The following is a 461,373-nucleotide window of genomic DNA, read 5'->3' as shown; positions in this document are numbered from 1 at the left end:
GATGTCCTGGGGCATCCAGCCGGATGTCCTGCTCGGCCACAGCACCGGTGAGCTGGCGGCGGCCTGCATCGCGGGGGTGTTCAGCGTCGAGGACGGGCTGAAGCTGGCGGTCCATCGCGGCCGGCTCATCAACAAGCTCCCCGCGGGCGGCAACATCGCGGTCTCCGCGGGCGAGGCGCAGATGCGCGAGATCCTGTCCCGTGGCGGCTGGACGAGTTCCATCGCGGCCCTCAACAGCCCCGACAGCGTGGTCATCTCCGGTGTTCCGGGCGAGATCGACGCCCTGGCCCGCGAGCTGGAGGGGCAGGGCTTCAAGGTGAAGCGCCTGAACATCCCGCGCGCTGCCCACTCGGCCATGGCGGAGGCGATCCTGCCGGAGTTCAGGGCTGTCGCCTCCACGATCCGCTACTCGCGCCCCTCCATTCCGATGATCTCGGGCATGACCGGCGAGTCCATCACGGAGGGCATCACCGATCCGGAGTACTGGTGCAGCCAGATCCGGAATCCCGTGCGCTTCGCGGATGGGGTGGCCTCTCTGCACCGGGATGGAATCCGGGTGTTCGTCGAGATCGGCCCGAAGGCGACCCTGCTCGGAATGGCGGCGCGGTGCCTGCCGGAGGGAGAGGGCACATGGCTGCCCAGCCTGCGGCAGGATGATGGGGGCTGGCAGCAGATGCTCGAGAGCCTCTCGGGGCTGTTCGTCCGAGGCGCCCGGGTCGACTGGGCGGCCTTCGATGCCAGCTACTCTCGGCGCAAGGTGGCGATTCCGACCTATCCCTTCCAACGCCAGCGGTTCTGGGAGGAGGGGGCCGGGTTGCAGCGCCCCAACGGCCGGATCGTGTCCCAGGAGGAGCACCCGCTGCTCGGAAACAGGGTGCCGCTCGCGGTCCTCGAAGCCGGAGAGCTGTTGTTCGAGACGACGCTCGGGCCCTCGGCGCCGGGCTTCCTCGGGCAGCATCGCGTCTTTGGCACTCCCACCCTTCCGGCCACCGCCTACGTCGAGATGGCACTGGCCGCGGGAGCGAGTCTGCTCGGGACGCGAGAGCTGGGTTTGACGGGCTTGTCCATCCTCGGTGCGATGACCTTTCCGCGTGACTCCGAGCGGAGGGTCCAGTGCGCGGTGAAGCGCATGGAGGACGGCGGGGCCGAGGTCCGGATCTTCAGCCGTGCCGTGGATGGCACGGAAGAGGGTTGGAGCCTGCACGCCACGGGGAACCTGTCGGCGTCGCGCGATGACGAGAAGCCCGCCGCCGAGCAGTCGTTCGAGGGAGTGTTCGCGGAGCTGCGGGCCGCGCCCCTGGTCGAGAACTACTACCAGAGAGCCCAGGACTTCGGCGTCGACTTTGGTCCGGAGTTCCGGGGCATCACGGAGCTGCGCCAGGCCGGAGAGCAGGTCCTGGGTCGCATCGAGAAGCCCGCGGAGCTGGGGAGCAGCGGCGCCTGGTTCGCGCATCCCGCCCTGCTGGATGCCTGTCTCCAGGTGGTGGGCGGTGCCTACCCGGACACCGACGGCTCCGAGCTCTACGTGCCCATGAACATCGAGAGCCTCGTGCTCTCGGGGGGGCTCGAGGACGGTGTGTGGAGCCACGCGGTGGTGCGGCCGCTCGACGAGGCCCGGAAGCGCCTGCGCGCCGACGTTCGCATCTTCGGTGGCGATGGGCGGCCGCGGGCGCGGGTGCGGGGGCTCGAGCTCCAGCGGACGAGCCGGGAAGCGTTGAGCGCGGCGGTCGCGGCTTCGCTGGATGACTGGCTCTATGAGCGCCGGTGGGAGCCGCTCGCCCTGGAGGGCACCGCCCCCACCTCGCCGGCCGTCGACAGTGGGCCTTGTCTGATCCTCGCGGATCGCGCGGGGCTCGGGCGCCAGCTCGCGCGGGAGCTCGAGCGGGACGGACGGACCTGTGTCCTCGTGTTCCGGGGCCCGGTGGCTCGCCGGATCGACGAGACGAGCTTCGAGGTGCCGGGGGAGCCCATGGCGCTCGCCGAGGCGCTGCGTGCGTTGGACCTTCCGGGCTCGTTCTCGGATGCCGTTCTGCTGTGGGGGCTCGACGGCCCCGATGCGGAGCGCTTGGAGGAGGAGAGTCTGGGCCAGGCCGCGCTGCTGGGATGTGGCGGCGGACTGGGGCTCCTGCAGTACCTGCTCGGGCGCGGTTACTCGAATGCGGTGTGGCTGGTCACCCGCGGCGCGCAGCCCGTGACGACGGGGCAGCCGCTCCCGGGGCTTGCCCAGTCGCTGCTCTGGGGGATGACGCGGCCCCTCGCCATCGAGGCCTCCGAGCTGGACTGCCGCTGTGTCGATCTCGATCCGCGGGGAGAGACGAAGACCCAGGTCGACGCGCTCGTGCAGGAGATTCGCCGCCGCTCCAAGGTGGCCGACAACCAGGTGGCCTGGCGTGACGGACGCTACGTCGCCCGGCTGCGCAAGGCCGAGGCGCGCACGCTGGTGGCCTCGCCCGTGGTGCGGAAGGAGCTCTTCCGTCCTGAGCGGAGCTACCTCGTGGCCGGAGGGCTCGGACGGCTGGGACTGCTGACGGCGGAGCTCCTGGCGGACCGGGGTGCGCGGAACCTCGTCCTGACCGGACGTGGCCCCGTGGGCTCGGACGCGGCCGAGCGGCTGGCGCGCTTGCGCGAGCTGGGCGTCCGCGTCGAGTACCGACAGACGGACATCGCGGATTACGGCCAGCTCTCGGCGCTCTTCCAGGAGATCGAGCGGGAGATCGCGCCGCTGGGAGGCGTGTTCCACTCGGCCGGCGTTCTCGACGACGGCGTGCTGCGGCAGCAGAGCTGGGAGCGGTTCGAGAAGGTGCTGCGGCCCAAGATGAGGGGTGCCTGGAACCTGCACCTGCTGACGGCGGGGCTCGCCATCGAGCACTTCGTGCTGTTCTCGTCGGTGGCCTCGCTGGTCGGCTCCGCGGGCCAGGCGAACCACTGCGCGGCGACGGCCTTCGAGGATGCACTGGCGCACCATCGCCGGGCCCTGGGGCTGCCCGGCTTGAGCATCAACTGGGGCGTGTGGGCGGGAGACGCGGGGGCCCGGGTCGATGTCAGCGAGCAGGCCCGCACCCCGGGGTTCGGGCTCATCCCGAAGCAGCAGGGGCTTCGCGCGCTCGAGGTCCTGCTCTCGGCCCGGGTCGCGCAGGCCGGGGTCGCCGCGATTGACTGGGCGGTGTTCGGCGGTGGCCGGCCCGCGCCGTACGACGCGGAGCTGCGGCAGAAGGCCGGCGGGCGGACGGTGACCCGCGCGACGTTCCTGGAGAAGCTCGCGGAGGCGCCGGTCGCGCAGCGCCGGAAGCTGCTGCTGGACTACCTGCGCGAGCAGGTGGCCTGGATGCGGGGCCTGAACTCCAGCGAGACGATCGACCCGGAGCAGGGCTTCCACGAGATGGGGATCGATTCCCTGGCGGCGCTGCAGCTCAAGAACCGGCTACAGACCGGGCTCGGCCTCTCGCTGCCCGCCACGCTCGTCTTCAACTACCCCACGACCGAGAAGCTCGCGGAGCAGCTCGTGAACACGTTCATCCCCCTGGAGTTCGCACGGGAAGAAGCCCCCGGACCGATGGAGGATGTCCCGGCCGAACAAGCCCTCCAGGGTTTGAGCGAAGCCAACCTCGCCCACATGCTCGCCGAGCAGCTTTCGAAGATGAACTAGGACGACGCCATGTCAGGGCAAGCAAACGATACGAGCTACGGCGACTTGATGAAGCGAGCGCTCCTGAAGTTGCAGGAGGCGCAATCGAAGATCGAGTCCTACGAGCGGGAGCGGCACGAGGGCATCGCCATCGTCGGCGTGGGGTGCCGGTTCCCGGGTGGAGTCTCGGACCCGGCGGGCTACTGGCGCCTGCTCTCCGAGGGCACGGACACCATCACCGAGGTCCCACCCGAGCGCTGGAACGCGGAAGGCTTCTACCACCCCGATCCGGATCAACCGGGGCGGATCTATTGCCGGTACGGCAGCTTCCTGCGGGAGATCGACCAGTTCGAGCCGAGGTTCTTCGGGATCTCCCCGCGCGAGGCGGCGCGGATGGATCCCCAGCACCGGCTCTTGCTGGAGGTCGCGTGGGAGGCGATGGAGCGCTCCGGGCGCAGTCCCTCCTCGCTGAGCGGGACGCGGACGGGTGTGTTCATCGGCCTGATGGGGCAGGACTACACCCAGATCGCCACCCAGTCCCCCGAGCTGATCGACGCCCACACGGGCTCTGGGAACAGCCCGAGCATCGCCTCGGGCCGGCTCTCCTACACCTTTGGCTTCCAGGGCCCCAGCCTCACGCTCGACACGGCGTGCTCCTCGTCGCTCGTCGCGGTCCACCTCGCGATCCGGAGTCTGAGACAGCGTGAGACCGACTTCGCGCTCGCGGGCGGCGTGAACCTGGTGCTCTCCCCGATCGCGACGCTGATCGAGTCGCGGACCCACATGCTCTCGCCTGACGGGCGCTGCAAGACCTTCGACGCCGCGGCCAACGGGATTGGAAGGGGCGAGGGCTGCGGGCTGGTCTTCCTGCGTCGCCTCTCGGATGCCCTGGCGGACGGCGATCCCATCATCGCGGTGCTCCGAGGCTCGGCCGTCAACCAGGATGGCCGGACCAGCGGGATCACCGTTCCGAACGGGCTCGCCCAGCAGCACGTGATCCAGGATGCGCTCCGGGACGCCCAGGTCGAAGCACGGCAGGTGGGCTATGTCGAGGCGCACGGCACCGGGACGGCGCTCGGCGACCCCATCGAGTTGGAGGCGCTCGCCTCCGTCTACGGTGACAAGGCCAGCCGGAAGCAGCCGCTGGTGGTCGGCTCGGTGAAGACGAACCTGGGCCACCTCGAGGGTGCGGCGGGAATCTCGGGCTTGATCAAGTCGGCCCTGTGTCTGGCGAACGAGGAGATCCCGCCCCACCTCCACCTGCGCAACCCCACGCCCCACGTCGACTGGAGCCGGCTGTTCGTCGAGATCCCCACCGCGCGGCGGAGCTGGCAGGGGACGGAGCCGCGCTTCGCCGCCGTGAGCTCGTTCGGTTTCTCGGGGACGAATGCGCACATCATCCTCGAGTCGGCGCCGCGCCCGCGGGAGTTCCCCCAGGGCGTGGAGCGCCCGCTGCACCTGTTGGCGCTCTCGGCCCGTTCGAGCGGGAGCCTGCGCCGGCTGGCGGACTCGATCGCGGAGGACCTCTCCGGGGCGCGCAAGGGAGCGCTCGCGGACGTCTGCCACACGGCGAACATCGGACGGAGCGCGATGGAGGAGCGCGTGGCCTTCGTGGCGCCGGGCTCCGAGGAGATGGTGGCCGCGCTGCGCGCGTTCGGCCGCGGCGAGCCCGGCACCCCCGAGACTCGCGTGGAAGGACGGAAGGAAGCCGGGGCGCCGCGCATCGCGTTCCTCTTCACCGGCCAGGGAGCCCAGTACGTGGGAATGGGCCGGGAGCTGTTCGAGACGCACCCGGGCTTCCGTCGCGACCTTCTCCGCTATGAGGAGATCCTGAGGCCTCACCTCGAGCGGCCGCTGACCGAGGTGCTCTTCCAGGAGGGCAGCGCTGCCCTGGACGAGACCCGGTACACCCAGCCGGCGCTCGTGGCCCTGGAGCTTGCCCTGGCGGGACTGCTGCGCTCATGGGGGCTGCGGGCCGATGCGGTCCTGGGCCACAGCGTTGGCGAGTACGCGGCGGCCATCTTCGCCGGAGTCTTGGAGCCCGAGGCGGGCCTCCCGTTGGTCGCCGAGCGCGCCCGGCTGATGCAGGGGCTGCCCGAGCGGGGTGCGATGCGGGCCGTGTTCGCCGAGGAGGCGCGCGTGGTTCGGGCGATCGCCGGCCATCCCCGGGTGAGCCTGGCGGCCATCAACGGGCCGCGCAACGTCGTGATCTCCGGAGAGGAGAGCTCGGTCGAGGCCATCTCCCAGGAGCTGGCCGCCGAGGGAATCGAGAGCCGGCGCCTGAATGTCTCGCACGCGTTCCACTCGCCGCTGATGCAGCCGATGGTGGCGGAGTTCGAGCGCGTGGCCAGCCGCGTGCGGTTCCAGACGCCTCGGGTCGCGTTGATCTCCAACCTCGATGGCGCGGAAGGGGGAGAGGCCCTCACCCAGCCCGGCTACTGGGCCCGTCACGTCCTCCAGCCCGTTCGCTTCGCCGACGGGATCCAGGCGCTCGTCCGCCGAGGCGTGCGCGTCTTCCTCGAGATCGGCCCGAAGCCGTCCTTGTTGAACCTCGCGCGGGATGTCGTGGCCTCGGAGGAGGCGCTGTGGCTGGAGACGCTGCACGCGCGCCGCTCGGACTGGACGGGCCTGCTCCGCTCCCTCTCCGAGCTCCATGTGCGCGGCGCGGGGGTGGACTGGGCGCGCTTCGATGCCGGCTACGGACGCGCGCGGGTCGCCCTGCCGACCTACCCGTTCGAGCGCCAGCGGTACTGGCTGGATGCTCCCGCGCCCTGGTCCCGCCAGGGCAGACGCTCCACGCTCCACCCCTTGCTGGGTGCCCGGTGGGACTCCGCGGCGCTGCGGGAGGGGACCACGGTCTTCTCCAGCGAGCTCACCGCGGGAGCCTTGCCCTTCCTGACGGATCACCGCGTCTACGGCAAGGCGGTGGTTCCCGCCGCGGCGCTCGTGGAGATGGTGGCCTCGGCGGCGGTGCAACAGCTCGGCACGGAGGCCCTGACGTTGGAGGATCTCTCGCTCCACCAGCCCCTGGTCCTGCCCGACGCACAGGCGCGGGTCGTCCAGACCCTCCTGGAGAGCCACGGGGAGGCGGGCTTCACGTGCAAGGTGGTGAGCAAGGGGGACGAGCGCTCGGAGGAGGGAGCGGGCGCGCGCGCCCCTTGGATCACCCACGTGACCTGCCGTGTCTCGGCGCTGAGCGCGCTCCCACCCTCGGCCGAGCGGGAGGCGTGGCGCCAGAGCTGCCCCACACCCGTCTCCATCGAGGAGCTCACCGCGGCGATCGCCCAGCGGGGGCTGGACTACGGGCCCTCGCTGCAATTGCTGTCGTCGCTCCACCGGGGACCAGGCGCCGCGCTCTCGTTCAGCCAGGCGGAGGATCGGAGCGGGAGCTACCGCGTCCATCCGGCCTTGTTCGACACGTGTCTGCGGACAGGGGCCGCGATCACGCCGCTGTCGCCAGGTGATGCGCTGCACCTGCCGGTCGGCATCCAGCGGCTCGAGCTCTACCGGCCGCTGCCGGAGCGGATCTGGACCCATGCCCGGCAGCGTGTCGCGGAGGGGTCGGTGGGACACCCCGTCACCGACATGACCCTGTGTGCCGAGGATGGCACGGTGGTCGCCGCGCTCACGGGGCTCTCCGTGCGCAAGGCCGAGAGGGACGCGTTGCTGCGCGGCCTCGACAGCGACTTCATGGATTGGCTGTACCAGCTCACCTGGACTCCGCACGTGGCCAAGGAGGAGTCCCGCCCCGTCAGCCAGAGCTGGGTGCTCTTCGCCGACGAGGGGGGCTTCGGCGCCGAGCTCATGGAGGTGCTCACGCAGCGTGGGGATCGCTGCACCCTGGTGCGCAGGGGGAACGAGTTCAGCAGCGGCCCGGACGGAATTCGTCTCGATCCAGGCTCCGCTGCCCACTTCGGTCAGTTGCTGTCGGCCTGGGAGGGCGAGCCCCCCACCGGACTGCTCTACCTGTGGGGGCTCGATGAGGACCTGGATACCGGGTTCTCGCTGGCCGGGCTCGAGGCCGCGCAGATCCCAGGTTGCCTGGGCGCGCTGCACCTGACGCAGGCCCTGGGGCGGACCTCGTGGGCCAAGATGCCCCGGCTCGTCATCGTCACACGGGGGACCCAGCGCCTGCCCTCCGACGCACAGGCTCCGCGCATCGCCCAGGCCCCGCTGTGGGGCTTCGGTCAGGCCGTGGCCACCGAGCTGCCGGAGCTGCGCTGCCTTCGCGTCGATCTGGCGGGGGAGCGGCGTCGCGAGGAACTCGGAGCGTTCGTGCGCGCGCTCTTGCTCCCGGAGCGGGAGACCCAGGTGGCCGTGCGTGGCGGGGCCCTGTACACCGCGCGGCTCGGGCGCGCCCGGCTTCGCGCGAGCCCGGAGAAGAAGCCGGCCATCTCCGCGGAGGCTTCCTATCTCATCGCGGGTGGTCTGGGTGGGCTCGGGCTCCGCCTCGCCGTGTGGCTGGCGGACCGGGGTGCCCGTCACCTCGTCCTGCTGGGGCGGCGGGGTCCTTCACCAGAGGTCCAGGGGCAGCTCGAGGCGCTGGAGGCGCGAGGCGTGCGCGTCCAGGTCGCTCTCGTGGATCTCTCCTCGCGCGAGGAAGTGGCGGAGGTCCTGAACGAGATGCGAGGCGCGCCGCCCCTGCGCGGCATCTTCCACTCCGCGGGGGTGCTCCGCGACGGCACCATTGGCAACCAGACGGCCGAGCGCTTCCGCGAGGTCATGGCCTCCAAGGTCCAGGGCGCATGGAACCTGCACGAGCTGAGCGCCGGGCTGGAGCTGGACTTCTTCGTCTGCTTCTCCTCGGTCGCCTCGCTCATTGGCACGCCAGGCCAGTCCAACTACGTCGCCGCGAATGCCTTCCTCGACGCGCTGGCCCACCTGCGGCATGCCCAGGGCAGGCCCGCGACGACGATCAACTGGGGCTCCTGGGCCGAGGCCGGAATGGCCGCGCGGCTCGTCCAGGCGGACACGGGGCGCCCGGGTGCCCTGGGCTTTGGACTCATCCCGGTGGCGCAAGGGCTGAGCATCCTCGAACGGCTTCTGGGCGGGGCGAGCCCCCAGCTCGGCGTCTTCCCCGTGGACTGGACACTCCTGACGCAGCAGTTGCCGGGATTGGCGGGCCAGGCGCTCATCCAGGCCTTCGTCGGTGGGGTACCCCTCCGGGAGCAGCCTTCGGCCTTCCGCCAGCAGTTGGACGCGGCCCTGCCGAACCGGCGGATGGAGTTGCTGCGCCATCACGTGGAGCGGCTGGTCGCCGCGACCCTGGGCCTGGCGGAGTCGGAGAAGATCGCGGGAGGTGAGCGTCTGTTCGAGCTGGGTGTCGACTCGCTGCTGGCGGTCGAGATCAGGAACCGGCTCATGAGCAACCTCGGCAGGAGCCTCCGTTCGACCCTCGTCTTCGACTTTCCCACGGTGGACGGGCTCGTCGCGCACCTCGCCGGAGAGCTGGGAATGGGCGTGGATGCCCAGAAGCCCGAGGAGGCCCCGCGGCAGGAGCAGGAGACGCTCGCCGCGGAGATCCAGGGTTTGTCGGAACAGGAATTGACCTCACTCATCGACCAGGAGCTGGAGAGCGTGCTCTCCAGCTGAGGACCTGATGGCGAAACTATCCACACGCATTGCAGAGCTCCCCCCCGTGAAGCTCGCCTATCTGGCGAGCCAGCTTCGCTCCAAGAAGGAACTCCTGGCCGCGGAGCCGATCGCGGTGGTCGGGATGTCGTGCCGGTTTCCGGGAGGAGGGGTGCTGCCCGAGACCTTCTGGGAGTTGCTCGAGGAGGGGAAGGATGCGACCCGAGAGATCCCTCCGGATCGCTGGAACATCGACGAGTTCTACGATCCCACCCCGGGCGTCCCGGGCAAGATGTACACGCGCCGCGGCGCCTTCATCGAAAACGTCGACCAGTTCGAGCCTGGCTTCTTCGGGATCCCGCCGCGTGACGCGAAGGACATGGATCCGCAGCAGCGCCTGCTGCTCGAGGGGTGCTGGCAGGCCCTGGAGCGGGCGGGCATCCCTCCCGCCGGGCTCGTCGGGAGCCGGACCGGCATCTTCGTGGGGATGATGCACAACGACTACAACCTGCTCGGCCTCACCGTGGGCGGGGATATGCAGTCGGCATCCCTGAACTACCCCTCCATGGCCGCGGGGCGGCTCGCTCACACGATGGGCTTCCAGGGCCCCGCGCTCACGGTGGATACCGCCTGCTCCTCCTCCGCGGTCGCCATCCATCTCGCCTGCCAGAGCCTCCGGAACGACGAGAGTGAGCTGGCGCTCGCGTGCGGCGTCAACCTGAGCCTCTCGCCCGTCACCATGATGTCCGAGTGCCAGAACCGCATGCTGGCGGTCGATGGGCGCTGCAAGACCTTCGATGCCTCCGCGGATGGCTTCGCGCGCGGCGAGGGCTGTGGCGTCATCGTGCTCAAGCGCCTGTCGGACGCGCTGGCCAAGGGGGATTCGATCCTGGGCCTCATCCGGGGCTCGGCGATCACCCACGATGGTCGGAGCAGCGGGCTGATGGTGCCGAACGGGCGCTCGCAGGAGCGCGTCATCCGGATGGCGATGGAGGGCTGTGGCGTGGAGCCCGGCCAGGTGGATTACGTCGAGGCGCACGGGACGGGGACCTCGCTGGGGGATCCGATCGAGATGGAGGCACTGCGCGCGGTCTTCGGGCGCAAGTCCTCGCGAGAAGAGCCGCTCTTCGTCGGTTCGGTGAAGACCAACATCGGGCACCTCGAGGCCGCCGCCGGGATCGCGGGGCTGATCAAGGTGATCCTGTCGATGCAGAACGAGGCCATCCCGGCGCACCTCCACTTCGCGCGGCCCAACCCGAACATCCGTTGGGACGATCTGCCGGTGACCATCCCGACGGCCACGCAGCCGTGGCCTCGGGGGGCGCGGCGCCGGATCGCGGGGCTCAGCAGCTTCGGGTTCAGCGGCACCAACGTCCACATCGTGCTGGAGGAGGCCCCTCTCCTGACCCGGACGCCGGTGGAGAAGGATCGTCCCGTCCATGTGCTGACGATGTCGGCCAAGACGGAGGCCGCGCTCGACGCGCTGGTGGAAGAGCACGAGCGTGCCCTACCGGACGACGTGGCGCTGGGGGACTGGTGCTACACGGCCAATGTGGGCCGCTCCCATTTCGAGCACCGCGCGGCCGTGTCGGGAGCCACCGCCGCCGGGCTGCGGGCGGGCCTGGCGCGGCTGCGTGCCGAGAAGATCCGCCCCAAGCGCGAGGCACGGCGGGGGACGGAGAGCCCGAGGCCGGTCTTCCTGTTCACGGGGCAGGGCTCGCTCCATCCGGGCGTGGGCCGGGAGCTGTACGAGACCCAGCCAGCGTTCCGCACGGCGCTGCAGCGGTGCTCGAAGGCCCTCGAGGGGCTGCTCGAACACCGGCTCGAGACCATTCTCTTCGGTGAGGCGTCCGCCACCCTCCTGGAAGACTCGTGTCATGCCCAGCCCGCGCTCGTGGCGCTCGAGTACTCGCTTTCGGAGCTGTGGGCCTCGTGGGGCGTCGTTCCGGAAGTGCTGATCGGGCACAGCCTGGGTGAGTACACGGCGGCCGTCGTCGCGGGCGTCTTCAGCATCGAGGAGGCGCTGCGGTTGGTCGTGGAGCGCGCGCGGCTCGCGAGTCAGGCTCCGGGGGAGGGCGCGATGCTGGCGATCGCCGCCAATCTGGAGACCGTGACCCAGGCCATCGCGCCCTATGCGGGGATCGTCTCCTTCGCGGCGATCAACGGCCCGGAGGACATGGTCATCTCTGGAGACAAGTCCGCCGTCCTGAAGGTGGCGGAGGAGTTCGAGCGGCGGGGGATCCACCGCAAGCTCCTGCGGATCTCCCAGGGTTACCATTCTCCGCACATGGAGCCGGTGCTCGGCAAGCTGGCCGAGGCGTTCCGCGGGGTGAAGTTCTCGGCGCCGCGCATCCCGCTGGCCTCCACCCTGGAGGGCCGGTTCGTGGTCGACGAGATCACCCGGCCCGAATACTGGTGCCGTCACCTCCGGCAGCCCGTCCTCTTCGCCAAGGGGCTGTCGCTCCTGCGCGAGCAGGGACACCGGATGTTCCTCGAGGTGGGTCCGGCTCCAATCCTGGCGGGAATCGGGCGCCGGGTCTTCCCGGAGGCGGACGAGCTGTGCTGGCTCCCGAGCCTGCGCCCCGCGGAGGGAGAGACGGCGCAGATTCTCTCCAGCCTGGGAGAGCTGTATGTGCGCGGCTGCGAGATCGACTGGGCCGCTTTCGATGTGCCATTCGAGCGTCGGCAGCTCTCCCTGCCGACGTACCCCTTCCAGCGTGAGCGCTACTGGATCGAGACCGGGGAGGGGGGCTCCCGGCAGTACGCGCCGGAGCGTGAGCTGTCGCGTGGCGACGTGCATCCGTTGTTGGGCGCCCCCCTGGCGCTCGCCGGAGCGAAGGAGGCACGGTTCGCGGCCCGCCTGAGCGCTCGCGAGCCCGCCTTCATCGGGGAGCACCGCGTCCTCGGGACGACGTTGCTCCCGGCCGCCTGCTACGTCGAGATGGCGCTCGGCGCCGCGCACCATGCGGATCCGCGAGAGCGGCCGATCGAGCTGAAGGCGATCGAGCTGGAGCGGCCGCTGGTGTTCAAGGAGGCCGTGAGGAATGACGTCCAGACGGTGCTGACACCGGAAGAGGGGAGCACCCGCTTCGAGATCTACAGCCAGGGAAGCGGCGCGGATCGGAGCTGGGTCCGCCTCGCCCACGGTCGAGTCGCGGAGGGCCTCGAGCGAGGGGCGCGTGTCGATCTCGCGAAGGAGCTGTTCCCGCGGTTCTCGCAGCCGCGCCCGACCACGTCGTTCTACGAGATGATGGAGCGCGGTGGGCTCGAGTACGGCCCGTCGTTCCAGGGCATCGACGAGCTGAGGTTCGAGAAGAACGGCTGCCTCGCGCATGTCCGGCTGCCCGACAGCCACATCCTGGGAGTGGGGAATTACTGGCTGCATCCCCTGCTCCTCGATGCTTGCTTCCAGGCGGTCGCGGCCGTGTTCATGGAGGAGGTTCCGGCCTCGGGGGAGAGCCGGCAACGGATTCCGGTCGGGATCGAGCGGCTGCGCTGGTTCAAGAAGCCCGGTAGCAGCGTCTGGGTGCACGTCCGAGGCGACGAGCGTTCCATGGCTTCCTCCGAGGTGCTGAGCACCGACCTGCGGATCTTCGACGAGGACGGAGAGCCCATCGCCGAGGTGGAGGGCCTGCTGCTCAAGCAGTTCGACCGGAGCGCGGTCATGGCCTCGTTCTCGGACTCCTGGCGGGAGTTCCTCTTCGAGCTGGTGTGGCGTGAGCAGCGCGCTCCCGGGGCGCGCGAGCAGGTCCCGACCCGGCCCGGTCGCTGGCTGCTGCTGGCGGACTCGGGTGGCGTCGGGACGCAGTTGAAGGAGCGGGTGCTGCAACACTCCGGGACATGCGTGACGGTGACCCAGGGCGCGGGCTACGAGCGCGTCGACCCGGATCACTACCGGCTCGATCCGACCGATGCGGCGAGCTTCGACAGGCTGCTGCGGGAGGTCTCCGAGGGAGGCGCGGCGCCGACGGTCGTTGCCTGCTTGTGGGGACTCGACGAGCGCGGGGCGACGGGGCTCTCCGCCGAGGGACTGGCGGACGCCACCGCGCGCAGTACGGCGGGAGTGCTCCACCTCACCCAGGCCTTGGCTCGCGCCCCCTGGGCTCAGCGGCCCGTGCTGTGGCTGGCAACGCGTGGGGCCGTCGCGGCCGCTCCGGCGGATGCCGTGGAGGGTCTCACCCAGGTGCCGATCTGGGGACTCGGCCGCGCCGCCGCGATCGAGCATCCGGAGCTCGGCTGCCGGCTGGTGGATCTGGACACCAGCGAGGATGCGCCCGCGAGGCTGTTCCAGCTCATCGTCCAGCCTCCCGAGGAGAACATGATGGCCCTGCGCGGGGGTCAGCTCCTGGGTGCCCGGCTCGCGCGGCCTGGCAAGGCCTCGAGCCGGACCACGCCGGTGCGGATCCTGGCGGACGGGACGTATCTCATCACGGGCGGCCTGGGAGCCCTCGGGTTGGCCACCGCGGAGTGGCTGGTTCGGTCTGGGGCCCGTCATCTGGTCCTGACCGGCCGCGGCGAGCCGGGAGCGGAGGCGAAGGCCACGATCTCGGCGCTGACGGCGAGTGGCTGTCAGGTCACCGTGGCCCGGGCCGACGTCTCGCGCCTGGAGGACGTCCAGCGCCTCGTGGACGAGATCTCCGCTCGAGGGTCCCGGTTGCGGGGAATCTTCCACTCGGCGGGTGTGCTGGATGACGGGGTGATGTTGCTCCAGGATCGGGAGCGCTTCTCGCGTGTGTTCGCGCCGAAGGCGCAGGGCGCGTGGAACCTGCACCTCGCCACGGCCCAGCTCCCGCTCGATCTCTTCGTGATGTACTCATCCGCGGCGTCACTCATTGGCGTGGCGGGGCAGGCCAACTACGTGGCGGCCAACGGCTTCCTCGATGCGCTGGCGCATCACCGGAGCAGGCGAGGGTTGCCGGCGCTCAGCATCAACTGGGGGCGGTGGTCCGGTGCGGGAATGGCGTCGAAGACGTCATCCAAGGGGGGCGGTTCGGCTTCGGACGCCTCCAGCCTCCCACCTCAGCAGGCGCTGCAGATCCTCGAGGAGCTCCTGGCGCGAGAGGTCACCCAGATGGGCGTGGTGCCCTTCAATGTCTCCGCGGCGGGTGCGACCTTCTCGCCGGGCCACGGCCCCTTGTTCTCCGGCCTCATGCCCGAGCAGTCCCGCTCCGTTGCCGCCTCGCGAATGCATGAGCTGCTGGATGAACTCAAGCGGACGGACAGCACGCGTCGGCGTGAGCTGCTGGCGCGCTATGTCCAGGGCCGGCTGGCGTCCCTGCTGGGGTTCGCTCCGGATCATGAAGTGCTCCAGAAGAAGATCTCACTCAACGAGATGGGGCTCGACTCGCTGCGCGCGGTCGAGCTGAAGAACCGCATCGGGCGCGAGCTGGGCGTGGATCTGCCCATGGCCCGCTTCATCGATGGAACCGCCCTCGACGGAATCGTGGAGGCGCTGCACACGCAGCTCGAGCTCAGCGAGCTGCTCGCTCGTGCCCCTGCCGCGTCCGACGAGCTCGAGGAACTGACGCTATGAGTCTGGGGGAGTTGCTCGCCGAGCTGAATCGACGGGGCATCGAGGTCTGGGCGGAAGGCGAGTCGCTGCGGCTTCGGGCCCCGAAGGGGGCCGCCGATGAGGCGCTGCGGAGGACACTGTCCGAGCACAAGAGCGGGCTGCTCGAGCTGCTGCACGCGCGCAATCGGGAGAAGTCGACGGTCGCCATCACCCCGGTCTCTCGTGGTGGGTCCGCGCCTCTCTCCTATGGGCAGCAGCGGCTGTGGTTCCTCGACCGCCTGGAGCCCGGAAGCTCCGCCTACAACCTGGTGATGCCGCTGCGAGTCGACGGCCATCTCGATGCGAGGCTCTTGGAGCGCTGCTTCATCGAGATCATCCGTCGCCACGAGATCCTCCGTACGCGTTACGCCGAGCAGGAGGGGGTGCCCGTTCAGATCGTCGATCCCGAGCCGCGGATCGAGTTCCGCGTGCTCGACGAGAGAGAGGTGCTCGCCGTCGAGCCGCGAGGGACGGAGGCCTTCCTCCAGCGGGAGGGCGAGCGGCCTTTCGATCTCTCCAGGGGCCCGGTGGTTCGACTCCTGGTGATCGATCGGGGGCCCGAGGGTCAGTTCATCCAGGTCTGCATGCACCACATCGCGGCGGACGAGTGGGCGCGAGGGATCCTCGTCCGGGAGCTCATGACGCTCTACGCCGCCTTTGGCGGTGGGCAGCCGTCCCCTCTGCCGCCCCTGGGGATCCAGTACTCCGACTTCGCCATCTGGCAGCGGGACTTCCTGAAGGGCGAGGGTCGTCGGAAGCTCGTGGACTACTGGCGGAAGAAGCTCGCCGGGTTGCCTCCGCTGCTCGAGCTCCCCGCGGATCGCGCGCGCCCCCGGGTGCAGACCTACGCGGGGGGAGAGGTCCCCTTCGAGCTCGCGCCTCGGCTCACGGAGCTCTTGAAGACCTCGAGCCATGCCGCCAACGCCACGCCCTTCATGGGCATGCTGGCCGCGTTCTTCGCGCTCCTGCACCGGCTCACGGGACGGGATGACGTGGCCCTGGGGGCCAACTCCATCAACCGGAGCCGCAATGAGCTCGAGCCCCTGGTGGGCTTCTTCGTGGACAACCTGGTGATGCGGGTGGACTGCGGAGGCGGCCTCGGCTTCTCGACGCTGGTGGAGCGCGTCCGCGAGGTGGTGCTCGAGGCCTTCGAGCACCAGGATCTGCCCTTCGATCTCCTCGTCGAGGAGCTGAAGCCACCGAGAAACCCCGGCTACAACCCGTTGTTCCAGACCGTGTTCTCCTGGGTCCGGGTGCCGGGCGGATATCCGGAGCAGGGTGGGGTGAAGCTCCAGCCGCTGGAGTTCGAGACCACCACCTCCCGCTTCGATCTCAACCTCTTCGTGGAGGATCACGGGGATCGGCTCACGGGACGGTTCGTGTTCAACCGCGATCTCTTCGATCGGGGAACCATCGAACACTACGTGGAGTGCTTCCAGACGCTCCTCGAGGGGCTCCTGAGCGAGCCCGAGCGGCCGATCGCCGGGCTTCCGCTGCTCTCCGCGGCCAGCCGCGAGCGCGTGCTGCGGCAGTGGAACGACACCCGGAAGGACTACCCTGGCAGCCAGTGCCTGCACGAGTTGATCGAGGCCCGGGCCCTGCGATCACCCGACGCCTGCGCCGTCGTCGTGGATGACTGGGAGCTCACCTATGGCGAGCTCGATCAACACAGTGATCGGCTCGCGGTGTACCTGCAGGCGCAGGGGATCGGGCCCGAGGGGGTCGTCGGCATCTACCTGGAGCGCTCACCGGAGTTGATCGTGAGCTTCCTGGCGGTGCTCAAGGCCGGCGGCGCGTTCCTCGCGCTCGATCCTGGCGAGCCCTCCGATCGGCTCCGGCGCATCCTCGGCGATGCGAGACCTCGGGTGGTGCTCTCCTCGGGCGAGCTCGCGGGGCGGCTCTCGGCGCTGGGGAGCTTCACGGTCATCCCGGTGGACGAGGAGCTCCCGGAGGTCACTGGCAAGCATCTGCGCCGCGAGGTGGGCCCCGATCATCTCGCGTACATCCTCTACACCTCGGGCTCGACGGGGCAGCCGAAGGGCACGGAGATCACCCACCGGAGCATCGTCAACTACCTGAAGTGGTGCGTCGACGCCTACAAGCTCCAGGAGGGCACGGGAAGTCCGGTGCTCGGCTCCGTCAGCTTCGATGGCACCCTGACGAGCCTCTTCGCCCCGCTGCTCGCGGGACGCGCCCTGTTCCTGCTTCCGCGCGGCAAGGAGCTCGAGCTGTTGACCTCGGAGGACTATCCCGAGGGGGGATTCAGCTTCATCAAGATGACGCCCTCCCACCTCAGGGCTTTCGACGGTCTCGGCCGTGCCCAGAGGGTGCTCGAGCGGGCGCACGCGGCCGTGCTCGGTGGAGAGGGCCTTCACGGAGTGGACCTGGCCACCTGGCGGCGGCAGCGCATCGCCACCCGCATCATCAACGAATACGGTCCGACCGAGGCCGCCGTGGCTTGTTGCATCGAGGAGCTGCTCCCGGGTGACGGGCCGCTCCCGGAGCGGATTCCCATCGGCCGGCCGATCGCCAACACGCAGCTCTACATCCTGGACCGGAATCGACAGCCGGTGCCCATCGGTGTGCCCGGCGAGCTCCACATCGGTGGGGTCGGACTGGCCCGGGGCTATCTGGGCCGTCCGGAGCTGACGGCCGAGCGGTTCATCCCCAACCCCTTCGAGCTGGAGACCCCCGGCACCGGGAGCGCCCGGCTCTACCGCACGGGGGATCTCGCCCGTCATCTCCCGGACGGCCGGATCGAGTACCTGGGTCGGTTGGACGATCAGCTCAAGATCCGCGGCCATCGGGTGGAACCGGGGGAGATCGAGTCGGCGCTCGGGCGGCACCCCCAGGTGGTCCAGGCCGCCGTGGTGTTGCAGCGCGCGCCGGGCCGTGAGCCGCGCCTGGTGGCCTACGTCGAGCCGCGCACGTGGGGCGCCCAGGCGGAGGGGGCGCTGAAGGAGGAGCTTCGGAAGTCCCTCCACGGGGTGATCCCCGAGTACATGATCCCGGCGGTCTTCGTGATCCTCGAGGCACTGCCGCTCACGCCCAGCGGGAAGATCGACCGCAAGGCCCTGCCACCGCCGCCCGAACGAGAGCATGAGGCCAGTGCCCTGGTGCGGCGGGTGGGCAGCAGCGAGACGGAGCGTCAGCTCCAGGCCCTCTTCGGCGAGCTGCTGGGGCTCGGCACCGTGGCGCCCAACGCGAGCTTCTTCGAGCTGGGAGGACACTCGCTGCTCGCCGTCACCCTCATCGCGCGCATCCGGTCCCGTCTGGGCGTCGAGGTTCCTCTCAACGAGGTCTTCGAGCGTCCCACGGTCGAGGAGCTGGCCCGCTGGGTGGACGCGCACTCGGGAGCCCAGTCCGCGCTGGCCCTGCGGCTACCCGACTGCGTGGTGGCGTTGAAGCCCCTGGGAAACAAGCCACCGCTGTTCTTCGCTCCGCCCTCCGCCGGCAGCCCGGCCGTCTACGTCTCCCTGGCGCGCTACTTGAGTCCGGAGCAGCCCGTCTTCGGCTTCCAGATGCCGGGCGTCATGGACGACCTGCGGCCCCCGGAGACGATCGAGGAGACGGCCGCGCTCTACGTGGACGCCATGCGGCAGCTCCAGCCGCACGGACCGTACCGGCTCGCGGGGTGGTCGTTCGGCGGCATCATCGTGTGTGAGATGGCGCGGCAGCTCGAGGCGATGGGAGAGCAGGTCGCGCTGCTGGGGCTGATCGATGGCGCGGCGCTCGACCGGCAGGCCGCTCGGGACAATGGGGAGAACGGGGAGGGGCTATTCGCCAGCTCACAGATGGTGAGGGTGCTGACGGAGGCCCCGCTGCCGCGTGACTATGAGAACGTGAGGCTCGTGGGGGGGTGGATGGGCATCAGCCTGCCCGAGTCTTTCGGGGAGCTGTTCCGCAGGGACACCGACGGCCAGCGCACCTACCTCTGGCGGTTCCTGCGGGACGCGGCGCGGACCGCCCGGAACTTCCTCGTGACCATGCAGGCCGAGCGTCTCTACACGTTCTCCTCGTACGCAGGTCCCGCCACGCTCTTCCGCGCGGGCCCTCCGGCGATTGGGGTGGACACGCTCGTCGAGAGCGTGCGCAGGTTCGCCCGGGCGGGTGTGGAAGTGATTGCGGTACCCGGCAACCACATGACGCTCATCATGGATGAGAGAAATGTCATTAAGCTTGCACTCCGGTTGCAGGAATGTCTGGATAAGGTTCTGGCCGCGGCCTCGAGTCATGAAGCCCCTCGGGCAGGGATGTCGGCGAAGGGTCTGAACGAGCAGCACTCAAGGGAGGTGGTGTGATGCCGTATCGAATTCTGTCGATGGATGGTTCGTCCATATCTGGCGGAGAGGGTTATGTGACCGCGGGCCTGCTGAGGGCGCTCCGGCAGATGCTCGATTCCAGGGGAAACAAGCAGCCGCTGCTGAATTCCGTGGATCTGTTCGCGGGCTCATCGGCGGGTGCCTTCAACGCGGCGTTCCTGGCCGCCGAGGCGGATCCGGATGCCGCCCTCGCCAAGATCATCGACTTCTGGGGCCAGGTCGTCTCCATGAACAAGAAGGGAGTGTCCCCCGGGCGCTTCCTGAAGGCGTTGGCGGGTGTCAGCTCGCTCCTCGACTCGAGCTACATGCGCGACTTCTTCTGCGACTACTTCGGCTCGACGCTGAGGCTCGGGGATCTCAAGCACAAGGTGGCGATCGCGTCCTACCAGCTCGATGGAAAGCGGAAGGGGATGCGGACCTGGAAGGCCAAGATCTTCCACAACACCAGCCCTGAAAGTGACGCCGATCTGGACGAGCTGGTGGTGGATGTCTTGATGCGGAGCGGCTCGCCGCCGCTCTCCTATCCCATCTACCAGGGGATCAAGCAGAGGGGGAGCGGCTACGTGGACGGAGGCTTGTTCGCCAACAATCCGTCGCTCGTGGGGCTGGCCCAGGGCATCAGCATCCTGAGCCGCAAGAGCAAGAACGATGCGGTGGAGACGCTGGAGACCGAGCAGCCGGATATGACGGACATCCTGCTGTTCTCGGTGGGCAACGGGCAGATGTCCACGTATCTGGCACCGGAGTTCCATCACGGCGTCGCCAACTGGGGCTTCGCCAAGTGGCTCCTGGACGCCCACAACCCCATGATCCTGATCAAGATGTTGCTCGAGGCGGGCGCGGAGGCCGTGCACTACCAGTGCCGCATGATCCTCCGGAAGGAATACCTCCGGCTGAACCCCGTTGTCGAAAAGCGCCTCTCCGCGACCGATCTCAAGCAGGTGGAGGCGGTCCTCCAGACGCTGCTGGCCTCGCAGTCCACCATGGATCATCTCGAGCGAGCGCGGAAGTGGGTGTCGAAGTCGGGCTGGCTGGGTGAGGCCCCTGCCAACCCGTCGCCCCAAGGGGCCTAGCGCACGTGGGAAACTCCGCACGGATCGAACCAGGAAAGGTGGACTGAAGTGGCCAGGCTCATTCTTGTCACGGGAGGTGGTGGCGCCGGGAAGACGGTCGTGGCGGCCGCGACCGGCCTGGCGGCTTCGCGCCGGGGCGTTCGCACGGGGATTGTCTCGTTTGGCCTCTCCCAGAGCCTGGGCCGCACGTTTGGCCTCGAGGAGCCGCTGTTCCCAGCCACCAGGGGACAGCCGGTCCGCATCAACGAGCACCTGGACATCCAGGAGCTCGATGTCCAGGAAGAGCTGCGGCGCGGCTGGAGTCACGGCCGCGGCTCCCTGGCCGCGCTCCTGGGCGAGGGGCTGGAGAACGTGAGCGCGGAGGAAGTGGCGATCACTCCCGGCCTGGAAGAGCTCGTCACCCTCCTGCGGCTGAGCGAGCTCCTCCGGGAGCAGCGGTACGAGCTGCTCATCGTGGACTGTCCGTCCACGACGGAGGCGCTGCGCCTGGTCAGCAGTGCGTCGGCCCTGGGTTGGTATGCCCGGAGGCAGTCATCTCCGGCGCGCAAGGCTCGAAGTGGGCTACTGACAGCCAGGAGTTGCCGTGAGCCAGGGGCGCTCCAGGAGGCGCAAGACAGGCTGGCGGCAGTGGACGAGCTGCTGCGCGACCCGGCCGTGACGACCCTGCGGCTGGTGGCCACCGCCGGGAAGGTATCAGTTCAGGAGACCCAGCGGGCGTATACCTACTTCAGCCTCCATGGCATTACCACCGACTGCGTCTTCATCAATCGCCTCGCGCCAGGAGGGGAGAGCACGCAGCAGCCTCACGTCGAGAAGCTCCAGAGTGTCTTCGCTCCGCTTCAGGTGGTGAAGGCCACACTCCACTCCAGCGAGGTGGTGGGCGAGGTCCCGCTCGAGGCATTCATGGAGCAGCTCTACGCGGGGGAGGATCCGGTGCAGCCCATGGTCTCGCAGGCCCCCCTCGGGTTCAGCAAGGAAGCGGTGGATGCGTACCGGCTGGAGCTCAAGCTCCCCTTCACGACCAAGGACGACATCGACATCTCCCGGCGCGAGGAAGAGCTCGTCGTCCGGGTGGGGGCCGTCCGGCGCAACATCCTGCTTCCCAGAATGATGGCGCTCCTGCCCACGGTAGGGGCTCGTATGGAAGGTGATAGACTCATCGTGAATTTCCGGAAAGAGAGAGGTGGTTGATGTCCTCGCAGAACAAGGGTTATTCGAGAGGGATGTTTCGGGCTGCTCCCGAGGATGGGGCACAGCTCGCTGATTTCGCCGAGGTCGTCGTCCCAGGCGGCAGAGGGTTCGTCCAGCATCTCTTCCGCGCGAAGAAGGACTTCCTCAAGGGCGTCTCGCATCTGCTCGATGCCCAGATCAATGAGCTGGAGCACATCGACGCGGCGATCCAGGACGAGTCGCGGCGGAGTCCCCCCGCTTCCGCCTCCGGTCCTGCTCCCGCGGCGCGCATGGGGGCTCACATGGGGGCGCACAAGCCCCGCTCCTACATGCGCGTGATGTCCTTTGGGGAGATCATGGACAAGGCCAAGGAGGTGCTCTACGCGAAGAGCACGGGCGCCACGCCGCCCGCCGTCGTGCCGGAGCCTCCCAAGCCGAGCACGGCGGCAGCTCCGCCGGCGCCGCCAGCGAGCGAAGGCACTCCTGGCGAAGCCGCCAAGCCTCCGGAGAAAATCATCATCACTTCCACGACTTGATTCGCGTCACTCGTGCCGCGAGCCAACGGAGTTCCCTCGCCCTGGTGTGGTGAGGGCCCCGAGCCGCGAGGACATGCCGCGGGCCAGGCGCGCCAACCTGACGGGTGCCAGGGCGCACTGAGCCCGCCGTGGCCTCGATGGCCCGGGCATGGTGTATCGACAAGACGGCCGCACAGCTCGGCACCGTGGACGGGTCTCGTCCCGGCACCGTGCCCACGGTGAGCCAGGGGCCCGCGTGGGCCGTGGTTTCACCCTACCAGTGGAGAAAAGATGTCCAACGGTCAGACTCCCCCCTCGCTGGACGAAATGACGCCCTTGCAGCGGGCGGCCCTGGCGATCAAGACGCTCCGCGCGCGTGTCGACGGACTGGAGCGAGCGCGCTCGGAGCCGATCGCCATCATCGGCATGGGCTGCCGGTTCCCCGGCGGTGCCGACGATCCGCGGTCGTACTGGCAGCTGCTGCGCGCCGGGGTCGATGCGGTGGGCAAGGTCCCCGCGGACCGCTGGGACGCGGATGCGTACTACGCGCGGGATCCCGACGCCGACTGGAAGATGAGCGTGCGCGAGGGCGGTTTCCTCTCGCAGCCCATCGCCGCCTTCGACTCCGAGTTCTTCGGGCTCTCGCCGCGCGAGGCGAACTACGTCGATCCCCAGCAGCGCTTGATGCTCGAGGTCGCCTGGGAGGCCCTGGAGGACGCCGGGATTGCCCCCAGCTCGCTCGCCGGAAGCGACACCGGCGTGTACGTGGGCTTTCTGAGCAGTGACTACGGGCGCGTTCCCTTCAACGCGGTCCAGACCCGGGATCTGCCGTACATGGGGACCGGCAACGAGCTGAGCTTCTCGGCGGGACGCGTCTCCTATGTCCTGGGCCTGCAAGGCCCCTCCATGGTCGTCGCGACGGCGTGCTCCTCGGCGCTCGTGTCGGCCCACCTCGCGTGCCAGGCCCTGCGCCAGGGGGAGTGCTCGCTGGCGCTCGCCGGCGGCGTGAACGTGATCATCCGCCCGGACAGCAACATCGTCCTGTCCAAGATGCGGGCGCTGGCGCCGGATGGGCGCTCGAAGACCTTCGACGCGTCCGCCAACGGCTACGGCCGCGGCGAGGGGTGCGGCGTCCTGGTGCTCAAGCGGCTCTCGGATGCGCAGCGGGACAAGGACCGCATCCTCGCCGTCATCCGCGGCTCGGCCGTGAACCACGATGGGTTGAGCGGAGGCCTGACGGTGCCCAACGGGCCCGCGCAGGAGAAGCTGCTGCGCAAGGCGCTGGAGTCCGCGGGCCTGGCGCCGTCCGACGTGCACTACGTGGAGGCGCACGGGACGGGGACTCCCCTGGGAGACCCCATCGAGCTTCGCGCCCTCGACGCGGCGCTGGGGCAGGGACGCCGTCCGGAGGAGCCGCTGCTCGTCGGCTCGGTGAAGACGAACCTCGGGCATCTCGAGTCCGCCGCGGGCGCGGCGGGCATGATCAAGGTCGTGCTGTCGATGCGCAATGGTGAGCTGCCGCCGCACCTGCACCTGCGCAACCCCAATCCGACCGTCGACTGGGCACGGCTCCGGCTCTCCATTCCCACGCGGCTGACGCCGTGGAAGACGGGAGCGAGGCCCCGGGTCGCGGGGATCAGCGGCTTTGGGCTCAGCGGTGTCAACGCCCACGTCCTCATCGAGGAAGCACCTCCGGAGTCGCCCCGGGTCCCGGAGGAGCTCCCGCGGCCACTTCACGTCCTGGCGTTGTCGGCCAGGAACCCGGAGGCGCTGGGAGCGCTCGTCCAGCGCTACGAGCAGGCGCTCGGCGGGCCCGAGCTCGCCTCGGAGTCGCTCGAGGACATCTGCTTCACCGCCAATACCGGGCGAGTCCACTTCCGACATCGCCTCGCGGTCCTCGGGGCCTCGCGGGACGCGGTGCGCGACCAGCTCAAGGCGGTCCTGGAGGGACAGAGCCCTCCGTCGGTGCCGCGGGGAAGGGCCGAGGGGCCGCCGCGGACGGCCTTCCTGTTCACGGGGCAGGGCGCGCAGGGGCTGGGGATGGGCGAGGAGCTCTTCCGGACCGAGCCCTCCTTCCGCCAGACCCTTCTTCGCTGTGACGAGGTGCTGCGCCCGCTGATGGGACAGTCGCTCATCTCGCTGCTGTATCCGCCGGAGCGCGGCGACAGCGCGCGTGCGCGGCTGAACGAGACGGGCTACACCCAGCCGGCGCTGTTCGCGCTCGAGTACTCCCTGGCCCGGCTGTGGATGCAGTGGGGGATTGTCCCGGACTTCGTGATGGGGCACTCCGTTGGGGAGTTCGTGGCGGCGTGCGTGGCCGGCGTGTTCACCCTGGAGGAGGGGCTCGAGCTCATCGCCACGCGCGCGCGGCTGATGCAGTCCCTGCCCACCGGGGGCGCGATGGCCTCCGTGGCCGCGGAGCCGGCGGAGGTGGAGGAGTTGTTGCCGCGGTATGCGGGACAGCTCTCCATCGCGGCGCTCAATGGACCGCGCAGCGTGGTGATCTCGGGCCGCCAGGGGGCGGTGAGCGACTGCCTCGGCGAGCTGAGCAGGAGGGGACGGCGGGGCACGCCGCTCCAGGTCTCCCATGCGTTCCACTCGTCCCTGATGGATCCCATCCTCGACGAGTTCTCCCGGGCCGTGGAGAAGGTGCGTCTCCAGCAGCCGGCGATCCCGCTGATCTCGAACCTGAGCGGACAGGAGGCCGGAGCGGAGATCGTGAATCCCCGGTACTGGGTGGATCACCTCCGCCAGCACGTGTCGTTCGCCCGGGGGATGGAGACCCTGAACCGGGCGGGCGTGCGGGTGTTCCTGGAAGTCGGCCCGAAGCCGACGCTCGTCACGATGGGGCAGTCCTGCATCACGGAGGGTGACAAGCTCTGGCTGGCGAGCCTGCGGCCCGAGCGCTCCGACTGGCAGCAGATGCTGGAGAGCCTCGGGGCCCTGTACGTGGCGGGGGCTCCGGTGAAGTGGCAGGGCCTGGAGGCGGGGCGTGATCGGCGCAAGGTCGTGCTCCCCAGCTATCCCTTCCAGCGGCGGGAGCACTGGATGGAGCTCACCGGCGCGACCTGGGACCGTCAGGAGGTGAAGGCCCAGGGCTCCACGCGGAGCGAGCGCGTCCACCCGCTCCTGGGTCGCCGCCAGGAGTCACCGTCCCAGGTGCGGCAGTTCGAGTCCTCCCTGGGGGCCTCGAAGCCGGCCTTCCTCCGGGATCACGGTGTCTACGGACAGGTCGTCATGCCGGGGGCCGCCTATGTGGAGATGGGGCTCGCCGCGGGGGCCGCGCTCTTCGGGGCCTCTGGGGCCACCGTCGACGAGTTCGCCTTCTCGCAGGCCCTCTTCCTCCCGGACGAGGGCGAGCGCCGCGTGCATCTGCTCTACACGCCCGAAGGGGACCGCGCGGGGAGGTTCGAGATCTTCAGCCAGGAGGAGGCTCGCGGTGGTGAGGTCGAGCCCGCCTGGATCCTGCACGCTCATGGAAAGCTCTCCGCGGCGGCGGTGTCCGCGTCGGACGAACGCGTCGATCTCCAGCGCCTGCGGACCGTGATCGCTCACGAAGTGCCCGTGGACGGCTATTACGAGAAGCTGGGCCGGGCGGGGCTCGCCTATGGCCCCAGCTTCCGTGCGATCCAGGGCCTCTGGAGGGGCGAGGGCGAGGTCCTCGGCCGGCTTGGCTTGTCCGGCGCCGCGCTGGTGGATGTCGAGCGGTACGCTCTCCAACCCGCCCTCCTGGATGCGTGCTTCCAGATGGTGGGAGCCGTCCTCGAAGGGGAGGGAGATGCCGCCTACCTTCCCGTGGGAGTCGGGAAGGTTCGCGTGCACGTGACGGGCACACGGGAGGTGTGGGCCCATGCCCGGATCAAGCGGAGCGAGGATCCGAAGGGCCCTGGCTATACGTGTGACATCTCGCTGATGACTTCCGAAGGGGAGCTCGTGGCGACCGTGGAGCGGCTGCAGCTCCGGCGTGTCACCCGCGAGGGCCTCTTCGGCGCGAAGAGCAAACGTCTGCAGAGCTGGCTCTATGAGCTGGAGTGGCAGGCCCGGCCGCTGGGTGCTTCCGGTCCGGTCGCGGGAGCGGTGCCTCAGTGCCTCATCCTCGCCGATGAGGCGGGCGTGGGCGGTCGCCTCGCCGAGAGCCTCCAGGCTCGCGGCTGGCACGTGGTGACGGCGAAGGCGGGTGAGCGAGGCCAGGGCGTCGATCGCGAGCGTGCCGAGGCGCTCCTGGCCCTGCGCGCGGATCCGGCGCGAGGCCCGGTGCATGTCGTGGATCTGTGGAGCCTCGATGGAGCTGGGACAGGGCCCGGTGTGCCGGAGGAGTCCTTCCTTCACAGCACGCGCGTGCTGGAGCTCGCCCAGGGGCTCGTGCGGGCCCCGAAGGGCGCGGAGACTTCACTCTGGCTGGTGACGCGAGGGGCTCAGGCGACCGTCGAGGGGGAGCGGATCTCCAGCCTGGGCGGTGCGGCCCTGTGGGGGCTCGGCAAGGCGATCATGCGCGAGCATCCAGAGCTCCACTGTCGGCGTGTGGATCTGGCTCCCGGTTCCTCCGCACAGGAGTTCGAGCAGCTCGCCGAGCAGCTGCGGGATGAGCTCCTCGGTGGGAGCGCCGAGGACGAAGTCGCACTGCGGGGGAAGACCCGCCTGGTGCCCCGCCTGGTTCGCGGTCGCAAGCTCCAGCTCTCGAGCGGTGAGGCCGGGCCTTCGCTGCGCCCGGACGCGAGCTATCTCGTCACGGGAGGGCTCAGCGGACTGGGGCTGGCCGCGGCGGAGCGATTGGCCGAGCGGGGTGCTCGCCACCTCGTGCTGCTCGGGCGGCGCGAGCCGGGGACAGAGGCTCGCGCCCGGCTGGCGGTGCTGGCGGAGCGAGGCGTGAACGTCCAGAGCCTCTCCTGCGACGTGTCCGTCGCATCCGAGCTCGAGCGCGCCCTGGCGGGGCTCTCCGGACGGCTGCCGCCGATCCGGGGCGTGGTGCATTCCGCGGGTGTCATCGACGATGGGCTCTTGATGCAGTTGACCCCGGAGCGGTTCGCCCGGGTGTTCGCCTCCAAGGTCTTCGGTGGGTGGAACCTCCACCGCGCTCTCCAGGGCGTGGAGCTCGACTTCTTCGTGCTCTTCTCGTCGGCGGCTTCGCTGATTGGCTCGGCCGGACAGGCCAGCTACGTGGCCGCCAATGCGTTCCTGGATGGGTTGGCGCACCACCGCCGCGCGGCGGGACTGCCCGGCCTGAGCCTCAACTGGGGCGCCTGGGCCGAGGTCGGCGCGGCCGCGGACGAGCAGATCCAGCGGCGGATGGAGCAGCTTGGCTTCGGGGTGATTCCCGTCGGGGACGGGCTGCAGGTCTTCGAGCAGTCCCTGGGACTGGGGGGGCAGCTCGGCATCCTCCCGGTGGACTGGGCGGTGATCGGGAAGCGGGGAAGTTCTCCGCTGTTCGAGGGCTTCATCCAGAAGGCGAGCCCCGCCGTGGGCGAGGGAATCCGGCAGAAGCTCGAGCCCCTGCCCGCCAACAAGCGGCGAGCCACTCTCCGTGCGCATGTGGGTGAGCTCGTGAACGGCGTGCTGGGACGGCCATCTTCCGAAGCGCTCGATCCGGGTCAGGGCTTCTTCGACCTCGGGATGGACTCGCTGATGTCCGTGGAGCTCCGCAACCTCTTGCAGCGGAGCCTGGGGGCCTCGTTGCCCGCGACCGTCGCCTTCGACAATCCCACCGTCAACGGGTTGGTGGACTACCTGATGGACGAAGTCCTCGGCATGAAGGAAGAGAAGGCCGCCCCCGTGAGGGAGGCCCCCGTCGAGGATCGGGAGTTGGATGCGCTCCTGGCGGACGTGGACGGCCTGGACGACGACGAGGTCCAGAACATGCTGCGCCGCGGTCGCTGAACCGGGGCCTGCGAGAACGGCAGGACGGCTCGACCCCCCGTGTCCTCGAGCTGGCGCCGAGCGCCAGCCGAGGGCGGGTGGTGTTACGGCTTCCGGGTATGGATGCCGTACACCAGGTCCGTGATCGCGGAGAGGGTCTGGAGGTCTTCGACGCGAATCGCATCGGCGGGCACGGTGATGCCGTATTGCTTCTGGATGAAGGCCATCATCCGGGTGGTCTCCAGGGAGTTCAGGATGCCGAGCTCGAGCAGGGGAGTGGAGGGCTCCAGGTCTTCTGCGGCACCCTCGAGGATCTCTTCGGCGACGTAGCGGGTCAGGTCGGCGAGCAACTGGGTCTTGGTCATGGGGCGGGGATGGGAGCGGGTGGTGAGTTCGTCGCGGATGATCTGCAGAACCTGATCGGGCACTTCGTTGATGAAGAAGTGCCCGCCTGAAAACATCTGCATCGTGAAGGAGTGCTGGGTCTCCTGGCCCCAGGCGGCGAGCGAGGCTTCGGTGACGTGGGGGTCACCCGAGCCACCGAAGGCGCAGATCCGCACGGAGAGGGGAGGCTCTTCGCGGTGGACGTAGCTCTCGGACACCTTCACGTCGGCACGGAGGGTGGGGAGGATGAGCTCGAGCAGCTCGGGCTGCTCCAGAATCTGGAGGGGCAGGCCGCCATAGCGGGTGGAGAGCTCGCGGATGAAGTCGTCCCGTCCGAAATGGCTGAAGGGTGGGAGTTGGCTCCGGTAGGAGGGGGCCGCGGAGCCCGAGGCGAAGAAGAGCCGCGGAAGAGGCCGCCCTTGCCGGCGGAGCTCACGGATCAGATCGAACGCGACGAGTGAGCCGAGGCTGTGGCCAAAGAAGGCGTACTCGCCGTCGAGAAAGGGGGAGAGCACCTCGATGAGCTTCGCCGTGAGCTGCGGCAGGGCGGTGAAGAGGGGTTCCCGGAGGCGGCTCTCCCGGCCAGGGTATTGGAGGGCGCACACCTCGATGTCGCTGGGGAGCAGATCCGGCCACTTGTAGTACGGGAGGCTGCCGGCGCCAGCATAGGGGAAGCAGAAGAGGCGGAGCCTGGGGGAGGCGGAGGGCTTTCGTCGGACGAGCCAGGGAGTTGTGGCTGGAGGAGGACGGGATTCGGGATTCACGTGGCGACTCGAGGGAGCAGCGCTGCGTATTCAGAGGGCGCAAGACTGGCCGGGGGGGTCTTGGCGACGCAAGGAGTATTCGTATGCGCGGACCCGGCCGATGAGCAGCGCGAATCGTCGTCAGTCGTTCGCCACGGCGAACGCGAGCCGATCGAAGCGCTGTGCCGCCAGATCGTCACGGTGGACGAGCAGATAGACCTGATTGCTCCCCCAGGAGAAGTCGGCCGCGTTGTCGAAGTTGAGTCGGAACAACTGCTCGTACTCCCGGAAGTCTTTCGACAGCCCCGTGGGGGGCTCGAAGACACCGAGCGAGTCCTGGCCGAACGAGCGATGGCCTCCGAGCCGGTGGCAGCGCGCGTCACACATGCCGCTCTCCCGCTGCCACTCATCCACGTCGTCGGAGAGCCACCAGACCTCATCGGGCAGAAGCGACTGGAGGTCCTCCCAGCAGGGAAGGGACCAGCTCTCGCGGAAGTGGAGTGCCGCCTCGAAGCGTCCGAGTCGCGACACGTTCCGAGCCGGAGCGGCCTCCTCCTCGGTGGGCCGTGGGTACCAGCGCGAGGTGAAGGAGAGCCCGAAGGCCGAGTGGCCGCGAACACCGTCGAAGGCGAGCAGTCCCCGCCGGGGGAGCCCGGGGACCGAGGGCGGCAGTTGGGCGAAGTTGAGCTGTCCGAGGAACCACCGTCCCTGCTCCATCGGACCCAGGGTGTACGGTGTGCCACCCAGCTTGCTGTCGAGTAACGGGAGTCTCGGCTCGTCCGTCCGCAGCCCCAGCATCCTCCCGAGTGCTCCGCGGTGCAGCGGCGCCTGGCTGACCCGCTTCGACTCGACCAGGAGGCAGGGGCGCAGGTTCTCCTGGAGCGTCCGCGCCACCACGGCGGAGACCTCCGGGGAGAGCCGCGACAGGTCCTCGCGCAACCGTGAAGAGAGCTGGGGGGGAGCGGTCATGGGCGCCTGGGTCCAACGTAATGCATGCGTGGACCCGGGCGCCATGCGCCGCGGGGGCCGCCTCGAGCGGAGGCGTGCCCACGGCCGGACCTTCGCCCTACCTCATGCGCCCAGGTCCAACACCACGCGGCCCTCGATCTTGCCGGCGTGCATGCGCTTGAACACGTCGTTGATGTTCTCCAGCTTGTCGGTGGACACGGTCGCCTTCACCTTGCCCTGCGCGGCGAACTCCAGCGACTCCTGCAGGTCCAGGCGGGTGCCGACGATCGAGCCGCGCACGGTGATGCCGTTGAGCACCACGTTGAAGATGGGCAGCGGGAAGTCACCCGGAGGCAGACCGTTGAGCGAGATCGTGCCGCCGCGGCGCACCATGCCGAGCGCCTGCTCGAAGGCCTTCGGCGACACGGCGGTGACCAGGACGCCGTGGGCGCCGCCGATCTCCTTCTTGAGGTAGGCCGCCGGGTCGCTCTCGCGGCAGTTGACGGTGACGGTGGCGCCGAGCTTCCTGGCCAGTTGCAGCTTGCCCTCGTCCACGTCCACCGCCGCCACGTTCAGACCCATGGCCCGCGCGTACTGCACCGCCATGTGGCCGAGCCCGCCGATGCCGGAGATCACCACCCAGTCCCCGGGTCGGGTATCGGTGACCTTGAGGCCCTTGTAGACGGTCACGCCCGCGCACAGCACGGGGGCGATCTCGGCGAAGCTCACCTTGTCTGGCAGGTGCCCGACGTAGTTGGCATTGGCCAGTGCGTACTCGGCGAAGCCGCCGTTGACCGAGTAGCCGGTGTTCTTCTGTTGCTCGCACAGGGTCTCCCAACCCCCCAGACAGTGCTCGCAGTAGCCACAGGCCGAGTACAGCCAGGGAACGCCCACCCGGTCTCCCTCTTTCACGTGGGTGACGCCCTCGCCGACCGCCACCACGTGGCCGACCCCCTCGTGGCCGGGAATGAACGGCGGACTCGGCTTGACCGGCCAGTCGCCCTCGGCGGCATGCAGATCCGTGTGGCAGACGCCGCACGCGTGGATCTTCACCAGGATGTCGCCGCGCCCGGGACGTGGAATCTCCACTTCCTCGATCCGCAGCGGCTTGCCGAACTCACGTACGACCGCGGCCTTCATCGTCTTGTTCATGTCTGGCTCCCTGTCTGTCTATGGATGAATCGCTGCTGGTGGATGCGCTGGTGACTGCCTAGAAGAAGCCCAGTGCCTTGGGCGAGTAGCTGACGAGCAGGTTCTTGGTCTGCTGGTAGTGGCTCAGCATCATCCGGTGGTTCTCCCGGCCGATGCCGGACTGCTTGTAGCCCCCGAAGGCCGCGTGCGCCGGATACTGGTGGTAGCAGTTGGTCCAGACGCGGCCGGCCTGCACCTCGCGGCCGACGCGGTACGCGGTCGACGCGTCGCGGGTCCACACGCCGGCTCCGAGGCCGTATAGCGTGTCGTTCGCGATCTTCAGCGCATCGTCCAGGTCCTTGAAGGACGTGATGGAGACGACCGGTCCGAAGATCTCCTCCTGGAAGATCCGCATCCGGTTGTGGCCCTGGAAGATGGTGGGCGCGACGTAGTAGCCGTTCTCCAGGTCACCACCGTGACGCAACCGCTCACCGCCGAGCAGCAGCTTCGCGCCCTCCTGCTTGCCGATGTCCACGTACGAGAGGATCTTCTCGAGCTGATCGTTGGATGCCTGGGCGCCGAGCATCGTGGCGGTGTCGAGCGGGTTGCCCGTCTTGATCTTCTTCGTGCGCTCGATCGCCCGATCCAGGAACTCCGCGTAGATCTTCTCGCTGACGAGCGCGCGCGAGGGGCAGGTGCAGACCTCGCCCTGGTTGAGCGCGAACATGGCGAAGCCCTCCATCGCCTTGTCCGCGAAGTCATCGTTCCTCGCGAAGATGTCGTCGAAGAAGATGTTGGGTGACTTGCCGCCGAGCTCGAGTGTCACGGGAATCAGGTTCTCGGACGCGTACTGCATGATGAGCCGTCCGGTGGTGGTCTCGCCGGTGAAGGCCACCTTCGCCACGCGCTTGTTCATGGCGAGTGGCTTGCCGGCCTCCACGCCAAAGCCATTCACGATGTTGAGCACGCCGGGCGGGAGGAGATCGCCCACGAGCTCCGCGAGCATGAGGATCGACGTGGGCGTCTGCTCCGCCGGCTTGAGCACCACCGCGTTGCCCGCGGCGAGCGCCGGGGCGAGCTTCCACGCGGCCATGAGCAGCGGGAAGTTCCAGGGGATGATCTGCGCCACCACGCCGAGCGGCTCGTGGAAGTGGTAGGCGACCGTGTCCGCGTCCAGCTCCGACAGGCTGCCTTCCTGTGCGCGGATGCAGCCGGCGAAGTAGCGGAAGTGGTCCACCGTCAGCGGCAGGTCGGCGGCGAGCGTCTCGCGGATGGGCTTGCCGTTGTCCCACGTCTCCGCGATCGCGAGCTTCTCGAGGTTCTGCTCGATGCGGTCCGCGATCTTGTTGAGGATGACGGCGCGCTCGGTGGGCGAGGTCTTCCCCCAGGCCGTCTTCGCGCGGTGCGCGGCATCGAGCGCGGCCTCGATGTCGCTCGCATCCGAGCGGGGAACCTCACAGAACGCACGGCCGGTGACAGGCGTGACGTTCTCGAAGTACTGGCCCCGCTTCGGCGGTGTCCACTCGCCCCCGATGTAGTTGGCGTAGCGGGACTTGAACTGGACCGGCGAGCCCGACGTGTTGGGGGCGGCGTACACCTTGCTGGACATCTGCGCTCCGGGGGTAGGGGGCCGCGGAATCGCGGCGCGCCCTGACTCCCTTGTGCAGCGTGCGTGCCGTGCCGCTCTCCTCTCGGCCGGTGTCGCGGGTTGGAGCGGAAGCGGTCAATCGGACGAGTCAGTTGCAGCGTTTCGCGACATGACGCGGGACGTCACATGAAATGGCGCGGGGCGGGGGTGCAATCTCCAGACGGATTGAAACAGAATCCGGAATGTCCGACTGGGGGCGTCGGTAGCGAACCAAGAGGAGGAACCGGGATGCTCAAACTGGTCGAGCCAGGGCCACGACTCTGGGAACGGTTCGTGTCGGGGGCCATTGGTGCGGAGGAGCGCGCGCACTCCCTCCTGCGCCGGTGGTCACGGGCGGTGGAGCTGGGAGCGAAGGCGGATGGTCCCTCGCACTCCGAAGGAGTCACCGATGCGGAGCTCCATTCCCGGCGTGAGTTCCTGACCGAGCGATGCGTGGATGCGGTCCAGCTCGTGTCTCGGCTCGCCACGGAGACGAGCGCCTCCGCGTTCCGCGCGGTCCTCAGCGATGCGGAGGGGGTCGTGGTGCTCGCACGCGGCGGCGTTGGCGCGTCCCTGCTCTCGGCGGATACGTCGCGGCTGGTGGAGGGCGCGCGCTGGGCGGAGGGCACGCGCGGCACGAATGCCATTGGAACCGCGATCGCGGAGGGCGAGGCGGTGGCGGTGGTCGGGCGCGCTCACCTCGAGGAGCGCAACCACGGCCTCGCCTGCTACGCGGCGCCGATTCGCGATCCCTTTGGTGAGCTCGTCGCCGTGCTGGACGTGAGCGGAGCCGTGTCCCAGGCCAATCCCTTGCTCGAGGCGCTCGTGCTCGCGTCCGCGCACGCCGCCGAGCAGTCGCTCCGGTTGCGCGGCTACGAGGAGATGCTCGCGGGGGGTCGTCGGAGTCTCGAGGCCCGGCTCGCGGGCTCCGCGTCGCTCCTGGTCGAGGCCCCTGGCGTGGTCAGGCAGGTGAGCGTGGATGCGGCGGCGAGGCTCGGTCTCCCTCCCGCCCACGTGATGGGTCGGGCCGTCGAGGACGTGCTCTCGCTGTCGTGGAACGCGCTCCTGGATGCGGCCCTGGGCGGCAGGTCGTGCCGTGTCTCCGGCATGCGCCTCCACCCCGTGCCACACTTCGATGCGCGTGGACGCCCGCTCGCGCTCGCCGTCTTCGTCGAGCGCGACGTGCCCCAGGCGCGCCCGGTGGGTCCGCTGCCGGGCTCGTTCAACGTGCTCCTGGGAAGCGATCCGGTTCTGCGGGACGCGAAGCAACGGGCGGCCCGGGTCGCGGGCAGCTCGCTCCCGGTCCTGTTGCTCGCCGAGACGGGCACGGGCAAGGAGTTGCTCGCGCGCGCCATTCACGAGGCGAGTGGCAACGCGTCCGGTCCCTTCCTCGCGCTCAACTGCGGGGCGCTGCCCGCGGGGCTGCTCGAGGCCGAGCTGTTCGGTTACGCACCGGGTGCGTTCACCGGCGCGCTCGCCGCCGGAAGCAAGGGCAAGCTCGGCGTGGTCGATGGGGGAACGCTCTTCCTCGACGAGATCGGCGAGATGCCCGAGTCGTTGCAGGCGCTCCTGCTCCGGGTGCTCGATGATGGCCACTACTTCCGGCTGGGCGAGACGAAGCCGCGCGAGTCGCGGTTCCGGCTCATCAGCGCCACCTGCCGCGACCTGCCCGCGATGGTGGAGGCGGGGAAGTTCCGTCGCGATCTCTACTATCGCATCCGCGGCGCGGTGCTCTCCCTGCCGCCCCTGCGCCGGAGGACGGACAAGACCGAGCTGGCGTGCGCGCTCGTGGAGAAGATCGCCCGGGAGCAGGGCCGCGAGGCACCCCCGCTGTGCCCCGAGACCGAGCGGCTCATCGAGGCGCACGCGTGGCCGGGGAACGTGCGGGAGATGAAGTCCGCGCTCGCGCACGCCCTCGCGCTCGCGGGAGAGGGCGAGCCACTCGCTCCCGAACACCTCCCCGAGGATGTCGCGGAGACGTCCGGCGCGGCGGGGTCTCACGAGGGTGGAGGCAGGAAGGCCGCGGAGGCCCGAGCGCTGCGCGAGGCGATGGCCGCCGCGAACGGCAACCTCAGCGAGGCGGCGCGGCGCCTCGGCGTGGCGCGGAGCACGCTCTACCGGATGCTCGGCCGGCAACACCCCGGACAGAGGAGGGCCGTACCGCGGGCGGCGGACGTGGGCTGGGACGTGGAGGAGGGCCGCTGAACCTGGTGGTGCGGCCGACGACTCAGGCGCTCGGTTGAGCGCTCGAATCCGCGAGCAGCACGTCGAGCTCGCCCGAGTTCTCCAGCGCCAGCAATTCGTCGCTGCCACCGATGTGCCGGCCCGCGATGAAGACCTGTGGCGTGGTCGCCTTCCCGTTCGTGGCGGCGATCATCTCGCCCCTCAGGGAGGGGTCGAGGTCGATGATCTTCTCCTCGTACAGCACGCCCTTCGCATCGAGGAGCTGCCTGGCCCGCTTCGAGTAGGGGCAGGTGGACTTCGTGTAGATCTTGACGAGGCTCATGCGGGGAAAGGTAAGCACTGCTCCCGTATGCGAGAGGGGGGGTGCTCCGGCCTACTCACTGTCGGGGAGAGCGGCGATCGCATGGCGCTCGAGCAGTCGCCGCAGTTGGGTGCGGTGCATACCGAGCGCCCGGGCCGTGGCGGCCACGTTGCCTCCATGTTGTCGCAGGGCCTGCTCGATGCGGGTCCGCTCGTCGTCATCGAGCGGCCGGGCACGTGAGGGGGCCTCGCGCGTGGGCTCGGGGGGCTCTGGAGGAGGAGAGGACAAGGGAGGCGCCGCGGCCCCGATGCCGAACGCGGTGCCGGCTTTCGGACTCAAGTGGCGAGCCTCCACGCGGGGGGCCTCCTGCATGAGCGCCGCCTGGATGGCGCCGCGGGCCTCGACCAGCAGCTCCCGGACGTTGCCCGGCCAGGGCCGCAGCAGACACGCCTCCACGAAGGAGAGGTGCAGCCCCAGCGTGGGGGCCACCTGCCGCACCTCCCGCTGGAGCAGCAGGGCCAGCTCCTCGGGGCGCTGGCGCAGGGGCGGCAACGTCACCTCCGGGCGGCCGATGCGGAAGTACAGATCCTCGCGCAGCTTGCCGGCCGCCACGAGCGCGCGCAGATCCCTGTTGCTCGCGGAGCAGATGTGGATGTCCACCGTCTTCGGCTTCGCCGCTCCCAGGGCGAGGACCTCCTTGGTCTCGAGCGCCCGCAGCAGCTTGGCCTGCACCGCCAGGTCCAGCTCCACCACCTCGTCGAGGAAGAGCGTTCCGCCATCCGCCGTCTGGAGGTAGCCCGGGGCATCGGCATCCGCCCCCGAGTAGGCGCCGCGCCTGGCACCGAAGAGCAGCCGCTCGGCGATGCCCTGGGGAATGGCCGCGCAGTTGACCGCCACGAAGGGCCCCGCGCTCCGCGGCCCGCTCTCGTGGAAGGCGCGCGCCACGCCCTCCTTGCCCGTGCCGCTCTCGCCGTGGATGTGCAGCGGGAAGCCGAGCCGGGCCGCGCGGGTGACCTCCTCGAGCAGCCCCTGCATGGCCGGGCCCCGGATGAAGCCCTCCCGCGTCACCACCCCGCGCCGCTCGAGCGGCCCCACATGCGCGCAGGGCACGAAGAGCGAGTCCCCCATGCGGATGACACGCTGCGCCTCGCGAGGCGATTGGGCGGGCACGGGCTCCCCATCCACGACGGTGCCATTCTGGCTGCCCAGATCGGTCACCCAGAAGCGCCGTCCGTCGAACTTGATCCGCGCATGGCGGCGGGACATCCGGGGATCCTGCGCCTCGCCCAGCGCGGGGGAGCCCCGTCCCAGCTCCAGCTCCCCGTCCTTCAACGGCAGGGCCACCGCCAGCGCCGTCCCCGCGGCGAACAGCCGCAGCAGACCCGGGACGCGCTCCTCGGAAGCGTGCTGCTCGTCACCCAGAATCCCGCTCGGCTTCAGGGTCGACCCGTTCTGTTCCATGCGCGGGGATTATAGGCGGGTGGATCTGGCACGGCTCGCCGTGCCATCAACCGTGCCACCTGTTGTGTCACCCTCGCGAATCCGTGCGCCTTCCGGCTCGTCGGCGCGGTATGTGTCCGTGATTCCTCGCTCCCGCGCGTTTTGACGCACTGGCATGGCTTTGGCTAAGCCGGCGGGCAACGAGAGTTCGTGGTGGCACGGGTGGGCAGGAGGGGGGGGAGCCGGCCCGTGTCTCCACATCAGGGGGAAGACACATGGACGCGACGAAGACTCATGGAGTGGAGACCCGCGAGGTGGGCGGGTGGCGGTGGTCATGGCTCATCGGCATGGCCCTGGCGACGGTGGTCAGCGGGTGCTGGTGGGGCGTTCGGCAGCCCATCCCGGGAGGGCCCGGCCCGGGCCCGGGCATGACCTGCCCCGGTGGGCCCCACTGCGGCATCCAGCGGTCCCTGTTGGAGCAGATCGATGAGAATTGTCCCACGGGGAACTGTGATCCCGGGGGCAGTGGCAACGCCAAGGGCATCTACACCGCCGAGGGCGGCAACTACTGCTTCAAGGTCCAGGGTGAGCCGTTCTTCTGCCCGGAGGCCTTCATCAACACGCCGACGGGCGTCGTGCTCGAAATGAGGTATCTGGACGAGCCCCGCCGCCTCGTCCAGCCACGGGTCCGCGGCAAGCTCGCGGCCGACTCCAAGCCCGTGGAGGTGCTCGCCATCCATGGAGACCGGACCGAGCTCTCCATCAAGTACCGGGTCCAGGGGGAGGCGAAGGAGTCCATCGCGAAGGGCGACGGCCTGGAGGCGCTGATCCTCGGCCTCGATGTCCTGTCCACGGGGAGCGGGAGCCCGCTCATGGCCTATGAGCTGAGGTTCTCCGCTCACCAGCCGCCGAAGCCGGACACGACGACGGACAGGGTGCATCGCTACACGCTCGAATACCGGAATGCCCGGGCGGACGGCGCCTGGATCCGGCACTGCGAGGCGGATGTGGGGGGGGCCGTCGTTTCCTTCCTCCAGGGACAGCGCGTCAGTGGCGTGAACGCCAGTGTCAAGCTCGACTCCCAGGTGACCAGCATGGGCTGCGAGCAGGGCTCGCTCGTCACCTGTCTGGCCTGGGGCTTCACGCCCTGGGACTCCAGCACGGGGGTGCGCGACGAGACCCGCGACTACGTCTACCGCTCCTGTCTGCAAGCCAAGCGCGCCGCCTACTTCGTTGGCCATCGTGACTTCAAGAGCTACACGAAGAAGGGCACGATGATCGAGAAGTGGGACCAGTACGCCTCGGGCGAGGGCGAACCGGTCGAGCGCATCGAGGCGCTCTGGAGCCCACAGGGAGCGGTGTGCTTCAACCCGGAGAACCGGCGCCGCCCGGACGCGGAGGCCTGGGCCGGGCAGGATCCCCATCACCTGAAGACCTACGGCGTGGGGCCCTGCGCGTCCAAGGACTTCTCCACGGCGGGCAAGCTCTTCACCGGCATTCCTCCCGAGGAGCTAGCGAAGCCCTGACTCCGTCTCGCGCAGCGGCGCTTCGTACTCCCGCCGCAGCAGTGGGTTGAGCGCGAGGGCCCGCTCGAGCGCGGCCCGGGCCTGACGGAGGGTGTCGAGGCGCTCCGCCTCGCGCATCGTCCGCGCCTGGTTCAGCAGCAGGGCCCCGCGCAGGGCATGGGCGTGCGCCAGGTTCGGGTCGAGCCGGAGCGCCAGCTCCACCTGCGCCAGGCCCTCGGTGAGGAAGGGGAGCGCCTTGCCCGAGGGCCGTGCTTCCGCCATCCGCCAGTGGACCCGAGCCAGTTGCTGGTGGGTCGAGGCATAGGGATACATCTCCACGGCGCGTCGGGCCTCCTCGAGCGCTCGTTGGAGGTGTGGCGATTCCGGGCGTCCCCGCCGCTTCGCCCACGCCGCTTCCGCCAGGGCCAGCCGCGAACTCACGAGCCGGCACTCGATCCAACCGGGGTCCAGGCGGTTCGCCTCCGCCAGGGCCCGCCACCCCGCGTCGAACGCGGCCGTGGGCTCCCGGCCGTCCCGCATCGCGTGATCCACTTCCAGCAGGTGGCCCATGGCCCGGTAGAGGGGCGTCTGCCCGAAGTGGGGGTTGATGGCCGCGGAGCGCTCGAGGTGCTGGAACATCCGCTCCAGCCGCGGGCGTGGGTCCCCTCCGCTGTCGACGAGGTAGCGCGCGAGCTTCAGCTCCGCGAAGGCCACCTGGTTCAGCGCCAGGACGTAGTTGCCATCGAGCGAGAGGGCCCGCTCGCCCGCCTGGAGCGCCTTGTCCACGTCCTGCTGGGGGTCGCGCCCGCGTGACAGCTCGTACTCGGCCCTCTGGCTGTACACGTCGATGAGGTTCATGTGCGCGAACAGGTAGGCCGGGTCGCTTCGCGCCGCCTGGAGCAGGTGGTGCTCGGCCTGGGCGTACGCCTCGCGTGGATCTCCTCCGTGTTCCCACTGATGGTTGCCCTTCCAGCGGTAGACCTGCGCCAGGTCGTTGTGTCCCCAGGGGTACTCGGGCTTCAGCTCCAGCGCCCGGGTCAGCCAGGAGATGGCCTCGTCCCAGGCGGCGTCTGGCGCCGCGCCCTCCCGCGCCAGCCGGAGCGCGCGCATGAAGTGGCTGTAGCCCAGCATGTCGTAGGCGTACACGTCACGTGGATCCAACTCCACGGCGCGCGCGGCGGTGGCGGTCCACTCGGTGAGGATCGGCGCGGGATCCAGACCGCCCTTCTCGAAGTTCATCAGCCGGTACCACTGCATCAGCACCTGGGCCTTCTTGGTATGGCCCGAGGCCCGCCCGGGAGCCGCGTGGAGGCCCTGGTCCGCCGCGGCCAGCGCGCGCTCCAGCGAGGCCTTGCGTGAGTTCCCCTGCCGCGAGTCGAGCACCGATTGCTGTAGCCACGCCTCCGCGAGGGCCTCGTGGTTGCGCGCATCGCTCCGCCCGGACTCGAGGGCCCGTGTGTACAACCGGTCCGCCTCCTGGAGCCCCGCGCGTGCCGGATCGTAGTCGCCCCGCTCCAGGTGCTCCAGGGCGCGGGTGTAGGCCACGTCTCCGGCGAGCTTCCAGGCCTCGTACACCCAGGGCGTCTCCTCGGCGGCCTGGACCGCGAGCCGTGCCGCCGTGTCGTACTCCCGGCGGTAGAAGGCGATGAGGCCCTCGAGGTAGCGGGGCGACTCCAGGTCGAGGCCCCGGCTGCGCTCGAGCGACTGGAGTGCTGGTTCCAGGTACTGCTTCTCCAGGAGGCGCTGCCGCGTGGCCACCCACTCCTTGCCGCCGCTGCGCCGCGCGTCCTCCAGGGCCTGGTGGTACAGCTCGCCGAGCACACGGCCGCGCGCGTAGTGCAGCTCGGGCGAGTCGATGCCCCGCGCCCGGGCCTGCTCCAGTTGCTCGTGGGCGCGCTCCAGCTCGTGCATGGCCAGGTAGCCGCGGCCCAGGGCGTAGTGCACCAGACCCTCGCCGTGGCCGCCCAGCTCATGTGGCTGGGAGGCGAGCCGCGCCATGCGCTCGCGGACGAGCTGTTGCTCCCGGCTGGTGTCGTGCAGGGGCAGCGTGTGGGCCGCGCGCAGGAACCATTCGATCTCCTTCACCTGCTGCCCGAGCTGTCCGGCCAGTCGTGCGCGCTGCTCGGAGCGTTGGCGGGTGGTGCGCGCCTCCAGCCACGCGCGCGTGCCGAACGCGGCGAGGACGAGGATGCTCGCCAGGGACACCGCCGAGACAGCCACCAGGGCGCGGTGCTTGCGCGCACGCCGTCGCAGCCGGTGGAGCAGGCTCGGGCGCCGTCCGAGGATGGGCTCGCCATCCATGTAGCGTCCGAGATCCTCGGCCAGGGCGCGGGCCGAGTCATAGCGCTGGTCCGGCTCCTTGCTCAGACACTTGAGGACGAGCGTTTCCAGGTCGCCCGGGAGATGGGGGACGTGCGCGCGGGGGGAGGGGGGCTCCTCGTGGAGCACCTTGTTCAGCGTGCCCAGGAGCGAGTCGCTGGTGAACGGCGCCACCCCGGCGAGCAACTCGTAGAGCGTCGCGCCCAGGCTGTAGACGTCGGAGCGGCGATCGATGCCGCGCACGTCGCCGCGGGCCTGCTCGGGCGCCATGTACGAGGGCGTGCCCATCAGCGCCCCCGTCTGGGTGAGGTCGTGCCCCTGGCCGATGTCGTACGCCAGGCCGAAGTCCATCACCACCGGCACCTGGCGCCCATCCTCCCCGCGCTCGACCATGATGTTGGAGGGCTTGAGGTCGCGGTGGATGACGCCGAGCCGGTGCGCCTCGTGGACGGCGGCGGCGACCTCCCGCATCACCTGCACCTTCTCGGGCAGGCTCATGCCCCGGGCCGCCCGGTCGAGCCCCTCTCCGCCAATGAGTTGCATGGCGATATAGGCTTTCGTGCCCACTTCGCCGACCTCGTACACCTTGCAGACGTGGGGATGGTCGATGCGTGCCTGCGCGCGGGCTTCTTGGAGGAAGCGCATCACCTTGTCGGGATCCGCCCCGCGGATGAACTTGAGCGCCACGATCCGGCCCAGGCGCCGATCCCTCGCCTTGTAGACCTCGCCCATGCCTCCGCTGCCCAGGCGCTCGAGGAACTCGTAGCGCTCCCAGTGGGGCACGGGGAACTCCGCTTCCGGAGGCGTGGGCCCGGAAGGGGTGGGAGAGGTGGTGGGCTCCGGCGCGAGTGTCGGCTCGAGTGTCCGCTCTTCCTGTTCGGGAGTCGGCATGGGGGAGGAGGGGGGGTTCTCCGCTGGCACAGTGGCACGTGCCCTCGCGTGCCTCAAGTGCGCGGCGGACTGTGCCAGGGCCCCGTCCGGCCCTCCGCCGACACGTGGCATGCGGCGCAAGTGCCCGGGATCCGGGGTGAAGCCGGGCTGGCATCGCGGCTGCAATCACTCCCTCGCGAAGGCCGCGCTCCTCGCGGCCGGGTTCGCACTTCATTCCCTTCCCACACGAAGAAAGGAGCACCCCTCATGGCCATGACAGGACCCATGAAACCCCTTCTCTTGCTTGGAGGACTCGCGCTGTTGGGCCTCACGAGTCCGGCCCACGCGCAGACGGCCACCAAGATTCTCGATAACGGTCCCGACGCCGAGAAGAAGGTGTTGGTGATCATCGGCGATGGCTTCACCGCCAACGACATGGACGACTACCACCAATACGTCCAGGACAAGGTCCTCGGCGGAGTCTTCACCCAGGACGAGTACTTCCGGGAGAACCAATCGGCCTTCAACATCTACCGGGTCGACGTGACGTCCGCGCAGTCGGGTGTCTCCATCCGCCGCTACAGCGAGGGCTGTGGCACGCGCGAGACGGAGGACGACGTGGTGGACACGACGTGCAACACGTCCTCGAGCCCGGCCTGCTACACCCACGATACCGCCCTGGACTTCGTCTACACGGCCTGCTGGGGCCGGTGCTGGGTGGAGGGGACCGCCAACACCTCGGCCACGCTCAAGGCCATCCTGGACGAGCTCGTGCCCAAGCGGGATCTGGAGGTCCGCGTCCTCAACGTGCTCACGGGAGAGTCGGGAGGCTGTGGGGGAGGGGGCCGGCTCACCGTGCCCATCGGAGCCAGCTGGTACGTGCTCGCGCACGAGATGGGGCACATGGTGTCCAACCTCTACGACGAGTACATCGCGAATGCCTACAAGACGACCCCCTACCCGAAGGGTCCCGTCAACGCCAAGAACTGCTCCACGAGCCTGAGCCGGACGGAGGTGGCCTGGTCCGACTTCCTGACTCCGGACGTCGCGCTGCCCACGACGTGGGACGCGGTGACCATGGATCCGGACGAGACGGTGGGCGAGTTCGAGGGGTGCGCGACCTATGGGAAGGGCATCTACCGGCCCGTCCACGACTGCCGGATGAGGGGCAACACCAATCAGTTCTGCCCGGTCTGCCGCGATACCTTGAAGCAGACGCTCACGGGCTTCACCGACGTCGCTGGCGACTTCTCGTTCTACGCGAGCTATCCCGGCGCGGCCTGCAAGGCCACCGGTACGGCGACGGTCGCGTACACCTCGGCGGCGCACGTCACGAACCCGGCGGCGACTCCGGCCACGGTGCTGTGCCCGACCCGGCGCGTCCAGGAGAACGGCTCCTTCACCAACCACCTGATCGGGCAGGCCTTCGTCGTCGATCAGCACCCCACCGAGGACGTCTGTTGCCAGCTCTTCGCTCGCACTCCCGCGGGCAACGTCGCCACCGGCGCCAACGTCTGCACGACGGGGAGCAGCGGAGCCTATCAGCGCCTCTACCTGGACTTCCCGAAGGTGCACATGAACTACACGTTCGCGCACTTCGCGCTCACCTGCTCGATCCCCGCCGCTTCCAATGGCAAGGCCTCGAGCGTCATCACGTATCGCTTTGGCCAGCAGTACTACTGACCCGCAATTCGCAAACAAAGGACTCACGTCATGAACCGTCGATTCACCACGCTCCTGTCGATCCCCTTCCTTTCCCTCTCCCTGTCCACCGCGGCCCTCGCCGCCGAGGAGGACAACGCCCCTGGCGCGATGTGTGTCGGGGTTGGCCACGACCTCAGGTTCAACGCTCAGGGGCAGGCGGAGAACCCGCAGGCGGTGGCCGTCACGACGATCTGCCCCTCGGAGCGCCGGCTCATCAACGGCTCGTTCGCCACGAGCTTCAGCGCAACCGTCTGGGTGAGCGATCAGAGCACGCAAACGGGGGTGTGCTGCAAGGCGGTGTCGCGCGTGCCCAACGGCGCCAGCGTCGTGGAGAGCCCCTGGTCCTGCACCAGTACCACCGGCACCTCGAGCAATACCCAGCTCACCATCCAGGAGATCACCGATGGCTGGACGTTCGCGCACTTCTACATCCAGTGCACCGTGCCGGCGGTCGAGGCCGGCAAGACGTCGCGCATCATCACCTTCCGTTCCACGCAGTCGTAAGCAGGTGCTCCCATGAACCGCGCGCATTTGAAGTGGATGACCCTGGCCCTGCTCCTCGGTGGATGCGAGGCCCCGATGGAAGGAGCACCGCCGGACCCGGCGTCGGCCGAGCGGCAGACGCTGGCCGTGAAGCAGCCGGGGCGCGAGCAGGTGTCCACCCGGCTGACCCTGCGCTGGCTGCGCGGTGTCCGGTTGGACGTGGTGGATGCCGTGGAACTGCCTGGCTTCCTCAAGCTGGAGAAGAACCTCGTCGGCCGTCAGTACGTGTACGAGGTGCGTTCGGGTGACGACGTGCTCGCCGTGCAGGGGCTCGACGTCGACTTCGCCCAGCGCACCGCGGGAGCCGGCCCGGAGACTCCGGAGCACATGGACGCGGACACGGAGACGTTCTTCGTGGACATCCCTGGCTTCGGTCTCGATCAGCTGACGAACGCCAGCGTGCGCATCCTGGAGATCCAGGCGAGACACGGGGAGGCATCGGCCACGCGGGAGGCCGTGGGGCGGCTGGAGAAGCAGGGCCGCCTGGTGGCCGCGGCGGACGTGAGGGCCGCGGAGGTGGGCTCGTTCATCCGGGCCCAGGGCCGCCGCGCCCCGAGAAAGCCGCTGGCCCAGCCGGACGATGCGCGGTCGCGGTGAGAGTACTTCCGAGGGCGAAGTGGGGCGCGGCGTGTCCATGGTCGCCGACCCGGGTGCCCTCGGGAGGGAAGAAGAATGCCCTGTCTGGCCACGAATCGTGGTGGCCGGACGGGGCGCTTTCTTCGTGTGGAGCCGAGTCTTAGGTTGCCCTCCAGAGAGGGAGGGGACTTCGAATGATCATCGGTTCGGTCGCGTTGCTCGCGGCGGTGCTCGCGAGCACGTCGCCTGTCTTGCCTGTCAAGGTTGGCAATGCACTCACTCTGCCCGCGCAAAGGCACGCGGTGCGGCTCGAAACCGGTGGAGGGCGCCCGGCTACCTGGCTGCTCGCCATCCAGCAGGAAGGCGTGGAGGGGCGAGGCTTGTCCTTCTACCGCTCGGAGGACGAGGGCCGCACGTTCCGCTTCTACGTCCCCATCCAGCCGGATGGAAGCCACGCGGACCGCGCGGATCTGGTCGCGGTGGGGCGGGACGTGGCACTCGTCTATTCGTGGGAGTCCCCCAGCCTGAGGGCCTCGTCCCGGCATGACGTGTACTTCCAATGGTGGCGCTACCAGCCGGACTCTCATGACTGGAAGCCGGAGCCCGCCGTGCGGATCTTCAACGCGGATGACTCCACGGCCTATACCCGGGCGCTGCTCGCGCGCGACTCACAAGGCCGGCTGTGGGTGCAGGCCTTCCACCTGGACTCGGACGGGGGCTCCACGGCGGTGTTGTCCGTGTCCTCGGATGGAGGCGCGTCCTTCCAACGCCAGGCGAACCTGGGCCGGGTCAAGCGCCGCGGGGGCGGGCGGCTGTTGAGCGTGGGCTCCAAGCTCGTCTTCCTCTACGCCATGCATGACGGCTTCGAGCCCACGCGCATGCGCATCCGCCGCGACAGCGATCCGGTGGAGTCCTGGGGAGACGTGAAGACGGCCTTCTCCGACGGCATCTACCATGGCGCCGCGTTGAGCGCGGTGGAGGACGGAGAGGGGGGCATGCACCTGGTCTACAAGGACGAGACGGAGCGTCTCTATTACCGTCACTTCGACGGCACGAGCTTTGGTTCGCGCACGCTGCTGGAGTCATCGCGGGACTGGGCGATGCAAGCGGCCGTCACCCGGGTGGGCAAGACGTTGTATGTCTTCTACAACGTCATGCGCTCGGCCGGGAGGGCCTATGAAATCCATGCTCGGACGCTGGAGGACGGCCGGTTCAGCGACCCGGTGGTGTTGGACTCGAAGCGGACCTTCAAGGGTTATCCCAATGCGCTGGACACCCTGCCCGAGGGGGTGGACGACGTGCCCTGCTTCTTCGGCGAGGCCCCCGATGACAACTCACGGGGGAACATGGTGCGCGTGAGGCTGGACGCGCCCGGTGGCGGCGGCTCGGAGCCGCCCCCGCCGACCGAGCCCTCGGAGGACACTCCTTCACCGGGCCGGGAGCTCTTCCGCGATGACTTCTCGAGCAACTCCTCGAGCGGACTGGGCTCCGACTGGTCGCTGAGCGGGCTGTGGCTGTCCAATGGCAAGCGCGCGGTGAGCGACCTGGACAATCCCGATGGAAACAACCAGGCGCTGGCCCCGCTCTCGAGCTGCCGGGACTGTCAGGTGGAGGCGTGGTTGCAGCACTTCGCCGCGGACGAGGCGGGCGTGGTGCTGCGCGCCAGGGGGGACGCGTTCTACGCGCTCGTGTACCTGCCGTCGGGACGCATCCAGATCCGCCGCTATCGCGACGGGAAGCCCACCGTGCTCGCGGAGGCCGCCAGTGGCCAGTCCTCCGCATGGGAAGGCGCGACCTTCACCCTGGCCGCGTGGGGGACGCAGCCGGTGCAGCTGGCCGCTTCGGTCAACGGGCAGGTGCGCCTGAGGGTGACGGACACGAGCTCGTCCGCTCCGGGGGACGAGGGACTCGCGGGCCTGCTCACCCCAATCGCGGGCATCTGGTTCGATGACTTCCGGGTGCGCGCGTTGGAGTCGGACTGACTCCCATTGCTCTTCACCGGGAGTCGCATTTCGACCCGCCCCCACGGGTGGAGTGTGCGAGTCTCGCGGCGATGCGGCTCCGGAATTGTCTCCTGCTCCTCGTCGTCGTGGGGTTCCTGGCCCTGTGGGGTGCGTTCCTCTTGTGGGCGCCATCCCCGGACGTGGGCACCTCCGCGGAGGTGTCCGCGCCTCCGAGGCCAAGGGCTTCCGTCTCCAGCACCCGGCCCCCGGAGAGGGCTCGTGACTCGCGCGCCGAGGTGCGCACCGACGAGGGGCCGACCGTGGCCGGGAGTGTCACGCCCACCGTGAGTGCCCCGCCAGCGCCTTCCCCACGGCCTCCTCCGTCGGACCAGGGTCAGGCTCAGCCCTCGGACGAGGTGCGCTCCGATGATCCCCGGCTGCGGGTGCGCTGGGGGAAACCAGCCCTGTGCGAGGAGGGGACTCGTCCGTTGGTGGACCGCGAGGCACTCCTGTCGAGCTTCGTGGCCGGACCGGAAGGCGCGGAGCACATCCGCCGTCATCCGGACCTGTCGGCCTCGCACGTGGAGGTGGCACGCGAGATGCTCGATCGGGCGCATCGCCTTCTCCGCATGTTGTTGGGAGCTCAGGTGGACGCGGTCCGCGCCCCGTCCGTCTTTCTCTACTCGAGCGTCGAGCAGCTCGTGAGCGCCGCCTGTGTCAATCGCGCGACCCGTGGCTACTACGATGGTGCCATCCACGTGGCCGCCGAGCGGGATCTCAGCGAGAGCCTGCTTCACGAGTATTCTCACCATGTCCTCAACCAGCTCGGCGTGCGCAAGCCGATGTGGCTCCACGAGGGGATTGCGATGCTGGTCGCCCGCGAGACGTGGTGGCAGGACCCGCGGCTCGGGTTGCATGACTGGCTGCCCGAGGGTCATCTTCCCTTCGAGGCCCTGGTGGATGCCTTTCCCCACACCGCGGATGAACTGTTCGCGGGCGCGGTCTACTACCAGAGTATCGCGATGGTGTTCTTCATTCGTGTTCGCGGAGCGCGGCCGGATCTCGGTGCGCTCGTCGAACAGCTCGCCCGGGGGGAGGTGTCTCCGCGGAGTGCCTTCGCGTACGCGGCCGGACGGGAGGGCCGTGCGCTTCACGAGGCCTTCCGCGACTACGTGCACATACTGCCCGTGGCGTCTTTACCTGGGGCCCCTCCAGAGGGGAGGGGAGAGGGAAAGGGGCGCTGGAGCAGTGGCTCCGGAGGGGATTGAATCCAGATCGAAGAGCCCGGACAGGAGGGGCTCAGGCTGTCTCGTCGGGCAGGAGCATGCGCAGCAGTTCATCGTCGGGCCCGAGCGGGCGCCAGCCGGGTGGTGGCGGCGTGGCTAGAAGCGCTACTCTGATTTGCCTTGCTTTGTCCTGATGCGTCTCTGGGGTATAGGCAATCCATGCGCTGAGCGCCTTTGCGACTTCAAAACGGTTGGCATCATCCAGCACGGCCGGCCAGCCGTTGGGGAGACCTTCGGACAGCTCGCGTACCAACTGTCCGCGCGCCAACCGCGTGAGCCGGTGGCTCCGCTCCGCCTCGGCCACCAATCCGTGGAACACTTGCACGGCGTTAATGTCATCCTCACCAAGAGCCTCGGCCAGCGCCACCAACGAGGCGGTAGGATGGGCATCAGCGAAGGCGGTGAGTGAAGAGTACCCTTTTCTCGCGGACCCGCTCGAACAGGCGGATCTTCCAGTTGCCCTGCCAGGAGCGGCTCTCGCTCATTGTCCTCTCCAAAGGGTGATATTCAGACTTTCTCGTCTGGTAGGAGAGAGAGCAGTAGCTCGTCGTCGGGACCGAGTGGGTGCCAACCTGGTGGTGGAGGAGTGGCGAGGAGCACATCGCCGACCTGATCGACTCGTTCCTTATGGGTTTCTGGAGTGAAGGTAGACCAGAACCCGAGAGCCTTGGCGACCTTGAAACGGTTTGCGTCGTCCAGCACGGCCGGCCATCCATTCGGGAAGCTCTCGGATAGTTCACGCACGAGTTGTCCGCGCACCAGGCGCGTGAGCTGTTTTCTTCGTTCTGCCTCGGCGACCAACCCGCTGAACACCTGCACCGCGTTGACGTCGTCCTCTCCAAGCTTCTGGGCCAACTCAACCAGCGGGAGGGTAGGGTGCGCTTCAGCAAAAGCGGTGAGAGAGTCGTATCCGCGCTCACGGACCCGCTCATGGATACGGACCCTCCAGTTGCCATCCCAGGAACGCCCATTGCTCATCGCCCTCTCCCGGGAGTGAAAATCATCGGAAGATCATAGCGCTTCATATAGCCCGCGACGATGTCCAAGATTTCGTTCCTCGTCAACATCCGGCCAGCCTTGGTCTCAGCTTTGCGCAGAGCCTCTATGATCATCTGGTTCCATTCACTAGACCATGCGCGACCTATGCGCCAGTCGCCACCGCCATGGATCGCTTCGTGGTGAGCCTGCTCCATTCTGACGCAGAACTGATCGATGCTCATTTCTCCAGTGAAACCACGCTTCTCGAACCACTCGCGGAACTCTCGTGGCAGGACATGGTGTCGAGGTGGCTCGGCCATGCCGGCTCCGGCTCTGCCCGTCACCCGCATGCCGCGCACTTCGGGCCCATCACCCAGTGCGTCGCGCACGCCGCGCGGCAGCTCGTCGTACGACTGGGCCATCATTACCTGGCCGGCCTGAATTCGCACCGCAGCACTGACGACGGGAAAAGAGATGATGCCCGCTTGCACCAGTCGGCGCATCATCTCCACCCAGTCGACGGAGACGACCATCCGCGTACCCATCATCACGCCCTCGCCTCCCGCCACCAGGCTCAGTCCGACTGTGGCGGGAGCAGACGGGGGCAGAGTGGGCAGCGAGAATTTCATCGCTGATACCATGGTGACCATCTCTACGAGCTGAGCCAACAGCATTGCCTGCTCGCCACGCTTCATTGCCATGCGCGCGGTCTCACAGGTGGAATTGAACTCACTGGAGAGATGGCTCATCAGCGCGGGCATGTCTGTCGCCGCAGCCTCCACCTGCGCTGGCTCCAAGGAGGAGAGCGCGGTCATGGAGGGCTCGAGCATCTTCTGCAAGCGATCCATTTTTATGAACAGCATCTCGACACTGATGAAACCTTGCTTGAGCACGACATCGACGAGATTGAGGAAGTCGAGCCATGTCGCGAGCAGGTACGAGCCCATCATGGCGGCCTCAAGCCGTGGGCCGGCGAGGCTCAGGAGAGCAAGCTGCATGTCCGGGTCATCCACCTCCGAAGCGGTGCTGGCCAACCGGGTGGAGGCGGCGAGTTCGGCGTCAATCCACCTCAATTGACGTTCGCCATACTCGACATAGCGGATGAAGACGCCAGAGATTCCGGCGGTGATGCCCCGCTCGCTGGCTTTGAGTTTGGAGAGCACTCTGGAGAATCGGCGAGTGGAGCCAGAGACGTCGAGAACGGCACCGCGAAATGCCAGCTGGGCGGCGAGGGCGTTCTGCCGCGCAGTTCCCGTGGCGTCGTCTGGATCTACTTCCGTCAGAATCTTCCGCGTGGCTTGGCGCTGGTGTCGCCGCTCCGGCTCTTCATGAGGGGAGGGGAATGGAGAAATGAGGGAGCGAGGAGGCTCAACGCTCGACCCTGGCGCCGATGCAGACGCGGCAGTTTCGCGCGGTGTGTAGTGCAGGTTCATCCCCCGGCCAGGTGGTGGTGTCAGCGACGCACAGCCAGTGCACAACAGGGCAGTGACGAGCAGTAGGACTGCCCACTGTGACCGTGACAAGTTAGCGCGCATTGTCCTCTCTCCCAGGCCTCGGGCGCAGCGAGCTTTTGCCTCCTGGCAACAGCAGAAAGTAGTGCCGCGTCCTCAAACAGGGCGAACTGCGAATGTCAACGCTCACACCACTCCATTGACGCTCAGGGCCGCACAGATAACTGGGCCAAATGTGCCCCATACTTGAAGAAGGTCTGCGCTAAGGCCAAGTGTCTCTCGAAGAGTTAGTAGCATTGGTTTGATCACTGAGTGCGGTTGTCGTTGTTCTGCAGGAGCAGCACACTGCTCAGCGATGAACGCCAGTTGTTCTGAAGCTTCCTCCTTCTTGAGCGCCGGTAGATGCTGGTTTGTAGCGAGAGCACCAGCAATCTGACGGAGCGCATCTGCTAGACCCGCGTTGTCTTGCTCGGCCCGTGAAACAGCAGTGTTGAGTCGTTGTTCAACTGCGGCTCCGCCACTAGCTGACGTCACATTCGCACCTGGCGAAGCATGGGAGATTGCTACACTTGCTTGATCGCCTTGTACGTATTGTCCGTAGTTGGTGACGTGGATGGTGGAGGCGATTCGTTTCTCGTCAGTTGTGAATGTCATGCCTTTGCCCAAAACACCCTGTGTTTCAAGGTTTAACGCCCATTCAAGAATTCTGTTTCGGACTGAATCAAAAATGCCGTCAATAGCACTTGGGTAAATGACTCGAACCGCCGGCATCAAGCGGAAGTCGTCGCTAATTTCAATTAGAATCCCTGTTTCCTGGGGAGTGAGATGTGATTCCAGGTGGCCACTCTTGTCAATTCTGGATAGCAGGGAGTCGAGCGTGCCGATTGATTGCCGTATATTGATAGTAGAGAAGTGTTCTGCAAGATCTTTGCTTTTCGGCCCCCATACAACAGGCATCAATCCACGAAACGGGTTCCTCATTCGTAGTTCACACGGAGCCTTTCGATACCGCGGTAACTCTTGGTTGTCCGGGTATCCGTTTAGTTCATGCTCTAGCCATGCGGTGAGATCCGGAAGCCTCAATTTCACCGCCACAACCTTTGCCCGTCGTAGCAACTCAGGAATATCCGTCTTGCTTGTTTGCGCCAAGCTTTGCAACTCTAAGACCAACGATGATTCCGCCATCCTCGATTATCCCTTCGCGCCTTCACCGATATTAACCGCTCACCGGCTTGGGAATAAGAGAACAGCCGAACCCTGTAGGAGGCGCGCAGTGGAAGAATGAAGAGAGGGACTACAAATGACCTATAGAGCAAGTATAGCGCGGCGACACATGCACGAGTGACGCCGCTGCTGACGGGCTTTTACGTAGAGGAGAGAGGTCGATAAGGGCCAAGGGGGAAACCCCGGTGGCGGCCACGTGCCGCGCTTGCCGGGTCTCACCCCTGGGCAGCGAGCACGGGCGGGAGCGCTGCTCGGCTCCTCGCTCACGTGCTCCCCACGGGAGAAGCAGCTACGCCGGAGGCTGGGACTCGGGGGCCCGTCCACCCACGGAGGGCGGAGGGACGAGTGCCGTCTCCACGGCGGTGTCCGTCTGCTCGGACCAGCGCACGTGGTAGGTGGCGGACTGGCCGTCGAAGCCCTCGGGGAGCGCGACCACCCGCTGCCCACCGGTCAGCTCCGCCGTCCGGGCCAGCACTCCCGCCACGAACGTCGGCAGATCCGCGCCGATGTCCGTCAGCCACACCTCCACCTCCGTCGGCCCCCGCTCCACGATTCGCACCTCACTGCAATTGGCGCTCGCGCGGAAACACAGCCGGGCCTGCGTCAGCGTCCGCCGGGGACCCATCAACCGGGCCATCCCGAGCAGCGCGCGCCCGAACAGGGTGGAGAAGTAACCGTCGATGAACCGCTCACCGAGCGAGTAGTACGCCGCCTCCGCGGGCATCCCCGCGTAGACGTGGTCGGCCGCGATCCGGAGGAACTGCTTCCACTGAGCGAGGGTGTAGGTGGGAGCCAGCTTCTGCTCGAGATCCAACCCCGCGTCCGCCAGCCGCTGCCTGCATGCGGGCGTGAGGCGGTTCTCGAGGGCTCGGAGGAAGAGCGCTTCGACGGTTCCTGCGTAGACGAGCTTGTCGCCGGTCATAGGAATGCAGGTATAACCGGTCTCGCGGCTCCAAAGCTACATACCTGTTCAGCAAGCGTGCAGTTATGTACCCTTTGTGTATTCCCCGGTGCGCTGATTCCACCTGCCGTACGCGTGGTCTCATGTGGGGAGAGCGGCGAGCGCGGCTGCACTTTTCCCGGCGGCCGAGAGAGTCACCCGCCTAGAGTTCCCTTCTCCATGCAGACGATTGAATCCCCCCGGGCGCCGCTCGCGGCCCTGCTCCCCGACCGCTCCGCCGGCCCCCTGGCCTCCGACGACATCCTCACCCGCTTCGTCGGCTGGGTGGAGTCCACGGGCCTGTCCCTCTACCCGGCGCAGGAGGAGGCCATCCTCGAGCTGCTCGGGGGCAAGCACCTGTTCCTCAAGACGCCCACCGGCTCGGGCAAGTCGCTCGTCGCCATGGCGCTGCACTTCAAGGCCATGGCCGAGGGCAAGGTGTCCTTCTACACCTGCCCCATCAAGGCGCTCGTCAACGAGAAGTTCTTCGCCCTGTGCGAGGCCTTCGGCGCGGAGAACGTGGGCCTGCTCACCGGTGATGCGGCCATCAACCGCGAGGCGCCCATCATCTGCTGCACCGCGGAGATCCTCTCCAACCTCGCCCTGCGCGACGCCATGCTGCGCGCCGACTACGTGGTGATGGACGAGTTCCACTACTACGCGGACCGCGAGCGCGGCATCGCCTGGCAGCTTCCGCTCATCACCCTGCCGTCCACCACGTTCCTGATGATGTCGGCCACGCTGGGCGACACGCACCTCATCGAGGAGAAGCTCCAGGAGTTCACCGGCCGCGAGGTGGCGAGCGTGCGCAGCGCCGTGCGCCCGGTGCCCCTGGACTTCGAGTACCGCGAGACGCCCCTGCACGAGACCCTCCAGGAGCTCATCCGTCAGGGCAAGGCGCCCATCTACCTGGTGAACTTCTCGCAGCGCGCCGCGGCCGAGCAGGCGCAGAACCTGATGAGCGTGGACTTCTCCACCAAGGAGGAGAAGGAGGCCATCCGTCAGGCGCTGCTGGAGGCCCCCTTCGACACGCCCTACGGCAAGGACTTCCAGCGCTTTTTGCGCCACGGCATCGGCATGCACCACGCGGGCCTGCTGCCCAAGTACCGGCTGCTCGTGGAGCGGCTGGCGCAGACGGGGCTGCTCAAGGTCATCAGCGGCACGGACACGCTGGGCGTGGGGGTGAACATCCCCATCCGCACGGTGCTCTTCACCCAGCTCTTCAAGTTCAACGGCGAGAAGCTCGCGACGCTGAGCGTGCGCGACTTCCAGCAGATCGCCGGCCGCGCGGGCCGCAAGGGCTTCGACACCCAGGGCAGCGTGGTGGCCCAGGCGCCCGAGCACGTCATCGAGAACGTGAAGATCGCCCAGAAGGAGGCCAAGGGTGGCAAGCGGCTGCCGCGCAAGCCTCCGCCCCAGAAGGGCTTCGTCAACTACGACAAGAACACCTTCGAGCGCTTGCAGACGGGGCTGCCCGAGCCGCTCGAGTCCCGCTTCGAGGTGACGCACGGCTTCCTGCTCAACCTGCTCCAGAGCGAGATGGTGGGCGGCGCCGAGGGCTATCAGCGCCTGGTGCGGCTCGTCTTCCGCTCGCACGGTTCGGAGTACATCAAGCGGCGCAACCTCAAGGAGGCCGCGTCGTGCTTCCGCACCCTGCGCAACGCGGGCCTGGTGCTCGTGAACAAGGGGGAGGGCGGCTCGGGTGCCACCGTGACGGTGGCGCCGGGCCTGCAACGAGACTTCTCGCTCAATCAGACGCTGTCGCTCTACCTCCTGGACACGCTCAACAAGCTGGACCACGAGGCGGAGACGTACGCGCTGGACGTGGTGACGCTCGCGGAGTCCATCCTGGAGAACCCCGAGGTGGTGCTCTACGCCCAGCTCCACGAGCTCAAGGGCCAGAAGATCGCCGAGATGAAGGCGCGGGGCATGGAGTACGACGAGCGCATGGCGGAGCTGGACAAGCTCGAGTGGCCCAAGCCCAACCGCGACTTCATCTACACCACCTTCAACGCCTTCGCGGACAAGCACCCGTGGGTGGGCGCGGAGAACATCCGGCCCAAGTCCATCCTCCGCGACATGTACGAGCGGTACATGACGTTCCACGACTACGTGCGCGAGTACGGCCTGCAGCGCAGCGAGGGCGTGCTCATGCGCTACCTGGGTGACTGCTACAAGGCCCTCACCCAGACGATCCCCGAGCGCTACCGCAACGACGAGCTCAAGGACATCATCGAGTGGCTGCGGGCGATGATCCGCCACGTGGACCAGAGCCTGCTGGACGAGTGGGAGCGGCTGAAGAACCCGGGCGAGGCGCTCCTCCCCCGCGCCGAGGCCCCCGAGCGCCGTCCGCAGGAGCTCACCGACGATCCCCGGGCCTTCGCGGCGCACGTGCGCAACGAGCTGTACCGGCTGGTGCGCATGCTCGGCCTGCGGCGCTACGCCGACGCGGTGGCGCTCTTGCGCCTGGACGCGGGGGGCGAGGCGTGGACCGCGGCGAAGCTGGAGGCGGCCATGGCGCCGTACTTCGAGGAGCACGGCAGCGTGGTGCTCACGCCCCAGGCCCGCCGGCCCGCGTACACCCTGCTCAAGGAGACGGGTCCGCGGCAGTGGGATGCCCAGCAGCGCCTGCTGGATCCCGAGGGCCATGGCGACTGGATGCTCGACTGCGCCATCGATCTGACCGACCGCAAGGTGGATGACGGGCCGCTGCTCATCCTGCGCCGGATCGGCACGTAATGGCGTTTTTACCTGGATAGTGCCGTTTCCCCAGTGGATCGGCGCATGGGGGCGGCCTAGCGTGGCGTGTCATGCCTCCCATTCGTCATGTCGATCTGCCGTTGCGCCAGGACGTCCGGCTGCTGGGCCAGCTGCTCGGGGAAGTGATCATCGAGCAGGAGGGCCAGGCCGTCTTCGAGCTGGAGGAGCGCGTGCGTCGCCTCTCCATCGAGCGGCGGCGGGGCCCCAAGTCCGGACGCCGGGCCGCCGCCTCGGAGCTGGCGGCGTTGCTGCGCCGCATGCCCCTGAGCCAGGCCGAGCCCGTGCTGCGCGCCTTCTCCACGTACTTCCGCCTCGTCAACCTCGCCGAGCAGAACCACCGCATCCGCCGCACCCGCGAGCACGAGGTCGCCGGCTCCCGGGGCCCCCAGCGGGGCTCGCTCGAGGCGGTGATGCACTCCCTGCGGCAAGCGGGCGTGGGCGCCGCGCGGCTGCGCGAGGTGCTCCAGTCCATGCGCGTCACCCTCACCCTCACCGCGCACCCCACCCAGGCCGCTCGCCGCACGGTGCTGGAGAAGACGTACCGCCTGGCCCGGCTCCTCGAGAACCGCGACCGCAGCCAGCTCACCCCGCGCGAGAAGGCCGACACCCACGCGGCCATGCGCGAGGAGATCTCCGCCCTCTGGCAGACGGACGAGCTGCGGCGCGAGCGCCCCACCGTGGGCGACGAGGTGAAGAACGTCCTCTGGTACGTGGAGGAGGTGCTCGCCGAGCAGCTCGCGCTCATGCCCGAGACGCTCGATTGGGCCTTCGAGCGCGCCTATGGCGAGCCGCTGGGGGTACTCGCCACCCCCGTGCGTCTGCACTCGTGGGTGGGCGGGGACATGGATGGCAACCCGCTGGTGACTCCCGAGGTGTTCGCGGACACCCTGCGCGCCCACCGCGCCCGCGGACTGCGCGCCCTGCGCACGCAGATCGCCCGGTTGGGCTGGGTGCTCACCCAGTCCGAGCGCCATACCCATGTCTCCGAGGAGCTCCGGAGCTCGCTCGCGCAGGACGCCCGTGTCCTGCCCGAGGTGATGACCCGCTACGGCGCGCGCACCGAGGGCGAGCCCTGGCGCCGCAAGCTGCGCTTCATCGAGGGCCGGCTCCAGGCCGCCCTGGTCTACGTCGAGGGCCGCCGAGCGGGCCGCGCCGATCCGCTTCCCGATGCCGCCTACCGCTCGCCCGCGGATCTCCTCGCGGACCTGCACCTGCTCGAGCGCTCGTTGCAGGCGGCCAGGGGGGGACACGCGGGCGTGCGGAAGATTCAACGCCTCATCGCCCTGGTGCGCGCCGTGGGCTTCCACCTGGCCGAGCTGGAGGTGCGCGCCCCCGCCGAGGACGCGCGTAGCGCCGCCGCGTCCCTCAAGGGAGGCCCCGCGCCGACGGAGGGCGGCAAGCGCCTCCTGGCCGTGCTCCAGCGCATGCGCGAGGCCCAGTCCGAGTCGGGCGAGGGCTGCTGCCGCACGCTCATCCTCTCCATGGCCTCCACTGCCGAGGACGTGCTGGCGGCGTTCGAGTGCGCGCGGGCCTCGGGGTTGTGGGACGAGGCGCGCGGGTGCGCCACCGTGGACGTGGTGCCCCTCTTCGAGCAGCTCGGCGCGCTGGATGATGGGCCGCGCGTGCTGCGCGAGCTGTTCACCCATGCCGAGTACCGCCGGCACCTCTCGGCCCGGGGTGTCCAGGAGGTGATGGTGGGCTACAGCGACTCGGGCAAGGAGGTGGGGCTGCTCGCCGCGAGCGCCGCGCTCTACCGCGCCCAGTCCGCGCTCACCCAGGTGGCGCGTGAGGCGGGCATCCGGCTGCGCCTCTTCCACGGCCGCGGCGAGACGGTGGCGCGCGGCGGTGGTCCCGCCCAGCAGGCCATCCTCGCGCTGCCCCGGGGCAGCGTCGGCGGCACCTACAAGGCCACCGAGCAGGGCGAGGCGTTGGATCACAAGTACGCCCGGCCCGAGCTGGCCCGGCGCACCCTGGAGCTGGTGCTCGGTGGCGTGCTGCTGCACTCGCTCGACGCGCAGCCGCGCCTGGCCCCAGAGGAGGAGCCCGCCTTCCGCGCCGCCTTCGACGAGCTGGCGGAGATGGGCCGCCGCGCCTACCGCGCGCTCGTCTGGGAGGACGAGCGCTTCGTGCCCTTCTTCCAGGCGGCCACCCCCATCGAGGAGATCGCCGCGCTGCCCATCGGCTCGCGTCCGAGCAAGCGCGCCGCCGGAGGCCTCGAGTCGCTGCGCGCCATCCCCTGGGTGTTCTCCTGGACGCAGAACCGCGCCATCCTCCCCGGCTGGTACGGCGTGGGCTCGGCGCTGGAGGAGCTGGGCTCGCGGCCCGAGGGCCTCACGTTGCTCACGCGCATGTACCGGCAGTGGCCCTACTTCCACGCCGTCATCGACAACGTGGCCATGGTGCTCGCCAAGTCGGACATCGCCATCGCCTCGCGCTACGCGGCGCTGGCGCCCGAGTCCACGCGGCCCTTGTGGGAGCGCATTCGTGCCGAGTACTCGCGCACCCGCCGCTGGGTGAAGCGCGTGACGGGCGAGAAGCGCCTGCTGGCCAACAACCGCCAGCTCCAGCAGAGCATCGCCCTGCGCAACCCCTACATCGATCCCATGTCCTTCCTCCAGGTGGAGCTGATGCGGCGCAAGCGCGCGGGAGAGGACCACTGCGATCGGCCCCTGCTGCTCACGCTCGCCGGCATCGCCGTGGGCATGCGCAACACGGGGTGAGGCCTCGTCTCCGGGGCCTCTCGTCGTCCGAGGCCCCGGAGGAGCAGGGCAGGGCGCGCTACCGCACGCAGACGCCCACGCCGGGGTAGTCCTGGAGGGGCCGGCACGTCTGTGCGCTGTCGCAGCCCGGCGAGCCCGAGGGGGCGCGGCACAGCCGGCGGCACACCTGGCCTGCTCCGTCCTTCACGCAGGCGCTGCCCTCCTGGCAGTCATTCACGTACGCGCACGGCTCGCCCTCGGCGATCGTTCCCGCCGTGACGCACACGCCGCCGCTCTTCGGCGAGGGATAGCACCCGCGCGAGTCCGTGCAGTCACGCGCGAGCACGTCGCACGTGGTGCCGGGAGCGCCACACACCCTCGGCCGCTCGTGGGAGCCCTCGAAGCGCAGCACGTCGATGCAGTCGCGGGGCGCCGTGCACTGCTCACCACTGTGGCAGAGGCGCTGGCAGGTGAACGTGCTTCCCCCCGACGAGGTGGAGCGATCCGTACAGGACAGTCCCGGCGCGCACGTGTCGTAGAAGTCACCCCCGGCCGTCGCGACGCTCTGGCAGGCGCCGCCCTCGGCCACCGTGCCCGTGCTCGCCGGGATGCAGCGGCGGGCCGTCACGTTGTCGTGCCGCACGTAGGCGCACCGGTTGCCCTCGGGACAGTTCTGCGCCACCGGATCGCACTCTCCCGTGAAGCACAGGTTTCCCAGGCCCCCATCCGCGAGCACGCCCCGCAGGCACACCGCGCCGGCCGCACAACCCGTTTGCGCCGCCACGTCACAGTCCGTTTCCGTCCCCGGGTCCGGCATTCCTCCGTCTGAAGTTCCTCCATCCCGGAACACTCCGGAATCAGTGCCCGTGCCCGCATCCGGGGTGATGACATCGCCGCGGCAAGCCGCCATCAGCCCGACGATGAGGACACCGCTGCACACGAACAAATCCGCTCGCATTGACGCTCCCGTCGCAGAAACGAACGGGACTAATAAGACGTCCGAGGAGAAACGGCCCCCCCTTGAACAGGACATGGAGGACAGCGGACACTTCTCCTCACTTCGCGGTCCTCGAGTGGATGCGCCTCCGTGTGGGGCTCCCTATAAAAGGACCTCACCGACTCACACGCCCGAGGGAATCAGTGCGCATGACCACCAAGTCTGCCGATATGACGGAGTCACCGGCGGCGCTGTACGCCAACCGGAGATCTCACGAGCGGGTGGCCGCGACGTTCGATGTCCGCTTCGAGCAGACGCAGGACGCGGCGCGCGCCTTGAGGGCCTACTCGCTCAACCTCTCGGCGGGGGGCCTGTGCCTGCGCACGCGCCGCTCCTACGACGTGGGCTCGCGCGTGCGCCTGCAGATGTCCGTGAGCGGCGAAGACTTCGAACTCGAGGGCATCATCTCGTGGGTGCGGGATGACGCCGAGGCGATCGGCGTGCGCTTCGTGGACGTGAAGGAAGAGGATCAGCTGCGCCTGCAGCGCGTGGTGGGCAGCTTCAAGCGCTGAGCGTGGCCCGTGAGGGCCGCCCGGTGCATCAGCCGTGCTGGCCCTCGAACTCGGTGTAGCGCATCACCGTGCGGTCCACGAACTGGAAGCCGCACGACGCGTAGAAGTTCTGGAGGGACTCCTGGGCGTAGGCGCTCACCTCGATGCGCTTGACGCTCAGGGCCCGGGCGCCACACCGCTCGATGACCTGCTGGATGAGGGCCCGGCCCACGCCGCGGCGCCGCCAGCTCTCCGTCACCACCAGCTCGTCCACCGTGGCGATGCGCCCGCGCAGCCGCAGCTGCGGCCGGTGCGACAGCGACACCATCCCCACGGGACGATCCTGTGAGTCGGCCGCCACGAAGATTTCGATTTCCGGATGGCTGATGACCCAGTGGACCGTCTGGGCATCCGAGCCATGGGGATAGCCCATCTCACGCAGCAGCGTGGCGAGGCTCTCGGAGTCTCCCCGGCGCGCACGGCGGATGCGGAAGGTCGGTGCGTCGGGAGCGGGGGTTCGGGTGGGCGTCGGTTGCACGGCACCTCAGTCTACACCATGGAGCCGCCCCCCTCGCAAAGCCCTGAGGCCCGGGGGGGCGGGAAAATCAGGGCTGTTCGGAGGCCAGCGCGCGCACGGCGGCGGTGATGTCCCCCAACTGGGGCACCGACGCCATCTCCAGCGTGTCGGCCAGGCCGATGCCCGGCACGAACTTGCCGGCCAGCAGCCGCGGCGGCGCGAGCAGCTTGAAGAACAGCTCCTCCACCGTGCGGCGCACCAGGTGCTCGCCGAAGTTGGTCACCTCGGTGTCCTCGTTGACGAAGAGCACCCGGCCCGTCTTCTCGATGGAGCCCCGGATGAGCTCCCAGTCATAGGGCCAGAGCGAGCGCAGATCGATGACCTCGGCGTCCACGCCCTCGCTCGCCAGCTCGTCCGCGGCCTTCTTGCACAGGGGCAGGGTGCGGCCGTAGCTCACCACCGTCAGCTGCGAGCCCGGGCGCACCACCTTGCCCTTGCCGATGGGCACCGCGTACGCCCCGAGCCCCTCGGGCCACTGCGGCTTCCACTGCGAGCGCTGATCGCCCAGGGGCGCGTCGATGAGGCGGGAGAGCTGCTTGTCGTCGTCGGGCTCGCCCGGAATCCGCTCCTCGCCCTTGATGCGCAAGAGCGCCTTGGGCTCCAGGTACATGACGGGGTTGATCTCCTGGCACGCGGAGATCATCAGGCCGTACGCATCCAGCGGATTGGAGGGGATGACGATCTTCCAGCCGGGGATGTGGGTGGCCGTCGCGTCGAAGGAATGCGAGTGGTAGAGCGAGCCGCGGATGCCGCTGCCCACCGGGGTCTTCACCACCATGGGCAGGTTCCAGTCCCCATGGCTCGCCCAGCAGGTGTTGCCGGCGATCTTCAGCAGGTCGATGGTGTTGTAGATGTAGTCGGCGAACTGGATCTCCGCGACGGGGCGCTGGCCGGCCATGGCCAGACCGATGGCCATGCCGATGATGCCCCGCTCGTCCAGGGGCGAGTTCCACGCCGTCTTGAGCCCCTGCGTCACGGTGAAGACGCCGCCCAGGGGGGCGCCCACGTCCTCGCCGAAGATGTCGGTGACGCCCAGGTTCTCCTCGGCGTAGTGCAGCGCCATGCGAATGGCTTGAGCCATGTTGGCCATGGGTTACTTCCTCTCCGCGAAGATGTGGTTCCAGATGGTCTCGGGGCCCGGCAGCGGCTCCTCGCGCACCTGGCGGGCCAGGGCGGCGATGTCCTCGGTGTAGCGGCCGCGCAGCGCGTCCATGTCCGCCCGCTTGAGCACGCCCTTCTTCTCCAGGTGCTCCTCGAAGCGCGTCAGGCAGTCCAGCTCGCCGCCCACCATGTTCGCCCCCGACGCCGACGAGTGGCCGTACAGGCGCGACACCATGGCCTCCAGGAGGAAGGGCTTGCGCTCGCGGCGCACGTACTCCATGGCCTCCTTGAGCTCCTGGTAGGCGACGATCGGATCATTGCCGTCGATCGTCCGGGTACGGATGTTGAAGGCCTTGCCGCGCTCGGCGATGTGCGTCTCGCCGTGCTGGGTGTTGGCCGGCGTGGAGATGCCCCACTTGTTGTTGGTGACGATGATGAGCACGGGCAGCTCCATGCCCGGGCGCGAGCTCCACACCAGGCACGAGGCGAAATCCCCCTCGGCCGTGCCCGCGTCTCCGCCGGTGACGATGGTGATGCCCTCGCCCCCGTGGCGCTTCTGCGCCAGGGCCGTGCCCGGCGCCATCGCGTACTGCACCTCGATGGGCGAGGAGACCGGGGCGATGTTCCACTCGCGCTTGGAGTAGTGGCCCGCGAAGTTGCGGCCTCCCGAGTACGGGTCCGACGCCGTGTTCTTCATCTGCCGCAAGGAGCCGAGGGGCTCCTCGCCCAGCGCCAGCATCGTGGCCGACTGCCGGTAGTGCGCGTGCAGGTAGTCGTAGGCCGGGCCCTGGCCCTTCTTCATCAGCAGGCCCAGCGGCACGTTGAAGGCCTCCTCGCCGGGGCCACCAATCCAGAAGTAGCCGTGCCCCTGCTTGTACATCTGGATGAGGCGCTCCTCGAGCACGCGCGCCTTCACCATCAGGTCATGAATCCGGACCAGCAGCTCCCGGTCGAGCGGGAGCGCTTCCTCTTCGCGGTTGATCAGGCGGGGTTTGGACACGTGCGTCTCTCGGTTCATGGAAGGAGAACGCGCCCCCTATACCCCAAAGGGGCTCCGGAATCTGCCTCGTGAACCACGTGTCTCCCTCTGGGAAACATGCCGCAACGCGGCACCGGCCCGGCCCGCACCACGCGTGTTCCGCGGCGGGGTCCCCCCGGTGGGGATGCCTGCTCGCCAGGTCTGCTGGAAGCCCACGGGGGCGTGGTGGGGGACGCCGCCCGAGAACGAGGTGCGGCGGAGGCGTCAAGCACTTCCCTGGATCCGCCCCGGGTCCCTCCCGCCCAGGTCCGGTCCGGCCTCACGCGCCGGGGAAAATACGCTACAGTCCCCAGGTTCCCCATGACGGGATGACGCCGTGCGCGTGCCCCCGCGCCGGATGGGATGTTCTGGACTCGCGAGGAGTTGGGCTGGTGGAGACGCAGGGCTGCAGTGCCACGATCAACCGCGTGCGAGTGGGCACCATCCACCACGTCCGCATCGCGGGCGTCATCGATGAGACGTTCCCGCTGACCTCGAAGATCAGGGATCTCGTCGGCTTCATCGTCCTCGATCTGGGCCAGGTGGAGCGCATCAGCTCCTTTGGCGTCAGCAAGTGGATCGAGTTCACCAGCAAGCTGCCCCCCGGGGCCCTGTCGCTCTATCTGGTGAACACGCCCCCGGTGATGGTGGATCAGCTCAACATGGTGGAGGGCTTCGCCGGCGTGGCGCGGGTGCTGTCCGTGCTGGCCCCCTACCTGTGCCGCGCCTGTGGCGAGGATCGGCTGCGGCTGGTGGATCTGCAGGCCGAGGCGGCGGTGATCGCCGAGGGCCGCGCCCCCGTGCACACCTGCCCGGTATGCGCCGGCAAGCTGGAGTTCGCGGACCTGCCGAGCGAGTTCTTCGACCACGCCCGGCGCCAGCAGTTCGGCACGGTGGACCCGCTGGTGATGCGCTACCTGCGCGCCATCATGCCCAGCGCCCCCGTGCCGCTCACCACCCACCTGAAGATCGTCCAGGACGACATCACCTACATCACCCTGGCCAGCGAGCTGACGGGGGACCTGAACGTGCGGCGGCTGGCCACGGGCCTGGAGGGGCGCGTCGCCTTCGACTTCTCCCACGTCTCGCGCGTGGAGCCCGACGCCATCCCCAAGCTGGAGCAGGTGCTCGACACCGCCTCGCGCGGCGCCCAGGTGGTGCTCTGCCGCGTCACGCCGCCCGCGCTCACGGCCCTCGCGCGCTTCAGCCGACCGTCCGCCGCGCGCATCAACACCCTGTGGCTTCCCAGCGAGTGCCGCCACTGCGGCAACGAGAACCCCCAGCGCACCCTGGCCTCCGAGTACCTCGCCCGGCTGCTCGCCAACGCCAGCCCCGAGCGCGAGTGCCCCGTGTGCGGCGGCACCGCGCGCCTGCCCGCCATCCCCCAGCTCGTGCAGCTGCTCAGCCAGACCCCCCTGGTGGAGACGCGCCTGGAGGACATCGAGGCGCTCGAGCCGCGCGCCCTCAGCCAGTACCTCTTCTCCACGAACACCGAGCCCTCGGAGAACGAGGGCAGGGAAAGCACTTCGGACCTCAACAACGACATCGGCGCCACCCGGCTGCGCGTGCTGCGGCGGCTGGGGCAGGGCGGCATGGCCGAGGTGTTCCTCGCCCGCCAGGTGGGGGTGAAGGGCTTCGAGAAGTACGTGGTGATGAAGAAGGTGCTGTCCCAGTACGCGGAGAACACCGACTTCGTCGACATGCTCTTCGCCGAGGCCCGCGCCAACGCTCGCCTCACCCACCCCAACGTCGTGCAGACGTTCGACATGGGCATGTCCGAGGGCGTGGCGTACATCCTCATGGAGTACGTGCGCGGGCCGGACCTCAAGCGGCTCATGACGGAGATGAAGCGCAAGGGCATCTCCCTGCCGCTCGAGCACGCGCTGCGCATCATCTCCGAGACGGCCGCCGGCTTGCACTACGCCCACAGCTACGTGGATCCCGCCGGCGTGTCCCACCCCGTGGTGCACTGCGACGTCAGCCCCCACAACATCCTCGTGTCGCTCGATGGCGCCATCAAGCTGGGCGACTTCGGCATCGCCAAGGTGCAGGGCGAGGAGGTGGCCCGCTCGGGCGTGGTCAAGGGGAAGATTTCCTACATCTCCCCGGAGGCCGCCGCCGGCCGGCCCCTGGACGCGCGCAACGACGTGTTCTCGCTCGGCGTGGTCTTCTTCGAGCTGCTCACCGGCCAGCTCCCCTTCAAGCGCGACCACGACGCGGCCACGCTCAGCTCCATCGTGCGCGACCCCGCCCCCGTGCCCTCGCAGCTCAAGCCGGAGATTCCCCAGGACGTGTCGGAGATCATCCTGCGCACCCTGGAGAAGGATCGCATGCGCCGCACGCCCTCGGCCGCCGCCCTGCGCGAGGAGATCGAGGCGGTCATGGTCCGCCTCGGCCTGCACTCCTCCCCCGCGGAAGTGGCCCGGTTCTTCCTCAACACGCTGGGGGATCGGCTCGCGGAGTTCGGCCCCATCTCGCCCGCCACCGGCTCGTTCCCCGCCGTGGTGTCGGCCTCGAACAGCCCGACCCGGACCGGACCCTCGCCCATCTTGAAGGGGTCCACCGGGGAGACCCCCATGGAGCCTCCGCCCCCCGGAACGGCCTTGAAAAGCCCGAACTGGACCGGACCCTCGCCCATCCTGAGGGGCTCCACTGGGGAGACCCCCATGGTTCCCCCGCCCGCCGGGACAGCCCTGTCCGCCGTCCTGGCGGCGCCTGTTCCGCCCGCCACCCCGGCCGCTCAGCCTCCGGTCTCGCCGGCCCCGGCGGCTCCTCCGGTCGTTCCTCCGGCCGCTCCGCCCAAGGTCTCGCCGGCCCCGCCCCCCTCGGCGGAGGTGGTGCCAGCGGCCTCTCGCGCCATCCCCACGCGTTGGGTCGTGGCCGGTGTCATCGGACTGCTGAGCCTGATCGCGGTGGGCGTGGTCGTGGCCGCGAGCCGCTCGGGAGCGAGCGTCGAGGTGCTCAATCGGGAGCCCGGGGAGCAGCTCTACGTCGCCGGTCTGCGGGTGGAGGATCCCCAGACGCTCGATCCGACGGAGGTGCGCCAGCGCATCATCTCCACCTCGGTGGAGGGCCGCCTGCGCCGCTTCGGCCTCGCGGTGCGCGAGGACGTCCTCGACGTGCACACCCTCACCGAGACCCAGCCCGTGCCGGGCAGCCAGGGCACGTTGAAGGTGAGCGAGCCCACGGGCTGTCTCGTCGAGGTGGACGGCCGCATGGCGCCGGGAACGACGCCGGTCTCCCTGTCCATCGAGGCGGGCCGGGAGCTGGAGGTGCGCGTGAGCTGCCCCCAGCATCCCACCTGGTCGCGGCGGGTGATGGCGGTGCCGGGACAGGAAGTGGTGGCCGTCGCGCGGGCGCACGAGCCCGCTACTCCTTGAATCTCGGGAATGGGACTCGAATTCAGCTGCGTGGCGCCACCGTCCCGAGACGATGGCCGCAGCAAACGAGCCCGCCGTGCGGATGCTGGGCCTGGGCACGGATGCCGCTGGACTGGAGGCTCGGACCGGACGCGATGAGCAGGTCGCCCGTCTCGTGGAGGGTCGCGCGGACTACGTGTCCCGCTCGCTCCCGCGCCCTTCCATGCGCTGGCCTGGGCCATTATCGGTCAGCAGATCAACCTGGGCATCGCGACCTCGCTGCGGCGGGAACTGATCAAGCTGGCGGATGGCCCATCGAGGGCTCGGACGGAATGTGCGCGCATCCGACCGTCGCCGAGGTCGCAGCGCTGGACGTTGGCACGCCACGTCCCGGTGCTTCTAGTGCTCGAAGGCCGAGTACCTGCTGGTGCTGCGCGGGCCGTCGCGGAAGGGACGCTGCCGTTTGAGGAGCTTATCGCGGGCTCGGCCCGGGCCGCGTAGGAGCGGCTGCTCGAACTCAGGGGCTGCGGGCCCTGGACCGCGCGCTACGCGATGATGCGCGGCCTGGGCTTCGCCGATTGTGTCCCCATTGGGGACAGCGGCCTGAGCACGGGGTTGCAGCGCATCCGCAGCCTCACCCGAGCGCGCTCGTGGTGCCGTGCCACCGGGTAAATGGTTCCAGCCTCGCGCTCACGGGCTACGCGGGCGGGCTCAAGCTCAAACGCGCCCTGCTGGACTTCGAGCGGGGGGTGAACCGAGTCCTGAATCAGGACTCGGACTGACCACCCCCGCTGGCTGTGAACGAAGGCGCTTGGTTCGCAGTTGGCGGGTTCGACTGACGGTGATTGCTGTCGTCCTGACGTTTCAGTTCGTCATTCCCTGCTCAACTCAGCGAATGGTGGCACGAAGGCGTGTGGCCGAGTAGTCCGCGGAGGAACTCAAACAACCGGCTGTTGCGCCAGACCAGCCCGTCTGTTGAACGGTGACGGCGTGACTTCCGGCGTCCAACTGAAGTGTTCGGCGCATGCTCCACGGACACCACCAACCCGCAGCGGAGGAGCTGTCAGTCCCACATCCCACGATCACATCGCCCCAAGCAGGCTCTCCATAGGAAACATTGTCTACAAAAAAGCGAAAGCCGCAGTGAGTGGCATTACCTTGGTTGCCTGCAATGCCATTAATCGAACCATTGGCGTCCAGGTCGACCGTTGATCTTTGAGGCAGGACGAAGTTGATGGTCGTGCCAGGCACGGAGGTCCACTTAAGCCCGGTCACTCGGACCTCGCCAGTCTGTTGAGCCGTGTAGATGGCGGTAATAATCCCCGATTGGCCCGGAGGCCCAACGGGCCCTTGAGGACCCGTGTCACCCTTGGGCCCCTGGGGACCCGCTGCGCCCGTATCACCCTTGGGCCCTTGGGGACCCGCTGCGCCCGTGTCACCCTTGGGCCCCTGGGGACCTGCTGCGCCCGTGTCACCCTTGGGCCCCTGGGGACCCGCTGCGCCCGTATCACCCTTGGGCCCCTGGGGACCCGCTGCGCCCGTATCACCCTTGGGCCCCTGGGGGCCTATGGGCCCTCGGGGTCCTGATGCCCCCAGGGTGACAACGAGGACATCGTTCTGAATCGGAAGAGTGCCTGTTGATAGGGTCAGGAGGTATGACCCCACGGCGCCCAGGAAGGTCGCTGGCAGTGAGGCGGCGATCTCAGTGTCCTTGGTGGAGAGAAGAGGGACGGGAACTCCTGCCAGCTTGATGGCTGGGCTTGCGCCATTGGTGAAGTTTTCGCCGTTGATGTAGAGCGTTGAACTCGCGTAATCCACATCAACACCCAGGATGACCAACTGCGATACTGCCTGGGCGTGTGCTGAGCCCGATGCAAGAAGGCCGGACACAAGACAAGTCAACACCAGGGCGGTATGGGTTGGCCGCATGGTTGGAAAGTAATAGGACACTTTATGCGTTCTCTTTTGAGAGTGTACGCCGGAGTTGGCGACTGGTAAGAATTGTTTCCCACGAAGTCCATGATTGTCCAGAGCAGGCAGGCGGCGGGGTGTCAGAGAGGTTTATTGTTCCGCCACGCCGGTACTCCTTCCGATTCAAAATATGGTGGGCGTGGGCAACTGGCGGAGAATGTCGTCGAGTTCCAGGGGCGGGGTGGTTTCACGCAGAACGTGTTTTCGTTGGGTGCCTGGGTCAATCTCGCGGAGAGGGGAACACACCTTGACCGAATTCGTCGCCTTCATACGCCAACGGCCCGCCATGTTCATCGGAGACCTAGAAACCTACGGTCTCCATCGCTTACCGCTGAGCTTGCTGCACGCGGGAACCATCGCCGCCAGGGTTTCATCCCGGATCGCTCCCTCTTCGCACACACCCGCTTCTCCAGTTTGCCGCTCTCGGGGCGGATGGAGGAGCTGGCCGCCTTGTTCCCTCGCGTGACGTACCGCTTGCGCGACGCCGTGCTTCAGCGGGAGGAGCGATACCGTTTCGAGCAGGGGCTCGGTGACTACTGCGCGCGGCTCTCCGCGCCCGCGCTCCCTCTGCACGCCCCCTGGTGCTTCGAGGGTCACCGGGGCACGACCCGGGTCCGGCTCGTGCTCCAGTGGTGCCAGGAGCCGGGGAGCCGCCTGGTGTCCTGGGTGAACCTGCACAGGGCTCACGCGGGAACGCATCTCGAGGGGTTGTTGGATGGCCTCCGTCTGGCGCCCCACGACGCCACGGAGTCGAGGCCTCATCTCCGTATCCCGCTCTACATTCCCTCGGAGCTTCTCAACGGGCTCACCGTGCTGTTCGAGGTCTCCATTCCCCAGCCAATCTGGGATGGATCCCTCAAGGGCGATCTCGCCAATGAGGAGTGCGAGTTCGATGTGGCCGAGCTTGTCCAGGCCTGGCTGCGCCAGCGCTTCGAGGCCGAGCCGGTGGTCACGGAGCGGATCCTGGAGCACGCCCTCGGGCGGTACATCACCCGAGGGTAGCTGGACTTCGAAAGAGGCCACGGGGAGACGCCCTCGCGTCTCCCCGTCACCCGGAACTAGGGAGTGAGCCGCAGGTAGAACAGGTCGGAGGCTCCGCGCGGCGTGTACGTCACCCCGTCGTGCTGGAACGGCTGGGCGAAGTCTCCGCCGATCAACACGTCTCTTCCGGGCGTCGGAGCCAGCAGCATCCGGGGCCCGTAGTAGTCCCCCGTGAACTGCTGCTCGAGCGAGCGGGACCAGAGGTGCGCGCCCGTCGCGGTGTAGCGCGCCACGAAGGCCGAGTTCGCGACGCGCATGTCCGGACCCACGACACCGCCACCCAGGTCGACATTGGTGCCAAAACCCGAGACCGTGTAGGTGTCATCGCTCGCCGCGACGAGGCCCTGGAGCCGGGTCTCCTTGAGGTCGCGCAGGGCCTTGTCGCCGCCCGTGGCGCTCAGCGTGCCCGTGAAGCCATTGACGTTTCCCGGGTAGCCCTGATCCCACGGAGCGCCTCCGGTGTACGTCCCGCCCCCGAAGGTGAAGGTGGCGCCCAGGTTGGCGGCGAAGGCCACGTCGCCATTGTGCAGCGGCCGGACGGCGATGACCTCGCCGAAGACCCTGGAGGGGTCCTGGAACACCCGCTTCCACTGGAGCGAGCCCGTGGCGCCGTCGTACTTCGCGAGGTAGGGCGCGCTCCAGGCGATCGGCTGCCCATCACCGAGGTCCGCGCCGGAGTTGGCCCGGCCCGCCACGAAGACATTGCCCGCCGCGTCGGTGCTCACCGCCCGGGTCTTCGCAGTGGGCTCGGAAGGAGCCCCCTCCGTGGCACGAGACCAGACATGCTGGCCCTGCCAGTCGAACTTCGCGATGAAGCTGCCCGGGTAGGCATCCTCGCTGTAGACGCTGTTGCGACCCGCGAAGAGCACGCCGCCTCCGAAATCCACCTCTCCATGGAAGTTGCCCACGACGATGAGGCTGCCCTGGGCATCGGTGGCCACCGCCTCCGCCTGGATGGGCCAGTACTGGAGTTCCTGATCCGGGACGTAGAAGTAGGTGGCGACGAAGCCGTGGCTCCACACGGGTTGGCCGGAGGGAGAGAACTTCGCGATGAATGTTCCCGCGCCCCACTGGAAGGGCACCTCGGGCAGCGCACCCGTGCCGAGGTCGGGCGAGCCGGCGTAGATGCCCACCACGAGGATGTTGCCCTCGGGCGTGACCGTGAGCGACTGGGGGCGGACGTTCGCGGTGGTCACCTGCCGGGTCCACAGGGCCGTGCCCGCCGCGTCGTAGCGCGCGAGGGCGAAGCCCGTTCCATCCGGGAAGGGCGCGTCACCAAAGCGGCCCGCCGCCACGAAACCGCCATGGGAGTCGGCGCTCAGCGCGATCAGCCGCTCGTCGCCCGCTCCGCCGTAGTGCCGGGTGAAGCCCGTGCGGCCCCCGGCCGTGCCCCGGTAGGTGCAATAGGGGCCCGACTCCAGCTCGACGCGCAGTTGGGGATGCCGCTCGGCCGCCGCCGCGTTCGACGACACGAAGTCCACCCCATCATCCGAATCCGATTGGAGCCCGAAGAAGAAGGCACCCCGCTTGTTGACCACGTCGCTCGTGACGTCCGCCTCCACCCAGGTGTTGGCGGTGATGGCACCGAGATCCGCCAACGGCGGGCCCACGAGGGTCGGCCGGGTGTTCCAATCGAAGTCATAGTCCGGCCAGGTCCAGCCCCCCTGCGTGGCGTGGATCCGCGGGCCATTGTTGGTGCCGTTCGTGGCGTACAGCCGCACCGTGGCCCGCTTCACGTTCCACGCGTCGAGGTCGTAGATGCCCGAGTTGGAGAAGAACAGGTGCGACTCGTACCGCGTGGGGCTCGAGTCCACGAGCAGCGCGGGCTCGTCGCCGAAGCGCTGGGTGGGCTGGGCCTCGGACACGTAGGTATCCCCGTACGCCCCCTCGGTGCGGGTCTTCGTGTAGACGCGCGGCAGGCAGTTGGGCTCGGAGTCCACCGTGAGCACGAGCTGGGGCCGTCGATCCGCCCGGCTGTTCTCGCGCGAGGCGAAGCCCACGCCATCCGCCGAGGTGGCCTTCAGGATGAAGGTGTAGTCGCCATTGCCATGCACCGTGGCCGACACGTCGAAGTCCGCCCAGGTTCCACTGGTGAGCGCCGCCTTGTCGTCCAGCAGATCCTGCTCGGAGGCGAGCGGCGACCGGTTCCAGGTGAGCGTCGAGTCCTGCCAGTCCCAGTTGCGCGTGCCGTAGAGCCGCGGTCCGTCCGTGGTGCTATCCGTGACGTACAGGCGCAACCTCGCGTGGGTCACCGTGCCCGACACCCCGGTGACGTTGAAGCGCAGAAATCCTTCCTCCTGGGGAGACTGGTCCACGCTCAGCGTTTCCCCGCTTCCGAAGTTCTGCTCGGGCGCGTCCCGTCGCGCGACCGCATCCGCGCTCGGCGCGAGGGTCAACGTCGTGACCAGGGCCTGTTCCACCCGCGAGGCGGGCGCCTCGCTCCGGGCCTCCGCCTGCCCGCTGTCCCCTCCCGTACCGCAGTGGGTCAACAACGCCACCGCCGCCACTCCGCCCATCCACCTCGCGCCCCACCCCAATCCACGTCTCATCTCGTGCCCACCTCGTGATGCGGCTCGTCCGCCGCACACGCGGGGTATGCACCCACTGTGCCCGTGAGTGTCATGCGGGTGGAAGACAGTGGCGCTTCGGGACGGGTGGCCTCGTGTCACGTTCGCGTAGCGCGCGGCGCGCGCGGAGAAGCGGGTTGCCCTGGAGGGCCAGCGGCGGAGTCTCCTCGAGGAATCAGATTTCCGAGGTCGGGCACCCGCTCGGGGAAGGTGGGCGGCGGCGGTTCGTCTCCTCGCCCTTCGAGGTGCCTCGCTCGCGCCGTGGCTTCTGGCGGGTAGGCGTTGGGGATAGGGTAGGCGGCATGACGTTCACGCGCTGCGTCGTGGTCGCGAGGAACAGGGGTGGCCGCCGCTTCTCGGAGCCAGGTGCGTAGGGGGTATGGCCGCGTCCATCGTCTTCGACGACTCGCTCTGGCCGCTGCTCGTGTCCCGCTTCGAGGGGCAGGTCTCGGACGAGGCCTACGAGGAGTACCTCCTCCAGGGGTCGCTCTACCTGCGGCGCGGCGAGCCGTACGTCAGTGTGCTCGACACGGCGCGGCTCTCCCTGCCCACGGTGCGCCAGCGCCAGCGCCAGTTCGAGTGGATGCGGCAACACGAGCGGCCCATGCGCGAGCTGCTGCTCGGCTGCGCGTTCATCATCACCTCGCCCCTCATCCGGCTGACGATGAGCACCGTCTTCCACGTCATGCCCATGCCCACGCCTTATGTCGCCGTGCAGGACATGGCACGGGCGGTGACCTGGGCCACGGCCCGTCTGAGGGACGCGGGCCACGCCGAGGCCGCCGCCGGCATCCTCGAGCGCCTCCACCTCTGACCCCTGGTGAGAGGCGGGAGTGTCGCCCCTCCATCATCCGGAGTGCCCGGATGCCTGGAGGGCTTGCCGGCATCGCGCGGGCCCGTGAAATTCGGAGGGAGCGCGAAGGGCCTGAAGGATGGATACTTCATTCCAGGCCCTGGCCGGTCGCCGCGGTGTCTCTCCATGCTCTTCCTGGCTTCAGACGATGAGTCGAATGTTCCGGGCCCCCGGACGAACCTGGGTCCCGTGGATCCGGGTGCCTCGACGGTGCTGTCCTTCCGCCACCTGCTGTCGGAGGCGATCTCTTCCTTCCTCACCGAGGCCGGACTGGGCTCCGCGCAGGTGGGCGAGCCCCTCAGCGAGCTGCTCGTGACGCTGTCGCGCTACCGGGAGGAGGGCGAGCCGCTCTTCCCGGTGGCGTTCCTGGGGGACGACCTGGACGGGATGATGCGGGTGCTCAACGGCAAGGATCCGGTGGCGGTGGGAACCGGTCCCCGCACGCGCGAGACGGTGCAGCGGGCGCTCAAGCAGTGCGCGCCGCTCTGCCAGGGACGCTGGTGGTCGCTGTACCTGCTGCTCGTGCCCGAGGGCTTCCGCTACGGCATCTTCCGCACCGAGCCCTCGCCGCTGGTGGAGACGCCGCTGGAGCGCATGCGGCGCGCGGGCGATGGCTCCTCGCGCATGGTGGGGGTGCTGCAACTGGCGGAGAACGTCGTCGAGCTGCGCGCGCTGGGTGGACTCACGCGGCACGTGTTCCTGTCGGGCGCGCGGGCGGAGAACCTGCTGCCCACGGTGGCCATGGACGAGCTGGCGCTGGGGCTGACGGCGGACGTGCGCGAGCCGGCGCGTGGCCTCACGCGCGACTTCTATCGGCGCGTGCTCTTCGAGGCCATGCAGGCCTCGCACGGCACGCTGGTGGCGGTGCTGCCCAAGGGGGGCTCGGCCCTGCCGCTCTTCGTGGACGGCGTGCTGCTGGACTCGCCCATCGACATGGTGGCGCGGGTGATGCGCTACCACGAGGCGCCGGAGGTGGAGTCCGCCTCGGCGGTGAGCGCCATGGCGCAACTGCTGCGCGGGATGATGGCCACCGACGGCATCACCGTGCTGCGCTCGGATGGCTTCATCCTCGGCTACAACGTCTTCATCCGGCACCCGGAGACGCTCAGCCGCGAGGCGGCGCGCGTGGGCGGCGCCCGGCGGCGCACCTACGAGGTGCTGTGCGGCTGGGTGGGGCGGGAGCTGACCACGGCCTTCTTCCGCTCGCAGGACGGGGCCATCGCCTGCTGCCGGGACTGAGCGCTTCGGCCCTGGCCGCGACTCCGGGCCTGTGACAGGCTCGCGCCGCATGCGAGTCCTCCCCGCCATGCTTCGGGCGTTGATCGCGGCCACCGTGCTGCTCGTGGGGTGCAAGAACGCCGCGCGGCCACCGCCTCCCCCGGAGCCGGCCCCGCGCACCGGACGCGAGGAGGAAATCCTCCCGCCGCTCCGGCCCGTGTCGGACTTCTCCACCATCGCCGATCCCCAGGCCCGTTCCATCGCGCTCTTCACCGAGGCCGGCCGGGTCATCACCCATCCGCGGTGCACCAACTGTCACCCGGCGGACGGCGTGCCGCGCCAGGGGCTGGAGCAGCGGCGCCACCTGCCCGTGGTGTCCGGTGGGGCGGGGGGCCATGGCCCTCCGGGACTGCCCTGCTCGACGTGCCATCAAGCGGCCAACCTCCCCGTGGTGGGCGAGACGCTGCGCGGCGTCCCCGGCAACCCCAAGTGGGCCCTGGCTCCGGCGGAGATGGCGTGGGTGGGCAGATCCCTGGGCTCCATCTGCGCGCAGCTCAAGGATCCGGCGCGCAACGGCGGCAAGGACCTGGCGCGGCTGCACCACCACATGGCCGAGGACGTGCTGGTCGCCTGGGGGTGGAACCCGGGGCCCGGGCTCCAGGCGGTGCCCGGCACGCAGCGGGCCTTTGGGGAACTCCTCCAGGCGTGGATCGACACGGGAGCCCACTGTCCGGAGCCCTGAGTGCTCCGGGGATTCGAAGCACTCCACCCGATTGTTCAGGAGACCAACCATGCAAGACAAACCGCTCGCCCTCGAACAGCCCGTGACGTCCGAGCCCCAGCAGCCGGCGTCCCCGCCGAAGCAGAACAGCTACGACAGCACGCCCCCGCCGGCGCTGCTGGACTTCATGATGAAGGACTGGAAGCCGGCCTCCACGAAGATGCCGCCCCGTCTCAAGCACGCGGAGTCCTTCCTGGCGCGGCGCCGGGCCCTGTCCAAGCTGTTCCCCGGGGAGACGCTCGTCATTCCCACCGGGCACGAGAAGGTGCGCGCCAACGACACCACCTACCGCTTCCGTCCCGGCAGCGACTTCTACTACCTGACGGGCAACCTGGAGCCGGACTGCGTGCTGGTGATGGAGCCCAAGGCGGGCGGCGGACATACGGACATCCTGTTCGTGGAGCCCAACCCCGGCCGGAGCGATCCCACCTTCTTCACGGATCGCGTCAAGGGCGAGCTGTGGGTCGGCCCCCGGCTGGGCGTGGAGCAGAGCAAGGTCCGCTTCGGCGTCGAGGAGTGCCGGGGGCTGCCCGAGCTGCCCGCGCGGCTGGGCGCCCTGCGTGGCGCGGCGATCCATCCCTGGCGCGTGCTCCGGGGCTTCTCCTCGAAGGTGGACGGTGTGCTGCCCGAGCAGACCGAGAGGGATCGGGCGCTCGCCACGGCGCTCTCCGAGATGCGGCTCCTCAAGGACGCGCAGGAGCTGCGCGAGCTGTCCGCGGCCATCGCTTCCACGCACCGGGGCTTCGAGGACGTCATCCGCTCGCTCCGCTCCGCCCAGAGCGAGCGCACGGTGGAGGGCATCTTCAACCTGCGCGCCCGGGAAGAGGGCAACGACGTGGGCTACGGCACCATCGCCGCCTCGGGCCAGCACGCCTGCGTCCTCCACTGGACGCGCAATGACGGGAAGCTCGAGCCCGGAGAACTGCTGCTGCTGGACGCGGGCGTGGAGGGCCACTCGCTCTACACCGCGGACATCACCCGCACGATGCCCATCAGTGGCCGCTTCACCAAGGAACAGCGGGAGATCTACAACCTGGTGTCCGAGGCCCAGAAGGCGGCGTTCAAGGCCATCAAACCGGGCGTCGACTTCATGGAACCCAACCGCGTGGCGATGCGGGTGCTCGCGCATGGACTGGAGCGCCTGCGCATCCTGCCCACCTCCGCCGAGGAGGCGCTCAAGGACGAGAACCAGTTCTACAAGCGCTACTCGCTGCACAACATCAGCCACATGCTCGGGCTGGACGTGCATGACTGCGCGCAGGCGCGGCAGGAGGCCTACAAGTACGGCAAGCTCCAGCCCGGCATGGTGCTCACCGTGGAGCCCGGCCTGTACTTCCAGAACGATGACCTGACCGTGCCGGCGAAGTACCGCGGCATCGGCGTGCGCATCGAGGACGACGTCGTGGTCACCGCGCGCGGCATGCGCAACCTCTCCGAGGCCATTCCCCGCGAGGTGGACGAGCTCGAGGACTGGATGGCCCGTGTCTGGAAGGAGAGCGACAAGAAGGCGGGTGGCAAGCGCGGGGCCGGCAAGAAGCGCTAAGAGCCATCCCTTTCAAGGTGTGTAGGGGCGAGTTCCCCAGGAATGGCGAGCAAGCGTCTCTGGGGGGAGTTAATGCCTCTGCTTGGGCGCGGGAGAGGCGCTCCAAAACATCTGCCCCTCCCGCTCTTGAATGACTGACTCCGCGCAGTCCGCTGCCCGCGGAGGCACCTCTGCTCGCCCTGCGACGGTGTTCTTTCTCTTTCGTCACGTGGACTCATGTCCCCGAAGGACACGTGCGGTCGCCACATGCCGTGGACTGGACTACCGGCGTCAGCTTTTCGCTGCATCCTCGTACCAGGGCTCGCACCATGACTTCTCCTCGGGGGTGCGCTCGACAGAGACTGAGGCCACCACGCGGATGGCCGTTAGGCATGCCCTACGGAGATGGACAGGAGTGGGGGCCATTGGCCCCTACCTTGGCCCTGGGTCGGTTGTGGCGGTGTCCGGGGACCAACGAGGGGGGGCCCCACCTCTAGCCCGGATTATTCACCAGGGCTTGGCGGGGAGCCGCGAAGCGGCCGTGCGCGGGACACAGGGGCACGATCTGGCTCGTTGCCCCTATCTGTCAGGTGAGCGGCAGTCAGGTTGGCAAAGGGGAGAGAAATCCGTGGGGTTGGATGCCAGTGATTCGCGCGCAGCACCAGGCGCACCTCGGCCGTGTCGGCCAGGTGGTCGAAGCAGGAGCAGCGGGGTGTACACCGCGCGTCAGCTCACGAGGGCGCCCAGCTCAGCGAGCCGGCCAGGGCCATGATTATGTAATTCTCGCACTGCCCGCGCTCGCAGTAGGCGTCGTAGAGCAGCTCGGGCGGGAAGCCGTGCAGCGAGGTGACGACGAAGCGAGGGTTTTCTCCCTTGGCGCTCACCTCGGCCTTCATCACCACGTGGCGCTCGTGAGGCCAGGACTGCGCCGCGTAAGAGAAAGCGCCGAAGTGGCGCACGTAGGGGCGGCCCGCCGCGTACTGCTCGTTGGCGGCGGCCATGACGGTTTCACCCGTGCGCTGGAGGACGGGATTGCGCGCCAGTCCCAGCAGGTAGTCGATGTCGCCCAGTTGCTCGTTGAGCTCCTCGAGCGTTCGCAGCACCCGCGGCATGGCGAAGCCCGAGTCCCCGCGCACCACAATGCGTACGTTGGGGTAGCGCTGCTTGAGCGCGACAATGAGCCGGCGCAGCACTCCGGCGGCTCCTCGTGCGGCGTGGGCGGTGCCCGGCCGCGGAATGGCGGTGACGAGCTGGCCCGTGGTGCCGTCGAACACCAGCAGCGGGTGGTACATGTGGGTGTCGTAGAAGCCGTGGAAGAGCGAGAGCTGCTGCTGGCCGTGCGTGGGGTCGTCCGTGCTGTCGATGTCGAGCACCACCACCTCGGGGGGCGAGGTGAAGGAGTCGAGGTAATGCTGCTCCAGTACGCCCAGCAGCTTGCGCACGCCGCGCCCGTCCACGGCGTTCTCCAGGCGGCAGAGCGTGGGCTGCGAGGACAGGGGCGAGCCGCTGTGCGGCACCACGTCGCACGCTACCTGGAGGGCTGGGTCATGGCGCAGGGTGTGCGCGTCGTTGCAGTCTTCGTAGCCCAGGGCCATCTGGTAGACGCGCTGGCGCACCTGCTCCAGACGCGAGTGCACCACTCGCGCCGGGTCGCGTGCGTCAGGAATGCAGGCGGCCAGCTTCTGCGTGAGCCCCAACCGCTCGTCCATCAGCCTCAGCAACAGGGCCCCGCCATCGCTGGAGGTGTGCGGTGCGTCGCACGTGATGTGAACCGGAAGAGTGGGATGGAAGTGGAGGACGGCTGGAGTACAGTGTGTCATGCGGGCGGGCGCTTCTGAGTCGACCTGAGTTCTGGGCAAACCCAAGCTAATTCAGGGCGTTACGCCCGCAACCACCCTCCTTCTCCTCTGCCCTGGTGAATTATCCGGGCTAGGGGCCGCCAGTAGCGGTGGCTGAGACTCGGGGCGTGTGCTGCCCCGCTCCCCCTGTTGGGTTGGGCATCCCGCATCCTATTCTCTAGGGCTGCTACACCTGGGGGATGGCCAATGTTCATGGCGGAGCAGCACCGAAGTCCTGGGGCGGGGGAGGGCAGCGGTACGCAGGTCGAAGCTCGGCGGCGGGGCTCTCCACCGTGGGCGCCGACCGGGGCCCTCTGGCTCATTGTCCTGATTTTCCATGCGGCCTGCGCGTCGCAGGGGCCCGCGGCGAGCAGGAGGGCTGGGGGCGGCCGGGCAGGTGACGAGGCCGCGGAGAGCGAGGCGAGAGCGGCGCCGAGGGAGCTGCAGCCGGTGCTGGTTGTGTACGCGGCCGAGGTGGAGGCGCGCGGCAGCACACGGGTGGTGGCCGTCACGCGGGAGGAGTACCAGCGCGCGGTGGCGCAACTCCTCCAGCACCACCAGGTGCACGGGACGCCCCAGGAGGCCGCCCAGGGGCTGCTCCAGGCCATGCCCGAGGAAGAACTGCTCGCCGAGGTGTACCGGGACAAGGTCCTCACGCTGGTGCCCCTCACAGACAAGGGTTCGCTCGTCCCCGAGGCCGAGGCAGCGCTCAAGGCGAAGTACCTGCGGTGGTGCCAGCCACGCGGCGGCGGGGACTGCCTGGGCCTCTTCACGGATGGACCCTACCTGCGCACCGACGACAGGCGCACCCTGGCGCTCGCCCTGGCCTTCGGCGGAGTGCTGGACGAGACGCGAGCGGCCCTCGGACGCGAGCTCAGCCCTCAGGCGCTGCTCTCCTCCCTGGTGTGGGCCGCGGGCCTGTACCTGGCCCTCTGGCTGCTACCCGAGCCGAGCACCAAGGCAGCGGCCGCCGCGCTGTCGGTGGTGCTGCTGGCCTGGTTGGGGGTGGACGCCCTGTGGGGCCTCCTGGACGGGTGGGCCCGCATGGCGCACGCGGCGCACGAGGCCACCACGTTCGAGGAGCTGCGCGACGCCGGCGAGGCCTTCGGCAAGCGGATGGGAACGGACGCGGCTCGGGCCCTCATTCTCGCGGTGGCCACTCTCACCGGACGGACTCTGGGAGAGGTGGCGACGCACCTGCGCTCGCTGCCGAGGTTCAACCAGGTGCAGGTGCAGTGGGCGGCCCAGGGCATGGAGGGCTCGGTAGCGGTGGCCATGGAGGAGGCGGCCGCGGTGGAGGTCGTGGTGGAGCAGAGCCGCGCCCTCGTCGTCCTCACCTCCCCGCAGGCGCCAGTGGCCATCAACGTCCTGGCGAGGAGCGGAGGCTCGGGAGCTGCTCGAGGGCATGGGGGCACCGTGGCCATCCAGCACCGTGGCGGCAACAAGCAGGTCATTCTCGGCAACGGCGAGCGGTGGCACCTCCCGCGAGGCAAGAGCTACAGGGACATTCCGGGGGATGACCGGCTGGGCGACGAGCTGCAGGCGGCCGTTAAGGAGGTGGCGGCGAAGTGGTCGCAAGCTGAGCTGTCACCGGACGAGCGCGCCGCCATCGACAGGATGTTGAAGGCGGGGAAGGAGTACCGCGCGAACCTTCTTGAGCGACAGGCGCGGGGACGGTGGGTGGAGACTCAGATGCAGGCGCGATTCCCAGGTCTGTCATGGAACAGCCGCGGTGTCGACATCACCGGCCCGGGCGGACAGAGTTACCATTACGAGATCATGTCTGGTACGGAGTCGAACTTCGCGCTGCATGGGCGACGGATGGCGAGCACCTTCTTTCGCATGATCTTCTTCTGAGGCCTGCATGACCCCCAACATCCACCACGAGAAACGAGAGATCATCGGCGAGCGGTTTGAGCTGACGAAGGGACCGATTTACTGGCTCGGTCCCGACCTCACACTGAGTGAGTGCACCGTCGTGATCAGCGCAGCTGGGCGCTCGCTGGTCCCCATGTCCGGCCAATTCATCAACTGCACCATTCAGGCAAAGGGCCTGTTGAAGGGCGTGACGTGGGCACCGATGAAGCTGAAGGGGTGCCGTTTCAAGGGCAGCTTCAGCGGAAACGACTTCGGTTTCCGCGCGGACCTGTTCGACAGGGAGAAGGCTGGTGGGGTCGAGGACTGCGACTTCTCAGAGGCCCGCCTCAATGGCTGCCGGTTCTTCAACTGCGACATGAGCACCATTCGACTGCCGCTCTGGCCGTGCTTCAGCTTCATGGACCCTCTCGGGCATGCCGCAGAGCTGGTTCGCCGGGAATGGCCTGGGCAGTTTGGGATCGTCGTTGAGGGACTGGCGAAGAATCCCACAGGCACGGTCGCGGAATCGTGGCATGCACCCACGGTGGCCGAGAAAATGGACACGACTGTCGAGGGGCTGCGCGCGGCCCTGGAGGGGGCGCCGTGGGTCGTCATGTAGATCCGTACTCGGCCACTGTAGTCTGGCGCCCCCGCTCAGAGTCGCGAGAAGAGCGGGCGGGGCGAGCGGAGACGTTCTTCCCTTTATACTTTATAGGAGGAGTGCCATCCGAGTTTAACTCACTGGTACGAGGAGGGCCGCTCGGCCGAGGAGTCGCTGCAGCTCGGCTTTGAGCCGACACGAGAGGACTTCGCGCGCTTCTTCGCGCGGAGCAAGAGCCGCTTCCAGAAGGCGGCTTCATCTTTCAGGCGTGGACAGGCCCTGTGGAGGGGACGCACGGGGTGACGGCGAGCGTCACCTCGGCGGGAACGTCAACGCACGTGAGCAGCAGAGCGAGCGTAGTGCTTCCTCTTGAGCTCTTCGGAGGCGAGCGGCTACTCTCCCGGGGAGTTGTTGCCGGCGTCATGCGTGCGCTGGTGAATTGGCCTCCCCGTGTCCACTCTTCCCCGCGTGAGTGCCTTCCTCCCTCCTGTCTGGTTGCGTATCCCACATCCTATTCGTCGCCCCTGAGCCATACGAAGCGAGGGAGAGCCACGTAACCGGGGCAAGTCTAAACTGGCTTGCCGCCAGACAGGACCTTACGGAAGATGCCTCTTACCTATGGAAACCGCACAGTTTCAGATGGACGATCCCTGCACCATCCCCTCTCGTGAGAAGAACGAGTTCATCTGCAAATGCAAGGTGATCGTCTCGGCCCCTCAGACGATCGAGTGGTCACCGCCGTATGCCGTGGGCTACGGCGGCCTCGGCTTGACGAGCAAGCTCGGCTTGCGGATGTACATCGGCCTGGGGGAGAGCGAGTCGGATACTATCGAACTGGGATACGTGCGGCATTTCCAACCGGAGCGAAAGAAATTCGCGACATTGCCGGATGACAAGCACCACACCCTTCAGAGCCAGCTTCAGCAGACACTCGCAAATCATGCGGGAGGGCTGTTCAACAAACCTGTCTCCATCCACGTCCTCTCCGAGTTTCCCTTCTATCGCGGCCTTCAGGCCGATGCAACTCTCTCAACGGCACTCGCGGCCGCGCTCCACGTGTATCACGGGAAGATCGGAGCGGACGCGCTGCACGCTCTGACCGAGAGCAATACAGCGGAGCTCAATGGCGACCGGCACTACAAGTCCATCTTTGGACTGGCCTGGGCACTCGAATGGTCGATAACAGGGTACCAGCCTGAGGGACACCATACGTTCTCACTCCTCGTGCGTTCGGCGGAACCCGTCGTCTTCTGGCGTTGCATGGGTAATGCCTCGTCCCCCACCACCGACCCCTTCGTTCTGAAGCCCGAGGGCCGCCGGCTCACGGAGATCTCGCCGGAGGACCAAGAGCAAGCGCTAGAGAGGGCCAACGAGACGCTCCAGACCCATCTCCACAACCCGACATCCTCACTGGACGCTGCGTTGATCTTTCTCGGCAGGGAAGCAGACTCGAAAGAAGTGCTCCTCGCGCGACGAGACAATCTGTTCCGCAAACAGAACGAGCAGTATCGGAGAACCATGGACCAGCTCCGTGGCTTCTTCGCCGGGAGACCAGAGCGGGAATGCCCACGCTTCGCGATACTCGATTCCTCCGGTGATGGGGCCACGCCGGGTAACAGCGCGATGGATCTCCTCGTGGTGCAATCCATGAAGACCTTCGATGCGCTCCGCCGGATGGTGCACGGAGGTATCGCCGCGGACTTGCTGCGCGATTTTGTCAAACAGGTGGACCGTGCGCAGGATCTCTACCGGCTACTCGAGCTGTCCTCGGGCTACGTCGATGAACCTATCCATGTTTTGCGCAGTCATGCGCGAAGACTGCTGCGCCAGAAGGTCGGCGTTCGGCTGGTTGGACCGGGACGTGCCGGCTGCCTCCTGATTCTGGCTGCGCGTGGTAGCCTCAGGCACGCTCTGCCCTATCTCCTCCAAAAGGTGCAGAAGGCAGTCAATCCGGGCATGACGGGGGCCGTGAACTGCCATTGGTTCTCGGAACGTGAGGGTTATAGCCCCCAAGGCACCGCCCTCAGGGTCGAGCAGGACTTCGACAGTCGGCGCTACCTCACGCCGGATGGCGAACCCCTTCTGGTACTCCACTCTTGGAAGGCTGGAGAGCGCCGGTTAGACCGCTACATCAGCCGCAGCGCCTGGATCAAAAACAGGAAGAGATGTGATCTGGCTTTTGAGCCGAACGGCGAGCACATGAGCGGTGGTAGTCTTTTCCTCAATGACCAAGCCGTCAAATTGGATAGCCCCGTCTTGAAGCAGGCGTATCTGACGCTCGACCTGCTCTTCAGGAACATGAACAAGGACAGTAGCACTCTCGAAGGCAGCACCCTGGCCGAAGCCTTGAATGACATTCGCGACACGGACAAGCCCTACAGCATCAGCGAAATAGAGAGCAAGATCATCAAACCACTCAATACCCAACTCAAGGGCCTCTGCACCGTTGCCATGATCCCCGGTCGAGGAGTCAAGAAGTCCGTGGAGAAGTTGGATTTCAAGGTACGCCTGACGATCGGCAACGGGACGATCGCCGTCATTCGTGAGTGGAACGACGGGTCACTTCAAAGTCCTTCTAAGAGGCGGCCTGCCCAGGCGGCCAAGCCGAACAATCGGTGACGGGTTCCGCAGGAGAGCACGGACACGTGCCCAGGCGCTTCCAACGGCTTCAAAGAACGACTTGTACCAACGATTGCATTTGCTCGTGCCTTCTTGCACCCTCAATGGAGATGGCGGGCCTCGGAACGATCTCAGTCGTTCGACCCGGTTCGTCCAGGAGGGTGTGCGATGCAGATGTGCGAGAAGCGCATACCAAGGAGAAGGACCTTCCCAGCTACAACTACGACACCGTCACAGTCCCCCACCATTGGCTTAACCGTCTTGCTGCTCCTGCTCGCGGATTGCTCTCGTGGTGGCTCGCCGGCGCCACACGGCGAGTCGCGCGACGGCTCCACACAGGTAAACACGCCTCCCATCCCCGCTCCGGAATCAGAGACGACACGTGAGGTCCGCCTCAAGCTCCTCGTCGCGTATCTTGAGGATAGAGAGCCTATCCCCTTCGAGATGAACTGCCTCGGGGCAGAGCCCGGGGAGGCCGAGCCCACCTGTGACCTGCGCTTGGGCACGAGGTTCAATGGATTCCTGGAATCCCTCAGGGGTGCAATAGGGCTTATCCTTCAAGTAAAGAAAATCCAGGAAATTGCACCTGTCATTTATCTCGACCTGTCCATCACCGCAGTGGGTTGGGCGGATGGACTTCCATGGCAGGATGACATGAAGCTGAATGAGGCGCGCTATGCCACGTACTTGGCGTTGGCTTCTCGATACGGCCACCCCGTGCTCAAGAACCTGCCGGAGAACCGGAACTCGATTCTCGCGACCACGCGAGCCATGCATCTACTGAATGGCGCGAGGAGGCACATCGAGCGACTGCTCGCGGAGAACCCGAGAGCCTCCGAAATCGTGGTCCTTCACTGGACCGTTATCCCCCGGGAAACGGAAAGGGTCGGCCCCCAGTACCGCGGCGCCACGCTCAGCGCCACGCTCCGTATCGGGCTGAGCAACAGTGCGAACCGGACGCCGATGGTCAATCTGCTTGAGCGGTCGGGTTGGCGCGTTCGTGAGGAGGAGAAATGAAGCCCGAACATCTCCCTCTGCTGTCAGGTTTGTTCGCCCTGATGGGCTCGATCTTGGCTGCGGCCGTGGGGATCAGCAAGCCCTCGGCGGAGCGTCCCGAGCTAACCAAGCCACTCACATGGCTCGCCAGAATCCACTTCGACCTGGGAGTCCATGCCCGTTTGGTTCTTGCCACCATGGGCGTGTGCGTATGGCTGGTTCCCCTCACGCTCGGGGTCATCCAGGTTGTTAAAGGGCAGCTTCTGTCCGATGATGACCAGCCCGCCCATCCCTCCGCCCAGTGTCCTGGCGTGGAGGTGCCTGGGTTCCCCAATTGTGCCCGCGACATGTGGCAAGACACGGACGGAAGGTGCGAATACCCTAAGAACGTCTACACCTTCACAAAGGGTGACTTCGACGAGGATCGACGGTTGTATTGTTTGATGCTCGACCTCGGCAACCGGGGCACACCGATCCGTCCTGATTGAGGTGGACCCACTCCTGCCCTCTTCGAGCGCTCCGGTGAACACTCGCCGGAGCGCTCGCTGAAGCGGGGGGTCAGCGCAGAGCACTTTGCGGAAGGCATACAGCACGTGCTTGAGCAGCTTCTTCCAGAGGACGAGGCGGCGGAGCTGGGAGCGGGAGTACAAGCAGGGGCCGGAGAACCTGGAGCGCCTGCTGGAGCTGCGACAACAGAAGAGCCATCCCCTCATCGAGCGGCTGCAACAGTGGGCATGCGAGCAGCGCGCCCTGCCGTAATCGGCGCTGGGCCAGGCAATCAAATACATGAGCAACCGATGGACGGGACTGACTCGGTTTCTGTCGGACCCGCGCGTGCCCCTGGACAACGGCGCCACCGAGCGCGCCATGCGTGGGCCGGCGGTGGGCCGCAAGAACCACTACGGCAGCCGGAGCCGGCGCGGCACCGAGGTGGCCGCCCTCTTCTACAGTCTGCTGGAGTCGGTGAAGCTGGGTGGGGTGGACCCCAAGCGCTACCTGGGGGATGCCGCGATGGCCGCCCTGCACGGGGAACCGATTCCCCACCCAACCAGCTCGCGCAGTCCGCCGAGGGCTGATGCGCCACGCTGCTCTCTCCTGTCTGTCTTGAGCTGACCGGCGCCGCGGTGGCTGTCGCACCGCAGTGAGCGCCCCCTCATGCCCTGCGCTCGTCGTTAAGCGCCTCGACCACGGGGCTCAGCGAGTATTTACCAGCCGGTCACCGCCCGGCCGCCTTCCGGAGCGCGGCCAGGCGCTCGGGCGTCAGGGGCAGCTCCCGCGCCCGGAGGCCCGTCGCGTCGAAGACGGCGTTGGCCAGGGCCGCCGCCGTGGGCCCCTGCGCGGCCTCTCCAGCTCCCAGGAAGGGCTCGCCCGGGCGGTCGATGAGCGCGACCTCCACGGGCGGCACCTCCGAGAAGGTGAGCACCGGGTAGCTGCTCCAATCGCGCGAGAGGATGCGCCGCGTGTCGTGACGCACCTCCTCCTTGAGACTCCAGCTCAGGGTCTGGATGAGGCCGCCCTCGAGCTGGTTGGTGAGCCCGTCGGGATTGACGATCTCTCCCGCGTCGGCGGCCAGCACGGCCCGCGTCACCCGGAGCGCATGGGTGGTGGGCTCCACGAAGACCTCGAGCCCCACGGCGCAGTAGCTCGCGAGGTTCTTGTAGCGCGCGAAGGCGAGGCCCCGCCCATGGTGGGGTGGGCGGGCGGAGCCACCCAGGAGCGAGGCCGCCTTGTGCAGGACGTCCTTCGCGCGGGGATCCTCCAGGTGGCGCAGCCGGTAGGTGAGCGGATCCACGCCCGCCGCGTGGGCCAGCTCGTCCATGAAGCTCTCGATGGAGAAGACATTCGCGTGGGCGCCGAGGGCGCGGTGGGACGAGGTCCGCACGGGCATCTCGGTGACGAAGTGCGTGGTCACCCGGCGCCCGGGAAACACGTAGAGCGGAATGGCGTTGCGGTCGGCGGCGTAGTTGGGCGGTCCGCCATTCCTGGGGACGGGCTGGGGGAAGGGCTTGGCCAGGGAGCGGCCCGCGAGCAGGTTGCCGGGATCTCCCCCCGGGCGTGTGCCATGCGACGTGGACCACAGCTCGTACGTCCAGTCGAGCACGTTGCCCGCCGCGTCCACGCTGGCGCGCACCTTCGTCACCATCGCCGGGCCATAGGGCTCGCACGTGTGCTCGTCCTGGCGCGACCACTGTACCCGGACGGGGCGGCCGGGCAGGGCGCGGGCCAGGAGCGCGGCGTCCGCGGCGGCATCATCCGCCCCATTGTGGCCATAGCAGCCCGAGCCGCTCAGGTGCCGGCCCCACACCTTCTCCGCGGGCAGGCCCAGCATCTTCGCGATCGCCGCGCTCGTCTCGAAGATGGTCTGGCTGTGGGAGTGGAGCGTCAGCACGTCCCCGTCCCAGTGCGCCACCGCGCACGACGGGCCGATGGCGCCGTGCATCACATACGGGCGGCGGTAGCTGGCCTCCAGGGTTCGCGCCGGGGCGGGACCCTCCGGGCGTTCGGCGTGGTCGATGACCGTGTCCCGGGTCTTCTGCCCCAGCAGCCAGGCGTAGGGGTCCTCCGGAAGACGGGCGTGTTCCCTCCACCGGGCGCTCGCCGCGAGGCGCGTCGCCGCCTTGTGGGCCTGCCACTCCTTCTCCGCGATGACGCCCAGGAAGTCCCCGTCGCGCACCACCCCGAGCACTCCCGGCATGTTTCGCACCGAGGCCATGTCGGCCTCGAGCAGCGTCGCGCCCTGGGACGGGGCCCGCACGACACGGCCATGCGCCAGCCCGGCGGGACGCAGATCCTGCACGAAGCTCGGCTCGCCGGTGAGCTTGCCGGGAAGATCCACGCGCGCGATGGGCTGGCCGATGTAGCGCCGCGCGGAGGCGGGCTTGGGCGCGACGGTGCCCGTGGCCTTCCGGTTCCAGGTGCGTCCCCCCATCAATCGCCAATAGGTGATGGAGTCGCCCCCGGTGGAAGCGGTGATGGTGCCGTCCTGGACCGTCAACCGGGTGACGGGAACACCCAGCCGCTCGCCGGCCATGGCCAGCAGGAGCGAGCGCGCCTCGGCGGCGGCGGCGCGCACCGCCACGCCCCCTTCGGGCATGGACATGCTCCCCGCCGTGGCCCCCTGACGGGGCGAGTGCCGGGTGTCACCGGAGACGATGACCAGCCGTGACAGCTCGATGTCCAGCTCGTCGGCGCATAGCTGCGCGAAGGCCGTCAGCACCCCCTGGCCCAGCTCCACCTTGCCTGTCTTGAGCGTGACCACGCCGTCCGCGCCGATGCGCAACCAGGCGTCGAGCTGGGGATTGCGCTCGAGATCTCCCGGCAGCCTCCCGGGTGCCGTCTGGGCTCCGAGTCCCGGCGGACCCGCGAGGGAGAAGGCCAGCACCAGCGCGCCCTGGAGCACCGCTCGCCGCTCGAGGCGCGCGCTCATCGCTGGCGCTCCGCCGCGGCGCGCTGAATGGCGCGCACGATGCGGTTGTGCGAGCCACACCGGCACAGGTTGGCGTCCAGGGCGGTGCGGATCTCCGCCTCGCTCGGCGCGGGCTTTTCCCGCAGCAGCGCCTCGGCCGCGAGGATCATCCCCGGAATGCAGTACGCGCACTGTCCCGCCTGCTCGGTCAGGAAGGCGCGCTGGAGCGGGTGCGGCGTTCCATCCGGTGCCCGCAGACCCTCGAGCGTGGTGATGGCGCGGCCACTCAGCGAGGCGGCGGGAACGAAACACGAGCGCAGGGGGGCGCCATCACTCAGCACGGTGCAGGCGCCGCACTGGCCCACGCCGCATCCGTATCTGGCGCCATGGAGCCCCAGCTCGTCGCGCAGGACGTAGAGAAGGGGCGTGTCCTCGTCGGTGTCGATGGAGTGGGTCGCTCCATTGACGGTCAGCGTGAAGGCCATGACCAGAGGCTAACAAGCCCCATTCCCCATGCTCTCACGCTGGCAAGGAGAACCCGGCGAAGTGTCCACTCGCGAGGAGAAGCACACTATTCGCGGTGGGCGCGGGCTCGCGGGCCCCTTGCGCCTTCCGGGGCCTCCCGCTTCTTCCGGGGCGCCGCCTCGCGGGCCACGTCCACGAAGGCCCGCAGCGCGGGCGATACCTGCGCGCGGCTGGGGAAGTAGAGGAACAGGCCCGGCACCAACGCCGCGTAGGGCTCCAGCACCACGCGCAGGGTGCCTCGCCGCAGTTCCTCCGTCACCATGGGCTCGAACGCGTAGGTGAGCCCCACCCCGGCCTCCGCCATCCGCAGCAGCAGGTGGCTGTCCGAGGTGATGACGGGCCCCCGCACCGGCACGCGCCAGCTCCGCGGCCCGCGCTCCAGCTCCCAATGGTAGATGCCTGACGTCGTGGGGGAGCGGATGCAGATGCAGTCATGGGACAGCAGGTCGTCCGGCGTCTCCGGCGTGCCCCTGCGCTCCAGGTACGAGGGCGCGGCCACCACCACGAACCGGCACGCGTCCGACAGCCGGACCTGCACCATGTCCCGCTCGATGGACTCCGTCAGCCGGATCCCCGCGTCCAGCCCTTCGGCCACGATGTCCACGAAGCGGTCCTCCACCCGGACGTCCACCTCTACCTTCGGGTAGCGCGCGAGGAACCGTGGCAGCAGCGGCGCGATGAGGGTGGACACCGCCATGGTGGGAACCGTCAGCCGCACCCGGCCCGTCACCTCCCCCGGCTGCACCGCGGCCGTCCTCAGCGCCTCCATCGCCTGGTCCACCGCCGGTCCGGCGTTCTCCAGCAGGCGCCGCCCGGCCTCCGTCAGCGCCACGCTCCGGGTGGTCCGCGTGAGCAGGGGGACGCCAAGCCGCTCCTCGAGCTGGCGGACGGACTGGCTCAGCGCGGACGGAGAGATGCCGAGCTCGGCGGCGGCGGCCGTGAAGCCACGCTTCCGGGCCACGGTGAGGAACGCATTCAGGGCATTGAGCGAGGCGGAGGCCATCTTGAAGTATTTCTAAATGGCCCATGTGGATCCTGCCAGTATCGCCCGCTGTTCCCGGAGCGCATACCTGGGGACGCGTGGCCCCCAGGTCACGAAAACTCCCAAGGAGAACCCCATGCCGAAGACTCCCGCCTATGCCGCCCCCGCCGCTGGCAAGCCGCTGGCGCCCTTCTCGTTCGAGCAGCGCGAGGTCGGCCCCCATGACGTGCTCATCGACATCCTCTACAGCGGGGTCTGCCACTCCGACATCCACCAGGCCCGTGACGAGTGGGGCGGCGCCCTCTTCCCCATGGTGCCGGGCCACGAGATCATCGGCCGCGTCAAGCAGGTGGGCCAGCACGTCACGAAGCTGAAGGTGGGCGACATGGCGGGCGTCGGCTGCATGGTGGACTCGTGCCGCGACTGCCAGACGTGCCGCCGCGACCTGGAGCAGTTCTGCGAGCGGGGCATGGCCTCCACGTACAACGGCACGTACATGGACCGGAAGACGCCGACCTACGGCGGCTACGCGTCCCGCATCGTCGTCACCGAGCACTTCGCGCTGAAGGTGCCCGAAGGGCTCGACCCCGCCGCCGCCGCGCCGCTGCTGTGCGCCGGCATCACCACGTACTCGCCGCTGCGCCAGTGGAACTGCAAGAAGGGCGACCGCGTGGGCGTGGTGGGCCTGGGCGGGCTGGGCCACATGGCCGTGAAGCTCGCCGCGTCCATGGGCGCGGAGGTGACGGTGCTCAGCACGTCCCGCACCAAGGAGGCCGACGCGCGCCGCCTGGGCGCCCAGGGCTTCGAGGTCACCAAGGACGCGGACACCTTCAAGAAGCTGTCGGGCCGCTTCGATCTCATCATCGACACCATCTCCGCCCCGCATGACTACAACCAGTACCTGGGCATGCTGCGCCCCCAGGGCACCCTGGTGGTGGTCGGCGCGCCGCCGGAGGCGGTGCCCGTGCACGCGTTCTCGCTCATCGGCGGGAACAAGCGCCTGGTCGGGTCGATGATCGGCGGCATCGCCGAGACGCAGGAGATGCTCGACTACTGCGCGAAGCACAACATCGTGTCGGACATCGAGATCATCCCCATCCAGAAGATCAACGAGGCCTACGAGCGCATGATGAAGGGCGACGTGCGCTACCGCTTCGTCATCGACATCGCGAGCCTCGAGCGCGCGTAGCGCGAGCGCGTCCGCTCCGCGCGGCGACCGGCGGCCCCACGGGCCGCACCGCTTCCGCTCAGGCATCGACTTCTACGAGCCGACGGGCAACCGGAGCGCCTGGGCAGGCCAGCGGCAGGCGCGGGGGCGCGAAGAAGCGCTCATCCAAGCTCCGGGGGGCCGGGCCCTCGATGGGGTGCCAGGAGCCAATGGCGCATGCGGTGCTTCTCCTAGAGGAAGACTCTTCCTTGGGGGATCCATGCGCTTTCGAAACAGGACGGACGCGGGCCAGCGATTGGCGGCCCTGCTGACAGGGTACCGGGCCGGGTCGCCCCTGGTGCTCGGCCTGCCGCGCGGTGGCGTTCCCGTGGCCTACGAGGTCGCCCGGGCGCTCGGCGCGCCGCTGGACGTGTGGGTGGTGCGCAAGGTGGGGGCACCGGGACACGCGGAGCTGGGGCTGGGCGCGGTGGCCGAGGGCGGAGTGCTCTTCCTGGACCGGGGAATGATGCGCTCGCTGGGCTACTCCGAGGCGGAGGTGTCGCGGGTGGCCGAGCGTGAGGCGGACGAGGTGACGGCCCGCGTCGCGCGCTTCCGGGGCTCGCGTCCCGCCCCACGGCTCGAGGGGCGCACGGTCCTCCTGGTGGACGACGGCGTGGCCACGGGCGGCACGATGCGCGCGGCCATCGGAGCGTTGCGGCAGCATCGGCCGGGGAAGATCGTCCTCGCGGTGCCGGTGGGCGCGGTGGAGTCACTGGACTCGCTGCGCGCCGAGGTGGACGACCTGGTCTGCGTGTACCCGGCCGCGTTCATGATGGCGGTGGGCGAATTCTACGACAACTTCCGTCAGACCTCGGACGAGGAGGTGCGGGACCTGCTGGCGCGGGCGCGGGGTGAGCGCCCGGAGTCGGGTGGCCCCGAGACGGCGCTGGATTCCGGGGACACCTGGTGGGTTTGAGCGTGGACAGGAGGAGCGACATGGCGATGGAACGGGAAGTCTGGGTGATGGCGGGAGAGGCGAGGCTGGGTGGGACGCTCGCGGTACCGGAGGGCGCGCGGGGGCTGGTCATCTTCGCGCACGGCAGTGGGAGCAGCCGGCACAGTCCGCGCAACCGCTACGTGGCCTACTCGCTGCGGATGGCGGGGGTGGGGACGCTGCTGTTCGATCTGCTGACGGAGGACGAGGAGGCGGAGGACGCGATCACGGCGGGGCTGCGCTTCGACATCGGCTTCCTGGCGAGGCGGCTGGGGAAGGTGACGGACTGGGTGTTCCAGCATCCGCGGTTGAGCCACCTGCGGGTGGGCTACTTCGGCTCGAGCACGGGGGCGGCGGCGGCGTTGGTGGCGGCGGCGGACCGGGCGGAGTCCATCGGGGTGGTGGTGTCGCGGGGCGGGAGGCCGGACCTGGCGGGGGACGCGCTGGAGCGGGTGCGGGCGCCGACGCTGCTCATCGTGGGCGGGGCGGATGACATCGTGCTGGATCTGAACCAGGAGGCGCTGGAGCGGTTGCACCCACCCAAGGCGCTGGAAGTGATTCCGGGGGCAACGCACCTGTTCCCCGAGCCGGGCGCGCTGGAGCGGGTGGCGAAGCTGGCGGGGGACTGGTTCGTGCGCTTCCTCGGCGGAGCGCTGGAGCTCGAGGCGAGGCCCTGAGTTCCGGGGGAGCCCCCGACTCCGGACGGCGCCGTGATTGCACGGTGCCTGGGTCATGATGAATCTTCCACTCATGGCCCCGCGCCACCCCGACGATCCCGAGTCCACCGAGCGAAACGCCCCGTCCATCGAGGCCGCCTTCCAGGCGGCGCCTCCGGAGATGGTGACGGAGATCCTCGACGGCGAGCTGCACCTCGGCCCTCGTCCGGCCCGCCCGCACACCAACGCGGCGTCACGCCTGGGCGCTCTGCTCTCGATGCCCTTCTTGTTCGGCAGAGGGGGGCCGGGTGGATGGGTCATCCTCGATGAGCCGGAGCTGCACCTCGGCCCCCGGCCGGACAAGCTCGTGCCGGACATCGCGGGGTGGAGGCGCGAGCGCCTGCCGCGGGCCATCGGAGGAGAAGACGCCCCTGCGCACTACGACCTCGCCCCGGACTGGGTGTGCGAAGTCCTTTCTGATCGCACGCGGCGCATCGACAAGGTCCAGAAGATGCGCATCTACGCCCGGGAAGGCGTGCGCCATGTCTGGCACGTGGACCCGATCGCCCAGACGCTCGACCTCTTCCGGCTCGAGGGGCGTCACTGGCTGCTCGTCGATACCTTCGCCGGGGATGAGCGGGTTCGCGCCGAGCCATTCGAGGCCGTCGAGCTCGAGCTGGCGCTCGTCTGGGCCGAGTAGAGGCTCGGCGGCCTCTCCTCATGTGGAGCGGTCTTCCAGTGGCTTGACGGGTCCACCTGCATTTTCGTGTAGTTCCGGAGCGACGGCTTTGAGCTGCGTCGCTTCCGGAGGTGCGCCGTGTCCACTCGTCTTCCTGGCGCTCGCCCTGCGAGCGCGCGGCTGGGCCTTTGCCTTGGCGCTTGGGCCCTCCTCTCCCAATTGTCGTGTGCCACGGGCAGCCCACGGGGCAGCTTCGTGGCCTCCCTCTACCACTCGCTGACGCCCCCACCGGCTCCCAAGGAGCGTATGGCCGCCACGGCGGAGCCTGGCTTCGAGTCCGCCACCGTGTACGTCGCGGACTTCCTGGAGCCCGGCTCCATGGCCACCCGGACGGTGCCCCTCCCCAGGGCCGAGTTCCAACAGGCCTTCCTGCGCTTATCCCGCGACGTGCGGCTGGGGGCGAAGACTCCACAAGCGGCCGCCCGGGAGTTGCTCCACCTGCTGCCGCCCCCCAAGGGCGTGGAGACCGTGGACAGCCAGGGAGACTGGCTGCTGGAAGTGTATCGCGACCAGGCCTACACCCTGGTGCCCGAGCGCCAGGCGGGTCCGGTGGTCCTCACCCCCGCGGCGGATGAAGCCCTGAGGGCCAGGTACCTCCAGTGGTGCGTGCCTCGAGGAGGCGGTGATTGCCTGGGCCTGCTGGACGATGGGCCCTACCTGCGCACGGATGACCGGCGGGCCTTCGCCCTGGCCCTGGCCTTCGGCCGCGTCCTCGATGAGACGCGCGGGGCTCTGGCGCGCGAGCTGCTGGACGTGCGAATGCTCGTCTCCACGGTCGTCTGGACGGTGGCGCTCTACTGCATGATGTGGGTGGTGCCCGAGCCCACGACCAAGGCCTTGGCCGCCGGCATGACCCTCCTGCTGATGGGCTACCTGGGCCTCGAGACGCTGTACGGCCTCATGGACGGGTGGGCTCGGATGGCGGATGCGGCGCACCACGCCACCACCTTCGAGGAGTTGCGCGCGGCGGGTGAGCAATTCGGCAAGGTGCTGGGCGAGGACGCGGCCCGGGCCATGATTCTCGCCGTGGCCACGCTGGGCGGGCACACGCTGGGGCAGGTGCTGCCGCGGGTGAAGTCGCTTCCGCGCTTCAACCTCGCGGGCAAGCAGTTCGAGGCGCAGGGCGGCACCGCGGTCATGGGGCGCCTGGAGGTGACGGAGGTGGCGCTCGCGACGGAGGGTGCCCTGGCCAAGGCCATTGCGACGGCGGAGACGGTGGCCACGTCTCCGCAAGGCCCCCTGGCAGTGGTGATGCTCAAGAAAGGGACGGGTGGTGGGAGAGGTCAGGCCCCAGGAGGCCGCTTTGCGGAAACCGTCATCCGCCACCGAGGCGGCAACCGGCAGGTGGAACTCAGCGACGGCCAGCGTTGGCACTTGCCACGCGGCAAGTCGGCCGCGGACATTCCCGCCGAGGACAAGGTGGGGGACATGCTCCAGGAGGCCGTCACCCAGGCCGCGAAGGACTGGGGGCCCCACAGGCTCAGCCGCCAAGAGCAAATCGCCATCGACGAAGCCCTGAAGAAGGGCGAGTACTGGCTGGCCCGGCTGCTGGAGCGCGAGGCCCGGGGGCGGTTCGTGCACGCCAAGGTGGAGGCACAATTCAAAGGCCGCCTTCGCTTCAACCACCAGGGCGTCGACGTGGTTGATCTGACGAACAACCGCCGGTACGAGATGCTCTCCGGAACGGAGTCGAACCTGGCTCGGCACGGCAGGCGCATGGCGGGCGAGTTCTTCCGGATGCTCACCTTCTGAAAGGGGCGGTGGCCATGGACCGGTTCGGTAATGTCCTCTTCGAGAGCAAGGAGATTGAAAACGAACGGCTGGAGTTGACGGATAAGGAGGCGCACTACTTCCTGGGCCCCAACCTGACGATGAAGAACTGCACCCTCGTGCTGAAGGTGTCCTCTCGGCGTCTGTTCTTCGATGGAGCGCGTTTCATCAGCTGCACCTTCGAGGTGAAGCAGGAGTTGAACAACCACCAGCAATGGCTGGCGGCGTCGCTGAAGGGCTGTCGGTTCAAGGGACGGCTGTCGGGGTGCGACTTCGGGCACTGGCCCGAGTACATGAGCCTGCCGGGGTTTCAGCACGGCTCCATCGAGGACTGCGACTTCACCGAAGCCCGATTGAATGGCTGCCGCATCATGGGCGCGGACCCCGCCACCCTTCGCTTTCCCAAGTGGCCCTGCTTCACCATCCTGGACCCTATTGGCAGAAGCCGTGAGCTCAACAGCGTCCAGTGGCCTGGAAAAGTCGGCCCCATCGTTATCGAAACGCTGGGAAAGCAGCCGCCCGGCACAGTGGCCTTGACCGAGGACGCCACCGCCATTGCGAAGCGGTTTGACACCACCCCGGAAGAGATCCGGGCAGTCATCGAGAGGTTCGACTGCATCCTCTACTGAATCTTCCGACTCGAGGGATGCCACTGGCTCCTCGTCGACACCTTCGCCGGAGACGAGCGGGTGCGTGCCGAGCCGTTCGAGGCCGTCGAGCTCGAGCTGGCGCTCGTCTGGGCCGAGTAGACCCCGCCCCTCACGCGGAGGAGACGTGCTCGCCCGCGGGAGCCGTTGTCGGCGCCGGGAGGGCCTCGGTGTTGTCGCCCGGAGCCTTCCAGGCGGGCCCCCGAAACACCAGGCCCAGGCGGACGCGCAGCGGGGCGGGGCGCCGCACGTCGCGCAGGATGGCGGCGAACTCGTGGAAGGCGATGCGCACCGGGTTGTATGTCTTCAAGTTGTGGGTGAGGCCGTAGACGGGGCGCTCGTCCTCCGCCTGGAAGGTGCCGAAGAGCCGATCCCAGATGATGAAGATGCCCGCGTAGTTGCGGTCCAGGTAGCGCGGGTTGGAGCCGTGGTGCACGCGGTGGTGCGAGGGCGTGTTGAGCACCCACTCCAGGGGCCCCAGCCGGTTGACCGCCTCGGTGTGGATCCAGAACTGGTAGAGCAGGCTGATGGCCTGCTGGGTGACGATCATCACCGGGTGGAAGCCGAGCAGGGCGAGCGGGGCCCAGAACAGCGTGTTCGTCATGGGCGTCCACGTCTGGCGCAGGGCGGTGGACAGGTTGTAGTGCTGGCTGGAGTGGTGCACCACGTGCGAGGCCCAGAAGAAGCGCGACTCGTGATGGATGCGGTGGAACCAGTAGTAGCAGAGGTCGTCGGCGAACAGCAGGGCGACCCAGACGAGCGGCCCGGTGCCCAGCCGCAGCGGGGTGAGCTGGTAGAGCGCGGTGTAGAAGGCGAAGGCGATGCCCTTCCACACCATGTTGATGGCCGAGTAGCCGAGCCCCATGGACAGGCTGGCCGCGGTGTCCCGGGAGGCATAGCCCTGGAGGCCCGACTCGCGGTGGCGCCACAGGTAGAGCCCTTCCACGGCCATCAGGAAGATGAACGCCGGGATGGCGTACAGGGTGAGATCGATGGGCGTGTCGGCCATGGGGCGGCTCCTTGTGCTTATGCGGGGGACGAAAAGGCGCGGCGGGAGAGCTGGACGAGCAGGGTGAGCATCGCCCGGTGGTCCGGATTGGCGGGCAGGGCCGCGCCTCCCACGGCCGCGCCCTGCACGGCGTTGAGGATGAGCTCGATGAGCGCATCGAAGCCGGGGTGGGCGGCGGCGACCTCGGGGAAGAGCTCGCGCGCCACGCGGTGCAGGTGGCGGCGGTGCGGCGGGTCCACCACGCTCAGGGCCGCGGCCAGCTCGGCGTCGGTGCGCGCGGCGACGTACAGCTCGATGGCGGCGAGCAGCTCGGGCCGCTGGTAGATGAACCACAGCCGCTCGATGGCCTCGGCGATGCGATCCTCCGGCGCGGCCGGCAGGTCGGCGAGCTCGTCGCGGTAGCGGGCGATGAGCCGGGGGAAGAGGCGCTCGACCGCCGCGGCCAGCAGCGCCGCCTTGGTGGGGAAGTGCTTGAACAGGGCCCCGTGGGACACCTCGGCGCGCTGGGCGACCGCGATCGTGGTCGTGTGCGCATAGCCCAGCTCCACGAGGCACTCGACGGTGGCGTCCAGCAGCTTCTGGCGCGTGGAATCCCGGCGCTCCTGCTGGGTGCGCCGGACGGGCGGCGCGTCGTCGATGCGGAGGAAGGAATCGGACATGCCAGAAGTATGAGTGGCTCCGCTCCAAAAAGAAAGTGAGTACTCACTTCCTGTTTGGGGCGCTTGTCCCCCTGGATGTGGGTCCTTGGGGCATGGCTCTTCGGAGGCGCAGACAGGGGAAGGGAAGGCGCCTAGAGCAAGGCTCACGACTCGGACCTGTCATTCCACCCGGTCAGGACGCGGAGGGCGCATGAGCACCAGGCCACAAATGAATTCTCGTGAGGAGGCGCTGATCCTGGAGTTGTTCGATGTGCTCCTCGGTTCCGAGGACCTCTCGGAGGCGTTCCAGCGAGCCCGGCAACCCCTGTCTCGCCTGCTCCCCTCGGACGCGATGGCATTGTGCGTCTCCACCCTGAATCCATCCGCCCCGTACGATTGGCTGCTGGTGAACGCCCCCTCATCGTTCTTCGCCCAGTACGCGGAAGTCGCGGGAGACGACTTCGTCCGGCAATCGGTCATGCGCGGTCCCAACCGGGTGATGAGGGACTCGGAGATGCTGCCTCGCCAGGCACTCAAGCGCAGCAAGCTGTATCAGTACTGCCGCAAGACGGGGATGCCGGCGGAGTACGCCATGGCGGTCATGCTGGATGTGAACCAGGACTGGCATGGCGGCCTCACCTTGTACCGCGATGGACGTCGTCCCTTCTCGGATCGCGAGCGAGCGCTTCTCCAATGGCTCACGCCCAGATTGGCCAAGACCGTCCGTGACCGGCGGTTCCTGAGCGAGCAGACGAGCCGGGGTCACCTGTTGGACGCGCTCTTCGAGCACCAGGGCGCGGAGTGCGTCGTCCTGATTCCTCCCACGCGGGTCATCCTGCGGACACCGGGTGCCATGGCGTTGTTGAAGGACTGGTTCGCTCCTTCCGAGTTCGGCCCCATGGATCTTCCCCAGGTTCTCGTCGAGCAACTGTCGATGTTGTCGCGACAGGACGCGCTCGAGACGTCCCACTGGGATGTCTGGGAAAGGGAGCGGCCGGGACTGGACCGGTTCCTGAACGTGGTGTTCGTGCCACTGCCCTCGGAGTCGGGGCCCCGGCAGTGGGCCCTGGTGCTCAAGGAGATTCCTTATTCCATGCCCTTGCCTCCGGCCTGGCGCTCGCTGCTCACGAAAGGCGAGGCCGAGGTCGCGAGCGGGGTTCTTCAGGGGTGGGAGAATCAGACCATCGCGGAACATCGTCGAAGCGCCACGGGAACGGTGAAGAAGCAGCTGAATAGCATCTTCGACAAGTTGGGTGTCCATAGCCGGGCCGCGCTCATGTACCGGGCCGCGCTCATGCTCCGGACCACACGCTCGTGAAAGCCCGTTCGCCCGGCACGGCGGACACACCACCGGCCGGGCGAGGGATGCCGTGGACTCACGCGTCCGGTGAGTTCACGCGAAGCAAGATGCGCCGCGGGGCCGGCGGCGTCTGTACCCCTTAGGATGTAGTGTGCTTCGGAGCCTTCCGCGCCTCACTGGAGAAGAGCCCCAGGTAGAGCGAGCGGGTGGTGCGCGCGGACAGGAGCATGGCGGACTGCTCGCGCGGATCCTTCATCGAGCGCAACAGCCGGGTCAGCTCGGCCACGTGCTCTCCATCCGCCTCCCCATGACCGCGCAAGAAGGTGACGGCCTTGTGGATGTTGGGGATGTTCCGGGCCGCGAGCAGCCGCTCCACCGCCTGGGGAGCGCGATGCACGGCGAGGTACTCCAACACATACGCGGTGCCCAGGAAGGCCAGGGGGATGCCCGCCAGCGCCGTGTACTGGTTCCAGGCGATGTAGGCGTTGACCGCCGGGCAACGGCCCACCGCCTTGACCCGCTCGGTCGACCAGCCCAGGTTCCTCAGGTCCGAGAGCAGCCAGCGCTCGTGGCCCCGCTCCTCGGCCGCCTTGTGCAGGAACAACTCCCCGAGCGCGGTGTGGCTCCCCGCGCGCTTCATGCGCTCGCCCGACTCCATCAACAACGGCGTCGTCCACTGCACGTAGTGGTAGGCCTGCACCAGGTAGCGGGTGTAGCTGGCCGCGTCGATGCTGCCGTCGAAGAGCCTCCGGGCGGTGGGGTGCGCCTCCAGGTCCTCCACCAGCGTGCGCGCCTCGTGCTCCAGGGTCTCCATCCAATCCATCCGTGACTGCGTTCCATTCTGCGTGTGCATGTACGTCTCCTGTTCGGGGCCGTGGTGCGGTCCCGTTCGTGGGGTGAAGGGGTGAGAGGGGTAGGGGGAAGAAGCGGCGTCCGGTTCAGGACTCGCGGACGTTCAGGGACTCGAAGCGCGCCAGGGTACGGGCCGGAACCTCATCCAGCGCCGCGACCAGCGGCAGGGAGAAGCGCCGGAAGCCCGAGTCATAGAGCGGGTCGGCGATGAAGCGCGCGCCCATCTTGTCGGCGAGGAAGGAGAGGACCCGGGGCAGCCGCAGTCCCTCGAAGTGCCCCCGCCGGGCGCGCTCGCGCTCCTGCTCCGTGTAGATGGGCGTGTCCGCGGCGGCCGGAGGCGTCTGGGGCGCGAGGGCCCGGGCCCGCCACCTCGGACTCATCAGTCCCCGATGCGAGGCCACCTGGGCGGCGATCCACGCGTCCTCCGCCCAATCCGTGTCCATGTTCGCCGAGGCAATCCAATGCGTCACCCCCCGCTGGCGGCTCTCCCGGTAGATCCCCGCCTGCAACCGCAGGGTCGCCTCGGAGTTGCGCCAGGGCTTGAGGACGCACAGGCGCGTGGTCTCCGCGAACAGGAGCCCCGGGCCCTCCATCGCCGACAAATCCAGCTTGCGCTCCAGGTCGATCCCCAGCCGCCCGCCCATGGCGCGTGCCACCTCGGGGTTGGGCAACAACAACCGCGAGGTGGCCACCGGCGCGTCGCCCGCGTAGACGATGAGATGCACGGTGGTCTCCAGCGTGTCGAAGCAGTTCACCTCCCGGGGCGCGGGCGGGATGGTATTTCCGAGCAGCCCCATCTCCGCGCCAAAGACAGCCCAGCGGATGCGCAGCGCATCGTCCAGCTCACGCTGGGTCGTGGCGACGCGGCAAGACAGCGGTGTCATGGTTCCCCTCCGTAGGGAATGAGAGACGCGGCGTCTCGCCGTGTCTTCTTCTTTTCATTCGCCGCCGGAGGCTCGAGTTCGCCGCGCGGTGTTTTTTATTCCGCCCGCGCCTTCCTTCCTGGCTCAACCGCATACGTGGGGTGACGGACCGGGCGTCGAACTCCCCAGCACGAGAGCGAAGGATGCGGCGAAACACCGAGAGCGCGAGGTCGACCGCACCTGGCGAGGAGGGGATGAGGATGCCACGACGACGAGAACCACCGATAGATGAACTGGAACTGCACAGACGAGCACTTCAGCGAGATCCAGTCATCCTGACTGATCTCTTCGAGTTCTTCGCCCAGCAGATCACCCGGTTCCTGAGAGACGATCTGAGGTGCGGCAAGGACGCGGCTGACGACGCCATCTTCGATACGCTCCTGGCCTACGTGAAGCAGCCCGACCGGTACGATCCCCAGAAAGCTCGATTGATCACCTACCTGACCCGGGCGGCCAAGCATCAGGCGTGGGATCGGAGCAGATCAGAAAAATCGGCAGCCCGGAGGGAGCGAGAATTTGGCCGCGCTGTCGAACTCTGGCGAAGGACTCCGAAGGAGGAAATGGAGAACTTCGTGGAGGCAATACGTGCACTGGATCGACTCGTCGAACGAGGTCACCTGAAAGACGAGCGGGACGTGGCCTTTCTCAGGCTGTTCCTGAGCGGGGAACGGTCCACCGAGCGGTTGGCGGAAGTGCTGGGACTGGGTTCATCACCCCTGGAGCAAAAGCGACGGGCAGTGAAGAGGCATCGGGATCGACTCATGAAGATACTGGAGCGTTTCGGAAAGGAGGACCCCGATGAGCCAGCCTAGCTGGTTGAGGACTGCGGCCCGGCGGAGCGAGGAACACGCGTGGCTGCTCGGTCATGTGTTCATGAAATACCGGCAGCTCGAGCGCGAATCATCCGAGGAACTCGCCACGCGGTTGGGTTGCTCGCTGGAGACGCTGGCCTGGCTCGCGCTCTGCCGCCGTCCCAGCGCGGACCGATTCGCCGAGGAGCTGAAAGTCATCGCGAAGCGCTTCAATGTGGAGCCCAAAGGTCTCACCGAGGTCATCCGGCGCGTGGAACGCTCCGCGAGCCAGGATGCCAAGGATGCATCAAGGTTCTTCCTCCGTCCCAGGCAGGTAAAGCTCGCGTCTTCTCACGCGGGAGTCAACCTGGCGGGTACCGAGCACTCGAGCTTCATGGGTGAGACGTTGGTGCTTCCGGGTCACGTCGAGGCCGTGAGTCATGGGGTGACCTCCCGTCGTGACTTGCCCATCGGTGTAACGCGGATGAGCGCCGCCATCGTCAGCCATGGTGGTACCTCGGATGCTTCCTCGCGGGGGAGCTTCCGTCAGGAGATGCCCGCCCGATTCGAGGGGTTGCTGCGAACCCTCGCGCTCGCCGAGCGGCGGTCAAGGCTCAGCGCGGTGATGGAGCCTGACCTGGACAGGGCCGTGGGATTCATCGATTTCGGCCCCAATGCAGGTAACGACAACCTCCTCACTGTCCTGACGACCCGAGAGAATCTCCACCTGCTTGCCTCCCAGACTTTCGTCCGGGTGAAGTCGCGAGCGGACAATCATTCCAGCCTGGGAGTGGTCGTCCGAGGACCATTCTCTGATTCCAATGCCATATCCGATGGGCACGTGGAGATCGAACTCCTGGGAGAAGAACTTGGCGGGAAACTCGTTCCTTCCGGACGACTGCCCGAGCCCAGGAGTCCTGTCTTCCTGCTGGAGGAGGGAGAGGGGGCGGCGGTTCTCGGCATGGAGGGAGAGCTGTGTCTGGGCGTGGTCTCGGGTCACGACCGGATGGAAGTCCGCCTGGATCCCCGCGACAAGTCCGTGCTGCCAAGGCATACGGGGATCATCGGAACGGCCGAGGGTGGCAAATCCACCACGGTCGCCACCCTCATCCACCGCGCCCAGGCCGCCGGCATCGCGACCATCGTCTTCGACGTCGAGGGGGAATACACGCATGTGGATGAACCCACGGATCATACGGCGATGCTCGAGGCCCTCGATCGCCGGGGACAGACAGCCGAAGGAGTCGAGGAACTCCACATCCATCACCTCGTGGGGCATGCGAGTCGCAATCCCAGTCACGAGGATTCGCACGGCTTCTCGCTGAGCTTCTCCAGCTTTTCACCCTACGCCATCGCGGAACTCCTCGATCTCCCGGAGACACAGCAGGAGTGCTTCCTCAAGGCCCATGACGTCACGAAACTGCTACTGGAGGACTTCGGGATCTTCCCCCGGCCCGAGAGCGAGGAAGATCGTCAGCGGTTGCTGGATGCCGATGAGTTCACGACGGGCCATCCCGGGATGACCCTCCAGCATCTGCTGGACGTCGTGAACGCGTACCTCTACTGCTTCAGTGCAGAAGGCAGGGCAGAGGGCCGGAGCAGGTCGCGCGGTGAGAGGGAGCACGGGGAACTCACGCCACGTGGTCCCCGCCTGCTCAGTGGATTCGGCCGCGACGTGCGGCGTGTGATGGCCCGAGTCCATGCCCAGAGCCGCAAGAACGAGATCAGCTGGAAGGCGCTGGCGGGCAAGCTCCACCAGCTGGGCCGGCTCAAGATCTTCGACGTCGATACGGCTCCCGGCGTGGATCCTGGCACCATGCTCACGCCCGGCCGGGTCTCGGTGATCGATCTGTCGGGCACGGACTCGTCCCAGCTCAACAACCTCGTCGTCTCCGACCTCCTCCGGCGACTGCACGAGGAGCAGGAGGTACGCCACCAGCGGGCCAGCGCGGGTGGGAACCCCACCACCCCGGTCCTCATCATTCTCGAGAAGGCACACGAGTTCCTGTCGGCCAGCCGCATCTCGCGGATGCCGGTGTTGTTCGAACAGGTGACGCGCATCGCCAGACGAGGACGCAAGCACGGGTTGGGGCTTGTCTTCGCTACCCAGTCGCCACGGCACCTCCCCACTGAGGTGCTGGGTCTGCTCAACAACTTCATCATCCACCAGATCACGGACAGCTCCGCCATCTCTCACCTGCGACGGTCCGTGGGCGGCATCGACGAGGACCTGTGGGAGCGGGTCTCCCGGCTCGCCCCCGGTCAGGCCATCGTCGCCTTCCGCAACTTCCTCCGACCGTTGATGGTCACGGTGGACCCCGCCCCCGTGAGGTGCCTGCCCGTGGACTGAGACTTCCTGACCGAGCGGAGTGCGCCGTCAGGCACTCCGCTCAGCGCAGCAACATCTCGGCCTGACCGTAGGGCATCTCCCCGGAGATGCCCCGCTCGCGGCAGTACTCGATCAGCTTGCGTGCCTCCACCAACTGCGGCGAGTTCTCGTGGTAGCCCATCACCATGACATGGCCGAGCCAGGGCTCGCGGCCCATGGCGTAGATGCGCACCTGCTTGGGATTGAGCCGCTGGACGATGTCGATGGCGCGCGCCGCATTGGAGCCGTTGAGCCGCCGCGATTGATCCATCTTGCGCTGGATGGGGGCGGGCAGCAGCGGACCATACATCCAGCTCAGCGGGCCTCCCTCCGACTCCATGCCCAGCCACAGCATGTCGATGTCGCCCACCTCGCGGTGCACGTGCTCGTACAGGCGCGGCTCGAGCGCGTTGGAGTCCGCCGCCATGAGCAGGTTCTTGCCCTCCAGCCGCACCAGGTGGGCGATCTTCGCCTGGATGTTGAGATCCCCATGCTCGCCGATGAAGGGCAGGCCGATGAGCTCTCCCCCCGGCAGCGGCAGCGAGTCCAGCTCCGACAGCGCCACCACGTTGTTGAAGCCGGCATGCTTGAGCATCAGCTTGAGCGAGGGATCCGCCAGCCCGCCGCCGCTGCTCGCGGGCACTACGATGGTGCCGATGCGGTGGCGCAATTGCAGCAGCGGCTCGAACATCAAGTGGTCCGCGTGGCCGTGGGTGATGAGGACGTAGTCGATGCGCTCGGGCAGGTCCGCGAAGGTGTAGCGCGGCAGCTCCGAGGGGAAGTCATAGCTGATGACCGGATCCGTCATCAGGCTGACACCGCGCGACTCGATGAGCACGCACGCGTGGCCGAAGTAGCGCACGCGCACCCCCTCGCCGTCGTACCGGGGCGCGGGGCGCGGAGGCTCGGGCGTGAAGAAGGAGGCGAAGGTGTCGTGGTCCTTCGGCTCGATGCCCAGGGCCTCGCGCACCGGCTCCACCGGCCCGGGTGTGCGCGTCATGGCGTAGAGCCGATCCAGGGCCGCGTCCCGGTACGGCCGCTTGATCTGCAGGGCGCCGTCCACCGAATCCAGCCGGGGCGTGCTGAAGACATACGGCCGGGCGTCCTGGTGGATGAGCCGCATGGACAGGCTCTGCGAGGACTCGCGGTGGAAGGGGCTGCGATAGAGCAGCGACTCGAAGAAGCGCGGCGAGGCCCGGTGGTTCAGGTCATACGTGAGCTCCACGTAGCCTCGCAGCAGGTCCGGCACCCGCGGGTACAGCTCCTCCAGCGAGAAGCCCTCCGCCGTGTCCAGCAGCTTGTGCAGCTCCAGCATGGCCTGCGCGTACCGCAAGGACAGCGCCTCTTCCGCGCGCGTGCGCTCCAGCAACGCCTGGACTTCCTTCACCTTGTCCACGCCGTAGTTGATGTACGGCCCACCCCGCAGGGCGGGACTCTTCAGGGCCGCCACGTGGATGGCCGGGTTGGCCACGAAGGACTCCATGACCTTGAGGTGCAGGTTGGCCACGAAGAGCGGGGCCGTCATCGGCGAGGCCAGGAACCACCACGCGTACCACTGGTTGTAGAGAGGCTCGGAGACGACGTTCTGCTTCAGGTACATGGGCGACGAAGACATGCGTGTTCCTCGGCGGGACGTGGCCCCGCGCAACCACCAGGAGCGGCAGTGTATCCGGTTCGGACTCGTTGGAGCGCCGCCATCCCACATGGCCGTGGGGCGTCCCCGGGGCGGATGCGGAACGGCCTTGGGGGCATGCGATAGTGTCGCCCCATGAAAACGATTCGGCTCGTCGCGGGCTGTCTTGTCTTGGGGATGCTCGGGTGTGGCGGGGACGCGGACTCCGTCGCGCCGGTGAATGTCCGGGTGGTGGAGGGAGTGACGCCTGGCGAGCGCGTCTCGGGCTCGCGGATCCTCCGGGCCACCGCCGAGGACAACTCGGGCACGGTGGCCCGGGTGGAGTTCTCCGTCGCCGGCTCGCCGGTGTGCGTGGACGACATCGCACGGCGCTCCGGTTCGACCTTCTCGTGCACCTGGGACTCGTCCACCACCCCCGCGGGAGACCACCAGCTCACCGTGAAGGCCCAGGACGCCGCGGGCAACAGCGCCCTCTCCGCGCCCATCTCCATCACCGTCCTGGCGGCCAACCGCGCTCCCACGCTCGGTCCGGTGACCACGACGCGCAAGAGCCTCGACGAGGGCTCCGCCGCGAGCCTCGCGGTGACCGCCACGGATCCCGATGGCGACACGCTCACCTATTCCTGGACCCAGAGCCCGTTCGCGCCCCTGGGGACGTTCGCCGAAGGCAGCAACGCCACCCCCTCGTGGACCGCGCCGTTCATCTCCCGCGACACGACCTTCCTCCTGAAGGTGACGGTCTCCGACGGGAGGGGCGGCTCGACCCAGGGCACGGTGTCCGTCAACGTCGTGAACGTTCCCGCCCTCAACCAGAAACCCAGCGTGGACGCGCTCGAGGAGCCCGAGGCGCTCGTCGCGGGCAGGTCGCACCCCTTCTTCGTCTCCGCGAGGGATCCGGATGGGGATCCGCTCACCTATTCCTGGACGACGGAGCCCCCCGGCGCGGGGGTCTTCTCCCATCCGGACCAGCCCTCCTCCGAGTGGCGCTCGGGGGAACTCAGCCAGCCCGCCTCCTACACCGTGAAGGTCACCGTGTCCGATGGCACCAGCTCGGAGACCCGCTCGGTGCCCGTGCAGGTGGGCGTTCCCTCCTATGCCCGGGACATCGAGCCCCTGTGGAGCTCGCGGTGCTCGAGCTGCCACAACGAGAATGGCCTCGAGGGACTGAACCTGCTGGTGGGCAAGTCCCACGCCTCGCTGATGGCGTCGGGGGTGGGGGCGTGTGCCTCGGGCCCCCGGGTCTCGCCCGGCCGCCCCGAGGAGTCCCTGCTGGTCAGGCGCATCAGCGGCGAGGAGTGCGGCACCCGGATGCCCATGGGCAATTCCGACTACTTCGATTCCAACCCGGGAGAGCTCACGCAGATCCGCTCGTGGATCCTCGCGGGCGCGCTCGACAACTAGTCGATAGACTGTCCGCCGCCGCGCCGGTGGGCACGAGGGAGCCGTGTGATGGATGAAGAGCTGTCGTTGGTCGGCATGACGGAGGACATGGCGGCCAACTCCGTCCTCTATGGCTTCATCAGCCTGTGTCAGATGGCCTTCCCGGGGCGCCTCCGGGCCTGCTACCTGCTGGGCAGCCACGCCATGGGCGAGGCCGTGGCCGACAGCGACCTCGACGTGACCCTGGTCTTCAAGGACCGCTTCCTCGAGGGCGAGCAGGCGCGGCACGAGCGCCTGCGCCAGTCCGTGGGCCTGTTGAGCCGCATCCCCGTGGACTCGAGCGCGGTGGAGGAGTCCCGGCTGTTGCGCGACGGGGCCGTCAACCTCAAGCAGGCCTCCCTGTTCCTCGCGGGAGAGGACCTCCGCGAGCGCATTCCGCTGATGCCCGTCGAGGAGTGGGTGCGCGTCGCCATGCACCGTCCCTACGCCTTCATGGAGCGCGCCCGCTCGCGCGCCGAGGGCGAACCGCTGCGCTACCCCCTCGCGTATCCGGATCCGCGCGGAGCGTTCCTCGGCTACGACTACTCCGCGGTGATGGACGCGCGGGGCCAGCCCCAGCCGGGCTTCAAGGAGCTCGTCTCCATCGCGGCCCGGATCGCGGCGGCCGAGGCGGCGCTGAAGTCCGGAGCCCAGGCCTTCTTCAAGCGCGCCTCCATCGAGGCGCATCGCCAGCACGTGAACGACGAGCGGACGCTCCTGTTCGAGCGCATCTATGAGTGCCGTGCGCGCTGGGGCTATCAGGTGCCTTCCGCCGAGGAGGACCGGGCGTATCTGCGCTCGCTGTGCGAGGGCATGCTGGACGCGGAGAACCGGTTCCTGGGCCTCTACAGGGACTTCCTGCTGGCCGAGTTGGAGCGGGGTGGGGTGGGCTCCCGGGCGCTGGCGGCCCGGCGGCTGGGTGACATCCTTTATGCCGGTGACGAGGTCCCCACCGCCTTGAAGCGGCTGGAGGACGCGCCCGAGCCGGAAGTGCGCGAGGCCGCCCGGGAGTCGCTCCGCCGCATCGCCCGATACTCCTCTCCTCCCGCGCCCGCGGTTTGAGCGGGGCTCCCGTCTCATGTCCCAGGTCTCCTCCTCCGGTGTCGTGCGCCGCCTCCTGGCCCTGGTCCAGCCCGAGTGGCGGACCCTGTGCGTGGCCTTGTTCTTCCTGCTGCTCGGCAGCGGCTTGTCCCTCGTCTACCCCCAGGCCGTGCGCTTCATCATCGACGAGGCGCTCGGGTCGAAGGACGCCACCCTCATCGACCGGGTCGTGCTCGCCATGGTCGTCGTCTTCGCGGTGCAGGCCGGCGCCGATTCGCTGCGCTACTACTTCTTCACCCAGACGGGTGAGCGCATCGTGGTCCGGCTGCGGCACGAGCTGTTCTCGCGGCTGGTGGCCCAGGAGGTGGGCTTCTTCGATCAGCACAAGACGGGGGAGCTCACCAGCCGCCTGAGCGCGGACACCACGGTGTTGCAGAACGTGGTGAGCGCCAACATCGCCACGGCGCTGCGCAGCGGCGCGCAGGTGGTGGGGGGGCTGGGCATGCTCCTCTACACCTCGCCCCGGCTCACCCTGTTGATGCTGGCCGTCGTGCCGCCCATGGTCATCACCACCGTGCTCTTCGGCCGCCGCATCCGGCTGAGCTCGCGCCGGGTGCACGCCGCGCTCGCCGAGGCCACCGGCGTGGCGGACGAGATCCTCTCCGGCATCCGCACGGTGCGCGCCTTCGCCGCCGAGCGCCACGAGGTGGGCCGCTACCGTCAGCGGCTGGGCACCGCCTTCGAACTGGCGCGCGAGCGCACCCGCCTGTCCACGGGTTATGTCGTGGGCACCTCGTTCGGGGGGCTCGCCGCCGCGGCCCTGGTGCTGTGGTACGGCACCCGGTTGATGCTGCGGGGCGAGCTCACCATGGGCAGCCTCACCTCCTTCCTCGTCTACACCACGCTGGTCTCCGTGGCCCTGAGCGGGCTGACGGACCTGTGGGCGGAGCTGCTGCGGGCCTCCGGCGCGGCCGAGCGCGTCTTCGAGATGATCGATCGCGTCCCGGCCATTCCCTCCACGGGTGGCGAGCAGCTCCCGGAGGTGAAGGGCCGCGTCACCTACCAGGCAGTGCGCTTCGCCTATCCCGCGCGCTCGGACGTGCCCGTGCTCCAGGAGATTGACCTGGAACTGCAACCGGGCGAGGTGGTGGCCCTGGTCGGCCCCTCGGGCGGGGGCAAGTCCACCATCGCCAGCCTGCTGGTGCGTCTGTACGACCCTCAAGGGGGGCGCGTGATGCTGGATGGCGTGGATCTGCGCACGCTGGATCCGGAGTGGCTGCGCCAGCAGGTGGGCTCGGTGGCGCAGGAGCCGTTGCTCTTCTCCGACTCCATCGCGGACAACATCCGCTACGGCCGCATGGATGCCACCGACGCCGAGGTGGAGGCCGCTGCTCGCGCCGCCAACGCCCACGAGTTCATCTCCCGCTTCCCCGAGGGCTACCGCACTCACGTGGGTGAGCGCGGGGTGCAGCTCTCTGGTGGGCAGAAGCAGCGCATCGCCATCGCCCGCGCAGTGCTCAAGGATCCACGCCTGTTGGTGCTCGACGAGGCCACCAGCGCCCTGGACGCCGAGAGTGAGCACCTGGTGCAGGAGGCCCTGGATCGGCTCATGCGGGGGCGCACCACGCTCATCATCGCCCACCGCCTGTCCACGGTGACGGGCGCGGACCGGGTGCTGGTGGTGGAGGGCGGCCGGGTGGTGCAGAGCGGCAGCCATGCCGCCCTCATGGCCCAGGAGGGCCTCTACCGCCGCCTGGTTGCGCGGCAGTTCGTGGCCGCTTGAGGCAGCCGCGGAAGCGGAGCCGAACAAGGAGCGGACGCCGCGGCTGGATTGTGAAGGTCAGACTTCCTCGTCGGGTAGAAGTGAGAGGAGCAGTTTGTCGTCAGGGCCGAGTGGTCGCCAACCGGGCGGAGGCGGCGTTGCCCGGAGCACCGCCCTGGCCTGCCTGACACGCTCTTCATGGCTTTCTGGGGTGAAAGCAGTCCACGAGCCGAGCGCCTTTGCAACCTTGAAACGGTTTGCGTCATCCATCACGGTGGGCCAGCCGTCGGGGAGGCTCTCGTACAGTTCACGCACGAATTGGCCGCGCACCAGGCGGGTGATCTCATGGCTTCGTTCCGCTTCGGCCACCAGCCCCTGGAACACCTGCATTCCGGCAATGTCGTCCTTGCCAAGTTCCTTGGCCAGTGCCACCAACGAGGCTGTGGGGCGCGCCTCGGCGAAAGCGGTGAGCGAATCGTAGCCGCGCTCGCGGACCCGCTCGTACAGGCGTGCCACCCAGTTGCCCTGAAAAGGATGTCCGTCGCTCATGGCCCTATCCAGGGGATGAAATTCAGACTTCCTCGTCAGGCAGGAGCGTGAGCAGCAGTTCATCGTCAGGGCTGAGTGGGCGCCAGCCGGGCGGTGGTGGCGTGGCACGCAGAGCTGCGCGGGCCTGCCTGACACGCTCCTTATGCGTTTCTGGGGTGTCGGCGGTCCACGTGCCGAGCGCCATGGCAATCTCTCCACGGCTTGTGTCGTCCAGCACGGTCGGCCAGCCGTCAGGGAGGCTCTCTGCAAGTTCGCGCACGAGAACATCGCGCACGAAGCGTGTGACCCGGTGGCCTCGCTCCGCCTCGGCAAGCAACCCTCTGAACACCTGCACCCCGGCGATGTCGTCCGGACCAAGCTCCTCGGCCAGCAAATTCAGGGGAACGGCGGGGCGCGCCTCGGCAAAGGCGGTCAACGAGTCGTAACCGTGCTCGCGCACCCGCTCGTACAGTCGGGCTACCCAGTTGCCTTCCCAGGCATGTCCGCCGCTCATGGTCTCTCCTGTCGGTGAAGCTCAGGCTTCTTCATCGGGCAGGAGCGTAAGCAGCAACTCGTCGTCGGGGCCGAACGGGCGCCAGCCGGGGGGCGGCGGCGTAGCGAGTAGCGCATCGCCGGCCTTGTCGGCACGATCCTTATGGGTTTCTGGGGTGAAGGCAGCCCACGCACCGAGTGCATGGGCGACGTCGAAACGGTTTGCGTCGTCGAGCACGGCCGGCCAGCCGTTTGGGAGACACGCCCACAGTTCTCGCACGAGTTGTCCGCGCACAAGGCGTGTGACCCGACGACTTCGCTCTGCTTCGGCCACCAGTCCTTTGAACACTTGCACTCCTGCGACGTCGTTTGGACCAAGCTCTTCGGCCAGAGCCACCAGCGAGGTGGTGGGGCGCGCCTCAGCGAAAGCCGTGAGTGAATCGTAACCTCGCTCGCGGACCCGCTCGTACAGGCGTGCCACCCAGTTGCCCTGAAAAGGATGTCTGTCGCTCATGGTCCTCTCCAGCGGGTGAGGTTCAGCAAATGCAGTGGCATGGTGGGGCGTGCATCCGCGAAGGCGGTGAGCGAATCGTAACCCCGCTCGTGGACCCGCTCATACAGGCGGGCCACCCAGTTGCCCTCCCAGGAACGTCTGTCGGTCATCGCCTTCCCCAAGGAGTGAAGTTCATCGGCGCGAAGCAGAATGTCTCCTCCGCCACCGTCGAAGCCACAAAAGGCGAGAGAGCCGCCTGCGGACGGCCCCTGCGCTACCCGGCCTCCGTCCCCGGCTCCCGCGTCCGCTTGAGCAGGCTCCTCAGCCGCGCGGCCAGGTGCTCCACCAGGGGCAGGGTGACGATGCCAATGTGCGTGCCCGGCTGCTCGTGCACCTCCACGCCTCCCCGGGCCAGCGGCTCCCAGCCGTACTCCTCCGCTGTTACCGCCTTCTCGCCGGGGTAGGCGTCGCTGGCGCGCAGCAGCACCAGCGGGCCTCCGTACGGCTTCGGGGCGTACATCCGCGCGGCGGTCCAGTTGCGCTCGTACACCCGCCACAGGGTCCGCAGCTCCGCGCATGCCTCCTCGTCCAACTGGAGCGCGGTGCTCGCCTCCGGAGGCCCGTCCAGCACCGACCACAGCTCCGCCGAATCCAACTGCTGGAGGAGGTCCGCCGCCCGCGGGTGGTGCGCTCCTATCCGCCGCAGGTGGTTGGTGAACTTGAACACCGCCGGGTTCATCATCCCCGGCTCGAGCGGCTCCAGCTTGAAGTCTCCGTCATGGGCGCGCGCGTCCATGATGACCAGCAGATCCACCCGTTCGCCCCGCTCCTCGAGCTGCCGCGCCATCTCGTAGACCACGCGCGCTCCCATGGACCAGCCGCCCAACAGGTAGGGGCCCTCGGGCTGCACCTCCTGGATGGCCTCCAGGTAGCGCGCGGCCATCTCCTCCACCGTCTTCTCGGTCCCGTTCTCCAGCGACCGGAGGGCGTAGAAGGGCTGGTCCGCCTCCATCCGCTTCGCCAGCTCCAGGTAGGTCATCGCGTCGCCGTCCACGCCGTGCACGCAGAAGAAGGGCCTCGCGCCGCCTCCCTTCCTCAGTGCCACCAGCGGCGAGTCCGACGTGCGGCCCGAGTCGATGCGCGCCGCCAGTCCCTCCAGCCGCGGCGCCTCGAACAGATCAATCACCGCGATCTGCACGTCGAACAGGGTGCCCACGCGCGCCACCACCTGCGTGGCCAGCAGCGAGTGTCCGCCCAGCTCGAAGAAGTCGTCGTGCACGCCCACGCGCGGCACGCCGAGCAACTCCCTCCACAGCTCCGCCAGCTTCCGCTCCGTCTCCGTGCGCGGTTCCACGTACGCCTCGCTCGCCTCCCGCTGGGCGGGGGCGGGCAGTGCCTTGCGATCCACCTTTCCGTTCGAGGTGAGCGGCATCGCCTCCAGCACCACGAAGGCCGTGGGCACCATGTAGTCCGGCAGCCGCTGCTCCAGGAACACGCGCAGTCCTCGCTCCTCGAGCGCGTGCCCCGGCTTGCCCACCGCGTACGCCACCAGGTGCTTGCTCCCTCCGGCCTCCTCGCGCGCCACCACCACGCACTCGCTCACGCCGGGGTGCTGGCCCAGCTCCGCCTCCACCTCGCCCAGCTCCACCCGGTAGCCGCGGATCTTCAACTGGTGATCCACTCGGCCGAGGAACTCGATGCGGCCCGTCTCCAGCCACCGCACCCGGTCTCCCGTCCGGTACAGCCGCGCCCCGGCCTCCCCACTGAAGCCATCCGGCACGAAGCGCTCCGCCGTCAGGTCCGGCCGGCCCAGGTAGCCTCGGCCCACGCTCCGCCCGCCGATGAACAGCTCGCCCGGCACGCCCGGCGGCACGGGCTGGCCGTACCCGTCCAGCACGTAGGCCCGCACGTTCCCCAGTGGCCGGCCCAGTGGCACCGTTCCCGAGCCCCGTGCCCCGCGCTCCAGCTTCTCCGCCAGCACCCCCACCGTCGTCTCCGTCGGGCCGTAGTGGTTGAACACCTCGCACTCCGGCGCCAGGGCGTGCACCTTTTCCACCAGCGCCCACTCCGAGCGATCCCCACCCAGCACCAGGCGTCGGCGCGGCAGCACCGCCGCGGCGTCCGCGCCCGACAACAGCGCCTCCAGGTGCGTCGGGACGATCTTCAACCCCTCCACGCCGTGCTCCCGCCCATGGGCCGCCATCCGCGCCGCGTCCGAGGCCGTCTCCTTGTCCACCAGGTGCACCGCGCCCCCCGCGCACAGCGTGGGGAAGAGCGCCGTGTGGCCCAGGTCCGCGGCCAGCGTCGATACCGACGCGAAGCTCATCCCCCGGGGCAGCTCCAGGCGCTCGCTCACCGCCGCCACGTAGCTCGCCAGGTGCTGGTGCTCGATGCACACCCCCTTGGGCTGCCCCGTGCTCCCGGACGTGTAGATGACGTACGCCACGTTGTCCGGCCCCGCCCGGGACTCGGGCGGCTCCTCGGGTTGCGCCTCCAGCAGCCCGTCCCCGGCGTCCAGGCTCACCAGGAACTCGCCCTGCGCGGGCAGCTCGTTCGCCAGGGACTCCTCGGTGACGATGATCTGGATCCTCGCGTCCTCGAGCACGTGCCGCACCCGCGTCGGCACGCGCGCGGCCGAGGGATCCAACGCCACGTAGGCCCCTCCCGCCTTGAGGATGCCCAGCAGGCCCACCAGCGCGTGCGCCCGCCGCTCCACGAACAGGCCCACCCGCGTCTCCGCTCCCACTCCCAACGCCTGGAGCCAATGCGCGAGCTGGTTGGCCCGCCGCTCCAGCTCCCCGTAGGTGAGCCGCTCGCCGCCCGCGCTCACCGCCACCGCCTCGGGCGTCCTCTTCGCCTGCTCGGAGACGAGCTCATGCAGGCACCGCCGCGCGTAGGGCCTCGCGGTGTCGTTCCACTCCACCAGCACCCGCCGTCGCTCCTCCTCCGTCAGCAGCGGCAGCTCGGACAGCCGCGACCGTCCTCCTCCGGCCACCACGCCCTCCATCAGGCGCTCGAAGTGCCGGGCCATGCGCTCCACCGTGGAGGCGTCGAAGAGGTCCGTGCTGTACATCCACTCGCACACCAGTCCCTCGGCCGTGGGGTTCACCAGCAGCGTCAGGTCCAGCTTGGACATCGCCTCGGCCGGGTGCTCGCTGCTCAGCGTCAATCCGGGCAGCCTGGGCATCGGCAGGGGCGCGTTGTGCAGCACCAGCTTCACCTGGAAGAGCGGCGCGTGGGCCGTGCTGCGCTCCGGGTTGAGCGCGCGCACCACCTCCTCGAAGGGCACGTCCTGGTGCGTGTGGGCCTCCATCGACACCCGCTTCGCCTGGGCGAGCAGCTCGCCGAAGGTGGGGTTGCCCTCCAGTCCCAGCCGGAGCACGAGCTGGTTGATGAAGAAGCCGATGAGCGGCTCGGTCTCCAGGCGGTTGCGGTTGGCCACGTCCGTGCCCACCACCACGTCCGTCTGCCCCGTATAGCGGTGCAGCAGCGTGTGGAAGCCCGCCAGCAGCACCATGAAGAGCGTGGAGTGCTCGCGCAGGGCGAGTGCCTCCAACTTCCGTGTCAGCTCTCCGCTCCACCTCGACAGCAGCCGGCCTCCCCGGTACGTGCGCGTCGCGGGCCGGGGTCGATCCGCCGGCAGCTCCAGCACCGCCGGCGCTCCCTCCAACCGCCGCCGCCAGTACCCGAGCTGCTCCTCCAGCACCTCGTCCCGCAGCCACTGCCGCTGCCAGGCCGCGTAGTCCGCGTACTGCACCGGCAGCGCGGGCAGCCGCGCCGTCCTCCCCTCGTAGCGCGCCGCGTACAGCTCCATCAGCTCGCGCACCAGCACGCCCAGGCTCCAGCCGTCCGAGACGATGTGGTGCAGGGTCAACAGCAGCAGGTGCTCCTCGTCCTGGAGCCACAGCAACGAGGCGCGCAGGAGTCTCCCCTCGGTCAGCACGAAGGGCTTGCGTGCCTCCTCATTCGCCAGCCGCCGCTCCTCGCGCTCACGCGCCTCGGTGGGCATCGCTCTCAGGTCCACCCGGCCGAGCACCCACTCCACCGAGGGGTGCACCCTCTGCGCGGGACCCTCCGGCCCCTGCTCGAAGCTCGTCCGGAGCGCCTCGTGCCGGCGCAGGATCTCCTGGAAGGAGTGCTCGAGCCCCGCCACGTCCAGCACCCCCCGCAGTCGCAGGACGATGGGGACGTTGAAGGTGGGCAGGCCCAGCTCGAGCTGCTCCAGGAACCACAGCCGCTGCTGGGCGAAGGACAGCGGCATGAGCGCCTGGCGAGGCATGGGTCGCAGTGGGGGCACCTGGAGCGGCCGGGCCAGCCCCAGGAGCGCCTCCACGCGCGCGGCCTGCTGCTCCAGGGTCCTCGCCTCGAAGAGCGCCTGCAGGGGCAGCTCCACCTCGAAGGCCCCGCGGATGCGCGACTGCAACCGCGTGGCGAGCAGCGAGTGGCCACCCAGCGCGAAGAAGTCATCCCGCGCTCCCACCCGCTCCAGGCCGAGCAACTCCCCCCAGAGCGCGGCGAGCCGCTTGCCCGTCTCCGTGTCCGGCGCGAGGAAGCTCTCCTCGGAGGCGGACGCCACGGGCGCCGGGAGCGCCTTGCGATCCAGCTTGCCGCTGCGCGTGAGGGGCAGGGCGTCCAGCACCACGAAGGCCGCGGGCACCATGTACTCGGGCAGGCCCTGGCGCAGGACGGCACGCAGGGCGGCTTCCTCCAGCACCTGGCCCGGACGTGGGGTGACATAGGCCACCAGGCCCTCGCCTCCCGGGAGATCCTCGCGCGCCAGCACCGCCACCTCCCGCACCGCCGGGTGGCGGGAGAGCACGCTCTCGATCTCCCCCAGCTCGATGCGCAGGCCGCGCAGCTTCACCTGGAAGTCGACACGCCCCAGGAACTGGAGCTGCCCGTCCGGCGACCACCGGGCCCGGTCTCCCGTGCGGTACAGCCGCGCTCCGGGCTCGGAGCTGAAGGGATGGGGCACGAAGCGCTCGGCGGTGAGCGCGGGCCGGCCCAGGTAGCCGTGGGCCAGTTGCACGCCGCCGATGTACAGCTCTCCGGGCACGCCCACGGGCACCGGGCTCCCCGCGCCATCCAGCACGTACGCCTGGGTGTTGGTCACCGGCCGTCCGATGGGCAGCGGGGCCCCGGTGGACTCCTCTCCCGAGACGGAGGCCCAGGTGGCATCGATGGTGGTCTCGGTGGGGCCGTAGAGGTTGGCCAGTCGGACCTGGGGCAGGATCGCGCGCAGGCGCACGCCCAGCTCCGCGCTCAGCGCTTCACCGCCGCAGAGAATCAAGCGCAGGTGCGTGGCTCGGGCGAGGCCGGGCTCCTCCAGCATGAAGCGCAGCAGCGAGGGCACCAGTTGCAGCACGTGGATGCGCTCGCGCACCACGCAGTCCACCAGGGCGGTGGGATCCCGGTGGGCCGTGGGCGGGGCGAGCACCAGCGGGCCGCCGACCAGCAGCGAGGCCCAGCACTCCGAGACCGCGGCATCGAAGCTCAGGGTCGTCTTCTGGAGCACCCGATCCCCGGCGCTCAGGCCGAACGTGGAGATGAGCCACGTCATGTTGTTGACCAGGCCCCGGTGGCTCAGCAGCGTGCCCTTGGGTTGGCCCGTGCTCCCGGAGGTGTAGATGACGTAGGCGGGATGCTCCGCCGTCACGCCGGAGTCGAGCGGCGCGGGCGCGTCGTCCGAGCGCATCCACTCGCCCGACTCGAGCGTCACGAGGTGGCCCGCGAAGGAGGGCAGCGTGGCGCGCAGGTGCTCCTGGGTGAGCAGCACGGGCGCACCGGTGTCCGCCAGCATGAAGGCCAGGCGCTCGGGGGGCGTGGAGGGATCCATCGGGACGTACGCGGCGCCCGCCTGGAGGATGCCCACCAGGCCCACCATCATCTCCAGCGATCGTTCCACGCACAGCGCGACCCGGTCCCCCGCGCGCACGCCGAGCCCTCGCAGGTGGTGGGCGAGCCGGCGCGCGCGCCGCTCCAACCAGGCATAGGTGAGGGTGGAGCCCTGGAACTCCACCGCCACCGCCTCGGGCGTGCGCGCGGCCTGGGTCTCGAAGAGCGAGTGGACCAGGGTGTCCCGTGGGAAGTCCGCCGCGGTGGCGTTCCATTCCACCAGCACCCGGTGCCGCTCCGTCTCGGACAGGAAGGACAGCGAGGACACACGGCGCTCGGGATGTGCCACCGCGTCCTCCAGCAGCAGGCGCAGGTGCTCCATCATCCGCGCCGCCGTGCCGGCCGAGAACAGATCCGTCCGGTACTCGAGCTCGCCGCTCAACCCGCCCGGGGTCTCGGTGAGGGAGAGCGAGAAGTCGAACCGGGACGTGCCACCGTCCAGGGGCATCGGCTCGATCCTCAGCCCGGAGACGGACAGCGTCTCCGAGGGCGTGTTGAGCAGGGCCAACATCACCTGGAAGAAAGGCGTACGTCCGAGCTGACGCGGGGGTTGCAGCACCTCGACGAGCTTCTCGAAGGGCACGTCCTGGTGGGCATAGGCCCCGAGTGTCACTTCCCGCACGCGGCCGAGCAGCTCGCGGAAGGTGGGATTGCCCTCCAGCCGCGTGCGCAGCACCAGCGTGTTGACGAAGAAGCCGATGAGCCCCTCGGTCTGTGCCTGGGTGCGGCCGGCGATGGGCGCTCCCACGCACAGGTCCTCCTGCCCGCTGTAGCGCGCCAGCAGGAGCTGGAAGCCCGCCAGCAGGCCCATGAACAGCGTGGCGCCCTCGCGCTGGCACAGTGCCTTCAGCCCGTGCATCAACCTCGGCGACAGCTCGACCTTCAGCGAGGCGCCTGGGTTGAGCGGATCCGCGGTGCGCGGCCAGTCGGTGGGCAGCTCCAGCGCGGGGGGCACGTCCTCGAGCTGCTGTTTCCAGTAGGCGAGTTGTTGCTCCAGTACCTCGCCCTGGAGCCACTCGCGCTGCCACACGGCGTAGTCCACGTACTGGATGGGCAGCTCGGGCAGGGGTGATGGCTTGCCCGTGGAGAAGGCCTCGTAGAGCGCCACCACCTCGCGGATCAGCACGGCCATGGACCAGCCATCCGAGATGATGTGGTGCATCGTCACCAGCAGCAGGTGCTCCCGGGGAGACAGCCGCAGCACGCGCGTGCGCAACAGCGGGCCCCGCGCGAGATCGAAGGGCATGCGGGCCTCGTCACGGGCCAGCCGCAGGGCCTCGGCTCGCCGCTGCTCCGAGGGGAGCTGCGCCAGGTCCTCGATGTCCAGCGTCCAACCCGTCGCGGGCGCGATGACCTGGCGGGCGACTTCCTCGCGGATCCGGAAGGTGGTGCGCAGTACCTGATGGCGACGCACCAGCTCGGTGAACGTGTTGCGCAGGGCGCTTACATCGAGCGGGCCTTCCAGTCGCAGCGCGGCGGGCATGTTGTAGAGCGCGCTGCCCGGTTGGTACTGGTCGAGGAACCACAGCCGCTGCTGCGCGAACGACAGCTCCGCCTCGACCGAGCGGGGGACGATGACCGGAGCGGATACCCGGCGGGTCGGGGCTGGGATGATTGCCTGGAGGCGCTGGGCGAGCGCGCGAACGGTGGGAGCCTCGAACAACTCGCGCAGGGGGAGGTCCACGCCGAGGGCACTGCGCAGACGAGACACCACCTGGGTGGCGAGCAGGGAGTGGCCGCCGAGGTTGAAGAAGTGGTCGTCCACGCTCACGCGTACCACGCCCAGCACCTGGGCGAAGGTGTCCACCAGTGTCTGCTCCAGGGGAGAGGAGGGAGCGACGAAGGGGGCGGCGCCGCGCAGACTGTCAGAGTCGGGCACGGGCAGCAGGCGGCGAGCCAGCTTGCCACTGGGTGTCAGGGGCAGGGCATCCAGGCGCACCAGGGCCGAGGGCAGCATGTACTCGGGCAGGCGGCGGGTCAGGGTTTGACGCAGGGCCTCGGGCTCCCAGGGTGTAGTGGAGGGGAGCACGACGTAGCCCACCAGGCGCTTGTCGCCGGGGGAGTCCTCGCGCACCACGGCCGCCGCGTCGGTGACGCCGGGGGCCTCGCGCAGGGCGGCTTCCACCTCGCCGGTTTCGATGCGGAAGCCACGCACCTTCACCTGTCCGTCCAGGCGGCCGAGGTACTCCAGCATGCCCTCGGCGTTCCACCGCGCCCGGTCTCCGGTGCGGTACAGGCGGGCGCCGGGCGTGGTGCTGAAGGGATCGGGGACGAAGCGCTCGGCGGTGAGTGAGGGGCGGGCGTGGTAGCCGAGGGCGAGTTGCTCGCCACCGATGAACAGCTCCCCGGGCACGCCGGGGGCACACGGCTGGCCGTGCGGGTCCAGGACGTAGAGCGGGCAGTGGGGCAGGGGCGAGCCGATGGGTGGCAGGCGGGGCCATTCTGCCGGAGCGCCGCGCAGCCGGTAGGCACTCACCACATGGCTCTCGGTGGGGCCGTACTGGTTCTCCAGCACGCACTGCGGCAGGCGCTGGAAGAAGGAGACGAGGGCGGGGGTGACTTGGAGCTGCTCGCCCGCGGTGACGACTTCGCGCAGGCGCTCGGGAAGAGGAGCGCCGTGGGAGACGGCATCGGCGAGGGACTGGAGGGCGACGAAGGGCAGGAAGAGACGCTGCACGCCCTGGCGAGCCATGAGGGCCAGGAGGGCGGGGATGTCGCGACGCACCTCGGAGGAGGGGAGCACGAGGGTGCCGCCGGAGAACCAGGTGGAGAAGAGCTCCTGGAAGGAGACGTCAAAGCTCAACGCCGAGAACTGGAGGGTGGTGGCCGAGGGCAGGGGCGACTGGAGCGACTGCCAGTGCAGCAGGTGGCTCAGTGCGCGGTGAGGCAGGAGCACGCCCTTGGGCTGGCCGGTGCTGCCCGAGGTGTACAGCAGGTAGCACGGGGCCTCGGGCGACAGCTCCAGCGCGGGGGCGTAGGTGGGCTGGCGCGAGAGGGCCTCGGCCTCGGTGTCCAGGCACAGGGCCCGGGTGCCCGAAGGCAGAGAGGAGAGGAGACGCGAGTGGGTGAGGACGAGGGGAGAACCCGCATCCTCCACCATGAAGGCCAGACGCTCGGCGGGGTAGGCCGGGTCGAGGGGCACATAGGCCGCGCCGGCCTTGAGCACGCCGAGCACGCCCACCGTCAGCTCCAGAGAGCGCTCCACGCACAGGGCGACGCGGTCACCGGGACGCACGCCCAGGCTGTGCAGGTAGTGGGCGAGACGATTGGCCTGACGCTCCAGGCGGGCGTAGGTGAGCTGGGAGTCCTCGAACACCACGGCGAGCGTGTCGGGAGTGCGAGCGGCCTGGGCCTCGAAGAGCTGATGCACGAGCGCGGGAGGCGGGAAGTCCGCGGTACGTGCGTTCCACTCCACCAACACCCGCCGCCGTTCCGCCTCGGAGAAGAGGGACAGCGAGAACAGGCGGCGCTCGGGATGGGCCACGGCGTCCTCCAACAACAGACGCAGGTGCTCCATCATCCGCGCCGCCGTGGCGGCCGAGAACAGATCGCTCCGGTACTCCAGCGTGGCGTTCAAGCCTCCCGGGGTCTCGGTGAGCAGCAGGGTGAAGTCGAACTTGGACGTGCCCGTGTCCAGGTCCAACATCTCGAGTTCGAGCCCGGGCACGCTGAGCCGCGCGGAGGGCGCGTTGAGCAACACGAGCGCGACCTGGAAGAAGGGCGTGCGCTCGGGCTGACGCGGAGGCTGGAGCTCCTCGACGAGCTTCTCGAAGGGCACGTCCTGGTGGGCATAGGCTCCGAGCGTGACTTCCCGCACGCGGCCGAGCAGCTCGCGGAAGGTGGGGTTGCCCTCCATCCGCGTGCGCAGCACCAGCGTGTTGACGAAGAAGCCGACGAGTCCCTCGGTCTGGGTCTGGGTGCGGCCGGCGATGGGCGCTCCGACACAGATGTCGTCCTGCCCGGTGTAGCGCGCCAGCAGGGTCTGGAGACCCGCCAGCAGACCCATGAACAACGTGGCGCCCTCGCGCTGGCACAGCGCTCCGAGTCCCTGGATCAGCTCATGCGGCAGCTCCACCCGCATCGAGGCGCCTGGGTGGCGGGTATCCGCGGTGTGTGGCCAGTCGGTGGGCAGCTCCAGCGCGGGCGGGACATCCGCGAGCTGCGTTCTCCAGTAGTCGAGCTGTTGCTTCAACACCTCGCCCTGGAGCCACTCGCGCTGCCACACGGTGTAGTCCACGTACTGGATGGGCAGCTCCGGCAGCGGCGACGGTCCGCCGGTGATGCAGGACTCGTAGAGGGCCACCATGTCCCGGATCAACACGGCGATGGACCAGCCATCCGAGATGATGTGGTGCAGCGTGATGGGCAACAGGTGCTCGCGCTCCGACAGGCGCAGGAGCCGCGTGCGCAGCAGCGGGCCCCGCGCGAGATCGAACGGCTGGCGCGCGTCCTCGTGTGCCAGCCGCAGGGCCTCGGCCCGCCGCTGCTCCGGGGGGATGTGCCCCAGGTCCTCGACCTTCAGTGTCCAGGTCGTCGCGGGCGAGATGAGCTGAACGGGCTTGCCCTCGCGGACCTGGAAGGTGGTGCGCAGCACTTCATGACGGTGGATCAACCCGGTGAAGGCTCGCTCCAGGGCAGCCACGTCGATCGTTCCCTCCACGCGCAGCGCGGCGGGCATGTTGTAGAGCGCGCTGCCCGGTTGGTACTGGTCGAGGAACCACAGCCGCTGCTGCGCGAACGACAGCTCCGCTTCCGTCAGCCCCGTGCGAGTCACTCGAACGGTCGCGCGAGTCTCCCGCTGCTCCGTGGACGCGAGGGTTTGAATGCGTCGGGAGAGCGCGCGAACGGTGGGGGCTTCGAACAACTCGCGCAGGGGGAGGTCCACGCCGAGGGCACTGCGCAGACGAGACACCACCTGGGTGGCGAGCAGGGAGTGGCCGCCGAGGTTGAAGAAGTGGTCGTCCACGCTCACGCGTGCCACGCCCAGCACCTGGGCGAAGGTGTCCACCAGTGTCTGCTCCAGGGGAGAGGAGGGAGCGACGAAGGGAGCGGCGCCGCGCAGGCTGTCGGCGTCGGGCACGGGCAGCAGACGGCGGGCCAGCTTGCCACTGGGTGTCAGGGGCAGGGTGTCCAGGCGCACCAGGGCCGAGGGCAGCATGTACTCGGGCAGGCGGCGCGCCAGGGCCTGACGCAGGGTCTCGGGCTCCCAGGGCGTAGTGGAGGGGAGCACGACGTAGCCCACCAAGCGCTTGTCGCCGGGGGAGTCCTCGCGCACCACGGCCGCCGCGTCGGTGACACCAGGGGCCTCGCGCAGGGCGGCTTCCACCTCACCCATCTCGATGCGGAAGCCACGCACCTTCACCTGTCCATCCAGGCGGCCGAGGTACTCCAGCACGCCCTCGGCATTCCACCGGGCCCGGTCGCCGGTGCGGTACAGGCGGGCGCCGGGCGTGGTGCTGAAGGGGTCGGGCACGAAGCGCTCGGCGGTGAGTGAGGGGCGGGCGTGGTAGCCGAGCGCCAATTGCTCGCCGCCGATGAACAGCTCACCGGGTACGCTGGGAGCACACGGCTGTCCGTGCGCGTCCAGCACGTAGAGCGGGCAGTGCGGCAGGGGCGAGCCGATGGGCGGCAGACGGGGCCATTCAGTCGGAGCGCCGCGCAGGCGGTAGGCACTCACCACATGGCTCTCGGTGGGGCCGTACTGGTTCTCCAGCACGCACTGAGGCAGACGCTGGAAGAAGGAGACGAGGGCGGGGGTGACTTGGAGTTGCTCGCCGGCTGTCACCACCTCACGCAGGCGCTCGGGAAGAGGAGCGCCGTGGGAGACGGCATCGGCGAGGGCCTGGAGGGCGATGAAGGGGAGGAAGAGGCGTTGCACCCCCTGGCGAGCCATGAGGGCCAGGAGGGCGGGGATGTCGCGACGCACCTCGGAGGAGGGGAGCACGAGGGTGCCGCCGGAGCACCAGGTGGAGAAGAGCTCCTGGAAGGAGACGTCGAAGCTCAAAGCCGAGAACTGGAGGGTGGTGGCCGAGGGTAGGGGAGACTGGAGTGACTGCCAGTGCAGCAGATGGCTCAGTGCGCGGTGAGGCAGGAGCACGCCCTTGGGCTGGCCGGTACTGCCCGAGGTGTACAGCAGGTAGCACGGGGCCTCGGGCGACAGCTCCAGCGCGGGCGCATAGGTGGGCTGGCGCGAGAGGGCCTCGGCCTCGGTGTCCAGGCACAGGGCCCGGGTGCCCGAAGGCAGAGAGGAGAGGAGACGCGAGTGGGTGAGGACGAGGGGAGAACCCGCATCCTCCACCATGAAGGCCAGACGCTCGGCGGGGTAGGCCGGGTCGAGGGGCACATAGGCCGCACCGGCCTTGAGCACGCCGAGCACGCCCACGGCCAACTCCAGCGAGCGTTCCACGCACAACGCGACGCAATCCCCCGCGCGGACGCCCAGGCTGTGCAGGTAGTGGGCGAGGCGATTGGCCTGACGCTCCAGGCGGACGTAGGTGAGCTGAGTGTCCTCGAACACCACGGCGAGCGTGTCGGGAGTGCGAGCGGCCTGGGCCTCGAAGAGCTGATGCACGAGCGCGGGAGGAGGGAAGTCCGCGGTGCGTGCGTTCCACTCCACCAACACCTGACGCCGCTCCGCCTCGGAGAGAAGCGCGAGCGAGGACACACGGCGCTCGGGATGGGCCACGGCGTCCTCCAACAGCAGACGCAGGTGTTCCACCATCCTCGCCGCCGTGGCGGCCGAGAGCAGATCGCTCCGGTACTCCAGGGCGCCACTCATTCCCTGGGGTGACTCGGTGAGGATCAGAGTGAAGTCGAACTTGGAGGTCCCGCTGTCCACCTCGAGGGGGTGGAAGGTGAGTCCTCGCGTGGAGATCTCCGCGGAGGGGGTGTTGATCAACACGAGCGCGACCTGGAAGAAGGGCGTGCGCTCGGGCTGACGCGGAGGCTGCAACTCCTCGACGAGCTTCTCGAAGGGCACGTCCTGGTGGGCGTAGGCCCCGAGCGTCACTTCCCGCACGCGGCCGAGCAGCTCGCGGAAGGTGGGGTTGCCCTCCAGCCGCGTGCGCAGCACCAGCGTGTTGACGAAGAAGCCAATCAACGCCTCCGTCTGGGGCTGGGTGCGGCCGGCGATGGGCGCTCCCACGCAGATGTCCTCCTGTCCGGTGTAGCGCGCCAGCAGCGCCTGGAGGCCCGCGAGCAGGCCCATGAACAGGGTGCCCTTCTCATGCCGGCACAGCGTCCTCAGCCCCTGCGTCAGGGCACGCGAGAACGTCACCCGGAGCGAGGTGCCCGGGTTGCTCGTGTTCGCGGTGTGGGGCCAGTCGGTGGGCAGCTCCAGCGCCGGAGGCACGTCCGCGAGCTGCTTCCTCCAATACTCCACCTGTCCCGCGAGCGTGGGCCCGCGCAGCCACTCGCGCTGCCACACGGCGTAGTCCGCGTATTGAATGGGCAGCTCGGGCAGGGGCGAGGCCTTCCCCGCGGCGAACGCCTCGTAGAGCGCCACCACCTCGCGCACCAGCACGGCGATGGACCAGCTGTCCGAGACGATGTGGTGCATCGTCACCAGCAGCAGGTGCTCGTTCTCCGTGAGCCGCAACACGCGCGTGCGCATCAGCGGCCCATGGGTGAGATCGAACGGCCGGCATGCCTCCTCGCGCGCCAGGCGCAGTCCCTCGGCCCACCGCTCGGCCGGGGGCAGGTGGCCGAGATCCTCCACCTCCAGCGCGCGCTGCTCGGGGAGGGAGATCACCTGGATCGGAGCGCCCTCCCGCGCCTGGAAGGTCGTGTGCAGGGCCTCGTGGCGGCGCGTCAACTCGGCGAAGGCGCGTCCCAGGGCGGCCACGTCGAGCGAGCCCTCCAGGCGCATCGCCGCCGGCATGTTGTAGAGCGCGCTGCCCGGTTGGTACTGGTCGAGGAACCACAGCCGCTGCTGCGCGAATGACAGTGGCGGGGGCGCCTCGCGGGACACACGGGGGATGACCTCGCCCTGGAGCGCGGGAGCCTCGGTGTGGACCGGGATGGGCGCGGGGGGCGGAGTGGAGGGGACAGGGGGCAGCTCCTGGGAGGCGGGACGTTGCCGGGCCAGGGTCGAGAGGAGCTCCACCTCACCGTCCGCGCGGTAGCGGGCGGGGGCGCCGGTGCCGTAGAGGCGGGCTCCCGAGCCATCGGGCGAGGCGCGGAGCCGGGCACGCGTCACCTCGGGTGCCTTCCAGAAGCCGAGCGGCACCGCGTCGCCGCCCAGGAACAGCTCGCCCACCACACCCACCGGGGCGCGGCGTCCGGCGGCGTCCAGCACGACACGTGAGGCGCGCGAGTCGTCCTCGCGCGCACCGGGCAACAGGGTTGCGGGCGCCACCACGCGCGCGGAGGCCACCCGCTGGAGCGCCGTGGCCAGGGGGGCGGGGATCGCGTCGGCCCCATCCAGTACCAGCGTGCGCACCGGACCGAGCACCTCGGCGGCATCTGGCATCCGCGCGAGGGCCTCGACGAGCGCGACGGTGCCGCGCAGGTGCGCGGGAGGACTCCTCTTCAACGACTCCGCGAGAAGCTGGATGCCATCGGCCTCCACGAGCACGGACGCGGTGGGCTCGGCCACCGGCTCCTGGCTCTGGCGGCGCAGCACGTCCAGGTGGCGCAGCCCTTCCATCGCGGCCTCGTGGGCCAGGCCGAAGTCGACGAGGCAGGCCACCTCGTCCACGTCCGCCCGGCGCAACTGCTCCACCCGGGGCGCGAGCGTCTGGGGCGTGCCGAACATGCCCCCCGCCTCCAGGTAGCGCGAGACGCCCCGCTCCAGCAGCACCTCCACGTCCTGGGGCGTGAGGTCGCGCACGTCGAGCCCCAGGCCCTGGCTGGCCACCAGCCCGTTGAACAGCTCCACCGAGCTGCGGAAGTAGCGTGTGAGGGGCTCGCGCGCCTGGCGCTTCACGTCCTCCGGGCTGCCCGCCACGAAGGTGTGGAGCATCAGCACCACGTGGCCCCGGTCATGCCCCGCCTCGCGCCGCGCCTGCCGGTAGAGGGCGATCTTCCGCGCCAGCTCCTCGAAGTCCTGTCCGAGCCCCAGCACGTTGGTGAGCAGTCCCGCGCCCAGCGCTCCGGCCAGCCGGAAGGTGTCCGGGTTGAAGGCGGCGGTGATCCACACGGGCAGCTCCGCCTGCACCGGGCGGGGGCGGATGGTGATGTCCACCTCGTTGCCGGCGCCGTTGGCGCGGCGCACGCCACCGCCCTTCCACAAGGTGCGGATCTCCTCGAGTCCCTTGCGCAGGGCCTCGGGGCGCTGCTGGAAGTTCTCCGGCGCGAAGACGAAGTCGTTGGGGTTCCACCCCGTGGCGAAGGACACGCCGGCCCGGCCGTTGGAGAGGTTGTCGATGACGGACCACTCCTCGGCCACGCGGATGGGATCATGCAGCGGAAGCACCACGCTGCCCGCGCGCAGGGACACCCGCTCGGTGATCATCGCCAGCGCCGCGCTGGTGGCGGTGGGGCTCGGGTAGGGGCCACCGAAGGCATGGAAGTGCCGCTCGGGCGTCCACACCGCGCTGAAGCCGTGCGTGTCGGCGAACCTCGCCCCATCCAGCAGGAGCTGGTATTTGCGCCGCCCCGAGGCCTCCGCGTCATTGGCGAAGTAGAAGAGGCTGAAGTCCAGGGGCCGCGTCGCGGACCGCTCCGGGCGCAACGCCACGAGCCTCGACGGAGCGCGTGCCGGGAAGACGACCTGGAGTCCTCGGGTGAGCGCCCAGAGCAGCTCCAGGCCCGAGGGATCGGCGGCGTCCGGAAGGCTCCACCAGGTCTCGCCCGGACGGGCCTCGACGCGGGCATCCAGCGCGGAGAAGCGCTCGATCAGGTTGTGGTGGCTCCACATGACCCGGGCCCGCTCGCCGTGCTCCGGTTCGCGCACCAGGCAGGCCAGGCCGTTGCCATCCACGGCCGGCGCGAGGCTCTCGGGGGAGCGCGCATCGGACAGCGAGAGGCGCAGGACGTGGGCCTCGTCCAGCCCCGGAGGCGGCGGGGCCGAGGGGCTCATGATGAGGAGGGGAGCGGCCTCTTCCCGGCCGAGCGAGGACAGCTCCTCGGACGGCGAGACGAGGGCATAGGCCCCTCCAGCGGCCAGCACGCCCCACAGGGCCACCGCCCGCTCGGGCGAGGGCTCCAGGCTCACGGCCACGGGAATCCCCGGACCCACGCCGCGAGCCCTCAGCCGGGAGGCGAGCGCGAGCGCATGGGCGCGCAGAACCCGCCAGCTCAGGCTCTGGTCTCCCTGGCGGAGCGCCACCGCGTCCGGAGTGCGTTCGGCCTGGGCGGACAGCAGGGCGGGCAGGGAGGTGCACTGGGAGATGGAGGCGCCGGGCAGCTCCGCTGCTCGCGAGGGCCCGTCCAGGGAGAGCTGGGACAGGGGCTTGTCCGGAGAGGCCACCGCGTCGGTGAGCAACGCCTCCAGTTGAGAGAGCATCCGGACGATGGTGGAGGCGTCGAACAGATCGACGGCGTACTCCAGCGTGCCGGAGAAGCCCTGGGCGTCCTCGCGCATGAGCAGCGACATGTCCGCGAGCGAGGTGCCGTACTGGGCGGGCAGCCCGGTGACGTCGAAGTAGCTCAGCTTCGGGCCGGGCAGCTCGAGCAGGGGCGCGGACACGCCCTGGGTGTGCAGCAGGAAGATGGCGTCGAACAGACGCGACAGCCGGGCCTCCTCACCGGGCTCCAGCTCTCCGAGGAGCTGCTCGTAGGGCACGTCCGGGTGGGCGAAGGCGGAGAGGGTGGTGTCGCGCACGCGCAGCGCGAGCGCGCGGAAGCTCGGGTCGCCGGCCAGCGAGGTGCGCAGCGCCAGGGCATGGGCCACGTAGCCGATCTGCGGCTCCAGCTCGGGGCGGGTCCGGTTGCCGATGGAGGTGCCGACAATGATGTCGTCCTGACCCGTGCACCGGGCCAGCCAGGCCTTGAAGCCCGCGAGCAGCGTCATGTACGGAGTGAGGCCCTCGCGTTGGCCGAAGGCGTGGAGGGCGGCGCCGAGCGCCCGGGGGAAGGCGAACGCGTGACGGGCGCCCTGGCGGCGCGCACCGGGCACGCGCGGGCGATCCAGGAGCAGGGGGAGGGGTCCGGGACGCCGCGCGAGTCGCTGGCGCCAGTACGTCTGCTGGGCCGCGAGCGAGCCATCGGCCAGGGCGCGGCGCTGCCAGAGGGTGAAGTCGATGTACTGGAGGGGCAGCGCGGGCACGGGCACGGGCACGGGCTGGCCCGTGAGCAGCCCACCGTAGAAGGCCATCGCCTCCCCGATGAAGTTCACCAGGGAGATCGTGTCCGCCACGAGGTGATGGATGGTGAGCAGCAGCACGTGCTCGGCCTCGGCCATCCGCAGCAGTTGCACCCGGACCAGCGGACCCCACGCGAGCGGGAACGGCGCGGTGGGCGCGAGGCGGGCCAGGCGCATCGCCTCGGCCTCCCGGTCCCCGGCGAAGCCGCTCAGGTCCACCACCGGCAGGGACACGCGCACCTCGGGGAGGATGCGCGGCCAGGCCTTGCCGTCCACCTGGGGGAAGATGGTGCGCAGCGACTCGTGCCGGCGGATCACCTCGTTGATGCCGTGCTCGAGCAGCTCGGGCCGCAGCGCGCCGGAGAGCCGGACCGCGAGGGGCTCGTTGAAGAGGGAGCTGCCCGGTTCGCGCAGCTCCATCTCCCAGACGCGCTCCTGCACGTAGGACAGGGGAATGGGCTCGGGGCGGGGCACGGGCCGCATCGCCGTCCCAGCCGCCTCGCCCGAGCGCGGCTCCTCCTGGAGTCGGGCCTCGATGCGCGCGGCCAGGGTGGCGATGGTGGGTGCCTCGAACAGATCATTGAGCGGAATCCGTGCCTGGAAGGTCTCGCGCAACCGGGTGAGCAACTGCGCCGCCATCAGCGAGTTGCCGCCCAGATCGAGGAAGTTGTCGTCCGGGCCGATCTCCTCCACGCCCAGCCGCTCCCGCCACAGCTCCGTCAGCCGTTGCTGGATGTCGCCGAGGGGCGCGCGGCGCACGGGGGCCTCGGAGGTGGGCACGGGTGCGGGGGGCGGCGGAGGCGGAGGAACGGCGGCCACCACGGGGAGGGACTCGGTGGGCGTGGCGGGCCGCTGCTCCAGGGGGAAGCGAGTCTCCTCGAACGGGTAGCCCGGGAGCGGGATGCGGCGGCGGCGCTCGTGGGCGTGGAAGCCGTTCCAGTCCAGGGCCGCGCCCGCGCGCCAGAGCGAGCCCAGTGACTCCAACAGGGCCTGGGAGTCGGAGGTGGACGTGCCATTGCGGCGCAGCGAGGGCACCCCGAGCGCCGTGCTCTCGGCGCGCAACCGGGGCCGGGCGAGCGCGGTGAGGTTCTGGTCCGGACCGGTCTCGATGAACCAGCTCCAGCCCGCCTCCACGAGCGTGTTCAAGCCCGAGGCGAAGCGCACGGGCTCGCGCATCTGCCGGGCCCAGTAACGCGGGGATGTCGCCTCCTCGGGGCGGATCCACGTGCCGGTGAGGCTGGAGATGTAGGGAATGGCGGGGGGATTCAGGGTGAGCCCGGCCACGGCGCGCTCCAGGCCGGCCATCAACGGCTCGACGGCGCGCGAGTGGAACGCATGCGCCGAGGACAGGCGCATCAGGCCCACGTGCCGTCCGGCGAGCGTGCGCTCCAGGGCGTCCAGGGCCTCGAGGGGACCGGACACCGTGCAGCGATCCGGGCCATTGAGGGCGGAGATCTCCACGGCCTCGGGCAGGAGCGGCGCCAGGGCCTCGGCGGAGAGCCCCACCGCGAGCATGCCGCCCGGGGGAAGCTGGGCCATGAGCTCCCCGCGGATGACGGCCAGCCGGAGCGCGTCCTCCAGGGAGAGCACGCCCGACACACACGCCGCCGCGTACTCGCCGAAGCTGTGGCCGAGCAGCGCGGACGGCTCGAAGCCGAAGCTCCGCCACAGCCGGGCGAGGGCGATCTCCACGGCCAGCAGCGCGGGCAGCGCGATGCGGGGCGAGGAGAGGAGGGACTCGGCGGCGGCCTCGGCACCCGGCTCGGGGAAGAGCACCGGGCGCAGCGGCTCCGTGAGGCCCGCGGCGGGCAGGAGCGCGAGGCACGCGTCCAGCTCCTTCCGGAAGAGGGGCTCGGAGGCGTACAGCTCCTGGGCCATGCGCACGGACTGCGCGCCCTGTCCGGGGAAGAGGAAGGCCACGCGGCGCGAGCGGGCGGCGTTCAGGTCACGCACCTCGGACGGAGGGCCCGCCTCCTCCAGCGCGCGCACGAGTCCCGCGGCGTCCTCCACGACGAACGCCCGGCGGAACTCGAAGGCCTTGCGCCCCACGTGGTGGGTGAAGGCCAGGTCCGCGAGGTTCACCTCCGGGTGGTTCTCCACGAAGCCGGCCAGCGCGTGGCCCATCGCCTCCAGGGCGGAGGCGCTCCGGGCGGACAGGGTGACGAGCTGCCGGGGGCGGTGGCTGCCCTGCCCGCCGTCCTGGCGCGGCGCCTCTTCCAGCACCACGTGGGCGTTGGTGCCACCGATGCCGAACGAGCTGACTCCGGCCCGCCTGGGGCCCTCGGTGCGCGTCCAGGGTCGGAGCGCGGTGTTGACGAAGAACGGACCTCGCTCGAAGTCGATCTCCGGATTGGGGCGCTCGAAGTGGAGGCTCGGGGGGATTTCTCCGTGGTGCAGCGCGAGGGCGGCCTTGATGAGACCGACGATGCCCGCGGCGGTGTCCAGGTGCCCGATGTTGGTCTTCACCGAGCCGATGGCGCAGTAGCCGGTGAGGCCCGTCTGGGCGCGGAAGGCGCGGGTGAGCGCGGCGATCTCGATCGGATCTCCCAGCGAGGTGCCCGTGCCATGGGCCTCCACGTAGCCGATGCTGGAGGCGTCGACCCCGGCCGAGGCGAGCGCGCGGGAGATGACCTGGCTCTGTCCCTGGACGCTGGGCGCGGTGTAGCTGACCTTGGCGGCGGCGTCGTTGTTGAGCGAGGAGCCCTTGATGACGGCGTAGATGGAGTCCCCATCGCGCACGGCGTCCGCGAGCCGCTTGAGCACCACCACGCCCAGGCCGTTGCCGAGCACGGTGCCGCGGGCGCTCGCGTCGAAGGCGCGGCAGTGGCCGTCGGGGGAGAGGATCATCCCCTCCTGGAAGAGGTAGCCGGTGCGCTGGGGCAGGGACACCTTCACCGCGCCGGCCAGCGCGAGGTCCGACTGGCGGGTGCGCAGGCTCTGGCAGGCGAGGTGCACGGCCACGAGCCCCGTGGAGCAGGCGGTGTAGACGTTGAGGCTCTCGCCGCCGAGCTGGAGCTTGTAGGCCGTCTTGGTGGCCACGTTCTCGCCGGTGGTGGTGCCCAGCGCCTCGAACAGCGAGGCGGGATCCTTCCGGGTCTGCCCGAGCACCGCCAGCACGTGCGTGCTCGAGCTGCCCGCGCCGGCGTAGAGGGAGATGGGCTCGTGGAAGCGCTCCGGATCGTAGCCGGCGTCCTCGAGCGCGTGCCAGGCGCACTGGAGGAAGAGCCGCTGCTGCGGATCCATCCACGTCGCCTCGCGGGGGGACAGCTCGAAGAAGCCGGCATCGAAGCCCTCGGCGCCCTCGAGGACGCCGCCGGCGGGGACGAAGTCCGGATGGGTGCGCAGCGCCTCGGAGAACAGGGGCGAGGGTTCCAGCTCCTCCGGGGCGAAGCGCGAGATGGACTCCACGCCCTGGCGCAGGTTCTCCCAGAAGGCGTGCACATCGGCGGCGCCCGGGAAGCGCCCGGCCATGCCGATGAGGGCGATGTCGTGGGAGTCCTCATCGGCGGCCGTGCGCCGGGGCTCGGGAGCGGCGGCGGGGGCCGGGCGCTCGCTCTGGAGCCGCGCCGCGAGGGCGCTCACGGTGGGGTGCTCGAAGAGGTGGGTGACGGGGACGTCGTGGCCCAGCTCGTCGCGCAGGTGCGTGCTCGCCTTCACCACGAGCAGCGAGCTGCCGCCCAGGTCATCGAAGAAATGGTCATGCGGCCCCACGTGGGGCACCTGGAGCACGCGCGCCCAGACGGAGGCGATGCGCTGCTCCAGCTCGGAGCGGGGCCCGGCGGAGGGCGCCGGGGGCACGGGGCTGGCCTGCTCGGGCGAGGGCAGTGCCTGACGATCCACCTTGCCGCCCGGGGACAGGGGCAGCGCGTCCAGCCGGACGATGGCGGAGGGCACGAGCGCGTCGGGGAGCCGCTCGCGCAGGAGGCGCCGGAGGGTCGCGGGCTCCACGTCCTCGCCGGCCACGACATAGGCCACCAGCCGCGACTCGCCAGCGTGCTCCCGCACGAGCACCACGACCTGACGTACGCCGGGGTGCTGGGCGAGCGCGGCTTCCACCTCGCCCAACTCCACGCGCACGCCACGCACCTTCACCTGGGCATCGCGCCGGCCGAGGAATTCCAGCCGCCCATCCGGCAACAGGCGCACGCGGTCCCCGGTCCGGTACAGCCGCTCACCGGGGACGGAGGAGAAGGGGTGGGGAACGAAGCGCTCGGCGGTGAGCGCGGGGCGGTGGAGGTAGCCCCGGGCCACGCCCGCGCCGCCCACGTACAGCTCACCGGGGACTCCCACGGGCACGGGCTCCAGGCGCGCGTCGAGCACGTACGTCCGGGCGCCCGCGATGGGCCGGCCGATGGACGGCTGGCGGGGATCCACGTCGGGATCGAGGGTGGCGCAGACGCTCGCCTCGGTGGGGCCGTAGGCGTTGAGGAAGCGGCGGCCGGGCTTCCAGCGCCGGGCCAGCTCCGGGGTGCAGGCCTCGCCCACGGAGGCCACCACGTGCAGGTGGGGCAGGGCCTCGGGCTCCAGCGGGGCGAGCGAGGTGGGCGTGGCGGTGATGACGGTGATGCGCTCGTCGGCGAGCACCTTCTGGAGCGGGGGCCCGGGCAGCAGCGACTCGGGCGGAGCGAGCACCAGGTGGGCGCCGGAGAGCAGCGTGGAGAAGAGCTCGCTGACGGAGGCATCGAAGCCGATGGACGCCAGTTGCAGCATCCGTTCACCGGGGCGCAGGCCGAGTGCCTCGTGGGTGGCGCGGGCGGTGTTGCACAGGCCACGGTGCTCCAGCAGGGTGCCCTTGGGCGTGCCGGTGGAGCCGGAGGTGAAGATGACGTAGGCGAGGTGCCCGGGGGTGACGGCGGGGGCGGGAGAGAGCGCCGTCTCGGGCCGTGCGTCCAGGGCGGGACCATCGCTGTCCAGGAGCACCAGCAGCTCACCTTGCGAGGCGAGCTGATCGGCCAGGGCCTCGCGGGAGATGATCACGGGCACCTGGGCTTCCCGGAGCATCAGCGCGAGACGGGCGGAGGGGTAGCTGGGGTCGAGCGGCAGGAAGGAGCCGCCAGCCTTGAGCACGCCGAGCACGGCGATGGCCCACTCGGGCGTGCGCTCCAGGTGCACGCCCACCACCATCTCGGGCCCGACGCCGAGCGAGGCCAGGTGCCAGGCGAGCTGGTTGGCGCGCGCGTCGAGCTGCCGATAGGACAGGGTGCGGGTGCCGAGCGAGACGGCGGGAGCGTCGGGGGTGCGGCGGACCTGCTCCTCGAAGAGGAGGTGCGCGAGGGAGTCAGGGATCGCGGGCGCGGTGTGGCTCCACTCCACGAGGGCGCGGTGGCGCTCGGGCTCGGAGAGCAGAGGCAGGGCGTGCACGGGGCGATCGGGCGCCGCGGCGGCCCCTTCGAGCAGCAGACACAGGTGCGCGAGCATGCGCGAGACGGTGCTCGCGTCGAAGAGATCGGTGGCGTACTCGCCGAGCAGCTCCAGGCCGCGGGTGGTCTCGGTGAGGGAGAGGGTGAGGTCGAGCTTGGTGGCGCCGGTGTCCCCGAGGGAGCTGTCGAGGACGAGGCTCGCGCCCGGAGGCGTGGAGGGGGCGTCCTGGAGCACGAGCTTCACCTGGAAGAGAGGCGCGTGGGCGAGGCTGCGCTCGGGGTTGAGCGCGCGCACCAGCTCGTCGAAGGGCAGGTCCTGGTGGGCCTGGACGCCGAGCACGCCCGCGTGGACCCGGGCGAGCAGCTCACGGAAGGAGGGGGCGCCGCGCAGATCTCCACGGACGGGGAGCGGGTTGACGAAGAGGCCGATGAGTCCAGCGATCTCGGGCCGCGTGCGGTGGGCGAGGTCCACGCCGACGACGAGCTCCTCCTGGCCGGAGTAGCGGTGGAGCAGGAGCTGGAAGCCAGCGAGCAGGGCGACGAAGGGGGTGGTGCCTTCGTGGTGGGCGAGCGCCTTCACGCGGGCCCAGGACTCGCGCTCGAGGCGATGCACCACGTGAGCGCCCTGATAGGACTGGGACGGAGGCCGGGGACGATCCCCGGGCAGCTCCAGCACGGGCGGGGCGCCGACGAGGTACGTGCGCCACCAGCCGAGCAGTGCCTCGAGCCGCTCGCCGCGCAGCGACTCGCGCTGCCAGACGGCATAGTCGGCGTATTGGAGGGGCAGGGCGGGGAGGGAGGGAGTGCGGCCGGTGGAGAGGGCCGAGTAGAGCGCCTCCAACTCGCGCACGAGGACGCGCAGGGACCACCCATCGGAGATGATGTGGTGGGGCGTGAGCAGCAGCAGATGCCGCCCGGCGCCGAGCCGCACCAGGGAGGCGCGGAGCAGCGGTCCGCGGGAGAGATCGAAGGGGCGCCGGGCCTCCTCGCGCGCGAGCCGCTGGGCTTCCCGTTCGCGGGCGTCCTCGGGCAGGGCGCTCAGGTCGACGACGCCGAGGGGCAGGGCCAGTGTGTCGAGGATGTGCTGGGAGGGCTCGCCGCGCTCCTCGCGGAACACGGTGCGCAGGGTTTCATGGCGGCGCACGAGGGCCTGGAGACTCTTCTCCAAGGCGGACACGTCGAGGGGGCCCGTCACGCGGGAGACCACGGGGACGTTGTAGAAGGCGCTGCCGGGCTCGAGCCGGTCGAGGAACCACAGGCGCTGCTGGGCGAAGGAGAGGGGCAGGGGTCGGTCGCGAGGCGCGCGGGGGATGGCGCCTCGGGGCGAGGCGGACGCCTGACGCGCGGAGATCTCCCGGGCCAGCTCGGAGGCGCTCACGCCCCGCAGCAGGGTCTCCATGGGCAGGGCGACGCCCAGGTCCTGCTCCAGTGCGTGCGCGAGCTCCACCGCGGCGAGGGAATCCAGTCCCAGCCGGGTGAGGGGCTGGTGCGGCTCCAGGGAGTGGGCGCGAGCGCCCAGCCGTGCGGCGATGAGCGCCAGCACGCGGGCCTCCACGGAGTCGGCGGGAGTGGCGGGCGAGGCGGGTGACGCGACGGGAGGAGGCGTGGACTCCGAGGCCCGCCAGACGTGGACGGCGCGCAGCTCTCCCGCGAGGAAGGCGGCACGGCAGGCGCGGCGCTGCACCTTGCCGCTGGATGTCTTGGGAAGACTGCCGGGCTGGATGAGCACGAGCGCGTGGGGCCGCACCTCATGCCGCTCGGCGAGGCGTTGCCGGAGGAGGGCGGCGAGCTCCTCCACGGTGCCGTCGAGCTTGCGCGCGTCCACCTCCTGCACGACGACGAGACGCTCCTCGCCATCCTCCTCGATGCTGAAGGCGGCGCCGCAGCCGGGCCGGAGCGCGGGGTGGCTCTGCTCGACCGTGAACTCGAGATCCTGGGGATAGAGATTGCGGCCGCGCAGGATGAGCAGATCCTTGCGCCGTCCGGTGACGTACAGCTCGTGGCCGTCGAGGAACCCGAGGTCCCCGGTGCGCAGGAAGGGGCCCTCGCCGCTGGCGGTCCGGGCGGAGAAGCTGTGCACGGACTCCTCGGGCTGTTGCCAGTAGCCCTGGGCGACGCTGGGGCCCTTCACCCAGATTTCGCCGACCTCGCCCGGGGGCAGCTCGCGGAGGGACTCCGGCTCCACGATGGCGATGCGTTGGTCCTGGAGCGACGTGCCACAACCGACCAACGTCCGGGCGGCCTCGTGGGTGGGGGGAACCACGGCGAGACCCCGCTCCAGCGAGGAGGCGTCCACGTCGCGCAGGAGGGGGGGAGCGGAGGCGAGGCCTCCGGAGACGATGAGGGTGGCCTCGGCGAGGCCGTAGCAGGGATAGAAGGACTCGCGGCGGAAGCCGTGGGGGGCGAAGGCCTCGGTGAAGCGGTCGAGCGTGGCGGGGCGGATGGGCTCGGCGCCGCAGAAGGCGACCTGCCAGCGGCTCAGGTCGAGTCCCTCGCGCTGCTCGGGGGGGATGCGGCGCACGCACAGCTCGAAGGCGAAGTTGGGGCCGCCGCTGATGGTGCCGCCGAGGCGGGTGAGGGCCTCCAACCAGGAGCGGGGGCGCTTGAGGAAGGACAGCGGCGACAGGAGGGCGGTGTGGAAGCCCTGGGCGAGGGGTACGAGGATGCCGCCGATGAGCCCCATGTCGTGGTAGGGCGGCAGCCAGATGACGCCCACGCTGTCGTCGCGTGTCTGGAAGGCGCCGCGGATGAGCGCCAGATTGTGCAACAGATTGGAGTGGCTGAGCATCACACCGCGGGGCGTGCCGGTGGAGCCGGAGGTGTACTGGAGGAAGGCGAGCGACTCGGGGCTCAAGGAGGGCTTGCGCCAGAGCGTCTCGCCGCCGGGGGAGAGGGTATCGGTGGCCAGCCAGCGCAGGGCCTTGAGGTCGGGGGCGTCCTGGAAGAGCTCCTCCACCATGGACAGGACGAAGGAAGTGGTGAGCACCACGGTGGCGCGGGCGTCGTGGATGATGGCGCGCAGACGCGGCAGGGTGCGCTCCAGACGCGAGGGATCCGGCGGATAGGCGGGCACGGCGACGAGGCCGGAGAAGAGGGTGCCGAAGAAGCCGGAGACGTAGTCGGTGCCGGGGGGGTAGAGCAGCACGGCGCGCTCACCGGGGGGAGCCAGCTCCTGGAGGGCGGCCCCGATGCGCCGCGCGCGGGTGTACAGCTCGCCGTAGGACAGGGCTGCTTCGTCTGCTCCCTCGTCATCCAGGAAGGTGTACAGGCGCTGCTCGGCACGGGTGGAACTGCGCTCTTCGAGCAGATCAACGAGGGAGCGGGGCTGGGGCATGAGCGGGGGGGCGGGGGCTGGAGTGTCGAAGCGGACGTATCTAGGTGGAGATTACGTCACTTCGGGGTGACATCGGCGAGGCAGGAGCCCGGGGCCTGGCTTCTCGTCTGGGTGGAATGGCCGACCGAGAGGAGGACCTGGTGACTACGGCGGACGAGGCTCAACTGCGCCAGCTCGAACAAGACATGTTCAGTGCCATCCGGACACGGGATCGCCAGTTGCTCGAGTCCATCCTGGACGAGCGCTTCGAACTGCGCGTCCCGGGGAGTCCCACGGCGGATCGCGCCGGATTCATCGGGGCCATCCTCGCCATTCCTGGCACCATCCTGTCCGTCGAGTCCGATGACCTGCGAGTGCATGTCTACGGAGACGTCGGAGTCCTCACGGGTCGGCAGCACGCCCGGGTGCGGCTGGAGGACGGCACGATCGTGGACGATGTGGGCGCCTTCACGGATATCGCCCTCAATGGCGGATGGTTCTCGCTCACAGCGTCCCCTTGTCAACCGCCCCCTGATTCTTCGCGGGCCCGCCTGGGGTTTACATCCGCCGCGGCTTGGGGTGATGGCTAATTCAGTCGAGGAATCGTCTCGACCAGCGCCGTGCCTTCGATTTCAGGGGACTTGGCTGTTTTTAGTGGTATCACTTCCTTGAGAGTAAGAATCCATCTACTCACGGTTTACCGACTACACCACCGCTTGCCGACTGGCGCGGGAGACATGTTCCTCCCCGGTTTTCGCGAAGCGCCGCGCCAGCTCGTCCATGCCCTCCGTGCCACGCTTCAACACGTATTCCAGTTCCGCAGGCAGCAGGGCCTTGACGGTGACGAGCCGCACGTCGCCGAACGGTGTGGGAAAATGCTTTGGGAGTGTGCCCGACTCCAAGCCGAGCAGCACCCCCACGCGACCCTCAGTGGAAACGAGGGTCGCGGGCATGCCCGTCGCCGCCACCTCCAGTGCAAGGAGACCCGCCTCGGCCCTCTCTCGCACGTTCTCCTGCGCCACCAGTTCCTTGGCGACTCGCTCCAGCAGAATGTAGGGCCAACTTCCCTCGATGGCATCGAGGGGAAGCTCCGTCTGTTCTGTCTCCAGGGCGAGCTCCAGACCAAATCCTACGGAGGGCTCCAGACGCGAGATGAAGGGATCCGAGAGGCCCTCGGAGACGAGGAGGAGACGCCCTGCTTCCCGGTGGATGATGGCCCAATCCTGCCGGTGACCCGGCCATTCGTAGCAGATGGCCCGTGGGGCGACGGCCAGCTCGTCCAGCTTGCCGAATGACTTCCACGCTGCGCGTCGGGCGGCAGGGGGTGGGTCCAGAAGCTCGTTACACCTGCGCTTGTAGGCACGCTCCTCATCGCTGATAGGGCTGGGGCCGGTGACTTCCGTGAACTTCAGGCCCGTAGCGCCGGTGCGCTCGAGTGCCTCCTTCACTTCCTCGGCGACGAGAAGGGCTCTGGGATACCCCTTGGTTCGGAAGATCCTGGCATCGCCTACCTTGGAGGTGTCGATGCGCATGCCGTAAACGGCCCGGTATTGCCCAAGCTTGTCGGGACGGTCATCTTCAGGGGTCCAATAAAGCACTTCCTCGCTACTCATGTCCTCGTCCAGCTCGAAGTACCTCTTCGCCATGTTCCTCTCCTAACCTCACTCGCTCCGGGTGACGAGCTTGTTGAGCCTGGAGCCTTCCTTTCGGAGTTGCTCGGCCAGCTTCTGCAATTCCCGAGTGAGAGCCGTCCGGCACTGGGCCGTGGTTTCGCAGCCCTTGACTGCATCCTGAAGCCGCCGAAATTACACGGAAGGACGGGTGCGCCCGTCAAGTCACTGGGTTGGCCAGTGATGGGAGGGACACAGTGGGTTGGCTGTCCAACGAGAAGGTGTCAAAGGACTCGTGTTTGGAAGGTGGCGGGGTCCCACCATTCGAGCAACGGGGGGACGGCCGCATCAATCGAGGAATCGTCTCCACCAGCACCGTGCCTCGTTCTCGGTGAAACGCATATCGGAGTAGCGAGGTGGCTCGCCGGACCAGGACTGCTCCGATATGCGCAGAGGCTCGAGCCAGGGCTCCAGCAGTCGTGCGAACTCTCGATACGCGGGAAGGGTCTGTCCGGTGGACAGGTCTCCCGCCTCGGGGCTCTCTCCCAGAGAGACAATGACGCGCTCCCCATCGAGTTCGTGCACGGTCGTTTCCGGTGCAAGGATACGGGAACGAAGGGCTGTGGTTCCACCGAGCTGGCCGAGCACGGGCTGTGCGAGGAAATTGAGCCAATGGACGCCATCGACTCGGGTGCCGAGACGCGTCGGAGGAAGCCAGGCCGTGCGCAGATCAATCCCCGGGTATCGGGCGAGTTCGGCGCGGAGGGGTTCGTCCATGGCACTCAGCATCCAGTAGAAGTGGAGAGCAAGGCCCACGTGACCCGAGGCGAATCGAAGCTGAGACGCCATGTCCAGGGCTAGTTCGCGCACCCTCATGGGGCCATGCAACTCCAGGTACTCGGTGGGGAGCGTCGCGGTGAGGAGGCTCACGGAGTCTGGCGAGGGGATACGCCAGGGAAGGCGGGCTTGGTACCAGAGTTGGTAACCGTTGCGACCACGCAATCCTCCATCCAGAAGCAGTTGAGTGGCGTAACCCCTCTTTTCCAGCCGGCGAGCAGTTGCCTCGTCCAGCTCCTCCTTCGAGGGAGTCGAGGCCCTTTGGACCGAGGCGAGCGTAGCGCCTGGGGTCGTGGCAAGGAAGGAACTCGGGAAGGGGAGGTGACGTGGCACGCACGGGCCATGAGAGCTCCCCGGCCTGCATGGCTGGCGCACCGTGCCGCGCGGATCGCTTTGACAGCCCAGGTCGCGCGAACCCATGCTCGGCTCACCAGGAGACTCCATGAGCACCACGCGACCCACCCCAGAGACCTACGACGCCATCATCGTCGGCGGACGACCCGCGGGAGCCAGCCTCGCCATGCGTCTGGGCCGCCAGGGCATGCGCGTCCTGATCATCGATCGGGCGAACTTCCCCAGCGCGCCGCCCGTCTCGGTGCCGTTCCTCATGAACAGCTCCATGAGCCTGCTCGACGAGCTCGCGGTCCCCGAGTCCGAGTACGCACACGACGCGCCGCGCCTGCGCCACTTCTTCGTCGAGTACAAGGACTACTTCCGCGCCCACTACACCGTCTCCGAGGTGGGGGGCCGCGATTACATCTACACCGTCGATCGTGAACGCCTCGATGGCTGCCTTTGGAACCATCTCTCCCGTTTCGACTCCGTCACACGGCTCGAGGGTGCCCACGTCCTCGCGCTCGAGCGCGACACCTCCGGGCGCGTCTCCGGGGTCAATCTCCGCCTCGAGGATGGCGGGGAGCAGGTGGTCGAGGGCCGCTGTGTCATCGGCGCCGATGGGCGCTACAGCCTGGTCGCACGCCAGGCCGGTGCGCGCGTCACCGAGCAGCGCACGGATGTCGATACCTCGGCGCTGTATGCCTATTGGTCCGGATTCGCGCCCTACGACGCGGAGCCCACCGGCATCCAGATCCACACCGCGGGGGACGGGTTCTGCATGATCGTCATGCCGACCACCCAGGGCCGTGCCGGCGTCGTCTTCCAGGGGCGCTCGGACCGCTTCAAGGTGTCCGGTGATGCCCAGGCCTATTACCTCGAGGGTCTCCGCCGCTATCCCGCGATCTGGCGGCGCCTGGCCCACGCCACCCAGGTGTCTTCCATCCGCGGTATCAAACGGATGGGAAACCTCTACCGTCAGGCGGGCGGCCCCGGCTGGGCGCTCGTCGGTGACGCCTTCCACCAGAAAGACTCCATCGACGCGCAGGGCATCTATGACGCCCTGCTCGAGAGCAAGCTGCTCGCGGCCGCGCTGGTCGACTGGAAGCAGGGCGCCCTGAGCTGGGAACGAGCCATCGAGCGCTACGAACAGGAGGCGCTCTCGGCCACCCGCGCCATGTTCCACGCCACGCTCGATCGGGTGAAGCGGGAGATCTACACCGAGCTTCCTCCCTGGGCGGCCCGGAGCGTGCTCCGGTGGACGATGACCGACAGCGAGTACATGCGGCGCTTCTCGCTCCTGCTCGCGCGTCGGATCAACCCGGAGGGGTGGGCCCCGCCGGGCGTTCTTCTCGGGGCCTTGGCGCGTGGCCTCACGGGCGATTTGCGTCGGCTCGTCTCCGGCCCGCGCGGCCGAGCGTGAACACGGACAATCTCCTCACGGGCGCTTCCTCGCGCGCACCATGCGCCGCACGGCCTCCACGAGCTCGGACTCCTTCAGGGCCGCGAAGCCCAGCCGCACGGCGGGCACGGGACGCCCGTCGAAGCTGTAGGTGCTCCCCGGGGTGAAGATCACGCCTTCCTCCCGTCCCGCGCGGGCCCAGGCATCGGCCTCCACGTCCGGCGCACACCGTGCCCACAGGGCCATTCCCCCCGCGGGTGGCGAGACGGTGAGCGCCCCCGCCAGCTCCCGCTCGAGCGCCTCCACCAGGGCATCGCGCCGGTCTCGGTAGACGCCGCGTAGCTTGCGCACGTGGCGCTGCACCTCGCCTTCCTCCAACAACTCGGCCACGGCCAGCTCCACGGCGAAGTCCCCCTGCCGGTCCACCGCCTCGCGCACCCCGAGGGCGTGCTCCAGGAAGGGGCGTGGCGCGGCGAGGAAACCCAGGCGCAAACCGGGCGCCAGCACCTTGGACAGCGTTCCCACGTACAGCACCAGCCCGTCCCGATCCGCGCTCGCCAGTGGCAGCACGGGGTGGCCGTCGTAGTGGAACTCGTGATCGTAATCGTCCTCGATGAGGGCCACGCGGTGGGTGCGCGCCCACGCCATCAACGCGAGCCGCCGCGCCGGGGAGAGGGTCACGGTGGTGGGGTAGTGGTGGTGGGGCGTGAGGTACACCGCGCGCACTGGCGTGCGCCGGGAGAGCGTCTCGAGTGCCTCCACGCGCAGTCCCTCGCCATCCACCGGGATGGGCGCGAGGCGGGCTCCGGCGAGCTGGAGCGCGTGCCAGGCGGGACGGTAGCCAATGGCCTCCACCGCCACGGTGTCCCCGGGGCGCAAGAGGGTGCGAGCCACCAGATCCAACGCCCCCTGACTGCCCCGGGTGATGACGAGCTCGTCCGCGTGGACGGCGAGCCCTCGAAGGGAGGAGAGCATCTCGGCGAGCGCGGCGCGCAGGCGGGGGTGGCCGCGCGCGTCGCCGTAGCCGAGCAGCCGCTTGCCACCGAGCTTCAACGCCCGGCGATAGGCGCGCGCGAGGGCGGAGGAGGGGAGGAGTCGGACATCGGGCTCGCCTCCCGCCATGACGAGCGCGCCGCGCGGTGACTCGAGGCGCTCACGGCGAAGGGGGGAGGCGGCGGGGAGGGAGAAACCCACCCGAGAGGGCATGGCCGAGCGGGGGACGCCGGTGGTGGAGCGGGCGGGCACGTCCGGCAGCGTGGGTGAAACGGAGGTGGCCCGTGCCGCCGTGGTGGTGACCCAGCCCTGCGTTGCCAGCTCCTGGTAGGCGGCGAGCACCGTGTTGCGGTGCACGCCCAGGGACTTCGCGAGGGTCCGGCTCCCGGGCAGCGGCGCGCCGGGCGGGAGCCGGCCGCGGCGGATGTCCTCCTCCAGCGCGCGGGCGATGCGCACGAAGAGGGGGGTCGGCGACGGCGCATGGAGGTCGAGTGTCAGGTCCCAGCCCTTCATGGAGGAGATCCTGTTCCATGCGGCGGGCACTGGTCCATCCGAATTGGAGGAACTGGGCCTGTTGGACGGACCAGTTTGGAGTGATGAACAGGCGCATGAACACATCTCCCCCCAGTGAACGTGGCACCGTCCGCCGGCTCCCGCAGCGCGCCTCCTACGAGGAGGCCGTCATCCACTCCATCCTCGATGAGGGCCTGGTGGCCCACGTGGGGGTGGCGGTGGAGGGCCAGCCGTATGTCCTTCCCATGGTCTACGGCCGCATCGGACGGCACCTGTACCTTCATGGCGCCTCGGTGAGCCGGCTGGCCCGGCAACTCGCCCAGGGCGTACCGGTCTGCCTCACGGTGACGTTGCTGGATGGCCTCGTCCTCGCGCGCTCCGCGTTCCACCACAGTGCGAACTACCGCTCCGTGGTGGTGCTCGGCACGGCGGCGCTGGTGACGGACGGCGAGGAGAAGACGCGGGCGCTCGAGGCCATCACGGATCACGCCCTGCGCGGCCGCTGGGCCGAGGTGCGTCCGCCCAACGCCCAGGAGCTCAAGGCGACGTCCGTGCTGCGGCTGCCCCTGGACGAGGCCTCGGCGAAGGTTCGTACCGGACCGCCTCGCGACGATGTCGAGGATCTACCGCTGGAGTGTTGGGCGGGGGTGCTCCCGCTGCGCCTCCTGGCCCTTCCACCCGAGCCTGCTCCGGAGCTTCGCGAGGGCATCCAACCCCCCGCGGCCCTGTTCGAGTACCGCGCCAGGCAGGGGGGCTCGTGAAGACCGCACTCAGGCCGGGCCTTCGTCGACGATCGCCTGGGTCATGGCCTCCAGCCAGCGGCGGGTGGAGGCGATGCGCGCCTTGGCGAGCGGCTGGATGGGCAGCAGCTTCCAACTGGTGAGGAAGCCGCCCCAGAGGATGTTGAGCCGCGCCGCGCGCTCCTCTCCGTCCGGTGGCCCCATCCACCTGGCCAACGGCACGATCACCTTCGCCTGCAGCAGCTCGACGCTCGCCGCGTGTGCCTCGGGGTCCGCCGCCGAGAGGATCATCATCGCCATCGGGCTCGGCAGCTCCTGCGTGTCGAAGAAGATCGCCACCACGTCCACGCCGAAGCGGCGCCGATCTCCATGCAGCAGCGGGGACAGGTCGAGCGCCCGATCCAACGTCGCCCGGAACAGCCCTTCCTTCGAGCCGAAGTAGCGGCCGACGAGCGCTGAATTCACCCCCGCCAGCTCCGCCACCTCGCGCACCCCGGTGTTGGCGAAGCCTCGCGTGGCGAACAGCGTCTGCGCGGCATCGAGGATCGCGGTGCGCGTGCGCTCGGCATCGCGCTGGCGCGTCGGCTTCTTGGGCTCGGGGGCTCGGGGCATGTACACGGTGGTTTACTTATGACGACGACCGGGTTGTGTCCAGCGATGTACACGGTTGTGTACATGTGCGGCGGTTGTCGGGCCGAGAGGACGAGCGTGGATGGAAGGGGTGGGACGCTCCGCCTCATCGCGCTCGACGGTGTCGAACACAATGAGGCGGAGTCATCCCTCGGACGGAAGTTCCTCAGGGTCTGGCGAGCAGCTCGACCTCGGCGAGCGACACGCCCTCCGCGCCGGTCAGCTCGAGGCGGTAGTACGTGTAGCTGCCCGGGGTGGCGACCCGGAAGGCGCGCGTCTGCGTGCGCCAGCGGAACGTCTGGGCGCTGCGCTGGTCGAGGGTCGTGAAGTTCTCTCCGTCGTTCGAGCCGCTCAGCGTCCAGCCGGTCGGGTCGACCGTGCCGGTGCCCGACGTCAGCGTGTAGAAGGTGACCTGCCGCCCGCCCGAGGCGAACTGGTAGTCCAGCACGGGATCCGCCGCGGTGAAGCTCACGCTCGTGGCCGAGGTGTCATCGAAGAGCTTGCTGGCGTCCGTGCCATCGCTCGACGTGGCCACGCCACCCGTCGCGGTGTCGCGCAGCGGATTCGGGACGTTGCCATCGGTGGTGATCGAGGGCGGCGCGTCCTCGGCACCGGTGCCCCACGTGGAGGGGGCGGGGCCCATGTCGAAGTCGAGCGTGGCTCCGGCGGAGAGCTGCTCGTGCGTCAGGTAGGTCTTCGTCTGCGCCTGCCCGTTGACCCGCAGCGCCTGCACGTAGACGTTCTTCGGGCCGTTGTTCGGCGCGTTGATGGTGATGTCGTGGCCGTTCTCGAGGTGGACGACGGCCTGGGTGAAGAGCGGTGAGCCGATGACGTAGTTCTCGCTGCCCACGCCGAGCGGGTAGAAGCCGAGCGCGCTGAAGAGGTGCCACGCCGACATCGCGCCGTTGTCCTCATCGCCGAGATAGCCCTGGCCGATGTTGCTTCCGACGAAGAGGCGCGCGAGCGCGTCGCGGACCTTCTCCTGCGTCTTCGCCGGCTGACCGGCGTGGGTGTACATGTACGGGATGTGGAACGAGGGTTGGTTGCTCAGGCCGAGCTGCCCCATGCGCACGTCGCGCGCCTCGACCATCTCGTGGATCACCCCACCGTAGCCTCCGCCGAAGCTCGCGGTCTCCGGCGTGGCGAAGAACTGGTCGAGCTTCGTGGCGAGCCCGGCCCTGCCGCCATACAGGGCCGCGAGGCCGAGGCCGTCGTACGGCGCGTCGAAGGCCATGTTCCAGCCGTTGGTCTCGGTGTAGTCGTTGCCCCAGACGCGCGGATCGTAGTTCGCCGCTGGACTCGTGAAGGCGCCACTCGCCGTCCTGCCCTGGAAGAACTGGATCGACGGATCGAACAGGTTCACGTACTGCTGCGAGCGATCGAGGAAGTACTCCGCGTTCTCGACGAACTCCTGGTGGCGCGGGTGGCTCGCGTCCGCGGCGAGCACGCGCGCCATGTTCGCGATGCCGAAGTCGTTCAGATAGCCGGCCATCGCCCACGAGAAGCCATGGCCGATGGAGTTCGGGGTGTAGCCGAGGAAGATCGACGACTCGAGCCCCTTGCGTCCGACACCGCCGCTGGCCGGCGGGACCGTGGCGTTGCGCAGGGCCGCGTCGTAGATCGCCTCCACGTCGAAGTTGCGGACGCCCTTCACGTAGGCGTCGGCGAAGGCGACATCCGAGCTCGTGCCGGTCATGAGATCGGCGTAGCCGGGCGAGGACCAGCGCGCGATCCAGCCACCTTCCCTGTACTGCTGCGCGAAGCCGTCGATCAGCTCGCCCGCGGCGGTCGGCGTGAACAGCGCGTAGGCCGGCCAGGTCACCCGGTAGGTGTCCCAGAAGCCGTTGTTCACGTAGATCTTGCCGTTCTCGATTTTCGCGCCGGTCTGCGTGGGCGTGCTGGGACCGCTCGCCGCCGCCACCGGGCTCGCATGCTGGTAGACGGGCTCGGTCGCCGTGCCGGTGTTCTCGAAGCCCGAGTTCGGGTAGAGGAACAGCCGGTACAGGTTGGAGTAGAGCGTGGTGAGCTGGTCCTCATTGGCGCCCTGGACCTCGATGATGCCGAGCTTCTGATCCCAGAGCTTCTGGGCGCGCGCCTTCACGTCCTCGAAGCGGTCGCCCTCCGCGATCTCGAGCGCGAGGTTCTTCCTGGCCTGCTCGACGCTGATGAGCGAGGTGGCGATGCGCATGGTCACGGTGCGGTCGTCCGCCGGGACGGTGAAGCGGAAGTAGCCGGTCACGTTCGCGCCGCCGCCGCCGGAGAGCATGCCGCTGGTGGCCACCGGCCGGTCGAACGTGGCGTAGACGAAGATTCGCGTGGCGCCCGTCGACAGCCCGCTGCGCGCGTCGGAGTAGCCCGTGATCGTGCGCGCCTCGGGGTCGAGGGTGAGCCCGCCATTGTTGTCGACGTTGTCGAAGAGGAGGCTCGCGTCGTCGCCAGGGAACGTGAAGCGGAAGAGCGCGGCATGATCAGTGGGGGTGAGCTCGGCCTGGATGCCGTTGTCGAACTTCACGCCGTAGTAGTAGGGCCGCGCGATCTCGTTCTCGTGCTGGAAGGCGAGGGCGCGCGTGGCACGGTTGGCGCTCGGCGTGCCACTGGCCGCCGAGGGCAGGACCTGGAAGCTCTGCCGGTCACCCATCCACGGGCTCGGCTGGTGGCTGAGGGAGAGCGCCTGGAGCGCCGGGCGGTTATCCGCGTTGTTGGCGCTGTGGTACGCGTACAGCCAGCCCGCCGTGCCCGCGTTGGTCACCGGGGTCCAGAAGTTGAAACCATGAGGGATGGCCGTCGCGGGGAAGTTGTTGCCGCGCGAGTAGCTGCCGCTCGAGTGGGTGCCGCGCAGGGTGGTCACGTAGTCCGACAGATGCCCGGGGGTCGTGTGAACGGGATTGGCCGTGATCCGCACGTCGTCGATCCAGCCACCGAAGCCGGCAACCGGCCCCTGAGGTTGGTCGTAGCCGATGAGGATGCGCTTGATCGTCTTGCCGGCGGCGACGTCACCGATGCGTGAGACCTTGTAGTTCCACTCGTTGGCGTAGAGCGTGCGCGACGCGCCCTGGCCCGAGGGGCTCAGCACCGCGTGGTGCTGGTCCACGGCGTTCAGCTCGCTCAGGTAGGTGCCATCGTCGAAGGCGAGATCGAGCGCCGCGTAGGTGCTCGGATAGTTCGGGTCGTCCGTCGCCGCGTCGGCGAAGAGCAGATACGACAGCTCCGTCGTCGGCGTGACCCGCACGTCGACGTCGAAGAGCTTGTTGTAGGAATAGCCGCGGCTACTCGACGTGACCGCGCCCGCGAAGCGCAGCGCGTGCGTGCCGGTGAACCCGGCGTTGCGCTTGGAGTTCCACGAGGCGCGAGGGCCGTTGCCGACCACGCTCTTCATGTCCGTGACCGGCGGCGGCGAGTCATCGCCATTGGAAAGCTGGAGTTCGGCGATCTGCAGGATGTTGCCGCTGTGGTTGGCGGTGACGTTGAGCCGGTAATAGGAATAGGCGGTGGTGTTGGCGAATTCGTAGGTCTTGGTCTCGAAGCGCGCGGTGAACGACTGGTTGCTGCGCTGGTCGAGCACGGTCCAGCTCGTTCCGTTCCGCGAGGCCTCGAGCCTCCAGGCGGCGGGGTCTCGCTCGGCCGCGTCGTTGGCGGAGGAGAGGGCGTAGCGCTTCACGGCGATGGGCTGCTTGAGCTTGAACTGCACCCAGCCCGTGCTCGTGAACGTCAACCACTTCGAGTTCACATCCCCGTCGGCGATGAGGTCCGCGGTCTCGTTGGGATAGTTGTCGCCGTTGGCGGTCAGCTCGGCCACCTGATCCATGATGTTGCCGCGGAGCCGCGTGTCCGGCTCTCCGGTGACCCCGGAGGACTTCTTCTGTCCCTGCGCGTCGAGTTCGACCGTGGAGCTCCAGGTGGGTTGTGGGTCCGCGTCCTCGAACGACGTGTAGAACTCCTGGGGAACGCTGGGGGAGCCGCCATCGGTTCCCGCGTCGGTACCGGTTCCCGCGTCGGCTTCGGTCCCCGCGTCGGCTTCGGTCCCCGCGTCGGCTTCGGTCCCCGCGTCGACTTCGGTCCCCGCGTCGGCTTCGGAACCCGGATCGGGGTCCGGGGGCGGGGGAGTTGGAGGGCCGCAACCAATGGTCGAGACAACAGCGAGGGTGAACAAGAGAGTGCGAGCGATCATGCGTGAACCCTTGGGTGCATGGGGGCCGTGCATCCTAGACGAAGCACTCTCTCCGGGGCGCCGCGTCAAGTGCGGGAGCGCCAACAAACCGGGGCAGGCCCACGCGGGTTCAGTACTTGGAGATATTTACGTCCTCCAGGAACACCTTCTTCACGGGCACCTTCTCCTTCTGGGTGGAGAGGGTGACGTCCTTGTTCTTCTGCTCGTCGAACTGGAGCTTCTCGGAGATCCGTTGTCCGGTGAGCAGGTTGCTGACGGCGTAGACGCCGCGGCTCAGAGGGCGTTGCCGCAGCGCTTGCAGTGGCGCGCGTCCAGGTCGTGGCCCTCGAGGCCGCAGCCGGGGCAGGCGCGCGGGTCGATGGCCTGTTGCCGGACCGCCTGGGCGAGCTCCACGGACACGATGCCCGTGGGCACCGCGAGGATGCCGTAGCCCATGATCATCAACACCGAGGCGATGAACTGTCCGGGCACCGTCTTGGGCGACAGGTCGCCATAGCCCACCGTGGTCATCGTCACGATGGCCCAGTACATCCCACGTGGGATGCTGTCGAAGCCGTTGGCGCTCCCCTCCACCATGTACATCACCGCGCCCATGATGACGACGGTGCTCAGCACGGCCCCGAGGAAGACGATGATCTTCCGCCGACTGGCCCGGAGCGCCGTGAGCAGCACGTCCGCCTCCCCGAGGAAGCTGGCGAGCTTGAGCACGCGGAAGACGCGCAGCAGGCGCAGCACCCGCACCACCAGCAGGGACTGCATGCCGGGCAGCATCAGGCTCAGCACCGAGGGCAGGATGGCCAGCAGATCCACCAGCCCGAAGAAACTCAACGCGTAGAGCAGGGGCCGGTTCACCGACAGCAACCGCAGCACGTACTCCAGCGTGAAGAGCCCGGTGAAGCACCACTCGAGCACGCGGATGGCCTGCCCATATTGGACGCGGATGGGCTCCACGCTCTCGAGCATCACCGCGAGGACGCTGAGCACGATGGCCCACAGCAGTCCCACGTCGAAGGCACGGCCCGCCGGAGTGTCCGACTCGAAGATGATGGTGTGCAGCCGCGCCCGGAGTCCCGCCGGGGCGCTCTGCTCGGATGGATGTGGCACGAGGGCAGTCTAGATCTCCATGGCGCGGCGGGGGCGGAATGCTGTCCGCCCGCCGCGACTTGCCGGCGACCGGGCGCTCAGCGCTTCTTGGTGGACTTGCGCGCGGTGGCGGTCTTCACGGCGCGCGCCACGGTCGTCTTCGCCGCGATCGCGGCCCGGGTCACCACCTTGCGTCCGATGCTGCCCACGAGCTCCGTGGCGCTCAGCTTCTTGCTCGCGGGGGCCTTCGTCTTGGTCTCCTCCCGCGCCTGACGGGCAGGGGCCTTCGCGGTGGCTTCCTGCGTCGTCGCCTTCCGAGCGGGCTTCGCCTGGGGGGCGGCCTTCTTCGCTCTGGCCACGGGGGCCCTGGGCTCCGTGCGCTTCTTCTCCGCGCGGGCGCGGTAGCGCTTCACGGTCTCGGCGTGGGCTTGTCCATAGCCGGTGGGCGAGTCGGGCAGGGCCGCCTTCTCCTCCTCCTTGGTGAGGGCGATCTTGTGTTCCTCATTGCCGAGCCGGGGACCCGAGCCTTTGTAGGTCTGCGAGGGTTGCTGCGACGCGAAGGGTTCGAAACTGTAGGTTCTCCCCATGGCTCTCCTCCTGCCTGCGTGACTGGGATGTTCTAGAAATAAGGAGTGGTCCCTGATTTTGGAATGGGCCCCCTCGAGGCGCCTCGCGGTCCCCGTCCCAGGATTCCTCTTCTTCTCCGTCCAGGTAGCGCACGACGAGGCCCGCGGGCTTGTCTGCCTGTCCGTGGGGGCAACGGGCCGTACGAGGGCTCGGAGGCCGGTTGCCCCGAGCTTCGTGGACGGTTCGAGAGGGTGGGGCCTGGCGCGCGAAGCCGGGTGCCGTCGCGCGCCAGGCCCCGGTCGGGCTACTTCCAGGTGTCGTTGAGGGTCGTGGTCCCCGAGGCGGGGATCGTGGTCGAGCGGTTGGCGCCGCTCTCCCAGGTGACGTTCCCGGAGCCGTCCTTCTTGATGTACTTGTATTCGAGGGCCGTCGAGCCGGGCAGGCCGAGGGTCACGCTCCACTTCGGGTAGCTGGCCGGAGAGAGGAGGATGGCGGCGCCGGTGTTCCAGTTGCCGATCGCGGCATGGTTGCCCACGAGGTAGATGTTCTGTCCCACGACGGTGCTGGCCGTCACGTTGAAGGTGACGGAGGTGGACGAGGTGGTGTTCGTGGTGACGCTCAGGGCGGTGCTCTGGGCGGAGGCATTGCCCGCGGTGTCGCGCGCGCGCACGGTGTAGCGGTAGAGCGTGCCGGCACTCAGGTCGCTGTCGGTGTAGCTGGCGGAGACGGGTGAGCCCACCAGCGCGCCATCGCGGTACACGTCATATCCGGCGATGCCGCTGGCGTCCGTGGAAGCGCTCCAGGTGAGCGACACGGAGGAGGACGTCTTGGACGCCGCCGTCAGGCCGGAGGGGACGGAGGGCGGGGTGGTGTCGAGCGCGGGCGCTCCGCTGGAGACGACGCCGTCCTTCACCGTGGAGGTACCCACGGGCAGGAGGTAGTTGTTGCCCTTGTTGTTGTCCCAGGTGCCCTTGCCATCGTTGAAGACACACTCGAGCCGGGTGGCCGCTCCCAGGTTGACGGTGTATTTGGCGTAGCCCGCCACCTCGGAGGTGGCCATGACGTTGCCGGGCACGGTCGTCCACGCGCCGTCACCGATGCGGAAGTGGATGTATTTGAGGGCGAAGTTGTTGTTGGAATAATAGACGGTGGCGCTGTTGCCCGTCTGGGTGGTGACGGACAGGGCGGAGCTGGGCGTGGAGACATTGCCCGCCGCGTCCCGGGCGCGCACGGTGTAGCTATAGGTGGTGCTCGGCGAGAGGCCGGTATCCGAGTAGGTCGTCCCCGTGACGGACGCGACCTGGGTGCCATTGCGGAGCACCTCGTAGTTCGCGACGCCGTAGTTGTCGGTGGAGGCCGTCCAGACGAGGGCCACCGAGGAGCTCGTCGTGCCCGACGCCGTCAGCCCCGAGGGAGCGGAGGGCGGGGTGGTGTCCGGCGGCAGGGTGGCGACGTTCAGGGCGGTGCTCTGGGCGGAGGCATTGCCCGCCGCGTCCCGGGCGCGCACGGTGTAGCTGTACTGGGTGCCGGGGGAGAGGCCGCTGTCGGTATAGGCCGTGCTGGTGCTCGAGCCCACCTGCGTGCCATCGCGGAAGACGTCATAGCCGCTCACCGCCACGTTGTCCGAGGACGCGCTCCAGCTCAGGCTCACCGAGCGATCCGTCTTCGCCGTCGCGGTCAGTCCCGAGGGGACGGAGGGCGCGGTGGTGTCCACCACGAGGAAGGGATGCGTGCCCTGCACCGTGCCGTTGGGGTCCTCGATGTACTTGCCGCCCACCAGGTTGTACCGGCCCGAGCCCACGTAGACGGACTGGATTTCCCCGCGGGTGACGTTGCCCCGGCTGTCGGTGGCCTCGATGTAGTAGTCGAGGAGCTGGTCGCGGTAGTTGCCCAGGTAGACGTAGTAGAGATCGCCGATCTCCTGCGCGGGCACCTTGGCCATGACGGGCAGGTAGGTGGGCTGCCAGGAGACGCCGTTCATCACGGGCTTCAGGTCGCGCCGGGTGAGCGGGTAGTCCACCCAGGCGCCCACGCGAGCCGGATCGATGTTGGGAACACCCGCGGCCTTGAGCGCCGCCGGATCATAGACCTTGTGGGTGTTGTCGAGCGGGTCGATGCTCTTGTGGGTGTGCACGCGGACGCGGGCCTTGATGGAGGAGATGCCGCTCACGTCGTAGGCGTAGGTGTAGAGGGCGAAGTGGTTGTTGAAGAAGTGGAGCGTCCAGCCCTCGGACTTGTCGGTGTTGGCGCTGCCGGGGTTGTAGGGCCAGCGCTGGGCCCACCAGACGGAGGGGCCCGTCTTGTCCTGGGCGAGGCGCTGCTGCACGTAGGGCTTGGAGAAGTAGAGGGATTGATTGAAGGACAGCGTGGGCTTGACGTTGTCGTCCTGGTTCTCGTCGTAGTAGCCGAAGCCCGAGTCCATGGCGGGCAGCAGGAAGTACCAGGCGAGCTCGGCGGGGTTGGCGCCGCCCGCCCAGTCGTTGTTCACGTCGCCCTTGACGGGAAAGGACATCATCCACGGGTTGAGCTGGTTGCCCGTGTGGGTGATCTGCTTGTCCAGCGCGGAGGTGGGAGACCAGTGGTTGGGGTGTGCGTCGAGCCAGAGCTGCTCGGCGGTCTTCGCGTAGTTGAGGGCGGCCTGGAGCAGGGCGAAGTTGCGCTCGAGGTAGTGCCAGCCGTGCTCGAGCGAGACGGTCATGCCCTCCTGCACGCCGCTGAGGTTCGTCTTGGGGGAGAGATTGAGTCCGGTGGCGGCGTTGAAGGCGGGGAACTGACCCTTCCAGATGCCGAAGGGCAGCTTCCAGTGGTGCCACTGGGGATCCGAGGAGGAGTCGCGCGTGTCCACCCACGAGCCGTCCTGGACGTGCACCACGTCGGTGGAGGCGGGGGTGTGGTTGACGAGGTACTCGGAGATGCCCACGCACTGCACGCCATTGGCGCAGGTGACGGAGCGGCCGTTGTACCAGGTGGAGTCGGAGCCGGCGCGTCCGCTCGAGTTGTCGCCATCATGCGCGATGACGAAGAACTGCCGCTGGGGGACGAGTCCCTCGAAGCTCTTGAGGTTGACGACGTCGACGGTGGCCTCGCCTTCCCAGCCTTCGAGCCAGGAGCCGTTCTGGTTGACGGGGATGCCGACGATGCGCGACTCGGCGCCCGTGGCGGGGTCCACGTAGCGCACCCAGTGGGGCGTGGAGGCGAAGGGGTACTTGTTCTTGATGACCTGCTGCTCGTGGGCCATCTGCGCGCTCACCCAGGAGCCCACGGAGCTGGTGTTCTGGAGATCGGCGCGGTTGGGAGGGGAGACGAGCGTGTCGGAGCCCGGATCGTTGAGGTAGGGGTAGTCCTTGAGGGTGCGCGAGAAGTGGTTGTCACCGATGACGGACCACTGCACGCCGAGCTTGGAGAGGGTGGGGATGAGGCGCTCGGAGAAGCCGAGCTCGGTGGGGAAGAAGCCCTTGGAGGACTGGAAGGAGCCACCGAGGAAGTAGGGCTGGGCGAGCGTGGCGCTCTGGTAGATGAGATCCTTGAGGAAGTAGTCCGGACCGACCAGGGGCCCCATGGAGTGGTGGCCGGTGAAGTGGATGAGGTCCAGGGTGCGGTTGCCCGCGGGAGTGAGCAGGGTGCCGTAGCGATCCTTCCAGGAGGAGCCCCAGCTTGCATTGTCATAGCCGGGGACGTTCTTCAGGGTGACGAGATCCTGGACATTGTTCACCACGGCGCCGGACATGGTGACGTGCACCTGGCCGGTGGGGGCGTTGGTCTTCATGTCCGAGGCGACGCTCGGAGGCCAGTACAGGTAGGCGCCCGTCTTCGCGTTGTGCGAGTAATACGTGACGAGGTCATCGTGCGGCATGGGCGCGCCCGATGGCAGGTAGTATGTGTAATTGGACGGGGGGTTCTTCTTCAGGTTGATGACCTGCGCGTCATACATGTACCGGATGGGGCTCCCGGTGGACGTGGACGCGTACTGACTCAGGTCGTAGTAGGCCCAGAAGTTGGGCATGTGGTTGTGGTAGACGTGGGCCGCGGCGATCTGCGCGCTCGCGGGCGTGGCGCACAGCAACAGCGCCGACAGGACGGGCCCTATCAACGGCTTCACTCGATGCATGGGGGTTCCTCTGGGGTAGGAGGAGGCGCACCCTAGTGGAGCCGGCCGGGCTTTTCTCGTTTTCTGATGAAGAAGGATTTGCCGCATCGCGGCAATCGTTCGGGAAGAGACCGGAATCCGACGAATTCAGCCCCGGTGCCGCTGCGGCCTCGTTCGCGTCCTCAATCAGCTACGTGACGCCCCAGGTCGTCCTTCAGACAGAGAGCTGGCGAGTTCTGTGTTGACGGTGGAGAGCGGGTGAGGAAATCCTGGACATGACGGGCGAGGTCATGCCATAGAGACCCACGGGAAAAGTAGGTCCCGGGAATGCCCGTATCGAGAGAAGACTGGGAAATACGTCCGCACGAGCGAGAGGAGTCCTCGCGTTGAGGCGAGCTGTTTGGGGCGGCAACCAGCATGGGTGTGTGTGAACTGAAGCTGCGGCTTCGATTCTGTTTTGTATGGAGCGCCGGTCGGAAACGATCGGCGTTGAATTCAATGTTCACCTGGCTGAGACGCTTGTTCATTGGACGTTCAGGAAGGCCCGGACTCCCTGGGGCCACGCTACCTGCCGAGTCTCCTTCCACCTGGGGCCCCATGCTTCTGGATGCCGTCCAGAAGTCCTCCCGGGCCCAGTCCCGTCTGGTCCTCCATGTCGAGGATCTGGAGCGCAAGCTGGAAGGGGGATTCGCGGAGCTGAGGAGTTCGCTCTCCTCTCTCCGTGGCGCCACGTCGGGCGGCTCTTCGGAACGCGAGCCCCCCTGGGACGAGTTCCTGGATGCCATGGATCTGCTCGAAGAGGCCTCTCGCGTCGCGGCGGATGGGGCGCTCGCATCGGGACTCATGGGAGTGGCGGCCCGGCTCGAGCGCTTTCTGACCTCCTCCGGGATCACGCGCCTGGCGTCCATTGGCCACATTCCCGACGGGCGCCTGTTCCGGATTGTCGGCACTCAGTCCCACCCCAGCTTCGCCGAGGGCGTCATTGCCCGCGTGGTTCGCGCCGCCGCCCTGCGGGGTGAGCGTCTCATTCGCGAGGGCGAAGCCATCATCGTGAGGAATACCCCTTGAGCCATGTCTTTGGAATCGATCTGGGTACGACCAACTCTGTCATCGCCCACCTGGTGGAGGGCCGCCCGGTGGCCGTGCCCGTGGAAGGCAGTCGCATCGTCCCCTCGGTGGTCCTCTACGAGGACGATCGTGTCCTCGTGGGGCGCGAGGCGCGCAACCTCGAGATGCTGAGGCCCGAGCGGTGCATCCGCTCGGTCAAGCGCAAGATGGGGACGCTCCACCGCTACGCCATCGCCGGGCGCGAGGTGTCTCCCGAGGAGGTGTCCGCCGAAATCCTGTCCGCGCTCAAGCGGGGAGCCGAGAAGGCCACCGGCGTCCCCGTGCGTGACGTGGTCATTACCGTGCCTGCCTATTTCGATGACGCCCAGCGCCGCGCAACCCTCGAGGCTGGCCAGCGAGCGGGGCTGCACGTGTTGCGGCTGCTCAATGAGCCCACCAGCGCCTCGCTCCTGTATGAGCACGTGTTGCATCCCGAGGCTCTCCGTGTGGCCGAGCCCGAGATCCTTCTCGTCTACGACCTGGGGGGCGGCACGTTCGACGTGTCGGTGCTCGAGGTGTTCCAGGGAGTGCGTGAGGTGCGCTCCACCTCGGGCAACACCCACCTGGGCGGGGACGACTTCGACGACAAGCTCGTTCAGCTCTTCCTCGAGGAGCTCAAGAAGCAGGGCGTGGAGCCTCGCGAGGACGTGCGGGCCATGGCGCGCCTGCGCCAACTGGCCGAGGAGACGAAGATCCGTCTGTCCGCGGACATCTCCGTGCACGTGAAGGAGGAGTTCCTCACCCAGGCGCAAGGCAGGCCCATCCACCTCGAGATGGAGGTGCGGCGGCGCGCCTTCGAGGTGCTCATCGAGCCGCTGCTCGAGTCCACCGTGACCCTGACCCGTCAGGCCCTCGCGGAGGCCCGGCTCGAGGGGCAGTCATTGTCCAGGATATGCCTGGTGGGAGGCTCGACGCGGATCCCCCGGGTCCGCCAGATGCTGGAGGAGGCTTTCGGAGCAGACATCCACGAGGAAGTGGATCCAGATCTGGCCGTGGGATTGGGCGCGGCCATCCAGGCCGGCATGTTGTCCGGCGAGCCGGTGGGACGCATCCTCGTGGATGTGGCGTCGCATAGCCTGGGCATGCGCGTCACCGGAGAGGACGACATCGGGAGCGCCACGCCGGATACCTTCGCCCCGGTCCTCCGCCGCAACACGGTGTTGCCGACGACGAAGGTGGAGGAGTTCTACACCGTGGTGCCCGGGCAGGAACTCGTCCAGGTGGAGGTGTTTCAGGGTGAGTCGCACCGGGTCTCGGAGAACACGCGGGTGGGGGCCTTCGAGTTCCCGCTCGAGCCCCGGCCCGCGAACTCACCGGTGCGGGTGGAGTTCGCCTACGATCTCAACGGGGTGGTGAAGGTCTCCGTCAGCCAGCCCGGCACGACGAACGCCAAGACGGTGGCCCTCTCGGTGGCGGACGTGGGTAGGGCCGTCCCCGCCCTGGCGCCAGGGCAGAGCGCGGTGGAGCGCAAGGGGCACGCCCTGCTCGAGCGGCTCCCTCCCGAGCCCCGTGCCGAGCTGAAGCGGCTTCTCGAGCAGTACGCGCGGGCCCAGGGCGTGGCGCGCGAGCGCGCGGAGGAGGCGCTCCTGGATTTCTTCCTCAATCTCGAACATGGGTCGGGAGCCCCGGAGCCCTGAGTCATGGTGAAGCACGACCGCACCGGGCGCCAGCACCGCCAGTGGCTGGATGAGGCGCGAAAGTACCAGAAACGGGGGGACTTGGAGGGGATGCTGTCCGCGCTATTGCGGCTGCCGCCGCCGCTGAGAGAGGAATTGCTCCCCAGCAGTGCCACCCTCTTCCGGCAGGCCGTCCGGGAGCAGCACCGCCGCGGCTCCTGGGGGATGCTCAGCACCCAGGCCATGCGCGTGGACGCCGAGCCCGGCCTGGTGGAGCGAGGTGCGGCTCCAGAGGAGGCCTGGGCCACGTACTGGCCACTGGTGTGGGCGGCGGGCCGCGCCCGCGATTGGGGGCGCGCGCGGCGGCTGTGGCAACGCCTCAACGACCCGGCGCGAGTGCATGCGCCCCTTCTGGCCAGGGCGATGGATGGCTGGCTCTCCTCCGAGGGGAGCCCCTCTCCGGAGCTCATCGCCCCCGCGCTCGATCGCCTGCCCCCGGTGGAGTCGATCCTGGGAGTCGAACCGCCGAGCCAGCGCGTTTCCCCGCCGCCGCCCCGCTCGCTGGAAGAGGTGGAAGAGGCGCTCCTCGCCTTGCGCGCGCTCGAGCCCTTCCCCGTCTTCGCCAGCCGCGCCGAGGCGTGGGCACGAGCGGCACCCACCGAGGTCGCTGGGGCGATATGGGAGCTGGCGGGACAGCTGGCGGCGCGAGAGCTGTGGCTCCGGGCGGCGGAGGGCGAGGGGCACGCCACTTTCTCGGAGTCAGCCTCGCTGTTGGCCCGGGCGGTGCGGGAGGGAGGAGCCTCCGAGGCCCTGTTCGCTCCTACGTTGCAGGCGCTGCGGGTGGTCGCCGCGGGGCTTGCGCGGCCGGTCGTCTCGCGCATCGAGGACGCCGAGCCCCTCTGTACCCTGGCTCAGGCCGCGGCGCTCCAACCGTCGGCCCGGTCCTGGGTGGTGCAGGCGGTGTCCGGGCTCCGCTTCGAGGGGGCGGCCCTGCCGCGGGCGCTGGGCCTCTATCAGGAATTGCTGTCCCGGATCGCGAGCGCGCCCCTCTGGGCGCGGGCCTTCCTGGCCTGGTGCGAGAAGAACCCCGAGGCGCCAAACGCACCCGGGTGGCTCCAGGAGGGCCTGGGCCGGCTGGTCGCCACGGAGGCCTCTTCCCTGCTGTCCTGGCTGGGTGGGGCCGTGCCCTCCGAGCGTATGGAGTTGATCGAGTGCGTGGCTTCTACCTGCGCACCGGACCTGGTGGAGTCATGGGTGGATGTCTGCTGGGAGGGCGCGAGCGAGGAGCTCCGGAGAGAACTCAGTGACGCCGTCCGTATCCTGCTGGACCGCAGTCGGGTGAAGAAGGGAGGACAGCAGTTGGAGCGTCTGCTGCGCGGCGCGCGGAGCATGGAGGATGCGGAGCGGATGCTGATGGGGGTGGAGGGAGCAATGGAGCAGCTCTACTCCTCGATGAAGCTGACCGGGAACGGCCTGCGCACCTGGCGCCGATTCGCTCCCAGGGTGCTGACCTACCAGGTGGAGTTTCTCGAGGAGGCGGTGCGTCAGGCTTCCTCGGACGCCGAGGCATGGGATGCAGCCGTGCGGTACCTGGAGGCCCATCCTGGGAACATGGGGCATATCGAGGCGCTCCGGACGATGGCGGTGTCCGGTCGGGAGGGGCTCGCCAGGCGCATTCTGGAACGCTGGCTGGATCGCCATGCTGCCAATCTGTTGGCACTCGCCGAGGCGGTGGTGGCCGCCGGGAGGATGAACACTCCTTGCGAGTACCTCCACCCGGTGCTGGAGGCCTTCATGCGGGCCCTGTCGGAGCAGTTACCCGCTCCCCATGTCCCGGTGGTGGAGCAGGCGCAGGCGTTGGCGCACAAGCATGGGTTCCGGTTGCGCAAGCGCGGGGCTTCGCGGAAGAAGAAGGCCGCGAGCACCACGGCGCGCCGTACGTCACGCTCGAAGAAGAAGCCCGCCGCGGCGGGCGCGGCGCCACCGGAGGAGTCCGAGAGAAGCCTCCCGAAGGTTGTCTCTCCGGAAGAAGGGGAGGAGGGCAGCTGATATGACGACCGAAGAGCCGTTCGCCGTATTGGGGTTGGCGCCTACGATGGACCCGATCGCCATCAAGAACGCATATTTCGCCGCGCTGATGCGGCACCCACCTCACCAGGATATGGAGGGGTTCCAGCGGTTGCGTCGCGCCTACGAGGCACTCACCCGACCGGGAGGCCTGGCGGTGGCATACCTGACGAGCCCCGTGGACGTGCAGAAGCTGGCCAGGGACGCGCGCGAGCGTTTCGATGCACCGCTCGAGAAGGCCGCCGTGGTGGCGCTGGCCGCGCGAACGGGAGTGGAGACCGTGGCGCGGTGGGTGGAGCGGTGCTCCCGGATGAGCTGGGACGAGGCGCTCCGGGCTTTTGCCAGGTGATGTGGCTTGCTCGGTTCCTCTTCAACCCCGGTACCGCTCGGCCATGCGGTAGAGGTAGGTGAGGGAGTAGTCCAGGAGCGACTGTCGCGAGCGCATGTAGTTGCGGGCCCGGACGAAGGGAAGCCAGACTCGGTTGCCCACCAGCACCTGCGCCTCCTCGAGCTTCTGGCGCGGTATCCACCTTCCGCCGAGCTTGCGGCGTAGAGGCTGTACTGTTCGAGAGTACGCTCCAGGTTGTCCACGTCCGGGGGCAGGGCGGAGTCGGCGCACCTCGCGAAGGAGATCGGGCTCGCGGTTCGTCAGGAGGCCCCTGCCGGAAGAACCGATGCAGAACGAGCCTTCGACGGCGAAGTAGGCAAGCGGCCCCTGTCGGGTGGTGGGCGGAGGGCACCCTCGAGCCACGCACGGAAGTGGGGCAGGGCGCCTGCCTCACCGTGCGGCCACCGAAGGCGTGAGGCGCGTGCCCCCGGCTGAGGTAGCTTGCGGTCCCGTATGGACGCTTCCCGCTCTCGCCGGCGCCGCGCGCCCTTCCTGGTCGGACTCCTCGCCATCCTCACGGCGCTGCCCGTGGGCTATTTCCTCTTCCTCCACGAGGCTCCGGCCCCCGCCCCGGTCAGCGTGCCCGCGCCCGTCCCCGAGCAGCGCGCGCCCCCGCCCGTCCCGGAGCCTCCGCGCCTGATGGAGCTGACGCTGCAGGAGATCCGCGGCACCGTCGAGGTGCGCCGGGGCGGTGGCGCGTGGCGCGGTGCCAGCGTGGGCGAGGCCCTGCGCGCCTCCGACGCGGTGCGCACGCTCGCGGGCTCCTACGCGGTGCTCATCGGCGGCGAGGCCGTGGAAGTGCGCATGGAGCCCGGTACCGAGGTGACCGTGGCGGAGCTCACCGACAAGCTCTCGCGGCTGTTGCTCGACAAGGGCATGACGACGGCGCGGGTGCTCGCCAGCTCCGGCTCCCCTCATGCCCTGGAAATGACGGCCACCGGCAGCGACGCCGTCGCCCGCTCGCAAGGCGGCGCGTTCACCGTGAGCAACAACGGCGCGGGCACCGTCGCCCTGGCCACGCTCGAGGGCGAGGCCACACTGTCCGGCCAGCAGCGCAGCGTCCTCGTCCTCGCGCGTCAGCAGTCCGTCGTCCGCCCCGGTCAGGCTCCCTCCGCCCCCACTCCCATCCCCACCAGCCTCCTGCTCAAGGTGAACTGGCCCGATCGTCCCCGCCGGCAGGTCCTCATCTCGGGACAGACGGAGCCCGGCACCCAGGTGCTCGCCAACGGCGAGGGCGTGCTTCCCGACGCCCAGGGCCGCTTCTCCTTCCCCCTCACCCTCAAGGAAGGCTCCAACCCCGTGCAAGTCCAGGTCCGCTCCGTGGGCGGTTTACGGCAGGAGGAACAACGCGCACTCCAGGTAGACACCACGCCGCCCAAGGCGGTCACCGTCGACCCAGGACTCTGGAATGACCCCACTCCCCCACCGCCTTGAGTGCAGTCCTTCTAATGAGTGTGTTGACCCTTGTTGGTGTGGTCTGTAGTTTGCAAAACAAACACCTCAGCGGGAATTCCTGCACAGGGACAATCCAGGTCGGAGCCCTGGAGCACGAGGCCAGGAGACGGCGAGTCGAGGGGCCGAAGTCCTCCAGATGAATGCGGGGTGGGGACGTGCCCGAGCACCGGGCACGGGATTGAGCCGAGGCACAGGGAGTCCCCTCTTCTTCGAGCCGGAGGTCCCTCACGATGCCGCGGATGGTTGCTGCCCTGTTGTTCCTGATTCCCGTATGGGCGTTGGGGCAGGAGTCCGCGGGGGTCCTGGTGGGAACGCCCCGGGTGGTCAACACCTCGCCGGGAGATCAGATGGATCCCCACGTGAGCGGCGAGTGGGTGGTCTACACGAACCAGCCGGTCCGCGACGTCAGTGAGATTCGCTACCACCACCTGACCACGGGCGAGGATCTGCCCCTGCCCACCGGGGGAGGGCTCGACTCGCTCTCCGACATCCAGGGCACCCAGGTGGTGTTCACCCGCACGAGCCCCACCGACGCCACCAACCACATCTACCGCTTCGACGTGCGCCTGGGTGGCGTGGCCGAGGAGCTCGTGCCGCGGCCCGGTACGGATCGCCGCACCGCCACGGTGGGCGGGCACACGGTGGCCTGGCAGGACGTGGCCATCGGCCCGAACGCCCTCTCCCCGGAGATCCACGTCTACAACCAGGACACGCTCGCGCTCACCCGGCTCACCGCCGACGCGAGCGTGGACCGCACCCCCGCCGTCAGCGAGGACGGACGGACGGTGGTGTGGTCGAAGTGCGCCACCAGCGTGGATGGGTGCGACATCTGGGCGGCGCGCGAGCTGTCGGCGGGCTACCACATCCGGCAGATCACCGGCTCCGAAGGGGAGGAGACGCAGCCGGACACCAATGGCGAGGTGGTGGTGTACGTGAGCCGCGCCTGGGTCAATGGCGTGTTGGAGTCGGACATCGCCTGGACGTCCCTGGAGGGAGGGGAGGCCCAACGCCTGTCCCTGCCCGGCACGGACACCAACCCCTCCATCAGCGGTCCGCTCATCGCCTTCGAGCACTGGGATGCGACCAGCCCGACGCCCAACTACGACATCCACCTGTACGATCTGCGCACGCGGATGACCTACCGGCTCACCGAGACCCCGGCCAGCGAGTCGCTCAGCGACATCAGCTATGGCGCCAATGGCCAGGTGCGTCTGGTCTGGGCGATGCGCCAGAACGGCGAGTACAACGTCTACGCCAACGAGTTCCGCCTGCCGATCGACTGTCACGAGGCGCCCAGCACCCCGAGCGCGCAGACGGTGTGCGCCACGCCCGGCAACCGCCAGTTGCAGGGGGTGCTCCAGGTGACGCACTCCGTCGGGCAGTCGGTGCCGGTCTCCACCCCCATCTCCGGCCATGGCACGGGGGTGGTGTGCGTGGACAATGGTTACGGGGGCCCGGCCGCCACCTCCGGTTGGGTGTGGCTCGGCGAGGGCGTGGCGGTGGATCCCCACGACTTCACCCGGGTGCCGGCGGGTGTGGCCCGCAAGGTTCCGCTCCAGGGCTCGCGCCCGCTGTCCGCCGAGGCGCGGGGTCAGGAAGGCAGCTCCTTCCGGGTGCGGCTCTACGGCTCCCTGGTGTGCGAGGTGGCGGCGCAGGACGCCACCTTCCAGCCCACCGAGGTCCGCCAGGGCGAGCACCTCCGCTCGGAGCCCCTGGACATCCGGTGCGCCCGCACGGGCGGCTCGCGCTACTTCGTGCGCTTGGGGGACGAGGCCGGAGTCGCCTGGAGGTAGGCCAGCGCCGCCCGCCTCCACGCGGGGGTGGGGTGGGGAAACGTGCCGCGCCCCGGCGATAGCATTTCGGGCGCGGCATGGACGCTGATAAATTACCGACACTCTGATCCGTTTCCTGTCAGTCCTGCTGTTCGCGGGCACGGTGGCCTCGGCGGACACGCTCGACATCCTGGGGCCATCGGCGGCCGTGGCGCCCGAGGGGTTTTCCATCGCCCTGGCGCGACGGGACGCCTCGGGCACCCTCGTGTCCGCCGAGGACGTCGCCGTGTCCGCGAGCGGAGCGCGCCTGGTGCCCGGCTCCGGGCAGCCGCCGCTGCGCACGTTCCTCGTCGTCCCGGAGCCGGACGCGCGGCGGGTCCGGGTGTCCGCCCAGGCCGGGGAGGCGCGGACCGAGGCCGACTTCACCCTGGGCCCGCCGGCCACCCAGGTGTCGCTGGCGTTGGAGCCGCCCGCGCCCGTGAAGGGACGGGACAAGGAGGCGCGGCTCACGGTGCGCATCCTCCAGCCGGACGGCACGCCGGAGGACTCCGGGGCACCTCCCGTGCTGCGGGCCAACGTGGGACGGGTGGAGGAGCTGGTGCGCGCGGGGCCCGGCACCTGGACGGCCCGCTACGTGCTCCCGGACACCCGCTACCCGGAGGTGGCCGTGCTCGTCGCCTTGTCGGCGTGGCCCCACCCCCAGTCCATCCATGGCGCCTATGGCAGGGTGCTGGTGCCGCTGGCCGCCGCGGTGGAGCTGCCCGGCCGCACCGAGCCGAACGCACGGCTGTCCGTCTCCATCGCCGGGGTGGACTTCGGGCCCGTGAAGGCCGCCGCGGATGGGCGCTTCCGCCTGCCCGTCATCGTCCCGCCCGGCCATGACACCGCCCTGGCGAGCGCGGTGGACAAGGCGGGCAACGTGCGGCGCACGAAGATGAACCTGGCGCTGCCGCCCACGGACGGGTTGGCGTGCGTCCTCCACCCGCAGCGGCTGCCCCCCGATGGCGTCTCCCAGGCCCGGCTGCTGTGCGCCACCAGTGACGCGCTGGGCCAGCCGGTGCACCAGGCGCGCGTGGAGGTGAGTGCCCGCCATGGCACCCTGCGCGGGCCGACGCACGCGCCAGGGGGACTGCTCGAGTGGCGCTACACCGCGCCGGCCTCTCCGCCGGGGACGCCGGAGCGGTTGCTGGCCACGTGGCCGGAGCGCGGCGCGGGCTCGCGCGAGGAGTTGTCCATGCAGCTCGAGCAGGGGCCGGTGGCGCGTGTCGCCCTGGAGCTGGCCGAGCCGCTGGTGCACCTCGGCTCGACGGTGCGCGTGACGACCCGCGCCTGGGACGCCGCCGGCCAGCGCAGGCCCGGGGCCGTGGTGGTGCCGCGCTCGCCCCTGGGCACGTTCTCCGCCCCCCGGGAGCAGACGCCGGGGGTCGTCGAGCTCTCCTGGAGCCTGCCGCCGTTCGCGCGGGAGCACGAGACGACGCTGGAGGTGCTCGCGTATGGCCCGGTCGGCACGGAGCCCGCGCGGCTGAGCGTCTGGGTGGACGAGGGCGTGCTGTACGCGGGCGTGACGGATTTGTGTGGCCTGCCCGTGCCGGAGCAGCCGCTGCGCGTGGGCGACGCGCGGCTCGTGACGGGGGCGGATGGCACGGGGGTGCTCGGCCCCGCGCGCCCGGGCCGGCTGGAGATCCTCCACGAGCGGTGGCCGGGACTGCGGCGCACCCTCGACGTGCTGGCCGAGGGCGGGCCGGTGTTCCCCGTCGATCCATCCCCGCGCGCGCCCCGGGAGACGCGGCGGGTGCGGCTGGCGCCCGAGGCGCCGGTGAACGTGCGGTTGAAGGTGGACGGCGCGCGGGTGACGTATTGGATGGAGGACGCGACGGGCCGGGTGCTGGAAGGACGCGAGGCCCATGTCTGGTTGTCCGCCGGGGAGAAGAGCGCGGTGGTGGTGGAGGGGGGACGCGGCAGCTTCGTCGTGAAGAGCCCGGGCCCCGTGAGCGTGTCCGTGGCGGACGTGGCCACCGGTGTCACGGCGATGGTGGAGGTGCGTCCTTGAGGCGCGGGCTCCTGCTCGGCGCGGCGGTGGGCGTGCTGGCGGGGCCGGGCACCGCCCGGGCGCAGCTCGCGCGGCAGGAGCCTCCGGAGCTGGCGGCGGCCATCACCGGGCGCGTGTGTCGCGACGAGGACGCGGATGGGCGGTGTGCCCCTGGCGAGCCGGGCCTGCCCGGCATCCGCCTCGTGCTGGCCTCGGGCCGCGAGGTGCTCACGGACGCCCAGGGCCGCTACCACTTCACCCAGGTGGACGCGCGCGGCCCGGACGCGACGGGCGGCCTGCACCTGCGTCCCGGCCGTCATCGCCTGCGCCTGGACACGCGCACCCTGCCCGCCGACAGCGTGCCCTCGCCCGAGGCCGTCACGCTCGAGGTGCCCTGGGCCGCCGGGGTGCTCCAGGACTTCGCGGTGCGCCTCCAGGGCGAGACGCCGCCCACCGTGCGGCTCGCCTATGACGCGTCGCCACCCGCCGCGCGGGGTGTGCCGGGCGGGGTGGAGTTCCTCCTGGCGGGCCACGTGGAGCCGCACGAGGAGGTGATGGTCGGCGGCGTGAGCGCGAGCGTGGACGCCCGGGGCGACTGGAGCGCCCGCGTCCAACTGGTGCCTGGGGAGAACGTGCTGCCGCTCGTGGTGCGCGGCACCGGGGGCGCGCTGCGCCTCTTCCAGCAGCGCGTCGACGTGGTGCCCCGCGAGGTGGGCGTGCTCGTCATCCCCCGCGCGCCCGAGCCCCGCGGCGTGCTGCGGCTGCCGGGAAGCAAGGAGCGTCCACCGGCCAGTGGCCCCACGTCGTTGAACGCCGAGCTTCCCCCGGGCACGCGCGTGCGCTCGTCCGAGGGCGAGGTGACGGTGGGCCAGGATGGCTCCGCGCTGCTGCCCCTGGAGCTCGCCCCGGGCGGCAATCCCGTCGTCCTGGAGGTGCAACCGCCCGGCGAGCCCGCCTGGAAGATGACGGTGCCCGTGGAGGCGGTGCGGCGGGACTTCGCGGTGGCCTTGTTGGACGTGGAAGCCACGTACTTCCCGTCCACGGGGGGCGTGCGCCTGCGGGGACGGGGCTCGGCCCATGTGGAGGCGTACCGGGGGCCCTTCTCCCTGGTGGGCGAGCTGGACGTGCGCGACACGGACGTGGACGCCTTGCGCGGGCGCCCGCTGGTGGATGCGCTGCGCCCCCTGCTTCCCCGGTTGGATCGGGTGCCGGATCCGGATTGGGTGCTCCCCGAGTGGGGCGATACCTCCGTGGGCCTCACCCCCAATCCGGCCGAGAGCCGTCTGCGGCTGGAGCTGCGTCATGACTCCCTGGGCCGCGTGGGCCTGGGCACGTACCGGGCCCGATGGGAGGAGGGCGAGGTGGGCCGCTACCACCGTCCCCTGTTCGGCCCCTACGCGGAGCTGGCGGCGCAGCTGGGCCCGGTGCGCGCGGGCGTGAAGGGCTTCGCCGGGGGTCTGGCGGATCCGCTGCGCGCCATCGCCGCGCAGCCCGCGTACGAGGAGCTGCGCGCCACTGGCGGCAGTCTCTACTACCTGGGCTCGGTGCCCATGGCCGAGGGCTCCGAGGTGCTGCGCGTGGAGCTGCGCGATGGCCTCACCGGGTTGCCGCTCGCCGAGCGGCACCTGGTGCGGCACCGGGACTACGACATCGACTACGTGTCGGGGCGCATCCTCCTGGCGCGGCCGTTGTCCTTCGTGTCGGGCGAGGCGCTGTGGAGCGCCGCCGCTCCGACGGCCGCGCCGGAGCCCGTGTTGTGCGTGGAGTACGCGGTGCTGCGCTCCGGCGCGCCCACGGACGCGGTGGGTGGCGAGGCCTGGGCCGAGTGGAAGGGCGGACGGGTGTCCGTGTCGGCCGTGCGCGAGCCGCGGGGAGGGCGGGCCTACCAACTGCTCACCGGGCACGGGCGTGCCACCCTGGGCGCCTACACGCTGCTGGCCGAGGTGGCGCGCAGCGAGGGCGCGGCGGTGCCGCCGGCGTCCTTCGGCGTCTCGGATGACGGGGGACTCTCCTTCCTGCGGCCCTCGCTGGACTGGGCGCCGGCCGGAGGGGACGCCTTGAGCGTGCGCGTGCGCGGGCCGGGCCTCTTCGGGCGCGGCTCCGTGGATGCGGCCTTCCGTCGGCGCACCGCGGGGTTCTCCGATGGCGCCCACGCCGATCTCCAGTCCTCGCGTCAGCTCTCCCTGCGCGCCGTGCAGCCCCTGGGGTCGTGGCGCCTCACGCTGCTCGGGGATGATCGCCTCACGGCGGATCCGCGGCGTCCCTTCGAGCCGGGGGAGGTGGGGGCGCGCACGCTGGGGCTGGGGCTGGGCTACGAGTGGGAGCGGTGGGGCGTGAGCGTGCAGGTGCGCGACGCACGCCTGCGCGCCAGCGTGCTGCCCGGAGAGGACACCCTGCTCGAGGGAGGGCGGACCTCGGTGGGGCTCGAGGGGCACTACCGGGTGAACGACTGGCTGAGGGTGTCGGCCAGCCACCAGCAGACGGTGGGCCTCTACGGCGACGGACTCGGCCGGGTGGCGGACACCTTCGCCGCGGTGGGCGCGGACGTGACGGCGGGCGACGCCACGGTGGGGGTGCGCGGGGGCTGGGGGCCCGAACTGGGGCCGCTCGCGTGGGTACGGGGTGGTTGGAAGCGGGGCGAGGACGTCTACTACGGCGGCTATTCGGTGGACGTGGACGGGCCGGACTTCGGCGCGCGCCGCATGGTGAGCGGCGCGAGCACCCAACTGGCGGACGGCACGAGCGTCTTCGTGGAGGACGTCGCCTCCCATGACACCCAGGGCATGCGGCTGGCGCGCGCGGTGGGCTTCCAGCGCACCGTCTTCGGCGCCCTGGACCTGAGCGCGCGCTACGAGCGGGGTGTGCGGGGCGTGCTCGACGTGCCGGACACGCTGCGGCGGGACGCGGCGGGGGTGTCCGGACAGCTCGTCCTGGAGCGCCTCCGGCTGGGGGGCCACCTGGAGCTGCGCTTCGAGCGGGGCACGCCCGGACGAGGCTCCAGCGCGTCGGTGGATCGCCTCCAGACGGTGGCGATGCTCGCCGCGGAGGCCGTGCTGCGCGAGGACCTGTCGCTCTCGGGCCGGATGAACTTCAGCCGCACGGGCGAGCGGGAAGGCGGGCGTCTGGAGGCCCGGCTGCTCGAGGGGTACGCCGCCCTCTCCTGGAGGCCCGGGCCCTTCGCGGTGGTGGCGCGCTACGGCATCAACCGGGAGCTGTCGCCCGGAGAGCGCCAGGTGTTTGGCGAGCGGGAGCAGCAGATCATTTCACTCCTGCCGGCCGTGCGTCTGGGAGATCGCCTCGCGCTGGCGGCGGGTCTGCACGCGAGCCGCAGCAAGCGGGGCGAGGTTGCGATATGGGTGTTCACCGGCTCGTTGCGCCCCTCGGTGCGAGTGGTGGGCGGACTGGAAGTGGCGGTGGAGGGCGCGGGGCGGTCGGTGTCGACCGACCATGAATCCTTGGGTTCGCTCCGAGGCGAGATCGCCTGGCGCGTGGATGACCGGATGCGGGTGGGCGTGGGCTACACCCTGCTGGGGTTCACCGGAGCGGACTTGTCACAGGAGACCCAGAATGAGGCCGACAGGCTCTACCTTCGAGCGGAGTTCGCCTACTAGGTGGCGCACGCGCGCGCGGCTCGTGTGTCTGGCCGCGGCGGGGGTGCTGGCGATGCTGGCCGCGTCCCGGGCGCACGCGGGATGGCGCGAGGTGACCGCCGTGACGGAGCGGCCCAACGACGTCCTCGACGTGTGGGGGAATGGGACGTTCTCACTGGGCTATCTGGCCGATAGCGGGGGGGGCGTCTACCTGTTCGTGGACGGTGGCGTGGCGCACAATCTCAAGGGGCTCGGGGCGAACGACTCGGTGGGCACCTCCTACCAGCCGGACACGGGCTGCTTCGTGAGCATCGACGACTACGGACAGCGCGTCTCGCGCGGCACGGATGGAGGGCTGTGCGGGGGCGTCACTCCCGGCTCGTCCATCATCTCTCCGGACAACGGCTTTCACCGCGTGAAGCAGGTGCCGGGCGGAGGTGCCGCCGCGATGACCCGAGGCAACGAACAACACACGGTCCTGCTTTCGGGCGCGGGCATCGACGTGCCCGCCGACACCTTCGAGCCGGTGGTGCGCTTGGAGCTGACCTCGAAACCGGACGCCCCGTTCGCCGTGACGCGGGTGGGGTCGAAGATCTACTCCTTCCTTGGAAGCTCGAGTGTCGTGCCCAACGGCAAGTGGGGCACCCTCAACCCCAAGAGTGAGCCGTCCTGGTTCCTGGACAATCCGGACGGAGGCTCGGTGGGCCCGCTGCGGGCGGTGGCGCTGTTTCCCGTCGAGGGCTCGTCCGTTCCCTTCGCGGTGATGGGCGCGCGTCATGCCTTCCTCCAGGGCTCGACCACCTCGCTCCACGTGGCCCAGCCGCTGGAGCCGGGCGAGGAACTCGTTGCCCTGTCCATGGGCGTGGAGGGGGGAGGCGATGGGGGCCATGGGTTCGGCATGGCCCTCGTGACGCGGGCGGATGGCAGCCGCCAGGTGATGAGTCCGTTGCCCATGCCGGAGGAGGCGAGCGCGGGCACCCTCTGGCGCCCGCGCGTGATTCCACCGGACGTCATGAAGAACATGACGGCGAAGCTGACGCAGGTGGCCTGTCATGGCGCGTCCTTCTGCGTCCTCACCGCTCCGGGCGAGACGGTGCACAACGTCTTCACCTACTCCAATGAGGCGGGCCCCGAGCTCTCGGTGCTGGACTCGGACGGCGGGGTGGTCACGGCGATGGACTTCGAGGAGGACGAGAACCTCCAGCTGACCTTCCTGGGCAAGGACTCCGACGGCGATCCGGTACGGCTCACCGCCGCGTACTCGGCCACGGGCCCGTGGGAGGTGAAGTCGATGTCCGCGGAGCCAGGCGAGCCCGTGGTGATGGACATCTCCACGAGGCCCATCTGCCAGACGACGGACGCGGGCCACTTCGAGGTGACGGCCTCCGACGGCCTGGCGGCGCACGAGGTCCGGCGGACGATGCCGGTGAGGGTGCTGCATACGTCGCGCCCGGAGATGCCCCAGGTGGTGCGGTCGGACGGAAGCGTGGTGGACCCGGGGCAACTCGCGGGCGAGCTGGTCGCGGGCGGCGCGCCCCTGACGCTCCACGCGGTGGGGGACAGGACGTCGGCGAACTGTGGATGGGCGAGCAAGCGCTGGACGCGGGTGTCCACGGACGGTCCGGTGCCGACGCAGCTCGAGGGCCGCGCCACGCTCGTGCCCCCGCGCTTCTTCTGCGAGGCGGGAGGCCGGGACTACCAGTACCAGCTCGACGTGGTGGACGAGGGCGGCCTCTCCAACTTCCAGCGCTACACGGTGCACCAGAAGCCCTGGGGTGCTCCGGAGCGCGTCTTCGCCACGGACGGCGTCGTGGTGAATGTGCGCCCCGGAGCGCGGCTGGAGTTGTCCCCCGAGGGCTCGCACGGCTGCGTGAACGCGCCCGGGTTTCCCGGCATGGTGACCACCTGGGACATGAGACTGGAGGATGGCCGGGTGCCGGGGCCGGAGCTCTCCATCCAGAAGCAGGAGGGCGGCGCCGTGACCGACTTCCCGGTGGACGCGACGGGGCTCGTGCTCCAGACGAGCGTCTGTCAGCCTCCGGCCCGGGTGCGGGTCAGCGCCACGAATGCCGTGGGCACCGAGCGCGGGGCGCCTTCCCAGCGCGAGCTCGTCATCGAGTCGGCCTGGACGCCGCTCAAGCCCGACTCGCTCCAGGTGTCGTTGAGCGAGAGCGCCCAGACGCTGTGGGTGGACTCGCCTCTCGACTGCGAGGTGGAGCGCGAGCTGCGCGCGGATCTGCGCTTGGAGCCGGAGGACGCGAACGTGCCGACGAGGACCGCGAGCGTGGCGGTGCCGGGCGAGTGGTCGCTGGCGGACCTGGACTGCGGGCTCTACCATTTGCGCGCCACCCTGGAGGACTCCACGGGCAGCTCCATGGAGCAGCAGGATCGCCAGCTGGTGTTGCCCGGCCGGGGCGTGTCCCTGGAGCCTCGACCCCAGAACGGGATGAAGGCCGTCTGTGGCCAGGGCGCGACCATGACCCTCTCGTCCCTCGTCACCCCCACGCCGGGGTTCTGCCAGACGCCGGACTACACCTGGACGTATGCGTCGGCCCTGGAGCTCGAGCAGCTCTCCGAGCCGGATGGCTCGGTGCGGCTCGCCACGAAGGAGAAGGAGCTGGATGCGCTGCTCGGCGGCGTCGTGCGGGTGGGCGTGACGGCGAGCAAGGGGCCCGCGCGCACGGAGCTGTCGTTCGACGTGCCCATCTCCGTGGATCCCTTCGTGAAGGTGGGCCGCCGCTCCGAGCTGCCCGTTGCCTCGGAGACGGGACTCGTGAGCGTGCTGGTGGATCTCACCAACACCACGGCGTGCGACGTGAGCGGGGCGCGCTACGTGGAGCACCTGGAGGGGCTCGCCTACGTGGAGGGCAGCGCGACGCTCGACGGAGCGCCCGTGGAGACGCACTGGAATGGCAGCGCGCTCCAGGTGGACGGGCTGCTGCTGGCGGGTGGCGCCACCCGGACGCTCAGCTACGTGGCGCGGCCACTCTTGGTGGGCGAGCGCCGCATGTGGGGCGAAGCGAGCAAGGGCGACGTGCGCCTCTCCGCGTCCGAAGCGAACGAGCCGCGTCCGTCTGGCTGTGGGTGCGCCAGCTCCGGGTCGGGGCCGATGCTCTTCGTGCTCGCAGCGCTGGGAGCGGCCCTGCGCCGCCGCCGCCGGTGATGGCCGCGGCGGGTGGGCGCCCTACAGCCCGAAGCTGATGCGGCGGCGGCTGCCGGGCTCCTCGCGCCGCTCCTCCAGCACGCCGAGCAGCTCCAGGCCCCGCAGGGTGGCGAGCCCCTCGCGCTCGGGCAGATCCGTGAGGGTGAGCAGATCCTCCACCGTCTTGGTGCCGTCCGCGTACGCCAGCAGCAGGGCCTGCTGTCCCTTCAACTTCAGCTCGTGCAGGGCGTAGGGGGGCGCGGCCGAGGGGAAGAGCCGGCGGGAGCGCGGCATGTGCTGGCGCAGCGCCACCAGGGGCTCGGAGCGCTGGACTCCCTCGAGGATGAGATCTCCGGGGAAGAGCGACAGGGCCACCCGTCCCGCGCTGGGAGGGCGCAGGGCGCTGAAGCCATAGGCGCCTTCCGTCCACGAGAAGGTGGACCAGAGCACCTCCTTCACCTGCTCCTCGAGCACCTGCTGGCGCCGCCGGGCGTCCACGAACCCCAGCCGGGCGAGCGCCTCGCTCGAGCGCAGGTTCTGTTCCCGGGCGAGCGCGAACGCCGCCTGGGCCTGGGCCTCGCTCACCACGCCGCGGCGTACGCAGAAGCGCAGGAAGCGCTCCGGGGCGAGGTTGGAGGCGGCGTACACCGGCCGCCCGGCCTCGAAGTAGACGACCTTCTGGGTGGTGCCCTGCCGCAGCTTGAGTTCTCCGCTGTGGCGCGCCTCGTAATAGGCGTTGAGCAGGCGGGGGACGCTGGTGTCCTTGAGGTTTCCGGAGAGCGACCAGGCGGGGGGCGCGCGCGTCCGGGGCGCGGTGCTGGTCGTCTTGCTCCACACCTTCTCGCGCTCCCCGAAGGGCAGGGCGAGTCCGGGCTCGGGCTCCAGCGGCTCGGCGGAGGACTCCCGTGGTGGGGGGAGATCGTAGATGGAGGGCTCGGGGAGGGCTGGCTCCTCGGCGGGTCCGAGTGCCTCCAGGGCCTGGAGCTCCTCGGAGGAGACGACGGACGTGGGGGGAGACTCCTCGGCGGGCCCGAGTGCCTCCAGGGCCCGGTGTTCCTCGGCGGAGGGGCCGGGGGGAGGCGGTTCCTCGGCGGGCCCGAGTGTCTCCAGGGCCTGGAGCTCCTCGGAGGAGATGGTGGGGGTCGGAGGTGGCCCCTCGTCCGTCCCGAGTGCTTCCAGGGCCTGGAGCTCCTCGGAGGAGATGGCGGGGGTCGGGGGCGGCCCCTCGTCCGTCCCGAGTGCTTCCAGGGCCTGGAGCTCCTCGGAGGAGATGGCGGGGGTCGGAGGTGGCGCCGTGTCCGGCCCGGGCTCCTCGAGGGTCGCGTACTCGTCGACGGGGAGGGTGGACGCCGGAGGTGACTCCTCCTCCGGGTCGAGCATCTCCAGCTCCTGCAGTTCCTCCTCGGGCGGCTCCTCCGGGACGAGGGGTTCTTCCCGTGCGTCGGGGGACTCGAGCGAGGAGAGATCCACGAGCCCCGCGAGCTCCACCGTCCTGAGGGTGATGGGGGTCTCCCGGACGAACGCGGGCGCGGACTCCACGTAGGAGGGGGGCGGAGCGGGTGGGAGCGGAGGAGGAAGGGGGCGCTCGTCGCTCAGCGGATCCTCCGCCTCCTCGATGACGGTGAGCCCCTGGATGACGGGGGACGAGGGCTCGGCGGACGCGAAGAGGGGCTCATCCTCCTCGGTGACGGCGAAGCCCGGCTCGTCGTCCAGTTCCATGAGCGTGGCGTCCTCGAAGACGACGACCTCGTCGGAGTCATCGTCGGGGGGAGGGGCGGGCGGGGGGCTGTCCAGGCCGCACAGCTGCTCGACGTACTCCAGCAGGTGCAGCAACTCGAAGGGCTTCTCGAAGAAGGCGCGCGCGCCGTACACGTCGGTGGCCTCGCGGGCGAAGCGATCGCCCTTGAAGACACCGCTGACGGCGATGGCGGGAATGGCGTTGTCCCGGAGCGCGGAGAGCACGGCGCTGCCCCGCATGTCGGGCAGGAGCAGATCCACCACGGCCGCCTCGAAGGCCTGCGGGCGCACGAGGGCCAGCGCGGCTTCGCCGGTATGGACGGCCGTGGCCTCATGGCCGCGGCTCTCGGCCGCGGCGACCATGAGGGAAGCCAGCTCGGGGTGATCCTCGACGATCAGCAGTCGCGCCATGGGGGCCGGGCACCATATAGCATCCGCGTCATGGACGTTCAGGGCTTCCATCATCTGGCCATCCAGGTACGCGACGTGGAGCGGGTCACCGCCTTCTACCGGGACGTCCTGGGTCTGAGAGAGCTGCAGCGCCACTTCCGGGCGGACGGCTCGCTGCGCAGCGTGTGGGTCGGGGTCCCCGGCGGTGGCTTCCTCGCCTTGGAGGCGGTGGCGGGCGAGCCCGAGGCGGGCTCCTTCCGTCACGAGCGGCCGGGCCTGTTGCTGCTCGCCCTGCGCATCGCCCCGGCCGAGCGGGCCCGGGCGGTGGAGACCCTGGCGCGTGCCGGCATCCCCCTGGAGCACGAGACGCGCTGGACGGTGTACGTCCGGGACCCCGAGGGCAACCGGGTGGCGCTCAGCCATCACCCGGAGGATCCGATCTCCTGAGAAAGCGGATGGCCGCCTGGCGCGTCTTGCGGAGAGCGCCAGCGGGCGGCTACAAGCCCAGGCCGTCATGCGCCTGGGCGAACTGCTCCTCCAAGAAAAGCTCATTACCCCCGGGGCGCTGGAGGAAGCGCTCGAGTCCCAGGTCGTCCACGGTGGACGGCTGGGGACGAACCTCGTGGAGCTGGGCCTGCTGTCCGAGCAGGAGCTGGCGCGCGTGCTCGGCCAGCAGCACGGCGTGTCCGCGGCCTCGGGCGAGATGGTGCCGGACCCGCGAGCGCTGGCGCTGGTGGATCCGAGCGACGCGGACGACAAGGACTACCTGCCCATGCGGGTGGACGCCACGCGCATGAGCGTGGCGATGCTCAACCCGGGGGACATCGCCACGCGGGACGCGCTGGCGTTCAAGACGGGCAAGCGCGTGGTGCCGGTGGTCATCCCCGAGTTCCGGATGAACCAGTTGCTGCGGCGCTACTGCAAGGCGTTCCGCGCGATGCGTTCCATCGACATGAACGCGGTGCGGCCCTCGCGGGCGAAGCAGGCGGAAGAGCAGGAGATCTCGCGCGCGCGCAACGAGGATCTCATCAGCGAGGAGGAGTTCCAGTCGCTCTACGCCCAGGCGCTCAAGGGCGGGAGCGCGGCGGCGGGCCAGGAAGAGCCGGTGTTGGATCTCGTGGAGACGGTGGAGGAGGAGGCGGCGCCCGAGCCGGTCGCCGAGCCCGTTTCCGAGGCCATCATCGAGGGGGAGGTGCTCGAGCCCGAGCCGCTTGTCGAGCCCGAGCCGCTCCCGGTGCCAGTGCCCGAGACGTTGCCCGTGCCAGGGGCGCCCGTGCACCGCGAGGCGCCGCGGCGCATGTCGGTGCTGGAGCTGGAGGACGTGCCGCGCCCGAGGGTGCCCGCGCCGGAGCAGGTGTACACGCCGCTCACCTTCGCCGAGGCCCAGGCGGAGCTGTCGCGCAGCATGGATCGCGAGCAGGTGGCGACGACGGTGCTGCGCTTCGCGCTGGGCAAGTGGAAGCGGTGTCTGTTGTTGAGCGTGCAGGGCAGCCTGGTGACGGGGTGGCGCGGGATGGGGCAGGGGGTGCGCGAGGCGGCGGTGCGGCGCATGGGCATTGGCCTGCAGGGGCCGAGCACGTTCCGGCTGGTGCGCGACACGCGAGCGCACTACGTGGGGCCGGTGAGGCGGGACGCGGCCTCGGGACTCTTCTACAAGCTGCTCACCGGGGACTATCCGACGACGGCCGTCATCCTGCCGCTGCTCGTGCGGGGCAAGCTGGTGCACATGCTGTACGTGGACAATGGCCCGGGGCAGCTCACCCCGCCCGACGTGGGCGAGCTGCTCATCCTCTCGCAGGGAGTGGGCCGCTCGTACGAGGCGATGATCCGCCGCCGCAAGAGCGCGTGAGGCGCGAGTAGGGGGGGAACCTGTGCTTTCGTGGGCCTGGGTGTGAACAAGGCACGTTGGCTTTCTTGAGAGGGCAATGAGCGGCGGGCGTGCCTGGCGAGGTAATTGGAAGACCCGTTTGTATGAAAGGGTCCGTGAAATGGGTTTCGATTCGCTCACCGCCTTTGCGAACGCCCGCCCCGCCGTACCGGTGTTGGCACTGGCAGATGAGCTGGGCGAGGAAGACGTCGCAGGCGTGCAGGTGTTGAGCGAACTGCTCGCCGAGGCGGAGCGGAGTCACCAGGTCACACGATTCGTGCGCGATGTGCTCGTCCGCGAGCTTTCCGAGTGTCTCCCTGACGGCTGGCCAACCGTTGTGGATGATGCCAACCGTTTCAAGGTCGCCATGGCGCTCGGCTCGTGGGCTGCCTTCGCCCCAAAAACCCATGAGGAGCGTGTCAGGCAGGCGAGGGAAACACTCCGCGCCAAGCCGCCGCCGCCTGGCTGGCGCCCGCTTGGTCCCGACGATGCGCTACTGTGCACACTCCTGCCAGACGAGGAAGTCTGAGTTTCACCTCCCCCAGGCGGGAGCGCATGGTGTGCAGTGCGCCGGCTGACGAGTGGGGAGTTCGTGCCTCCCCCTCGTGACCATGTCCAAGAACTTCGTGGACACTTCACCCATCAGTACGGCGTGATGCGGAACAATCCCTGGCCATCCACCCGGCTGCTCGAAGAGGTCGTCTGGATGGAGACGATCGAGTTCACCTGGAAGGGCTTCGCGGCGGGATAGCCCTCGTTGTCGAGCACGGACTCGAGGAGATCCTGCTCGCGCAGGTTGAAGACGAACTGGCGATCCGGAGTGCCATTGGCACCCATCCCGAGGCGAAGGCCCAGGAAGCGAACCCTTCCATAGGGCGTGGCCTCCAGGATGAACTCGGCCGTCGTGCCATTCAAGGCCGGAGCGACGCGGCTGGTCAGGGCCTCGGAAGGCACTCCTCCGAACTGCAAGGTGACGGGGCCCGTGGTCACGTGCAGCCGGCGCACGACGCCATCGGTCGACTTGCTGATCGTGGAGGACTCGAAGCTGAGGGTGAAGGGCACCGTCTGTCCCACCAGCGGCTCGAACAGGGGGCCATCCCGAGGATCCGAGGAGGCGCCCTGGAACTCGATCTCGCCCGAGATGAAGCCTCCGCTGTCCACGTGGATGCCCACGTCCGCGCTTCCCTCGCCCTGCAGCTTGAACAGGAAACGCACCTTGGAGGTCGCTCCCTTCTCGATGGAGAACGACAAGGGGTTGGGTGAGATCAACTCCGCCTGCACCCGCTGGCCCGGCTCATTCGCGCGCTCCAACTGCCACCCGCTGTGCAGCCGGATGGAATAGGCACCGATGGCGAGCGGCACGCTCACGGTATCCGCCGACGTGTCCGTGACGAGAACGTTCTGGGGGCCCATGATTTCGAACGCCGCGCCCACCAGCTTGAAAACCTTGCCATCCGCGCTCGTCGCCGTCAGGGGGAGCGTCAACGCGCCCTCCGTCTCCGGCGTCTGTGTTTCGGTTTCCGTTGCTCCACCACAAGCCACTGCCATCAGCGCCAGCACATACGCGCCGAGCTTCCACATCCGCATGGTCTCTACCCCCTCTTGGGTGCTCGAACCTATAGAGGAGCAGCCTGTTTGCTGTCAAACAGGGCGGAATCTTCCAGTTCCACCGTCCATGCCTCGGCGTGTCACGGCGTCGTGGGCGTCGCGTCGAAGGTCAACTGCTGGTCGGGCTCCAGCCGGAAGGTCTTCTCCCAGCGGCCCTCCCCGGAGGTGACGACGAGCTGATGTTCTCCCTCCCACGGAGACAGCTTGCGCCCCGCCTTGTGTCCGTCGAGCAGGATGACGGCGCCCGGAGGCGCGTTCACCTGCACCGAGCCCCGGCCCAACAGGAAGCGCTCGGTTGTCATGCCCTGGGGTTTCACGGTGAGGGTACGCGTGGTGCGTACGCCCTTGGCGGGGATGCTCAACTCCAGCGTGTGCTCACCGGGCGGCAGCGGCACGGTCAGGGGCGTATGGCCCAGCGGCTTGCCCCCGAGCGACACCTCCACCTCGGGCAGCACGAAGAGTTTGAGCCGGGTGGTCACCGGAGCGCTCTCGGCCGTGGGTGCCCCCGAGTCCCCGGGTGCGGGCGGCGAGGGCTGCGTGCCCGCGGTGAGCACCTCGGAGTCCGAGGTCGCGGGTGCCTCGGTGTCTGGCGCGGTGGCCACGGCCGGGACCGTGTCCGAGGGCGCGCCCGGTGCCTGGGCCGGTTCGGCGGGCGTCGGAGCCTGGGCCGTCGCCTCTGGCGGGGGCTCGGCCTGCGGCTGCGCGGAGGGCGCGGCGGTGGCGACAGGGGAGGCCTTGGGCGCGGCGGGAGGCACCCGCTCGCGCGTGCTCCACACGAAGAAGCCTCCCGTGGCCACGACGGCGGACGCGATGGCCAGCGCGCCGGCGATCAGGGGCAGGTGAGAGCGGGGCTTGTGCGGCGCGGGCGCCGGGGCCTGCTTCTTCTTCGGAGCGGGGGGAGGAGGGAGGGGCCGCGGATGGGCGGGAGTGGGCTCCGGCTCCTCGCGGGGCAGGGGTCGCGCCACTCCGGGACGGGCATGCCGGCCGGTGATCTCCAGCACCGAGTCCACGGCGTCCGCGTCCTCGTTCTCGAAGGGCACGTCCACGAAGTCGGTGCTCACGTCGATCTCGGGCCCCGGCTCGGTGGGAGGAGGCGGGGCCGCCGTGGCACCCGAGGGCCGCCGTGGCGGGGCCGTGACGGCCAGCATCGCTCCCGCGCTCACGGGCGAGGCGCGGCGTCCCACTTCCGCCAGTCCCATCTCCAGCATCTGGTGCCGTGTGGCCCGCGCATCGCGATCCGGCGGGAAGAGCTGGGAGAGGAACTCGGCGAAGACGCTGGCCGGGGGGATGACGCCATCGACGGCGGCCAGCAGGGCCTCGCGGAACTCGAGCGCGTTGGCGTAGCGCTCGTGGACGCGCTTGGCGGTGGCGCGCGTCACCACCGCGGCGAGCGCGCGCGGCACATCCGCCGGCAGGGGAGGCAGTTGCGCGGTGAGGACGGCCTGATCCCCATCCGGCGCGTCGTGGAAGGGCATGTGCCCCGACAGGCACTCGTGCAGCAGCAGGCCCAGCAGGAACACGTCGGTGCTCGGGGTCATCGCCCCCCGGCCGCCGTTGAGCTGCTCGGGGGCGCTGTAGTTGCGGCGGTTGCGCACGCGCCGGCCCGTGCGCTCACGGGGTGCGACGCTCAGGGCGCCATAGCCCGTCACCTTGCACACGCCATTGAAGGAGACCATCACCGTCTCCGGCCGCACGTCCCCGTGCACCAGCGGCGTGCCATCGTCGTTGCCCGCCAGGTGCGCGTAGTGCAGCCCCATGGCCACGTCCGAGGCAATGAGCGCGGCGAAGGCGGGGGGCATGCGCGGACGCACCTCCAGCACCCGGCGCAGGGACTCGCCGTTGGCGAACTCGGTGATACGGGCCAGGCCGGGCTCGAGCTGGGCCAGGCCGTGCACGCGCAGGATGTTGGGGTGCTCGAGCGCGGAGGCGCGCTGGGTCTCGCGCTGGAGCTGCACGGACAGCTCCGCGTCCCGAGCCACGTCGGGCGGTGCCCACACGAGCACCACCGGCCGGGGCGCCCGGCCCTCCTCGAGCGCGAGCCCGAGGAAGGCCCGCGAACCCTCTCCCGAGAGAAGAGGTCCCAGGGAATGGTAGCGAACCGAATTCATTGGAGCCCCATGCTAGAGGTCCCGACCCGGGCTTCGCTAGGGCCCCTGCCTAGAAAGGCAGGGTGACGTGGTAGCCGTGACGTCCGCGCCGCACGAGCAGCAACACGCTGCGGCTGCCCCGGGCCGACAGGAGCGCTTCCTGGAAGGCCGCGGGCTCGGTGGTGGGCTGGTTGTTGATGCGCGTGATGAGATCCCCCGGCTCCAGGCCCACCTCGTCCGCCGCCGAGCCGGGACGCACCGACTGCACCGCCATGGCGCCACGCACCGGCTTCACCCGCAGTCCCAGCCGGTTCCATCCCAGCGCCTCCACGAGCTGGGGAGGGAACTCCACGGGGGTCACCTGGAGTGTCTTCGACTCGCCATCGCGGAAGACGACGAGGGGGAAGGCGGCGCGCGCGGGGTAGCCGCGGGCGCGGGTGACGTAGTCCTCGGCGTCGGAGATGCGAGAGCCGCCCATCTCGGCGAGCACATCGCCCCGGCGCACGCCCGCCTGCTCGGCGGGGCTGCCCGGCTCCACCTCCCGGGCGACGACGCCGTAGGTACGATCCCAGCCGAGCTGCCGGGCCAGCCGCGGCGACAGCCCCTCCACCTCCAGGCCGACCCAGGCGGGGCGCACCTTTCCGAAGCGGGTGAGCTCGTCCATGATGCGGCGCACCTTGTCCGCGGGGATGGCGAAGCCGATGCCCTGGGCGCTCGCGAAGATGGCCGTGTTGATGCCGATGACGTCGCCGTCCACGTTGAGCAGTGGCCCGCCCGAGTTGCCCGGGTTGATGGCCGCGTCCGTCTGGATGAAGTCGTTGTAGGTGCGCCCGTCCGCCTTGAAGGTGCGGCCGGTGGCGCTCACCACGCCCGACGTCACCGTCTTGCTCAACCCGAAGGGGCTGCCGATGGCCACCACCGTCTCGCCGATCATCAGATCCGCGCTGGTGCCCAGCTTCGCCGCGGGCAGGGGCTGCTTGGAGTTCACCTTGAGCACGGCCAGATCATTGTTGGCGTCGCTGCCCACCACCTCGGCCTCCAGCTCACGCCCGTCGGCCAGCACCACGTGGATGGCGGAGGCGCCCCGGATGACATGATCGTTGGTGATGATGACGCCGCTGGGGTCCACGAGCACCCCGCTGCCCAGCCCCTGGGTGCGCTGGGCCTGCGGCGGCGCGCCGAAGAACTCCTCCATGATGGAGCGCCGTCCGCGGAACGGGGACTCCGCCTCCTGCTCGGTCCCGATGAAGACGACGGCGGGGGACACCTTCTGCACCACCTCCACCACCTCGTTGCGCCGCCGGGCCAGATCCGCCCGGGCCTCGCCTCCCACCACCGCCAGCACCGCGAGCATCCCCAGGCCCCTGCGCACTGCTTGGGTCGTCTTCACGTCCTTGGTCTCCTCTGTTGCACGGACGCCCGCGGGAGGCGGGCCGCCCGTTGAATGTCGGGAACTCCGCAATGATAGCGGCATTCCCCAAAACGGGGCTGGACGGGTGGGGGGGGCGCCTGACTGGATGGGGGGCCTATGAGTCTCGTCCTGGTGGTGGACGATGAGCCCGCGGTGCTCGAGGTTCTCAGTCAGGTGGTCGAGGACCTGGGTCACGATGTGATCCAGGCGCGTGATGGCGAGGAGGCCTGGAGCCTCGCGCGCGCGCGCCGGCCCCAACTGGTGGTGACGGACCACATGATGCCGCGCCTGAGCGGCCTGGATCTGTGCCGACGGATGCGCGGCGACGAGTTGCTGGGCCGGGTGCCCATCATCCTGTTGAGCGCGGTGCTGCCCCACGGCGCGCCCGAGGCCTACGCCTTCCTCCACAAGCCCTTCGAGATCACGGACTTCGAGGGGCTGGTGCGCAAGGCGCTGGCTCATGCGCCCAAGCCCAAGCCGTTGGAGGGCACGTCCGCGGTGGAGCGGCTGGGGGATTGGGTGGCCGAGGGCTTCGCGCGGCCGATGTCCTCGGCGCGCTCCGAGCTGGAGCGGCTGCGCGAGCAGGGCCGGGCGGACGGCGGCGCGCTGCAACGGCTCGGCGAGCACCTGCGGACGCTGGAGGGCCTGACGCGCGACTTCCAGGAAGCGGCGCACCTGGTGGCGCACGCGGTGACGCTGCGGCCGGTGATGGCGGACCTGGGTGCCCGGTTGCGTCAGGCGTGGGAGACCTCGCGCCAGCGCCAGCCCGGGGTGCTTTGGAACGTGCAGGTGCCGGGCGAGCCGGTGGAGCTGCGCTTCGATCCGGAGCGCGTGCAGCGCATGCTGGACGCGCTGCTGGAGCAGGCGGGACGGCATGGGGGCGAGGTCCGGGTGGAGGTGGAGTCCACGCCCTCGATGGTGACGATGCGGGTGAGGGATCAAGGGCCGGAGCTGACGGACGAGGAGCGGCAGCGGCTCTTCGAGCCCTTCCGGGCCCAGGGCTCGACGGGAAGACTGGGGCTGTATATCGCCTCGGAGCTGGCGCGGCTGCATGGAGGGGGGCTGTCGGTGGAGTCCACGGGCAGCGAGGGCACGACGTTCAGCGTGGTCCTGCCCCGGGGCTGAGTGGAGGGAGTGGAATGCGCCTTCGCTCCAGGCTCGTGGGGAGAAAGGGTGGGATGACTTTTGGGGGCTGGCGATCTTCCCGAGGATGTCCAGCGGCTCATCGCCGAGAACATCGACTCCGTGGAGCAACTGGAGATTCTCCTGCTGTTGTTGCAGCACCCGGACAGGAGTTGGAACGCGGAGTCGGTGGCTCGCGAGCTGCGGATCTCCCCGATCTCCGCGGGTGAACGGCTGGAGGACCTGACCTACGACGGGTTTCTGGCCCGGGCCGACGGGAGCGAGCCCGGGTACCGTTACGGTCCGGCGAGTGCCGCGCTGGATGCGGCGGTGCGCGGGCTGGCCACGGCGTATCCCACGCGCCGGGTGACCGTCATCAACCTCATCTTCTCCAAACCGGTCGACAAGATTCGAACCTTCGCCGACGCCTTCCGGCTGCGGAAGAAGGGGGATGACAATGGCTGACGCGGTCTTCCTTCTGTGCGCGGTGACGAGCCTGGCCTGCGCGGTGCTGCTCCTGCGGGGCTATGCCCGCAACCGGGTGCGCCTGCTGTTGTGGAGCAGCCTGTGCTTCGTCGGGCTGGCGGTGAACAACGCGTTGCTGGTGTTGGACAAGCTGATCCTCCCCGGCGGGGATCTGCTGTTGTTCCGCAACCTGTCCGGGTTCCTGGCGCTCGCGCTCCTGGTGTATGGCCTCGTGTGGGATTCCGAATGAACGACTTCCTCTCTGGCATGACCTCGGGTCTGTGCCTCGTCGCGGGGCTGTTCTTCCTCCGCTTCTGGAGGAAGACGGGGGATCGCTTCTTCGGGTTCTTCGCCGCCTCCTTCTGGATGATGGCGTTGCACCGGGTGATGATGGTGTTGCTGAGGAACGGCGAGAACGAGCACGTCCTCGTGGTGTATCTCATCCGGCTGCTGTCCTTCGTGCTCATCCTGGTGGCCATCGCGGACAAGAATTGGGCGAGGCCTCGTAACAGGCGCCGGCCAGCGAGGTGAGACGCCCGCCGCGCGGGCCGTTCCGCGCGTGAATGACTCAAAACCAACGACGGCAGGCACTCCGGGACAGAGGGGTGTACGCGGGGCCTGGTGCTATTCATTCGCTTGTACCAGGAGACAACCCATGCCGACACCGCATCGCGCCGCCGTCGTTTTGTCATTGGCCGCCCTCCTGGGGGGCTGTCACTCCGAGGCGCCGTTGGACAACCAGGGAATGAGCGGCGCGAGGCTGGGAGAGGCTTTGATTCCCGAGCAGCCCGCGCTCGCGGATCCCTGCGCGGGCGCCACGGGTCCGGGCACCTACAAGGGCTATACGTGCGGCACCTCGTTCCACTTCATCACCACCGAGAGCGTCTCCTGTCAGGCGGCGCTCCGTAAATGCACGCGCAAGGCCGAGGCCAATCCCGGGACGAGCTTCTACTGTACGTGGAACGATCGGCTCGTCTACCGCAAGGAGGTGGCCGCCGGGGCCTGCAATCCGCTCGTCTGTCAGGTCTCCTCGGGAACCGGCACGTACCGGGGCTACATCTGCGGTTCTCACAACTTCATCACGACCAACAACATCCCCTGCCAGTACGCGCTGGACAACTGCGCCCTCAACGCCGCGAACAATCCCAGCCGGAGCTTTGTCTGCACGTGGAATGGCATCGAGGTCTTCCGCAAGGAGCAGGTCCCAGGCAGTTGCAATGACCTGCCGTGATCCCCTGGCTTCGCACGGGTGCTGATAACGAAGGGCCGGAAGGCTCTCCATCACCGAGGGACTGTCATGATGCGCCGCCTGTTCATCCTTGAAGTGTTTCTGCTGACCACGGGTTGTGGGGGGGCCGTGGCGCCATCCCAGGAGGAAGACCCGGGGCCAGGGACCGTGAAGAGCAGCCTGGCGTTCTTCGATTACAGCGCCTTCAATACCAACAGCGCGCAGGATCCCCACAACTCGGCGAGCAGTGAGATCTCCCTGGTCAAGGGGGAGACGATCATGCTGGGGACCTGCGGGTTGACCGACAGCGCGTTCACGGGCGATACCTACCTTCGCCTCTACGGTTCATCGGTCCAGGTGGCCGCCAACGATGACTCCGAAGCCTGTGGACTGGACTCCATGGGCTCCAGAATCGTCTATACGGCCCCGGCCGCGGGGATCTACACGCTCCGGGCGGGATGCTTCGATGTCGGCGCCTGCTCGGGAACGATCGCGCTCTCGCGCCGCAAGGCGACCTTCGCCGCTCCCAGCTTGCGCAACACCCGCGACGCGACCGTCAACACCTTCAACAAGCAGTACTATTTCAACGGAGGAGATGTCGTCCGCGTCAGCACCTGCGGCGCCACGGCCCTCGGTGCCAGCGCCAGTGGGGACACCCTCCTGCGGCTCTTCCAGCAGAGCAACGGCGGTTACACGACCGAGGTCGCGAACAACGACAACGCGGGAGAGCCCTGCGCGAGCGCGGCCGAGCTCGTCTACTCCGTTCCCTCCGCCGGGTACTACCAGATCCGGGTGGGCTGCGCCGGCAACACGGCGTGCAGTGCGACCGTCGCGGTCTACACCGAATAGCGCTGGGCCCCAGCGGGCAACGGACTCGTTGCGCCCGCTCCTGAGCAAGGCCTCCTTCATCCACCCGGGAACGCCGTGGCGACGCTCGCGGCGATGCGGGCGTGGGCCTCGTCGCGCAGCGGTTCGCCGTGGGCGCTGATCAGGTGGCGGAACGGCAGCGTGAGCAGGCGGCGGAAGTCGTCCGCGCGCGGCTGGCAGGCGCCGATCCACGTCGATGGGAGGTTCGCGGGGCGGATCAGCCCTTGCGCGGCGAACATCGCCCCGCACTCCGGCGAGAAGAAGCGGTCGACGTGCGTCCAGTTCTGGATCGCGTCGCAGGTGATCAAGATGCCGCCCTCGCGGGCGAGCAGGACCGCGGCCTCGGGGAAGCGCGCCGACGCGAACACGAACGCCGAGCCGTTCGTGAACGGGAGCGGGCCGCCCTCGGCCAGAGGGCATCCGGTCGCGCGGCCGTCGGCGTGGGTCGTCGCTGGCAGAGCCCACAGCGTCGCGCCGTAGCGGTCGCAGTAGAACGGGTCGTCGCGGCCGTGGAACGCTCCCAGTCGGACGACGTGGCGGACCTCGCCGAGGCCCTCGAGCGCGCGCAGTCCGTCGTCGTCGAGGCGGACCGTGTTGAGCAGCGTCAGCGCGCCGGCCTCGCGGACCACGGTCATCGTCCGGCTGGTCTGCAAGTCGACGCCAGCATGGGACGTCTTGTTGGTCCCGACGACGACGAACACCTCGGGGAACACAGCCTCGAGCGCTCCGTGTGGCCAGGCTGGACTGTACTCGAACATCGGCGGCACCTCGCGCGCGAGGATGCCGGGACCGCCGCCCACCGTCAAACCGGAGCAGGACGTCGTTTCTTACGCCCAGCGCCTCGCCCTCATCCGGTCATCTTGACTCCATGCGTTGAACCCAGAGCGACCGACGTCCACGGGGGCCCCGGCCCGCGTGTTGGAGACTCGAGGAATGGGCCTCGGCGGAACGGATGGGCGACCCCGGGTGTCCACGCGGCCATGATGAGACGACTGTGGATGAGACGACTGTGGCTGTGGGGATTGTTGGTGCTGGGGGCCTTGCCCGCGGGGGCGGCGGACCGGGTGGATCGAGCGCGGCGCGACAAGACGGCCGTGGTGGTCAAGGCCTTCCGCGACGCGGGGGTGGCCTGGCCTCCCGAGGAGCTATTCGTGCGCGCCTTCAAGCACGAGCGCCAATTGGAGGTGTGGGGAGGTGCCCGGGGCCAGCCCCTGCGCCGGGTGAAGACGTACCCCGTCTGCGCGGCCTCGGGGGTGGTGGGGCCCAAGCGGCGTGAGGGAGACCTGCAGGTGCCCGAGGGCTTCTACACGCTCGACCAGTTCAACCCCTACAGCAACTTCCACCTGTCCATGCGGGTGAGCTACCCCAACGAGTCGGACCGGCGGCTGGGGCAGCGGCCGCTGGGCGGGGCCATCTACGTGCATGGCAACTGCGTGAGCATCGGTTGTATCGCCATCGAGGATGGCCCCATCGAGGAGCTGTACCTGATGGTGCTGGAGGCGCGCGCGCGCATGAAGCGGGATGTGCCCCTCCACATCTTCCCCCGCCGGCTGGACGCCGAGGGCCTCAAGGCCCTGGAGTCGCAACCCGGGGCCACCCCCGAGCTGCGCGCCTTCTGGCGCGGGCTGGAGCCGGGGTGGCGCCTCTTCGAGCAGACCCGCCGCCCCCCTCGGGTGACGGTGGACTCGCGCACGGGGGCCTATGCGATCCAGCCCGCGCACCAGGACGTGCGGAGGAAGTGACGGAGAGGACCACCGACGCCGGGCCGGAGTAAATATCCGGAGAGGACCGACGTCGGGTGAGCCGCTCCGTGGCGATGTCTCTCCAACCCGCCAGCGGGAACCCGCGAGGATGGAGGGATGCATCTTGTTGCAGGGGACCAGTTCAAGGGGGGATTTCATCGTGAGGAAGACACATGAGTGGACGACTTGTCGTGCGAGGAGTGCTGCGGGGGCTCGTGATGGCCCTGCTGGTGAGCATGGGCCCGGCGTGGGGCTCGACGCCGTTTCAACGAGGCATGGTGAGCATCACGCTGGATGACGGCCTGAGCTCGCAGTACACGACGGCGCGCCCGGCCCTCAATGCCCGCGGCATTTCCGCCACCTACTTCCTCATCACCCAGAACATCCGCGGCGGGTTCTCGGGATACGTGACCGTGCCGCAGGTGCAGACGCTCATCACCGAGGGCCATGAGATCGGCTCCCACACGATCACCCACCCGGATCTCACCACCCTGACCGCCAACGCCCTGGAGATCGAGCTGCACGACTCGCAGGCCTGGTTGAAGTCGCAGTTCGGACTGCTCGCGGTGCCCTCGTTCGCCTCGCCCTACGGCGCCTACAACCCGAGCGTGCTGAGCACGATCTCGAAGTCCTACGACAGCCACCGCACGGTGAGTGGAGGCCAGAACTTCAAGGACTCGAACATCCTGCAATTGCGCTCTTATGACGTGCACGCGGGCGTCACGCTGGACACGGTGCGCTCGTGGATCGACGCCGCCGCCGCTGACGGCAGCTGGCTCATCCTCACCTTCCACCAGATCGTGACCGGCACGGCGAGCACGTCCACGGAGTATGGCGCCGCCGACTTCGCGGCCATCCTCGATGCCGTCAAGGCGAGGAACGTGGACATCGTCACCGTCTCCGAGGGTCGGGCGCGCATGGATGGGTCGACGGGCGACGCCTCGGGCGACACGTCTGTCTATGCCGATGCCCTGGGCGATGGCTTCGTGGACTGGAGCTACACCCCGCACAACCTCGACGACCGCACCGTGGTGCGCACGGGCCTGGCGTCCCTCTCCGCCGAGCTCAACAAGTGGAACGCCGTCTATCTCCACCACACCTCGGGGCTCCCCGCGTCCCAGTACACGTCCCTCGAGCTGTGGGTGCATGGTGGCACCGTGGGAGGGCAGGGCGTGCGGCTGCTGGCCTACGATGGCTCGCAGAAGCTCGGCTCGGTGCGGCTGGATACGGTGCTGGGCCACGCCATCCAGGCGGGTACCTGGCAGCAGGTCATCGTCCCGTTGGGTTCCATCGGCCTGTCCTCCACGGGCACCGTGCGAGACCTCTACCTCCAGGACGACACGGGCACCAACCAGAGCACGGTGTACTTCGACGACATCCGGCTGCTGCGCTCCAGCACGCCGCCGCCCACGACTCCTCCCACGGAGCCGCCGACGACGTCCGCCTTCACCCTCTACGCGGACAGCCTCCACACCACGTTCAAGGACCGGAGCTGGGCCACGCGCAACCTGGCCGCGACCCAGCTCGTCCACTCGGGCGCGTCGGCCATCTCCTTCGAGCCGGATTCCTGGAAGGCCCTCCTCTTCAACACCACCACGCGGGTGGACCTGAGCCTCTACAAGACCCTGTCGTTCTGGGTGCATGGGGGCACCACGGGCGGACAGGTCGTGCGGGTGCTGCTCAAGGAGGATGGCTCGACCGAATTGGGGAGCATGCGCCTCGACGTGGCGTTGGGCCACGCCATCAAACCGGGCGTCTGGGAGCAGGTCCTCATCCCGCTCGGTTCCCTGGGCGCGAGCAGCCGGCTGCTCCAGGAGATCTACTTCCAGGATCAATCCGGCAAGGATCAGGGCACGCTCTTCCTCGACGACATCCAACTGCTGCCGTGAGGTGGTGCACGAGGGCGCCCAGGGCGTGGTCGCATGTCCCTCATCGGGGCCGAGGCTTCCGCTGAGGGACAGCTCGCGGCGGAGCGGGGAGACAGGGGGAGGGCGGCCCTGTCTTCCCTTCCAGGCGCGCGTGACCCGCGGGCCGTGTCAGGCCCCGAGCTGCGTCAGCAGGGTGTCGGCATCGCTCACTTTGTATTCGCCGGGTGCCTCGACATTGAGGCTGACCACCTTGCCGTCCTTCGCCAGGAGCGAGTAGCGGCGGCTGCGCACGCCCATGCCCCGGGCGGAGAGGTCCAGGCTCAGCCCCATGGCCTTGGCGAACTCCGCGCTGCCATCGGCCAGCATGCGAATCTTCCCATCGGTCTTCTGGTCGCGCGCCCAGGCGCCCATGACGAAGGCGTCGTTGACGCTCACGCACCAGATCTCGTCGACACCGGCCTGCTTGAAGTCCTGCGCCTTCTGGAGGAAGCCGGGCACATGCTTGGCCGAGCAGGTGGGCGTGAAGGCACCCGGCAAGGCGAACACCGCGATGGTCTTGCCCGCCGCGGCCTGCGTCACGTTCACCGGGTTCGGGCCGATGCTGCAACCATTGCCCTCCACCTCCGAGTACTCCTGCAGTGTCACCGCGGGCAGTGCGTCACCAATCTTGATCATCGGTAGCTCCAAGAGAAAAAACGGTCCACATCGTGGGCCGTCCCCGAGGATTTCACAACCGTGTCAGTCTTCCCGCTCCAGGCGCGCCCGGAGTCTCACGGTGAAGCTCCGCTACAGTCCACTACAAGCCGAAGCCTCCCGGGTAGGAGGGCGGATGCTACCTGGAGGGCAGGGGCGCGCGACCACGTGCGGCACGCGGGGCTCCTCACGGGGCACGGCGAGGTACTCCTCCTGACACCTCGCGTCGAACGGAATGGAACGGGTCGACAAACCCGAGGGCGATCGACAAAGTGCGACGGTCGCCGACTCGGCGCCCACGATCCGCGTGCGCACCGCGTCCGATGACCACCGCGCGAAAGAAGGAAGGAAAAATGGCGAACATCAAGGATCCGGAAAACACCATCATCCTGGAGACGACCAAGGGAAAGGTCGTCATCGAGCTCCGCCCCGATCTCGCTCCGAACCATGTGGCCCGCATCAAGGAGCTGACGCGCGAGGGCGCCTATGACGGCGTCGTCTTCCACCGCGTGATCTCCGGCTTCATGGCGCAGACGGGTGACGTCAAGTTCGGCAAGTCCACCGGCCCCGACTTCAACCCGGGCCGCGCCGGCATGGGCGGCTCCTCCAAGCCGGACCTGAAGGCGGAGTTCAGCAGCGCCAATCACGGTCGCGGTGCGTGCTCGATGGCGCGCGCGCAGAACCCCAACTCCGCCAACTCGCAGTTCTTCATCGTCTTCGACGACGCGTCCTTCCTGGACCGTCAGTACACCGTCTGGGGCCAGGTGATCGAGGGCATGGAGAACGTCGACAAGATCAAGCGCGGCGAGCCTGTCGTGGATCCCGACAAGATCGTCTCCATGAAGGTCGCGGCGGACGTCAAGGCCTGAGCGGCGCTCCCACCGTCCAGGCGCGGCGGGTGCCGGCGTTCTCCGGCTCCGCCGTGGGGAGGCGTGTCCCGATTGGCCACGGGCCACGCCTCGATTCATCGGCTGCTCTTCGGCCAGGCAGGTCCCTGGACACCGTTCCGCCGGCGTCGCGGGCGACACAGGTTTCCCGTGTGTTCTCTCCCTGAAGGAGCGCACCCGGGAGGATTTCATTTCTGCCAGGAACTGGCTGGAAATCGACGTCGAGCGGAGTGGTGCCGGGCTGAGGGCCCGAGGGCTGGGCTGTCGCCAGGAGCAGCCCGGGGTGCACCTGCTCGGCCCCGGCTTCGATGTGGATGCGTTGCATGCGCTCACCGGGCGCCTGAAGACGGCGGCCGAGAAAGGCATGCCGCTCGAGCCCGAGCTCGCACGGCAGGTCCAGGCGCTCCACCGGGCCCTCCTCCAGGGAGAGCTCCAGGCGGTGCTCGCACGGCTGCGCGAGGCCTCCGGTGGAGGGCCCGTCCTGCTGCGGCTCATGCTCCAGGATGCGGACCTTCAAGGCTTCCCCTGGGAGGCCCTCTGTGAGCCCGGGAGGGACTTCGAGTTCCTGGGGAACTCGGCGAGCCTCCTGCCGGTGCGAGGCGTGCGCTCGCCCGAGCCCTGGCAACCGCGCGAGGTGCGGGGCGCGGTGCGGCTGCTCGCCATCGCGCCGCTGCACCCGCAGGCCCTCTCCCGGTTGCAGGGGACGCTTCACGAGAGTCTCGCCTCGGGCGAGGTCGAGTGGCTCGAGCCCCTCACGGGTCCGAGGTCCCGCGAGGCCGCCCTCTTCGAACGCCTGCGGCGCCAGCCCGAGCCCCACATCCTCCACTTCATCGGACATGGGGGGGTGCACGAGGGCCGACCCGTCCTGCGGCTGGCGGACGAGGAGGACGCGGAGCGCTGGGTGCCGGTGGAGTTGCTGGCGCAGCAGCTCCATGGCGCGTGGAGCCAGGGCCCCCTGCGGCTCATCGTCCTGGAGGCCTGTGAGGGAGCGAGCCCTGGCCCCCTGGCGAGCGCGGCGGAGCTGTTGGCGCGCACCGCGGCGGATGCCGTCGTCGCCTACCTCTGGCCGGTGAGGGCGGACGTGGCCCTTCGCTGCTCGCGTGCGTTCTACCGTGCGCTCACGCGTGCGGCCCGGGAGGAGGGGGACGTGGCGCTCAGCCTCAACGAGGCCCGGCGCAGCGTCCTGGCGGAGCTGGAGGGCAGCGCCGAGGCGTTCTCCCCCGTGCTGTACCTGCGCGGACGCGATCCGGTGCTGTTCGATTTCAAGGCGCGCAAGGTCTTGCCTCCACCCCCCGTGGCCGCACGGACGGAGGCGTCTCCCCCGCCTCCCGCCCTGGGGCGGCTGCTGGAGCAACCCTTCACGCTGCTGTTGGGAAATCGCTGGGAGGAGGAGGCGCCCGACTTCCAAGGTCTGCGCGAGCGGCTTCAGGGCGAGCTCACCCAGAAGGCGCTCCCCGTGCCACATGAGCTGCCACTGAGCACCCTGGCGCAGCACTTCGCGCTGCGCATCGGGGAGGAGGAGCTCGACTACGAGTTCCAGGAAGTATTCGGCCAGGCGGACTTCATGCCTCCCCTGGTGCGGCTGTTGGCACGGCGGCTCGGGACCGGGGTGCACATCACCCTGCTGCGCCTGCCCGTGTTGGAGCAGGCCATCGCCGAGCAGCATCCTCGGCTCACGCTCTATGTCCTCCAGCCTTCCTCGAACGCGGACGGACACGCCGTGATGATGCGGCGCGAGGCGGGCGGCGTCCGCTGGGAGCGGCTGCGCAAGGTCCCGAGCGAACTGGATACCGAGCGGGACGTGGTGGTGCTCCGGCTCTGTTCTGGCTACCTGCCGGCCCACCTCTTCAGCCATCCCCTGATCACCGAGGATGATTACCTGCTGGGCGTCCGTGGCCTGTCGAGCCTGCTGCCCTTCGAGCTCGTCGAGCCCATCCAGAGCGCCCTGAGCCTGCGTCCGCTCCTGCTCACCGGGATGTCCATGTTGGACTGGAGCCACCGGATGCTGCTCTACCAGCTCTTCGGCAGGCGCACGCTGATGCGCGGCAGCATGGCCGTGCTCGATCCCAGGAGCCGCGAGCAGGAGTTGTGGGAGGAGGGCAGGGGATTGCCTGGAAGGACCGGGGTGAGGGCGCTCGAATCGACGGATGCGGAATTGGAGGCCTGGCTCGAGGCGCTGTCGGACGGGGGGAAGGGATGAGTGGCTTTGCCAATCCCTTCCTGGGACCCCAGCCCTACCGCGCGAGTGAGCGGAACCGCTTCTTCGGCCGGGAGGAGTCCACGCGCAGGCTGGTGCAAGGCATCCTCTCCTGGCCCTGCTTCGTGCTCTTCGGACCCTCGGGAGCGGGCAAGTCCTCGTTGATGCGGGCGGGAGTGATTCCCCTGCTGGAGGAGAAGCATGAGTTCCGCGGGGTCCACGTCGAGGGCTGGCTGGCCAGCCACTCACCCCTCGAGTGGCTCGTCCAGGCGATGTTCGCGGACCTGGGGCTTGGCGCGGTGCCCGCGGGGATGCGCCCGGACGAGGCGCTCGAGGAAGCGGTGCGGCTGGCGGAGCGGCGCTCGGACCGGCCGGTGTTGCTCTACCTGGATCAGCTCGAGCAGCTCCTCCTTCCCGGACGCGACCCGGAACAGACGGACGCACTGCTCGAGGGCCTGGTGCGCCTGGTCCGCGGCCCCATCCGGGGACTGCAACTCGCGCTGCTGCTGCGCGAGGACTACCTGGGGCGCTTCCGGGAGCGGTTGCGCGGCGCGGCGGAGCTGCTGGAGCACGGCTGCCGGCTCGGCCCGCTCACGGTGCGTGAGATGGCGGAGGTGGCGCGCAGGCTGGCGGCCTCCGGCACTCCCGCGCAGCACTGGCCCCCGCACGAGCTGCGGGAGCTGATGCTTCAGGTCCGGGTGCCAGGACAGGACGACACGGACGAGGCGGAGGTACAGGCCGCCTTCGCGCAGATCGTCTGCCGCGCCCTCTGGGAGGAGCGTGCCGCCGGGAACGTGGTGCGGGGGCCGGTGGCGGCCGAGCCCATCCTGCACCGCTACCTGGATGCGACGTTGGAAGGGCTGGGGCCCCTGGCGGCGGATGCCCGGCGGCTGCTGGAAGAGCATCTGGTGGCCAGCGATGGCAGCCGGACGTTGCTGACGGAGCGGCAGGCCCAGGCCGCGCTTCCGCCGGGACAGGCCGAGCGGGTGCTGACCACCCTGGAGGGCACCGCGGTGCTGCTGGCCGGAGAGCACCACGGCAGCCGCTACTTCGAGCTCGGTCATGACTGGCTGGCGAGGAAGGTCTTCGAGCTGCGGCGGGAGCGGCTGCGGGACGAGGCGTCACGGCGGCAACTCGAGCAGGAGCGGGCCCGCTGGCGTCGGTTGCGGCTCATCTCCGTCGTGGCACTGACGGTGGCCTTGGTGATGGGGGGCCTGTTGTTGTGGGCGCTGGCGCAGACGGAGCGGGCCCGCAACCAGTCCTTGATGTCGGGGTCGCGGGAGTTGCTCGAGAGCGGCCAGTCCGCGATGGCGATGAAGCTGCTGCTCGAAGTCCGCCGGCCGGAGCGGATCCGGGGGTGGGCGGCCCTCGCGCACGGAGCCCTGGCGAGGAGCACACCAGAGGTGACATTCCGTACTCCAGGAGGGCTCAACGCGGCCTGTTTCAGCCCGGATGGACAGCACGTCGTCACCGCCAGCCCGGAGGGGACAGTCCACGTGTGGCGGACGGATGGCACGGGCCAGCCCGTGGAGTTGAAGGGACAAGCGGGGGTTATCTCCGCCGCCTTCTCTCCGGATGGCCAGTTTGTCGTCACTGCCTCGTTGGACGGGACGGCGCGGGTGTTGCGCGTGGACGGGACGGGCCAGCCCGTGGAGTTGAAGGGACACACCAAACCGATCGCGTCCGCCGTCTTCAGCCCGGATGGGCAGTTCGTGGTCACCGCGTCCCTCGACGGGACGGCGCGGGTATGGCGAGCGGATGGGACGGGCGAGCCGCTCGTACTCCGGGGACACGCGGGAATAGTCATCTCCGCTGCCTTCAGCCCGGAGGGCCAGCGCATCGTCACCGCGTCCTTCGATGGGACGGCGCGGGTGTGGCGGGCGGATGGAACGGGTCAGTCCGTGGTCCTCAAGGGGCACACGAGAGAAGTCGTCTCCGCCGCCTTCAGCCCGGAGGGCCAGCGCATCGTCACCGCGTCCTTCGATGGGACGGCGCGGGTGTGGCGGGCGGATGGGTCAGGCCAGCCCGTGGTCCTCAAGGGGCACACGAGAGAAGTCGTCTCCGCCGTCTTCAGCCCGGATGGGCAGCGCGTCGTCACCGCGTCCTACGATGGGACGGCGCGGGTGTGGCGGGCGGATGGGTCAGGCCAGCCCGTGGTCCTCAAGGGGCACGCGGCGCAGGTTCAGTCCGCTGTCTTCAGCCCGGATGGGCAGCGCGTCGCCACCGCCTCGGGAGACGGCACGGCACGCGTATGGTGGGCGGATGGAACGGGCCGACCCGTAGTGCTCGAAGGGCACAAAGGGCTGATCATGTCCGCTGTCTTCAGCCCGGATGGGCAGCGTGTCGTCACCGCCTCGTGGGATGGCACGGCGCGCGTGTGGCGGGCCGAAGGCCCGACGGAGCCGAGGGTGCTCCGGCGGCACGTGGACTCAGTCACCTCCGCCGTCTTCAGCCCGGATGGGCAGCGCGTCGTCACCGCCTCGTGGGATGGCACGGCGCGCGTGTGGCGGGCGGACGGGTCGGGTGAACCGGTGGTGTTGCGAGAGCACGCGGCACGGGTGCAATCCGCCGCCTTCAGCCCGGACGGCCAGCGCATCGTCACCGCCTCGTGGGACGGCACGGCGCGCGTGTGGCGGGCGGATGGAACGGGCGAGCCCCTCGTGCTGCGGGGACACGCGGGAATAGTTATCTCCGCTGCCTTCAGCCCGGACGGCCAGCGCATCGTCACCTCGGGAGCTGACGAGACAGCGCGGGTGTGGCGGGCGGATGGGACGGGCGAGCCGCTCGTGCTGCGAGGGCATGTGGGACAGGTCATTTCCGCTGCCTTCAGCCCGGACGGCCAGCGCATCGTCACCTCGGGAGATGACGGGACAGCGCGGGTGTGGCGGGCGGATGGGACGGGCGAGCCGCTCGTGCTGCGAGGGCATGTGGGACAGGTCAGCTCCGCTGCCTTCAGCCCGGACGGCCAGCGCATCGTCACCTCGGGAGCTGACGGGACGGCGCGGGTGTGGCGGGCGGATGGGACGGGTGAGCCGCTCGTGCTGCAGGGGCACCAAGGGTCGATCCGGTCCGCCGCCTTCAGCCCAGACGGCCAGCGCATCGCCACCACGGGAGAGGATGGGACGGCTTGCGTGTGGCGAGTGGATGGAAAGGGCGAGCCCCTCCTTCTGCAGGGACACACCGGGCCAGTCCAACGCGTTGCCTTCAGCCCGGATGGCCGACAGCTCATCACCGCCGGCAACGACAAGACCGCGAGGATCTGGACCCTCCTCTCGATCCCTGAACTCCAGCGACATCTGCGTCAGGACAACAAGGACTGCCTGACGCCGGACCTGCGCGAGACCTACCTCGATGAGGGCAAAGCGCGGGCCCAGAGGCGCTTCGCCGATTGCGAGCGCTCCCAGGGTCGCGCATCCTCCTGAACGCGCCGACGATCTCCTGCCTACCTCATGGCTTGCCGCAACTGGAGCCGGACCGCCGGATCTCCCAGCAGGAGATAGCCTCTCAAGTCATTGCGCAGCATCCAGAGGTAGCCGAGCCGCTTGGGATCGGTGGGGTCCGGCCGCTCCTCCTCGAGGGCCTCCTGTCGCTCCTGGTAGACGGACATCAGGCTGTCATTCACGTCCCGGAAGGAGCGCATCAGCGCATCGAGCGCGACCCCCACCCGGCTGCCCTTCGCCAGGACCTCGAGCGCGGAGAGGATGCGAGACGCGCGGCTCTCGGCGAGGTTCGCCGGGTTGACGAAGCCGAAGTTCCAGGCCAGATCGCTGTGCCCCACGAAGGCGAGGGGACCGAGCGGATTGGCCAGCAGGGCCTGGGGAAGCGCGGCGAGGAAGGGAGGCTCCCCGGGCCGGGGCAGGCTGTCGAGCACGGCCTCGGGGTGGCCCGGGAAGAGCCTTTGCTTCGCCAGCATCGACAGCCAGGCATGGAAGGCGCTCTTGCGCGGAGTGGCCGCCCCGAAGCACGCCACGCAGAACCACACACCCCCGGGGAGGAACGGCAACCGCCGGACCATGTCCGCGGTGAGCTCCCGCTCGGGTGTCAGACAGAGCGCCCCCTGCCGCATCCGCTGCTGCTCGGCGGAAGCCCATCCTCCACTCGGCGCCCCCAGTCCATGGGACACCGAGAGCAACACCCCCGAGCGCACCGCGCCCGCCACGCGTGGCAGTGCCTCCGCTTGCTCGCCGTGGAGGAGCTGGAGCCGCTTCGCGAGCTGTTTGGGGAGCCAGCGCTCCTCCACCATCTTCCGGCAGGGCTCCATCAGGAGCTGGTGGCTCTGGACGGTGGCCTTCGAGCCATCCGAGGCCGTGTAGAGCAGGACGTCGGTGGCCTCGGCCTGCTCGGAGGAGTGCTCGTGGGCCAGCACCTTGTCCACATAGGCGGCAAGGCTGGCGAGATCCGGTGCTCGCTCCGGCGTCGCGAAGTGCAACCGTCCCACGAAGGCTCCCTGGGCCAGCACGTGCTGGAGTTCGAAGGAGACCTGCTCCGGGCTCCCGAGCACCAGCAGGTACCTGGGCCGCTCCTCCGGGGGGACACACTCGTCCCGATACACCTGTTCCCTCCAGGTGACCGCCTGGGCCGCGTCCATGTCCGGCGGCACCCGGTAGATCTTCACCTCCGCGCCCTGTTGTCGCGCCCGGTACTCCACCAGCGGGGCAATGGCTCGCAGCAACTGGTCGCCCTCGGCCCCTTCGGGCGCGATCACACCCCATCGCTGCTCGGGCAGTGCGTTGGGGTCCGCGTCGGGCCTGTCGAGCAGGGGCACATCCGCCCGTCGTGGCAACCGCTCGGGCCGGGGGGCGCTCTGAACGGACGCCGGATCGAGCCCGGAGGGCAGACTGGGCTGGTGATCATCGGCCCTGGCGAGCAGGAGCTCGAGTGTTTCCCGGAGTGGTTCCGACAGGGAGGGACGTTGCGGCATGTCCAGGACGCTCCTCGTGGTGGGCCTTCCCCTTGGAGGCTCGTCCCTTCAACGCGGGGCGGAACTCCGTATGGGTTTGAAGCCTCACTCCCCGCTCGGCAGCGAGTAGAGGAGGTTCGTGGTGAACGCCACCTGTCCGGACTTCCTTCCGACGAGGGTCCAGTTCACGCCACCGGACACGGTCACCCCGCTCCGCCCGAGAGGGAGGCTGGCACCCCACTGGGCTTGGAGGTAATTGCCAGGCTGACTCGCGAGGCTGAGGACCTCCGCCTGTGAGTCCTGGCCGAGATGGCCCCTCAACCCGATGCTCGAATGCAGTCTCGGCAGGCCTCGCGCGAGTCGTGCCTTCACGGCCAGCGCGGCGGCCAGGGACACGCCCAGGGCACTGTTGTCGGCCTGGAGCAGGCAGTCCGGGCCGAGCGATGCCAGGACGTCGATCCGCCACGGGGCGCGCGCGTCCCTGGCGAAGCCATACGTCCCGGCGCCCAGGAGCGCCGCTCGAAGGGGCACGGTGCTGGACCGGGTCGCGGGAACATCCAACTGCACGTTGAGTCCACCATGGGAGGTGTCGACCGCGTCCTGGAAGCCGTCGAGGGCCTTCTGGTACGGGGCTTTCGCGGACGCCGCGGCCAGGAGGCGGGCGGGAAGCTCTGGGGAGCAGGTGGCGAGCCCATCGAGCGTGACGGGAATCGCGAAGAGGGCGTCGAGACACCGTGCGCGCTGCGCGGGAGTGAGCGTGTCGAGCGCGTGTCTCAAGTCCTCGCGAAACCAGCCCTCCGTGGTGAGCACTTGACGCCAGGCCTGGAGCAGCGTGGCCGACAGGGTCTCGAACGCGCCGTGGGCCGCCGCGGCGCCGACGAAGTCGAGGTTGGCCCGCAGGCCGAGGAACGCGGTGCGGGGCAGTTCCTGGAAGGGCGTGGGCAGCACGACGCTGACGTCGAAGAGACGCGAGAGACGCACGAAGGAGCGTCGGCCTTCGCTCGAGATGGCGAACGGGTTGACCGAGAAGGAGAGGAGCGCGACGCGTCTGGACGGGGTGGCGACGATGCCCAGCGAGGCCCCCGCGAGCCCGACCGTCTGGACCTGGGCCGGAGCGTCGATCTGGCCGGGCGTGCCGGCGATTCCCGCGCCGAGGACCGGTTGGATCGCCTCGGGATGGATGACCTCGACGGCCTCGTCCTCCTGGAGGCTGATCCCGAGGCGCGATTCATCCACCGCGAAGGTGCTGCTCAGGCGGGCACAGGCTTCCTGCTCATTCGAGGGGCAGCTCGCGAGTCCAGGGCAGGTGGGCTGCAGGGAGTGATAGCGCTCCAGACATGGCTGTGACGTCTGAGCCATGACGAGTGCCAGGACGGCGACAATCATGAGTGAACCTCCGCCCAAATCTCGCCCCGGCAACAGGAATCGCCCAGCGGGCCAGAAGGGCAGGGTATTCGTGAGCCAGGGACACCGGACGCCGTCTCGTCGAGCTCAGGGTTTGCCGGCCTGGTTCGGCTCCGCGTCGAAGCGCCCGTCGAAGCGCTCCATGATCCGGCGGGGGGTGTCGTTGAACATCAGCCGCAGCACGTCCGGACGCGAGTAGTGCCCCACCGGGTCGGCCACGGCCTTGGCGAGCGGGATGAGCCCCAGGTCGATGTCCGCGTACACGAGCCCCTCGGCGCGCTCATCCAGCGGCTGTGCCAGGGGCCGGCCATCCGGGCCGTAGATCATCGAGAAGCCGCCTCCGGGCAGCAGCATCTTCGCCCGGTCCGGTGAATCGCACAGCAGCGCCGTCATCTCCTCGGAGACCGTGGCGCACGAGCCGATGACGAAGCAACTGCCCTCCACCGCGTACATCCGGCTGGCGGCGAGGTTCACCTCGGGGCCGAGCGCGTACGCCATGTCGCGGTACAGCGAGAAGCTGGGCCAGGAGCCCACGTGGAGCTGCTCGCCCTGGGTGAACATCGCCTGCTTCACCAGCGGCTGGACATGTTCCCAGCAGTTGAGCGCCCCCAACCGGCCGAGCGCCGTGGCGTGCACCTTCAGGTCCCCACCATCGCCCTCGCCGAACACCGTGCGCTCGGCGTGCGTGGGCTTGAGCTTGCGCCGCGCGGCGATGAGCCCGCCCTCCGGGCCGATGAGGGCCTGGCCCATGTAGAGGCTGGATCCGGAGCGCTCGCTGTAGCCCATCACCACGTGGATGCCGTGCCGTCGGGCCACCTCGCGCAGCCGCACCATGTGTGGGCCCTCCACCGTGAGCGATTGGTCGAAGTAGCGCTGCACGAAGCGCATGCCCCACGCGGGCGCGCCGAGCCAGATCCAGAACGGATAGCCGGGCAGCCACGTCTCCGGGAAGGCGATGAGCGAGGCACCCTGGCTGGCGGCCTCGGCGATGAGGCGCTCGGCCTTGTCCACACCGGCGTCGAGGTCGAGGAACGCGGGAGCGGCCTGCACGGCCGCGGCCTTGAATCGGGGAGGAGTCGTCGTCATCTCCCCTCTGTACCGCTTCGGCCCACACGTGTCCCACCCCCTGGTCGGAGGCGGATGACGAGCCCGAGCGCCGACAGGGCCATCATCGCGAATCCCCCGGGGCCGCCCGTGGCGCAGCCCCAACCCAGGGGGGCCTCCAGCGCGCCGCCGTCATCGGGAGTGCCCGCGTCGGGAGGCGTGCCCGCGTCGGGAGGCGTACCCGCGTCGGGCGGAGTGTCCGGAGCACCGCCATCGGACCCCGCGTCGGGGGTGGGGTTGGTGCCTCCCGGGGTGCACTCCCCGCCGGGAAGCGGGGTGGATGCTCCGCCCGTGTTGGGAAGGATGAGGACACCGTCCGAGGACACATGGGTGGCCAGTCCCGCGCCGTTGGTCGCGCGAATGGTGACGTAGTAGCGCTGTCCGGGGAGGAGGTTGAGATCATACAGGGTGTACGACAGAACCAGCCCGACGGGTTCGAACCCGCGCACCTCGGTGCCACACGGCCGGGTACCGACGGCGAGTGAATAGCCAATGATGCTCGACTCGGGATCGGAGAAGCCAGGCGGCTGGCCCCAGTCGCTCTGGAGGATGCCGGCGTAGTCCTGCTCGTCCTTGTCGATGCCGATTCCATCCAGGACGGTCCCCGGACGAGGTGGCGAGGTGTCCGTCTGTTGGCTCCAGGCGGCGAGCGGGAGAAGGACGAGACTGGCGGCCAGGCCGCCGCCGAGGGCACGAGGGAACACGGATTCCTCCAGGAATGAGCACGACTGAGCACGACGTGTCCCGCAGCCTCCCCAAGAAGACCGCGGGGCGCCAGCCCCGGCGCCCCCGAGCCCGTTCACCAACGCGCGGGGTGAACCTCATGCTCATCCCCAGCATCAAAGCAGGTGCGGTGTGGGGGGGAGCGGCCAACCGTTGACGAAGACACGCACGGGTCGTTGGGCAGAGGTCACTGCCTGGTCCTCCTGGCCCATGGCCTGCGTGCTACTGCACGCCTTCTCGCCCGGGTGATTGTGATTCTCGCGCGGTTCAGCACCATGGCGGTCCCCTGTCACACGCGGAAGGACACCTCATGAATGCCCAGCAGGCCCGGGAACTCTACGAGCGGTATCTGACTCGCCTCTATGTCCAGCGCGATGTCGAGAGCATGACTGATTTCTTCGCTCCCGATGTCGTGGCGCACCCCCTGCCAGCCGGCCTTCCGGCGGGCGCGCCGGGATTGAAGCTCATGGCGCGCGTGTGGTTGGAGTCCTTCTCGGACATCCAATTCACCATCCATTCCTTCCTGTATGATCAGGGCATGGTGGCCGTGCGCCTCGCCGTGACGGGGGTGCACACCGGCGGTTTCATGGGCATTGCCCCCACCGGGCGGCGCGTGGAGATCACCGACCATCCCCACTTCCGGCTGCACAACGGCAAGGTGGTCGAAATCTGGGATCAGCTGGACATGATGTCCCTGCTGCAGCAACTCGGCGCGCTTCCCCCCGCCATCCAGGCGGCCTGAGTTCCCGGTAAAACCCGAGGTACGTGTCAGACCTGACTCCTAGTATCTCTCTTCGTCGAAACGCCCGCGACGACGACGTGTCTCGCGGTGCACCAGACGAAGCCAGTTCTTGGAGTCAGGAGAATCCCTTGAAGCGTTTTGCGCGGAAGGCTTTCACGGCGTCATGGCTCACGTTGGCCCTGGTGGGGTGTGGTCCCGAGATGTCGGTTCCCGAGGAGCCGGCGGGCGGGGCCGAGCCCCTGGTGGAGAAGGGCCCGCTGCTCCCGGAGCGGGTGCAGGCACTCGCCTCGAGCTGTACGGGACCGAGCTCCCTCGTCAGCGGCACCCCGGTGACGGGTATCGCTGCCTCGGCGGGCGAGTGGTCCTGCGACTACACCCTGAATGTTCCGTCGGGGTCCACCAACCTCAAGTTCACCACGACCAGCGGCTCCGGGGATGCGGACCTGTACGTGAAGTTCGGCTCCGAGCCTTCCCTGGGCGTGTATGACTGTCTCTCCAACGGGAGCAGCAACTACGAGACCTGCGCCATCACCACCGCCCAGGCTGGGACCTACCATGTGAAGGTCTATGGCAGTAAGGCGTTCTCCGGGCTCAGCCTGACCGGTTCGTTCCTCGCCAGCGGTCCGGCGGGTTGCACCAGCACGACGACGCTCTCCAACGGCGTCCCGGTGAACAACATCGGCGTGTCGGGGGGAAGCTGGTCGTGCATCTACAGCTTCTATGTCCCGTCGGGGTCGACTCGCGTCACGTTCGTCTCCTCGGGGGGCAGTGGGGACGGGGACCTGTACGTGCGCTACGGCTCCTCGCCGAACGACACCACCTACGACTGCAAGTCGGCGGGCTATGGAACGGATGAGGTCTGCACCATCGACATGCCGCGGATCGGCGTCTACTACGCGAGGCTGTATGGCTATGGCACGTTCTCCGGGGCGAGCCTGACGGGCCTGTACTCCCTGACGGGGTATCCCGGCTGCACCACCACGAGCGCGCTCGTCAACAATACGCCCGTGAACAACGTGGGGGCACCCGCCAGCACCTTCTCCTGCGACTACACGCTCGAGGTCCCCTCGGGGGCGACCAGCCTCACGTTCTCGGGCTACGGGGGCTCTGGAGGCTCCTCTCACCTGTATGTGAAGCGGGGCTCCGCGCCGACGCTGTCCTCGTATGACTGTGCCTCGACGTCGGGCACCTCCACCTGCACCTTCACGTCCCCGCAGGCGGGGATCTGGCATGTGCGGGTCTACAACGGGTCCTCGTCCGGGACGCTCTCTGGGGTGACGCTGCGAGGCACCTACGTCACGAGCGGCGGTGGAGGGACCGGGGTGCTGGTGAACAACCAGGCGGTCCTCAACCTGTCGGGCGCCACGGGCTCTTTCAGGTACTGGACCATCACGGTGCCGGACGGCAAGGCCTTCCTGGAGGTGACGGCCGAAGGAGGGACGGGTGACGCCGACCTGTACGTCCGCAAGGACCTGCGGCCCGACGAGTCCAACTACGACTGTCGTTCCCTGGCCGGAGGGACCTATGAGCGCTGCTACGCAGGCTCCCCCCTTCCTGGCACCTATTACGTGATGCTCAAGGGGTACTCGGACTACTCCGGCGTCCAGTTGAAGGCCGTCTACGGCCCTTGAGCCGGCTGTCGCGAGGACCCTCCGGCCGGCCGCGCCAGGGCCATCGCCCCCACCACGAGGGACATGGCTTCCTGGCGCTCGAGGAGTGGGGTGTCACCGCGCATCATCGACAAGCGTGAGCGGTCATACCCCTCTGGCTCCCGATGGCGAGGGTCAGGCCTGCGGATGCTGGACGTTGCTCCTCAGCTCCCGGCGGACCGCCTCGCCTACGCGCTCACCGATCGTCTCCGCCACGCGCGCGCGGATCTCCTCGCCGACCCTCTCGCGGATGACGCTCACGATGCGCTCGGTGTCGATCTGACCGAAGCCGGGCTGGGCGCCCATCCAGGGCTCACCCATGCCTGGCTGCTGAGCCCCGCCCAGCACGTCGCGGAGCGAATCGACCAGCCGCTCCCGGAGCACCTCTTCCAGCTGCTCGCGGAAGTTGCGCGCGAGCCGCTCGTGGAGGGCGTCGACCAGGCGTCCGCGCAGGGCGTCCGCGATGCGCTCGGGCTGGAGCTGGCCATAGCCCTGCGGCCCCATCCGGCGCTCGACCATCGCGGCGCGCAGCGTGTCCGCCAGCCGCTCCCGGAGCGCTTCGCGGACGCGCTCGCGCAGGGCGGTGTGGACCTTCTCGCGGATCCCCTCCACGATGCGCTCACGAATGGCGTCCGCGAGGCGCTCGTGGTCGATCTGGCCGAAGCCTTGCGGCCCCATCCGGCGCTCGGCCACCGCGGAGCGCAGCGCGTCCGCCAGCCGCTCCTTGAGCGCCTCGCGCACGCGCTCACGCACGGCGTAGGTGAGCCGCTCGTGGAGTTCATCGGCCAGGCGTCCGCGGATGGCCTCCGCGAGGCGCTCGTGGTCGACCTGGCCGAAGCCCTGCGGCCCCATCCGGCGCTCGGCCACCGCGGAGCGCAGCGCGTCCGCCAACTGATCTCGGAGCGCCTCGCGGACACGCTCGCGTACGACGGAGCCGATCCGATCCCGCAGCGCATCCTCGAGGCGGTTGCGAACCTTCTCCGCGAGGCGCTCGGTGTCGAACTGGCCATAGCCCTGCTGGGCGATCATCCAGTGCTCGACCAGCGCGGTACGCAGGGCCTCTCCCAGCCGATCCTTGAGGACCTCACGCACGCGCTCGTGCACGCCGGAGCTGATGCGATCGCGGATGGCCTCGGAGAGGCGCTTGTGGATGGCCTCCGAGAGGTTCTCGGGATCGAGCGGAGCGGGCTGTTCCTGAATCAGCGGCGAGCGCTCGGCCTGCGCGCAGCGCAGCGCCTCGCCGACGCGCTCGCGAATTTCGGTACCGAGGCCATCCTCGAGAGCTGACACGACACGCTCGCGGACCGCATCCGTGATGCGCTCCTTGAGAGACTCACCAATCGCCTGCTGCTCCTGGGTTGAGAACTTTTCGCTGCTCATTGAACCCCCCGATACGGTGGAACCGTGGAAGCGGCAAGCCAGCGGGCTGCTCTTGCCGCAACGCATGGATAGGGGAATCCCCTGGTGCCAGATATGACCTTCAGGGGAAGGTTCATTGTTGCTCCGATGAAAGTTCGGAGGCTCGAGGCTCGTTCACACCGGGAGTCATGGGTGGGCGAGGCGTTGCATCGCCCCGCGCACCGCGAGCGCACCCGCCATGATGGAGATGCCGCGGCTGAGGATTTCCACGCCCACCACGAGCCCCAACGCCCACAGGGTGGAAGTGGGCATCTGGGAGGAGATGATGACGCCCAGCACCACGGACACGATGCCGTAGGCGAAGTCCCAGCCCCACCCCGCGTAGCGGTCGACGATGGAGGTGATGCCCCGGAAGAGCCCGCTGGCGAAGAAGTACCCGGCCAGCAGCAGTGTCATCGCCACCAGTCCGGAGCCCGGCCGTGCCAGGACCATCGCCCCCACCACGATGGAGAGGACGCCTCCCAGCAGGAACATCAGGAAGGGGCCTGTCTTGCGGACGCGGAAGGCGTGGACGATTTCGAAGACACCCGCCACCACCAGCATGGAGCCGAAGAAGACGACCGAGGCGACGCTGGTGATCACCACCGCTCCCAGCGCCACGATGCCAAGCAGGGAGAGCAACAGACCCATGACGAAGGGCCCCCCCCAGAGCCCCGACATGTTTCGTTGAGGAGTCTTGCCTGTATCGATGTTGGAGCTTGTGATTGCCATGATGGACCTCGTGGAGAGAGCAGGATTTCACCCCCACGAATCTGGAAGTGTTCGGCGGGCCCGACAAGCGACGAAGGAGTCCACGGGAGGGCGGAGGCTCCTTGGGACGGGGGGAGGGCCGCGTTGCGCGCGATGGCTCCACCTCTCGTCAGCCGGTGTGCTTCACTCGATGCCTGCCTGCCTCCCCCCACGGGGCGAGAGGGACGTTCCAGGTGGAGGGGAAGGTGCCCATTCGGCTGCTCGCCTCGTGACGGTGGTTGACCCGAGTACCGGCCTCGCCGCCGGGCCCTGGTGACCTCTACACCCGCCCGAGCTTCGCCTGCCGTTCAGTAGTGGCCTCCATGAGCCCCAGTGCCGTTGACCCGGGCTGAGGGGTCGCCCGAAACTTTCGATCTCGACAAACCGGACAGTACCGGGAAGCACTCTGCCTCCTTCGGACTTGTCCACTCAGCCGAGGTTGAACGGGAGTGCAGGCAGGCAACGCCGCGAAGCACTGAGGGACAAGGCTATGCACCCAGCAGGTCTAACGCGATTGATGGCGCTGCTAACGGCGGTTGCGGTGGCAAACCTTGGATGTGCCCACACGCAGGAGCCCGAGCGCAGGATGTACCTGATCGCCGAGAACGCAAGCAGCATCGACTTTCAAGAAGATGCACGCGGGATCGGTGGTGCTGGAGCTGAGGCTTACTGCAACGAGCTACAAAACAGTGCTACACCAAGTGTATGAGGCGCAAGCCTGAGATTCCATCCATACCGAAGCACGCTGGCAAGCATAAGGAGCACTGCACCACAAAGTGCCTCAACGAATTTATGGATTGCGTCAAGAAAATGGAGGAACTGGAGAGGCAGGAGTCACAGAGCAAGAAGCTTCAATTCCCAAATATCAACAAAGCGCTCGACTGGCTCAAAGAACACACACCCGAGGCGCCGCCCGGAACCCATGTGGTCGTGGCCGGAGTAGGATTTGTTGTTGCGATAGTCGGCGGCGCACTCTTTCTTGTTCCCATATAAGTCAAACATTGCATCCGGAGCATCCAGAAACAGAAATGCGAAAGGCTCGGCGCTACCATGCCCTACATTCCAGACTTCGATACAGACGAAATCCTCAGCGCTCTTAACGCCATCAGCCAGAAGCATCCGGAGGGCTCCCCGGAGAGAGACGTCATCGAACTCGCGCAGATTGCATTGGTCTACCCTCGCCACGTTCGGAAAGAGGATGACTTCCGCAGGTTCTACAAAGAATTCTTTGATCCTTCATTCGAGCTCAAGGTCTCCCATGAGTTTGCAACACGGGAAGAGGCAGACAAATGGCTGGCCAGCGGGAAGGCAGAGGACGCAGAGCGCGTCAGGATAGCTGGCAAGGGTTTCATGGTCGTTCGATTGCCTGGGAGGTTTACGTTTATGAGCGCACCTCTTGAAGACGAAGAGGTGGAGGAGGACGAATCGGGGGAGACTTCCGAGTAGTCGATTCAAGCTTCCGGGAATGTCACTTTACCGATTGCAACCGCGCGCTCGCCAGCAGTGCGCTGGCGGCGCTCCAGTTGCCGATCAGCGGGCTGGAGAGCACCTGCACGGCCAGGGTGTCGCCGTAACGCTGCGCGTATCACGAGGCGATGAGCCCACCCATGGAGTGGCCCAGCAGCACCACCGGCAGGCCCGGGTGCTCCTTGGGGGCGCTTCTATTTCGCAATCCACGCCGCGAAGCGCTCGTCGAGGAGCGGCGCCGCCTTGTCGACGGCGTCCCACGTGTCGTCATCGAGCTTCGGCTGGTCGTGACCGAACGGGCCCGCGCGCTTTCCGAACGTCTTCTTGAGGTCGGCCGTCATCCAGAGGCCGTTCATGTTGTGGAACCAGCGCCACGCCATTTCGCGCAGCCCCGGTACATCGCGGAGGTGGTCGTCCCAGAGGCCACGCGCAAGCGCCTGCTTCACGAACTCCGACCCCTTCGCCTCGCGTGTCTTGATCGCCGCGAGCAGCGCGCGGTGCGCCGGGAACCGCGAGGTGTCGAGCAAGCCTCGTGTCACGGCATAACCGACGAAGAGCCCGGTCGTGACGTCTGGATACCGCACGAGCGCGCCCGCGCTCTTCACGGCGAGGGTGACGGAGAGGGAGTCCTCGAATGCGAGCTCGAGCCACACGTGCGCCGCGGTGTCGAGCGGGTAGGCCCAGTAGGCGACGGTGAGCTCATCCTCGTCCGCGAAGGCGGCCCGGCGGCCGGTGGGCGGGCCGAGCAACCGGGTGACCTCCGCCTCCGAGGTCGTCTTCCACGGTACGTCCAGGACATTCTCGCCGATCCCCGCCCGCACCCATGCGGAGGAGACGTAGGGGATGAACGTCTTGGATGTCTTTGGGATCGGCAGATAGGCGTCGTTCAGGATGTCATGAGAGAAGACGAGTTCGACGCCGTGCTTCGCCGCCGCGACGTTCACCGAGTCGTTGTTCTCGCTGGTGGACGGTGGAACCTTCTTGCCGAGCACCCCGGTCACGTAGGCGATGACCTCGGGGGCATCCGCGCGCCGTCCGAAGAGTGAGGCCAGCCGCTGCGTTTTCGGGCCGAGCTTCTTCATCACCGGGGTCGGCGCGAACGTGTGTTCGGCAATGGCCAGCGCCTCCGCCGCGGGCTGGAGCGCGGCGTCGCCGTCGAGCCAGGCCGCGAAATCGAAGGCCTTCGTCTTGGGCACCTTGACCTTCTTCGCTTTCAGCCACGAAGCCAGCGCCTTCCGCCCGGGCGCCACCTCTTCGTTGTCGAGCTCGTGGATCTCCGTCTCGCCCCGGGACCATAGGATCAGGAACTCCTCGAGGCTGTTCGCGACCGTCCGCGCCTCGCCCTCCGAGCCGAGCAGCGCGACCGAGTGCGGCGCGTTGGCTCCGGTGTTCACGAGCGCGAGCAGCGAGCCGTCAGGAAGACTCAGGAACGCGAAGGCGTCGCGGCGAAGCCGGTCCGCCTGCTCGGGGTTCCACTCCTTCGGAATGACCTCGGCCGCGAGCGCATCGAACCAGCCCAGCGTTCCGTGGGTCTGTTGACCCATCCAGTCGCCAACGTCAGCGAGCAGCGGTGGAACCTGATGACCTCTTGGAGGCTGGGTGAGCTTGACCGTGTATTTCGCCATTCGCGTCAGCTTCGGTCATGGGTTCGATGCCGTAAAGACCCGGCTCACCCCTCATGAAGAGGCAGCTCCACCGTGAAGGTCGCTCCACCTCCGGGCGTGTCCGTCACGGAGATGGAACCCCCGTGCGCCTCGACCACCTGGCGCGATACCCACAACCCCAGGCCCAGGCCCCCGAAGTGCCGCGAGGAGACGGCGCGCTCGAAGCGGTTGAAGATGCGCGCCTGGTGCTCGGGCTTCACGCCAGGGCCGTGGTCCACCACCTCCAGGAGGGCGTGACTTCCCTCCCGGCGCAGCCGTACCCGCACCGACTTGCCCGCGCCATACCGGGCCGCGTTCGACAGGAGGTTGCGCAGCAATTGTCCCAGGCGCGTGGCGTCGAGTTGGCCGGGCAGGCTCGCCTCCGACTCGAGCGTGAGGGGGCACTCCTGTCGGGCCAGCTCCTCGCGCATCTGCGCGACACCGTCCGCGACGAGCACGGCCAGGTCCACCGGCTCCAGCTTCAATCGCAACCGGCCCGCGGCCAACAGGGACACGTCCAGCATCGTCTCGATGAGGCTCGCGAGCCGTTGGATCTGCCGGCGCACCGCGAAGAGCCGCTCGCTCACGAGTGTGCGCACTTCACCGGGCAGTGTCCGCTCCAGGGTCTCGAGTTGAAGGCGCAAGGCGGCCAGGGGCGTCTTGAGCTCGTGGCTCGCCACCGACAGGAAGTCGTCACGCGCGTGGACGGCTTCTCGCAGGCCCACCTCGCGGGTCTCGTGCGCCGCGGCTTCCCGGCGCATGCGCGCCAGCTCCAGGTGGGACTGCACCCGTGCCAGCAACTCCCGCGCGCTGAAGGGCTTCACCAGGTAGTCGTCCGCTCCGGCCTCGAGCCCCTCGACGGAGGCCTCCTCGCCGGCGCGGGCCGCGTCCGCCGCCACCTGACGCGCGAGCAGTTGCAGGAAGTCGCGGTAGCCCTCATCCAGGGGCAGCCGGGGGCTCAGCCCCGCCACGAGCACTGCGTTGGCCTCTCCGTTCGAGCCCAGGGTCACGGGGAGCAGCAGCGCGCGGGTCGTCGGCTCGGGCCAGGGGCCCCCGGGCAGCACTCCCAGGCGAGCGCCCAGGTCCTCGACGAGCATCTCGCGGCCCGAGCGCAGGACCTCGGCCACGGGCCAGGGGGTGTCCTCATCGAGCGCGAGCTCCACCGGAGCGGCCAGCCCGCCGCGCTCCACGCCCGTGCTGGCGTCGAGCCGGGCCTTGTCCTTCTCGACCGAGTAGAGCAGCGCGAAGGGGACGTCCGCGCCGGCCTGACGGAGCACCTGCTCCACGGAGCGGAAGACGCCCTCCACGTTCTTGTCGAGCGCAGTGCGGATGGACAGCTCGCGGATCGTCTTGAAGCGCCGGTCGCTGAGCACCTGGCGCGTCGTCTCGCTCGCGATGGTGAAGACGCCCACGAAGCGGCCTGTCTCGTCGCGGGTCGGAATGTAGGACCAGGTGAAGAAACACTCCTCCACGAAGCCCTGGCGCTCCATGAAGATGCACAGATCCTGCTTGTAGGACGCGACCAGCGAGGTCCGGACGTCCTCGAGCATGGGTTCCAGGAGGTCCCACGCCTCGGAGAGCGCCTGCTGCGCGGGCATGCCGACGGAGGCGGGGTGCTTGCCACCGAGGATGGGGCGGAAGGTGTCGTTGTAAATCAGGACGTAGTCGGGTCCCCAGTAGAGCGCGATGGGATAGGGCGAGCCGAGCATCGTGCTGACCGAGGTGCGCAGGGACGCGGGCCAGCCCTCGACGGGGCCCAGTGGCGTGCGGCTCCAGTCCAGGGCGCGCAGGAGCACACCCATCTTGCCTCCACCCGCGAACACCGTGTCCGTGGCGCTCACGGCGACGCTCCTTCCTGGGCGAGAGACACCGGGGTGGTGCGGGGCAGGCACACCCGGAAGGTGGTTCCCTCTCCCTCTCGCGAGCGGACCTCGATGGTGCCGCCATGCGCCCGCACGATGTGGTCCACGATGTACAGCCCCAGCCCCACGTTGCGGCTCGCGTTGTCCCCCGTCTTCTCTCCGCGCTGCATGGGCTGGAAGAGCCGGGGCAGCAACTCCTCCGGGATGGGGACTCCTTCGTTGTGCACCTCGAACACGATGGTCTCCGCTTCTGCGTGAGCCTTCACCTGGACGGGGGTCCCGGGGAGACTGTAGTGCAGGGCATTGCCGATGAGGTTGGTGAGCACCTGGGCCATCCGGTCCCCATCCCAGTGGGCCTGACCGTCGCCGCACTGCTCGAGCAGGATGACGCGATCGGGGTGGGCGACCTGCAGCTCGTCCACCACCTGTCGGCCGAGGGCATGGAAGTCGAGGGGAGCGGGGTGGATGGGCAGGCCTCCGCCCAGGCGGGCCCTGGTGAAGTCGAGCAGATCCCGGATCATCCGGTTGGCGCGCTCCGCCGACGCGAAGATGCGCCCGAGCGACTTGCGCTGCCGCTCCCCGAGCTCCGTGCCGCGCAGCAGCGTCGTGGCCGTCAGGGTGATGGCGGCCAGGGGGTTGCGCAGGTCATGACTGACGATGCCGATGAGGTACTGCTCGAACTCGGCGCGATCCAGGGCCAGCCGCTCGCGCTCGGCCCGCTCGCGCGCCAGGCGCAGGGCGCCTTCCACGCGCGCCAGCAGCTCGCGGGCGCTGAAGGGCTTCACGAGGTAGTCATCCGCTCCGGACTGGATGCCTTCCACGGTGGCCTCTTCGCCGGCGCGCGCGGACAGGAGGATGATGGGAATGGACGCGGTCCCGGGGTCCGCCCGGAGCGCACGCAGCAGGCCCAGGCCATCCAGCTCTGGCATCATCACGTCCGAGAGCACGAGGTCTGGCGGTCGCACCCGGACCGCTTCGAGCGCCGCCCGTCCATCCGCCACCGCCTCGACCGTGAAGCGCGTCTCCAGGAGGCGGCGCACGTAGTCGCGCATGTCCACGTTGTCATCGGCGAGCAGGATGTAACCGCCCGGGGCCAGGCCTCGCCCGGGGGGCGCCTCCGGCGCGGTGGGGGCGTGCGTGGGGGCCGGGGGAGGGGAGGCGAGCCAGCTCGAGGCCTCGTCGAGGAAGGGCGCCGCGCCGAGTCCGGTCGACCCCCGTGTGCGTGGAGCCTCGAGTCGCTCGCGCGGCAGGTGGGCGGAGCCGGTGGGAAGGCACACGGTGAAGGTGCTGCCCTGGCCCGGTGTGCTGTCCACGCGCACGCTGCCACCGTGCAGCTTGACGAGCTCGCGCACCAGGGACAGGCCGATGCCACTGCCCTCGTGGCTGCGGCCCCGCGCGCCCCGCACCTGGTGGAAGCGCTCGAAGATGCGTGACTGCTCCTCGGAGAGGATGCCCGTGCCGGTGTCGCTCACGGACAACTCCACGTGCTCGCCGCACCATCGCAGGCGCACGGCGATCTGCCCCTCGAAGGTGAACTTGAACGCATTGGAGATGAGGTTGAGGACAACCTTCTCCCACATCTCCCGGTCCACCCAGATGGGCTCTGGCAGGGGCTCGCACTCCACCCGGAGGTGCAGTCCCGCCTTCTCCATGGCCGAGTCGAAGGCACTGGCGAGCCCCGCGGTGAGTACGGCGAGGTCCGTGGGCTGGTAGCTGGCCTGGACGCGGCCCGCCTCGAGACGGCTGAAGTCCAGGAGCGTGTTGACGAGCTTGAACAGACGCAGGCCATTGCGGTGGACGAGCTCGAGCGCCCGACGCGCCTCGTCCGGCAGCCGGCCCGTGGTCAGCAGCTCCTCGAGCGGGCCGAGCATCAGCGTCAGGGGCGTGCGGAACTCATGGCTGACGTTGCTGAAGAAGGCCGTCTTGGCCCGGTCCAGCTCGGCGAGGGCTTCGGCGCGCTGCTTCTGCTCCTCGTAGGCGCGTGCGTGGGCGAGGGCGGTGGACAGATGGCTCGCCACGAGCTGCAGGAAGCCCTGGTACCTGTCGTCGAATTCGAGCCGGGGGCTCAAGCCCACCACGAGAAAGCCCACCGGGGACTGGCCGGTCTCTCCCTCCACGGGCAGGACGAGGGCGCGGGTGGGCACCGGGAGGCCCTCGCCCGCGAGCGCCGGGAGCAGGCGCTGGGGCAGTGGCATCACCTGGACGGGCCGGTGGGTGGCGAGGACCTCGTGCAGTGGCCAGTCGTCCCGGGGCGAGGTCAGGTCCAGCACGGGCGGGAGCGTGGAGAGGCCCTCCTCCCGGAGTCCCCGGGCCGCCGCCCGCGACGCGTGTCTGCCTGCGGTGTCGCACAGGTACAGAAGCGCGAAGGGCAGGTCATTCGGGTTGCCGTCGAGCGCGCCCATCGCCAGCCGTGCGGCCTGCTCCACGTTCCGGGCCTGGAACGAGTCCGCCGCCATCCGCTGCAGGGTGTACAACCGCCGCTCGCCCTGCACCTGGCTGCTCGTCTCCTGGACGGTGACGAGCACGCCCCCCCGCCCTCCGGCATCATCGGGAATGGGGCTGTGTGAGAAGGTGAAGTAGGCCTCCTCGAAGAAGCCCTTGCGGTTGATGAGCAGCAGCAGGTGCTCGGACCAGGTGGCCGGGGCGCCTCGGAGGACACCCTCGGCCATGGGTCCGATCGTGGACCAGATCTCCCTCCAGACCTCCATCGCCGGCGCGCCCATGGACGCGGGGTGCTTGTCCCCCAGGATGGGCCGGTAGCTGTCATTGTAGAGCTGGACCAGATGCTCTCCCCACCACACCAACATGGGGAAGCGGCTGCCCAGCACCACGCCCACCATGGTGCGCAGGGCGGCGGGCCACCTCTCCACGGGTCCAAGCTCGGTGCGCGACCAGTCGATGGCACGCATGAGCGCGCCCATCTGCCCGCCGCCCGCGAACACTTCCGCGGCGGTGGTGGGCGCCTGGGTCTCTGGGGCGTTCTGGCTCATTCGGCTGCGATGACTTCGTTGACGTCAAGTACCCCAGCCAGGGTGCACATCCTTCACCCTGTAAACCATGGGTTCATGCGGGAGGCGTGTTCGTGCGAAGACATTGCGAGCAGGGCTCCGACGAGCACGCCATGCTCATCCCCCATGTCATGCACGATGCTCACTTCACCGGGGTGGGGCTCAACCTCCTGCTGACGCTCGACGCGCCCTTGACCGAGCGTCACGTGGCTCGCGCGGCTCGCCGGGATTGACCCGGCCCGCGGCCAGCCACGCCCTCGCCCGGCCGCGAGAGCTGTTCGCCCGCCACGTGGCTTCGCTCGACGCGGGGCGGCATCCGCAAACACTCGCGCATCGGCCACGAGGCGTCCGCGTCGGCCAGCCCCGGCGGGACGCGCTGAGGGAGATGGCCTCCAGAGGGAGGATTCCGAGGTCTGGAGAACGTGGAATCAGGTTAGGGTGCGCGCCCATGAAGAAGGTCCCGGTTCCATGAGAGATTCCTCGTCCAGGACGTATGGACTGGAAGCCTTTGGCTTGTTCGTGTGGCTCGGCGTCCTGGCGCGGGTCTTCACCCACTTCGATCCGGGCAGTGAGGCCCTGGTGGGATGGACCTCGGACGCGGCCATTCCGGTGCTCCAGTCGAATGACCCCGTCTTCGACGCCTTCCACCTGTACTACTACGGTCAGGATCGCCTCGGCGCCTGGCCCTGGCTCCTCGCCCAGGCGTGGCGCGCGCTCACCGGCTTCGACTGGACGCCCCACCGGTTGTTTCTCTTTCATGCCACCTGGGCGTGTGGGGCCTGCTTCGCGCTGCGGGGCCTCCACCGGCAGGTGGGCTGGGTCCTCGCGGCGTGCTTCGCGGCCCTGGTGCTCCTGGCACCGATCTGCCACGCGTACCTCTTCGACGTGGGTCAGCCTTATGGATGGCAGCTCACGGCGCTGCTGCTCGGGTGGTGGGCCTTTTCCCGCCTCGTCGAGGCACTCGCCCGGCCAGCTCCGGGCCGGGTCACCTGGGGATGGGCGGGTCTGGCCACGCTCCTGTCGGTGCTGGCTTGCTGGACGTCACCCACCTCGGGCCCGATGCTGCTGGTGTGGCTGGTGGTGTTGGGGGTCCGTGCCAGTGCGCTGAGCCCACCGGGACGCGCCCGCTGGCGCCCATGGCTGTCCCTGCTGCCCTTGGCGGGGGGCATCCTCTTCGAGTCGGGGGCGCGCTCCGTCTTCCACCGCTTCGCCAAGAAGCACTTCGGGCATGCCTACCGCACGAACCTGCGACTGGATCTCGCTCACCTCCAGGAGAACGTGCGTGGGCTGTTCGCGACGTTCTTCGCGGAGGGGATCGCGCCGCTCGTCGTCCTCGGATGGCTCCTGGGGCTGATCGCGCTGGGCTTCCTGCTGCACCATCTGCGCCGGCGCACGCTGGCGGCCCACGCCGCTCCGGTCGAGCTGGCGGCGCTCACGCTGGCGCTCGCCGGAGCGGCGCTCGGCAACCTGCTGCTGTGCCTGGTGGTGCAGCACGTGCGAGACAACGGCTACAGCATCCGCTACCTCGTGCCCACCTTCGTGCTGGGGGTGTTGGCGGTGGCCGCGGGCGCCTTCTTCCTGGCGGGGCTGGTGCCCGTCCTGCGCGCGCGGATGGGGGTGCTCTGCGCGGTGTTCGCCGGAGGGCTGGTGGTGGGTGGCCACCTGCTCGTGAAGCCGCGTCTCGAGAATCCCTACCTGGCGACGGCCCAGGCGGTGATGGACACGCTGGTGGCCCGAGCCGACGGCGCGGTGCTGCTCGGTGGCTATTGGGACAGCTATGTCCTGGGCGCCCTGGATCCCTCGCGCCGCCTGCCCACGGTCGTGCTGGAGGGGGAGTACCTGCGCACCCCCTTCTGGGTGTCGCGGGTGCGGGAGGCGGATGAGGTGCTGATGTCCTTGAGCCAGTCTCTCCAGCCCGAGACCGTCCCGGATCCTCCTCCATGGCTCTTCCAGCATGGCGTGCCCTTCCAGCTCACGGAGCCACGTTGGCTCGAGCGCGCGCCCTTCCGGATCGCGCGGTACCGAGGTGTGCGGGACGACACCCGGCCCGTGCGGCTCGAGCCCTCGCAGGGCTTCAAGCCTTGCGAGGCCGGTGCGTCGCTCACCGTCCACTTCGACCCGCCCCTCCAGCGAGGGCTGCTGGTGATGGGTGCCGAGACGCCGCCGGAGGGAATCGAGGTGGAGGCGCCCGGTGCGCTCGAGGCGCGGCTGGAGGGGGTGGCGGGGGCGTGGTGGTTGCGTCTGACCTCGGGAGAACAGCCCCTGCGTCAGGTGGCCCTGCGGGTGCGCTCCGGGCGTGAGGCCGAGCGCTGTGGTTTCAGGGGAGCGGTGCTCGTGACCGGCGCGCCGCTCGCGTTCACTCCGCCTTGAGGGACGCGCCTTGGGCAATCAGGGGCCCGCGGGGTGGGGTGCGGCATGTGATTCCGAGCAAGGGGAACTACCTCAGGACTCCGGCGAAGCCACTGGCCACGGGAGGCGTGAAGGATCCCTTCCTCTGGCAATCCCATCATCAAACTGCCTCCACGAGAGGGACGGCCGGGCATTCCCGACGACACCGAAACCTGGGAGGCGCTCAGGTGAGCAATCCCAATCAGCGGCAGGTCGTCTCCTGTATGCCGGGGTAGTCCCGACACCCTGGTGTCCTGGTTTTTCACTGTCAGCTTTTCTTCCTCCTCTCTCCGTGATGGAGGATTTTTCCAATGAAAACAGATTCTCGGTTGTTGATTCTCTTTTCTTGAGATATAAGTACTTCCAACTTTTCCCGAGGAGCTGGAATGTTCCGTGGCGTTGTCTCGATGAGTGGAAAGTTCGCGGTGGTCCTGGGTTCGATGCTGGCGCTCGGTGGGTGCACCGAGGTGGAGCAGGCGCCCGCGGAGGAGGTGACGCAGCAAGTGGTGCGTGGCTGCGCGACGCAGGAGCTGAGCGCAGAGGAGAAGCAGAGCGTGGAGCAGGCCCTGGCCGGCCGTGTGCGGGCCCAGGCGCGCGCCGCGGGCTCGGTGAACATCAACGTCTACTGGCACGTCATCAACAACGGCACCAGCACCTCGCAGGGCAACATCTCGGACGCGGCCATCGCCAGCCAGATCTCCGTGCTCAACGCCGCCTACGCGAATACGCCTTTCAAGTTCACCCTGAAGGCCACGGACCGCACCACCAACTCCTCCTGGTACACGTGCAGCGGTGGCGCCTGTGAGAAGAAGATGAAGGCGGCGCTGCGCCAGGGCACCGCGGCCGACCTGAACATCTACTCCAACAACATGGGCCAGGGCCTGCTGGGCTGGGCGACCTTCCCCTCCAGCTACGCCTCGCAGCCGAGTCTGGACGGCGTGGTCATCCTCTACAGCTCGCTGCCCGGCGGCACCGCGGCTCCCTACAACGAGGGTGACACGGCCACCCACGAGGTCGGCCACTGGCTGGGCCTGTACCACACGTTCCAGGGCGGCTGCACCGGCTCGGGTGACTACGTGAGCGACACCGCGGCCGAGTCCTCCGCCGCCTTCGGTTGTCCGACGGGCCGCGACACCTGCACCACCGCAGGCGTGGATCCCATCACCAACTTCATGGACTACACCGACGACTCGTGCATGAACACCTTCTCCACCGGTCAGAACGATCGCATGGACTCGCTGGTGCAGCAGTACCGCGGTCTGTGATTCGAGCCTGAGTCTCCGAAGGACCGACGCCGGGGCGCTCCAAGCGCTCCGGCGTTTTGCTTTTCAACGAGTTCCCCCCGGACTTCCGGTGATTGTACTTTTTCCGGAGCACATTATAACTGGCCATCAAACTCTGAATCTGGATTCAGGGAAGCACGGAAGGCACGAGGGAAGGGCCATGAGCGCGACGTTCCTGGTGTTGGCGTATGGCGAGGCGGGGCACACCCTGCCGATGTTGAGCATCGTGGAGGGGTTGATCCGCCGGGGACACCGGGCGTTGGTCTACGCCCCCCGGAAGTTCACGCACGGCGTGGTGGCGGCGGGAGGAGAGTCGCGCGAGGGCAGGACGTTCGGGGATCCGTTCGAGCGCATGATGCAGCTTCGGGCGAGCCGGAAGCAGCGGCCCGTCCATCAGGTGGTGCGCGACGTCGTGCGGGGGCGGGCAGGCATGGTGGGGGAGATCGTGCGGATGGCGCGGGAGTGGGAGGACGTCATCCGGACCGAGCGGGTGGACGGCGTGGTGTCGTTCATGTCCCCGGCGGCCCGGTACGCGGCGGAGCTCACGGGGCGGCCCTTCGCGAGCGTGGGTCCCAATCCCCTGATGCTGTTCGGCGCGGACGGGAAGATGGTGCTGCCGCCCAACCCGATGATGAAGTACCTGCCCCGAGGGCTCCTCGACTCGCTCATGGGACTGGCCCTGCCCCTGGCCCGCTGCCGGGAGGAACTGGGGTTGCCTCCGAGGAAGGGGGGCCCGTCCGAGTTCTTCCACACCATCATGTCCGACACCCTGCACCTGGTCACCGTGCACGAGGGCTTCTACCCCCCGGGGCCCCGGGGGCCCGGGCAACTGTGCGTGGGCCCCATGTCCTACAGCCTGCCGCGTCCCCAGGCGGCGCCGTTCCCCGTGGACACGCTCGCGCCCGGTACGGTCCTGGTGAGCACCACCACCCTGCCCATGGACGGAGGCCTCTTCCGGCGCACGCTCGAGGCCCTGGCTCCACTGAAGGTCCCCCTGCTCGCGACGGCGGCCGGTGCCGCGGACATCCCCGAGGGACTGGGCGCGCACGTGCGGCTCGAGTCCTTCGTCCCCCATGATCAGGTGCTCCCCCACGTCTCCGCGCTGGTGACGCACGGAGGATGGGGCACCACCGGCCGGGCCCTGCGCCAGGGCGTCCCCATGCTCATCACCCCGCTGTTCGGGGACCAGCCCCTCATCGGCGCGCGGCTGGCGGAGATGGGGCTCGCCTACCACCTGCCCAGGAAGCAGGCGACGAAGGAGGCCATCCAGAAGGCCCTCGCCGCGCTGCTCCAGGACACCGCGCTGCACCAGCGCGTCCGGGCCGTGGCCCAGCAACTCCAGGCCCTCGACTCGCCCCGGCTCGCCGCCGAGGCCCTGGAGAAGCTCGTCGCGCGGCCGGGGTCGCTGCGCTCGGCGGCCTGAGCGCCTTTCCTGGCGCGGCACCGCTCATCCGGCTCGGACGAAGTACGCGATCGTCAACAGGAGGGACAACCCGGTGACGCCGAGCCGCAGGTGCCGGGAGTCCATCCGCCGGGCGAGCCGCGCACCCGCGTAGCCGCCCACCACCGCGGCGCCCAGCACGAGGAGGGTCTCGGGCCAGGACACCGCGCCCAGCACGACGAAGCAGAGCACGGCGATGGTGTTCGTGGCGGTCACCAACAGCGCCTTGAGGGGGTTGAGGACCTTCAAGTCCGAGCGGCCCAGCAGGCTCCAGACCGCCATCATCATGATGCCGACCGCACCTCCGAAGTAGCCGCCATAGATGGCGAGCAGGAATTGGAGCGAGAGCAGCACGGCGGGGGAGGAGCGGACCCGTGAGCTGGGCATGAGGCCCGGCCGGGCCCCGAGCGCGAACACGCCGCTGGCCAGGAGGAGCAGCCAGGGCAGGAGCCGATCGAAGGCGGCCCGAGGGGTGAGCACCAGCAGCAGCGAGCCCACGAGGCCCCCGGCCAGACTCACCACCACCAGGGCGCGGAGCGACACGCCTCGCGGAGGCGAGAGGTCGGCGCGATAGGCCCAGGTGCTGGCGAGTCCTCCCGGGAAGAGGGCGACGGTGCTGGATGCATTCGCGACGACCGAAGGCACACCGGCCAGGACGAGGGCGGGGAGGGTGACGAACGTGCCACCTCCCGCCACGGCGTTCATGGCCCCCGCGAGCAGGCCCGCGCCGAGGAGCCAGGGGAACGTGGAGAGCAGGTTCATGCCGTGAGCTTGCGGACGTCCCCGCCTCCGGACAATGTGGAAGAAACGCGGGCAGCCTTCGCTTGCCACGAAGGCAGGAGGAAATCGCCTGTCCTGGCGAGGAGGCGTGATGGGCTTGGACCTGATGGACCTGCGGCTGTTCCTCCTCGTGGTGGAGACGGGCAGCATCACCCACGGGGCGGAGCGGGCCCACCTCGCGCTCGCCTCGGCCAGCGCGCGCATCCGTGGCCTGGAGGACGAGCTGGGTGTGGCGCTGTTGGAGCGCGAGCGGCGCGGGGTGCGGCCCACGCCTGCGGGCCGGGCGCTGGCCCAGCATGCCCGCGCCGTGCTGCGGCAGGTGGAGAACCTGCGCGGTGAGCTCGGCGGCTACGCGGGTGGGGTGCGGGGCCAGGTGCGCCTGTTGTCCAACACCGCGGCCCTCACCGAGTTCCTCCCCGAGGCGCTCAGTGCCTTCCTCACCGCGCATCCCGAGGTGGATGTGGAGCTGGAGGAGCGGCTCAGCCACGAGATCGTCCAGGCGGTGGCCGAGGGGCGGGCCGAGGTGGGGCTGGTGGCGGACACGGTGGAGCTCGGCGCGCTGGAGACGTTCGCGTTCCAGGAGGACCGGCTGGTGGTGGTGATGGCGCGAGGGCACCCGCTCGCGGCGCGCCGGACGGTCACCTTCGCCGAGGTGCTCGACGAGCCCTTCGTGGGTCTGGGCGAGGGCAGCGCGCTCCAGGAGCACCTGGCGTGGCATGCGGCGCGCCTTGGACGGAGGCCGCGCTACCGGGTGCGCCTGCGCAGCTTCGATGCGCTCTGCCGCATGGTGGAGCGAGGCGTGGGCGTGGGCGTGATTCCAGAGGCCGCGGCCCGGCGCTGTCAGCGCTCGATGGCGATCCGCCGGGTGGCGTTGAGCGACGTCTGGGCCACACGCCGGCTCATCCTGTGCGTGCGCGACCACGAGGCCCTGTCCGTCCAGGCCCGGCTGCTCGTCGATGCGCTCCGGGCGGACGGGCCCAGTCGGCGTGGACGTGGATGAGCCATTTGGGCTGTCGTCCTTCCAGGCGGGCGAACAAGCAGGCGGTGCCCTGGGTGAAGGTCCAAGGTGTGGGGCTCAGTGGTCCTCCAATGGGGGAGTGCCTAGTTCATCAGGACGGCTCCGAGAGGTCTTCGCGATCCACACGGGGAGGGACCGATGAGGCACTGGATGCGGGTGGGCTGCATGGTGTTGAGCGCGAGCGCGATGGCGTGTGCGAGCCAGTTGGCCCGTTCACCAGCACCCACGAGCGCGGACGAGGCGGCCCCCGTCGCGGTGAGCGCCGGAGGTGGTGGTGGGGCCACCGTGGACACGGGCCAATTCCCAACGGAGGACACCGTGGCGGAGCCCGTGGGGGCGAAGCACGACCTCTACGAGCAGGTGGCCCGGGAGCTGAAGATCAAGCGTGAGAAGCCCAAGGGCCTGGACGAGGGCACGGGTGGCTCGGGCGTCTCGGCGGAGGAGAGGCATCTGTGCGCCAACGCGCTGAACTCCCCCGAGCACGTCACGGTGGTCTCCGGCATCATCAACTTCCGCTCCAACGGGCTGGTGGTGGTCGACGTGCCGGGCAAGGGACCCGTGAAGCTGCGCACGGATGACGCCACCTGCACCGTGCAGGCAGACAAGGCGTTGCCTCCCGAGGCCTTGAGCGAGGGCACCGAGGCCCGCGTGGCCTACGTGGAGGACGCGGGAGAGCCCACGGCTCGGGTGATTCGCGCCGAGCCCATGCGCTCCCTGCGTTAGTCGCTCACCTCAGGGCATCGACGACATACCAGAGCAGGGCCGTCCCGAGGCTGAAAGGGACGGCGGGGGACACCATTCCCGAGGAGGAGAACATCCCCGCGTCCCAGGACAGCAGGGAGAACGTGGCCGTTACTCCCCAGGTGGCTCCCAGGGCGATCATGCGTCTCACGGGCCGCTCGCGCGGGGGCAGGCGCTGGAGCACCCGGTGCTGGAAACCGCCATCGGACAGCTCGGACGGCGGCCGCCGCTGGAGCATCGATTGGATCCAGGCCTCGTCATCATGGCCGTTCATGGGGTCTCCTCGAATCGTCGGCGCAGCTTCTCCTTCGCGCGCGCGACGTGGGTCTTGAGCGTGCCCAACGGACAGTCGAGGACGACCGCCGCCTCCTCGTGGGTCAGCTCGTTGGCGTAGGTGAGCACGAGCGCGGCCCGCTCTCGTGGCTTGAGCGTGGAGAGCGCCCGCTCCAGATCGTAGCGCTCCAGGAGCACGTCCGGCAGGTGGATCGCGGAGGGTAGTTCCTCCTCCACCGTGGGCAGCGCCAGGGGCTCGTTCCGGCTGCTCCGATCCTGGCTGAAGTACGTGTTGCAGGCGATGCGGTAGAGCCAGGAGGAGAACTTCGCCCCGCCCCGGTAGCCACGCAGCCCCCGGTAGGCCCGCAGGAACGTCTCCTGCGCCAGGTCATCCGCCTGCGCCACGTCTCCCCCGGTCAGCCGCCGCAGCAGGGCGCGCACCGCGGATTGGTGCCGCGCCACCAGCTCGCCAAAGGCACTCCGGTCATCCCGCACGAGCACGCGCGTGATGAGCTCGGTGTCCGAAGGGGTTTCAGGAGGGGAGGACATGACGCTCGGGCGGCTACAGCGGGGACTCGGGCGAGAGGTGCGACGCGAGCGCGCCGCGGCCTTGCTGCAGGCGCCAGACGAGCAGGTGTCCCAGGCCGAGGAAGAAAAGCGTCACCCCCACGCCCCACGCGCCATCCGAATGGGGAAGGGCGGCCAGGAAGATCGTCAGCCCTACTCCCGTCGCGGACAGGATGATGCCCCGCCGCAGATCCGAGGGCTTCTTGGGCGGAGGCGCGAGCAGCCCCTGGGGGATCTCCGCCCCCTTCTCCACCATCATGCGCACCGTCTGGTGGAGCAGATGGCTCTTGCGGTTGTTGGCCACCAGCCACGCGAGGAAACCCGTCAGCAGGCAGCTGAAGAGGGAGATGGAGATGATGGCGGGGGCCACGTCGGAATCGGCCTGGCTCGACATCCGCCGCTCGCGCTCCTGGAGGAGTGCGAAGAGTTGATTGGAATCGAGACGTGCCTCGGGATCGATCTGCCGGGCCTCGGACTCCAACCGCTGGATGTCCGCCTCCAGCTCCTGGCGCTGGGCCTCGAGGGCATTGCGGTGCTCCTCCGCCTGCTGACGCTGGGCCTCGAGGGCATTGCGGCGCTCCTCCGCCTGCTGACGCTGAGCCGCGAGCTGTGGGGGCATCGGCACGGCGGGAGGGGGGACCGCGGGAGCTTGAGCTTCGGACTGGGCCCAGGCCCCTCCCGGGAGGGCGGCCAGGAGACACAGGGTGAGCAACTGGGATTTCATGAGGGAGTCCTCTCGTCGGTTTTATCGACGGGAAGACTCCCGAGCCCAGCCCCTTGGATTCAACCCCGGATTTTTTTTCCGCGCCGGTGCTCAGGGATGGCTGAGGGGGTTGGCGGGATCGGTCCCGTGGGTCTGCTCATCTCCGTCCAGGTGCCCGTCGAGGTCGCGATCGATACCGATGCGCTGGCCCGAGCCCGGCGGCGTGCAGGTGTAGGTCAGCGCCCCCAGGCTCGTGGTCACCAGCAGGCGGAGGGCGGCGTCGGCCACGAGGGGCACGGATTGCTGGTCGCTCTTGAACTGCCCGTTGCCCATATAAAGGAAGCCCACTTCCTTCTGGGCGTCGCGGCCCTTGACCACCAGATCGCACTCGCCGACGTTCGCGCGTGCCATCAGGAGGTTGACGCGGGGGCCGGCCACGAGCGCGTTGATGGGGGTGAGCGTCACCTGCTGCCCGACGATGGGCGCCAGGTTGGTGTCGAAGGCGAGGAGGAACTCCGCCATGTCCAGCTTGGCCTGGTGGCCCGCGGGCGTGTTCGGGATGCCGACCGAGTTGAAGATGGGATCGTGGTCGAATCCGCTGTTGAAGCGCATCATCGTGTCGATCGAGCCGTCGCTGTTGAAGCCGAAGCCACGGATCTGATCGCCCATGAAGGGGTCCGGAGGGAGGAAGCCGAAGGGGTAGGCCACGCCGAACATGCCGATCTTCTGGTACAGGTTCCGCAGGTGCGGAGTCTTGGGGAAGATGGCCGTCGCGACGAACGCCGAGCTGCCATCCGTACCGAAGAACCCCTTGAAGGGACCCGCGCTGGGGTTGGCGTTGGGATCCAGCCGGTGGCACGACTGGCACGGGCCATGGAAGAAGCTCGTGGTGTTGAAGAAGAAGTCCCTGCCCGCCTGCTGTGCCGACGTGAGCGAGTTGTCCAGGTTGCGCACGGGATTGGGCGGGTAGACGACCTGGAGGATGAACTCCGAGAAGCGCTGCATCTCCGCCGGGGTGAGCTGGGCGGAGCGTCCGAGCAGATCCATGAAGGCCGGGTTGAACTGCTTGAACGCCTCGGTTTCGTTGAACGCGCCGCTGTCTGGCTGGGCGTTCGTCGCCGTATCCGCGCCGGAGCGGTCCCCCCGCCAGTGCATCGGACCGTGGTTGGCCATGCCGCGCAGGCTCTGGGTCGCCAGCGGACCCTTCACCGGGTGGAAGTTGGGATCCTGGCCAAAAGTCGGATCGGTGCCGAACTCGGGCGGCGTCGTGGCGATGGGGTTCTTGTTGAGCTTGTAGGCCGCATCCGGGTTGCCCAGGTTCCAGTCCAGGCTGTCGAAGTCGCCGAAGATGTGGCAGCTCGCGCAGGACGAGTCGCCATGGCTCGAGCTCTTGCGCGCGTCATAGAGGTAGGGGCGGCCCGCCACCACGCTCGGCGGCTCGGGGTTGAACAGGGGGAGGTGGGCGACCTCCTGCTTCGTGGCGGTGTTGACGACGGAGATGGCGTTGTCGAAGCGCGTCAGCACGTACATGCGCCCATTGGTTTCATCCAACACCATGCCGGTGGGGCCGCCGCCGCTCAGGGGGATCTGGTTGGCGGTGTCGGGCACGAAGGTGTCGGCTTCGAGCGCGGCGGTGGAGTAGACGCCGAGCTTCGAGGAGCCGAACGCGGCCACGTACAGGGTGGCGCCGTCGGTGGTCACCACCATGCCGAGCGGCTGGGCGAGGCTCTTGTCGTTCTCGGCGTTGGGAAGGGCGGCGCAGCAGATGCCATAGTTGATGTGCTTGTTGAGGTGCCTGGGCGCGACGCCCGAGGAGCCGAGCACCGAGATGCGGCTCTCGTGCAGGTGGCCGCGCAGGCTGCTGCCGGCGAAGGTGCCCGGCCCCTCGAAGCGCAAGTCATTACGGGCCTCGGTGTTGCTCACGTACACCTTGCCGCTCACCGGGTTGACGGCCATGTTGAACAGGATGGTGCCCACGCCGGAGTAGTAGCCGGACGGGCCCGAGAGCTGCGCCGGGGGATTGGCGGTGGCATCGATGACGAACACGTCCTTGTCCGGCAGGGAGAAGCGCACCTTGTCGGTCCAGGAGCGGCCCAGCGAGTCGAGCCAATCCGTGCCATTGAACTTGACGAGGACGCCGGTCTCCGGCGCCGGCTTTCCCTCGAAGTTGACGTTGGGGCCGGGAACGCCGCCCACCGACTCGCCGCCGTTGGGCACGAGGATCTCGTGGACGATGCTGGTGCGGTTGCCCGAGTGGAACGCGGCGGCGTAGACGCGCGAGCCATCGGGCGTCGCGGCGAGCGCGCGCGGGGTATCACTGAAGAGAGTGACGATCGACAGTGGGTTGCCCGCGAGCGAGGTGCCCAGGTTGTGGGCATCGAACACCCAGACGTCCGCCCGGCCGATGCCCGGCGTGGAGAACTGGGGGTTGAAAGGCACGTTCTGGCCGCGGTGGGCGGCGGTGATGAAGGCGCGGCTCCTGCCCGGTCCGGCGAAGACGATGTCGCGAGGCTCGTCGCCCACGAGCAGGGTGCGCACCACGGAGCCCCCATGCCCATTCGGGGAGAGGTCCACGACGCTCACGCTGTCGGACAAGTGATTGACGACCCAGACCTCGTTGTCACTGCGCGCCGCCACCGCGACGGGCTCCAGTCCAACGGGCACCGAGGAGATGTGGAGCAGGCCCGTGGGCAGGACCTGGAAGACCTCGAGCCGGTTGTCCGGGGTGTTGACGGCGAAGAGGCGGGTGCCACAGGGCGAGAGGGCGAGCGGTCGGACCTGACCACTTTCGAAGAGGGTAAAGGATGACGCGGACACCTCGTGGCTCAGCAGGCACCCCACGAGGAGCATCGCGGTCAGGGCCGCTTTCCGCACATCACGCTGCAACGCCATGTCTCTGGCTTTCATTCCACCTCCACGCCGAGTGCGAATCCCTGTTCGCGAATACAGCGAAGAAAGAAAAGGATGGCCAGGATGGTGCGCTTTCGCGAGGTGTTCTGTAAAGGACGGATCAACGGATGACGCGGTCAGGCAGCCTTTTCGGCTTATGGCTTTGAACGGCTGTCACCCCTGGTGAGAAGGTGTGAGGACAGCGAGTACGGTTGTCACTCCCCGTGTCTGGCTGGCCGCCAGCTCTCCGGCAAGAAGATGTCTGACTTCAAGAAGCGGACACGGTCCACGTACCGCGGGGCACCCGGGGAGATCCTCTTCATCGCGGCACGGCGGCCCTGTTAGGGTGCCGGGTCCCATGAAACCCATCTTCTGCCTCATCCCCGCCCTCATGCTTCTGCTGCCAGGCTGCATCTACGTCCGCGACACCACCCATTCCTCCAGGAAGGGAGTCCGCTCTCAGTCCCGGCCGGAGTGTCATCCCAGCGAGTATTGGGATGGAGACCAGTGTCGGCACAAGGGCAAGGGCCGCGGCGCGCGCAAGCACGACCACTGACGCCCGGGCCCAGGCACCTTCCATGGGAGGCGGATGTACGAGAAGGTGCTCTTGTTTCACCCCACCCACGGAAGAGCTGACGCCCTGGATTTAGAAGTCCAGGTATGGAATGCCGCCGCCCGTGAGGAGCCGGTGGATGAACGAGCCGGTTCCCGCGGACCCCGTGCCGTAATCCGTGGAGACGCGGAGGAGATCCTCGCCAGGGAAGACGAGGCCGGCCGGCCGATCGAGCGCGAACAGCATCACCCGCTCCAGGAACCGCCGGGCCTCCGTCCGCCAGACCTCCTCGCCGGTGTACCGATAGAGGTCCACGAAGAATCCCCCCAGGCCCGCCATGCCCGCGAAGTTCGTGGGAAACACGGAGTAGTTGCCCGCGAGCGATGACGCGATGCTCCGTGCCTCCCGGGCGTACCGCTCGTCCCGGAGCACGTCGTAGAAGCGCAGCGCGACACAGCCAATGCCCGCGCTCCCGATGTGCCAGTACGGGTAGAACACCGACTCCCTCCGGGAGCGGCGGAACCGTGGATGGCCGTTGCTCCGCTCGGCACTCGACAGGTCGAAGTCCAGGAGCCGGATCGCGGCATCGAGGTGCTCCTGTCGCCCGGTCGCCTGATGGAGCTTCAGACAGAAACAGGCGAGCCCGGAGGCGCCATGCGCCAGGCCATGGTAGACATCTCCGTTGTTCTCGAAGAAGTACCCTCGTGCGGATGACTGGATGCCTGGCTTCAGCGTGTCGAAGACCTGGATCGCCCGCTGGAGATACCTCTCATCCCCGAGCCGGTCGAAGAAGAACAGATTCGTGAGCCCGAATCCGCCACCTCCGTAGAAGAGATCGGCGTTCTCGAAGAGCAGGGGAGAGCGCGCCGCGACATCCAGGAGCGCCTCGGCCTCTTTCCTCCACCCCAGCTCCAGCAGCGTCCACGCGATTCCTGCACTGCCGATGTAGAGACCGGGTGCGTAGCGTTGGTTGTCGATCTGGGAAGCCTCGTGAAGCAGGGCTTCGAGAAAGACCTCGGGAGGCGGCCTGCCCACGCGTTGGAGGAAGAGCGCGATACCGGACGCGCCATAGGCGGCACTCAAGCGATTGGTGGTGAACCGGCGGTAATCCGTGGGCAGCTCCAGAGGGTCCTCCCCCGTGTGGATCTGGTCGACGATGTAGCGGATGATCCCCTCGAGGGACTCTCGCAACGCGTCGTCATCTCGACGGGGAGTGACTGGCCGCGCCGAGTGGATGTCCCCCAAGCTCCGCTCCGCCTCGGCCAGCAGCTCGTCCGCCCGCTGGAAGTCCTGCTCGATTCCGAAGATGAGCCGCACGAAGGCTTCCGGGATGCCCTTCTCCTGGGCGAAGTGCGTGAGCATGGGCTCGCGTTGGTGGGGGGCGAGCGTGAAGAAGGGGGTCGGTGGGTAGAGGAAATCACCGAGCACCCGGCTCAAGGCCTGGTGATCATCCCGGAAGGTGGGAACAGAACCCGCGGGCCTTTCCACTCCGAAGCCGGGTGTGAACAGCCGGATGACGGGACCCTGCTCCGGGTTCTGGAGGTCGAGCGCGGCCTCGAAGTCGATGAACGTGAGCTGATCTCGCTCCAGGTCGAACAGGATGTTCTTCGGGGAGATGTCCTGGATGACCACGCCCTGTGAGTGGATGGTGCGGAGCGCGGAGATGAGCTTCCTGGACACCGCGAGGAAGGTCTCCCCGAAGCGCCGCACCTCGTCGACACCCGGCGTGGGCGACGCGAGGAGGGACAGTTGTCCGGAGGCGATGTGGGCACTGAGCTTCCTGCCCCGCGCGAGCTCCATGACGAGGAAGCTGTGCTCCCAGTCCTGGAAGAAGTCGAGCGCGCGGGGAGCCAGTCCCGTTGCCTCCAGCCGCTTGAGGATCCGGTACTCGTTCTCGAGACAATCGACGGCGTCGCAGGGATTCTTGCGCCCCCGGTTCACCAGGGGCCGGGCCTCCTTGAGCACCACCTCCGCCCGGGACGTCAGATCGAGGCACCGATAGACTCCTCCCTTGGAGGAAGAACTCATGGCCGAGAGCGCCTTGTAGCGGCCATGGAGGAGGGGCTCCTCGGTGGCCCCCTGGTCGTCATCCGGGAAGGGATCGATCACGCCCGGGGGCAGGGTGAAGAAGGGGGGGCGTGGATCCGGAAGCAGGCGGCCATCGGTCATCCGCAGGTGGGGCACCTGCTCTCCGTAGGCGTTGAGGTGCCGCAGGCCCCGGAACGCACCGTAACGGTAGAAGAGGACGTGGCTGCCTTTGTACCGTTTGTCCGACAGGATATAGGGGCCCACGAAATCCTTCGTGACGCCGTGCAGTTGCTCCAGGAGCCGCTTCAGCTGACCGACATCCGCGGGATAGAGGGTGATGAATTTCCCGCTCGCGCCCCGCGCCCACATGTGGGAATTGCTCAAGTCGAGCACGAACTCGTCGACGAGCACCTTGAAGGCCACCCGCTCGGCGACGAGCAGGGGAACGACCGTCGTCAGGAGTTCCCGGGCGCGATCGTGCGCCGTGGACACATGGATCTTGAAGCCGGTGTCAGGGAAAGAGGGCTCGGGGGGTTGGGCCTCGCACCAGATCCCTGACTTCCTTCCGATCGTCCAGGATGCTGGCAGCAGGCGAACCAGAAGTTCCCGGAACCCGGCGCTCTTCGATTGATAGGCATCCAGGCTCTCATAGCGCTCCGGATGCAGAAGCGTGAAGAGGTGGATGTTCTCCCGTGCCCGCCGCTCGATGCCGCGCATGCATCCTCCCCGGACCTCCCGAAGGAAGCTGCCCTCGGGAGGTGATTTCCTGTCAACAGATGGCACGGCACCTCGACCGGCGCCTGCTCACTAACACAAGAGGAGACTCAAGCTCGAACTTGCTTCACAATCAAGCAAGCTGAGGTTGGAGGCAGTGGCCTCCTGCCCTCCATCCGCCGAGTCGCCTCCAACTGCTTCCCCACCTGTATCCGCGGGGAGCTTCTGCAATGCGAGGACGTTGTTCAAGACCAACCGCCTTTCAACTCGCCACCATGGCGAGTTGCTGAACGTACTGATGAGAAGATACGGATTCAACCGCCGGGACTCCTGGGCCGAAGAACACATCCATGGAGAAACAGTCTGGCGGCTCCCCTTGGTGGACCGCGGGTCACTCCTTGTCCCGGAGGAGGGGCGGCCGTGATAGTCATCCGCGGCGAGGTTCTTCGAAAGAGGGGAGTCCGGAATGCGGCTTGGGATGTTCTGCGCGGTGGGTGCCCTGCTGGGGGCGATGAGCGGTGCGGCGAGGGCGGCGGCCCCGTCCGCCTATGACGCGGTCGATCCGTTCATTGGAACGGGCGGCAAGGGCCACACCTTTCCCGGCGCGGTCGCGCCCTTCGGCATGGTGCAGCTCAGCCCCGACACCGACGTGCGTCCATTCAAGCAGAGCTACGACTGGGCCGCCGGGTATCGCCACGATGATCCGACGATCTTGGGCTTCTCGCATACCCACTTCTCCGGCGCGGGCCACTCGGACCTGGGTGACGTGTTGCTCACCCCGTTCTCGGGCACGGTGAAGCTGGATCCAGGCGAGGCCGACAAGCCGGGTTCGGGCTACCGCTCGCGCTTCAGCCACGACGGGGAGATCGCCCGGCCGGGCTACTACGCCGTTACCTTGTCGGACTCGCGCGTGCGCGCCGAGCTGACGGCGGGGCTGCGCACCGGGATGCACCGCTACACCTTCGAGGGCAAGGCGGCGGCGGGCGTGCTGCTGGATCTGCGCTCGTCCATCTACAACTACCCGGGCAAGGTGCTGTGGTCGCGCGTGCGTGTGGCGAACGATGGCACGGTGACCGGCTATCGCGAAACGCGCGGCTGGGCCCCCGGGCGCAAGCTCTTCTTCGCCATCCGCTTCAACAAGCCGCTCATCTCCCATGCCCTGCACGATCGCGACGAGGCGATCGTCTACAAGGGCTTCCGCCAGCCGGGGCGAGGCCCCGCGGACAGGGCGCAGCTCGAGGGCCGCGCGCTGGAGGGCGTCTTCGAGTTCGGCGAGCTGGATGGACCGCTCATCGTCAAGGTCGCGATCTCGGCGGTCAGCGAGGACAACGCCCTGCTCAATCTGGACAGCGAACAGGCCGGCTTCGACTTCGAGGCCCTGCGTGGTGCCACCCGCGCGGCCTGGGAGCAGGCGCTGGGGGCGGTGGAGCTCGACGCGCCCGCGCCCATGCGCACCAGCGTCTATACCGCCCTCTATCACAGCCTGATCGCCCCCAGCGTGTTCACCGACGCCGATGGCCGCTATCGCGGCCCGGATGATCAGGTGCACAAGGCCGAGGGTTTCACCTTCCACTCGACCTTCTCCCTATGGGACACCTTCCGGGCCGAGCACCCGCTGCTGCTCCTGGTCCAGCCGGAGAAGCGCAACAGCGACATGGTGAATTCGCTGCTCGCCTCCCAGCGGCACAGCCCCTACGGCATCCTGCCCGTCTGGCAGTTCCACGGGCTCGAGACCTGGACGATGATTGGCTATCACTCCGTGCCGGTGATCGCCGATGCCTGGCTCAAGGGCATCCGGGGCTTCGACGCGAACGCCGCGCTGGACGCCATGGTCAAGAGCGCGACCTACGCTCCCTATGGAGGGCTCGGGGACTACATGTCCCTGGGCTTCGTCCCCATCGACAGGGAGCCGGAGGCCGCGTCCAAGACCGTCGAGTATGCCTATGACGACTGGACCATCGCCCGCCTGGCCCGAGCCCTGGGCAAGGAGGACATCGCCCGGACCTTCGAGGCCCGCGCGGGCAACTGGCGCAACACCTTCGATGCCAAGAGCGGCTTCATCCGTGCCCGCCGGGCGGACGGGGCCTTCCGCACGCCCTTCGATCCCACCGCCATCAACTATGGCAGCGACTACACCGAGGGCAATGCCTGGCAGTATTCCTGGTTCGTGCCGCAGGACCTGGGTGGTTTGATCAAGGCCATGGGCGGTGACGCGGCGGTCGTCAAGAAGCTCGACGCCATGTTCGAGTACGACATCTCGAAGCTGGACTACTCGCACGCCGAGGACATCGCCGGGCTGATTGGCCAGTACATCCATGGCAACGAGCCCAGCCACCATGTCGCGTACATGTATTCTTTCGCCGGGGCTCCGTGGCGCACCCAGGCCCGGCTCAAGCAGATCGTCGACAGCCAGTACAAGCCCACGCCGGACGGGCTGTCGGGCAATGACGATCTGGGCCAGATGTCCTCCTGGCTGGTCTTCACTGCGCTCGGCTTCTATCCCGTCACGCCCGGCTCGAACGAGTATGTCATTGGCCGTCCCTTCGTGGAGCGCGCGGCGCTGAACCTGCCCAATGGCAAGCGCTTCACCGTGACGGCCGAGGGCTTGTCGGAGGCCAATCCCTATGTCGGCAAGGTGTCGTTGAACGGCCGCCCGCTGGAGCGTGGCTTCCTCCGGCACGAGGAACTCCTGGCGGGAGGAAGCCTGCACTTCGTCATGCAGGCGAAGCCCAATACTTCCTGGGCGACCAAACCCCAGGCGAGGCCGATGAGCAGGGCCCCGTAGGGAGGTCGAGCGGTCCGCTACGGCCGCTCGGACTTCAGCATCCAGCCGATCATCTTGTAGAGCAGCCGGGCGCCCACGTTGCCGTCCCACTCGCCGCCCTCGGGATCCGGGGCGACCTCGGTGAGATCGAACCCGACGATGGTCCGGCCCGAGCGCACCACCCCGGAGATGAGCGCCACGGCCTCGGGGAAGGACAGTCCGCCCGGCACCGGCGTCCCCGTGTGCGGGCACAGCGTGGGATCCAGGCCGTCGATGTCGAAGGACAGGTACACCAGCTGGGGGAGCTGCTGGACGATCTCATCCACCTGGCGGTTCCACGGAATGCCATCGAAGCGCTTGCGCTGGAGCTCCGTGTCGAAGAAGGCCTTCACGCGTCCACCCGAGGACTCGATGTAGCGGTGCTCGTCCTCGCTCATGTCACGGATGGCCACCTGCACGAGGCTCTTCACCCCGGGAATGCGCTCGGCCACGTTGTGCATGATGGAGGCGTGCGACCAGGCGAAGCCCTCGTACGCGTCGCGCAGGTCCGCGTGCGCATCCAGGTGCAGCACGCCCAGGCCGGGGTACTTCTCCGCGTGCGCCCGGATGATGCCGTAGGAGATGGAGTGGTCTCCGCCCACGGCTCCCACCCGCTTGCCCTTGCCGAGCCACTCCTTCGCCGTCTGGTACACCGCCTCGTGAAGCTGCTCGCACAGGCCGTTGACCTCCGCGGAAGCGGCCATGAGCTCGGGCTGGGAAGCATCGATGCCTCCCGCCTCGATGATGGGCACGGCGCGCTCCTTGGCGCGGGTGTTCCAGGCGCGCCACTGCTCGGGCTCGGGCAGCAGGGCGATGCCCCGCTCGTAGGGACGGCCGGTCTCCACGTCGAAGAGGTCCACCTGCCGACTGGCCTGGAGCACGGCCGAGGGACCGTCCGAGGTGCCTCCGCCATAGCTGGTGGTGGCCTCGAAGGGCACGGGGATGAGGACGACGTGGGCCTCCTCGGGAGTGTGGGGGAGGCCGAAGATGCCGGAGTCCTGGGGAGCGGCGGCGCTGGGATCGAAGGCGGCGGGCATGATGGCGGCGGAGGATAAGGTCCTGCGTGGCCAGCGCAACGGTCCCGTGGGGGGCTCTTCGCCCGCCCAAGGAGCCGCCAGGCCCCGTGCGGCCTTGCATGGACGCCCGAAGCCCGGCATGGATGGTGGGATGACCGCCCGCCCGCCCGCGTCCACCGTGCCGAGCCACCGACTCTCCGTCGCGCCGATGATGGATTGGACCGATCGGCATGACCGCTACTTCCTGCGCCTCCTCTCCAAGCGCACGCGGCTGTACACCGAGATGGTCACCACGGGCGCCATCCTGTTCGGCGACAAGCCCCGGCACCTGGACTTCTCCCAGGAGGAGCACCCGCTGGCCTTGCAGCTCGGCGGCAGCGACCCGGCCCAGCTCGCCGAGTGCGTCCGCATCGCCGAGCAGTGGGGCTATGACGAGGTGAACCTCAACGTCGGCTGCCCCTCGGATCGCGTGCAGAACGGGATGTTCGGCGCGTGCCTCATGGCGAAGCCGGACCTCGTGGCCCGCTGCGTCGAGGCCATGCGCGGCGCGACCCGCCTGCCCGTCACCGTCAAGCACCGCCTGGGCATCGATGATCTCGACTCGTACGAGCTGCTGACCCAATTCGTGCGCACGGTGAGCGGGGCGGGGTGCGACACCTTCATCGTGCACGCGCGCAAGGCCTTCCTCCAGGGGCTCAGCCCCAAGGAGAACCGGGAGATTCCCCCGCTGCGCTACGAGTGGGTGCGCCAGCTCAAGACGGACTTCCCCCACCTGACGATCTCCCTCAACGGGGGCGTGAAGTCCCTGGAGGAGGCCCGGGCGCACCTGGAGTGGGCCGATGGGGTGATGATCGGCCGCGAGGCGTATCAGAACCCCTACCTCCTCGCCCTGGCGGACTCGACGATCTTCGGCGAGACGGCTCCCGCGCCCACGCGGCGCCAGGTGGTCGAGGCCCTCCAGCCCTATGTGGAGGAGCTGCTCGCGCGGGGCGAGTACCTGTCACGCGTCACGCGCCACATCCTGGGGTTGTTCGCGGGGCTGCCCGGAGCGAGGGGTTGGCGGCGGGTGCTGAGCGAGCGCGGCACCAGGCCCGGCGCGGGCCTGGAGGTGCTGCGGGATGCGCTCGCGCAGGTGCCGGCCCACGTCCTGGACTCGCCCGCCACGCCCCCGTCAGCGGGTGTCCCCGGGCCTCGGAGCGAAGGGGTCTCCGACGGCGTACAGGCGCAACCAGCCGCGCTCGCGCAGGAAGCGCTGGAGCCGTCCGCGCAGCACCGCGCGTAGCTCGAGCGGGGGCAGTTGCCAGACTTCTCCGAGCAGGGCCGCGTCCGGTGAGGCCCCCGCCGGAACGAGCCGCAGCACGAGCGTCGCCGCCTGGCGCTCGGAGGCCTGGGCCTCCAGGAGCTCTTCGTGGGAAGGAGAGGCGATGGCCTGGACGCGCGCCGGCGCCGCGAGCCCGTTGAGCAGGGAGGCCGCGAGCTCGGCGACGCCCTCCTGGGGAGACAGGCAGATGATCGTCCAGGGTCCCGGCGGCGAGGCGCGGGCGGGCCGCTGGAGCCAGCGGAAGAGGCAGACCGCGAGCGCCGCGCCCAGCAGTTGCGAGACGACGAGGGTCTCCACGTCGAGCGGGTGCACGGCGCTCGTCTGGCTGCTCGCCGCGCGCGCGAGGACGAGGGCGGGGTTGGCCAGGGAACGCGAGTCGGTGAACCACACGGTGGTGGCCACGTAGGCGGCCACCGCGAAGGGCGTGGCCGAGGGGCGGTTGCGCGCGCACCCGCGCACCACGATGAGCAGCCCGAAGGTGGAGACGAGCTCCGTGAGGAAGTGCGCCGAGGTGGCGGCGGGCACGAGGGCGGTGAGCAGCAGGGGCTCGCCGCACATGAGGTGGGCGATCAACCGGCCCGCCAGTCCTCCCGAGAACTGGGCGAGCACGTAGAGGGGGACGTCCTTCCAGGGGGTGCCATCCTCCAGCGCGTCGGCGAAGGTGAGGGCGGGGTTGAAGTGGGCGCCCGAGAAGGGCCGCAGCACCAGCGTGAGGCACGCGAGCACCGCGCCCGTCGCCAGCGACATGAAGAGCCGCCCGTCCGTGGCGCTCACGCCCAGGTGCTCGGCGCCATGGTGGGCCCCCTCCAGTGCCACCACCAGCAGTCCACAGCCCAGCGCCTCGACCACGAGGCGGCGGGGTCTGTTCACGTGTCCCTCGGTGGGGGTCGTGAGGGCCGGTTTCGCTGAGACCATGGCGTGGCTCTCCGCTGGGGGAGTCGAGGACGGTACGTCACGCCCCGGGAGGGGTCAAAGGTGGACGGGCGCGCCTGTTCACTCCCAGTGCAGCACGAGCTTGCCCACCGTCTCGTTGTTCGCCATGCGCGTGAAAGCCTCGCGCGCCTGCTTCATGGGGCAGATGGCATCCACCACGGGGGTGAGCGCCTTCGAGTGGAACAGGGGCAGGAGGCTGCGCTCGGCGGCCTGGACGAGCGCCATCTTCTCCTCGGGCGGGCGGCTGCGCAGCACCGTGCCCGTGATGTGCAGCCGGCGGGCGAGGACCCCCTCCAGGTCCACTTCCGCCCGCCGGCCCGCCACGAGTCCCACCAGCAGCACCCGGCCCTGGAGGGCCATGGCGCGCAGCGTCTCCGGCAGGTAATCCCCACCCACCAGATCCAACGCCAGGTCCACGCCGCGTCCGCCCGTGGCCTCCTTCACGGTGTCCGCGAAGCGCGGGGGCTGGGTGTCACACAGCACCGTCTTCTCCACGCCCCACTCGGTGGCGCGCGCGAGCTTCTGGGCGTTGCGCCCCGTGCCGAACGCCCGTGCCCCCATGGCGCGGCAGAGCTGCGCCGCCGCCGAGCCCACGCCACTGGCCACGGCGTGGATGAGCACGGACTCGCCCATGCGCAGGCCGCCCTGGAGCACGAGCGCGTCGAAGGCGGTGAGGTACGCCTCGGGCAGCGCCGCGGCCTGGGTGAAGTCGAGCGGGGTGGGCACGTGCATGGCCTCGCGCTCGTGGGTGACGAGCTGCTCGGAGAAGGCCCCGCCGCCCACCAGCCCCATCACCCGGTCGCCCACCTGGAAGCGGCGCACCGCCGGGCCCACGGCCAACACCTCGCCCGCGTACTCGATGCCCGCCACGTCCGCGGGGACGCCCGGCGGCGCGGCGTACCTGCCGCTCATCTGCAGCAGATCGGCGCGGTTGAGCGCCGTGGCGCGCACGCGCACGAGCAGCTCCGAGCCGATGGGGATGGGCGCGGGGCGTTCCTCGAACTCGAGCACCTCGGGGCCGCCAGGACGGGTGATGCGAAGGACCTGCATGGATGGGTTCTCCGGAAGAGCGCCTCTAGCCGAGCAGGCGCGTGACGAGGGTGAAGTAGGTGAGCAGGGTGACGTTGTCGGAGATGGCGAGCACCAGCGGCGCCGAGGCCAGGTGCGGATCCACCCGGAAGCGGTGGAAGGCGAAGGGCAGGAGGGCGCCCAACCCCGCGGCGAGCGAGGTGGAGAGGGTGATGGCGATGAAGAGCACGAAGGGGAAGGCGAGGTGGGGGGAGTAGAGGCTGCCCAGCAGGGCCACCACCCCGGCGGCCATCATCCCGGCGAGGCTCGTGCCGAGCACCTCGCGGCGCATCTGGGGCACGTCCACGCGCTGGTTGGCGATCATCGCCGCGGACACGGCCGTGGTCTGCACGCCCAGGCTCTCGGAGAGCACGAGCACCATGGGGATGAAGGCGGCCACCACGACGAGCCGCTCCACCGTCTGCTCGAAGAGCCGCGACACGGTGGCCGCGAGGAAGCCGCCGCCGATGTTGACGAGCAGCCAGGGAAAGCGCCGCAGGGCCATGCTCACCGGGCGCGTCTGCTTCATCTCGTTCTCCGGCAGACCGACGAAGCGGAACACCTCGTCGCGCACGCGGCCCTCCACCTCGTCGAAGAGGGTGTCGGAGAAGGTGTCGACGAAGTTGCCCACCTCCACCACGCCGACGATGCGGCCCTCGGCGTCCACCACCGGAAAGGCCAGGAAGCGGTAGGTGACGAAGAAGTCCTCCACGAGCGAGTCCGGCGCATCCACCGGCAGCTTCACCACGCGGGTGAACATGAGCGAGGCGATGCGCTCGTCGGGTGCCGCGCGGATGAGCTTGCGGATGGGCACCACGCCCACCAGGCGGCCCGCGGGATCGCACGCGTAGCAGTAGAAGATCTCGTTGCTGCCGGGCGCCGCGCGCATCTTCTCCAGCGCCTGGGCGACGGTGTCCTCGACCCCCACCGAGACGAAGTCGCGGGAGAGCCGGTCACCTTGCAGGAGGAAGTGCGCTTCTCCGGGAGCGTCCACGCGCGGGACTCTAAACGCGCTGGCCGTGGGCGACATCAAGGCTTATGAGTACGCCGTGGCCATGAATGTTCGAGAGTGTTCCATCTGTCGGAAGCCGGTCGCTCCGCGTGCCGAGAACCCGGCGTTTCCGTTCTGCTCCAAGCGCTGCCGCATGGTGGACCTGGGGCGCTGGCTCGGCGAGGAGTACCGGGTACCGGATCGTCAGGTGGACGAGCAGGAAGACGAGCTGCCGACGGATCAGCACCCGGATCGGACCCCTGGAGACGCTTGAGGCGAGACCCGTTGCCGGCAGGACCGTCGGGGTGCCCCGCGGCCGGGGCCCTGGTCTCCTGGCAGGGGAATAGACAGGGAACCCCTGGAGTCCAGGCGAGGGGGGCGGTATACGGGCGGGCGTGAAACGTGCCGTGAAACTCGTCGCCAGTCTGATCGTGACCCTGCTCTTCTTCTGGTGGGCGTTCCAGGATGCGGACTGGGAGTCACAGCTGTCCGTCCTGAAGTCGGCCAACTACGCATGGGTGGTGCCGTACTTCGGCATCCTGACGCTCATCCACCTGGCGCGCACCCTGCGCTGGGGCTGCCTGTTGTCGGGGATGGAGCGGGTGCCCTTTGGCAAGCTGAACGAGGCGTCGGGTATCGGCTTCATGATGCTGCTGGTGCTGCCCTTCCGGCTGGGTGAGTTCGCCCGGCCCCTGCTCATCGCCCAGCGCAGCTCCATCCGGCGCAGCGCGGCGATGACCTCGGTGGTGCTCGAGCGCATCACGGACGGCATGTTCGTGGCCGTGATGATGCGCCTGCTGCTCTTCTTCGTGCCGACGACCGTGCCCGGGATGCGCTACGTGAAGCTGGGTGCCAACCTGATGTTCGCGGGGTTCGGGGGTCTGCTCGTCTTCCTGCTGTTCTCGCTGTGGCACCAGGAGCGCGCGGTGCGGCTGGTGCGCTCGACGGTGGGCCGGGTGGTTCCGGGCCTCGCGGACAAGGTGGCGGACGTGGTGGACACGTTCGTGGGCGCCATGCGGCAGTTGCCCGGGCCTCGCCAGATGGTGGGCTTCTTCCTCTACACGCTCCTCTACTGGGGACTCAACGGCGCGGGCATGGCCGTGCTGTCGCGCGCGTTCGGCGCCTTGAGCCTGACGCTGTTCCAGGCCTACGTGCTCAACTGCGTGCTGGTGGTGGGCGTGATGATTCCCGCCGCGCCCGGCATGCTCGGCACCTTCCATGCCGCCATCAAGGTGGGCCTGTCGCTGTTCCTCCCCGCCTCGGTGGTCAACAGCAGCGGGCTGGCGTACGCGAACGTGCTGTGGCTGTGCCAGACGCTGCAGCAGGTGGGCTTCGGACTCCTGCTGATGAACGCGGGCCACCAGTCCTTCAAGGACCTCGCCGGCAAGCTGAACAAGGAGCAACAGGCCTCCTCGCTGCCCTCGGCCTGACTTCGCATGGCAAGATCTCTGGAACTTGGATTGGACACCTTCGGGGATGTCACCCTCGGCCCCGGTGGCGAGCCGCTCTCGCAGGCGCAGGTCATCCGCGACGTCGTGGAGCAGGCCGTCCTCGCCGACGAGCTCGGCCTCGACTTCTTCGGCGTGGGCGAGCACCACCGGGCCGACTTCGCCGTCTCCGCGCCCGAGGTCGTGCTCGCGGGGATCGCCACGCGCACGACCCGCATCCATCTCGGCTCGGCCGTGACGGTGCTGAGCTCGGACGATCCCGTGCGCGTGTTCCAGCGCTTCTCCACGCTCGACGCCCTGGCCAGGGGACGCGCGGAGGTGATCCTCGGGCGCGGCTCCTTCACCGAGTCCTTTCCGCTCTTCGGCTACGAGCTGCGCCAGTACGAGACGCTGTTCGAGGAGAAGCTCGACCTCTTCGCGGCGCTGCTCCGCGAGGAGGCCGTGACGTGGCGGGGGACGACGCGCGCCGCCCTCCAGGGGCAACGCGTGTTCCCGAGGATCGAGACCGGTTCGCTCAAGACCTGGATCGGCGTGGGTGGAAGTCCGGAGTCGGTGGTGCGCGCGGCCCAATATGACCTGCCCATGATGCTGGCCATCATCGGCGGCGACCCCGTGCGCTTCAGGCCCTATGCCGAGCTCTATCAACGCGCCTTCGCGCAGCTCGAGCGCCCCGTCCAGCCGATCGGCGTCCATTCACCCGGCTATGTGGCCAAGACGGACGCGGCGGCGCGCGAGGAGTTCTGGCCGCACTACAAGCGGATGCGCGATCGGATCGGCGCCGAGCGCGGCTGGCCCCCGATGAGCGCGGCGGAGTTCGAGCGGGAGGTCGAGCAGGGCTCGCTCTACCTCGGCTCACCCGAGACCGTCGCTCGCAAGATCGCCGCGACGGCCAGGGCCCTCGGCCTGTCCCGCTTTGATTTGAAGTACAGCGCGGGCCCGCTGCCGCACGACAAGCTCATGCGCTGCATCGAGCTGTATGGCCGCGAGGTCGTTCCCCTCGTGCGAGACATGCTCGGCTGAGAGCCTCGCGGGCCTCTCCCGTCGCACGGCCGTGCGATCAGGGCAGAAGGAAGACGCGGTCCTCGAGCATGGAATTCTCGAGTCCCTGAAAGGCGCACGAGTTCCTATTCCAGTGCTCCTCCTGAAATCCGCACCGCCCGCTCCGCCCTGTCAGTACTCGGGAAGAAGGCAGGCCCGGCTCTCGCCACCTCGCCCCGTGTGGCCTCCTTCCTTCCGGTTTACTCACAGATCGAAGATGCCCACACCATCCAGGGAGGGCCTTCGCAGCACTCCCCGAGCCCGCGCGGTGACACGGAACATCCCCATGGACAGGCCCACCGTCTTCATCAGCTACAGCCACGAGGATGAGGCGTGGAAGGAGCGTGTCTCGACCCATCTGACCGTTCTCCACGAGTGCCTGGTGGCTTGGGACGACTCCCACATCGAGACAGGTGCGGACTGGCGGGCGGACCTCGAGCAGGCGATCAGCGAGGCTGGCGCGGCGGTGCTGCTGATCTCGGCCCACTTCCTGAGTTCGAGGTTCATCCTCGAGGAAGAAGTGCCCCGGCTCCTCCAGCGCCGGGCGGACAGCGGGCTTCACCTCATTCCCCTGCTGCTCTCGCCCTGTGACTGGGAGGCCGCCGAGTGGCTTCAGCGGTTGCAGCTTCGCCCCAGGAGGGCTCGAGCCCTGTCGGAGCAGAGCAGGCATGCCATCGATGCGGAACTCGCCTCCCTGGCCAGGGAGCTTCGCCTGCTCACGAGCAGGTCGGTCCAGGACGTCCCTGCCCGAGGCAGTCGAGCCCCTCTTGGGTGCGCTGGACAACCCGCGGCTGCACGATCATCCCCACCAGGCCGCCTATGTCTTCGGCGCTCTGTGCATGGTGTACGTCTTCCTCGGCGAGCCGGAACGGGCCGTCCAGTACGGCGAGCGCGCCGTCGGATTGTCGCGAAAGACGGGGGTTGCCTGGCAACACAGTCGCCAGCTCGCCAGCCTCGCCTGTGCACTCATTCAGTGTGGCCGATCGGCGGAGGCCGAGGCGTTCTTCCTACACGCCACCTCCTTGCCACGGGGTGAGGACTGGCTGAAGTTTCTCTTCGTCGACCTCGCGTATTGCGATCTGCTGCTGGATCAGGGTCGCTCCCAGGAGGTGTTCCGCTGGCTCGGTTCCTATGTGGACTGGGCACGGTCGTCAGGCTCTTGGCAGCTCATGGGAATGCTCCAGTTGTGCCTGGGCAACGCCCACCTGCGGCGGAGCGCGGAGGCTCCGGAGGCTCTCGGCCTGGCGCTGGAGTTCCTGAGCGAAGGCTTCTTGCTGATGCGCAAGCAGGGGACGCCGATGCTGATAACCCCCGCCTTGACCAGCCGGGCCGCGGTCCATCGGCTGCGGGGCTCGTTCGAGCTGGCGTGGAGAGACCTCGATGAGGCGCTCTTCATCTCCACCGGGGCGGGAACGCGGTTGTTCCAGGTGGATGTGTGTCTCGAGAGGTGCCGCTTGTTCCTGGCGATGGGGAAGCTCGCTCAGGCACGTTCGGAGCTGGGTGCCGCCCGGAAGCTCCTCCTGCAGCGGGGCTACCATCGGCGGGACAGGGATCTGGCCGAGCTGAGCGCACAGGTGAGCACACCTTCGATGGCGTCCGTGGACCCGGGCCCCGGCCCGCTCCCACGAGGGTAGTGGTGCCCGACGGGGGACTCGTCGTGCTCTGCTACTCCAACTCCTTCCACATGCGCACCAAACTGTCGTTGGGCCGCCCCATGAAGGCATCGAGCAGACGTTCTTCGACACCGTGAGATTCCCAAACAGCCGCTGGCTCGAGCCCAATACATTCTTGAGGGGACGCCTCTCTCTCATTGCCAATGCTATCGAAAATCCAACAGCGCCGGAGTGGACCCACCTCCATGTTGAATTGGACAACGGGTTGCCTCAGGCGTTCCTCAATCTCTCTCCATCCAACAAGCTCCCATGACTTCGGGTATGGATGCTTTACAATAATCCTGAAAAGGATGGAATTGGATGCGATCTTATCCAGGTTCGCGTCTGGCTCAGTAGTCCTGTAATTGTAGAAAGCATCGAAATGCAATTCGAGCACCCTTCCATAGCCGAAGGAGCCGTCTGGGAGGGGAATTCTCAAAAATGAACCTGGTTTATGCGTTGGCCGCATGTCCTAGTATCCTGTGTAACGGTGAAGTTCGCCCCAGCGAATCGTGGCTGCATCGTGAAACCGTCTCCCCCGCGGGTTGTCTTTTGCCACGGCGCGCACGATGTTCTCGGTTCGATGGGACTTGCCCGTGTCGGACTGAGCGCCTCCATTGAAGTCTATCAGTTGCTGCTCTCTTCCACGAATCCGCCAGTATGCTGGGTCATCATGCCTCTGATTGTAGTCGATGGCAGCCCCAAGGTCGAATACATCAAGTTGTGCTTGAGCAAATGAAGCGTCCTTCGGGTCTTCGTTCTCATCAACATGATGATTCATGTCTCGGAGTCGAATAGCCCATTCTGCCTGGAGTCTGAGAGGCAGGCCGAGATCAACGACCATACTGGTCCGGCCAGCGTAGTAAAGGTTTGTTTTTCTGTTGAGCTTTCTATAGGTTACATAGAGACGGCCGCGTTTCTTTTTACCTTCATTGTCGGATTTCGGAGTTGGCCACCCACTGGGAGGAGCGCGGGGAGAGGACACCGACTCAGGTTGGGCCGTGGGAGCACTCGTCGTCACCGACACCGTGCCGTCAGGCTCCTGGTCAATGAGGATTTCTATCTCGATGGTGCGCGAATTCGTAGAGCCTTTTGGGGGATACCGGCCCCGAACCCATCCAGAAACATCTCCGAAGTGTGTGCCGTAGAACTTGTCCGCGATGTCGATGGGGGTCTGCTCACCGTCCACAACCGCTTTGACGGTGAAGCAAAGCAGTAGAACACTGCCCGCGGCCGCGACGACCGCGCCGCCCGTCACCAGGGCTTCTCCTGCACCAGCGCCAGAGCCTGCTCCTGCCGCGGTCGTGCCGCCTTGCGGCACCAGGCGGAGCATGCCGCGGGGTGCCCCATCTCCTGCGCCTCCGCCAGCAATCCCTCGCAGCGGTGGTGGGGAAGGGGGAAGTGGAGCCGTCGGCGAATTCGCTCCCGGCGCAGGCACGGCGGCAGATGCTCCACCTCGTTCTGCCTGCTCAAAGCCGCCGCTCGGGATGTAGACGCAGTACCTTATCTGTCCAGTGGCAGGGAGAACGCTCCGGGGGGCGCTGCTACACCCCACAAGCAACAGGCATGTCAGCAGAGCTATCCCTCTTGGCACCCAGCGCCTCCAGGCATGGGCTCCGCTCGCGAGGAGCCCCACGCGGGATTACAGGGAGGCTGTGCGGCCGAGTCAACCCAGGGGCAACGCGTGTTCCCGAAGATCGAGACCGGCTTGGCTAGAGGCTCGCGGCAATCGCACGGCTCCGCGGCCGTGGATGACACCCCTTGCCACGGAAAGGGATTCCTGTCGTTCCGCCGTCAGCGGCCCACGGCCTTTCGCAGGGCCTTGAGCTTCTCCATGACGGTCTTCTTCTGCTCGGGCTTCACCTTGCCGAGCGCCGCCTCCAGCGCGTTCAGCTCCCGGTGCACATCGGCGCGATCGTCCTTTTCGAGCTCGGCGATGCCGTCCGTTCCCAGCACCTGCTCCACCGCCTTCAGGGCCTCGTCCACGTGCGCCCCGGTGGGGTAGCGCCGGAGATACTCACCCTCCGAGCTCTTGCTCCTTTCCAGGTAGCACGGCGCATACCCCTCGCACTCGCCAGGGGAGGGCGTTGTCGCCGCCTCCCAGGCGAACCCCTCGGCCTCGGGCAGGCCCCGGTACTTCTCCTCGAGCGACCACAGGACACTGCTGCTCACGAGCCAATCGCTCCCCAGCTCGTTGTAGATGAGCGCCTCGCCCTGGCGCTTCACCCAGGGCTCGTACACCTTCGCTGGCACCTCCGAGGGGAGGATGGTGTCCAGGACCCAGCGCATCGCGCGCCAGCGAGCCAGCTCCAACCGCGCCGCGCTCGCCTTGTCGGTCTCCTGCTCCGCCGCGCGCTTCAGGAAGTTGGCCAGGTCCGTCCGATCCACGAAGGGCGTCTTCTCGTCCGCCATGCGTTGACTGGCGAGCTCCAGATAGGTCCGCACGCGCTGCTCCGGCTCGAAGGGTGGCACGAAGGCTCCGAAGACCCAGCCCTCCTGGCCCTCGGGCGCGGCGACGCGGTACCAATGGTCCGTCTTGCCCCCCACGGTCTCCTGCTTCTCGGAGCGCTCGAGTTCGCGCACCTCCGTGCCGATGAAGAGCCGGGCCACCTCCTGCCCGCCAGCGCCCGGCGTGGCGCGCATCTTCACTCCCGAGGCCGCGGTGATGCGTTGCTTCTCCGCCTTCGGCGGCGCGGCCGCGAGCGCGGGGACGGTCTGGCACAACAACAGGACGAGCGTGGCGGAAGCGAGACGCGCATGGGACATGAGAGACTCCTTGGGGAGAGACTCGGCGTACGGGTGTGGGGGTTTTCTACCGCACCCGTGACCTGGGGAGGATTGCAGCCTTCGCGCGAGCAGAAGGACCCGGTTCCGCCGAGGCCTCAAGGCAGTTGGTGGACGCGGTCCTCGAAGTCCTGGGTGAAGCGCTGCCCATCTTCGTCCACGAGGGGCTGACCGGCCGCGTCCACCGCGGTGGTGCAGGGGTACGGGGTGGCGGCCTGGGCGGCGGGCCGCACGAACATGGGCTGCACGAGCCACGTGCCCCGGACGTTCGCGTAGGCGTTGCACATGAGCTGGACCTTGTTGCGGTTGAGGGCGAGCTTGAGCCGCGTCGCGTCCTGCATGAAGGCCAGGTCCGTGTCCGAGTCCCCCGCCGCGAAGACCTGGCGCTGGCGCTCGTCCGGCTGACGCGCGAGCTGCTGCTCCGCGGGCAGGTGGTAGATGGCCTTGTTGATCCAGCAGCGCTTGCCCTGGTCGTAGGTGATGAGGGTGTCCTCGCCATCGGCCACGGGTCCGCAGCCCTGCAGGTGCGCCGTCAACCGGCCCTGGGCGTCCGTCACCGAGCGGATGCCCACCACCCGGTTGGGTTTGACGCCGATGAGCTGCTCGGACACGGCGTCGATGACGAACTGGGGCGAGGCGGTGAGCACCCAGACGTCGAAGCCGTTGTCCTGCATCGTCTCCACGAGGTCCACCATCTCCTCGTACACCCGCACGTGGTAGGCGAGCCCCGTGACGCTCCCCACCGTCTGCGTGGTGCCGACGGGATTGAAGGCGTTCTCCGCGTAGGCGGACCGGGCGAAGCCGCGAACCTCCTCGGGGGTGTAGCCCGCCTGGAGCTGGGCCACCCAGGCGTAGGCGGTATTGAGGGTGAGGGTGAGCTGCTTGTCCCAGGCCGCCTGGGCCGCTCGCGTCTTGCCGCCGGTGTAGATGCTGACGAGCTCGTCGGCGCATGCGGCGTGTTCGCTCGTGCGCAGGGGCTGTCCCGGCTCGCCAGCCGGGTCACACGCGGTGGAGAGGGCCGTCCGGGCCTCCACCGTCAGGTGGCGGCTGGTGGTGCTCCAGTCCCTCCCCGTGGGTTGGAGCACCTTGTCGTGCCGGAGCATCCAGAAGAAGGTGGCGTCCCCGAGATCGTTCTTCACCAGGGTGTTGTCCCAGTCGAACACGGCCACGGGGCGGTTCCTGGGGTCGAACGCCGGGCTGGCGATCCCCACGTCCCGAATCAGCGCGTTGAGCCGCTCGCGGTTGTCCGGCAGCCAGCGTCCAATCTTGTCATCCAGCAGCCGCCGGGGGGTGAGCGAGCCATCGCCGCCCACGGGCCCTTCGGGACCCTGTGGGCCCGTACAGGCGAGGGGCGCACTGGCGAGACAGCCGGCCAGGACGAGAACGGTCAGGGGCCTGGCCATGGGGACGGAGTGGGGAGTCGGCATGGACGCATTGTGGATGTCTCCCGGGGATCACATCAATCAGGGGCCCACTCCAACCTCCTGATTCAAGAGCCCCCGCGGGCGCGGCGCTTGAAGATCCGGCCGCCCCACAGGGCGAGCGCGGCGAACAGCCCCAGGCCGCCCACGGAGCCACCCGACGCGGAGCATCCCACGGCCGGATCGACGAGGTCCCCGGGCATCTCCGCACCCGGGTTCATCGACGAGGGAGCCTGCGAGCCCATGCCCGGCGTCTGTGGGCTCGTGGAGGAAGGCCCCGGAGCGCCCGCCACCGTGGGGAACACGTCTTCCAGCGACGTCGCCTGCTCCATGCCGGAGTGGAAGACGACGCCCACCGAATCGATGCTCTCGTCCCGGTACAAGCCCTGTTTGAGATAGTTCTGCATGCCACCGAACAGGGTGGGCGTGAACTCCTGGGGAAGGGCGAGTTCGCCATTGTAATACAGCTCGACGAAGCCGACCTCCGGGTCGGACGACCACTTCACGTGCAGGACGAAGTCGAGCCACTGGTCACGCACCAGCGGGGCGCTCCAGACGACCCGATCGTCCCGGCCCTCCAGGCGCAGGTAGATGTTCTCGCCCCAGGCATAGAACTCCAGCGGCGGCGAGCCGCTGGTACCGTCTTGGTGCCACTGGGTGAAGAGTTGCCAGGTGTTCGCGCTCGGGAAGTCCGGCGCGAACATGGTGCTCCACTTGTAGTAGTACTCCGAGCCCTCGGTCTCGTTCCCATAGTGGAAGAGCTCATTGCGGTTGCCGCTCGCGTTGATGGGATCATCCCCCTTGCGCACCGTCACCTTGAGGGCGTACTGGCTCTGGCGATCGGGGGAGGAAACGACCTGGAGTCGATCCGAGGCGACTTCTTGCTTGCCGGTCCACTGGGAGAGGTCTCCGGATTCGAAGTCTCCCTTCCACACAGGTGACGCCAGTGCCACCAGGGGGAGGGTCAGCAGCAGGGCAACCATGCCAATCCGCTTCATTCAGATCCTTTCAGTGGGGGTGGACTCTTCAGGACACCTCCCGGCCGCGGACACTTCCCAGAATCGGATGGGACATGAAGGCGAACGCCTGAAAGGCCATCTGCCCGGTACCGGCGGGAGATAGGCCTCCCAGGGCGGGTTGTTCCGAGAGGTGGCGCGCTTTACCTCACCCGGTCCCCTTCTTGCTGGGACAACGGGAGAGCGAATGAAGCGCGAGTCGCGGTACTGGAGGCGCGGCGCGGGGATCCTGCTGGTGCTGTTCTTCCTCGGAGGATGCCGCGACTCGAATCCGGCACGACGCCCGGAGGTGAATGGAGCGGATGGAGGGAGCGATGGTGCGGGGAGGCCACCCAATCCCATCCAGCTGGAGAACGAGCGCCCGGGTGATTCGAGCTGGACGAGCGGCAGGAGCTCGGCGAATGGGGAACTCGACGTCTACACCTCCAGCGAGTCGCTGGAGGCGGGGGACACCCTGGGGGTGAAGGTTTCCAGCAACCAGGAGCTGGCCACCATCACCGCCGAGGTCTTCCGGATCGGCTACTACGCAGGCGCCGGGGCCCGGAAGGTGTGGAGCGGGGGGCCCTGGCAGGTCCACCAGCAGCCCCCGTGTCCTCGGGATCCGGTCACCTCGCGCGTCGAGTGTGACTGGCAGAACGCCTTCACCGTCCCCGTCGATGCGTCCTGGTTGTCGGGCCTCTACGTGGTGAAGATCTGGCGCGCGGACAAGTTCATGCGCCTGGCGCCCTTCGTGGTGCGCGACCGGCGCGCGGCGGAGATCTTCTTCACGCCCAACTTCACCACCTATCAGGCCTACAACACCTGGGGCGGAGAGAGCCTCTACTTCGACGGCTCCCGGACGATGCCCAGGGGCCGCGCGTGGGAGGTGTCCTTCAATCGCCCCTATCAGGCCCTGGAAGGGGCCGGGAAGACGTTCTACCTGGATCAGCAGCTCGTCCGGTTCCTCGAGCGCCATGGCTATGACGTCACCTACGGGACGCAGTTCGACTTCATCCGCTTCCCCGAGCTGCTCAAGGGCATGGGCGCCTTCGTTCACGGGGGCCAGGACGAGTACTGGCCCGTGCAGGAGCGGGAGCAGGTGGACGCGGCGCTGGCCAATGGCCAGATGAGCCTGGTCTACTTCGGTGGCAATGGCTCCTACTGGCGCATCCGGGTCCTGCCCGATGCACGGGGGAACATGTTGCGCACCATCGTCTGCTACAAGGACGAGCCCCAGAAGGATCCCATCCCGAACTCGACGGTGCGCTTCCGGGATCCTCCCGACGCGCGCGCGGAGAACAACCTCTACGGCGCGATGTACGAGGGGTGGCTGCTCTTCGGGTACCCACTCGCGGTGAGCGACGCCTCGCATTGGCTGTTCGAGGGGACGGGGCTCCAGCGGGGAGAACTGCTGCCCGGACTCGTCGGTTTCGAGTACGACAAGGCCTTCACGGGCTGGCCGGACTACCCACCGGGCGCGAGCGTCAGCCTGAAGAGCCCGGTGGTGAGCGCCGAGGGCCTGCCCTCCTACGCCACCGCGGTGGACCGGACACTTCCCTCGGGGCGGCTGGTGTTCTCGGCGGGGACGATCTGGTGGGCGCTCGGCCTGTCCGACAGTCAACCGGCGCTGAAGGACTCCCGAGTGGAGCGCATGACGCTCAACGTGCTGGAGCGGGCTCTGGCGCACCGGCATCCGCCGCGGAAGCTCTCCGTGGCGGCGGGGCTCAGGCCGACGGTGCCGGCGCCCATGGGCGCCTGGGCGCGCTCCGTCGAGCCCTTCGCGGGGCGGGCAGGGGAGGCGGGGAGCGGCGATGGCCTGGCGGCCGAGGCCACGTTCCAGACTCCCAGCGGGCTGGCGGTGACACGGGAGGGCCACGTGGTGGTGGCGGACACCGGCGACAACCGCATCCGCCTCATCCAGGAGGGGACGGACCGGAGAGTGCTCACGATCGCGGGCAATGGAGCGTCCGGCTACCGCGACGGCGAGGGCAGCCAGGCCATGTTTCGCATGCCCACGGCGGTGGCGGTGGGGCCCGCGGGGGAGGTCTACGTGGCGGACTCGGGCAACTACGTCATCCGCCGTCTCGACCGCGATCCCACGGGGGCGTGGCAGGTGAGTACCGTGGCGGGAGTGGGGTTCCAGGCGGGCATGCGCGATGGCCCGGCCCGGCGGGCGAACTTCGGCCGGCCGATGGCGCTCGCCGTGGATGAGGCGGGCAACGTCTACGTGGCGGACCAGGACAACCACCGCATCCGCATGTACAGCGCCACCACGAAGGAGGTCGTCACCCTCGCCGGGAGCGGAGCCAGCGGCACCAGCGACGCGGCGCGCGGCTCGGACGCCCGTTTCGCCTACCCCTCCGCCCTCGCGCTCGGAAAGGCCGGGGAACTGTACGTGCTGGATGCGGGCAGTCAGCACCTGCGCCGCATCCAGGCGGGGCCCACCCGCTCGGTCGTCACCCTCGCTGGCCTGGGGTCCGGCGCGCCGATCGGCTTCCTGGATGGCGTGGGCAGTGTCTCCAGCTTCCGTGCCCAGCTCGGCCTGGCCGTGGGTCCTCAGGGCGAGGTGGTGCTCGCCGATACGGCCAACTTCCGCATCCGGAAGATCCTCCCCGGGGCGACCGCCGCGGACACGCAGGTCTCCACGATCGCGGGTTCGGGGAGGCTGGGGACGAACCTGGGCTCGGGGGACGTGGCGGACATCGTCGCGCCCACGGGCCTCGCCGTGGATCCCCAGGGGCGAATCTACGTGAGCGACTCCTTCAACCACGCCATCCGGCTCATCACCCCGTGAGGGGCCCACTGCGGGGCAAGACTCTGGCGTCGGAGGTCATCGCGAGGGAGCCGGAGTGCCCGCGTCCGTGCTCCCGGAGGCGCTGCCGCCCCGGCACCAGGAGAGTTCCTGGCGGAGGACCTCCAGGGGCACCGCGAGCTGGACGCCGAGGTGGTCGTCCATCGCGATCGTTTTCGCGTACTCCAGGACGCGGGCGAGCTCCGTCTGGTCCTGGCTCAGGGCCTCGAAGCGAGCCAGGGCCATGGCCGCGCCGATGGCCTTCGCCATGTCCGCCGTGCGCTCCGCGTCCGGCCCCCTGAGGCTCACCGACAAGGCGAAGTCCGAGCTCACGTCCAGGTTCAGCCGTGCGCGGGGCGCCAGTTGCTTCAGCCGCTCACCCAGCGCACGCTGCTCCGGAGGCAGGCTGTCCGCCAGCCGCTCCACGGACACCACGCCATACACATCCCCATAGGCGTACTGGCCGCCGACCACCGGTGGCTCCGAGGAGCCCCGGCCCTCGATGCGATCCAGGATGCCGTGCACCTCCTCCGGCGTCCGGCCGATCACCAGCATCGAGTCCCCCCAGGTGCCCACCGCCGCCAGGTCGTCCCGGCCCGGGGTGGGAGGCTTCGCCGGCACGTAGACGCGGCCCTGCTCGCCATGCGCCGAGGCCCGCCACTCCCCTGGCAGCAGCGATTCCATGCGCGCCTGGCCGAACTGTCCGGAGATGGCGAGCCCATCATCCATGACGGCCACCCGATCCACACCCTCGAGCGGATCCACGCCCGTGTGCTGGCGGAACGCCTCCAACTTCTCGCGCGCTTGTGGCTGCATCAGCAGACACTCCAGCATCATCTCCCCCAGGGGCGAGTGCCGCACCGCATTGGCCTCGATGACGACGGCGGTGTGGTTCTCGCCGCGGGGCATGGCCTCGAGGAAGGGATCCACCGGCTTGGGGGGCTCGGTGCCCGCGTCGCGCGCGGCCGGGGGCACATAGGTGGTGCGGGCGAGCCTGCGCTGCGCAGGACGTACAGCGCCACTCTCAGCACGTGCCTCATGCCGCGACTCCCACGGTGGACAACAACACCTGCTCCAGATCCTGGCCCTCGCGCCGCAGCTCCATCATCAGCGCGCCCGAGGCCCGGGCCCGATCCAGCGCCGCGTTGAGCTCCGGCAGCCCCGGTGCCTCCAGGTGGTAGAGGCCCTCGGTGTCCCCCGGCTGGAAGCCCGCGGCGGCCAGCGCGCCCGCGTCCACGCCCGGGGCGAAGCGCACCGTCCAGCGCACCCCGCCGCGCAGCAGCTCCTCCAGCCGGCCCTGCCGCACCACCTGGCCCCCCGAGAGGATGGCCACGCGATCACACACCCGCTCGGTCTCCGCCAGCAGGTGCGAGTTGAGGAAGAGCGTGGCCCCGCGCCGCACCTCCTCCTGGAGGATGCGCCGCACCTCCACCCGCCCCATGGGATCGATTCCATCCGTGGGCTCGTCGAGGATGAGCAGATCGGGGGGACCCAGCAGGGCGGAGGCGAGCCCCAGGCGCTGGCGCATGCCCTTGGAGAATTCACCAATGCGCTGGCGCGCGGCCGCGGCCAGTCCCACGCGCTCGAGCAGTTGCTGGTGCGCGCGGGCGTCGGGCACGAGGTCCTTGAAGCGGGCCATCATGTCCAGGAAGCCGAGGGCGCTCCAGGAGTTGGGCAGGTGCAGGCGCTCGGGCAGGTAGCCGATGCGCGCGCGGATGTGGGCGTCCCCGGGCGAGCCTCCCAGCACGCGCACGGTTCCATCCGTGGGTTGGATGATGCCCAGCAGGCTCTTGATGAAGGTCGTCTTCCCCGCGCCGTTGGGGCCAATGAGCCCGAAGGCACTGCCCTCCGGCACGCTCAGATCCACCCCTCGCAAGGCATCCACCGGCGGACGCAACAGGCGCCGGTACCTCTTCCTCAACCCGGTGACTTCGATGGCCGACACGGCCCGTGAGTCTTTCCCGGTCGTGGGTGCTTGTCGAGCGGGGGGGGGGGTGCTCGACCCTGGGGGAGCGAGGGCCGGTCAGAGCTCCTCGTTGAGCCAGCGGACGATGGCCTCGCGCAGGGAGCCGGGGCGGTCCGAGGAAGGCCGTGCGCCGAAGAGCCGCTCCACCTCCGCGGAGATCGGCATCTTCTCGAGGGCCATGGCCCGGTGACGGGGCGATTGCTGCGTGGGCGCCCTCACGGAGTGCCTCCTTCCTTGGGGCGCTCGTACTTGGCGAGCAGATCCTCCACGGCCTCGCGCAGGTACTCGCTCTGGTGGATACGGGTGCGGCGGGCGAGTTCACGCAGCTTGTGGACCTGTTCGATGGGGACGAGCACGTGGGTGGAAACCACGGACTCCGAGGCGTCGGAACCGTTCGAATCGGCCGAAGCCGGGGTGGCCTCGGGGCTCATCGGGCTGGCGCTGGCATCCTGCATCGGAACTACCTCCTCGTTACTGCTACAGGCCACTACCGGCCTGTGGGCGGCATTAGGGGGGCAGGCAGGGGAGCCGTCAAAAAAACCACTTCCCCGGATGTGCACTTGACGCCCGCGCGAGCCGCCTGCTACCTGCCGATTCCAGTAAGGGGAGTAGTTCGCGCCGGGAGTGAACGGCGCCGGGGAGCTCGACACACTGGCCCGTGAGGGCCCGGGCCCCCACCTCGTCAGCGCGCGAGGCGAACGAGACCTTCGGACAGGGTTCAACCTGGCCGAGGTCCGTCGTGCGCGCGAGCGCTCCCAACGACATCCTCGGCCCGAGTGGTGCAAGAAGGAGTGTCGTGGCGATGGAAGCGATTATCGGTTCGTTCATCCTCGTGGCCGCCAGTGAGATGGGGGACAAGACCCAACTGCTGGCCTTCTCGTTGGCGTCACGCTTCCGCAAGCCGTGGGTGGTGATTGCCGGAATCTTCGTGTCCACACTGGCCAACCACGCCCTGGCGGCGGCGGTGGGAGATCTCGTGTCCTCATATGTCCCGCCGCGGGTGATGGCGGGCATCCTGGCGGTGCTCTTCATCGCCTTCGGTCTGTGGACGCTCAAGCCCGACACGATCGAGGACGAGGAGAGCAAGGCGCGCTTCGGCCCCTTCCTGACGACCGTGGTGCTCTTCTTCCTGGCGGAGATGGGGGACAAGACGCAGCTGGCCACGGTGGTGATGGCGGCGCGCTACCAGTCGCTGACGCTGGTGACGGCGGGCACCACGCTGGGGATGATGGCCGCCAATGTTCCGGCGGTGTTCCTCGGCGACAAGCTGGCGGCCAAGGTGCAGATGAAGTGGGTGCGCTGGACGGCCGCCACGCTCTTCTTCCTCTTCGGCATCACCTCGCTGGTGGCCGCGGTGCGGGGGGTCTGAGCCCAACCGCACCCGGGGAGATGACGAGAGACGCTGGCAGCCGGCGGGGCTCACGCTCCGTCGGCTCCCTCATGCGCTCGCATGGTTGCCCTCGCACCTCCGCCGAGCGTTGAGCACGCCGCCGACCGATGCCTGCCTTCCTCGAGGCCGCCATGCCTTGACGCGCTCGGACCAGAACAACACGTTCTCGGGTATGAAACCAGCGGCGGTCTTGATTCCAAAACACGATGACGCGTGGGAGGTCGGGAAATACGGCCCGATCTGGCCGAGGACCCCGGCGTGTTACGGCTTCACCCTCATCGCCAAAGTCAAACCGGGGAGGGCGGAGGCCATCCGCGGCTATGGGCACAAGCTGGCGAAGGCGCTGGAGGTCGACCCCGAGCTGCTCGCGCCACTCAAACTCCACTACCTGCGCTGGGTGCTCTTCGACGACGACACGCGGTTCATGTACCAGGGCATCTTCGATACCGACTTCGACAAGTACACCGATGACGCGATCGTGCTCTTCAAGAAGGCCGGCGTCGACACGGTCTTCGAGAACCTCGAGGGCTTCCCGATGGACTGGAAGACGAACCCCGAGGCGTTCATCAAGTTCGTCCGGGAGCACCAGTGCCCGAGCTTCATGGAGTACGGCGAGTATCCGTATGTCACCTCCGACGAAATCAAGAAGGCCCTGAAGCTCAAGGCCGCCTTCTCCGAGATGATCGAACAGATGCAATGAGGCGGATGGACCCGCAGGGAGGACATGGCCATGAGCGAACCCGCGCGGACGTACAACCAGGAGCATGTGCCGCGGAAGTACGTCAAGGGTCGGCGCCGCGTCAGCGTCTACATCTCCTGGAGCTATCCGGGTGAATCCAACCGGGATGTGACCGAGATGGACAACCGCTACTCGACCATGACCGAGGTCCGTCGGGTGCTCTGGCCCGAGTATGAGTCACCGAGGTTCGCGGACCCGTTGATGTTCCAGCAGGGGATCGCGGGCTCGCTGGAGCTGTTCTTCTGGGCCTGGGTGCGATTCCAACAGGTCATCCAGGAGACCACCGGGCACGGGGTCCCCGTGTTCCAGCGCGTCGATCAGGCCGGCTTCAGGCTCCCGCTCGACGAGCGGGTCCTCGCCGACGCCGACACGTTGCTGGTCTTCGGGTTGGACCACATGGTCACCGAGCAGGAGGCCTCCCCGGAGGAGATCGGGGCCGTCCGGAACTTCCTCGAGCGAGAGGGCACCTGCCTCATCATCGGTCCCCATCATGACGTGGGGGCCTCGCCGGAGATGGCGGAGCGCGCGATGGAGTACGCCCACCATGGTGATGCGCTGGTGCCCCGCCAGCAGCGGTTCGGGCGGTACACGCGCTCGCTGATGCGGGGGCTTGGAATCCCCGTCGAGAATCGGCACGGTCTCCGTCCCGCGGTGATGGACGGGAGCCGCCGGATTGCTCCGCTGACGGTCATGCGGGAGTTGGATACGCGCGGCTGGCTCGAGGGCGTCACGAACTTCAACTTCCACCAGCATCTGCCGCACTACGCGGTGACGGACGGAGCGACGGAAGCCATCCATGTCCTGGCCAGGCAGCCCATCGACATGTCCAGGCCGCATCCGTTCACGCTGGCCGGCAACCAGGAGTTCAATGCGCTCGTCTGGATGCCGCCGAGCGGCAACCGGGGCGGGGATGTGCTGGTGGCCGACTCCACGGTCTTCAGCACCTTGTTCGGCCACGACGAGAGCCTGGAGCGCTTCTGGAAGAACATCGCCACGGCGAAATGAAGCCAGGAGGGTCCATGAGCGACGTCGCGGACACACCTCTCGAGCTGGATGACATCCAGAGCGGAACCCTCCGCCCTCGGCCCTCTCCGTATGCGGCGACCTACATCCTGCTCCGGATCGACGACTGCGGGGCGGGGCGCAAGCTGATGGATCGGCTGAGCACCGCGGTGGTCTCGGCGGGCAACCCGCGTGACCCGGCGGCGGATACCTGGCTGAGCGTCGCGCTCACGTTCCACGGATTGAAGGCCCTGGGTGTCCCACAGGCTTCGCTCGACAGCTTCTCATGGGAGTTCAAGCAGGGGATGGCCGCGCGCGCCAAGGCGCTGGGAGACACGGGCGAGAGCAGTCCCGAGAACTGGGAGAAGCCACTCGGGACGCCAGACGTCCACGTCGTGCTCGTGGCCCTCGCGCCGGACACGCGGCGGTTGGAAGCGGCGCTCGCGCGCGCGCGCGAGACGTTCGAGGCGTTGGATGGAGTCGAGGCGATCTGGCGCCAGGACTGCCATGCACTGCCCACCGAGCGGGAGCCCTTCGGGTTCCGGGATGGCATCAGCCACCCCGCCATCGAGGGGAGCGGCATCCCCGGGACCAACTCCCGGGAGAGTCCGTTGAAGGCCGGTGAGTTCGTCCTCGGCTACCCCGACGAGATGGGTGGCCTCCCGCCGATGCCCCAGCCCGAGATCCTGGGGCGCAACGGGACGTACGTCGCCTTCCGCAAGCTGCATCAGCGCGTGGCGGCGTTCCGTCGATACCTGCGAGCGAACTCCTCCAGCCCCGAGGATGAGGAGCTCCTCGCGGCCAGGCTGATGGGGCGCTGGCGCAGCGGCGCCCCCCTGGCGCTCTGTCCGTTCCATGACGCCCCCGAGCTGGGTGCCGACCCTCGACGCAACAATGACTTCCTCTACCGGCAGGAGGACCCGACGGGATACATGACTCCTCCCGGATGTCATATCCGGCGGGCGAATCCGCGAGACGCTTCCGTGGCGGGCGTCGTCCGCTTGCACCGGATGATCCGCCGCGGAACCGCCTACGGCCCGGCGCTCCCGGAAGGTGTCATCGAGGACGATGGCGCCGACCGGGGACTGATGTTCGCCTTCATCGGGGCTCATCTGGGCCGGCAGTTCGAGTTCGTCCAGTCGGAGTGGATCAACAGCGGTGATTTCCTCGGACTGGGGACCACCAGGGATCCCATTGTCGGGGCCAGCGACGGTGCTGGCTCCTTCTCCATTCCGCGCCGGCCGATTCCGAGGCGCCTCCAGGGCCTGCCGCGGTTCGTCGTCACCCGGGGCGGTGAGTACGGCTTCATGCCCGGATTGCGCGCCCTGCGCTGGCTCGCCGACCTTCGGACATGAAGAGGCCGGTGTGACGAATCCGCTTGCAAACCGCGTGGGCCCGGAACACTCAATCGCGCGTTTTCCCCACCCGAGGAGACGACGACATGAAGCGAGTGCTGGGTGTAATGGTCGGCCTGCTGGCGCTGACGGCGACGGCCAAGCCCGTGCAGAAGCCGGTGGTGTATGAGCTGGAGGGAACGAAGTTCGAGGGCGTGCTCGTCTACGACGACTCCGTGAAGACCCCCCGTCCGGGGCTGGTGCTGGTTCCCAACTGGTTGGGCATCAACGAGCCCAACGTGAAGCAGGCGGTCCAGGTGGCCGGTAAGCAGTACATCATCTTCGTCACCGACCTGTACGGCCAGGGCGTGCGTCCCAAGAACACCGACGAGGCGGCCAAGGCCGCCGGCGCGGTGAAGGGCGACCGCAACCTCATGCGCGCGCGTGTGAACAAGGCCCTGGACGTGCTGCGCACCGAGGGCAAGGCGGTGAAGCTCGACGCGAAGAAGCTGGGCGCCATCGGCTTCTGCCTGGGCGGCACCACGGTGCTGGAGCTGGCGCGCAGCGGCGCTCCCGTCGCCGGTGTGGTGTCCTTCCATGGCGGTCTGGACGCGCCTCTTCCCGCCGCCGAGGGCACCATCACCGCCAAGGTGCTCGCACTGCACGGGGCCGAGGATCCCTTCGTTCCCCCCGCCGAGGTGAAGGGCTTCGAGGAGGAGATGCGCAAGGCCAAGGCCGACTGGGAGCTGGTGTCCTACGGCGGCGCGGTGCACAGCTTCACCGACCTGGACGCCAACGCCCCGGGTCAGTTCCAGTACGACGCCAAGGTGGCCAGGCGCGCCTACCTCGCGATGAACAACTTCTTCGCCGAGGCCTTCGGCGGGAAGTAGCCCGCGCGGGGGCTCGCGTGTTCCCTCCGCGAGCCCTTCGTGGGTAGGAAATGTCTCACGACAGGGCAGGGTGTTTCCCCTCGCCCTGTTCGCTCCCAGTGCGAGGGGAGGGGTTCACACGGCACTTCAAGTGCATCGGCCGCCGGACAGACGATGAGCCGGGAGGCGCGGGTGCGTGTGAGCAGATGGTCGTTGGCGGTGGGCGCCGTGTGGGGCCTGGGGATGCTGGGCGGGTGTGGAGACGGCGCCTTGCCCGAGGCGGCCCAGCTATGGTCCCACCGGCGAGCACCGCTGGTCCCGGAGCCTGAACTCGTGGATGGATCCCTCCCTGCTGGGTGTCCAGCCCTCGGGCGAGACGCTCGTCGGGGGCCCCTTCGATGGGCCGATGACGTTTGCCGGCACGACGTATACCCCCGTGGAGGACTCGGACACACTGTGGCTGCGGCTGTCACCTTGAGACTTGCCTTGGCGCGAGCGGACACGGCATAGGCATCCCCGCGCATGATCGACTACGACCCGCATCGCTGGTGGACGTACTTCCATTACCTCCGGGGCTCGATGATCAAGGAGATCGTCTACCGGGTGATGGCCTGTGTCCTGTGGTCCGTGGGAGTGGTGGCCGTCCATCTCCATGTTCGGTCCATGGACATCCCGGCCACCGTGCACACGCTGGCGGGCATCTCGTTGAGCCTCCTGCTCGTCTTCCGCACCAACTCCTCCTACGACCGCTTCTGGGAGGGGCGGAAGCTGTGGGGCGGCATCGTCAACGAGACGCGCAACCTGGCGCGCGCCGCCGGCGTCTTCCTGCGTGGCGACGCCGCTCTCTATGGCGCGTTGGTGCGCTGGACCACGACCTTCCCGTACGCGTCCGCCGCGGCGCTCCGGGGGAGTCCGGTCGATCTCGGGCCCCGGGCGGCCGAGCTGCCGCCCGAGCAGGTGGCGCAGGTGCGTGGCGCCCAGCATGTGCCGCTCGCCGTGGCGAGGCGGATGAGTGAGCTGCTCGACGAGGGCCGGCGCCGCGGCTACTACGCCGAATACGCCCAGTTGCAACTCGATCAGAACGTCCAGTTGCTCATCGACTACCTGGGCGGCTGCGAGCGCATCCACAAGACGCCCATGCCCTTCGCGTACATGCTGCACCTGCGCCGGGCGCTCGTCTTGTATTGCTTCTCGCTGCCCCTGGCGCTGGTGGACGCGTTCGGGTGGGCCACGGTGCCGGCCACGTTCGTCGTCGCCTATCTCTTCTTCGGCATCGAGGAGATTGGCGTGGAGATCGAGGATCCCTTCGGCAACGACGACAACGATCTGCCCCTGGAGCGCATCTGCGACACCATCCAGAAGAACCTGTCGGCGCTCCTGCCGGATGAGGGGGCTGACAGGCAGGGGTGAGATGAACCTATCGGGGTGAACTCGCTCGCTGGAGTTCGGCACCGAGAGTAATATTCCTCCGATGAGACCTTCGAGTATGTGGCCTTGGACATGGCGCGCAGGTGCTTGTCTGCTCGTCCTGGCTTCGGCCACAGCGCCAGCTCAGGCGCCAGTTCCCTCTCAGGCACCGCCGCGCGTCCCTACGCCGTTTTCTGTGCCACGTCTGACGCCTGAAGGAGCGGGCGCTCCTGTAATCGGTCAACCAGGCGACCAGGTACCACCCGCGGCTCGCTCGCCCAACAAACGCATCCTCCCTGTTACTCGTGAGCCGGGCCTGTGGGCGGCTGACGAGCCGCAGGCTGCTTCGAGACGGTCCCCAGAGCTTCCACCTCGCACTGTTGATGAGTTGCTTGTCGCAACGCCGAGCCCGGGAGCACCCGAGGCAAAAGGTTGCCGTCAGCGCTTGCTTCGCGCCTCACGGTCATCAGGGCATGAGGAAACACGCCGAAATCTGCCACAGACGCCGCGCGACTGTCTCACCGCGCGGCTTGTTCTCCACTGTGTAAGTAGCGAATCGACGGCATTTGAGACTCAGGCGCTCAATACACCGCGGATCGACGGTCGAAACTTTCTCGCTGAACATAAGGGAGAAATAGACGCTGTGTTCTATTGGCAGATGCGTTTGTGCAAGAATACTTCGAGTCTCCCTCCGATCGAGGTTATGTTTAGCGAAATTGTCGCCACATTCGAGCGGCAGTCTCGGAGGTATAAATGAATTCCGACGGCGCCGCTAACTGGTTTTACGATAAGAGAGAATCAATCCGCGTCGAGGCGGGGCATGATGCCGAGAAGTTTGAGGCGCTCGTCCTGGACCCAGCTCTCGAGCGTGAAGCTCGGGAGAGGTTTCCTGATGACCCAATTCTATACGCGCAGCTTCGTGCGGTCCTCGAAACCGAGCTTACGCTCGCCAAACGTGGAATATTTTTGATCGATGGCCCGCCCACGGAAGAGCAAATCGCCGAACTGAGGAGACGCAATCGCGAGGAGCTTCGATTGCTGAAGTGGTCCGAATGACGTTCGCGGGGTTGCCGGCGACTTGTGCTCACCCGGCTTTGGAGGTGGAGACCAGGTAGTGCAGGTGTCCCGTCATCGTCAGTCCCACCCCCTGAGGGTCACGCTCGCGCGCCGCCACAGCAGGTCCACCCGCTGGCGGTGCAGGGTGGCGAGCACCCGGCCGCCCACGATGACGAGTCCCGTGAGCGTCATCACCCCGAAGCCGACACGGTGGTCCCTCAGTCCGGCGTGCACGAGCGTGGCCGCCACGTCGAGCGTGAGGAACAGCGTGCCCAGCGCCAGGTAGGCGCGGATGCGCAGGGCCATGCCCACCATCACCCCGAGCAGACACACCGCGCCGAAGAGGACGGCGTACGTACCATCCTCGGCGAGCCCGAGCCGCAGCGTCAGCTTCGCCGCCGCGGGCACGTACAGCAGCAGGCCGCCCACCACGCGCACGGCGTTCCTCGCCGCCTGGGGGAGGCTGCTCGTGAAGAGCTGGCCCAGCATCAACAGCAGCAGGCCGAGCGGTGCCAGGTAGACCTCCACGCCCTCCAGGTCCATGGAGAGCGCGCCCACGAGCAGCGCCGCGTTGCAGGCCGCCGCCGCGAGCGAGCCGAACAGGCGGCTGCGCTCCACCGCGCCCAGCGCCGCGTACAAGAAGCCCGAGCCGCCCGCCAGCAGCGCCGCCTCGCCGGTGGCCTCGTTGGGGAGCACCAGGGCCATTCCCAGGGGCAGCAGCGCCGCGAACCGGCGCGTCGCTCGCGCCACCGGGGGAATGCCCGCCCGCCTCGCCAGCACCGTCACCCCCACCAGCACGAAGCCGAGCACCAGGGCGAAGAGCGCATCGTGCTCGGGGCGCAGATCCCGCGCGTACAAGAGCCGCACGAGCGCGTACACCCCGACCGCCGCCACCTGCACGAAGTACACGTGCCGGCCCGTCTGCTCGCGCCAGGCGCAGTGCAGCGCCACCGCCACCGCGAGTCCAAGGGCGGCCAACGCCAACGGTAGGGCGTGCTCGTCCGGCGGACTTCCCTGGGCCGCCATCAGCGCGAGCAGGGCCCCGGTCAGCACCAGCCACGCATCCCGGCCCCAGGCGAGCCCTCCGGTGAGATCCTCCCGGGTGGCGCGCAGCCAGCGGCCCGCGGTGTGCGCGAGCGCCGCGACCCCCGCCACGCCGAGCGTGAGCGCGGGGCCGTGCCGGGTGAGCAGGTCCGTGTACTCGTTGCGGTTCCCGAGCCCGGCGACGAACGCCACGAGCGCCACCGAGAGTCCCGTCACCGCCGCGAGGCCCGCCATCATCGTGCCCCACGCCGCGCCCAGGCCGGCCAGGGCTCCCTTCCACTGCGCCGCGCCGATGAAGAGCGTGGTGGCGAGCAGCGCCGTGGTCGCGGGCAGGGCCACGCTCTGGAGCCAGGACGCGTCCCAACTCCGCATGAGGGCCTCGAGCAGCACCCAGGGCATGGCCACCTCCGGCTTCGGACTTCCGCCGGTGACCAGGGCGTACAGCAGCGCGTGGACGCCGTAGAACAGCGCCCCGAGCTGCGCCTGAACCCGGGAGCGCTCCGGATCATGCTTCCTCCACCGGGCCACGTGGGGACTCAGGAGCACCACCAGCAGCCCCACGAGCGCGAGCACCGGACCCGGCCAGACGGCGAATCGGGGATCGCGGTGCGCCAGGGCGTGGACGAGCAACAGCAGTCCCCCTCCGCACACCAGACGACCCAGGGTCCGCGCCCGGCTCGCGCTCAACAGCAGCAGTCCAGCTCCGAGCGTGAGCACGGCCGCCTCCAGCCCGGGTTGGAGGAACGCCGCCAGGAAGACGAGCCCCGCGGCGGTGCCCGCCCAGCGCTGGAAGAGGTTCGCGAGACTGGGAAGGAAGCGATGCCGCGCCTCCACCCGGGTGAGCACCTGGCCCACGCCGGCATAGACGAACCCCGCCGCGGCGATTCCCCCGAAGGCGCGGTACCACACCGAGGCGACGGTCTCTCCGGACTTCAGCCATGCTCCCTGGACGAGCCACGACAGGTTCCGGGCGAGCTCCAGCGTGTCGGCGCGAACCCACCGGCCTCCCGGGGGATCCAGCGCCACGAGCGCATGTCCCAGGGGGGTCCCCTGCACGGCCCACAGCGCGGCGCCCGGCAGTCCCAGCAGCAGGGCCGCCTTCACGAGCGGCCGCGCCTCGAAGGCCGTGGCGAGCAGCAGGGCCAGCAGCGCGGCCCCCAGGGGGAACAGGGGCGGCACCACCGTCAGCGCGCGGGACAGGACGGGCCCTCCCACGAGGAAGGGATCCCCCGCGAGCAGCATTCCCAGCACGGCCACTCCCGCGAAGGGGACGTACTGGTACAGGGGGCCCTGGCGCTCGTTCTCCAGGAGGAGTCCCAGGGCCGGGCCGAAGCGCCGCGTGGCGAGCGCCAGCAACCAGAGCCCCCCACCGATGCACGTCAGCCGCAGGGCGACCACATCGGGAGGCAGCGGGCGCCCCAGGCGGTTGAGTACGGCGGTGAGCGCGATGAAGAGCCCCACGGCGGCGAGCGTTCCCACCGAGCCACGCAGGCGCCACGTGACGAAGCCTCGCGACAGGAAGGCCAGTGCCGTGCCCGCCACGAGCAGCGCGCCCGCGAGCACGACATGGGGGCGCCCCTGCTCCGTGGGAAACGTCATCCACGTCGCGAGCAGCAGCAGGGAGAACATGTTCCCCACGAGGGCCACGGAGGCGAAGCCATCGGTGTAGAGCGCCCGGCCGGATTCGGGGAAGGGCAGGCGGAACCATCCGATCAGCCGCCGGCCCTTGGGGCGTGGGTCCGGGGAACCGGCCTTCCCATGACGCAGCGACGCGATGACGGAGAACCCCAGCGCCACTCCCGCGAAATGCAGGGCGCGGACGTCGAGGAGCGACCCCGCCGGGACGAAGCGGACGAGGGGCAACCAGAGTGCGGTGGCGAGCGCCCAGGCTGCCAGGGCACTGACGAGCCGGCTGCGATCCCGTCTCGCCCGCAGCAGCAGGAGCCCCGAGAGGAAGAGGGCCGGCGCGCAACCCATGACAACCTCTGGGAGGGCAGCCAGCTTCTCCACGTCCACATCGAGCAACAGCGTGGCGTGCAGGGCACCCAGCGCGGCCACCACGAGCGAGAGGTCATCCAGGGGCAGGAGTTCGTCCGGTTTGCCCGCGCGGCGCATCCACGCGTCCTGGAGCAGACCGGCTCCGGCGTAGAGCGCGGCCATCGCGCCGAGCAGCCCCAGGGCCGAAGCGGGGCCAGGCATCGCGAGCGCATCGAGGGCCGCCAGTCCACCCACGAGCGCCCCGAGTCCTCCCAGGTAGTGCAGGCCCCGCCAGCGATGGCCTCCCGTGAGGTGCGCGGAGAGGGCCACCAACGCGCCCGCGATGAGCGCGGGCCGTGGATTGTCCGAGCCCTCGCCCAGGACATCGAACGAGGTCAGGGCCAGCGACGCCGCCGAGAGCACCACGCCCCAACCCAGCAACCGGGAGCGCAGGCGGCCCTGTCCACTCACGCGCGCCACGGCCAGCAGACCCGCGCCCGCGATGGCGAGTCCCACCATCCACGCGCGAGGCTCTTCGGGGGTGCCCAACCGAGCCAGCAGGACGCTGGACAGCGCCAGGGACAGCACCCCGGGATGCACGAGCGCGGGGCGTAGGGGCTCGAGGACGAAGAAGGCCAGCGCCGCCACCAGCGGGGTGAGGGCCGAGGCGAAGTCCACGTCGGGTGCCGCTCCGGGGGACAGGCCGAGGGCCACGGAGGCACTGGCGAGCGCCCCGCAGGCCACCACCGCGTGCGCGATCGTCTCCACCACGGGGGCCGCTCGCGGATGGGTCTCGTGTGCCAGCGGCTGGCTCGACACACCCGCGACCACCGCGGCGAGCGCCATGCCCCAGAGTGTCATGCCACTCAGGAGCGGATTGCCCGGGGAGAGGGCGGTGAAGCCCTCCGGCGCGCTCGCCACCGTGAAGAGCGCCAGGGCGGCGGTGCCGTAGAGGCCGGTGGAGAGGATCGCCAGCGTGGCCCGGCTCGCGGCTTCCTTCCGGACGCGCCACGCCGTGGCCGCCAGCGCCGCCACGCCCACGAAGGCGCAGAGGGTACGGGCCCCGGGATCCTCGTCCAATGCCCTCAACGGCAGTCCGGCCAGGAGCGAGGGAATCAGCGCCCCCCCGAGCGACACCGGGGACGCTCCGTACAGCAGCCGCGCCGTGGGGCGCAGGGTGACGAGGCACAGCCCGGTGAGCCCGGCGGTCACGGCACCTCCCAACAGGGGCTCCAGCGCCACGAGGGAGGACAGCGCGACGTAGACGACCGGCAGCAGAGCGATGCCGATGCTCGCGAGCACCCGTCCCACCGAGGCCGAGCGCCGGGAGAGGAACACGCCGAGCCCGATGAAGGCCGCGTGGTAGGCGAAGAGGGCACCCGTGACGAGCAGTTGCCGGGGCACGCCCCCGAGCGCCCGCCACGCCTCGCGCACGCCCATCAGCGAGCCGCCGAGCACCAGCACCGCGCCGAGGAACCACCAGACATACTCGTGCAGCCTGGGCGCCGAGTCGCTCGTGTCCGCCGTGTCACCATCGAGCGCGGCCATGGCCTCCAGGCCGCCCAGCGCGCCCGCGTCCACGCGGTGGAAGAGCGCCTGCCCCGAGTCCGAGGCGAGGTCGAGACCGTCCTCCTCACCGGGACGCCGGAGCGCCCGTTGCCGGGCCTCGCGCTCCTCGCGGGCCCTGTCCTCCAGCGACTGGAAGAACGAGCGGCCCCAGGTGGGGCGCCAGTCCTCGAGCGCCGCGAGCTTGTCGGCGAGCGCGTCGGCCTTCTGTTCCAGTGTTGGTGGCGTCTCGGCGAGGGGCACCGCGATGCTCACGGCGGTGGCGCCCACCAGGGCATCGGAGAGCCGGGTGGCGGTGGGCTCATCGATCAGCCGCGTGGCGCGCAGGGCGGAGATCTTCCGCTGGAGCCGCTCCTGGACGAGCGACTCCAGGCTGTCCGAGGTGAGGGGTTGGAGCGGGGCGCCACACACCGGGCAGGTGGACTCGGGTGCCTCGATGCGGGGTTCGGCGCAGGTCAGGCAGAGCATGGGCCCGGACAACACTAGACGGTTTGTCCTCCGGGCCGATAGCGGGGGGGGGCAGCGCCTTATGGGCTCGTGCCGCCTCGTGAGTGGACGTTATAGAAGCCCGCCATGGACAAGAACCTGATGGCGGACCTGCGGGGGCTGGAGGCGTTGTTGGAGCGGGCGAAGACAGAGGCGTCCTCGTTCCTGAACCGGCTCGACGATCTGCCTCCCGCGGTGAAGGCCACGCCTCGGGAAGCCCTGCCATTGCCCGAGCAGGGGCTGGGCGCGGAGCCTTCCCTGCGTCTCTTCATGGACCGGTATGGGCAGGAGCTGGGAGGGAGCACGGGGCCCCGCTATTTTGGTTTCGTCCAGGGCGGGACCACGCCCGCGGCCCTGGCGGGGGACTGGATGGCGAGCGCGTTCGATCTGAACTCCTCCCACCCGGGAAGCTCCGCCGCGCCCCAGGTGGAGCAGGAGACGCTCGCGCTGCTGCGCCAGCTCCTGGCCCTGCCCGACACCTTCTCCGGCGGTTTCGTGTCGGGGGCGACCATGTCGAACTTCGTGGGCCTGGCCTGCGCGAGGCAATGGGTGGCCCATCGACTCGACGTGGACGTGGCCGAGAAGGGCCTGTATGCGCTGGGGCCCATTCCCATCCTGAGCGCCACGCCTCATTCCAGCACCCTCAAGGCGCTGTCCATGCTCGGCATGGGACGCGGCTCCCTGGTCCGGGTGCGCGCCTGGCCGGGGCGGGAGGCCATGGATGTCGAGGCGCTCCGTGCCCAGCTCGACTCCCTGGGCGGCAAGCCTTGCATCGTCGTGGCCAGCGCCGGGACGGTGAACACCGGCGACTACGACGACCTGGAGGCGATTGGTCGGCTCAAGGAGCGCCATCCGTTCTGGTTGCATGTCGATGGCGCCTTCGGAGGTCTCGTGGCGTGCTCGCCCGAGCTCGCCCATCTGACGCGCGGCATGGAGTTGGCGGACTCGGTGACGGTGGACGCGCACAAGTGGCTGAACGTCCCGTATGACTCCGCCTTGCAGTTCACCCGCCACCCGGAGCTGTTGCTGGAGATCTTCCGCAACAACGCGCCCTACCTCGACGTGCGGCAGGGGCCCGCGCCGTTCGCGGACCAGGGGCCGGAGAACTCGCGCCGTTTCCGGGCGCTGCCCGCGTGGTTGACCCTGATGGCCTATGGCCGCTCGGGGTATCGGGACATCATCGAGCGCGACTGCCGACTCGCGCGCATGTTGGGAGAGCGCATCGAGGACTCCACCGCCTTCGAGCTGCTGGCCCCCGTGCGGCTCAACATCGTCTGCTTCACCCTGCGCCAGGAGGGGGGCGTCACCCAGGAGGACGTCCGGGGCTTCCTGGATCGGCTCCGCGACGATGGGCGGGTCTTCCTCTCGCCGACCGCGCTGAACGGGGTGCCGGGGATGCGTGCCGCCCTCTCCAACTGGAGGACCACGGAGCGGGACATCGAGATCGCCTGGTCTTCCATGCGGGAGGTGGCGGCCCGAGCGGCGCCTGTCCGCTGACGCGGGGCCTCGGCCACCGAAAGGTGCTCATCCTCGGGGAGCGGGGTCTTCAATTGCACCCAAGCGATGCCGGGGTGCGGACGGGGCGCTGTCCGTCTGCCTGCCCCTATAGTGGTGGTCTTCTTGATGGGAGTCGTCATGCGCCGCCGTACCTTCCTCGCCGCTCTTCCCGTGGGTCTCTCGGCCGTTGCCCAGGCGACGACGGAGCAGCCCAGGCCCACGCCGCCCTCCGCGCCCACGCGCACCACCGATGATGCTCCCGCGCCGGCTCCCTCCCGGGCCGACGTCGGAGCCGTGAACCCGAACCTGAAGCGGCCCGATGTGCGTTCCGGGGATCGCATCGCCGGGGCGAGCTACGCCAGCCGCTCGGCCGCCTGGGGGGTGAATGGCGCGGCCGCCACGGCGCATCCCCTGGCCACCCTGGCCGCCATCGACATCCTGCGCGCGGGGGGCTCGGCGGTGGACGCGGCCATCGCCGCCAACGCGGTGTTGGGCTTCGTGGAGCCGGTGAGCTGCGGAATTGGCGGGGACTGCTTCGCCATGCTGTGGGAGCCCAAGACGCGCAAGGTGGTGGGACTGAATGGCTCGGGCCGCTCGCCCCGGGGGCTGTCCCTGGACGAGGTGCGCCGGCGCGCGGTGAATGGGTACGTGCCCCGGGTGGGCATGACGTCGGTCAGCGTTCCCGGCGCGGTGGATGCCTGGTGGTCCCTGCACCAGCGCCATGGCCGGTTGAAGTGGGCGGAGCTGTTCCAGGCGGCCATCGCCCACGCGCAGGCGGGCGTCCCCCAGGTGCAGACGATTGGCTACTACCTCGGCCGTAACCTCGCGCGCTTCCTGAAGCCGGGCTCGGGAGTGGAGGAGACGGCCAACGCCGAGCGCGTCTACGGTCCGGGTGCCGCGGCGGCCGAGGGGGACGTCTGGCGCAATCCGGATCTGGCGCGCACCTACCAGCTCATCGCGCGGGGCGGGCGGGACGCGTTCTATGCGGGTCCGATCGCGCAGGCCATCGAGCGCTACTTCCGCCGCATCGGTGGCTGGATGACCCGCGCGGACCTGTCTGCCCACCATTCGGAGTGGACCGAGCCGCTGTCCACCGACTATCGCGGCGTGGATGTCTATGGACTGGCGCCCAACAGCCAGGGGCTGAGCACCCTGCAGATGCTCGGCATCCTGCGCCACTTCGATCTGCGCGGCATGGGCTTCCAGAGCGCTCAATCCATCCACCATCAGGTGGAGGCCAAGCGGCTGGCGTTCGAGGACCGGGCGCGCTACTTCGCCGACCCCACCTTCTTCCGCGCGCCGCTGGAGCAGCTCAACAGCCCCGCCTACGCGGCCGAGCGTGCGAAGCTCATTCGCGCCGATCGGGTGATGGAGCGCGTGATGCCGATGGACGCGCCGAGCCGGGGCGACACCACCTACCTCTGCACCGCGGACAAGAACGGGATGATGGTGTCACTCATCCAGTCCAACTTCCGGGGCATGGGCTCGGGACTGGTGCCGGACGGAACGGGGGCGGGCCATCCCACGTTGGGCTTCATGTTCCAGGATCGGGGCGAGCTGTTCTCGCTGACCGACGGGCACCCGAACCTGTATGCGCCCGGCAAGCGGCCCTTCCAGACGATCATCCCGGGCTTCGCGGTGCGCGGGGGCGAGCCGTGGCTGGCGTTCGGCGTCATGGGCGGAGACATGCAGCCCCAGGGACAGGCGCAGATCATCATCAACAGGGTGGACTACGGCCTGGACTTGCAGGCGGCCGGGGACAGTCCCCGCTGGCACCACGAGGGCTCGTCCGAACCCACGGGCGAGGCGCAACAGACGCCGGGCCTGTTGCGGCTGGAGACGGGTGTGCCCGAGGCGACGAAGAAGGCGCTGGTGGGGCTCGGGTGGAAGCTGGGCGAGCCGGATGGGGGCTTTGGCGGCTACCAGTGCATCGAGCGCCGGCCGGGCCGTTACGGTGCGGCCACGGAGATGCGCAAGGATGGCGTGGCCCTGGCCTATTAGGCGCCGGAGGGAAGGTCCGGCTCCTGATGGGAGAGGCGGGGCAGCAGCAGCCGGAAGGTGCTGCCCTGGCCGGGCGTACTGCTCACCTCGATGCGTCCCCCCATGGCCTGGATGATGGACTGGGAGATGTTGAGTCCCAGTCCCGAGCCCTCGCCCGTGGGCTTGGTGGTGAAGAAGGGGGTGAAGAGGCGCGCGAGCACCTCGGGCCCCATGCCCCGCCCATTGTCCTCCACCTCCACCATCACCTGGCCCGTGTCGCTCACCCGCGACGCGATGCGGATCCGATTGCGCTTTGGATTGCTCTGGACGAAGGCCTGGAGCGCGTTGACCAGCAGGTTCACCAGCACCTGGCCCAGGCGGGCCGGATTGCCCAATACCTGGGGCACCGGCTCCAGCTCGAGCTCCCAGCGCGCGTGCTCCTGCAACTGGTGGCGCACCATGCGCAGCGCGCTGCCGATGACCTGATGGATGTCCATGGGCTCGGCCCGCTCGTCATCCGCGCGCGCGAAGGTCTTCAGGTCCTGCACGATGGTGCGCACGCGCCCCATGCCCTCGAGCGCGTCGGACACCGCCTCGCGCAGCTCCTCCAGGGACAGCCGCGTGGTGTCCTCCTGGGCGAGCTGCTCGCGCAGGAAGTTGAGGCTCGCGTTGACATAGGACAGTGGGTTGTTGATTTCGTGCGCGACGCTCGCGGCCAGGGTGCCCACGGTCACCATCCGGTCCGCCATCCGCAGATGGGCCTCCATGCGCTTGTGCTCGCTCACGTCGCGGATGACGCCGACGAGGAAGGGCTGGCCCCTGGCACTGGTGAAGCTCGCCTTCAGGGTGATGAGGGTGCGGATGCCCCGCGCGCCGTCCGTGTAGGTCTCCTCGTTCTCGTTGGACTGGCCGGAGGTGAAGACCCGTTCATCCTGTTGCCAGAAGAGGTCCGCCTCGTGGTGGGGCACGAAGTCATGGTCGGATCTGCCGAGCAGCTTCTCCTCGGTGGTGCCGACGAAGCGGCAGAACGCCTCGTTCGTGAGGACGAACCGGTGCTCCCGGTCCTTCACGAAGACAGGCTTCTGGATGGCGTTGAGCGTCTTGTGCAGGAAGTCACGGGCCTCGTCCAGCTCGGCCCGTGTCTGGAGATGCTCCAGGGACGTGCTCGCCAGCAGGGTGAAGGCCCTCAGCCAGGCGAGGTCCGTGGCGGCCACCTTCAGGGGCTCGTCATGCATCAGGACCAGGGCCCCGAGCACTTCCTCCCGTGAATTCCTCACACTCATGCCCAGCACGCCCTGCGGACCCAGGCGCCGCGGCCATCCATCCTCGGGAAACCGCGCGTGCGCGTCCTCGGGGCAATGAAAGACGTCCTGGCGCAAGACCTCGTCCAGCACGCTGCCCTGGGGCGTGACGGCGGGCTCCTCGTGGTACTGGCCCCGGCTCCAGAGCGCGAGCGGGTGGAGCAGCTCCTCGCCGGGGCTCTGCCGCACGAGCACGGCACTGGTGACGCCAAAGACCTCGGCGACGTGTCGGACGAGCCCGTGCAGCAGCGTGGGATCCGTACCCGGCCGGCCCCTGGACAGCAGCACCTGGAGGGCTGCTTCCGAGGAGACCCTTCGGGCGGCTCCCTCTGGATTCTCGGACCCAGCGCTTCCGGACGCCGTCGTACCCATCAATCCTCTCCTCCGATTCTCAATCGATACGCTGCCCCGCGCCGGGTGCTCCCGCGAGATTCCGGCCACAATGGCATATTCTCGCGCGATTGGAAACCGAGGCCCGTCTGTTCCTCCTCCATGGAGAGACAAGGCGTGAGGAAGCCGGTGTCCCCGGTGGAGAAGGCAGACACGGGAGCGGGCGGAGCTCTACGAGATGTCAGGGATTGCCCGTCTGGCGGGAGGCTCGACGAGCGCAAGGAGAGACGGGGCGGTGGGGCCGCCTCAATGCGAGACGTAACCCAGGTGCCCGTCGGGACGCACCAGGAGCGAGCTCCAGGCGCCCAGGCCTGGCACCTCGCGCGACGGCTCGGCGGTGAGCCAGGTCGTCCAGCCGCTCCAGGAAGGGGGTAGCTCGACGCGCGCGGAGGCGGGCCGGCGCAGCAGCAGCCACTTGCCCTCGTGCAGCAGGGAGTAGAGCGAGCGCGAGGCACCTCCCTCGAGGCGCAGGGGCTGGTCCGCCAGGCGCGTGCCGGAGACGGCGGGCTCCACCTTCAGTCCCTCCGGGGCGGGGAGTGGAGGTGTGGGGTAGGCCACGTCGAAGGCGGAGATCTGCTCGGCGAGCACGCGGTTGACGCGGGGCTGGGTGAGCAGCGCGCAGAAGGTGTCGCGCAGGGCCATGCCCGCCGGGTTGAATTGGGTCATGAGCGCCGTCTGGCTCAGCGTGTTCTGGATGAGCCGCGCGCCCACGGGGTGGCGCTCGTGGTGGTAGCTGTCGAGGAGCGAGGGGGGCGCGAGGCCCCGCAGCACGCCGGCCAGCTTCCAGCCCAGGTTCATCGCGTCCTGGAGCCCCACGTTGAGGCCCTGTCCACCCGCTGGCAGGTGGATGTGGGCGGCGTCACCCACCAGGAACACGCGGCCCTCGCGGTAGCGGCTGGCATGGCGCGTCTCGTTGCCGAAGCGCGACAGCCACGCTGGCGAGTGCATTCCGAAATCCGTGCCCAACACCTCGCGGACCGCTCCCGCCAGCTCCTCCAGGGTGACGGGCTCGGACAGCGGGACGTGCTGCCTTCTGGCGGAGATCACCACGATGCGGTGATGGACTCCGTCGCCCAGGGGGACGAGCATCGCGCCGCCGCTCGGGTGCGTGCGCGACAACACCGGCTGGGAGGGCGGCTCCGCGAGGATGACATCCCCCAGCATCTGGGTGCTCGTCACGTCGGTGCCCGGGAAGGAGATGCCCGCCAGCGTGCGCACCACGCTGCGCGCGCCATCCGCGCCCACCACGTACCGGGCCCTCACCTGGAAGGCCCCGTCCTCCCGCTCCCCCTCGAGCTCCACGCCCTCGGCGTCCTGCCGCAGCCCACCGACGCGGTGGCCGCGATGCAGCGCCACGCCCACCTCCCGCGCGCGCTCCTCCAGGAGCGCCTCGGTGAGCGTCTGGGGGATGAACAGCGAATAGGGGAACGTCGTGTCCAGCACCGAGAAGTCCAGGCGCGTGTCCAGCGCGGCGTAGTGCCCCGTCGGCAGGAGCCTGCCGCGCGCCAGGAAGCGCTGCTCCAACCCCCGGAGCGCCAGGATCTCCAGGGTGCGCGGGTGCACGGACAGGGCGCGAGACTGCGCGACCCGCTCCTTCCTCCGCTCGAACACCGCCACCTTCACTCCCGCCAGGGCCAGCTCGCTCGCCAGCATCAACCCCACCGGACCTCCGCCCACGACGGCCACTTCCACCTGCTCTCGTGTCATCTCCGCCTCCAATCTAACACCGTTAGTTGTGGACTAACACTGTTAGGCTGTCAAGCGGGAGCCGGGAGGAGTCATGCGCATTCAGAGGGAGCGGGTGGTGCGGGAGGCGTTGGCGTTGTTGGACGAGGCGGGAATCGAAGGGGTGACGATGCGCAAGCTGGCGCAGCGTCTGGAGATCCAGGCGCCGTCGCTCTACTGGCACTTCGCCAACAAGCAGGCGCTGTTGGATGGGATGGCGGACGCGCTGGTGGAGCCGGTGGCGCGCGACGTGGAGCCCGGGCTGCCCTGGGACGAGGTGCTGCGGCGGGTGGCGGCCGAGCTGCGGCGGGCGCTGCTGTCGCGCCGGGACGGGGCGCGCGTCTTCGCGGGCACCTACATCGTCACGGAGAACATCCTGCGCGTGAGCGAGGCGCAGATGGGGGCATTGCGGCGCGCGGGCGCCTCGTCGCGCGTGGCCGCCTGGGGGAGCTTCTCCCTCGTCTATTACGTGATTGGCTTCAGCATGGAGGAACAGGCGCTCGATCCGCGCTTCAGCCCCGAGCCCGTGGATCTGCCCCGGAGCCGCGCGCGCTTCGCCTCCTTCCCCCAGGAGCGCTTCCCTCACGTGCTCACGGCGCTCGACGACATCTTCGACACGGACCTCGACACGCGCTTCGCCTTCGGCCTCGAGCGGCTCATCATCGGGTTGCGGGCCGATCTCCCCGGCGCGTCCTCGTCCTGATTCCAGCGGGAGCGCGAAATTGTGATGACATTGCTTGTCGGGGCGTGCCTGCCTGGTGTATTGGGGGCGGATTTTTACACCCCCAGCGAAGGCACCCCCGGCCCATGCCCTTCTCCTCGCACATCGAATTTCAGGTCGATTCGTCCCCTGCGCTGCCCCCCGCCTTGCTCGCCCTGGAGGCCGAGGGCTCGGGGGGAGGGGTTCCCCGGGAGTGGGAGGCGCGGGGCCTGGGCTTCCGGCGGGTGGAGGAGGTGTCCGTCACGGACTGCGTGGTGGCGCACCTGGAGGCGGAGGAGGTGGACGCCGTCTTCGGGATTCCGGGGGGCAACATCGCGCCCTTCCAGCAGGCGCTGCGCCGGCATGGCGCCATCCGCTTCGTCATCGCCTCGCATGAGGGGGGCGCGGCCTTCATGGCGGACGGCTACGCGCGCGCCACGGGCAAGCTGGGCGTGTGCTTGGTGACGGCGGGCCCGGGGGCCACCAACGCGCTCACGGGCGTGGCCTCGGCGCACCTGGACGGCGTGCCACTGCTGGCCATCAGCGGGCAGGTGGCCACGGATCGCTTCGGCCTCAACGCCATCCAGGAGAGCACGGGCACGCACGGGGTGAACACGGTGGAGGTGTTCCGCCAGGCGAGCGCCGTGTCGGCGGGCATCGTGGACGCGCAGAGCTTCCAGCGCCTGTTGGCGCGGGTGCTGCGGGTGGTGCACGGGCTGCCCGGCGGGGCCGCGCACCTGAGCATCCCCTCCAACATCGCGCGCCAGCGCATCCGCCATGCCCTGCTGCCCACCACCCGGGGCGCCTTCCGCGCGCGCCCGCCCGCGGCGGCTCCCGAGGACCTGGACGAGACCTTCCAACTGCTGCGCGCCGCGCGCCGGCCGCTCATCGTCCTGGGCTCCGGCGCGCGCGAGGCCCTGGGCACCCAGGGCGAGGCCTTCACCGCCTTCGTCTCCGAGCAGGGCATTCCAGTGGCCACGAGCCTGCGCGGCAAGGGGCTGTTCTCCGAGGACGAGCCGCTGTCGCTGGGGGTGCTGGGGCTGGCGGGCAGCCGGCGCGCGGAGGCGTACGTGCGCGAGGGCGTGGACGTGCTGCTCGTGCTGGGCAGTCGGATGGGGGAGTGGGCCAGCCGGGGCTTCAACAAGCACCTGCAGTCCATCGACAGTGTCATCCAGGTGGATGCCCAGTCGGCCCACATCGGGCAGTTCCTGCCGGTGCGCCTGCCCATCGTCGCGGACGTGGGCTCGGTGGTGGCGGGCCTGGTGGAGCGGGGGCGGAGGAGCGGTCCTCCCGGGGGTGAGCGGCTGCGCGAGCGCTGGTCGCGGATGGTGGAAGTGCGCGAGCCCGTGCCGAGCCCCCGCGCGCCCCAGGCCGAGGGCATGGTGAAGCCGCAGCAGCTCATGGCCGAGCTGAACGCGCACCTGCGTCCGGACATGGACCTGTACATCGACATGGGCAACTGCACGGGCTGGGCGTCGCACCTGCTGCGGCTCACGCCCCCCACGCGCATCTTCTTTCCGTGCGGCCTGTCCTCCATGGGCTGGTCCTGCGGAGCCGTCATCGGCGGCAAGCTGGGCCGGCCGGAGCGGGCCGCGGTGGCCATCACCGGGGATGGCTCGTTCCTGATGAACGGCACGGAGCTTTTGACCGCGTCGCGCTACCGGGTGGGCACGGTGACGCTGGTGCTCAATGACAACTTCCTGGGCATGGTCAACCACGGGGAGCACGCGCAGGACACCACCGTGCCCCTGGAGGATGACTTCTACGGCCTGGGGGATCCGGACCTCGCCGCCTTCGCCGAGTCGCTCGGTGCGCGCGCGTATACCGTGGATGGGCCGGGGCAGCTCGCGGCGCTGTTGCCCGAGGTGCTGCGTCGCGCGGACGAGCTGGGACAGCCGCAGGTGATCATCGCGCGCGTGGACTACCGCGAGGTGCCGCCGTACGGGGACCGTTTCGCCGCGGTGGCGTCGGACGGCCGGTAGGGACGCGCACCATGTCGAGTGACTTCGCGTTGTTGGGTGTGGGCGCCGCGGTGCCGGAGCAGGTGCGCCGCAATGACGATCCGCTCTTCGAGCCGCTGCGGCGCGCCGCGGCCCGGGGAGGAGGGGAGCATGCGCTCTTCTATGGCAACCGGGAGCGCCGGGTGCTGGCGCCCGGGGAGTCGCTGGCGGCGCTCACGGCGCGGGCGGGGCGGGTGGCGTTGGAGGACGCGGGGGTGCGGCCCGAGGCGGTGGAGCGGCTCTACGGCTACGTGTCGGTGTCGGAGTTCATCTCGCCCAACGCGCTCTACGCGGTGCACCGCGAGTTGAGGTTGGGGCAGGAGGCTCTGGTCATCCCGGTGCAGGCGGACTTCGCCAACTTCCTGATGGGCGTGGTGTTGGCGTGGGAGGCGTTGCGGGCGGGGAGCATCCGGCACGCGCTGGTGGCGGTGGGCTCGGGGTGGACGCGCAACGTGGATTACAGCCAGGGCCATGCCATCGGCATCGGGGATGGTGCGGGCGCGGCGGTGGTGGGGGCGGGCGAGCGTCTGGTGTTGGTGGACTGGGCGGCGGACACCTTCAGCGGCGAGTATGGCGCGATGACCATGGCGTCGCGTTCCGGCTCGGGGGTGGAGCATCCCACCTATGGCATTGCGCCGGACGCGGGCATCCAGGCCTTCCTGTCCTCGGGGATGGACGGGCCGCCGAGGCTCGTGGCGCGGTTGCTCGCCAGACACGGCATCCACCGCGACGACGTCACGCTCATCTCCCACCAGGCCACGCGCAAGCTGATGGACCACTGGGCCGCGCAGCTCCGCCCGCGCGAGTACCTGGATACCTACGAGGACTTCGGCAACATGGTTCACGCCTCCCTGCCCGTGACGCTGGCGCGCTTCCATCGCGAGCTGCGCACGAAGTACCTAGTGATGGTGGGGCTGGGCATCGGCGCGCACCAGTTCGCCCTGCTCGTGCGCGTCTGAGACCCGTGTCACCGAGGGTCGAACTCCCTTTTATTGGCAGTCGCGGCTTTGTGAGTCCTTCCGCAGCTTGCCGCAAATTGAGTTGCTTTACAGAAACATAGTCGCCACACTTGAGAAACAATTCCGAGGTACGAAATGAAGACCGTCGAGAGTGCGGTGTGGTTCTGCGAGAAGATCAAGGCCATTCGCGCTGCGGCGGGACATGATGCCGAGAAGCTTGAGGCGCTCTCACTGGCCCCGGAACTTGCTGCCGAGGTGGCAGACCGGTTTCCTGATGATCCCATTTTGGTTGCTCAAGTGCGCACAGCCATCGAGCTAGAACTTCCGCTCGCGAGAGTGGGAATCTTTCTATTAGACGGACCACCGACGGACGAGCAGATAGCGGAATTGCAGAGACGCAATGAGTCGGGGTAATCCTTTGGGCACGAGGCGACCCGCCGCAATCCACGGCGGCAGGTCCTGGAGGCCCATGCCGGAGGCAGCACGAGCGCGTGGGGCCGCGCATCATTTTCCCGCTCCGCACGCAGTGACCAGGTGGACACACCCAGTCCCTGGCGACAGCGACACCGTCACGGGAAGACGACATTGGGCAGCGTTAGGGTCCGTCCTCCCGTTCCCGTGAGCGTCAGCGTGGCTTTGCCGAGGGTGAAGTCCGTGGGGTCGAACTCCACGAACACCGGCAGCTTTTCGCCGGGTGGGAGCGGGCCGACTTGCCGGTGACGGAGGGCATTCAGGGTCTCCCCCCGCTCGTTGACGAGCGTCGCCTTCTCCAGGCTCCACGGCTCCGGGGTCTGGTGAGTGAGCATGATCTCCACGGCGATGTTCGAACTCCCCCGGTAACCCGCTGCTTCCAGCGCCCCCAACGCAACAGCCGGTACCGGGGGGACGTCAATCCGACGGGAAGTGATTCCCCGCTGGCTCAATTGCCCACCGGCGTAGGCTCCGCACAGTCCCGTGGGCTGGGCGAGCTGTGCTCGCATTCGAGTTCCCTCCTCCGCGAGTGCGGCCTTCTCCGCGCTCAACCTTCTGTTGGCCAGCAGGGCTTGACTCAGAGCATCGTTCATGGACTGCCAGCTTCGCTGGTTGTAACTCACCTCGATCTGGTGTGAGCCATGGCCGGGGTGTGCCACCAGCACGAAGGTCAGGTTCTGGCTCGTCTCCCCGACTCCCAGCACCGCGGTCAGCCGTAAGGTTTCTCCTGGCCGCAGGTCGCGCGGCGGGATGAACGCGATGCCCATCCTCCCGCGAGTGATCTCGACGAATCGGACCTCCTCCTGCAATTCCACCACCACGGGATGATCGAAAATCACTCCCGTCAGGGTTCCGGGACTGACGCAGATGCGCGGCGGGGACAGCACGGGAGGGGATAACTCGAGACGCCGGATGTCTTCGCAGTCGTCGCTCGGGCGCTGCTCCGCGGGTGATGAAGGGAGCGGCGATGACGCCAGCAACCAGGAGGCGAGAAGCGTGAGCATGGGAGCACTCCACCTACTGATTGTCCATGCTCTCGGGAGCGACGTCTGCGCCTGCGGAGATGGTGTTGAGGCGGGCGACCGTGCGCGTGCTTCCTGGTCGCATGGGAACACCAGGCCCATTGAAGTCCAGGTCGAGGCAGATGGGCAGGCGCTCGCCGGAGGGGAGGATGGCCTCCGTGAACCTTCCATAGACGCGGTCTTTTCCAAACCAGGTGCGTCCGAGCAATGGAGTGTCTTCGGGAATGTCTCCCCACTTCCGGATGAGTTGGACGCGGAGGGGCGCATTGTTATGCATGATAACGGTCCTATCCGCCGCGACTTCGAAGAGAACGCTGGTGCTCCTCAGGGTGCGGTAGGCCTTATAGGTCTGGGCCGCGCCCGCCGGGCAGGGGATGGGCGGCGGAGGCGGGTCCACGACGGGCCGCGGCGCGCTTGCGCAACCGAGCCCGACGCAGGCGGCGAGGCCCGCCGTGGCGGCGAGGGGGGCGCGGGACTTCGGAGACTTGAGCATGGGAGGGTCCTCTCGGAGCGTCGCTTGGGTGACGAGCGCGGGGGCTGATGACCTCGAAGGTCTCGCGCTGTGCCCAACTTCACCCGTAGGTGGCGCGAGCGCCAATTCCTGGCGCTGGGTGCCCTGGGATGGGGGGAAGGGAGCGAGCGACTCAACACGTGGGGTTGGGGGGCTGTTCCTGCTCCAGAACAGCACGCCCAGCACCCCCAACAACATGACGAGCCAGGCGCCGGGCTGTCCGCGGCGGGCCACTGCTTCCCGTCCCGGGGGCGCCCGGACCGAGGTGACCGGAGTGGGCGGCTCTGGAGGGCGGGGGGTCGGCATGGGCGGCCGGGGCGGGGCGGGTTGCAGGGGCACGTCCCAGGTGTCATCGGCCCGGGCCAGCGCCTCCGCGAGCGCCTCCGCGAGCGCCTCGGGGGTGGGGTAGCGCGCCGAGGGCTCCTTCTCCAGCATGCGCAGACACACGTCGCCCAGCGCCCGGGGCACCCGGGGGTTGACGTCATGCACCGGCCGGGGGGCCTGCTCGAGAATGCGCTGGGCCAGCGGCCCGTCGCGGTCCCCGAAGGGCAGCTCGCGCGTGAGCAGCCAGTACAGGGTGACGCCCAACGCCCACAGATCGTCCGAGGGCGTGGCCGGGTAGTGGCCACCGTCCCACTCGCGTGAGAAGCGCAGCATCTCGGGACTGCGGTACTCGCGCGTGCCCGGCGGCATGCGCTCCGTCAGCCGCGGAGCCCCCTCACAGCGCGCGGATCCGAAGTCCACGAGCACCGGCAGTCCGTCCGCCGCGCGCATGACGACGTTGGACTCCTTGATGTCCCGATGCACCACCCCCACCGCGTGCACCTGGGCCAGGGCGTGGGCGAGCGGCAGCAGCACCTGTCGCACCAACTGCCGGGCACTCGGGTTGTGTTCGTGCGCCCAGACATCCAGGGCGAGCCCCTCGACGAGTTCCAGGATGAGGACGAGGAAGTGAGGCCGCTGCTCGGGCCACAGCCCATAGCCGAGCAGGCTCACCACCTGGGGATGCCGCACCCGGCGCAGGGCATCCACCTCGCGCTCGCCCCAGACGTCGCGGGGCACCAGCTTGAGGGCGACGCGCTGGTGGCCCCGGCGGGCGAGGTACACGGTGCCCGAGCCGCCGGTGGCCAGGATCGCTTCCAGGGTGTAGCCGGCCACCTGCGTGCCCGGCTCCAGCGCGAGCCCGAGCGGCTCGCCCCACGACGCGCTGCTGTCCTCGTGCATCCAGTCGTACCTCCGAGAGGACTCGGAGACTACCAGTCAGATGAACCCGAGACCCGATCCTGGCAGGTGGGGTGCGTTGGCCGGACACGACGTTGGGACGGCACTGTATGGACCTGGGGCCGCAACTCCTTCGGCCAATAGGGGGATTGCACCACTATCGACCGCTCGGTTCCCGCTCAGGTTCAAGGATTGAGTGGGGTGGTGGCTGCGACAGGCGGCGGGAACGCACTGTAGGTGCCTGGAGGGGGTGGCCTTGCCTGGGCGATGGAAACGGGGATAAAAGAACGGGGCATGACGTTTCGAGTAGGAGTCTTCGGAATGACCTCTCGTGTAATGGGGCTCGGCTTGCTGGTCGCCACGGTGGTGCATGCCCAGGCAGTGGCTCCAACTCCACCTCCAGCTCCGTCCACCCCATTGCCTGTTCCCCGGTACGTCCCCGCGGGAGCGGGGGCACCCAGGGTGGGGCAGCCAGGCGATCATGCCGCGCCGGTCGCACGCTCGCCCAACGCTCGCGTGCTTCCGCCGACAGGAGAGCCTGGGATTTGGGCAGCGGATGAGGAGACGAAAGCTGTCAGGAGGCCTTCGACGACGCCCCAACCGGAGATCGACGAGTTACTCATGGCGACACCGAGCCCCGGAGCCCCGGAGGCGAAAAGCTGCCGGCAACGCCTACTTCGTGCGTCACGGACTTCTGGGCACGAGATGACCCGCCATAATCTGCCGCCAAGTCCTCGGGCGTGCATTAACGCGCGTCTCCTCGTCCACTGTGTAAACCGCGATTTCCGCACGTTCGAGGAACTGGCAGTTCGTACACCCTCCCCCGAGGGGGTTGACTACATCGCAGTTCGACGCCGCGAGGTTGATGCGTCATTTTTTTGGCAGATGCGACTTTGTGAGAATTTCCGAAGCCTGCCAGATATTGAGCTTGTCGTTAGCGATATACTCGCCGTGTTTGAGAGGCAATCAAGGAGCCCAAAATGAAGTCTAATGAAGCTGCACATTGGTTTTGCTCGAAGATCGACGCGATCCGCGCTGAGGCGGGGCACGACGCCAAGAAAATGGAAGCGCTATGCCAGGATCCCGCGCTCGAGCGCGAGGCCCTAGAGAAGTTCCCTGATGATCCCTTCCTGTTCGCGCAGCTCAAAAATGCCATTGAGCTTGAACTCCCACTCGCAAGGAGAGGAATTTTCTTGGTCGACGGACCACCGACCGACGAGCAGGTCGCCGAGTTGCAGCGCCACACTCGAGAGGCCCTCCGTTTTCTGAAAAAGTCCAGATAACACGTGAGGCGCCCTGGCGCTCCCAAGTCCCCCTGTCGTCACCGTCGACGAACTCCTCGTCGCGACGCCGAGCCCGGGCACCCCGGAGGCGAAAGGTTGTCGTCAACGATTACTCCGTGCGTCGCTGGCTTCTGGGAAAGAGGAGACCCGCCGCAATTTGCCGCGAACACCTCGGGCGTGCCTCACCGCGCGTTTACTCGTCCACTGTATAAACCGCGACTTCCGCGCGTTCGAAGCGCAGGCGGCCCTCACGCCCAAGCTCGAGGGGATTGATTATCTCTCAGCCCGACGCCGCGATGTTGACGCGGCGGTCTTCTGGCAGATGCGCGGGGAGCAAAATGAAATCCAACGAGGCCGCACACTGGTTTTTCGCGAAGATCGATGCCATCCGCGCCGGGGCGGGGCATGACGCTGCCAGGTTCGAGGCGCTCTGTGAAGACCCGGCGCTTGCGCGCGAGGCCGCAGAGAAGTTCGCCGATGACTCGCTTTTGTACCAGCAGCTACAGGCCGCGTTGGAGAACGAACTCATGCTCGCGAGACGCGGCCTCTTCTTGACCGACGCCCCGATCTGGGACGAACTCTAGCAGGCTGGGCCCTGGAGAAGTTCCCTGATGAGCCATATCCGTGGCCGCGGGCTACTCCCATTCGCTGGTCGCACCCGCCGACGGCCAGGGGCAATAGCCCCCTTGAACACAATCCTCTCCAGAAGGTGAAGTTCAGACTTCCTCGTCGGGCAGGTGCGTGCGCAGTAGCTCGTCGTCGGGTCCGAGCGGTCGCCACCCGGGCGGTGGTGGGGTTGCAAGGAGTGCGTCGCCGGCTTTGTCAGCGCGCTCCTTGAAGGCGGTGAGAGAATCGTAACCACGTTCGCGAACCCGCTCGTACAGGCGAGCTTTCACGTTGCCCTGCCAGGCACTTCCGTTGCTCATTTTCCTCTCCAAGGGGAGAAATTCAGACTTCCTTGTCGGGCAGAAGAGTGAGCAGCAACTCGTCGTCGGGCCCGAGGGGGTGCCAGCCTGGGGGCGGTGGCGTGGCGAGGAGGGCTGTTCTGACCTGCCTGACACGCTCCTTATGAGTTTCTGGGGTATCGGCAATCCACGAGCCGAGCGCCTTGGCAACCTTGAAGCGGCTGGCGTCATCCAGCACAGCTGGCCAGCCGTTGGGAAGACACTCGGACAATTCGCGTACAAGCATATCGCGCACAAAGCGTGCGATCCGCTTACGCTGTTCCGCCTCGGCGAGCAACTCGCTCAACACCTGCATCCCGGCGACATCGTCCTCGCCAAGCTCCTCAGCCAGCGCCACCAGCGAGGCTGTAGGGCGTGCGTTCGCGAAGGCGGTGAGCGAATCGTAGCCGCGCTCACGGACTCGCTCGTACATGCGGCCCTTCCAATTCCCCCTCCAGGAATGGTCCCGGCTCATGGTTCTCTCCAGGAGATGAAGTTCAGGCTTCCTCGTCGGGTAGGAGCGTGCGCAGCAACTCGTCGTCAGGGCCGAGCGGGTGCCACCCGGGCGGCGGTGGCGAGGCGCGGAGCGCTGCCCTGGCCTGCTTGACACGTTCCTTATGCGTTTCTGGCGTGTATGTCGTCCAACGGGCGAGTGCATGCGCGAGATCGAAGCGAGTCGCATCGTCCAGCACGACCGGCCAGCCGTTTGGGAGATGCTGAGACAGTTCGCGCACGAGTTGCCCGCGCACCAAACGCGTGACCTTGCAGCTTCGCTCCGCTTCGGCGACCAACCCGCTGAACACCTGCACTGCCGCGATGTCATTCTCGCCAAGCTCGTCCGCCAGTGCCATCAACGAAGCGGTGGGACGCGCCTCGGCGAAGGCGGTGAGCGAATCGTAGCCGCGCTCACGGATCCGCTCATACAGGCGGACCCTCCAGTTGCCTTCCCAGGAACGCTCCTCGCCCATGGTTATCTCCAGGAGGTGAAATTCAGGCTTCCTCGTCGGGCAGGAGCGTGCGCAGCAACTCGTCGTCAGGGCCGAGCGGGCGCCACCCAGGCGGCGGCGGTGTTGCGAGGAGCGCGTCGCCGGCCCTCCTAACGCGCTCCTCATGGGTTGTTGGGGTATAGGCAGTCCACGTGCCGAGCGCCATGGCAACTTCTCCACGGTTTTCATCGTCCAGGATAGCCGGCCAGCCGTTGGGGAGACTATCGGACAGTTCGCGAACAAGCACGTCGCGCACAAAGCGCGTGACCTGCTTGCGCTGTTCGGCCTCAGCGAGCAACCCGCTCAACACCTGCACGGCGGCAACGTCGTCCTTGCCCAGTTCCTTGGCCAGCAAATACAGGGGGACGGCAGGGCGCGCTTCTGCGAAGGCGGTGAGCGAAGCGTAACCACGTTCGCGCACCCGCTCATGCAGGCGCGCTTTCACGTTGCCCTGCCAGGCACGTCCGTCGCTCATGGTCCTCTCCAGGAAGTGAAGTTCAGGCTTCCTCATCGGGCAGGAGCGTGCGCAGCAGTTCGTCGTCAGGACCGAGCGGGCGCCAGCCTGGAGAAGGTGGTGTTGCGAGGAGCGCGTCGCCGGCCCTCCTTACGCGTTCCTCGTGGGTTGTTGGGGTAAAGGAACTCCACAATCCGAGTGCCTTGGCGACCTTGAAACGGTTGGCGTCGTCGAGCACGGCCGGCCAGCCATTTGGGAGACACGCGCACAGTTCCCGCACGAGTTGTCCGCGTACAAGGCGTGTGACCTGATGGTTCCGCTCCGCTTCGGCCACCAGTCCGCTGAACACCTGCACGCCGGCGACATCGTCCGGACCAAGCTCCTCAGCCAACGCCACCAGCGAAGCGGTAGGGCGCGCATCAGCGAAGGCGGTGAGCGAATCGTAACCAAGTTCGCGAACCCGCTCGTACAAGCGAACTTTCCAATTGCCCTCCCAGGAGCGATCCTTGCTCATCGTCCACCCCAGCGCGTGAAATTCATCGGGAGCTTGTACACCTTCATACGCTCCGCGACGATGTCCAGCACCTCGTTCCGTGTCAACAGTCGGCCTAGCCTGAACTCAGCGTCCTGCAGCGCCTTCATGATCATCCGGTTCCATTCACCGGGCCATTGGCGGCCCAGCTTCCAATTCCCACCGCCGTGGATGGCCTCGTGGTGCGCTCGCTCCATCTCCACGCAGAACTGGTCGATGTCCATCTCGCCGGTGAAGCCGCGCTTCTCGAACCACGCGCGGAACTCCTTGGGCAGGACGTGGTGTCGCGGGGGCTCGTTCATGCCAGCCCCCGCTCTGCCCGTCACGCGCATGCCCCTCACCTCGGGCCCGTCGCCGAGGGCCTCTCGTACGCCCTTGGGCAGCTCGCCATGCGCCTGCGCCAGCAGCACCTGGCCCGCCTGAATCCGCACGGCGGCACTGACGACGGGCAGGGAGAGGACGCCCGTCCGTACCAGGTGGCGCATCATCTCCACCCACTCGGCGGAAGCCACAATGCGCGTGCCCACCATCACCCCGTCGCCTCCCACCACCAGGCTCATGCCGAGCAGGGCGGGAGCGGACGGGGGCACCGAGGGCAGGGAGAACTTCAACGACGAGAGCAGGGTCAGTGCCTCGATGGACTCCTTGAACACCACTACCTTCGCGACGTTCTCCGCCCCCTTGCGCGCGCTCTGGAGGGTGGCCGAGAACTCGCCCGAGAGGTGGCCGACCAGTACGGGGACGTCTCGCGCCGCGGCCTCCACCTGCTCGGGCTCCAGGGAGGAGAGCGCTGTCATGGCGGGCTCGAGCCGCTGCTGCCAGCGCCCCAGGTCCGCGAACATGCGCTCCACGCTGTAGAAGTGCTGGGTGCACACGGTGTCGGCGAGGTGGAGCAGGTCGAGCCAGACGGAGAGCAGGAGCGAGCCGAGCAGGGTGGCCTCGAGCCGTGGGCCGGCCAGGCGCAGCAGGGCGAGTTGCATGTCCGGGTCCTCCACCTGCGAGGCGGAGGTGGCGAGCCGGGTGGTGGCGGCGAGCTGGGCGTCCATCCACCGCAGTTGCCGGACGCCGTCATCCACGTAGCGGACGAAGACGCCGTTGCCGCCAATGTTCCGCCCACGGGCCTGGAGTCTGGAGAACTCGGCGGAGAGGCGGCGGGTGGAGCCCGACACGTCGAGAAGGGCACGGCGAAAGGCCAACTGGGTGGCGAGGGCGCTCTGCCGCGTGGCCCTCTCGGAACTGTTCAGGACCACCGCCGTTGACTCCTGCCGGGAGGCTGTGCGCCGGTGCAGCCGCCGCGATGCCTCGGGTTCGGACGGGGAGGGGAGGGCGCCCGGAACTTCGACGTTGGACCCCGCCGCCGACATGGGCGGGACAGACTCGCGCGCCGTGTAACGCAGGCTCATTCCCCTCCCGGGCGATGGTGGCAGCGACACACAGCCGGTGGACAGCAGGGCCAGGACAAGCAGCCACAGGGCCCGCGACGAGTCATCACTGATGGTCCACCCCCAGCTCCACGGAGGCGAAGGCCCCCGGTCACACTCTACTCCTTCTGGTGTGTGTCTCGCCCTTCGGACAGGGCGCGCACGAACTTCGCGTCGATGCCGTGGATGCGCAGCTTCACCAGCTCCTCCGGCGTCAGCTTCGCGTACCCCGCCTCGCGCATCTCCCGGATGAACTCCGGCGTCACCCCGTGGATGCTCATGGCGAGGAGATCCTCCAGCTCCAGGGCCTTGTAGCCCTCGGCCGCCAGCGCGCGGATTCGCTCGGGCGTCACGCCATGGATGCGCGACTGGATGAGCTTCGCGAGCGTCAACTTCGTGTAGCCGTGCTGGGCGAGGGCTTGGATGTACCCGGGCGTCACCTGGAAGATGCCCACCTGGATCAGCTCGTCCAGGGCAATGTCCTTGAAACCAAGCGCCGACAATTCCTTCACCCGTGCCGGGGTGATGTCGAAGACGGCCAGCAGATAGTGTTTGTCCGGGGCGATGGTCGGATAGTCCAGCGCGGCCATGGCACGGACGTATTCCTCGTTGGGCGCGAAGCTCAGGTGTCCCGCGCCCTTCGCGTCGGAGAATCGCCCCTCGAAGGAGAAGACTCCCGCTGCTCGCTCGAGCCGGAAGGGCGCCGTGCTGCCGTCCGCGGTCGACAGTCCCTGGAAGGAGGTGAGGGGCACCGTCATGTTCAACTGCTGAGTTGTCTTTGGTTTCTCTGACGAAGTGCGCAGGAACAACTCGAGCGTGTCTTTCCTGACGTCGGCCGTCCAGGTGCCGGTGATCGACGGCTCGGCGAACACCGGAGTGGTGGTGAGCAGCACCCACGTGAGCAGCGAAAAGAAGAGGGACGTGACTTTCATGGGACGGACTCCTCCGGGCGGACGCCGCGATGGACCCGATCCAATATACGAACTTCTTCGTATAAATCAACGAAGCCCTTCGTAGATTCGAGGACGAGGGGACCGGCGATGGGGTGTGGGCCTGCCCAGGGCCTGTTTTCTCGGATGCCCGTCAAGCCATCGGAGCGCTTGAGAACGGTGAGCCGCGTGCCCAGGTTCCAACACATGGAACGACAACTTCGGACGGCCCCTGTTTGGATGTTGTTGCTGCTTGCCCCCGTGGTGGCCTTCGCGCAGAGGGGGACGCATACCGGCGAGATGCCATTGAACCAGCAGGTCGTCCAAAGTCCCCTGTTCTGGTCCTGGGTGGTGATGCTCGCCGTGGCCGTGGTGGCCTTCGCGGCCTACACCGTGAAGATCTCCAGGAACCGGCGGCCCCCGGATCATCCCAGCGTCCCCTGATTCCATCGGCCTGGCGTGGTATGGGTCCCCGACTCCTGGAGGTCCCCACCATGGCCAGACGCACCAAGGGGCAGTACTCCCCCTCGCTCTTCGATGTCGCGCAGGACATCATCGGGGGCCTGCCCATCAAGCTCATCGAGCAGTGGCTGGGCAGCGAGCAGACCCACGCGGACGCACTGCGCCTGCTCCAGTCCTTCCAGGTCGGGGGCTACAACGTCGTCTCGGACTCGGCGGGACTGACGCGCCTGTCCCGGCAGCGGGGACTCATCGAGATCCTGGCGCTCATCGATCAGCCCAAGCAGCTCGTCCATGGGCTGGGGACCGCGCTGGGAGGGCGGGGCGTGGGCATCTGGGCGGCCGACAATACCCAGATGTTCTACCCGCCCTCGGTGCGCGCCGAGTCGCTCGTGTCCATGCTGTTGACGGTCCAGGACGAGGTCCAGCGCGGCTGTCAGATCCGCATCGGCCTGGGCGCGCACTTCGGCGAGTTCTACGATCTCAGCGGAGGCCTGTACGGCGCGCAGTCCGACGCCATCGAGGAGCTGGCCGAGAACCACACCGAGGGTGGGGAGATCGTCATCTCCCAGGCCCTGCGCGAGCTGCTGCCGGAGGGGCACGCCTTCACCCTGGAACCCAAGGACGCGCCGCCCTCGCTGCTCGGCCCATGCTGGGGGGTGGTGGATGGGCCCCGGTTGACGGACCTCCGGCGCTCGAGCGAGCCCTATCCCATCCCGTATTCCCAGGCCTTCCACGCGGAGCTGCTCGCCTACCAGGCACGCCTGGCGGACGTGGCCTTCGGCAAGCACCTGGCCGACAAGTACCTCCAGCACAAGACGGTCGTGCTCATCGAGCGCGAGGCCAGGCAGGCGGAAACACCCGAGCTGGCCCTGTTCGACAACCTCTCGCTGTCCGCGAGGATGAAGGACATGGGCCTGCGGCACCTCTCCTCCCATCAGGGCGAGGAGGTGAAGGTGGTGGGGCCCCTGGGCATCTACGTGTTCGACGCCATCCCCGCGGCGCTCGGCTTCGCCCAGCTCTTCCGCCGCGAGCTCGCGCGCGAGGACATCTCCTGCCGCATCGGCATCGACGTGGGCCCGGTCCTCCTGTTCGATCTGCCCTCGGGAGGCCGGGACATCGCGGGCATGCCGGTGAACATCGCCTCGAAGCTGGCGCAGGACCTGGGCCGCTCGGGCGGACTGTACCTGAGCGAGGACCTGGCGCGGCACGTGGACCCGCGGGGCTTCACCGAGCGGCGCGCCACCGTCTCCGGCGTGGCGCTCACCTTCCTCGAGGGCTGAGGCCCGGCGCGCCGTCCTCCCCGCTCACCGGGCGGGGGTCGTTCCCGTGGGCGCCTGGGCGGCGTCCTTCTCCGGCGGCCCCGCGTAGAGCGCATCCCGGATGGCGGTCGAGAACGCCCCGGCCATGCCCTCGGGGGTCGTGTTCGTCAGCACGACGACGCTCAGGCGCTGTTTCGGATCGACGAACCAGCTATGCCCGTAGGCGCCTCCCCACTGCCAGGTGCCCACGGACTGGGGCGTGCCCGCCTTGGCGGGATCCACGAGCACCGAGGCGCCGAAGCCGAACGTCCACCCCGGGTTGTTGGGCATCTCCAGCGCGCCGATCTGACCGGTCGACACCAGGGAGGCCGTCGCGGGCTTCAGCACCGGCGCGCCGCCCGCGCGCACCGCCTCCAGGAACTTCAGGAAGTCCCTCGCCGTGCCCACCATGCCGGCGCCTCCCGAGGGAAACGAGCGGGTGTTGAGCACGCGCCCGGGAACGAAGCGCACGCCACTGGCGCCCCAGGGCACGACGTGGAGTTCACCCATGCGCACGGGCTCGGGCTTGCCGTCCGTGTAGGGGGTGGCGAGCCGCTTGGGCTCCTTCACCGTGAAGCCGGTGTCACGCAGGCCCAGCGGACGGGAGACGAGCCGCTCGACGACCTTGGGCAGCGGGGCGCCTCCCGCGCGAGCCACCACCGCGCCCAGCACGTCGATGGACACGGAGTAACCCCAGCGCGTTCCGGGCTCGTACGACAGGGGCACCGAGGCGATGCGGCGCAGGTTCTCCTCCAGGGCCAGTCCGGGCGCATCCATTCCGTCCGAGACGCCCGCGCGGTGATAGGGGCCGTCCTCCGGCTCCAGGAAGCCGTAGGTGAGTCCCGCGGTATGCGTCAGCAACTGACGCACCGTGATGACGGCCTCGCGTCCATCCGCGAGCCGTGGCCGGAAGTCGGGCAGCCACCGCGTCACGGGATCCTCCAGCCCCAGCTTGCCCTGGTCCACGAGCGCCAACGCGGCCGCGGACACCAGGGGCTTGCTCATCGAGGCGAGCCGGAAGACGGCGTCCTCGCGCATGGGGGTATGCGCCTCGCGATCCGCTTCTCCCGCGGCCCGGTGGTAGATGAGCTGCCCATCCCGAGCCACCAGCACCACCGTGCCGACCACCCGCTTGTCGGCCAGCGCTTGATCAATGACCGCGTCCAACCGTGCCGACACCGCCCGCTCCTCGGCGGCGGCCAGTCCGCTCAGCAGGAGCCCCAGCATGACGGCGGTGAATGAGCTTCCAACCTTCGTGCGCATCGACGAACCTCCCTATATTCGTAGTGAACGTTCGGGAAATAGAGGCGGGCCGGGGAATTTTCAGAGTAATCGTTATGAAAAAAGCGAATCCGAGGGAGGGACGGGGCCGGGGTCGGCCACGGGAGTTCGATCGGAGTGCCGCGTTGGAGCGGGCCATGGAGGTGTTCTGGGAGCGGGGCTACGAGGGCACGTCCATCGCGGATCTCACCGAGGCGATGGGCATCACGGCCCCCAGCCTGTATGGGGCCTTCACCTCCAAGGCGGAGCTGTACCGGGAGGCCCTGGAGCTCTATCAGCGGACGCACGGGTCGGTGGGCGTGTCTGCCCTGGTGGAGGAGCCGACGGCTCGGGGCTTCATGGCCCGCGTGTTGGAGGAGGCCGCGCATGCATTCGTCGACCCCCGGCATCCACCCGGGTGCATGGTCTCGACGGCGGTGCTCAACTGCGCGACGGAGAACCAGCAGGTGGCCCGGCATGTGGCGGGCATGCGCGATGCCTCGTTGGAGCGGCTCCAGGCCCGGTTCCAGCGGGCCATCACCGAGGGCGAGCTGCCCTCCACCACGGATGCCGAGGGCCTCGCCCGGTTCTATGGCGCCGTCATCCAGGGCATGTCCGTGCAGGCCCGGGATGGAGCGAGCGAGGAGGCGCTGCGGAAGATCGCCGCGCTCTCACTGGCAGGCTTCCCTCGGAGTTGACAATGCGATGAGGACGGAGGCTGGCGGGTCCTCATCCCAGGCTTCTCTTCGGGTAAAGAGGGCGGAGCTCGACAAGGACGGTCATCCCTCGATGAAGCGAAACACTTGCATGGAATCCAACCGCGCGCCCTCGCGCATGCTCTTGATGATGGGGTTGCTGGCGCTTTGCCTGGGGAGTGGCGCGTGCTCCGACTCCACGGATGCGGCTGCCCGCCGGGGCGCCAACGTCCCCTGGACGGAGTACCAGGCGGAGGACGGCAAGACGAACGCGACGGTGCTCGGACCCAACCGGACGCGCTATGACCAGGCGTTCATCGAGGCGGAGGCCATCGGGCGCAAGGCGGTCCGCCTGGACGAGGCCGGCGACTACGTGGCCATCACCGCGAAGAACGCGGCCAATTCCATCGTCGTGCGGCTGTCGATTCCGGATTCACCGGGTGGGGGTGGCATCGACTCGACCCTGGGCCTCTATGTGAATGGCCGGCGCGTCAAGACGCTGGGGGTGACCTCGCGCTACTCGTGGGTCTACGGCGGCGAGACGCTGCGCACCCCCAACACTCCCAGCGCCGGCGAGCCGCATGCCTTCTTCGACGAGACGCGGGCGCTGATCGATCCGATTCCCGTCGGCGCGGAGGTGAAGCTCCAGAAGGACGCCCAGGACACCGCGGCGTTCTACGTCATCGATCTCATCGATCTGGAGCAGGTCGCCGCGCCGCTGGAGAAGCCCGCGGACCTGGTGTCCGTCACCGAGTACGGCGCGCTTCCGGACGACAACGTGGACGACGGCGAGGCGATCCAGAACGCCATCGACGCGGCCGTCGGAGAAGGGAAGAAGGGGCTGTGGATTCCCCGGGGCACCTACCTCGTCAACGAGGTGAAGCCGGGCCAACTGGGCCTGTCGCTCAAGGGCATCGAAATCCGGGGCGCGGGCATGTGGTACACCCAGCTCAAGGGCGCCAAGGCCACCTTCTATTGCTGGGGGGAGGGCGGCTGCCGCTTCTCCGACTTCTCCATCCTCGGCGAGGTCGACTTCCGCGACGACGACGTCCCGAACAACGGCTTCAACGGTGGAGTGGGCAAGAACACGCTCATCGAGAACGTCTGGGTGGAGCACGTCAAGGTGGGCTTCTGGTGCGGCACGGACGCGGACCCCTACGGCACGGATGGCCTGGTGGTGCGCCACTCGCGCTTCCGCAATCTCTACGCGGACGGCATCAACCTGGCCAACGGGACGCGCAACTCCGTGGTCGAGCACTGCCACTTCCGCAACACGGGGGACGATGCCATGGCCATGTGGTCCAACAAGGGGGCAGGCGATCCCGCGGGCCATGACAACGTCTACCGCTACAACACGGTGCAGATGCCCTGGCGGGCCAACTGCTTCGCCATCTACGGGGGCTACAACAACACCATCGAGAAGAGCGTGTGCGAGGACGTGCTGACCTACTCGGGCATCCTCGTCGACAACGAGTTCGACGCGCACCCGTTCGCCCCGACGACGACCCTCCAGCACATCTCCCTCATCCGCGCGGGCGGCCCCATGTTTGGCTCGAACCACGGCGCGCTCCGGTTCTACACGCGCCAGGGCCCCGTCAATGACATCACCGCGGAGAACATCGACATCATCGACTCGACGTTCGCGGGCATCCAGTTCCAGAACCACCCGGACAGCCAGGGCTCCACGTTCTCCAACATCCTGCTCAAGAACGTCTTCGTCACGGGCTCGCGCACCCACGGCATCGAGGTCATCGACGCGGCGGGGGGACGGGCGAGCTTCGAGGACGTGGTGGTGAAGGACTCCGGGAAGGGCGCCCTCAACGCCCCGGGCGTGCCGGGAACCTTCTTCGACAAGCGCTCGGGCAACATGGGCTGGTAGCGCCAGCGGCCAGGAGCATGGCCTTCCGGTCCGGCCTCCACCGGGCTGGTGGGGCCGTTCGAGCTTGACGCGGAGCGGCAAGCGGCACGCGTGGTCAACTCCGCAAGCGCCCCGAGGCGCATCTGCCCACCGCTTGACATGGGCCGGAGATGAATTCGTTGGGTTCGCCGGGGAAATTGGGGATGCTCCCGCGCGCGTTACCCCGACAGGAGGCAGAACCGAATGCGTCACGTGCTGATGGCGATCAGCGTCGCCGCCACCCTGGTTGTTCCCACCGTCTCCGCCGCGGAGACCGTGGCCATTTCTTGCGGCACCGTGGGCAAGGAATTCGAACTCTGCAAGCAGGGTGCGGAGGCGTGGGCCAAGAAGAGCGGCCACGAGGTGAAACTCGTCAGTGGCTCCACGGATGCCAGCGAGCAGTTGACGGTATTTCAGCAGCAATTGTCCGCGGGCTCCCCGGACATCGACGTCTTCCGGGTGGACGTGGTGTGGCCCGGCATCCTCGGGGCCCACTTCATCGATCTGAAGAAATACATTCCGGACGACGTGGTGAAGCAGCACTTCCCGGCCATCGTGGAGAACAACACGGTGGACGGCAAGCTCGTGGCGATGCCGTGGTTCACCGACGCGGGCGTGCTGTACTACCGCAAGGACTTGCTGGAGAAGTACAAGCAGAAGCCCCCCACCACCTGGCAGGAGCTGGCCACGACGGCCAAGCTGGTGCAGGACGCCGAGCGCAAGGCCGGCAATGACAAGATGGTGGGCTTCGTCTTCCAGGCGAAGGCGGCCGAGACGCTCACCTGCAACGCGCTGGAGTGGATCGACTCCTTCGGGGGCGGGGCCATCGTCGACAAGAGCGGCAAGGTCAACATCGACAACCCGAAGGCGGCCGAGGCGCTGAAGACGGCGGCCTCGTGGATTGGCACCATCGCGCCCCAGGGCGTGCTCAACTACGAGGAGGAGGGCGCGCGCGGCGTCTTCCAGTCGGGCAATGCGGTGTTCATGCGCAACTGGCCCTACGCGTGGGCGCTGGCCAACTCGCCGGACAGCCCCATCAACGGCAAGGTGGGCGTGGTGGCGCTGCCCAAGGGCGGCGCGGACGGCAAGTCCACCGGCACCCTGGGCGGCTGGAACCTGTCGGTGTCGAAGTACTCCAAGCACCCGGAGATCGCCGCGGACCTGGTGAAGTACCTCGCGAGCCCCGAGGAGCAGAAGCGCCGCGCCATCCTCGGCTCCTTCAACCCCACCATCGTCAGCCTCTACAAGGACGCGGACGTGCTGAAGGCCAATCCCTTCTTCGGCACGCTCCTGGACACCTTCACCAACGCGGTCGCGCGGCCGGCGAAGGTGACGGGGGCCAAGTACAGCCGCGTGAGCGCGGACTTCCGCAACACCGTGCACTCCATCCTCTCCGGCGGCGCGGCGCAGACCGAGGCCAAGGTGAAGGATCTGCAGAAGAAGCTCGAGCGCATCGGCAAGAACGGCAAGTGGTGAGCCCACCTCGGGTCTGAAGCAAAAGGGCCGCCCCTGTCTCCAGGGGCGGCCCGATTTTTTTCAGGGGTACGTCAGGCTACCAGTTGTTGCCGCCGCCGTTGGTGATGGTGAAGCCGCCGTTGCTCTGGTTGACGGCCTTGCCGCTGGGGGCGTTGTTCACCGTCACGTTGCTGAAGGTGGCACCACCCTTGGCCGTGGACAGCACCTGGATGCCGTAGGTGGTGGGGTTGGTGATGGTGATGCCATCGAACAACACGTTGGTGAAGGCGCCCCCGTTGTTGTTCTGGATGCTGATGCCCTGGTAGGTCGGGTCGATGATGTCGACGTTCTTGATGGTGATGCCGTTGGTCGGGTTCTGGTCGCCGCGCAGCCAGATGGAGCCGAACTGCTGACCACCCCAGTAGGTGCCGCCGGTGCGGGTGAGCGTCAGGCCGTCGATCGTCGCGGACTCCAGGGGGTAGGGGTTGAACTCGGAGCTCACGGTCAGGCCGGGGTAGGTGAGCACATCCGCGGCGGTGCTGTTCTCGATGCGGTTGCCGACGCCGCCGTAGATGGCGTAGGCGGCGGCGCGCCAGACGATCTGCACGCTGCAGTTGCGGATGACGTTGTTGCGGTCCGGCTGCGCGTAGAGGTCGGTCGCGGACCAGATGGCGAAGGCGTCATCGCCGGTGTTCCGGGCGTGCGAGTTCTCGATGACGCTGTCCTTGGTGCCGTTGCACAGGTTGATGCCGTCCGCGCCGGTGTTGCGGATGCGCACGTTGCTGATGCGCAGGTTCGTCGACTCGGAGGGGCCGCCGACCCAGTAGCCGCAGTGGACGTGCTCGATCCACATGTTCTCGATGACGGTGTTCTTGAAGGCCGAGTTCACCCAGGCCTTGCCACCCTGGGTGCGCAGGCCGTCGGTGTTGCCGAAGATGGCGAAGTCGCGGAACTTCGAGTCATCGCCGGTGATGATGAAGCCCGTCTGACCCCAGCCCGCGTCCTCGGCCAGGCTGGCGTTGTAGAGCCGGGTGTGCCACAGGCCCGCGCCCTGGATGGTGACGCCCTTGACCTGGATCTTGTTGGTCTGATCGTAGACGCCCGGCGGGAGGTAGACGCCCTTGAACTTGCCGGCCTGGACCGCCCAGATGGCCTGGCTGATGGCGTTGTCGTCGGCGATGCCATCGTTGGGGATGGCGGGTTCCCAGCCGTTGCCCGCCTGGGTGACGTCAACGTAGCCCTCGGGCTTGGCGATCGGCGCCGCGACGAGCTCGAGGTCGATGAAGTCGATGGCGTAGTACGGAGAGGCGTCGCCCGAGTCCTTCTGGAGGCGGACGGTGGCGCCCTGGGGGATGGTGGTCTTCAGCAGCTTGCTGGACTCGTCGTAGATGCGGCGCGGGGGGCCCGCCGAGGGGTTGTTGTACTGGGTGGCGTCGTCCCCGTAGACCCAGGCCTCCTTGGAGGAGAGCGTGAGGGTGTCCACCTTGGTGCCGTTGACGTAGAGGCTGATGGTGGCCTGGGTGCCACCGCCGCCGGGCGCGTCGGGGATGCTGTTGCGGATGACGATGGAGTTGGCGGGCGCGGTGGTGGTCCACTGCACGTAGTGGCCGGTCGAGCTGAGCACCACGGCCTTGCGTCCGGAGGCCTCGCCCGGGATGGTGCCGAGCGTGCGGCTGGGACCCTGGACCTGGGCGTTGGTCGCCCCGTCCTCGGCCTCGTACTCGATCCACGGCACGCGGGCGCCGCGGCCGACGTAGAAGCTGGAGTTCAGCGTGTTGTTGCTCTCCACCGCCTCGGAGATGGCGTTGGCGGGATCGATCGTCGCGACCAGCGTGTGGTTGCCATTGGTGGCCGTCCAGGAGCCGCCGAGGCTCACGACGGCCGAGGCACCCGCGGCGAGCGCCGTGGAGGTGACACCCGAGAGGCTCGTCGTTCCGTCGATGGTCAGCTTGACGGCGGCGGAGCTGCCGGCCGCGTCGAGGCCCTGGTTGGCGACGGTCACGTTGAAGGTGACGGGGCTGCCCGCGGAGGGGTTGGCCGGGCTCTGGGAGATGGACCTCACCACGAGGTCCGGGCCGGGCTGCTGCGTCACCGTGAGGTTCTTGGTGGCGCTGTTGTTGGCGTCGTTGAACTCGGCGATGGTGTTGTCCGGGTCCACGACGGCGGTGATGGCGTAGGTGCCGTTGGCGGTGGACCAGGTGGCGTTGGCCGTCAGGGTGGCGCTCGCGCCGGCCGCGATGGACGTCGTGGTGGGCTGCGTCGAGGCGGCGATCTCCTGGTTGTTCACGCGGAAGGAGACCTTGTGGACGCTGCTCGGGCTGGCGGCCGTGCCGGTGTTGCGCACCACGGCCTTGAGGGTGATGGCCTCGCCTTCCTTGGGCGGGTTGCTCGCCGCGCTCCACTGGATGTCGGCCACGCTCAGGTCGGCCTTGTTGGCGGCCGTGGCTCCAATGGTGATGTAGTCCAGGTTGACGTTCGCGATGTCGCCGGCGTCGTACTGGTAGGCGATCGAGTTGCTGCCCGCGTTCAGGTAGAAGGTCTCGACCTTGGTGGCCCAGGTGTCCCAGTTGCCGGTGGTGGGCAGGGCGCTCTGCGCGCTGCGCGTGCCGTTCACGTAGACGGAGATGTTGGAGTCCGTGAAGCCGTTGCCGTAGCGCAGGCCCACGTCATACCAGCCCGCGCTCGTGACGGAGACGTTGAAGCGGGTGCTCGCGCCCTGGGCCCAGTAGCCCTCCACGAAGCCCGAGCCGCTGTAGTTGGCGTGGTTGGTGGTGGTCGCCGCGCCGCCGCTCAGGGTCGCCGCTTCCGCCTCGTACTTGGAGCCGCCCGTGCCCGTCGACGTGTAGTTGGCGGTGAGGGTGGCCGCGGCGGCGGTCGTCTTGTACGTGGTGGACGCCGAGTAGATGTTGCCGAAGTTGGCCGCGACGCCACCCGACCAGGAGCTGAAGACCTGACCGGCGGGGGCGGCGTTGGCCGAGATGTTCACCACGGTGTCGGCCGCGTAGGTGCCGCCGCCCGAGCCGTTGTTGACGGTCAGGGCATAGGTCACCGTTCCACCGGCCGGCGAGCCGAGGACCTGGAACTCCGCGATCTGCGCGCCGGGGGCACCCGTGTTCGACGAGAAGCGCAGCTGGATCTCGCTCGCGGTGGTGCTCAGGGGAATGGTCACCTGATTGCCGCTCGCGGGGTTGAAGGTGTAGTCCGCCGCGGCCACCAGGGTGGCGAAGGTGCCGCTCGCCGAGTTGCGACCCAGCACCGTGATGTTCTGGGTTCGGGTGCTCCAGATGCTATCCGGGTTGAGCTGCAACACCACGGCGCTGACCGTGTGGCTGGCGCCGAGGTTCACCGTCAGGGTGTTGGGATAGGCATTGGGCGCGCCCTCCCAATAGGTGCTCCGGTTGCCATCGTTCGCGTTCGCCGCGACATAAACCTGTGTATAACCCGAGGCCGTGATGCTCTTTCCGAGCGCGACGTTCTGGTCCAGTTTCGAAGCCACCACGCCCGTGTCGGGGGGCGTGGACGGCTGCTGCTGGGAACCGCAGGCCGTCAGCATCTGAAGCAAAATCAATCCAGTACCGGGCCCGGTGCGAGCCCAGCTCGTTGCATACCTGTCTTTCAACGCGACCTCCAAGGGGGGTAAGGCAAGTCACACGCCTGCTTTTATCCACCGGGTGCGTTGGAAAGTTGCTCGTCCGAAACGCAGCCTGTGTCTTTCAGCAGGTGCGATAGAGCATATAAATCATTTTAACGGGTTAAACGAGTTAGAACTGGAATAAATAGTATTCCAGTGACTGCGGAAATTTTCGCTAGAAGGATGGGCGTGACTGTCGAGAGCATCCTGTCGTCAGGCAGTCGACATTCAGACGATGGAGGCCCATTCGGGTCTTGAATCGTTCAAGACCCGTCTGGGCGTTCTTCCGGTGAAGGGGCGGGGATTGCCCTCAGTCGAGCCGCGAGCCGTCCTGACGCTGGGCTCGCCGCGACCGGGCCAGACGCAGCAGACCCACGAGGGCCCAGGGCCACAGCGCCGCGGATGCCGCCGCCTGGCAGCCACAGCCCGAGGGGGAGCCCGGCTCGCCGGGAGCGGGGTTGCCGGTGCCCGCGTCCGGCGCCTGGGTGCCTCCGTCCGGTGCGTCTCCACCATCTGGTTCCGTTCCCGCGTCAGGCGGGGTGTTGCCCCCACCATCCGGCTCCGTCCCCGCGTCGGGCTCCACGCCCCCATCGCTTTCTCCCGGCGGCGCGAACGAGGACTGGGCGACGTAGATGGCGGAGCCCCATTCCTCCTGGTCGTCCTTCGGCGGGGCCAGTCCCGCGCAGAAGGAGATGTCTCCGCGGCTGTTGATCATCGGGGCACCGCCGAAGACGGGATTCGAGGACGTCTCCTGGTCCACGCGCGCGGGACCGAGATCCGAGGGAAGGACATCGTGCTCCGTCACCACGGGCTCGAGCTTCTCGCCGTCGCTCACCCACACCGCGCGCAATCCGTCGGCGCGGAAGGCACGGAAGACGACGAGCCCTTGATCATTGATGTCCGGGGGGAAGAGCTCCAACTCCTTGATGTCTCCCTGGCCCTCTTGCGCGAGTGTCTTCAGCTCGGCCCCATCCCACAGGAAGAGCACGGTGGATTGCTTCCCCGACGCATCGCGCACCGACGCCAGGAACGCGACCTGCCCCTGGTTGTTGAGCGCGGGTTGGACCGAGGCGAAGCGGTAGATGGATGACGAGGGATTGCGCCCGCGGGACTCGGCGATGAGGTGGGACGTCCCATCCGGGTTCCACACGCGCAGCTCCTGGAACCACTCGGTGGTGTAGGGCTGGAGATCCACCGCGGCCACGAGCTGTCCCAGATCGTTGAGGTTGGGCGAGTAGAGATAGGTATAGGGACTGGCCGCGTCGAGCTCGTGGTCCGTGGCGAGGAGCGTCACCTCGTAGCGCCCCTCCCGAGGGGTGTACAGGACGTAGGCGTTGCCGATGCCGACCCGGACGCGGGCCGCGAACTGCTGTGCCTCGTTGAGCACGAGGCTCGACCAATAGGAGGAGCCCAGCGGTTCGCGGATGACACGGACCTGCTTCGGGTCGTCCACGTTCAACAGGTAGATGCCATTGTCCGCGTTGGCGTCCGCGCCCGTGACGGCGAACACCACGTTGCCCCGTGAATCGAGGCTGGGATCCCCCATGCGGGCATCCTCTCCGATGCGCGGCAGGGTGTAGATCCGCTCTCCCTTTCCCTCCACGCCGTACCAGAGGCTCGGGGAGCCCTCGGGCGTGATGGCCAGGGTGAAGCCCACCCGCCGGTCCTTGGTGAGGGGAAGCGTATAGCTGCCGGAGAGCAGGGCGCCCGGCTCCAGGTTGTAGGCCCCGGAGTCATTGCCCGCCATGTTGGTCCGGGCCTGGAGCTGGAAGGTGTACTCCGGCAGTTCGGCGAGGGCCGGCCCCGCCAGCAGGAGCGAGCCCAGGGCCGCGAACAGGAAATTCCTATCAACCAATGCACTGTGTTTCATGGCACTCCACCTCTCCTGTGCGGGAAATCACTTGCCGCGCGAGCGCAGCCACTTCTCCAGGCCCACCACCGGCAACACCACCATTCCCGCGAGCACCGAGAGGCCGACATCCTCGAGTGACAGGGCCGCGGAGCCGAAGAGCCGTTGCAGGAAGGGCACGTACATGAAGGCGGCCTGGAGCAGCACCAGAATCCCGATGCCCACGAAGAGGGTGTGGTTGCTGAACAGGCCCACGGCCCGCAGGGAGCCCGCCAGCGTGCGGCACAGCCACAGGTAGAAGATCTGGAAGCTGATGACGGTGTTGACCGCCATCGTCTGGGCATGGGCCAGGGCCCGCGTGGGCTGTCCGGCGCCGTCCTGGCGGTACGCCCAGAGGAACAGCCCGATCGCCCCCGCGGCCATCAGCAGCGCCACCAGGCCCGTGCGCATCACCACGAAGTGGCTGAGCACGGGGGCGTCCGGGGCCCTCGGTGGGCGTTGCATCACGTCGCGCTCACGCACCTCGAACGCCAGGGGCAGCGCCAGGGTGACGGTGGCCACCAGGTTGATCCACAGCAGTTGCGTGGGAAGCATGGCCATCAACGGCACCCACTTCCCCTCGACGTGCTGGATGGGGAAGAAGGCCACCCCGAACATGAGGATGAGCGCGAGACCCAGGTTGGTGGGCAGCACGAAGGCCAGTGACTTGATGAGGTTGTCGTAGACGCGCCGGCCTTCCTCCACCGCCGCGACGATGGAGGCGAAGTTGTCGTCGGTGAGCACCAGGTCCGCCGCCTCCTTGGACACCGCCGTGCCGGTGATGCCCATGGCCACGCCGATGTTGGCCTGCTTGAGCGCGGGCGCGTCGTTGACACCATCGCCCGTCATGGCCACCACCTGTCCCTTGGCCTGGAGCGCGCGCACCAGCCGCAGCTTGTGCTCGGGCGCCACCCGCGCGAACACGTTCGTGTCCGCCACGACCTCGGTCAGGCGCGCGTCATCCAGGGTGGACAGCCGCGCACCCGTCATCCCCGGCCGAGCCGCGGCGTGGATGCCCAACTGCACCCCGATGGCCTCCGCCGTGGCCTGGTGGTCGCCGGTCATCATCTTCACGCGGATGCCGGCGGTGTGGCAGGCCTTCACCGCCGCGAGCGCCTCCTCGCGGGGTGGATCGATCATTCCCGCCAGCCCGAGCAGCGTGAAGCCCCCCTCCACGTGCTCCATCCGCAAGGCGTCCCCGGACGAGGGCACGGCCTTCCGGGCCACCGCGAGCATGCGCATGCCCTGGCGCGCCAGGCGCTCCACCTCCGCCAGCACCGGCTCCGGGCCACCCTCCAATGCGCAGCGGCGCAACACCACCTCGGGTGCGCCCTTGAGGAGGATGCGCCGGCCCTCGGGGTCTCCCGTGTGGAGCGTGGCCATGAACTGGTGCTCCGACTCGAAGGGGATGGCGTCCACGCGGACGTGGCGCGCGCGCTCCGCCTCCATGCGCAGGCCCACCTTCTCCGCGGCCACCACCAGCGCGCCCTCGGTGGGGTCTCCCGTCATCTCCCAGCGGCCCTCCCGGGAGTGGAGCGCGGCGTCGTTGCACAACGCCCCCGCGAGCAGCAGCGCGCGCACGTCCTCGGGGGAGTGCTCCACCGGCTGACCCTCCACCTGGAGCTGCCCTTGTGGTGCATAGCCCACCCCGCTCAGGGTGTAGCGCCCGCGAGGGGTCCACACCGCCTGCACCGTCATCTCGTTGCGCGTGAGGGTGCCCGTCTTGTCCGTGCAGATGACGGTGGTGCTGCCCAGGGTCTCCACGGCGGGCAGCTTGCGGATGACGGCGCGGCGGGCCGCCATGCGCTGCACGCCGATGGCCATCGCGATGGTGACGATGGCGGGCAGGCCCTCGGGAATCGCGGCCACCGCCAGGGTGATGGCCACCAGGACGGCCTCGCTGAGGTCATAGCCGCGCAGCAACCCCACGCCCAGCAGCACCCCGGACAGGACGATGATGGCGCCGGTGATGAGCTTGCCGATGTGCTCGAGCGCCAGGGTCATGGGCGTGCGCAGGTCCGTGGCCTGCGCCAGCAGGTGGGAGATGCGTCCCAGCTCGGTGGCTCCTCCGGTGGCCACCACCACCGCGGTCGCCGTTCCGGACGTCACCAGCGTGCCGCCGAAGGCCAGGCTGGCGCGATCCCCCAGCTCCGCGTCCTCCGCGACGGCGTCCACCTGCTTGCGCGAGGGCACCGACTCGCCGGTGAGCGCGGCCTCCTCGATCTGGAGGTTGCGCGCGTGCAGCAGCCGAAGATCCGCGGGCACCCGGTCTCCGGACTCCAGGTGCACCACGTCCCCGGGCACCAGGTCCGCGGCCGGCACGGACTGCTTGTGCCCGCCGCGCAGCACGGGCGTGGTCTGCGGCACCATCTGGCTGAGCGCCTCGATGGCCTTGCCGGCGCGGTACTCCTGCACGAAGCCCACGAGCGTGTTGAGGACCACCACGGCGGCCACCACCAACCCGTCCGTCACCTTGCCCAGGAGCACGGCCAATACCGCGGAGGCGATGAGCACCCAGATGAGGGGGCTGTTCACCTGTCGCCACAGCAGGGTGAGCACGCCATCGCCCCGCTCGCGCTTGATCACGTTGGGTCCGTGGCGGGCGAGCCGCTCCCGGGCCTGCTCGTGCGTGAGCCCGGCCTCCGTGCTCTCCACCCGGGACAGCACGGACTCGGGGGGGAGGGCATGCCAGCGAGCCGTGTGCCCGGACGTGCCCGGCGGGGTCCGGGTGCCCATCTGCTCCTGGGACGTCATGGGATCCTGCATCGCGCGCTCCTCCTCGGGAGAAATCCGGAGGATGCCCTGTCTCATGGAGCGCGTGCTACCAGGAGTTCAATGCTCTTCGCGCGGAGCGGGGAGGTGGGTGTCGACTTCCGGGTGAATGGGCGCGGGGGCGTGACTCCGCGCGAGGCCGGGTCCACTACGACGGAGCGGGCTCACTCAGCTCGTCCTCCAGGTTTCGCACCCGGGGGTTGAACCAGGCCGCGAGCACGTTGCCCAGGCACACCACCCCGAGCATGCCCATGAGAAACGCGATCCCTCGTCCGGGGCCGGTGCCCAGGAGCTTTCCGACGGTGCCGGCCAGCGCGCCACCGACCGCGAGCCACGGCTCGAAAACCCGGTCCGCCAGCCACCCGGCGAGCAGTGACGCCACGGGCGATGCGGCCAGCGTCACCATCCGGCGCACGGCGAAGACACGGCCCTGCAACTCGGGCGCGACCTTGCGCTGCCAGATGGCCCAGGCCCTGCTCTGGATGGGCGGAATCGAGAAGAGGAAGACGGACGAGGCCACCGCGATGAGCGGGACGCTCGGCCGCAGGCAACCCACGAGCAGCGCGAGCGCGGAGAGCAGGTGGGCGCACAGCACGCTGGCGACGAGGTGGCGCGGGCCGCTCCACACGCTCGCCACGACGGCGCCCACCAGCATTCCCACCCCGGCGGTCGTCTGGACGAGCCCCAGCGTGGACACGTCCGCGAAGCTGAGCACCAGCGGCGTGATCAGCGTGGGCACCATGCTGATGACGAAGTTGAAGACCCCGGTGAACGCCGTGAGTCCCATCAGCCCGGGCCGGTCACGGATGAACTTCCAGCCCAGGCCCATCTCCTCCCACAGCGAGTCTCTTCTCGCCGGATCCGTCTCGCGTCTGACAGGCGCGGGAAATCGCACCAGCAGGAGCGCTCCCGTGGAGACGAGGAAGCTCAGCAGATCGATGAACAGGATGCCCCCGAGCCCGATGCGCGCCAGGAGCGCGACGGCGAGCACGGGCGCGGCGACCTGCGCCACGCCGACCGCCAGGTCGATGAGCGCGTTCGCTCGTCCCAGGTGCTGCCGGGGCACCAGCAGCGTGCAGGCGGCGTAGTACGCGGGCCAGCGCAGCGTCGTGAACGCCGCGCCCAGGATGACGGGCGGATAGATGAGCCACGGGTGTGACCGCCAGAACGCCGCGTCGTGCCAGGTGACGAGGAGCAGGACGATCAGCGAATTCACCCCCGCGCCCACGTCGCTGAGCAACATGACGCGGCGGCGGTCCCAGCGATCCGCGAGTGCTCCGGCGAACGGCGAGAGCAGGAGGTTGGGCAGCAGGACGAGGGAGGAGTAGATGGCGAACTGGGTGATCGATCCCGACTCCTGGTACACCGCGAGGCCGAGCGCGAAGCCGCTCAACCGCGAGCCGAGCAGCGACAGCAACTGCCCGATCCACGTCACGAAGAACGCCCGGAGGGGGTGGGTGATGGCCCATGGCCTTCCGGGAGTCATTACCGCTTTCAGCTCCACGAACGGATCCTTGTCAGGGTCGAGGCCACTCGCAGCGGTAGAGGTCCATCCGATCCTGGAGCAACAGCGGCGCGGAAACCCGCAGGCCCGCGGCCTCGAGCCGCCGCTGCAACTCCTGGCGGGTAATGCTCGTGCGTGCCAGCCGTTGCCGGTCCTCGTCCGTGTAGATGCCCAGCAGGCGCAGCTCCTGGCACGCCTTCTCGGTCCAGACGGTGAAGAACAACACGCCATCCTCGTCCAGCAGGCGGGCGAAGTTCTCGATGGCTCGCTGGAGCGCGTCCTCGGGAGGCCGGTGCCCCTCCCACGGGGCGTGCTCGAAGTGGGACAGGGTTCCCATCATGCAGGTGATGAGATCGAACTTCCGCTCGGACGGGAGCTCGGTGGACCTGAAGTCATGGCACTTGATCTTGAAGCGGGCGTCGTTGCCGCTCTCGCGCTGCACCTTCTCCTGGGAGAAGCGCACGCAGTCCATGTCGTTGTCGACGGCCATGATGTCGCCATCCGCGCGCACGGCCTCGCGCAGCGCGAGGGGATAGCGCGCGGTGCAGGTGCCAACGTCCAGGAAGCGGCGGACCTTGCCCCAGCGCACCAGCCGCGTCAGCTCCACCTGCACGCTGCTGAACTCCGCCACCTTGAGGGCCTCGTCCTCGCGGGGCAGGGCGTGATCGTACCGGACGAGCCAGCTCGTGTCGTACTCGATCCGCGTCGAGGAGTACTCGATGAGCTTGCGGATCCGCTCGAGGAACTCGCCGATGGGCTGCGACTTCGCCCAGAGCCGCTCGAAGTACTCGACGACGCGGTCACGGTTCTGCTCGAACCGCGCGGTGGCGGGCGTATAGCCGCAGACGCTCTCGATGGTGCCGGAGCGTCCGCCCTGGAAGAGATCGAACCGCCAGTTGTCGTAGATGGCGATCTCCGTGTCCCCGGGCTCGAAGGCGAGCTCCTCGGGAAGCGACGGGTGCAGTTGCTCCGCGCCATGGGCGATGCGGATGTCGCAGCCATGGCGGATCAGCTCGTGGACGTTCTCCGCGAGGTTGGCGAACTTCTGGTCGAAGCGCGCCAGCCCCTCCACGTCCTGCTGCTTGCGCAGCAGCATCCGCTCGTCCTGCAGGCGTTGGAGCTCCTCAACGGGAGGCACGGGGAGCAGGAACAATCTGCGCACCGAGGCCCCCGTCCGCTCGCGATCCGCCAGCAGGCGGAGGTTGGCGCCGAGAACGCTCTCGTTCAGACTGCACCAGAACCCGGAGGAGAGGAACGTCGTCGTCCAGTAGCGCTCGCGGACCGCCTCGATGGCGCCCTTGTAGGCCAGGATGGCGAGGCTCTCGGAGTCGAAGAGGATGGGCTCCTCGGAGCCGGGGCCCTTGGATTCGAGATAGTCGCGAAGAACATTCTTGTTCTTGTCGAGCGACTGCTGCGCGGCCTGCAGGGCCTCGGCGAAACCGAAGCCGGACTCATGGATGCGCTTCATCAGAAGACCCCGTCACCACAGCGAGTCGAACCATCCACGTAGAGAGGCGTGGCCTGATCCTGCCCCTCGGGGCTGTTCGGATGAGGCACGCCGAGCACCAGCGCTTCCGAGGTGTACGGGCCCATGGCCCGTGTGCCCAGATTGCAGCAGATGATCACCTTGCGACCGACGAGCTGATCCTCGGGCACCAGCGCGAACTGGCCAATCGAGCGGAGCTTGCCCAGGTGGCCGACATCCAGCTCGATGACGCGGCACGGATTCCGGGTCCCCTCCGCCATCGGCGCGCTCAGCACCTGGGCCACGCGCATGTCGACGTTGGCGAACTTGCCAAAGGTGATGAGAGGTTTGAGCGGAGCTTGCTTCTCTACGGACATGGTCATCCCCGATCCAGACGACAGCGCTGAGTGGTCAATGGTACGTTCCTCGGGAGTCGCTGTCATGGCCGGGCCACCGACCAGGTCATGGACGAAGGCGAGGACCCGCTTGCTCCAAGCTCCTCTTTGCTTCGCACTCCCTCCATGACTGGCACCGGAGCGTCAACCGAGGGTGTGATTGAAGCGCGCTTCACTAACACGGTTGACACGCACTGTCAATCACACGGGAGCGGGGCCTTCCGGCGCTCCTCCACTCTGGCGGGACGCTTTTCTTCGGCTTTCCTTTCGCTGTTGCTTCATGGATAGTCGCCGCGAATTCCGGCGGGTCCTTGGCGAGCAGGGTCAGGAGAAATCACCATGGTGAACCCTAAAGTCTTTCGAATGCCAACCGTGGAGCCGTCCCTCGTGGGGAAGGCCCAGCTCTCCGACTTCTACGCCACCCAGCGGTTCAACCGCCCCGCGCCGCGGGCGCAGCCGCTGAGCCGCATCGTTATCTCCTGGTTCTTCGCCGCCGGGTAGATCCAGCCATCTCCCCTGAAATGTATGTCTGTCTTTGAGCCGATCCGAGGGATTGGCCCTTGGCGGATGCTCTCGAATTCTTTGGTTGCCGGGCCCTTCATCCAATGACTGTTTCGTCTCGTCCTTCTCCTGTCTCGCTCATCGATGTCCTTCAGCAGGCTGCCCTCGAGAAAGGTGAGCGGCCCCTGCTCACCTTCCTTGGAGAGTCCGAGGGCGAGGACGAGCTGCTCGGTGGTGGTGAGTTGGACCGGCGTGCGCGGCGAATCGCGGCGGCGCTTCAAGCCATGGGCGCGCAGGGGGAGCGCGTCCTCCTGCTCTATCCGCCCGGGCTCGAGTACATCGCGGGCTTCTTCGGGTGTCTCTACGCCGGGGCGATCGCGGTCCCGGCCTATCCGCCGGATCCGATGCGGCTCGAGCGCACCCTGCCGCGGCTGCGCGCCATCGTCCAGGATGCCCAGGCCACCGTGGTGCTCACCACCTCCGGCATTCTTTCCCTGTCGGAGCTGTTCTTCGAGCAGGCGCCGGACTTCAAGGAACTGCGCTGGATGGCCTCGGATGAGCTGCCCGCCGGGACCGAGGACTCCTGGCGCCGGCCGGAGGTGGCAACGCGGACCCTCGCCTTCCTCCAGTACACCTCGGGCTCCACGGGGACGCCCAAGGGGGTGATGCTCACCCACGGCAATCTGTTGCACAACCTGGAGTTGATCTCCCACGCCTTCCAGGTCCGCCCTGGAAGCTCCGGGGTCATCTGGCTGCCGCCCTACCACGACATGGGCCTCATCGGCGGCATCCTCCAGCCGATCTATGGCGCGTTCCCGGTCACGCTGATGTCGCCGCTGACGTTCCTCAAACAGCCATTTCGTTGGCTCGAGGCCATCTCGCGCTTCGAGGCCACCATCAGCGGAGGGCCCAACTTCGCCTATGACCTGTGCGTGCGGAAGATCTCCCCGGAGCAGCGCCGCTCGTTGGACCTGAGCAGCTGGGAGCTGGCCTTCAGCGGCGCGGAGCCCATCCGCCCGGAGACCCTGGACCGCTTCACCGAGGCCTTTGGTCCCTGCGGCTTCCGCCGGGAGAGCTTCTACCCCTGCTATGGCCTGGCCGAGGCAACGCTCATCGTCTCGGGCGGAAATCCGGCGGAGGTGCCCATCCTGAACACGGTGGACGCCAAGGCGCTGGAGCGCAACCGGGCGGACGCGGCGCGGCCCGGGGAGGTCGGGGCTCGCACCCTGGTGGGTTGTGGCCAGCGCCTGCTGGATCAGGAACTCGCCGTCGTCCATCCCGAAACGCTGACGCGCTGCCCTCCTGGCACGGTGGGCGAGATCTGGGTGAGGGGGGCGAGCGTGGCCCAGGGCTACTGGCGCAAGCCCGAAGAGACCGAGCGCGCCTTCGGGGCACGGCTGGTGGGAGGCGAGGGGCCGTTCCTGCGCACCGGGGACCTGGGGTTCCTCTCCGGCGCGGAGCTGTTCGTCACCGGCCGGAGCAAGGATCTCATCATCATCCGCGGACGGAACCACTATCCGCAGGACATCGAGCTGACGGTGGAGCGGAGCCACCCGGCGCTGAGGCCCGGGTGCGGTGCGGCGTTCGCGATCGAGGTGGATGGAGAAGAGCAGCTCGTCGTCGTTCAGGAGATCGACCCGCGCCAGCAACCCAGCGCTCCGGACGAGATCGTGGAGATCGTCCGCAAGCGCGTGGCCGAGGAGCATGACGCGCCTCTGCACGGGCTGGTGCTGCTCGAGCCCGGAAGCATTCCCAAGACCTCCAGTGGGAAGATCCAGCGCCATGCCTGCCGGGCCGGCTTCCGAGACGGGACGCTGCGGCAGGTGCTGAGCTGGACGCGAACCGAGAGCCCCGGGCCCGCCGCCGACGCCCCGGTGCGCGTGCTCACGGCGGACGCGAGCACGGAAGAGCTCCAGGGCTGGCTGACGGAGCAGGTCGCCGCGCGACTCCGGGTCCGCCCGGAGTCCCTGGATCCGGCGGAGCCTCTCACCCGTCAGGGGCTGGACTCCCTCGCCTCCGCGGAGCTGGCCCACGAGATCGAGCGTGAGCTGGGCCTCGCGATGCCGATGTCCGCCCTGCTCGAGGCGCCCAGCCTGGCGGAGCTGGCGCGACAGCTGTCGAACCTGCGCGCGGCGGGCTCGCGCGAGCGACCGCACGCGCTGATCCCCACCTCACTCGAACAGCCGGCGCCGCTGTCGTTCGCCCAGCAGCGGCTGTGGTTCCTGGAGCAGCTCGCGCCAGGGAGCCCGTTCTACAACATCCCCGCGGCGCTCCGGATGCAGGGGCCGCTCGATGAACAGGCATTGACGCAGGGCTTGGAGGAGCTGACGCGGCGGCATGGCGCGCTGAGGACGTGCATCGAGGTAGGAGGGGATGGGCCCGTGCAGCGCGTCCTGCCCGAGCGGCCATTGCCTCTGGCGCGGGTGGATCTCACCGCGCTCCCCGCGACCGCTCGGGAGGCGGAGCTGCTGCGCCGGGCTGGCGAGGAGGCGCGGAGGCCCTTCACGTTGAGCCAGGGTCCCCTGCTGCGCGTCAGCCTCTTCCGCCTGGACGAGCGCGAGCACCTGCTGCTGATGGTGGTGCACCACATCATCGCGGATGGCTGGTCGATGGGCGTGCTCGTCCGGGAGCTCGCCGCGCTGTACGAGGCCATGCTCGCGGGTCGTCCCTCTCCGCTTCCGGAGCCCACCCTCCAATACGTGGACTACGCTCGGTGGCAGCGGGACGCGCGGTGGTCCGAGGGCCTGGGAGAGCACCTGGCGTACTGGCGCCGGCAGCTCGATGGCGCGCCCAGGGTCCTGGCGCTCCCGACGGATCGTCCGCGTCCCGCAGTGGAGACGCATGGGGGCGCGAGCATCCCCGTCCGGTTGTCGCGGGCGCTCTCGGAGGCACTCCTGGCCCTGGGCCGGCGAGAGGGCGTGACACCCTTCATGCTGCTGCTGGCGGGTTTCCAGGCGGTGCTGTCGCGCTGGTCTGGTCAGGAAGACGTCAGCGTGGGCACGCCCGTCGCGGGTCGGGGCCGGGCGGGTCTGGAGGGGCTGGTCGGCATCTTCGTCAACACCCTCGTCCTTCGCACGAGCCTGTCCGGTGATCCCAGCTTCCGTGAGCTGCTCGGCCGGGTGCGCGAGGCGACGCTGGGGGCCTATGCCCACCAGGACGTGCCCTTCGAACGGCTGGTGGAAGAGCTGCGGCCAGAGCGGGATCTGGCTCACTCGCCGCTGTTCCAGGTCATGCTCGCCTTCCAGCAGGATCCGCTGTCGGAGCTCCAGATGCAGGGGCTCTCCTTGCGGACGCTCGACGTGGAGACCGGGACAGCCAAGTTCGAGCTGACCCTCTCCCTCGCCGAAACGGCGGAGGGGTTCGGGGGCACGCTGGAATACAACACGGACCTGTTCGACGCGGGGACGGCGGCGCGGCTGGTGGAGCACCTGGGCACGTTGCTGGAGGCCGCGGTGGCGGCTCCGGAGCGGCGCCTGTCCACGCTGCCGCTGTTGACGGCGGACGAGCGCCAGCGGCTGCTGGTTGACTGGAACGACACGCGCAGGCAGGTGTCTCCGGCGGCGAGCATCCACCAGCTCTTCGAGGCCCAGGCGGCCCGGACGCCGGAGGCTGTCGCGGTGGTGTCGGGTGACGAGCACCTCACCTACCGGGAGTTGCAGCAGCGAGCCCGCCAGCTGGCGTGGCACCTGAAGGAGCTGGGCGTGGGGCCGGAGAGCGTGGTGGGCTTGTACGCCCCGCGCTCACTGGAGCTGGTGGTGGGGTTGCTGGGCATCCTGGGAGCGGGGGGTGCCTACCTGCCGTTGGATCCGGCGTACCCGAGGGAGCGGTTGGGCTACGTGCTGGAGGACTCCGGAGCCCGGGTGGTGGTGACGCAGGGACGGGTGGCTGGGACGCTGCCAGCAGTGGGCGTGCGCACGGTGCTGCTGGAGTCGGTACCGGTGGGAACCGGGTCGCGCCCGCCGCACCCGGCGGTGGGTCCGGAGACACTCGCCTATGCGCTCTACACGTCGGGCTCGACGGGCAGGCCCAAGGGCGTGCTCATCGAGCAGCGCAGCGTGCTCAACTTCTTCGAGGCGATGGATGAGCGCCTGGGCAGCGCACCCGGCGTGTGGCTGGCGGTCACCAGCATCTCCTTCGACATCTCCGTGCTCGAGCTGTTGTGGACGCTGACGCGGGGCTTCCAGGTGGTGCTGCAGGACGAGGTGTTGGACGTGCCGGCACTGGCGGCGAGGCTGCGGGAGCAGCACGCCACCCACCTGCAGTGCACGCCCTCGCTGGCGCGGGCGTTGGCCCTGGTGCCCGAGGCGGCCGCGGCGCTCAAGGGATTGCGGATGATGTTGGTGGGCGGTGAGGCACTGCCGGTGCCCCTGGCACGGCAGCTCCACCAGCTCGTGCCGGGTGGGCTGTTGAACATGTATGGACCCACGGAGACGACGGTCTGGTCCACCACCCACCGCGTGAGGGAAAGCGAGGAGGGCACGGTGTCCATCGGGACGCCCGTGGCCAACACGCGGCTGTACATCCTGGACAGGCACCAGCAGCCGGTGCCGGTGGGCATCGCCGGGGAGTTGTACATCGCGGGGGACGGCGTCGCGCGGGGTTACCTGGCCCGGCCGGAGCTCACCGCGGAGCGTTTCGTCCCCGAGCCGCTGGGCGGCGAGCCCGGGGCGAGGATGTACCGCACGGGAGACTTGGCGCGCTGGAAGGCGGATGGCACGGTGGAATTCATCGGCCGGGCCGACAACCAGGTGAAGGTGCGAGGCTTCCGCATCGAGCTGGGAGAGGTGGAGGCGGCGCTGGCGCTCCACCCGTCGGTGCGCGAGGTGGTGGTGGCCGCCAGGCAGGACTCGTCCGGCTCGGCGTGGCTGGTGGCGTACGTGGTGGCGCGGAGTGGACAGGAGCTGGGCACCGCGGAGCTGCGCGCCTTCGCCCGGCAGCGACTGCCCGAGGCGATGGTGCCCTCCGTCTTCATGACGCTCGAGGCACTGCCGCTGACGCCCAACGGCAAGGTGGACAGGAAGGCCCTGCCGGTACCGGGAGCCCACGCGGAGGAGAAGGCCTTCATCGCGCCGCGACCGGGCACGCAGGAAACCCTGGCCGCCCTCTGGCGGGAGCTGTTGGGACTGGAGCGGGTGGGGGCCGGAGACGACTTCTTCGAGTTGGGAGGCCACTCCCTGCTGGCCACGCAGCTGGCCTCGCGACTGCGTGGGGCCTTCCAGGTGGAGTTGCCGCTGAGGGTGCTGTTCGAGGCCTCCAACCTGGCGGCCCAGGCGGAGCGAATCGACGCGGCTCCGCGGAGCGCGTTGGCACGGCCCCTGGTGCCCCAGCCGCGTACCGGCAAGTTGCCGCTGTCCTTCGCCCAGCAGCGCTTGTGGTTCCTGGAGCAGTTGGAGCCCGGCGGGAGCGTGTACACCCTGGCCGGAGCGGTGCGGCTGGAGGGCACGCTGGAGGTGGAGGCGCTGGAGCGCGCGCTGGGTGCCCTGGTGGAGCGCCATGAGGCACTGCGCACGGTGTTCCAGTCCGAGGGAGGCGAGCCGCACCAGGTCATCCGCGCCGCGGGCGCCTTCACCCTGCCACGGGTGGAGCTCGGGGCCCTGGCGGAGCACGAGCGGGAAGGAGCGGTGCGGCGACTGGCCGAAGAGGAGGCGCAACGCCCCTTCAACCTCGCGGCGGGCCCCCTGCTGCGCGCCACGCTGCTGCGCCTGTCGGGCACGCGGCACGTGCTGCTGGTGGCGATGCACCACATCATCTCGGACGGCTGGTCCATGGGCGTGCTGGTGCGGGAGGTGGCGGCACTCTACGCGGGCTTCGTCTCCGGGAGTGCGCCCCGGCTGCCTCCTCTACCTGTCCAGTACGCCGACTACTCCCTCTGGCAGCGCGAGTGGCTGCGGGGCGAGGTGCTCCAGGTCCAGCTCGAGTACTGGAAGCAGCAGCTCGCTGGGGCGCCACAGCTCCTGAACCTCCCCACCGACCGGCCGCGCCCCGCGATCCAGTCCTTGCGCGGCGCCATGCTGCCAGTCCGCCTCTCGAGGACCCTGTCCGACGCCCTGAAGTCCTTCGGCCAGAAGCACGGCGCCACGCCCTTCATGGTGCTGATGGCCGCCTTCCAGGCGCTGCTGCACCGCTACTCGGGCCAGGACGACCTCTGCGTGGGCACGCCCATCGCTGGCCGCAACCGTTCCGAGATCGAGGGCCTGATCGGCTTCTTCGTCAACACCCTGGTCCTCCGCGCCCGCATCTCCACTGGCTCTTCCTTCCTCGATCTGCTCCAGGAGGTTCGTGACGTCACCCTGGGCGCCTACGCCCACCAGGACATTCCCTTCGAGAAGCTCGTGGAGGAACTGCGGCCAGTCCGCAGCCGGGGCCACTCGCCGCTGTTCCAGGTGATGCTGGAACTGCACGAGGACTTCCAGGCGGAGCAGAGCCTGCCGGGGCTGACCCTTCGACCGTTGGAGGTGGAGCGGCACACCGCGAAGTTCGATCTGAGCTTCTCCCTGACTGAAACGGCGGAGGGGTTCGGGGGCACGCTGGAATACAACACGGACCTGTTCGACACGGGGACGGCGGCGCGGCTGGTGGAGCACCTGGGCACGTTGCTGGAGGCCGCGGTGGCGGCTCCGGAGCAGCGCCTGTCCACGCTGCCGCTGCTGACGACGGCTGAGCGCCAGCGGCTGCTGGTTGACTGGAACGACACACGCAGGCAGGTGTCTCCGGCGGCGAGCATCCACCAGCTCTTCGAGGCCCAGGCGGCCCGCACGCCAGAGGCCATCGCGGTGGTGTCGGGCGACGAGCACCTCACCTACCGGGAGTTGCAGCAGCGAGCCCGCCAGCTGGCGTGGCACCTGAAGGAGTTGGGCGTGGGGCCGGAGAGCGTGGTGGGCTTGTACGCCCAGCGCTCATTGGAGCTGGTGGTGGGGTTGCTGGGCATCCTGGGAGCGGGGGGTGCCTACCTGCCGTTGGATCCGGCGTACCCGAGGGAGCGGCTGGGCTACGTGCTGGAGGACTCCGGGGCCCGGGTGGTGGTGACACAGGGACGGGTGGCCGGGACGTTGCCGGCGATGAACGTGCGCACGGTGCTGCTGGAGTCGGTGCTGGAGTCGGTACCGGTGGGAGCCGAGCCGCGCCCGCCGCACCCGGCGGTGGGTCCGGAGACACTCGCCTATGCGCTCTACACGTCGGGCTCGACGGGGCGGCCCAAGGGCGTGCTCATCGAGCAGCGCAATGTGCTCAACTTCTTCGAGGCGATGGATGAGCGCCTGGGCAGCACGCCCGGTGTGTGGCTGGCGGTCACCAGCATCTCCTTCGACATCTCCGTGCTCGAGCTGTTGTGGACGCTGACACGGGGCTTCCAGGTGGTGCTGCAGGACGAGATGCTGGACGTGCTGGCACTGGCGGCGAGGCTGCGGGAGCAGCGCGCCACCCACCTGCAGTGCACGCCCTCGCTGGCGCGGGTGTTGGCCCTGGTGCCCGAGGCGGCCGAGGCGCTCAAGGGGCTGCGGATGATGTTGGTGGGCGGTGAGGCACTGCCGGTGCCCCTGGCGCGGCAGCTCCACCAGCTCGTGCCGGGTGGGCTGTTGAACATGTATGGCCCCACGGAGACGACGGTCTGGTCCACCACCCACCGCGTGCGGGAAACCGAGGAAGGCACGGTGTCCATCGGCACGCCGGTGGCCAATACGCGGCTGTACCTCCTGGACAAGTACTTGCAGCCAGTGCCCGTGGGCGTTCCCGGGGAGTTGTACATCGCGGGGGATGGCGTCGCGCGGGGCTACCTGGCCCGGCCGGAGCTCACCGCGGAGCGTTTCGTACCCGAGCCGCTGGGGGGAGAGCCCGGGGCGAGGATGTACCGCACGGGAGACCTGGCGCGCTGGAAGGCGGATGGCACGGTGGAGTTCATCGGCCGGGCCGACAACCAGGTGAAGGTGCGAGGCTTCCGCATCGAGCTGGGAGAGGTGGAGGCGGCGCTGGCGCTCCACCCGTCGGTGCGCGAGGTGGTGGTGGCCGCCAGGCAGGACTCGTCCGGCTCGGCGTGGCTGGTGGCGTACGTGGTAGCGCGGAGTGGACAGGAGCTGGGCACCACGGAGCTGCGTGCCTTCGCCCGGCAGCGACTGCCCGAGGCGATGGTGCCCTCCGTCTTCATGACGCTCGAGGCACTGCCGCTGACGCCCAACGGCAAGGTGGACAGGAAGGCCCTGCCGGTACCGGGAGCCCACGCGGAGGAGAAGGCCTTCATCGCGCCGCGACCGGGCACGCAGGAAACCCTGGCCGCCCTCTGGCGGGAGCTGTTGGGACTGGAGCGGGTGGGGGCCGGAGACGACTTCTTCGAGTTGGGAGGCCACTCCCTGCTGGCCACGCAGCTGGCCTCGCGGCTGCGTGGGGCCTTCCAGGTGGAGCTGCCGCTGAGGGTGCTGTTCGAGGCCTCCATTCTGGCGGCCCAGGCGGAGCGAATCGACGCGGCGCCGCGGAGCGCGGTGGCACGGCCCCTGGTGCCCCAGCCGCGCACCGGCAAGTTGCCGCTGTCCTTCGCCCAGCAGCGCTTGTGGTTCCTGGAGCAGTTGGAGCCCGGCGGGAGCGTGTACACCCTGGCCGGCGCGGTGCGGCTGGAGGGCGCGCTGGAGGTGGAGGCACTGGAGCGCGCGCTGGGTGCCCTGGTGGAGCGCCATGAGGCACTGCGCACGGTGTTCCAGTCCGAGGGAGGCGAGCCGCACCAGGTCATCCGCGCCGCGGGCGCCTTCGCCCTGCCACGGGTGGAGCTCGGGGCCCTGGCGGAGCACGAGCGGGAAGGAGCGGTGCGGCGACTGGCCGAAGAGGAGGCGCAACGCCCCTTCAACCTCGCGGCGGGCCCGATGCTGCGCGCCACGCTGTTGCGTCTGTCGGGCACGCGGCACGTGCTGCTGGTGGCGATGCACCACATCATCTCGGACGGCTGGTCCATGGGCGTGCTGGTGCGGGAGGTGGCGGCACTCTACGCGGGCTTCGTCTCCGGGAGTGCGCCCCGGTTGCCTCCTCTACCTGTCCAGTACGCCGACTACTCCCTCTGGCAGCGCGAGTGGTTGCGGGGCGAGGTGCTTGCCCAGCAGGTGGATTGGTGGAAGCAGCAACTCCTCGGTGCTCCTCATGCGCTGGAGCTGCCCACCGACTTCCCTCGTCCCCCGGTGCTCTCCACCCGTGGGGCCACCGTGCCAGTGCGCCTGTCTCGCGAGCTGAGTAACGCCCTCGAGCGCCTGGCCCAACGTGAGGGGGCCACGCCCTTCATGCTGCTGTTGGCGGCCTTCCAACTGTTGCTCTCGCGCTACAGCGGGCAGGATGACGTCCTCGTCGGCTCGCCCATCGCTGGCCGTCGTCATGCGGAGACCGAGGGACTCATCGGCTTCTTCGTCAACACCCTCGTGCTCCGTGCTCGCATGGACGGCCAGCACACCTTCCGCCAGTTCCTCGCGCGGGTGCGCGAGTCCACCCTCGGTGCCTTCGAGCACCAGGACGTCCCCTTCGAGAAGCTCGTCGAGGAGCTCCAGCCCCGGCGCGACCTGAGCCGCTCTCCGCTCTTCCAGGCCTTCTTCGCGCTGCAGAACGAGCCGGTGCGGGCCCTGGCCCTGGACACGTTGTCCCTGCACCCCCTGGCGCAGCCGGACGCGACCACCGTCAAGTTCGAGCTCTCCCTCATGCTCGACGAGTCTCCGGACGGTTTCCTCGGCACACTCCGGTACAGCGCCGAGCTGTTCTCGCCGGCCACCGCCAGCCGCATGGCGCGGCACTTCGAGGTGCTGCTGGAGGCCATCACCTCCCAGCCGGATCTGCGCCTGTCCGCGTTGCCCCTGCTGACACCCGAGGAGCAGCGGCTGCTGCTGCGCGCCTGGAACGACACCGGCGCGGAGGCTGTTCCCGACTCCTGCTTCCACCTCGCCTTCGAGCAGCGGGCCGCCCTGGTCCCGGACGCGCCCGCGGTGCGCTTCGAGGACTCGGTGCTCTCGTTCTCCGAGCTCAATGCCCGCGCCAACCAGCTCGCCTGGCACTTGCGCTCGCTGGGTGTCGGACCCGACGTCCGTGTTGCCCTCTGTTTCGAGCGCTCCGTGGACATGGTCGTCGCGCTGCTCGGAGTGATGAAGGCGGGCGGCGCCTACGTTCCGCTGGATCCGGCCTGGCCCGTCCAGCGCCAGTCCTTCACGATCCAGGACTGCGCCGCCACCGTCCTGCTCACGCACCGGCGGCTCGTGTCGAGCTGGTCGCTGGCCGGTACTCACGTGCTGTACCTCGATGATGCCGCGGGGGCCTTGAGCACGATGCCCACGCGAGATCTGGCACCGGCTGCTTCGCCCGACCATCTCGCCTACGTCATCTACACGTCTGGTTCCACCGGCACGCCCAAGGGCGTCATGGTGCAGCACCGCTCGGTGCTCAACCTCCACCGCGCCTTGCGACGGAGCGTCTACGCCGGCCTGCGCGCGGGTTCCCGCGTGACCGTCAATGCGCCCCTGGCCTTCGACGGCTCCGTCAAGCAGCTCGTCCAGTTGCTCGACGGTCACTGCCTGTGCATTGTCCCCGACGCCATCCGTCAGGATCCGGAGGCGATGGTGACGTGGCTGCGGCGGTACCGGGTGGATGCGGTGGACTGCACGCCCTCGCTGTTGCGGCTGATGCTCCAGGCGGGTCTGCTGGAAGGTCCCGCCGCGCCCTCCCTGTTGGTACCTGGCGGCGAGGCCCTGGATGAGGCCACCTGGCAGACGCTGGCCGCCTCCGAGCACACGCGCACCTTCAACGTCTACGGCCCCACCGAGTGCACCGTCGACGCGACGGCCTTCGCCGTCCAGCCGGGCACACGGCCCTCGCTGGGCGGACCGCTGCTCAACGTGCGGATCTACGTCCTGGACTCGCACCTGCGACCGGTACCCCTGGGCGTGCCTGGCGAACTCTTCATCTCGGGTGCGGGACTGGCGCGTGGCTATCTGGGCCGCCCGGACCTGACCGCCGAGCGCTTCGTCCCCAACCCCTTCGGCTCCGTGCCCGGTGCGCGCATGTACCGCACCGGCGATCTCGTGCGCTTACGCGAGGGCGTCCTGGAGTATCTGGGGCGCACCGACCATCAGGTGAAGGTGCGTGGCTTCCGCATCGAGCTGGGTGAGATCGAGACCGCGCTCCGGGACCACGAGGCGGTGCGGCACGCGGCCGTGCTGGTTCGCGAGGACGTGCCGGGAAACAAGTACATCGTGGGCTATGTGGTTTCGTCGCGGCCGGACGGGGCCGATGCGAGGGAATTGCAGGCGCACCTGCGGCGGCAGCTGCCGGAATACATGGTGCCGAGCGTCATCGTGTTTCTCGAGGCGCTGCCGCTGACGCCGAACGGGAAGATCGATCGGCGGGCGTTGCCGATGCCGGATGAGGTGGGTCTGGCGAATGAGTATGTGGCGCCGAGGACGCCGGGCGAAGTGTCACTCGCGCGTGTCTGGCAGGAGGTGCTGAAGGTCGAGCGGGTGGGAGTCCACGACAACTTCTTCGAGTTGGGAGGCCACTCGCTGCTCGCGACGCAGGTGGTGTCCCGGATTCGCAAGACGCTGGGCATCGAGCTGGAGCTGCGTGCGCTCTTCGAGGCACCCACGGTGGAGCAACTCGCGGCGCGTCTGGAGATGACGGTTGCGCATGCCGCACCTCCACCGATTGTCGCGGAGGCGGCCAGCGGGGGCCCGGTGCCGGCGTCGTTCGCCCAGGAGCGCCTGTGGTTCCTGGATCAGCTGGGGCCAGGGAGCGCGGTGTACAACATCCCGGCGGCGCTGCGACTGGAAGGAAAGCTGGAGGCGGACGCACTGGCGAGGAGCTTGTGGGAGGTGATGAGCCGGCACGAGTCGCTGCGGACGACGTTCGCCCAGGATGGGGAGGGCAGGGTGGTATCCGTGCTGCGCCAGGAGCCGCTGGGAAGCCTGGGGCGCGAGGACCTGCGCGGCGTGGCGGACCTACAAGCCCGGGTGAGGGCCGAGGTGGAGCGCGAGGCGAAGACGCCGTTCGACTTGAAGAACGGACCGCTGGTGAGAGCACGCCTGCTGGAGGTGTCGGAGCAGGAGCACGTGCTGCTCTTCACGATGCATCACATCGTGAGCGACGCGTGGTCGCTGGGCGTGCTGGTGCGCGAGGTGATGGAGCTGTACGAGGCGTTCGCCCAGGGCCGTGCCTCGCCGCTCGAGCCGCTGGCCATCCAGTACGCGGACTACGCGGTGTGGCAGAGGAGGTGGTTGTCGGGAGCGGAGCTGGACAGGCAGGTGGGGTACTGGAAGAGACACCTGGAGGGGGCACCAGCGGCGCTGGAGCTACCGACGGACAAGCCGCGTCCACCCGTGCAGACGTTCAACGGAGCGAGCCTCAAGCGAGCGCTGGGCCAGGAGCTGTCAGCGGGCATCGACGCGCTGAGCCAGAAGCTGGGCGCCACCCCGTTCATGACGTTGCTGTCGGCGTTCTCGGTGCTGCTGGGCCGCTACAGCAACCAGCGGGAGGTGGTGGTGGGTACGCCCATCGCCAACCGCACGCGAGCGGAGACGGAGCCGTTGATTGGCTTCTTCGCGAACACGCTGGCGCTGCGCACGGATTTGTCGGGCGAGCCGAGCTTCGCGCAGTTGGTGGGGCGGGTGAAGGAGGCGACGCTGGGGGCCTACGCCCACCAGGATCTGCCCTTCGAGAAGGTGGTGGAGGCGCTCAACGTGCCTCGGGACATGAGCCGCTCGCCCGTGTTCCAGGTGATGTTCACGCTTCAGAATGCATCGGAGACCGACTTCGCGCTTCCAGAGCTCCGGGTGAGCCCGCTTCACGCCGACTCCGGCACGTCGAAGTTCGATCTGATGCTCTACATCGCGCCCACCCGGGCCGGGTACGCCACCCATTGGGAGTTCAACTCGGACCTCTTCGAGCCATCCTTCATCGAGAGCCTCGCGAGCCACTTCGAAAGGTTCATCGAAGGCGTCCTGGTCCGTTCCGACACGTCCGTGTACGCCGTGCCGCTCCTGTCCAGGGAAGAACGGCGCAAGATTGTCGGCGAGTGGAACGCGACGGCGACAGACTTCCGGAACCTTCCGGTGCACGCGCTCTTCGAAGAGGCGGCGCATCGCTTCCCCGAGGTGCTCGCCGCGATCTTCGACGAGAAGTCGATGACGTACGCGCAGCTGCACCGTCGCTCGAATCAGCTGGCCCGCTACCTCCAGAAGCTTGGCGTCACTCCGCACTCGCTCGTGGGCATGTGCCTCGAACGGTCGCTCGAGGTCCCCATCGCGGTGCTTGGAATCCTCAAGGCGGGCGCGGCCTATGTTCCGCTGGATCCGACCTATCCCGCCGAGCGGCTGCGCTTCATGGCGGAGGATGCGCGCGCGCCGGTGCTCGTGACGCAGACGTCGCTCCGCGAGCGGGTGGAGGGAAGCGATGCGCACATCATCTGCCTGGATGACTGCGCCGAGGTGTGGCGCGAGTCCGACGCGGATCTCCCCCTGCAGGTGGACACCTCGGGGCTGTGCTACGTGCTGTACACGTCGGGCTCGACGGGACGTCCGAAGGGGGCGGCGCTCACCCATGAGACGCTGACGAACCTCGTGCAATGGCAGCTCACCGAGTCGAAGCTGGGCCCGGGGGACCGCACCCTGCAGTTCTCCCCGCTGAGCTTCGACGTCTCCTTCGACGAGATGCTCTCGACGTGGGCGGCGGGCGGCACGCTCGTGCTCGTGAGCGAGGAGACGCGCCGGGACCCGCGCCGTCTGGTGGACGTGCTGGTGCGGGACGAGGTGGCGCGAATCTTCATTCCCTTCGTGGCGCTGCGGGGTATCGCCGAGGCCGCGGGGGAGAGGGCCTCGCGGACGTACCTGCGGGAGGTCGTCTGCGGAGGCGAGCAATTGCAGGTGACGCCCGAGGTGGTGGGGCTGTTCCGGCAGTTGCCGGGCTCGCTGCTGCACAACCAGTATGGCCCCACCGAGACGCACTTCGTCACCGGGCATCGACTCGAGGGCGACCCGACGCAGTGGCCCAAGCTGCCGCCGATTGGAAAGCCCCTCTTCAACACGCAGATGTACGTGCTGGACGGTCACCTGGAGCCGGTGCCCGTTGGCGTGCGCGGAGACTTGTACATCGCGGGCGTGCACCTGGCGCGGTGCTACTGGCAGCGAGGGGATTTGACCGCCGACCGCTTCCTGCCGAACCCGTTCAGCGAGGCGCCTGGCGCGCGCATGTACCGGACGGGAGACGTGGCGCGGTACCTGCCCGATGGCAGCATCGAGTTCCTCGGGCGCTCCGACCATCAGGTGAAGGTGCGAGGCTTCCGCATCGAGCTCGCGGAGGTCGAAGCCGCCCTCATGGCAATCGACTCGGTCGGCACGGCCACGGTGGTGGCGAGAGAGGACAGGCCGGGGCTGAAGCAACTGGTCGGGTATGTCGTCCCGAAGCCGGGCGTGTCGCTGCAGATCTCGGAGCTGCGCGAGGGGTTGAAGCAGCGGCTGCCGGAGTACATGGTGCCGAGCGCGTTCGCGGTGTTGGAGCGGATGCCGCTGACGCCCAGCGGGAAGATCGACCGGCGGGCGTTGCCGATGCCGGATGAGGCGGGCCTGGCGAGTGAGTATGTGGCGCCGAGGACGCCGGGAGAGGTGTCACTCGCTCGCGTCTGGCAGGAGGTGCTGAAGGTCGAGCGGGTGGGAGTCCACGACAACTTCTTCGAGTTGGGAGGCCACTCGTTGCTCGCGACGCAGGTGGTATCCCGGATTCGCAAGACGCTGGGCATCGAGCTGGAGCTGCGTGCGCTCTTCGAGGCACCCACGGTGGAGCAGCTCGCGACGCGGCTCGAGAGCGAGGGGGCGGGGAGCACCGTGGCCCCGCCGATTGTCGCGGGGGCGGCCAGCGGGGGCCCGGTGCCGGCGTCGTTCGCCCAGGAGCGCCTGTGGTTCCTGGATCAGCTGGAGCCGGGGGGCGCGGCATACAACATCCCGGCGGCGCTGCGGCTGGAAGGGAAGCTGGAGGCCGACGCACTGGCGAGGAGCTTGTGGGAGGTGATGAGCCGGCACGAGTCGCTGCGGACGACGTTCGCCCAGGATGGGGAGGGCAGGGTGGTGGTCGTGCCGCACCAGGAGCCGCTGGGAGGCCTGGTACGAGAGGACTTGCGCGGAGTGGCGGACCCACGGGCCCGGGTGAGGGCCGAGGCGGAGCGCGAGGCGAAGACGCCGTTCGACTTGAAGAACGGGCCGTTGGTGAGAGCGCGCCTGCTGGAGGTGTCGGAGCAGGAGCACGTGCTGCTCTTCACGATGCATCACATCGTGAGCGACGCGTGGTCGCTGGGCGTGTTGGTGCGCGAGGTGATGGAGCTGTACGAGGCGTTCGCCCAGGGCCGACCCTCGCCTCTGGAGCCGCTGGCCATCCAGTACACGGACTACGCGGTGTGGCAGAGGGGATGGCTGTCGGGAGCGGAGCTGGACAGGCAGGTGGGGTACTGGAAGAGGCACCTGGAGGGGGCGCCGACGGCGTTGGAGCTGCCGACGGACAAGCCGCGTCCGCCCGTGCAGACGTTCAACGGAGCCAGCCTCAAGCGAGCGCTGGGCCAGGAACTGTCAGCGGGACTCGACGCGCTGAGCCAGAAGCTAGGCGCCACCCCGTTCATGACGTTGCTGTCGGCGTTCTCGGTGCTGCTGGGCCGCTACAGCAACCAGCGGGAAGTGGTGGTGGGCACGCCCATCGCCAACCGCACGCGGGCGGAGACGGAGCCGTTGATTGGCTTCTTCGTGAACACGCTGGCGCTGCGCACGGATTTGTCGGGTGAGCCGAGCTTCGCGCAGTTGGTGGGGCGGGTGAAGGAGGCGACGCTGGGGGCCTACGCCCACCAGGATCTGCCCTTCGAGAAGGTGGTGGAGGCGCTCAACGTGCCTCGGGACATGAGCCGCTCGCCCGTGTTCCAGGTGATGTTCACGCTTCAGAACGCGCCGCTTCCCGCCGCCCACCTCCCAGGACTCCTCGTGGAGCCCCTGCCGGTGGAGGGTGGCACCGCCAAGTTCGATCTCACCCTCATCGTCGCCGAGCAGCCCGACGGGTTCCACCTCACCGCCGAGTACTGCTCCGCCCTCTTCGACGCATCCACCATCTCCCGCCTGCTGGCCCACCTTCATACGCTCCTCGAAGGTGCTGTCGCCCACCCCGACGTGCGCCTCTCCGAGCTCCCCCTCCTCGTCGCGGAAGAGCGCCAGCAGATCCTCACCGGGTGGAACGGGGCGCGGGCCGACTACCCGCGTGACGCCTGCCTCCACACGTTCATCGAAGCCCAGGTGGAGCGCACGCCGGACGCGGTGGCACTCGTCTTCGGTGACGAGCACCTCACCTATCGGCAGCTCGACGCGCGAGCCAATCAGCTCGCGTGGCACCTGCGCTCGTGGGGCGTGGGCCCGGAGGTGCGCGTGGGCCTCTTCCTGGAGCGCTCCCTGGAGATGGTGGTGGCCCTGCTCGCCACGCTGAAGGCGGGTGGAGCCTATGTTCCGCTCGACCCCGACCATCCGGCGCAGCGACTGACCTGGATGCTCGAGGACGCGCGTCCCGGGGTGTTGCTGGCCCAGGAGCGGCTGCTGCCGCGCCTGCCGCCCCATGAAGCCCGGCTGCTCTGCCTGGACACACGGTGGGACGAGGTCGCCTTCCAGCCACGGCATGCGCCGCCGCCGCTCGCCACCGCCGACGCCCTGGCCTATGTCATCTTCACCTCCGGCTCCACCGGCAGGCCGAAGGGCGCCATGAATGCCCACCGCGGGGTGGTGAACCGGCTGTTGTGGATGCAGCAGACGTTCGATCTGCGGCCGGGTGACATCGTCCTCCAGAAGACCCCCTTCAGCTTCGACGTGTCCGTCTGGGAGTTCTTCTGGCCGCTGATGACGGGCGCGCGGCTCGTCATCGCGCGGCCGCGTGGACACCAGGAGCCCGCCTACCTGGCGCGGCTCATCGCCGAGACCGGCATCACCACCGTGCATTTCGTGCCCTCCATGCTCCAGGTCTTCCTGGAGGAGCCCTCGGTGGAGCAGTGCACCTCACTGCGACGCATGGTGATCAGTGGCGAGGCCCTGCCGCTGGAACTCGCCGAGCGTTGCCAGCGGCGGCTGCCCTGGGCCGGGCTGCACAACCTCTACGGCCCCACCGAGGCCGCCGTGGACGTCACCTGGTACACGTGCGTGCCGGACGAGCCGCGGCGCTCGGTGCCCATTGGCCGGCCCCTGGCCAATACGCAGATCCGCCTGCTGGATGCGCACCTGCGGCCGGTTCCCCTCGGCGTGCCCGGGGAGCTGTTCATCGGGGGGGTGCAGGTGGGGCGCGGCTATTTCGCCCGGCCGGAGCTGACGGCCGAGCGCTTCATCCCGGATGCCTTCGGCGACACGCCGGGGGCGCGGCTGTACCGCACGGGTGACGTGGCCCGCTGGTTGCCGGACGGCAACATCGAGTACCTGGGGCGCGCCGACTTCCAGGTGAAGGTGCGCGGCCTGCGCATCGAGCTGGGCGAGATCGAGGCGACGCTGGAGCAGCACCCCGCCGTGCAGCAGGCGGTGGTGGTCGCGCGAGAGGGGGCCACCGGTGACAAGCGGCTGGTGGCCTACGTGGTGGCGCGAGGTGGCCCGGAGGCGGTGGAGGTGGGTGCCCTGCGCTCGCGCCTCCACGAGAAGTTGCCCGAGTACATGGTGCCCTCGGCCTTCGTCGTGCTGGAGGCCCTGCCCCTGACGCCCAGCGGCAAGGTGGATCGCAAGGCGCTGCCCGCCCCCGAACCCACCAGCCCCGTCACCAACTACGTGACTCCGAGCACTTCGACCGAAAGGTCGCTCGTGCGCATCTGGCAGGAGGTGTTGAAGGTCGAGCACGTCGGGATGCAGGACAACTTCTTCGATCTGGGGGGCCACTCGCTGCTCGCGGCGCAGCTCATGGCGCGCATCATCCGGGAACTCGGAGGCCGGCTTTCCATCAAGGATCTGTTCGAGGCTCCAACGCCCGCGAGCCTGGTGGCGCGGATGGACGCGCTGCCCGAGCCTGACTCCACGACGAATCCCATCGAGCTTCGTTCGGGTCCCCAGCGGCCCCTGTTCCTCGTTCACGCGGTGGGCGGCGGTGTCTCGCCGTACATGGCACTCGCACGCCAGCTGTCCGACGAACAGGCCGTGTACGCGTTCCAGGCGAGAGGCTTGGACGGTGCGGAGGGGCCGCTCGACACCGTGGAGGCGATGGCCTCGCAGTACATCAAGGAGATGCGCGAGGTTCAGCCGGAAGGCCCCTTCCGGCTCGGCGGCTGGTCGATGGGCGGTGTCGTCGCGTTCGAGATGGCCCGCCAGCTCGTGGCGTTGGGGCAGCGCGTGGATCTCCTGGTCCTGCTCGATCCGTCCTCACCCGAGGCTCACGCCGAGGCCCGTGACCAGCACTGGCCGTTGGGCGAGTACCTCGCCGACCTCGCGCGCTCGCGCGGAACACCGCTGCCGTGGACGGCGGACGAGATCCGCCAGCTCATCGCCCACGAGGATCGGGAGGCGATCGCGCTCCAGGCCGCCCGGAAGGAGGGCCTGGTCCCGCTCGAGCTGACGACGGAGCAACTGAACGCGCGCGTGGCGGTGTTCGAAGCGAACCGCCGCGCGCTGGTGACGTACCGCCCCTCCCAGAGGCTGGCCAGCGACCTCGTCCTGCTGCGTCCCGAGAACTCAGGCTCCGCGCATCCGTGGGCCGACTGGATTCAGGGCGCCGTCACGATCGAGCCGGTGCCTGGGGATCACTACTCGATGCTTCGTTCGGCAGGCCCGTCGCTCCGACGACTCCTTCGGGCACCGTGAGCGCCTGGCCCTGGGCTCGCTTCGCCGCGAGCCCAGCGGCCACCTCCGGGTAGAAGATTGGCAGGTTGACGTAGTGGATCAGCGGAACGATCCGCCGATCCGCCGGAAGCTCCGCGGTCAAGGCCGGGAGCTTCAGCCAGTGGACCGCCGGGCGCAGGTGATGTTCCTGGTGGTAGCCGAGGTTGAACGTCAGCAGGTTGTACAGGGTTCCGTAGCAGCTGACCGAGTCCCGCTTCTTGTCGCTGGGATCGGTCGCACCCCAGTGCTGGATGTAGTTTTCGGCCTGGCGCAGCGCGCCGATGAGATAGGTCACCGGGAGGAAATAGAAGAAGAAGAACCGCCAATCGATCAAGCACAGCACCAGGCGGAAGCCAGCCCAGGCCGCGACATCGAGCATCACGGCCCGGCGGACGGTGGGGTCCTGCATCCGTTTGAAGATGTGGAGCGCCGATTCCGGAGTCTTGGGCGCCGCGAACGCGGCCAGGCGCTCGACGGGCCATCGCTTGAGGAGGATCAGGAGGATCAGATACTTCGCGCCGAGGGACTCGAACACGAACGTCACGTACGCGAGGAGTTGCTGGTGGAGCGGCCGCTTGACACCGAGGATGGCGAGGACGGAGGCGTCGTTCCATTCGCCCACGGTGGCATGGTGAAGCCCATGGGCCAGATTGTAGATTGTCTTTGGATTGCCCCCCATGGAGAAGCCCATGCTGGTGGCCACGTTCAGCCAGCGCGCCCGGAAGAACGGCGTGTGGTAGTGGTTGTGGTTCGCGCCACCGTTCTGCAGTGACATCGCGAACAGCACCGGGATCAAGGCCACGAGCGCGACCGGGGACAGCCTTTTGTACTCATACGCGAGCGTGAGATAGATCGCCGTATGTAAAGGAATGACCGCGACGTTCAGGATGTCCCAACGGGAAAATCGGAAAAAGCGGCTTTCAGACATGCCACATCCTTTTCGGCTTCTCGAAATCGTTCCTGATCAGGCGTTACCTTGCCCCATGGAGGCAGGGCCGGTCCAGCAGCGGTGCGGGATGAGGTCCAGTGCGTCCAGCTGGGGGAAATCGGCGAGGAGGGGGGCGCCACTTCCACTTCCGGAGGACGCGCCGCGTTCCAGTCGCGGAAGGCGGAGGCCCTGACGCCCGCTCGGGGGAGGAGCGCCGTACGAACGCTCAGGGCAAAAGAAAACCCCGGAATCACTCAGGGAGTGACTCCGGGGCCTTGGCCAGGGTCGGACTTGAACCGACTACCTGCGGATTATGAGACCGCCGCTCTAACCAGGTGAGCTACCTGGCCATCAGGTAATAGCGGCGCCCTTCTACTTCTCCTCCCGCCGACATGCAACTACTGAATGCGGGCGAGTGGGAGGACTCGGACGCGCGACCACGGGCGGCTCTATACCACAGGGGACGCCAGGGGCAACGAGAAGGATGCGCTCGCCTGGCTGGCCCTCTTTCGGCGCGGCCCGGCCGCCTACGTGGCCCATGCCCAGGAGGCCAAGAAGGCCGCTGAGGAGATCACATCGGGCAACGCGCCACCGCTGGGACGGATGAAGACGAGCTGGCCGATCAGCCATCACGTCAGCGGGGATGACCCGCCAAGGTCCTCATGCCGCAGCACGGGCGCTCTTGATGATCCCCTCGAATGATGCCGCCGAGAGCGGTGGACACCGGGAGTTGTCAGACCAGCAGGGTACCCAATTGGAGTGACTACCCATCAGGGGCGGTCATCATCAGGGGGGAATTCCCATGAAGCTGGGTTGGGCGGCGGTGTTACTGGTGGTCCTCGCAGGGTGTGCTACCGCTTCTCGGGTCGTGCGCCTGGACACAGGCCAAGCCGATACTCTCGTTTTTACACCACTCCCCGGTGCCGAGCCGGTGAAGTTGAACGGCAACGAGTTCAAGGAGGCCGTGGCGAAGCGTGCCAGGGAGGTTCGGCTCTCCACTCGGCCCCAGGAATCCGCCCGGAAGTTGTTCGAGGTCGAGATGCGGAGTGGTTCGTACACGTACGAGACACGCAGCCGCCGCATCACTTCGCTCGGGCCGGACGAAGATCTGGAGGGGACACCACCGGCGGCAGATGTGGAGTTGACTCGCGCCTACCTGCGCTGGTGCGAGCGCACCGGCAGGCCTGGAGACTGTCTGCGCCTGCTGACGGAGAGCCCCATCGTCAACGGGGACGGCCGTTTCGCTTTAGCCCTGGCCCTCGCCAATGGCGCCGTGCTCGACGAGATGCTGGAGGCGTTCAAGGACATGGCCGATCCACACGCCATGGTGGCGGCGGTGCTTTGGACCTGGACGACGTACATGGTCCTCATCTCGATTCCCGACGTGACGGTCTCCAAGGGCCTCGCGGCGGTGATGACCGCCACACTCATCTCCTACGTGGGCGTCGATACCTTCTGGGGCCTCGTCGTGGGCTTCAAGCGGCTGATGGACGAGGCAGATCGGGCCGTCACGTTCAACGAGCTGCGCGAGGCCGGGGAGCGGTACGGCAAGGTCATGGGCCGCAACGGGGCGCGTGCGTTCGCCATGCTGGCCACGGTGGCTCTCGGCAACACGGCGCCGGGGTTGGCGGCGAAGGTGCCGACGCTGCCCGGCGCGATGCAAGCGGCGGCGCAGGCCGAGACGCAGATGGGCCTCCGCCTCGCGGCAGTGGGGGTGGTCGAGACGGTTGTCATGAGTGCCGAGGCTGTCACGATCACCCTCGCCCCCAACGCGGTCGCGATGTCGGCCGGAGATGGCCGAGGCAACGGTCATGTCACGGGCGAGTTGACAGGAGGCGCGTCGGATATCCACGTTGATAAGGTGGTCAACAGCAACATGCCGCACGCGGCGGAACGTGCGGTTGAACGGGCCGGTTTCTCGAGCGTGCAGGATGCTCGCGCGGCCTTGCAGGAGTTCGGCCGTCAGATCGAGAAGTCGGGGCTTCCGCCAGGAACCATTCGGGACACGGCCCACGCGGACCGCGTCATCGTTCCTGGCTTTGGCCGAGGTGGTGCGGTCGTCTATCAGCTCAGGGATGGTGTATTGAAGCTGAAAACCGTTTTGCAGTGGAGGCCGTAATGGGGCAGACGGATTCCAAGAAGAAGCTCGGGCGCTTCGAGTTGCGAGTCTCCGAAGACGATCAGGACGTGGCTTATTTGCGCCTCCCGAGTCACCCCGGTGAGACCTGCAAGATGTCGAAGTCGATCAGGCTCGCCGAACTCATGGGGTCATACACGGGCCCCGATGTGGTGCTCGACTTCGACCAGGATGGAGTCCTGGTCGGAATCGAGATCCTGGCGTGATGCCCTGCCGATGAGGAAGCGCATGGCCCCGCTTTGAGCTGAGCACCCAGTGGGGGGCCTCTACTGGCCGGGGGAATGAAATCGCCCCCCAGCCCTACTCCAGTTCCGGGTTCTCACCAGCCCCGGGCGGAAGCGTCTCAGCGGGAATCGTCGCCTCGCGTGCCCGAGCATCCAGGAACAGGGCCCGAGCCGCATCTCCCAGGGGGCTGGGCCATTGGGTGGGGCAGCTCTAGACCTCACGACGGCGTGCTTCCCACTTTTCGTATTCCATCGGGCTCACGCTGCCGTGGATCGCCATGACCGCATCCGCACGTTCAAGCTCGCCACGGTGGAGCATCAGCGTGGCGACCCGGCGGACGGCCACCTGCGCCTGCATCGTGATCTGAAAGGCGAGGGCATTGAGCCTCGCTGCCTCTTGGCTGCTGTCGATACCGTGCTCACTCAGCATCTCCTCGGCCATCTTGGCATCTTGGATACTTCCGGGAGACAGTTCCTGGGGCTTGACGAGCAAGCTGCCGCAGAAGCCGGCGAAGGCCATCACCGCATACCGACGTGCCCATGTTGGCGCGGGACCATCCTTCGCCGGGTCATATGGGCAGAAGAATGTACGTGCGACGCTATGCCCGTTGGGATGGATGGACACGGACCTGATGCCGAGGCCCAGGATGTGGCCGACCACCGCATGAGCGGCCTCGTGGAACGCCGCTTCGAGTCGCCTGCGCTTGACGTACAAGTCCTGCAAGCGGGTCGTGAACCCGGCGATTTGCTCGGCCGGTACCTCTGCGAGGGGAATGTCCCCAATGCTGCTCACCGCCACAAGACGCTCCCAGGCACGATGAACTGCGGTGAGCGAGGCGGGATTATCGTTCACCGCCGCAAAAGCCTGGTCCAGCTCGTTGGCCGCGACGTTGAACTCGGTGATGAACCGGTGGAAGTCACCCATGTACTCTCTCCTGGAGGTCACGAACGCCGAACCGAATGTAGTGGGTACTCTAACGGAGGAGTCGATGAGCGCCGAGGGCCGGATGTTCCTAAGACTGCTTGCCGACCATGTTGCCCGGAGGATGAAGAACGAGAACGTGGCGCAGCGGTGGAAACAGGACGAGAAGGATGCGCTCGCTCGGCTGGCCCTCTTTCGGCGCGGCCCGGCCGCCTGCGTGGTCCCTACCGGGGAGGCCAGGAGCGCCGAGGAGACTCCTTTGGGCAACGCGCTGGTCGTCCCGACCCCTTCTCGCCGCGGAGAAGCTCCTCGGCCTCCGGGACCTCGAGCAGGCGCTCAACGGAGCGTTCACGCGGAGGAGGGGGACGTCACGGCCAGGAACGCCTGCGAGCGCCGCCTTCGCCGGGTTGGGGCCCCCTCATGGGCGGGGGAGCTGTCCTGTCGGCGACGCGTGGAAGGCACCGGCCATGGCTCCCACTGGACACGGACGGGATGCCGAGCGGTGAGCGTCTCTTCGCCGGGCTGCCCCGCCGGACGATTCCATCACCTGGCCAGGTCTGCTCTCATTCGGAAGTGTGAGGCAATGCCTGACCTTCGTCCTCTTGTTCAGAGGCCGAGAACTCATCCGCACCGAAGAACAGAATTGATGCATCGAGCCCCTGTGTCGACCATGTGCGTCGTAGGGATGGGTGGGAATGTGTGCTTGATGTATGCGGATGAAGTTCTCGGGTGAGCTGAAGTTCAACGGTGCATGAGGAGCGGATCCGCTGCCGCGTCATGCGGGCGGCTACCGCTCTGCCTTGCTGATCGAGTTGAGCGAACGCACGAAGGAAACACGCGTGAGTCAATTCGGCATGGGGATGGGGAAGATGTCATGAAAGCAAAGCAGGGGTTGATGGTGCTGGGGGTCGTGCTCTCCACGGGATCCGCGCTCGCGGTACCCAAGACGATGACCGAGGCGCTCCCGCAGGAGAATCGGGTCCTCCTCAAGCTGGCCGAGACGGATCAGGGCAAGAGCGCGCTGAAGTTCATCCTGAGCCTGGGCACCTACCAGGATCACGCGGATCCGACGAAGTTCTATTACTCGCCCACGTTCCGGGTGTCACCCAACCCCGCGGGCGCGGCGACCGTGGTCGCGAACGACGCGGCCGTCGCGCGTCGCAGCGAGATCGACACCATCAGCAAGGAAATCAGTCTGCTCTCCACCGAGGAGTTCATGGCGATCCGGAGGGCCTACTCGGTCCTCACGGCCAAGCTCCAGGATCCGAAGTTGACCCAACAGGAGCGCGATACCATCAACGCGGCTCGGACCAAGCTCGCGGCGGAGTTGGAAGCACTCAAGAACCGCGCCCAGAACAACGAGAGCGAGCTGCCCGCCTATGTGCTGGACGCCAAGTACGGTCGCATGGCGGATCTCTTTGGCTTGTCCGGGTTCCCTCTCTCGTCCGCCGACATCAAGGACGTGTCGGTGCGCACGAAGCAGCTTGGAGATCTCAGCCAGTCCAATGGCGGCATCCTCTCCGGCAACGTCTATTCGGGCTTCACTCCGGAGGAGATCGAGTACCTGAAGTTCTACAAGCAGGTCCGGGCCGATCTGGGGTTGTACCAGGTGAGTCTGGTCAAGCTCCCCATCCAGAGCATTTCGTACTTCTCGCTCGCGGAGACCATGACCGGGAGCAATGAGCAACAGCGTATCGGCGTGCCGCTGTTCCGCTCCATGAAGGGGAGCGGAGATGGCTCCTCGGGGACGTACAACTTCGATCTGACCCTCGACGGTGCCGAGAAGTTCGGTTCCGCGCCTCCTCCCATCGTCGTGCCCGTGGGGCTCAAGGCCCAACTCACGGTCCGCCCGCCCGCGTTGAGGGCACGGCTCTCGTGTAATTTCACCACGGGCTGGTCCGTCCAGGGACGAACGGACATCAAGGATGGATTGATCATCTTCAACGATGACATCTACTCCTCGATGGTGGCGAAGTCGGTGGCGGAGACGGACAAGCCGTGCCAGGTCCATGTCGAGGGGGGTGATGGCAGCGCGGCGCAGCTTGTCTACGCTCAGTCCCTGGTGGCGCTGCAGGAGCGCTTCACGAACCTGTACTTCGAGCGCGTCTCCCTCTCCTACGCCGAGAAGCTGACCTACTGGGACAAGGTGCAGGAGGACATCGCGGCACACCGTCACCAGGGGGCCAACGACGGATGGTCCAGTCTCTTCGGGAGCGCGCGCACCCTCGGCTACATCGGGACGATTGTCGGGGCCTTCTCCAATGCGGCGCGCTTCTACTGGCACACCAACACCCAGAACATCCAACACCTGAACACGGTGAAGTTCGAGCAGGAAATCATCATCGACCAGAACAAGCAGATCAACGTCGAGCTGGGGACGGCCGACATGTGTCTGGCCTGGAACCCTGGCTTGAAGCGGTACCTCGCCTGCACCGCCTCGGAGTCGGCCACGAGCCAGCCTGTCGAGGACGCCTATTCGGAAGCAAGGGATTCCTATCTGTGCGACGAGAACGATACGACGCCGGAGTGCGCGGAGCACCGCAACCAGGATGCCCCCGTGAACGACCAGGGAAACATCGAGTCGGAGGACCCTCCTCCTCCTCCTCCAGAGGTCTCGCTGCCAGACGAAATCTGATCCACGGCTCTTGAGAGTCGCATGCCGTTCAGTGGCCAGCCCCCTCGAGGGCTGGCCAAGTGCTTTGTGTTGGACTCAATATCCTTGGAGAAGAACATGCGCTTGCATTGGGTGATGGTCGCCGTGATCGCGTTTCCGGCGGTGGCCTTGGCCGCTGAACTCCCCGAGTACATCGGGAAGCTCCGGCGTACAACGACTTCGGACAACGTCTACCGGCTGTATGTGTCGCATGCGGGCGCCGATGTGACGGACAGTCTTTCTCCGGAGCTGAAGAACGCCTTGCAGAAGCAGTTGAATGTGTTCGGGGCGAGTGGTGTCTCCGTGCCATCCAGCCCCCTCGTGAGCATGAACGTGGATGTGCTCAATGGGCTTCAACTCGCCCTCGAGTTCCGTCACGTCCTGTCGTCGCAGCGGGCCTACCTGTCCTGCTTCCAGGCCTGGTACCTGTCCCTCCCGCCAGCGGAGGTGGATGCCCCGAGCCGGACGGTCCTCGCCGGGGACTTGAGTGAGGGATCGGCGGATGCCAGGCAGGAGCTCGCGACCGTCTACGCTCCGCTTTTCGCTCAGTACCTCCGGCAGGAGTACGTCCAATGCGCTCCCCGGTTCGAGCAATTCGAGATTCAGGACGACAACGGGACGTTTCTCTATACGGGGATCACCCGCTGGCTCAATGGGACCCTCACCCCGAGCTACGCGAACTTCGCGACCTTGCTCGAGCCGAGCAAGCCCGGCTTCAATGCCGCGCGAAACAGCACGCTCGCCCAGGTTCCGCGGCAGGAGTTCCTCGTCGCCTGGCTGAGCGCGGTCAAGGCGAAGGCCACCCCGCGGGACTATTTCGAGAGCTTTCCGCTCATCACGAACGTGGAGGATGAAAACGCGAAGCCGGCATTCCTGGCGCTGAGCGCGCTTCGTCGCTGGGCGAAGAGCGACGACGTGGCGGAGTATCTCGATCGAGGTGTGCTCACGAATGAACTCGCGACCGGATTGCGTCACGTGAACGTCATCCTGGAAGCGTGCTACCCGCCTGTCGATGGGCAGCAGGTGTACCGTTGCGGAGCCGGAGAGGATTTGGGCTCGCGTCTCGTGAGATTCACGCTGGCCAACGACGCGGTGGGGTCGTTCGGGTTCCTCGTGAAGCCGTGAAGTGTCCAGGAAGGAGCCGATCATGACGAAGAAGCGCTTGGGGCTCATCGCCGGGCCCTTGGGAATACTCTTGCTCGTTGGAATGTCCTGGAGAGACGCGTGGATGTCTGAGCAGAGCGCGCCGCGACAGGCCAGCAAGCCCAAGGAGGGTCAGGCTCGGAGCCCGCCGCCGTCCCGTGCGGAGGACGCCGTGGTCCAGCGGAGGGAGGGACCTTCGAAGGAGGCGGATCGGTTCCTGGTGTTGGGAAAGAAGCAGCAGATCAAGCTCGAACTCGACAAGCTTCAACTTCATCGTGTCTTCGACGATGGCACCACGCAGTACACCTACGAGGGTGGGACCGTGGTCACCATCCTCCCCGACGGGGAAGTCCTCCTGCTACCGGAGGAGATCTAGGAGTCCTTGATGCGCAGTCCCATGGTTGCATTGTGGTTGAGCCTTTCATCGAGTGCCCTCGCGGAGCCCCTGGTCGTCCTCCCCAACACCCTGGCCGTGGCGGAGGAGGACGGCCGGCAGTTCATCTCGGTGAGGGAGAACGGCGCGGAGATCGAGGCGAGTATTCAGTTCGTCACCAGCTGGAGCGAGTCCGTCGGTCTGCTCCGGGCGCGCCAGGGGGAGGCCTTCTATGGCCTGGACGTGGTGAAAGTGGATGTCCTTCCCACCCGTACTGAACTCGCGTCGTCTTTTTTCACCCAGGACAATCCAGCGTTGTTGGACGTCCGGTTCGAGTACGGCGTGAACAGGGTGACGATCAGGCTCCGCTTCAACAGGGATTATGACGTCAGTCAAATCCGTGAGGCGCTGACCTTCCCGGCCTCGCTTGGAACCGTGGATGGCCGGGTCATCTGTCTCGGAACCATGGTGAGCCCGCAGTGCGATGCGGAAATCAAGCGCATTCCGCTCATCAACCCGCGGGCCGTACGGATGAATCCCGCGGAGAATCTGCCCAGGGCGCACTACGTCTATCTTCGTGCCTATGCCACGCAGCTCATGATGACGTCGACGCCGTATCTCTCCGAGGCCTTCTCCGACATTGTCCGGTCGCGCTACTGGGCAGGCGGAAACTGCGAGCAGGTGGAGCTCGAGTGGCATCGGGAGGCCTGCCTCCTCGCACGCCGTTACTCCGGTGCTTCGCACGCCTCCTTGGGTGGGGCGATCATGGGGTTGGGGCGGCGGCTCTACCCGGAGGAGTCCTTCGAGGACGGAGAGGGCTTCCTGGTGGAGGGCGCGCATTTCGGTCTCCGTCAGCTCAACTCGAAGTTCGATTTCGAGAGACTCCGCCAGAAGCTGGAGCAGGAGTTCGTACTCGAGAACTCCGTGAGAAACATCCGTTCCGCTCTTCCGTTCGTCAATCCGGGGGAGGGCCTGCATCGCTGGCGCTTCGACATCCAGGGAAATGCCTTGTCCTGGAGGGGGCGGAAGATCGCGCTCGCGTCGGGCTCTCACATGCGGGGAGAGACCCAGTTGATGTTCTCGGCGCGCGGGCGGAAGTACCGTGTCCCCGTGAGCTACAGCATCCATCTGGGCTTCACGTATGACCCCTTGGCTCGGAAGGTGACACTCGACGACGTCCACGTCCAGAACCTGAAACTCCTTGGACAGGATTGGCCAGGCTACAACCCGGTCGTTGGATACCGGAGCGATATGGAAATTTTCATCAACGGTTACTTCACATCCGCACGGGAGAAGGCAAAGATTAGCAGGAGTATCGAGGTTTTCCTGACACGGCTTCAGAATGAACACACCGGGTTCGAACCTTTCCTGAATCCTTGAGCTGGAGAACCGCGATCCCAAGCGAAGCGCCCACAAGGAGTGGGAGTGATGACGGGATGCTGGACTCTCCTGGTGTTGTCCCTGGGTGTCTGTCTGACGGGGTGTGCTGAACATACCGTCAGACAGAATGGCGCCAATGTCGAGGGTGGTTTCGACTACCCGACGGGTGGCGGAGGTGGAACGGTGGATGGAGGAATGGGGCCGTCGTGTGTGGAACTCGACAAGGATGCGTCCTTCGAATCCGTCGTGGACAGACTCGAGTCGCAAGGCTTCGGCCATGGCCGCGCGATCGCGCTCGGGTTGTTCGTGAGGGCGGGGCGGCTGGAGGCGGGGATGGCGCAGTGCCCGTGATCTACCCGCCGCCTCGTTCCTCCAGCAGCGCCAGCCAGTCCCGACGCGCGTCCCCGAAGGCGAGGAAGGACGGGTTGGTGAGCCGCTCCTTGTTGTAGGCCAGCCGGCGGCCCGCGGTGTCCGTCACCGCGCCGCCCGCCGCTTCCAGTACGCACTGCGCCGCCGCCGTGTCCCACTCGCTGGTGGGCTGGAACCGGGGATAGAAGTCCGCCTTGCCCTCCGCGATGAGGCAGAACTTGAGCGAGCTGCCCATGTTGGCCGTCCTCGCGGTGGGCAGCCGCGCGAGCAGCGCCTCCACGCGCGGTCCCGCGTGATCCCGGCTCGCCACGATGACCAGCCGCTCGGGATCGGCGGGCCGCGTGTGCAGCTCCACCGGCGCCTGGCCCGCGTCCGCCCGGAAGGCGCCCTGGCCCCGCCGCCCCCAGTACGTCACGCCCGTGACTGGCACATGCACCACCCCCAGCACGGGCTCCGTCCCGGAGACGAGGGCGATGTTGACGGTGAACTCGCCGCTGCCCTTGATGAACTCCTTGGTGCCATCGAGCGGATCCACCAACCAGTAGGTGCTCCACTGGCGCCGCTCGGCCAGCTCCCGCTCGTCGGATTCCTCGGAGAGCACCGGCAGCTCGGGCGTCAGCCGCCGCAGGGCTCCGACGATGAGGGTGTGCGCGGCCTTGTCCGCCGCCGTGAGCGGGGAGTCGTCCGCCTTGCGCTCGACGTCCAACGGCCCCCCATGGAACCGCAGCGTGGCGCGCCCCGCCTCGCGGGCCACGTCGCACACCGCGGCCACCAACGCTTCGTCTGTCCGGCTCATGCGCGCTCCCTCAGTTCTCCTCGCCGGAGGGCTTCACGGCGGAGGAGGGGACGACGGGACGATCGAAGGACGTGTCTGGAAGCCCCTCGGACGCGGCCCGGAGCCGCTGGGCCAGCAGCTCCACCGTCGGCCCTTCCTGGAGGCACACGGGAGGCAGGGGGATCCCCGTCTTCTCACGCACCTGGGTCATCACCGTCATTCCGGTGCGCCAGTCGCCCCCCAGCTCGAAGAAGTTGTCGTAGATGCCCACCCCGGTGATGCCCAGCATCGACTCCCACACCTTCGCGATGGACTCCTCCACCGCGTCGCGCGGAGCCACATAGGCGGTCTCCAGGGCGGGCCGGGACGCCTTGCGCGCGACGCTCGGATCGGAGGCGGCGGGCTCGGCCCGGGGCGTGCCGTGCTCCGGGGGGCGCGGCGGTGGCTGGGGCATGGCGGGGGCGGACGGGCCTCGCGGGGTGACGGCCACCCGGGCCACGCCGTCGAGCGAGAGCACGCCGGTGAACAGCTCGGCGCCCTCGGCCGCCGTGATGGGCCGCGAGCCCAGGGGGGGCACGGTCGAGGGGAGCGCGTCCGCGTCGTGGGCCCAGCCGTCCCAGTCCACACTCACCCACGGCACCGGCGAGCGCTGCGCCTGGCGCAGGGCGAACGCGTCCATGAAGTTCATGGCCGCGGCATAGGCGGCGCTCGCCCCCCGCCCGTGCACCGCCGCGAGCGACGAGGCCAGCAGGCAGAAGTCGAGTGGCCGGCCTCGCAGCACCTCCTCGAGCGCGTACAGGCCACGCACCCGGCTCTGGAAGAGGACGCGCACGTCATCGGGCGTCAGGTCCGCCAGGGGACGCGAGAGCGAGGGGTTCATCGAGCCCACGCAGAACACCACCCCGTGGAGCGCGCCGAAGTGGGCGAGTGTCTCCTCGATGGCGGTCCGGAGCTGATCCCGATCCCCCACGTCCGCGCTGATCACCCGCACCTCGGCGCCCAGGGCCTCGAGTGCCCGCACCTGGAGGATCCGCCGCGAGAGGGGATCGCTCGCGTCGTGGGCCGCCAGCCAGTCATCCCAGTGGAGGCGCTCGGGCATCAAGGAGCGGCTGACGAGCACGAGCCGTGCCCGGGCGTGCCGCGCGAGGGCCTCGGCGTGGCTGGAGCCGAGGGTGCCGAAGCCTCCGAGCACGAGGTAGACCCCCCGCTCGCGCGGGGACAGCGGGCCCGGCACGCGCGCGGAGGACCGGGTGGCGGTGGGGAACCCGATGGGCGCGAAGGCACGCACGTGGCGCTGCAGGCCGCGGTACACGACGTCCTCGCTGGACGAGGCCGCGGCGCACTCGGACAGGAGCCAGGCGGTGAGCCGGGCCTCCTGCCAGCTCCCGGGCGCCGGGAGGTTCACATCCACCGAGCGGCAGGCGACGTGCGGGAACTCGCGGGACGCGGCGCGCACGGCCCCGAGCACCGTGGCCCGTTCGGGGCAGGGGGTCTCCTCACCCAGGGCCTGCATGCGGTGGGTGAGCACCACGAGTGACAGGGGCCGGGGCTCCTGGCGCCCGAGGGCCTGGAGCAGGAACAGGAGGGACTGGAAGCCCCCTTCCTGGGCCGGCTCGAAGGCCGCCTCCAGCTCTCCGGAGCTCCGAGGGGGAAGCAGGCTCCAGAGGTGCAGCACCCGGTCGGGCGCGAGCCCCTGGGGGAGCAGCAAGCGCAGCAGCAACTCGTAGTCCGTCGCCTCCGCGGGCTGGAGCGACCAGTGGTGTTCACCGAGCTGGGCGAGGCGGGGACCGGGGGTGAGCAGGATGACGCGCTGACCGGCCTCCTCGAGGCGCTGCTTCAGCCGGGCCCCGATTCCCTCCGGCCCGGGGGGCTCGGGCAACAGCAACCACCAGCATGCCCGGTGGGTGTCCCACGCCGCCGAGGGGGCGAGAGTGGGCCGCCACGAGGGAAGCGAGAAGCCCCCTGGCATGTCCTGCTCGGCATCCATGGTGGCGGAGGGAACGCGCTCAGGAAGCGCGGGGCAGCGTGCGGCGGGCTATTCCATCCTCCGCGTCGTCCGACTCGTAATAGAGGGTCGCCCCTCCCTCGTCGTAGACGACCAGCACGCGCTCGCTGTGGTCCAGCAGGCCGGTGGCCGCCGCGGCCGCCTTGCGGACCAGGGGATCTGCTCTCAGGGGGCGCTTCTTGGTGTTGCCTGTACGTACGGACGCACTGGGCATGGGGGTTGATGACTCCTTGAACCCGCCCATCAGGGAGGGGGGGGTCCCGTGCTATAGCCAACGGAGGACTTCGTTGACAAGCGCTTGACATGCCCTGCCTGGAAACGAGGTAAGGAAGCGTCATGAATCGCCGCGTCGTCACCGTCCTGGTGTTCACTCTCTGTCTCTGCACGACGGCGAGCGCCCAGACCTCCCGTCCCGCCGAGCTGTCGGCCTCGACCACTCCGCCCTGGTTTCCCCGGGCCGCCTCGCTGAGCGTGTCCCTGCGCGAGGGCGCGGTGCTGCCCGAGGCCCGCGTGCAGTGGCAGTTGCTGTTCTTCCGCAGCCGGAAGGACTCGCTCGGGTTGCTCATCGAGCCCTCGGTGGCCTTCGCCGCCGCCAGGCCCGCTTCCATCCCGGACGCCAGCGGCGCGCTCACCTCGCTCCAGCTCTACTCGCTCCTGTTCGGCGTGGGGTACACCAACCGCACCGAGTCCGGCCTGGAGTGGGGCTTCCAGGTGAGCACGGGTCCCACCTGGACCCGGGGGCGCTTCACCACCTCGCCTGCCCGGGAGTCTGCCTGGATGGGCCTGTTGGAAGGCCGCGCGCGGATCGGCTACCGCTTCGGTACCGTTGGCTCGGGTATCACGGTAGGGTATGGTGATCCCTACAACTACAAACGTTCGAGCCGTTCCCGGCCGTTCATCGGGGGCCTGCAGCTGGGTCTGTACGCGGACTGGCGCTAGGCCCCACTGGATCCTGTGCCCCCTGGCGGGGTGAAGTGTGTACTGAAGATGCTCGAGCCTCTCAGCCTGCATATCGGCCGATTCCATCGGGAGCGGACGGAGTACGAGCGGACGCTGCCCCCGGCGCTGCTGGTGTTCACGCCCGCGATCGGGGCGGATCGGATTCCGGACGATGCCGACTCGGACCGTCAATTCCGCACCCTCAGCCATGTGTCCAAGCCCATGATGGGGGTGGGCGAGCCGGTGGTGTTCCCGGTGATCAAGACGCGGGAGAATGCGTTCGGCCGTGGCATTACCGTGGGACGAACGGGCAACAACGACGTGGTGCTCGAAGATGGTACGGTGTCGCGCTTCCACGCGTGGTTCCAGCGTGAGAGCCAGGGGGGCTATCTGCTCACCGACGCGGGCTCGAAGAACGGCACGTTCGTGGAGGGGGTGCGCCTGCTGCCACGGCGCGCGTGTGCCCTGAACGACGGAGCGCGCGTGCGCTTCGGTCATGTGGAGCTGACGTTCTATCTGGCCAGTGGCTTCACGAAGGTGCTCGCGCGGCGGCTGGGTCTGTGAGCTTGTCAGCCCTCGCGGGGGCTTCGTAACGTAAGATGGGACCCCTCGACGAGGGAGCAGGGAGCGTTCGCGGTGCCATTGACGACAGAGGCGTTCGGCCTGACGGATGTGGGCCGGAAGCGGCAGCACAATGAAGATGCGATGCTCGTGGACTCCCCGCTGGGCCTGTTCATCGTGGCCGATGGCATGGGAGGCCACGCGGCGGGCGAGGTGGCCAGCTCGCGCGCCACCGAGGTGGTGCGCCAGCACATGGTGTCCAACCGCCATCTGCTCAAGGACTTGAGCACCAACACGAGCCAGGACGCGCGCAACGCGGCCCAGGCGCTCATGGAGGTGGCCATCCAGCGCGCGTGCGCGGACATCTTCCGCATGGCCCTGTCGGACCCCTCCAAGCGCGGCATGGGCACCACCTTCGTGTGCCTCGCGGTGAGCGGCAACAAGGGCGTCATCGGCCACGTGGGTGACTCGCGCATCTACCTGGTGCGCCATGGCCAGTGCCACCGGCTCACCGAGGATCACACCCTGGTGGCCGCCCAGCTCAAGGCCGGCACCATCACCAAGGAACAGGCCGCCACCTCCCAGTACCGCAACGTCATCACCCGCGCGGTGGGCATCCAGGAGTCCGTCCAGGTCGACACCCTCATCGTCGATCTCTTCCCGGGCGACCTCTTCCTGCTGTGCTCGGACGGCCTGCACGGCTACCTGGACGATGACGAGGTGTTGCCGCTCGTGCAGGGCTCCACCCCGGTGGACCTGCCCAAGCGCTTCGTGGATCTGGCCAACGAGCGCGGGGGCAAGGACAACATCACCGCCGTGGTGGTGAAGGTGTCCGGCGAGGGCACCCTGGAAGCGGAGACGAGCGAGGCGCAGAGCCGCATGGAGGCGCTGCGCAAGATTCCGCTCTTCCGCCACCTCACCTACAAGGAGCAGACGGCGGTGTTGTCCATCGCCACCACGCGCACCTTCCCTGCCGGTCGGGAGATCGTCGTGGAGGGCCAGCCGGGCGAGGAGCTCTTCGTGGTCATCCGCGGCCGGGTGGTCATCGAGAAGAGCGGGGTGGAGATCGCCGAGCTGCGCCCGGGCGGGCACTTCGGGGAGATGGGCCTCATCGACAACGCCCCCCGCTCGGCCACCGTGCGAGCGGTCGAGCCCACCCGCACCATGGTCATCTCCCGCTCGGATCTCATGGGGCTGATGAAGCGCGAGTCCATCCTGGCGGTGAAGATGCTCTGGAGCTTCGTGCAGGTGCTGTCGGATCGTCTGCGGGCCACCAACTCGGAGCTGAGCGAGGCCCGGCAGGAACTGGCGGTGGCCCAGGCCATCCAGCCCTTCGCCGAGGAATAGGGCCTCCGGGACAACTCCGGGCCGGAATGAAAGGCCCGGAATGTCCGTTGGCAGGCCGGTCGCGGGGTGAACGTCCCCGCGCCGTCCGCCCACACCATGCGCAAATGGCTCGTCATAGGTCTGGCCTTCGCCATGCTGTCGGTGGCGGTGGCGGTGTTGTGGCCCCGCTCCGGCGTCCCGGCATCCACCGGCGGCGCGGGGGCTCCCGCGGACCGCGCGCTGCCCGAGTTCGAGTCGGTGGAGGTGTCCTCCGGCGCGTCCGAGGGGCTCACCCTCACCGGGCGGGTGTTGGATCCCTCCGGCCGGCCCGTGCCGGACGCGGAGGTGTCGCTCGCCGCGAGCGCGCAGAAGACGCTCACCTCGGTGCGCTGTGACGAGTGTGGACAGGCGCTGCTGGCCTGTCCGGCGCGCGAGAGTGGCATTCACGCCTGGGCCTTCTTCGAGCAGGCCCGGGGTTTTCTCCAGGCCCGGGCCAGCACGCGCACGGACGCGCAGGGCCGCTTCCGCTTCGATCACCTCGCCGGCGTGTCCTTCTCCGTGTGGGCCCGGGCCGGGGGGTTCGGTGCCGCCCTGCGCGAGCGCGCGGCCCCGGGAGAGCCGGTGGAGCTGTACCTGTCCTCGCCCCGGAGCATCGGCGGGCAGGTGGTGGACGACGCGGGCCGGGGCCTGCCGGGTGCCCGGGTGTACGCGGTGTCGCGCAAGGTGCCCGTGCCGTCCGAGGCGGTGACGGGTCCGGACGGCTCCTTCACCCTGTCGGGGCTCGGCGAGGGGCCCTTCTATGTCGTGGCCTCGGCCCGGGGCTTCCTGCCCTCGGTGGAGCACCAGGTGGAGGCGGGCCCGCGCCCCGTGCGCTTGCGCCTGGAGCCCTCGCGCACCCTGGAGGTGCACGTCACCCATCAGGGCCGGCCGGTGGAGGCCACGGTGCGGTTGCGGGCGGATCACCTCGCCCGCGAGGCGCGCGCCGAGCGCGGCGTGGTGCGCTTCGAGGACCTGTACCCGGACTCGCTCGTGGTGTCCGCCGAGGCGGGAGCGCTCGGGGCCGAGCCGCGCACCCTGACGCTCGGCGAGCGCCTCACGCGGGTGACGCTCGAGCTGGAAGAGGCCGGCACGCTGCTCGTCACCGTGGTGGACGAGGCCGGGCAGCCGGTGCCCTCGCCGACCCTGGTGCTGCGCACCTCCCGTGGCCCCCTGCCCATCCACACGCAGAAGCCGCAAACGGGCGCGCTGGTGCAGTTCGGCCCCCTGGCCGTGGGAGACTACGTGCTGGAGGGCAAGGCCCAGGGCTACCAGGACGCGCGGCTGCCCGCCCGCGTCAAGCCGGGCGAGACGACGCTGGAGCTGGAGATGTCGCGCGCCACGCTCATCTCCGGCCAGGTGTTGGATCAGTACGGCCGGCCCGCGCCCAACGTGTCGGTGCTGGTGCAGCCCACCGGGGACGCGGTGCTCGCGGACGAGGAGGGCCACTTCTCGGTACCCGTGCCCACGCCGGGCCTCTACGCGCTGCACGCGCACCACTCCGAGTGGGGCGGTGGACAGGTGAAGGCGACGGCTCCGGCGGAGGGAGTGCGGCTGGAGCTGGAGCCGCGGGCGGCGCTGGAGGTGACGGTGACGTCCGAGGGGCGCCGGGTGGAGGGCGCGGACGTGATGTTGTGGGTGGAGAGCGAGGGCGTCTTCCGCAGTGACTCCACCTCGGGCTCCGATGGCGTGGTGCCCATGCGCGGCCTGCCCTCGGGCACCTACGCGCTGGTGGCCACGCACCCGGACTACCTGCCCTCGCCCCGGCAGAACGTGGTGGTGGAGGACGGGCAGACGCAGCGCGTGACGGTGTCGCTCGAGCCCGGGGCCGTGCTGCGCGGCGAGGTGGTGGACACCCAGGGCGCGCCCATCGCGGGCGCGACGGTGTCGGTGCTGCCCCGCGCGTCCGAGGCGGTGACGACCGATGCCCAGGGGCAGTTCGAGATGCGCGCCCTCAACCCAGGGCGCCCCTACCTCGTGGAGGCACGGCACCCGGCGTACGACCAGCGCGAGCGCGTGCAGGGCTCGGCCGGGGGCGAGCCGGTGCGGTTGGTGATGGATGCGCGTACCCTGTTCCGCGGCCGCGTGCTGGCCGAGGACGGCGAGCCCGTGCGCCACTTCCAACTGGAAGAGCACGAGGTGACGAGCGCGGACGGGCGCTTCGAGGTGGCGCTGTCCGTCGTGGAGGAGCGCGTCATCGTGTCCCTGGAGGCGCCGGGCTTCGTGCCGCTGACGGTGGACAAGCCGGCGCAGCCCAATGATCTGGGCGATCTGGTGCTGCAGCGCGCGGCCCAGGTGACGGGTCGGGTGATCGACGAGGGGGGAGGGCCCGTGGCGGACGCGGTGGTGGGGTGTGACGCGTGCGATGACTCGGTGATGACGGGGCCGGACGGCGGCTTCACCCTGGCCAGTCCCTCCTTCGTGAAGAAGTTCAACGTCTCCGCGCGCAAGGGGCGCTTGAGCGCCTCGGCACCGTTCTCGACCGAGGAGCGCCGCCCGCTGGAGCTGGTGCTCAAGCGGGCCACACGGCTGTCCGGCACGGTGTACCAGGCCAACGGCACGCCCGCCGCGGGCATCCAGGTCGAGGCCATCAACACGGAGCGCTCGGAGCCGCTGAGCATCGTCACCGGGCCGGACGGGCGCTACTCCGTGGACGTGGCCCCGGGCAGCTACCGCTTCATGATGGGCGCGGGGCGCGAGTTCTCCGGCCAGACCGTGCTGCTCATCCAGGTGGGGGAGGGCGAGCAGCAGGTGAATTTCGGGCCCGCTCCCGGCACGCACCCGTTGACGCTGGTGCTGCAGCCCGGACGGAGCCGGGTGCTCTGGGTCGTCGCCGGGGACATGCGCGGGGTGACCCGTCCCCAGCAGGAGCTGGCCCGGGTGGCCTACGGGCAGGTCATCTTCCAGCCGACGAGCGAGCGCGTCCTCCTGCAGGGCCTCCCTCCGGGGCGCTACACCGTGATCTGGGCGAGTCTGCACACCGAAGAGGAGCCCCCCGTGGTGCGCACGGTGGATCTGCCTTCCTCGGCGGAGGTTGTCCTCACTCCCTGAGTGAAGTGCTAGCGTCGGTGGCATGCGCCCGCCCCTCTCGCGCGTCCATGCCCTGCGGCTGCGCAACCGCTGGAAGTTCATCCTGCTGGTGACGGCGCTCGCCACCGTGGGCGCGGCGCTCTGCCAACGCCACGGCTGGCTGCGGATTCATGACGCCGAGCTCGCCGCCTATGATCAGGGACTCACCTTCTTCACCCGGGGCCATGCGCGCTCGCGGGACGTGCTCATCGTCGGCATCGACGATCGGACGTTGCAGGGCATCCGCGACAACGCGCGCTACGTGCGCAACTACGGCGTCTATCCGTACTCGCGCAACCTGTGGGCCCGCGTCTTCGAGCACCTCATGGACGAGGGGGCCCGCGCCATCGTCTTCGACGGGGTGATGGACGAGCGGGGCACCGACGAGAGCAACGACCTGGCGCTGGTCCAGGTCCTGGAGGAGCGCGGCATTTCGCTCACCCTGGGCTTCACCGTCAACGCGGGCCAGCCGTCCCTGCCCCGGGTGGAGCCCGTCAACCGCTTCCCCCGGCTTCCCGCCCGCGAGGGCCCGCCTCCCTCGCTCCCCGTGGCCGAGCTGGCCCCGGATCCCTTCGCCGAGCCGCAAGAGCCTCCACCGCTCGCCCCCGAGGACGTGGCGCGGGCGCTCGCGCTTCCCGTGGATCATCCCGGCCTCGTCCTGCCCGCGCTGATCCAGAAGCCGGGGGGCACTGGACCCCGACTCCCGCTGCACCCCGTGCCGCCCCTGCCCATGCTGGTGCCCACCGTGCCGGGCTTCGGGCTCGTGGCGATGGAGGAGGACACGGACGGGAAGCTGCGCCGCACGCGCTTCGCGTACTCGGACGGGGCGAACACGTACGCCACGCTGCCGCTGGCCGCGGCGGTGGATCTCCTCGGCGCCGAGCGGGTGGAGCTCGCGCCGGGCCGGCTGCGCGTCGGCGCCCGGGAGCTGCCCATCAACCTGGACGGCACGGCGGAGCTGGACTTCGGCGGCCCGTGGCAGGAGCGCTTCCAGGCGATCAGCGTCTACGCGGTGCTGGAGGACTGGGCGCGCCGCCGGGAGCATCGCGAGCGGGGCACGCCCTTCGTCCCCGTGCTCCCCGAGGGCACGTTCCGCGACAAGGTGATCGTCGTGGGCGGCTTGTCGGTGGGCACCGGCGACGTGAAGGCGACTCCCTTCCAGAGCGAGGCACCCGGGCTCGTCAAGCAGGCGGTGGTGCTCGAGGCGCTGCTGTCCGGGGGCTTCATCACCCAGGCGCCCTTCGCGCTGTCGCTGCTGCTCACCTGCGCCGTGGCGCTCCTGTCCGTGGCGCTGCTCACGCTCGCGCGCTCGCCCCTCCTGGAGATCGTCTGGCCGCTGGCGCTCAGCTTCGGCTTCTTCCTCTTCACCGGCATGTTCCTCGAGCACGGACGGGTGCATGTGCTCAGCGCCATGCCCATCTACGCGGGCGTGTTCGCCTCCCTGGCGTCGGTGGCCTTCAACCACATGTTCGCCAACCGCGAGCGCGAGCGGCTGCGTCAGGCCTTCAACCGCTTCCTGGACAAGACGCTGGTGGATCAGCTCGTCGAGCAGCAGCGGCTGCCCTCGTTGGAAGGAGAGACGCGGGAGATCACCGCCTTCTTCTCCGACATCCGCGGCTTCTCCACCTTCAGCGAGCGCTTCAAGGACGATCCCCGGGCCCTGGTGGCGCTGCTCAACCGCTACCTCACCCGTGTGAGCTCGGTGCTCATGGCGCACGGGGCCTGCCTGGACAAGTACATCGGCGACGCGGTGGTGTGCCTCTTCGGCGCTCCCCTGGACATGGCGGACCACGCGGTGCGCGCCTGCCACGCGGCGCTCGCCGTGCGCGACGAGGTGGACGCCCTGCGCGCCGAGCTGCGCCAGGAGGGCCTGCCCGACGTCTACACCCGTATGGGTCTCAACTCCGCGGAGATGTTCGTGGGCAACTTCGGCAGCGAGCACCTGCTGGACTACACCGCCATCGGCGATGGGATGAACCTGGCCGCCCGGCTGGAGGGCGCCAACAAGGCGTACGACACGGTCATCCTCATCGGCCCGCGCACCTACGCCCTGGCGCGCGAGCACATCGAGGCGCGCGAGCTGGATCGGGTACGGGTGGCGGGCAAGGCGGAGGTGGTCACCCTCTACGAATTGCTCGCGCGCAAGGGCGCGTTGCCCGCGGCCCGGCGCGCCACCGTGGAGCGCTACGCCGAGGCGCTCGCGCTCTACCGCGCCGCCTGCTTCGAGCCGGCGATGCGCGTGCTGGAGGCGGCGCTCGCGGCGGACCCGGAGGATGGCCCCAGCCGGGCGCTCCTCGCGCGCTGCGCGCATCATGTGTCCCATCCCCCTGCCATGCCCTTCGAGGGCGTGACGAACCTGGAGAAGTGACGTGAGGCCCCAACGACTCTCCTTCTGGCTGGCCCTGGTGGGTCTGTCCCTCGGCGGCCCGGCCCTGGCCGACGAGCCCGCTCGCACGCTGTACGTCAAGGCGAAGAACACCCACCTGAAGGCCTCGGGCAGTCCCACCGCGGACACCCTCCGGGTGCTGCAACCGGGCCATCCGGTGAGCTACCTCGGACGCGAGGGCTCCACGCCCTGGCACCGCGTGTCGGTGGCGGCCGACCAGGGCTCGCTCCAGGGCTTCATCTACCAGGCCAACCTCTCCTCCTCACCTCCCGCGCTGGAGGTCCTCAGCAAGGATCCGCGCAAGCCCCTGTCCCCCGAGGCCTTCGCGTCCTCGGGCGCGGCCATCAAGGCGATCGGCCCCGGCACCATCGAGTTCGGCAAGACGCTGGAGCACGCCGAGAGCGTCCAACAACTCATCCACCTGTCCGAGCTGGCCAGTGAGGTGCGGGACGCCGACGTGGCCGCGTACGCCCGTGCGGCCGGGCTGCCCGAGGTGGTGGGCTCGGGCCAGGTGACTCCGCCGCGGCCGGCCAAGACCCAGAACAAGAAGCGCAAGGGGAAGAAGTGATGCGCCGCCACCTGATGCTCGTCGCCGTCTGTCTGCCGCTGTGCGGCTTTGGCTCCTGCACCCGCTTCATCCAGGCGGACCAGCAGGCGAAACTCCGCGCGAGCGAGATGCGCCAGGAGTGCGAGGCCCTGCGCGAGCGGGTCATCACCTTCGAGGAGGAGCGCTCGTTTGGAGACGCGGTGAGCGCCCAGTGGGTGAGCGAGGGCGGGGGCCTGACCACCCAGGGCGATGCCGAGGCGCTGCATGTGCAACTCAACAAGATAGGCAGGAACCTCGCGGCTCAATCCAGCCGGCCACATCTGCCCTGGGTGTTCGGCGTGCTCCAGTCCGAGGGCGTCAACGCGGTGAGCGGCCCGGGAGGCTACGTCTTCGTGTCCGAGGGGTTGCTCGCGCGGCTGGACAACGAGGCCCAGCTCGCGGGCGTGCTGGCGCATGAGATCGCCCACATCACGGGCAAGCACGCCCTGGACGAGTACCAGGACTATCTCGTGGGCCAGTGCGAGAACTCGGCGAAGGTCGAGGAGGGGAGCGCCTACCAGGAGGCGACGGCGCAGGTGGTCTCCAATGCCGGGCAGCGGCTGGGACAGCAGTTCCAGAACCTGTCCCAGGCGCTTCCGGCGAGTACCTTGCGAGAGGCCTTCGCGCGGGCGGGCAGCAAGGTCAAGGGCTTCGACTTCGACCAGTCGGGCCGGGAGTTCATCCGCGCCGTCACCCGGGGCTTCATCGAGCGCATCAACCGCCAGGGCTTCCGGCAGGAGGACGAGTTCGCCGCGGATCTCCAGGCGGTGGAGCTCATGGCGGCGGCCGGCTACGCGCCCGACGAGTACGTGTCCTTCCTGGCGAAGCTGCCGGAGCGGGGAGGGCTCTCCACGCCCCATCCGGCGAAGACGGAGCGGCGGGTCCGGTTGCTCAAACACCTGGAGCAACTGCGTCAACAGAGCCTGGCCTCGGACTTCAAGACGCCCGTGGACCTGTCCACCACCCAGGTCGTGCCCCTCCGGGATGAGCTGCTGAACCGGCGAGCCCCTACTGCCACGCGCTGAGTCCTCTGGCGCCACGGAGGCGCGGGGCGGGCGGACTTCAGGCGGAGTCCGTTCAGTCCAGGGCCGCCTTGGCGTTCTTGATGAGCTTTTGAAGTTTCTTGTTCTTGGGATCGAGCTGAAGCGCTTGCTCCAGATGAATCAAGGCTTCGTCTTCAGCTCCTCCGCGCTCCAGGAAGAACTCACCCAGGCGAGTCAGGGCTTCGATGTTTTTCGGATCGAGTTTGATGATTTCCCTGAAAACGATTTCGAGGTCCTCGAGGATGCCGTCCAGCTCGGGATCATCTTCATCGAGATCGAGAAGTGTTTCTTCGTGACTTGCCGCCGCTTTGAACAAACGTTCGATTTCTTTTTGCTTGGGATTGATGTTCTTGGCCATGGAGCAGGCTATGCCTCGATGTGTTTGGTCGACAACGAAAATGAGCATGGCCCGGGTGGGGGCCCTTGGGGTCACCGAAAGGTTGCGAGCCCGGGCCGTGACGCGTAAGGAACGCGGCATGAACGCGTCGGCATTGCAGGGGCGCCGGGTGATCGTCGGAGTGGGCGGCGGCATCGCGGCTTACAAGGCGTGCGAGCTGGTGCGCGAGCTGGGACGCGCCGGGGCCCAGGTGCGCGTGGCCATGACGGAGGCGGCCCAGCAGTTCGTCACGCCGCTCACCTTCCAGGCGCTCAGCGGCCACCCGGTGCTCACGGACTATTTCGATCCCTCCCAGGAGGGCAACTTCGGCCACCTGGACCTGGCGCGCTGGGCGGACCTGTACGTGGTGGCCCCGGCGACGGCGGACCTGATGGCGCGCATCCGCGCGGGACTCGGCGGCGACGCGGTGACCACGTCGCTGCTCGCCTTCCGGGGACCGGTGCTGCTCGCGCCCGCGATGAACGTGGCCATGTGGGACAACGAGCGGACCCAGGAGAACCTCGCCGCGCTGCGCGCCTCGCCGCGCTTCCACTTCGTGGGCCCTGGCGCGGGAATGCTCGCGTGCGGAGACGTGGGCGCGGGCCGGCTCGCCGAGGTGGGGGACATCGTCGCGGCGGCCAAGGCCCTCTTCGCTCCGGGGCCGCTCGCGGGCCGGCGGGTGCTGCTCACCGCGGGGCCCACGCGCGAGTACCTGGATCCGGTGCGCTTCATCTCCAACCCCTCGACGGGGAAGATGGGGATGGCGGTGGCGCAGGCGGCGCGGAGCCTCGGGGCGCACGTCACGGTGGTGCTCGGTCCGGTGGGGGAGGTGGCGCGGGCGGGCCTGGAGGTGGTGGACGTGGTGGGCGCGGAGGACATGGCGCGCGAGGTGCTCGCCCGGGTGGAGGACGTGGACCTCTTCATCGCGTCCGCGGCGGTGAGCGACTGGAAGCCCCAGACGCGCGCGGAGCACAAGGTGAAGAAGACCGAGGGGCCGGAGACGCTGACGCTGGTGCGCACGCCGGACGTGCTCGCCGAGGCCTCGCGGCGGGTGGCGGGGCGGGCGCGGAGGCCCGCGCTGGTGGGCTTCGCGGCGGAGACGCAGCGGGTGGTGGAGTACGCGCGCGAGAAGCTCCAGCGCAAGGGGCTGGACGCCATCGTGGCCAATGACGTCACCGCGCCGGGCGCGGGCTTCGGCGTGGACACCAACCAGGTGACGGTGCTCACCCGGGACGGGGGCGAGCACGCGCTGTCCGGCACCAAGCACGAGGTGGCTCGCGCCCTGTTGGAGCTGGTGCGCGGCTACCTGCCCGCGCTGCCTCAGTAGGCGCTCCAGCCTCCGTCCGCCGTCACGACCGTGCCGTTGACGAAGGACGACTCGTCCGAGGCGAGGAACAAGGCGACCCGGGCCACCTCGTCCGGGTGGGAGTTGCGGACATTGAGCGCCAGGCCGGGCCCCATCCGCTCCATCACCGCCGCGGGCACCTTGCTCATGTCCAGGCCGGCGGCGATGTTGGTCATCATGCCTCCGGGAGCGATGGCGTTACAGCGGATGCCGGCCTTGGCGTAGAAGAACCCGGTGTTCTTGGTGAGGCCAATCACCGCGTGCTTGCTCGCGGTGTAGGCGGCTCCAGCGCGCGCGCCCTGCAGGCCGCCCACGGACGCGATGTTGATGATGTTGCCCGTCTTCTTCTCGACCATGATGCGCAGGGCGCTCCTCATGGCGCGGAAGGGCGCCGTCAGGTTGATGCTCATGAGGCGCTCCCACATCGCGTCCGTCACGTCGCCCACCGGGCTGAAGTCATCCATGACGCCCGCGTTGTTCACCAGGATGTCCAGGGTGCCGTGGGTGCTCAGGGTCGTCTCGAACATCTTGTCGAGGTCCGCCTGCTGGGAGATGTCGACGCGCAGCGGCGTCACGACTCCGCCCGCGTCCCGGATTTCTCCGGCCAGGGACTCGAGCCCCGCCGGGTTGATGTCGGTGGCGACCACGCGGCTGCCTTCGGCGGCGAAGAGCCGGGCGATGGAGCGGCCCAGGCCCGAGGCCGCGCCCGTGACGATGGAGACCTTGCCTTCGAGTTTCTTCATGGAGGAGTTCCCGTGGAGGAGGGTTCAGGACAACGACTTGATGCGGACTGCGCACTGCATGATGGGTTTCGGGTTCACTCTCACCGCCGGGCGGTGACAGGGGCCAGCCACACTCCGACGAGCGCGTCGACCAGTCCGGCCGCGGTGGACTCCCACGTCGAGCCGGGCGGGGTGGTGCCCTCGTGCAGCGCGCGCTCGCGCTCGGCGCACATGTGCACGATCATCAACCGGCTCATGTAGCCACGCTCCTGCTGCACCTCCTCGGGGAGCCGCGGAACCAGCCGGAACATGCCCTCGACGTTTTGCTGCATCGATCGCGAGGAGAGCGCCTCGTTTGTCACCAACTCCCGGAAGGAGGGATGGGTGGTCACCTGGGCGACGAACCGCGCGTACCAGGAGGGGCTGCCCAGCGAGGCGAGGTGCTCGGTGATCGGCCGCACGAGGCAGGACGCCCAGTCGCGCAGGTCGGGCGAGCCGGCGATCTCCGCGAGCATCTCGGTACGCCGCCGTTCGATGGACTCGGAGTGTCGGCGCACGATCGCCACCACGAGGTCCTCCTTGGAGCCGAAGTGGTAGCCGACGGCGAAGTTGTTCGACTGGCCGGCCGCCTCGCTCACCTGACGGTTGGAGACCGCCTCCACGCCGTGCTCGGCGAACAGCCGCTCCGCGGTGACGAGGAGCAATTCGCGTGTCTCACCGCCCCGGTCGGATTTGCTCGGACTCACCCGCGCACCAGAACCTTTCTCAACCCCATGCGAGGGGGATTAAGTCGAATGACTGAAAAAGTCAATTGACTTAAACTGGTGCCTGATTCCTCCCGTCCCGTCCCACGCCGTTCCCCCGTGTGCACCTCTACCCCCCTGGAGGGGCGCGCCAGCATACTCCGAACGGACCCACCAGGATCTTTCAGGTCCTGACTCGATTGGAGGACGTGGCCATGCGTTTCCGCGCGTGCATCGCACTTCTGTTCTATCTCTCCGCCTGCGCTACGTCAGCGCCGAGCCCCAGAGAGCCATCGGCCCGAGACCCGCGGCTCGTCAATCTCCAGCGAGCGGCGACGCTGCCCTGGACGGACGGGGGGCGGTGCGCCGTCCAATCGGCTTCCGAGACCTGGCCCGTGCTGGCGGAGCGATGCTTTCATGCCCTCGACCATGACCGGATCGAGTTTCACGACCTCACGGGACGATGCGCCGTTGCCTCTGCGGGTGCCGCGGCCATGGGGCTTGGCGTCTGCGTCCTCGCGGCGCCGGAGATCGTCGTGGGGGCTGTAATTGTGGCGGGCGTTGTCGTGGTGGGCTTCGCCATCAAAGAGGCCCTGGATGCGTATGAGCTGAGCTGGGGCGATCCCGAGAAAGTGAGGCCCGCGCCTGAAACGAAGCCCGTACCTGAAACGGAATCGTTCACGTCGCTGTTCAATGAGAACACCAAGGAGCAGGAAGATGCGAAGACTGGATCGAGGATTACTGAGGTCACGGAAGGGGAAGGGGTGATTGAGATCGTTGCGGAAGGCGAGAATGGCGAAATTCGAATCATGGGCAACATCGAAGCCAGTGGGGGGACGATCACGCTTGATCAGACCCATATTCAAGGTCAGGGCGCGGGAACAAGCGGTTTGATGGAAATGGGTGAGATTATCCGTGAGTTCGGGCGATCACGTGGTGCAAGCGAAGTCATCATTCAAGGTGCGACGCGAACGACCGGAGCGCGCCCCGGTCACACGCCTCGTCCAATTCGAGTCAGGGTGAAATGAGCGCCATTCAACTCGTATTCTCGGGCTGGAAGGACGATCCGCGCTCGGTGGATCTCGTTCATCTTCTTCGTCGTGAACTCAAGCTATCGCTTGGTGTTTCCAAGCGGATCGTGGATTCTATTGTCGCTCGGCCAGTGGAGATGGTCGAGGTCTCCAATGAAATGGTCGCGAAACGGGTGCGCGAACTCGGTGCAGGTATCGGACTATATGCTGCCGTGAAGGGACCGAAGATCTATTTCACTGGCCTGAGACCCAACGCGAGTCGGGAATCTCTGGTTCACTTGCTCTCGGAGGATGGTGGCCTCGCGGTGGATGAGGCAGGCCGCCTGGTTGACCGACTGGTTGGCTCGGGTGAAACAGCAGTGGAGAGCGATGATCGGGAGTGTGCCCTTCGATGCTGTGAGGGGGCAGAGCTGCTAGGTTTTGTCTGTACTCTCACCTCATAGGGGGCTGTGTCCGCTTCCGGTTTCGCTTCACAGCGGCCGAGGTGATCTTGAGGGTGCAGGGCCAGCCGAGCTGCGCGGGTTCCCCCTGAGCGCCCACCACGACGTCGCCAGCACCATTTGGGGGGATGGGAGCCTCCTGCCGGCTGCCGCCGGGGCCGCGGGGGTCGTTGCTCAGGATTTCGGCTTGAGCACGAAATACATCCCCTGCCGGTTAATCCTTTTGCAGCGAAACACGCCGCTCGGTATGCTCCCGAGGATGCACTGGCACTTGCATCGGAAGCGCGTGGCCATTCTGACCGTGCTGTTCGCCATGTCAGGATTCCTCGGGAGCGAGGCGTACGCCCAGCAATGTGGCCCCGAGGCGCCTGAAGAGCCCCAGAATCTCAACGACCAGATGAGCGCGACGCGGATCTTGCGGCGCGTCATGCTCGGGCTCACGGGGACCACGCCCACCGTCGAGCAGTACGAGGCGATGGTGGACGCGGCCACACCGGAAGCGCGGGAAACCATCCTGCGCTCGGCGCTCGAGGATGCGCTCGCGTCGCCGAAGTTCTACGAGCGCATGCTGCGCTATGGCCACGAGTGGCTCGCGGTGGGCGCGTACACCGCTGGCGCCGCCGGTGACGCGTACCAGGGCGACATGTCGGGCCACCTCCACAGGTGCCCCAGCAACACCCAGCACCCGGGCGCGTACTACCACGCGAACGAGTTCCAGCAGCAGGACGGCTCGGGCAAGCAGTGCACGAACCAGGATGGAAACGGCAATCCCGCGACGCCCGAGGTGCATGCGATCGAGCCCTGGTGGGCGCCGGGAACGACCGTCGAGGTGCTCGGCAAGGCCGGCTCCTCCGTCACCCAGATCATCGATTCCCAGGGGAAGACGGTCGACTGTGGCGTGGCCTACGGTGGCTACTATGATCCCGTGCTGCCCTCGGGGTGCGGCTGCGGGCCCAACCTGGTGTGGTGCGCGCCGCTCGTCGGCTTGAACACCCTGAGCGTCACCGATCTCAACGTCCAACGCCGCCACCCCTACGAGGAGCCCGCGCGCCTCTTCGCGCACCTGGCGTGGCACGACCGGCCGCTCTCGGACCTCGTCCTTGGCAACTACTCGGTGGGAACCAACTGGCTGCGCGCGCTGTACGTGCGCCTGGGCCGGCAGATGGGCAGCAGCGCGGTGGACGCGAACACCACGTGGTGGCGCCCGAACGTGGGCAACGCACCGCGTGACCCGATGCACCCGACACCGAATGATCCGCAGGCGTGGCGCGAGTTCGTGGTCGAGGAACTGGAGCCCTTCCACCTCGCGCTCTCCAACGGCCGGGAGCGCTCCGGCAGTCTCGATCGCACCTACCGCTTCGATCCGCGCACCACCAAGGACGCGCCCCAGGGCCTGCCCACCGCCGGGGTGCTCACCATGATGGGCGCGATGTCCTCGTTCCCGCGCGAGCGCGTCCGGGCCGCGCGCTTCCTGGAGATGTTCGCCTGCCAGAGCTTCTCGCCGCCCCCCGCGGACGTGCACTTTCCTCCCCTCGAGACCGATCCCGCGACCGGCGGAACGTGCCAGCACTGCCACAAGACGCTCGATCCCGCGGCGATCTTCTTCAAGCGCTGGGACTTCAATCCGACCCCGAGCTACTACGTCCCCTGGCCCTTCATCCCGGGCATGGGCCGCTACCGCATCACCAAGGAGTGGCTGTCCGGGCAGTATCCGCACAGCGGCACCACGCCGGGAAATCGCTGGAGGAACGCGTTCCTCCCCAACACCGTGTTGACGCCGGTCACCCCCGCGCAGCTCACCGCCAATCCGGAAGCGGTGATGCTCGACACGATGCCCGAGACGTACACGCTGCTCGGTGAGCATGGCGATGGCACCATGGGCCCGCTCGGGTTCGCCAAGCTCCTGGTGCGCTCCGGCGAGTTCGATCGCTGCGCCTCGCGCAGGCTCTACGCGATGTTCATCGGCCGGGAGCTGAATCCGGCCACCGAGAAGGTCTTCATCGACAAGCTCGCCAGGGAGTTCGTTGCACGCGACCGCAAGCTCCGGCCCTTCCTGCGCTACCTTTTCGAGCAGTCCGAGTTGCGGAGGGGCCTGTGATGAGAACATGGCGTACATGGCTGGGAGCCGCCGCGCTGATCCTCCTCGGCCTCACCATGGGGGGCTGCCCGAAGCCCACGGACGGCGACAAGTGCGAGGCCGTGAACAAGAACGACGAGGTCCGCCTCGCGCTCGCGCCCGCGTGCCAGGGCTGCCACCTCACCGGCAACAAGCCGTTCTTCGCCTCGCTCAGCGCGTTCGAGAGCGGGCTCGTGTACAACGAGAAGTACGTCAAGCGTGGGGATCCCGAGAACAGCGTGTTGATCCAGCTGCTCAAGGGCGTCGCCCCCGGAAGCTATCCCCAGATGCCGCTGGGCGAGACCTACAATGAACTCGTCACCAGCGGCCGTGTCACGCTGAGCCTCGAGCAGGTGGAGGCCTGGATCCGCGATCTGCCACCTCCGCCCGCGCAGTTGGAGGCTCCGGCTCCGGGGGAGTTCAACGTCCGCCGGCTGACGGCCGAGGAGATGGTCGTGAGCTTGATGGATCAGCTCGGACTCACGCTCGAGGACTTCGTCAGCACCAGCGATCCCAACTGGCGCAACAGCGCGTACATCGTCAATGGCGGCAGGTTCTTCGTGTGGCCCGGGGATTGGTCGCCCGGCATCTCGGGCCAGTACATCTCCGACTCCCGCACCGGCGAGCGGTTCGAGGCCCTCGGAGGCGGCAACCCGCTCATGTACCGCAAGCGGGACGTGAGCTTCGGTCCCTCCGCCGCGCAGGCGCTGGTCCAGATGTCGCAGGCCTGGTGTTCGCGTGCGGTGGACAAGGCGGGCAACAAGGCGGTGTTGCGCTACGTGACGCTCACCAACACCTCCACCAACAACCCGGACGCGGTGCAGAAGAACCTGCGCGCGCTCTACCTGCGCATGCTCGGACAGCCGCCCTCGGAAGAGGAAGCGAAGGCGCTGTACGAGCAGATCTATCTCCCGCTCGAGGCGCAGAACACGCGCCTGGCCTGGATTGGCGTCTGCGCGGCGCTCGTCCGTCACCCGCTGTGGCTGACCTACTGAGCCGAGGACACCATGACGAACACTTCTCGCCGCACCTTGCTCAAGTGGGCTCTGGGAGCCGGACAGTTCGCGCTGCTCGAGCGCGCGGGACTCCTCGGTTCGAGCACCGCGCACGCCGCGGACAACGACGCGCCCTCGCGGCTCGCGGTGCTCTACATCCCCGGGGGTTACCGGCCGGTGTACTGCTTCACCCCGCTGGAAGACGCGGACGTTCCGCTCTGCATCCCAGCGCCCGCGGGCTTCAACAGCGAGCCCACCTACTTCGAGGCGAGCCAACTGGTGAACCTCGCGCCCGCCAACGGCCCCTACAAACCGCTGCGGACCTGGCGGTCGTGGAACCCCGCGGATCCCGCGGCGCGTGGCAGCTACAGCCCGCTCATGTACGGCTTCTCGCACTTCGCGCTGCATGAGCAACTGAGCGTGCTGCATGGCATCGACCAGGGCACCAACGACCACGCGAGTGCGTTCATCTCCGCGATGTGCGGGGTGGCCGGTGCGGACTACCGGGCGCCCGCCGTTCATTCGGTGATCGCCAATCACCTGTACGAGAAGTACCGCGAGAGCAGGCCGCTGCCGTTCGTGGTCGTCTCCGGTGACCGCGGCACACCGCAGGGGATGGGGCTGCCCTCGCACGCCTCGCCCGTGCGCGTTCCGTCCGTCGAAGCGCTCAAGCCGATGCTCTCCGCGAAGCCCTCGGACAATGCCTGGTGGAAGGGGCTGGATGCGCGCACCGAAGGCCCCGAGCTGGACGCGCACGGCCAGCCCACCGGGAGCTCCCTGAAGACGACCACGGTGGAGCGCTTCTCGCTCACGCGCGCCCAGCAACTGCTGCGCCGCTCGACGGCGAAGGTGGACAACTACCTCGAAGGCCTGCATGGCTCGCTGTCTTCGGTCTCTCGCGTGCTCGCCACGGATGTCGTGTCCGTGCTGGAGGGCACCAAGGGCATCGACAAGCTGAAGACGAACCGTCCCGCCTACCTGTCGAGCTACCTGAACGAGTCGTTCACGTACACCTTCGGTAACGCGAACTTCCACCTCACCGGGCTCGACCCCCGGATGGATCTCGCGCTGCGCCTGCTCAAGTCGGATCTCTGCACCTCGGTGCACGTCTCGCTGCAGCTCGACTTCGACACCCACAACGCCCAGGGCCATGGCTTCAGCTGCGCGCACGGCCGCGGACTGATGGACTGCGTGGCGCGCTTCCTGGGCGAGCTCAAGAACTCGCCGGCTCCGGGCAAGCCGGGCAAGACGCTGCTGGATGACACGCTGGTGCTGGTGATGAGTGAATTCGGCCGGAGCTGGGCCTACCGCGCGAGCGATGGCAGCTACGTCCTGCCGGATGACCACCACCCCTATACCTCGGTCTGCTTCGCGGGCGGCAACGTGGCGGCCAACCGGCAGGTGGGCTCGTACACCCCGCGCGGGCTCGGCGTCCCGGTGGACATCGTCGAGGAGAGCGGCCAGCCCTCCAGGCGCGTGCCTCGATCCGCGGATGCCGTCGCCACCGCGCTGCGGATCATGGGCATGGAGCTGAACGACTTCTTCATTCCCGGCGGCTACGGAGAAGTCGTGGGGCTCCGGAAGGCGTAGTCTGAAGACCCGGAGTGCGGATGGGTTCACAGATTGGCTGGGTGGGATTAGAAGGGGTCTGCCACCTTCCACCCTTCCAGGGAGCTGTCCATGAGCCTGTCCTCTCCTCCCACGTTGCCGCAGAACGACACCCCGGACAACCGCGCGAGCCGAGCGCGAATCCTGGCCCAGAAGCAGACCCAGTACGTGTACGACTACCCGGCCATCGTCGCCGGGCTGCCCATGGCGGCGGCGCCCGTCCCCGTGGACATCTCGCTCAACTGGGCCATCCAGATCGCCGAGACGGCCATCCTGCTGGGGGAGAACTTCGTGGATGCGCTGCTGCCCAACCTCTTCAGCTTCGACGTGGAGATCCCCGTCGAGCTCGGCCAGGGGAAATCGAGCGCGACCACGGCCGCCATCTACACCAAGGCGGCCCCCCCGGAGGCGAGCGTGTTCGACGCCTCGCTGAAGAACCGGGAGTTCGACAAGCGCGACATCCTGGCCTTCCAGGCCCAGCTGAGCGATGCGCGCAAGGATCTGGCGGGGCTCGCCCAGAACGCGCATGCACGCAAGGTCACGCTTCCGCCGGGTGGCAACGGGGTGCTCGACACACCCGCTCTCGCGGGGGCGCCGATGCTCGACAAGACTCCCGGGCAGGATGCCAAGAGCATCGAGTCCTGGCTGTCCCAGCTGGTCAAGTCCGTGCTCGACTTCGTGCTGACGAAGGCGGGCCTCTACGGGCGCGCCACGGATCTGCAGGACTACGACGCACAGTTCCGCAAGGTGGTGCTGCCGTGGACCGCGGGCGTGTTCCTCACGGACGAGGAGTTCGCCGCGCTGCGTGTCGCCGGCCCCAACGCGGGCATCCTCCAGCGGGCGACCCTCGCGGATCTCTCGCAACTGCTGCCCTCGGACGCGCTGTTCCAGCGCATCACGGGAGAGACGGGGTGGACGCGCGAGCAGGCCGTGGACGCCGGGCACTTCTACCTCGTGGACTACAAGGCGCTCACGCAACTGGTGCCGGGCACCACGCCCCAGCAGAAGTATGTGTTCGCGCCCAAGGCCCTCTTCTATGTGCCGCGTCTGGGAGGGAGCCGGGGCTCGCTGCGCCCCGTGTCCATCCAGATCGGTCAGGACGCGAGCAGCCCCGTCTTCTACCCGGACGGAGGGCTCGCGTGGACGCTCGCCAAGACGTGCGTCAACATCGCGGACGGCAACTACCACGAGCTCATCAGCCACCTGGGGCTCACGCACCTGCTCACCGAGCCGTTCGTGCTCGCCACCGAGCGGCAGTTGGATCCACAGCATCCGCTCTACGTCCTGCTCACCCCTCACTTCGCGGGCACGCTGTTCATCAATTACAGCGCGGCGACCTCGCTCATCACCCCGGGAGGGCCGGTGGACAAGCTCCTGGCGGGTACCATCGACTCGTCCAACCAGGTGGCCGCCAACGCCGTGAAGGCGGTGCGCTACAACGAGTCGTTCTTCCCCGAGAAGCTCGCCCGTCAGGGCATCGGCTCACCGGAGGAACTGCCCGACTACCCCTACCGTGATGATGCGCTGGCCCTCTGGAATGCCATCCATGGTTGGGTGTCGGATTACACCGCGATCTACTACTCCGGGGAAGCGGACGTGGTGGGCGACTACGAGCTGCAAGCCTGGGTGCAGGAACTGGTGAGCGCCGGGCACCTGCAGGACATCGGCGAGGGGGGGCCCGATGGGACGCCGTGCATCTCCACGCTCGACTACCTGCGCAAGCTGCTCACCCAGATCATCTTCACCGCGAGCGTGGAGCACGCGGCGGTGAACTTCCCGCAGCGCACCGCCATGAGCTACACGCCGGCCATCCCGCTCGCCGGCTATGCACCGTTCCCGGGCCCGGCCACTTCGGGCGCCGAGGCGACGCAGTTGTTGGATCTGCTGCCGCCGCTCAACCAGTCCATCCTCCAGCAGGCGGTGTTGGCGGGCCTGGGCAATGTCTATTACACGGTGCTCGGTCAGTACGGGGGCCAGCTGTCCGATCCCCGGGCGCTCCTGGTGCTGGGCAAGTTCCAGCGCGCATTGCAGTCCATCCAGAAGCACATCCAGGCGGCCAATACCGTGGGAGGGCGCACGCCCTACGCGACGCTCCTGCCCTCGGCCATTCCCCAGAGCATCAACATCTGAGCCACGGGGGGAGGGGGCCGCGGGCGGAGTCACGCCTCCGCCCGCGCCTGCCCGCCGGCCCCTGGGAGCCGGCGGTGTGAAGGCGGTGCTGGCTCAGGGAAGCCGGAACACGCGCAGGTTCTCTTCTCCCTTGCGCACGTAGACGAGGGCGTCGTGCGTCGCCAGGTAGAAGAAGCGGTTCTTGACGAGATCGTGCCACCCGCCGAAGGCGCCGGCCTCCCACCGCGGCGCCTCGCTGAGCTTGTGGGTCGTCGGGTCGACCTCGAAGGTCCGGTACTCGAAGCGCCCATCGCCGTCGCGGTCGTACGGGAACGCGGCGATGTAGCGATTGAGCGGTGGCACGTAGGTGAAGATCATCCCCTCGAAGTCCTGGGTGTAGACGCGTGACAGCTCGAGGTCGTGCTCCAGCTCCAGGAACTCCCACTTGCCCGTGTCCATGTCGACCGTGACCAGTCGCGGAGGGAAGGTCTGGTGTTGCGAGTCCGGGTAGGGGAAGCTCACCAGCTTGCGCTCGACCCTGGCCATCTGGGCGAAATGCCACGCGGGGGGCGTGATGACCTCCCAGTTCCAGGACTGGTCGTCGGTGTCGAAGGACCACCACCTCGAATAGTTGTAGTTCTCCGTGGGACCAAAGAGGTAGCGGTGTTTCACCTCGTCCCAGAACGTCCAGCCGGCCGCGCCGCCGTATCCCGTCGCGCCGTCGTAGGTGGCCCCCGGGGTGTTGAAGGGGTTGTGGCGCTTCCAGGTGTGGGTGGTCAGGCTGTAGCGCCACATCCGCCGGACGCCAAAGGCCACTTCCTGGAGGTCCGGGTTGTAGACGAGCCCGTTGTACGTGTGGCGGGCCACCGGGTGGCCGGTCGACGCGGCGGGCCGGTCCGGATCGAAGAACTCATCCGAGTAGACGTCGCTGTCCGGGTGGGCCTTGGAGTACTCCCCGGCGGGCGGGTAGGAGCTGTACGTGTTCCCATAGACGACCTTCGTCCAGTTCGCTGGGTTGTCGGGGAGCTGCTCGATGCTCCAGCGCATCTTCGCCATGTCGAAGCGGTAGAGGCCGTTGTTGGAGCTGTCGGCGTGTCCGCCGCCGAAGGCCCACCAGCGGGCGCGAGGCGCGTCGACCGCCACGCCGGAGTAGGCGTTGATGACCGCGGCGATCCCCCCGGAGCCGAGATCCCGGAAGCCAGGAAGCGCCGCCTTGACCTCCGCGTCCAGCGAGGTGAGCGGTGTTCCGGCGACCTCGATCCACCGCCCCTTGGGGACGAGCGCCCACGACGCCGCGTTCACGAGTCCCGTCGCGTCACGCCCAGGAGTCCACACGTCGCCCGCGAGCGTGCCGGTGTCCGTGCCGGTGCCCCAGGTGAACGAAGGCGGAGTCCCTTCATCGGGTGGAGGAGTCCCGTCAGACGGGCCCTCCGACGGCGAACTGCAGCCAGCGAGCATGCCCACGACAGAGAGCGATAGGAAGAGAATCGAAGATGACGAACGTCGGCCCAGACGGACTGCGCTCATGTTTCACCTCTTTGCGGGTCTTGGCCGGAGCCTATCTCTCCCGCGAGCACCTCTCCCACCCATCCCGCGATGCGCGCCGCCACGGAAGCACCGTGGCGTACCCAGCGGAAGTGATCCAGGTGCGCTCCCCCGGCATCGGACCGCGTGAAGTGCCACCGCACCACCCGGGCCCGAGGCATCTTCCCGTACAGGTGCTCCACCGCGGCCGGTGGCGCCAGCGAATCCCCCTCCACCGAGATGGCCAGCACCGGCCGCTCCACCCGGGCGAGCAGCGCCTCGAAGTCCTGCGCGGCCCCGGAGAGCACGTAGCGCCCCCTCCTCGCCTGGCGCGCCCAGTCCCGCATCACCCGGGTCGACTCGTTGTCCGCGAACCGTAGCCTCCGCCCCGGGAAGTACCCCCACACCGTGGCGATGACCGCCGCGAGCTGCGTGCCGAGCAGCACCTTCACACCGCCCAGCGCCCCGTAGTTCCGGTAGTACACCGAAGAGGCCGCCACGAGGACGAGCCCTCGTATTCCCTCACCCTCCAGGCCCAGGTAGAGCGAGCCGAGCTGCCCACCCAGGCTGTGCCCCAGCAGGAACAGCGGGCTGTCCTGGAAGGCAGCGCGCACCGCCCGCACCACCGCCTTCAGGTCTCGCGCCACCATCTCGTAGTAGCCGAAGTCCGTCCCCCGGCCCACTCGTACGGAGCTCGCCCCGTGCCCGCGCAGGTCGCTCGTGACGACGTGGAAACCCCGCCGGTGCAACTCGAGCGCGAACGGCTCGTAGTACCTCGCCGGGACTCCCATCGCTGGCAGGCACAGGAGAACCGGTGCCTTCCTTTCCTCCACCTGCTCGAAGACCTCCAGTTCCAGCCGCGTACCATCCTCCACCGGTACGAGCTCGCGCCTGCGCACCACGTCGACCATCGGGTGCCCCCTTCCCGGGCTACTTCATCAGCTTCGGGTACTTGTCGATGTGCTTCGCGATGAACCGGGTCGCCTTGTTCACCTTGAAGCGCTCCTCTCGATCGAAGTGGCTCTCCTTCTCCGAGATGACCTTCAGGAGGACCTTTCCCTGCAGGTTCAGCGAACGCTCCATGTAGTCCGTCTGCAGGTTGCCGTGCCAGATGACGCCCAGCTTGTTGACGACGTACCGGCCCTCCTGCTCCTCCACGCACCCCACCTCGAGATGCGAGCGCAGGACGTCCTCCACCTGCTCGAAGTGCTCCACGTCCGAGTAGCGGTCGAGCAACTCCTTGGAGAGTTCCTTGTAGCGCGGGAACATCACCATGATCCGGTCCAGCACTCCGCTCCGCCCGATGCTCTGCAGTGTCTGCGTGGACACCCCGTACTGATCGATGTTGTTCATCCAGACATCGACCTTGTCCGGGTTGATGGACACCATGTCCTTGATGTTGCTGCGTGCCGCGCAGCCGATGCCGATGATGTCCTGCCGCGCGCAGTGCGCCGTCTGGTACATGCTGCGCTGGGGCTTGCGCGAGTACGTCTCGGCGATGGTGTTGTGGTAGTCGTTCTCCAGCAGGTAGTCATACAGGTGCTCGCGCATCCGCAGGAGCTGCCAGATGCTCCCAGGTTGTGGCACCCGTCCGTCGAGGATGAGCTTGTGCAGCGGCCGGTACGGCAGGTACACGGTCCCGAACGCGTCGATCTCGTCCGGTCGGTAGTGCTCCACCAGTGTCGCCAGCTCCTCCTGGAAGCCCACCAGCGATTGCCCCGGCAGGTCATACATGAGGTCGACGCAGCGGTCGCCCTCGTACCCCAGCTTCTCCAGCCCCTCGAACACCGCGTCCACGTCGCTCGGAGAGTCCCACCGGCCTATCTTCTTGTGGATCTCCGGGTTGAGCGTCTCGATGCCGAACGTCACGCGGTCGAAGCCGTAGTCGTGGAGTACCTTCAGCAGCTCCGGCTTGCGCAGCGTGCGCGGCTCGCCCGTGAACGTCTTCTCGAGGGTGTCGAACCCCGGCGCTACCTTCGCGAGGTGCGCGAACAGCCGCTCCACTGCCGAGACCGGGAGCGTGGAAGGGCTTCCTCCCCCGATGTAGATGGCCGTGAATCTCCGCGCCTGCACGTAGGGGAGCGACAGGTAGTAGTCGATCTCCTTGATGAGGTAGTCCGTGTAGCGCTGGAGCCGCTCCTCGTCCTGCCAGGGATAGTGGTTCTTGTTGAAGTTGCAGTAATGGCAGAACGACTGGCAGTACGGCACGTGGATGTACATCATCAGCTCGTCGTTCAGCGCCCCTCCCGGGTCCTGCAGCGAGCGCAGGTTCTTGTCCACCTGCTCGCGCGAGACCCGATCCCACTCCAGAGTGCCGAAGTTGGGCATGATGTAGTGGGAGATCGCCAGGAGCCTCTTGAACGGCACTTCATGGCTGGCCTCCGGCCCCAGATAGTATTTCCGCATCCGTTCTCTCCTTTGCTTGCACTCGTCAGGTGGCGAGTCAGCGCCGCTCATCGGTTCCTCAGCATCCGCCCCGCGGATTCCTTCGCCGCGCGGAAGCAGGCCTCGATGGAGGCGCCCCGCAGGTAGTCCCCGGCGAGCTGGAGGCCGTGGAGCCTCCCCAGGCCAGCGTTCAGCTCGCGCCGCAGGCGGGCATGGTGGGGCGTGTAGGCGCACAGTCCCGGCTCGAAGCGCCGCGCGACGGAGGCCACCCGCTCGGCGGGGTGGACGGGGAAGTGGTGGCCGAGCAGTTTCTCTCCCACGCGCAGCAGCGCCTCCACGTCCGTCCCGGCCGCCAGGGCCCGGCGTGCGGTGCGCCCGCTGAACGTGTAGCGCACCACGTCCAGGGCGTTGATGCCGTACGCCCCCGCGTTGCTCAGCGGGTGCTCCGGGCCGAAGACGAGCGCGCGGGTGGAGGGGGAGAAGACCTTCCGCGCGTACCGGGCCACCACCACCAGCACCGGGAAGTAGCGCACGTGGCCGAGCGCCAGGGCCAGACCCGGCGCGTGCGGAGCCAGCAGCGCGGCGCTGGGGTGCGCGGGCAGGGCGAGCAGCACCCCATCACACGTGCGCTCCTCGCGGGCGCCCCCGGGCCCCTCCAGTTCCAGGGCCGCTACCCGCCCGCCCCGCACCACCAACCCTCGGGCGCGAGTGCCTCGCGTCACCCGCACGGTCCTCGCGAAGCGATCGAAGAGGGCCCGCATGCCGCGCTTCGGCTGCTCGTACGTGTCCAGGAGCATCCGGAGGTTGGTGCCGACGTTGCCGGGGAAGACCTCGTCCGGCTCGGCGCCATTCATCCGGACCACCATGGGGCGGAGCACGGCCTCGCTGAAGGCCTGGCTGAAGTACGCGCTCAGCGGGCGGTCATCCCGGTGCTCTCCGAGGGCATCGAAGCGGACGGAGCCCAGGTAGCCGTTCTCCGGGCGGGAGATCGCGCGCGCGCAGAGCGTGGCGAAGCGGAGCAGGTCCGAGGAAGGACAGGCCCGCATCAGTTCCCGCACGCCGCGCCATCGGTGCGAGCTGTCCACGGTCATCAGCCGGCCGTCGGGCCGCACGCGCGAGGAGTTGATGCCGAAAGGCTCGAAGTCCGTCTGCCCCATCTTCCGCGCGAACTCGCGGAAGAGGAGGTAGCGTCGGCCGATGTTCTTGCCCCCCAGCTCGATGGGCTGGCCGTCGAGCAACGCTGGCGCCACGCGCCCGCCCAGCGTGTCCTCCTGCTCGACGAGCTCCACCTCGGCCCCCGCCTCCCGGAGGTAGTGCGCCGCGGCGATGCCGGACACACCGCCCCCCACCACCACATAGTGTTTCGTCATGGGCATCACTCCGTGGCAGGGGCCGTCATCGGGCGGGAAGTGGCCGATCCATCCCCCGGCCGCGGTCGGCGCCGGAGCCGCTCCATGAGCCGCCGGTCGTACACGCTCCAGCTTCCCTCCATCGAGCCGAGGAACTCGCCCCGCTGGATGAAGAGCCCCGCCTGGCGCATCGAGATGAGGCGCCCCCGCCGGTACTCCTTCTCGTGCACGGCCGAGTACACGAAGACGGGCTCGCCCAGCTCCGCGAAGCGGCGGAAGCGGGCCTTCACGTCGTTGAGCACGAACATGGCGTCCAGCGCTACCCCGTAGAACAGGTGCGTCACCGCCAGCCCGAGTTGCCGACCTGCCTCCATGAGCATCATTCCCGGGACGTGGTCCTGCGGGTGCTCGAAGTGGTACGGATGGGTTGGGTCGAAGATGAGCTGCGCCGCGAGTTCGTCTGGCCGTGCCTCCGAGACGCGCTCGAGCCGGGCGATGAAGACGTTGCGTGGATCGCTCTTGTGGACCAGGTGCCGTGGAAGCTGGAGTCGGGCGGAAGGGTCGAACGTCTTCACCCACTCCTTCAGCTTCTCGAGCACTCCGGCGGGAACCTCGTCCACCACTCCCGGAGTGTCCCGGCCGTCAACCCCATCTTCGATGAGCATTGCCTCTTGCATACAGACACCATCCGTCAGCGTGGTCCATTCGCGGGATCGGCCCAGCGCATCCCGGGGCCAACTGGATGGACACGGCTGCGATCTGATGTGACGGATGGCCCGGCGGAGGCGAGCTCCCTGGTCCTCCTGGAGCTGTGCGGTGCCGATGCCCCAGGCCTCAGCGATTCAGCGCCGTGAGGAGCAGGAGGAAAGCGGTGGTGGACGCGATCAGCGTCACCAGGATGGGAACGGTACGCGCTGCGAACGTCAACACGCCCAGGATCCCCAGCCCCAGCAGCGCCGGGCCAGGCGCCGCCGCTATCTCGCTGCTCGCGGAGAAGATGGCCAGGTTGATCAGCACGGCAATGGGCAGGATGGTCTCGATCTGCTCCAGCGTGGCCTGGGAGAGGGGCGGGCGCAGCAAGGCCGGAAAGACGCGGACGACCAGGCTGACACCCAGCAAGAGGGTGATACCGATCCAGGCCGTGGTCGTCACGACGCGTCCCTCGCTTTGCAGATCCAATGGATGGTGAGCCCGACCAGGAGGATGCTGGGCAGCCAGAACAGCTTGCTGCCCAGAAGGATCCGGATGCCGAGCGCGATGGGGAGACTTGCCAGGATCGCCGCCAGGCCGCGCCGGCCCAGGCGCTCCACGAAGGCTCGCACGCGCAGCAGCGCCAGCAGGATGAGCAACGCGTTGGCTGGAAAGGTGACCGCGCCGATGGAGCCCGCCCAATGCGCCGGCAGCAACATGGCGACGAGGGCCCCGGCGGTAGTGGACGCGACCCAGAAGAGGGCGATCCAGAGCCGGATCGACGCGCGCACGGCGGGCGGGTCGGCGATCTGCTCGACCGCATAGGACTCGTCGCTGACGAAGTGAGCCAACGTCGCCCGCTTGCCCACGGCCCCGTCCATGCCTCTGGCGGCGGTGAACGCCATGGGCACATAGCGCAGGTTGATCAGCAGGATGATCAAGAAGATCAGCAGGGGAGCAACTCCCTCCTTGGTCAGCGCCAGCAGGGCGAACTGGCCGCTCCCCGTGAAGCCGATCGCGCTGAGCGCGAAGACTTCCATTGGCCGCCAGCCATTTTGTGCGGCGGTCAACCCGAACAACAGTCCCACCGGAAACAGCGCGAGCCCGACGGAGATCGAGCGCGCCAGTCCCGTCCGGCTCTGGAGCATCACTCCAGGCACGCACAACCCTCTGCGCGCACACGTGGCATGGCGCCGACGGGCCCGCGGCGGCCGAGCACGACCTGGCCCTTGTCGGTGAGTACCGTGAGGCCAGGGCAGATGAGGTCGAGGTGGTACTGGGTGTGGGGGGTCAAGCCGAGGCCGAAGTGGATCGTGCCATTCTCCGCGCCGAAGACCTCGTTCATCGCGAAATTGCCTGGCACGATGGTCGAGTGTGTGTTGATGGCGAAGCCCAGTTCCCAGATGATGCGGTAGCGGGAATCGACCTCGAACATCGCGGTCATCATGTCATGTGCGGGCTGTGCCTCGGGCCCCGCTGCCTTGAGATCGACGATCCTGCCGTTCTCCACCGTCGCGATGAGCGCCTCCCGTGAGAGGCAGGCGAGCTGCCCATGGATACGGGCCTGATCGGCACGCAGGAAGCTGGGCGTGCCATTGTGCAGGATGGGGTAGCCCTGGATGGCGATGGTGCCATTGAACTTCAAGTAGAGGTTGGAATCGAAGTCCCAGATGTGGAGCGGCAGGACGCTGATCTCTCCCGAGGGGGCGAGCTGCTGGCCGCCCCAGTTGAGCAGACCCGCCTGCTCGTTCCACAAGTAGCGCTCGTCGAGATGTTCGAGCCTGGCTCGCGTGCCATACCGCTCGTCGACGAACTCCAGATAGGCGGAGGCCTCTCCCATCGCGAAGAAACGGTCCGTGAAGCGCTGCTGCTCTTCCGGATCGGTATCCTCGACGATCTTCAGGAAGCGGGGGATCATGTCCCATGCGGTGGGTGTCGAGTTGCAGGCCATGGCGAGTAACTTGCGCCGACTGCCCAACTCCTCGGCGCGAGGAGACTGGAAGAACGCATTGGGGGAGATCACCAGAATGTGCGCATGCTCCGGGATTTTCTTCGCGAGCAATTCACTGAACCGATCCCCATTCTCATACTCGAGAATGAGGTAGTCGCTATATCCGCCCTCTCGTTCCAGGTGGATCTGGCTGATGAACTCCCTGTTTGTCACAAGACAGAAGGCGGCATCTTCTGGATCGCCAAACTGACGAATTCGGGCTGGAGAGATGGAGGCTGGCTTCATGACGAGTTCCTTCAGGGAAAAACAAGGCCACTGGAAATAAACAAGCCAGGGGGAACATCCCCCTGGCCTGATAGCCAGCTTCAGCCCAGCAGACTGCCGAGGTACTCACCATTCTTGCGACGGTTCTTCATGACGGCCTCCATGTGGGTGATTCGGGCTCCGGCTCCTCCGGTAGGGAGGATTTGGAAAACCGGCCCAAATGGATGGAGAACCGAGTCCGGCTTTGTGATCGGCTTCCAGTTCGCGGGCATCCAGGGCCACGCCGACGGTCTCCTTCGCCAGGCCCCGGGTCTCGCTTGTCCGCCGGACGCAAGCGGCCAGGCGCCCTCCGGCCGCCTCTCGGGGCTCACGAGAAACTCGTTGTTCTCCCGGCCCTTGGCGTGAGCCGCCGCCGTAGCACTCCATCCACGCCGAGCAGCACGAGCAGCGTGCCCAGGCTCACCCCGGCGCCCACGGCCAGCCCGGGCGTGCGGTAGCGGAAGACCACCTGATGCGCCCCCGGGGGCACCGCCACCGCGCGCACCGCCCCATTGGCGGGCAGGATGGGCACCGGCTCCCCGTCCACGCTCGCCGTCCATCCTCCGTAGTAGGCGTCGTTGAGCACCAGCACCTCTCCGCCCCGCGCCTGCACCTCCACCTCCACCCGCTCCGGTAGGGATCGGACGGCGGTGACCTCGCCCCGGGGTGCCTCCAGCGGCGGCTCGGGCAGGGGCGCCGCGCACTCCACCACCACCTCGCGCGGGGCCTGGATGCTCCCGAGCCGCCGCAGCGCCTCTCTCGGAGCCGTCACACAGCGCGGGTGGGCGAGGTACGCGCGTGGCAGCGCGTTCGAGTCCTCCACCAGCCACAGCCCGAAGGCGTCCAGCCGCTCCAGCACCCGGAGCGGCTCCGCCACCAGTGCGGTGACCTCGCTCGACTCGCTCGAGAGGATGAAGTAGCGCGTGTGGAACAGGCCCGCGGTGCGACGCACCCAGGATCTCGTCTCCGCCTGCACGTCCGCCACCCGTCGCGACACGGCGGGCATGTACGCGCTCGAGCTCTCCAGGCCGAAGAGCGCTGGCACGAGCGGCATCAGTGAGGCGCCCATGATGAGCGCGTTCGTCTCCGCCAAGGTGGGCAGTGGCAAGGGGTGCGGCGTGTAGTAGCGGCCCAACAGCCGGTACACCCGAGGCGGCGGACCGAACTGCTCGCGCAGCTCCTCCTGGATGCGCAGGACGAAGGGCGTTGGCTCGTCGAACAGCTCCGGCTCTCCCACCTTGTAGATGTCGCCATTGGCCAGCAGCAGCCCCCCGAAGCCCACCACCCCCACGAGCCCGGCCCGCGCCTCCGCCGAGCGCACCCCGCCGAGGATGCCCCCCAACGCGAGCAGGCTCCCGCCCGCCAGCCCACAGCCCAGCACGAAGTGCTCGCCGATGCGCCGCTGGGCCTCGGGCCATGGCGGCCCCATCCACAGGCCGGACAACATCCCCTCGGAGAACACGTGGCCGAGCCACTCCGCGCCGCCCACCGCGAGCACCAGTCCGCCCAGCCCGAGCACGCCGTGCCCCATCCGGCGCCGGACGTCGGGCGCGTGCTCGAGCCGCTCCCACCCCACGCCCGCCGCCAGGCACACCGTGAAGGTGACGAACGTCATCAGCTTCTCGGGGTAGCGGAAGGCCCGCCACGGCGGCACCCAATCGAACACCCAGCCGTAGAGCGGCGTGTGCTTGCCGAGCGCCAGCAGCACCACCCCCAGGGCGGCGGCGAGCAGCAAGGCCGCGCGCGGCCCCCGCACCCGGGTCACCGCCACGCCCGCCAGCACGAGCGCGGGCGCGCCGAGATAGAACGAGTCCGCCCACAGCTCGGTCCTCGACGTGGACAGCAGCCACGCACTGATGGCCACCTGGACGGGCTCGCCGGAATCGCCCGCGAACAGGGGCCCGAGCACCAGCTCCACCAGCCGCATGGGATGGACGGACCACTCCGTCGCCTGCGCCAGCGTCTGATTCGAGGCGCGCACCTCGCCCAGCCCCGCCAGCGTCGGGAGGATCTGCACCGCGCACAGCAGCAGGGAGACGACCCCCACTCCCAGCATCCCCAGCAGCGCGCGGGGCGTGCCTCCGGACGCCGGGCGGCTCACGCTCCACAGCAGGGCCCCGCCCAGACAGACCGCGTAGCCCTGCACGTCGCCGGCGAGCAGCACGAGCCCGAGCAGCACGGCGACCCCGAGCCCCCGTCCCACCGTGGGTGCCCTGAGAAAGCCCTCCAGCGCCCAGAACACCCAGGGCACGGTGACGGCCGCCAGGAGGTACAGGGTGTTGTTGGTGATGCTGACGAGGTAGCCGCTGAAGGTGTAGCTCATCGCCGCGAGCAGCGCGGCCCCGAGCCCCCACCCGAGCCGCCGCCCCAGCGCGCTCATGCCGAGGAACGCCACCGGGAAGCACAGCAGCATGAGCCACTTGAGGCCCTGCGCCCCGGGTAGCACCAGCGACAGCACCTGGGCCGGGTGGAAGGCGCCGGAGACGACCATGCCCACGTAGGGCTGCCCGAGCCCATCGAAGGGATACCACTGGGGAAACTCCCCCCCGAGCACCCGCTCGCGCCAGTATTCCCACAGCGGTACGTAGACTTGCTGCACGTCGCGCAGGAAGAAGACGTTGGCGGAGAAGACGGCCCGATGGAAGAAGAGGAGGGTGAGTCCCACGCCCAGGGTGGGGACGAGCCATCGGGGCGGAGAGGCTTCGGGCCGGGGGGGCTCTGGGGAGACGGAGGACATGGGCTCCAGATCGCGCGGGCGGAGAGGGCGGGGGACTCTACCGGAGAACTTCCCTTCACGAGCAGTGGAGAGGGGGAGCCCGGTCCTCCATGGGCACGACGGAGGGGGCCCGGACCAGCCCCCTGAAGGGGGAAGCCCGGGGACCTCCACACCTCGTTACTGCTTCGTGAACGTCAAGTGATCCAGATTGAGCGCGTCACCAAAACGCAGCTGGATGATGTGCTTGCCAGCCTCCAGGTTCACCTGCGTGCTCACCGTCGTATAGGTCTGCCACTCTCCGGTGTTCGGCACGGTGAGGGTGCCCACCTTCTTTCCGTCGAACAGGATGCGCAACGAGCTGCCATTGGTCGTCTGCGTCGCGACCCGGGCGGACACGGTATACGTGCCGCTCGTCGCCACGTTCACCGTGTACTCCACCCACTCCGAGGAGCTCACCCAACCGACGTGGAAGCCTCCGCTGGGAATCGTGCCGACATCGACGCCTTCGTTCGGCCGGTACGCGCCGCCTTCGTTCTGCGGACTGCCATCGCTGTACGCCACGCCTTGTGCACCGTTGTCGTAGTCCTCCGCCTGGATCTGTCCCGGAATCGCCAGCGGGGTGGCGAAGTGTGGCGTGCCGTGCTGCTTCGTCTGATTGACCAACTGGATCGTGCCGTCGCTGTTGTAATACAGCTTGTCGACGCTGACCGAGCGAAGCCAATCATTCCCCGACAGCATGCTCGTGTGGTAGAAGGCATACCACTGCCCCTTGTACTGCACGATCGAGCCGTGGTTCGTATAGCTGTCCGTGGAGTCGATGTAGACGCCACGATACGTCCACGGACCGAGCGGGCTCGTGCTCGTGGCGTAGCGCATGCGGTTGTGGTCGCCATTCTGGTCGTAGTTGTCCGCGTACGACAGGTAGTAGAGCCCGTTGCGCTTGTGCACCCACGAGGCCTCGTGGAAGTCGACCAGACCCTGCATGGTCTGCATCTGGCCGTCGATCTCCATCATGTTGGCCTTGAGCTTGCCCCCCTTGGCGATGCCTCCCCCACCGTAATACAGATACGCTTGGCCATCGTCATCGACGAACACCGCGGGATCGATCAGCGATTCCAGTCCCTGGATGTATCCCTGCACGGTGAAGTTCGCCGCCGGCTGTGTGCTCGTCGCCACGCCGATCTTCCAGGTGTTGTTCCAGTCCGTTCCACTGGGATGGGGGAAGTAGAAGTAATAGATACCGTTCTTGTAGGCCACATCGGGCGCCCACATGAAGCCGCCCTCCGGCCTTCCCCAGGGCACGTTGGAGGCGCGCAGGATCTCGCCGTGATCGACCCAGTTGACCATGTCGTTGGTCGAGTAGACATGGTACTCGTCCATGAGGTCGGCACCGCGCGGTGGGGCGATGTCATGCGATGGATAGACATAGAGCCGTCCGTCGGCCCAGACATGCGCCGAGGGATCGGCGGTGTACATGTTGCGGAAGATCGGGTTCTGTGGGTCGCCGACGGTCTGCGCGACCGCCGGGGACACGGCGAGCGACACGCCGGCGAGCGCCAGCGACAGCATGCAACGCTTGGACATGGATGGCTCCTGGGATCATGGGAGCACGCTCGCTCCCGTATCCCCATCTCTCTTTGGAGGAGATTACATGGTATTCCGGGTCAGCCCGGACCTCAATGATAATCCTGGAGCTGGTGAAGATGCCCGGCCGCGTGGTGGAGCTGAGCCCCCCGGGGGCGGGACGGCCCTCGCGGGAAGTCCACGCCCCGATCGCCTGAACCTCAGAAGACCGCGATGGGGTTGACGGGAGAGCCCGTGCCGCCTTCCACGTTCAAGGGGGCGATGCCGAGCAGGAAGTCATGGCGCTTGCGCTCGGCGGCGGCCTTGCTCAGCGCCTCGGGGTCGGCGTTGTCGATGACGTGGATGCCCAGGGCGTTGATCAGCATCACATGCACCGGAAGAAAAGAGCCCTCCACGCCGGAGGGAATCACATCCAGACCGACATCCGTGGCGACGACGGCGACCCCCCGCTTCTTGAACCAGTCGGCGGTGGAGGCGTGCAGTCCCGCGGCTTGCTTCGACACATCCCAGGGTCCCACGGCGGCGCGGCGGGCCCAGCGGCCCGTGCGGATGATGACGGCGTCACCACTGGTCACGCGGACCTTCGTCTTCTTCTCCCAGGCCTCGAGATCCTTCGCGTGGATGGCGGTGCCTGGCTCCAGATAGGGGACGCCCTGGAAGGCCGGCAGGTCGATGAGCACTCCGCGTGTCAGGATCCCGTCCTTGAGCGCGCTCACGGCGAGCGTGGCGCAACCCTTCGCGGTGACGAGATTCTGATCGTACCCGTTGAACATCTTGCCCTGATGGAAGATGTGGCAGAGCGCATCGAGGTGTGTGTGCGAGAAGCCATGGAACCCGATGGACAGGGAGTCGGCGCTGTACGTGGAGTCCGGGGACTCACCTGTGAAGAGCATGTCGTGGCCGAGCGGGTACGGGACATCCTCGGCCTTCTGGGTCTCCAGCGGATGTGCGAGGGAGACGGAGACGCCTTCCCGGACGAGCCGCGCGGCGTCCTTGCGCTTGGCGGCGGAGATCAGATTCACGGCGCCGAGCTGATCCTCGGGACCCCAGCGTCGCCAGTTCCGGTTCTTCTCCATCCAGGTGTCGATGTCCTTCGCGGTCGCGAAGGGCGTGGCGACGGCGCTGTTCTGGGCCGCGCTCGGCAGCGTCCACAGCAGTGCGCCCGTGATGACAACGGTCTTGAGCAGGTTCATGGCGCCCTCATAACGCCAGGAGGGTCTGTCGCCCACCGAGAATGCTCCCGTGGCGATTTCACCCCCCATGTCATCAAGGCGCAGCTTAGTAGCTGCCCTTGAGCGAGGCGCTCGCATACGTGCTGTAGCCGCGCAGCAGCACGTAGATACGGGTGGCCGTGGTCCTCGCGGCGATGTTGCATGTCTCGTTGTTGCCGCTCTGGTATGGACGGCAGTCATACGAGGTCTTGGTCGGCGCGGAGCCAGCCTTCACATACAGGTCCGCGTCACCCGTGCCGCCGCTGAGGACGAAGGTCGAAGCCATGCCGGCCGGGACGTCCAGGTAGTAGTAGGTCTCCGAGCCCGAGGCGCCCGACAGGCCCGTCTTCGCCACGCCGTTGGTCAGCGGGCTGGCCGCCGGGGGAGGCGCCGGCACGCCCACTCCCACCGCGGACCAGGCCGCCGTCACCGCCGTCACCTCGGTCGCACCGGTCCCGTAGAGCGCCGTCGCGGTATACTCGGTGTAGGTCTTCGCCTGGGCGAAGCTGGTGGACGCCGTGAAGAGGTCCCTGTTGGCCGTGTAGAGGATGGCGCCCGCCTTCTGCACTCCAATGCCCGGTACGACGAGGGTCGACTTGCCGCGCGGGTGCGTGCCGCCCGTGGACAGCAGCTTGAACGCCAGGTTGGCGATGCCCGAGCTGTAGTGCACGTCGTTGCCGCCGGCGGAGCTCGTCCAGAAGTCGAGCGAGGCACCGTCCAGCGCCGGATCGTACATGTAGCGGACCGCGTCACCCGCGGTGGCGGGCGTCCAGACGTCCTCGCCAATCTTCCACACGTCCAGGTCCGTGGACCAGTTGCGCGTCCAGCTCTCGCAATAGGCGGCGAAGATGTCGCTCAGGCCCTCGTTGAGGCCACCGGACTCGCCCGAGTAGGTGAGGCCGGAATCGGCCTCCGTCACGCCGTGGGTGAGCTCGTGGACGATGACATCCGGATCGATGCACAACGGACCACTGTTGACGCCATCTCCGTCACCGCAGACGAGGTGGTTGCCATCCCAGAAGGCACCCGCGTAGTTGCTGCCGTAGTGGACGGTGGCGCGTACCTGCGTACCCGTGATCCCATCGCGCCCGAAGTTGTCATAGAAGCAGTTGTAGAAGATTCCAAGGTTGTCATAGACCTTGTCCACGATGGCGTCACCGGTGGGCGCCTGGCCCTCGCTGCGTTTGAGGATGCCGGGCAGCGAGGTGCCGTTGTTGGCCGAGTACACGGAGCGGTTGAGCGCGTCGTGGATGTCCGAGGTGCGCTCCACGACGGAGCCGTCGAGGGCATTGACGAAGACGTGGTCCTTCACGGGTTTGCCCGCGTGCCCGCCCATCACGAGGGTCTCGAAGACCAGCTTCAACCGCCCATCCGCACGGGAACGCACGTAGACGAGTCGCGGCGTCTCCGTGGAGCCGCCCCCGGGAGTGCTCTCGAGCGCCACGACGCGCGCGGCCTCGGAGGAGATCCGGGCGCGGGAGGTGAGCGGCTCGCCGTCGCGGGCCGAGCCATTGGCGGCGTAGATGCGGCCCTCGTCATCCACGTGGACGACCAGCTCGTGGCCCACGACCGGCAGCCCGTTCTTCGTCTGGGCATAGCGGAGATGGGTATGGCCTTGTTCGTCCACGGAGAGCTGGCGCGCGACGAGATCCGAGGCATTCAGGCGGAACATGGGAGCGATGCCGGCCAGGGCCGAGCTGACGAGCGCGTGGGCATCCCGGGCCACGAGCCCCCGAGGCGACAGGTGGGTCGAGCCGAAGTTACCGCGAACCATGTATGGAACGCCGTTCTCGTGCGTGCCGAGCACCTGCGTCGAGGGGAAGGCGGCGAGGGCCGTCTGGATGTCCTGGGTGGAGCCGAGGTCGGTGGCGTCGACCTTTGCCTCACCGGCTGTAAGGTCCAGCGGTTCCGTGTCACAAGCAGTGAGCGCGAACGTGACACAAGCTGCGAGCATCCGGGTACGCATCCAGGTTTTCCTCCCCATCGACGGCGGCATGCCGTCGAGCCGGGAGAGCATGAATGCGAGTCAGACATTGAAGCAAGGCGAGCGCTGGAAAAACAGGCTCACGGCCGTTGTTGCTTCCGGAGCAACATCCGCCAGCCCTCGGAGTCATGCGGCTCGGTGCGCCGCGTGGGCCACGGCCGGCCGATGGCGCGCATCCTGCCCGCGCGCATCGATTGCGAAGGCAATCAGCAACGCGCTGGCGCCCAACCCGAAGAGCACCAGGTGATGGCCGCCGGTCAGGCCATAGACCGCCGAACAGGCATAGCCACTGATTGCCTGCGATAGCGCGAAGGAGACGGTCGCCCGGCTCCACATCGCCTGGCGGGCGTGAGGGTCCTCCATCAGCTCATGCACCCGACCGAGCGCCAGCGGCACCACGCCGGCGGGGAAGGAGCCGATCACCGCCGCCAGCGCGATCAGCGCGGCATTGTCTGTCGCGGCCATCAGACCGAGCACCGCGAGCACCTGGGCCGCCAGCGCCAGCCGGATCGCGGCGCGCGCGCCCCATCGGTCCGCGGCCAGGCCGTAGAGCACCGGGCCGGCCATCGCGCCGACGCCGTAGGCCACCCAGGCCGCCGCACCCAGGCCACCGCCCTTGCCGAGCGCGCGGCCGATGTAGTCCACCAGGAACATCATCTCCGGCACCAGACCCACCGCCATCAGCGCGTATTGCGCCATCAGCAGCCGCATCGGCCGCGACATGCGGCCGCGCCGCGGCGACGCCAGCGTCGGCACCTTGTGTGCGCCGTCCTGTGCCGGCCAGGCGCCCCAGCTCGCGAAGGTCAGCAGCAGCGCGGCGACGCCCAGGGTGAGCCAGGCGGCGCGCAGGCTGACGGTCAGCATCAATGGCACCAGCGTGCCGGAGAGCGCCACGCCCAGGCCGATGCCGAGAAAGATCGCGCCGCTGGCCAGGCCGCGCTTCCCGGCCGGCACCTGATGCAGCACCACGCCGGACACCAGCACCATGATCGCGCCGCCGGACACGCCGGAGAGCAGGCGCCAGCAGAAGAACCAGACCTCCGAGAGCGGAAACGCGCAGGCGAGGAAGGACACCGAGGTCAGCAGCATCATCAGCCGAATCACCGCCACCGGTGACCCGTGGCGCGCCAGGCCGCGTCCGCTGAGTGCGCCGATGAGGTAGCCGGCGAGGTTGGCCGCGCCCAGCGACGCCACGCTGGAGGCCGCGAACCAGTGCTGCTGGATCATCGGCGGCAGCAGCGGCGTGTAGGCGAAGCGCGCCAGGCCGATGCCGACGAGGCTGGCGGACAGGCCCGCGAAGATGGCCCACGGGGTCCTGGCGGTGGCGCCCGCGCTGGCGCCGGTGGTGGAGCGATGGATGGTCATGTCTTGTCCCTTCCCGGTCCGCATCGAGCGCGGACACGCGGGGCGCGAGGTTAGGGCGTCGAGGCGTTGTAGAGTCGCTGCACCTTCTCATCCATGTGATGCAGTCATGCATCACCCCATCGAGGGCAGACCGAGGACCGCCGGATGAACTGGGACGACACCCGCATCTTTCTCGCCCTGAGCCGCGAGGCCAGCCTGCGCGGCGCCGCGCGCGCCCTGGGCGTGGACCAGGCGACCGTCGGGCGCCGCATCGCCGCGATGGAACGGGACCTCGGCGCCAGGCTGTTCCTGCGCGCGTCCGACGGCTATCTGCTCACGCCGGCCGGCGAGTCCGCGCTCGCCGCCGCCCGCCGGATGGAAAGCGCCGCGCTGGAGTTGCAGGCCAAGGTCGACGGCCAGGACGAGGCGCTCAGCGGCACGGTGCGGGTCACCTGCACCGACTCGATCGCGATCGACTTCCTCATCCCGGCGCTCGCGGCGCTGCACGAGGCTCAGCCCGGCATCCGCGTCGACCTCGAAGTCTCGACCCAGATGCTCAACCTGACGCGGCGACAGGCGGACATCGCCATCCGCAACATGAAGCCGGAGAACCCGGATCTGTTCGTCCGCCGGATCACACGATGGCCGGTGGCGCTCTTCGCCAGCGAGGGTTATCTGGCGGCGCGCGGCGAGCCGGCGCCGAACACCGAGTTCGCCGGGCATGACCTGGTCGCCTACAAGGGCTACCTGGAGGGCGGCAAGGGGCTCACGCTGCTCGATGAACCAGCGCGTCAGGGCCGCATCGCGGCGGCGCTCAATTCCAGTCTGCTGGTGAGGCGCGCCGTCGCCGCCGGGCTCGGCATCGGCGAGATGCCGGTCTACATGGGCGAGAAGGAAGGCCTGGTGCGGATCTGGCCCGGCCGCACCCGCAAGGCGGACTACGAGGTCTGGTTGGTCACTCATCCGGATCTGCGCGGGACCGCGCGTGTCCGCACGGTGGCGGAGTCGTTGATGGCGGCCATCCAAGGATCGGTGGACTGAGCCGCGGTCCGGGGAACCGCCCGCCGACGCGACGCGTCGTGCTCGGCGCTAAGGGACTGCGCGACCTGTCCATCGACCGGGTTCACAGCCCAAGGCCGTCGTCCATTCAAACGCTCCAGCATCAGCTCAGTTCAACGTGTGCGCACCGAACCATCGAAATCGTTGGCGGCCCAGCTGAAAAGACCCGCCTCAGTCGGGGGACCCCAGGGGTTCAATTCGATCAGTGTGACGGACCGAGTGCTTTCGATGTCCAGGCCCACGTCGAACACCATGGGTTCTCTGCCCATTTCACGATCTAGAGTCATCATGATCCGCTGAATGGATGGCAGGCTTTGTTGAAGGCGTTCGCGATCGTTCGCATCGATGGTCCATTTGAGATGGTACTGGCTGATACCTACCAGCCTGCCGTCCCGAAGAAAGCATCGCCACTCGCGAGTCCAGGCGATGTCATGCCATTCACGCAGGAAAATCCAGGGCTGATGGTTGTTGCGTAAAGCAATCCACAGGTCATGGAAGATGCGCCGTGAGCCATCGGTCAATAAGCGGATGACGTCCTGGCCGCGTTCCGCTCGGCATCCGGTGAGAATGGCGAGCGGCGTGTCTTTGGGGCTTCGGGACCCGAGGCGGACGAAGGCGCCGCCGGAAAACTCGACCAGTGCGCAGTCCAATCGTCGAGACAGTGCGGTCAGCACGTCCCCGACATTCAACGATTCGAACAGATGAGGGTACAATCCATTGCGCCGCCCAATCGCGCGGACCTCCTCGAAATCGAGGCGAATTCCTTGCTGTCGGAAGGATAGACACCTTACGCTTTCTGGCCAGTTCTCAATCCAGGTCGAGGAGAAAGTTGTCAATTTGTCAGAAGAGTTTGTGGTTGATGAATTCTTCGAAGCTGTCGGCCAACACGCCTACGTTGTCGTACCCAGACGTATCGCCATCACTGGCTTCGTAATCCTTGACCCAGAACAGTACTTTGCCCTTGTTGAGTCCTGAGACCACCAACAGTATTTGATTGCCGCCGGCGTCCGCGCCCACCGTGATGGTATCCGAGGGGATTCTGTCCTTGAAGGTCGTCTTGTTGTTGCGAACCAGATTGGACAGTCGCTCGTTCCAGACGTAGTATAAACGTGAAAGCGTCGAAGTCTTCCAGTCATCGGCCCCTTTCTGACCTTCGCGCCACCTGATGGCGAAGCCGTCTGGCTCGGTGGTTCCGCCGTTGTGCTGGAGCATGAATGATTTGTAATCGTCCGGAAGGACGACGCCGAGTTCGCGCTCGACGTTGGCAAGATCGTTGGCCGACAGGGGGGCCTTACTTTCGCTGATGATGACGCTCATGACGCCTCCAGTTTGGGTGCGCGGGAAGGGTTTAGTAAGAGGGGTCCTTGGCTATTGACACCCCACCAGAGTGGGGCACATTGTTGTGAAGATCCGACGGAATCAACTCCATGGTGGTACCGTCTTCCTTGTGATGCCAAGTCCATCCATCCGGCTCTTTGAACTTGTCCTGGCCAAGCTTTTCGGCCATGGCCTGCCTGGCGTTGATGAAGTCGGCGTTGCGGTCGCCCGTGGGACTGAGTTGGATCTCCACCTTCGCGTCGATCAGTTCACCCTCTGGACCTTTGGCCTTGTAGGTATACTCGGAAAACTCCGGGTTGCCATCCTTCCACTGGATTGGCTTGCCCCCGGTGACTGATTCAATATCATCGATACTGTCCTTGTTCAGGCCAGACTTCGACGGATCCCATTTGCCATCGCCTCGCTCGCCGCTAATCCAGCCTTCCTTGGGGCTTTGCGTGCCAAAACGGTTACCCCCAACCGGACAGCCCTTGACAATGCCCTCCTCAATCTTTTCGCTTTTTTTCAAAGCCCGTTTGGCACGGATCGCCGCCGCATCCTGTTTTAATGCATTGGCAACGATTTGCCGACCTCGCACGACATTGTCGGCGATTCGCTTGCGCAAGGTGGCAATGCGCGCCAGCACCTTTGCACCCTTGGCGGTTTTGCCGATTGCATCGCCCGCGTACGGAAGCATGGACACCAGAGACATGCCGGCGCCGAACCAATCGCCCCGCGCGGCGCTCATGACTGCACCAATGGCATCGCTGATCGGCGTCGGATCGACGAGTCCGGCAGCGTCCACGGCAGATTGAGCCAACTCCCACTTCAAATCCGAACTTGCTTTAACTGTATCGTTTTGGAGCTTGTCCAGTTGGTTCTTGATGTCTGGATTCTGAAGGCTTGCACCCATGGTTCACGAATCCAGGACTCACGTGGTTGACGAGTCGGGAAACCACGTTTGGCGATCGATGGTTGCCTCGATGTCGTCCCAAACGGTATCGGGTACACGCTCAAACAATGTCGATAGCTTCTTGGCAGGTTCCACTGCTGGATCCTCAAGCACCCTCAGCACGCTTGGGTGGCGGTGAAATTCAGGGCCCACTTCAAACATCAACAGAACAAAGGCGGATAGATCGTTTGGTGCCGACAGTCCAAAACCTCGTGCGGTGTTCAGTCCGGATCTGATCATGTCGTTCAAGAGGTCTTTCGGTAAATTGTGCACTATGTAGGAGTGCTCTTCAATCACCTGAGTCGCAATGGCATACTGCAGCAGCGTTTCGCTGCCACCGGCCATTTTGCGTAGTTGCTCTCGACGGAATCGCATCATGCCATCCAGACGACTGAGTGCCGACCAGGTCCGAGAAATTACAGAAGCGGGTTGAGACCTTGGTGCTGGAAACAAAAAAATTGGCCAATTTTGTTCAATTTCCCGCAGTTCATCCTCTCAAACTACCCGCCGAGGCTGGCGTTGAGAGGTGGCAGGCGCCAGGTCTGGCATCCCTGACGGCAGCCGCTGAGGTGCGCGCGAGCTTGGAGTGCTTGGACGACCCACGTGGCCTTCGAAGCGGACACGGCGCGAGGGTCACCGCTGCTTGGTGGGAGTTGAGCGCCATGCCGCAATTGCCCACAAGCCCAAGCTCCCTGTCTCGCCCATGAGGGGCGCGTGGCCTGTGCAGGCGTGTACCTCAAGGGGCTGTGCGGCCTCTCCACCGATCGGGCTCACTGCTCGAAGGGCGGGAGAGCCACGCAACCGGATCAAGCCCGCCTTGCAAACGGCGGCTTGGACTTCGCCAGGACTGTGACGGCTCGCTCGAATGGATTCAGCAGTGGACGCCCCTTTTCATCTTGACACCTCTGTTTTTCTTTCTTAGTTTCACTTTCATGAAAAACATGAAAGTGATTGGATCTGTGAATGGGTTTGCGTGGATTTCCCTGGCCATCTCGCTCGCTTTCTCGGGGTGCAATGCACCGGATGAGGCCGAGCTGGAGACCGCAAGCCCAGGCATCTCCCAGGAGAGTGCAGCACCGGAAGAGGGTGTGGATGGCCATGTGAAGGCCCTGGCTGGAGTCTGTCGCGACGGCTACAAGACCGGCGCGTCTTGCAATTCCAACGTGGAGTGCGGCAGGTACTGTGCCTCGGGTCCCAAGGCCAATCAGAGCTGTGCCTCCGTGTCGAATTGTGGCAGTTGGTGCGCCTCGGGTTCCAAGGCCAACCAGAGCTGTAGCTTCAACTCGGAATGCCCGGGTTCCACCTGCGTGGGGACCACCTGCGTCCAAGCGACCTGCTCGTGATGAGTCCCATGTAGGGACATGCTGCCGGAACCGCCCGAAGTCCTCGTTCCATGACTTGAACCTATCCATTGAGCGCGGCAAGGGCGGACAGCAGCAGATGCGTCACGGGGGGCGGAGTCCTTGGTGTTTGAGTCGCCGCCGGCCAGCATGCTCGGAATCAGCTCGCTGGCCGCGAGGTTCGTACCGGAACAGGAACAGGTCGACGAACTCCTAAGAGTTCAGGAAGGTGTTGCTCTCGCTGAACCGCTGATGGTGCCAGAAGGGGTAGGCGGGGGGCGTGGCGCTCGCCGCGTCGAGCTTCGCCACCTGCTTCGGGGTGAGGTTCCAGCCGAGCGCGCCCAGGTTCTGGCGCAGTTGCTCCTCGTTGCGTGCGCCGATGATGACGTTGGCGACCGTCGGCCGCTGCAGCACCCAGTTGATGGCCACCTGCGGCACCGTCTTGCCGGTCTCCGCCGCCACCTCGTCGAGCGCATCCACGACCCGGTAGAGGTGCTCCTCGGGGATCTGGGGGCCGCCCGCGGCCGTCTGGGAGTTCTGGAGCCGGGTGCCCTCGGGCAGGGGCTGGCCGCGGCGGATCCTGCCCGTCAACCGGCCCCAACCCAGCGGGCTCCAGGCGACCGCGCTGACCTTCTGGTCGAGCCCCAGAGGCATCAGCTCCCACTCGTAGTCGCGCCCGACGAGCGAGTAGTACGCCTGGTGGGCCACGTAGCGCGCGAGGTTGTGGCGCTCCGATACGGCCAGCGACTTCATGAGATGCCAGCCCGGGAAGTTCGAGCAGCCGATGTAGCGGAGCTTCCCGGCGCGCACGAGATCATCGAGCGTGTTGAGTGTCTCCTCGACGGGGGTGATGGGGTCGAAGCCGTGGAGCTGGAAGAGGTCGATGTAGTCGGTGCCCAGGCGGCGCAGGCTCCCCTCGACCGCACGGATCAGGTGGTAGCGCGACGAGCCCACTTCGTTGGGACCGGGGCCCGCGCGGAGGGTGGCCTTGGTGGAGAGGATCACCCGCTCACGGCGGCCCTTGATCGCCTGGCCAAGGATCTCCTCGGCCATTCCGCCCGAGTACACGTCGGCCGAGTCGAACATGTTCAGCCCGCAGTCGAGTGAGATGTCGACGAGCTGGGTGGCCTCCTTCACGTCGCTGCTGCCAAAGCCTTTGAAGAACTCGTTGCTGCCTCCGAACGTCCCCGTGCCGAGACTGAGGACGGGAACCTTGAAGCCCGATGCGCCGAGTTGTCTGAATTCCATGGAGGAGACCTGCTTGTTGGGGGCCCGCGTTCGTGCGGAGCGGTCCCCAAGTTACCCAAGCGAACGGGGAGGATTCCAGGGCACGGCAGTAGACTCGTCGCCCTACCGGGTCTTCATTCGCTCGAATCCCTATCCAGTGGAGGAGGGAGGCGCTGCCGGGCTCCTTCATGTCTGGTCCAGGCGGCGCTCGACAGTGCCAAGGCCACGCTCGAGCGCACTGGTTCTCTTCTCATGCGTCGAAGGCTTGGCCGGCGGCTGGGTCTTGGGAATAGTGGTGGCCTCAACGCAGCTCCTGAGGAGGAGAACCATGGACGACTATTCGAACTCCGCGGGTGGCGTGGCCGCCGGGGCCGTGGTCGAGCACGACGTCGAGATCAAGACCCCTGCCGGCACGGCCGACGCCGCCTTCTTCCACCCGTCGGGCAACGGCCCGTGGCCGGGCGTGCTGCTGTGGCCGGATGCCTTCGGCCTGCGCCCCGCCATGCGCGACATGGGCCGGCGGCTGGCGGCCGAGGGTCATGCCGTTCTCGTGCCCAACCCCTTCTACCGCACCCGCAAGGCGCCGGTGTTCTCGCGGCCGATGGACTTCGCCGTCCCCGCCGACCGCGAGGAGATCATGAAGGTCGTGGGCACGCTGAACCAGGACACCGCCTTCACCGACGGCGGCGCCTTCCTGGCATGGCTGGACCAGCAGCCGCAGGTGAATGAGCGCGCCAAGATCGGGGTGCAGGGCTACTGCATGGGAGGGCCGCTGACCATCCGCACCGCCTCGCTGTCGGAGCGGGTGGGCGCGGGCGCCTCGTTCCACGGCGGCGGCCTGGTCACCCAGGCGCCTGACAGCCCCCACCTGTTGGCCCCGAAGATCAAGGCCGAGCTGCTGATCGCCGTCGCCGCCAACGACGACGCGCGCGACCCGCAGGCCAAGGTCAGGCTCAAGGAGGCGTTCGACACCGCCAAGGTGAAAAACAAGATCGAGGTCTACAACGGCGCCGAGCACGGCTGGTGCGTGAAGGACATGGCCAGCGGCATCTACAACGAGGCCGCGGCCGAGAAGGCCTGGGCCGAGGTGTTGGCGCTCTACAAGCGCGCCCTGGTCTGAGCAGGGGAGCGAGTGCTCGGGTCGTCCTGCAGTGGGCACTGCGCGTCCAGGGCGTTGTCGGAGAAGGTGTTGCCGTACTCGGCGCGGGTGAAGTCCGTGGTCACCTCGGGCGCGCGGAGGAGGCCGCAGCCGGAGGAGTGGGTGAACTCGCTCCGGGTCACGAAGGCGCCCAGCTCCTGGTGGATGGTCAATGCCGCCGGGCCGGCATGGGAGACGGAGACATGCTCGAGCTTGCTGCCTCGGGCATCGCCGAAGGTCAGACCCTTCCAGAAGCCCGGTGAGGGCGTGGATGCGTTCGCCACGAAGTGGATGGGCTGCGTGGCGGTGCCCTGGGCCACGAGACTCCCTTGTTCGTCAACCCAGATTCCCGTGTCCGGGGCCATCCGGATCTCGGTCCCCGGGACCAGGGTGAGCACCGGCCTGGCTTGGGATCCTCCCACGAGGAGGTCATTTCGCATGACATACGGCACGCCCAGGTTCGGCCACGTCTGACTGTGATTGACGGAGCCAAAGACGAAGACCGCGTTGGACTCGTTGCCCGTGAATTCACTGTCCGTGGGAATGGAGCTCACCGCATTGGTCACGCTCAAGAGCGGATATCTGCACCCATTCACCCGGAGCTTCGTGGAGCCGGGGGCGAACGTGCCATGACCGAACAGATGAACACCTCCGAGACACCGGCGCACGGTGACATTGTCGGAGAGGAGGGAGCCCGCCACGGACAAGGCGCCATCCTGCGTACGCGCAGTCACGCCTTCGATGACGGCGTGATGGAGGCGGATGGAGGAGTTTTGATACACCAGGATCCCCACCCAGGAGTCGGATTCAGAGGTGGTGTCTGGGTCATTGGAGGTGAGCAGGACGGGGCTCGCCTCGGTTCCTTCCACGGAGAGGACCCCGGGGGTTTCCGTGCCATCCTCCTCCAGTCCACCCACCCTCAGTTCCACGCCGGGCAGGAAGCGGACCACGACGCCGGCTTCCAGGGTCAGTTGGGGAGCGTTGGCGCCAGCCACCCTCAGGGAGGAGCGCACCACGTGGGGGTTGTCCGCTGCCCGCCACGTTTCCGGGGCGGTGATGAGTCCCGAATGGATGAGGCCCTGGATGTTCAGCGTGGCCTCACCGGGGAGGACGTCATCGCTGGTCGAGAAGGCCGTCGCGCGGATGGTGACCGTGCCCTTGGCGCGAGTCTCCACCCGTCCCGTCGAATCCACTCCCGCCAGTTCCCCATCGCTGCTGCTCCAGAACAGGGAGCCGACCTCCACGGGGCGTCCGTCCGGATCCGTCGCGTTCGCCGAACATTGGGTGCTTTTCATGATGTCCAAAGTGGTCGCCGCGCAGGTCACCGTGATTCGGACCTGCTGCTCCTCGCTTCTTTCCTCCTCACAAGCGGACAGAACGAGCAGGAAGCAGGCAGACAGGAGTCGTTTCGTTTCTTCGATGTTCATGGGATTGGGTCCTGATGGGGTGGGGCGAGCGTGTTCAGACTCCGCCCTGGAGTGGAGTCATGCCGGCTCCTCAAGCCGGGGGAGTCGCCGTGGCACCCGGGCGGAGACCTTGAGGGTGGCGCTGCCCCCGGCCATGGGGTAAGCGTGCGGGCACCCTACCCGGTAGGCGGTTGAATCCAGAAACCCGGAACCGTAAACCCACCCTCGTGAGCGAAGCCCCCCATCCCTCGCAGGCGTTGAGCGAAGTCCTCGAGGATCTGCGCCGTCACCTCCTCTGGCAGCAAGAGGAGGGTGGCCGGTTCCTCCAGGTGGACGCACGTGTGGCCGCGGAAGCCCGTGCCGCGGGTCTCCCCCGGCCAGCGGCCCTGGCGCGCCCCCCGGTGGTCAGCAAGCCCGCCCCCGCGCCCCAGGCGCCTCCCCCGGCGGCCCCTCCACCGCCTCCTCGCGCGGCCGTCCCTTCACCGCCACCCCGGGCGGCGGCACCCCAGGCCGAGCGCCCCCCGGCTCCGCGGACCCAGACTCCCGCGGCGCCCGCGCTGTTCGAGGTGCCCGCGCAGGCGCGGCCCTACGCGGGCTCGCTGCCGGGCGTGGTGGAGGGTGAGCGGCCCCGCCTGGATGACATCCGGCGCGAACTGGGGGACTGCCGCCGGTGCAAGCTGTGCACGGGCCGCAAGAACATCGTCTTCGGTTCGGGCAATCCCCACGCCGAACTGGTGTTCGTGGGCGAGGGTCCCGGCGAGACCGAGGATCAGCAGGGCGTGCCGTTCGTGGGCGCCGCGGGCCAGTTGCTCACGAAGATGATCGAGGCGATGGGCTACCGCCGCGACGACATCTACATCTGCAACGTGGTGAAGTGCCGGCCGCCGGGCAACCGCAACCCCGAGCCGGACGAGGTGGCGGCGTGCGAGCCGTTCCTCCGCGCGCAGCTCAAGGCCATCCAGCCCAAGGCCATCGTGGCGCTGGGCAAGTTCGCGGCGCAGACGCTGCTGCGCGACAGCACGCCCATCACCCGGCTGCGCGGCACCTGGCGTCAATACGAGGGCATCCAGCTCATGCCCACCTTCCACCCGGCCTACCTGCTGCGCCAACCGGCGGAGAAGCGCAAGGCCTGGGAGGATCTCCAACAGGTCATGAAGTTCTTCGGCAAGACATCCGGGCAGCGCGGCTGAACCCAGGATGGGCTCATCCGGGAGGGGACGCACATGAATGGAGTACTCGAGACCCAGGAGATGCACTCACCGGCGCTGGAGGGCAACCCGCTGGGAGATCCGGCGCGGCGGGCACTGACGGTGTACCTGCCACCCGGGTATGCCGCGGGCACGCGCCGCTACCCGGCGGTGTACTTCCTCAACGCCTACAGTGGCAGTGGCAGGACGTGGACGAACTTCTCGCCGTTCTCGCGGAGCGTGCCCGAGCGGCTGGACGCGCTCATCGCGGCGGGTACCCTTCCGCCCGTCATCGGCGTGTTCCCGGACGGGTGGACGTCGCTGGGCGGCAGCCAGTGGGTGAACAGCGACGCCATCGGCCGCTACCGTGACTTCCTGGCCAAGGACGTGCTGGGCTTCGTGGACCGCACGTACCGCACGCTGCCCAAGGCGCTCTCCCGCGCGGTGGTGGGCCACAGCTCGGGCGGCTATGGCGCGCTGGTGATGGGCCGCTACCACCCGGATCTCTTCTCGCACCTGAGCGCCCAGTCGCCCGACGCCTATTTCGAGTACTGCTACCTGCCGGATCTGCCCAAGACGGCCTCGGCGCTGCTCAAGGCGGGTGGGGTGGAGGCCTGGTACTCGGACTTCGTCCAGCGCTCCCGGGAGACCAAGGCGCGCGGCGATGACTTCACCATCATCAGCGCGCTGGCCATGGCCGCCGCCTACTCGCCCAAGAAGGGCGAGCCGCTCAACCTGGAGCTGCCCTTCGACACGCAGACGGGCCGGTTGCGGCCGGAGGTGTGGAACCGCTGGCTCGTGCACGATCCGGTGCGCTTCGTGCCCAAGTTCATCGATGCGTTCCGCAAGATGAAGACCGTCTTCATCGACTGCGGCACGCGCGACGAGTTCAACCTGCGCTGGGGCGTGCGGATGGTCGCCGAGGACTTCAAGAACGGTGGTGTCGAGGTGACCCACGAGGAGTTCGAGGACGGCCACACGGGCGTCAACTACCGCTTCGAGCGCTCGCTGGCGGTGATCGGCCAGCGGCTGGTGCTCGACTAGCGGCGCGCTCAATCCATCTCGGCACAGGCGGGAGGTACGATGATGTTTGGTTCGGTGTTGATGGCGGTGCTCATGGCCGGGGAGCCGGCGGAGCTCACGAAGCACGAGGTGAAGACGCTCACGCTGCAACTGCCCTCCGACTGGAACCAGTCCGAGGCGGATGGCACCCAGCGCTTCGCCGACCCGTCGGGGGATGCCTACGTGCTGGTGGACGTGGGTGCCGTGCAGACCGCGGGCATGAAGCCGCAGGTGTGCCTGGAGAAGATCCTCACGGCCATGGGCGGGAGCGAGGGCTGGAAGCCGCTCAAGCTGGGCAAGGCCCCGGCGGCGCGGCGCGTGGACTCGGACACCACCCCGGATGGGGCGGAGTCGGTGCGCACGGTGACGTACGTGGGGTGCGACGGGAAGACCACCTGGTCGCTCGTCTTCCACATGGACAGGAAGGAGCGGGAGCACTTCGATCCGCTCGTGGAGAAGATCGCGGGCAGCGTCGCTTACGCCAAGGCCGCGCCCACGAAGAAGGGCAAGTAGGCCTCACGCGGGAGCGGGGCAGCGCATGGACACGGAGCTTCAGGGCAAGGGCGTCCTCGTCACCGGGGGCGCGGGTGGAATCGGCGGCGCGGTGGTGCGCGCCTTCGCGGAGGAGCAGGCGAAGGTGGCGGTGCACTACCACCAGAGCGCGGACAAGGCGGAGGCCCTGGCGCGGGAGCTCGGAGGCGTGGCGCTCCGGGCGGATCTCACCTCGGAAGCCGACGTGGACGCGCTGGTGCCCGCGGCGGTGAAGGCCCTGGGCCGGCTGGACGTGCTGGTGGCCAACGCGGGCGTGTGGCCCCCCGCGGACGAGCCCGTGTGGAAGATGTCGCTCTCGCGCTGGCGCCGCACCCTGGCGGAGAACCTGGACAGTGTCTTCCTGAGCTGCCGCGCCTTCCTGCGCCACGTGGAGACGACGGGCTCGGGCAACATCATCCTCATCGCCTCCACGGCGGGCCTCTTCGGCGAGGCGGGCCACTCGGACTACGCGGCCGCCAAGGGCGCGCTGGCCAGTGGCTTCCTCAAGAGCCTGAAGAACGAGCTCACGCGCATCGCTCCGCTCGGCCGGGTGAACACCGTGTGCCCCGGGTGGACGGGGGTGGAGCGCCACCAGGACAAGCTCACCGACCCGGTGTTCATCAACCGCGTGACGCGCACCATGCCCCTGCGCAAGCTGGGCCGTCCGGAGGACGTGGCCCGGATGGTGGTGACGCTCGCGTCCGATCGCATCTCCGGCCATGTCACCGGAGAGGTCATCACCGTGGCCGGCGGCATGGAAGGCCGCGTCCTGCACGAGTCCTGAGGCCGTCGCTCAGGCCTGGGTCCGCAGCGGCAGGCGGACCTTGAAGGTGGAGCCCTCGCCCGGCTTGCTCGTCACCTCGATGGTCCCCGCGTGGGCGTTGACGATCTGCCGGGTGATGTAGAGGCCCAGCCCCACCCCGCCGAAGTGCCGCGCCGGCGCCGCCCGCTCGAAGCGGTCGAAGATGCGCCGCTGGTCCTCCTCCCGGATGCCCATGCCGTGGTCCCGCACCACCAGCACGGCGCTCTCGCCCTCCCGGCGGACGATGAGTTCCACGGGCTTGCCCTCTCCATATTTGAGGGCGTTGGTCAGCAGGTTCACCACCACCTGCTCCAGGCGGAACCGGTCCCAGTTGCCCTCCACGGGAGTGGGCGCCTCCAGCGACACCGTGCCACCCGAGGCCTCCACCTGGGGGGACAGCCGCTCGATGCACTCGCGGGCCAGCTGAGTCAGCTCGACCCGGCTCCGCTCCAGCATCATCCGCCCCGTGCTGAGCCGGGACACGTCCAGCAGGGAGTCCACCAGCCGGGAGAGCCGCTCGCACTGCTTGTGCATGGCCAACGTGCGCTGCTGCAGGCTGTCCCGGTCGGGTGCCCTCCCGCCCTGCGCCAGCGCGCGCTCCACCATCTGCTGTTGCAGCAACAAGGTGGTGAGCGGCGTCTTCAGCTCATGGGAGGCCACGGAGAGGAACTCATCCCGGAGCAGCACCGCGTCCTCGGCGCGCTCCCGGGCCACGTTGGCACGGGCCAGCAGTGCATCCCGTTCCCGGCTGGCCCAGGCCCGCTCCACCGAGTAGGCAATGGAGCGCGTCAACAGGTTGCCGTCCAGCCTGTCCTTCTCCAGGTAGTCCTGGGCTCCGGCGCGCACCATCACCCGCCCCAGTGTGGAGCCCTCGTGGCCGGTCAGCACGACGATGGGGGTGGTGGGCAGCTGCTCCACCATCTGCTCCAGCGAGTTCAGCCCCTGGCAGTCCGGCAGGCCCAGGTCCAGCAGCACCACGTCCACGCGCTGGGCCGCGGCGAACTCCAGCGCCTCGCGCAGCGTGCCGCGGACGCTCAGTGTCCAGGCCGGGTGCGGCTCCAGGTACTCGCGCACCAGGTCGGCGTCCCCCGGGTTGTCCTCCACCAGCAGCACCTGGAGCGGGGTCTCCATGGGCGTGGCGGGCAGCTTCGGCAGCGGAGACGGTGTGCTCGGCTCTCCCGTGCAAAGCTCGGGCGGGGGCAGGCGCACCACCGTGAACCAGAACTCTCCCACGATGCGGACGATCTCGAAGAAGTCCGTGAAGCGCACGGGCTTCACCACGTAGCAGTTGGCGCCCAGCCCGTAGGTCTTCAGCACGTCCATCTCCGTGTTGGAGGAGCTGAGCACCACCACGGGGATGTGCTTGAGCGTGGGCGTGCTGCGGATGGTGCGCAGCACCTCCCGCCCGTTGCGACGGGGCAGGTTCAGGTCCAGCAGCACGAGGTGCGGGTGGACGGCCTTCTCATAGGGAGGCAGCCGCAGCAGATAGGACTCCGCCTTCTCCCCGTCATCCACCACCTCCAGGTTGACCAGCAGCTTGCTCTCGGCCAGCGCCTCCCGGGTGAGGTCCGCGTCGGCCGGGTTGTCCTCGACGAGCAGCACCTCGATGGGGAGCATCATGCCAGGGCCCTCGGACCGCCGGCCGGGCGGGGCTTCTGGCGGAGCGTGAAGTGGATGGACGTGCCCTGGCCCGGTACCGAGGTGGCCCAGATGCGCCCGCCGTGGCGCTCCACGATGCGCTTGCAGATGGCCAGCCCCATGCCCGTGCCGGGGTACTGTTCCCGGCTGTGCAGCCGCTGGAACAGCCCGAAGATGCGCTCCAGGTACTGCGGCTCGATGCCAATTCCGTTGTCCTGCACCTCGAACTCCCACCCGTCCGGGCACTCGCGGGCCAGCACGGTGATGCGGGGCGGGGCCGCGCTCCGGAATTTGATGGCGTTCTCGATGAGGTTCTGCAGCAACACCTCCAGTTGGCTGGGGAGGCTCTCCACGGTGGGCAGCGCGCCGTGGAGGAGCTGGGCCTCCGACTCCTCGATGGCCTGGTGCAGCGTGACCTGGACGCGCTGGAGCACCTGCTCCACGGAGCTCTCCACCGGCTGTTGATCGCCCCGGCCCGCGCGCGAGTAGGCCAGCAGATCATCCACGAGGTCGCGCAGCCGCAGCGCGCCCTCGATGATGTAGCCCAGGTACTTGTGGCCGCGCTCGTCCAGCCGATCGCCATACCGGCGCTCCAGCAGCTCGCCGTAGCTGGCCACCATGCGGATGGGCTCGCGCAGATCATGCGAGGTGACGTAGGCGAACTGCTCCAGGTCCGCGTTGGAGCGCGCCAGCTCCGCGTTGAGCTCCGCGAGGCGGTTGGAGCGCTCCTGCACGAGCCCCTCGGCCTCCTTGAGCCGCTGCACGTCCGCGCACGCGCCGATGAACCCCAGGAAGGACTCCCCGGCGAAGCGGGGCACGGCCTGCTCCAGCATCCAGTGGTAGTCCCCCGTGTGGTGGCGCAACCGGTACTCCACCTCGAAGGGCTGGCGGGCCCGGGTGGCCTCTTGCAGGGCCGCGAGGCGCCGGAGCCGATCCTCGGGGTGGACATCCTCGAGCCAGCCCTCCCCGAGCTGCTCCGCGAGCGGGCGGCGGGTGAAGTCGAGCCATGGGCGGTTGAGGTAGGTGCAGCCCGTGTCTTGAGCCCACATCCAGAGCAGCACGGGGGCGGTGTCCGCCAGGCGCTGGAAGCGGTGCTCGCTCTCGGAGAGCACCTGCTCCTGCTGCTTGCGCTGGGTGATGTCCAGCACCACGCCGCTCAGGCCGACGCATCGTTCCTTCTGCCTCCGGGGCGTGGCCCGGAAGGCGAGCCAGCGCACACTCCCATCCGGCTGGGGCACCCGGAACTCGGCCTCATAGGAGCCGTCCCCGCGCAGCGCTCGCTCCAGCTCCTCGCTCACCCGGGGCCGATCCTCGGGGTGGATGCGGCACAGGAAGTCCTCGCGGTTCCAGTCGCTGCGCGTCTCCGGCAGGCCGAAGAGCAGATCATGGTTCACCGAGCGGGTCATGTGGTCGCCGATCGCATCCCACTCCCAGGTCGCGGCGCGGGCCGCCCGCAGGGTCGCTTGGAGCCACTGCTGGTTGCTCCGGGCCAGCTCCGCGTTGCGGCGCCGATCCTCGGTGATGACCGCCAGGAGCAGGCTGGTGAGGGGCGCCGTGCCCAGGTACAGCTGGAGGGAGAGGTTGGGCTCGCTCATGATCATGAACACGCCGCGTCCGCTCAGGGTCCCCACGATCGCCACCGTGCCCACCAGGAGGTTGCCGAGCACGGTGCCGAAGGGGCCGAAGCGCAGGGCAATCCAGAGCAGCATGGGGAAGGTGAGGTAGGGCAGGTCGAGCCAGTGGCCTTCGAAGGGTGTCAGGAAGACCCGCCAGCCCATGACCCCGAGCAGGGCCAGGAACACCAGGAGCAGGAGCCACTCTCCGGTGGTCTTCCGGGGGAGACCCGTGCGGCTCAGGATGAGCACCACGGGAGTCAGGATCCAGACGCTGAGCTGATCCGCCAACCACCATGTCCTGGCCACCCACCACGGAGAGACTCCCGGAGGGCCTACCCACCAGAAGGAGAGGGCGGCCAGGGTGGCGCCCACGGCCGTGGTGCCCAGGCTCACCATTCCCAGGAAGAGGATGTCCTTGAACCGATGCAGGGAGGGGCTGAAGTCCACCCCCGTGGAGAGCAGGACCGCCGCCAGGTACATCTCCAGCCCGTGGGCGAGGGCCAGACAGAGCGCCAGGGGCGGGTCGAGGCCAGCGAGCAGGTTCGCTCCCAGGGCGCCCAGGACGATGAAGATCCACAGCCACCGTCCGCGGAGCAGCAGCACCCCCAGCGACAGCCCGGCCACGGGCCACATCACGGTGATTCCGTCCTCGACCAGGGTGAGGACGCTCAGCCGGGCGATGGCCATGTAGAGCAGGGTAAAGCCCACCGCCTCCGCCACCTTGCCTCGAGGCAGCTTCATCGGCCGTGTTCCCTGTGTCACGGCGGTGCGAATGGAAGGGCCCTCCCCAGGAACCGCGACGACACGCGCGAGTGGTGCCGCTACGTTGACCATCCCCTGGCCAGGGAGCTACCCACCCCGCGGGGCGCGGTCGGGGGCAAGCCGAGCGCCTGCTGTCCTCACACCAGGGGGCTGGTCGTCGGGACGGCTTCCTGGTGCTCGCGGGTGACCCGTACCGCCACGGCCAGCGCGAACATCAACAGCAGCGCGGCGCACAGGAAGGGCGCTCCGGGCTGATGGACGCCGCGCTCGGGGGCGATGGCGTACGCGAACGTCTGCGTGAAGAGCCCGGGGCCCACGAGGCCCGCGATGCCCAGGAGGCTGGAGAGCGCGCCCTGGAACTGGCCCTGCTCGGAGGGCGGGATGCGGCGGGTCATCAGCCCCTGCGACGCCGGCGAGAAGAACCCCCACAGGGCCATCACCGGAATGCCGAGCCCACAGAAGAGCGCGGGGGTGGGGGCCAGCGCGTAGACGGAGAAGCCCACCGCGCCGAACACCAGCCCCATCATCAACGTGCGCCGCTCGCCCAGGCGCTTGACCACGGGCCGCACGAGGCCGCCCTGCACCACCAGCGAGCACAGGCCCGAGCCCGCCAGCGCGAGCCCCACGGCGCGCTCGTCCCAGCCGAAGCGGTAGCCGCCGTACAGCACGAAGACGCTGGGCAGCGCGATGTGGGCCAGGTTGTTCAGGAAGTGCACGCTCACCAGCCCCAGCACCTCGGGCATGGCGCGCAGCCGCAGCAGGGCGCCCACCGGATTGGCCCCGCTCCAGCGGAAGGGCTTGCGCTTCTCGGGCGGCAGGGACTCGGGCAGGACGAACAGGCCATACAGGGCATTGGTCAGGCTCAACCCGGCCGCCACCCAGAAGGGCAGGCGCGGATCGATTCCCCCCAGCAGGCCGCCCAGTCCGGGCCCCAACACGAAGCCCACCCCGAACGCCGCCCCGAGCATCCCGAAGCCCGCGGCGCGCTTGTCGCTCGGCGTCACGTCCGCGATGTAGGCGCTCGCCGTGCTGATGCTCGCCGCGGTGATGCCCGCGATGATGCGGCCCGCGAACAGCCAGCCCACCGTGGGCGCCCAGGCCATGAGGATGTAGTCCAGCCCCATGCCCACGTTGGACAACAGGATGACCCGGCGGCGGCCGTAGCGGTCCGACAGCGCCCCGAGCACCGGCGAGAAGATGAACTGCATGAGCGCCCAGGCCGTGGAGAACACGCCGAACATCCGCGCCGCCCGGCTCGTGTCTCCGTCCATGAAGCCGACGAGGAGCTTGGGCAGCACGGGGATGATCATCCCCATCGCCAGGATGTCGAGCAGCACGGTGATGAAGATGAAGGCCAACGCGGCACGGCGCGGGCCCCCGGATGCAAGGGGAGCGGTCATGGGCGCCCCCGTCCTATCACTTCTGCTCGTTTCCATGCTCGGCGGGGCACCCATCTTGCGAAGCCTTGGCGGGGGCGATACAGCTAGGAGCGTGATTGCCCGGTTCGCCGCACTCCTCCTCGCCCTGCTCATCTCGGGGCAGGCCGCCCTCGCGGGCGGAAGTGAGCGGGTGTGCCGTTACACCGGCCGTCGCGTCGCCCCGTGCGCGGCGTGTCCCGGCAAGAAGCAGGTGCAGGACGCCCGGCTGCTCGCCCAGGACTGCTGTGAGCTGCGCCAGGGTCATCCCGTGGACATGGCTGGCCGCCTGCCCGCCGTCGACGCACAGGTCCAGGTCCACTGGGTGGAATTGCCCGAAGGTATCTCCTGGGTCGCTCCCTCGGCTCCCGAACAGCCCGGACCGCGCTTGCGCTCCGGGCACGACCCGCCTCCGCGCGAGCGGCTGTTCCTGACCCTGCGTCAGTGGCTGATTTGAGCCGGTCTCCGACTCCGTCTCCGTGAGGGCTTCTCTCCCCTCCGGATACGCGAGGCGTGTGTCCTGAAGCCGTTGCTCAACTCATCTCTTTCGCGGAACACCTTCCATGTCTCTTTCGATGAAGCTGCTGACCGGCGCCCTGGCGCTCGGTCTGTCCGCGTGCGCCCTGGGCGCCGCGGAGCGTGTCCCTTCCTTGCTGGATCCCTCCAACCCCGCGGCCTCCGAGTCCCCCATGCGGGCCATGCTCGCCCTGCACGGCTCGCCCGCCGCCGCTCCTCCCGCCACGTTGTCCCAGGCCGAGCCTCCGGATGCCGGAACGCCCTCCTCGGCCCTCTACGTGTGTCCCATGCATCGGGACGTCACCTCGCACGAGCCGGGACGCTGCCCGAAGTGCGGGATGAAGCTCGTGCTCCAGGCCCCTCCCGCGCCCAAGGAGAGCGCCTCCCGTGAGGAGCCGGCGCCGGGCGCGTCCTCCATGCAGGGTGGTTCGCCATGAACCGCCTCCTGCTCACGGCGGCCGTGTGCCTGTCCGCCATGGGCTGCGCGACGCTGTCTCCCGAGCGGGGACACGCGGAACTCGGAGCCCTGGTCCAGGAGCGGGTGCAAGTGTCCACCGGTTGGGAGAAGGGCACGCCTCCGGCCGAGGCCGTGCGCGAGCGCGTCCATGCCCTCCTCCAGGATGGACTCGCGCGCGAGGAAGCTGTGCGCCTGGCGCTCGTGAACAACCCGGGGCTTCAGGCCTCCTACGAGTCGCTCGGCGTCTCCCAGGCGGACATGGTGGAGGCGGGGCTGTTGCGCAACCCCACGCTGGGCGCGGCGATCGGCTTCCCCAACGTGTCGGGCTCCGGTCCCCGCCTCGAGTTCTCCCTCGTGCAGGAAGTGCTCGATCTCTTCATGCTCCCGGCGCGCAAGCAGATCGCCCGGCAGCAGTTCGAGGCGGACGTGCTGCGCACCGCCCATGAGGCGCTGGCCGTGGTGGCCGAGACGCGCGAGGCCTATACGGCGGTCCAGGCGGCCGACACGCTGCTGCGCTACCAGACCCAGCTCGTGGCCGTCTTCTCGGCGGCGGCCGAGCTGGCGCGGATGCAACATGAGGCGGGCAACATCCCCGAGCTGGATCTCTCCCTCGCGCGCGCCGCCTGGCAGGAGGCCCGCGTGGGCCTCGCCCGGGAGGAACTGGCGCTCGTGGAGAGCCGGGAGCGGTTGAACCGGATGCTCGGGTTGTGGGGCGAGGACACGGAGTGGACCGTGAGCGAGCCCCTGCCCGAGCCGCCCGCAGAGGAGCCCTCCCTGGAGCACCTGGAGCGGCTCGCGATCGAGCGTCGCCTGGACATCGACGCCGCGCGCAAGGACGTGGCGTTGATGGAGAAGGCCGTCTCCCTGGCGCGCGGCTCGCGCTTCTTCGGCACGGTGGAGGTGGGCGTGGACGCCGAGCGCGAGTCGGATGGGCTGCGCCTCATCGGCCCGAGCCTCGTGTTGGAGCTGCCCCTGTTCAACCAGCGGCAGGCGCTCATCGGGGGGCTGGAGGCGCGCGAGCGCCAGGCCGAGCGGAAGCTGACACGGCTCTCGGTCGATGCCCGCTCCGAGGTGCGGCAGCGGCGGGCGGCGCTGCAGACGGCGCGGCGGTTGGTGGAGCACTACTCGGCGACGCTGTTGCCCCTGCGGCGGCGGGTCGTGGAGCAGTCGCAGCTCCAATACAACGCCATGGTGTTGAGCCCGTTCCAGCTCCTCGAGGCCCGGCGCGAGGAGGTGCGGACGTATCGGGAGTACGTGGAGACGCTGCGGGACTACTGGAACGCCCGGAACGCCCTGGAGAACGCGGTGGGTGGCCGGCTGACGGATGACGCGGGAGGGACGCGATGAGCGAGAAGAAGGAATTGAGCCGGCGGCGCTTGCTCGTCGCCGGTGGTCTGGGCATGGCCGGGACCTCGCTGTTGTCGGCCACGCGGGCGCGGGCCCAGGAGCCGTTCTCCGGGACTCCGGCGCGCGAGGGCTCGGCGGCGGACACGGGCAGGCCCCAGGCGAGTGGCAAGCACCTGCCCCCGGGGCGGCCCGGCCGGGACTACACGCCGGTGGTGGTGCCCAACGGGACGAAGCTGCCCTGGAAGGTGGTGGACGGCGTGAAGGTCTTCCACATGGTGGCCCAGGAGGTGGAGCACGAGTTCGCGCCGGGGCTCCAGGCGCGGTGCTGGGGCTACAACGGCCGTGTGCATGGCCCGGTCATCGAGGCGGTGGAAGGCGACCGCGTGCGCTTCTACGTCACCAACCGGCTGCCCGCGCCCACCACGGTGCACTGGCACGGGCTGCTGCTGCCCAATGGCATGGATGGGGTGGGGGGACTCAACCAGAAGGCCATCGCCCCCGGCGAGACGTTCAAGTACGAGTTCACCCTGCGCCAGTCGGGCACGCTGATGTACCACTCGCACCACGACGAGATGACGCAGATCGCCCTGGGCATGACGGGCATGTTCATCGTCCACCCCCGCCAGCCGCGAGGGCCGAGGGTGGACCGGGACTTCGCGCTGATGCTGCACGAGTGGCGCCTGGACCCGGGCGCCCGGCGGCCCAATGCCAACGAGATGACGGACTTCAACCTGCTGACGATCAACGGCAAGGCCTTCCCGGGCACGGCGCCGCTGGTGGTGAAGAAGGGACAGCGGGTGCGCATCCGGCTGGGCAACCTCGGCCCCATGGACCATCACCCCATCCACCTGCACGGCTACCAGTTCCGCATCACCGAGACGGACGGAGGCCGCGTCCCCGAGTCCGCTCAATGGTCGGACACCACGGTGCTGGTGCCGGTGGGCAGCACGCGCGGCATCGAGTTCGTGGCGGACGAGCCCGGCGACTGGGCGATGCACTGCCACATGACCCACCACGTGATGAACCAGATGGGTCACGGGATGCCCAACCTCATCGGCCTCGAGCCCGAGGGCTTCGACGAGAAGGTGCGCGAGCTCTTGCCGGACTACATGACGATGGGCCACACGGGCATGGGGGAGATGGAGGACATGGGCATGGCGGTGCCGGCCAACAGCATCCCCATGGTGGGCGGCAAGGGCCGCTACGGAGGCATCACCATGGGGGGCATGTTCACGGTGCTCAAGGTGCGCGAGCACCTGGAGGGCTACGGAGATCCGGGCTGGTATGACAACCCGGTGGCCACCCTGGCGAGCAACGCCGAGAAGGCTGAGCTGCTGCGCGACGGCATCGACGTGAACGCAGACCCCGGCGTCACCGACGGCGGCGCCTGAGCCACCAGCCCCTCACTTGCCGAGGAACCCGAGCAGCGCCTCGTGCCACTTCTCGGGGGCCTCGAAGTGGGGGATGTGTCCCACGTTGGGCAGCTCCACGAGCGTGGCGCGGGGGAAGGCCTTCGCCGCGCGCCGGCCCAGCTCCGGGTACTGGCCGAGCTTCGTGAGGGCCTCGGGCGACACGCGCGCCCGGCCGATCGTGGTGCGATCCGCCTGCCCGATGACGAGCAGCACCGGTGCCGTCACCTGCGGGAACTCGTGCACCACCGGCTGCTGGTAGATCATCTGCTCGGTGGCGGCGGACACCCAGGCCAGCCGTGGGTACTCGCCACCGAGCGTCTGGCGGTAGATGACCTGGACATACTCCTCGTACTCGGGACGCCACGTGACGTAGTAGGTCTTCTGGTACTTGCGCACGGACTCCTCGGTGGTGTCGAGCTGGCCCTTGTAGAGCTCCTCGGTGGAGCGCCAGGGTACGAGGACGCGGTAATCCTCCATGCCGATGGGATTCTCCAGGATGAGGTGCGTGGTGGTCTCCGGGAACAGGAGCGCGAAGCGCGTGGCGAGCATGCCGCCCATGGAGTGCCCCACGATGGCGGCTTTGGAGACTCCGAGCTTCTCCAGCACCCGCTTCGTCTGGGTGGCGAGCAGGTGGAAGCTGTAGTCGATGGCCGGCTTGGAGGACTTGCCGAAGCCGATCTGATCCGGCACCACGACGCGGTAGCCCGCCTGGGTGAGCGCGCGGAGGGTGTCGCGCCAGTAGGCGCCGAAGAAGTTCTTGCCGTGGAAGAGCACGACGGTGCGCCCGTTGGCCTTGCCGCTGGCGGGCACGTCCATGTAGGCCATGCGGACGTCCTGGCCTTGGAGGGTCAGCGGGAGGAACTGCACGGGGGCGGGGTAGGCGTAGCCCTCGAGCGCGATGCCGAGCGGCTCGGGGGCCTTCTTCTCCTGGGCGAGGGCGGGCAGGGCGCACAACAGCAACGCCAGGGTGAACACGGAGCGGGTCGTAGAGGCCATGTCCGAGGAATACCGCCTCGGGGGGCTCTTCGAGCACGGAAGCGTGATATCGCGTGGATCCGGTCTTCAGTGTTCAACAAGGAGCCGTCATGGGGACGGAGTGGAAGCGCGGTATGGACCTGACTGCCTACAACCGCGAGGCCTGGAACCGTCAGGTGGCCAAGGGGGATCGGTGGACGATTCCCGTGGGACCCGAGGTGATCGCCGCGGCGCGCCGGGGGGAGTGGAGCGTGGTGCTCACCCCGTGCAAGCCCGTGCCGCGCGAGTGGTTCGGCGGCCTGGCGGGCAAGGACGTGTTGGGACTGGCGAGCGCGGGCGGACAACAGTGTCCGGTGTTCGCCGCCGCCGGGGCCCGCGTCACGGTGTTCGACAACTCGCCCGCCCAGCTCGCGCGGGATGCCGAGGTGGCCGAGCGCGAGGGCCTCGACATCCGCCTCGTGGAAGGTGACATGCGCGACCTGTCCGCCTTCGCGGACGAGAGCTTCGATCTCATCTTCCACCCCTGCTCCAACTGCTTCGCGTCGGAGATCCGCCCCGTGTGGCACGAGGCCTTCCGGGTGCTGCGCCCCGGCGGTGTGTTGCTCTCGGGTTTCTCCAACCCCATCGTCTTCCTGTTCGACCCGGAGCTGGAGAAGCAGGGCGGGCCGCGGCTCAAGTACCGCATGCCGTACTCGGACGTGGCGAGCCTCACCGACGAGGAGCGGCGCCGCTACACCGACGCGGGCGAGCCCCTGTGCGTGGCGCACTCGCTGGAGGATCAGATCGGCGGGCAGCTCGACGCGGGCTTCCTGCTCACCGGCTTCTACGAGGACAAGCACACCGAGGGAGACCGGCTGTCGGAGTACTTGTCGGGGTTCTGCGCCACCCGGGCGCTCAAGCCCGCCACCCGGTAGCGGGGACGTCGCGGGGAAAATGCCCCGCCAAATCCTCCAGGAATAATCCCTCCCCGCGTCGTACCAGCGATGGGGCGGGGAGTTCGGGACCCCTGGAGACGACGACATGCGGAGTATACTGCGCGGTGCGCTGGCATCGCTCGTGATGGCTGTTTCGGCCGCGAACGCGGGCACGCTGCCGGTGCCGCTGTTCCCCCAAGAGACGAACCAGTGGTGCTGGGCCGGCAGCGGCCAGATGATCATGAACTACCTGGGCGCCACGCGGGTGTCCCAGTGTGATCAGGCCAACCGGCGCCTGGGGCGCTCGGATTGCTGCAACAGCCCCGTACCCTCGGCGTGTGTGCAGCCCGGCTGGCCCGAGTTCGAGAAGTATGGCTTCGCGTACAACACCACGTCCAACAGCGCGCTGAGCTGGTCGTCGCTGACGAGCGAGATCAACGCCAACCGGCCCGTGGCCTTCTCCTGGGGATGGACCGGTGGCGGCGGACACATGATGGTGGCCAGCGGGTATCTCACGCTCCTCAGCACCAACTATGTCTACGTCAATGATCCGTGGGCGCCCAACGTGGGGGACCAATACTATATCACCTACTCCGAGTACGTGAGCGGCGCCGATCACGTCCACTGGCGGGACTACTACAACATCCGCGAGAACCCGCCCTGCTACAGCGACTTCCACAACCTGTCCGCGAGCAGCTTCCAGGGATGTTTCGACCACCACGCCTGGCGTGATCGCTGGCCGGTCACCCTGACCGCGTACAATTCCTCGGGCAACCGGTTGATGGCGGGCTCCTTCCAGGCGGTGGGGAGCCGTCCGGTGCGCGTGTTGATGACGACGCAGCAGTTCCAGTCCTACTTCGACACCTACCGCGCCCAGGGCTGGCGTCCGGATCGGGTCAGTGTGCTGCCCACGTCCAGCGGCCCGCTCTTCTCCGTCATCTGGGCGCCCATCGACGGCGCGTTCCTCTCCCTGGCCAACCTGACCGAGGCCGAGATGTCCGCGAAGTGGAACGAGATGTGGAACGCCGGCTACCTGAACGTGGACCTGACCGTCTACAACGACAACGGCGTCATCCGCTTCGCCGGCGTCTGGGTGAAGAAGGCCCACAATGGCTACGCCACCTACTGGCACATGACGGCGGCGGACTTCGAGTCGAAGAAGCAGAGCTTCGCGGCCCAGGGCCTCATGCCCGTGCGCTTCAACTCCTACTCCACGCCCAATGGCATCCGCTACGCGGCCACCTGGCACCCCACGTCGTCTGGCTTCTACCAGGCCTACAACATGACGAGCGCCGGCTATCAATCCACCTACAACTACGTGGCCGGGTTGAACCAGGGCTACCGCCTGTCCCATGTGAGCGCACTGGACGGCGTGCTGTCCGCCCTCTGGACGAAGTAGTCGCCCGGCCCGTGCCAGGGCTTTTCTCCCTCTCGATTCTGGAAAGACATCCCATGAAGAACCTCCTGCTGTCCGCATGCCTCCTCGTCCTGGGCTCCGCCCCCGCCTCCTTCGCGCAACCCGATGAGGCTCGCGCCGCCGCGGCCCGCACCCTCCAGGACTTCGCTGGACGGGTGAGTGCCTCCAACGCCCGCTCCCTGGGGTTCCAGGGCCCGGAGGAGGCGAGTACCGGAACCCTCGGCGAGCCCATCCCGGTGTTCATGGTCTCCCTGGAGCGGCTCCAGCGCTACCAGGGCGAGGACCCCGGCCGGCTGCTGCTCGATCTCCAGCGCGTCGTCTACCCGGTCCAGGTGGAAGGCGAGGTCCGCTCCCTCGTGGAGGTCCAGTCCACCCGGGGCCGGTGGGAGACGGTGCAGATCGGCGGTGCCCAGAAGAGCCGCCTGATGGAGAAGCACCGGCGCGGCGTGATGCGCACCGCGGGCGCGCGCGTCTCGGACTTCTTCGAGCTGCGCGTGCCCGCCCTCCACCTCGTCTTCCTCGCCCACCACGGCGCCGAGGGACTCGTGGTGACGCCGTTGCTCGATGAGGCTTCCCTGGGGCTGCGGGCCGGCCAGCCGGAGCTCGCGAGCCAGGTCTTCTCCCGGCTCGCTCCCCGGGCGCGCGAGACGCCCCTGCTCGTGCCTTGAGTGCCTGGCTGGCGTGGAGTGAAGGCCCTGGAGGCCCTTTCGCCGGGATGCGTCCCATGCGAAGTAGTGCCCTCGTGGACTTCCCGTTCCGATTCACCCGCACCCGGAGCCCGGCACGGACCCCCGTCCCCGCGAGCGCCACGCCCGGCGCTCCCGGGTCCGCGCGGGAGTTCCAGGAGGTGCTGGCTCGCTGCCAGCCGCAACTGGAGGAGCGCGCCCGCTTCCTGTGCCGGGGCCGCAACCCCTCGGATGCGAAGGACCTGCTCCAGGACACCTACGAGCGGGCGTTTCGCGCCTTCCACACCTATGACCGCGCCGCGCCCCCCCTGCCGTGGCTGGCCTCCATCCTCGTCAGGCGGTTCCTCGACATGTGCCGACAGGACAAGCGCCATCCCCAGCAGGAATTCACCGAGGGCCTGGACGTTGCCAGCGAGGAGGCGGCTCCGGCGGAGACGTGGGCGGGCTATACGCTGGAGGACGTCTGGCGCGCGGTGGAGAAGCTGCCGGAGGAATTCCGGGACGTGGTGCGGTTGAAGGACATGGAAGGTCTGTCGTACGCGCGCATCGCCGAGCAGCTGGGCATCGCCCCCATGACGGTGGGCACCCGGCTGTTCCGGGCGCGCAAGCGGCTCAAGGACATCCTTCTCGAGCAGGCGCAACCCGGAGGTGTCGAGTGATGGCTTGCGAGCGGATCGCCGCCTTCGTGGATGGGGAGTTGTCCACGAGCGAGGCCGAGGAATACCAGGCCCACCTCGCGGGGTGCGCCGACTGTCAGGCCTCCCTGGAGGATCAACTCCAGGCGAGTCTCGCCGTGCGATCGGCCGCGGCCTCGCGCCATGCCCCGCGCCATGCTCCGCGCCGCGAGCCCTTCCGTCCCTCCTGGGCCCACCGCACCACCCGGATGTGGAGCGCGGGCGTGGGAATGGCGGCCCTCGTGCTGCTCGGTCTGCTGGCGACGTGGTGGATGCGGCCCGCGACCCCCGACGTGGGGGCTCAATTGCTCGCGCTCGCGCCGACGCGCTCCCAGGAAGGTCGGCTCGGCTACCCAGGCCTGGATGGCTACCGGAGCTCCGGCACGTTGCGCGATGGGGCCTCGGGTTCCGCGGAGCTGGATGTGCGGCTGCTGGCGCGGCTCGAGGAGCAGGGGGACTTCCACGGCCTGGCGACGGCGTACCTGCTCGCCGGTGAGTTCGAGCGCGCCGAGAAGGCCCTGGAGCGGCTGCCGCCCTCGCCGGACGTGGACAGCGACCGCGCGTTGGCGGCGCTGGGGCGGGGCGAGCCCGAGCGGGCCCTCGTGGCGCTGGATCGCGCGCTGAGGGCGGCGCCGGAGCATCCGCGCGCCCATTGGAACCGCGGTGTCGCGTTGCGCGCGATGTCGTTGGAGCTGGCCGCCGCCATGGAGTTCCAGCTCGTGGCGGACCGGCGCGAGCCGGGGTGGAGCGAGGAGGCGAAGCGGCTGGCGGAAGGGTTGCGCGCGAGCGCCGCGTCCCGGAGCCGGGCGTGGACGGACATGAACGCCGCCGGCATGGCGCTCGCGTTGGAGGGAACGGCGCTGCCCGCCGCGATGGTCCGCCGCGACCCGGACCTGGCGCGGCTCTACCTCTACCATGCGATTCGCGCCGCGGTGTCCCGGGAGCAGGTGCTCGCGCTGGCGCCGCTGGCCAGCGCCCTGGACTCCGCGGCCAGGAACTCCACCGCGTCCGACTACGTGCAACGCGTGGCCCGGGCCGACTTCGCGCGCCGCGCGCCGCTGGCCCGCACGTACCGCGCGCTGCTGGAGGATGCCCGGGCCCTGACGGGCGAGGCGGCGGAGGCGTACCTCACGCGCCTGCGCCGCGCGGGCGAGCGGGAGTTGCTGCTCGGCGCCATCCTCCTGCTGCGTGTCGAGCGCCAGCACCTGGAGGAGCTGCGCGCGCTCGTCGAGGAATCGGGCGAGGCCGTGTGGTACCGCGCGCCGCTGGTGAAGGCCCAGGTGGCGGAGGATCTGGCGCATGGAGACGGCGCCCGGGCTGAGCAGCGGCTCGCGGCGGCGATCGACGAGTGCCACCGGGCCCGGCTGGAGTACCGGTGCGTGTCGCTCCAGGCGGAGCTCAGCGGCCTCTACAACCAGTTGGATCGCCGTCAGGAGGCGATGGGGCCCGCGCGCGCGGCGCTGGACGTGGCGCGCCGCCTCGGGGACTGGCACCACGAGGAGGTGCTCGTGCTCGCGCTCATCAACAGCGCGCGCTTGAGCCACGAGCCAGCGCTCGCCCGGGCCTACCTGGACGAGTACCTGCAACGGCAGCCGGAGGACTGTGAGCGGCGCGCGGACTACCACCATCAACGCGCGCTCCTGGCCATCGAGGCGCTGGACGTGGCGGAGGCCCGACGCGAGGTGGCGCGGGCTCGTGAGTGCGCGGCGCCGCCCTCCCTGTTCGAGCTCGCCGTCTACGGAGATCTCCTGCGCTTCGGCACGACCGCGGACGAGCGCGCGTACGTGGCACGGCGGCTGGAGCTGTTGCGCGAGGAGTCATCGTTCACCCCGGGCGCGCGCCTGCTGATGGAGCAGATCGCGGCGCGCATCCTCATCGAGACGGATCGGCGCGAGGGGCAGCGGCGTCTGCGCGAGGTCATCGCGGCGGCCGGGCCCCTGCGCTCCACGGACATCGAGGCGCGCAAGGCCTGGTCCTACGCCCACCAGACGCTGGTGATGGATGCCGGGAAGGCGGGGGAGTTCGACGAGGCCCTCACCGTGCTCGCCGCGGGACAGGAGCGCGCCGCGCCGGCCTCGTGCCTGCTCGCCGTGGCGGGGCAGGACGAGCGCGTCCTCTTCGTGGCGCGTGGTGCCCGGGGGCATGTGCGGGGCGAGTACCTGGGGCAGCGCACCCGTCCGCTCCTCGAGGACTTCCCCGCGGTGCCCCCGGCGGTGTTGGACGAGCTCGCGGGGTGTGACGCCGTGCGGGTGCTCGCCGAGCCCGTGCTCCTGGGACGTCCCGGACTGCTGGGACCCGAGCGGGCCTGGAGCTACCTGGTCCCCGGTGGCGGTGAGGGGAAGGGGCCCGAGGCCGGACTCCCTCCCAAGCACGTGGTGGTGTCGGATGTGGAGCCGCCGGCCACGCTCGGTCTGCCGCGCCTGCTGCCGTGGAACCGCGCGCCGCGACCGGGAGAGATCCTCCTGCGGGGCGCGTCGGCCACTCCCGACGCGGTCCTGGCGGAGCTCGAGGACGCCACCGAGGTGGAGTTCCATGCGCACGGTTTGATCCGCTCGGGCTTCTCCGATGCGTCCTTCCTCGCGCTGTCGCCCGAGCCCGATGGCCGCTACGCGTTGACGGTCTCGGACCTCCAGGGGGTTTCGCTCCGGGGCGCGCCGCTGGTGCTGCTCGCCGCGTGCCGCGCGAATGGGGGCGCCTTGCGCTACTACGCCGTGGCGAGTCTTCCCGCGGCGTTCATCCAGGCGGGTGCCCGGTCCGTGGTGGCTCCCGCCTCGCCCATCCCCGATGAGCAAGGAGGCGCCTTCTTCCAGGCCCTGCTCGACGAGGTGGGACGGGGGACGACACCCGCCCAGGCCCTGGCGAGGACGCGCTCCGTCTGGCTGCGCGACAGGCCGGCCCCGTGGGTGTCGGAACTCGTGCTTTTCGAATGAGGGAATATTCGCGCCCCCCGGCGTAGAGAGGGTGGACGTTCACCTTGAACAGCAGGGGAGATGGGTCATGAAGCAGGGTGTGCTCGTGGTGGTTCTGCTGTGCGGCATGGCGGGGAGCGCGGGAGCGGCGGAGCTTGCCTGGGCGAGAAACTCGCCCTCGGGGATCGTGTTCACGCGGGCGACCGCCGGGGACGATGACTTCCGGCGCGTGGGGCCCGAGACCTTCGATCTCGCGGTGCGCCCGAGGGATGGGCGGGGACTGCTCATCTACCGCTACTACCGCGCCAGGATGAGCGTGGTCCTGGTGGAGCGCGTGGTGGAGATCGACATCCCGATCAGGACGGGGGGGTTCAGCAGTGTGTCCGACTCGAGGATCGTCCTGACTCCCGAGGGCTACAAGAAGCCCATTCCGCCCCAGCCTCCTGGAGGCGAGCCCATCTGGGTGCTGCCCGACGTGGAGCGCCGGGCCGCCCTCGCGGCCGTCGGGGCCGTCGATGCGGGGGGAACGGTGATTTCCATCGGACAACTCCCGGTGGCCACGCTTTGAGCGCCTGACTCCCCGCCCACCAGGGAAGGCAGTGCATTTCTCCATCGGGCAAGGGCGGGGTAGCGTGCGGGCCGGATGGACAACGCCCTGATTCGCGCGCTCGTGTGTCTTGCTCTCCTGTGGTCCGTGTCGGTGCGGGCGGAGGAGGGCGGACCCGATGGCGCCGCTCGCTCTCGCACCGTGCTCCTGCTGGGTGACAGCCTGATCGTCACCAGCTTCGGAGAGTCTCTCGAACAACTGCTGAACGCACAGCCGGGATTGCGCGCGGTGCGGCGGGCGAAGTCCTCCACGGGACTGGCCCGTCCCGACTTCTTCGACTGGATGAAGGTCGGGCGGGAGGAAGTGGAGCTCCATCGACCCGACGTCGTCGTCGTCATCCTGGGCGGCAACGACGGGCAGGGGCTCACGGATGACCAGGGCAAGGCGCAGGTGCAGTGGGGCGCGTCCGGGTGGGAGGCCGCCTATCAGCAGCGCGCCACGGAGTTCCTGCGCATGCTGTCGGCTCCGGGGCGCAAGGTGCTCTGGGTGGAGCTGCCCTTCACCGGCCTGCCCCGCTTCGAGCGCAAGCTGGAGATCATCCGCCGGGTGCTGCGCGAGGCGGTGCGGAGCGAGAGTGCGTCGACGCACCTGGAGACGCGGCCCTTCTTCGTCGATGCCAGGGGCCACCTGTTGCGCGAGGCCCCCGTCGAGGGCTTCCGCAAGCCCATGCGGCTGCGCATGGCGGATGGAGTGCACTTCACCGTGGCCGGGGGCCGCTACTTCGCGAGCAAGGTGCACCCGGCGGTGATGTCGTTGTTGGAGGCCCCCCGTGAGCAGGCCGCCGCCCCGATCGGCACGGGCTCGCGCGAGGCGGAGCGCACCTCGCTCGTGCCTTCTCCCCTGGTGCGCGGCACGCCGTGACGCGGGGCGGCGTGCCTCACGTGCCCGAGATGTCGGGAGGGGGCGGGGCCGCCTTGCGCTTGGGAATCAGCGAGCGGCGCGGTGACCCCTTGATGGCGTAGCCCAGCAGCATGGACATGGGCAGCAGCATGCCCAGTCCCTGGGTGAGATCCTTCGGCGGATGGACCACGGCGCCGAGCGCCATCGCGGCGAAGAGCAGACCACACACCAGACGGATGAGAAGGGCGTTCACCGCGTTGCTCCTTGGGGGGAGAAGGCGGAGACAACCCTATCAATTCCGAGCCGTACGGGATCGTTCCACCTGGTCCCCAGGGGGGCGGGGGAGCGGTCGCGGCCAGAAGCCGTCAATCCCGAACTGTTCCTCACATCCCCTCGCGCCCGACTCGATCGTTGCCTGGAAGGCTTTTTCCGCGCGGCGGGTTCGTGTGCTCTTGTGGACACATGAACGATTCACCACCCGCGGTGAGCCGGGTCTGGAAGGGGAGCGACACGTTTGGGTAAAAGCGCCACCGGGCTGGATCAGTTGCTGTTCCCAGGGACGGGAGAGAGGGGCGCGGGCCCTCGTGGAAATATGTCCGTGATTATCGACTATCAGAGGCTCTTCAACCTCTCGCCCAACCCCTACATGCTCCTGGACCGTGAGCTGCGCTACGTGGCGGCCAACGAGGCCTATCTGCGCGTCACGGCGAGCCGGTTCGAGGACATCGTGGGCCAGCACATCCTGGCGGCGTTTCCCAACGATCCGAACGATCCGGGCAACCTCCCGGCGCGACTGCTGCGCGAGTCATTCGAGCGGGTGTTGACGCGGCGAGTGCCGGACACGCTGGCGCTCATCCCCTACCGGGTGCCCCTGCATACGCCCGAGGGCATCGTCGTCCGGGAGCGTTTCTGGAGCGCCACCCACACGCCGCTGCTCGACGAGCGGGGCGAGGTGGCCTTCATCCTCCAGCACACCGTGGACGTGACGGAGTTGCAGGAGCTCAAGCGCACGGTGCGCGCCGCCCAGGTCGCCCGGGACGACGAGCCTCCCAGGGCTCAACTCGAGGCCGGCGTCCTCCACCGCGCGCGCAGTGTCCAGGATGCCAACCGGACGCTGGACGAGGAGCGCAGCCGGCTGCGCCGGCTGTTCGAGCAGGCGCCGGGTTTCGTGACGGTGCTGCGCGGGCCCAACTTCGTCTTCGAGATGAGCAACCCCGCCTACTACCAGCTCGTGGGCCACCGGGACATCATCGGCAAGCCGATCCGCGAGGCGCTCCCCGAGACGGTGGAGCAGGGCTTCCCGTCGCTCTTGGAGAAGGTGTTCACGACGGGGGAACCGTTCGTCGGCCGGGGCACGTTGGTGCGCCTGCAGCGCACGCCAGGCGCGCCGCTCACCGACGTGTACGTCGACTTCGTGTACCAGCCCATCGTCGAGCCGGATGGGACCATCTCGGGCGTCTTCGCCCAGGGGCAGGACGTCACCGAGCAGAGGCGGGCCCAGGAAGAGCTGCGCCGCTACCAGGAGCACCTGGAGGAGCTGGTGCGCGAGCGCACCCAGGCGCTCGAGCAGAGCGAGGCCGAGCGCCGCGAGACCGAGGCCGCGCTGCGGCAGGCCCAGAAGATGGAGGCGGTGGGCAAGCTGACGGGTGGGGTGGCGCACGACTTCAACAACCTGCTGCAGGTCATCGGGGGCAACCTCCAGTTGTTGCAGAACGAGGTGGCCGGCAATGAGCGGGGCCAGCGGCGCCTGCAGACCGCGGTCGGGGCGGTGGATCGCGGTGCCAAGCTCGCCGCGCAGCTGCTCGCGTTCGCCCGGCGCCAGCCGCTCGAGCCCGTGGTCATCAACCTGGGCCGCCTGGTGCGCGACATGGATGAGCTGCTGCGCCGCGCGCTGGGTGAGGACATCGAGATCGAGACGGTCCTCTCCGGCGGGTTGTGGAACACGTTCGCCGATGCCAACCAGCTGGAGAACGTCATCCTCAACCTGGCGATCAACGCCCGGGACGCGATGGAGTCCCACGGCCGGCTGACGATCGAGGCGAGCAACGCCATGCTCGACGATCACTATGCCCACCTGCACCAGGACGTGGTGCCCGGTCAGTACGTGCTGCTGGCCATCTCCGACACGGGCTGCGGCATGCCTCCCGAGGTGATCGAGCGGGCGTTCGAGCCCTTCTTCACCACCAAGCCCGAGGGCCGCGGCACGGGGCTGGGGCTGAGCATGGTGTACGGCTTCGTCAAGCAGACGGGGGGCCACGTGAAGATCTACAGCGAGGTGGGCCACGGCACGACGCTGAAGATCTACCTGCCCCGCGCCTTCCAGGCGGAGACGGCGCCGGTCGAGGTGCTCGAGGGGCCCATCGAGGGGGGCAACGAGACCATCCTGGTGGTGGAGGACGATGTCGCGGTGCGCGCCACGGCGGTGGAGATGCTCTCGGAGCTGGGCTACCGGGTGCTCAAGGCCGGGGATGCCCAGAGCGCGCTGGCCATCATCCAGAGCGGCGTGCCGGTGGATCTGCTGTTCACCGACGTGGTGATGCCCGGCCCCATGCGCAGTCCCGAGCTGGCGCGGCAGGCCAGGCAGGCCCTGCCGGAGCTCGAGGTACTGTTCACCTCGGGCTACACGGAGAACGCCATCGTCCATGGCGGGCGGTTGGATCCCGGCGTCGCGTTGCTGGTCAAGCCCTACCGGCGCGAGGATATGGCGCGGAAGATCCGCATGATGCTGCGCAACCGTCAGCAGCGGCAGAACGCGCGGGACATGCTGGCGCTGCGGCGCGAGCGGGTCCGGGCCGTGCGTGCCCCCGAGCCCCCGAAGAAGACGCGCCTGCGCGTGCTGCTCGTGGAGGACGACGAGGACATCCGCACGTCCGCGTACGAGCTGTTGGGCATCCTCGGGCACGACGTGCTGGCGGTCTCGAGCGCGGAGGAGGCCCGCGCGGCGCTGTCCACCAGCCGCTTCGACGTGCTGTTCACCGACGTGAGCCTGCCGGGCATGTCGGGGCTGGAGCTGGCGCGCGAGGCCGTGCGGCGCGTTCCCGGACTGCGGGTCATCGTCGCCTCGGGGTATGGGAGCGCGACCGAGGGCCTGGACCAGGGCCTGGGCGCAGTGGTGCTGCCCAAGCCCTATGCACTGCAGCAGATCGAGCGCGCGCTGGATCAGGTGGGAGAGGGCCTCTAGACGGGGGAGATCTCCCGGCGGCGGAAGGGGCGCTCCACCTTCTTGTTCGCCGAGCGCTTGAGGGCGCGCGCGAGCAGGCGCCGCGTGTCGCGGGGATCCACCACGTCGTCCACCATGGCGAGCGCGGCGGTGCGCTCGATGCGGATGTGCTGGCGCAGGCCCTCGGCGAGCTCCTTCTTCATGGCCTCGGCGGCCTCGGGGCTGCCGGCGCCCTGCAAGAGCTTGCGCGCGGCGATGGCCACCATGCCCTCGGCGCCCATGACGCCAATCTCCGCGCCGGGCCAGGCGATGAAGAGATCCGGCTCGAAGGCCCGGCCATTCATGACGTAGTAGCCCGCGCCGTAGCCCTTGCGCACCACCACGGTGAACTTGGGCACGGTGGCGCTGGCGGCCGCGTACATCATCTTCGCCCCGTGGCGGATGATGCCCTGCTGCTCCACCTTGGTGCCCACCATGAAGCCCGGCACGTCCTGGAGGAAGAGCAGCGGCACCTGGAAGGCGTCACACAGGTTGATGAAGCGCGCCGCCTTGTCCGCCGCGTTCACGTCCAGGATGCCGCCCAGGTACATGGAGTTGTTGGCCACGATGCCCACGGGCCAGCCGTCGATGCGCGCCAGGCCGGTGATGAGGTTGCGCGCGAAGCGGGGCTTGAGCGGGAAGAACTTGCGCTCATCCACCAGCGACAGGATGACCTTGTTCATGTCGAACGCCTGGCGCGGGCTGTCGGGCACCACGGTGAGCAGGGACTCGTCGCGCCGATCGAACGGATCCGTCGTGGGCCGGCGCGGGGGCCGCTCCTCGCAGTGCGAGGGAAAGAAGGACAGGTACTCGCGGATGGCGGTGAGGCACGTGGCGTCGTCGGGGTACTCGGCATCGGCCACGCCGGACACCTCGGTGTGCACCTTCGAGCCGCCCAGCTCCTCCTCCGTCACCTTCTCGCCCACCACGGACTCCACGAGGTAGGGGCCGCCGAGGGCGAGCGAGCTGGTGCCCTTGACCATGGGCACGAAGTCCGCGAGCGCCGGGATGTAGGCGGTACCCGCGGCGCCGGGGCCCACCATGGCGGCCACCTGGGGCACCACGCCGCTCATCACCACCTGCTCGCGGAAGAGGTAGCCGGTGTCCGCGAAGCCCGCGAGGCGCCGGGGGTCCACGTCGCCGCCCGCCTCCAGGCGCGCGCCCGCCGAGTCGACCAGCCACACCATGGGGATGCGGTGCTTGAGGGCCAGGTCACGCATGCGCGCCACCTTGCGCTCGCCCACCGTGCCGATGGAGCCGCCGAACACCGTGAAGTCGTAGAGCGCCGCCGCCACGGGCCGTCCGTCGATCTCCCCAACGCCCGTGATGACGCCGTCCGCGGGCGAGGGGCGGGAGGCGTCTTCCTCCTCGGGCAGGTGGCCCTCGGCTCCGGCGAGCAGACCCATCTCCTCGAAGGTGTTCTCGTCGAAGAGCCGCTGGAGGCGCTCACGGGCGGTGAGCTTGCCCTTGGCGTGCTGGCGCTCGATGCGCTCGGGTCCGCCCAGGCCCTCGTTGCGGCGGCGCTGCTCCTCGAGCTTCTCCACCCGCTCCTTCATCTTCATGGTGTGGCCTCCCCGGCAGGACTGGCGGCTACCTTGCCAGAGCGGCGCGCCGCACCGGAAGAGGGGAGGGGCGTCTACGGTCGTGGCTTGTGCAGTCGCGCGAGCTCGCGGTCCAGGGCGGCGGCGAACTGCTGGCGGTCCTGTGGGGAGAAGCCACTGGGGCCGCCCGTCACCACGCCGCTCTCGCGCAGCTCCTGCATGAAGTTGCGCACGGACAGGCGCTCGGAAATGTTGTCCTCGGTGAACAGCTCGCCGCGGGGATCGAGCACGACGACGCCCTTGGGCACGAGCAGGGCCGCGAGCGGGATGTCCTGGGTGACGGCGAGATCGCCGGCCTGGGCCTGCTTCGCGATGTAGTTGTCCGCGGCGTCGAGCCCGCTGCCCACGCGCACGGAGGACACGAGCTCCGAGCGGGGCAGGGAGAGCGACTTGTTGGCCACGAAGACGATGGGGAGCCGCAAGCGCTGCGAGGCGCGCAAGAGGATGTCCCGCACGGGACCGGGACAGGCATCGGCATCCACCCAGAGTTTCATGTCGCCGCCCATCCTCTCACGTCTTCCGCACGTCTTCAGGAGGACAGGCGGCGCACCCACTGGAAGTAGGTGGCGCGCGGGTCCTCGAGGGGATCCCGGAACAGGGCGCGCACCTCGGCGCGCTCGACCCGGCCCGCCTCGAAGCCCTGGTAGAGCGCATCGCCCAGCAGGTAGCCCAGTGCGTGGCTGACGCCATGGAAGAGCCGATCCTTGCGCAGGGGCAGGAGCTTCACCGCCTCGTCCGGCACCTCCACCTCGGCCGCCTTGTGCGCGAGCACGAACGCGGCGATCTGCCGCTCCACGCCCCGGGCCTGGCCAAAGCGCAGGGCCCACTCGCCGGCCCCCACGCAGACGCGCCGGGGGTTCACCAGCTTCGAGCCGAAGAAGCCCAGCGCCTCTTCCACGCAGCGCGCGTAGAAGGCATCCGAGGCCCGGCGCGGCGCCTCCATGGCGTCGCCCACGGCGCAGTGCCGCACGAAGTGCGCCGCCTCCTCGGCCGCGTGGTTGAGGGAGAGCGACGCCAGGTAGGCCGTGCGCGCCCGGGGGATGTAGTAGCTCTCGCGCGAGAGGATGTAGCGGCGCAGCTGCACGAGTTCACCTTGCGTGAAGCGGCCCCGCTGCTGGATGCGCTCGAGTGCGTCCCCGTCCGCCGCCGTCACCACCTCGGCCTCGTCCAGCCAGCGCCCCACCGGCACGCCCGCGAGCCGTCCGATGAGGCCCGCCATCTCCCGGAAGCGCTCGGCGGCGCCGCGCTCGCGCAGGGGCGAGTCCCCCGACTCGGCCTCGAGGTAGTCCAGGAAGCTCTGCTGGCACACCACGGGTGAGGCGTTGAGCAGGCACAGCGCCCCATCCGCCAGCTCCACCGCCTGCGCCGCGCCCACCTTGCCCTCGCGGGCGAGCCGCCAGTAGACGCCCTCGGCGTTCTGGTACACCACGAGCCCCTTGAGGCCGTGCGCCTCGCCGAGTGCCCGCTCCACCTGGGCGGGGAGGTGGCAGGGCGCCACGTGGTACTGGCCCACGAGCACCACCACCCGGGGGGAATCCTCGGCCCGAAGGGCTCGGGCGATGCGCTCGGCCGCGTACGCGTCCCGGAGTTCGAGGGAGCGCTCTCCCTGGGCGCGGCGGTCGATGCCCACCACGGGCAGGCGGTGGCGCCGGGCGTAGGCGAGCAGCGTGCGCGCCCCGGACCAGGCACCTTGTCCCGCGCCGAGTCCCAGGCGGGAGAGCAGGGCGCGCTCGGTGAGGCGTCCGGCCAGGTACGCGTCGACGGATGCCTGGTGCCGGCCCTCCACGCACTCGAGCGCGAGCACCACCCGGCGGCCCGCCTCCCGGACGCCCTCCACGAGGTTCAGGTAGGTCTCCTGCGCGAGCGGCAGCGTATGGTAGTCGCCCACGTAGATGACGTCCGCGGCGCGCACCTGCTGGGAGACGGCGTGGGCGGAGAGGAGCTGGCGGTAGTCGGAGGTCCGCCGGCGGTAGCGGGCCTCGTAGGCGCGAAAGGCCGCCGACTGTCCTTCGACGACCCGGGCGATCTGGGCCTTCTGACGACGGAACAGGGCGAGGTGGAGGGCGAGCGACGCGCGCATGGGCGGTCACCACTCGCACGCACCCGAGGGGCCGGCAAAAATTCAGCGACCGTGTCCCCCTTCCTTGACGCGTCCGGGCCCACGGTGGACGATCCGAGTCCCCGTGGCCTGCTCACGCCCCCGCTCCATCCTCCTCGCGCTCGTGCTGCTCGTGGCGCTGCCCGTCCACTCGCAGGAGAAGTCGTCCCTGCTTCACAATCCCCCGGAGCAGGCGGAAGCCGGCCAGGCCCTGGTGGTGGATGGTGTGCTCACCGGCACCCAGCGCATCCTCCGCGTGGTGCTGCGCTACCGCGGCTCCGGCGAGCCCTACACCGAGGCGCCCATGGAGTTGCAGTACGGCGACCTCTACCGGGGAACCATTCCGGGCACGCACCTGGCCGCTCCCGGGGTCGAGTACTACGTGGAGGGCTTCACTCCCGGTGGAGAGCGGGTGCCGCTCTTCAAGAGCGCCACGCGTCCGGCCCGGGTACTCGTCGAGGGCGCGGAGCCTCCGGCCCGAGGGCCGCCCCTGTCGTCCCGGACGCCCCCGGAACCGGCAGCCCCCCGCGTCCGCCCCCCGCTCCCCGTGCCCCCGAGCCCGCGAAGTCCGCACGCAAGCCCGAGCCCTCCAAGCCCGAGCCCGTGCGCAAGGCCGAGCCGGCCCGGACGTCCGAATCCGATGACGCCATGGCGGCGCTCAACGCCGAGCTGCCCGCGGACTCGGAATCGGCCGCCACCCCCCCGGCCCCGGAGCGGCCCGCGCGCCCGCTTCCTCCCGAGCCCGCGCCCGTCGAGTCGGCGCGCTCGCAGATGGAGGAGGATCTGGCGCTCTACACCGCCGAGGACACGCTGGCGCTGGCCACGCGGCACGAGGAGTCGGTGAAGAAGGTGCCCGCCATCGCCGCCTCGTTCGGGCGCGAGCAGATCCGCTCGCTCGGGGCGCGCACGGTAGCGGACGTGCTGGACGTGGTGCCCGGGCTTTCCATCAGCCGCGACGTCCAGGGCTTCTACCGCACGGCCGTGCGCGGCCTGCGCAACGACGCCGAGGTGCTCTTCCTGCTCAACGGCCACCGGCTCAACAACTTCTTCGACGGCAAGGCGCTGATGAACCTGCCGGTGGAGAACCTCGAGCGCATCGAGGTCATCCGGGGTCCGGGCTCGTCGCTGTATGGCGCGGGGGCCTTCCTGGGCGTGGTGAACCTCGTCACGCAGCGCGAGGAAGGCCTGTTCTCCTCCGCCTCGGTGGGCGGAGTGCCCAAGAAGGTGGAGCAGGGCCTCGCGCCCGCCGCGGATCTCCACCTCTCGGGTGCCCTCGGCCTGGATCGCCTCAAGCTCTTCGGGGACGGGGACGTCTGGTACCAGGAGGGGGGCTCGACGGCCGTCGAGAAGGACGCGCTCGACGCGGACACGCTCGCGCAGAAGCTGCGCGAGCCGTTGGATCCCGCCGGCTACACCCATGATGACCGCTTCCTGCTCAACCTCGGCCTGGGCGCCGAGTACGCGATCTCCTCGCGCAACCGCCTCACCGCGTCCGTGCGGGTGATGTCCGAGAACCGCGCCGCGCTCCTGGGCCTGTTCGACACCATGGGTCCGGACTCGCGCCTCAAGTGGCTGATGCTGCTGGGCGACATCACCTACGAGCGCCAGGTGAGCGAGCAGATGCGGGTGCGCGCGCGCCTGTCCGCGGATCGGCAGTACACGGACCGGCTCTTCCAGATCGGCCCGGACAACTTCCGCACCGGCCCGGATGACCGCACCCAGCTCTTCCCCGAGGGCATGCTCGAGCAGACGCTCGTCACGGTGAGCACCCTGGGCGCCAGCGTGGACGCGGACCTGTCGCTCTTCGAGGGCAACCGCCTGTCCTTCGGCGCGGTGGGGGAGCTGCAGACGCTGGACGACTACTCCTACCTCACCAACTACACCTCCGACAGCCGCCTGCGTGGCGAGCTGGCGCCGCCGACGGGGCTCGTGGACATCCAGGACATCGCCCAGGGCGCGGCCTCGCGGCGGTTGGCGTTCGGTGCCTTCGTGCAGGACCAATGGACGGTGGTGGAGCCGCTCACGCTCACCCTCGGGTTGCGCGCGGACGTGACCGAGTTGCCCCTGGTGGACACGGACAGCCTCGCCATCACCGGCACGCACCTGGTGACGAGCCTCAATCCCCGCGCGGGGCTGGTCTTCTCGGTCACCGACTCGCTCGTGCTCAAGCTGCTCTACGGCCGGGCCTTCCGTCCGCCCACGCTCCAGGAGCTGCTCGAGCAGATCCCCAACACCTACTACAACCAGGGCCGCTTCGAGGGGAACCCGAGCCTGCAGCCCGCCGTGGTGGACACGATCGAGCTGGGCGCGGACCTCGTCCAGACGGCGGGCGAGGCGCGCGTGCGCCTGCGCGGCAACGCCTTCTACGAGGGCTTCTCCCATCCCATCGCCGCCGTGGACACCTCGGGCAACATCGTCCCGGTGCGCAACCGCGAGCTGGGCGTGCGCGTGTACGGCGTGGAGGGCGAGGCTCGGCTGGAGGCCAGCAAGCGCGCCACCGCCTGGGTCAACGCGAGCCTCTTCCGCGCCGAGGATCTGGAGCTGCCCGCCAACCACCTCTACCTCACCGACACCCCCCAGGCGCGCTTCAACGCCGGCATCTCCATGCCCATTGGAGACATCATCAACTTCGATCTCGTGGTGCGCGCGGGCGCCGAGCGGCGCAACAACACGCGCTCGGTGCTGGAGCTGGTGCGCCGCTACCGGATCCCCGCCTACAACCTCATCACCGCGCAGGTGCGCACCGAGCCCATCGCCGATCACTTCGAGCTGACGCTGCTGGTGCAGAACGTCTTCGACTTCGACCTGCGCGATGATGTGCCCCGTCCGGACCGCATCCCCAACCTGCTTCCCCGTGAGGGCTTGTCCGCCTTCCTGACCTTGAGGGCCCACCTGTGATGTCCCGACCGTTCTCCGTCGCGCTGCTGGCGTTGGCCCTGGCTCCGGGCCTGGGCTGCCTGCGCTACAACGATCAGTGCCAGCCCCTGGTGGAGGAGCCCGAGACGGTCCTCGGCTACCTGGGCCAGGACGTCTATCTGGACCGCATCTACACGCGGCATGACAACCATGCGCTCGGGCAGCTCGCCGCGGACGCGCTGCGCCACGCCGAGGATGGCTCCCGGGCCCCCGCGCACCTGGGCATCATCAACGGAGGCGCGCTCCGGGCCGAGGGCCTGTGCGTCACCCGCACGTCCATCCCCAAGGGGCCGCTGAAGAATGGCCTCCTGCACGAGGTGATGCTCTTCGAGAACTCCGTGGTGACGGTGGACCTCACCGAGAAGCAGCTCGTGGCCATGTTCGAGCACTCGGTGGAGGGACTGTCGCCGGCGGGCCAGCCCATCCTCGCGCCCTCGGGCGCCTTCCTGCAGGTGTCCGAGGACGTCAAGCTGCGCGTGGACTGCTCGCGCCCGGTGGGACAGCGCGTGCAGGAGCTGAGCGTGAGCGGCCGGGCGGTGCCCTTGCCCCCGCGGGACAACGCTCCGTACTACCGGGTGGCCATGTCGTCGTTCCTGGCGCTGGGCGGAGACGGCTACGGCACCATCTTCAAGGACGCGGCCTCCGACGTGGCGCGCAACCCCGTCACGGCGAGCTCGTCCGAGGGCCGGACCACGGACGTGACCCTCACCGTGGCCTGGATGCGCGGCCAACATGCCGAGCAGAAACCCCCCTTGTACGAGGAGGAGCGCGTCGTCTTCGAGAACTGCGCGAAACCCTCCCGGCCCGTGGTGCGCTAGCTCCGGGCCGGGAAGGGTGCTGGGGGACTACGTCCCGTCCGACGTGCCGTCGGGGCGGGGCGGCGGGGCGCCGAAGACATCGTTGGGCGAGGGCATCTTGCGCAGATCGCCCCGGGCCACCTTCCAGGCCTGTTGGACGATCCACGACAGCGAGCGATCCTGCCGCGTCGCCTCGCGCTGGATTTCATCCAGCATGTCTTCGGGGAAGTAGAGGCTTTGTTTTCGATGATCAGTAGCGGCCATGGCCCTTAGGACCTTCCTTCCTCACGTGGGTCCTGCCGCTCGTCACCCGTCACGTCGTTGACGGCGGGGAACGACTTGATGCGGTCACGAGCGATCTTCCAGGCCTGCTGGACGACCCACGAGAGCGAACGGTCCTGGCGGTTGGCTTCCTCCTGGATCTCCTTGAGCATCTCCTCGGGGAAGTAGAGGGACTGCTTGCGCTTGTCGGTGCCTGCCATCCTGGGTCTCCGGAACGGATACGAGGTGACGACCTGAACACACTGGAGCCGTTATCCGACAGACCTCCTGACGGGTCAACGGTTTCGGCGTGTGTCCCCACCGTATGCCGCCGGGTATTCCGCGTGTGCGAAAAAAGCCCGCGAAAAGAGAACGCCCCGGATCCTGGCAGGCAGGATCCGGGGCGTTCCGGAAAGAAGGACCGCCAGGACGTGTCCCAGCGGCCCCGTGGGCCCAGAGGGGGAGGGGGGGGACCCCTAGGCCCAACTCCGTTGAAAATCCATCAGTGTAACCCTTCGAGTCGCTCGGCCATTCCGCCCCCGCCCTCTTTTCCCCGACCGTCGCGACCCCCAGGAAGAGCATAAGAATCGACTTCGGCTGCTTCAACCGGCCGCATCTGGTGTAACCCGGCCCGCGCGATTCCGATTCCCTCGCGTGTTCGATGCCGGTCATGGGTGAAACGAGCCTCTTGTTTTCGCGAAACCTCGCGGGGTGCTACCGCCAGCTCGGTCTGGAGGGAGGCTCGGTGCTGCTGGCCGTCTCGGGGGGAGCGGACTCGTGCGCCCTGCTGGTGGGAACGGCGCTCGTGCGCGAGGCGCTGTCGCTGCGGGTGGAGGTGGCCACGCTCGACCACGGTCTGCGGCCCGAGGCCCGGCGGGACACCGAGGCGGTCGTCCGGCTGGCGGCCGGGTGGGGGCTGCCGTGTCATGTCCGCGAGCTGGGTCTGCGGCGGGGTCCGGGGGTGGAGGAGCGGGCCCGGCACGCCCGCTACGCGGCGCTGGAGGCGTTGCGGCGCGAGCGGGGGTTGGGGGCGGTGGCCACGGCGCACACGGCGACGGACCAGGCCGAGACGCTGCTCATGCGGCTGTCGCGAGGCACCGCCCTGCGCGGCGCCATCGGCATCCACCGGGCGCGCGCCGCGCTCGTCCGTCCGCTCATCGAGCGCACGCGCGAGGAGGTGGAGGCATTCCTCGCCGAGCAGGGCACGGGCTTCGTGCACGACAGCATGAACGAGGACAGGGCCTTTCTCCGGGCGCGGCTGAGGCACGAGCTGCTGCCCGCGCTCTCCGCGGCCGTGGGCTTCTCCGTGGTGCCACACCTGGCGGCCTTCACCCGCCTGGCGGCCGAGGACGAGGCGCTGCTGGCCCGCATGGCCGAGGAGGCCTGGGATCGGCTGGTGCTGCCGGAGGGGAGTCTGGACGCGGTGGGCGTGCGCGCCCTGGAGCCCGCGCTGCGCCGCCGGGTGCTCGTCCGCCTGATGACCGCGGCGGGGGCGGAGGTGGATGGGCCCTCGCTCGCCCGGGTGCTGGACGCCGTGGCGGACGGGGGGACGGTGACGCTGCGCGGAGGGTACGTGCCGGGGGGCCTCCAGCTCCTGGCCATGGGGGGACGCGTGCGCTGCGTGCGCCGGGAGGGGTCAGCGGACGAGGCCGCGGCCTGCCTGGTCCTGGACGGAGAGGGGAGCGAGGGCGTGCAGCCCGGAACGCAATGGCACTTCGGGGTGGGGTCCGGGACACCGCCCCCGGGGGCGCTCGCCCTGTCCCTGAGGGAGGAGACCCGGTGGCCGCTCACGGTGAGGACGCGTCGCGCCGGGGATCGGGTGCGCGGTCCCGCCGGCTCCCGGAAGCTGCAGGACGTGCTGGTGGACGGCCGCGTTCCCCGCGAGCACCGGGACCGGGTGCCGGTCGTCACGGACGCCAGGGGGAGTGTGCTCTGGGTACCAGGGGTGTGGAATTCGCCGGACGCGGGCGCTGTACGGCTGTATCTCTGGGCACTGCCTCCTGGCACGGGCATGCCCGGGGGCTGTGCGTTATAGAGTCGGACACTTCGGGGGCGTGCCAGAAGAGGAACCCCCAAAATAGTTGAGGCGTTTTTGTTGTTGCTGTTACCGTCAGATACACGGGCAATACGCCCGGTGTCGTGACAACCGGTCGGAAGTGTTGGGCTTTTCCGTCCGTGCCCACCACTGCCGCCGAGCACCGAAAGGGCTGCTGCCACGTGCGTTCGACTTACAAAACCATCGGCCTCTGGGTCATCCTGATCGTCCTCTTCGTCGCCTTCTACAACTTCTTCAACACCAACGGCGTGCAGGTGGAGGAACCGACCTTCACCCAGTTCCTCGCCAAGGTGGAGGACAAGAAGGTCCGCGAGGTGTCGGTCAAGGGAAATACCTACACGGGGAAGTTCTCCGACTCGCAGACGGACTTCCGTACCACTGGCCCCGCCCCGGACGCGGCCATCCTCGAGCAACTGCGCAAGAACGACGTGGACGTGAAGTACGAGCGCGAGGAGCAGAACAGCCTCTGGCTGACCGTGCTCGGTCAGTGGATGCCCGTCGTCTTCCTGTTCCTCTTCTTCATCTTCTTCATGCGCCAGCTGCAGGGCGGTAGCGGCAAGGCGATGACGTTCGGCAAGTCCAAGGCGCGGCTGCTCAACGAGAGCCACAACAAGATCACCTTCGCGGACGTGGCCGGCGCGGACGAGTGCAAGGAGGAGCTCGAGGAGATCGTCGCCTTCCTCAAGGATCCCAAGAAGTTCACCAAGCTGGGCGGCCGCATTCCCAAGGGCGTGCTGATGATGGGCCCGCCGGGAACGGGCAAGACGCTGCTGGCTCGCGCGGTGGCGGGCGAGGCGGGCGTGCCCTTCTTCTCCATCTCCGGCTCGGACTTCGTGGAGATGTTCGTCGGCGTGGGCGCCAGCCGCGTGCGCGACCTGTTCGAGCAGGGCAAGAAGAACGCCCCGTGCATCATCTTCATCGACGAGATCGACGCCGTGGGCCGTCACCGTGGCGCGGGCCTGGGCGGCGGACACGACGAGCGCGAGCAGACGCTCAACCAGCTCCTCGTGGAGATGGACGGCTTCGAGTCCAACGAGGGCGTCATCCTCATCGCCGCCACCAACCGTCCGGACGTGTTGGACCCGGCGCTGCAGCGTCCCGGCCGCTTCGACCGGCGCATCGTGGTGCCGCGCCCCGACCTCAAGGGCCGCCTGGGCGTGCTCAAGGTGCACACCCGCCGCGTGCCGCTCGCTCCCGAGGTGGAGCTGGAGGTCATCGCCCGCGGTACCCCCGGCATGACGGGCGCGGACCTGGAGAACCTCGTCAACGAGTCGGCGCTGATGGCCGCGCGGCAGAACAAGGAGCGCGTGGACCTGAGCGACTTCGAGGCCGCCAAGGACAAGGTCTTCATGGGCCCCGAGCGCAAGTCCATGATCATGACCGAGAAGGAGAAGCGGAACACCGCCGTGCACGAGGCGGGTCACGCGATCATCGCCAAGCTCTTGCCCGGCTGCGATCCGCTCCACAAGGTCACCATCATCCCGCGCGGCCAGGCCCTGGGTCTCACCTGGAGCCTGCCCACCGAGGACAAGGTCAACGGCTACAAGAAGCAGATCCTCGATCAGATCTCCATGGCCATGGGCGGTCGCATCGCCGAGGAGCTCATGTTCAACGAGATGAGCTCGGGCGCCTCCAACGACATCGAGCGTGCCACGGAGACGGCGCGCGCCATGGTGTGCCGCTGGGGCATGAGCGAGAAGCTGGGGCCCCTGGCCTTCGGCAAGAGCGACGGTGAGGTGTTCCTCGGCCGCGACTTCAACTCGAGCAAGGACTACTCCGAGGAGACCGCGCGGCTCATCGACGCCGAGGTGCGCAGCATCGTGATGGGCTGCTACGAGCGCGGCAAGGCGGTGCTCACCGAGAACCTCGAGGGCCTCAAGCGCGTCACCGACGCCCTGGTGGAGTACGAGACGCTGGACGCCGAGGACGTGAACATCCTCCTGCAGGGCGGACAGCTCACGCGCGAGCGCCCGCCGCCCCGCGTCATGGCCCCGCCCACCAAGTCCACCGAGAAGAAGGACAAGCGGAAGATCCTCGACGCGCTCGAGGGACTGCCCAACATGGAGCCGAACAAGGCCTGAAGCCGCGGCCCTCCGCTCAGGTAGAACCCAGGCCCTCTCCACCCACGTGGGGAGGGCCTTCGTCTTTTTCTCGCGCGTCCCGCCGGAGCCGCTCCGCCCATGATTCGAGCCCGTCCCGTCCGCCTCGATCGCCCCGCCGACCTCGAGCCCGCCCTGCTGCGCCTCGGGCTGTCCCCCTCCGCCCGCGAGGAGCTGCGCGAGAAGGTGTCCGCGCTGCACGTACTGCTCACGGGACTCGAGCGCGAGCAGGGCCGTGTGCTCACGGACCTCCTGGCCGGCCGCACCCGCCCGGGGCACGAGGAGTACCCCTCGTGGGTCGAGGGAGAGCCACGCACCCGGCCCGGCACGGGGCTGCTCTCCGGAAGGAAGGAGCAGTTCGAGCGCATGATGGCTCGTGCCCGGGAGCGGACGGAGCTGGCCGGACTCGTCGACGCCGTGGCGCGCCTGCTGGAGAGCACGAGGCCCCCGGCGCCGCTGACGCTCGGGAGGCGCACCTTCACCTTCGGCGCGCGCACCCACGTCATGGGCGTGGTGAACGTCACCCCGGACAGCTTCTCCGACGGAGGGCGCTACCTGCGCGCCGAGGACGCCGTGGCCCACGGGCTGCGGCTGGCCGAGGCGGGCGCGGACGTGCTGGACGTGGGCGCGGAGACCACGCGGCCCGGCTCCGCCCCCGTGCCCGCCGAGGAGCAGCTCGCTCGGTTGCTGCCCGTCATCGAGGGGCTGCGCGTCCGCACGGACGTGCCACTCTCCGTGGACACCACCCTGGCGGCGGTGGCGCGCGAGGCGCTGCGCGCGGGCGTGGTGCTCGTCAACGACATCAGCGGGTTCCGGTTCGATCCGGAGCTGCCCCGGGTGACGGCCGAGGCGGGCGCGGCCTGCTGTCTCATGCACATTCAAGGCACCCCCGAGACCATGCAGCTCGCCCCCCACTACGAGGACGTGGTGGACGAGGTGCTCGCCTTCCTGGAGGAGGGCGTGGCGCGGGCCGTGGCGGCGGGCATTCCGCGCGAGCGCGTGCTGGTGGACCCCGGCATCGGCTTTGGCAAGACGCTGGGGCACAACCTCTTCCTGCTCAGACGCCTGGGGGAGCTGCGCGTGCTGGGCCTGCCCGTCCTGGTGGGCACCAGCCGCAAGAGCTTCCTGGGGAAGCTGGCGGGAGGTCGTCCGGTGGATCAGCGGCTGGCGGCGACCCTGGGCTCGGTGGCCACCGTGGCCGCCGCGGGAGACGCGGACTTCGTCCGGGTCCACGACGTGACCGAGGCCCGGGATGCTCTCGCCGTGGTGGACGCCGTGCGTGGGGCGCTGGAGGGCGGCTCGCTCTACTAGAGGGCGACGCGGGCCCACCATGAACGAGAAGGTGTGACCCGTACCGACCACCCTGAAGTGCCAGTCCATCTTCTGGGGTCGCACGCTTGTCCAGGGAACTTCCACTCCCTAGCTTCGGGCTCGTGGAGGGCGCGCTATAAGCCCTCTGGCGTGGGCGGTCCGGCCCGCGTGGCCGGCCAGGGAAAGGTGGAGCGGTAATTTTATGGCGTACAGGATGAACATGCCCCCGAATGAAGAGAGGGCGTCGCAGCGACTGTTCGGCACGGATGGAGTCCGCGGTGTCGCCAACGTCTACCCGATGACGGCGGAAGTCGCGATGCAGCTGGGCCGCGCACTGGCCCATCTCATCCGCAATGGACCCCACCGCCACCGCGTCATCATCGGCAAGGACACGCGCCTGTCGGGTTACATGCTGGAGCAGGCGCTCGCCGCGGGGCTCATCTCCATGGGCGTGGACGTGGACCTGGTGGGTCCGCTGCCCACTCCGGGCATCGCCAACCTCACCACCTCCATGCGGGCCGACGCGGGCGCCGTCATCTCCGCCTCCCACAACCCGTACCAGGACAACGGCATCAAGTTCTTCTGGCGCGACGGCTTCAAGCTGCCGGACGAGACCGAGGCGAAGATCGAGGAGCTGGTGGCCAGTGGCGCCATCGACTCCATCCGCCCCACGGCGACCAAGATTGGCCGGGCCTTCCGCCTGGAGGACGCGCGCGGCCGCTACATCGTCTTCCTCAAGACGACCTTCCCGCGCGAGCTGACGCTCGAGGGGCTCACCGTGGTCGTCGATTGCGCCAATGGCGCCGCCTACAAGACGGCCCCCGCGGTGCTCGAGGAGCTGGGCGCCAAGGTCATCACCCTGGGCGTGCAGCCGGACGGCAAGAACATCAACCACAAGTGCGGCGCGCTCCACCCGGAGAACCTCGCCAGGTGCGTGGTGAAGAACGGGGCCCACCTGGGCATCGCGCTGGATGGCGACGCCGACCGCCTCATCGTCGTGGACGAGAAGGGCCAGGTCGTGGATGGCGACGCCATCATGGCCATCTGCACGGGCGAGCTCGTCACGCGCAAGGAGCTCAAGAAGAAGACGCTCGTGGCCACGGTGATGAGCAACGTCGGCCTGGAGCGCGCGGTGGCCAACTACGGCGTCAAGGTGGTGCGCACCAAGGTGGGTGACCGCTACGTCGTCGAGGAGATGCGCAAGAACGGCTACAACCTGGGGGGCGAGCAGAGCGGCCACCTCATCTTCTCCGACCACACCACCACGGGTGATGGCACCCTGGCGGCGCTCCAGTTGCTCGCCGTGATGTGCCGGCAGCAGAAGCCGGTGAGCGAGCTGGCCTCCATCTTCCAGCCCGTGCCCCAGACGCTGCTCAACGTGGTCGTCAAGAACAAGCGCGAGCTGGGCGAGCTGCCCTCGGTGATGAGGGCCATCCAGGACGTGGAGAAGAAGCTGGGCAAGGAGGGCCGGGTGCTGGTGCGCTTCTCCGGGACCGAGCCCAAGGCCCGTGTCCTCATCGAGGGCACGGACGCCACGCGCAACGAGCAGTACGCGCAGCAGATCGCCCAGGAGCTGTCCGCGGCGCTCAACGGTTGACATCCAAGTCCCGGGCCGCGAATAGAAGGGCGCGCGCCCGGGCGGAAGCGGTGTAGGACTCCCGCCCGGTGTGCCCTCGCGAGGGAGAGCGGCCGACATGGGACAGCGACTGGGTGTGAATGTGGACCACGTGGCGACGCTGCGGCAGGCGCGTCGCGTGTCGTATCCGGATCCGGTGACGGCCGCCGCCCTGGCCGAGCTGGCCGGCGCCGGGCAGATCACCATCCACCTGCGCGAGGACCGGCGCCACATCCAGGAGCGCGACCTGCGCATCCTGCGCGAGACGGTGCAGACGCTGCTCAACCTGGAGATGGCGGCCACCCAGGACATGGTGAAGATCGCCTACGAGCACAAGCCGGACGTGGTGACGCTCGTGCCCGAGCGGCGCGAGGAGCTCACCACCGAGGGCGGCCTGGAGGTCAACGGCCAGAAGGACGCGCTCGCCAAAACCATCAAGAACCTCAAGGACGGGGAGATCACCGTCTCGCTGTTCATCGATCCGGACCTGGATCAGGTGCGCGCCTCCCACAAGGTGAACGCGGACCGGATTGAATTGCACACCGGGCGCTACTGCGAGGCGCGCAACGAGCGCGAGCGCGAGCGCGAGTTCAGCCGCATCGTGGACGCGGCCAAGGCGGGTGCGCGGCTGGGCATGGGCGTGGCCGCGGGCCATGGGCTCAACTACGACAACGTGCGCGCCATCGCGCGCATCCAGGAGATCGACGAGCTGAACATCGGCCATGCCATCGTCGCGCGCGCCGTGCTCGTGGGCTTCGAGCGCGCGGTGCGCGAGATGCTCGAGCTGATGCGCAACCCGGGCTAGGGCGAGCGCGCGCCATGGCGATCATCGGCCTGGGGTTGGACATCTGCTCGGTGGCCCGCATCCAGCGCATCCTGGACGGAGCCCGCGCCGAGCGCTTCCTCGAGCGCGTGTACACGCCGGCCGAGCGCGAGCTGTGCGACGCGCGCTCGGACAAGGCGAGCGCCTACGCGGCACGCTTCGCCGCCAAGGAAGCACTCATCAAGGCCCTGGGCGCGCCCAAGGGCCTCACCTGGCACGACATGGAAGTGGTGCGCGCGGGCGGTCCCCCGGGCTTCCGCCTGTCGGGCGTGGCGCGCGTGGAGATGGAGAAGCGGCGCGCGGAGGCCTTCCTCGCGCTCACCCATGACGCGGGCGTCGCCGCCGCCACCGTGGTCCTGCAAGAGAGGAGCTGAACGTCATGCGCCGAGTCCTCACCGCCGAGCGGATGCGCGCGGCCGACCGCGCCGCCGGAGACCACTTCGGCATGCCGTCCCCGTTGTTGATGGAGAACGCCGGACGGGAGCTGGCGGAGGTGGCCCGGGAGCTCGGCTCGCCGGGCGGGCGCTTCCTCGTCGTGTGCGGACCTGGCAACAACGGTGGCGACGGGCTGGTGGCGGCTCGCCTGCTCCATGCCTGGGGCCGACGGGTGACGCTGGTGCTCGTGGGTCCCCGGGACAAGCTCACGCCGGACTCCCAGCGCAACCTGCTCGCCCTGGGGCCCTCGGGTCTCGAGCCCCAGGCACTCGGGGCGGTGGAGGAGCCGCGGGTGGGGGACGTGGTGGTGGATGCCATCTTCGGCACCGGGCTCACCCGGCCTCCCAGCGGGGAGTTCGCCAAGGCGATCGAGCACGTGCGTCGCTGGCGCGCGGCGGGGGCGAAGGTGGTGGCCGCGGACGTGCCCTCGGGGCTGCACTCGGACACGGGAGTGCCCTTCGAGCCCTGCGTGGAGGCGGATGCCACCGTCACCTTCGGCTTCCTCAAGCAGGGGCAGGTGCTGGAGCCCGGCGTCACGCTGTGCGGCGAGGTGCGGTGCGTGGACATCGGCATTCCCGCCGACGCCGTCGAGGCCCAGGCGGGCGCGGAGGTCTTCCTCGTCGAGGAGGCCGATGCCCGGGGTGCAATCGCCCCGCGCCGCTCGGACACCCACAAGGGCACCTACGGGCACGTGCTGGTGGTGGCCGGCAGCCTGGGCAAGTCCGGGGCGGCGGCCCTGAGCGCGTTGAGCGCCCTGCGCGCAGGGGCGGGGCTCGTCACCGTGGCCACGCGTGCCCAGGTGGTGGAGTCGGTGCTCGGCCATGCTCCCGAGCTGATGGGCTGGCCCCTGGAGGATCGCGGTCCCCTGGGGCGGGCGGACCTGGAGTCCCTGCTCGCCGCGGCGGAGCAGAAGGACGCGCTCGTGGTGGGCCCTGGCATCCCTCGCGGCGAGGAGACGGCGGCGCTGCTCGGCGAGCTGCTCGAGCGCGTGGACGTGCCCGTGGTGCTGGACGCGGACGCGCTCAACGCCGTCTCCACGGACCTGGGGGTGCTGCGCCGGGCCAGGGGGCCCGTGGTGCTCACGCCCCACCCGGGCGAGATGTCGCGGCTGTCCGGCCTGCCCACGAAGGAGCTGCAGAAGGATCGGGTGAAGGTGGCGCGGGACTTCGCGCGCACGCACGGGGTGACGCTCGTGCTCAAGGGGGCGCGCACGCTCATCGCCCACGCGGATGGCACCGTGTACGTCAACCCCACGGGCAATCCGGGCATGGCCACCGGCGGCACGGGGGACGTGCTGAGCGGCGTGCTGGGCGCCCTGCTCGCCCAGGGCCTGAAGCTCCCCGAGGCCGCCTGGACGGCCGTGTATGCGCACGGGCTGGCGGGAGATCTGGCCGCCGGGCGGCGGGGCCGGCTGGGCCTCATCGCCTCGGACGTGGTGAAGGGGCTGTGCTCGGTGTGGACGCGGTGGGAGCGATGAGCGTGCCCACGCTGAGCCACACGGTGCGCTCGGGCTCGCCCGAGGAGACCCACGGCCTGGGCGTGCGGCTCGGGCGGTTGCTCCAGCCGGGGGACTTCGTGGGGCTGGTGGGCGATCTCGGCGCGGGCAAGACGCACCTGGTGCGTGGCGTGGCCGAGGGCGCCGGGGTGGAGCGCTCGCAGGTGGCGAGCCCCACCTTCGCCATCGTCTACCCCTACCAGGGGCGATTGACGCTCTACCACGCGGACCTCTACCGGCTGGCCGACTACGACGAGCTGTACGCCACGGGCTTCCTGGACATGGTGGGTGGCGACGGCGCGCTGCTGGTGGAGTGGTTGGATCGCATCCCCGAGGCCGCGCCGCGCGAGTACCTGCGGCTCACCCTGCGCGAGGTGGGCGAGGAGTCCCGCGAGCTGGTGGCCGAGGCCTGGGGCGCGCGGCCCGCCGGCTTGCTGAAGGACTGGTTGCTGGCCGAGCGCTGACCGGGCAACACGGAGGGGGTCCGGGGGTTCGTGCAGCGGACAACAGATGGGCGGGCCGTGCCCTCCGCGGCGAGGGGTTGGCATATCCTGCGCCCATGAACCCCTGCCACGCCGTGAAGTGGTTCTTGCTCATCCCGCTCGCCAGTGTGGTGCTGATGGGGTGTGGCGCCATCGAGCCTCCGCCTCAGGAGTACCCCCACGCCACCGTCACCTTCGACGTGACGGTCCCCGACGGGACACCGTCCGACGCCGTCATCACCGTCCTGGGCTCGCATGCCTCGCTCGGTGGGAACGTGGCCCCGGGCTTCTACCTGCGCCGCCAGACCAACGGGCACTACACGGGGATGGTGCGCCTCGCGGTGGACGCGGAGGTGTCCTACACGCTCTGGCGGGAGGACGTCTGGACGCCGGAGCTGTCCTCGGAGGGCACGCCCGTGCCGCTCCGCTCCTTCCGGGTGACGGGGGACATGACGGTGAACGCCCAGATCGCCCGCTGGGGGACGCCGCTCCAGGGTCCTCCCTCTCCCTAGGGAGCGCCTCTCCGCCCGGGCCTCAGTGCCGGGCGTCCAGGTCCCCCACCCTCCAGTGGTGGAACACGAGGCCGCTGTCCACGCCGATGACGCTGTTCTCCGCCACCTCGTGCCAGTGGTCCTCTCCCGACAGCCGCTCACTGGCGAGCACGAACTGCTCCAGCCGATCCCCCGGCTTGGGCGCCCCCAGGTGCTTGCGGTGGGGGAGCCTGCCCGTCTCGGGGGCGGTGTCCGACAGGAAGAGCGAGCGGTTGCGCCGGGTGGCCGCCATCACATCCCCGTTGGTGACCAGGAAGTTCATGGACGAGCCGTCCTGCCCGGGCTCATCCGTGAGGCGCGACACCAGCCCCATCGTCTCCGCCAGCGCCCGGGCCACCTTCTCCACGCACGCCGGGCCCACCAGGCACTGACGCTGCTCGGCCAGCCGGGTGAGGAAGAGGTAGAAGCAGCGCTCGGAGTCCGTGGCGCCCTGGATGAGCGCGCGCAGATCCTCCCGGATGAGCGCTTCCACCGCCGCCTGGTGCCGGGCGAAGTTCTTCAGCGTGCCGTTGTGCACGAAGCACCACCGGCCATGGGTGAAGGGGTGGGCGTTGCACTTCTCCACCTGCCCCACGGACGCCAGGCGGATGTGCGCTACCACCGTGCGGGAAGACACCCGGCTGCTGACCCGCTCGAAGTCGGGGTCGCAGTGCGCCGGGCCCAATCCGTGCGCGACGAACGGATTGTCTCCCGTTTCATAGGCGGCGATTCCCCATCCATCCTTGTGCTCCCGCGATTGACGCAGGAGGGAATTCTTCTCCGTGACGAGCGAAGGATGAACGGCGGCGGGGACAGCGGATCTGAAACCAAAGAGGCGGCACATAGGCTTGCTTGTTTGATGCTAACGGCCGGCCCAGGGTGGAAGTTCCCTCGAATGCCACTTGTGCAACCAGAATCATGCACAAAGGGCTTTTTCCTGCTCTACCACGACATGGCCTCCCTTGATCACTATCCGTGCGTGATTGATTCCCAGGTGATAGGGAAGGTGGCGATAGTTTGAACACGAAAAGATGACAAGATTGGCGGGGTCGCCCACGGCAATCCGTCCCTCGGAACTCAAACCAAGCGCGAGCGCGGCTCCCCGGGTGGCGGCCCAATAGGCCTCGGCGGCCGTCAGCCCGTTCTCCAGGCAGGCGAGCCCCAAGGCGAGGGGAAGGTTCTCGCTCATGGCCGAGCCGGGGTTGAGGTTGGTGCCGAGCGCCACGTTGACGCCCGCGTCGCGCAGCTTGCGCCCGGGGGCGTAGGGGCGCACCCGCAGGAAGAGGGTGGCGGTGGGCACGAGCACGGCCGACACCCCCGCGGCCGCGAGCGCCTGGATGCCCGCATCGCTCACCTGCTCCAGGTGGTCCGCGGAGGCAGCGCCCAGCTCGGCCGCCAGCTCCGCGCCTCCCGAGGCGCTGAGCTGATCCACGTGCAGCCGCACTTGCAGCCCCCGCTTCCGGGCCGCCAGCAGCAGGCGGCGCGCCTCCGCGTGCGTGAAGGCCCCCTGCTCGACGAACACGTCGCAGAAGCGCGCCAGGCCCTGCTCGGCCACCGCGGGGAGGATCTCCTGGATGCACAAATCGAGGTAGGACTCGCGCCACTCGCGGTACTCCTCGGGCACCGCGTGTGCGCACATGAGGGTGGGGATGAGCTCCACGGGCTGGAGCGTGGACAGCCGCTGCACCACCCGGAGCATCTTCAGCTCGTCCTGGAGCGTGAGGCCGTAGCCGCTCTTCACCTCGGCGGTGGTGATGCCGTACTCGAGCATCAACTGGAGCCGGGGCAGGGCGAGCCGGATGAGATCCTCCTCGCTGGCGAAGCGGGTGGCGCGCACGGTGTTGGCGATGCCGCCGCCGGCCTGGGCGATCTGCAGGTAGGTGGCGCCCTGGCAGCGCAGATCGAACTCCGCCGCGCGCTCGCCGGCGAAGACGGCATGGGTGTGGGGGTCCACGAAGCCCGGGCCCACGAACTGACCATGGGCGTCCAGCACCCGGGTGGAGGGGCCCACCGCGCCCGGGGGCAGGGCGCTCTCGGAGCCCACGTACCAGATCTTCCCGCGGCGCACGCCGACGCAGGCGTGGGGATGCGGGGTGAGGGCGCGCTCGGCGGGCTCCTGGGGGGAGCCCTCCACGGTGAGCACCTCGGAGGTGTTGCGGATGAGCAGCTCCAGGGTTTCCATCGCGTCACTCGGTGAGGCCGGGGATGCGCACGCCGCGGGTGCGCGCCGTCTCGTGGGCCTCGGAATAGCCCGCGTCGGCGTGGCGCAGCACGCCCATGGCGGGGTCGGACGTCAGCACGCGCTCGATGCGGCGAGCGGCCTCGGGGGTGCCGTCGGCGACGATGACCTGGCCGGCGTGCAGCGAGTAGCCCATGCCCACGCCCCCGCCGTGGTGGAAGGACACCCACGAGGCCCCGTTCACCGCGTTCACCAGGGCATTGAGGATGGGCCAGTCGGCCACCGCGTCCGTGCCGTCCTTCATGGCCTCCGTCTCGCGGTTGGGCGAGGCGACCGAGCCGCAGTCCAGGTGATCCCTCCCGATGACGATGGGGGCCTTGAGCTCGCCCTTGCGCACCATCTCGTTGAAGCGCAGGCCGGCCCGGGCGCGCTCGCCATAGCCCAGCCAGCAGATGCGCGCGGGCAGGCCCTGGAACGCCACGCGCTCGCGCGCGAGCTCGAGCCAGCGGCGCAGCGAGGCCTTCTCCGGGAACAGCTCCAGCACCGCCTCGTCCGTGCGGCGGATGTCCTCGGGGTCTCCCGAGAGCGCCACCCAGCGGAAGGGCCCCATGCCCTCGCAGAAGAGCGGACGGATGTAGGCGGGCACGAAGCCGGGGAAGTCGAAGGCGTGCTCGAGCCCCGCCAGCTGCGCCTGGGCCCGGATGTTGTTGCCGTAGTCGAACACGTGGCTGCCCGCGCGCGCGAAGTCCAGCATCGCCTGCACCTGCGCGGCCATGGACTGGCGCGCGCGCTCGACGTAGCCCTGGGGGTCGCGCTGGCGCAGCTCGGCGGCGGCCTCGAGCGACAGGTCCGCGGGGATGTAGCCGTTGAGCGGATCATGCGCGCTCGTCTGGTCCGTCACCAGGTCCGGCTTGAGCCCCCGCCGGTACAGCTCGCGGAACACCTGGGCGGCGTTGCCGATGACGGCGATGGAGCGGCCCTGGCGCCTGGCTTGTGCCTCCTTCACCAGCGCGAGCGCCTCGTCGAGATCCTTGGCGATGACGTCGAGGTAGCGCGTCTCCACGCGGCGCTGGGCGCGCGTGGGATCGATCTCCACGCCGAGGAAGACGGCGTTGTTCATGGTGGCCGCCAGGGGCTGGGCGCCGCCCATGCCGCCGAGGCCGCCGGAGAGCACGAGCCGGCCGGACAGGTCATCCGAGCCGAAGTGGACGCGGCCGGCCTGGGCGAAGGTCTCGTAGGTGCCTTGGAGGATGCCCTGGGTGCCGATGTAGATCCACGAGCCGGCCGTCATCTGGCCGTACATCATCAACCCCTTCTTCTCGAGCTCGAAGAAGTGGTCCCAGTTGGCCCAGTTGCCCACGAGGTTGGAGTTGGCGATGAGCACGCGGGGGGCGTCGGGGTGGGTGCGCAGGATACCCACGGGCTTGCCGGACTGGACGAGCAGGGTCTCCTCGTCGGTGAGGCGCTGGAGGCTCGCGACGATGCGGTCGAACGAGGGCCAGTCGCGCGCGGCCTTGCCGATGCCGCCGTAGACGACGAGATCCCCGGGGCGCTCGGCCACGTCGGGATCCAGGTTGTTCATCAGCATGCGGAGGGCGGCTTCCTGGACCCAGCCCTTGCAGGACAGGGTGGTGCCACGCGGGGCACGAATGGTGCGGGACATGTGTTTCCTCTAGGGTCCTTTGTGTCCGGACAGTAACCGAAGAGGTGGCCGGATGCGCGTTCCGCGTCGCCAGATTGTATGAAATCGCCTGCAATTCTCAGGGTTTGGGGGCCGAGCGACGCAGGGAGACGAACTCGTGGGCGCGATCGAGGAACTTCATGACCGCGCGCTCGTGGTCCCCGCCGCACTCGCGCAGGAACGTCACGTGCCAGCCCTCGTAGCGCGCCGCGGGCTCCACGTCGTCGAGCCAACGCCGGAAATCACGCCACTCCTGATCCCGACCTCCGTTGAACTGGGTGTTGGAGGCCCAGCCGATGGTGAAGGATAGAAGCGATTCGATGGTCTCTCCGCCTGTCACGGACCAGAGTCCACGCCCATCCAAGATGGATTCACGCGCGTGGAGCAGGGCATCCATGAGTCCCACCTGGCGCCCCTGCCACTTCTCGGCAAGAGGCACCTCCTTGCCCACCTTCCACTCACTCATGGTGCTTTCACCACTTCGTGAAGGACCTGGCTCATTCCTGATGTTCCGAGCCTCTTCATGTATTCCGTCAAGGGGAGACCCGCCAGTCCTGTATAGGCATCAATCCAGCCCGGCACCCGCCCGATGTCCTGGAGCGCCAGGTACTGGTCGACGACACACGCCATCTCCCCCGTCAGCAGGCACGCCTTGAGCCGGGCCCGGATCGAGTCGTCCCCCGGCATGGGGGGATTGCCGAGCACCCCCAGGGGCAGCAGGCAGAGCAGCAGGAGCAGGGCGGGGCGTACTCCACTCCAGGTAGGGGTCGGGTCCCTCATGGGGGAGCGGTTGGCACGAATGTTTCGGACAGGTCACTCGTGCCGAAGCAGAAGTGTCGCCGGATTGTACGGAATCGCCTGGAATTCTCAGGGGTTGGGTGATGCGCGACGCAGGGAGACGAACTCGTGGGCGAAGTCGAGGAACTTCAGGGCCGCGCGCTCGTGGTCCCCGTCGCAGTCGCGCAGGTACTTCGCGTGCCAGCCCTCCGGTGGCATCTCCTTCTTCACGTCCCGGAGCCAATCCCAGAACTCCTGCCATTCCAGATCCTCGCCTCCGTTGAACTGGGTATTGGAGGCCCACCCCATGGTGAACGCGAAGAGCGACTCGACGGTGTCAAAGCCAGTCACGGACCAGAGACCCCGTTTTTCAAGAATGCGCTGGCGTGCGTACAGCAGGGCATCCATGAGTCCGACTCGACGTCCGCGCCACTCCTCCGGCATCGGTTCCACTTTGGCGATCTTCTTCTCACTCATGGTGCTCGTGCCACCTCGTAGACGACATGGCTGGAGGCCGCTGTACTGAGCCGAGCCATGTACTCGGACAGGGGAAGACCCGCGAGACCCGTGTAGGCGTCGATGACCTTTTCCCCCCATTTGACGGCCACATGTTGCCCGGTGAGCGCGACTTGATGGCTTCGGACGAGAACTCCATTGGAGATCTCATTGAATCCCAGCAATTTGGTGTCGCCCTGGACGGTGAAACGCAAGACTTCGGGTTGTTGCCTGAGTTTGACCAACCCCTGGTGGACGAGCCGAGCGACCTTCTCGCACTTGCCCGCCTTGCGGTTGGCGACGGAGAAGGCGCCCTGGAAGGACACGAGCCAGCCCGGCATCCGCCCGATGTCCTTGAGCGCCAGGTACTGGTCGACGACACACGCCATGTCCCCCACCAGGAGGCAGGCCTTGAGCCGGGCCCGGATCGAGTCGTCCCCCGGCATGGGGGGATTGCCGAGCACCCCCAGGGGCAGCAGGCAGAGCAGTAGGAGCAGGGCGGGGCGCATCCCACTCCGAGTGGAGGTCGGGACCCTCATGGGAGAGCGGTTAGCACGAATGTTTCGGACAGGTCACCCGTGCCGAAGCGGAAGGGTCGCCGGATTGTACGAAACCGCCTGGAATTCTCAGGGGTTGGGGGCCGAGCGGCGTGAGGAGACGAACTCGTGGGCGCGCTCGAGGAACTTCAGGACCGCGCGCTCGTGGTCCCCGCCGCACTCGCGCAGGAACGTCACGTGCCAGCCCTCGTAGCGCGCGGCGGGTTCCACGTCGTCGAACCAATCCAGGAAGTCGCACCACTCCTGATCGCTCTCTCCGTTGAATTGGGTATTGGAAGCCCAGCCCATCGTGAACGCGACGAGCGACTCGATGGTGTCAAAGCCAGTGACGAACCAGAGTCCACGCTTCTCGAGAATCTGTTGTCGGGCATAGAGCAGTGCATCCATGAGGCCTACCCTTCGACCACGCCACTGCTCTGGAATCGGCTCTTCTTTGACGACTCGCTTCTCGGTCATAGCTCTTTGACCACCTCGTCGACGATCCTGTTGCCCGGGCTCGTGCGGAGCCGGGCCACGTAGTCCTGAAAGGGCAACCCGCTCAGACCTGTGTAGGCGTCAATGATCTTGTTTCCCAGCCGAATGGCGACATGCACACCCATTGTGGAGACCTGATGGGTTTTGACCACCACTCCTTGTGCGGTCTCATCGAAGCCCAGCACTCGTACTGGTGACGGGCCACTGACCGAGAAGCGGATGAATTCCGGTCGCTCACCGAGTTTGACGAGTCCCTGGTGGACGAGTCGCGCGACCTTCTCGCACTCGCCCGCCTTGCGGTTGGTGACGGCGAAGGCGTTCTGGAACGCCACCAGCCACCCTGGCATCCGCCCGATGTCCTGGAGCACCAGGTACTGGTCGACGACACACGCCATGTCTCCCACCAGCAGGCACGCCTTGAGCCGGGCCCGGATCGAGTCGTCCCCCGGTGCGGGAGGGATGGCAGAGCACCCCCAGGACAGCAGGCAGAGCATCAGGAGCAGGGCGAGGCGCACTCCACTCCAGGTAGGGGTCGGGTCCCTCATGGTGGAGTGGTATCGCATAGGAGACACGGGACGTCCGGGTCATTCCGTGCTAGGGCGCCGCGTCATGAGCCGCATCTACCGTTCGCTTCCTCCCGCTGGTACCCGTATCGGTCTCGCCTTCTCGGGCGGTCTCGACACCCGCGCCGCCGTCGCGTGGATGTCCCGCAAGGGACTCGACGTGTACGCCTACACGGCCGACCTCGCCCAACCCGACGAGAAGAACCCCGCCGACATCCCCCCCATCGCCCTGGGCCATGGCGCCAAGCAGGCGAAGCTCGTGGACTGCCGCGAGGCCATGGTGCGCGAGGGCCTCGTCGCCATCCAGTGCGGCGCCTTCCACCTGTCCGTGGGCGGCAAGAAGTACTTCAACACCACGCCGCTCGGCCGCGCCGTCACCACCACCGCCATCGTGCGCGCCATGCGCGAGGACGGCGTGCACGTCTTCGGCGACGGCAGCACCCACAAGGGCAACGACATCCAGCGCTTCTACCGCTACGGCATCCTCGTGGACCCGGCGCTGCACATCTACAAGCCCTGGCTGGATCCCGAGTTCGTCAGCGCCTTCGGTGGCCGCAAGGAGATGAGCGAGTACCTGAACTCGCTCCAACTGCCCTACCGCATGGGCACCGAGAAGGCCTACTCCACCGACGCCAACGTGCTGGGCGCCACGCACGAGGCCAAGGATCTGGAGCACCTGAACAAGGGCATGAACATCGTGGAGCCCATCATGAGCGTGGCGCACTGGCGCCCCGAGGTGGACATCCGCGCCGAGCGCATCACCGTGGAGTTCGCCCAGGGCCTGCCCGTGTCCCTCAACGGCAAGCGCTTCGACTCCCCCTTCGAGCTGTTCCTCGAGTGCAACCGCATCGGCGGGCGGCACGGCCTGGGCTCGAGCGATCAGATCGAGAACCGCGTCATCGACGCCAAGAGCCGCGGCATCTACGAGGCCCCCGGCATGGCGCTGCTCCACATCGTCTACGAGCGCCTGCTGTCCTCCATCCACAACGAGAACACCTCGGACCTCTACTTCACCCTGGGCCGCCGCCTCGGCCGGCTGCTCTACGAGGGCAAGTGGTTCGATCCCGAGGCCCTGCTGCTCAAGGACTCGCTCACCCGGTGGGTGGCCCCCAGCATCACCGGCAGCGTCACCCTGGAACTGCGCCGCGGCGACGACTACACCCTGCTCGACACCCAGGCCGAGCACATGTCCTACGATCCGAGCAAGCTCTCCATGGAGAAGGTCGAGGCCGCCTTCAGCCCCGAGGATCGCATCGGCGCCCTGGAGATGCAGAACCTCTCCGTGGGCGACAACCGCAGCCTGCTCCTGCACCACCTCGCGAGCGTCCGCCGCCTGCCCGGCGCCACCGGCACCGGCATCGCGCAGCTCCTGGAGGAAGGCGAGGAGAGCTGAGCCGTTCCAGGGGCCTCCCGAGAGGGGGGCCCCGCGCGCCCGCTCAGGCCTCGCGTGAGAACGAGAGGGAGCCGTACACCGAGACGAATCCCGTCGCCACCAGGCCCACCAGGAACAACACGGGCCCCCACGACAGGACGCCGTTGAAGATCAGCCACGCGAGGCACACCACCAGCACCCCCAGGGGCGCGAAGCGCAGCGCCTCGGGGCGAGGCACCTCCGGGCGCAACGCCATCAGTCCCAACACTCCGAACAGCAGCAGCGCCACGAAGACGGACAGGGGCTGATCCCAACCCGCGTCGTGCGGCATGTCGAGCAGGTTGTAGACGACGTCGGACGAGGCGGGCGTCTGATCCATCACGCGCAATTGCGGCAGCCCCGAGGGGATGGGGCCCCGGGCGGTCGCCGAGGTGGCCCCGGGCTCCCAGGAGAGGAACAGCGACAGCAGGCACAGCGCCACGCCGGCGAGTGCCACGGGGGCCAGTCCGACCCGCAACTGGCGCGGATCGAAGAAGCGGCTCCAGCCGTCCTCTCCCACGTACACCTTGCGGTACTGATCGAAGCCGATCAGTGCGGCGCCTCCCGCCCACAACACCGGGGTGACACCCACGCCGAGCATCCGGATCGCCAGCGCCGCCACCACCACCGCGTACAGCGCGGGCACCGCCGGGTGCAGCAGGGAGTCGGGCACCCAGTCCACCAACGCGTGCCGCTGGTCCACCGCGCGCAGCTCCCGCGCCACCACCAGCCAGCCTCCCGTCAACGTCACCAGCGACCAGAACGGCCCGACGTCGGCGAAGAAGGGCAGGATGGAGAGCACCAGCGCCACCGCCAGCAGCCCCACGCCCAGCACGCTCGGCGAGTGGGCCGGCACGTGCGCCAGCCAGATGGGTCCATCGTAGGGCGGACCCCGGGACTCCTCCGTCTCCGTGCGTTCCGGCTCCCTCGCGACGTGTCCGGCCGGAGCGACCGCCGGCTGCACGTCGGTGTCATCTCCAGGCTGGACGATGCGCGCCGGTGCGGCGAGCTTCTCGCTCGCGAGGGCGGGCCGTGCGGCCGTGCGGCGCGCTCCGGGTGGGGGCGTGGGCATCGTCGCCCCACAGTTCTCGCAATAGCGCAGGGTGATATCCCGCGCGACGTCTCCGCACTCCAGGCACGGCATGGGTATGGCCTCCGCTCCCCGAACCCTCACGCGGCCCCGAGCCGGGGCGGCGTCTGCTGACTCACTGCTTGGCGGTGGGCCCTTCCGCGGTCAACTCCTTCATCCACGTCGCCATCGTCTGCGGATCGATCGGGCCCACGTGCTTGCCCCGGATGATGCCCTGGCGATCGATGAAGTACGTCTCCGGCACGCCCGCCACCCCGTAGTCCACCGCCATGCGCGAGCGCGGATCCACCAGCTGCGGGAAGCTCGCGCCCCACTGCATCAGGAACTGCCGCGCGTTGTCCTCGGTGTCCTCGAAGAGCACCCCCAGGAACTGGGCCTGGTGGCCGAACTCCCGCGTGCCCCACTCGAGCACCGGGTGCTCCATCTTGCAGGGGCCACACCAGGACGCCCAGAAGTTGAGCACCACCGGCCGGCCCTTGAGCTCCGCCAGGCTCACCCGCTCGCCGCTGTCCAGCGCCGCCAGGGTGAAGGAGGGCGCCGGCTGGCCCTTGAGCATGAAGGGCACCTCGTGCGGGTTGCGCCCGAAGCCCTTGTAGAGCACTCCCACCAGCGCCAGACACAGCGCGACGAAGCTCAGCGTGATTCGCCACTTCATGCCGTCCCCCGGTTCATTTCACCCTCCGAGTCAGGAGGCGCGCTCGCCACGGGGGGGCGCGACTCCACCACCGCCCGGGCCCGGCGCGCCGGCCACAGCGCGATGAGCGTGCCGAGCACCAGCAGGGGGATGCTCCACCAGATCCACCCCACCAGCGGGAAGATCCACGCGTTGAAGCTCGCCGTGCCCCGGTCCTCGGAGAAGGCCATCAACGACAGGTACAGGTCCTCCTTCGGAGTCGAGCGCACCGCGGGCGTGCCCACCGGATCCGTCATCGTCTCGTAGTAGTTCATCCGGGGGGCCATCTCGCTGACCTCGCCGTTGGGCGCCGTCACCTCCACGCGCGTGGCCACGAAGGTGCGGTGTGGCTCCTTGCCACTCGCGAGCCCCAGGTACTTCACCCCGTAGTCGCCGATCTTCAGCGTCTGGCCCACGCGCACCGTGCCCGAGGTGCGCGTCACGTAGGCCGACGAGGCGCCCACCGCCACGAGGATGACGACGATGCCCAGGTGGACGATGTAGCCGCCGAAGCGCCGGCGCGCCTTGGTGGCACTGCCCACGAGCGCCGTGACGAAGCCCTCGCGGTGCTCGCTCATGCGCACCTTCACCGGCAGGAAGAGCTCGCGCAGGGTGATGACGGTGACGAAGCCCGCCAGCCCGAAGGTGAGCAGCGGGTAGAAGCCCCTCAGGCCTCCGGCGAGGCACGCGGCGACGATCGCCACGCCCACCGCCGCCGGAATCCAGAAGCGCTCGCGCACCGTCTTCGGATCCGCGCTGCCCCAGGGCAGCATCGGCCCCACGCCCATGAGGAAGAGCACCATGACACCGCCGGGCACCGCCATCTTGTTGAAGTACGGCTCGCCCACGCTCACCTTGATGCCGCGCACCGCCTCGGAGATGAGCGGGTAGAGCGTGCCGAGCAGCACCGTGAAGGTGATGGCCACGAACACCAGGTTGTTCACCAGGATGGTCGTCTCACGCGACAGGAGCGACTTGATCTGACTCTCGGCCACCAGCAGCGGCCCGCGCACGGCCAGGAGCGTGATGGACACGAAGAGCAGGAGCGCGATGAACACCAGGAACGTGGGCCCGATGTCCGACTGGGTGAAGCTGTGCACCGAGTTGAAGATGCCCGAGCGCGTCATGAACGTGCCCAGCACCGTGAGCACGAAGCTGGAGAGCACCAGGCTCAGTGTCCACAGCTTGAGCATCTTCTTGCGCTCGTGCACGAGCGTGGAGTGCATGAAGGCGGTGGACGTCAGCCATGGCAGGAAGGACGCGTTCTCCACCGGATCCCACGCCCAGTAGCCGCCCCAGCCGAGCACCGCGTACGCCCACCACGCGCCGAGGATGATGCCGATGGACAGGAACAGCCAGGCGAAGAGCGTCCAGCGCCGCAGGGGCGCCATCCACGCATCCCCCATCTCGCCGCGCAAGAGCGCCGCCACGGCGATGCCGAAGGGCACCGTCATCCCCACGTAGCCCAGGTACAGCATGGGCGGGTGGATGATCATCAGGTAGTGGTTCTGCAGAAGCGCGTTGGGGCCCGGCCCATCCGGGGGCACCGGCGACATCGCGTGGAAGGGGTTGGCCGGCCCCGCGATGAGGAAGCTGAAGAAGACACCCACCGCGAGCATGGTGCCCAGCGCGAGCGACATGTAGCGCGCGTGCTCGCGCCGGTGCGTCAGCGCGAACGCCAGCACGTAGCCGCCCATGATGAGGCCCCAGAAGAGGATGGAGCCTTCCAGCGCGCTCCACAGCGAGACGATCTTGTAGATCGTCGGCGTGGCGCGGCTGCCCACCTGCGCCACGTACTGGACGCTGAAGTCATCGGTGAGCAGCGCCCACTCCATGACGAGGTTGGCGCCCACCATGCAGGCGGCGAAGCCGTACACGCAGCGCAGCACCCAGGGGAAGGCCGCGTCGTTGCGGCGCATCCCGCTCACCAGTCCCACCAGCGCCCCGAAGCTCGCGAACGCGAGCCCCCCGAGCACCAGCGCATAGCCGAGCGTCGCCTTCACGGAGTCCTCGCCGCCGTGGTGGCTTCCTGCTTCTGCATCTCCTCGAACATCTTCTTCACGTCGTCATCCGTCTTGGGCGCCCGGTACTCGTTGGAGTGGTTCACCATGAGCCGGCTGCCCTGGAACGTCTGGGACGCGTCGAAGGTGCCCTCCACCACCACGCCGATGCGCTCGCGGAACATCTGCGGCGGCACCTCGTTGGTGCGCACGAGCACCTGCGGCGCGCCCGGCTTCTCGTCGTCCATGACGCGGAAGTGCAGGGTGGTGTGTTGCTCGTCCCACTGGATGCTGCCCGGCTGCACCTGGCCGCCCAGGCGGATGATGGGGCCGTAGGCCTTGCTTCCCTGGGCCAGCATCTCCGAGGGCCGCCAGTAGTAGACGAGGTTCTCCCCGATGTTGCCAACGGCCACCAGGGACAGGCCGCCGCCGGCCACCAGCAAGGCCACCACGGCGATGAGACGGTTGCGCGTCTGCTGCGTCATGGCGCTAACTCCTTCGAGTCATTCACGGCCTTGCCGGGACGGCGCAGCCACAGGGACAGGGCATAGAGCGCGAGCGAGCCCCAGGCGATGGCGTAGGAGCTCCAGATGTAGCCCCAGCCTCCCTGGATGCGACCCACGCCCACCTCGGCGAGCACGAGACCCGTGTGCAGTGCCGACATCATCAGACCACCTCCGAGGGATTGGCGCGCGTGTCCGTGGGCAGCGCCGAGGGCAGGGCCACCTCCGCCTCGCGCGTGGCGAGGGCGATGCGGTAGCGGTGCAACAGGAAGAGCACGAGCAGGATGAGCGAGGCCCACGCGTTGACGCGCAGCGCCAACACCATGTCCGGATCCACCGTCTTGGGCGTGGACTGCACCTGGTGCAGGCTGCGCCACCACTGCACGCTCTTCCAGACGATGGGCATGTTGATGCCGGAGATGATGCCCACCACGGAGCTCCACACCGCGCGCTTCTCCGGATCCTCCACGAAGCGGCGCAGCGCCGTGTAGCCCACGTACGTCACCAGCATGATGGCCATGGCCGTCAGCCGCGGATCCCAGTCCCAGTACACGCCCCAGGTGGGCTTGCCCCAGATGGAGCCGAGCACCAGGCCGTAGGTGCCGAACAGCAACCCCACCTCGGCCGCCGCCTCCGCCAGCGCGTCCGTCTTCCAGCTCGCCTTGAAGAGGTAGGCGATGCAGCAGCCGAAGTTGAGCACCAGCGCCAGCATGGCCATCCACATGGCCGGCACGTGCACGTAGATGATGCGGTAGACGTGCCCCATCTCCCGCTCGGGCGGCGTCCAGACCAGGCCCATCCACGACCCGAGCGCCAGCAGCGCCACCGCCGCCCCCGTCATGGCATAGAGCGCCGGCCGGGCGTTGAAGCGCGAGCCCACCGGCGCCCACTTCACGCCCAGGTAGATTCCCAGCGCGACGGACACCAACGCCGCTGTCGTCGATACCAGCTGCAGCACCGTGTTCATGACGATCTCAATCCTCGATGACCCGGGGGAAGAGCGCGAAGCCTAGCCCCCAATAAATCAGGTTGAACCCGGAAAGCAGCCCGTACCATGAGCCGAGCTGTTCCATGGGATCACCCTGGAGCACGAGCGCCGTCGCCTTGGCGGCGGCGAGCAGTGCCGGAATGATGAGTGGGAAAAGCAACAGCGGGAGCAGCACGTCTCTTGCCCGCGCGTTGCTGGCGATGGCCGAGTACACCGTGCCCGGCGCGCTGATGGCCATGCAGCCGAGCAGCAGGGTGATCGCGAAGGGGAGGGGGCCCATGGCCACCTGCACGCCATAGAGCGCCACCATGACGGGGATGAGCAGCGCGCCCAGCGCCACGAGCAGCAGGGTGTTGCCCACCGCCTTGGACAGGAAGATGGCGCGCGCGTCCGCCGGGGCCAGCCGCAGCCCGTCCAGGGTGAGGTTCTCCTGCTCCACCCGGAAGGACTCGCCCAGGGCGAGCACGCTGGCGAAGAGCAGCGCGAGCCACAGGTAGCCCCCGGCGTTGCGCGCCAGCAGCTTCGTGTCCGGCCCCACCGCGAACGAGAAGAGCAGCAGCGTGGCGAGCGCGAAGAAGACGAGCGCGTTGAGGCGCGCGCGCGTGCGCCACTCGATGAGCAGATCCTTGGCCAGCAGGACTCCCACCGACCTCGGCAGGGAAATGGAGCGCCCGGGCCTCATGCCGCCACCGCCCGTCCATCCGACAGGTGCAGCCGCTCCTCGCACAGGCTCAGCCCCTGCTCGATGAGGTGCGTGGCCAGCACCACCGTGACCCCGGACTCCTTCAGCTCGGCGATGATCTTCTCCATGGCCTGGATGCCCGCGGGATCCAGCTCCCCGAAGGGCTCGTCCAGCAGCGCCACCGCGGGCGTCTTGAGCAGCAACCGGGCGATGGCCAGGCGCTTGCGCATGCCGGCGGAGAACTGGCGCACGGGACTCTGCGAGCGCTTCGTCAGGCCCACCTTGATCAGCAGCGTGTCCGCCACGTCCGAGGGGGACTCCATCCCGAGCAGCCGCGCGAGCACCACCAGGTTCTGCTGGGCGGTGAGGTCCTCATAGAGGAAGCTCGCGTGGGACAGCAGGGCGACCTCGCGGCGCACGCTGTCGCGCTGGGCCACGCAGTCCAGGCCCCGCACCTCCACCCGGCCGTGGGTGGGGGAGAGCGCCGTGGCCACCAGCCGCAGGAGCGTCGTCTTTCCGGAACCGTTGTGACCGGTGAGCAGCAGGGAGCGGCCCTGGGGCAGGGCATAGCTCAGGCGCGCGAGCGCCCAATGGCGGCCATACCGCTTGCTGACATCGTGGAGGGCGAGCGCGGGGGGCGCGGTGGGGGTGGCGTCCATCGGCGGGAGCGTTCGTAACTGGAAACTTCTTCGCACTCCAGCGAAAGCACCTCCGGCTGCCTGGACAGGGGACGGGACCGCGCGGTCACGAGGGCTCCCCGTAGGGGCAGGAGATCGCCCTGGGAGGGCACTTTCCTCGCCCTGGGGTCCTCCCTACATCCGCCTACGAAGTGGAAGTTTTTTCAGATCTCGAGACAGAGGTCTTCAGCCCTCCTGGCCCCACCAGCAGGCGGCCAGCCATGCGAGGTACCCCTTGTCTTCGGCGGAACGCATGCTCTTTCCGGCCGAAGACACCTCACTTGCGCCGATCTTTCCGCGTGAACTTCATGGCGAGAGAACGGACTTACCCTTCTCGATGACTCGCTTGCCCGGCGTGAGAGGGCCCCGTGGATGGCACACCGCGTGCAAACCATCCGGGGCGAGAAGCATGCGGCGTCATCTGGAGAGGAATCAGCGATGGACATGCGAGGGGTTGTTCGGAGGGCGATGAAGTCCGCGGCGGCCGGGGTGTTGCACCACAGTGGGTTGCGCAAGGCGCTGGCGGCCTACCGGCGGCATCAGTCGGGTGGGCGGCGCATTCTCATCGTCAGCTACCACCGGGTGGTGGAGGACTTCTTTGGTGAGCTGCAGCGCTCCATTCCGGGGTTGCTCATCTCCCAGGAGACGTTCCGGCGGCACCTGGAGGGCCTGTCGGCGGCGGGCTACAAGTTCGCGACCCTGGGTGAGGCGCTGGACGTGATGTCGGGGGCGCGCACCGCGCACGACGACCTGTGCGTCGTCACCTTCGACGATGGCTACCGGGACGTGTACCGCTACGCCTATCCCGTCCTGAAGGAGATGGGCGTGCCGGCCATCACCTACCTGCCGGCGGATCTCATCGGCACCAATTACCGCTTCAACCATGATCGGCTCTTCCACCTGGTGCACAGCGTCCAGGCCAAGGGCTATCAGCCGCTGTTCGACGTGCTGCCCGAGCCGGCCGCGGGGCTGATGGTGGAGGTGATGTCCGGGCGCAAGCGCCTGTCCGCGGCGCTCGATGACTTCATCGGCGTGCACTCCTCGGCCACGCTCATGGACACCATCCGCGCGCTGGAGGAGCGGCTCGGTCCGGACGCGCAGCTGCTGCCCGAGCAGGGCGATCTGATGGACTGGGACGAGGTGCGCACCATGTCGCGGGACGGCTTCGAGTTCGGCGCGCACACGCTCGGCCACGTGGTGCTCACGCACGAGCCGCTCGACGTGGTGGAGCGCGAGGTGCGCGAGTCCAAGGCCGTCATCGAGCGGGAGCTCGGCAAGCCCGTGCGCGACTTCGCCTACTGCAACGGCTGGTACTCGGACGACGTCATCGACGTGCTGATGCGCAACGGCTTCCGCTCGGCCGTCACCACCGAGGACATGAACAACCGCATCGGCGGCAACCCCTTCACCCTCAAGCGCAAGGTGCTGTGGGAGAACTTCAGCGTGGGCGTGACGGGCGGCTACTCGTCGAGCCTCACGGTGTGCCAGCTGGATGACTGCTTCGGCACGCTCGGCATGCGCGAGCCGGTGCTGGGCCGGCGTCCGCAGCGCCTCAAGAAGGAGGGGCAGGAGGTCCTTCCCTCCGGGGCCAACACGGCCAATCCCATCATCATGACGGAAGGAGCCGCCTGGTGAGTGAGAAGTCGGGGTCCGCCGCGCCCGCCGCTTCGTTCATGGGGAAGGCGGGCCCCCTGGTGCTGGCCCGGTTGTTCACCGCCGGGCTGACGCTGTCCATTCCCCTGGTGCTGGCGCGGGTGCTGAGCCTCGAGGAGTACGGCACCTACTACCAGCTCTTCCTCATCGCCACGACGCTCTACTACGTGCTGCCCTTCGGGGTGGTGCAGAGCCTCTACTACTTCCTGCCGCGCGCGGAGGAGAAGCGGCCGTGGCTGGGGCAGACGCTGCTCTTCATGTCCGGCGCGGGGGCGGTGGCCGCGGCGCTGGTGTGGGGACTGCTCGGCCTGGTCGCCAACCATTTCGGCAACCCGGCGCTGCTCGAGCACCGGGGGACACTGGCGCTCTATACCGCCTTCCTGCTCGGCTCCTTCCCGCTGGAGATTTCCCTCACCAGCCAGGGCAGGACGAAGCAGTCGGCAGTCGTCTATCTGGTGTCGGACGCCGTGCGCGCGGCCGCCATGGTGGTGCCGTGCCTGTTGGGCGCCGGCCTGCATGGGATGATGCTGGCGGTGGTGGGCTTCACCTTCCTGCGCTACGTGGCCACGTGGGTGGTGGCGCCGCGGGGAACCACCGGACCGCTGGCGCGCGCGGAGCTGTGGCGTCAGCAGCTCGTCTACGCGGCTCCCTTCGGAGCGGCCATGGCGCTCGCGATTCCGCAGCAGAACGCCCACCTCTACATGGTGGCGGGCGTGGTGAGCCCGGCCCTGTACGCGCTCTACCGCGTGGGTTGCTTCCAGTTGCCCGTGGTGGATCTGCTCTACACGCCCACGAGCGAGGTGCTCATGGTGCGCCTGGGCGAGCTGGAGAAGCAGGGCCGGCTGGAGGAGGGCGTGGGGGCGTTTCGCGAGGCCGCGGGCAAGCTGGCCTTCCTCTTCCTGCCCTTCGCCGCGTTCCTCTTCGCCGCCGCGCCCGAGTTCATCGGGGCGCTGTTCGGCGCGAAGTTCCTGCCCGCCGTGCCCATCTTCCGCGTGAGCGTGGTGGGCGTGGTGCTCGCCATCCTGCCCATGGACGGGGTGCTGCGGGCCCGGGGACACACGCGGGCCATCTTCCTGTCCTACCTCATCAAGGCGGTGGTGACGGTGCCGCTCGTCTGGGTGGGCGTGCGCCAGTTCGGAATGATGGGGGGCGTGGTGTCGTGGGCCCTGGCGGAGCTGGTGGGCAAGTGCTCGCTGCTCGTCCGGGTGCCGGCGGCTTTGTCCACGCCGTCGCTGCGCCTGCGCATCCGCGACATCATTCCCTGGCGCGAGCTGGGCAAGGCGTCGCTCGCCGCGTTCGCCGCCGCCGCGGGAGTCTTCGTGCTGCGCCTGGGGATGGAGCATGCATGGGGTGGTCTGCCCGAGGGCTTCATTTGGAGGACGCTGCCGCTGGCCGTGGCCGGGCTGCTGTTCATGCTGGGCTACGTGGGTGTTCTGTACGCCACGGGTGTGCGGCCTCTCGGGCTGCTCGCGCGTGCCCGCCGCGGCGGGTGATGGCTTCGAGCTTCGACTAGCCGACACCGGGTGGTCCAGGGGGACTCCCGGCCCTCGGGGTCCGTATCTAGCTTGGGGCTCTATTCAACGGGTTCAACAGGGGAGAGGCGTGATGGGGATCGATGCGATGTCGCTGTATCGGCTCGGGCACAAGCTGCATCTGCGGGGTGTGCCTGTTCTTCCCGCGGTGCTGCGCAAGGCCATCCACTTCCTGCATGGCTCGTATCTCCCGCCCGAGGCGGAGATCGGCGAGGGAACGCAGCTGGGCTATGGCGGCATGGGGATCGTCATCCACAAGGACGCGAAGATCGGGCGCCACTGCCTCATCTCGCACCAGGTGACGGTGGGTGGCCGCTCGGGGCTCAAGGATCTGCCGGTGATCGGCGACTACGTGCGCATTGGCGCGGGCGCCAAGATTCTCGGCAACGTGCGCATCGGAGACTTCGCCATCATCGGCGCGAACGCCGTGGTGGTGAAGGACGTGGCGCCCGGCTCGGTGGTGGGTGGCATCCCGGCCCGGGAGATCCGCAAGGATCCGGATCCGCTCGCCACCTACGAGCGGGAGATGGGCCTGCGGCCTCCCATGGCTCGGCGCAACGAGGTGGTGAAGTCCATGCCTCCCGCCTCGTCCGCCACGCGCTAGCGCCCGAGGAGAGCATCCACATGCGAGTGCTCCTCGTTGGCGACTATCCGCCACCGCATGGTGGCGTGGCGGTCCACGTGCGGCAGATGCACGACTCCCTGCGCGAGCGCGGAGTGGAGTCGGTGGTGCTGGACATTGGCAAGGGCGGCCATCCGGCCCCGGGCGTCATCTCCGTGCGCACCCCGGCGCAGTACGCCCGGCGGCTCGCGGGGTTCATCCGCGAGGGGTGGACGGTGCATGTCCACACCAGTGGGAACAACCCGAAGTCGTGGGTGCTCGCGGCCACCGGGGCCCTGCGCGCTCCTGGCTCCAGGCGCGTCATCACCCTGCACTCGGGGCTGTTGCCGGACTACCTGGCCGCATCCCCGTCGCGGCGGGCGTTCGCGCGCCTGGTGCTCATGGGCTACTCCCACGTGGTGGCCGTGTCCGAGGCGGTGCGCGCGGCGCTCGTGCGCTGCGGAGTCCCCGGAGAGAAGATCCTCGTGTACCCGGCCTTCTGCGGCTCGCAGGTACGTCCGGGCGAGGTGACGCCGGCGATCCAGGCGGCACGCGAGCGCCGTCGGGTGCTGCTGGCCATGGCGCACCATCCCTCGCCCGTCTACGGACGCGGGTTGATGTTCCGTGCGCTGCGCCAGCTCGCGGACGCGCGGCCCGGCGTGGGGCTCGCGGTGTTCGGACCGGGAACGCATTCCGAGGAGTTCCAGCGGGATGCCCGGGAGCATGGGGTGGAGTCGCTCCTGGAGAACCTGGGAGAGCTGGCGCACCCGGAGGCGCTCGCGTTGATCGCGCGCTGCGACGCCTTCATCCGGCCCACCACGCATGACGGGGATGCCATCTCCGTGCGCGAGGCGCTGGCGCTGGGCGTGCCGTGCGTGGCGAGCGACGTGTGCGCCCGGCCCGAGGGGGTCACCACCTTCCGCGCGGGCAGCGCGGAGGACCTGACCCGGCGGGTGTTGCATGCCCTGGAAGCCGGACCCGCGCGGGTGGTGTCGCCCGATGCCGGACCGGTCTTGATGAAGCTTTACGGTGATTTGACTCAATCGACGAGTGTCGGAGGCGAGCTACATGCGGCGCAGTGAGGAAATGGATCTGGCCCGCCGGGCCCTTCGTGGCAGGGATCTGGTGGTGTTCTCGAACGACTGGGATGGGGATCCGCTGTCGAAGGTCCACATCATGCGCATCCTCTCACGCGACAACCGCGTGCTCTGGGTGAACAGCATTGGCAACCGTGCGCCCAAGGCGAACGCGCACGACGTCAAGCGCATCTGGAACAAGCTGGCGAAGTTCACCGAGGGCGTGCGCGAGGTGGAGCCCAACCTCTTCGTGCTCGCGCCGCTGGCGGTGCCCTTCTACGGCTCGGAGGCGGTGCGCGCGTTGAACCGCTCGCTCTTGCGCGCCCAGGTGCAGCGCGCCATGCGCCAGCTGCACTTCAAGCGGCCCATCTCCTGGTCCTTCCTGCCGGCCTCGGCGCCGGTGTCCGGACGGCTGGGCGAGGAGTTCGTCGTCTACCACTGCGTGGACGAGTTCTCCGCCTTCAGCGACACCAATGGGCGCCACATCGCGGAGATGGAGCAGCAACTGCTCAAGCGCGCCGACCTGGTCATCACCTCGGCCGAGCGGCTGCGGGAGAACAAGGCACGCGTCAACCCGAGCACGGTGCTGGTGCGCCACGGCGTGGACTTCAACCACTTCGTCAAGGCCTGTGACGCGTCCACGCCCATTCCGGCGGACATCGCGAACCTGCCCAAGCCCATCCTGGGCTTCTTCGGGCTGGTGGCCGACTGGGTGGACACCGAGGCGATCGCCGCGGCGGCCAAGGCGCACCCCGAGGGCTCGGTGGTCATCATCGGCAAGGTGGCGCCGGACGTGGATCCCTCGGCGCTCAAGGCCCTGCCCAACGTGCACTTCCTCGGCCGCAAGTCCTACTCGGAGCTGCCCGGCTACTGCCGCGCCTTCGACGTGGCGCTCATGCCCTTCCGGGTGAACGAGCTCACGCTCAACGCCAACCCGCTCAAGGTGCGCGAGTACCTGGCGGCCGGCCTGCCGGTGGTCTCCTCGGACATCCCCGAGGTGCGCAAGGTGGGGTTGTGCAAGCTGGCCACGGACGAGGCGGACTTCGTGCGGAAGATCGACGAGTGCCTCGCCGAGGGCGCGGGCCCGTCCCGTGAGCGCGCCGAGCGCATCCGCCACGAGAGCTGGGAGGCCAAGGTGGAGGAGATCCGCCAGTATGTGGGCGAGGCCATGCTGAAGGCCGGACGCGGGCTGTAGGCCTCCGGTCCCCAGGGGAACATCAGGGGCACATCGGTTCCCGCCGCGCGCCGCCTCCCGAGGCAATGGGGGGCGGTGGCGCGGTTTTTCCGTGCTCGGGAGTGATGGCGGGAGGGGGCGAGTCCGCCTAGTATGGCGCTTCGCGGCAATCGGCCGGAATCGTCAATGGGCTACGTCCACATCATCCGAGACTTCACATCGCCCCAAGAGGGGATTTCCCGCACCGTGCGCATCTACACCCCGGACGCGTATGACCACGCGCCGGAGCGGCGCTTTCCGGTGCTCTACATGCACGACGGGCAGAACGTCTTCGCCCACCCCGAGTCGGCCATCTACGAGACGTGGTGTGCCAACGCCACCCTGGATGCGCTCGTGGCCGAGGGGCGGGTGGAGCCGTGGATCATCGTCGCCGTGGACTCCACGCACAACCGGCTCTCCGAGTACTCGCCCTGGGACGAGCCGCGCAGCCACGTGCGGGCGAGCGGCGACGCCTACGTGCGCTTCGTCACCCAGACGCTCAAGCCCTACGTGGAGTCCGTCTACCGCACCCGCTCGGGCCCCGAGTGGACGGCCGTCATGGGCTCGTCGCTGGGGGGTCTCATCTCCCTGTACATGGGCTGGCGGCACCCGGAGCTGTTCGGCCGCATCGGTGGCCTGTCGCCCTCGGTGATGTGGGGGTGGAGCCGCTTCTTCTCCGAGTGGACCCGGCACACCCGGCGCTGGTCGCGCATCTACCTGGACGCCGGCCAGTACGAGACGGTGGATCCCGTGGGCTACGTCATGCGCTACGGCGAGGCCACGCGCGACTTCTACCACCACCTCAAGGGCCTGGGGTACGGCGAGCACGAGCTGGCACTCGTGCTCGAGCCGGAGGGCCACCACCACGAGCGGGACTGGCAGCGCCGGCTCCCTCTCGCGATGAACTGGCTGTTGAGCTGAGGCGCCGCGCGGACGGCTCGTTCAGTTCCGGGCCTGGACGAGCCGCATCGCCTCGCGCATCGCCTCGAGGTCCTGGTGCCGGGTGAGGTACATCTCGTCGCCCAGGGCGCTGGTGAAGACGGAGGGCAGGGTGGCGTGCTGCAGGAGCGTCTCGCCCAGGCGTGCCACCACCTCCGAGTGCCCATAGCGGTAGGTGCGGCCGGTGCGCCGGGCGATGTGACACACGTGGTACTTGGGCTCGTAGTGAAATCCGCGCAGGTCCTCGCCGGTGATGAGGCGGGCCCACAGCCGGTACACGTCCGTGTCCCCCGCGTAGTTCATCATGTCCACCACGAAGGCGCCGGGGGGCCGCAGGTTGGCCTCGAGCGCGACGAAGCTGCCGTCCGCGAGGCGGAAGAACTCCAGGTGGAACCAGCGCTCGCGCAGGCCGAGCGCCTCCACCATCTTGCGCCCCATGGCGTCGAGCGCCGGGGGCAGCTGCCGGTGGCTCCAGATGGCCAGGTCGCGCTGCTCGAGCACGGACTCCATGATGCCGTCGCTGTACTCGTGGCTGGTGGTGAAGACGATGTGGCCGTTGCCGTCCACGAGCCCGTCATAGGTGACGATGGTGCCCTTGACGAAGGACTGGGCCACATAGCCGGTGAGCGGCGGCCCGCGGAAGGCCTCGTCCACCTCCGCCTCGCTGGACACCTTGAAGGTGCGCGCGGCGCCCACGCCCACGTCCGGCTTGAGCACGAGCGGGTAGCCCACGCGGCGGGCGAAGTCCTTCACCTGGGCTGCGTCGCGCACGGCGGTGGCGTCGGGGTGGGGCAGGCCCGCCTGCTTGAACAAGTCATGCATGCCCAGCTTGGAGCGCAGCCGGGCGATGTCCGCGGGCAGCAGGCCCGGGACGTGGAAGGCCTCGCGCAGGTGCGCCTCCACCTCCAGCCACGTCTCGTTGAGCGAGTCGATGCGGTGGATGCGGCCGTGCCGCCAGGTGAAGTAGCCCACGGCGCGCACCAGCGCCTCGGTGTCGTGGAGGTTGGGGGTGAAGAAGTACTCCGACAGCGACTCGCGCAGCTCCCGACGCAGGGCATCGTAGGGGCAGTCCCCCAGTCCCAGGACGTTGACGCCCCGTTCGCGCAAGGCGGCCACGAAGTGGAAGAAGTGGGGCGGGAACTGGGGCGAGATGAAGACGACGTTCATGGCGGGCCCTTGACGGCGACTCCTTCGGAGGGGGGAAGGGCGCACGATACCCGACTTTTTCCAGTCTTACAGAGCAGAGTTGACGCGAGGCGGCATGTCCGCCGGCTCGCTCCCCGGCGCCTGCCCGCTCGCGAGTTACCGAGACTTGACACTCCCTTGGGGCCAGCGTTAGTTAGTTTCCCGTTACTAACTATCTCGGCCGAGGAGCTGTCCTGATGGGCAGGGCCTGCGGGAGTGACGGTATGCGGAAGCTTCATCTTCATCGGCAGGGCAGGACGTTCCAGGGCGTGGTCGTGGGCGGGCTGGTGCTGACGTTGGGCGCGGGCTGTGGGACGCGGGTGGACGCGGCGGAGAACAAGCCCGGCGCCGCGGCGCGTCAAGCCGCCGCGGAGACCGCGGTGAAGGCGGACACGGTGCCGGTGGGCGAGCAGAAGGTGCCGCGCTTCCTCACGCTCACCGGCTCGCTGTTGGCCAACGAGGACTCGGACGTGGCCGCGGGGGTGACGGGCAAGGTGCTGTCCGTGCACGTCGAGCGCGGCAGCGTGGTGAAGAAGGGGGACGTGCTGGCGAAGCTGGACGCGCGCGCGTCCTCCGCCAGCCTCGAGGAGGCGCGGGCGCAGGTGGTGCAGGCCAAGAGCCAGCAGGTGCTGGCCAACGCCGACTGCGAGCGCAACGAGAAGCTCTTCGCCAGCGGCACCATCTCCGCGGCGGATCATGATCGCGCCCAGGCGCAGTGCCGCAACGCGGCGGCCCAGGTCTCGGGCACCCAGGCGCGCCTGGCCATGCTGGAGATCAACGTGGCGGACGCCTCCATCCGCGCGCCCTTCGACGGCGTGGTGGCCGAGCGCGTGGTGTCCGTGGGCGAGTACGTACAGCCGCCCTCGAAGATCGTGACGCTGGTGTCGTTGGATCCGCTGCGCCTGCAGCTGTCGGTGCCGGAGGCCTCGGCGGCGTTCATCCAGAAGGATCAGCCGGTGGAGTTCACCCTCACGGCGGCGCCCAACGTGGTGCACAAGGCCAAGGTGACGTACGTGGGCGCGGGCCTGCGCTCGGGCAGCCGGGACCTGGTGGTGGAGGCGCTGGTGCCCAACAAGGATCGCGCGCTGCTGCCGGGCCAGTTCGCCACCGCGCGCGTGCAACTGGGCGAGCAGCCGCTGCCGGTGGTGCCGCGCACGGCGCTGGTGGACGAGGGCGGGCGGCGCAAGCTCTTCGTGGTGAGCGACGGCCGGCTCGAGGAGCGCTTCGTGCAGGTGAGCGAGGGCTCCGGAGACGAGGTGGGGGTGATGGCGGGCGTGCGCGTGGGTGAGCGCGTGGTGGCGGTGGCGCGGCCGGAGCTGCGCGACGGCGTGAAGCTGCAGTAGTCCGAGGGTCTCGATCCATGCAATGGCTCGCCAGTATTTGTGTCCGTAAGCCCGTCCTCGCGTCGGTGCTCATCCTGCTGATCCTCGTGCTCGGCGGCGTCGGCTACTCGAAGCTCACCGTCGATCGTTTCCCCAAGCTGGACTTCCCCACCGTGGTGGTGGTGACGCGTCTGCCCGGCTCCGCCGCCGAGGAGATGGAGACGGACATCACCGACAAGGTCGAGGAGGCGGTCAACACCGTCGCCGGCATCGACGAGCTGTCCTCCATCACGTCCGAGGGCGTCAGCACGGTCATCATCACGTTCGTGCTGGAGAAGGACGTGGACGTGGCCGTGCAGGAAGTGCGCGACCGCATCAACCAGATCTCCTACGAGCTGCCCAAGGACGTGGAGACGCCGATCGTCCAGAAGTTCGATCCGGACGCCGTGCCGGTCATCATCCTGTCGCTGCAGTCCAACCGGCCCGTGCGGGAGATCACCGAGTACGCGGACCGCGTGCTGCGCCGCCGGCTGGAGACGGTGCAGGGCGTGGGACAGGTGTCGCTCATCGGTGGCACCAAGCGCCAGGTGAACGTGTGGCTGGATCCGGTGAAGATGCGGGCGGCGGGAGTGAGCGCGGCGGAAGTGCAGCGCGCCATCGCCGGTCAGAACATGTCGCTGCCGGGCGGCAGCATCGAGACGGGTCCGCAGAACCTCACCCTGCGCCTGCGGGGTCGCGTCACCAGCGTGGAGGAGATGGGGCAGCTCGTGCTGCGCGAGAACGGGGGCAACATCCTGCGCGTGCAGGACGTGGCCCGGGTGGAGGACGGCCAGGAGGAGGCGACGACGGCGGCCCGGCGCGATGGCAATCCGGCGGTGCTGCTGTCCATCCGCAAGCAGTCGGGTGAGAACACCGTGTCGCTCGTGCAGGAGGTGCGCCGGCGCGTGGGCGAGCTCAACGCGACGCTGCCGCCGGGCTACACGCTGGACGTGGTGCGCGACAACTCGGAGACCACCATCACCAGCGTGCACGCGGTGCAGGAGCACCTCATCCTCGGCGCGTTCTTCGCCGCGCTCGTGGTGCTCTTGTTCCTGGGAAGCTGGCGCAGCACCGTCATCTCCGCGCTCGCCATTCCCGTGTCCATCATCGGCACCTTCGGGATGATGCAGATGGCGGGGCTCAACCTGAACACCATCAGCCTCCTGGCGCTCGCGCTCGCGGTGGGCATCGTCATCGACGACGCCATCGTGGTGCTCGAGAACATCCACCGCTTCATCCACGAGAAGAAGCTCAAGCCCTTCCCGGCCGCCATCCTGGCCACCAAGGAGATCGGCCTCGCGGTGCTCGCCACCACGCTGTCGCTCATCGCGGTGTTCCTCCCGGTGGCCTTCATGGGCGGCATCCCCGGGCGCTTCCTGGCCAGCTTCGGCTGGACGATGGCCTTCTCCATCGCCGTGTCGCTGGTGGTGTCCTTCACCCTCACGCCCATGCTGTGCGCGCGCTGGCTGGTGGGCGGCGCGGCGGGGCCCGACCACGGCCATGGCCGCAAGCCGCTGCTCGAGCGCATCACGGACAAGGTCTACATGCCCATCGAGCGCACCTACGAGCGCGCCCTGCGCTGGGTGATGGCGCACCGCTGGGTGGCCGTGGTGGCGTCGGTGGCCGCGCTGGGCTCGTGCGTTCCCCTGGCGAAGTCGGTCCCCGCGGGCTTCCTGCCCAAGAGCGACGAGGCCCAGTTCCAGGTGTCCATCCGCACGCCGGAGGGCACGAGCCTGGAGACGACCCTCCTGGAGGCCGAGCGCGTGGCGCGGGAGATCCGCGAGACGATTCCGGAGACCACCTCCACGCTCGTCACCATCGGTGACAACACGGACAAGACGCCCAACGTGGCGGCGCTCTTCATCAAGATCGTCAACCCGGATCAGCGCAGCGACACCCAGGACGACATCATGAACCGGGTGCGCCGGGACATCACCTCGAAGCTGCCCAAGGAGTACCGGGTGAGCGTGACCAACGCGCCGCTGTTCGGCGGCGGTGGCACCCAGGCCGCGGTGCAGTACGTGGTGCGCGGGCCCGACTTCGACGAGCTGGGCAAGCAGGCCACCCTCCTCATGGAGAAGCTCAAGAGCGTCCATGGCGTGGTGGACGTGGACAGCAACCTCATCATCGGCAAGCCCGAGGTGAGCGCGTACATCAACCGCTCGCGTGCCGCGGACCTGGGCGTGCAGGTGTCCGACGTGGCCGCCACCATGCAGATGGCGGTGGGCGGTCTCGAGGTGTCCAACTACGCCGAGGCCGGCAACCTGTACGACGTGCGGCTGCGCGCCGAGCGCGGTGCGCGTGACAGCATGGAGGCGCTCTCGCAGCTCACCGTGCCTTCCACGCGTCTGGGCACCGTGCCGCTCACGGACGTGGTGAGGCTCGAGCGCGAGGAAGGTCCCTCGCAGATCAACCGCATGAACCGCCAGCGGCAGATCATGATCAGCGCCAACACGATTCCGGGCGTGAGCACCGGCCAGGTCGTCGAGCAGTTCAACAAGCTCATCGCCGACACGAAGCTTCCGCCGGGCTACTCGGCGGCGCCCGCGGGCATGTCGCGTGAGATTGGCCGCACGTTCCAGAACTTCATCGTGGCCTTCGGCATGGCCTTCGTCTTCATGTACCTCATCCTCGCGGCGCAGTTCGGCTCGTGGATCCACCCCATCACCATCCTCCTGTCTCTGCCCCTCACCGTGCCCTTCGCGCTCATCTCCCTGGTCATCTTCAGGCAGCAGCTCGACATGTACTCGATGCTCGGACTGCTGGTGCTCTTCGGCGTCGTGAAGAAGAACTCCATCTTGCAGATCGACCACACCAACCAGTTGCGCGGCGAGGGACTGCCGCGGCTGGAGGCCATCGTCCACGGCAGCAAGGATCGCTTGCGCCCCATCCTGATGACCACGTTGTCCTTCGTGGCGGGCATGCTCCCGCTGCTGTTCTCCCGCGGCGTCGGCGCGAGCTTCAACCAGGCCACCGCCGGCGTGGTGGTGGGCGGTCAGACGCTGTCGCTGGTGCTCACGCTGCTGGTGACTCCCGTGGCGTACTCGCTGATGGATGACGCGTCGGCGTGGTTCAAGCGCAAGTTCGGCTCCAAGCGCACGCCCGAGGAGACGGGCGAGGCGGAGGTGGAGCGGGCCTATGGCGGCGACACCCTCGCCGAGCTGCGCCCGGCGCACGGCAAGGAGGCCGCATGATCTCCCTGCTCACGGTGGTATCCCTCGCCCTGGGGGCCGCTGAAGCCGCCGAGCCCGCGACGCAGCCGGTGCTCACGCTCAACGAGGCCCTCCAGGAGGCGCGCGAGAAGAACCTGGACCTGAAGGTGGCGCGCGCCCGGTTGGATCAGGCCCTGTTGCAGTCGCGCCGGGCCTGGGCCGGCTACCTGCCCACCATCACGGTGGGCGGCAGCTACACGCGCAACTCCGCGGAGGCCGTCTTCGCGCTGCCCGGTGGTGGAGAACCCATCACCATCCAGCCGTATGATCAGCTCGGCGCCCAGGCCGAGGTGCGCCAGGCCATCATCGCGCCGACGCTCTGGCCCGCCATCCGCAACGCGGGCATCGCCCAGGAAGTGTCCACGCTGAACACGGAGTACACGCGCCGGGAGATCCTCTTCGGCGTGGCCCAGGCCTACTTCGGCGCGGCGAGCCTCCAGGAGGCCATCCGCGCCACGCAGTTCCTCCTCGAGGTCAACCAGGCGCGCGAGAAGGACACGCAGATCCGCTTCGACGCGGGCACCGTCACGCGCGTGGCCCTGCTGCGCGCGCAGCTCGACCGGGCGCGCGCCGAGCAGGACCTGGTCCGGGCGCGCAACTCCTATGACTCCGCGCGGCTGGCGCTCGCCACGCTCCTGCAGCGCGAGTCGCCGAACTTCTCCCTGCAACTGCCCGAGGTACCCGAGGTGCCGGCGGTGGACCAGGAGCTCTCCCGCAAGGCGCAGGAGGCGCGTCCGGACGTGCTCGCCGCGCGGCGCAACCTGGATCTCGCGGTGGGCCGCCGCACCGGCGCGTGGTTCGCCTACCTGCCCAATGTGGGCTTCTCGGGTGTCTACCGGTTGACCAACGCCGCGGGCTTCACGGGCCAGGCGGGCACGTGGACGTTGACGCTCAACGGCTCGTGGACGCTGTGGGACGGCGGTCTGCGCGAGGTCGCCCTGCGCGAGGAGTCCGCCCGGGTGGCCGAGGCCTCCGCCCTCCAGACACAGGCGGAGACCAAGGTGACCCAGGAAGTGGCCACGGCGCGGCTGGACTACGACAACGCCCGCTCCAACCTGTCCAAGGCCGAGGAGGCCCTGGCGCTGGCGCGTGAGACGCAGCGGCTCACGGAGATCAGCTTCAAGGCGGGCGTGGCGACGTACCTGGAAGTGGCGGACGCCAACTCCGCGCTGACCAACGCCGAGGTGAGCGCCATCTCCGAGCGCTTGCAGACCTCGCTCGCCGCCCTGCGGCTGCAGCGCGCCGCCGGCCTCTTCGCGGCGGAGGAGAAGGACTGACGTACCCGGGGACTCCGCTCCGCTGCTTGGGGGAGCGGAGTCCTCGTCTGCTTTCAGGAAGGCCCGGAGGGACGTGCCGCCCGTCCGGAGAGGATCGCCTCCAGCCGTGCGTACCGGCGCACCAGCCGCGCGTAGTCGGCGGGGCGGATGTCGCGCTGCTCCAGGGTGCGGATGAGCGCTTCCCGCTCCGCCAGGTAGTCCGCCGCGCTCAGCCCACAGCGCTGTTCCACGAGCCGCGCCGCCTCCTCCTCGGGCAGCTCGGGGGAGATGCCCAGGCGCTCATGCATGAGCCGCCGCAACTGGCGCCCCAGCTCCGGCACCAGCTCCCGCTCCACCCGGGCGCGCCGCGCGAGCCAGCCCAGGGAGCGCACGTACTCGAGCGACGAGCGGTGCCGCTCCTCCACCAGCGGCCGGGGCACACCGAAGCGCGTCCCCCGGGACACCGCGTAGAGCAACCCCACCGCCAGCATCTGCGCCGCGAAGATCCACAGGGCCCGGGTCGACGGGGGCTCCCGGGCGGGCTCCACTCCCTGGTGGTACTCGTCGAAGCCGAGGGGCCCTCGCACCGCCAGCGCGTCCCAGAAGCGCAGGTTGTCCAACATCTCCAGTCGCCGGTTCTCCGCCAGGTCCGTCCCCGCCAGCACGTACACCTGGCCGCGTCCCTCGGGCACCCGCCACACCACCGCCACGCCCCGGGCCCCCGCGAGGGGCACCGCCTCGGGCCGGTCCACCGTGAGGCCTTGATCCAGCGACACGCGCAGCCCCTCGAGCGCCTTCGCCGCGCCCACGGGCCCCCAGACGCGCACCGTCGTTCCCGTGAGATCCTTCTCCCCGGGCGGTAGCCCCTCGGCGCTCGCGGGCAACAGGGGCGCCTCGGACAACGGAATCCAGTCCTCCAGCGCCGATGGCCGCATCCCGGCCTCCCTCGACGCGAGGTAGACGAGGGTTCCGCCCCGGGATACCCACTGGCGTAGCTCCCGGGCCTCGGCGGGCGTCATGGACCGGCCCATGGGCGTGGCCACCACCAGCGTGCGCAGCTCGTCGGACAGCGGGGTGCCATCGAACGCCTCTCGAAGCGCCGACACCCGGGCCCCCGACTCCTCGAGGTACAGGTACAGCGCCCGGAGCCCCAGGGCGCCCGGGTTGTCCACCGAGGGTCGGGTCGAGGGGGGCGCCGCCTGGTTCGTCGCGAGCCCCAGCGCGAGCGCCAGCGTCACCAGCACGCCGTAGAAGGCCACCAGCCGGGCCGTCTTCATGTCGTGCCTCCCGCGAGGCCCTGGTGCAACCGCTCCACCTCGTCCACGAAGCGCGCCGCGTCCTCGGCGGGCACGGGCTCGAGCGAATAGAAGGCCCGGTCGTACCAGCGCACCAGCCGCTCCACCTCACCCGTGACGTGGGCGGGAGCGCCCCGTCCCGGCAGCTCCTCCACCAGCTCCCGGTTCGTCCTCACGCGATCCGGTCTCGCCAACCGCCGCGACTCCAGCGAGGACAGCAACGCCAGCAGCCCTTCCCGGATGGCCGAGCGGGGCTGGGACGCCAGGGCCGCCCGGGCGCGCGTCAGGTGCTCCCCAGGCGGATCGAGCCGCACCGGGACGAGCGCCGCGTCCGGGCCGCCGGCTCGTTTCGTGGGCGCCCGCCGCCAGGAGCGCAGGCGCAACGCGGTGAGGAGCACCACCGCGATGCCCAACACCAGCACCAGCGTGCGCGTGCTCGTCGCGAAGCTCTGCGCGCCCCGCGTCTGCAACAGCTCCTCCAGCCAGCCCCTCACCATGCGCAGCAGGCGCTTGAGCACATCGCCCTGACGTTGCCGGGCCTGGGCGAACTCGGGCCGGGAGAGGATCTCCTCCAGCCGCGCCCGATCGGTCGTTCGCGTGGGGCCCCCGGTGTTCTCCACCTCGAGCGGGGCGCAGACGCCCTGGAGACGCACGCGGACCGTCTCCACGTGCTTGAAGGGCGTGTCGTCGCCGGGCGCGCGCAGCGGCAGGCCCTGCCACCGGGCCTCCAGAGCCTCGAGGGCGCCTCCCACCGCCTCGGGCTCGCTCCGGGCCAGCTCGGTGAGCTCCTGGATGTCCCGCTCGGCGTCCGGGCAGGGCAGGGCCGCGAGCCACAGCAAGGCGAGCCCGATCCTCATGAGGCCCCCACGGGCTGGGCGGGGGAGGGCGGCGTGGCGTCCAGACGGCGCTCGAGGTCCAGGCCCTCACGGCGCACGCGCATGTCCAGGTAGAGCACCGCGTATACGACGAGGCCCAGGGGGTTGAGCACCGCCTGTCCCACCACCTGCAACAGCTCCGCGGGGATGAGGAGCCACTGGGGCGCGAGCGAGAGCAGGGGCTGGCTCGGGTCGCGGTAGGCGAACTGGACGACGAGCGCGGGCAGGCCGAACAGGGCGCTCACGGCGAGGAGGATGAGCGACACCACGGTGACGAGCAGCATCGCCCGCACCGTCATCCGCCCGATGAAGCCGGGCTCCACCCGGCCCGAGAGCAGCTCGCCCGAGCGGCGGAAGGAGCGCGCCGCGGAGAGATCCTCCATGGCGAGCACCGGCGCGAGCAGGGAGAAGCGCAGGAGGTACCAGAGCAGGGCGCCCACGAAGCCCAGCGACACCACGACGACCCCGCCGATGAGCAGGGCCGCGCCCGCCAGTTGAGGCGCGCCGCGGCCCGCCTGGGCGACGAGCACGCCTCCACTCCCGAGCATCAGCCCACCCGGCAGCATCATGAGCAGGAGGACGCCCGTCCCCCAGAGCAGCGAGAGCAGGTAGGCGCCGGTGAGGGCGCCCAACCGCTTCCACGCCCGCTGGAGGCTGGATGCCGGAGCCGCCCCGTCCCCGAGCTGGGTGGGCACCACGTAGCGCGCCACCACGAGGGTGTTGAGGTAGTAGAGCCAGAGCGACACCAGGAAGACGCCCCCGAGCGATACCAGGGTGCGCAGCAGCGAGGCACTCAGCTCCTCCAGGTCTCCGCCGTGCGTCTGGAGCACGAGGTTCTCCTGGAGTGTCAACTGGAGGACCTTGGTGAGGATGTAGGTCGTCAGGTTGAAGCCGAGGCTGAGGAGGAAGAGGGGCCGGAAGTGCCTGCGCCAGAAGGTGGCGGAGCGGTCGATGATCTCACCGAGCGCGAGGGGTCGCAGGTCCGAGGGGGGAGGGCTCACGGGGGAGCAGCATACCCGCTGGCCCTTGGCGGGAGGGCGCGGCATTCTGCGCGGCCATGGGACGCATTTTCGAGACCCGTAAGACGACGATGTTCGCGCGCTGGAACAAGATGGCGAAGCTGTTCACGCGCATCAGCAAGGACATCGCCATCGCGGTGAAGGCCGGAGGCCCGAGCCCGGACAACAACCCCGCCCTGCGCCGGGCGCTGCAGAACGCCCGTCACGGCAACATGCCGAAGGACAAGGTCGAGGCGGCGATCAAGCGCGCGAGCGGCCAGGACGTGAAGAACTACGAGGTGGTGCTGTACGAGGGCTACGGCCCGCACGGCATCCCCATCATCGTGGAGTCGGCGACGGACAACGTGGTGCGCACGGTGGCCAACGTGCGCCATGCCTTCAAGGATGGCGGCGGCAACATGGGCAACACGGGGAGTGTGGGCTTCCTCTTCCAGCACATGGGGGTGTTCCGGCTGTCGCCCGAGGGAGTGGATCAGGACGCGCTGGAGTTGGACCTGATCGACCACGGGTTGCAGGAGATGGGCGAGGGGACGGGCGAGAAGGGGGAGAAGCAGCTCATCATCCGCTGCGCCTTCAACGACTTCGGCCGTCTGCAGCACGCGATCGAGGAGAAGGGGCTGTCTCCCTTGTCCGCAGAGTCCGAGTACATCCCCCTGAACCCGGTGTCGCTGGCCGAGGAGCAGGCACAGGAGGTGCTCAAGGTCGTGGACAAGCTCGAGCAGGACGAGGACGTCCAGCGGGTGTTCCACGGCCTGGCGTGAGATGAAGCTGCCTCCAGTCTTCGCGGAGGGTCCTGCCCGGGTCTTCCGGCCATGGGTGGGAGTTCTCCTCTCTACCGTGCCCCTCATGTCCTGCCACGTGGGCATGGGGGGCCACGTCGTACCGAGTCATTACGCGCAATCCTTCGACTCGGCCTCGAGTTCCTGCAGGACGAACCCGGCGCTCTGTGCCCAGGTGGCGGGTGAGGAGACGGTCATTCCTCACGCCGGGCAACGGCTGGCCGAGTTCGGTATTGCGGTTGGCACGATCCGGGCGGCGTTGGGTCCCGAGCAGGAGGCTCGCATCAAGCAGGTGCTTTCGGAGTGTGCGAACGAGGCTCGCTCGAAGGTGCTCCTTGAGCACATGGATGGCAAGAGCCCCACTCCGGTGGAGTGTGACGAGAAGAAGAAGTTCGGAGGCAAGGTCAGGACGCGAGCCCAGTTCTTCGGCGAGGAAATGCACCGGGCCGCGTTCCAATGCGTCCAGGAGAGGCTGAGCGTGTTGCGCCCGGGTGGCTTCAGCCTGGAGCCTCGCTACCGCTACGACCAGCGGACCAGACGGCGCGAGTTGATCAGCGTCGAGGAGGAGCAGGCCCTGCTGGAGGAGGGATGTTTCAACGAGCTGAAAGGCACGATCAAGCCAGACGTCGTCATCCACTCGGGTGATCCGCTCCATCCGAAGTTCGTCTATGATTTCAAGTTCCCCTGCAAGAACACGTCCGAAGTTGGTTGGTGTCTGTATTCCCGAGGGCCGTACGCGGGTCGCAGGCAAAACGACGTGTACAAGGAAGTCCTGGGTACGCAACCCTCCCGGGTCCTTCATGGATAGGAGTCATCCCATGAGCAAGCACGTTCCACGTATTCGCCTCATGGCACAGGCCGGATTCAGCCTGCTCCGCGATAGTCTGAATATTTCTTTCTTCATCCGACACCCTCACCAGGAGATAGCGCGCGGAGTACTTCATTCCCTGGAGATATACCTTCAGGCGATGGGGCCCCGGGCGCTCGGCAGATATGTCGATGAAGAAGGGTACCTGCAAGATCTCAATGATGCCGAGTGGAATCGCATCCGGCGTGAATTGCTCGAGGCTGAATGGCCCATGTTCGATCTTCGAGATGAGTCCAGCAGCGAGTACCGGTATGGTTTTGAATATGCCGGTAAACCGCTTGGCGCTCCGTCCTTGTCCTTGAAGGATGAGCCGAATGCGGCATGCGCGGTAAGCTTCTGGCTCCCCACCGAATACCTGGAGGAGCACGGCCCGGAGCGGGTGCGTGAGCTGGCATTGCAACTGGCCGCTCCGCTTCCCTTTTGCTTTGGACAGGCGGGGCTCGCCTTCAACGGCGCCACGAACCTGATGGGCGTCATGCGACAAATCCACCAGCGGTGCTTCCGCTACCCGGGCATGGACATTCCTGAGCTGGGCTGGCTTTCGTGGCGCATGGGGACGAAGGTACGCGGCCCCTCCTGGATGACCTTCCTGGGGCAGCCGGTGCTGGGCGAACTGGGTGGTGCGGCGCAATTGCGTTCCCGCCTGTCCTCTCTGGGAACGACAGTCCAGGAGATGAGAGGCGAGCGCGCCGTCGTCACACTGGGCGCGTGGCCGGACGCGGGAGACACCGAGCAGGGCCGCACGCTTCCCGCCTATCGCGAACTGGCACGCGTGCTGGAGCCCTGGCTCTATTACGAAACCCACTATGTCGATCCCGACTTCCCTCCTGAAGACAAGCGCCGCTGGGAACGTCGCTTCCTCGATTAGGAAACGGGGCGCCCTACCGAAGTCATCTGCGCGGCGACTTCCTGTTCGCCGCGCTCGAAGACCCAGGCGAACCCCCCCTTCGGGTTGGCGAGGATCTCCCAGGCGTTGTCGTCCATGTCCCAGAAGTAGAAGCTATAGGTGCCGTGTTGGAAGAGCGGCCGGGTGATCTTCTTGAGGCCCCACTTCTCCGCGTCGCGCTTCACCACCGCATAGGCGTTGTCGACCTCGGCCTCGGTGCCAACGTCCAACCCGTTGTGGTTGAACAAGTGCATGCTTCCCTTGCGGTTCGGGTTCTGCACGATCACGATGATCTGATCGCCACCGAGCCGGGCCGCGAGTGCTCCATCCCCCATCATCACGGCCTCCAACCCGAGGAACTCCTGGTAGAATCGTCGCGTGAGCTCGACGTCGTGGCAATCCAGCGTCGCGTGGCTGTAGAAATTGAGCTTGAGCGCGGGCTCGAGCTTGTTGGCGGATTCAGTTCCGGCCTCTGTCTTCATCTCCTGCCTCTCCTCGTCTGTCAATGGATTGTCCAGTTCCGGCGGGAATACCCCGCGGCGCAATGCCTTGCCGTCCCCGCTGGAGTGCCCGGAGGATATAGGCATGGATGAACTTCATGAGCAAGTGGATGCGGTTCGAAGATGCACTCGCGTGTGTCTGATGTGAGATTGAATGATCGGGAGCTTGACAAGTCATGACAAATCATTGCAACGCAGTGGCGAGGCCGGGAGTCGAGTGGCTGGATGCTTGACAAGTCGTGAGAAGTCATTGCAACGCACCGGTATGGCCTTGACCCTGCCAGCAAAGCGCCTGGCCTTCTGTCTCACCCGGAGCTGGCCGGGCGGCGCTGGCGATTGACGTCCTGGAGCCCCGGTGCGGACGCTCGCGTTCGCGCTGCTCGCGCGTGTCTGGGCGGCCCGGGCGTCCTCCGGGGTGGGTGAGACGCACTCGGGCTCCATCCCCGCGCTTCGTCTCGGGTATAGTCGCCTACCATGCACTCCGTCCGCAGCAGGCTCCTGGCCGCCTTCCTGGTGCTCGCGCCGGGCCTTCCGGCCCTCGCCGCCGAGCCGTCCGCCTCCGTGGCCCCCACCGCCGTGGATGCCCCCACCCAGGCGCCCTCGGGCCTCCACGGTCATCGCTATGCCTTCGTCGGTGGGGGGGTGTTGCTGCTGGGCGGCATCGGCTTCGGCTACTTCGCCCAGGGCGAGGCGGCTCGCGCCCGGACCCTCGCCTCGGCGAGCGAGTCCAGCGCCGCGCTGGGCCGCGCCCGCGCGCAGGCCGCCACCGCCAACGTGCTCTACGGGCTCGCGGGGGCCACGCTCCTCTATGGGCTCGTGTTGGAGCTGTTGCCCGAGCCCGCCGCCGAGAAGGCGAGTCTCACCTTCCACTTCTGAGAGCAGACACCATGCGCCTTCCGTTCACCCCCGGGCTCCTCGTCTGCGCCGTGGCGGCCTCCGGGTGTTTCATCTCCGAGAACCCCGTGCCGCCCCAGGTCTGCGCGCAGGACGCCGATTGTCCCTCCACCCACCGCTGCGTCACGGTCTCCGAGGGCGAGCGCCTGTGTGAAGTGCTCTATCCGCCCGCGCCCCTGGACTTCGACGCCGGGAGCCCCCCCGACGCCGGGTCCGCGCGCACCCCCACCTGGTGCAATGACATCCAACCGGTCATGGTGGCCAACTGCGTGTCCTCGTGTCACGGCGCGACGACGACGAACAGCGGTCACCCGGAGTTCCGGCTCGACGTCTACTCGTCCGCCTCGCCCAAGGGCGCGCTCGAGATGGCCGCGCTCGTCAAGGCCCGGGCGGTGGATCAACGCAACATGCCTCCGGGCGCCAGCCCCACCTCTCTCTCCGCCGAGCGTGAACTCATCAAGCGCTGGGTGGCGGCCGGTAGTCCCTTCTGCGACGACGCGGGCACTCCCTAGGGTCATCATGAAGCGCATCCGTTTGAGCATTCTGGGTCTGGGGGCCGCCATGGCCACGGGCTGCACCATCGAGGCCCCTGATTTCACCGGCAAGTCGTGCACCGCCGCGGCCGACTGTCCCGCGCCCTTGACCTGTGTCGCGGCACGTCCGGGAGAAGGGCGCACCTGCGAACTGCTGCGGGGGCCCGGAATCGCCGAGCCGCCTGGCGGGCCGGTGCCCACCTGGTGCAATGACATCCAACCGGTGATGGTGGCCGGGTGCGTGGCCGGGTGCCATGGCGTCTCGGGCATTGGCCCCAAGGGTTTCCGGCTCGACGTGTACGAGGGCGATGGGGGCGTGCTGGGTGCCCGGGACATGGCGGCGCGCATCAAGGCGCGCGCCGTCACCGAGCGCAACATGCCGCCTCTGGGCAGCACCGAGTTCTCCGAGGAGCAACGTGCCCTCCTCGATCGGTGGGTCACTGGAGGCGCGCCCCTGTGTGGAGACGAGGGGACGGCCGACGGGGGCACTCCGGATGGTGGTTCTCGCGACGGTGGCGCCTAGCGCCCGCCCGCCGCCTCGCCTGGCGGCGCGGGCTCTTTTCCTCCACCGGCAGAGCAGGCGGGCACCCGAGCCGTTGTCGGCCGGGCTGGCCCCATATGTTCCCGGTGTGCCTTTGGCAAGTCTGTACATCCCGGGGGCAGGAGCCCAGTTTTCTGCCACGCGGGGGGGGAGGGTTCCCGCGCTCTGAACCGAAAGGTTCTCACGCAACCAACAAAAGGAGCGGCACATGCGGAAGCTGATGGCGGCGGTGATGGTGGTGTCGGGTCTGGGTCTGGTGACGGGGTGCGAGCGCAAGGGCGAAGTCCAGCGGCAGCAGGAGAACGTGGCCGAGGCCCAACGCGAGGTGGTCGAGGAGCAGCGCGAGGCGAACCAGGACATCGCCGCCACCGCCCAGGACAAGCAGGAGGACGTGGCCGAGGCCCGTCAGGACCTGGCCGAGGAGCAGAACAAGCTCGCCGAGAAGCAGTACGAGCAGCTCTCCGATCAGGACACGGCCACGGGCGGCAGCGGCGTGGTCAGCGACAAGCAGGCCAAGCTGGAAGAGGTGAAGGGCACCATCCAGTCGACGTCGGGCAACAACCTCACGCTCATCGTCCCCGACAAGCACAATCAGCTCATGCGCTTCAAGTCGGACCCGCAGGTGAAGGTGATGCATGACGACAAGGCGCTGTCCCTGTCCAGCCTCAAGGCGGGTGACGAGGTCCGTGCTTCCTACCAACTGGACCCGAACGGCCAGATGCTGCTGCGCAGCGTCGAGGTCACCAAGACGAGCGCCAAGAGCCTGCCGGACATGCCCGACATGGCCAAGTAGCGCCTGATGTCTGGAAGACCGCACGGCCTCCGCTCTCGCGCGGGGCCGTGTTTCTTTTTCCTCGGGATGTCCGGTAGTGCATCCGGGCATCCTGCTCGAAGGGGATGCGTGCGTGCGTGTGCTCGTGCGTCAAGGCTTTCCCTGGTGGGGACGGACTCCCAGTTTCCTTTCAGGACCCATGAAAAGGGACCGTGGTGGGAAACAACACCTGAGAGGGAAGGGCACATGCGTCAATGGATGATCGCGGCAGTGGCGGTGACAGGGTTGACCCTGACGATGGGGGCCCCGGGCGTGGCTCGAGCCCAGGAGCGGCATTCGAACCAGGGTCAATCCATGGCAGACGTCCAGGGCAGCGGGCGTGCCGGGGATCAGCGGCCCATTGAACAGAAGCAGACGGCGTTCCAGGATGGTGCGCCATCCGTCGTCATGTTGCCGACGCCGGGCAGGGGCAACGACAACCAGGGCACGGGCGGCAGCGGCATGGGCACGGGCGGCAGTGGCATGCCCAGCACCGGCACGAGGCAGGAGAAGGGCATCATCCGCTCGGTGTCGGACAAGGGGATGACCCTCTCCGTTCCCAAGAAGAATCGCATCGTGACGCTGCACGTGGACGATCAGGTGCAATTGATGCGCGATGACCGGCCCCTGGCCTTGTCGAGCCTGCAGGTGGGCGACGAGGTGCGGGCCACCTATCAGTTCGACGAGGAGGGGCAGAAGGTGCTGCGTGGCCTCGAGGTGACCCAGGAGCGCGCCGCGAAAGAGAAGAAGAAGAAATAGGGAGCCCTCTCGGCGCGGGACACGGTGTCCGCTTTCCCTGGGGGCAGCGGGCCATGTGTCCCACGCGCCCCGCGGGGAATGCTTGAGCTGGAGCGCGCGAGACCCGAGACTCGCAGGCCATGCTTCCCTCGATGCAGGATGTGATGGAGTTGCACCGGCGCTGGTGCGTCGCGGACGGGCACGCGGACTCGCTGATGTGGAATCGCGATCTCTGCGAGCGCTCCTCCGAGGGGCACGTGGACTTTCCCCGCCTGCGCGAGGTGGGGATGAAGTTGCAATGCTTCACGATCGTCACCCGTGGCTTTCCCTTCATCGGTGGCTTCGAGACCTTCGCCCTGATGCGCGGGTGGCCCCGGGCGGCCCGCGCGAGTGAATGGTCGCGCGCCCTGTGGCAGATCGAGCGCCTGGAGGAGTTCTGCCGCCGCTCCGAGGGGCAGGTGGGCATCGCCACCTCGGGACGCGCGCTGGAGGAGAACCTGGCGCGGGGGCGGTTGTCGGCCGTGCTCGGCATCGAGGGCGCGCATGCGATCGAGGGGCGGGTGGAGCGCGTGGCGGAGCTGCACCAGCGCGGGGTGCGCTTCATGGGACTCACGCACCTGTCCAACAACGAGGCGGGCGGCTCCTCCTTTCCGCTGATGGGCAACCGGCCCCTGTCACCCCTGGGGCACGCGGTGCTGGAGGAGATGGCGCGCGTGGGCATGGGGGTGGACCTGGCCCACGCCTCCGAGCGGACGCTGACGGACATCCTCGCCCACCCCACGGCCCGCGTCTTCTCCTCCCACACGGGGGTGAGGGGCGCGGGAGGCGGCTGGCGCAACCTCTCGGACGAGGTGCTGCGGGGCATCGCCCGGCGCGGCGGCGTGGTGGGCATCATCCTCGCGCCCGTGTACCTGGGGGGAGATGCCCTCGATGACGTCGTGCGCCACATCGAACATGCGCTGGACGTGATGGGGGAGGAGGGGGTGGGGATCGGCTCGGACTATGACGGCATGGTGGCCCTGCCCAAGGGCATCCAGGACGTGACGGACCTGCCCAAGCTCACCCAGGTGCTGCTGCGCCGTCACCCCGAGGCGCTCGTGGAGCGCGTGCTCGGGGGAAACTTCCGGAGGTTCTTCCGCGAGACCCTGGGCGGTTGAGCCGGGTTGACCGGACCCTCGGCGCCTGGGATCGTCCCGCGCCGTGAT

At 68.7% G+C, this 461,373-nt stretch carries 333 protein-coding genes, 1 tRNA gene and 3 pseudogenes (2 of these 337 only partly in view); 182 read left to right on the top strand and 155 right to left on the bottom strand.

The window, feature by feature from the left end:
* The 8 genes from CYFUS_RS30085 to CYFUS_RS30050 all read left to right on the top strand — a co-directional run.
* A protein-coding gene (locus CYFUS_RS30085; RefSeq protein WP_095988362.1) for a hybrid non-ribosomal peptide synthetase/type I polyketide synthase crosses the window boundary here: on the top strand, positions 1-3,646 show its 3' end. It extends 5,267 nt beyond the left edge of the window; the window shows 3,646 of its 8,913 coding nt (coding positions 5,268-8,913); its start codon lies off the left edge, out of view; its stop codon occupies positions 3,644-3,646.
* A gap of 9 nt (positions 3,647-3,655) precedes the next feature.
* Complete coding sequence (locus CYFUS_RS30080) at positions 3,656-9,217, top strand: type I polyketide synthase (RefSeq protein WP_095988361.1); 5,562 nt, start codon at positions 3,656-3,658, stop codon at positions 9,215-9,217.
* 7 nt (positions 9,218-9,224) lie between these two features.
* On the top strand, positions 9,225-14,729 hold the full coding sequence (locus CYFUS_RS30075; RefSeq protein WP_095988360.1) for a type I polyketide synthase: 5,505 nt from the start codon (positions 9,225-9,227) through the stop codon (positions 14,727-14,729).
* On the top strand, positions 14,726-19,048 hold the full coding sequence (locus CYFUS_RS30070; RefSeq protein ID WP_095988359.1) for a non-ribosomal peptide synthetase: 4,323 nt from the start codon (positions 14,726-14,728) through the stop codon (positions 19,046-19,048). The genes CYFUS_RS30075 and CYFUS_RS30070 overlap by 4 nt, the downstream gene beginning before the upstream one ends.
* Positions 19,048-20,142, top strand: a complete 1,095-nt coding sequence (locus tag CYFUS_RS30065) for a patatin-like phospholipase family protein (protein ID WP_095988358.1) — start codon at positions 19,048-19,050, stop codon at positions 20,140-20,142. Before CYFUS_RS30070 ends, CYFUS_RS30065 begins: the two co-directional genes overlap by 1 nt.
* Positions 20,143-20,190: 48 nt before the next feature.
* On the top strand, positions 20,191-21,333 hold the full coding sequence (locus CYFUS_RS30060) for an ArsA family ATPase (RefSeq protein ID WP_095988357.1): 1,143 nt from the start codon (positions 20,191-20,193) through the stop codon (positions 21,331-21,333).
* Positions 21,333-21,848, top strand: a complete 516-nt coding sequence (locus CYFUS_RS30055; protein WP_095988356.1) for a hypothetical protein — start codon at positions 21,333-21,335, stop codon at positions 21,846-21,848. Before CYFUS_RS30060 ends, CYFUS_RS30055 begins: the two co-directional genes overlap by 1 nt.
* A 270-nt stretch (positions 21,849-22,118) precedes the next feature.
* The gene (locus CYFUS_RS30050) at positions 22,119-27,701 is read left to right on the top strand and encodes a type I polyketide synthase (protein ID WP_095988355.1); all 5,583 of its coding nucleotides are present in this window, start codon (positions 22,119-22,121) and stop codon (positions 27,699-27,701) included.
* An 83-nt stretch (positions 27,702-27,784) separates the two neighbouring features.
* Here CYFUS_RS30050 and CYFUS_RS30045 read toward each other — a convergent pair whose 3' ends face one another.
* The 4 genes from CYFUS_RS30045 to CYFUS_RS30030 all read right to left on the bottom strand — a co-directional run bounded on the left by CYFUS_RS30045 (position 27,785) and on the right by CYFUS_RS30030 (position 32,495).
* Positions 27,785-28,828 carry a thioesterase domain-containing protein gene (locus tag CYFUS_RS30045; protein WP_095988354.1) on the bottom strand — a complete coding sequence of 348 codons (1,044 nt, stop codon included), beginning with the start codon at positions 28,826-28,828 and terminating at the stop codon, positions 27,785-27,787.
* A 120-nt stretch (positions 28,829-28,948) separates the two neighbouring features.
* Entirely contained in the window at positions 28,949-29,776 is an 828-nt protein-coding gene (locus CYFUS_RS30040; RefSeq protein WP_157758753.1) for a DUF1963 domain-containing protein, read from the bottom strand.
* 102 nt (positions 29,777-29,878) lie between these two features.
* Positions 29,879-30,907, bottom strand: a complete 1,029-nt coding sequence (adhP, locus tag CYFUS_RS30035) for an alcohol dehydrogenase AdhP (RefSeq protein ID WP_095988352.1) — start codon at positions 30,905-30,907, stop codon at positions 29,879-29,881.
* 58 nt (positions 30,908-30,965) lie between these two features.
* Positions 30,966-32,495 carry an aldehyde dehydrogenase family protein gene (locus tag CYFUS_RS30030; RefSeq protein ID WP_095988351.1) on the bottom strand — a complete coding sequence of 510 codons (1,530 nt, stop codon included), beginning with the start codon at positions 32,493-32,495 and terminating at the stop codon, positions 30,966-30,968.
* A 267-nt stretch (positions 32,496-32,762) separates the two neighbouring features.
* Between CYFUS_RS30030 and CYFUS_RS30025 the strand changes: the two genes are divergently transcribed.
* Positions 32,763-34,718, top strand: a complete 1,956-nt coding sequence (locus CYFUS_RS30025) for a sigma-54-dependent Fis family transcriptional regulator (protein ID WP_198316167.1) — start codon at positions 32,763-32,765, stop codon at positions 34,716-34,718.
* Between the two features lie 22 nt (positions 34,719-34,740).
* Here the strand turns inward: CYFUS_RS30025 and grxC are convergent, their stop codons facing one another.
* Both grxC and CYFUS_RS30015 read right to left on the bottom strand, forming a co-directional pair.
* Entirely contained in the window at positions 34,741-35,019 is a 279-nt protein-coding gene (grxC, locus tag CYFUS_RS30020; protein ID WP_095988349.1) for a glutaredoxin 3, read from the bottom strand.
* Positions 35,020-35,070: 51 nt separating this feature from the next.
* The gene (locus CYFUS_RS30015; RefSeq protein WP_095988348.1) at positions 35,071-36,459 is read right to left on the bottom strand and encodes a sigma 54-interacting transcriptional regulator; all 1,389 of its coding nucleotides are present in this window, start codon (positions 36,457-36,459) and stop codon (positions 35,071-35,073) included.
* 254 nt (positions 36,460-36,713) lie between these two features.
* Between CYFUS_RS30015 and CYFUS_RS30010 the strand changes: the two genes are divergently transcribed.
* Positions 36,714-37,964 carry an ADYC domain-containing protein gene (locus CYFUS_RS30010; protein ID WP_095988347.1) on the top strand — a complete coding sequence of 417 codons (1,251 nt, stop codon included), beginning with the start codon at positions 36,714-36,716 and terminating at the stop codon, positions 37,962-37,964.
* Here CYFUS_RS30010 and CYFUS_RS30005 read toward each other — a convergent pair.
* On the bottom strand, positions 37,950-41,153 hold the full coding sequence (locus CYFUS_RS30005; RefSeq protein ID WP_157758752.1) for a serine/threonine-protein kinase: 3,204 nt from the start codon (positions 41,151-41,153) through the stop codon (positions 37,950-37,952). The two genes, CYFUS_RS30010 and CYFUS_RS30005, sit on opposite strands and share 15 nt — an antisense overlap.
* Before the next feature lie 264 nt (positions 41,154-41,417).
* Here CYFUS_RS30005 and CYFUS_RS30000 point away from each other — a divergent pair, with 264 nt between their 5' ends.
* The 5 genes from CYFUS_RS30000 (at position 41,418) to CYFUS_RS29980 (ending at position 47,166) form a co-directional block, all read left to right on the top strand.
* Positions 41,418-42,815 carry a M64 family metallopeptidase gene (locus CYFUS_RS30000; protein ID WP_198316165.1) on the top strand — a complete coding sequence of 466 codons (1,398 nt, stop codon included), beginning with the start codon at positions 41,418-41,420 and terminating at the stop codon, positions 42,813-42,815.
* Positions 42,816-42,845: 30 nt separating this feature from the next.
* A complete protein-coding gene (locus CYFUS_RS29995) occupies positions 42,846-43,340 on the top strand; it encodes a hypothetical protein (RefSeq protein WP_095988344.1) in 495 nt (164 codons plus the stop codon).
* 12 nt (positions 43,341-43,352) lie between these two features.
* The gene (locus tag CYFUS_RS29990) at positions 43,353-43,976 is read left to right on the top strand and encodes a hypothetical protein (RefSeq protein ID WP_157758751.1); all 624 of its coding nucleotides are present in this window, start codon (positions 43,353-43,355) and stop codon (positions 43,974-43,976) included.
* 173 nt (positions 43,977-44,149) lie between these two features.
* Positions 44,150-45,937 (top strand): hypothetical protein, encoded by a 1,788-nt coding sequence (locus tag CYFUS_RS29985; RefSeq protein WP_095988342.1) that lies wholly within the window; start codon positions 44,150-44,152, stop codon positions 45,935-45,937.
* Positions 45,938-46,386: 449 nt separating this feature from the next.
* The gene (locus CYFUS_RS29980) at positions 46,387-47,166 is read left to right on the top strand and encodes a hypothetical protein (protein WP_157758750.1); all 780 of its coding nucleotides are present in this window, start codon (positions 46,387-46,389) and stop codon (positions 47,164-47,166) included.
* Positions 47,167-47,197: 31 nt separating this feature from the next.
* Here CYFUS_RS29980 and CYFUS_RS29975 read toward each other — a convergent pair.
* The 5 genes and pseudogenes from CYFUS_RS29975 to CYFUS_RS29960 all read right to left on the bottom strand — a co-directional run bounded on the left by CYFUS_RS29975 (position 47,198) and on the right by CYFUS_RS29960 (position 51,759).
* Positions 47,198-47,669, bottom strand: a pseudogene (locus CYFUS_RS29975) (NUDIX hydrolase).
* 22 nt (positions 47,670-47,691) lie between these two features.
* Positions 47,692-48,162, bottom strand: a complete 471-nt coding sequence (locus tag CYFUS_RS29970; protein ID WP_095988340.1) for an NUDIX hydrolase — start codon at positions 48,160-48,162, stop codon at positions 47,692-47,694.
* Positions 48,159-49,595 (bottom strand): DUF2380 domain-containing protein, encoded by a 1,437-nt coding sequence (locus tag CYFUS_RS29965; RefSeq protein ID WP_332468301.1) that lies wholly within the window; start codon positions 49,593-49,595, stop codon positions 48,159-48,161. The genes CYFUS_RS29970 and CYFUS_RS29965 overlap by 4 nt, the downstream gene beginning before the upstream one ends.
* 204 nt (positions 49,596-49,799) lie before the next feature.
* Positions 49,800-50,798: a hypothetical protein gene (locus CYFUS_RS51055; protein WP_157758749.1), complete on the bottom strand. Its 999-nt coding sequence runs from the start codon at positions 50,796-50,798 to the stop codon at positions 49,800-49,802.
* Positions 50,799-51,126: 328 nt separating this feature from the next.
* Entirely contained in the window at positions 51,127-51,759 is a 633-nt protein-coding gene (locus tag CYFUS_RS29960) for a DUF2378 family protein (protein WP_095988338.1), read from the bottom strand.
* A 198-nt stretch (positions 51,760-51,957) separates the two neighbouring features.
* Between CYFUS_RS29960 and CYFUS_RS29955 the strand changes: the two genes are divergently transcribed.
* The gene (locus CYFUS_RS29955) at positions 51,958-54,516 is read left to right on the top strand and encodes a DEAD/DEAH box helicase (protein WP_095988337.1); all 2,559 of its coding nucleotides are present in this window, start codon (positions 51,958-51,960) and stop codon (positions 54,514-54,516) included.
* A 71-nt stretch (positions 54,517-54,587) separates the two neighbouring features.
* Positions 54,588-57,257: a phosphoenolpyruvate carboxylase gene (locus CYFUS_RS29950; protein WP_095988336.1), complete on the top strand. Its 2,670-nt coding sequence runs from the start codon at positions 54,588-54,590 to the stop codon at positions 57,255-57,257.
* 58 nt (positions 57,258-57,315) lie between these two features.
* Here CYFUS_RS29950 and CYFUS_RS29945 read toward each other — a convergent pair whose 3' ends face one another.
* Positions 57,316-58,194, bottom strand: a complete 879-nt coding sequence (locus tag CYFUS_RS29945) for a hypothetical protein (protein WP_157758748.1) — start codon at positions 58,192-58,194, stop codon at positions 57,316-57,318.
* A 188-nt stretch (positions 58,195-58,382) separates the two neighbouring features.
* On the opposite strand from CYFUS_RS29945, the gene CYFUS_RS29940 reads away from it, so the two are divergent.
* Complete coding sequence (locus CYFUS_RS29940; RefSeq protein WP_232536890.1) at positions 58,383-58,745, top strand: TIGR02266 family protein; 363 nt, start codon at positions 58,383-58,385, stop codon at positions 58,743-58,745.
* A gap of 28 nt (positions 58,746-58,773) precedes the next feature.
* Here the strand turns inward: CYFUS_RS29940 and CYFUS_RS29935 are convergent, their stop codons facing one another.
* From CYFUS_RS29935 to CYFUS_RS29925, 3 genes are all read right to left on the bottom strand, one after another.
* A complete protein-coding gene (locus tag CYFUS_RS29935) occupies positions 58,774-59,262 on the bottom strand; it encodes a GNAT family N-acetyltransferase (protein ID WP_095988334.1) in 489 nt (162 codons plus the stop codon).
* A gap of 67 nt (positions 59,263-59,329) precedes the next feature.
* Entirely contained in the window at positions 59,330-60,391 is a 1,062-nt protein-coding gene (locus tag CYFUS_RS29930) for an alpha-ketoacid dehydrogenase subunit beta (protein ID WP_095988333.1), read from the bottom strand.
* A 3-nt stretch (positions 60,392-60,394) separates the two neighbouring features.
* Positions 60,395-61,402, bottom strand: a complete 1,008-nt coding sequence (locus CYFUS_RS29925) for a thiamine pyrophosphate-dependent dehydrogenase E1 component subunit alpha (protein WP_095992313.1) — start codon at positions 61,400-61,402, stop codon at positions 60,395-60,397.
* Between the two features lie 410 nt (positions 61,403-61,812).
* Here CYFUS_RS29925 and CYFUS_RS29920 point away from each other — a divergent pair, with 410 nt between their 5' ends.
* The 3 genes from CYFUS_RS29920 to CYFUS_RS51050 all read left to right on the top strand — a co-directional run bounded on the left by CYFUS_RS29920 (position 61,813) and on the right by CYFUS_RS51050 (position 67,752).
* Positions 61,813-64,800, top strand: a complete 2,988-nt coding sequence (locus tag CYFUS_RS29920) for a serine/threonine-protein kinase (RefSeq protein ID WP_095988332.1) — start codon at positions 61,813-61,815, stop codon at positions 64,798-64,800.
* A 557-nt stretch (positions 64,801-65,357) separates the two neighbouring features.
* Positions 65,358-65,561 carry an MGMT family protein gene (locus CYFUS_RS54075; RefSeq protein ID WP_269770162.1) on the top strand — a complete coding sequence of 68 codons (204 nt, stop codon included), beginning with the start codon at positions 65,358-65,360 and terminating at the stop codon, positions 65,559-65,561.
* 1,639 nt (positions 65,562-67,200) lie between these two features.
* Positions 67,201-67,752 carry a hypothetical protein gene (locus CYFUS_RS51050; RefSeq protein ID WP_157758747.1) on the top strand — a complete coding sequence of 184 codons (552 nt, stop codon included), beginning with the start codon at positions 67,201-67,203 and terminating at the stop codon, positions 67,750-67,752.
* Between the two features lie 56 nt (positions 67,753-67,808).
* On the opposite strand, the gene CYFUS_RS29900 is transcribed toward CYFUS_RS51050, so the two are convergent.
* Positions 67,809-70,340, bottom strand: coding sequence for a DUF7594 domain-containing protein (locus tag CYFUS_RS29900; protein ID WP_157758746.1), 2,532 nt, complete (start codon positions 70,338-70,340; stop codon positions 67,809-67,811).
* 397 nt (positions 70,341-70,737) lie between these two features.
* On the opposite strand from CYFUS_RS29900, the gene CYFUS_RS29895 reads away from it, so the two are divergent.
* The 4 genes from CYFUS_RS29895 (at position 70,738) to CYFUS_RS29880 (ending at position 74,753) form a co-directional block, all read left to right on the top strand.
* Positions 70,738-71,172 carry a hypothetical protein gene (locus CYFUS_RS29895; protein WP_095988328.1) on the top strand — a complete coding sequence of 145 codons (435 nt, stop codon included), beginning with the start codon at positions 70,738-70,740 and terminating at the stop codon, positions 71,170-71,172.
* Positions 71,173-71,337: 165 nt separating this feature from the next.
* The gene (locus CYFUS_RS29890) at positions 71,338-72,450 is read left to right on the top strand and encodes a hypothetical protein (protein ID WP_095992312.1); all 1,113 of its coding nucleotides are present in this window, start codon (positions 71,338-71,340) and stop codon (positions 72,448-72,450) included.
* Between the two features lie 49 nt (positions 72,451-72,499).
* A complete protein-coding gene (locus tag CYFUS_RS29885) occupies positions 72,500-73,171 on the top strand; it encodes an Isoquinoline 1-oxidoreductase subunit (RefSeq protein ID WP_095988327.1) in 672 nt (223 codons plus the stop codon).
* Positions 73,172-73,220: 49 nt separating this feature from the next.
* Positions 73,221-74,753, top strand: coding sequence for an aminopeptidase P family protein (locus CYFUS_RS29880; protein ID WP_095988326.1), 1,533 nt, complete (start codon positions 73,221-73,223; stop codon positions 74,751-74,753).
* Between the two features lie 710 nt (positions 74,754-75,463).
* Here CYFUS_RS29880 and CYFUS_RS29875 read toward each other — a convergent pair.
* A complete protein-coding gene (locus tag CYFUS_RS29875) occupies positions 75,464-76,552 on the bottom strand; it encodes an IS1380 family transposase (protein ID WP_095988325.1) in 1,089 nt (362 codons plus the stop codon).
* A 468-nt stretch (positions 76,553-77,020) separates the two neighbouring features.
* On the opposite strand from CYFUS_RS29875, the gene CYFUS_RS29870 reads away from it, so the two are divergent.
* From CYFUS_RS29870 to CYFUS_RS29845, 7 genes are all read left to right on the top strand, one after another.
* Positions 77,021-78,427 (top strand): hypothetical protein, encoded by a 1,407-nt coding sequence (locus CYFUS_RS29870; protein ID WP_095988324.1) that lies wholly within the window; start codon positions 77,021-77,023, stop codon positions 78,425-78,427.
* Positions 78,428-78,434: 7 nt separating this feature from the next.
* The gene (locus CYFUS_RS29865; protein ID WP_095988323.1) at positions 78,435-79,046 is read left to right on the top strand and encodes a hypothetical protein; all 612 of its coding nucleotides are present in this window, start codon (positions 78,435-78,437) and stop codon (positions 79,044-79,046) included.
* A gap of 600 nt (positions 79,047-79,646) precedes the next feature.
* Positions 79,647-81,647 (top strand): hypothetical protein, encoded by a 2,001-nt coding sequence (locus CYFUS_RS29860; protein ID WP_095988322.1) that lies wholly within the window; start codon positions 79,647-79,649, stop codon positions 81,645-81,647.
* A 168-nt stretch (positions 81,648-81,815) separates the two neighbouring features.
* A complete protein-coding gene (locus tag CYFUS_RS29855; RefSeq protein ID WP_095988321.1) occupies positions 81,816-82,664 on the top strand; it encodes a hypothetical protein in 849 nt (282 codons plus the stop codon).
* Complete coding sequence (locus CYFUS_RS29850; RefSeq protein ID WP_095988320.1) at positions 82,661-83,131, top strand: hypothetical protein; 471 nt, start codon at positions 82,661-82,663, stop codon at positions 83,129-83,131. Before CYFUS_RS29855 ends, CYFUS_RS29850 begins: the two co-directional genes overlap by 4 nt.
* Before the next feature lie 109 nt (positions 83,132-83,240).
* Positions 83,241-83,402: a hypothetical protein gene (locus CYFUS_RS51045; RefSeq protein ID WP_157758745.1), complete on the top strand. Its 162-nt coding sequence runs from the start codon at positions 83,241-83,243 to the stop codon at positions 83,400-83,402.
* A gap of 6 nt (positions 83,403-83,408) precedes the next feature.
* Entirely contained in the window at positions 83,409-83,756 is a 348-nt protein-coding gene (locus CYFUS_RS29845; RefSeq protein ID WP_269770281.1) for an IS66 family transposase, read from the top strand.
* Positions 83,757-83,859: 103 nt separating this feature from the next.
* Here CYFUS_RS29845 and CYFUS_RS29840 read toward each other — a convergent pair whose 3' ends face one another.
* From CYFUS_RS29840 to CYFUS_RS29830, 3 genes are all read right to left on the bottom strand, one after another.
* Complete coding sequence (locus CYFUS_RS29840) at positions 83,860-86,070, bottom strand: xanthine dehydrogenase family protein molybdopterin-binding subunit (RefSeq protein WP_095988318.1); 2,211 nt, start codon at positions 86,068-86,070, stop codon at positions 83,860-83,862.
* Positions 86,067-86,534, bottom strand: coding sequence for a (2Fe-2S)-binding protein (locus CYFUS_RS29835; RefSeq protein ID WP_095988317.1), 468 nt, complete (start codon positions 86,532-86,534; stop codon positions 86,067-86,069). Before CYFUS_RS29835 ends, CYFUS_RS29840 begins: the two co-directional genes overlap by 4 nt.
* A gap of 86 nt (positions 86,535-86,620) precedes the next feature.
* On the bottom strand, positions 86,621-87,577 hold the full coding sequence (locus CYFUS_RS29830) for a LysR family transcriptional regulator (protein WP_095988316.1): 957 nt from the start codon (positions 87,575-87,577) through the stop codon (positions 86,621-86,623).
* A 115-nt stretch (positions 87,578-87,692) separates the two neighbouring features.
* On the opposite strand from CYFUS_RS29830, the gene CYFUS_RS29825 reads away from it, so the two are divergent.
* From CYFUS_RS29825 to CYFUS_RS29805, 6 genes are all read left to right on the top strand, one after another.
* The gene (locus CYFUS_RS29825; protein WP_095988315.1) at positions 87,693-88,745 is read left to right on the top strand and encodes an NAD(P)-dependent alcohol dehydrogenase; all 1,053 of its coding nucleotides are present in this window, start codon (positions 87,693-87,695) and stop codon (positions 88,743-88,745) included.
* Positions 88,746-88,983: 238 nt separating this feature from the next.
* On the top strand, positions 88,984-89,679 hold the full coding sequence (locus CYFUS_RS51040) for a phosphoribosyltransferase (protein WP_157758744.1): 696 nt from the start codon (positions 88,984-88,986) through the stop codon (positions 89,677-89,679).
* A gap of 20 nt (positions 89,680-89,699) precedes the next feature.
* Positions 89,700-90,374, top strand: a complete 675-nt coding sequence (locus tag CYFUS_RS51035) for a dienelactone hydrolase family protein (protein WP_332468300.1) — start codon at positions 89,700-89,702, stop codon at positions 90,372-90,374.
* A 55-nt stretch (positions 90,375-90,429) separates the two neighbouring features.
* Positions 90,430-91,053: a Uma2 family endonuclease gene (locus CYFUS_RS29815; RefSeq protein WP_420042657.1), complete on the top strand. Its 624-nt coding sequence runs from the start codon at positions 90,430-90,432 to the stop codon at positions 91,051-91,053.
* A gap of 117 nt (positions 91,054-91,170) precedes the next feature.
* Positions 91,171-92,844 (top strand): hypothetical protein, encoded by a 1,674-nt coding sequence (locus tag CYFUS_RS29810; RefSeq protein ID WP_095988313.1) that lies wholly within the window; start codon positions 91,171-91,173, stop codon positions 92,842-92,844.
* Positions 92,845-92,858: 14 nt separating this feature from the next.
* Positions 92,859-93,491 carry a pentapeptide repeat-containing protein gene (locus CYFUS_RS29805; protein ID WP_095992311.1) on the top strand — a complete coding sequence of 211 codons (633 nt, stop codon included), beginning with the start codon at positions 92,859-92,861 and terminating at the stop codon, positions 93,489-93,491.
* Between the two features lie 130 nt (positions 93,492-93,621).
* On the opposite strand, the gene CYFUS_RS29800 is transcribed toward CYFUS_RS29805, so the two are convergent.
* Together CYFUS_RS29800 and CYFUS_RS29795 are read right to left on the bottom strand one after the other, a co-directional pair.
* Positions 93,622-94,518 (bottom strand): sterol desaturase family protein, encoded by an 897-nt coding sequence (locus CYFUS_RS29800; RefSeq protein ID WP_095988312.1) that lies wholly within the window; start codon positions 94,516-94,518, stop codon positions 93,622-93,624.
* 17 nt (positions 94,519-94,535) lie between these two features.
* Positions 94,536-95,177, bottom strand: coding sequence for a TetR/AcrR family transcriptional regulator (locus CYFUS_RS29795; RefSeq protein ID WP_095988311.1), 642 nt, complete (start codon positions 95,175-95,177; stop codon positions 94,536-94,538).
* A 208-nt stretch (positions 95,178-95,385) separates the two neighbouring features.
* Here CYFUS_RS29795 and CYFUS_RS29790 point away from each other — a divergent pair, with 208 nt between their 5' ends.
* Positions 95,386-96,474: a helix-turn-helix transcriptional regulator gene (locus CYFUS_RS29790; protein ID WP_157758743.1), complete on the top strand. Its 1,089-nt coding sequence runs from the start codon at positions 95,386-95,388 to the stop codon at positions 96,472-96,474.
* 121 nt (positions 96,475-96,595) lie between these two features.
* On the opposite strand, the gene CYFUS_RS29785 is transcribed toward CYFUS_RS29790, so the two are convergent.
* Together CYFUS_RS29785 and CYFUS_RS29780 are read right to left on the bottom strand one after the other, a co-directional pair.
* Positions 96,596-97,309 (bottom strand): iron-containing redox enzyme family protein, encoded by a 714-nt coding sequence (locus CYFUS_RS29785; RefSeq protein WP_095988309.1) that lies wholly within the window; start codon positions 97,307-97,309, stop codon positions 96,596-96,598.
* Positions 97,310-97,394: 85 nt separating this feature from the next.
* On the bottom strand, positions 97,395-98,192 hold the full coding sequence (locus CYFUS_RS29780) for a GNAT family N-acetyltransferase (protein ID WP_095988308.1): 798 nt from the start codon (positions 98,190-98,192) through the stop codon (positions 97,395-97,397).
* Between the two features lie 239 nt (positions 98,193-98,431).
* On the opposite strand from CYFUS_RS29780, the gene CYFUS_RS29775 reads away from it, so the two are divergent.
* On the top strand, positions 98,432-99,043 hold the full coding sequence (locus tag CYFUS_RS29775; RefSeq protein ID WP_157758742.1) for an RNA polymerase sigma factor: 612 nt from the start codon (positions 98,432-98,434) through the stop codon (positions 99,041-99,043).
* Positions 99,030-101,372, top strand: a complete 2,343-nt coding sequence (locus tag CYFUS_RS29770; protein WP_232536887.1) for an ATP-binding protein — start codon at positions 99,030-99,032, stop codon at positions 101,370-101,372. The genes CYFUS_RS29775 and CYFUS_RS29770 overlap by 14 nt, the downstream gene beginning before the upstream one ends.
* Positions 101,373-101,412: 40 nt before the next feature.
* Here the strand turns inward: CYFUS_RS29770 and CYFUS_RS29765 are convergent, their stop codons facing one another.
* Entirely contained in the window at positions 101,413-103,005 is a 1,593-nt protein-coding gene (locus CYFUS_RS29765; RefSeq protein ID WP_095988306.1) for an MBL fold metallo-hydrolase, read from the bottom strand.
* Between the two features lie 153 nt (positions 103,006-103,158).
* Here CYFUS_RS29765 and CYFUS_RS29760 point away from each other — a divergent pair, with 153 nt between their 5' ends.
* From CYFUS_RS29760 to CYFUS_RS29750, 3 genes are read left to right on the top strand one after another with little or no spacing between them, the layout of a single operon-like run.
* On the top strand, positions 103,159-104,424 hold the full coding sequence (locus CYFUS_RS29760) for an Ig-like domain-containing protein (protein ID WP_095988305.1): 1,266 nt from the start codon (positions 103,159-103,161) through the stop codon (positions 104,422-104,424).
* 48 nt (positions 104,425-104,472) lie between these two features.
* Positions 104,473-105,504, top strand: a complete 1,032-nt coding sequence (locus tag CYFUS_RS29755; protein WP_095988304.1) for a nucleotidyltransferase domain-containing protein — start codon at positions 104,473-104,475, stop codon at positions 105,502-105,504.
* A 16-nt stretch (positions 105,505-105,520) separates the two neighbouring features.
* The gene (locus tag CYFUS_RS29750; RefSeq protein ID WP_095988303.1) at positions 105,521-107,266 is read left to right on the top strand and encodes an ABC transporter ATP-binding protein; all 1,746 of its coding nucleotides are present in this window, start codon (positions 105,521-105,523) and stop codon (positions 107,264-107,266) included.
* 57 nt (positions 107,267-107,323) lie between these two features.
* Here the strand turns inward: CYFUS_RS29750 and CYFUS_RS29745 are convergent, their stop codons facing one another.
* The 4 genes from CYFUS_RS29745 to CYFUS_RS29725 form a co-directional block, all read right to left on the bottom strand.
* Positions 107,324-107,794, bottom strand: coding sequence for an NUDIX hydrolase (locus CYFUS_RS29745; RefSeq protein ID WP_095988302.1), 471 nt, complete (start codon positions 107,792-107,794; stop codon positions 107,324-107,326).
* Between the two features lie 22 nt (positions 107,795-107,816).
* Complete coding sequence (locus CYFUS_RS29740) at positions 107,817-108,287, bottom strand: NUDIX hydrolase (protein WP_095988301.1); 471 nt, start codon at positions 108,285-108,287, stop codon at positions 107,817-107,819.
* A gap of 21 nt (positions 108,288-108,308) precedes the next feature.
* On the bottom strand, positions 108,309-108,779 hold the full coding sequence (locus CYFUS_RS29735) for an NUDIX hydrolase (RefSeq protein ID WP_095988300.1): 471 nt from the start codon (positions 108,777-108,779) through the stop codon (positions 108,309-108,311).
* A gap of 253 nt (positions 108,780-109,032) precedes the next feature.
* On the bottom strand, positions 109,033-134,592 hold the full coding sequence (locus CYFUS_RS29725) for a hybrid non-ribosomal peptide synthetase/type I polyketide synthase (protein ID WP_095988299.1): 25,560 nt from the start codon (positions 134,590-134,592) through the stop codon (positions 109,033-109,035).
* Between the two features lie 140 nt (positions 134,593-134,732).
* On the opposite strand from CYFUS_RS29725, the gene CYFUS_RS29720 reads away from it, so the two are divergent.
* Positions 134,733-135,161, top strand: coding sequence for a nuclear transport factor 2 family protein (locus tag CYFUS_RS29720; protein ID WP_157758741.1), 429 nt, complete (start codon positions 134,733-134,735; stop codon positions 135,159-135,161).
* A 114-nt stretch (positions 135,162-135,275) separates the two neighbouring features.
* On the opposite strand, the gene CYFUS_RS29715 is transcribed toward CYFUS_RS29720, so the two are convergent.
* Together CYFUS_RS29715 and CYFUS_RS29710 are read right to left on the bottom strand one after the other, a co-directional pair.
* Entirely contained in the window at positions 135,276-136,217 is a 942-nt protein-coding gene (locus tag CYFUS_RS29715; protein WP_232536886.1) for a suppressor of fused domain protein, read from the bottom strand.
* A 312-nt stretch (positions 136,218-136,529) separates the two neighbouring features.
* The gene (locus tag CYFUS_RS29710) at positions 136,530-137,438 is read right to left on the bottom strand and encodes a type VI immunity family protein (protein WP_232536885.1); all 909 of its coding nucleotides are present in this window, start codon (positions 137,436-137,438) and stop codon (positions 136,530-136,532) included.
* Between the two features lie 22 nt (positions 137,439-137,460).
* Between CYFUS_RS29710 and CYFUS_RS29705 the strand changes: the two genes are divergently transcribed.
* Positions 137,461-138,774: an NAD(P)/FAD-dependent oxidoreductase gene (locus tag CYFUS_RS29705; RefSeq protein ID WP_157758740.1), complete on the top strand. Its 1,314-nt coding sequence runs from the start codon at positions 137,461-137,463 to the stop codon at positions 138,772-138,774.
* Positions 138,775-138,789: 15 nt separating this feature from the next.
* Here CYFUS_RS29705 and CYFUS_RS29700 read toward each other — a convergent pair whose 3' ends face one another.
* Complete coding sequence (locus tag CYFUS_RS29700) at positions 138,790-140,259, bottom strand: PLP-dependent aminotransferase family protein (protein ID WP_095988296.1); 1,470 nt, start codon at positions 140,257-140,259, stop codon at positions 138,790-138,792.
* 95 nt (positions 140,260-140,354) lie between these two features.
* On the opposite strand from CYFUS_RS29700, the gene CYFUS_RS29695 reads away from it, so the two are divergent.
* Positions 140,355-141,020 carry a pyridoxamine 5'-phosphate oxidase family protein gene (locus tag CYFUS_RS29695; RefSeq protein WP_095992308.1) on the top strand — a complete coding sequence of 222 codons (666 nt, stop codon included), beginning with the start codon at positions 140,355-140,357 and terminating at the stop codon, positions 141,018-141,020.
* Between the two features lie 9 nt (positions 141,021-141,029).
* On the opposite strand, the gene CYFUS_RS29690 is transcribed toward CYFUS_RS29695, so the two are convergent.
* The 5 genes from CYFUS_RS29690 to CYFUS_RS29670 all read right to left on the bottom strand — a co-directional run bounded on the left by CYFUS_RS29690 (position 141,030) and on the right by CYFUS_RS29670 (position 151,555).
* The gene (locus tag CYFUS_RS29690; protein ID WP_198316950.1) at positions 141,030-141,611 is read right to left on the bottom strand and encodes a TetR/AcrR family transcriptional regulator; all 582 of its coding nucleotides are present in this window, start codon (positions 141,609-141,611) and stop codon (positions 141,030-141,032) included.
* Positions 141,612-141,795: 184 nt separating this feature from the next.
* Positions 141,796-145,797 carry a GH92 family glycosyl hydrolase gene (locus tag CYFUS_RS29685; protein ID WP_095988294.1) on the bottom strand — a complete coding sequence of 1,334 codons (4,002 nt, stop codon included), beginning with the start codon at positions 145,795-145,797 and terminating at the stop codon, positions 141,796-141,798.
* Positions 145,798-146,070: 273 nt separating this feature from the next.
* Positions 146,071-146,901 carry an ion transporter gene (locus tag CYFUS_RS29680; RefSeq protein ID WP_095988293.1) on the bottom strand — a complete coding sequence of 277 codons (831 nt, stop codon included), beginning with the start codon at positions 146,899-146,901 and terminating at the stop codon, positions 146,071-146,073.
* A gap of 77 nt (positions 146,902-146,978) precedes the next feature.
* Complete coding sequence (locus CYFUS_RS29675; RefSeq protein ID WP_095988292.1) at positions 146,979-147,467, bottom strand: hypothetical protein; 489 nt, start codon at positions 147,465-147,467, stop codon at positions 146,979-146,981.
* Positions 147,468-147,751: 284 nt separating this feature from the next.
* Positions 147,752-151,555 carry a fibronectin type III domain-containing protein gene (locus CYFUS_RS29670; protein WP_095988291.1) on the bottom strand — a complete coding sequence of 1,268 codons (3,804 nt, stop codon included), beginning with the start codon at positions 151,553-151,555 and terminating at the stop codon, positions 147,752-147,754.
* Positions 151,556-151,951: 396 nt separating this feature from the next.
* Between CYFUS_RS29670 and grpE the strand changes: the two genes are divergently transcribed.
* From grpE to CYFUS_RS29650, 4 genes are read left to right on the top strand one after another with little or no spacing between them, the layout of a single operon-like run.
* Positions 151,952-152,602: a nucleotide exchange factor GrpE gene (grpE, locus tag CYFUS_RS54070; RefSeq protein ID WP_332468299.1), complete on the top strand. Its 651-nt coding sequence runs from the start codon at positions 151,952-151,954 to the stop codon at positions 152,600-152,602.
* Positions 152,599-154,278, top strand: a complete 1,680-nt coding sequence (locus tag CYFUS_RS29660; protein WP_095988289.1) for an Hsp70 family protein — start codon at positions 152,599-152,601, stop codon at positions 154,276-154,278. The genes grpE and CYFUS_RS29660 overlap by 4 nt, the downstream gene beginning before the upstream one ends.
* 3 nt (positions 154,279-154,281) lie before the next feature.
* On the top strand, positions 154,282-156,306 hold the full coding sequence (locus tag CYFUS_RS29655; protein ID WP_095988288.1) for a DUF6109 family natural product biosynthesis protein: 2,025 nt from the start codon (positions 154,282-154,284) through the stop codon (positions 156,304-156,306).
* Position 156,307: 1 nt separating this feature from the next.
* Positions 156,308-156,673, top strand: coding sequence for a J domain-containing protein (locus CYFUS_RS29650; RefSeq protein ID WP_095988287.1), 366 nt, complete (start codon positions 156,308-156,310; stop codon positions 156,671-156,673).
* A 21-nt stretch (positions 156,674-156,694) separates the two neighbouring features.
* On the opposite strand, the pseudogene CYFUS_RS54655 reads toward CYFUS_RS29650, so the two are convergent.
* A pseudogene (locus CYFUS_RS54655) lies at positions 156,695-156,904 on the bottom strand (hypothetical protein); the annotation flags it as partial.
* Positions 156,905-157,165: 261 nt separating this feature from the next.
* Here CYFUS_RS54655 and CYFUS_RS29640 point away from each other — a divergent pair.
* The 5 genes from CYFUS_RS29640 to CYFUS_RS29620 all read left to right on the top strand — a co-directional run bounded on the left by CYFUS_RS29640 (position 157,166) and on the right by CYFUS_RS29620 (position 168,721).
* The gene (locus CYFUS_RS29640; protein ID WP_095988285.1) at positions 157,166-158,146 is read left to right on the top strand and encodes a hypothetical protein; all 981 of its coding nucleotides are present in this window, start codon (positions 157,166-157,168) and stop codon (positions 158,144-158,146) included.
* Positions 158,147-158,406: 260 nt separating this feature from the next.
* Positions 158,407-159,960, top strand: a complete 1,554-nt coding sequence (locus tag CYFUS_RS29635) for a TolB family protein (protein WP_157758737.1) — start codon at positions 158,407-158,409, stop codon at positions 159,958-159,960.
* A gap of 142 nt (positions 159,961-160,102) precedes the next feature.
* A complete protein-coding gene (locus tag CYFUS_RS29630; RefSeq protein ID WP_095988283.1) occupies positions 160,103-161,989 on the top strand; it encodes a hypothetical protein in 1,887 nt (628 codons plus the stop codon).
* Positions 161,986-165,579 carry a flagellar motor protein gene (locus CYFUS_RS29625; RefSeq protein ID WP_095988282.1) on the top strand — a complete coding sequence of 1,198 codons (3,594 nt, stop codon included), beginning with the start codon at positions 161,986-161,988 and terminating at the stop codon, positions 165,577-165,579. Before CYFUS_RS29630 ends, CYFUS_RS29625 begins: the two co-directional genes overlap by 4 nt.
* A 22-nt stretch (positions 165,580-165,601) precedes the next feature.
* Positions 165,602-168,721, top strand: a complete 3,120-nt coding sequence (locus CYFUS_RS29620; RefSeq protein WP_095988281.1) for an MYXO-CTERM sorting domain-containing protein — start codon at positions 165,602-165,604, stop codon at positions 168,719-168,721.
* Positions 168,722-168,742: 21 nt separating this feature from the next.
* On the opposite strand, the gene CYFUS_RS53100 is transcribed toward CYFUS_RS29620, so the two are convergent.
* Complete coding sequence (locus tag CYFUS_RS53100) at positions 168,743-170,848, bottom strand: response regulator (RefSeq protein WP_232536884.1); 2,106 nt, start codon at positions 170,846-170,848, stop codon at positions 168,743-168,745.
* A 30-nt stretch (positions 170,849-170,878) separates the two neighbouring features.
* On the opposite strand from CYFUS_RS53100, the gene CYFUS_RS29605 reads away from it, so the two are divergent.
* The 3 genes from CYFUS_RS29605 (at position 170,879) to CYFUS_RS29595 (ending at position 173,223) form a co-directional block, all read left to right on the top strand.
* On the top strand, positions 170,879-171,274 hold the full coding sequence (locus CYFUS_RS29605; RefSeq protein ID WP_095988280.1) for a VOC family protein: 396 nt from the start codon (positions 170,879-170,881) through the stop codon (positions 171,272-171,274).
* Positions 171,275-171,341: 67 nt separating this feature from the next.
* Positions 171,342-172,676 (top strand): general secretion pathway protein GspE, encoded by a 1,335-nt coding sequence (locus CYFUS_RS29600; protein WP_095988279.1) that lies wholly within the window; start codon positions 171,342-171,344, stop codon positions 172,674-172,676.
* Positions 172,677-172,752: 76 nt separating this feature from the next.
* Positions 172,753-173,223 (top strand): NUDIX hydrolase, encoded by a 471-nt coding sequence (locus CYFUS_RS29595; protein WP_095988278.1) that lies wholly within the window; start codon positions 172,753-172,755, stop codon positions 173,221-173,223.
* Between the two features lie 113 nt (positions 173,224-173,336).
* Here the strand turns inward: CYFUS_RS29595 and CYFUS_RS29590 are convergent, their stop codons facing one another.
* The 3 genes from CYFUS_RS29590 to CYFUS_RS29580 form a co-directional block, all read right to left on the bottom strand.
* Positions 173,337-174,281 (bottom strand): hypothetical protein, encoded by a 945-nt coding sequence (locus CYFUS_RS29590; RefSeq protein WP_157758736.1) that lies wholly within the window; start codon positions 174,279-174,281, stop codon positions 173,337-173,339.
* Positions 174,282-174,382: 101 nt separating this feature from the next.
* Positions 174,383-176,410 (bottom strand): serine/threonine protein kinase, encoded by a 2,028-nt coding sequence (locus CYFUS_RS29585; RefSeq protein ID WP_095988276.1) that lies wholly within the window; start codon positions 176,408-176,410, stop codon positions 174,383-174,385.
* Between the two features lie 49 nt (positions 176,411-176,459).
* Positions 176,460-177,743: a trypsin-like peptidase domain-containing protein gene (locus tag CYFUS_RS29580; protein ID WP_095988275.1), complete on the bottom strand. Its 1,284-nt coding sequence runs from the start codon at positions 177,741-177,743 to the stop codon at positions 176,460-176,462.
* Positions 177,744-177,917: 174 nt separating this feature from the next.
* Here CYFUS_RS29580 and CYFUS_RS29575 point away from each other — a divergent pair, with 174 nt between their 5' ends.
* From CYFUS_RS29575 to CYFUS_RS29550, 6 genes are all read left to right on the top strand, one after another.
* Positions 177,918-178,925, top strand: coding sequence for an ATP-binding protein (locus CYFUS_RS29575; RefSeq protein ID WP_095988274.1), 1,008 nt, complete (start codon positions 177,918-177,920; stop codon positions 178,923-178,925).
* A 60-nt stretch (positions 178,926-178,985) separates the two neighbouring features.
* Positions 178,986-179,387 carry a hypothetical protein gene (locus tag CYFUS_RS29570; protein WP_095988273.1) on the top strand — a complete coding sequence of 134 codons (402 nt, stop codon included), beginning with the start codon at positions 178,986-178,988 and terminating at the stop codon, positions 179,385-179,387.
* Entirely contained in the window at positions 179,380-179,637 is a 258-nt protein-coding gene (locus CYFUS_RS29565) for a DUF5985 family protein (protein ID WP_095988272.1), read from the top strand. The genes CYFUS_RS29570 and CYFUS_RS29565 overlap by 8 nt, the downstream gene beginning before the upstream one ends.
* Complete coding sequence (locus CYFUS_RS29560) at positions 179,634-179,918, top strand: DUF5985 family protein (protein ID WP_095988271.1); 285 nt, start codon at positions 179,634-179,636, stop codon at positions 179,916-179,918. Before CYFUS_RS29565 ends, CYFUS_RS29560 begins: the two co-directional genes overlap by 4 nt.
* 124 nt (positions 179,919-180,042) lie before the next feature.
* Positions 180,043-180,618: a hypothetical protein gene (locus tag CYFUS_RS29555; RefSeq protein WP_157758735.1), complete on the top strand. Its 576-nt coding sequence runs from the start codon at positions 180,043-180,045 to the stop codon at positions 180,616-180,618.
* Positions 180,619-180,783: 165 nt separating this feature from the next.
* Positions 180,784-181,464: a hypothetical protein gene (locus CYFUS_RS29550; protein WP_157758734.1), complete on the top strand. Its 681-nt coding sequence runs from the start codon at positions 180,784-180,786 to the stop codon at positions 181,462-181,464.
* 56 nt (positions 181,465-181,520) lie between these two features.
* Here the strand turns inward: CYFUS_RS29550 and CYFUS_RS29545 are convergent, their stop codons facing one another.
* Positions 181,521-182,282 carry a hypothetical protein gene (locus CYFUS_RS29545; protein ID WP_232537842.1) on the bottom strand — a complete coding sequence of 254 codons (762 nt, stop codon included), beginning with the start codon at positions 182,280-182,282 and terminating at the stop codon, positions 181,521-181,523.
* A 198-nt stretch (positions 182,283-182,480) separates the two neighbouring features.
* Here CYFUS_RS29545 and CYFUS_RS29540 point away from each other — a divergent pair, with 198 nt between their 5' ends.
* Entirely contained in the window at positions 182,481-183,224 is a 744-nt protein-coding gene (locus CYFUS_RS29540) for a L,D-transpeptidase family protein (protein WP_095988268.1), read from the top strand.
* A gap of 173 nt (positions 183,225-183,397) precedes the next feature.
* Positions 183,398-185,113 carry a polysaccharide deacetylase family protein gene (locus CYFUS_RS29535; RefSeq protein ID WP_095988267.1) on the top strand — a complete coding sequence of 572 codons (1,716 nt, stop codon included), beginning with the start codon at positions 183,398-183,400 and terminating at the stop codon, positions 185,111-185,113.
* 147 nt (positions 185,114-185,260) lie between these two features.
* On the opposite strand, the gene CYFUS_RS29530 is transcribed toward CYFUS_RS29535, so the two are convergent.
* Positions 185,261-185,767 carry a peroxiredoxin gene (locus tag CYFUS_RS29530; RefSeq protein WP_095988266.1) on the bottom strand — a complete coding sequence of 169 codons (507 nt, stop codon included), beginning with the start codon at positions 185,765-185,767 and terminating at the stop codon, positions 185,261-185,263.
* A gap of 371 nt (positions 185,768-186,138) precedes the next feature.
* On the opposite strand from CYFUS_RS29530, the gene CYFUS_RS29525 reads away from it, so the two are divergent.
* The 3 genes from CYFUS_RS29525 to CYFUS_RS29515 all read left to right on the top strand — a co-directional run bounded on the left by CYFUS_RS29525 (position 186,139) and on the right by CYFUS_RS29515 (position 192,291).
* On the top strand, positions 186,139-186,654 hold the full coding sequence (locus CYFUS_RS29525) for a peptidylprolyl isomerase (RefSeq protein WP_095988265.1): 516 nt from the start codon (positions 186,139-186,141) through the stop codon (positions 186,652-186,654).
* A 301-nt stretch (positions 186,655-186,955) separates the two neighbouring features.
* On the top strand, positions 186,956-188,872 hold the full coding sequence (locus CYFUS_RS29520; RefSeq protein WP_095988264.1) for a CHAT domain-containing protein: 1,917 nt from the start codon (positions 186,956-186,958) through the stop codon (positions 188,870-188,872).
* On the top strand, positions 188,869-192,291 hold the full coding sequence (locus CYFUS_RS29515; protein WP_232536883.1) for a hypothetical protein: 3,423 nt from the start codon (positions 188,869-188,871) through the stop codon (positions 192,289-192,291). Before CYFUS_RS29520 ends, CYFUS_RS29515 begins: the two co-directional genes overlap by 4 nt.
* Positions 192,292-192,311: 20 nt before the next feature.
* Here the strand turns inward: CYFUS_RS29515 and CYFUS_RS29510 are convergent, their stop codons facing one another.
* The 4 genes from CYFUS_RS29510 to CYFUS_RS29495 all read right to left on the bottom strand — a co-directional run bounded on the left by CYFUS_RS29510 (position 192,312) and on the right by CYFUS_RS29495 (position 196,981).
* Entirely contained in the window at positions 192,312-193,790 is a 1,479-nt protein-coding gene (locus tag CYFUS_RS29510; RefSeq protein WP_095988263.1) for a hypothetical protein, read from the bottom strand.
* 84 nt (positions 193,791-193,874) lie between these two features.
* The gene (locus CYFUS_RS29505) at positions 193,875-195,155 is read right to left on the bottom strand and encodes a hypothetical protein (protein WP_095988262.1); all 1,281 of its coding nucleotides are present in this window, start codon (positions 195,153-195,155) and stop codon (positions 193,875-193,877) included.
* A gap of 105 nt (positions 195,156-195,260) precedes the next feature.
* A complete protein-coding gene (locus tag CYFUS_RS29500) occupies positions 195,261-196,259 on the bottom strand; it encodes a carbon-nitrogen hydrolase family protein (RefSeq protein WP_095988261.1) in 999 nt (332 codons plus the stop codon).
* A complete protein-coding gene (locus tag CYFUS_RS29495; RefSeq protein ID WP_095988260.1) occupies positions 196,256-196,981 on the bottom strand; it encodes a fibronectin type III domain-containing protein in 726 nt (241 codons plus the stop codon). Before CYFUS_RS29495 ends, CYFUS_RS29500 begins: the two co-directional genes overlap by 4 nt.
* Positions 196,982-197,310: 329 nt before the next feature.
* Here CYFUS_RS29495 and CYFUS_RS29490 point away from each other — a divergent pair, with 329 nt between their 5' ends.
* Positions 197,311-197,742, top strand: a complete 432-nt coding sequence (locus CYFUS_RS29490; protein WP_095988259.1) for an ester cyclase — start codon at positions 197,311-197,313, stop codon at positions 197,740-197,742.
* Between the two features lie 128 nt (positions 197,743-197,870).
* Positions 197,871-199,373 carry a PPC domain-containing protein gene (locus CYFUS_RS29485; protein WP_095988258.1) on the top strand — a complete coding sequence of 501 codons (1,503 nt, stop codon included), beginning with the start codon at positions 197,871-197,873 and terminating at the stop codon, positions 199,371-199,373.
* 153 nt (positions 199,374-199,526) lie between these two features.
* On the opposite strand, the gene CYFUS_RS29480 is transcribed toward CYFUS_RS29485, so the two are convergent.
* Entirely contained in the window at positions 199,527-200,771 is a 1,245-nt protein-coding gene (locus tag CYFUS_RS29480; RefSeq protein WP_095988257.1) for a hypothetical protein, read from the bottom strand.
* Positions 200,772-200,936: 165 nt separating this feature from the next.
* The gene (locus CYFUS_RS29475; protein ID WP_232536882.1) at positions 200,937-201,521 is read right to left on the bottom strand and encodes an HdeD family acid-resistance protein; all 585 of its coding nucleotides are present in this window, start codon (positions 201,519-201,521) and stop codon (positions 200,937-200,939) included.
* Between the two features lie 604 nt (positions 201,522-202,125).
* On the opposite strand from CYFUS_RS29475, the gene CYFUS_RS54060 reads away from it, so the two are divergent.
* Genes CYFUS_RS54060 through CYFUS_RS29465 form a run of 3 tightly spaced genes read left to right on the top strand, consistent with a single transcriptional unit; the run spans position 202,126 to position 202,985 of the window.
* On the top strand, positions 202,126-202,248 hold the full coding sequence (locus CYFUS_RS54060) for a hypothetical protein (protein WP_269770161.1): 123 nt from the start codon (positions 202,126-202,128) through the stop codon (positions 202,246-202,248).
* Positions 202,245-202,532, top strand: coding sequence for a hypothetical protein (locus CYFUS_RS53095; RefSeq protein ID WP_232536881.1), 288 nt, complete (start codon positions 202,245-202,247; stop codon positions 202,530-202,532). The genes CYFUS_RS54060 and CYFUS_RS53095 overlap by 4 nt, the downstream gene beginning before the upstream one ends.
* A 57-nt stretch (positions 202,533-202,589) precedes the next feature.
* Positions 202,590-202,985 carry a hypothetical protein gene (locus CYFUS_RS29465; protein ID WP_095988255.1) on the top strand — a complete coding sequence of 132 codons (396 nt, stop codon included), beginning with the start codon at positions 202,590-202,592 and terminating at the stop codon, positions 202,983-202,985.
* Positions 202,986-203,200: 215 nt separating this feature from the next.
* Here CYFUS_RS29465 and CYFUS_RS29460 read toward each other — a convergent pair whose 3' ends face one another.
* From CYFUS_RS29460 to CYFUS_RS29450, 3 genes are read right to left on the bottom strand one after another with little or no spacing between them, the layout of a single operon-like run.
* Complete coding sequence (locus CYFUS_RS29460; protein WP_157758733.1) at positions 203,201-204,631, bottom strand: hypothetical protein; 1,431 nt, start codon at positions 204,629-204,631, stop codon at positions 203,201-203,203.
* Between the two features lie 44 nt (positions 204,632-204,675).
* Positions 204,676-206,490 (bottom strand): GAF domain-containing sensor histidine kinase, encoded by a 1,815-nt coding sequence (locus tag CYFUS_RS29455; RefSeq protein ID WP_232536880.1) that lies wholly within the window; start codon positions 206,488-206,490, stop codon positions 204,676-204,678.
* Positions 206,487-209,501 (bottom strand): GAF domain-containing sensor histidine kinase, encoded by a 3,015-nt coding sequence (locus tag CYFUS_RS29450; protein ID WP_232536879.1) that lies wholly within the window; start codon positions 209,499-209,501, stop codon positions 206,487-206,489. The genes CYFUS_RS29455 and CYFUS_RS29450 overlap by 4 nt, the downstream gene beginning before the upstream one ends.
* Positions 209,502-209,593: 92 nt before the next feature.
* Between CYFUS_RS29450 and CYFUS_RS51025 the strand changes: the two genes are divergently transcribed.
* From CYFUS_RS51025 to CYFUS_RS29435, 4 genes are all read left to right on the top strand, one after another.
* Positions 209,594-209,752, top strand: coding sequence for a hypothetical protein (locus CYFUS_RS51025; RefSeq protein WP_157758732.1), 159 nt, complete (start codon positions 209,594-209,596; stop codon positions 209,750-209,752).
* A gap of 235 nt (positions 209,753-209,987) precedes the next feature.
* Entirely contained in the window at positions 209,988-211,889 is a 1,902-nt protein-coding gene (locus CYFUS_RS29445; protein WP_095988253.1) for a hypothetical protein, read from the top strand.
* Between the two features lie 425 nt (positions 211,890-212,314).
* Complete coding sequence (locus tag CYFUS_RS29440) at positions 212,315-213,172, top strand: zinc metalloprotease (RefSeq protein WP_232536878.1); 858 nt, start codon at positions 212,315-212,317, stop codon at positions 213,170-213,172.
* Between the two features lie 178 nt (positions 213,173-213,350).
* Positions 213,351-214,613 (top strand): glycosyltransferase, encoded by a 1,263-nt coding sequence (locus CYFUS_RS29435; RefSeq protein ID WP_095988252.1) that lies wholly within the window; start codon positions 213,351-213,353, stop codon positions 214,611-214,613.
* Positions 214,614-214,637: 24 nt separating this feature from the next.
* Here CYFUS_RS29435 and CYFUS_RS29430 read toward each other — a convergent pair whose 3' ends face one another.
* Positions 214,638-215,393: a sulfite exporter TauE/SafE family protein gene (locus CYFUS_RS29430; protein WP_095988251.1), complete on the bottom strand. Its 756-nt coding sequence runs from the start codon at positions 215,391-215,393 to the stop codon at positions 214,638-214,640.
* A gap of 109 nt (positions 215,394-215,502) precedes the next feature.
* On the opposite strand from CYFUS_RS29430, the gene CYFUS_RS29425 reads away from it, so the two are divergent.
* Positions 215,503-216,411, top strand: coding sequence for a LysR substrate-binding domain-containing protein (locus CYFUS_RS29425; RefSeq protein WP_095988250.1), 909 nt, complete (start codon positions 215,503-215,505; stop codon positions 216,409-216,411).
* Positions 216,412-216,567: 156 nt separating this feature from the next.
* A complete protein-coding gene (locus tag CYFUS_RS29420; protein ID WP_095988249.1) occupies positions 216,568-217,152 on the top strand; it encodes a hypothetical protein in 585 nt (194 codons plus the stop codon).
* A 4-nt stretch (positions 217,153-217,156) separates the two neighbouring features.
* Here CYFUS_RS29420 and CYFUS_RS29415 read toward each other — a convergent pair whose 3' ends face one another.
* The 6 genes from CYFUS_RS29415 to CYFUS_RS54650 form a co-directional block, all read right to left on the bottom strand.
* Entirely contained in the window at positions 217,157-217,444 is a 288-nt protein-coding gene (locus CYFUS_RS29415; protein ID WP_095988248.1) for a hypothetical protein, read from the bottom strand.
* Positions 217,441-217,992 (bottom strand): RNA polymerase sigma factor, encoded by a 552-nt coding sequence (locus CYFUS_RS29410; protein ID WP_095988247.1) that lies wholly within the window; start codon positions 217,990-217,992, stop codon positions 217,441-217,443. Before CYFUS_RS29410 ends, CYFUS_RS29415 begins: the two co-directional genes overlap by 4 nt.
* Positions 217,993-218,005: 13 nt before the next feature.
* Positions 218,006-218,734: a DUF6249 domain-containing protein gene (locus tag CYFUS_RS29405; protein WP_095988246.1), complete on the bottom strand. Its 729-nt coding sequence runs from the start codon at positions 218,732-218,734 to the stop codon at positions 218,006-218,008.
* A gap of 90 nt (positions 218,735-218,824) precedes the next feature.
* Positions 218,825-221,620 carry a YncE family protein gene (locus CYFUS_RS29400; protein WP_095988245.1) on the bottom strand — a complete coding sequence of 932 codons (2,796 nt, stop codon included), beginning with the start codon at positions 221,618-221,620 and terminating at the stop codon, positions 218,825-218,827.
* 628 nt (positions 221,621-222,248) lie between these two features.
* A complete protein-coding gene (gene lanKC, locus CYFUS_RS29390; RefSeq protein ID WP_095988244.1) occupies positions 222,249-224,900 on the bottom strand; it encodes a class III lanthionine synthetase LanKC in 2,652 nt (883 codons plus the stop codon).
* 90 nt (positions 224,901-224,990) lie between these two features.
* The gene (locus CYFUS_RS54650; protein ID WP_095988243.1) at positions 224,991-225,245 is read right to left on the bottom strand and encodes a SapB/AmfS family lanthipeptide; all 255 of its coding nucleotides are present in this window, start codon (positions 225,243-225,245) and stop codon (positions 224,991-224,993) included.
* 118 nt (positions 225,246-225,363) lie between these two features.
* On the opposite strand from CYFUS_RS54650, the gene CYFUS_RS29380 reads away from it, so the two are divergent.
* On the top strand, positions 225,364-227,682 hold the full coding sequence (locus tag CYFUS_RS29380; protein WP_095988242.1) for a GH92 family glycosyl hydrolase: 2,319 nt from the start codon (positions 225,364-225,366) through the stop codon (positions 227,680-227,682).
* Positions 227,683-227,699: 17 nt separating this feature from the next.
* Here CYFUS_RS29380 and CYFUS_RS29375 read toward each other — a convergent pair whose 3' ends face one another.
* Entirely contained in the window at positions 227,700-228,737 is a 1,038-nt protein-coding gene (locus CYFUS_RS29375; RefSeq protein ID WP_095988241.1) for an agmatinase family protein, read from the bottom strand.
* A 130-nt stretch (positions 228,738-228,867) separates the two neighbouring features.
* Here CYFUS_RS29375 and dusA point away from each other — a divergent pair, with 130 nt between their 5' ends.
* A complete protein-coding gene (dusA, locus tag CYFUS_RS29370; protein WP_095992300.1) occupies positions 228,868-229,998 on the top strand; it encodes a tRNA dihydrouridine(20/20a) synthase DusA in 1,131 nt (376 codons plus the stop codon).
* Here the strand turns inward: dusA and CYFUS_RS29365 are convergent.
* From CYFUS_RS29365 to CYFUS_RS29355, 3 genes are all read right to left on the bottom strand, one after another.
* Positions 229,888-230,907 carry an aquaporin gene (locus CYFUS_RS29365; RefSeq protein ID WP_232536877.1) on the bottom strand — a complete coding sequence of 340 codons (1,020 nt, stop codon included), beginning with the start codon at positions 230,905-230,907 and terminating at the stop codon, positions 229,888-229,890. The two genes, dusA and CYFUS_RS29365, sit on opposite strands and share 111 nt — an antisense overlap.
* A 123-nt stretch (positions 230,908-231,030) precedes the next feature.
* Complete coding sequence (locus tag CYFUS_RS29360) at positions 231,031-232,020, bottom strand: NAD(P)H-quinone oxidoreductase (RefSeq protein ID WP_095988239.1); 990 nt, start codon at positions 232,018-232,020, stop codon at positions 231,031-231,033.
* Positions 232,021-232,045: 25 nt separating this feature from the next.
* Entirely contained in the window at positions 232,046-233,032 is a 987-nt protein-coding gene (locus CYFUS_RS29355; RefSeq protein WP_095988238.1) for a magnesium transporter, read from the bottom strand.
* Positions 233,033-233,093: 61 nt separating this feature from the next.
* Between CYFUS_RS29355 and CYFUS_RS29350 the strand changes: the two genes are divergently transcribed.
* The 5 genes and pseudogenes from CYFUS_RS29350 (at position 233,094) to CYFUS_RS29330 (ending at position 237,149) form a co-directional block, all read left to right on the top strand.
* On the top strand, positions 233,094-233,303 hold the full coding sequence (locus CYFUS_RS29350; protein ID WP_095992299.1) for a DNA gyrase inhibitor YacG: 210 nt from the start codon (positions 233,094-233,096) through the stop codon (positions 233,301-233,303).
* Between the two features lie 121 nt (positions 233,304-233,424).
* Entirely contained in the window at positions 233,425-234,459 is a 1,035-nt protein-coding gene (locus CYFUS_RS29345) for a lysylphosphatidylglycerol synthase transmembrane domain-containing protein (RefSeq protein ID WP_095988237.1), read from the top strand.
* A gap of 6 nt (positions 234,460-234,465) precedes the next feature.
* The gene (locus CYFUS_RS29340) at positions 234,466-235,497 is read left to right on the top strand and encodes an LLM class flavin-dependent oxidoreductase (protein ID WP_095988236.1); all 1,032 of its coding nucleotides are present in this window, start codon (positions 234,466-234,468) and stop codon (positions 235,495-235,497) included.
* Positions 235,498-235,801: 304 nt separating this feature from the next.
* Positions 235,802-236,080 (top strand): annotated as a pseudogene (locus CYFUS_RS54645) (toll/interleukin-1 receptor domain-containing protein); the annotation flags it as partial.
* Positions 236,081-236,282: 202 nt separating this feature from the next.
* Entirely contained in the window at positions 236,283-237,149 is an 867-nt protein-coding gene (locus tag CYFUS_RS29330; protein WP_232536875.1) for a hypothetical protein, read from the top strand.
* Positions 237,150-237,180: 31 nt separating this feature from the next.
* Here CYFUS_RS29330 and CYFUS_RS29325 read toward each other — a convergent pair whose 3' ends face one another.
* From CYFUS_RS29325 to CYFUS_RS29305, 6 genes are all read right to left on the bottom strand, one after another.
* Positions 237,181-237,636 carry an Imm26 family immunity protein gene (locus tag CYFUS_RS29325; protein WP_095988233.1) on the bottom strand — a complete coding sequence of 152 codons (456 nt, stop codon included), beginning with the start codon at positions 237,634-237,636 and terminating at the stop codon, positions 237,181-237,183.
* A gap of 3 nt (positions 237,637-237,639) precedes the next feature.
* On the bottom strand, positions 237,640-238,425 hold the full coding sequence (locus CYFUS_RS51015) for a hypothetical protein (protein WP_157758729.1): 786 nt from the start codon (positions 238,423-238,425) through the stop codon (positions 237,640-237,642).
* Complete coding sequence (locus CYFUS_RS29320) at positions 238,422-238,640, bottom strand: hypothetical protein (protein WP_095988232.1); 219 nt, start codon at positions 238,638-238,640, stop codon at positions 238,422-238,424. The genes CYFUS_RS51015 and CYFUS_RS29320 overlap by 4 nt, the downstream gene beginning before the upstream one ends.
* A gap of 321 nt (positions 238,641-238,961) precedes the next feature.
* Positions 238,962-239,933 carry an SH3 domain-containing protein gene (locus CYFUS_RS29315; RefSeq protein WP_095988231.1) on the bottom strand — a complete coding sequence of 324 codons (972 nt, stop codon included), beginning with the start codon at positions 239,931-239,933 and terminating at the stop codon, positions 238,962-238,964.
* Between the two features lie 116 nt (positions 239,934-240,049).
* The gene (locus CYFUS_RS29310) at positions 240,050-241,378 is read right to left on the bottom strand and encodes an HAD family hydrolase (RefSeq protein WP_095988230.1); all 1,329 of its coding nucleotides are present in this window, start codon (positions 241,376-241,378) and stop codon (positions 240,050-240,052) included.
* Between the two features lie 62 nt (positions 241,379-241,440).
* Positions 241,441-242,370 (bottom strand): polysaccharide lyase, encoded by a 930-nt coding sequence (locus CYFUS_RS29305; protein WP_095988229.1) that lies wholly within the window; start codon positions 242,368-242,370, stop codon positions 241,441-241,443.
* A gap of 205 nt (positions 242,371-242,575) precedes the next feature.
* Here CYFUS_RS29305 and CYFUS_RS29300 point away from each other — a divergent pair, with 205 nt between their 5' ends.
* Entirely contained in the window at positions 242,576-245,161 is a 2,586-nt protein-coding gene (locus tag CYFUS_RS29300; protein WP_095988228.1) for a N,N-dimethylformamidase beta subunit family domain-containing protein, read from the top strand.
* Positions 245,162-245,197: 36 nt separating this feature from the next.
* On the opposite strand, the gene CYFUS_RS29295 is transcribed toward CYFUS_RS29300, so the two are convergent.
* From CYFUS_RS29295 to CYFUS_RS29285, 4 genes are all read right to left on the bottom strand, one after another.
* Complete coding sequence (locus tag CYFUS_RS29295) at positions 245,198-246,133, bottom strand: hypothetical protein (RefSeq protein WP_095988227.1); 936 nt, start codon at positions 246,131-246,133, stop codon at positions 245,198-245,200.
* Between the two features lie 61 nt (positions 246,134-246,194).
* Positions 246,195-247,103, bottom strand: a complete 909-nt coding sequence (locus CYFUS_RS29290; protein WP_198316157.1) for an ABC transporter ATP-binding protein — start codon at positions 247,101-247,103, stop codon at positions 246,195-246,197.
* 78 nt (positions 247,104-247,181) lie between these two features.
* The gene (locus tag CYFUS_RS51010; protein WP_157758728.1) at positions 247,182-247,343 is read right to left on the bottom strand and encodes a hypothetical protein; all 162 of its coding nucleotides are present in this window, start codon (positions 247,341-247,343) and stop codon (positions 247,182-247,184) included.
* Positions 247,340-247,579 (bottom strand): ribbon-helix-helix domain-containing protein, encoded by a 240-nt coding sequence (locus CYFUS_RS29285; protein ID WP_095988226.1) that lies wholly within the window; start codon positions 247,577-247,579, stop codon positions 247,340-247,342. The genes CYFUS_RS51010 and CYFUS_RS29285 overlap by 4 nt, the downstream gene beginning before the upstream one ends.
* Before the next feature lie 347 nt (positions 247,580-247,926).
* Between CYFUS_RS29285 and CYFUS_RS29280 the strand changes: the two genes are divergently transcribed.
* From CYFUS_RS29280 to CYFUS_RS29245, 8 genes are all read left to right on the top strand, one after another.
* Positions 247,927-248,493 (top strand): TMEM165/GDT1 family protein, encoded by a 567-nt coding sequence (locus CYFUS_RS29280; RefSeq protein WP_095988225.1) that lies wholly within the window; start codon positions 247,927-247,929, stop codon positions 248,491-248,493.
* Between the two features lie 211 nt (positions 248,494-248,704).
* On the top strand, positions 248,705-249,214 hold the full coding sequence (locus CYFUS_RS29275; protein WP_232536874.1) for a hypothetical protein: 510 nt from the start codon (positions 248,705-248,707) through the stop codon (positions 249,212-249,214).
* 30 nt (positions 249,215-249,244) lie between these two features.
* On the top strand, positions 249,245-250,258 hold the full coding sequence (locus CYFUS_RS29270; protein ID WP_198316155.1) for a hypothetical protein: 1,014 nt from the start codon (positions 249,245-249,247) through the stop codon (positions 250,256-250,258).
* A gap of 14 nt (positions 250,259-250,272) precedes the next feature.
* Complete coding sequence (locus tag CYFUS_RS29265) at positions 250,273-251,610, top strand: Dyp-type peroxidase (RefSeq protein WP_095988224.1); 1,338 nt, start codon at positions 250,273-250,275, stop codon at positions 251,608-251,610.
* Positions 251,611-251,696: 86 nt separating this feature from the next.
* Entirely contained in the window at positions 251,697-252,479 is a 783-nt protein-coding gene (locus CYFUS_RS29260) for a dienelactone hydrolase family protein (protein ID WP_095988223.1), read from the top strand.
* A gap of 316 nt (positions 252,480-252,795) precedes the next feature.
* Positions 252,796-252,936 (top strand): hypothetical protein, encoded by a 141-nt coding sequence (locus CYFUS_RS51005; RefSeq protein ID WP_157758727.1) that lies wholly within the window; start codon positions 252,796-252,798, stop codon positions 252,934-252,936.
* Positions 252,937-252,980: 44 nt separating this feature from the next.
* On the top strand, positions 252,981-253,868 hold the full coding sequence (locus tag CYFUS_RS29255) for a bestrophin family protein (protein WP_095988222.1): 888 nt from the start codon (positions 252,981-252,983) through the stop codon (positions 253,866-253,868).
* Between the two features lie 750 nt (positions 253,869-254,618).
* Complete coding sequence (locus CYFUS_RS29245; protein ID WP_095988221.1) at positions 254,619-254,921, top strand: hypothetical protein; 303 nt, start codon at positions 254,619-254,621, stop codon at positions 254,919-254,921.
* Between the two features lie 78 nt (positions 254,922-254,999).
* Here the strand turns inward: CYFUS_RS29245 and CYFUS_RS29240 are convergent, their stop codons facing one another.
* Complete coding sequence (locus CYFUS_RS29240) at positions 255,000-259,976, bottom strand: hypothetical protein (RefSeq protein WP_095988220.1); 4,977 nt, start codon at positions 259,974-259,976, stop codon at positions 255,000-255,002.
* Positions 259,977-260,081: 105 nt separating this feature from the next.
* Here CYFUS_RS29240 and CYFUS_RS29235 point away from each other — a divergent pair, with 105 nt between their 5' ends.
* The gene (locus CYFUS_RS29235) at positions 260,082-261,491 is read left to right on the top strand and encodes a pyridoxal phosphate-dependent decarboxylase family protein (protein ID WP_095988219.1); all 1,410 of its coding nucleotides are present in this window, start codon (positions 260,082-260,084) and stop codon (positions 261,489-261,491) included.
* A gap of 138 nt (positions 261,492-261,629) precedes the next feature.
* Entirely contained in the window at positions 261,630-263,492 is a 1,863-nt protein-coding gene (locus CYFUS_RS29230) for a gamma-glutamyltransferase (protein ID WP_095988218.1), read from the top strand.
* On the opposite strand, the gene CYFUS_RS29225 is transcribed toward CYFUS_RS29230, so the two are convergent.
* Positions 263,489-265,060, bottom strand: coding sequence for an ATP-binding protein (locus CYFUS_RS29225; protein ID WP_198316153.1), 1,572 nt, complete (start codon positions 265,058-265,060; stop codon positions 263,489-263,491). The two genes, CYFUS_RS29230 and CYFUS_RS29225, sit on opposite strands and share 4 nt — an antisense overlap.
* 348 nt (positions 265,061-265,408) lie before the next feature.
* Positions 265,409-266,869 (bottom strand): FAD-dependent monooxygenase, encoded by a 1,461-nt coding sequence (locus CYFUS_RS29220; RefSeq protein WP_095988216.1) that lies wholly within the window; start codon positions 266,867-266,869, stop codon positions 265,409-265,411.
* A gap of 73 nt (positions 266,870-266,942) precedes the next feature.
* On the opposite strand from CYFUS_RS29220, the gene CYFUS_RS29215 reads away from it, so the two are divergent.
* The 4 genes from CYFUS_RS29215 (at position 266,943) to CYFUS_RS29200 (ending at position 270,960) form a co-directional block, all read left to right on the top strand.
* On the top strand, positions 266,943-267,590 hold the full coding sequence (locus CYFUS_RS29215) for a TetR/AcrR family transcriptional regulator C-terminal domain-containing protein (RefSeq protein WP_095988215.1): 648 nt from the start codon (positions 266,943-266,945) through the stop codon (positions 267,588-267,590).
* A gap of 104 nt (positions 267,591-267,694) precedes the next feature.
* On the top strand, positions 267,695-269,569 hold the full coding sequence (locus CYFUS_RS29210) for a thiamine pyrophosphate-binding protein (protein ID WP_095988214.1): 1,875 nt from the start codon (positions 267,695-267,697) through the stop codon (positions 269,567-269,569).
* Between the two features lie 11 nt (positions 269,570-269,580).
* Positions 269,581-270,546, top strand: coding sequence for a 3-oxoacyl-[acyl-carrier-protein] synthase III C-terminal domain-containing protein (locus tag CYFUS_RS29205; RefSeq protein ID WP_095988213.1), 966 nt, complete (start codon positions 269,581-269,583; stop codon positions 270,544-270,546).
* A gap of 135 nt (positions 270,547-270,681) precedes the next feature.
* Positions 270,682-270,960, top strand: a complete 279-nt coding sequence (locus tag CYFUS_RS29200) for a hypothetical protein (protein WP_095988212.1) — start codon at positions 270,682-270,684, stop codon at positions 270,958-270,960.
* A gap of 155 nt (positions 270,961-271,115) precedes the next feature.
* On the opposite strand, the gene CYFUS_RS29195 is transcribed toward CYFUS_RS29200, so the two are convergent.
* On the bottom strand, positions 271,116-272,021 hold the full coding sequence (locus CYFUS_RS29195) for a DUF2381 family protein (RefSeq protein WP_157758726.1): 906 nt from the start codon (positions 272,019-272,021) through the stop codon (positions 271,116-271,118).
* 13 nt (positions 272,022-272,034) lie between these two features.
* Entirely contained in the window at positions 272,035-273,774 is a 1,740-nt protein-coding gene (locus CYFUS_RS29190; protein ID WP_095988210.1) for a serine/threonine protein kinase, read from the bottom strand.
* Positions 273,775-274,751: 977 nt separating this feature from the next.
* Here CYFUS_RS29190 and CYFUS_RS29185 point away from each other — a divergent pair.
* Entirely contained in the window at positions 274,752-275,054 is a 303-nt protein-coding gene (locus CYFUS_RS29185) for a hypothetical protein (protein WP_095988209.1), read from the top strand.
* Between the two features lie 338 nt (positions 275,055-275,392).
* Positions 275,393-275,638: a hypothetical protein gene (locus tag CYFUS_RS29180; protein ID WP_095988208.1), complete on the top strand. Its 246-nt coding sequence runs from the start codon at positions 275,393-275,395 to the stop codon at positions 275,636-275,638.
* 132 nt (positions 275,639-275,770) lie between these two features.
* Here the strand turns inward: CYFUS_RS29180 and CYFUS_RS29175 are convergent, their stop codons facing one another.
* The 7 genes from CYFUS_RS29175 to CYFUS_RS29145 form a co-directional block, all read right to left on the bottom strand.
* On the bottom strand, positions 275,771-275,980 hold the full coding sequence (locus CYFUS_RS29175) for a hypothetical protein (protein WP_095988207.1): 210 nt from the start codon (positions 275,978-275,980) through the stop codon (positions 275,771-275,773).
* Positions 275,981-276,002: 22 nt separating this feature from the next.
* On the bottom strand, positions 276,003-276,473 hold the full coding sequence (locus CYFUS_RS29170; RefSeq protein WP_095988206.1) for an NUDIX hydrolase: 471 nt from the start codon (positions 276,471-276,473) through the stop codon (positions 276,003-276,005).
* A gap of 22 nt (positions 276,474-276,495) precedes the next feature.
* Entirely contained in the window at positions 276,496-276,966 is a 471-nt protein-coding gene (locus CYFUS_RS29165; protein WP_095988205.1) for an NUDIX hydrolase, read from the bottom strand.
* Between the two features lie 22 nt (positions 276,967-276,988).
* Positions 276,989-277,459: an NUDIX hydrolase gene (locus CYFUS_RS29160; protein ID WP_095988204.1), complete on the bottom strand. Its 471-nt coding sequence runs from the start codon at positions 277,457-277,459 to the stop codon at positions 276,989-276,991.
* 22 nt (positions 277,460-277,481) lie between these two features.
* Positions 277,482-277,952 (bottom strand): NUDIX hydrolase, encoded by a 471-nt coding sequence (locus CYFUS_RS29155; protein WP_095988203.1) that lies wholly within the window; start codon positions 277,950-277,952, stop codon positions 277,482-277,484.
* Positions 277,949-279,220: a DUF2380 domain-containing protein gene (locus CYFUS_RS29150; RefSeq protein ID WP_232536872.1), complete on the bottom strand. Its 1,272-nt coding sequence runs from the start codon at positions 279,218-279,220 to the stop codon at positions 277,949-277,951. The genes CYFUS_RS29155 and CYFUS_RS29150 overlap by 4 nt, the downstream gene beginning before the upstream one ends.
* 290 nt (positions 279,221-279,510) lie before the next feature.
* Positions 279,511-280,323: a hypothetical protein gene (locus CYFUS_RS29145; protein ID WP_095988202.1), complete on the bottom strand. Its 813-nt coding sequence runs from the start codon at positions 280,321-280,323 to the stop codon at positions 279,511-279,513.
* 204 nt (positions 280,324-280,527) lie between these two features.
* Between CYFUS_RS29145 and CYFUS_RS29140 the strand changes: the two genes are divergently transcribed.
* Together CYFUS_RS29140 and CYFUS_RS29135 are read left to right on the top strand one after the other, a co-directional pair.
* Positions 280,528-280,764 carry a hypothetical protein gene (locus CYFUS_RS29140; protein ID WP_157758725.1) on the top strand — a complete coding sequence of 79 codons (237 nt, stop codon included), beginning with the start codon at positions 280,528-280,530 and terminating at the stop codon, positions 280,762-280,764.
* 50 nt (positions 280,765-280,814) lie between these two features.
* A complete protein-coding gene (locus tag CYFUS_RS29135; RefSeq protein WP_095988200.1) occupies positions 280,815-282,062 on the top strand; it encodes a family 3 adenylate cyclase in 1,248 nt (415 codons plus the stop codon).
* A 24-nt stretch (positions 282,063-282,086) separates the two neighbouring features.
* On the opposite strand, the gene CYFUS_RS29130 is transcribed toward CYFUS_RS29135, so the two are convergent.
* Positions 282,087-283,343 carry a serine hydrolase domain-containing protein gene (locus CYFUS_RS29130; protein WP_095988199.1) on the bottom strand — a complete coding sequence of 419 codons (1,257 nt, stop codon included), beginning with the start codon at positions 283,341-283,343 and terminating at the stop codon, positions 282,087-282,089.
* A gap of 155 nt (positions 283,344-283,498) precedes the next feature.
* Here CYFUS_RS29130 and CYFUS_RS29125 point away from each other — a divergent pair, with 155 nt between their 5' ends.
* The 3 genes from CYFUS_RS29125 to CYFUS_RS29115 all read left to right on the top strand — a co-directional run bounded on the left by CYFUS_RS29125 (position 283,499) and on the right by CYFUS_RS29115 (position 287,408).
* Positions 283,499-284,038, top strand: a complete 540-nt coding sequence (locus tag CYFUS_RS29125) for a TetR/AcrR family transcriptional regulator (RefSeq protein WP_232536871.1) — start codon at positions 283,499-283,501, stop codon at positions 284,036-284,038.
* Between the two features lie 91 nt (positions 284,039-284,129).
* Complete coding sequence (locus tag CYFUS_RS29120; protein ID WP_157758724.1) at positions 284,130-285,914, top strand: glycosyl hydrolase family 28-related protein; 1,785 nt, start codon at positions 284,130-284,132, stop codon at positions 285,912-285,914.
* 222 nt (positions 285,915-286,136) lie between these two features.
* Entirely contained in the window at positions 286,137-287,408 is a 1,272-nt protein-coding gene (locus CYFUS_RS29115; protein ID WP_095988196.1) for an ABC transporter substrate-binding protein, read from the top strand.
* A gap of 76 nt (positions 287,409-287,484) precedes the next feature.
* Here CYFUS_RS29115 and CYFUS_RS29110 read toward each other — a convergent pair whose 3' ends face one another.
* The 6 genes from CYFUS_RS29110 to CYFUS_RS29085 form a co-directional block, all read right to left on the bottom strand.
* The gene (locus tag CYFUS_RS29110; protein ID WP_095988195.1) at positions 287,485-290,940 is read right to left on the bottom strand and encodes a CARDB domain-containing protein; all 3,456 of its coding nucleotides are present in this window, start codon (positions 290,938-290,940) and stop codon (positions 287,485-287,487) included.
* 388 nt (positions 290,941-291,328) lie between these two features.
* Positions 291,329-292,888, bottom strand: a complete 1,560-nt coding sequence (locus CYFUS_RS29105) for an MXAN_5453 family MXYO-CTERM-anchored protein (protein ID WP_095988194.1) — start codon at positions 292,886-292,888, stop codon at positions 291,329-291,331.
* 27 nt (positions 292,889-292,915) lie between these two features.
* Positions 292,916-295,660 (bottom strand): cation-translocating P-type ATPase, encoded by a 2,745-nt coding sequence (locus tag CYFUS_RS29100; RefSeq protein WP_420042714.1) that lies wholly within the window; start codon positions 295,658-295,660, stop codon positions 292,916-292,918.
* A gap of 166 nt (positions 295,661-295,826) precedes the next feature.
* Positions 295,827-297,164, bottom strand: coding sequence for an MFS transporter (locus tag CYFUS_RS29095; RefSeq protein WP_095988192.1), 1,338 nt, complete (start codon positions 297,162-297,164; stop codon positions 295,827-295,829).
* A 31-nt stretch (positions 297,165-297,195) separates the two neighbouring features.
* The gene (locus CYFUS_RS29090) at positions 297,196-298,650 is read right to left on the bottom strand and encodes a class I SAM-dependent methyltransferase (RefSeq protein WP_095988191.1); all 1,455 of its coding nucleotides are present in this window, start codon (positions 298,648-298,650) and stop codon (positions 297,196-297,198) included.
* A complete protein-coding gene (locus CYFUS_RS29085) occupies positions 298,650-299,024 on the bottom strand; it encodes a hypothetical protein (RefSeq protein ID WP_198316151.1) in 375 nt (124 codons plus the stop codon). Before CYFUS_RS29085 ends, CYFUS_RS29090 begins: the two co-directional genes overlap by 1 nt.
* A 357-nt stretch (positions 299,025-299,381) precedes the next feature.
* Here CYFUS_RS29085 and CYFUS_RS51000 point away from each other — a divergent pair, with 357 nt between their 5' ends.
* Both CYFUS_RS51000 and CYFUS_RS29080 read left to right on the top strand, forming a co-directional pair.
* Entirely contained in the window at positions 299,382-299,543 is a 162-nt protein-coding gene (locus CYFUS_RS51000) for a hypothetical protein (RefSeq protein WP_157758723.1), read from the top strand.
* A 104-nt stretch (positions 299,544-299,647) separates the two neighbouring features.
* Complete coding sequence (locus tag CYFUS_RS29080; protein WP_095988189.1) at positions 299,648-318,328, top strand: non-ribosomal peptide synthase/polyketide synthase; 18,681 nt, start codon at positions 299,648-299,650, stop codon at positions 318,326-318,328.
* On the opposite strand, the gene CYFUS_RS29075 is transcribed toward CYFUS_RS29080, so the two are convergent.
* Together CYFUS_RS29075 and CYFUS_RS29070 are read right to left on the bottom strand one after the other, a co-directional pair.
* Positions 318,243-319,274 carry a fatty acid desaturase family protein gene (locus CYFUS_RS29075; RefSeq protein ID WP_095988188.1) on the bottom strand — a complete coding sequence of 344 codons (1,032 nt, stop codon included), beginning with the start codon at positions 319,272-319,274 and terminating at the stop codon, positions 318,243-318,245. The two genes, CYFUS_RS29080 and CYFUS_RS29075, sit on opposite strands and share 86 nt — an antisense overlap.
* Before the next feature lie 276 nt (positions 319,275-319,550).
* Positions 319,551-319,624: transfer RNA gene (locus CYFUS_RS29070), tRNA-Ile, on the bottom strand.
* A 452-nt stretch (positions 319,625-320,076) separates the two neighbouring features.
* On the opposite strand from CYFUS_RS29070, the gene CYFUS_RS29060 reads away from it, so the two are divergent.
* Positions 320,077-321,393 (top strand): hypothetical protein, encoded by a 1,317-nt coding sequence (locus CYFUS_RS29060; protein WP_232536870.1) that lies wholly within the window; start codon positions 320,077-320,079, stop codon positions 321,391-321,393.
* Positions 321,393-321,617, top strand: a complete 225-nt coding sequence (locus tag CYFUS_RS29055) for a DUF2283 domain-containing protein (RefSeq protein WP_095988186.1) — start codon at positions 321,393-321,395, stop codon at positions 321,615-321,617. Before CYFUS_RS29060 ends, CYFUS_RS29055 begins: the two co-directional genes overlap by 1 nt.
* 229 nt (positions 321,618-321,846) lie before the next feature.
* Here the strand turns inward: CYFUS_RS29055 and CYFUS_RS29050 are convergent, their stop codons facing one another.
* A complete protein-coding gene (locus CYFUS_RS29050; RefSeq protein ID WP_095988185.1) occupies positions 321,847-322,560 on the bottom strand; it encodes a hypothetical protein in 714 nt (237 codons plus the stop codon).
* 871 nt (positions 322,561-323,431) lie between these two features.
* Between CYFUS_RS29050 and CYFUS_RS29045 the strand changes: the two genes are divergently transcribed.
* Genes CYFUS_RS29045 through CYFUS_RS50995 form a run of 5 tightly spaced genes read left to right on the top strand, consistent with a single transcriptional unit; the run spans position 323,432 to position 328,457 of the window.
* The gene (locus CYFUS_RS29045) at positions 323,432-325,192 is read left to right on the top strand and encodes a hypothetical protein (RefSeq protein ID WP_157758722.1); all 1,761 of its coding nucleotides are present in this window, start codon (positions 323,432-323,434) and stop codon (positions 325,190-325,192) included.
* 21 nt (positions 325,193-325,213) lie between these two features.
* Positions 325,214-326,335: a hypothetical protein gene (locus tag CYFUS_RS29040; protein ID WP_157758721.1), complete on the top strand. Its 1,122-nt coding sequence runs from the start codon at positions 325,214-325,216 to the stop codon at positions 326,333-326,335.
* 22 nt (positions 326,336-326,357) lie between these two features.
* Positions 326,358-326,729, top strand: coding sequence for a hypothetical protein (locus CYFUS_RS29035; RefSeq protein ID WP_157758720.1), 372 nt, complete (start codon positions 326,358-326,360; stop codon positions 326,727-326,729).
* A gap of 9 nt (positions 326,730-326,738) precedes the next feature.
* Positions 326,739-328,106: a hypothetical protein gene (locus CYFUS_RS29030; RefSeq protein ID WP_157758719.1), complete on the top strand. Its 1,368-nt coding sequence runs from the start codon at positions 326,739-326,741 to the stop codon at positions 328,104-328,106.
* A 48-nt stretch (positions 328,107-328,154) separates the two neighbouring features.
* The gene (locus CYFUS_RS50995; protein ID WP_157758718.1) at positions 328,155-328,457 is read left to right on the top strand and encodes a hypothetical protein; all 303 of its coding nucleotides are present in this window, start codon (positions 328,155-328,157) and stop codon (positions 328,455-328,457) included.
* Position 328,458: 1 nt separating this feature from the next.
* On the opposite strand, the gene cysQ is transcribed toward CYFUS_RS50995, so the two are convergent.
* The 3 genes from cysQ to CYFUS_RS29015 are packed head-to-tail and all read right to left on the bottom strand — an operon-like array spanning position 328,459 to position 331,469.
* Positions 328,459-329,271: a 3'(2'),5'-bisphosphate nucleotidase CysQ gene (gene cysQ, locus CYFUS_RS29025; RefSeq protein WP_095988180.1), complete on the bottom strand. Its 813-nt coding sequence runs from the start codon at positions 329,269-329,271 to the stop codon at positions 328,459-328,461.
* 10 nt (positions 329,272-329,281) lie between these two features.
* Positions 329,282-331,219, bottom strand: coding sequence for an SDR family NAD(P)-dependent oxidoreductase (locus tag CYFUS_RS29020; protein WP_198316149.1), 1,938 nt, complete (start codon positions 331,217-331,219; stop codon positions 329,282-329,284).
* A gap of 37 nt (positions 331,220-331,256) precedes the next feature.
* Positions 331,257-331,469 (bottom strand): hypothetical protein, encoded by a 213-nt coding sequence (locus tag CYFUS_RS29015; RefSeq protein ID WP_002623870.1) that lies wholly within the window; start codon positions 331,467-331,469, stop codon positions 331,257-331,259.
* A 122-nt stretch (positions 331,470-331,591) separates the two neighbouring features.
* Between CYFUS_RS29015 and CYFUS_RS29010 the strand changes: the two genes are divergently transcribed.
* The 7 genes from CYFUS_RS29010 (at position 331,592) to CYFUS_RS28980 (ending at position 341,183) form a co-directional block, all read left to right on the top strand.
* The gene (locus CYFUS_RS29010) at positions 331,592-332,194 is read left to right on the top strand and encodes a hypothetical protein (protein WP_095988178.1); all 603 of its coding nucleotides are present in this window, start codon (positions 331,592-331,594) and stop codon (positions 332,192-332,194) included.
* A gap of 48 nt (positions 332,195-332,242) precedes the next feature.
* Complete coding sequence (locus CYFUS_RS29005; RefSeq protein WP_095988177.1) at positions 332,243-332,758, top strand: FHA domain-containing protein; 516 nt, start codon at positions 332,243-332,245, stop codon at positions 332,756-332,758.
* Positions 332,759-332,830: 72 nt separating this feature from the next.
* Complete coding sequence (locus tag CYFUS_RS29000) at positions 332,831-334,102, top strand: Stp1/IreP family PP2C-type Ser/Thr phosphatase (RefSeq protein WP_095988176.1); 1,272 nt, start codon at positions 332,831-332,833, stop codon at positions 334,100-334,102.
* A 96-nt stretch (positions 334,103-334,198) separates the two neighbouring features.
* Entirely contained in the window at positions 334,199-337,168 is a 2,970-nt protein-coding gene (locus CYFUS_RS28995; RefSeq protein WP_095992294.1) for a carboxypeptidase-like regulatory domain-containing protein, read from the top strand.
* Between the two features lie 22 nt (positions 337,169-337,190).
* Positions 337,191-339,554, top strand: a complete 2,364-nt coding sequence (locus CYFUS_RS28990; RefSeq protein ID WP_095988175.1) for an adenylate/guanylate cyclase domain-containing protein — start codon at positions 337,191-337,193, stop codon at positions 339,552-339,554.
* Between the two features lies 1 nt (position 339,555).
* Positions 339,556-340,140 (top strand): hypothetical protein, encoded by a 585-nt coding sequence (locus CYFUS_RS28985; RefSeq protein ID WP_095988174.1) that lies wholly within the window; start codon positions 339,556-339,558, stop codon positions 340,138-340,140.
* A complete protein-coding gene (locus tag CYFUS_RS28980) occupies positions 340,140-341,183 on the top strand; it encodes a M48 family metalloprotease (RefSeq protein WP_157758717.1) in 1,044 nt (347 codons plus the stop codon). The genes CYFUS_RS28985 and CYFUS_RS28980 overlap by 1 nt, the downstream gene beginning before the upstream one ends.
* A gap of 52 nt (positions 341,184-341,235) precedes the next feature.
* Here CYFUS_RS28980 and CYFUS_RS28975 read toward each other — a convergent pair whose 3' ends face one another.
* Positions 341,236-341,559 (bottom strand): hypothetical protein, encoded by a 324-nt coding sequence (locus CYFUS_RS28975; RefSeq protein ID WP_095988173.1) that lies wholly within the window; start codon positions 341,557-341,559, stop codon positions 341,236-341,238.
* A gap of 118 nt (positions 341,560-341,677) precedes the next feature.
* Here CYFUS_RS28975 and coaBC point away from each other — a divergent pair, with 118 nt between their 5' ends.
* Positions 341,678-342,904 carry a bifunctional phosphopantothenoylcysteine decarboxylase/phosphopantothenate--cysteine ligase CoaBC gene (coaBC, locus tag CYFUS_RS28970; RefSeq protein ID WP_095988172.1) on the top strand — a complete coding sequence of 409 codons (1,227 nt, stop codon included), beginning with the start codon at positions 341,678-341,680 and terminating at the stop codon, positions 342,902-342,904.
* On the opposite strand, the gene CYFUS_RS28965 is transcribed toward coaBC, so the two are convergent.
* Both CYFUS_RS28965 and CYFUS_RS28960 read right to left on the bottom strand, forming a co-directional pair.
* The gene (locus CYFUS_RS28965; protein ID WP_095988171.1) at positions 342,898-343,665 is read right to left on the bottom strand and encodes an SDR family oxidoreductase; all 768 of its coding nucleotides are present in this window, start codon (positions 343,663-343,665) and stop codon (positions 342,898-342,900) included. The genes coaBC and CYFUS_RS28965 overlap by 7 nt on opposite strands.
* An 80-nt stretch (positions 343,666-343,745) precedes the next feature.
* A complete protein-coding gene (locus CYFUS_RS28960) occupies positions 343,746-344,390 on the bottom strand; it encodes a TetR/AcrR family transcriptional regulator (protein WP_095988170.1) in 645 nt (214 codons plus the stop codon).
* 392 nt (positions 344,391-344,782) lie between these two features.
* Here CYFUS_RS28960 and CYFUS_RS54640 point away from each other — a divergent pair, with 392 nt between their 5' ends.
* From CYFUS_RS54640 to CYFUS_RS28935, 6 genes are all read left to right on the top strand, one after another.
* Positions 344,783-345,415 (top strand): hypothetical protein, encoded by a 633-nt coding sequence (locus tag CYFUS_RS54640; RefSeq protein ID WP_420042656.1) that lies wholly within the window; start codon positions 344,783-344,785, stop codon positions 345,413-345,415.
* On the top strand, positions 345,412-345,861 hold the full coding sequence (locus CYFUS_RS50990) for a hypothetical protein (RefSeq protein ID WP_157758716.1): 450 nt from the start codon (positions 345,412-345,414) through the stop codon (positions 345,859-345,861). The genes CYFUS_RS54640 and CYFUS_RS50990 overlap by 4 nt, the downstream gene beginning before the upstream one ends.
* A gap of 268 nt (positions 345,862-346,129) precedes the next feature.
* Complete coding sequence (locus CYFUS_RS28950) at positions 346,130-347,956, top strand: DUF1549 domain-containing protein (RefSeq protein WP_232536869.1); 1,827 nt, start codon at positions 346,130-346,132, stop codon at positions 347,954-347,956.
* Positions 347,956-348,969 carry a hypothetical protein gene (locus tag CYFUS_RS28945; protein ID WP_095988168.1) on the top strand — a complete coding sequence of 338 codons (1,014 nt, stop codon included), beginning with the start codon at positions 347,956-347,958 and terminating at the stop codon, positions 348,967-348,969. Before CYFUS_RS28950 ends, CYFUS_RS28945 begins: the two co-directional genes overlap by 1 nt.
* Before the next feature lie 12 nt (positions 348,970-348,981).
* On the top strand, positions 348,982-350,559 hold the full coding sequence (locus CYFUS_RS51870; RefSeq protein ID WP_198316147.1) for a DUF1501 domain-containing protein: 1,578 nt from the start codon (positions 348,982-348,984) through the stop codon (positions 350,557-350,559).
* A 90-nt stretch (positions 350,560-350,649) separates the two neighbouring features.
* Positions 350,650-352,707: a lipoxygenase family protein gene (locus CYFUS_RS28935; RefSeq protein WP_095988167.1), complete on the top strand. Its 2,058-nt coding sequence runs from the start codon at positions 350,650-350,652 to the stop codon at positions 352,705-352,707.
* Between the two features lie 93 nt (positions 352,708-352,800).
* Here CYFUS_RS28935 and CYFUS_RS28930 read toward each other — a convergent pair whose 3' ends face one another.
* The 13 genes from CYFUS_RS28930 to CYFUS_RS28870 all read right to left on the bottom strand — a co-directional run bounded on the left by CYFUS_RS28930 (position 352,801) and on the right by CYFUS_RS28870 (position 369,748).
* Entirely contained in the window at positions 352,801-354,213 is a 1,413-nt protein-coding gene (locus tag CYFUS_RS28930; protein ID WP_095988166.1) for a hypothetical protein, read from the bottom strand.
* Positions 354,210-355,121 carry an alpha/beta fold hydrolase gene (locus CYFUS_RS28925; RefSeq protein WP_095988165.1) on the bottom strand — a complete coding sequence of 304 codons (912 nt, stop codon included), beginning with the start codon at positions 355,119-355,121 and terminating at the stop codon, positions 354,210-354,212. The genes CYFUS_RS28930 and CYFUS_RS28925 overlap by 4 nt, the downstream gene beginning before the upstream one ends.
* A gap of 19 nt (positions 355,122-355,140) precedes the next feature.
* Positions 355,141-356,616: a coproporphyrinogen-III oxidase family protein gene (locus tag CYFUS_RS28920; RefSeq protein ID WP_157758715.1), complete on the bottom strand. Its 1,476-nt coding sequence runs from the start codon at positions 356,614-356,616 to the stop codon at positions 355,141-355,143.
* 47 nt (positions 356,617-356,663) lie between these two features.
* Positions 356,664-357,965: an FAD-dependent oxidoreductase gene (locus tag CYFUS_RS28915; protein WP_157758714.1), complete on the bottom strand. Its 1,302-nt coding sequence runs from the start codon at positions 357,963-357,965 to the stop codon at positions 356,664-356,666.
* Between the two features lie 5 nt (positions 357,966-357,970).
* Entirely contained in the window at positions 357,971-358,609 is a 639-nt protein-coding gene (locus CYFUS_RS28910) for an AfsA-related hotdog domain-containing protein (protein ID WP_157758713.1), read from the bottom strand.
* Positions 358,610-358,778: 169 nt separating this feature from the next.
* Entirely contained in the window at positions 358,779-359,096 is a 318-nt protein-coding gene (locus CYFUS_RS28905; protein WP_095988161.1) for a hypothetical protein, read from the bottom strand.
* Positions 359,093-359,782 carry an AzlC family ABC transporter permease gene (locus CYFUS_RS28900; protein ID WP_095988160.1) on the bottom strand — a complete coding sequence of 230 codons (690 nt, stop codon included), beginning with the start codon at positions 359,780-359,782 and terminating at the stop codon, positions 359,093-359,095. Before CYFUS_RS28900 ends, CYFUS_RS28905 begins: the two co-directional genes overlap by 4 nt.
* Positions 359,782-360,870 (bottom strand): hypothetical protein, encoded by a 1,089-nt coding sequence (locus CYFUS_RS28895; RefSeq protein WP_095988159.1) that lies wholly within the window; start codon positions 360,868-360,870, stop codon positions 359,782-359,784. Before CYFUS_RS28895 ends, CYFUS_RS28900 begins: the two co-directional genes overlap by 1 nt.
* Before the next feature lie 346 nt (positions 360,871-361,216).
* On the bottom strand, positions 361,217-363,625 hold the full coding sequence (locus tag CYFUS_RS54055; protein WP_095988158.1) for a YfhO family protein: 2,409 nt from the start codon (positions 363,623-363,625) through the stop codon (positions 361,217-361,219).
* Between the two features lie 156 nt (positions 363,626-363,781).
* Positions 363,782-365,188, bottom strand: a complete 1,407-nt coding sequence (locus tag CYFUS_RS28885; RefSeq protein ID WP_095988157.1) for a family 43 glycosylhydrolase — start codon at positions 365,186-365,188, stop codon at positions 363,782-363,784.
* Between the two features lie 200 nt (positions 365,189-365,388).
* Positions 365,389-366,381 carry a cyclase family protein gene (locus CYFUS_RS28880; RefSeq protein WP_095988156.1) on the bottom strand — a complete coding sequence of 331 codons (993 nt, stop codon included), beginning with the start codon at positions 366,379-366,381 and terminating at the stop codon, positions 365,389-365,391.
* Positions 366,382-366,466: 85 nt separating this feature from the next.
* Entirely contained in the window at positions 366,467-368,365 is a 1,899-nt protein-coding gene (locus CYFUS_RS28875) for a M4 family metallopeptidase (RefSeq protein WP_232536868.1), read from the bottom strand.
* A 144-nt stretch (positions 368,366-368,509) separates the two neighbouring features.
* Positions 368,510-369,748, bottom strand: a complete 1,239-nt coding sequence (locus CYFUS_RS28870) for a YbfB/YjiJ family MFS transporter (RefSeq protein ID WP_095988154.1) — start codon at positions 369,746-369,748, stop codon at positions 368,510-368,512.
* Between the two features lie 144 nt (positions 369,749-369,892).
* Here CYFUS_RS28870 and CYFUS_RS28865 point away from each other — a divergent pair, with 144 nt between their 5' ends.
* Positions 369,893-370,768 (top strand): LysR family transcriptional regulator, encoded by an 876-nt coding sequence (locus tag CYFUS_RS28865; RefSeq protein ID WP_095988153.1) that lies wholly within the window; start codon positions 369,893-369,895, stop codon positions 370,766-370,768.
* Between the two features lie 131 nt (positions 370,769-370,899).
* On the opposite strand, the gene CYFUS_RS28860 is transcribed toward CYFUS_RS28865, so the two are convergent.
* The 5 genes from CYFUS_RS28860 to CYFUS_RS28845 form a co-directional block, all read right to left on the bottom strand.
* Positions 370,900-371,460: an ATP-grasp domain-containing protein gene (locus CYFUS_RS28860; protein ID WP_157758712.1), complete on the bottom strand. Its 561-nt coding sequence runs from the start codon at positions 371,458-371,460 to the stop codon at positions 370,900-370,902.
* Positions 371,461-371,626: 166 nt separating this feature from the next.
* Positions 371,627-372,103, bottom strand: coding sequence for an SMI1/KNR4 family protein (locus tag CYFUS_RS28855; protein WP_095988151.1), 477 nt, complete (start codon positions 372,101-372,103; stop codon positions 371,627-371,629).
* 31 nt (positions 372,104-372,134) lie between these two features.
* The gene (locus CYFUS_RS28850; protein WP_095988150.1) at positions 372,135-373,016 is read right to left on the bottom strand and encodes an HNH endonuclease; all 882 of its coding nucleotides are present in this window, start codon (positions 373,014-373,016) and stop codon (positions 372,135-372,137) included.
* Between the two features lie 18 nt (positions 373,017-373,034).
* Positions 373,035-373,433 carry a hypothetical protein gene (locus CYFUS_RS50985; RefSeq protein WP_157758711.1) on the bottom strand — a complete coding sequence of 133 codons (399 nt, stop codon included), beginning with the start codon at positions 373,431-373,433 and terminating at the stop codon, positions 373,035-373,037.
* Between the two features lie 1,175 nt (positions 373,434-374,608).
* Positions 374,609-375,643: an aldo/keto reductase gene (locus CYFUS_RS28845; protein WP_095988149.1), complete on the bottom strand. Its 1,035-nt coding sequence runs from the start codon at positions 375,641-375,643 to the stop codon at positions 374,609-374,611.
* A gap of 307 nt (positions 375,644-375,950) precedes the next feature.
* Between CYFUS_RS28845 and CYFUS_RS28840 the strand changes: the two genes are divergently transcribed.
* Positions 375,951-376,742, top strand: coding sequence for a dienelactone hydrolase family protein (locus CYFUS_RS28840; RefSeq protein ID WP_095988148.1), 792 nt, complete (start codon positions 375,951-375,953; stop codon positions 376,740-376,742).
* On the opposite strand, the gene CYFUS_RS28835 is transcribed toward CYFUS_RS28840, so the two are convergent.
* Positions 376,721-378,187: an Ig-like domain-containing protein gene (locus tag CYFUS_RS28835; RefSeq protein WP_095988147.1), complete on the bottom strand. Its 1,467-nt coding sequence runs from the start codon at positions 378,185-378,187 to the stop codon at positions 376,721-376,723. The two genes, CYFUS_RS28840 and CYFUS_RS28835, sit on opposite strands and share 22 nt — an antisense overlap.
* A 206-nt stretch (positions 378,188-378,393) precedes the next feature.
* Between CYFUS_RS28835 and CYFUS_RS53075 the strand changes: the two genes are divergently transcribed.
* The 4 genes from CYFUS_RS53075 to CYFUS_RS28815 are packed head-to-tail and all read left to right on the top strand — an operon-like array spanning position 378,394 to position 381,730.
* Positions 378,394-379,356, top strand: a complete 963-nt coding sequence (locus CYFUS_RS53075) for a uracil-DNA glycosylase (RefSeq protein ID WP_232536867.1) — start codon at positions 378,394-378,396, stop codon at positions 379,354-379,356.
* A gap of 33 nt (positions 379,357-379,389) precedes the next feature.
* A complete protein-coding gene (locus tag CYFUS_RS28825) occupies positions 379,390-380,397 on the top strand; it encodes an alpha/beta hydrolase (RefSeq protein ID WP_095988146.1) in 1,008 nt (335 codons plus the stop codon).
* A 39-nt stretch (positions 380,398-380,436) separates the two neighbouring features.
* Positions 380,437-380,928: a hypothetical protein gene (locus CYFUS_RS28820; RefSeq protein WP_232536866.1), complete on the top strand. Its 492-nt coding sequence runs from the start codon at positions 380,437-380,439 to the stop codon at positions 380,926-380,928.
* Between the two features lie 25 nt (positions 380,929-380,953).
* Entirely contained in the window at positions 380,954-381,730 is a 777-nt protein-coding gene (locus CYFUS_RS28815; RefSeq protein ID WP_095988145.1) for an SDR family NAD(P)-dependent oxidoreductase, read from the top strand.
* A gap of 9 nt (positions 381,731-381,739) precedes the next feature.
* Here the strand turns inward: CYFUS_RS28815 and CYFUS_RS28810 are convergent, their stop codons facing one another.
* The 3 genes from CYFUS_RS28810 to CYFUS_RS28800 all read right to left on the bottom strand — a co-directional run bounded on the left by CYFUS_RS28810 (position 381,740) and on the right by CYFUS_RS28800 (position 387,164).
* Complete coding sequence (locus CYFUS_RS28810) at positions 381,740-383,368, bottom strand: response regulator (RefSeq protein WP_095988144.1); 1,629 nt, start codon at positions 383,366-383,368, stop codon at positions 381,740-381,742.
* Complete coding sequence (locus tag CYFUS_RS28805; protein WP_198316145.1) at positions 383,365-385,743, bottom strand: ATP-binding protein; 2,379 nt, start codon at positions 385,741-385,743, stop codon at positions 383,365-383,367. Before CYFUS_RS28805 ends, CYFUS_RS28810 begins: the two co-directional genes overlap by 4 nt.
* 158 nt (positions 385,744-385,901) lie before the next feature.
* Complete coding sequence (locus CYFUS_RS28800; protein WP_095988142.1) at positions 385,902-387,164, bottom strand: TCR/Tet family MFS transporter; 1,263 nt, start codon at positions 387,162-387,164, stop codon at positions 385,902-385,904.
* A gap of 91 nt (positions 387,165-387,255) precedes the next feature.
* Between CYFUS_RS28800 and CYFUS_RS28795 the strand changes: the two genes are divergently transcribed.
* The 4 genes from CYFUS_RS28795 (at position 387,256) to CYFUS_RS28780 (ending at position 390,890) form a co-directional block, all read left to right on the top strand.
* Positions 387,256-387,636 (top strand): hypothetical protein, encoded by a 381-nt coding sequence (locus CYFUS_RS28795; protein WP_095988141.1) that lies wholly within the window; start codon positions 387,256-387,258, stop codon positions 387,634-387,636.
* 106 nt (positions 387,637-387,742) lie between these two features.
* Complete coding sequence (locus tag CYFUS_RS28790) at positions 387,743-388,132, top strand: heavy metal-binding domain-containing protein (RefSeq protein WP_157758709.1); 390 nt, start codon at positions 387,743-387,745, stop codon at positions 388,130-388,132.
* Positions 388,129-389,499, top strand: coding sequence for a TolC family protein (locus tag CYFUS_RS28785; protein ID WP_095988139.1), 1,371 nt, complete (start codon positions 388,129-388,131; stop codon positions 389,497-389,499). The genes CYFUS_RS28790 and CYFUS_RS28785 overlap by 4 nt, the downstream gene beginning before the upstream one ends.
* Positions 389,496-390,890, top strand: a complete 1,395-nt coding sequence (locus CYFUS_RS28780; protein WP_157758708.1) for a multicopper oxidase family protein — start codon at positions 389,496-389,498, stop codon at positions 390,888-390,890. The genes CYFUS_RS28785 and CYFUS_RS28780 overlap by 4 nt, the downstream gene beginning before the upstream one ends.
* Before the next feature lie 12 nt (positions 390,891-390,902).
* On the opposite strand, the gene CYFUS_RS28775 is transcribed toward CYFUS_RS28780, so the two are convergent.
* Positions 390,903-391,907: an alpha/beta fold hydrolase gene (locus CYFUS_RS28775; protein ID WP_095988138.1), complete on the bottom strand. Its 1,005-nt coding sequence runs from the start codon at positions 391,905-391,907 to the stop codon at positions 390,903-390,905.
* Positions 391,908-392,020: 113 nt separating this feature from the next.
* Between CYFUS_RS28775 and CYFUS_RS28770 the strand changes: the two genes are divergently transcribed.
* The 7 genes from CYFUS_RS28770 (at position 392,021) to CYFUS_RS28740 (ending at position 399,954) form a co-directional block, all read left to right on the top strand.
* Positions 392,021-392,800, top strand: a complete 780-nt coding sequence (locus tag CYFUS_RS28770; protein ID WP_095988137.1) for a class I SAM-dependent methyltransferase — start codon at positions 392,021-392,023, stop codon at positions 392,798-392,800.
* Between the two features lie 106 nt (positions 392,801-392,906).
* Complete coding sequence (locus tag CYFUS_RS28765; RefSeq protein WP_095988136.1) at positions 392,907-394,199, top strand: C39 family peptidase; 1,293 nt, start codon at positions 392,907-392,909, stop codon at positions 394,197-394,199.
* Between the two features lie 53 nt (positions 394,200-394,252).
* Positions 394,253-394,885, top strand: coding sequence for a hypothetical protein (locus tag CYFUS_RS28760; protein ID WP_095988135.1), 633 nt, complete (start codon positions 394,253-394,255; stop codon positions 394,883-394,885).
* Between the two features lie 56 nt (positions 394,886-394,941).
* Entirely contained in the window at positions 394,942-395,562 is a 621-nt protein-coding gene (locus tag CYFUS_RS28755; RefSeq protein WP_232536865.1) for an RNA polymerase sigma factor, read from the top strand.
* Positions 395,562-398,507: a CHAT domain-containing protein gene (locus tag CYFUS_RS28750; RefSeq protein WP_095988134.1), complete on the top strand. Its 2,946-nt coding sequence runs from the start codon at positions 395,562-395,564 to the stop codon at positions 398,505-398,507. Before CYFUS_RS28755 ends, CYFUS_RS28750 begins: the two co-directional genes overlap by 1 nt.
* Before the next feature lie 67 nt (positions 398,508-398,574).
* On the top strand, positions 398,575-399,054 hold the full coding sequence (locus CYFUS_RS28745) for a hypothetical protein (protein ID WP_095988133.1): 480 nt from the start codon (positions 398,575-398,577) through the stop codon (positions 399,052-399,054).
* A 75-nt stretch (positions 399,055-399,129) separates the two neighbouring features.
* The gene (locus tag CYFUS_RS28740) at positions 399,130-399,954 is read left to right on the top strand and encodes a DUF459 domain-containing protein (RefSeq protein WP_095988132.1); all 825 of its coding nucleotides are present in this window, start codon (positions 399,130-399,132) and stop codon (positions 399,952-399,954) included.
* A 16-nt stretch (positions 399,955-399,970) separates the two neighbouring features.
* Here CYFUS_RS28740 and CYFUS_RS28735 read toward each other — a convergent pair whose 3' ends face one another.
* Positions 399,971-400,186: a hypothetical protein gene (locus CYFUS_RS28735; protein WP_095988131.1), complete on the bottom strand. Its 216-nt coding sequence runs from the start codon at positions 400,184-400,186 to the stop codon at positions 399,971-399,973.
* Between the two features lie 339 nt (positions 400,187-400,525).
* Between CYFUS_RS28735 and CYFUS_RS28730 the strand changes: the two genes are divergently transcribed.
* Complete coding sequence (locus CYFUS_RS28730) at positions 400,526-403,114, top strand: response regulator (RefSeq protein ID WP_095988130.1); 2,589 nt, start codon at positions 400,526-400,528, stop codon at positions 403,112-403,114.
* Here CYFUS_RS28730 and CYFUS_RS28725 read toward each other — a convergent pair.
* The 4 genes from CYFUS_RS28725 to CYFUS_RS53070 form a co-directional block, all read right to left on the bottom strand.
* On the bottom strand, positions 403,111-404,694 hold the full coding sequence (locus tag CYFUS_RS28725; RefSeq protein ID WP_095988129.1) for an acyl-CoA carboxylase subunit beta: 1,584 nt from the start codon (positions 404,692-404,694) through the stop codon (positions 403,111-403,113). The genes CYFUS_RS28730 and CYFUS_RS28725 overlap by 4 nt on opposite strands.
* Before the next feature lie 74 nt (positions 404,695-404,768).
* Positions 404,769-405,227, bottom strand: coding sequence for a YaiI/YqxD family protein (locus CYFUS_RS28720; RefSeq protein WP_095992287.1), 459 nt, complete (start codon positions 405,225-405,227; stop codon positions 404,769-404,771).
* A 35-nt stretch (positions 405,228-405,262) separates the two neighbouring features.
* A complete protein-coding gene (locus CYFUS_RS28715) occupies positions 405,263-406,813 on the bottom strand; it encodes a ChaN family lipoprotein (RefSeq protein ID WP_095988128.1) in 1,551 nt (516 codons plus the stop codon).
* Between the two features lie 112 nt (positions 406,814-406,925).
* Entirely contained in the window at positions 406,926-407,186 is a 261-nt protein-coding gene (locus CYFUS_RS53070) for a hypothetical protein (protein WP_232536864.1), read from the bottom strand.
* A 248-nt stretch (positions 407,187-407,434) separates the two neighbouring features.
* Here CYFUS_RS53070 and CYFUS_RS28710 point away from each other — a divergent pair, with 248 nt between their 5' ends.
* Positions 407,435-409,729: a TonB-dependent receptor plug domain-containing protein gene (locus CYFUS_RS28710; RefSeq protein WP_232536863.1), complete on the top strand. Its 2,295-nt coding sequence runs from the start codon at positions 407,435-407,437 to the stop codon at positions 409,727-409,729.
* Positions 409,729-410,565 carry a 5'-nucleotidase C-terminal domain-containing protein gene (locus tag CYFUS_RS28705; protein ID WP_095988127.1) on the top strand — a complete coding sequence of 279 codons (837 nt, stop codon included), beginning with the start codon at positions 409,729-409,731 and terminating at the stop codon, positions 410,563-410,565. Before CYFUS_RS28710 ends, CYFUS_RS28705 begins: the two co-directional genes overlap by 1 nt.
* 27 nt (positions 410,566-410,592) lie before the next feature.
* Here the strand turns inward: CYFUS_RS28705 and CYFUS_RS28700 are convergent, their stop codons facing one another.
* A complete protein-coding gene (locus CYFUS_RS28700; protein WP_095988126.1) occupies positions 410,593-410,808 on the bottom strand; it encodes a TIGR04563 family protein in 216 nt (71 codons plus the stop codon).
* 5 nt (positions 410,809-410,813) lie between these two features.
* Positions 410,814-411,026, bottom strand: coding sequence for a TIGR04563 family protein (locus tag CYFUS_RS28695; RefSeq protein ID WP_002628981.1), 213 nt, complete (start codon positions 411,024-411,026; stop codon positions 410,814-410,816).
* A 440-nt stretch (positions 411,027-411,466) separates the two neighbouring features.
* Between CYFUS_RS28695 and tilS the strand changes: the two genes are divergently transcribed.
* From tilS to CYFUS_RS28650, 9 genes are all read left to right on the top strand, one after another.
* Entirely contained in the window at positions 411,467-412,840 is a 1,374-nt protein-coding gene (gene tilS, locus CYFUS_RS28690; RefSeq protein WP_420042655.1) for a tRNA lysidine(34) synthetase TilS, read from the top strand.
* A gap of 182 nt (positions 412,841-413,022) precedes the next feature.
* Positions 413,023-414,942, top strand: coding sequence for an ATP-dependent zinc metalloprotease FtsH (gene ftsH, locus CYFUS_RS28685; protein ID WP_095988124.1), 1,920 nt, complete (start codon positions 413,023-413,025; stop codon positions 414,940-414,942).
* Between the two features lie 99 nt (positions 414,943-415,041).
* Entirely contained in the window at positions 415,042-416,271 is a 1,230-nt protein-coding gene (folP, locus tag CYFUS_RS28680) for a dihydropteroate synthase (RefSeq protein ID WP_095988123.1), read from the top strand.
* Between the two features lie 202 nt (positions 416,272-416,473).
* Positions 416,474-417,868, top strand: a complete 1,395-nt coding sequence (gene glmM / locus CYFUS_RS28675) for a phosphoglucosamine mutase (RefSeq protein ID WP_095988122.1) — start codon at positions 416,474-416,476, stop codon at positions 417,866-417,868.
* Between the two features lie 97 nt (positions 417,869-417,965).
* Positions 417,966-418,691 carry a pyridoxine 5'-phosphate synthase gene (locus CYFUS_RS28670; RefSeq protein WP_071902048.1) on the top strand — a complete coding sequence of 242 codons (726 nt, stop codon included), beginning with the start codon at positions 417,966-417,968 and terminating at the stop codon, positions 418,689-418,691.
* Positions 418,692-418,705: 14 nt separating this feature from the next.
* Positions 418,706-419,083, top strand: a complete 378-nt coding sequence (acpS, locus tag CYFUS_RS28665) for a holo-ACP synthase (protein WP_095988121.1) — start codon at positions 418,706-418,708, stop codon at positions 419,081-419,083.
* Between the two features lie 5 nt (positions 419,084-419,088).
* A complete protein-coding gene (locus CYFUS_RS28660; protein ID WP_095988120.1) occupies positions 419,089-420,621 on the top strand; it encodes an NAD(P)H-hydrate dehydratase in 1,533 nt (510 codons plus the stop codon).
* A complete protein-coding gene (gene tsaE / locus CYFUS_RS28655) occupies positions 420,618-421,103 on the top strand; it encodes a tRNA (adenosine(37)-N6)-threonylcarbamoyltransferase complex ATPase subunit type 1 TsaE (protein WP_095992286.1) in 486 nt (161 codons plus the stop codon). The genes CYFUS_RS28660 and tsaE overlap by 4 nt, the downstream gene beginning before the upstream one ends.
* Before the next feature lie 113 nt (positions 421,104-421,216).
* On the top strand, positions 421,217-421,633 hold the full coding sequence (locus CYFUS_RS28650; RefSeq protein WP_157758707.1) for a hypothetical protein: 417 nt from the start codon (positions 421,217-421,219) through the stop codon (positions 421,631-421,633).
* Positions 421,634-421,655: 22 nt separating this feature from the next.
* On the opposite strand, the gene CYFUS_RS28645 is transcribed toward CYFUS_RS28650, so the two are convergent.
* The 9 genes from CYFUS_RS28645 to CYFUS_RS28605 all read right to left on the bottom strand — a co-directional run bounded on the left by CYFUS_RS28645 (position 421,656) and on the right by CYFUS_RS28605 (position 428,329).
* A complete protein-coding gene (locus tag CYFUS_RS28645; RefSeq protein ID WP_095988118.1) occupies positions 421,656-422,495 on the bottom strand; it encodes a class II glutamine amidotransferase in 840 nt (279 codons plus the stop codon).
* Positions 422,496-422,567: 72 nt separating this feature from the next.
* Positions 422,568-423,833, bottom strand: coding sequence for an imidazolonepropionase (gene hutI / locus CYFUS_RS28640; RefSeq protein ID WP_095988117.1), 1,266 nt, complete (start codon positions 423,831-423,833; stop codon positions 422,568-422,570).
* Positions 423,834-423,837: 4 nt separating this feature from the next.
* Positions 423,838-425,493: a urocanate hydratase gene (gene hutU, locus CYFUS_RS28635; RefSeq protein ID WP_095988116.1), complete on the bottom strand. Its 1,656-nt coding sequence runs from the start codon at positions 425,491-425,493 to the stop codon at positions 423,838-423,840.
* A gap of 97 nt (positions 425,494-425,590) precedes the next feature.
* On the bottom strand, positions 425,591-425,977 hold the full coding sequence (locus CYFUS_RS28630; RefSeq protein ID WP_095988115.1) for a hypothetical protein: 387 nt from the start codon (positions 425,975-425,977) through the stop codon (positions 425,591-425,593).
* Positions 425,974-426,291, bottom strand: coding sequence for a hypothetical protein (locus tag CYFUS_RS28625; RefSeq protein ID WP_095988114.1), 318 nt, complete (start codon positions 426,289-426,291; stop codon positions 425,974-425,976). The genes CYFUS_RS28630 and CYFUS_RS28625 overlap by 4 nt, the downstream gene beginning before the upstream one ends.
* 87 nt (positions 426,292-426,378) lie before the next feature.
* Positions 426,379-426,765 (bottom strand): hypothetical protein, encoded by a 387-nt coding sequence (locus tag CYFUS_RS28620; protein ID WP_095988113.1) that lies wholly within the window; start codon positions 426,763-426,765, stop codon positions 426,379-426,381.
* On the bottom strand, positions 426,762-427,292 hold the full coding sequence (locus CYFUS_RS28615; RefSeq protein ID WP_095988112.1) for a hypothetical protein: 531 nt from the start codon (positions 427,290-427,292) through the stop codon (positions 426,762-426,764). Before CYFUS_RS28615 ends, CYFUS_RS28620 begins: the two co-directional genes overlap by 4 nt.
* Before the next feature lie 117 nt (positions 427,293-427,409).
* Positions 427,410-427,727 carry a hypothetical protein gene (locus CYFUS_RS28610; protein WP_095988111.1) on the bottom strand — a complete coding sequence of 106 codons (318 nt, stop codon included), beginning with the start codon at positions 427,725-427,727 and terminating at the stop codon, positions 427,410-427,412.
* Positions 427,728-427,792: 65 nt separating this feature from the next.
* Entirely contained in the window at positions 427,793-428,329 is a 537-nt protein-coding gene (locus CYFUS_RS28605; protein ID WP_095988110.1) for a hypothetical protein, read from the bottom strand.
* Between the two features lie 94 nt (positions 428,330-428,423).
* Here CYFUS_RS28605 and argG point away from each other — a divergent pair, with 94 nt between their 5' ends.
* On the top strand, positions 428,424-429,770 hold the full coding sequence (gene argG / locus CYFUS_RS28600) for an argininosuccinate synthase (protein ID WP_095988109.1): 1,347 nt from the start codon (positions 428,424-428,426) through the stop codon (positions 429,768-429,770).
* 43 nt (positions 429,771-429,813) lie between these two features.
* Here argG and CYFUS_RS28595 read toward each other — a convergent pair whose 3' ends face one another.
* From CYFUS_RS28595 to ccmA, 8 genes are all read right to left on the bottom strand, one after another.
* Positions 429,814-430,932, bottom strand: a complete 1,119-nt coding sequence (locus CYFUS_RS28595; RefSeq protein ID WP_095988108.1) for a hypothetical protein — start codon at positions 430,930-430,932, stop codon at positions 429,814-429,816.
* Positions 430,933-430,993: 61 nt separating this feature from the next.
* Positions 430,994-431,533 carry a TlpA family protein disulfide reductase gene (locus CYFUS_RS28590; protein ID WP_095988107.1) on the bottom strand — a complete coding sequence of 180 codons (540 nt, stop codon included), beginning with the start codon at positions 431,531-431,533 and terminating at the stop codon, positions 430,994-430,996.
* The gene (locus tag CYFUS_RS28585; RefSeq protein WP_095988106.1) at positions 431,530-433,554 is read right to left on the bottom strand and encodes a heme lyase CcmF/NrfE family subunit; all 2,025 of its coding nucleotides are present in this window, start codon (positions 433,552-433,554) and stop codon (positions 431,530-431,532) included. Before CYFUS_RS28585 ends, CYFUS_RS28590 begins: the two co-directional genes overlap by 4 nt.
* Positions 433,551-434,036 (bottom strand): cytochrome c maturation protein CcmE, encoded by a 486-nt coding sequence (locus CYFUS_RS28580; RefSeq protein ID WP_095988105.1) that lies wholly within the window; start codon positions 434,034-434,036, stop codon positions 433,551-433,553. Before CYFUS_RS28580 ends, CYFUS_RS28585 begins: the two co-directional genes overlap by 4 nt.
* On the bottom strand, positions 434,033-434,218 hold the full coding sequence (locus tag CYFUS_RS28575) for a hypothetical protein (protein WP_232536862.1): 186 nt from the start codon (positions 434,216-434,218) through the stop codon (positions 434,033-434,035). The genes CYFUS_RS28580 and CYFUS_RS28575 overlap by 4 nt, the downstream gene beginning before the upstream one ends.
* Positions 434,218-435,021, bottom strand: a complete 804-nt coding sequence (gene ccsA / locus CYFUS_RS28570) for a cytochrome c biogenesis protein CcsA (protein WP_232536861.1) — start codon at positions 435,019-435,021, stop codon at positions 434,218-434,220. Before ccsA ends, CYFUS_RS28575 begins: the two co-directional genes overlap by 1 nt.
* Positions 435,022-435,028: 7 nt before the next feature.
* On the bottom strand, positions 435,029-435,724 hold the full coding sequence (locus tag CYFUS_RS28565; protein WP_095988104.1) for a heme exporter protein CcmB: 696 nt from the start codon (positions 435,722-435,724) through the stop codon (positions 435,029-435,031).
* Positions 435,721-436,383: a heme ABC exporter ATP-binding protein CcmA gene (ccmA, locus tag CYFUS_RS28560; protein WP_095988103.1), complete on the bottom strand. Its 663-nt coding sequence runs from the start codon at positions 436,381-436,383 to the stop codon at positions 435,721-435,723. The genes CYFUS_RS28565 and ccmA overlap by 4 nt, the downstream gene beginning before the upstream one ends.
* A 537-nt stretch (positions 436,384-436,920) precedes the next feature.
* On the opposite strand from ccmA, the gene CYFUS_RS28555 reads away from it, so the two are divergent.
* The 6 genes from CYFUS_RS28555 (at position 436,921) to CYFUS_RS28530 (ending at position 443,397) form a co-directional block, all read left to right on the top strand.
* Positions 436,921-438,036, top strand: coding sequence for a polysaccharide deacetylase family protein (locus tag CYFUS_RS28555; protein ID WP_232537839.1), 1,116 nt, complete (start codon positions 436,921-436,923; stop codon positions 438,034-438,036).
* A complete protein-coding gene (locus CYFUS_RS28550; protein WP_198316133.1) occupies positions 438,033-439,547 on the top strand; it encodes an oligosaccharide flippase family protein in 1,515 nt (504 codons plus the stop codon). Before CYFUS_RS28555 ends, CYFUS_RS28550 begins: the two co-directional genes overlap by 4 nt.
* A 112-nt stretch (positions 439,548-439,659) precedes the next feature.
* Positions 439,660-440,190 carry a serine O-acetyltransferase gene (locus CYFUS_RS28545; RefSeq protein ID WP_095988101.1) on the top strand — a complete coding sequence of 177 codons (531 nt, stop codon included), beginning with the start codon at positions 439,660-439,662 and terminating at the stop codon, positions 440,188-440,190.
* 20 nt (positions 440,191-440,210) lie between these two features.
* Positions 440,211-441,269 carry a glycosyltransferase family 4 protein gene (locus tag CYFUS_RS28540; protein WP_095988100.1) on the top strand — a complete coding sequence of 353 codons (1,059 nt, stop codon included), beginning with the start codon at positions 440,211-440,213 and terminating at the stop codon, positions 441,267-441,269.
* Positions 441,256-442,458, top strand: a complete 1,203-nt coding sequence (locus tag CYFUS_RS28535; protein ID WP_095992282.1) for a glycosyltransferase — start codon at positions 441,256-441,258, stop codon at positions 442,456-442,458. The genes CYFUS_RS28540 and CYFUS_RS28535 overlap by 14 nt, the downstream gene beginning before the upstream one ends.
* A 165-nt stretch (positions 442,459-442,623) precedes the next feature.
* Positions 442,624-443,397: an alpha/beta hydrolase gene (locus tag CYFUS_RS28530; RefSeq protein ID WP_095988099.1), complete on the top strand. Its 774-nt coding sequence runs from the start codon at positions 442,624-442,626 to the stop codon at positions 443,395-443,397.
* A 21-nt stretch (positions 443,398-443,418) separates the two neighbouring features.
* On the opposite strand, the gene CYFUS_RS28525 is transcribed toward CYFUS_RS28530, so the two are convergent.
* Positions 443,419-444,582, bottom strand: coding sequence for an ATP-grasp domain-containing protein (locus CYFUS_RS28525; RefSeq protein ID WP_095988098.1), 1,164 nt, complete (start codon positions 444,580-444,582; stop codon positions 443,419-443,421).
* A gap of 242 nt (positions 444,583-444,824) precedes the next feature.
* On the opposite strand from CYFUS_RS28525, the gene CYFUS_RS28520 reads away from it, so the two are divergent.
* The 3 genes from CYFUS_RS28520 to CYFUS_RS28510 are packed head-to-tail and all read left to right on the top strand — an operon-like array spanning position 444,825 to position 450,450.
* On the top strand, positions 444,825-445,943 hold the full coding sequence (locus CYFUS_RS28520; RefSeq protein WP_157758706.1) for an efflux RND transporter periplasmic adaptor subunit: 1,119 nt from the start codon (positions 444,825-444,827) through the stop codon (positions 445,941-445,943).
* A 17-nt stretch (positions 445,944-445,960) separates the two neighbouring features.
* Entirely contained in the window at positions 445,961-449,155 is a 3,195-nt protein-coding gene (locus CYFUS_RS28515) for an efflux RND transporter permease subunit (protein ID WP_095988096.1), read from the top strand.
* Entirely contained in the window at positions 449,152-450,450 is a 1,299-nt protein-coding gene (locus CYFUS_RS28510; RefSeq protein WP_095988095.1) for a TolC family protein, read from the top strand. Before CYFUS_RS28515 ends, CYFUS_RS28510 begins: the two co-directional genes overlap by 4 nt.
* 53 nt (positions 450,451-450,503) lie before the next feature.
* On the opposite strand, the gene CYFUS_RS28505 is transcribed toward CYFUS_RS28510, so the two are convergent.
* From CYFUS_RS28505 to CYFUS_RS28495, 3 genes are read right to left on the bottom strand one after another with little or no spacing between them, the layout of a single operon-like run.
* Positions 450,504-451,706, bottom strand: a complete 1,203-nt coding sequence (locus CYFUS_RS28505; RefSeq protein ID WP_095988094.1) for a DUF4350 domain-containing protein — start codon at positions 451,704-451,706, stop codon at positions 450,504-450,506.
* Positions 451,703-452,581: a DUF4129 domain-containing protein gene (locus tag CYFUS_RS28500; RefSeq protein ID WP_095988093.1), complete on the bottom strand. Its 879-nt coding sequence runs from the start codon at positions 452,579-452,581 to the stop codon at positions 451,703-451,705. The genes CYFUS_RS28505 and CYFUS_RS28500 overlap by 4 nt, the downstream gene beginning before the upstream one ends.
* Positions 452,578-453,600 carry a hypothetical protein gene (locus CYFUS_RS28495; RefSeq protein WP_095992281.1) on the bottom strand — a complete coding sequence of 341 codons (1,023 nt, stop codon included), beginning with the start codon at positions 453,598-453,600 and terminating at the stop codon, positions 452,578-452,580. The genes CYFUS_RS28500 and CYFUS_RS28495 overlap by 4 nt, the downstream gene beginning before the upstream one ends.
* Before the next feature lie 56 nt (positions 453,601-453,656).
* On the opposite strand from CYFUS_RS28495, the gene CYFUS_RS28490 reads away from it, so the two are divergent.
* The 3 genes from CYFUS_RS28490 (at position 453,657) to CYFUS_RS28480 (ending at position 456,133) form a co-directional block, all read left to right on the top strand.
* The gene (locus CYFUS_RS28490) at positions 453,657-454,379 is read left to right on the top strand and encodes a YebC/PmpR family DNA-binding transcriptional regulator (RefSeq protein ID WP_095988092.1); all 723 of its coding nucleotides are present in this window, start codon (positions 453,657-453,659) and stop codon (positions 454,377-454,379) included.
* A 76-nt stretch (positions 454,380-454,455) separates the two neighbouring features.
* On the top strand, positions 454,456-455,205 hold the full coding sequence (locus CYFUS_RS28485) for a hypothetical protein (RefSeq protein WP_157758705.1): 750 nt from the start codon (positions 454,456-454,458) through the stop codon (positions 455,203-455,205).
* Between the two features lie 10 nt (positions 455,206-455,215).
* Positions 455,216-456,133: a type VI immunity family protein gene (locus CYFUS_RS28480; RefSeq protein WP_232536860.1), complete on the top strand. Its 918-nt coding sequence runs from the start codon at positions 455,216-455,218 to the stop codon at positions 456,131-456,133.
* Here the strand turns inward: CYFUS_RS28480 and CYFUS_RS28475 are convergent.
* Entirely contained in the window at positions 456,130-456,633 is a 504-nt protein-coding gene (locus CYFUS_RS28475) for a VOC family protein (RefSeq protein WP_095988090.1), read from the bottom strand. The genes CYFUS_RS28480 and CYFUS_RS28475 overlap by 4 nt on opposite strands.
* Before the next feature lie 492 nt (positions 456,634-457,125).
* On the opposite strand from CYFUS_RS28475, the gene CYFUS_RS28470 reads away from it, so the two are divergent.
* The 7 genes from CYFUS_RS28470 to CYFUS_RS28440 form a co-directional block, all read left to right on the top strand.
* Positions 457,126-457,527, top strand: a complete 402-nt coding sequence (locus CYFUS_RS28470; protein ID WP_095988089.1) for a hypothetical protein — start codon at positions 457,126-457,128, stop codon at positions 457,525-457,527.
* Positions 457,528-457,538: 11 nt separating this feature from the next.
* A complete protein-coding gene (locus CYFUS_RS28465) occupies positions 457,539-458,057 on the top strand; it encodes a hypothetical protein (RefSeq protein WP_095988088.1) in 519 nt (172 codons plus the stop codon).
* A 7-nt stretch (positions 458,058-458,064) separates the two neighbouring features.
* A complete protein-coding gene (locus CYFUS_RS28460) occupies positions 458,065-458,601 on the top strand; it encodes a hypothetical protein (protein WP_095988087.1) in 537 nt (178 codons plus the stop codon).
* A 226-nt stretch (positions 458,602-458,827) separates the two neighbouring features.
* A complete protein-coding gene (locus tag CYFUS_RS28455) occupies positions 458,828-459,412 on the top strand; it encodes a hypothetical protein (protein ID WP_095988086.1) in 585 nt (194 codons plus the stop codon).
* 225 nt (positions 459,413-459,637) lie between these two features.
* Positions 459,638-460,189 (top strand): hypothetical protein, encoded by a 552-nt coding sequence (locus tag CYFUS_RS28450; RefSeq protein WP_157758704.1) that lies wholly within the window; start codon positions 459,638-459,640, stop codon positions 460,187-460,189.
* 131 nt (positions 460,190-460,320) lie between these two features.
* Positions 460,321-461,325, top strand: a complete 1,005-nt coding sequence (locus CYFUS_RS28445; protein ID WP_095992279.1) for a dipeptidase — start codon at positions 460,321-460,323, stop codon at positions 461,323-461,325.
* A gap of 46 nt (positions 461,326-461,371) precedes the next feature.
* Positions 461,372-461,373, top strand: a 2-nt sliver of a protein-coding gene (locus CYFUS_RS28440; protein ID WP_232536858.1) for a hypothetical protein. Its footprint extends 379 nt past the window's final position; just 2 of its 381 coding nucleotides fall inside the window; its start codon straddles the right edge of the window (only 2 of its three bases are visible, at positions 461,372-461,373); the stop codon falls past the right edge of the window.

The organism is Cystobacter fuscus, assembly GCF_002305875.1.
Classification (GTDB): Bacteria; Myxococcota; Myxococcia; order Myxococcales; family Myxococcaceae; genus Cystobacter; species Cystobacter fuscus_A.
Note: the sequence above shows the minus strand (reverse complement) of the source record. Positions and strands in the feature narration are given on the sequence as shown.

Bases quoted from the DNA above. Each gene is read 5' to 3' on its own strand.
- CYFUS_RS30080 (WP_095988361.1), top strand. From the start codon at position 3,656: ATGTCAGGGCAAGCAAACGATACGAGCTACGGCGACTTGATGAAGCGA.
- CYFUS_RS30075 (WP_095988360.1), top strand. From the start codon at position 9,225: ATGGCGAAACTATCCACACGCATTGCAGAGCTCCCCCCCGTGAAGCTC.
- CYFUS_RS30070 (WP_095988359.1), top strand. From the start codon at position 14,726: ATGAGTCTGGGGGAGTTGCTCGCCGAGCTGAATCGACGGGGCATCGAG.
- CYFUS_RS30065 (WP_095988358.1), top strand. From the start codon at position 19,048: ATGCCGTATCGAATTCTGTCGATGGATGGTTCGTCCATATCTGGCGGA.
- CYFUS_RS30055 (WP_095988356.1), top strand. From the start codon at position 21,333: ATGTCCTCGCAGAACAAGGGTTATTCGAGAGGGATGTTTCGGGCTGCT.
- CYFUS_RS30050 (WP_095988355.1), top strand. From the start codon at position 22,119: ATGTCCAACGGTCAGACTCCCCCCTCGCTGGACGAAATGACGCCCTTG.
- CYFUS_RS30040 (WP_157758753.1), bottom strand. From the start codon at position 29,776: ATGACCGCTCCCCCCCAGCTCTCTTCACGGTTGCGCGAGGACCTGTCG.
- adhP (WP_095988352.1), bottom strand. From the start codon at position 30,907: ATGAACAAGACGATGAAGGCCGCGGTCGTACGTGAGTTCGGCAAGCCG.
- CYFUS_RS30030 (WP_095988351.1), bottom strand. From the start codon at position 32,495: ATGTCCAGCAAGGTGTACGCCGCCCCCAACACGTCGGGCTCGCCGGTC.
- CYFUS_RS30025 (WP_198316167.1), top strand. From the start codon at position 32,763: ATGCTCAAACTGGTCGAGCCAGGGCCACGACTCTGGGAACGGTTCGTG.
- grxC (WP_095988349.1), bottom strand. From the start codon at position 35,019: ATGAGCCTCGTCAAGATCTACACGAAGTCCACCTGCCCCTACTCGAAG.
- CYFUS_RS30015 (WP_095988348.1), bottom strand. From the start codon at position 36,459: ATGGAACAGAACGGGTCGACCCTGAAGCCGAGCGGGATTCTGGGTGAC.
- CYFUS_RS30010 (WP_095988347.1), top strand. From the start codon at position 36,714: ATGGACGCGACGAAGACTCATGGAGTGGAGACCCGCGAGGTGGGCGGG.
- CYFUS_RS30005 (WP_157758752.1), bottom strand. From the start codon at position 41,153: ATGCCGACTCCCGAACAGGAAGAGCGGACACTCGAGCCGACACTCGCG.
- CYFUS_RS30000 (WP_198316165.1), top strand. From the start codon at position 41,418: ATGAAACCCCTTCTCTTGCTTGGAGGACTCGCGCTGTTGGGCCTCACG.
- CYFUS_RS29995 (WP_095988344.1), top strand. From the start codon at position 42,846: ATGAACCGTCGATTCACCACGCTCCTGTCGATCCCCTTCCTTTCCCTC.
- CYFUS_RS29990 (WP_157758751.1), top strand. From the start codon at position 43,353: ATGAACCGCGCGCATTTGAAGTGGATGACCCTGGCCCTGCTCCTCGGT.
- CYFUS_RS29985 (WP_095988342.1), top strand. From the start codon at position 44,150: ATGATCATCGGTTCGGTCGCGTTGCTCGCGGCGGTGCTCGCGAGCACG.
- CYFUS_RS29970 (WP_095988340.1), bottom strand. From the start codon at position 48,162: ATGAGCAATGGGCGTTCCTGGGATGGCAACTGGAGGGTCCGTATCCAT.
- CYFUS_RS29965 (WP_332468301.1), bottom strand. From the start codon at position 49,595: ATGAACCTGCACTACACACCGCGCGAAACTGCCGCGTCTGCATCGGCG.
- CYFUS_RS51055 (WP_157758749.1), bottom strand. From the start codon at position 50,798: ATGGCGGAATCATCGTTGGTCTTAGAGTTGCAAAGCTTGGCGCAAACA.
- CYFUS_RS29960 (WP_095988338.1), bottom strand. From the start codon at position 51,759: ATGACCGGCGACAAGCTCGTCTACGCAGGAACCGTCGAAGCGCTCTTC.
- CYFUS_RS29955 (WP_095988337.1), top strand. From the start codon at position 51,958: ATGCAGACGATTGAATCCCCCCGGGCGCCGCTCGCGGCCCTGCTCCCC.
- CYFUS_RS29950 (WP_095988336.1), top strand. From the start codon at position 54,588: ATGCCTCCCATTCGTCATGTCGATCTGCCGTTGCGCCAGGACGTCCGG.
- CYFUS_RS29945 (WP_157758748.1), bottom strand. From the start codon at position 58,194: ATGCGAGCGGATTTGTTCGTGTGCAGCGGTGTCCTCATCGTCGGGCTG.
- CYFUS_RS29940 (WP_232536890.1), top strand. From the start codon at position 58,383: ATGACCACCAAGTCTGCCGATATGACGGAGTCACCGGCGGCGCTGTAC.
- CYFUS_RS29930 (WP_095988333.1), bottom strand. From the start codon at position 60,391: ATGGCCAACATGGCTCAAGCCATTCGCATGGCGCTGCACTACGCCGAG.
- CYFUS_RS29900 (WP_157758746.1), bottom strand. From the start codon at position 70,340: ATGAGACGTGGATTGGGGTGGGGCGCGAGGTGGATGGGCGGAGTGGCG.
- CYFUS_RS29895 (WP_095988328.1), top strand. From the start codon at position 70,738: ATGGCCGCGTCCATCGTCTTCGACGACTCGCTCTGGCCGCTGCTCGTG.
- CYFUS_RS29890 (WP_095992312.1), top strand. From the start codon at position 71,338: ATGCTCTTCCTGGCTTCAGACGATGAGTCGAATGTTCCGGGCCCCCGG.
- CYFUS_RS29885 (WP_095988327.1), top strand. From the start codon at position 72,500: ATGCGAGTCCTCCCCGCCATGCTTCGGGCGTTGATCGCGGCCACCGTG.
- CYFUS_RS29880 (WP_095988326.1), top strand. From the start codon at position 73,221: ATGCAAGACAAACCGCTCGCCCTCGAACAGCCCGTGACGTCCGAGCCC.
- CYFUS_RS29875 (WP_095988325.1), bottom strand. From the start codon at position 76,552: ATGACACACTGTACTCCAGCCGTCCTCCACTTCCATCCCACTCTTCCG.
- CYFUS_RS29865 (WP_095988323.1), top strand. From the start codon at position 78,435: ATGACCCCCAACATCCACCACGAGAAACGAGAGATCATCGGCGAGCGG.
- CYFUS_RS29860 (WP_095988322.1), top strand. From the start codon at position 79,647: ATGGAAACCGCACAGTTTCAGATGGACGATCCCTGCACCATCCCCTCT.
- CYFUS_RS29855 (WP_095988321.1), top strand. From the start codon at position 81,816: ATGCAGATGTGCGAGAAGCGCATACCAAGGAGAAGGACCTTCCCAGCT.
- CYFUS_RS29850 (WP_095988320.1), top strand. From the start codon at position 82,661: ATGAAGCCCGAACATCTCCCTCTGCTGTCAGGTTTGTTCGCCCTGATG.
- CYFUS_RS29840 (WP_095988318.1), bottom strand. From the start codon at position 86,070: ATGAGCGCGCGCCTCGAGCGGCGAGCGGTGCTCCAGGGCGCGCTGGTG.
- CYFUS_RS29835 (WP_095988317.1), bottom strand. From the start codon at position 86,534: ATGGCCTTCACGCTGACCGTCAATGGAGCGACCCACTCCATCGACACC.
- CYFUS_RS29830 (WP_095988316.1), bottom strand. From the start codon at position 87,577: ATGGCCTCCGCCTCGCTCAATGCCCTGAATGCGTTCCTCACCGTGGCC.
- CYFUS_RS29825 (WP_095988315.1), top strand. From the start codon at position 87,693: ATGCCGAAGACTCCCGCCTATGCCGCCCCCGCCGCTGGCAAGCCGCTG.
- CYFUS_RS51040 (WP_157758744.1), top strand. From the start codon at position 88,984: ATGCGCTTTCGAAACAGGACGGACGCGGGCCAGCGATTGGCGGCCCTG.
- CYFUS_RS51035 (WP_332468300.1), top strand. From the start codon at position 89,700: ATGGCGATGGAACGGGAAGTCTGGGTGATGGCGGGAGAGGCGAGGCTG.
- CYFUS_RS29815 (WP_420042657.1), top strand. From the start codon at position 90,430: ATGATGAATCTTCCACTCATGGCCCCGCGCCACCCCGACGATCCCGAG.
- CYFUS_RS29805 (WP_095992311.1), top strand. From the start codon at position 92,859: ATGGACCGGTTCGGTAATGTCCTCTTCGAGAGCAAGGAGATTGAAAAC.
- CYFUS_RS29800 (WP_095988312.1), bottom strand. From the start codon at position 94,518: ATGGCCGACACGCCCATCGATCTCACCCTGTACGCCATCCCGGCGTTC.
- CYFUS_RS29795 (WP_095988311.1), bottom strand. From the start codon at position 95,177: ATGTCCGATTCCTTCCTCCGCATCGACGACGCGCCGCCCGTCCGGCGC.
- CYFUS_RS29790 (WP_157758743.1), top strand. From the start codon at position 95,386: ATGAATTCTCGTGAGGAGGCGCTGATCCTGGAGTTGTTCGATGTGCTC.
- CYFUS_RS29785 (WP_095988309.1), bottom strand. From the start codon at position 97,309: ATGCACACGCAGAATGGAACGCAGTCACGGATGGATTGGATGGAGACC.
- CYFUS_RS29780 (WP_095988308.1), bottom strand. From the start codon at position 98,192: ATGACACCGCTGTCTTGCCGCGTCGCCACGACCCAGCGTGAGCTGGAC.
- CYFUS_RS29775 (WP_157758742.1), top strand. From the start codon at position 98,432: ATGCCACGACGACGAGAACCACCGATAGATGAACTGGAACTGCACAGA.
- CYFUS_RS29770 (WP_232536887.1), top strand. From the start codon at position 99,030: ATGAGCCAGCCTAGCTGGTTGAGGACTGCGGCCCGGCGGAGCGAGGAA.
- CYFUS_RS29765 (WP_095988306.1), bottom strand. From the start codon at position 103,005: ATGTCTTCGTCGCCCATGTACCTGAAGCAGAACGTCGTCTCCGAGCCT.
- CYFUS_RS29760 (WP_095988305.1), top strand. From the start codon at position 103,159: ATGAAAACGATTCGGCTCGTCGCGGGCTGTCTTGTCTTGGGGATGCTC.
- CYFUS_RS29755 (WP_095988304.1), top strand. From the start codon at position 104,473: ATGGATGAAGAGCTGTCGTTGGTCGGCATGACGGAGGACATGGCGGCC.
- CYFUS_RS29750 (WP_095988303.1), top strand. From the start codon at position 105,521: ATGTCCCAGGTCTCCTCCTCCGGTGTCGTGCGCCGCCTCCTGGCCCTG.
- CYFUS_RS29745 (WP_095988302.1), bottom strand. From the start codon at position 107,794: ATGAGCGACGGACATCCTTTTCAGGGCAACTGGGTGGCACGCCTGTAC.
- CYFUS_RS29740 (WP_095988301.1), bottom strand. From the start codon at position 108,287: ATGAGCGGCGGACATGCCTGGGAAGGCAACTGGGTAGCCCGACTGTAC.
- CYFUS_RS29735 (WP_095988300.1), bottom strand. From the start codon at position 108,779: ATGAGCGACAGACATCCTTTTCAGGGCAACTGGGTGGCACGCCTGTAC.
- CYFUS_RS29725 (WP_095988299.1), bottom strand. From the start codon at position 134,592: ATGCCCCAGCCCCGCTCCCTCGTTGATCTGCTCGAAGAGCGCAGTTCC.
- CYFUS_RS29715 (WP_232536886.1), bottom strand. From the start codon at position 136,217: ATGGCGAAGAGGTACTTCGAGCTGGACGAGGACATGAGTAGCGAGGAA.
- CYFUS_RS29710 (WP_232536885.1), bottom strand. From the start codon at position 137,438: ATGGGTTCGCGCGACCTGGGCTGTCAAAGCGATCCGCGCGGCACGGTG.
- CYFUS_RS29705 (WP_157758740.1), top strand. From the start codon at position 137,461: ATGAGCACCACGCGACCCACCCCAGAGACCTACGACGCCATCATCGTC.
- CYFUS_RS29700 (WP_095988296.1), bottom strand. From the start codon at position 140,259: ATGAAGGGCTGGGACCTGACACTCGACCTCCATGCGCCGTCGCCGACC.
- CYFUS_RS29695 (WP_095992308.1), top strand. From the start codon at position 140,355: ATGAACACATCTCCCCCCAGTGAACGTGGCACCGTCCGCCGGCTCCCG.
- CYFUS_RS29690 (WP_198316950.1), bottom strand. From the start codon at position 141,611: ATGCCCCGAGCCCCCGAGCCCAAGAAGCCGACGCGCCAGCGCGATGCC.
- CYFUS_RS29685 (WP_095988294.1), bottom strand. From the start codon at position 145,797: ATGATCGCTCGCACTCTCTTGTTCACCCTCGCTGTTGTCTCGACCATT.
- CYFUS_RS29675 (WP_095988292.1), bottom strand. From the start codon at position 147,467: ATGGGGAGAACCTACAGTTTCGAACCCTTCGCGTCGCAGCAACCCTCG.
- CYFUS_RS29670 (WP_095988291.1), bottom strand. From the start codon at position 151,555: ATGCATCGAGTGAAGCCGTTGATAGGGCCCGTCCTGTCGGCGCTGTTG.
- grpE (WP_332468299.1), top strand. From the start codon at position 151,952: ATGGGTGTGTGTGAACTGAAGCTGCGGCTTCGATTCTGTTTTGTATGG.
- CYFUS_RS29655 (WP_095988288.1), top strand. From the start codon at position 154,282: ATGGTGAAGCACGACCGCACCGGGCGCCAGCACCGCCAGTGGCTGGAT.
- CYFUS_RS29650 (WP_095988287.1), top strand. From the start codon at position 156,308: ATGACGACCGAAGAGCCGTTCGCCGTATTGGGGTTGGCGCCTACGATG.
- CYFUS_RS29640 (WP_095988285.1), top strand. From the start codon at position 157,166: ATGGACGCTTCCCGCTCTCGCCGGCGCCGCGCGCCCTTCCTGGTCGGA.
- CYFUS_RS29635 (WP_157758737.1), top strand. From the start codon at position 158,407: ATGGTTGCTGCCCTGTTGTTCCTGATTCCCGTATGGGCGTTGGGGCAG.
- CYFUS_RS53100 (WP_232536884.1), bottom strand. From the start codon at position 170,848: ATGGCGCGACTGCTGATCGTCGAGGATCACCCCGAGCTGGCTTCCCTC.
- CYFUS_RS29605 (WP_095988280.1), top strand. From the start codon at position 170,879: ATGGACGTTCAGGGCTTCCATCATCTGGCCATCCAGGTACGCGACGTG.
- CYFUS_RS29600 (WP_095988279.1), top strand. From the start codon at position 171,342: ATGCGCCTGGGCGAACTGCTCCTCCAAGAAAAGCTCATTACCCCCGGG.
- CYFUS_RS29595 (WP_095988278.1), top strand. From the start codon at position 172,753: ATGAGCGGCGGGCGTGCCTGGCGAGGTAATTGGAAGACCCGTTTGTAT.
- CYFUS_RS29590 (WP_157758736.1), bottom strand. From the start codon at position 174,281: ATGCGGATGTGGAAGCTCGGCGCGTATGTGCTGGCGCTGATGGCAGTG.
- CYFUS_RS29585 (WP_095988276.1), bottom strand. From the start codon at position 176,410: ATGAATTCGGTTCGCTACCATTCCCTGGGACCTCTTCTCTCGGGAGAG.
- CYFUS_RS29580 (WP_095988275.1), bottom strand. From the start codon at position 177,743: ATGCTCGCGGTGCTGGCGGTGGTGGGAGGCGAGGCCCGGGCGGATCTG.
- CYFUS_RS29575 (WP_095988274.1), top strand. From the start codon at position 177,918: ATGAGTCTCGTCCTGGTGGTGGACGATGAGCCCGCGGTGCTCGAGGTT.
- CYFUS_RS29565 (WP_095988272.1), top strand. From the start codon at position 179,380: ATGGCTGACGCGGTCTTCCTTCTGTGCGCGGTGACGAGCCTGGCCTGC.
- CYFUS_RS29560 (WP_095988271.1), top strand. From the start codon at position 179,634: ATGAACGACTTCCTCTCTGGCATGACCTCGGGTCTGTGCCTCGTCGCG.
- CYFUS_RS29555 (WP_157758735.1), top strand. From the start codon at position 180,043: ATGCCGACACCGCATCGCGCCGCCGTCGTTTTGTCATTGGCCGCCCTC.
- CYFUS_RS29540 (WP_095988268.1), top strand. From the start codon at position 182,481: ATGAGACGACTGTGGCTGTGGGGATTGTTGGTGCTGGGGGCCTTGCCC.
- CYFUS_RS29535 (WP_095988267.1), top strand. From the start codon at position 183,398: ATGAGTGGACGACTTGTCGTGCGAGGAGTGCTGCGGGGGCTCGTGATG.
- CYFUS_RS29530 (WP_095988266.1), bottom strand. From the start codon at position 185,767: ATGATCAAGATTGGTGACGCACTGCCCGCGGTGACACTGCAGGAGTAC.
- CYFUS_RS29525 (WP_095988265.1), top strand. From the start codon at position 186,139: ATGGCGAACATCAAGGATCCGGAAAACACCATCATCCTGGAGACGACC.
- CYFUS_RS29515 (WP_232536883.1), top strand. From the start codon at position 188,869: ATGAGTGGCTTTGCCAATCCCTTCCTGGGACCCCAGCCCTACCGCGCG.
- CYFUS_RS29510 (WP_095988263.1), bottom strand. From the start codon at position 193,790: ATGCCGCAACGTCCCTCCCTGTCGGAACCACTCCGGGAAACACTCGAG.
- CYFUS_RS29505 (WP_095988262.1), bottom strand. From the start codon at position 195,155: ATGATTGTCGCCGTCCTGGCACTCGTCATGGCTCAGACGTCACAGCCA.
- CYFUS_RS29500 (WP_095988261.1), bottom strand. From the start codon at position 196,259: ATGACGACGACTCCTCCCCGATTCAAGGCCGCGGCCGTGCAGGCCGCT.
- CYFUS_RS29490 (WP_095988259.1), top strand. From the start codon at position 197,311: ATGAATGCCCAGCAGGCCCGGGAACTCTACGAGCGGTATCTGACTCGC.
- CYFUS_RS29480 (WP_095988257.1), bottom strand. From the start codon at position 200,771: ATGAGCAGCGAAAAGTTCTCAACCCAGGAGCAGCAGGCGATTGGTGAG.
- CYFUS_RS29475 (WP_232536882.1), bottom strand. From the start codon at position 201,521: ATGGCAATCACAAGCTCCAACATCGATACAGGCAAGACTCCTCAACGA.
- CYFUS_RS54060 (WP_269770161.1), top strand. From the start codon at position 202,126: ATGTACCTGATCGCCGAGAACGCAAGCAGCATCGACTTTCAAGAAGAT.
- CYFUS_RS53095 (WP_232536881.1), top strand. From the start codon at position 202,245: ATGAGGCGCAAGCCTGAGATTCCATCCATACCGAAGCACGCTGGCAAG.
- CYFUS_RS29465 (WP_095988255.1), top strand. From the start codon at position 202,590: ATGCCCTACATTCCAGACTTCGATACAGACGAAATCCTCAGCGCTCTT.
- CYFUS_RS29460 (WP_157758733.1), bottom strand. From the start codon at position 204,631: ATGGCGAAATACACGGTCAAGCTCACCCAGCCTCCAAGAGGTCATCAG.
- CYFUS_RS29450 (WP_232536879.1), bottom strand. From the start codon at position 209,501: ATGAGCCAGAACGCCCCAGAGACCCAGGCGCCCACCACCGCCGCGGAA.
- CYFUS_RS29445 (WP_095988253.1), top strand. From the start codon at position 209,988: ATGAGAGATTCCTCGTCCAGGACGTATGGACTGGAAGCCTTTGGCTTG.
- CYFUS_RS29440 (WP_232536878.1), top strand. From the start codon at position 212,315: ATGAGTGGAAAGTTCGCGGTGGTCCTGGGTTCGATGCTGGCGCTCGGT.
- CYFUS_RS29435 (WP_095988252.1), top strand. From the start codon at position 213,351: ATGAGCGCGACGTTCCTGGTGTTGGCGTATGGCGAGGCGGGGCACACC.
- CYFUS_RS29430 (WP_095988251.1), bottom strand. From the start codon at position 215,393: ATGAACCTGCTCTCCACGTTCCCCTGGCTCCTCGGCGCGGGCCTGCTC.
- CYFUS_RS29425 (WP_095988250.1), top strand. From the start codon at position 215,503: ATGGGCTTGGACCTGATGGACCTGCGGCTGTTCCTCCTCGTGGTGGAG.
- CYFUS_RS29420 (WP_095988249.1), top strand. From the start codon at position 216,568: ATGAGGCACTGGATGCGGGTGGGCTGCATGGTGTTGAGCGCGAGCGCG.
- CYFUS_RS29415 (WP_095988248.1), bottom strand. From the start codon at position 217,444: ATGAACGGCCATGATGACGAGGCCTGGATCCAATCGATGCTCCAGCGG.
- CYFUS_RS29410 (WP_095988247.1), bottom strand. From the start codon at position 217,992: ATGTCCTCCCCTCCTGAAACCCCTTCGGACACCGAGCTCATCACGCGC.
- CYFUS_RS29405 (WP_095988246.1), bottom strand. From the start codon at position 218,734: ATGAAATCCCAGTTGCTCACCCTGTGTCTCCTGGCCGCCCTCCCGGGA.
- CYFUS_RS29400 (WP_095988245.1), bottom strand. From the start codon at position 221,620: ATGAAAGCCAGAGACATGGCGTTGCAGCGTGATGTGCGGAAAGCGGCC.
- lanKC (WP_095988244.1), bottom strand. From the start codon at position 224,900: ATGCGCGGCATCGAGCGGCGGGCACGGGAGAACATCCACCTCTTCACG.
- CYFUS_RS54650 (WP_095988243.1), bottom strand. From the start codon at position 225,245: ATGTGTTCTTCGGCCCAGGAGTCCCGGCGGTTGAATCCGTATCTTCTC.
- CYFUS_RS29380 (WP_095988242.1), top strand. From the start codon at position 225,364: ATGCGGCTTGGGATGTTCTGCGCGGTGGGTGCCCTGCTGGGGGCGATG.
- CYFUS_RS29375 (WP_095988241.1), bottom strand. From the start codon at position 228,737: ATGCCCGCCGCCTTCGATCCCAGCGCCGCCGCTCCCCAGGACTCCGGC.
- dusA (WP_095992300.1), top strand. From the start codon at position 228,868: ATGACCGCCCGCCCGCCCGCGTCCACCGTGCCGAGCCACCGACTCTCC.
- CYFUS_RS29360 (WP_095988239.1), bottom strand. From the start codon at position 232,020: ATGCAGGTCCTTCGCATCACCCGTCCTGGCGGCCCCGAGGTGCTCGAG.
- CYFUS_RS29350 (WP_095992299.1), top strand. From the start codon at position 233,094: ATGAATGTTCGAGAGTGTTCCATCTGTCGGAAGCCGGTCGCTCCGCGT.
- CYFUS_RS29340 (WP_095988236.1), top strand. From the start codon at position 234,466: ATGGCAAGATCTCTGGAACTTGGATTGGACACCTTCGGGGATGTCACC.
- CYFUS_RS29325 (WP_095988233.1), bottom strand. From the start codon at position 237,636: ATGCGGCCAACGCATAAACCAGGTTCATTTTTGAGAATTCCCCTCCCA.
- CYFUS_RS29315 (WP_095988231.1), bottom strand. From the start codon at position 239,933: ATGTCCCATGCGCGTCTCGCTTCCGCCACGCTCGTCCTGTTGTTGTGC.
- CYFUS_RS29310 (WP_095988230.1), bottom strand. From the start codon at position 241,378: ATGCCGACTCCCCACTCCGTCCCCATGGCCAGGCCCCTGACCGTTCTC.
- CYFUS_RS29305 (WP_095988229.1), bottom strand. From the start codon at position 242,370: ATGAAGCGGATTGGCATGGTTGCCCTGCTGCTGACCCTCCCCCTGGTG.
- CYFUS_RS29300 (WP_095988228.1), top strand. From the start codon at position 242,576: ATGAAGCGCGAGTCGCGGTACTGGAGGCGCGGCGCGGGGATCCTGCTG.
- CYFUS_RS29285 (WP_095988226.1), bottom strand. From the start codon at position 247,579: ATGCAGGATGCCAGCGCCAGCCCGATGAGCCCCGAGGCCACCCCGGCT.
- CYFUS_RS29280 (WP_095988225.1), top strand. From the start codon at position 247,927: ATGGAAGCGATTATCGGTTCGTTCATCCTCGTGGCCGCCAGTGAGATG.
- CYFUS_RS29270 (WP_198316155.1), top strand. From the start codon at position 249,245: ATGAGCGAACCCGCGCGGACGTACAACCAGGAGCATGTGCCGCGGAAG.
- CYFUS_RS29265 (WP_095988224.1), top strand. From the start codon at position 250,273: ATGAGCGACGTCGCGGACACACCTCTCGAGCTGGATGACATCCAGAGC.
- CYFUS_RS29260 (WP_095988223.1), top strand. From the start codon at position 251,697: ATGAAGCGAGTGCTGGGTGTAATGGTCGGCCTGCTGGCGCTGACGGCG.
- CYFUS_RS51005 (WP_157758727.1), top strand. From the start codon at position 252,796: ATGGATCCCTCCCTGCTGGGTGTCCAGCCCTCGGGCGAGACGCTCGTC.
- CYFUS_RS29255 (WP_095988222.1), top strand. From the start codon at position 252,981: ATGATCGACTACGACCCGCATCGCTGGTGGACGTACTTCCATTACCTC.
- CYFUS_RS29245 (WP_095988221.1), top strand. From the start codon at position 254,619: ATGAATTCCGACGGCGCCGCTAACTGGTTTTACGATAAGAGAGAATCA.
- CYFUS_RS29240 (WP_095988220.1), bottom strand. From the start codon at position 259,976: ATGCTCTGCCTGACCTGCGCCGAACCCCGCATCGAGGCACCCGAGTCC.
- CYFUS_RS29235 (WP_095988219.1), top strand. From the start codon at position 260,082: ATGGACAAGAACCTGATGGCGGACCTGCGGGGGCTGGAGGCGTTGTTG.
- CYFUS_RS29230 (WP_095988218.1), top strand. From the start codon at position 261,630: ATGCGCCGCCGTACCTTCCTCGCCGCTCTTCCCGTGGGTCTCTCGGCC.
- CYFUS_RS29220 (WP_095988216.1), bottom strand. From the start codon at position 266,869: ATGACACGAGAGCAGGTGGAAGTGGCCGTCGTGGGCGGAGGTCCGGTG.
- CYFUS_RS29215 (WP_095988215.1), top strand. From the start codon at position 266,943: ATGCGCATTCAGAGGGAGCGGGTGGTGCGGGAGGCGTTGGCGTTGTTG.
- CYFUS_RS29210 (WP_095988214.1), top strand. From the start codon at position 267,695: ATGCCCTTCTCCTCGCACATCGAATTTCAGGTCGATTCGTCCCCTGCG.
- CYFUS_RS29205 (WP_095988213.1), top strand. From the start codon at position 269,581: ATGTCGAGTGACTTCGCGTTGTTGGGTGTGGGCGCCGCGGTGCCGGAG.
- CYFUS_RS29200 (WP_095988212.1), top strand. From the start codon at position 270,682: ATGAAGACCGTCGAGAGTGCGGTGTGGTTCTGCGAGAAGATCAAGGCC.
- CYFUS_RS29195 (WP_157758726.1), bottom strand. From the start codon at position 272,021: ATGCTCACGCTTCTCGCCTCCTGGTTGCTGGCGTCATCGCCGCTCCCT.
- CYFUS_RS29190 (WP_095988210.1), bottom strand. From the start codon at position 273,774: ATGCACGAGGACAGCAGCGCGTCGTGGGGCGAGCCGCTCGGGCTCGCG.
- CYFUS_RS29185 (WP_095988209.1), top strand. From the start codon at position 274,752: ATGAAGTCTAATGAAGCTGCACATTGGTTTTGCTCGAAGATCGACGCG.
- CYFUS_RS29180 (WP_095988208.1), top strand. From the start codon at position 275,393: ATGAAATCCAACGAGGCCGCACACTGGTTTTTCGCGAAGATCGATGCC.
- CYFUS_RS29175 (WP_095988207.1), bottom strand. From the start codon at position 275,980: ATGAGCAACGGAAGTGCCTGGCAGGGCAACGTGAAAGCTCGCCTGTAC.
- CYFUS_RS29170 (WP_095988206.1), bottom strand. From the start codon at position 276,473: ATGAGCCGGGACCATTCCTGGAGGGGGAATTGGAAGGGCCGCATGTAC.
- CYFUS_RS29165 (WP_095988205.1), bottom strand. From the start codon at position 276,966: ATGGGCGAGGAGCGTTCCTGGGAAGGCAACTGGAGGGTCCGCCTGTAT.
- CYFUS_RS29160 (WP_095988204.1), bottom strand. From the start codon at position 277,459: ATGAGCGACGGACGTGCCTGGCAGGGCAACGTGAAAGCGCGCCTGCAT.
- CYFUS_RS29155 (WP_095988203.1), bottom strand. From the start codon at position 277,952: ATGAGCAAGGATCGCTCCTGGGAGGGCAATTGGAAAGTTCGCTTGTAC.
- CYFUS_RS29145 (WP_095988202.1), bottom strand. From the start codon at position 280,323: ATGAAAGTCACGTCCCTCTTCTTTTCGCTGCTCACGTGGGTGCTGCTC.
- CYFUS_RS29140 (WP_157758725.1), top strand. From the start codon at position 280,528: ATGGAACGACAACTTCGGACGGCCCCTGTTTGGATGTTGTTGCTGCTT.
- CYFUS_RS29135 (WP_095988200.1), top strand. From the start codon at position 280,815: ATGGCCAGACGCACCAAGGGGCAGTACTCCCCCTCGCTCTTCGATGTC.
- CYFUS_RS29130 (WP_095988199.1), bottom strand. From the start codon at position 283,343: ATGCGCACGAAGGTTGGAAGCTCATTCACCGCCGTCATGCTGGGGCTC.
- CYFUS_RS29125 (WP_232536871.1), top strand. From the start codon at position 283,499: ATGGAGGTGTTCTGGGAGCGGGGCTACGAGGGCACGTCCATCGCGGAT.
- CYFUS_RS29120 (WP_157758724.1), top strand. From the start codon at position 284,130: ATGAAGCGAAACACTTGCATGGAATCCAACCGCGCGCCCTCGCGCATG.
- CYFUS_RS29115 (WP_095988196.1), top strand. From the start codon at position 286,137: ATGCGTCACGTGCTGATGGCGATCAGCGTCGCCGCCACCCTGGTTGTT.
- CYFUS_RS29110 (WP_095988195.1), bottom strand. From the start codon at position 290,940: ATGCTGACGGCCTGCGGTTCCCAGCAGCAGCCGTCCACGCCCCCCGAC.
- CYFUS_RS29105 (WP_095988194.1), bottom strand. From the start codon at position 292,888: ATGAAACACAGTGCATTGGTTGATAGGAATTTCCTGTTCGCGGCCCTG.
- CYFUS_RS29100 (WP_420042714.1), bottom strand. From the start codon at position 295,660: ATGACGTCCCAGGAGCAGATGGGCACCCGGACCCCGCCGGGCACGTCC.
- CYFUS_RS29095 (WP_095988192.1), bottom strand. From the start codon at position 297,164: ATGACTCCCGGAAGGCCATGGGCCATCACCCACCCCCTCCGGGCGTTC.
- CYFUS_RS29090 (WP_095988191.1), bottom strand. From the start codon at position 298,650: ATGAAGCGCATCCATGAGTCCGGCTTCGGTTTCGCCGAGGCCCTGCAG.
- CYFUS_RS29085 (WP_198316151.1), bottom strand. From the start codon at position 299,024: ATGTCCGTAGAGAAGCAAGCTCCGCTCAAACCTCTCATCACCTTTGGC.
- CYFUS_RS51000 (WP_157758723.1), top strand. From the start codon at position 299,382: ATGGTGAACCCTAAAGTCTTTCGAATGCCAACCGTGGAGCCGTCCCTC.
- CYFUS_RS29080 (WP_095988189.1), top strand. From the start codon at position 299,648: ATGACTGTTTCGTCTCGTCCTTCTCCTGTCTCGCTCATCGATGTCCTT.
- CYFUS_RS29075 (WP_095988188.1), bottom strand. From the start codon at position 319,274: ATGTCTGAAAGCCGCTTTTTCCGATTTTCCCGTTGGGACATCCTGAAC.
- CYFUS_RS29060 (WP_232536870.1), top strand. From the start codon at position 320,077: ATGAAGCTGGGTTGGGCGGCGGTGTTACTGGTGGTCCTCGCAGGGTGT.
- CYFUS_RS29055 (WP_095988186.1), top strand. From the start codon at position 321,393: ATGGGGCAGACGGATTCCAAGAAGAAGCTCGGGCGCTTCGAGTTGCGA.
- CYFUS_RS29050 (WP_095988185.1), bottom strand. From the start codon at position 322,560: ATGGGTGACTTCCACCGGTTCATCACCGAGTTCAACGTCGCGGCCAAC.
- CYFUS_RS29045 (WP_157758722.1), top strand. From the start codon at position 323,432: ATGAAAGCAAAGCAGGGGTTGATGGTGCTGGGGGTCGTGCTCTCCACG.
- CYFUS_RS29040 (WP_157758721.1), top strand. From the start codon at position 325,214: ATGCCGTTCAGTGGCCAGCCCCCTCGAGGGCTGGCCAAGTGCTTTGTG.
- CYFUS_RS29035 (WP_157758720.1), top strand. From the start codon at position 326,358: ATGACGAAGAAGCGCTTGGGGCTCATCGCCGGGCCCTTGGGAATACTC.
- CYFUS_RS29030 (WP_157758719.1), top strand. From the start codon at position 326,739: ATGCGCAGTCCCATGGTTGCATTGTGGTTGAGCCTTTCATCGAGTGCC.
- CYFUS_RS50995 (WP_157758718.1), top strand. From the start codon at position 328,155: ATGACGGGATGCTGGACTCTCCTGGTGTTGTCCCTGGGTGTCTGTCTG.
- cysQ (WP_095988180.1), bottom strand. From the start codon at position 329,271: ATGAGCCGGACAGACGAAGCGTTGGTGGCCGCGGTGTGCGACGTGGCC.
- CYFUS_RS29020 (WP_198316149.1), bottom strand. From the start codon at position 331,219: ATGCCAGGGGGCTTCTCGCTTCCCTCGTGGCGGCCCACTCTCGCCCCC.
- CYFUS_RS29015 (WP_002623870.1), bottom strand. From the start codon at position 331,469: ATGCCCAGTGCGTCCGTACGTACAGGCAACACCAAGAAGCGCCCCCTG.
- CYFUS_RS29010 (WP_095988178.1), top strand. From the start codon at position 331,592: ATGAATCGCCGCGTCGTCACCGTCCTGGTGTTCACTCTCTGTCTCTGC.
- CYFUS_RS29005 (WP_095988177.1), top strand. From the start codon at position 332,243: ATGCTCGAGCCTCTCAGCCTGCATATCGGCCGATTCCATCGGGAGCGG.
- CYFUS_RS28995 (WP_095992294.1), top strand. From the start codon at position 334,199: ATGCGCAAATGGCTCGTCATAGGTCTGGCCTTCGCCATGCTGTCGGTG.
- CYFUS_RS28990 (WP_095988175.1), top strand. From the start codon at position 337,191: ATGCGCCCGCCCCTCTCGCGCGTCCATGCCCTGCGGCTGCGCAACCGC.
- CYFUS_RS28980 (WP_157758717.1), top strand. From the start codon at position 340,140: ATGCGCCGCCACCTGATGCTCGTCGCCGTCTGTCTGCCGCTGTGCGGC.
- CYFUS_RS28975 (WP_095988173.1), bottom strand. From the start codon at position 341,559: ATGGCCAAGAACATCAATCCCAAGCAAAAAGAAATCGAACGTTTGTTC.
- coaBC (WP_095988172.1), top strand. From the start codon at position 341,678: ATGAACGCGTCGGCATTGCAGGGGCGCCGGGTGATCGTCGGAGTGGGC.
- CYFUS_RS28965 (WP_095988171.1), bottom strand. From the start codon at position 343,665: ATGAAGAAACTCGAAGGCAAGGTCTCCATCGTCACGGGCGCGGCCTCG.
- CYFUS_RS50990 (WP_157758716.1), top strand. From the start codon at position 345,412: ATGAGCGCCATTCAACTCGTATTCTCGGGCTGGAAGGACGATCCGCGC.
- CYFUS_RS28945 (WP_095988168.1), top strand. From the start codon at position 347,956: ATGAGAACATGGCGTACATGGCTGGGAGCCGCCGCGCTGATCCTCCTC.
- CYFUS_RS51870 (WP_198316147.1), top strand. From the start codon at position 348,982: ATGACGAACACTTCTCGCCGCACCTTGCTCAAGTGGGCTCTGGGAGCC.
- CYFUS_RS28935 (WP_095988167.1), top strand. From the start codon at position 350,650: ATGAGCCTGTCCTCTCCTCCCACGTTGCCGCAGAACGACACCCCGGAC.
- CYFUS_RS28930 (WP_095988166.1), bottom strand. From the start codon at position 354,213: ATGAGCGCAGTCCGTCTGGGCCGACGTTCGTCATCTTCGATTCTCTTC.
- CYFUS_RS28925 (WP_095988165.1), bottom strand. From the start codon at position 355,121: ATGGTCGACGTGGTGCGCAGGCGCGAGCTCGTACCGGTGGAGGATGGT.
- CYFUS_RS28920 (WP_157758715.1), bottom strand. From the start codon at position 356,616: ATGCGGAAATACTATCTGGGGCCGGAGGCCAGCCATGAAGTGCCGTTC.
- CYFUS_RS28915 (WP_157758714.1), bottom strand. From the start codon at position 357,965: ATGACGAAACACTATGTGGTGGTGGGGGGCGGTGTGTCCGGCATCGCC.
- CYFUS_RS28910 (WP_157758713.1), bottom strand. From the start codon at position 358,609: ATGCTCATCGAAGATGGGGTTGACGGCCGGGACACTCCGGGAGTGGTG.
- CYFUS_RS28900 (WP_095988160.1), bottom strand. From the start codon at position 359,782: ATGCTCCAGAGCCGGACGGGACTGGCGCGCTCGATCTCCGTCGGGCTC.
- CYFUS_RS28895 (WP_095988159.1), bottom strand. From the start codon at position 360,870: ATGAAGCCAGCCTCCATCTCTCCAGCCCGAATTCGTCAGTTTGGCGAT.
- CYFUS_RS54055 (WP_095988158.1), bottom strand. From the start codon at position 363,625: ATGTCCTCCGTCTCCCCAGAGCCCCCCCGGCCCGAAGCCTCTCCGCCC.
- CYFUS_RS28885 (WP_095988157.1), bottom strand. From the start codon at position 365,188: ATGTCCAAGCGTTGCATGCTGTCGCTGGCGCTCGCCGGCGTGTCGCTC.
- CYFUS_RS28880 (WP_095988156.1), bottom strand. From the start codon at position 366,381: ATGAACCTGCTCAAGACCGTTGTCATCACGGGCGCACTGCTGTGGACG.
- CYFUS_RS28875 (WP_232536868.1), bottom strand. From the start codon at position 368,365: ATGCGTACCCGGATGCTCGCAGCTTGTGTCACGTTCGCGCTCACTGCT.
- CYFUS_RS28870 (WP_095988154.1), bottom strand. From the start codon at position 369,748: ATGACCATCCATCGCTCCACCACCGGCGCCAGCGCGGGCGCCACCGCC.
- CYFUS_RS28865 (WP_095988153.1), top strand. From the start codon at position 369,893: ATGAACTGGGACGACACCCGCATCTTTCTCGCCCTGAGCCGCGAGGCC.
- CYFUS_RS28855 (WP_095988151.1), bottom strand. From the start codon at position 372,103: ATGAGCGTCATCATCAGCGAAAGTAAGGCCCCCCTGTCGGCCAACGAT.
- CYFUS_RS28850 (WP_095988150.1), bottom strand. From the start codon at position 373,016: ATGGGTGCAAGCCTTCAGAATCCAGACATCAAGAACCAACTGGACAAG.
- CYFUS_RS50985 (WP_157758711.1), bottom strand. From the start codon at position 373,433: ATGATGCGATTCCGTCGAGAGCAACTACGCAAAATGGCCGGTGGCAGC.
- CYFUS_RS28845 (WP_095988149.1), bottom strand. From the start codon at position 375,643: ATGGAATTCAGACAACTCGGCGCATCGGGCTTCAAGGTTCCCGTCCTC.
- CYFUS_RS28840 (WP_095988148.1), top strand. From the start codon at position 375,951: ATGGACGACTATTCGAACTCCGCGGGTGGCGTGGCCGCCGGGGCCGTG.
- CYFUS_RS28835 (WP_095988147.1), bottom strand. From the start codon at position 378,187: ATGAACATCGAAGAAACGAAACGACTCCTGTCTGCCTGCTTCCTGCTC.
- CYFUS_RS28825 (WP_095988146.1), top strand. From the start codon at position 379,390: ATGAATGGAGTACTCGAGACCCAGGAGATGCACTCACCGGCGCTGGAG.
- CYFUS_RS28820 (WP_232536866.1), top strand. From the start codon at position 380,437: ATGATGTTTGGTTCGGTGTTGATGGCGGTGCTCATGGCCGGGGAGCCG.
- CYFUS_RS28815 (WP_095988145.1), top strand. From the start codon at position 380,954: ATGGACACGGAGCTTCAGGGCAAGGGCGTCCTCGTCACCGGGGGCGCG.
- CYFUS_RS28810 (WP_095988144.1), bottom strand. From the start codon at position 383,368: ATGATGCTCCCCATCGAGGTGCTGCTCGTCGAGGACAACCCGGCCGAC.
- CYFUS_RS28805 (WP_198316145.1), bottom strand. From the start codon at position 385,743: ATGAAGCTGCCTCGAGGCAAGGTGGCGGAGGCGGTGGGCTTTACCCTG.
- CYFUS_RS28800 (WP_095988142.1), bottom strand. From the start codon at position 387,164: ATGACCGCTCCCCTTGCATCCGGGGGCCCGCGCCGTGCCGCGTTGGCC.
- CYFUS_RS28790 (WP_157758709.1), top strand. From the start codon at position 387,743: ATGTCTCTTTCGATGAAGCTGCTGACCGGCGCCCTGGCGCTCGGTCTG.
- CYFUS_RS28785 (WP_095988139.1), top strand. From the start codon at position 388,129: ATGAACCGCCTCCTGCTCACGGCGGCCGTGTGCCTGTCCGCCATGGGC.
- CYFUS_RS28780 (WP_157758708.1), top strand. From the start codon at position 389,496: ATGAGCGAGAAGAAGGAATTGAGCCGGCGGCGCTTGCTCGTCGCCGGT.
- CYFUS_RS28775 (WP_095988138.1), bottom strand. From the start codon at position 391,907: ATGGCCTCTACGACCCGCTCCGTGTTCACCCTGGCGTTGCTGTTGTGC.
- CYFUS_RS28770 (WP_095988137.1), top strand. From the start codon at position 392,021: ATGGACCTGACTGCCTACAACCGCGAGGCCTGGAACCGTCAGGTGGCC.
- CYFUS_RS28765 (WP_095988136.1), top strand. From the start codon at position 392,907: ATGCGGAGTATACTGCGCGGTGCGCTGGCATCGCTCGTGATGGCTGTT.
- CYFUS_RS28760 (WP_095988135.1), top strand. From the start codon at position 394,253: ATGAAGAACCTCCTGCTGTCCGCATGCCTCCTCGTCCTGGGCTCCGCC.
- CYFUS_RS28755 (WP_232536865.1), top strand. From the start codon at position 394,942: ATGCGAAGTAGTGCCCTCGTGGACTTCCCGTTCCGATTCACCCGCACC.
- CYFUS_RS28750 (WP_095988134.1), top strand. From the start codon at position 395,562: ATGGCTTGCGAGCGGATCGCCGCCTTCGTGGATGGGGAGTTGTCCACG.
- CYFUS_RS28745 (WP_095988133.1), top strand. From the start codon at position 398,575: ATGAAGCAGGGTGTGCTCGTGGTGGTTCTGCTGTGCGGCATGGCGGGG.
- CYFUS_RS28740 (WP_095988132.1), top strand. From the start codon at position 399,130: ATGGACAACGCCCTGATTCGCGCGCTCGTGTGTCTTGCTCTCCTGTGG.
- CYFUS_RS28730 (WP_095988130.1), top strand. From the start codon at position 400,526: ATGTCCGTGATTATCGACTATCAGAGGCTCTTCAACCTCTCGCCCAAC.
- CYFUS_RS28725 (WP_095988129.1), bottom strand. From the start codon at position 404,694: ATGAAGATGAAGGAGCGGGTGGAGAAGCTCGAGGAGCAGCGCCGCCGC.
- CYFUS_RS28720 (WP_095992287.1), bottom strand. From the start codon at position 405,227: ATGAAACTCTGGGTGGATGCCGATGCCTGTCCCGGTCCCGTGCGGGAC.
- CYFUS_RS28715 (WP_095988128.1), bottom strand. From the start codon at position 406,813: ATGCGCGCGTCGCTCGCCCTCCACCTCGCCCTGTTCCGTCGTCAGAAG.
- CYFUS_RS28705 (WP_095988127.1), top strand. From the start codon at position 409,729: ATGTCCCGACCGTTCTCCGTCGCGCTGCTGGCGTTGGCCCTGGCTCCG.
- CYFUS_RS28700 (WP_095988126.1), bottom strand. From the start codon at position 410,808: ATGGCCGCTACTGATCATCGAAAACAAAGCCTCTACTTCCCCGAAGAC.
- CYFUS_RS28695 (WP_002628981.1), bottom strand. From the start codon at position 411,026: ATGGCAGGCACCGACAAGCGCAAGCAGTCCCTCTACTTCCCCGAGGAG.
- tilS (WP_420042655.1), top strand. From the start codon at position 411,467: ATGCCGGTCATGGGTGAAACGAGCCTCTTGTTTTCGCGAAACCTCGCG.
- folP (WP_095988123.1), top strand. From the start codon at position 415,042: ATGATTCGAGCCCGTCCCGTCCGCCTCGATCGCCCCGCCGACCTCGAG.
- glmM (WP_095988122.1), top strand. From the start codon at position 416,474: ATGGCGTACAGGATGAACATGCCCCCGAATGAAGAGAGGGCGTCGCAG.
- CYFUS_RS28670 (WP_071902048.1), top strand. From the start codon at position 417,966: ATGGGACAGCGACTGGGTGTGAATGTGGACCACGTGGCGACGCTGCGG.
- acpS (WP_095988121.1), top strand. From the start codon at position 418,706: ATGGCGATCATCGGCCTGGGGTTGGACATCTGCTCGGTGGCCCGCATC.
- CYFUS_RS28660 (WP_095988120.1), top strand. From the start codon at position 419,089: ATGCGCCGAGTCCTCACCGCCGAGCGGATGCGCGCGGCCGACCGCGCC.
- tsaE (WP_095992286.1), top strand. From the start codon at position 420,618: ATGAGCGTGCCCACGCTGAGCCACACGGTGCGCTCGGGCTCGCCCGAG.
- CYFUS_RS28645 (WP_095988118.1), bottom strand. From the start codon at position 422,495: ATGTGCCGCCTCTTTGGTTTCAGATCCGCTGTCCCCGCCGCCGTTCAT.
- hutI (WP_095988117.1), bottom strand. From the start codon at position 423,833: ATGGAAACCCTGGAGCTGCTCATCCGCAACACCTCCGAGGTGCTCACC.
- hutU (WP_095988116.1), bottom strand. From the start codon at position 425,493: ATGTCCCGCACCATTCGTGCCCCGCGTGGCACCACCCTGTCCTGCAAG.
- CYFUS_RS28630 (WP_095988115.1), bottom strand. From the start codon at position 425,977: ATGAGTGAGTGGAAGGTGGGCAAGGAGGTGCCTCTTGCCGAGAAGTGG.
- CYFUS_RS28625 (WP_095988114.1), bottom strand. From the start codon at position 426,291: ATGAGGGACCCGACCCCTACCTGGAGTGGAGTACGCCCCGCCCTGCTC.
- CYFUS_RS28620 (WP_095988113.1), bottom strand. From the start codon at position 426,765: ATGAGTGAGAAGAAGATCGCCAAAGTGGAACCGATGCCGGAGGAGTGG.
- CYFUS_RS28615 (WP_095988112.1), bottom strand. From the start codon at position 427,292: ATGCGCCCCGCCCTGCTCCTACTGCTCTGCCTGCTGCCCCTGGGGGTG.
- CYFUS_RS28610 (WP_095988111.1), bottom strand. From the start codon at position 427,727: ATGGATGCACTGCTCTATGCCCGACAACAGATTCTCGAGAAGCGTGGA.
- argG (WP_095988109.1), top strand. From the start codon at position 428,424: ATGAGCCGCATCTACCGTTCGCTTCCTCCCGCTGGTACCCGTATCGGT.
- CYFUS_RS28595 (WP_095988108.1), bottom strand. From the start codon at position 430,932: ATGCCGTGCCTGGAGTGCGGAGACGTCGCGCGGGATATCACCCTGCGC.
- CYFUS_RS28590 (WP_095988107.1), bottom strand. From the start codon at position 431,533: ATGAAGTGGCGAATCACGCTGAGCTTCGTCGCGCTGTGTCTGGCGCTG.
- CYFUS_RS28580 (WP_095988105.1), bottom strand. From the start codon at position 434,036: ATGACGCAGCAGACGCGCAACCGTCTCATCGCCGTGGTGGCCTTGCTG.
- CYFUS_RS28575 (WP_232536862.1), bottom strand. From the start codon at position 434,218: ATGATGTCGGCACTGCACACGGGTCTCGTGCTCGCCGAGGTGGGCGTG.
- ccsA (WP_232536861.1), bottom strand. From the start codon at position 435,021: ATGAACACGGTGCTGCAGCTGGTATCGACGACAGCGGCGTTGGTGTCC.
- CYFUS_RS28565 (WP_095988104.1), bottom strand. From the start codon at position 435,724: ATGAGGCCCGGGCGCTCCATTTCCCTGCCGAGGTCGGTGGGAGTCCTG.
- ccmA (WP_095988103.1), bottom strand. From the start codon at position 436,383: ATGGACGCCACCCCCACCGCGCCCCCCGCGCTCGCCCTCCACGATGTC.
- CYFUS_RS28545 (WP_095988101.1), top strand. From the start codon at position 439,660: ATGGGGATCGATGCGATGTCGCTGTATCGGCTCGGGCACAAGCTGCAT.
- CYFUS_RS28540 (WP_095988100.1), top strand. From the start codon at position 440,211: ATGCGAGTGCTCCTCGTTGGCGACTATCCGCCACCGCATGGTGGCGTG.
- CYFUS_RS28535 (WP_095992282.1), top strand. From the start codon at position 441,256: ATGCGGCGCAGTGAGGAAATGGATCTGGCCCGCCGGGCCCTTCGTGGC.
- CYFUS_RS28530 (WP_095988099.1), top strand. From the start codon at position 442,624: ATGGGCTACGTCCACATCATCCGAGACTTCACATCGCCCCAAGAGGGG.
- CYFUS_RS28525 (WP_095988098.1), bottom strand. From the start codon at position 444,582: ATGAACGTCGTCTTCATCTCGCCCCAGTTCCCGCCCCACTTCTTCCAC.
- CYFUS_RS28520 (WP_157758706.1), top strand. From the start codon at position 444,825: ATGCGGAAGCTTCATCTTCATCGGCAGGGCAGGACGTTCCAGGGCGTG.
- CYFUS_RS28515 (WP_095988096.1), top strand. From the start codon at position 445,961: ATGCAATGGCTCGCCAGTATTTGTGTCCGTAAGCCCGTCCTCGCGTCG.
- CYFUS_RS28510 (WP_095988095.1), top strand. From the start codon at position 449,152: ATGATCTCCCTGCTCACGGTGGTATCCCTCGCCCTGGGGGCCGCTGAA.
- CYFUS_RS28505 (WP_095988094.1), bottom strand. From the start codon at position 451,706: ATGAAGACGGCCCGGCTGGTGGCCTTCTACGGCGTGCTGGTGACGCTG.
- CYFUS_RS28500 (WP_095988093.1), bottom strand. From the start codon at position 452,581: ATGAGGATCGGGCTCGCCTTGCTGTGGCTCGCGGCCCTGCCCTGCCCG.
- CYFUS_RS28490 (WP_095988092.1), top strand. From the start codon at position 453,657: ATGGGACGCATTTTCGAGACCCGTAAGACGACGATGTTCGCGCGCTGG.
- CYFUS_RS28480 (WP_232536860.1), top strand. From the start codon at position 455,216: ATGAGCAAGCACGTTCCACGTATTCGCCTCATGGCACAGGCCGGATTC.
- CYFUS_RS28475 (WP_095988090.1), bottom strand. From the start codon at position 456,633: ATGAAGACAGAGGCCGGAACTGAATCCGCCAACAAGCTCGAGCCCGCG.
- CYFUS_RS28470 (WP_095988089.1), top strand. From the start codon at position 457,126: ATGCACTCCGTCCGCAGCAGGCTCCTGGCCGCCTTCCTGGTGCTCGCG.
- CYFUS_RS28465 (WP_095988088.1), top strand. From the start codon at position 457,539: ATGCGCCTTCCGTTCACCCCCGGGCTCCTCGTCTGCGCCGTGGCGGCC.
- CYFUS_RS28460 (WP_095988087.1), top strand. From the start codon at position 458,065: ATGAAGCGCATCCGTTTGAGCATTCTGGGTCTGGGGGCCGCCATGGCC.
- CYFUS_RS28455 (WP_095988086.1), top strand. From the start codon at position 458,828: ATGCGGAAGCTGATGGCGGCGGTGATGGTGGTGTCGGGTCTGGGTCTG.
- CYFUS_RS28450 (WP_157758704.1), top strand. From the start codon at position 459,638: ATGCGTCAATGGATGATCGCGGCAGTGGCGGTGACAGGGTTGACCCTG.
- CYFUS_RS28445 (WP_095992279.1), top strand. From the start codon at position 460,321: ATGCAGGATGTGATGGAGTTGCACCGGCGCTGGTGCGTCGCGGACGGG.